The organism is Dictyoglomus sp. LHC4, assembly GCF_055181355.1.
The window spans coordinates 403700-865072 of record NZ_CM143707.1; the positions used below are offsets into that span (position 1 = coordinate 403700).

The 461373-nt window shown below is 31.5% G+C and carries 441 protein-coding genes, 1 tRNA gene, 10 pseudogenes, 1 CRISPR repeat array and 1 other annotated feature (2 of these 454 only partly in view); of the genes and pseudogenes, 268 read left to right on the forward strand and 184 right to left on the reverse strand.

Annotated elements, in window-relative coordinates; all coding sequences use genetic code 11:
- Positions 1–186: the end of an ABC transporter permease gene (locus ACY3JO_RS01935; RefSeq protein WP_463085136.1), read on the forward strand. Its footprint begins 627 nt before the window's first position; the window shows 186 of its 813 coding nt (coding positions 628–813); the start codon falls outside the window, past its left edge; the stop codon is at positions 184–186.
- Positions 187–253: 67 nt separating this feature from the next.
- Here ACY3JO_RS01935 and ACY3JO_RS01940 read toward each other — a convergent pair whose 3' ends face one another.
- From ACY3JO_RS01940 to ACY3JO_RS01950, 3 genes are all read right to left on the reverse strand, one after another.
- The gene (locus ACY3JO_RS01940) at positions 254–448 is read right to left on the reverse strand and encodes a hypothetical protein (RefSeq protein ID WP_463085137.1); all 195 of its coding nucleotides are present in this window, start codon (positions 446–448) and stop codon (positions 254–256) included.
- A gap of 370 nt (positions 449–818) precedes the next feature.
- Positions 819–1376 (reverse strand): carbohydrate ABC transporter permease, encoded by a 558-nt coding sequence (locus ACY3JO_RS01945; protein ID WP_463085138.1) that lies wholly within the window; start codon positions 1374–1376, stop codon positions 819–821.
- Positions 1377–1429: 53 nt separating this feature from the next.
- Positions 1430–1600 carry a hypothetical protein gene (locus tag ACY3JO_RS01950; protein WP_463085139.1) on the reverse strand — a complete coding sequence of 57 codons (171 nt, stop codon included), beginning with the start codon at positions 1598–1600 and terminating at the stop codon, positions 1430–1432.
- Positions 1601–1813: 213 nt separating this feature from the next.
- Between ACY3JO_RS01950 and ACY3JO_RS01955 the strand changes: the two genes are divergently transcribed.
- A complete protein-coding gene (locus ACY3JO_RS01955; protein ID WP_463085140.1) occupies positions 1814–2809 on the forward strand; it encodes a LacI family DNA-binding transcriptional regulator in 996 nt (331 codons plus the stop codon).
- Here ACY3JO_RS01955 and ACY3JO_RS01960 read toward each other — a convergent pair.
- Positions 2793–3554, reverse strand: a complete 762-nt coding sequence (locus ACY3JO_RS01960) for a metallophosphoesterase family protein (RefSeq protein ID WP_463085141.1) — start codon at positions 3552–3554, stop codon at positions 2793–2795. The two genes, ACY3JO_RS01955 and ACY3JO_RS01960, sit on opposite strands and share 17 nt — an antisense overlap.
- A gap of 217 nt (positions 3555–3771) precedes the next feature.
- On the opposite strand from ACY3JO_RS01960, the gene ACY3JO_RS01965 reads away from it, so the two are divergent.
- The 4 genes from ACY3JO_RS01965 (at position 3772) to ACY3JO_RS01980 (ending at position 8313) form a co-directional block, all read left to right on the forward strand.
- A complete protein-coding gene (locus tag ACY3JO_RS01965; protein ID WP_463085142.1) occupies positions 3772–4710 on the forward strand; it encodes an MFS transporter in 939 nt (312 codons plus the stop codon).
- Complete coding sequence (locus tag ACY3JO_RS01970; RefSeq protein WP_463085143.1) at positions 4634–5116, forward strand: MFS transporter; 483 nt, start codon at positions 4634–4636, stop codon at positions 5114–5116. Before ACY3JO_RS01965 ends, ACY3JO_RS01970 begins: the two co-directional genes overlap by 77 nt.
- Before the next feature lie 151 nt (positions 5117–5267).
- On the forward strand, positions 5268–7205 hold the full coding sequence (locus tag ACY3JO_RS01975; RefSeq protein WP_463085144.1) for a fibronectin type III domain-containing protein: 1938 nt from the start codon (positions 5268–5270) through the stop codon (positions 7203–7205).
- Positions 7206–7251: 46 nt separating this feature from the next.
- Positions 7252–8313, forward strand: a complete 1062-nt coding sequence (locus tag ACY3JO_RS01980) for a hypothetical protein (RefSeq protein WP_463085145.1) — start codon at positions 7252–7254, stop codon at positions 8311–8313.
- On the opposite strand, the gene ACY3JO_RS01985 is transcribed toward ACY3JO_RS01980, so the two are convergent.
- The 6 genes from ACY3JO_RS01985 to ACY3JO_RS02010 form a co-directional block, all read right to left on the reverse strand.
- On the reverse strand, positions 8289–10727 hold the full coding sequence (locus tag ACY3JO_RS01985; protein ID WP_463085146.1) for a glycoside hydrolase family 2 TIM barrel-domain containing protein: 2439 nt from the start codon (positions 10725–10727) through the stop codon (positions 8289–8291). The genes ACY3JO_RS01980 and ACY3JO_RS01985 overlap by 25 nt on opposite strands.
- 21 nt (positions 10728–10748) lie before the next feature.
- Entirely contained in the window at positions 10749–11726 is a 978-nt protein-coding gene (locus ACY3JO_RS01990) for an ABC transporter ATP-binding protein (protein WP_463085147.1), read from the reverse strand.
- Positions 11727–11728: 2 nt separating this feature from the next.
- Positions 11729–12691 carry an ABC transporter ATP-binding protein gene (locus ACY3JO_RS01995; protein ID WP_463085148.1) on the reverse strand — a complete coding sequence of 321 codons (963 nt, stop codon included), beginning with the start codon at positions 12689–12691 and terminating at the stop codon, positions 11729–11731.
- A 41-nt stretch (positions 12692–12732) separates the two neighbouring features.
- Positions 12733–13617 (reverse strand): ABC transporter permease, encoded by an 885-nt coding sequence (locus ACY3JO_RS02000; protein WP_463085149.1) that lies wholly within the window; start codon positions 13615–13617, stop codon positions 12733–12735.
- A gap of 22 nt (positions 13618–13639) precedes the next feature.
- Positions 13640–14644 (reverse strand): ABC transporter permease, encoded by a 1005-nt coding sequence (locus tag ACY3JO_RS02005; protein ID WP_463085150.1) that lies wholly within the window; start codon positions 14642–14644, stop codon positions 13640–13642.
- A gap of 69 nt (positions 14645–14713) precedes the next feature.
- The gene (locus ACY3JO_RS02010; RefSeq protein WP_463085151.1) at positions 14714–16624 is read right to left on the reverse strand and encodes an ABC transporter substrate-binding protein; all 1911 of its coding nucleotides are present in this window, start codon (positions 16622–16624) and stop codon (positions 14714–14716) included.
- Positions 16625–16865: 241 nt separating this feature from the next.
- Between ACY3JO_RS02010 and ACY3JO_RS02015 the strand changes: the two genes are divergently transcribed.
- Positions 16866–18062: a prolyl oligopeptidase family serine peptidase gene (locus ACY3JO_RS02015; protein ID WP_463085152.1), complete on the forward strand. Its 1197-nt coding sequence runs from the start codon at positions 16866–16868 to the stop codon at positions 18060–18062.
- A gap of 11 nt (positions 18063–18073) precedes the next feature.
- On the forward strand, positions 18074–19357 hold the full coding sequence (locus ACY3JO_RS02020; protein WP_463085153.1) for an apiosidase-like domain-containing protein: 1284 nt from the start codon (positions 18074–18076) through the stop codon (positions 19355–19357).
- Between the two features lie 51 nt (positions 19358–19408).
- Here the strand turns inward: ACY3JO_RS02020 and ACY3JO_RS02025 are convergent, their stop codons facing one another.
- Entirely contained in the window at positions 19409–20308 is a 900-nt protein-coding gene (locus tag ACY3JO_RS02025) for a nucleoside hydrolase (RefSeq protein ID WP_463085154.1), read from the reverse strand.
- A 33-nt stretch (positions 20309–20341) separates the two neighbouring features.
- Positions 20342–20611, reverse strand: a complete 270-nt coding sequence (locus tag ACY3JO_RS02030; protein ID WP_463085155.1) for a hypothetical protein — start codon at positions 20609–20611, stop codon at positions 20342–20344.
- 468 nt (positions 20612–21079) lie between these two features.
- Between ACY3JO_RS02030 and ACY3JO_RS02035 the strand changes: the two genes are divergently transcribed.
- The 5 genes from ACY3JO_RS02035 (at position 21080) to ACY3JO_RS02055 (ending at position 25992) form a co-directional block, all read left to right on the forward strand.
- Complete coding sequence (locus ACY3JO_RS02035; RefSeq protein ID WP_463085156.1) at positions 21080–22066, forward strand: SIS domain-containing protein; 987 nt, start codon at positions 21080–21082, stop codon at positions 22064–22066.
- A gap of 126 nt (positions 22067–22192) precedes the next feature.
- Positions 22193–23764: an endo alpha-1,4 polygalactosaminidase gene (locus ACY3JO_RS02040; protein WP_463085157.1), complete on the forward strand. Its 1572-nt coding sequence runs from the start codon at positions 22193–22195 to the stop codon at positions 23762–23764.
- 153 nt (positions 23765–23917) lie between these two features.
- Entirely contained in the window at positions 23918–24418 is a 501-nt protein-coding gene (locus tag ACY3JO_RS02045; RefSeq protein ID WP_463085635.1) for a BadF/BadG/BcrA/BcrD ATPase family protein, read from the forward strand.
- Complete coding sequence (locus ACY3JO_RS02050; protein WP_463085158.1) at positions 24360–24746, forward strand: BadF/BadG/BcrA/BcrD ATPase family protein; 387 nt, start codon at positions 24360–24362, stop codon at positions 24744–24746. Before ACY3JO_RS02045 ends, ACY3JO_RS02050 begins: the two co-directional genes overlap by 59 nt.
- Positions 24739–25992 (forward strand): Gfo/Idh/MocA family protein, encoded by a 1254-nt coding sequence (locus ACY3JO_RS02055; protein WP_463085159.1) that lies wholly within the window; start codon positions 24739–24741, stop codon positions 25990–25992. The genes ACY3JO_RS02050 and ACY3JO_RS02055 overlap by 8 nt, the downstream gene beginning before the upstream one ends.
- Here ACY3JO_RS02055 and rfbD read toward each other — a convergent pair.
- The 4 genes from rfbD to ACY3JO_RS02075 form a co-directional block, all read right to left on the reverse strand.
- Positions 25980–26837, reverse strand: a complete 858-nt coding sequence (rfbD, locus tag ACY3JO_RS02060) for a dTDP-4-dehydrorhamnose reductase (RefSeq protein ID WP_463085160.1) — start codon at positions 26835–26837, stop codon at positions 25980–25982. The two genes, ACY3JO_RS02055 and rfbD, sit on opposite strands and share 13 nt — an antisense overlap.
- A complete protein-coding gene (locus ACY3JO_RS02065; RefSeq protein ID WP_463085161.1) occupies positions 26834–27949 on the reverse strand; it encodes a hypothetical protein in 1116 nt (371 codons plus the stop codon). Before ACY3JO_RS02065 ends, rfbD begins: the two co-directional genes overlap by 4 nt.
- A gap of 1 nt (position 27950) precedes the next feature.
- Complete coding sequence (locus ACY3JO_RS02070) at positions 27951–28463, reverse strand: flavodoxin family protein (RefSeq protein ID WP_463085162.1); 513 nt, start codon at positions 28461–28463, stop codon at positions 27951–27953.
- Between the two features lie 77 nt (positions 28464–28540).
- Complete coding sequence (locus ACY3JO_RS02075) at positions 28541–28981, reverse strand: type II secretion system protein (protein WP_463085636.1); 441 nt, start codon at positions 28979–28981, stop codon at positions 28541–28543.
- Positions 28982–29157: 176 nt separating this feature from the next.
- Here ACY3JO_RS02075 and ACY3JO_RS02080 point away from each other — a divergent pair, with 176 nt between their 5' ends.
- Entirely contained in the window at positions 29158–30198 is a 1041-nt protein-coding gene (locus ACY3JO_RS02080) for a glycosyltransferase family 2 protein (protein WP_463085163.1), read from the forward strand.
- Complete coding sequence (locus tag ACY3JO_RS02085) at positions 30188–30787, forward strand: glycerol-3-phosphate acyltransferase (protein ID WP_463085164.1); 600 nt, start codon at positions 30188–30190, stop codon at positions 30785–30787. The genes ACY3JO_RS02080 and ACY3JO_RS02085 overlap by 11 nt, the downstream gene beginning before the upstream one ends.
- A gap of 1 nt (position 30788) precedes the next feature.
- Here ACY3JO_RS02085 and ACY3JO_RS02090 read toward each other — a convergent pair whose 3' ends face one another.
- On the reverse strand, positions 30789–31223 hold the full coding sequence (locus ACY3JO_RS02090; RefSeq protein WP_463085165.1) for an OsmC family protein: 435 nt from the start codon (positions 31221–31223) through the stop codon (positions 30789–30791).
- Positions 31224–31325: 102 nt separating this feature from the next.
- Between ACY3JO_RS02090 and ACY3JO_RS02095 the strand changes: the two genes are divergently transcribed.
- Both ACY3JO_RS02095 and ACY3JO_RS02100 read left to right on the forward strand, forming a co-directional pair.
- Positions 31326–32996, forward strand: a complete 1671-nt coding sequence (locus ACY3JO_RS02095; protein WP_463085166.1) for a lamin tail domain-containing protein — start codon at positions 31326–31328, stop codon at positions 32994–32996.
- A 5-nt stretch (positions 32997–33001) separates the two neighbouring features.
- Complete coding sequence (locus ACY3JO_RS02100) at positions 33002–34180, forward strand: class I SAM-dependent rRNA methyltransferase (RefSeq protein WP_463085637.1); 1179 nt, start codon at positions 33002–33004, stop codon at positions 34178–34180.
- Here the strand turns inward: ACY3JO_RS02100 and ACY3JO_RS02105 are convergent.
- The 3 genes from ACY3JO_RS02105 to ACY3JO_RS02115 all read right to left on the reverse strand — a co-directional run bounded on the left by ACY3JO_RS02105 (position 34175) and on the right by ACY3JO_RS02115 (position 37986).
- Positions 34175–35356 carry an HD domain-containing phosphohydrolase gene (locus ACY3JO_RS02105; protein WP_463085167.1) on the reverse strand — a complete coding sequence of 394 codons (1182 nt, stop codon included), beginning with the start codon at positions 35354–35356 and terminating at the stop codon, positions 34175–34177. The two genes, ACY3JO_RS02100 and ACY3JO_RS02105, sit on opposite strands and share 6 nt — an antisense overlap.
- Before the next feature lie 144 nt (positions 35357–35500).
- Entirely contained in the window at positions 35501–36427 is a 927-nt protein-coding gene (locus tag ACY3JO_RS02110; protein ID WP_463085168.1) for a GGDEF domain-containing protein, read from the reverse strand.
- Positions 36424–37986 (reverse strand): MBL fold metallo-hydrolase RNA specificity domain-containing protein, encoded by a 1563-nt coding sequence (locus ACY3JO_RS02115; protein WP_463085169.1) that lies wholly within the window; start codon positions 37984–37986, stop codon positions 36424–36426. Before ACY3JO_RS02115 ends, ACY3JO_RS02110 begins: the two co-directional genes overlap by 4 nt.
- 58 nt (positions 37987–38044) lie before the next feature.
- On the opposite strand from ACY3JO_RS02115, the gene ACY3JO_RS02120 reads away from it, so the two are divergent.
- Both ACY3JO_RS02120 and ACY3JO_RS02125 read left to right on the forward strand, forming a co-directional pair.
- Positions 38045–38545 (forward strand): nitroreductase family protein, encoded by a 501-nt coding sequence (locus tag ACY3JO_RS02120; protein WP_463085170.1) that lies wholly within the window; start codon positions 38045–38047, stop codon positions 38543–38545.
- On the forward strand, positions 38530–39237 hold the full coding sequence (locus ACY3JO_RS02125) for an RluA family pseudouridine synthase (protein WP_463085171.1): 708 nt from the start codon (positions 38530–38532) through the stop codon (positions 39235–39237). Before ACY3JO_RS02120 ends, ACY3JO_RS02125 begins: the two co-directional genes overlap by 16 nt.
- Here the strand turns inward: ACY3JO_RS02125 and ACY3JO_RS02130 are convergent.
- From ACY3JO_RS02130 to ACY3JO_RS02145, 4 genes are all read right to left on the reverse strand, one after another.
- Complete coding sequence (locus ACY3JO_RS02130) at positions 39209–40480, reverse strand: glycoside hydrolase family 1 protein (protein WP_463085172.1); 1272 nt, start codon at positions 40478–40480, stop codon at positions 39209–39211. The two genes, ACY3JO_RS02125 and ACY3JO_RS02130, sit on opposite strands and share 29 nt — an antisense overlap.
- 49 nt (positions 40481–40529) lie before the next feature.
- On the reverse strand, positions 40530–41357 hold the full coding sequence (locus ACY3JO_RS02135; protein WP_463085173.1) for a carbohydrate ABC transporter permease: 828 nt from the start codon (positions 41355–41357) through the stop codon (positions 40530–40532).
- A 13-nt stretch (positions 41358–41370) separates the two neighbouring features.
- Positions 41371–42249, reverse strand: coding sequence for a carbohydrate ABC transporter permease (locus ACY3JO_RS02140; protein WP_463085174.1), 879 nt, complete (start codon positions 42247–42249; stop codon positions 41371–41373).
- A 91-nt stretch (positions 42250–42340) separates the two neighbouring features.
- Positions 42341–43606: an ABC transporter substrate-binding protein gene (locus ACY3JO_RS02145; RefSeq protein ID WP_463085175.1), complete on the reverse strand. Its 1266-nt coding sequence runs from the start codon at positions 43604–43606 to the stop codon at positions 42341–42343.
- 264 nt (positions 43607–43870) lie between these two features.
- On the opposite strand from ACY3JO_RS02145, the gene ACY3JO_RS02150 reads away from it, so the two are divergent.
- Genes ACY3JO_RS02150 through ACY3JO_RS02200 form a run of 11 tightly spaced genes read left to right on the forward strand, consistent with a single transcriptional unit; the run spans position 43871 to position 53756 of the window.
- Positions 43871–44269, forward strand: coding sequence for a VOC family protein (locus tag ACY3JO_RS02150; RefSeq protein WP_463085176.1), 399 nt, complete (start codon positions 43871–43873; stop codon positions 44267–44269).
- Between the two features lie 2 nt (positions 44270–44271).
- A complete protein-coding gene (locus tag ACY3JO_RS02155) occupies positions 44272–44676 on the forward strand; it encodes a hypothetical protein (RefSeq protein WP_463085177.1) in 405 nt (134 codons plus the stop codon).
- 1 nt (position 44677) lies between these two features.
- Positions 44678–45454, forward strand: a complete 777-nt coding sequence (rfbF, locus tag ACY3JO_RS02160; RefSeq protein WP_463085178.1) for a glucose-1-phosphate cytidylyltransferase — start codon at positions 44678–44680, stop codon at positions 45452–45454.
- A complete protein-coding gene (locus tag ACY3JO_RS02165) occupies positions 45451–46368 on the forward strand; it encodes an NAD-dependent epimerase/dehydratase family protein (protein WP_463085179.1) in 918 nt (305 codons plus the stop codon). The genes rfbF and ACY3JO_RS02165 overlap by 4 nt, the downstream gene beginning before the upstream one ends.
- Positions 46369–46372: 4 nt before the next feature.
- Positions 46373–46873 (forward strand): dTDP-4-dehydrorhamnose 3,5-epimerase family protein, encoded by a 501-nt coding sequence (locus tag ACY3JO_RS02170; RefSeq protein WP_463085180.1) that lies wholly within the window; start codon positions 46373–46375, stop codon positions 46871–46873.
- Complete coding sequence (rfbG, locus tag ACY3JO_RS02175) at positions 46866–47948, forward strand: CDP-glucose 4,6-dehydratase (RefSeq protein ID WP_463085181.1); 1083 nt, start codon at positions 46866–46868, stop codon at positions 47946–47948. Before ACY3JO_RS02170 ends, rfbG begins: the two co-directional genes overlap by 8 nt.
- Positions 47949–47961: 13 nt before the next feature.
- Positions 47962–49554, forward strand: coding sequence for a lipopolysaccharide biosynthesis protein RfbH (rfbH, locus tag ACY3JO_RS02180; protein ID WP_463085638.1), 1593 nt, complete (start codon positions 47962–47964; stop codon positions 49552–49554).
- A complete protein-coding gene (locus ACY3JO_RS02185; protein WP_463085182.1) occupies positions 49539–50675 on the forward strand; it encodes a glycosyltransferase family 2 protein in 1137 nt (378 codons plus the stop codon). Before rfbH ends, ACY3JO_RS02185 begins: the two co-directional genes overlap by 16 nt.
- Complete coding sequence (locus tag ACY3JO_RS02190; RefSeq protein ID WP_463085183.1) at positions 50668–51681, forward strand: glycosyltransferase family 4 protein; 1014 nt, start codon at positions 50668–50670, stop codon at positions 51679–51681. Before ACY3JO_RS02185 ends, ACY3JO_RS02190 begins: the two co-directional genes overlap by 8 nt.
- On the forward strand, positions 51671–52660 hold the full coding sequence (locus ACY3JO_RS02195) for a glycosyltransferase (protein ID WP_463085184.1): 990 nt from the start codon (positions 51671–51673) through the stop codon (positions 52658–52660). Before ACY3JO_RS02190 ends, ACY3JO_RS02195 begins: the two co-directional genes overlap by 11 nt.
- A complete protein-coding gene (locus tag ACY3JO_RS02200) occupies positions 52653–53756 on the forward strand; it encodes a glycosyltransferase family 4 protein (RefSeq protein WP_463085185.1) in 1104 nt (367 codons plus the stop codon). The genes ACY3JO_RS02195 and ACY3JO_RS02200 overlap by 8 nt, the downstream gene beginning before the upstream one ends.
- 12 nt (positions 53757–53768) lie before the next feature.
- Here ACY3JO_RS02200 and ACY3JO_RS02205 read toward each other — a convergent pair whose 3' ends face one another.
- The 9 genes from ACY3JO_RS02205 to ACY3JO_RS02245 all read right to left on the reverse strand — a co-directional run bounded on the left by ACY3JO_RS02205 (position 53769) and on the right by ACY3JO_RS02245 (position 61563).
- Positions 53769–55136, reverse strand: a complete 1368-nt coding sequence (locus ACY3JO_RS02205; RefSeq protein ID WP_463085186.1) for a deoxyribodipyrimidine photo-lyase — start codon at positions 55134–55136, stop codon at positions 53769–53771.
- A gap of 7 nt (positions 55137–55143) precedes the next feature.
- Positions 55144–55596: an HNH endonuclease gene (locus ACY3JO_RS02210; protein ID WP_463085187.1), complete on the reverse strand. Its 453-nt coding sequence runs from the start codon at positions 55594–55596 to the stop codon at positions 55144–55146.
- A gap of 6 nt (positions 55597–55602) precedes the next feature.
- On the reverse strand, positions 55603–56874 hold the full coding sequence (locus ACY3JO_RS02215; protein WP_463085188.1) for an Nramp family divalent metal transporter: 1272 nt from the start codon (positions 56872–56874) through the stop codon (positions 55603–55605).
- 2 nt (positions 56875–56876) lie between these two features.
- Positions 56877–57398 carry a 5-(carboxyamino)imidazole ribonucleotide mutase gene (gene purE / locus ACY3JO_RS02220; RefSeq protein WP_463085189.1) on the reverse strand — a complete coding sequence of 174 codons (522 nt, stop codon included), beginning with the start codon at positions 57396–57398 and terminating at the stop codon, positions 56877–56879.
- A 289-nt stretch (positions 57399–57687) separates the two neighbouring features.
- A CRISPR array of direct repeats spans positions 57688–59910; the repeat unit is 30 nt; unit sequence GTTTCAATCCCTTATAGGTACGCTACAAAC.
- 419 nt (positions 59911–60329) lie between these two features.
- Positions 60330–60479 (reverse strand): YvrJ family protein, encoded by a 150-nt coding sequence (locus ACY3JO_RS02225; protein WP_463085190.1) that lies wholly within the window; start codon positions 60477–60479, stop codon positions 60330–60332.
- Between the two features lie 3 nt (positions 60480–60482).
- Positions 60483–60818 (reverse strand): YcbK family protein, encoded by a 336-nt coding sequence (locus ACY3JO_RS02230; RefSeq protein ID WP_463085191.1) that lies wholly within the window; start codon positions 60816–60818, stop codon positions 60483–60485.
- Positions 60811–61041, reverse strand: coding sequence for a hypothetical protein (locus ACY3JO_RS02235; protein WP_463085192.1), 231 nt, complete (start codon positions 61039–61041; stop codon positions 60811–60813). Before ACY3JO_RS02235 ends, ACY3JO_RS02230 begins: the two co-directional genes overlap by 8 nt.
- Before the next feature lie 50 nt (positions 61042–61091).
- Positions 61092–61322, reverse strand: coding sequence for a DUF2922 domain-containing protein (locus ACY3JO_RS02240; RefSeq protein ID WP_463085193.1), 231 nt, complete (start codon positions 61320–61322; stop codon positions 61092–61094).
- Between the two features lie 19 nt (positions 61323–61341).
- Complete coding sequence (locus ACY3JO_RS02245; protein ID WP_463085194.1) at positions 61342–61563, reverse strand: DUF1659 domain-containing protein; 222 nt, start codon at positions 61561–61563, stop codon at positions 61342–61344.
- Positions 61564–61667: 104 nt separating this feature from the next.
- On the opposite strand from ACY3JO_RS02245, the gene ACY3JO_RS02250 reads away from it, so the two are divergent.
- From ACY3JO_RS02250 to pstB, 7 genes are all read left to right on the forward strand, one after another.
- On the forward strand, positions 61668–62783 hold the full coding sequence (locus ACY3JO_RS02250; RefSeq protein ID WP_463085195.1) for a DUF4139 domain-containing protein: 1116 nt from the start codon (positions 61668–61670) through the stop codon (positions 62781–62783).
- A gap of 26 nt (positions 62784–62809) precedes the next feature.
- The gene (locus ACY3JO_RS02255; protein WP_463085196.1) at positions 62810–63583 is read left to right on the forward strand and encodes a 4Fe-4S binding protein; all 774 of its coding nucleotides are present in this window, start codon (positions 62810–62812) and stop codon (positions 63581–63583) included.
- A gap of 16 nt (positions 63584–63599) precedes the next feature.
- Positions 63600–65147 carry an MBL fold metallo-hydrolase RNA specificity domain-containing protein gene (locus ACY3JO_RS02260; RefSeq protein WP_463085197.1) on the forward strand — a complete coding sequence of 516 codons (1548 nt, stop codon included), beginning with the start codon at positions 63600–63602 and terminating at the stop codon, positions 65145–65147.
- Positions 65144–66391: a M28 family metallopeptidase gene (locus tag ACY3JO_RS02265; RefSeq protein ID WP_463085198.1), complete on the forward strand. Its 1248-nt coding sequence runs from the start codon at positions 65144–65146 to the stop codon at positions 66389–66391. The genes ACY3JO_RS02260 and ACY3JO_RS02265 overlap by 4 nt, the downstream gene beginning before the upstream one ends.
- A gap of 68 nt (positions 66392–66459) precedes the next feature.
- On the forward strand, positions 66460–67368 hold the full coding sequence (pstC, locus tag ACY3JO_RS02270) for a phosphate ABC transporter permease subunit PstC (protein WP_463085199.1): 909 nt from the start codon (positions 66460–66462) through the stop codon (positions 67366–67368).
- Positions 67365–68201 carry a phosphate ABC transporter permease PstA gene (gene pstA, locus ACY3JO_RS02275; RefSeq protein ID WP_463085200.1) on the forward strand — a complete coding sequence of 279 codons (837 nt, stop codon included), beginning with the start codon at positions 67365–67367 and terminating at the stop codon, positions 68199–68201. Before pstC ends, pstA begins: the two co-directional genes overlap by 4 nt.
- Positions 68202–68215: 14 nt before the next feature.
- Positions 68216–68974 (forward strand): phosphate ABC transporter ATP-binding protein PstB, encoded by a 759-nt coding sequence (pstB, locus tag ACY3JO_RS02280; RefSeq protein ID WP_463085201.1) that lies wholly within the window; start codon positions 68216–68218, stop codon positions 68972–68974.
- 1 nt (position 68975) lies between these two features.
- Here the strand turns inward: pstB and phoU are convergent, their stop codons facing one another.
- Positions 68976–69632 carry a phosphate signaling complex protein PhoU gene (phoU, locus tag ACY3JO_RS02285; protein ID WP_463085202.1) on the reverse strand — a complete coding sequence of 219 codons (657 nt, stop codon included), beginning with the start codon at positions 69630–69632 and terminating at the stop codon, positions 68976–68978.
- A gap of 146 nt (positions 69633–69778) precedes the next feature.
- On the opposite strand from phoU, the gene ACY3JO_RS02290 reads away from it, so the two are divergent.
- The 6 genes from ACY3JO_RS02290 (at position 69779) to ACY3JO_RS02315 (ending at position 76017) form a co-directional block, all read left to right on the forward strand.
- Positions 69779–70486 carry an SDR family NAD(P)-dependent oxidoreductase gene (locus tag ACY3JO_RS02290; RefSeq protein WP_463085203.1) on the forward strand — a complete coding sequence of 236 codons (708 nt, stop codon included), beginning with the start codon at positions 69779–69781 and terminating at the stop codon, positions 70484–70486.
- Between the two features lie 42 nt (positions 70487–70528).
- Positions 70529–71521 (forward strand): hypothetical protein, encoded by a 993-nt coding sequence (locus tag ACY3JO_RS02295; RefSeq protein WP_463085204.1) that lies wholly within the window; start codon positions 70529–70531, stop codon positions 71519–71521.
- Positions 71522–71536: 15 nt separating this feature from the next.
- Positions 71537–72298: a hypothetical protein gene (locus tag ACY3JO_RS02300; RefSeq protein ID WP_463085205.1), complete on the forward strand. Its 762-nt coding sequence runs from the start codon at positions 71537–71539 to the stop codon at positions 72296–72298.
- 171 nt (positions 72299–72469) lie between these two features.
- A complete protein-coding gene (locus ACY3JO_RS02305) occupies positions 72470–74359 on the forward strand; it encodes an ABC transporter substrate-binding protein (RefSeq protein WP_463085206.1) in 1890 nt (629 codons plus the stop codon).
- Between the two features lie 158 nt (positions 74360–74517).
- Entirely contained in the window at positions 74518–75267 is a 750-nt protein-coding gene (locus tag ACY3JO_RS02310; RefSeq protein WP_463085207.1) for a class I SAM-dependent methyltransferase, read from the forward strand.
- An 18-nt stretch (positions 75268–75285) separates the two neighbouring features.
- A complete protein-coding gene (locus ACY3JO_RS02315) occupies positions 75286–76017 on the forward strand; it encodes a tetratricopeptide repeat protein (RefSeq protein ID WP_463085208.1) in 732 nt (243 codons plus the stop codon).
- A gap of 44 nt (positions 76018–76061) precedes the next feature.
- Here ACY3JO_RS02315 and ACY3JO_RS02320 read toward each other — a convergent pair whose 3' ends face one another.
- Positions 76062–77468, reverse strand: a complete 1407-nt coding sequence (locus tag ACY3JO_RS02320) for a glycosyl hydrolase (protein WP_463085209.1) — start codon at positions 77466–77468, stop codon at positions 76062–76064.
- Between the two features lie 167 nt (positions 77469–77635).
- Positions 77636–79999: a C-type lectin domain-containing protein gene (locus ACY3JO_RS02325; RefSeq protein ID WP_463085210.1), complete on the reverse strand. Its 2364-nt coding sequence runs from the start codon at positions 79997–79999 to the stop codon at positions 77636–77638.
- 232 nt (positions 80000–80231) lie between these two features.
- Between ACY3JO_RS02325 and ACY3JO_RS02330 the strand changes: the two genes are divergently transcribed.
- Positions 80232–81104, forward strand: a complete 873-nt coding sequence (locus ACY3JO_RS02330; protein WP_463085211.1) for a cation diffusion facilitator family transporter — start codon at positions 80232–80234, stop codon at positions 81102–81104.
- Entirely contained in the window at positions 81104–82876 is a 1773-nt protein-coding gene (locus ACY3JO_RS02335) for a YgiQ family radical SAM protein (RefSeq protein WP_463085212.1), read from the forward strand. The genes ACY3JO_RS02330 and ACY3JO_RS02335 overlap by 1 nt, the downstream gene beginning before the upstream one ends.
- Before the next feature lies 1 nt (position 82877).
- Here ACY3JO_RS02335 and ACY3JO_RS02340 read toward each other — a convergent pair whose 3' ends face one another.
- Complete coding sequence (locus ACY3JO_RS02340) at positions 82878–83630, reverse strand: glucose 1-dehydrogenase (RefSeq protein WP_463085213.1); 753 nt, start codon at positions 83628–83630, stop codon at positions 82878–82880.
- A gap of 170 nt (positions 83631–83800) precedes the next feature.
- Between ACY3JO_RS02340 and ACY3JO_RS02345 the strand changes: the two genes are divergently transcribed.
- The 8 genes from ACY3JO_RS02345 (at position 83801) to lpdA (ending at position 91279) form a co-directional block, all read left to right on the forward strand.
- Positions 83801–86065: a glycoside hydrolase family 3 C-terminal domain-containing protein gene (locus ACY3JO_RS02345; RefSeq protein WP_463085214.1), complete on the forward strand. Its 2265-nt coding sequence runs from the start codon at positions 83801–83803 to the stop codon at positions 86063–86065.
- A gap of 88 nt (positions 86066–86153) precedes the next feature.
- Entirely contained in the window at positions 86154–87326 is a 1173-nt protein-coding gene (locus ACY3JO_RS02350) for a DUF3887 domain-containing protein (RefSeq protein ID WP_463085215.1), read from the forward strand.
- 258 nt (positions 87327–87584) lie between these two features.
- Positions 87585–87821 carry a sulfurtransferase TusA family protein gene (locus ACY3JO_RS02355; RefSeq protein WP_463085216.1) on the forward strand — a complete coding sequence of 79 codons (237 nt, stop codon included), beginning with the start codon at positions 87585–87587 and terminating at the stop codon, positions 87819–87821.
- Positions 87822–87839: 18 nt separating this feature from the next.
- The gene (tsuA, locus tag ACY3JO_RS02360) at positions 87840–88832 is read left to right on the forward strand and encodes a thiosulfate transporter TsuA (RefSeq protein WP_463085217.1); all 993 of its coding nucleotides are present in this window, start codon (positions 87840–87842) and stop codon (positions 88830–88832) included.
- A gap of 22 nt (positions 88833–88854) precedes the next feature.
- On the forward strand, positions 88855–89208 hold the full coding sequence (locus tag ACY3JO_RS02365) for a DsrE/DsrF/TusD sulfur relay family protein (protein ID WP_463083167.1): 354 nt from the start codon (positions 88855–88857) through the stop codon (positions 89206–89208).
- 11 nt (positions 89209–89219) lie between these two features.
- Complete coding sequence (locus ACY3JO_RS02370; protein WP_463085218.1) at positions 89220–89579, forward strand: DsrE family protein; 360 nt, start codon at positions 89220–89222, stop codon at positions 89577–89579.
- Between the two features lie 15 nt (positions 89580–89594).
- The gene (gene tusB / locus ACY3JO_RS02375; RefSeq protein WP_463085219.1) at positions 89595–89873 is read left to right on the forward strand and encodes a sulfurtransferase complex subunit TusB; all 279 of its coding nucleotides are present in this window, start codon (positions 89595–89597) and stop codon (positions 89871–89873) included.
- 14 nt (positions 89874–89887) lie between these two features.
- Complete coding sequence (gene lpdA / locus ACY3JO_RS02380; protein WP_463085220.1) at positions 89888–91279, forward strand: dihydrolipoyl dehydrogenase; 1392 nt, start codon at positions 89888–89890, stop codon at positions 91277–91279.
- Positions 91280–91315: 36 nt separating this feature from the next.
- Here the strand turns inward: lpdA and ACY3JO_RS02385 are convergent, their stop codons facing one another.
- From ACY3JO_RS02385 to ACY3JO_RS02400, 4 genes are all read right to left on the reverse strand, one after another.
- Positions 91316–92182, reverse strand: a complete 867-nt coding sequence (locus ACY3JO_RS02385; protein WP_463085221.1) for a Clp1/GlmU family protein — start codon at positions 92180–92182, stop codon at positions 91316–91318.
- Positions 92183–92195: 13 nt separating this feature from the next.
- Positions 92196–92546, reverse strand: a complete 351-nt coding sequence (gene rsfS / locus ACY3JO_RS02390) for a ribosome silencing factor (RefSeq protein ID WP_463085222.1) — start codon at positions 92544–92546, stop codon at positions 92196–92198.
- Positions 92546–93469, reverse strand: coding sequence for an LCP family protein (locus tag ACY3JO_RS02395; RefSeq protein WP_463085223.1), 924 nt, complete (start codon positions 93467–93469; stop codon positions 92546–92548). The genes rsfS and ACY3JO_RS02395 overlap by 1 nt, the downstream gene beginning before the upstream one ends.
- Positions 93470–93584: 115 nt before the next feature.
- Entirely contained in the window at positions 93585–93866 is a 282-nt protein-coding gene (locus tag ACY3JO_RS02400; protein WP_463085224.1) for an RNA recognition motif domain-containing protein, read from the reverse strand.
- Positions 93867–94192: 326 nt separating this feature from the next.
- Here ACY3JO_RS02400 and ACY3JO_RS02405 point away from each other — a divergent pair, with 326 nt between their 5' ends.
- Positions 94193–95086, forward strand: a complete 894-nt coding sequence (locus ACY3JO_RS02405) for a fumarylacetoacetate hydrolase family protein (protein WP_463085225.1) — start codon at positions 94193–94195, stop codon at positions 95084–95086.
- A gap of 2 nt (positions 95087–95088) precedes the next feature.
- Here ACY3JO_RS02405 and ACY3JO_RS02410 read toward each other — a convergent pair whose 3' ends face one another.
- From ACY3JO_RS02410 to ACY3JO_RS02425, 4 genes are all read right to left on the reverse strand, one after another.
- A complete protein-coding gene (locus tag ACY3JO_RS02410) occupies positions 95089–95547 on the reverse strand; it encodes a peroxiredoxin (RefSeq protein ID WP_463085226.1) in 459 nt (152 codons plus the stop codon).
- A complete protein-coding gene (locus tag ACY3JO_RS02415) occupies positions 95544–96617 on the reverse strand; it encodes an NAD(P)H-dependent flavin oxidoreductase (RefSeq protein WP_463085227.1) in 1074 nt (357 codons plus the stop codon). The genes ACY3JO_RS02410 and ACY3JO_RS02415 overlap by 4 nt, the downstream gene beginning before the upstream one ends.
- 18 nt (positions 96618–96635) lie before the next feature.
- Positions 96636–97400 carry an enoyl-ACP reductase FabI gene (locus ACY3JO_RS02420; RefSeq protein ID WP_463085228.1) on the reverse strand — a complete coding sequence of 255 codons (765 nt, stop codon included), beginning with the start codon at positions 97398–97400 and terminating at the stop codon, positions 96636–96638.
- A 64-nt stretch (positions 97401–97464) separates the two neighbouring features.
- Entirely contained in the window at positions 97465–98241 is a 777-nt protein-coding gene (locus ACY3JO_RS02425) for a DeoR/GlpR family DNA-binding transcription regulator (protein WP_463085229.1), read from the reverse strand.
- 374 nt (positions 98242–98615) lie between these two features.
- Between ACY3JO_RS02425 and ACY3JO_RS02430 the strand changes: the two genes are divergently transcribed.
- The 5 genes from ACY3JO_RS02430 (at position 98616) to ACY3JO_RS02450 (ending at position 105029) form a co-directional block, all read left to right on the forward strand.
- Positions 98616–99638 carry a LacI family DNA-binding transcriptional regulator gene (locus tag ACY3JO_RS02430; protein WP_463085230.1) on the forward strand — a complete coding sequence of 341 codons (1023 nt, stop codon included), beginning with the start codon at positions 98616–98618 and terminating at the stop codon, positions 99636–99638.
- Between the two features lie 23 nt (positions 99639–99661).
- On the forward strand, positions 99662–101482 hold the full coding sequence (locus ACY3JO_RS02435; RefSeq protein WP_463085231.1) for an L-fucose isomerase: 1821 nt from the start codon (positions 99662–99664) through the stop codon (positions 101480–101482).
- A 51-nt stretch (positions 101483–101533) separates the two neighbouring features.
- Positions 101534–103036: a sugar ABC transporter ATP-binding protein gene (locus tag ACY3JO_RS02440; protein WP_463085232.1), complete on the forward strand. Its 1503-nt coding sequence runs from the start codon at positions 101534–101536 to the stop codon at positions 103034–103036.
- Complete coding sequence (locus ACY3JO_RS02445; RefSeq protein WP_463085233.1) at positions 103037–104023, forward strand: ABC transporter permease; 987 nt, start codon at positions 103037–103039, stop codon at positions 104021–104023.
- A 67-nt stretch (positions 104024–104090) separates the two neighbouring features.
- A complete protein-coding gene (locus tag ACY3JO_RS02450; protein WP_463085234.1) occupies positions 104091–105029 on the forward strand; it encodes a substrate-binding domain-containing protein in 939 nt (312 codons plus the stop codon).
- A gap of 70 nt (positions 105030–105099) precedes the next feature.
- Here ACY3JO_RS02450 and ACY3JO_RS02455 read toward each other — a convergent pair whose 3' ends face one another.
- The gene (locus ACY3JO_RS02455; RefSeq protein ID WP_463085235.1) at positions 105100–105594 is read right to left on the reverse strand and encodes an ureidoglycolate lyase; all 495 of its coding nucleotides are present in this window, start codon (positions 105592–105594) and stop codon (positions 105100–105102) included.
- Positions 105595–105933: 339 nt separating this feature from the next.
- Between ACY3JO_RS02455 and rhaS the strand changes: the two genes are divergently transcribed.
- From rhaS to ACY3JO_RS02520, 13 genes are all read left to right on the forward strand, one after another.
- Positions 105934–106938, forward strand: coding sequence for a rhamnose ABC transporter substrate-binding protein (rhaS, locus tag ACY3JO_RS02460; RefSeq protein ID WP_463085236.1), 1005 nt, complete (start codon positions 105934–105936; stop codon positions 106936–106938).
- 73 nt (positions 106939–107011) lie between these two features.
- Positions 107012–108523: a sugar ABC transporter ATP-binding protein gene (locus tag ACY3JO_RS02465; protein WP_463085237.1), complete on the forward strand. Its 1512-nt coding sequence runs from the start codon at positions 107012–107014 to the stop codon at positions 108521–108523.
- A gap of 19 nt (positions 108524–108542) precedes the next feature.
- Positions 108543–108677 (forward strand): hypothetical protein, encoded by a 135-nt coding sequence (locus ACY3JO_RS02470; RefSeq protein WP_463085238.1) that lies wholly within the window; start codon positions 108543–108545, stop codon positions 108675–108677.
- Between the two features lie 15 nt (positions 108678–108692).
- Positions 108693–109469 (forward strand): ABC transporter permease, encoded by a 777-nt coding sequence (locus tag ACY3JO_RS02475; RefSeq protein ID WP_463085639.1) that lies wholly within the window; start codon positions 108693–108695, stop codon positions 109467–109469.
- Between the two features lie 74 nt (positions 109470–109543).
- Positions 109544–110500: an ABC transporter permease gene (locus tag ACY3JO_RS02480; RefSeq protein WP_463085239.1), complete on the forward strand. Its 957-nt coding sequence runs from the start codon at positions 109544–109546 to the stop codon at positions 110498–110500.
- Between the two features lie 16 nt (positions 110501–110516).
- Positions 110517–110891 carry a sensory rhodopsin transducer gene (locus tag ACY3JO_RS02485; protein ID WP_463085240.1) on the forward strand — a complete coding sequence of 125 codons (375 nt, stop codon included), beginning with the start codon at positions 110517–110519 and terminating at the stop codon, positions 110889–110891.
- Positions 110892–111005: 114 nt separating this feature from the next.
- Positions 111006–113390, forward strand: a complete 2385-nt coding sequence (locus ACY3JO_RS02490; protein ID WP_463085241.1) for an alpha-ketoacid dehydrogenase subunit alpha/beta — start codon at positions 111006–111008, stop codon at positions 113388–113390.
- An 18-nt stretch (positions 113391–113408) separates the two neighbouring features.
- Positions 113409–113669, forward strand: a complete 261-nt coding sequence (locus ACY3JO_RS02495; RefSeq protein WP_463085242.1) for a biotin/lipoyl-containing protein — start codon at positions 113409–113411, stop codon at positions 113667–113669.
- 13 nt (positions 113670–113682) lie between these two features.
- Positions 113683–114378, forward strand: coding sequence for a dihydrolipoamide acetyltransferase family protein (locus ACY3JO_RS02500; RefSeq protein WP_463085243.1), 696 nt, complete (start codon positions 113683–113685; stop codon positions 114376–114378).
- Positions 114379–114391: 13 nt separating this feature from the next.
- Positions 114392–115663, forward strand: coding sequence for a zinc-binding dehydrogenase (locus ACY3JO_RS02505; protein WP_463085244.1), 1272 nt, complete (start codon positions 114392–114394; stop codon positions 115661–115663).
- Entirely contained in the window at positions 115656–116453 is a 798-nt protein-coding gene (srlD, locus tag ACY3JO_RS02510) for a sorbitol-6-phosphate dehydrogenase (RefSeq protein WP_463085245.1), read from the forward strand. Before ACY3JO_RS02505 ends, srlD begins: the two co-directional genes overlap by 8 nt.
- Before the next feature lie 4 nt (positions 116454–116457).
- Positions 116458–117447 (forward strand): sugar phosphate isomerase/epimerase family protein, encoded by a 990-nt coding sequence (locus tag ACY3JO_RS02515; RefSeq protein ID WP_463085246.1) that lies wholly within the window; start codon positions 116458–116460, stop codon positions 117445–117447.
- Positions 117437–118105 carry a class II aldolase/adducin family protein gene (locus ACY3JO_RS02520; RefSeq protein WP_463085247.1) on the forward strand — a complete coding sequence of 223 codons (669 nt, stop codon included), beginning with the start codon at positions 117437–117439 and terminating at the stop codon, positions 118103–118105. The genes ACY3JO_RS02515 and ACY3JO_RS02520 overlap by 11 nt, the downstream gene beginning before the upstream one ends.
- Position 118106: 1 nt before the next feature.
- Here ACY3JO_RS02520 and ACY3JO_RS02525 read toward each other — a convergent pair whose 3' ends face one another.
- Genes ACY3JO_RS02525 through ACY3JO_RS02535 form a run of 3 tightly spaced genes read right to left on the reverse strand, consistent with a single transcriptional unit; the run spans position 118107 to position 118833 of the window.
- Positions 118107–118316, reverse strand: coding sequence for a hypothetical protein (locus ACY3JO_RS02525; protein ID WP_463085248.1), 210 nt, complete (start codon positions 118314–118316; stop codon positions 118107–118109).
- A gap of 3 nt (positions 118317–118319) precedes the next feature.
- Positions 118320–118448, reverse strand: coding sequence for an SDR family NAD(P)-dependent oxidoreductase (locus ACY3JO_RS02530; RefSeq protein WP_463085249.1), 129 nt, complete (start codon positions 118446–118448; stop codon positions 118320–118322).
- A 28-nt stretch (positions 118449–118476) separates the two neighbouring features.
- The gene (locus ACY3JO_RS02535) at positions 118477–118833 is read right to left on the reverse strand and encodes an SDR family NAD(P)-dependent oxidoreductase (RefSeq protein WP_463085250.1); all 357 of its coding nucleotides are present in this window, start codon (positions 118831–118833) and stop codon (positions 118477–118479) included.
- A 168-nt stretch (positions 118834–119001) separates the two neighbouring features.
- Between ACY3JO_RS02535 and ACY3JO_RS02540 the strand changes: the two genes are divergently transcribed.
- From ACY3JO_RS02540 to ACY3JO_RS02655, 24 genes are all read left to right on the forward strand, one after another.
- Positions 119002–120270, forward strand: a complete 1269-nt coding sequence (locus ACY3JO_RS02540) for an ABC transporter substrate-binding protein (protein ID WP_463085251.1) — start codon at positions 119002–119004, stop codon at positions 120268–120270.
- A gap of 72 nt (positions 120271–120342) precedes the next feature.
- Entirely contained in the window at positions 120343–121251 is a 909-nt protein-coding gene (locus ACY3JO_RS02545; protein WP_463085252.1) for a carbohydrate ABC transporter permease, read from the forward strand.
- Between the two features lie 3 nt (positions 121252–121254).
- Positions 121255–122100: a carbohydrate ABC transporter permease gene (locus ACY3JO_RS02550; RefSeq protein WP_463085253.1), complete on the forward strand. Its 846-nt coding sequence runs from the start codon at positions 121255–121257 to the stop codon at positions 122098–122100.
- A 33-nt stretch (positions 122101–122133) separates the two neighbouring features.
- Entirely contained in the window at positions 122134–123525 is a 1392-nt protein-coding gene (aglA, locus tag ACY3JO_RS02555; RefSeq protein ID WP_463085254.1) for an alpha-glucosidase AglA, read from the forward strand.
- A gap of 301 nt (positions 123526–123826) precedes the next feature.
- Positions 123827–125020 (forward strand): L-rhamnose isomerase, encoded by a 1194-nt coding sequence (gene rhaI, locus ACY3JO_RS02560; RefSeq protein ID WP_463085255.1) that lies wholly within the window; start codon positions 123827–123829, stop codon positions 125018–125020.
- 10 nt (positions 125021–125030) lie between these two features.
- The gene (rhaB, locus tag ACY3JO_RS02565; RefSeq protein ID WP_463085256.1) at positions 125031–126509 is read left to right on the forward strand and encodes a rhamnulokinase; all 1479 of its coding nucleotides are present in this window, start codon (positions 125031–125033) and stop codon (positions 126507–126509) included.
- Positions 126510–126592: 83 nt separating this feature from the next.
- On the forward strand, positions 126593–126982 hold the full coding sequence (locus tag ACY3JO_RS02570) for a class II SORL domain-containing protein (protein ID WP_463085257.1): 390 nt from the start codon (positions 126593–126595) through the stop codon (positions 126980–126982).
- Positions 126983–127224: 242 nt separating this feature from the next.
- On the forward strand, positions 127225–128811 hold the full coding sequence (locus tag ACY3JO_RS02575; protein ID WP_463085258.1) for a pectate lyase family protein: 1587 nt from the start codon (positions 127225–127227) through the stop codon (positions 128809–128811).
- Between the two features lie 63 nt (positions 128812–128874).
- Positions 128875–129897 carry a fibronectin type III domain-containing protein gene (locus ACY3JO_RS02580; RefSeq protein ID WP_463085259.1) on the forward strand — a complete coding sequence of 341 codons (1023 nt, stop codon included), beginning with the start codon at positions 128875–128877 and terminating at the stop codon, positions 129895–129897.
- 73 nt (positions 129898–129970) lie between these two features.
- The gene (locus ACY3JO_RS02585) at positions 129971–131341 is read left to right on the forward strand and encodes a pectinesterase family protein (protein WP_463085260.1); all 1371 of its coding nucleotides are present in this window, start codon (positions 129971–129973) and stop codon (positions 131339–131341) included.
- Positions 131342–131365: 24 nt separating this feature from the next.
- Positions 131366–132355: a hypothetical protein gene (locus ACY3JO_RS02590; protein WP_463085261.1), complete on the forward strand. Its 990-nt coding sequence runs from the start codon at positions 131366–131368 to the stop codon at positions 132353–132355.
- A 19-nt stretch (positions 132356–132374) separates the two neighbouring features.
- Positions 132375–133511 (forward strand): pectate lyase family protein, encoded by a 1137-nt coding sequence (locus tag ACY3JO_RS02595; RefSeq protein ID WP_463085262.1) that lies wholly within the window; start codon positions 132375–132377, stop codon positions 133509–133511.
- A gap of 72 nt (positions 133512–133583) precedes the next feature.
- On the forward strand, positions 133584–134765 hold the full coding sequence (locus tag ACY3JO_RS02600; RefSeq protein ID WP_463085263.1) for a hypothetical protein: 1182 nt from the start codon (positions 133584–133586) through the stop codon (positions 134763–134765).
- A 161-nt stretch (positions 134766–134926) separates the two neighbouring features.
- Complete coding sequence (locus ACY3JO_RS02605) at positions 134927–136201, forward strand: ABC transporter substrate-binding protein (RefSeq protein ID WP_463085264.1); 1275 nt, start codon at positions 134927–134929, stop codon at positions 136199–136201.
- Positions 136202–136271: 70 nt separating this feature from the next.
- Positions 136272–137177, forward strand: coding sequence for a carbohydrate ABC transporter permease (locus ACY3JO_RS02610; RefSeq protein WP_463085265.1), 906 nt, complete (start codon positions 136272–136274; stop codon positions 137175–137177).
- Entirely contained in the window at positions 137178–138017 is an 840-nt protein-coding gene (locus ACY3JO_RS02615; protein ID WP_463085266.1) for a carbohydrate ABC transporter permease, read from the forward strand.
- A 20-nt stretch (positions 138018–138037) separates the two neighbouring features.
- Complete coding sequence (locus ACY3JO_RS02620; RefSeq protein WP_463085267.1) at positions 138038–139411, forward strand: family 4 glycosyl hydrolase; 1374 nt, start codon at positions 138038–138040, stop codon at positions 139409–139411.
- A gap of 15 nt (positions 139412–139426) precedes the next feature.
- The gene (locus ACY3JO_RS02625) at positions 139427–140431 is read left to right on the forward strand and encodes a pectate lyase family protein (RefSeq protein ID WP_463085268.1); all 1005 of its coding nucleotides are present in this window, start codon (positions 139427–139429) and stop codon (positions 140429–140431) included.
- A gap of 13 nt (positions 140432–140444) precedes the next feature.
- Positions 140445–141593: an NHL repeat-containing protein gene (locus ACY3JO_RS02630; protein WP_463085269.1), complete on the forward strand. Its 1149-nt coding sequence runs from the start codon at positions 140445–140447 to the stop codon at positions 141591–141593.
- 23 nt (positions 141594–141616) lie between these two features.
- The gene (locus tag ACY3JO_RS02635) at positions 141617–142579 is read left to right on the forward strand and encodes a sugar kinase (protein WP_463085270.1); all 963 of its coding nucleotides are present in this window, start codon (positions 141617–141619) and stop codon (positions 142577–142579) included.
- Positions 142576–143337, forward strand: coding sequence for an IclR family transcriptional regulator (locus ACY3JO_RS02640; protein ID WP_463085271.1), 762 nt, complete (start codon positions 142576–142578; stop codon positions 143335–143337). Before ACY3JO_RS02635 ends, ACY3JO_RS02640 begins: the two co-directional genes overlap by 4 nt.
- A 14-nt stretch (positions 143338–143351) precedes the next feature.
- A complete protein-coding gene (locus ACY3JO_RS02645) occupies positions 143352–144521 on the forward strand; it encodes a 4Fe-4S binding protein (protein WP_463085272.1) in 1170 nt (389 codons plus the stop codon).
- Positions 144508–146295 carry an FAD-binding protein gene (locus ACY3JO_RS02650; RefSeq protein WP_463085273.1) on the forward strand — a complete coding sequence of 596 codons (1788 nt, stop codon included), beginning with the start codon at positions 144508–144510 and terminating at the stop codon, positions 146293–146295. The genes ACY3JO_RS02645 and ACY3JO_RS02650 overlap by 14 nt, the downstream gene beginning before the upstream one ends.
- Entirely contained in the window at positions 146285–147376 is a 1092-nt protein-coding gene (locus ACY3JO_RS02655) for a zinc-binding dehydrogenase (RefSeq protein WP_463085274.1), read from the forward strand. The genes ACY3JO_RS02650 and ACY3JO_RS02655 overlap by 11 nt, the downstream gene beginning before the upstream one ends.
- 27 nt (positions 147377–147403) lie before the next feature.
- On the opposite strand, the gene ACY3JO_RS02660 is transcribed toward ACY3JO_RS02655, so the two are convergent.
- Positions 147404–147595 (reverse strand): YgaP family membrane protein, encoded by a 192-nt coding sequence (locus tag ACY3JO_RS02660; RefSeq protein ID WP_463085275.1) that lies wholly within the window; start codon positions 147593–147595, stop codon positions 147404–147406.
- A 174-nt stretch (positions 147596–147769) separates the two neighbouring features.
- Between ACY3JO_RS02660 and ltaE the strand changes: the two genes are divergently transcribed.
- The 4 genes from ltaE (at position 147770) to yicI (ending at position 154642) form a co-directional block, all read left to right on the forward strand.
- Positions 147770–148801 carry a low-specificity L-threonine aldolase gene (ltaE, locus tag ACY3JO_RS02665; RefSeq protein ID WP_463085276.1) on the forward strand — a complete coding sequence of 344 codons (1032 nt, stop codon included), beginning with the start codon at positions 147770–147772 and terminating at the stop codon, positions 148799–148801.
- A 197-nt stretch (positions 148802–148998) separates the two neighbouring features.
- Positions 148999–149415 carry a secondary thiamine-phosphate synthase enzyme YjbQ gene (locus ACY3JO_RS02670; protein WP_463085277.1) on the forward strand — a complete coding sequence of 139 codons (417 nt, stop codon included), beginning with the start codon at positions 148999–149001 and terminating at the stop codon, positions 149413–149415.
- Positions 149416–149481: 66 nt separating this feature from the next.
- Positions 149482–152301 carry a glycoside hydrolase family 3 C-terminal domain-containing protein gene (locus ACY3JO_RS02675; protein WP_463085279.1) on the forward strand — a complete coding sequence of 940 codons (2820 nt, stop codon included), beginning with the start codon at positions 149482–149484 and terminating at the stop codon, positions 152299–152301.
- A gap of 13 nt (positions 152302–152314) precedes the next feature.
- Entirely contained in the window at positions 152315–154642 is a 2328-nt protein-coding gene (yicI, locus tag ACY3JO_RS02680; RefSeq protein ID WP_463085280.1) for an alpha-xylosidase, read from the forward strand.
- 39 nt (positions 154643–154681) lie between these two features.
- Here the strand turns inward: yicI and ACY3JO_RS02685 are convergent, their stop codons facing one another.
- A complete protein-coding gene (locus tag ACY3JO_RS02685; RefSeq protein ID WP_463085281.1) occupies positions 154682–155125 on the reverse strand; it encodes a tetratricopeptide repeat protein in 444 nt (147 codons plus the stop codon).
- Positions 155126–155205: 80 nt separating this feature from the next.
- Entirely contained in the window at positions 155206–156126 is a 921-nt protein-coding gene (locus ACY3JO_RS02690; protein WP_463085282.1) for a calcium/sodium antiporter, read from the reverse strand.
- A gap of 602 nt (positions 156127–156728) precedes the next feature.
- Here ACY3JO_RS02690 and ACY3JO_RS02695 point away from each other — a divergent pair.
- The 11 genes from ACY3JO_RS02695 (at position 156729) to ACY3JO_RS02745 (ending at position 169689) form a co-directional block, all read left to right on the forward strand.
- Positions 156729–157928, forward strand: coding sequence for a MalY/PatB family protein (locus ACY3JO_RS02695; RefSeq protein WP_463085283.1), 1200 nt, complete (start codon positions 156729–156731; stop codon positions 157926–157928).
- A gap of 24 nt (positions 157929–157952) precedes the next feature.
- Positions 157953–159353 (forward strand): alpha-L-fucosidase, encoded by a 1401-nt coding sequence (locus ACY3JO_RS02700; protein ID WP_463085284.1) that lies wholly within the window; start codon positions 157953–157955, stop codon positions 159351–159353.
- Positions 159354–159358: 5 nt separating this feature from the next.
- A complete protein-coding gene (locus ACY3JO_RS02705; RefSeq protein WP_463085285.1) occupies positions 159359–160447 on the forward strand; it encodes a hypothetical protein in 1089 nt (362 codons plus the stop codon).
- On the forward strand, positions 160448–161293 hold the full coding sequence (locus ACY3JO_RS02710) for a GGDEF domain-containing protein (RefSeq protein ID WP_463085286.1): 846 nt from the start codon (positions 160448–160450) through the stop codon (positions 161291–161293). It begins immediately after the preceding gene.
- Positions 161283–162746: a hypothetical protein gene (locus ACY3JO_RS02715; RefSeq protein ID WP_463085287.1), complete on the forward strand. Its 1464-nt coding sequence runs from the start codon at positions 161283–161285 to the stop codon at positions 162744–162746. Before ACY3JO_RS02710 ends, ACY3JO_RS02715 begins: the two co-directional genes overlap by 11 nt.
- Positions 162743–163999: a glycosyltransferase family 2 protein gene (locus ACY3JO_RS02720; RefSeq protein ID WP_463085288.1), complete on the forward strand. Its 1257-nt coding sequence runs from the start codon at positions 162743–162745 to the stop codon at positions 163997–163999. The genes ACY3JO_RS02715 and ACY3JO_RS02720 overlap by 4 nt, the downstream gene beginning before the upstream one ends.
- Complete coding sequence (locus ACY3JO_RS02725) at positions 163999–165996, forward strand: cellulose biosynthesis cyclic di-GMP-binding regulatory protein BcsB (protein ID WP_463085289.1); 1998 nt, start codon at positions 163999–164001, stop codon at positions 165994–165996. The genes ACY3JO_RS02720 and ACY3JO_RS02725 overlap by 1 nt, the downstream gene beginning before the upstream one ends.
- A gap of 260 nt (positions 165997–166256) precedes the next feature.
- Entirely contained in the window at positions 166257–166970 is a 714-nt protein-coding gene (locus ACY3JO_RS02730; RefSeq protein WP_463085290.1) for a sensor histidine kinase, read from the forward strand.
- Positions 166967–167335 (forward strand): response regulator, encoded by a 369-nt coding sequence (locus ACY3JO_RS02735; protein ID WP_463085291.1) that lies wholly within the window; start codon positions 166967–166969, stop codon positions 167333–167335. Before ACY3JO_RS02730 ends, ACY3JO_RS02735 begins: the two co-directional genes overlap by 4 nt.
- 1 nt (position 167336) lies before the next feature.
- Positions 167337–167939 (forward strand): chemotaxis protein CheC, encoded by a 603-nt coding sequence (locus ACY3JO_RS02740; protein ID WP_463085292.1) that lies wholly within the window; start codon positions 167337–167339, stop codon positions 167937–167939.
- Between the two features lie 7 nt (positions 167940–167946).
- A complete protein-coding gene (locus tag ACY3JO_RS02745; protein WP_463085293.1) occupies positions 167947–169689 on the forward strand; it encodes a sensor domain-containing diguanylate cyclase in 1743 nt (580 codons plus the stop codon).
- Between the two features lie 46 nt (positions 169690–169735).
- Here ACY3JO_RS02745 and ACY3JO_RS02750 read toward each other — a convergent pair whose 3' ends face one another.
- Complete coding sequence (locus ACY3JO_RS02750; RefSeq protein ID WP_463085294.1) at positions 169736–171304, reverse strand: FMN-binding glutamate synthase family protein; 1569 nt, start codon at positions 171302–171304, stop codon at positions 169736–169738.
- Positions 171305–171603: 299 nt separating this feature from the next.
- Here ACY3JO_RS02750 and ACY3JO_RS02755 point away from each other — a divergent pair, with 299 nt between their 5' ends.
- A complete protein-coding gene (locus tag ACY3JO_RS02755; RefSeq protein ID WP_463085295.1) occupies positions 171604–171762 on the forward strand; it encodes a hypothetical protein in 159 nt (52 codons plus the stop codon).
- Between the two features lie 248 nt (positions 171763–172010).
- Here ACY3JO_RS02755 and ACY3JO_RS02760 read toward each other — a convergent pair whose 3' ends face one another.
- The 10 genes from ACY3JO_RS02760 to ACY3JO_RS02805 form a co-directional block, all read right to left on the reverse strand.
- Complete coding sequence (locus tag ACY3JO_RS02760) at positions 172011–172328, reverse strand: hypothetical protein (protein ID WP_463085296.1); 318 nt, start codon at positions 172326–172328, stop codon at positions 172011–172013.
- Positions 172282–172494 carry a hypothetical protein gene (locus tag ACY3JO_RS02765; protein ID WP_463085297.1) on the reverse strand — a complete coding sequence of 71 codons (213 nt, stop codon included), beginning with the start codon at positions 172492–172494 and terminating at the stop codon, positions 172282–172284. The genes ACY3JO_RS02760 and ACY3JO_RS02765 overlap by 47 nt, the downstream gene beginning before the upstream one ends.
- A gap of 61 nt (positions 172495–172555) precedes the next feature.
- Positions 172556–172891: a hypothetical protein gene (locus tag ACY3JO_RS02770; protein ID WP_463085298.1), complete on the reverse strand. Its 336-nt coding sequence runs from the start codon at positions 172889–172891 to the stop codon at positions 172556–172558.
- Between the two features lie 53 nt (positions 172892–172944).
- Positions 172945–174102: a glycosyltransferase gene (locus tag ACY3JO_RS02775; RefSeq protein WP_463085299.1), complete on the reverse strand. Its 1158-nt coding sequence runs from the start codon at positions 174100–174102 to the stop codon at positions 172945–172947.
- 20 nt (positions 174103–174122) lie between these two features.
- Positions 174123–174893, reverse strand: a complete 771-nt coding sequence (locus tag ACY3JO_RS02780; protein ID WP_463085300.1) for an ABC transporter permease subunit — start codon at positions 174891–174893, stop codon at positions 174123–174125.
- Positions 174890–175783, reverse strand: coding sequence for an ABC transporter ATP-binding protein (locus ACY3JO_RS02785; RefSeq protein ID WP_463085301.1), 894 nt, complete (start codon positions 175781–175783; stop codon positions 174890–174892). The genes ACY3JO_RS02780 and ACY3JO_RS02785 overlap by 4 nt, the downstream gene beginning before the upstream one ends.
- Complete coding sequence (locus ACY3JO_RS02790) at positions 175780–175983, reverse strand: PLD nuclease N-terminal domain-containing protein (RefSeq protein WP_463085302.1); 204 nt, start codon at positions 175981–175983, stop codon at positions 175780–175782. Before ACY3JO_RS02790 ends, ACY3JO_RS02785 begins: the two co-directional genes overlap by 4 nt.
- Position 175984: 1 nt before the next feature.
- A complete protein-coding gene (locus ACY3JO_RS02795; protein WP_463085303.1) occupies positions 175985–176656 on the reverse strand; it encodes an SdpI family protein in 672 nt (223 codons plus the stop codon).
- Positions 176649–176933 (reverse strand): autorepressor SdpR family transcription factor, encoded by a 285-nt coding sequence (locus ACY3JO_RS02800; RefSeq protein WP_463085304.1) that lies wholly within the window; start codon positions 176931–176933, stop codon positions 176649–176651. Before ACY3JO_RS02800 ends, ACY3JO_RS02795 begins: the two co-directional genes overlap by 8 nt.
- A 135-nt stretch (positions 176934–177068) precedes the next feature.
- Entirely contained in the window at positions 177069–178988 is a 1920-nt protein-coding gene (locus ACY3JO_RS02805) for an ABC transporter substrate-binding protein (protein ID WP_463085305.1), read from the reverse strand.
- Positions 178989–179119: 131 nt separating this feature from the next.
- Here ACY3JO_RS02805 and ACY3JO_RS02810 point away from each other — a divergent pair, with 131 nt between their 5' ends.
- Together ACY3JO_RS02810 and ACY3JO_RS02815 are read left to right on the forward strand one after the other, a co-directional pair.
- A complete protein-coding gene (locus ACY3JO_RS02810; RefSeq protein ID WP_463085306.1) occupies positions 179120–179857 on the forward strand; it encodes an MBL fold metallo-hydrolase in 738 nt (245 codons plus the stop codon).
- 93 nt (positions 179858–179950) lie between these two features.
- Positions 179951–180655: a polysaccharide deacetylase family protein gene (locus ACY3JO_RS02815; protein ID WP_463085307.1), complete on the forward strand. Its 705-nt coding sequence runs from the start codon at positions 179951–179953 to the stop codon at positions 180653–180655.
- 39 nt (positions 180656–180694) lie between these two features.
- Here the strand turns inward: ACY3JO_RS02815 and ACY3JO_RS02820 are convergent, their stop codons facing one another.
- The 5 genes from ACY3JO_RS02820 to ACY3JO_RS02840 all read right to left on the reverse strand — a co-directional run bounded on the left by ACY3JO_RS02820 (position 180695) and on the right by ACY3JO_RS02840 (position 184348).
- Positions 180695–182566 (reverse strand): carbohydrate binding domain-containing protein, encoded by a 1872-nt coding sequence (locus ACY3JO_RS02820; RefSeq protein WP_463085308.1) that lies wholly within the window; start codon positions 182564–182566, stop codon positions 180695–180697.
- A 142-nt stretch (positions 182567–182708) separates the two neighbouring features.
- On the reverse strand, positions 182709–183035 hold the full coding sequence (locus ACY3JO_RS02825; protein WP_463085309.1) for a YbjQ family protein: 327 nt from the start codon (positions 183033–183035) through the stop codon (positions 182709–182711).
- A gap of 12 nt (positions 183036–183047) precedes the next feature.
- Positions 183048–183254: a hypothetical protein gene (locus tag ACY3JO_RS02830; protein ID WP_463085310.1), complete on the reverse strand. Its 207-nt coding sequence runs from the start codon at positions 183252–183254 to the stop codon at positions 183048–183050.
- A gap of 21 nt (positions 183255–183275) precedes the next feature.
- Positions 183276–183362, reverse strand: a tRNA-Leu gene (locus tag ACY3JO_RS02835).
- Between the two features lie 35 nt (positions 183363–183397).
- Complete coding sequence (locus ACY3JO_RS02840; protein WP_463085311.1) at positions 183398–184348, reverse strand: AEC family transporter; 951 nt, start codon at positions 184346–184348, stop codon at positions 183398–183400.
- A gap of 177 nt (positions 184349–184525) precedes the next feature.
- Between ACY3JO_RS02840 and ACY3JO_RS02845 the strand changes: the two genes are divergently transcribed.
- Positions 184526–184957 (forward strand): hypothetical protein, encoded by a 432-nt coding sequence (locus ACY3JO_RS02845; protein ID WP_463085312.1) that lies wholly within the window; start codon positions 184526–184528, stop codon positions 184955–184957.
- 60 nt (positions 184958–185017) lie between these two features.
- On the opposite strand, the gene ACY3JO_RS02850 is transcribed toward ACY3JO_RS02845, so the two are convergent.
- From ACY3JO_RS02850 to ACY3JO_RS02885, 8 genes are all read right to left on the reverse strand, one after another.
- The gene (locus ACY3JO_RS02850; RefSeq protein ID WP_463085313.1) at positions 185018–186040 is read right to left on the reverse strand and encodes an aldo/keto reductase; all 1023 of its coding nucleotides are present in this window, start codon (positions 186038–186040) and stop codon (positions 185018–185020) included.
- Positions 186041–186062: 22 nt separating this feature from the next.
- Positions 186063–186458: a MerR family transcriptional regulator gene (locus ACY3JO_RS02855; protein WP_463085314.1), complete on the reverse strand. Its 396-nt coding sequence runs from the start codon at positions 186456–186458 to the stop codon at positions 186063–186065.
- 18 nt (positions 186459–186476) lie between these two features.
- Positions 186477–186962 carry a flavodoxin gene (locus ACY3JO_RS02860; protein WP_463085315.1) on the reverse strand — a complete coding sequence of 162 codons (486 nt, stop codon included), beginning with the start codon at positions 186960–186962 and terminating at the stop codon, positions 186477–186479.
- A gap of 138 nt (positions 186963–187100) precedes the next feature.
- Positions 187101–187454, reverse strand: a complete 354-nt coding sequence (locus ACY3JO_RS02865; protein ID WP_463085316.1) for a heterodisulfide reductase subunit A-like protein — start codon at positions 187452–187454, stop codon at positions 187101–187103.
- Positions 187451–187687: a 4Fe-4S dicluster domain-containing protein gene (locus ACY3JO_RS02870; RefSeq protein ID WP_463085317.1), complete on the reverse strand. Its 237-nt coding sequence runs from the start codon at positions 187685–187687 to the stop codon at positions 187451–187453. The genes ACY3JO_RS02865 and ACY3JO_RS02870 overlap by 4 nt, the downstream gene beginning before the upstream one ends.
- Positions 187688–187704: 17 nt before the next feature.
- The gene (locus ACY3JO_RS02875) at positions 187705–188121 is read right to left on the reverse strand and encodes a putative zinc-binding protein (RefSeq protein WP_463085318.1); all 417 of its coding nucleotides are present in this window, start codon (positions 188119–188121) and stop codon (positions 187705–187707) included.
- Positions 188122–188216: 95 nt separating this feature from the next.
- Positions 188217–188612, reverse strand: a complete 396-nt coding sequence (locus ACY3JO_RS02880) for an ArsR/SmtB family transcription factor (RefSeq protein ID WP_463085319.1) — start codon at positions 188610–188612, stop codon at positions 188217–188219.
- 373 nt (positions 188613–188985) lie between these two features.
- Positions 188986–189642 (reverse strand): HAD family hydrolase, encoded by a 657-nt coding sequence (locus ACY3JO_RS02885; protein ID WP_463085320.1) that lies wholly within the window; start codon positions 189640–189642, stop codon positions 188986–188988.
- A gap of 89 nt (positions 189643–189731) precedes the next feature.
- Here ACY3JO_RS02885 and ACY3JO_RS02890 point away from each other — a divergent pair, with 89 nt between their 5' ends.
- The 9 genes from ACY3JO_RS02890 to ACY3JO_RS02930 all read left to right on the forward strand — a co-directional run bounded on the left by ACY3JO_RS02890 (position 189732) and on the right by ACY3JO_RS02930 (position 198910).
- A complete protein-coding gene (locus ACY3JO_RS02890; RefSeq protein WP_463085321.1) occupies positions 189732–190097 on the forward strand; it encodes a hypothetical protein in 366 nt (121 codons plus the stop codon).
- A gap of 66 nt (positions 190098–190163) precedes the next feature.
- Entirely contained in the window at positions 190164–190793 is a 630-nt protein-coding gene (locus ACY3JO_RS02895; protein ID WP_463085322.1) for a GntR family transcriptional regulator, read from the forward strand.
- Between the two features lie 112 nt (positions 190794–190905).
- Positions 190906–191880, forward strand: coding sequence for a tripartite tricarboxylate transporter substrate binding protein (locus tag ACY3JO_RS02900; protein WP_463085323.1), 975 nt, complete (start codon positions 190906–190908; stop codon positions 191878–191880).
- 43 nt (positions 191881–191923) lie between these two features.
- Positions 191924–192388, forward strand: coding sequence for a tripartite tricarboxylate transporter TctB family protein (locus ACY3JO_RS02905; protein ID WP_463085324.1), 465 nt, complete (start codon positions 191924–191926; stop codon positions 192386–192388).
- A gap of 17 nt (positions 192389–192405) precedes the next feature.
- Positions 192406–193875: a tripartite tricarboxylate transporter permease gene (locus ACY3JO_RS02910; protein ID WP_463085325.1), complete on the forward strand. Its 1470-nt coding sequence runs from the start codon at positions 192406–192408 to the stop codon at positions 193873–193875.
- A gap of 14 nt (positions 193876–193889) precedes the next feature.
- A complete protein-coding gene (locus tag ACY3JO_RS02915; RefSeq protein ID WP_463085326.1) occupies positions 193890–194996 on the forward strand; it encodes a M24 family metallopeptidase in 1107 nt (368 codons plus the stop codon).
- Positions 194997–195008: 12 nt separating this feature from the next.
- Complete coding sequence (locus ACY3JO_RS02920) at positions 195009–196031, forward strand: Gfo/Idh/MocA family protein (RefSeq protein WP_463085327.1); 1023 nt, start codon at positions 195009–195011, stop codon at positions 196029–196031.
- 36 nt (positions 196032–196067) lie between these two features.
- Entirely contained in the window at positions 196068–197045 is a 978-nt protein-coding gene (locus ACY3JO_RS02925; RefSeq protein WP_463085328.1) for a TRAP transporter substrate-binding protein, read from the forward strand.
- Between the two features lie 533 nt (positions 197046–197578).
- Positions 197579–198910 carry a glycoside hydrolase family 28 protein gene (locus tag ACY3JO_RS02930; protein WP_463085329.1) on the forward strand — a complete coding sequence of 444 codons (1332 nt, stop codon included), beginning with the start codon at positions 197579–197581 and terminating at the stop codon, positions 198908–198910.
- Here ACY3JO_RS02930 and ACY3JO_RS02935 read toward each other — a convergent pair.
- Both ACY3JO_RS02935 and ACY3JO_RS02940 read right to left on the reverse strand, forming a co-directional pair.
- On the reverse strand, positions 198907–200061 hold the full coding sequence (locus ACY3JO_RS02935; RefSeq protein ID WP_463085330.1) for a GNAT family N-acetyltransferase: 1155 nt from the start codon (positions 200059–200061) through the stop codon (positions 198907–198909). The genes ACY3JO_RS02930 and ACY3JO_RS02935 overlap by 4 nt on opposite strands.
- 3 nt (positions 200062–200064) lie before the next feature.
- On the reverse strand, positions 200065–201195 hold the full coding sequence (locus ACY3JO_RS02940) for a glycoside hydrolase family 18 protein (RefSeq protein WP_463085331.1): 1131 nt from the start codon (positions 201193–201195) through the stop codon (positions 200065–200067).
- Positions 201196–201330: 135 nt separating this feature from the next.
- On the opposite strand from ACY3JO_RS02940, the gene ACY3JO_RS02945 reads away from it, so the two are divergent.
- The 18 genes from ACY3JO_RS02945 (at position 201331) to hepT (ending at position 211126) form a co-directional block, all read left to right on the forward strand.
- On the forward strand, positions 201331–202947 hold the full coding sequence (locus tag ACY3JO_RS02945) for an alkaline phosphatase (protein WP_463085332.1): 1617 nt from the start codon (positions 201331–201333) through the stop codon (positions 202945–202947).
- A 56-nt stretch (positions 202948–203003) separates the two neighbouring features.
- On the forward strand, positions 203004–203342 hold the full coding sequence (locus tag ACY3JO_RS02950; RefSeq protein WP_463085333.1) for a DUF4388 domain-containing protein: 339 nt from the start codon (positions 203004–203006) through the stop codon (positions 203340–203342).
- 13 nt (positions 203343–203355) lie between these two features.
- Entirely contained in the window at positions 203356–203760 is a 405-nt protein-coding gene (locus ACY3JO_RS02955) for a HepT-like ribonuclease domain-containing protein (protein WP_463085334.1), read from the forward strand.
- A gap of 68 nt (positions 203761–203828) precedes the next feature.
- Entirely contained in the window at positions 203829–204296 is a 468-nt protein-coding gene (locus ACY3JO_RS02960; protein WP_463085335.1) for a peroxiredoxin, read from the forward strand.
- Positions 204297–204424: 128 nt separating this feature from the next.
- A complete protein-coding gene (locus tag ACY3JO_RS02965) occupies positions 204425–204805 on the forward strand; it encodes a PadR family transcriptional regulator (RefSeq protein WP_463085336.1) in 381 nt (126 codons plus the stop codon).
- A gap of 3 nt (positions 204806–204808) precedes the next feature.
- Complete coding sequence (locus ACY3JO_RS02970) at positions 204809–205030, forward strand: DUF5320 family protein (RefSeq protein ID WP_463085337.1); 222 nt, start codon at positions 204809–204811, stop codon at positions 205028–205030.
- A 48-nt stretch (positions 205031–205078) separates the two neighbouring features.
- Entirely contained in the window at positions 205079–205585 is a 507-nt protein-coding gene (locus ACY3JO_RS02975) for a DUF169 domain-containing protein (RefSeq protein ID WP_463085338.1), read from the forward strand.
- 38 nt (positions 205586–205623) lie between these two features.
- On the forward strand, positions 205624–206106 hold the full coding sequence (locus ACY3JO_RS02980) for a permease (protein WP_463085339.1): 483 nt from the start codon (positions 205624–205626) through the stop codon (positions 206104–206106).
- A 10-nt stretch (positions 206107–206116) separates the two neighbouring features.
- Entirely contained in the window at positions 206117–206722 is a 606-nt protein-coding gene (locus tag ACY3JO_RS02985) for a permease (protein WP_463085340.1), read from the forward strand.
- Position 206723: 1 nt separating this feature from the next.
- The gene (locus tag ACY3JO_RS02990; protein WP_463085341.1) at positions 206724–207212 is read left to right on the forward strand and encodes a hypothetical protein; all 489 of its coding nucleotides are present in this window, start codon (positions 206724–206726) and stop codon (positions 207210–207212) included.
- Positions 207209–207715 carry a hypothetical protein gene (locus tag ACY3JO_RS02995; RefSeq protein WP_463085342.1) on the forward strand — a complete coding sequence of 169 codons (507 nt, stop codon included), beginning with the start codon at positions 207209–207211 and terminating at the stop codon, positions 207713–207715. The genes ACY3JO_RS02990 and ACY3JO_RS02995 overlap by 4 nt, the downstream gene beginning before the upstream one ends.
- 15 nt (positions 207716–207730) lie before the next feature.
- Complete coding sequence (locus tag ACY3JO_RS03000; RefSeq protein ID WP_463085343.1) at positions 207731–207931, forward strand: ferredoxin; 201 nt, start codon at positions 207731–207733, stop codon at positions 207929–207931.
- Positions 207921–208745: an Mrp/NBP35 family ATP-binding protein gene (locus ACY3JO_RS03005; RefSeq protein ID WP_463085344.1), complete on the forward strand. Its 825-nt coding sequence runs from the start codon at positions 207921–207923 to the stop codon at positions 208743–208745. The genes ACY3JO_RS03000 and ACY3JO_RS03005 overlap by 11 nt, the downstream gene beginning before the upstream one ends.
- A 5-nt stretch (positions 208746–208750) precedes the next feature.
- Positions 208751–209122 carry a NifB/NifX family molybdenum-iron cluster-binding protein gene (locus tag ACY3JO_RS03010; protein WP_463085345.1) on the forward strand — a complete coding sequence of 124 codons (372 nt, stop codon included), beginning with the start codon at positions 208751–208753 and terminating at the stop codon, positions 209120–209122.
- Positions 209100–209879, forward strand: a complete 780-nt coding sequence (locus ACY3JO_RS03015; RefSeq protein ID WP_463085346.1) for an MBL fold metallo-hydrolase — start codon at positions 209100–209102, stop codon at positions 209877–209879. The genes ACY3JO_RS03010 and ACY3JO_RS03015 overlap by 23 nt, the downstream gene beginning before the upstream one ends.
- Positions 209872–210318 (forward strand): arsenate reductase ArsC, encoded by a 447-nt coding sequence (locus ACY3JO_RS03020; protein ID WP_463085347.1) that lies wholly within the window; start codon positions 209872–209874, stop codon positions 210316–210318. The genes ACY3JO_RS03015 and ACY3JO_RS03020 overlap by 8 nt, the downstream gene beginning before the upstream one ends.
- Positions 210319–210321: 3 nt before the next feature.
- Positions 210322–210714 (forward strand): type VII toxin-antitoxin system MntA family adenylyltransferase antitoxin, encoded by a 393-nt coding sequence (mntA, locus tag ACY3JO_RS03025; RefSeq protein ID WP_463085348.1) that lies wholly within the window; start codon positions 210322–210324, stop codon positions 210712–210714.
- Positions 210698–211126 carry a type VII toxin-antitoxin system HepT family RNase toxin gene (gene hepT, locus ACY3JO_RS03030; protein ID WP_463085349.1) on the forward strand — a complete coding sequence of 143 codons (429 nt, stop codon included), beginning with the start codon at positions 210698–210700 and terminating at the stop codon, positions 211124–211126. Before mntA ends, hepT begins: the two co-directional genes overlap by 17 nt.
- Here hepT and ACY3JO_RS03035 read toward each other — a convergent pair.
- Complete coding sequence (locus tag ACY3JO_RS03035; protein WP_463085350.1) at positions 211107–212048, reverse strand: AEC family transporter; 942 nt, start codon at positions 212046–212048, stop codon at positions 211107–211109. The two genes, hepT and ACY3JO_RS03035, sit on opposite strands and share 20 nt — an antisense overlap.
- A gap of 166 nt (positions 212049–212214) precedes the next feature.
- On the opposite strand from ACY3JO_RS03035, the gene ACY3JO_RS03040 reads away from it, so the two are divergent.
- The 3 genes and pseudogenes from ACY3JO_RS03040 to ACY3JO_RS03050 all read left to right on the forward strand — a co-directional run bounded on the left by ACY3JO_RS03040 (position 212215) and on the right by ACY3JO_RS03050 (position 216590).
- Positions 212215–213573, forward strand: a complete 1359-nt coding sequence (locus ACY3JO_RS03040; RefSeq protein ID WP_463085351.1) for an FAD-dependent oxidoreductase — start codon at positions 212215–212217, stop codon at positions 213571–213573.
- A gap of 94 nt (positions 213574–213667) precedes the next feature.
- Positions 213668–214210, forward strand: a pseudogene (locus ACY3JO_RS03045) (class I SAM-dependent methyltransferase); the annotation flags it as partial.
- 1924 nt (positions 214211–216134) lie between these two features.
- Positions 216135–216590 carry a methylglyoxal synthase gene (locus tag ACY3JO_RS03050; RefSeq protein ID WP_463085352.1) on the forward strand — a complete coding sequence of 152 codons (456 nt, stop codon included), beginning with the start codon at positions 216135–216137 and terminating at the stop codon, positions 216588–216590.
- 73 nt (positions 216591–216663) lie between these two features.
- Here ACY3JO_RS03050 and ACY3JO_RS03055 read toward each other — a convergent pair whose 3' ends face one another.
- Together ACY3JO_RS03055 and ACY3JO_RS03060 are read right to left on the reverse strand one after the other, a co-directional pair.
- Positions 216664–216780, reverse strand: coding sequence for a HepT-like ribonuclease domain-containing protein (locus ACY3JO_RS03055; RefSeq protein WP_463085353.1), 117 nt, complete (start codon positions 216778–216780; stop codon positions 216664–216666).
- A gap of 368 nt (positions 216781–217148) precedes the next feature.
- Positions 217149–218201: a hypothetical protein gene (locus tag ACY3JO_RS03060; protein WP_463085354.1), complete on the reverse strand. Its 1053-nt coding sequence runs from the start codon at positions 218199–218201 to the stop codon at positions 217149–217151.
- A 473-nt stretch (positions 218202–218674) separates the two neighbouring features.
- On the opposite strand from ACY3JO_RS03060, the gene ACY3JO_RS03065 reads away from it, so the two are divergent.
- The 3 genes from ACY3JO_RS03065 to ACY3JO_RS03075 are packed head-to-tail and all read left to right on the forward strand — an operon-like array spanning position 218675 to position 222360.
- Positions 218675–220033 carry a TldD/PmbA family protein gene (locus ACY3JO_RS03065; RefSeq protein ID WP_463085355.1) on the forward strand — a complete coding sequence of 453 codons (1359 nt, stop codon included), beginning with the start codon at positions 218675–218677 and terminating at the stop codon, positions 220031–220033.
- 1 nt (position 220034) lies between these two features.
- Entirely contained in the window at positions 220035–221348 is a 1314-nt protein-coding gene (locus tag ACY3JO_RS03070) for a TldD/PmbA family protein (RefSeq protein ID WP_463085356.1), read from the forward strand.
- Positions 221349–221367: 19 nt separating this feature from the next.
- Positions 221368–222360, forward strand: coding sequence for an aldo/keto reductase (locus tag ACY3JO_RS03075; RefSeq protein WP_463085357.1), 993 nt, complete (start codon positions 221368–221370; stop codon positions 222358–222360).
- A 37-nt stretch (positions 222361–222397) separates the two neighbouring features.
- Here the strand turns inward: ACY3JO_RS03075 and ACY3JO_RS03080 are convergent, their stop codons facing one another.
- Entirely contained in the window at positions 222398–222985 is a 588-nt protein-coding gene (locus tag ACY3JO_RS03080) for a carbohydrate binding domain-containing protein (protein WP_463085358.1), read from the reverse strand.
- A gap of 297 nt (positions 222986–223282) precedes the next feature.
- On the opposite strand from ACY3JO_RS03080, the gene ACY3JO_RS03085 reads away from it, so the two are divergent.
- The 6 genes from ACY3JO_RS03085 to ACY3JO_RS03110 are packed head-to-tail and all read left to right on the forward strand — an operon-like array spanning position 223283 to position 231035.
- Positions 223283–224917, forward strand: coding sequence for a [Fe-Fe] hydrogenase large subunit C-terminal domain-containing protein (locus ACY3JO_RS03085; RefSeq protein ID WP_463085359.1), 1635 nt, complete (start codon positions 223283–223285; stop codon positions 224915–224917).
- Positions 224904–226043: a SpoIIE family protein phosphatase gene (locus ACY3JO_RS03090; RefSeq protein WP_463085360.1), complete on the forward strand. Its 1140-nt coding sequence runs from the start codon at positions 224904–224906 to the stop codon at positions 226041–226043. Before ACY3JO_RS03085 ends, ACY3JO_RS03090 begins: the two co-directional genes overlap by 14 nt.
- Before the next feature lie 14 nt (positions 226044–226057).
- Complete coding sequence (gene nuoE / locus ACY3JO_RS03095) at positions 226058–226543, forward strand: NADH-quinone oxidoreductase subunit NuoE (RefSeq protein WP_463085361.1); 486 nt, start codon at positions 226058–226060, stop codon at positions 226541–226543.
- The gene (locus ACY3JO_RS03100; protein ID WP_463085362.1) at positions 226536–228410 is read left to right on the forward strand and encodes an NADH-ubiquinone oxidoreductase-F iron-sulfur binding region domain-containing protein; all 1875 of its coding nucleotides are present in this window, start codon (positions 226536–226538) and stop codon (positions 228408–228410) included. The genes nuoE and ACY3JO_RS03100 overlap by 8 nt, the downstream gene beginning before the upstream one ends.
- Before the next feature lie 14 nt (positions 228411–228424).
- Positions 228425–230398 carry a [Fe-Fe] hydrogenase large subunit C-terminal domain-containing protein gene (locus ACY3JO_RS03105; protein WP_463085363.1) on the forward strand — a complete coding sequence of 658 codons (1974 nt, stop codon included), beginning with the start codon at positions 228425–228427 and terminating at the stop codon, positions 230396–230398.
- Positions 230382–231035: a redox-sensing transcriptional repressor Rex gene (locus tag ACY3JO_RS03110; protein ID WP_463085364.1), complete on the forward strand. Its 654-nt coding sequence runs from the start codon at positions 230382–230384 to the stop codon at positions 231033–231035. The genes ACY3JO_RS03105 and ACY3JO_RS03110 overlap by 17 nt, the downstream gene beginning before the upstream one ends.
- On the opposite strand, the gene ACY3JO_RS03115 is transcribed toward ACY3JO_RS03110, so the two are convergent.
- The 3 genes from ACY3JO_RS03115 to ACY3JO_RS03125 are packed head-to-tail and all read right to left on the reverse strand — an operon-like array spanning position 231022 to position 233226.
- Complete coding sequence (locus ACY3JO_RS03115; protein ID WP_463085365.1) at positions 231022–231600, reverse strand: ATP-binding cassette domain-containing protein; 579 nt, start codon at positions 231598–231600, stop codon at positions 231022–231024. The genes ACY3JO_RS03110 and ACY3JO_RS03115 overlap by 14 nt on opposite strands.
- Positions 231597–232271: an ABC transporter permease gene (locus tag ACY3JO_RS03120; RefSeq protein ID WP_463085366.1), complete on the reverse strand. Its 675-nt coding sequence runs from the start codon at positions 232269–232271 to the stop codon at positions 231597–231599. Before ACY3JO_RS03120 ends, ACY3JO_RS03115 begins: the two co-directional genes overlap by 4 nt.
- A gap of 40 nt (positions 232272–232311) precedes the next feature.
- Positions 232312–233226, reverse strand: coding sequence for an ABC transporter substrate-binding protein (locus ACY3JO_RS03125; RefSeq protein WP_463085367.1), 915 nt, complete (start codon positions 233224–233226; stop codon positions 232312–232314).
- Positions 233227–233354: 128 nt separating this feature from the next.
- Here ACY3JO_RS03125 and murJ point away from each other — a divergent pair, with 128 nt between their 5' ends.
- The 3 genes from murJ to ACY3JO_RS03140 all read left to right on the forward strand — a co-directional run bounded on the left by murJ (position 233355) and on the right by ACY3JO_RS03140 (position 239314).
- A complete protein-coding gene (murJ, locus tag ACY3JO_RS03130; RefSeq protein ID WP_463085368.1) occupies positions 233355–234962 on the forward strand; it encodes a murein biosynthesis integral membrane protein MurJ in 1608 nt (535 codons plus the stop codon).
- Positions 234963–235787: 825 nt separating this feature from the next.
- Positions 235788–237512, forward strand: coding sequence for an ABC transporter ATP-binding protein (locus ACY3JO_RS03135; protein WP_463085369.1), 1725 nt, complete (start codon positions 235788–235790; stop codon positions 237510–237512).
- 5 nt (positions 237513–237517) lie between these two features.
- Positions 237518–239314, forward strand: coding sequence for an ABC transporter ATP-binding protein (locus tag ACY3JO_RS03140; protein ID WP_463085370.1), 1797 nt, complete (start codon positions 237518–237520; stop codon positions 239312–239314).
- 223 nt (positions 239315–239537) lie between these two features.
- Here ACY3JO_RS03140 and ACY3JO_RS03145 read toward each other — a convergent pair whose 3' ends face one another.
- Positions 239538–240002 carry a DinB family protein gene (locus tag ACY3JO_RS03145; protein WP_463085371.1) on the reverse strand — a complete coding sequence of 155 codons (465 nt, stop codon included), beginning with the start codon at positions 240000–240002 and terminating at the stop codon, positions 239538–239540.
- A 78-nt stretch (positions 240003–240080) separates the two neighbouring features.
- On the opposite strand from ACY3JO_RS03145, the gene ACY3JO_RS03150 reads away from it, so the two are divergent.
- Positions 240081–241250 carry an MFS transporter gene (locus ACY3JO_RS03150; protein WP_463085372.1) on the forward strand — a complete coding sequence of 390 codons (1170 nt, stop codon included), beginning with the start codon at positions 240081–240083 and terminating at the stop codon, positions 241248–241250.
- A gap of 36 nt (positions 241251–241286) precedes the next feature.
- Here the strand turns inward: ACY3JO_RS03150 and ACY3JO_RS03155 are convergent, their stop codons facing one another.
- Positions 241287–241964 carry a peroxiredoxin gene (locus ACY3JO_RS03155; RefSeq protein ID WP_463085373.1) on the reverse strand — a complete coding sequence of 226 codons (678 nt, stop codon included), beginning with the start codon at positions 241962–241964 and terminating at the stop codon, positions 241287–241289.
- Positions 241965–242165: 201 nt separating this feature from the next.
- Here ACY3JO_RS03155 and ACY3JO_RS03160 point away from each other — a divergent pair, with 201 nt between their 5' ends.
- The 26 genes and pseudogenes from ACY3JO_RS03160 (at position 242166) to ACY3JO_RS03285 (ending at position 268951) form a co-directional block, all read left to right on the forward strand.
- Complete coding sequence (locus ACY3JO_RS03160; RefSeq protein ID WP_463085374.1) at positions 242166–244070, forward strand: polysaccharide biosynthesis protein; 1905 nt, start codon at positions 242166–242168, stop codon at positions 244068–244070.
- A 142-nt stretch (positions 244071–244212) separates the two neighbouring features.
- Positions 244213–244449 carry a DUF433 domain-containing protein gene (locus tag ACY3JO_RS03165; RefSeq protein WP_463085375.1) on the forward strand — a complete coding sequence of 79 codons (237 nt, stop codon included), beginning with the start codon at positions 244213–244215 and terminating at the stop codon, positions 244447–244449.
- Between the two features lie 5 nt (positions 244450–244454).
- A pseudogene (locus ACY3JO_RS03170) lies at positions 244455–244523 on the forward strand (N-acetyltransferase); the annotation flags it as partial.
- Between the two features lie 286 nt (positions 244524–244809).
- Positions 244810–245382 (forward strand): annotated as a pseudogene (locus ACY3JO_RS03175) (polysaccharide deacetylase family protein).
- A gap of 136 nt (positions 245383–245518) precedes the next feature.
- Positions 245519–246715 carry a glycosyltransferase gene (locus tag ACY3JO_RS03180; protein ID WP_463085376.1) on the forward strand — a complete coding sequence of 399 codons (1197 nt, stop codon included), beginning with the start codon at positions 245519–245521 and terminating at the stop codon, positions 246713–246715.
- Positions 246716–246805: 90 nt separating this feature from the next.
- The gene (locus ACY3JO_RS03185) at positions 246806–248065 is read left to right on the forward strand and encodes a hypothetical protein (protein WP_463085377.1); all 1260 of its coding nucleotides are present in this window, start codon (positions 246806–246808) and stop codon (positions 248063–248065) included.
- 11 nt (positions 248066–248076) lie between these two features.
- On the forward strand, positions 248077–249042 hold the full coding sequence (locus tag ACY3JO_RS03190; protein ID WP_463085378.1) for a polysaccharide deacetylase family protein: 966 nt from the start codon (positions 248077–248079) through the stop codon (positions 249040–249042).
- Positions 249032–250153, forward strand: coding sequence for a glycosyltransferase (locus tag ACY3JO_RS03195; protein ID WP_463085379.1), 1122 nt, complete (start codon positions 249032–249034; stop codon positions 250151–250153). Before ACY3JO_RS03190 ends, ACY3JO_RS03195 begins: the two co-directional genes overlap by 11 nt.
- A gap of 22 nt (positions 250154–250175) precedes the next feature.
- The gene (gene wecC / locus ACY3JO_RS03200; protein ID WP_463085380.1) at positions 250176–251378 is read left to right on the forward strand and encodes a UDP-N-acetyl-D-mannosamine dehydrogenase; all 1203 of its coding nucleotides are present in this window, start codon (positions 250176–250178) and stop codon (positions 251376–251378) included.
- A 24-nt stretch (positions 251379–251402) separates the two neighbouring features.
- The gene (locus ACY3JO_RS03205) at positions 251403–253553 is read left to right on the forward strand and encodes a bi-domain-containing oxidoreductase (protein ID WP_463085381.1); all 2151 of its coding nucleotides are present in this window, start codon (positions 251403–251405) and stop codon (positions 253551–253553) included.
- Positions 253550–255577, forward strand: a complete 2028-nt coding sequence (locus ACY3JO_RS03210) for an alginate lyase family protein (RefSeq protein ID WP_463085382.1) — start codon at positions 253550–253552, stop codon at positions 255575–255577. Before ACY3JO_RS03205 ends, ACY3JO_RS03210 begins: the two co-directional genes overlap by 4 nt.
- Before the next feature lie 6 nt (positions 255578–255583).
- Positions 255584–256789, forward strand: coding sequence for a glycosyltransferase family 4 protein (locus tag ACY3JO_RS03215; RefSeq protein WP_463085383.1), 1206 nt, complete (start codon positions 255584–255586; stop codon positions 256787–256789).
- 198 nt (positions 256790–256987) lie between these two features.
- Positions 256988–257623: a sugar transferase gene (locus ACY3JO_RS03220; RefSeq protein WP_463085384.1), complete on the forward strand. Its 636-nt coding sequence runs from the start codon at positions 256988–256990 to the stop codon at positions 257621–257623.
- Positions 257595–258560 (forward strand): methionyl-tRNA formyltransferase, encoded by a 966-nt coding sequence (locus ACY3JO_RS03225; protein ID WP_463085385.1) that lies wholly within the window; start codon positions 257595–257597, stop codon positions 258558–258560. The genes ACY3JO_RS03220 and ACY3JO_RS03225 overlap by 29 nt, the downstream gene beginning before the upstream one ends.
- Positions 258557–259246, forward strand: a complete 690-nt coding sequence (locus ACY3JO_RS03230) for a PIG-L deacetylase family protein (RefSeq protein ID WP_463085386.1) — start codon at positions 258557–258559, stop codon at positions 259244–259246. The genes ACY3JO_RS03225 and ACY3JO_RS03230 overlap by 4 nt, the downstream gene beginning before the upstream one ends.
- Positions 259247–259261: 15 nt before the next feature.
- Positions 259262–259552, forward strand: a pseudogene (locus ACY3JO_RS03235) (sugar transferase); the annotation flags it as partial.
- Positions 259542–260168: an acetyltransferase gene (locus tag ACY3JO_RS03240; protein WP_463085387.1), complete on the forward strand. Its 627-nt coding sequence runs from the start codon at positions 259542–259544 to the stop codon at positions 260166–260168. The pseudogene ACY3JO_RS03235 and the gene ACY3JO_RS03240, both read left to right, overlap by 11 nt.
- Positions 260169–260192: 24 nt before the next feature.
- Complete coding sequence (locus ACY3JO_RS03245; protein WP_463085388.1) at positions 260193–261320, forward strand: DegT/DnrJ/EryC1/StrS family aminotransferase; 1128 nt, start codon at positions 260193–260195, stop codon at positions 261318–261320.
- A gap of 723 nt (positions 261321–262043) precedes the next feature.
- Entirely contained in the window at positions 262044–262346 is a 303-nt protein-coding gene (locus tag ACY3JO_RS03250) for a hypothetical protein (RefSeq protein WP_463085389.1), read from the forward strand.
- Entirely contained in the window at positions 262343–262489 is a 147-nt protein-coding gene (locus ACY3JO_RS03255; RefSeq protein ID WP_463085390.1) for a hypothetical protein, read from the forward strand. The genes ACY3JO_RS03250 and ACY3JO_RS03255 overlap by 4 nt, the downstream gene beginning before the upstream one ends.
- Positions 262462–262713 carry a toxin-antitoxin system TumE family protein gene (locus ACY3JO_RS03260; RefSeq protein WP_463085391.1) on the forward strand — a complete coding sequence of 84 codons (252 nt, stop codon included), beginning with the start codon at positions 262462–262464 and terminating at the stop codon, positions 262711–262713. The genes ACY3JO_RS03255 and ACY3JO_RS03260 overlap by 28 nt, the downstream gene beginning before the upstream one ends.
- A 1138-nt stretch (positions 262714–263851) precedes the next feature.
- Complete coding sequence (locus ACY3JO_RS03265) at positions 263852–264949, forward strand: class II glutamine amidotransferase (RefSeq protein ID WP_463085392.1); 1098 nt, start codon at positions 263852–263854, stop codon at positions 264947–264949.
- Positions 264946–266454 carry a glutamate synthase-related protein gene (locus tag ACY3JO_RS03270; protein WP_463085393.1) on the forward strand — a complete coding sequence of 503 codons (1509 nt, stop codon included), beginning with the start codon at positions 264946–264948 and terminating at the stop codon, positions 266452–266454. The genes ACY3JO_RS03265 and ACY3JO_RS03270 overlap by 4 nt, the downstream gene beginning before the upstream one ends.
- 2 nt (positions 266455–266456) lie before the next feature.
- Positions 266457–266924 carry a 4Fe-4S dicluster domain-containing protein gene (locus tag ACY3JO_RS03275; protein WP_463085394.1) on the forward strand — a complete coding sequence of 156 codons (468 nt, stop codon included), beginning with the start codon at positions 266457–266459 and terminating at the stop codon, positions 266922–266924.
- A gap of 12 nt (positions 266925–266936) precedes the next feature.
- Positions 266937–268190: an NAD(P)/FAD-dependent oxidoreductase gene (locus ACY3JO_RS03280; protein ID WP_463085395.1), complete on the forward strand. Its 1254-nt coding sequence runs from the start codon at positions 266937–266939 to the stop codon at positions 268188–268190.
- A gap of 2 nt (positions 268191–268192) precedes the next feature.
- Positions 268193–268951 (forward strand): GltB/FmdC/FwdC-like GXGXG domain-containing protein, encoded by a 759-nt coding sequence (locus tag ACY3JO_RS03285; RefSeq protein ID WP_463085396.1) that lies wholly within the window; start codon positions 268193–268195, stop codon positions 268949–268951.
- Between the two features lie 26 nt (positions 268952–268977).
- Here ACY3JO_RS03285 and ACY3JO_RS03290 read toward each other — a convergent pair whose 3' ends face one another.
- From ACY3JO_RS03290 to ACY3JO_RS03305, 4 genes are all read right to left on the reverse strand, one after another.
- Entirely contained in the window at positions 268978–270318 is a 1341-nt protein-coding gene (locus ACY3JO_RS03290) for a glutamine synthetase family protein (protein ID WP_463084983.1), read from the reverse strand.
- Positions 270319–270583: 265 nt separating this feature from the next.
- Positions 270584–270922: a P-II family nitrogen regulator gene (locus ACY3JO_RS03295; protein ID WP_463085397.1), complete on the reverse strand. Its 339-nt coding sequence runs from the start codon at positions 270920–270922 to the stop codon at positions 270584–270586.
- An 11-nt stretch (positions 270923–270933) separates the two neighbouring features.
- On the reverse strand, positions 270934–272259 hold the full coding sequence (locus ACY3JO_RS03300) for an ammonium transporter (protein ID WP_463085398.1): 1326 nt from the start codon (positions 272257–272259) through the stop codon (positions 270934–270936).
- A gap of 414 nt (positions 272260–272673) precedes the next feature.
- Positions 272674–272856, reverse strand: coding sequence for a hypothetical protein (locus ACY3JO_RS03305; RefSeq protein WP_463085399.1), 183 nt, complete (start codon positions 272854–272856; stop codon positions 272674–272676).
- 277 nt (positions 272857–273133) lie between these two features.
- Here ACY3JO_RS03305 and ACY3JO_RS03310 point away from each other — a divergent pair, with 277 nt between their 5' ends.
- The 3 genes from ACY3JO_RS03310 to ACY3JO_RS03320 are packed head-to-tail and all read left to right on the forward strand — an operon-like array spanning position 273134 to position 278294.
- Entirely contained in the window at positions 273134–274570 is a 1437-nt protein-coding gene (locus tag ACY3JO_RS03310) for an SLBB domain-containing protein (RefSeq protein ID WP_463085400.1), read from the forward strand.
- Between the two features lie 11 nt (positions 274571–274581).
- Positions 274582–277506, forward strand: coding sequence for an SLBB domain-containing protein (locus tag ACY3JO_RS03315; protein ID WP_463085401.1), 2925 nt, complete (start codon positions 274582–274584; stop codon positions 277504–277506).
- Positions 277507–277532: 26 nt separating this feature from the next.
- Positions 277533–278294 (forward strand): alpha/beta hydrolase, encoded by a 762-nt coding sequence (locus ACY3JO_RS03320; RefSeq protein ID WP_463085402.1) that lies wholly within the window; start codon positions 277533–277535, stop codon positions 278292–278294.
- Here the strand turns inward: ACY3JO_RS03320 and ACY3JO_RS03325 are convergent.
- The 3 genes from ACY3JO_RS03325 to ACY3JO_RS03335 all read right to left on the reverse strand — a co-directional run bounded on the left by ACY3JO_RS03325 (position 278291) and on the right by ACY3JO_RS03335 (position 283080).
- Positions 278291–278989: an SOS response-associated peptidase gene (locus ACY3JO_RS03325; protein ID WP_463085403.1), complete on the reverse strand. Its 699-nt coding sequence runs from the start codon at positions 278987–278989 to the stop codon at positions 278291–278293. The two genes, ACY3JO_RS03320 and ACY3JO_RS03325, sit on opposite strands and share 4 nt — an antisense overlap.
- A 100-nt stretch (positions 278990–279089) precedes the next feature.
- On the reverse strand, positions 279090–279959 hold the full coding sequence (locus tag ACY3JO_RS03330; protein WP_463085404.1) for a PorV/PorQ family protein: 870 nt from the start codon (positions 279957–279959) through the stop codon (positions 279090–279092).
- 40 nt (positions 279960–279999) lie between these two features.
- Positions 280000–283080 carry a M6 family metalloprotease domain-containing protein gene (locus ACY3JO_RS03335; protein ID WP_463085405.1) on the reverse strand — a complete coding sequence of 1027 codons (3081 nt, stop codon included), beginning with the start codon at positions 283078–283080 and terminating at the stop codon, positions 280000–280002.
- A 92-nt stretch (positions 283081–283172) separates the two neighbouring features.
- Between ACY3JO_RS03335 and ACY3JO_RS03340 the strand changes: the two genes are divergently transcribed.
- Positions 283173–283760 carry a hypothetical protein gene (locus tag ACY3JO_RS03340; protein WP_463085406.1) on the forward strand — a complete coding sequence of 196 codons (588 nt, stop codon included), beginning with the start codon at positions 283173–283175 and terminating at the stop codon, positions 283758–283760.
- On the opposite strand, the gene ACY3JO_RS03345 is transcribed toward ACY3JO_RS03340, so the two are convergent.
- From ACY3JO_RS03345 to rmuC, 10 genes are read right to left on the reverse strand one after another with little or no spacing between them, the layout of a single operon-like run.
- Positions 283744–284613: a damage-control phosphatase ARMT1 family protein gene (locus ACY3JO_RS03345; protein ID WP_463085407.1), complete on the reverse strand. Its 870-nt coding sequence runs from the start codon at positions 284611–284613 to the stop codon at positions 283744–283746. The genes ACY3JO_RS03340 and ACY3JO_RS03345 overlap by 17 nt on opposite strands.
- A gap of 59 nt (positions 284614–284672) precedes the next feature.
- Entirely contained in the window at positions 284673–285851 is a 1179-nt protein-coding gene (gene csx2, locus ACY3JO_RS03350; RefSeq protein ID WP_463085408.1) for a TIGR02221 family CRISPR-associated protein, read from the reverse strand.
- 10 nt (positions 285852–285861) lie between these two features.
- On the reverse strand, positions 285862–287127 hold the full coding sequence (locus ACY3JO_RS03355) for a hypothetical protein (protein WP_463085409.1): 1266 nt from the start codon (positions 287125–287127) through the stop codon (positions 285862–285864).
- Positions 287120–288184 carry a type III-A CRISPR-associated RAMP protein Csm5 gene (csm5, locus tag ACY3JO_RS03360; RefSeq protein ID WP_463085410.1) on the reverse strand — a complete coding sequence of 355 codons (1065 nt, stop codon included), beginning with the start codon at positions 288182–288184 and terminating at the stop codon, positions 287120–287122. Before csm5 ends, ACY3JO_RS03355 begins: the two co-directional genes overlap by 8 nt.
- A gap of 15 nt (positions 288185–288199) precedes the next feature.
- Positions 288200–289219 (reverse strand): type III-A CRISPR-associated RAMP protein Csm4, encoded by a 1020-nt coding sequence (gene csm4 / locus ACY3JO_RS03365; protein ID WP_463085411.1) that lies wholly within the window; start codon positions 289217–289219, stop codon positions 288200–288202.
- Positions 289209–289973: a type III-A CRISPR-associated RAMP protein Csm3 gene (gene csm3, locus ACY3JO_RS03370; RefSeq protein WP_463085412.1), complete on the reverse strand. Its 765-nt coding sequence runs from the start codon at positions 289971–289973 to the stop codon at positions 289209–289211. Before csm3 ends, csm4 begins: the two co-directional genes overlap by 11 nt.
- The gene (gene csm2, locus ACY3JO_RS03375; RefSeq protein WP_463085413.1) at positions 289966–290451 is read right to left on the reverse strand and encodes a type III-A CRISPR-associated protein Csm2; all 486 of its coding nucleotides are present in this window, start codon (positions 290449–290451) and stop codon (positions 289966–289968) included. The genes csm3 and csm2 overlap by 8 nt, the downstream gene beginning before the upstream one ends.
- Before the next feature lie 2 nt (positions 290452–290453).
- Positions 290454–292898: a type III-A CRISPR-associated protein Cas10/Csm1 gene (gene cas10 / locus ACY3JO_RS03380; protein ID WP_463085414.1), complete on the reverse strand. Its 2445-nt coding sequence runs from the start codon at positions 292896–292898 to the stop codon at positions 290454–290456.
- Positions 292899–292900: 2 nt separating this feature from the next.
- Positions 292901–293209, reverse strand: coding sequence for a CRISPR-associated ring nuclease Crn3/Csx3 (gene crn3 / locus ACY3JO_RS03385; RefSeq protein ID WP_463085415.1), 309 nt, complete (start codon positions 293207–293209; stop codon positions 292901–292903).
- Positions 293210–293229: 20 nt separating this feature from the next.
- A complete protein-coding gene (rmuC, locus tag ACY3JO_RS03390) occupies positions 293230–293967 on the reverse strand; it encodes a DNA recombination protein RmuC (protein ID WP_463085640.1) in 738 nt (245 codons plus the stop codon).
- Positions 293968–295255: 1288 nt separating this feature from the next.
- On the opposite strand from rmuC, the gene queD reads away from it, so the two are divergent.
- Genes queD through folK form a run of 4 tightly spaced genes read left to right on the forward strand, consistent with a single transcriptional unit; the run spans position 295256 to position 298016 of the window.
- The gene (queD, locus tag ACY3JO_RS03395) at positions 295256–295612 is read left to right on the forward strand and encodes a 6-carboxytetrahydropterin synthase QueD (protein ID WP_463085416.1); all 357 of its coding nucleotides are present in this window, start codon (positions 295256–295258) and stop codon (positions 295610–295612) included.
- Positions 295605–296405: a GTP cyclohydrolase FolE2 gene (gene folE2 / locus ACY3JO_RS03400; protein ID WP_463085417.1), complete on the forward strand. Its 801-nt coding sequence runs from the start codon at positions 295605–295607 to the stop codon at positions 296403–296405. The genes queD and folE2 overlap by 8 nt, the downstream gene beginning before the upstream one ends.
- Positions 296383–297579 carry a dihydropteroate synthase gene (folP, locus tag ACY3JO_RS03405; RefSeq protein WP_463085418.1) on the forward strand — a complete coding sequence of 399 codons (1197 nt, stop codon included), beginning with the start codon at positions 296383–296385 and terminating at the stop codon, positions 297577–297579. The genes folE2 and folP overlap by 23 nt, the downstream gene beginning before the upstream one ends.
- The gene (folK, locus tag ACY3JO_RS03410) at positions 297561–298016 is read left to right on the forward strand and encodes a 2-amino-4-hydroxy-6-hydroxymethyldihydropteridine diphosphokinase (protein WP_463085419.1); all 456 of its coding nucleotides are present in this window, start codon (positions 297561–297563) and stop codon (positions 298014–298016) included. The genes folP and folK overlap by 19 nt, the downstream gene beginning before the upstream one ends.
- Here folK and cas2 read toward each other — a convergent pair.
- The 8 genes from cas2 to cas6 are packed head-to-tail and all read right to left on the reverse strand — an operon-like array spanning position 298011 to position 306276.
- Entirely contained in the window at positions 298011–298274 is a 264-nt protein-coding gene (gene cas2, locus ACY3JO_RS03415; RefSeq protein ID WP_463085420.1) for a CRISPR-associated endonuclease Cas2, read from the reverse strand. The two genes, folK and cas2, sit on opposite strands and share 6 nt — an antisense overlap.
- Positions 298275–299270, reverse strand: a complete 996-nt coding sequence (cas1b, locus tag ACY3JO_RS03420) for a type I-B CRISPR-associated endonuclease Cas1b (protein ID WP_463085421.1) — start codon at positions 299268–299270, stop codon at positions 298275–298277.
- Positions 299267–299743 carry a CRISPR-associated protein Cas4 gene (cas4, locus tag ACY3JO_RS03425; RefSeq protein ID WP_463085422.1) on the reverse strand — a complete coding sequence of 159 codons (477 nt, stop codon included), beginning with the start codon at positions 299741–299743 and terminating at the stop codon, positions 299267–299269. The genes cas1b and cas4 overlap by 4 nt, the downstream gene beginning before the upstream one ends.
- Positions 299744–299761: 18 nt before the next feature.
- Positions 299762–302131, reverse strand: coding sequence for a CRISPR-associated helicase Cas3' (gene cas3 / locus ACY3JO_RS03430; protein ID WP_463085423.1), 2370 nt, complete (start codon positions 302129–302131; stop codon positions 299762–299764).
- Entirely contained in the window at positions 302103–302819 is a 717-nt protein-coding gene (gene cas5b / locus ACY3JO_RS03435; RefSeq protein ID WP_463085424.1) for a type I-B CRISPR-associated protein Cas5b, read from the reverse strand. The genes cas3 and cas5b overlap by 29 nt, the downstream gene beginning before the upstream one ends.
- 13 nt (positions 302820–302832) lie before the next feature.
- Positions 302833–303744 carry a type I-B CRISPR-associated protein Cas7/Csh2 gene (cas7b, locus tag ACY3JO_RS03440; RefSeq protein WP_463085425.1) on the reverse strand — a complete coding sequence of 304 codons (912 nt, stop codon included), beginning with the start codon at positions 303742–303744 and terminating at the stop codon, positions 302833–302835.
- Positions 303745–303761: 17 nt separating this feature from the next.
- Positions 303762–305519 carry a TIGR02556 family CRISPR-associated protein gene (locus ACY3JO_RS03445; RefSeq protein WP_463085641.1) on the reverse strand — a complete coding sequence of 586 codons (1758 nt, stop codon included), beginning with the start codon at positions 305517–305519 and terminating at the stop codon, positions 303762–303764.
- Positions 305506–306276, reverse strand: a complete 771-nt coding sequence (cas6, locus tag ACY3JO_RS03450) for a CRISPR-associated endoribonuclease Cas6 (RefSeq protein ID WP_463085426.1) — start codon at positions 306274–306276, stop codon at positions 305506–305508. The genes ACY3JO_RS03445 and cas6 overlap by 14 nt, the downstream gene beginning before the upstream one ends.
- 146 nt (positions 306277–306422) lie before the next feature.
- Between cas6 and ACY3JO_RS03455 the strand changes: the two genes are divergently transcribed.
- Genes ACY3JO_RS03455 through ACY3JO_RS03465 form a run of 3 tightly spaced genes read left to right on the forward strand, consistent with a single transcriptional unit; the run spans position 306423 to position 310320 of the window.
- Positions 306423–307142, forward strand: a complete 720-nt coding sequence (locus tag ACY3JO_RS03455; protein WP_463085427.1) for a creatininase family protein — start codon at positions 306423–306425, stop codon at positions 307140–307142.
- Positions 307143–307190: 48 nt separating this feature from the next.
- The gene (locus ACY3JO_RS03460; protein WP_463085428.1) at positions 307191–307484 is read left to right on the forward strand and encodes a hypothetical protein; all 294 of its coding nucleotides are present in this window, start codon (positions 307191–307193) and stop codon (positions 307482–307484) included.
- Positions 307435–310320: a diguanylate cyclase gene (locus ACY3JO_RS03465; RefSeq protein WP_463085429.1), complete on the forward strand. Its 2886-nt coding sequence runs from the start codon at positions 307435–307437 to the stop codon at positions 310318–310320. The genes ACY3JO_RS03460 and ACY3JO_RS03465 overlap by 50 nt, the downstream gene beginning before the upstream one ends.
- Positions 310321–310332: 12 nt before the next feature.
- On the opposite strand, the gene ACY3JO_RS03470 is transcribed toward ACY3JO_RS03465, so the two are convergent.
- The 4 genes from ACY3JO_RS03470 to ACY3JO_RS03485 are packed head-to-tail and all read right to left on the reverse strand — an operon-like array spanning position 310333 to position 314785.
- A complete protein-coding gene (locus ACY3JO_RS03470) occupies positions 310333–311196 on the reverse strand; it encodes a GH12 family glycosyl hydrolase domain-containing protein (protein WP_463085430.1) in 864 nt (287 codons plus the stop codon).
- A gap of 25 nt (positions 311197–311221) precedes the next feature.
- Positions 311222–312514: a glycosyl hydrolase gene (locus tag ACY3JO_RS03475; protein WP_463085431.1), complete on the reverse strand. Its 1293-nt coding sequence runs from the start codon at positions 312512–312514 to the stop codon at positions 311222–311224.
- A complete protein-coding gene (locus ACY3JO_RS03480; RefSeq protein WP_463085642.1) occupies positions 312511–313536 on the reverse strand; it encodes a zinc-dependent alcohol dehydrogenase family protein in 1026 nt (341 codons plus the stop codon). Before ACY3JO_RS03480 ends, ACY3JO_RS03475 begins: the two co-directional genes overlap by 4 nt.
- Before the next feature lie 22 nt (positions 313537–313558).
- Positions 313559–314785 (reverse strand): L-lactate MFS transporter, encoded by a 1227-nt coding sequence (locus tag ACY3JO_RS03485; protein ID WP_463085432.1) that lies wholly within the window; start codon positions 314783–314785, stop codon positions 313559–313561.
- Positions 314786–314908: 123 nt separating this feature from the next.
- Here ACY3JO_RS03485 and ACY3JO_RS03490 point away from each other — a divergent pair, with 123 nt between their 5' ends.
- Genes ACY3JO_RS03490 through ACY3JO_RS03510 form a run of 5 tightly spaced genes read left to right on the forward strand, consistent with a single transcriptional unit; the run spans position 314909 to position 319560 of the window.
- Positions 314909–315274: a GntR family transcriptional regulator gene (locus ACY3JO_RS03490; RefSeq protein ID WP_463085433.1), complete on the forward strand. Its 366-nt coding sequence runs from the start codon at positions 314909–314911 to the stop codon at positions 315272–315274.
- Positions 315275–315276: 2 nt separating this feature from the next.
- Complete coding sequence (locus ACY3JO_RS03495) at positions 315277–315612, forward strand: ATP-binding cassette domain-containing protein (protein ID WP_463085434.1); 336 nt, start codon at positions 315277–315279, stop codon at positions 315610–315612.
- Complete coding sequence (locus ACY3JO_RS03500) at positions 315609–315965, forward strand: ATP-binding cassette domain-containing protein (protein ID WP_463085435.1); 357 nt, start codon at positions 315609–315611, stop codon at positions 315963–315965. The genes ACY3JO_RS03495 and ACY3JO_RS03500 overlap by 4 nt, the downstream gene beginning before the upstream one ends.
- 14 nt (positions 315966–315979) lie before the next feature.
- The gene (locus tag ACY3JO_RS03505; RefSeq protein WP_463085436.1) at positions 315980–316744 is read left to right on the forward strand and encodes a hypothetical protein; all 765 of its coding nucleotides are present in this window, start codon (positions 315980–315982) and stop codon (positions 316742–316744) included.
- Positions 316745–316761: 17 nt separating this feature from the next.
- A complete protein-coding gene (locus ACY3JO_RS03510) occupies positions 316762–319560 on the forward strand; it encodes a M1 family aminopeptidase (protein ID WP_463085437.1) in 2799 nt (932 codons plus the stop codon).
- A gap of 46 nt (positions 319561–319606) precedes the next feature.
- Here the strand turns inward: ACY3JO_RS03510 and ACY3JO_RS03515 are convergent, their stop codons facing one another.
- A complete protein-coding gene (locus ACY3JO_RS03515) occupies positions 319607–320767 on the reverse strand; it encodes a beta-sandwich domain-containing protein (protein ID WP_463085438.1) in 1161 nt (386 codons plus the stop codon).
- Positions 320768–320999: 232 nt separating this feature from the next.
- Here ACY3JO_RS03515 and ACY3JO_RS03520 point away from each other — a divergent pair, with 232 nt between their 5' ends.
- Complete coding sequence (locus tag ACY3JO_RS03520) at positions 321000–321986, forward strand: GTPase (RefSeq protein ID WP_463085439.1); 987 nt, start codon at positions 321000–321002, stop codon at positions 321984–321986.
- 12 nt (positions 321987–321998) lie between these two features.
- Complete coding sequence (locus tag ACY3JO_RS03525) at positions 321999–322970, forward strand: Gfo/Idh/MocA family protein (RefSeq protein WP_463085440.1); 972 nt, start codon at positions 321999–322001, stop codon at positions 322968–322970.
- Between the two features lie 2 nt (positions 322971–322972).
- Here ACY3JO_RS03525 and ACY3JO_RS03530 read toward each other — a convergent pair whose 3' ends face one another.
- The 9 genes and pseudogenes from ACY3JO_RS03530 to ACY3JO_RS03570 form a co-directional block, all read right to left on the reverse strand.
- Positions 322973–323473, reverse strand: coding sequence for a DMT family transporter (locus tag ACY3JO_RS03530; RefSeq protein ID WP_463085643.1), 501 nt, complete (start codon positions 323471–323473; stop codon positions 322973–322975).
- The gene (locus tag ACY3JO_RS03535) at positions 323473–323778 is read right to left on the reverse strand and encodes an EamA family transporter (RefSeq protein WP_463085441.1); all 306 of its coding nucleotides are present in this window, start codon (positions 323776–323778) and stop codon (positions 323473–323475) included. Before ACY3JO_RS03535 ends, ACY3JO_RS03530 begins: the two co-directional genes overlap by 1 nt.
- Positions 323779–323817: 39 nt before the next feature.
- A pseudogene (locus tag ACY3JO_RS03540) lies at positions 323818–326882 on the reverse strand (glycoside hydrolase family 2 TIM barrel-domain containing protein).
- A gap of 146 nt (positions 326883–327028) precedes the next feature.
- A pseudogene (locus ACY3JO_RS03545) lies at positions 327029–327604 on the reverse strand (MGH1-like glycoside hydrolase domain-containing protein); the annotation flags it as partial.
- A gap of 36 nt (positions 327605–327640) precedes the next feature.
- On the reverse strand, positions 327641–328543 hold the full coding sequence (locus ACY3JO_RS03550; RefSeq protein ID WP_463085442.1) for a hypothetical protein: 903 nt from the start codon (positions 328541–328543) through the stop codon (positions 327641–327643).
- 4 nt (positions 328544–328547) lie between these two features.
- A pseudogene (locus ACY3JO_RS03555) lies at positions 328548–329333 on the reverse strand (carbohydrate ABC transporter permease).
- 61 nt (positions 329334–329394) lie between these two features.
- Complete coding sequence (locus tag ACY3JO_RS03560; RefSeq protein ID WP_463085443.1) at positions 329395–330273, reverse strand: carbohydrate ABC transporter permease; 879 nt, start codon at positions 330271–330273, stop codon at positions 329395–329397.
- Positions 330274–330351: 78 nt separating this feature from the next.
- Positions 330352–330615: a hypothetical protein gene (locus ACY3JO_RS03565; RefSeq protein WP_463085685.1), complete on the reverse strand. Its 264-nt coding sequence runs from the start codon at positions 330613–330615 to the stop codon at positions 330352–330354.
- A gap of 84 nt (positions 330616–330699) precedes the next feature.
- Positions 330700–331518 (reverse strand): annotated as a pseudogene (locus ACY3JO_RS03570) (ABC transporter substrate-binding protein); the annotation flags it as partial.
- Between the two features lie 263 nt (positions 331519–331781).
- Between ACY3JO_RS03570 and ACY3JO_RS03575 the strand changes: the two are divergent.
- The 7 genes from ACY3JO_RS03575 (at position 331782) to ACY3JO_RS03605 (ending at position 337586) form a co-directional block, all read left to right on the forward strand.
- The gene (locus ACY3JO_RS03575) at positions 331782–332153 is read left to right on the forward strand and encodes a LacI family DNA-binding transcriptional regulator (protein ID WP_463085444.1); all 372 of its coding nucleotides are present in this window, start codon (positions 331782–331784) and stop codon (positions 332151–332153) included.
- Positions 332116–332766, forward strand: a complete 651-nt coding sequence (locus ACY3JO_RS03580; RefSeq protein WP_463085445.1) for a substrate-binding domain-containing protein — start codon at positions 332116–332118, stop codon at positions 332764–332766. The genes ACY3JO_RS03575 and ACY3JO_RS03580 overlap by 38 nt, the downstream gene beginning before the upstream one ends.
- Positions 332767–332860: 94 nt before the next feature.
- The gene (locus tag ACY3JO_RS03585) at positions 332861–333010 is read left to right on the forward strand and encodes a hypothetical protein (protein WP_463085446.1); all 150 of its coding nucleotides are present in this window, start codon (positions 332861–332863) and stop codon (positions 333008–333010) included.
- 29 nt (positions 333011–333039) lie between these two features.
- Positions 333040–333171, forward strand: coding sequence for a MarR family transcriptional regulator (locus ACY3JO_RS03590; RefSeq protein ID WP_463085644.1), 132 nt, complete (start codon positions 333040–333042; stop codon positions 333169–333171).
- 140 nt (positions 333172–333311) lie between these two features.
- Positions 333312–335045, forward strand: a complete 1734-nt coding sequence (locus tag ACY3JO_RS03595) for an ABC transporter ATP-binding protein (RefSeq protein ID WP_463085447.1) — start codon at positions 333312–333314, stop codon at positions 335043–335045.
- Entirely contained in the window at positions 335038–336861 is a 1824-nt protein-coding gene (locus ACY3JO_RS03600) for an ABC transporter ATP-binding protein (RefSeq protein WP_463085448.1), read from the forward strand. Before ACY3JO_RS03595 ends, ACY3JO_RS03600 begins: the two co-directional genes overlap by 8 nt.
- Before the next feature lie 74 nt (positions 336862–336935).
- A complete protein-coding gene (locus tag ACY3JO_RS03605; RefSeq protein ID WP_463085449.1) occupies positions 336936–337586 on the forward strand; it encodes a sugar-binding protein in 651 nt (216 codons plus the stop codon).
- 57 nt (positions 337587–337643) lie between these two features.
- Here the strand turns inward: ACY3JO_RS03605 and ACY3JO_RS03610 are convergent, their stop codons facing one another.
- Both ACY3JO_RS03610 and melA read right to left on the reverse strand, forming a co-directional pair.
- Complete coding sequence (locus ACY3JO_RS03610) at positions 337644–338504, reverse strand: DMT family transporter (RefSeq protein WP_463085450.1); 861 nt, start codon at positions 338502–338504, stop codon at positions 337644–337646.
- A 14-nt stretch (positions 338505–338518) separates the two neighbouring features.
- Positions 338519–339850: an alpha-galactosidase gene (gene melA, locus ACY3JO_RS03615; RefSeq protein ID WP_463085451.1), complete on the reverse strand. Its 1332-nt coding sequence runs from the start codon at positions 339848–339850 to the stop codon at positions 338519–338521.
- A 159-nt stretch (positions 339851–340009) separates the two neighbouring features.
- Here melA and ACY3JO_RS03620 point away from each other — a divergent pair, with 159 nt between their 5' ends.
- The 6 genes from ACY3JO_RS03620 to ACY3JO_RS03645 all read left to right on the forward strand — a co-directional run bounded on the left by ACY3JO_RS03620 (position 340010) and on the right by ACY3JO_RS03645 (position 350073).
- The gene (locus ACY3JO_RS03620) at positions 340010–340894 is read left to right on the forward strand and encodes a lipoprotein (RefSeq protein ID WP_463085452.1); all 885 of its coding nucleotides are present in this window, start codon (positions 340010–340012) and stop codon (positions 340892–340894) included.
- Between the two features lie 189 nt (positions 340895–341083).
- A complete protein-coding gene (gene iolB, locus ACY3JO_RS03625) occupies positions 341084–341890 on the forward strand; it encodes a 5-deoxy-glucuronate isomerase (protein WP_463085453.1) in 807 nt (268 codons plus the stop codon).
- 12 nt (positions 341891–341902) lie between these two features.
- The gene (locus ACY3JO_RS03630; protein ID WP_463085454.1) at positions 341903–342547 is read left to right on the forward strand and encodes a bifunctional 4-hydroxy-2-oxoglutarate aldolase/2-dehydro-3-deoxy-phosphogluconate aldolase; all 645 of its coding nucleotides are present in this window, start codon (positions 341903–341905) and stop codon (positions 342545–342547) included.
- 210 nt (positions 342548–342757) lie between these two features.
- Positions 342758–345187 carry a GH36-type glycosyl hydrolase domain-containing protein gene (locus ACY3JO_RS03635; RefSeq protein ID WP_463085455.1) on the forward strand — a complete coding sequence of 810 codons (2430 nt, stop codon included), beginning with the start codon at positions 342758–342760 and terminating at the stop codon, positions 345185–345187.
- Positions 345188–345203: 16 nt separating this feature from the next.
- The gene (locus tag ACY3JO_RS03640; protein WP_463085456.1) at positions 345204–347639 is read left to right on the forward strand and encodes a GH36-type glycosyl hydrolase domain-containing protein; all 2436 of its coding nucleotides are present in this window, start codon (positions 345204–345206) and stop codon (positions 347637–347639) included.
- A 124-nt stretch (positions 347640–347763) separates the two neighbouring features.
- The gene (locus ACY3JO_RS03645) at positions 347764–350073 is read left to right on the forward strand and encodes a glycoside hydrolase family 31 protein (protein ID WP_463085457.1); all 2310 of its coding nucleotides are present in this window, start codon (positions 347764–347766) and stop codon (positions 350071–350073) included.
- A gap of 162 nt (positions 350074–350235) precedes the next feature.
- Here ACY3JO_RS03645 and ACY3JO_RS03650 read toward each other — a convergent pair whose 3' ends face one another.
- Positions 350236–351414, reverse strand: coding sequence for an AGE family epimerase/isomerase (locus ACY3JO_RS03650; RefSeq protein ID WP_463085458.1), 1179 nt, complete (start codon positions 351412–351414; stop codon positions 350236–350238).
- 128 nt (positions 351415–351542) lie between these two features.
- On the opposite strand from ACY3JO_RS03650, the gene ACY3JO_RS03655 reads away from it, so the two are divergent.
- The 3 genes from ACY3JO_RS03655 to ACY3JO_RS03665 are packed head-to-tail and all read left to right on the forward strand — an operon-like array spanning position 351543 to position 354209.
- Positions 351543–353171, forward strand: coding sequence for a permease (locus tag ACY3JO_RS03655; protein ID WP_463085459.1), 1629 nt, complete (start codon positions 351543–351545; stop codon positions 353169–353171).
- A gap of 2 nt (positions 353172–353173) precedes the next feature.
- Positions 353174–353596 carry a GIY-YIG nuclease family protein gene (locus tag ACY3JO_RS03660; protein WP_463085460.1) on the forward strand — a complete coding sequence of 141 codons (423 nt, stop codon included), beginning with the start codon at positions 353174–353176 and terminating at the stop codon, positions 353594–353596.
- Positions 353583–354209 carry a LysE family transporter gene (locus ACY3JO_RS03665; protein WP_463085461.1) on the forward strand — a complete coding sequence of 209 codons (627 nt, stop codon included), beginning with the start codon at positions 353583–353585 and terminating at the stop codon, positions 354207–354209. Before ACY3JO_RS03660 ends, ACY3JO_RS03665 begins: the two co-directional genes overlap by 14 nt.
- 5 nt (positions 354210–354214) lie before the next feature.
- Here ACY3JO_RS03665 and ACY3JO_RS03670 read toward each other — a convergent pair whose 3' ends face one another.
- Entirely contained in the window at positions 354215–354673 is a 459-nt protein-coding gene (locus ACY3JO_RS03670; protein WP_463085462.1) for a hypothetical protein, read from the reverse strand.
- A 15-nt stretch (positions 354674–354688) separates the two neighbouring features.
- A pseudogene (locus ACY3JO_RS03675) lies at positions 354689–355766 on the reverse strand (CapA family protein).
- A gap of 117 nt (positions 355767–355883) precedes the next feature.
- Between ACY3JO_RS03675 and ACY3JO_RS03680 the strand changes: the two are divergent.
- On the forward strand, positions 355884–358037 hold the full coding sequence (locus ACY3JO_RS03680) for a glycoside hydrolase family 130 protein (protein WP_463085463.1): 2154 nt from the start codon (positions 355884–355886) through the stop codon (positions 358035–358037).
- On the opposite strand, the gene ACY3JO_RS03685 is transcribed toward ACY3JO_RS03680, so the two are convergent.
- Positions 358026–358538 carry a biotin transporter BioY gene (locus ACY3JO_RS03685; RefSeq protein WP_463085464.1) on the reverse strand — a complete coding sequence of 171 codons (513 nt, stop codon included), beginning with the start codon at positions 358536–358538 and terminating at the stop codon, positions 358026–358028. The two genes, ACY3JO_RS03680 and ACY3JO_RS03685, sit on opposite strands and share 12 nt — an antisense overlap.
- A gap of 146 nt (positions 358539–358684) precedes the next feature.
- Here ACY3JO_RS03685 and ACY3JO_RS03690 point away from each other — a divergent pair, with 146 nt between their 5' ends.
- The 3 genes from ACY3JO_RS03690 to ACY3JO_RS03700 are packed head-to-tail and all read left to right on the forward strand — an operon-like array spanning position 358685 to position 360249.
- Complete coding sequence (locus ACY3JO_RS03690) at positions 358685–358933, forward strand: PspC domain-containing protein (protein ID WP_463085465.1); 249 nt, start codon at positions 358685–358687, stop codon at positions 358931–358933.
- 20 nt (positions 358934–358953) lie between these two features.
- A complete protein-coding gene (locus tag ACY3JO_RS03695; protein ID WP_463085466.1) occupies positions 358954–359340 on the forward strand; it encodes a PspC domain-containing protein in 387 nt (128 codons plus the stop codon).
- Between the two features lie 15 nt (positions 359341–359355).
- On the forward strand, positions 359356–360249 hold the full coding sequence (locus ACY3JO_RS03700) for a LiaF transmembrane domain-containing protein (RefSeq protein WP_463085467.1): 894 nt from the start codon (positions 359356–359358) through the stop codon (positions 360247–360249).
- 2 nt (positions 360250–360251) lie between these two features.
- Here ACY3JO_RS03700 and ACY3JO_RS03705 read toward each other — a convergent pair whose 3' ends face one another.
- Positions 360252–361268, reverse strand: coding sequence for a LacI family DNA-binding transcriptional regulator (locus tag ACY3JO_RS03705; RefSeq protein WP_463085468.1), 1017 nt, complete (start codon positions 361266–361268; stop codon positions 360252–360254).
- Between the two features lie 281 nt (positions 361269–361549).
- On the opposite strand from ACY3JO_RS03705, the gene ACY3JO_RS03710 reads away from it, so the two are divergent.
- The 9 genes from ACY3JO_RS03710 to ACY3JO_RS03750 all read left to right on the forward strand — a co-directional run bounded on the left by ACY3JO_RS03710 (position 361550) and on the right by ACY3JO_RS03750 (position 372179).
- On the forward strand, positions 361550–363493 hold the full coding sequence (locus tag ACY3JO_RS03710; protein WP_463085469.1) for a peptide ABC transporter substrate-binding protein: 1944 nt from the start codon (positions 361550–361552) through the stop codon (positions 363491–363493).
- Between the two features lie 81 nt (positions 363494–363574).
- On the forward strand, positions 363575–364537 hold the full coding sequence (locus tag ACY3JO_RS03715; protein ID WP_463085470.1) for an ABC transporter permease: 963 nt from the start codon (positions 363575–363577) through the stop codon (positions 364535–364537).
- Between the two features lie 32 nt (positions 364538–364569).
- Positions 364570–365442 (forward strand): ABC transporter permease, encoded by an 873-nt coding sequence (locus tag ACY3JO_RS03720; protein ID WP_463085471.1) that lies wholly within the window; start codon positions 364570–364572, stop codon positions 365440–365442.
- Between the two features lie 4 nt (positions 365443–365446).
- Positions 365447–366427: an ABC transporter ATP-binding protein gene (locus ACY3JO_RS03725; RefSeq protein WP_463085472.1), complete on the forward strand. Its 981-nt coding sequence runs from the start codon at positions 365447–365449 to the stop codon at positions 366425–366427.
- Positions 366420–367367 (forward strand): ABC transporter ATP-binding protein, encoded by a 948-nt coding sequence (locus ACY3JO_RS03730; RefSeq protein WP_463085473.1) that lies wholly within the window; start codon positions 366420–366422, stop codon positions 367365–367367. The genes ACY3JO_RS03725 and ACY3JO_RS03730 overlap by 8 nt, the downstream gene beginning before the upstream one ends.
- A 122-nt stretch (positions 367368–367489) precedes the next feature.
- Complete coding sequence (locus ACY3JO_RS03735; protein WP_463085474.1) at positions 367490–369202, forward strand: DUF5060 domain-containing protein; 1713 nt, start codon at positions 367490–367492, stop codon at positions 369200–369202.
- Positions 369203–369208: 6 nt separating this feature from the next.
- Positions 369209–370216, forward strand: a complete 1008-nt coding sequence (locus ACY3JO_RS03740; protein ID WP_463085475.1) for a glycoside hydrolase family 5 protein — start codon at positions 369209–369211, stop codon at positions 370214–370216.
- Between the two features lie 25 nt (positions 370217–370241).
- Entirely contained in the window at positions 370242–371177 is a 936-nt protein-coding gene (locus ACY3JO_RS03745; protein ID WP_463085476.1) for a glycoside hydrolase family 5 protein, read from the forward strand.
- Positions 371178–371186: 9 nt separating this feature from the next.
- Positions 371187–372179 (forward strand): glycoside hydrolase family 5 protein, encoded by a 993-nt coding sequence (locus tag ACY3JO_RS03750; protein ID WP_463085477.1) that lies wholly within the window; start codon positions 371187–371189, stop codon positions 372177–372179.
- A gap of 5 nt (positions 372180–372184) precedes the next feature.
- Here ACY3JO_RS03750 and ACY3JO_RS03755 read toward each other — a convergent pair whose 3' ends face one another.
- The 12 genes from ACY3JO_RS03755 to ACY3JO_RS03810 all read right to left on the reverse strand — a co-directional run bounded on the left by ACY3JO_RS03755 (position 372185) and on the right by ACY3JO_RS03810 (position 386735).
- Positions 372185–373369 carry a hypothetical protein gene (locus ACY3JO_RS03755; protein ID WP_463085478.1) on the reverse strand — a complete coding sequence of 395 codons (1185 nt, stop codon included), beginning with the start codon at positions 373367–373369 and terminating at the stop codon, positions 372185–372187.
- A 51-nt stretch (positions 373370–373420) separates the two neighbouring features.
- Positions 373421–375373: an ABC transporter ATP-binding protein gene (locus ACY3JO_RS03760; protein ID WP_463085479.1), complete on the reverse strand. Its 1953-nt coding sequence runs from the start codon at positions 375371–375373 to the stop codon at positions 373421–373423.
- Entirely contained in the window at positions 375357–377129 is a 1773-nt protein-coding gene (locus tag ACY3JO_RS03765; protein WP_463085480.1) for an ABC transporter ATP-binding protein, read from the reverse strand. Before ACY3JO_RS03765 ends, ACY3JO_RS03760 begins: the two co-directional genes overlap by 17 nt.
- Positions 377130–377226: 97 nt before the next feature.
- Positions 377227–380358 carry a glucodextranase DOMON-like domain-containing protein gene (locus ACY3JO_RS03770; RefSeq protein WP_463085481.1) on the reverse strand — a complete coding sequence of 1044 codons (3132 nt, stop codon included), beginning with the start codon at positions 380356–380358 and terminating at the stop codon, positions 377227–377229.
- An 18-nt stretch (positions 380359–380376) separates the two neighbouring features.
- A complete protein-coding gene (locus ACY3JO_RS03775; RefSeq protein ID WP_463085482.1) occupies positions 380377–381180 on the reverse strand; it encodes a glucodextranase DOMON-like domain-containing protein in 804 nt (267 codons plus the stop codon).
- Positions 381181–381236: 56 nt separating this feature from the next.
- Entirely contained in the window at positions 381237–381965 is a 729-nt protein-coding gene (locus ACY3JO_RS03780; protein ID WP_463085483.1) for a hypothetical protein, read from the reverse strand.
- Positions 381966–382004: 39 nt separating this feature from the next.
- Positions 382005–382667, reverse strand: coding sequence for a hypothetical protein (locus ACY3JO_RS03785; protein ID WP_463085484.1), 663 nt, complete (start codon positions 382665–382667; stop codon positions 382005–382007).
- 233 nt (positions 382668–382900) lie between these two features.
- Positions 382901–383329: an ImmA/IrrE family metallo-endopeptidase gene (locus ACY3JO_RS03790; protein ID WP_463085485.1), complete on the reverse strand. Its 429-nt coding sequence runs from the start codon at positions 383327–383329 to the stop codon at positions 382901–382903.
- Positions 383310–383627: a helix-turn-helix domain-containing protein gene (locus ACY3JO_RS03795; protein ID WP_148807800.1), complete on the reverse strand. Its 318-nt coding sequence runs from the start codon at positions 383625–383627 to the stop codon at positions 383310–383312. The genes ACY3JO_RS03790 and ACY3JO_RS03795 overlap by 20 nt, the downstream gene beginning before the upstream one ends.
- A gap of 83 nt (positions 383628–383710) precedes the next feature.
- Positions 383711–384724, reverse strand: a complete 1014-nt coding sequence (locus ACY3JO_RS03800) for a M42 family metallopeptidase (RefSeq protein ID WP_463085486.1) — start codon at positions 384722–384724, stop codon at positions 383711–383713.
- On the reverse strand, positions 384724–385725 hold the full coding sequence (locus ACY3JO_RS03805) for a M42 family metallopeptidase (RefSeq protein ID WP_463085487.1): 1002 nt from the start codon (positions 385723–385725) through the stop codon (positions 384724–384726). The genes ACY3JO_RS03800 and ACY3JO_RS03805 overlap by 1 nt, the downstream gene beginning before the upstream one ends.
- Positions 385726–385727: 2 nt before the next feature.
- Positions 385728–386735: a M28 family peptidase gene (locus ACY3JO_RS03810; protein ID WP_463085488.1), complete on the reverse strand. Its 1008-nt coding sequence runs from the start codon at positions 386733–386735 to the stop codon at positions 385728–385730.
- Positions 386736–386831: 96 nt separating this feature from the next.
- Here ACY3JO_RS03810 and nth point away from each other — a divergent pair, with 96 nt between their 5' ends.
- Positions 386832–387461 (forward strand): endonuclease III, encoded by a 630-nt coding sequence (gene nth / locus ACY3JO_RS03815; protein ID WP_463085489.1) that lies wholly within the window; start codon positions 386832–386834, stop codon positions 387459–387461.
- A 32-nt stretch (positions 387462–387493) separates the two neighbouring features.
- Here nth and ACY3JO_RS03820 read toward each other — a convergent pair whose 3' ends face one another.
- Positions 387494–388627 (reverse strand): aldo/keto reductase, encoded by a 1134-nt coding sequence (locus ACY3JO_RS03820; protein WP_463085490.1) that lies wholly within the window; start codon positions 388625–388627, stop codon positions 387494–387496.
- Positions 388628–388773: 146 nt separating this feature from the next.
- Here ACY3JO_RS03820 and ACY3JO_RS03825 point away from each other — a divergent pair, with 146 nt between their 5' ends.
- From ACY3JO_RS03825 to ACY3JO_RS03835, 3 genes are read left to right on the forward strand one after another with little or no spacing between them, the layout of a single operon-like run.
- Positions 388774–389787, forward strand: a complete 1014-nt coding sequence (locus ACY3JO_RS03825) for a zinc-dependent alcohol dehydrogenase family protein (protein ID WP_463085491.1) — start codon at positions 388774–388776, stop codon at positions 389785–389787.
- 5 nt (positions 389788–389792) lie between these two features.
- Positions 389793–390218 (forward strand): hypothetical protein, encoded by a 426-nt coding sequence (locus ACY3JO_RS03830; protein WP_463085492.1) that lies wholly within the window; start codon positions 389793–389795, stop codon positions 390216–390218.
- Complete coding sequence (locus ACY3JO_RS03835; protein WP_463085493.1) at positions 390215–391054, forward strand: metallophosphoesterase; 840 nt, start codon at positions 390215–390217, stop codon at positions 391052–391054. The genes ACY3JO_RS03830 and ACY3JO_RS03835 overlap by 4 nt, the downstream gene beginning before the upstream one ends.
- Here ACY3JO_RS03835 and ACY3JO_RS03840 read toward each other — a convergent pair whose 3' ends face one another.
- Entirely contained in the window at positions 391055–392218 is a 1164-nt protein-coding gene (locus ACY3JO_RS03840; protein WP_463085494.1) for an ROK family protein, read from the reverse strand.
- A 125-nt stretch (positions 392219–392343) separates the two neighbouring features.
- Between ACY3JO_RS03840 and mnmA the strand changes: the two genes are divergently transcribed.
- The 9 genes from mnmA to ACY3JO_RS03885 all read left to right on the forward strand — a co-directional run bounded on the left by mnmA (position 392344) and on the right by ACY3JO_RS03885 (position 401391).
- On the forward strand, positions 392344–393417 hold the full coding sequence (mnmA, locus tag ACY3JO_RS03845) for a tRNA 2-thiouridine(34) synthase MnmA (protein WP_463085495.1): 1074 nt from the start codon (positions 392344–392346) through the stop codon (positions 393415–393417).
- 81 nt (positions 393418–393498) lie between these two features.
- Positions 393499–393772 (forward strand) — a binding site (T-box leader).
- 60 nt (positions 393773–393832) lie between these two features.
- Complete coding sequence (gene trpE, locus ACY3JO_RS03850) at positions 393833–395248, forward strand: anthranilate synthase component I (RefSeq protein WP_463085496.1); 1416 nt, start codon at positions 393833–393835, stop codon at positions 395246–395248.
- Positions 395229–395801: an anthranilate synthase component II gene (locus ACY3JO_RS03855; protein WP_463085497.1), complete on the forward strand. Its 573-nt coding sequence runs from the start codon at positions 395229–395231 to the stop codon at positions 395799–395801. The genes trpE and ACY3JO_RS03855 overlap by 20 nt, the downstream gene beginning before the upstream one ends.
- Entirely contained in the window at positions 395801–396814 is a 1014-nt protein-coding gene (gene trpD / locus ACY3JO_RS03860) for an anthranilate phosphoribosyltransferase (protein WP_463085498.1), read from the forward strand. The genes ACY3JO_RS03855 and trpD overlap by 1 nt, the downstream gene beginning before the upstream one ends.
- The gene (locus ACY3JO_RS03865; protein WP_463085499.1) at positions 396811–397587 is read left to right on the forward strand and encodes an indole-3-glycerol phosphate synthase TrpC; all 777 of its coding nucleotides are present in this window, start codon (positions 396811–396813) and stop codon (positions 397585–397587) included. The genes trpD and ACY3JO_RS03865 overlap by 4 nt, the downstream gene beginning before the upstream one ends.
- A complete protein-coding gene (locus ACY3JO_RS03870) occupies positions 397563–398192 on the forward strand; it encodes a phosphoribosylanthranilate isomerase (RefSeq protein ID WP_463085500.1) in 630 nt (209 codons plus the stop codon). The genes ACY3JO_RS03865 and ACY3JO_RS03870 overlap by 25 nt, the downstream gene beginning before the upstream one ends.
- Positions 398170–399369 (forward strand): tryptophan synthase subunit beta, encoded by a 1200-nt coding sequence (gene trpB, locus ACY3JO_RS03875; RefSeq protein WP_463085501.1) that lies wholly within the window; start codon positions 398170–398172, stop codon positions 399367–399369. The genes ACY3JO_RS03870 and trpB overlap by 23 nt, the downstream gene beginning before the upstream one ends.
- On the forward strand, positions 399362–400123 hold the full coding sequence (trpA, locus tag ACY3JO_RS03880; protein ID WP_463085502.1) for a tryptophan synthase subunit alpha: 762 nt from the start codon (positions 399362–399364) through the stop codon (positions 400121–400123). The genes trpB and trpA overlap by 8 nt, the downstream gene beginning before the upstream one ends.
- 41 nt (positions 400124–400164) lie before the next feature.
- Positions 400165–401391, forward strand: coding sequence for a zinc-dependent alcohol dehydrogenase (locus ACY3JO_RS03885; RefSeq protein ID WP_463085503.1), 1227 nt, complete (start codon positions 400165–400167; stop codon positions 401389–401391).
- Here ACY3JO_RS03885 and ACY3JO_RS03890 read toward each other — a convergent pair.
- Complete coding sequence (locus ACY3JO_RS03890) at positions 401388–402041, reverse strand: cyclodeaminase/cyclohydrolase family protein (protein ID WP_463085504.1); 654 nt, start codon at positions 402039–402041, stop codon at positions 401388–401390. The two genes, ACY3JO_RS03885 and ACY3JO_RS03890, sit on opposite strands and share 4 nt — an antisense overlap.
- The gene (locus ACY3JO_RS03895) at positions 402028–403227 is read right to left on the reverse strand and encodes an aminotransferase class I/II-fold pyridoxal phosphate-dependent enzyme (RefSeq protein ID WP_463085505.1); all 1200 of its coding nucleotides are present in this window, start codon (positions 403225–403227) and stop codon (positions 402028–402030) included. The genes ACY3JO_RS03890 and ACY3JO_RS03895 overlap by 14 nt, the downstream gene beginning before the upstream one ends.
- Before the next feature lie 118 nt (positions 403228–403345).
- Between ACY3JO_RS03895 and ACY3JO_RS03900 the strand changes: the two genes are divergently transcribed.
- From ACY3JO_RS03900 to ACY3JO_RS03940, 9 genes are all read left to right on the forward strand, one after another.
- The gene (locus ACY3JO_RS03900) at positions 403346–404308 is read left to right on the forward strand and encodes an L-lactate dehydrogenase (RefSeq protein ID WP_463085506.1); all 963 of its coding nucleotides are present in this window, start codon (positions 403346–403348) and stop codon (positions 404306–404308) included.
- Positions 404309–404443: 135 nt separating this feature from the next.
- On the forward strand, positions 404444–405352 hold the full coding sequence (locus ACY3JO_RS03905) for a KaiC domain-containing protein (protein ID WP_463085507.1): 909 nt from the start codon (positions 404444–404446) through the stop codon (positions 405350–405352).
- Entirely contained in the window at positions 405339–405722 is a 384-nt protein-coding gene (locus ACY3JO_RS03910) for a regulatory domain protein (protein WP_463085508.1), read from the forward strand. The genes ACY3JO_RS03905 and ACY3JO_RS03910 overlap by 14 nt, the downstream gene beginning before the upstream one ends.
- A 1-nt stretch (position 405723) precedes the next feature.
- Entirely contained in the window at positions 405724–407070 is a 1347-nt protein-coding gene (rlmD, locus tag ACY3JO_RS03915) for a 23S rRNA (uracil(1939)-C(5))-methyltransferase RlmD (protein ID WP_463085509.1), read from the forward strand.
- An 85-nt stretch (positions 407071–407155) separates the two neighbouring features.
- Positions 407156–408100 carry an AAA family ATPase gene (locus ACY3JO_RS03920; RefSeq protein WP_463085510.1) on the forward strand — a complete coding sequence of 315 codons (945 nt, stop codon included), beginning with the start codon at positions 407156–407158 and terminating at the stop codon, positions 408098–408100.
- A gap of 2 nt (positions 408101–408102) precedes the next feature.
- Positions 408103–409242, forward strand: coding sequence for a DUF58 domain-containing protein (locus tag ACY3JO_RS03925; protein WP_463085511.1), 1140 nt, complete (start codon positions 408103–408105; stop codon positions 409240–409242).
- Positions 409223–410458: a hypothetical protein gene (locus tag ACY3JO_RS03930; protein ID WP_463085512.1), complete on the forward strand. Its 1236-nt coding sequence runs from the start codon at positions 409223–409225 to the stop codon at positions 410456–410458. Before ACY3JO_RS03925 ends, ACY3JO_RS03930 begins: the two co-directional genes overlap by 20 nt.
- 16 nt (positions 410459–410474) lie before the next feature.
- Positions 410475–411020: a D-lyxose/D-mannose family sugar isomerase gene (locus ACY3JO_RS03935; protein WP_463085513.1), complete on the forward strand. Its 546-nt coding sequence runs from the start codon at positions 410475–410477 to the stop codon at positions 411018–411020.
- Between the two features lie 2 nt (positions 411021–411022).
- Positions 411023–412285 (forward strand): ribonuclease HII, encoded by a 1263-nt coding sequence (locus ACY3JO_RS03940; protein WP_463085514.1) that lies wholly within the window; start codon positions 411023–411025, stop codon positions 412283–412285.
- Here the strand turns inward: ACY3JO_RS03940 and ACY3JO_RS03945 are convergent.
- The 4 genes from ACY3JO_RS03945 to malE all read right to left on the reverse strand — a co-directional run bounded on the left by ACY3JO_RS03945 (position 412235) and on the right by malE (position 416414).
- On the reverse strand, positions 412235–412732 hold the full coding sequence (locus tag ACY3JO_RS03945; RefSeq protein ID WP_463085515.1) for a DUF4352 domain-containing protein: 498 nt from the start codon (positions 412730–412732) through the stop codon (positions 412235–412237). The genes ACY3JO_RS03940 and ACY3JO_RS03945 overlap by 51 nt on opposite strands.
- A 71-nt stretch (positions 412733–412803) precedes the next feature.
- Complete coding sequence (locus ACY3JO_RS03950; RefSeq protein ID WP_463085516.1) at positions 412804–413649, reverse strand: sugar ABC transporter permease; 846 nt, start codon at positions 413647–413649, stop codon at positions 412804–412806.
- The gene (malF, locus tag ACY3JO_RS03955) at positions 413646–415160 is read right to left on the reverse strand and encodes a maltose ABC transporter permease MalF (RefSeq protein ID WP_463085517.1); all 1515 of its coding nucleotides are present in this window, start codon (positions 415158–415160) and stop codon (positions 413646–413648) included. The genes ACY3JO_RS03950 and malF overlap by 4 nt, the downstream gene beginning before the upstream one ends.
- A gap of 60 nt (positions 415161–415220) precedes the next feature.
- Complete coding sequence (gene malE / locus ACY3JO_RS03960) at positions 415221–416414, reverse strand: maltose/maltodextrin ABC transporter substrate-binding protein MalE (protein WP_463085518.1); 1194 nt, start codon at positions 416412–416414, stop codon at positions 415221–415223.
- A gap of 180 nt (positions 416415–416594) precedes the next feature.
- Here malE and ACY3JO_RS03965 point away from each other — a divergent pair, with 180 nt between their 5' ends.
- Positions 416595–417089 carry a DUF4330 domain-containing protein gene (locus ACY3JO_RS03965; protein ID WP_463085645.1) on the forward strand — a complete coding sequence of 165 codons (495 nt, stop codon included), beginning with the start codon at positions 416595–416597 and terminating at the stop codon, positions 417087–417089.
- 1 nt (position 417090) lies between these two features.
- Complete coding sequence (locus ACY3JO_RS03970) at positions 417091–419454, forward strand: glycosyltransferase family 9 protein (protein ID WP_463085519.1); 2364 nt, start codon at positions 417091–417093, stop codon at positions 419452–419454.
- On the opposite strand, the gene rfaE2 is transcribed toward ACY3JO_RS03970, so the two are convergent.
- The 10 genes and pseudogenes from rfaE2 to ACY3JO_RS04020 all read right to left on the reverse strand — a co-directional run bounded on the left by rfaE2 (position 419431) and on the right by ACY3JO_RS04020 (position 426832).
- Positions 419431–419925, reverse strand: a complete 495-nt coding sequence (rfaE2, locus tag ACY3JO_RS03975) for a D-glycero-beta-D-manno-heptose 1-phosphate adenylyltransferase (RefSeq protein WP_463085520.1) — start codon at positions 419923–419925, stop codon at positions 419431–419433. The two genes, ACY3JO_RS03970 and rfaE2, sit on opposite strands and share 24 nt — an antisense overlap.
- Positions 419912–420913 (reverse strand): D-glycero-beta-D-manno-heptose-7-phosphate kinase, encoded by a 1002-nt coding sequence (gene rfaE1 / locus ACY3JO_RS03980; RefSeq protein WP_463085521.1) that lies wholly within the window; start codon positions 420911–420913, stop codon positions 419912–419914. The genes rfaE2 and rfaE1 overlap by 14 nt, the downstream gene beginning before the upstream one ends.
- The gene (gene gmhB / locus ACY3JO_RS03985) at positions 420889–421959 is read right to left on the reverse strand and encodes a D-glycero-beta-D-manno-heptose 1,7-bisphosphate 7-phosphatase (RefSeq protein ID WP_463085522.1); all 1071 of its coding nucleotides are present in this window, start codon (positions 421957–421959) and stop codon (positions 420889–420891) included. The genes rfaE1 and gmhB overlap by 25 nt, the downstream gene beginning before the upstream one ends.
- Positions 421960–422014: 55 nt before the next feature.
- On the reverse strand, positions 422015–423190 hold the full coding sequence (gene nifS, locus ACY3JO_RS03990; RefSeq protein WP_463085523.1) for a cysteine desulfurase NifS: 1176 nt from the start codon (positions 423188–423190) through the stop codon (positions 422015–422017).
- A gap of 612 nt (positions 423191–423802) precedes the next feature.
- Positions 423803–424537: a transglutaminase-like domain-containing protein gene (locus tag ACY3JO_RS03995; protein WP_463085646.1), complete on the reverse strand. Its 735-nt coding sequence runs from the start codon at positions 424535–424537 to the stop codon at positions 423803–423805.
- Positions 424437–424763 carry a hypothetical protein gene (locus tag ACY3JO_RS04000; RefSeq protein ID WP_463085686.1) on the reverse strand — a complete coding sequence of 109 codons (327 nt, stop codon included), beginning with the start codon at positions 424761–424763 and terminating at the stop codon, positions 424437–424439. The genes ACY3JO_RS03995 and ACY3JO_RS04000 overlap by 101 nt, the downstream gene beginning before the upstream one ends.
- On the reverse strand, positions 424721–424912 hold the full coding sequence (locus ACY3JO_RS04005) for a DUF3857 domain-containing protein (protein WP_463085524.1): 192 nt from the start codon (positions 424910–424912) through the stop codon (positions 424721–424723). The genes ACY3JO_RS04000 and ACY3JO_RS04005 overlap by 43 nt, the downstream gene beginning before the upstream one ends.
- Positions 424854–425201 (reverse strand): annotated as a pseudogene (locus ACY3JO_RS04010) (DUF3857 domain-containing protein). Before ACY3JO_RS04010 ends, ACY3JO_RS04005 begins: the two are co-directional and overlap by 59 nt.
- Positions 425202–425460: 259 nt before the next feature.
- Positions 425461–426126: a tetratricopeptide repeat protein gene (locus ACY3JO_RS04015; RefSeq protein WP_463085525.1), complete on the reverse strand. Its 666-nt coding sequence runs from the start codon at positions 426124–426126 to the stop codon at positions 425461–425463.
- Positions 426080–426832, reverse strand: a complete 753-nt coding sequence (locus tag ACY3JO_RS04020) for a hypothetical protein (protein WP_463085526.1) — start codon at positions 426830–426832, stop codon at positions 426080–426082. Before ACY3JO_RS04020 ends, ACY3JO_RS04015 begins: the two co-directional genes overlap by 47 nt.
- A gap of 441 nt (positions 426833–427273) precedes the next feature.
- Here ACY3JO_RS04020 and ACY3JO_RS04025 point away from each other — a divergent pair, with 441 nt between their 5' ends.
- The 7 genes from ACY3JO_RS04025 (at position 427274) to ACY3JO_RS04055 (ending at position 434220) form a co-directional block, all read left to right on the forward strand.
- Positions 427274–428287: a LacI family DNA-binding transcriptional regulator gene (locus ACY3JO_RS04025; RefSeq protein WP_463085527.1), complete on the forward strand. Its 1014-nt coding sequence runs from the start codon at positions 427274–427276 to the stop codon at positions 428285–428287.
- Positions 428288–428355: 68 nt separating this feature from the next.
- Positions 428356–428994, forward strand: a complete 639-nt coding sequence (locus ACY3JO_RS04030) for a cobalamin B12-binding domain-containing protein (protein WP_463085528.1) — start codon at positions 428356–428358, stop codon at positions 428992–428994.
- Entirely contained in the window at positions 428995–430704 is a 1710-nt protein-coding gene (locus ACY3JO_RS04035) for an ASKHA domain-containing protein (RefSeq protein WP_463085529.1), read from the forward strand. It begins immediately after the preceding gene.
- Positions 430677–431639: a uroporphyrinogen decarboxylase family protein gene (locus ACY3JO_RS04040; RefSeq protein WP_463085530.1), complete on the forward strand. Its 963-nt coding sequence runs from the start codon at positions 430677–430679 to the stop codon at positions 431637–431639. The genes ACY3JO_RS04035 and ACY3JO_RS04040 overlap by 28 nt, the downstream gene beginning before the upstream one ends.
- A 174-nt stretch (positions 431640–431813) precedes the next feature.
- Entirely contained in the window at positions 431814–433034 is a 1221-nt protein-coding gene (locus tag ACY3JO_RS04045) for a homocysteine biosynthesis protein (RefSeq protein WP_463085531.1), read from the forward strand.
- Complete coding sequence (locus tag ACY3JO_RS04050) at positions 433031–433438, forward strand: NIL domain-containing protein (protein WP_463085532.1); 408 nt, start codon at positions 433031–433033, stop codon at positions 433436–433438. The genes ACY3JO_RS04045 and ACY3JO_RS04050 overlap by 4 nt, the downstream gene beginning before the upstream one ends.
- A gap of 53 nt (positions 433439–433491) precedes the next feature.
- Complete coding sequence (locus ACY3JO_RS04055; RefSeq protein WP_463085533.1) at positions 433492–434220, forward strand: UPF0280 family protein; 729 nt, start codon at positions 433492–433494, stop codon at positions 434218–434220.
- A gap of 3 nt (positions 434221–434223) precedes the next feature.
- Here the strand turns inward: ACY3JO_RS04055 and ACY3JO_RS04060 are convergent, their stop codons facing one another.
- From ACY3JO_RS04060 to ACY3JO_RS04100, 9 genes are all read right to left on the reverse strand, one after another.
- The gene (locus ACY3JO_RS04060; protein ID WP_463085534.1) at positions 434224–434754 is read right to left on the reverse strand and encodes an SHOCT-like domain-containing protein; all 531 of its coding nucleotides are present in this window, start codon (positions 434752–434754) and stop codon (positions 434224–434226) included.
- The gene (locus ACY3JO_RS04065) at positions 434747–435118 is read right to left on the reverse strand and encodes a DUF2089 family protein (protein WP_463082476.1); all 372 of its coding nucleotides are present in this window, start codon (positions 435116–435118) and stop codon (positions 434747–434749) included. Before ACY3JO_RS04065 ends, ACY3JO_RS04060 begins: the two co-directional genes overlap by 8 nt.
- Before the next feature lie 94 nt (positions 435119–435212).
- Positions 435213–436448, reverse strand: coding sequence for an ABC transporter permease (locus ACY3JO_RS04070; RefSeq protein ID WP_463085535.1), 1236 nt, complete (start codon positions 436446–436448; stop codon positions 435213–435215).
- 1 nt (position 436449) lies between these two features.
- Positions 436450–437544, reverse strand: a complete 1095-nt coding sequence (locus tag ACY3JO_RS04075) for an efflux RND transporter periplasmic adaptor subunit (RefSeq protein WP_463085536.1) — start codon at positions 437542–437544, stop codon at positions 436450–436452.
- Positions 437541–438494 (reverse strand): hypothetical protein, encoded by a 954-nt coding sequence (locus tag ACY3JO_RS04080; protein ID WP_463085537.1) that lies wholly within the window; start codon positions 438492–438494, stop codon positions 437541–437543. Before ACY3JO_RS04080 ends, ACY3JO_RS04075 begins: the two co-directional genes overlap by 4 nt.
- A gap of 22 nt (positions 438495–438516) precedes the next feature.
- The gene (locus tag ACY3JO_RS04085) at positions 438517–439605 is read right to left on the reverse strand and encodes an ABC transporter ATP-binding protein (RefSeq protein WP_463085538.1); all 1089 of its coding nucleotides are present in this window, start codon (positions 439603–439605) and stop codon (positions 438517–438519) included.
- A 2-nt stretch (positions 439606–439607) separates the two neighbouring features.
- Entirely contained in the window at positions 439608–440288 is a 681-nt protein-coding gene (locus ACY3JO_RS04090) for a LolA family protein (protein ID WP_463085539.1), read from the reverse strand.
- The gene (locus tag ACY3JO_RS04095; protein ID WP_463085540.1) at positions 440257–440817 is read right to left on the reverse strand and encodes a flavin reductase family protein; all 561 of its coding nucleotides are present in this window, start codon (positions 440815–440817) and stop codon (positions 440257–440259) included. Before ACY3JO_RS04095 ends, ACY3JO_RS04090 begins: the two co-directional genes overlap by 32 nt.
- A 16-nt stretch (positions 440818–440833) precedes the next feature.
- Positions 440834–441409 (reverse strand): hypothetical protein, encoded by a 576-nt coding sequence (locus tag ACY3JO_RS04100; protein ID WP_463085541.1) that lies wholly within the window; start codon positions 441407–441409, stop codon positions 440834–440836.
- Positions 441410–441464: 55 nt separating this feature from the next.
- Here ACY3JO_RS04100 and ACY3JO_RS04105 point away from each other — a divergent pair, with 55 nt between their 5' ends.
- The gene (locus tag ACY3JO_RS04105; protein ID WP_463085542.1) at positions 441465–443426 is read left to right on the forward strand and encodes an ATP-dependent helicase; all 1962 of its coding nucleotides are present in this window, start codon (positions 441465–441467) and stop codon (positions 443424–443426) included.
- A 7-nt stretch (positions 443427–443433) separates the two neighbouring features.
- On the opposite strand, the gene ACY3JO_RS04110 is transcribed toward ACY3JO_RS04105, so the two are convergent.
- Positions 443434–443718, reverse strand: a complete 285-nt coding sequence (locus ACY3JO_RS04110; protein WP_463085543.1) for a metal-sulfur cluster assembly factor — start codon at positions 443716–443718, stop codon at positions 443434–443436.
- Between the two features lie 89 nt (positions 443719–443807).
- Here ACY3JO_RS04110 and ACY3JO_RS04115 point away from each other — a divergent pair, with 89 nt between their 5' ends.
- The gene (locus tag ACY3JO_RS04115) at positions 443808–444173 is read left to right on the forward strand and encodes a response regulator transcription factor (protein WP_463085544.1); all 366 of its coding nucleotides are present in this window, start codon (positions 443808–443810) and stop codon (positions 444171–444173) included.
- 7 nt (positions 444174–444180) lie between these two features.
- A complete protein-coding gene (locus ACY3JO_RS04120) occupies positions 444181–446625 on the forward strand; it encodes an ATP-binding protein (RefSeq protein ID WP_463085545.1) in 2445 nt (814 codons plus the stop codon).
- Here the strand turns inward: ACY3JO_RS04120 and guaB are convergent.
- Positions 446622–448103 (reverse strand): IMP dehydrogenase, encoded by a 1482-nt coding sequence (gene guaB, locus ACY3JO_RS04125; protein ID WP_463085546.1) that lies wholly within the window; start codon positions 448101–448103, stop codon positions 446622–446624. The genes ACY3JO_RS04120 and guaB overlap by 4 nt on opposite strands.
- A 95-nt stretch (positions 448104–448198) precedes the next feature.
- Here guaB and ACY3JO_RS04130 point away from each other — a divergent pair, with 95 nt between their 5' ends.
- Complete coding sequence (locus ACY3JO_RS04130; protein ID WP_463085547.1) at positions 448199–449422, forward strand: TIGR04013 family B12-binding domain/radical SAM domain-containing protein; 1224 nt, start codon at positions 448199–448201, stop codon at positions 449420–449422.
- Here ACY3JO_RS04130 and ACY3JO_RS04135 read toward each other — a convergent pair.
- From ACY3JO_RS04135 to ACY3JO_RS04165, 7 genes are all read right to left on the reverse strand, one after another.
- A complete protein-coding gene (locus ACY3JO_RS04135) occupies positions 449398–450264 on the reverse strand; it encodes a DMT family transporter (protein WP_463085548.1) in 867 nt (288 codons plus the stop codon). The two genes, ACY3JO_RS04130 and ACY3JO_RS04135, sit on opposite strands and share 25 nt — an antisense overlap.
- 7 nt (positions 450265–450271) lie before the next feature.
- Positions 450272–451111 (reverse strand): carboxylating nicotinate-nucleotide diphosphorylase, encoded by an 840-nt coding sequence (gene nadC, locus ACY3JO_RS04140; RefSeq protein WP_463085549.1) that lies wholly within the window; start codon positions 451109–451111, stop codon positions 450272–450274.
- Positions 451071–452699, reverse strand: coding sequence for an L-aspartate oxidase (nadB, locus tag ACY3JO_RS04145; protein WP_463085550.1), 1629 nt, complete (start codon positions 452697–452699; stop codon positions 451071–451073). Before nadB ends, nadC begins: the two co-directional genes overlap by 41 nt.
- Positions 452696–453589 (reverse strand): quinolinate synthase NadA, encoded by an 894-nt coding sequence (gene nadA, locus ACY3JO_RS04150; protein WP_463085551.1) that lies wholly within the window; start codon positions 453587–453589, stop codon positions 452696–452698. Before nadA ends, nadB begins: the two co-directional genes overlap by 4 nt.
- A gap of 12 nt (positions 453590–453601) precedes the next feature.
- The gene (locus tag ACY3JO_RS04155; protein ID WP_463085552.1) at positions 453602–453889 is read right to left on the reverse strand and encodes a LapA family protein; all 288 of its coding nucleotides are present in this window, start codon (positions 453887–453889) and stop codon (positions 453602–453604) included.
- A 124-nt stretch (positions 453890–454013) separates the two neighbouring features.
- Entirely contained in the window at positions 454014–454619 is a 606-nt protein-coding gene (gene pduL / locus ACY3JO_RS04160) for a phosphate propanoyltransferase (RefSeq protein WP_463085553.1), read from the reverse strand.
- Between the two features lie 88 nt (positions 454620–454707).
- Positions 454708–456588 (reverse strand): DUF4914 family protein, encoded by a 1881-nt coding sequence (locus tag ACY3JO_RS04165; protein ID WP_463085554.1) that lies wholly within the window; start codon positions 456586–456588, stop codon positions 454708–454710.
- Positions 456589–456760: 172 nt separating this feature from the next.
- Here ACY3JO_RS04165 and ACY3JO_RS04170 point away from each other — a divergent pair, with 172 nt between their 5' ends.
- Positions 456761–458095, forward strand: coding sequence for a bifunctional folylpolyglutamate synthase/dihydrofolate synthase (locus ACY3JO_RS04170; RefSeq protein WP_463085555.1), 1335 nt, complete (start codon positions 456761–456763; stop codon positions 458093–458095).
- Here ACY3JO_RS04170 and pdo read toward each other — a convergent pair.
- From pdo to ACY3JO_RS04185, 3 genes are all read right to left on the reverse strand, one after another.
- Positions 458092–458775 (reverse strand): protein disulfide oxidoreductase, encoded by a 684-nt coding sequence (gene pdo / locus ACY3JO_RS04175; RefSeq protein ID WP_463085556.1) that lies wholly within the window; start codon positions 458773–458775, stop codon positions 458092–458094. The genes ACY3JO_RS04170 and pdo overlap by 4 nt on opposite strands.
- A 2-nt stretch (positions 458776–458777) precedes the next feature.
- Entirely contained in the window at positions 458778–459752 is a 975-nt protein-coding gene (trxB, locus tag ACY3JO_RS04180) for a thioredoxin-disulfide reductase (RefSeq protein ID WP_463085557.1), read from the reverse strand.
- Positions 459753–459826: 74 nt separating this feature from the next.
- Positions 459827–460678: an aldo/keto reductase gene (locus ACY3JO_RS04185; RefSeq protein ID WP_463085558.1), complete on the reverse strand. Its 852-nt coding sequence runs from the start codon at positions 460676–460678 to the stop codon at positions 459827–459829.
- A 175-nt stretch (positions 460679–460853) separates the two neighbouring features.
- Here ACY3JO_RS04185 and ACY3JO_RS04190 point away from each other — a divergent pair, with 175 nt between their 5' ends.
- On the forward strand, positions 460854–461373 hold the start of the coding sequence (locus tag ACY3JO_RS04190) for an MATE family efflux transporter (RefSeq protein WP_463085559.1). The gene runs 869 nt beyond the window's last position; the window shows 520 of its 1389 coding nt (coding positions 1–520); the start codon lies at positions 460854–460856; the stop codon falls past the right edge of the window.

Below are 461373 nucleotides of genomic sequence, written 5' to 3' on the forward strand. Positions count from 1 at the left end.
TTGGTAGCAGGGCCAAAATCTCAGACAGTTATTGTAGCTCTTTATTATGATGCCTATGCAGCTGGGACACGTCCTCCTCAGGCTATAGATGCTCTTGCAGTAGTTTATTTTCTAATCACTATGACCTTTATTTTAATAGCCTTAAAATTTGCAAGTCCTACCCAATTTGTATATAGGGGTAAATGATTTACAAATGAGAGGGAGGGGTTAAATTGTGGGGATTTCTATTTACTGAGGAAAACTTGGAGGTTTTTTAAGAGATAAACATAGGGAATGTGAGTAAAATAGGAATTCTTAAATTATTTGATAAAGTTAAAAATATCCATTCTTTTTTTTTGGGAATTTTATCTGGGTAATTGTTTGTATATCCCAAGGCTAATGCCCCAAGAGATTTATGTCCTTCTGGTATTCCCAATATTTTTATATACTCTTCTGCTTTATTTACCATATTAATTCCTCCTCCTAATTTCAATATATTTCTATATTTTTAAGGGGAGAAGGAGAAAGTTAGATAAAAAAAACTATATTTTCCTTCATAATTATATACTTTTCTTTAATTTCAAAAAATTTTAAATTTTTCTCTTGATCTTTTTCTTATTCTCCTTATTTAACAATGCATGAAGTATTAAAGGATGTAATAATTCCTTTGAAAGTCCTTTTTTAAATTTTTCTATAGGAATTATTAAGGAAGTAAATCGATAATTTTTTGAAAATTGGTAGGAGTAGGAATAAAGTAACCTTAATAAATTATACCCCTCCCAGATTAAGGGAGGGGTTATTATATATATTTTTGTAAGGGAATTATTATTTATGAAAGGCTAAAATTTTAAACCTGTCATAGCAATTCCTCTTATTACATATCTTTGAGCAATTAAGAAGACAATAAGTATAGGAAAGACAACAATAGTTGATCCTGCAAGAATTGTTCCAATGTTTTCTCCATACTGTCCTGCAATAACTGATACTGCAACAGGTAATGTGTACATGCTTTCATCAGTTGCTACAATGAGAGGCCAAAGAAAAGAGTTCCATGCTTCAATAAATGCAAAAACAAAAGAAGTTATAAGAAATGGTGTAGAAAGAGGTAAAATTATTTTAAAATAGATAAAAATTTCGTTTGCTCCATCTATTTTAGCAGACTCTATTAAATCATCAGGTATTCCTTTTATAAATTGTCTCCAGAAAAATATACTTCCTGCTCCAACAAGACCTGGAATTATAATCCCTTGATATGTATTTAACATGTTAAGAATTCTTACTATTAAATATGCAGGGATAAATGTCATTTGACCCGAAATCATCATTGTAGCTAAAATAAGAAGTATTAAAGTATCTCTTCCTCTAAATCTAAATTTAGAAAAGGCATATCTCGCCATTGAATTAAGAAGAATAGAAAGAGGTGGTGCTATGATAACAATAATTAAAGTGTTTAAGAGAGGTTAAAACTATATCCAGAACCTGTGTTAGATATTACTAAACCATAATCCCCATTACTTATTACATTTATCCAAGGCTTAGGAGTTTGTGGGGTTTTTATGACATACTCCTTCCCATTTTCAGTGAAATAACCATATTTATTCTCGAAAATTTTCTCTTTCATTTTATCCTCTCATATATAACTTTTTTGAAATAAAATATGAAACGTTTCTACTTTAATTTTATTTTAAATTTTTCTCCTGTCAAGGGGAAATTTTGGGGAATTTAACTTTAAAATCTTAGTATTTTTAATTTATTCTTTATAAAAATCCTTGAAGATTTGAAAAAAAATTGTATAAAATTATAAAAAACGTTTCTTTAAAAGGAGGGATTTTATTTGGTCACTATAAAAGATGTGGCAAAGCTTGCAGGTGTTTCTATCTCTACTGCTTCTTATGCATTGAATAATAGTAATAAGGTAAGTGAAAAAACGAGGGAGAAGGTTTTAAAAGCTGCAAAAGAGTTAAATTATATCCCTAATAAGTTTGCACAAAATTTAAAAAAGCTAAGAACTGATTTGATAGCCCTTATAGTTCATGAGATTAATGGTCCCTTTTATGATAAATTGGTCCAGGGAATCCAAGATGTTGCTCATATTTTGGGGTATAATTTGGTCATTTTTTGTGAGTCTAGTCATGGAAGACCATCTTCCTTAGTTTTTTTAAAAGAAAAAATATTTAATGGTGCCATAATAATGACTCCTGTGGTCTCAAATGATGATATTAAAGAACTTGTAGAAGAAAACATACCCTTGGTCCTTTTAGATAGGAAATTAGAAGAGGTTAATGTATGTAGTGTTCTTATAGATAACGAGAAGGGTGCTTTTGAAGCAGTAAAACATCTTATTGAATTAAATCATAAGAAGATTGGTTTTATTAGTGGTCCTCCCGATTCTTATGATAATAAAGAGAGATACAAAGGATTTGTGAAAGCGATGGAAAAATTTGGATTAAAAATAAATGAAGATTTAATTATTCAAGGTAATTTTACCGAGGAATCAGGTTATAAAGCCATGAAAGAGTTTGTTTCAAGGAAAAGAAGAGAAATGCCCACTGCATTTTTTTCATCTAATGATGAAATGGCAATTGGAGCAATGAAAGCTTTGCAAGAAGAGGGTTTTAAAATTCCTGAACATATATCTATTGTGGGATTTGATGATATAAACTTAGCTCAATATGTTCAGCCTAAGCTTACAACCGTAAGAAGACCAATGTATGAACTTGGTTCTTTTTCTGCTCATATGTTAATAAATATAATAAAGGGAAGGTTAAAGTATAGCAATATTACCTTAGATGTTGAGCTTATCTTAAGGGAATCTACCAGGAAAGTCTGATTAATTCTTCTTTTATTCCTTTATCTATAACCTCTAACAAGATAAAATGGGGTTTCCCTTCATCAATTTCTGCTGATACGTAAGGGCGAGCCCCTCCAATTCCAGAAATTACATAGGTTACCCCATTTATTACCTTTCTATAGTACATATGAATATGTCCTGAAAAGACATAATTTACTTTATATTCTTCAAAAATTCTCATAAGTTCCTTAGATTCAAGAGGATCCGCCTTATGAAATAAGAAGAAAAAGCTGGGAGATATAATGGGCTGATGCATGAAAACAAATTTATATTTTTTATCTGTATTTTTTAGTATGTTAACAAGCCAATTCATTTGTTCTTTTCCTATTTTTCCTGAAGAATTATTAAGAATTATAAATCTTGAGTTTTCGTAATCAAAATAATAATAAAGAGGTCTTCCTGTAAAGGCTTGAAACTTTTCACCTTTTGGATCACCCTTTAGATCATGATTTCCAGGGACAAAATAAATGGGATTTTTGACATCTTTTATAAGATTTCTTAAAAAATTATATTCTTCTTCACTACTATTATCTAATATATCCCCTAATTGGATAATAAAATCTGGTTTTCTTTTTATAATTTCAGAAAGATTTTTCTCAAATATTCCCTTTACTGGCCTACCTGCTCTATCACCAATAACTACAAAAGTAAAGGAATAAGAGATAGAAGATATTTCCCAAAATATAAAAAATATGAAGAATATTATCTTAAGTATTTTTTTCATCAGATTTCACCTCTTAGATAAATAGACTAAAAGTCCAAATTGAGATAATCTTGTTACTATTATACAAAAAGGGTGGTTAAAATTTAAGATTTATAAAAAGGAATTGAAATTTATAACTTTTCGAACTCTTGAGGTTGTGTTAAAATTTTAAAAAACTATTTAAAAAATTAGAGAAAAAGGAATGAAAGTATTAATTACTTATTTCTTGAGGTAAGATATGAGAGATAAACTTTTTATAGCTGTACTTCTTGGCTCTTTTATTACTTCCTTTTCTGCCTCATCTATTAATGTGGCTTTACCTGCTATTGGCAAGGAATTTTATCTTTATACTGTTTCCTTAAGTTGGTTGTCTACTTTATATCTTCTTTCAAATGCCTTTTTTCTTCTTCCTTTTGGTAAGATTGCTGATATTTACGGAAGAAAGAAATTATTTTCTATAGGATTATTGGTATTTTCTATTGGAGCCTTAATAAGTATATTATCTTTTAATTATGATATTCTCGCATTTTCAAGGATTATTCAGGGGTTTGGAGGATCTATTCTTTTTGCCACAACCCCAGCCTTAGTGTCATCTATTTCATCATCATCTGAAAGAGGTAAAAATTTAGGATATTATGTTACATCTGTGTATTTAGGTTTGTCTTTGGGACCATCTTTAGGCGGTTTTCTTACTCAGTACTTTTCATGGAGAAGTATTTTTATATTTACTTTAATATTAGGGATGATTTCTTTTATAATGAGTCTTTTTGTAGAGGAAGAATTGGAAGGGCAAAGTAGTGGGAAATTTGATCTTTTAGGATCTTTTCTTTATGCCTTTTTTGTTACTTTTATTTTATTAGGACTTTCAAATCTGAAGAATGAATTGGGAATCATTGGTATCTTATTTGGAACTTATCTATTATTTTTATTTTATTTCGTAGAAAAGAAGATCTCTAATCCTATATTTCCTATAAATCTTTTTAGAAATAGAAGATTTATATTTTCAAATTTATCAGCTTTGATAAACTATGGTGCTACATCTGCCCTTTCTTTTCTTTTGAGTATATATCTCCAAAGTGTAAAATATATTGCTCCTCATATTGCAAGGTTTTTTACTATCCTTTCAGCCGATTTCGCAGGTTATATTTTCTCCATGGGCAGGAAGATTGTCAGATAGGAAAGATCCAGGTATAATAGCTTCTTTGGGTATGTTGATAATCTCTATAGTTATATTTTTCTTATCTTTTCTTTCTCTTAATACTCCAATTTTTCTTATCCCTCTATCCGGATTTTTCTTAGGTTTTGGTTTTGCACTTTTTTCCTCGCCTAATACCAATGCTATTATGGGGAGTGTGGATAGAAGTCTATATGGTGTAGCTTCTTCTACTTTAGCAACCATGAGAGTTTTAGGGCAGACCTTTAGCATGGCACTTGTTAATTCTATTTTTTCTATTTTGTTGAAGGATATGTCAGGTTTGGAATTTTCTCGTGATTTCATGTATGCCTTTAGAATACTTTTATACATTTTTACTTTACTTTGTGCTTTAGGGATATGGGCATCTTTTCAGAGAAACAAAGAATGAGCTTAAGATTAAATAGTGGCTATATTGATGAGATAGGTAGTCAATTTTTCATTTTATAATGGGAAATTTTTAAAAAAGTGATTTAAATCACTTTTTTAATTTTATTAATGTGCTAAAATATTACAAATAAAAATAGAAGGAGGGGGTTTCTGTGAATATTAGGAAAGTTTTAATTCTCCTTCTTTTAGCTTTATTTATGGGAGGTTGTACTCCAAAACCTACTAATAATCCTCCCAATACTCCATCAAATCCATATCCTCCAGATGGTGCAACTTCTGTAGTTCTTGATCCAGTATTGAGTTGGCAATGTACAGATCCAGATGGGGATACTTTAGTATTTGATATTTACTTTGGAACAAATGCTAATAGTCTAACTCGTATTAAAGCAGATCATAACTCTACGAGTTATCAAATAATAGATTTAGGGTTCAATACTACCTATTATTGGAAGGTGGTAGCAAAGGATGGAAAGGGTGGTGTGAAGGAAGGACCAGTATGGAGATTTACTACTCAAGCAGAGGGACAAACAAATAATCCACCAGATGTTCCTGCTAATCCAAATCCACAAGATAATACACAAAATATTCCTACAGAGGTTATTCTAAGTTGGGAGTGCTCAGATCCAGATGGAGATCCTTTATATTTTGATATTTACTTTGGAGTAAATCAGAATAATTTAGGAATATTGGTAAAAAACCACCCTACAAAAAGCTGTCAGGTTAAAAATTTAAATTATAATACCACCTATTATTGGAAAGTAATTGCAAAGGACAGTAAAGGAGCTCAGACAGAAGGACCTATATGGAAATTTACTACAACCCAAAGTGGAGATGTGGCAAAGGCAAAGGCATTAGTTGCTGATTTAAGAAATACCATACTTACAATACATGATTATAAGGGCATAGGTGTTCCTGGAATAGTTGATACACCATTTAATAGATTATCTGAGGAAATATATGAAAAGATTGTTCCAGATCTTAGTGAAACAATAGATAGGTTAGGATTTGTTTTATCTTGCATGTCTCAGGTATCCCCTCAAGGTACATATACTTTTACTTATACCGATTTAGATTATACCCTCTATATTACTGCTGAATTCATTCAATGGGAAAACTCTTCTACGATTCAAGTAACTTTTCAAGGATATAAAGGTAATTATCTAATTGATGATGGTAATCTTACAGTTAATTTTGATGCTAATAATTTCCCAATAAGCGGAAATTTATTAAATGTTACTATGGGAACTAAGGATGGTAATATGAGCATAAATGGAAACTATATAGCTCAACGGCTTCCTAATTCTGGTTATCCTGCCAAAATAGAAATTACAGGTATGATAACTTCTCCTTATGTTACTGTTGATATTAGTCGTGATGGAAGAAAACTTTATGCAGAGTTTGGAGAATGGTATAATCAAAATCGAGGTGTATGGTTATCTTATTTGAAGAAAATAGATATTTCTGGACAAATTACAACCACAACAGCCCAAGCAGAAGGAAATCTTGATGCTGAATTTGTATTTGTAACCTATCAGAATGGTAATACACAAAATCCTCCCAAGAATATCTCCTTTACAGGAACCTTTAGAGAGATTAAAAATGAGCAACCAACTGGTGCTTACTTTACAGGTACTATTACAGGTGAATATCTGAATCCTGAAGAATATAATCCCTATAATGATTATGGACCTAATAATTTCCCAAAGTGGAATGCTAATTTCACAGGTCATATAGAAGCTCCTAAAAGACCAAAGATTGATGCAAATCTGGGAATAAGACATGATACATATCAGGTTTATGTTATAACTGCAGGATATGAAAGGACAAATACTGGTGGTTCAAAGGTATGGCTTAAGACGCCTCAAAATCAAATTTCTGCTTATAATGAAGCTACAAAGATATTAGATGTTACCCTTAACAATCAGGATGACTTAATTGTTAAATTTATAGTAAATGGAAATCAAAGCGGAGATCGTGTATTTACGGGTACTATAAAAAACAATGCTGGTATGAACCTTGCTGATCTTTACCTTTTAAATGGTGTTCCTATGGTTAAGTATATTGACGGATATATAGAATCCATATTTTAAATAAAAAATTTTTAGGGGAGAGGGTATCCTCTCCCCTTTTAGTTCTATGAAATTAAAATTAATCCCTTTAATGTTCCTTTTTGTTATTAAGACTTGTTATGGTTTTTCCTTTTCAAGTGATGCATTCTTTTCTTTTAATAGTATATCTTTAAGTAATTTTCTTAGTCTTTCTTGGGATGATATTTTAAATGGAGATATAAACACAAATCTAAAGAATCATATGTTCATGTTGTATAGGAATCAAATGAAAATTTCTTTTAAGGGATTTGAAATAGGAGCCTTATTCTATAGTGAATATTACGGTTATATTAATAATTCCACGTTGAATTTTATAAAGGGATTGATTAATAATGATCTCTCATTAGGTGATTATGATATTTATGGAGAGATTAAAGGTTATTCTGTAGGTGGTATTTATATGAAAAGAAGGGTAGATCTTGGAAATTTTTTGACTCTGAATTTTAGTCCTAAATTATATATAGGCTTTGATTATCAAAATGGTGTTTTGAAAGGTAATTTTTCTAGAATAGATGAGATATCATATAGCTTTGATCTTTTATTGGATTATATGTATAACAAAAATTTATTTTATCATCGTATAGACAATACAAAGGGTAAAGGTATAGGTTATTCCTTTGATTTTGATATGATTTTTAGTCCCTTTAAAAACCTTTCCTTTTTTATAAATATTGAAGATTTATGGGGAAGAATTTTTTGGTTCCACATTCCCTATACTGATGCTAAGGCATCTACTGATAGGGAGTATGTGGATGAAAATGGATATATAGCTTTTAAACCTTTAATAAGTGGTTATGAGGGTTATAAAGACTATATTCAACTTCTTCCTTTAAGATTAAATATAGGTATAGCTCATAAAGGGGAAATGGATGAATTCGTTATAGAACTATCTTTCAAAGAAGACTATAAATCCCTTTTTATAAGATACTATTTCGGTTTGTTTTCATCAAATATTGAAAAGTTAACCCAAATCACCTCTGAAAGGTTTAAAATAATAGATAACCTTTCTCCTTCAGGTTCCTATTTTATATTTTATATAGATAATTATCAGTTCCTTAATATGGTTTATGGTCTTTCCTTTTTAATGTAAATTGTCTCCTCTGAGCTTTCCAGGGTATCTCCTGATACCTTTATATAGATCTCTCCTTCCTCTTCTATACTTTTAATTACAGCTAGTGCTTTACCTTTATATAGATATCCAAAAGGACTTACAAAGGATCCATTGAAAAATGGATCCGAATTTCCAAGAGCTATTAATTTTCCATTTCCCTTTACCTCTACTGTTATTTTATTACCAGCATCAGGCACCTCTAATCCCTTTTCATCTACCGCTATAATTTTTATATAGCATAGATCTCCATAAGAGATTAGTTCTTTTCTATCAGGAATAAGTATTAACTTTGAAGGATTAGAGGTGGTTTCTAATCGGTCTCTACCAACTTCTCTTCCATCTTTATAAGCTACAACTTCTAATATCCCAGGTTCGTAAGTAATATCATAAATAGTCTTGAATTTTACTTTTTCTCCCGAGATTTTTCTTCCAAGAGAGTTTCCATTTAAAAAGAGTTCTACCTCATCAGCATCCGCATAAATGTATATTCTTATAGGTTTTCCTTCATATCCTTTGAAGTTATAGCTTCTTTCTACAGGTTCCCATGACCATGCTCTCATATATAGTTTCTTCCCATAAAGCTCTGGAGAAAGCGCAAAAATTATAGGATCTTTTCTATTTCCCCATACAATATCTCTGTAATAAGATTGAGGCCTTTTTTCACCACATATGTCAATATCTCCACAATTTGCTAAAAACCAGGGATATTTTCCCAAGAAATTGTTAGCTTCTTCTCTGTCTACAGATACTCTTCCGATTCCTGCCTCTCCCAGATAGTCAATGGCAGTCCACACAAAATCTCCAATAACATTTGGATTTTCCAATGTTTCTATCCAATTTTCATACATGGTATAAGGGAAGGTCTCGGTACCACATATTATACGATCTTTATATTTAATCCTATCGTATGCATACCTATCAATCTTATAGTTATATCCCGCCACATCTAAGTGTTTAAAGAATCTCTTGGTTATTTCTCCCCATCTTTCTTTTGTTTCTTCATTGCCTTTCCATATACCTAAAAGGACAATATTGTCTTCCTCTATATCTTCTACATTTATACTTTCAAAGGCAAGACCGCAAAAGGCAGAAGTAACAAATCTCGTAGAATCAAGCTCTTTTACTTTTTTAGCTAATTTATCACTCCATTCATATATACTTGAGTATCCTTCTTCTCTTTCCCAATCTATACCAGATCCCCAAGTAACTTCATTACCTATAGACCACATTATGATGGAGGGATGATTAAAATCTCTTTTTATAGTACTTTCTACCTCTTCTTCCCAGTATTTTTCAAAATATATGTGATAGTCATAGGATTTTTTACCGCATGTCCAAACATCAAAGAATTCGTCAATTACTAATAATCCTAATCTATCACAGGCGGATAAGAAGTAAGGAGCATAGGGGTTGTGAGCAAGTCTTACAGCATTAAATCCATTATTTTTAAGAATTTCCACCTTTCTTTCTTCAGCTCTATCATAGCTTTTGCTTCCTAATATCCCATGGTCATGATGTATACATCCACCCTTTAATTTTATAGTTCTACCATTAAGCTTAAGCCCTTCCTCAGGAGATATGCTTATACTTCTAATACCAAATTCAGTCTCAGATATTTCAATTTCCTTTTTTTCTTTCATTACTCTCGCCCTAATTTTATAAAGATAAGGATTTTCTATATCCCAAAAGATGAAATTAGAAAATTCTATATCTGTTCTAAATTCTTTTTCTTCTTTTGGATTTATTTGAAAATCTAATTCTTTAGTTTTCAATAGCTTATTCTCTTGGGATATAATTTCAAAGATTAATTTTCCATTTTGGACTTTGTCATCAGTGTTTTTTAATATAACTTTGGGATATATAATAGCTCTTTCACTATTTAATATGTCATATGTTACATGAAATTCCCATGGTTTTATATAGACTTTATCTCCTACATGTAGCCAAACATGTCTATAAATGCCTGTTCCTGCATACCAACGAGAACTCGGTTTATGATTATTTTCTACATGAACAATAAGGGTATTTTTCTCTCCAATTTTTACATATTTAGTTATATCTACAAGGAAGCTAGTATATCCATAAAAGTGTTTCTTTACTAAAAAACCATTTATAAAAACCTCGGAAATTCCCATTATTCCTTCAAATTCCAAGATTAAATTTTTATCTTTGTATTCTTCCCCAAAATCTAACTCTTTTTTATAAAAAAGGCTACATCCAGCGGTAAATCCTTCATCAGGTCCAGATGGATTTTCCTTTCTTCTTTCCTTTTCAATAGCTATGTCATGGGGTAAATCTATCGGAATCCAGTTTTTTTCTCTCATAATGGAACCAATATAGTTAAGAGAACTTTCTAAGTATTCCCATGACCTATCTATATTTATCTTTTGCATATTAATACCTCCTTTGTAAAGCTAATTGGGAAAACAGGCAACTTTATGTTGAGGAGAAACTTCTATAAGTTTTGGTTCTTCTTCAGCACATTCTGGTTTTGCTTCTGGACATCTAGGGTGAAAAGCACAACCTAGGGGTGGGGATATTAGTGATGGAGGACTTCCTGATATCCCTTCTCTTTGTTCTTTTTCTCCTATTTTAGGGAGAGATTGTATAAGATATTTTGTATATGGGTGGATGGGATTCTTAAATATTTCTTGAGTTGGTGACTCCTCAATTATTTTTCCTGCGTACATAATAGACATTCTTGTTGTTAATTGGGCATGTATACCCATATCATGGGTTACTATAATAATTGTATTTTTAAATGTTTCTTGGATATCTTTGAGTAGCTGAATGACAGCTCTTTGGGCCACAACGTCTAAGGCAGTAGTTGGCTCATCTGCTAATATAACTTGAGGATGCAAAAGAGTTGCAAGAGCAATTACAACTCTTTGACGCATTCCTCCTGAAAGTTGATGGGGATAGGCTTCTAATATTTCAGGAGATAGTCCCAAATCTTTTAAATGTTCTCTCATTAGATCAAAGTATTCTTTTATATCTTTTGCTTTTATATGACTTTCTAAAATTTCTAAAAAGGAATCTTTTACCTTTTTTACAGGGTTTAATACATGCATGGACCCTTGAGGTATATAAGAGATGAAAGACCATCTTAAGTTTTTAATCTCTTTTTTGGAGAGAGAAAAAACATCAATAAAATCACAATTTGTTTTATAGAATAATTTTCCATCTATAAGTTGGAGGGGAGGATCTAAGTTGGCAAGTAATGCTTTTAAAAGGGTAGATTTTCCACAACCGCTTTCTCCTGCAATACCATATATTTCATTTTGTTTTATACTTAGGTTAACATTACTAACTGCTTTAATTACTCTTTTTTCTCCCCAATATTCCAGTATATAAAAGGCTTTTAAATTTTCAGTTTTTAATACTTCGCTCATTTTTATGCTCTCCTCCCATTATATAGGTGGCATTTAACCATTACATTTTCCACCATTACTTCTTTTGGTTCCTCTTTTCTACAAATCTCCATCACGTTTGGGCATCTGCCTGCAAATTTACAACCTGTTTTAAGATACTCTGTATATTCTGTATCTGCAATACTAATCTTTCTTTTCCATTTTTTCTCAGGATCGGCCTCAGGTATGGATTCTATAAGAAGTTGAGTGTAAGGATGTCTGGGATATATAAGAACTTTTTCTACAGGTCCCATTTCTACAATATTACCACGAAACATTATTGCAATTCGCTCACTAACATAATAAGCAGTGGCAAGATCATGAGTTATGTATAAAACACTTAGTCCTGTTTCTTTCCTTAATTTTGAGAAAAGATTTACTATTGACATTCTTAAGGATGCATCTACCATTGAAACTGGCTCATCTGCTATTAATATAGATGGATTGGTTAAAAGAGATCTTGCAATAGATGCTCTCTGAAGTTGTCCTCCAGAAAGTTCGGTAGGATATCTACCGTTTATTTCATCAAAAGATAGTCTTACTGCTTTTAATTTCTCATTGATTATTTCTTCTGCTTGAGCTTTGTTTTCAGCCATTTTGTAGTTATATACTGTCTCTAAGAAAATATCGTCTATAGTGAGGAGAGGGTTAAAGCTTTCAAAGGGGTTCTGGAATACTGCTTGGACCTTTTTTCTAAAATCTTGAGATTTATTTTTTTGAATAGATTTCTCTTCTATAATGATATCTCCAGAAGTTGGTTCTTCAAATCCTAAAATTATTTTAGCGGTAGTAGTTTTTCCGCAACCACTTTCTCCTGCAAGGGTAAATATTTCAGCTTTATTTATATAAAAGGATACATTATCAACTGCAGTTATCTTAACTTTTGAAAATATACTTCCTATTGAATATACCTTTGTTAGATTTTTAACCTCTAATACTTTTTCCATTTTTAATCTTCCTCCATAAATGGCGTGAATATAAATATTTTTTATTTTCCAAAGCCAATTCTTTGAAAGCGAGCCCTTGGATCTAAATATTCACTTAAACTTACAGATATCCAGTATAATGCAACAAAAAGCAGAATAGCAGTAACTATAGGAGTAAGAAGCCACCACCAAAGCCCCATAAATAGAGCTTGTCTATATATGGCGGTTTGAAGCATGGTACCTATGGTAGGTACTGTAGGATCTATACCAAGGCCAAGATATGCAAGAGTGATCTCCATACCAATAGCCCAAGACATATTGTTTATGAATGTGGTGAAGACTATTGGTAGTACATGGGGTAAAAGCTGTTTTCTAATAATTCTTATGGTGGGCATACCTGAGAGCACAGCTACTTTTATAAATTCTCTTTCTCTTAAACTTAAAACTTGTGATTTAATTACTCTTGCATCCCAAGCCCATGAGAAGAAAGCTAATAGTATTCCTAAATTAAAGAAATTATTTGTCCAGTCTTTAAGAATCATAGATATTGCAATAAGAATTATTAAGAAGGGAAGTACCATGGTTGTGTCTCCTATAGTAGTTATAACTCTGTCAGTTGTACCACCCTTGTATCCTGCTAAGATTCCTACAATTACTGCAATTATTCTTGAAAAAAAGGCAGTAACTAATGCAATTATAAGAGAATTTTTTATGGCAAAGGTAAGTTGCCAAAATACATCTTGTCCTAGCCAATTAGTACCTAAAGGATACTTAAAAGATGGTGGAAGGCCGGAAGGTACTTGATACATTCTTTGTGGATTATAAGGTGAGAAAAAGGAAAGGATAACTGAAAGAGTGAATATACAAAAAATAATGAAGGCGATAACAAATCTATAGTCTTTAAATAGATCATAAATTAAACTTTTAAAAGTATTCACTTTTTTCATCCTCCAGTGAGAATTAAGTTTATTATCTATAACGTACTCTTGGATCGAAGAAAGGATAAATAAGATCTAAAAATAAAACTGATGTGGTAACTGCTACCACAGATATACACATAATTCCCATAATTAAGTTATAATCAGCTCTCATTATGGCATCATATAAAATCTGCCCAATTCCTGGATAGGTAAAGACCATCTCTGTGATTAATGCTCCACTAAATATTCCTCCAAATTGTAATCCTAATTGGGTTATCATAGGTAACATGGCATTCTTTATGATATGGCTAAAAACTATATTTTTCTCATCTACTCCTGCTGTTTTTGCATATATTACGTGATCTTCTGTCTGTATGCTTTGAACAATTAATTTCATGCTTTGAAATTGCCAAGCTATTCCCACCACAAGAAGAGTTAAGGCTGGTAGAGTGGCATGTTTTATTATGTTTAAAATGGTTTGCAAGTCAAAAGATAAAGTTCTTCCTACACCTATACCTCCCCCTAAGGGAAATATGGGAAATATATAGGAAAATAAAATAAGAAATATAAGAGCAGTTATATAATAAGGTATAGGCCTTATAATCATGATTAATATATCAATAGCTTCCATCCACTTTTTTCTAAAATATCCCACAATGCCTCCTGCAATAACTGCTATTATCCAACTCAAAATGGTTGTTACAGAAAGAAGTCCTAAGGTCCATGGAAGAGCCATAGCAAGGAGTTGATTTACAGGTGTTGGGAAGCGAGAAAGAGAAGGGCCAAAGTTTCCACTAAAAAATCTTTTCCAAAACATTATATATTGGTCCCCAAGGGTTCCTTCCAGACCATACAATTGTTTAAGGATTTTGATTATTTCTTCTTGTTTTTCAGGAGAAACATATACTCCAAAGGTTTGATATTGAGTAAGCTGTTGCTTAACTGGATCTACAGGAAGGAGACGTGGGAAAATGAATATTGCAGTTAAACCAAGAAAAGTTACTATTACATATTGGATTAATCTTGGTATTAAATATCTTTTTATAAAAGACATTTCTCCCTTATTCCTCCTTTTATTGAGGGTCAGGCAAGGCTAACACCTTGCCTGACCCAGAATCAATATTTACTTTCTTCCTGTTGGTTTAATTTGATGGAGAATATACTTTAACTGAGGCCAAGTTGTAAAGTTGTCACTACGTGCATAGTCATTCTTAGGACTTGGCCAGTTAGTCCAATAATATTCATCAAAGACTATAGCAATAGGACAATTGAAACAAGGAATAGCAACCATTTCTTCTATTTGAAGTTTTAATCCTTCAAGGCCAAGCTTTTTGATGGTGGCAAGATCACTCCAACGAGTTTTTTCAAGAGAAGAGATTGTCTTATCCATTCTTGGATCGCTCCATCTGCATGCCCATCCAAGTGTAGGTTCTCCGATTGGTCTTACATACTTACTATTCATGGCATTAAAGCATAGGTAGAGGTCAGGATGTAATCCCCAAGGTTCACCAGCGAATCCACCATGTCCTGTATTTAAAACTTCAAATTGTCCATTTAAGGCAAGAGTTGCAGCTGCTGCAGATACATTGAATACTACATCAATTCCAAATTTCTTCCATTGTTCTGCAACTCCAAGAATTACAATGTTTGCCATATCAGTAGGATCTGGCCCTCTTAATATTGTTATTTTCCATGGTTTTCCATCAGGTAGATACCATTTTCCTCCTATTTTCTTAAATCCATTCTTTACTAATAATTTCTCTGCTACATCAGGAGCATATTTCCACCAACCATATCCTAATGTAAGCTGTACCTCTTCTTTATTTTTAGGATCAATATCTACCTTATAGTTTTTCTTTGCCCAATCAAGAAGTCTCCAAGGTGCATCTGGATCCCACGGTTTGAATTTTTCTCTACCACCAATATCAAGAGTAAGATCCTTTAACCATGGTTCTAATGGCTTAAAGTACCAATCGTAGAAGTTTTTACCTACTACAAGAGGAAGTCCTGGGGTCATAGCCACCATCCCGTTATATGTGGATATAGCTAATTCTACGATATCAATTGATAAAGCAAGAGCCCATCTCACATCTTTATTATTGTATGGGAATACTAAATGGTTAAAGGCAGGACCTCTTGTAGATATATCTCTTGGATCAATGTATGGCCATGTATCACGATAGCTTCGTGTGGTATTACTCATTTTTAACATTGTTAACATTTGTTCTGCTGTTCCTTGAATAGCATCGAGTTCATGTCTTAACATAGCCATATTTTGCTTTTCTGGTGGTCCATAATTGATAAATAATACATATTCTGGTTTAGGTTCTCCAAATAATTGTCCTGTGACAGTTCTTTGCCAATCTGTTCTCTTCTTCCAAAGTACCCAGTAACCTGCAGGGTCATGGCTTACATATACGTAAGGTCCTAAGCTTACTGGTGGGTTAAAATCATAAGTAAGTATATCTTTCACTTTACTAAATATACGCTTAGGCATTGGTCTAAGAGCGCCCCATCTTTCTAAGAAGAAGGTATGAAATCTGGCGTTTGGTTTGTTAAGATCTACAACTACTGTATATCTGTCAGAAGCATAAACCCTTTTCACGTCTTGCATAGCACCATGGTAATCAAGACCTTCAGTATTCTTTACTGTTTGGATTGTGAATACCAAATCATCAGCTGTAAATTCAACACCATCACTCCAGTAGATGCCTTTTCTTAATTTAATTACAAGTCTTGTAAAATCTTTATTGTATATAGGACCTTCAGAAGCTAAAGCATTTATTATTCCACCTTTTACTACATCTGGATTTAATGTCCATAACGGCTCTGTTACAAATTGATGAAGACCGCAGTTTTGTGCCCTCCATCCTGCCCACAGGTTCCAGTTACCTGGTACAGGTAAAGGAGCAAAGAGAAATGGTAGAATTAAGGTTTTGTCTCGAGGTATACCTGCGGGTAGTACTTGGGCTGTTGTACCGGTTAGGGAGAAAAGTACTAAAAGGATCGCTAAAATTAAAAGTACCTTTTTCAAGAGTTGCGCCTCCCCCTTTAAATAAAATTTTTATTAAAATTTTGGTACAATAAGTATTATATATGAGGAAAAAGTAAAGATCAATAACTTTTTTAATTATATGATTATAAATAGCATATTTCTAAAAGTTAAACCACAAAACAAATTGGAATGTCTAAAAATAAATTAGAAAATTTTTTAATAACTGATTTTTTAAATTATGATAAAATAATGAATAAATATTTAGTGGAGGTTGTAAAAGATGCGAAGTAAAATTTTAATTTTTTTACTTTTAAGTCTTATGTTATTGGAGGTGAATTTTTCCATGGATGAGGTTAAAAGTATCATTCTAGTTACTAGAGTTTTCCCCGAAGGAGAGAAGGTCTATGCTGTAGTTTTGGAATATGCTTATGAGGTAGATGGGAATAGGTTGAATCCAGATATATTTGAAGTGGAATCAAAGCTTGGTTATGTTGGCAAAAGAACTGTGAAAAGGGTATATGCAAATTCAGATGGAAGATTAGTAATGAATTTTTTTGCTAATAGAGGAAGATATGTAATTATAGAATTAGATCCTAAGGATATGAATGCTATTACAACATATTTTGATAACAATAGGTTTTTAACAGGGAGGCATAAATTAGAGTATTTAGTAACTCAAAAGACTGATATATATTCTATTGATGGTAAGAAGATTCCAGCCTTTTCTTTGAAAAATACCGATGAGAAACATTTGATTATCGATGATTTTATAGCGGAATTATATCATGATAAGGAGCTAAACTTAGATCTACCTTACCGTTTATTTATTCCTAAGAATACTGATCCTTCTAATAGATATCCCCTTGTAGTCTTTCTCCATGGAGCAGGAGAAAGGGGAAATGATAATTATTTGCCTCTTGCAGGGAACAGAGGTGCCATAGTTTGGGCAGAGCCAGGACATCAAGCAGAGCATCCTTGTTTTGTACTTGCTCCTCAATGTCCTCCTTATAGCAGTTGGACAGGACTTATTACTGGTGGAAATCCTTTTAAGGCGAATAAAGAGCTTTTGGCTGTAGCAAATCTTATTAAGGATTTAATATCTAAATATAATATTGATAAAAATAGAATATATATAACTGGGCTTTCAATGGGAGGATATGGTACTTTTGCTCTTCTTATAGAGCATCCCGAACTCTTTTCAGCAGCTATTCCCATATGCGGTGGTGGAGATTTAAATAGTGTAGATAGAATAAAGGATATTCCAGTGTGGGTATTTCATGCGGAGGATGATCCCTTAGTGCCTGTTTTCTTATCTCGTGAGATAGTAAGAAGGTTGGTTGATATTGGAGGAAAAGTTAAATATACAGAATTTCCTAAGGATTATCTTGAATCTATAGGATATCATCCTCATGCATCTTGGGTGCCTGCCTATGAGAGTGAAGATGTGATAGATTGGCTATTCTCTAATTCTAAATAAGGGGTTTATATATGGGGTATATAAGAATATCGGATACAAAGGATTATTTTATTAAAGATGGAAAAGTATTTTTCTATTTTGCAGATACTTGCTGGAGTGCCTTTACAAATATCACTTTAGAGGAATGGAAAGATTATTTAAATTATAGGAGATTACAGGGATTTAATGCTATCCAAATTGATGTCCTTCCTCAATGGGATAGAAGTGCTACCGATATTTACATGGATCCCTTTGAAGTATTACCCAATGGAAAATGGAACTTTAATAAGATAAACGAAGAGTATTTTGAAAGAGCAAGAAATATGGTAGAGATGATGGTTGAGAGAAATCTAATTCCCGCTTTAGTAATACTTTGGGCAAATTATGTACCGGATAATTGGTTATCTAAGATGTTAGCAGAAAAAGGTATCTCTCACGTTATACCAAAGGAAAATTTAGAGGAGTATTTATATTATGTGATAGATAAATTCAAAGATTATAATCCTATATTTATAATATCTGGTGATACAAATTTTGAAGGGGATGGGGCAACAGAATATTATTTAAAGGCATTAGAGATGGCTAAAAAGTATGCTCCAAATTCTCTGACAACTTTGCATCTTTGTGGTGGTTATGCTGATGTACCTGAGGAAATAATTAATTCTCCTTACTATGATTTTTATATGTATCAATCTTGTCATTTTAAAGATAAAATGCATTGGGCATATGAAACAGCCCTTAAATTTTATAATAAAAAAGTCAAGAGGCCTATTGTTAATGGAGAACCTTGCTATGAAGGGATAGGATCTATAGGAAATTATAATGTATATGGTAGATTTACAAGGAATGATGTAAGAAAGGCTGTATGGCAAAGTCTCCTCTCTGGTGCAAAAGCTGGGATAACATATGGAGCTCATGGTATATGGTCTTGGGAGAAAGGATTAGGGGAATATTCTGTTTCTGATTATGCTGTACCATATTATTGGAGAGATGCCTTAGTATTTCCTGGAGTTTACGATGTGAGTTTTGCAAAGTGGATTTTTGAAAAATATGAATTATATGATATAGAACCAGCCAATGATTTACTCATAAATGATACCCAAGAGATAAGAGTATCAAAGGGAAAAAATAAGTTAGTAATATATAACCCATATAATTCTAATGTATTATTGAGATTGACTGAGGATTATAAGTGGGAAGGAATAGAGCTTATGGAAAGAAAAATTTTTGTGCCAGAAGTTAAAAAATTAGAAGGTGAAACAATAATTAAAATGTCTCCAGTAAATAGTGATTATTTATTGATAGGATTAAGGTAAAATAAAGCCCGTAGTTCATAGACTACGGGCTTTTTAGATTAATTTTCTTACCTATTCTCCTATTACTCTCTCAACTAAATGATCGAGAAAGGCATTTAGATCTCTCCATCTTATAGCCGCTAATATTTCATCTCCTTTTTCATCTGGTACTGTATAACCATCATCGGTGACCATTATTTTTATTGGCTCAATTTCTATGAGATCATGAGAATAGGCTAAATATACAGCAACGGTATCAAAAAGGGTTGAGGAGTAATTTTCTGGATCTACTTTTGTCCATGGGACAAGTTTTGACCATATTTTATAATTTTCTATTAAGACTTTTAGAATGGGTTTTTCTGAATTATATATCGTTTTGTATCTTTTCCCATCCAAGAAAACAAGACCACAAGTATCTAGGGGAGTTATTATTTTGCCTTTAAAATCTGATGAAAACACCTTTCTAATAGAGGGAATATCAGATTTTACGTTAGCTTCTGGCTCTCTACCTTCTTTGCCTCCATAACCCTTATATATACTTCCATGCATTCCAACAAAATAACATTTTTTAGGTAGATCAGGATAGATTTCTATCGCCTTTGCTATATTTGTAGCAGGTCCTATAGATATTATAGTAACTGGTTCTTCCGAATTTTTTATTAGATCAACCATGGCTTGAATACCATCTTCATATATTTCTCCTTCGTAGGAATTTATATCGAAATCTTTTATAAAAAGCTCTTGAAGATTTAAAGAATTTTGGGGATCTCCAAGACCTATACCAATTGGAATTTTTTTGTCTGCTATTTTAAGTATTTTGGCAATAATTTTTGCCCTATAAATAGTATCTCCACTTACAGTTGTTATTAGTTTAACGTCCAGTTCTGGGGAGTTGATAAGCATGATAAGAGCCCATGTATCATCAATATCAGTTCCAATATCAGTATCAAGAATTACAGGAATCTTATTCATATAATAACCTCCTAAGCTAAATATTTAGTTTTATTATAGATTTAAAATCACATTTTTAAAATAATGGGCTTGAGAATACACAGACATCTTACCTACTCCGTATTCTTCTTGTAATTTTTTCATGGCTTTTACAAAGGCATATGGTCCTTCAAAAGGAGGAAGAGAATCTACATCAATACCCATGACTTTTGCAAGCTGTATATATCTTTCTAGTACTTTAGAAGCAAAAAGTGTATGGTATACCTCTGAGATCATAATTAGTCCTTCTAAGGTATTTACAATGAATCCTTCTACTTTTTTCATTTTTCTCCTCATTGGTTATAACTTTCCATGGATTTTTCGCTGTACTAGTACCAGCTGTAGTAGTTATTGTAACTCTTTGTAGGACAGGTTTTTCTATTCTATGTTAAGAAGAATTTTATCAAAAACCACATATTCAATTTTTAAGCTCTTTAATATATTAACTTAATAATTTTTTGTTTCTTAATTTTTCTAAACTACCATGTCCCAAAAGAATTCTTGGAGGAATTATTATCTTTTTGCATCTCCTTTTTATTTAATTATGTGGGAATTGTTTTTAGTAAAAATTATAAACTTAGTGTATTTTTTGTCAATCAACAAAGAACATTTCTGATAAATATCTTCTTAAATTGTTGACAAAAATATCATTTTTAATCTATAATAATCAAAATTCTATCAATATATGAACGTAATATGGTCATAGTTTAGTAAAAAGGTGATGATCCTCAAGAAAAAGAAGGAGGTATAAAGATGTCTTTAGTAGAAAAGGAGATAAAAGAACAAGCCAAAACTTTGCCTCTTACCCTTGAATTTATGGAGAATTATTTTATTAAGGAAAAGATACCATCTTTTATCTTGGAAAGTGATTTAATTTATTTTGTGGGATGTGGTACATCCTTATATTTAAGCCTTTCTGCTAGTAGATTTTTTACATTAAAAACAGGGAAGGAGACAAAATTTCTTCCTGGGGGAGAAATATATTTTGCATCCCATGAGAATATAGGAAATAAATCTTTAAAAAGATCAGCTATTTTAATATCTCGATCAGGGGAATCAACAGAAGTGATTAAAGCAGGAGAAGTTTTTAGAAAAATGAATATTCCATCCTTAGGCATAACTTTGGAACCCAAGAGTTCTTTAACAAAAATATCTAATGTAAGCATAATACTTCCTTTTAGGGAAGAATCTATTGTGATGACAAAATCTTTCTCTGGAATTCTTTTGTCTTTAGAACTTATTGCAAGTTATATAATGGGAGAAGGTTTTAATACTTATAAAAAGCTTGTGCAAAAGACACTTGAGATTATTCAAAAAATGGAAGAAATAGCTGAAGAGCACCTAAATTTTAAACATTATTTCTTTTTGGGACTTGGAGTAGAAGAGGGAATTGCCAGAGAATCTGCCTTAAAACTGGAAGAAATGTCTCTATCAAAGGTAGAGGCTTATTCTACTTTTGAATATAGACATGGTCCTAAATCATTAGTAGAAGAGGGTTTTTTAGTATCTCTCTTTAGAAGAGGATTAAAGGAAGAAGAAGATCTTATACAAGAATTGGAATCTTATGGAGCAAAGGTTGTTACTATTGGGGATGATGGAGATCACATTCCTGTATCTTATTTGCCAGAAAGTATCTTCCTTAAGGTATTATGGGGACAGATTCTTGGCTTAAAGATAGCTTATTATAAGAATGTAAATGTGGAAAGTCCAAGAAATCTTACTAAAATAGTAATGTTTTGAAAAAGAGTTTTGTATTTTTAATTATTTAGAATTTGTATTCTTTTATGGCTAAATGTGGGTAAGTCAAAAAAGTATGATTTTGTTGGTGGAAGAAAATTTTACCATCAGAAAGGGGAGTTTTAGGATATGAAGAGTTTCTTAAGGTTTCTATCCATAACTCTTTTAGTTGTGCTTTTCTCTTTATGTATGGTGATCAATACTTCTCTCGTTGCCTTGGCAAGAGAAAATCCATTAAAGAACATTAAAAATTTTGTGTTCTTTTATGGACAAGGTAAGGTGGATAAGTTAGAAAAGTATGATCTTATTGTTGTACAAGATTACACTCTTACAAAGGAGGAAATAGATTATTTGAAAAGTCGAGGAAGAAAAGTAGTAGTGTATATTAGCATAGGAGAAGCAGATATAGATCCAGCTACTCTTGGAATACCCAGAGATTGTGTACTTGGCAAAAATAAATACTGGAATTCATGGTTTATGGATTCAAGATGTGTAGCTTGGCAAGATTATGTATTAAATCGAATGAGGGATATGATTGCTAAGAAAGGATATGATGGCTTTTTCTTAGATACTTTAGACACAGCAGTTGAATTTACAGATACAATACCTGGAATGGTAAACCTGGTAAAAAGGATAAGAGATACTTTTTCTAATGCTATTTTAATTCAAAATAGAGGGTTTCCACTTCTTGAAGAGACAGGAAAATATATTGATGCACTTTTATGGGAAGTTTTTGCCAGTAGATATAATTTTGAAACAGGAAAATATGAGAAACTTGTTATATCAGACACTTTAGTAAAAGAGCAAAAAGATCTTGCTGAAAAATATGGTTATATCATATTAGTTTTAGATTTCAGTGGTGAGTATGACATAGAGCTTATTAATTATGTTAGGAATCAATGGCAAAAATATGGTCTTTTAGGTTCAATTACCGATCTATTCATCTCAAGGATCTATGATTTAAGTAAGGCTGTAAAACAAAGGGAATATGATAGGGAAAATACTGATCAGCTAATAGTTATGGGGAAAAATGATAAAGGTAATATATATGCTTACATATATGGGCCTGGATGGAAAGAATTAGAGAATTTTTATGGTTCTTTAGCAAGGAAGTGTGAAGGTTGGGATGCAGGCGTAGTTCTTACTTTTAAAGAAAAGAAGGATTCTATCTTTTATGTTACTATTTACGATGATGTAGACTTACCATTGAGAATAACCACTTATGATGGTAGAAGTTGGCCTTTTATTGCTTCAGTACCAGTTGAAGGTAGTAGGGTTTTTAAAACTTTTGAAGTGAAGTTAAAGGGAGAGGAAATTTTTGATAGTGATCCTGACACTCCTTTAATACAACAAAAGTTTGGTTTTCAAGGGGTAAGGGTACTTCTCATAGGATATCCTAATAAGCCAGAGCTTCATTTTGGGAGATTTGAAATTTCAAAGGGAAAGGATAGAATATATTTTAGAATAGGAAATGCTGGACTCTTACCTGCAAGAAATGTGGAAGTTCTCATTCTTGATCACAGTAATAATGTTTTAGAAAGAATTCTCATAAATGAATTGAAATCTAATGAGGTTAAGGAGATAGAGTATATAATTCCTAAAGGTGCAAATATATCTGACCTATATTTAAAGATTGATCCTGATAATAAAATAGATGAAATAATTGAGGAGAATAATTTATTAAAAGTGGATATAAAGTAGTAGATAGGGGTGTGTATGTATTATCTTGGAGTTGATAGAGGAGGCACAAAAACCTTAGCTTGTATTGTAGATGAGAAGGGTAAGCTTGTATTTTAAAATGTTTCGGGGCCTACTAATATATTAGAAAATGGGGAAGAGATTTTTAGGAAAAACATAAGGGAACTTCTATTACCCGTATTGAGTGAGATAAGACCAGAAGAGACTATATCTTGTTTTGGACTTCCTGCAGTTGGTGAATTTAGGGATAATGTAAAGCTATTAAGAAAGATAATAAAAGAAGAGATTCAAATTGATGCTAATTTTATTGTAAATGATGTGGTAGTTGGTTGGGCTGGTGGGAATTTAGCAAGGGATGGAATCCATTTGGTGGCAGGAACAGGGAGTATTGCTTACGGAAGAAAAGGAAATAGAGAAGTAAGGGTAAGTGGGTGGAGAATTATTATTGGGGATGAGGGAAGTGCCTATTATATAGGGGTAGAAACTCTGAGAGAAGTAAGTAAAGAACTTGATGGAAGGTCTAAAAAGTCATTAATTTCCTTAATGCTTTTTGAAGAATTAGGTTTAAAAGATACTTTAGATTTCATCAACTTTATATATGATCCTAATAAGGATAGAAGGTCAGAGGATAGCATCAGTAGCAAAGATTACCTATAAGATAGCTTTAAAAGGGGAAAAGAAGGCTATAAAAATATTGAAGGAATCTGCAAAGGAATTAGTTTTAGCAGTGGTTACAGCAAAGAAGAAGTTAAGACTTATGTATCCAGTTGTGACATATAGTGGAAGTGTAATTGAAAAGAATGAAATTGTGAGGGCAGAATTTATAAAGGCCCTTAATGAAGAAGGATATAAAGTAAGACCTACTCAGGTTTCTCCAGTGCTTGGAGCTATTGTTTATGCCTATGTTAATTATTATGGATATTATCCTGATGAAAGTTTCATTGAGAACCTAAAGAAGTTAGAAAGGAGTGAAGAAAATGGATAAAGTGAGTGTAATAATGATAGGAGCTGGAAATAGAGGCTACGAGGCATATGGAAAGATAATTTTGAAAAGACCTGATATAAAGGTTGTAGCGGTGGCAGAACCAAACGATATAAGAAGGGATAGATTTGCAAGAGAACATAGTATACCGAAGGAATTTCAATTTAAAAGTTGGGAAGAGGTGTTTGAGAGAGAAAAATTTGCTGATGGAGTAATAATAACAACCATGGATAGAATGCATGTAGCACCCGCAAAAAGTGCTATAAAGAAGGGATATAAAGTACTTCTTGAGAAACCAATTGGAGTAAATATGGAGGAGATTAAAGATCTTTATGGAGAGGTAAAAAAATATAATGCAAGTATAACTGTAGCCCATGTTTTAAGATATACACCATTCTTTCAAAAGTTGCGGGAGCTTTTGAGGAAAAAGGTAATCGGAGATTTAGTGGGTATTAATCTTGTGGAAAATATTGGATTTTTCCATTTTGCCCATAGTTTTGTAAGGGGAAATTGGAGAAATAAAGATACATCAGCTCCTTCTATTCTTGCTAAAAGTTGTCATGATTTAGATATTCTTCTCTTTTTAGTGGGAGAAAAGGTTAAATATTTATCATCCTTTGGAGAATTAGTGCATTTTAGGAAGGAGAAAGCTCCTTCTGGAGCAGTAGAAAGATGTTTAGATTGTAAGATTGATTGTCCTTATGATGCTAAGAAAATTTATCTTGTAGATTACACAGGTTGGCCTGTTTCTGTGATATCTGAAGATTTATCGTTAGAAGGAAGGTTTAAAGCTTTAAGAGAAGGTCCCTATGGAAGGTGTGTTTATTTCTCTGATAATAATGTGGTAGACCATCAAGTTGTTTCGTTAAAATTTGAAAATTCCATATATGCCACCTTCACCATGACAGCATTTACAGAGAAAATTACAAGAAAAATTAATATTTATGGAACTCATGGAGAGATTTATGGGGATTTAGATAATAATATTATTGAAGTGAAGTATTTTGGAAAAGGTGAAGAATTGATAAATCTCAATTTGCCCTTTAGAGATATGTTAGGACATGGTGGTGGAGATGAGAAAATTTTAGAAGAATTTGTTAAAGCATTAAAGGGAGAAATAAAAGATACATTATCAAACATAGAAGAATCCATTGAAAGCCATCTTATGGCTTTTTCTGCAGAGGAATCTAGATTAAATAATAAAATAATTGATATGGATCAAGTAAGAAGAGTATTCTATGAAGTATGATAATTAGTTAAGTTATTTATTGCTTTTTTTAATGATTCTTCATAATAGGGCATATCGTCCATATTATATAGTTCTAAGATATAGTTTCTTAATACAGAATAAAGTGGTCTTTTAGCAGGTGCTTTAAAGTTTTCTGGGTTAAGTGGAATGATTTTGTCTTTTGAAAGGCCTGCTATTTCTGCTACTTTACATGCAAAGTCGTATCTTGTAATGATTCCTTTATTGACAATATGATATGTACCGAAAAGTTGGGTACAGGAAAGTTCTTTTACTTTTCTTACTAAGTCTTTTGCATAGGTACAAGATGCAAAATGATAATTACTAAGATGAAGTTCTCTTCTTTCCTTTAAAGTATTATATATCTGGGGTAGAGCATTATTTCCATATTCGCCGAATACATAAGAGGTTCTTATGATGAAATATTTTTTACAAAATTCTTTTGTAAAAATCTCCCCATATAATTTTGTTTTTCCGTAGGTATTTATAGGGTTTGGTGGATCAAATTCTGTGTACAGGTTATCCTTATCCCCTGAGAAAACATAATCGGTACTTATATAAATAAAAGGTATATCTAAAAGAGCACAGGCAATGGCTAAATGTTTAGTGCCTAAAGCATTTACTTTCCATGCTTTTTCTTTGTCTTCCTCACACATATCTGGAGATCTTATGGCTGCAGGATGTATTACTAAATCTGGTCTTATTTTTATGATTTTATCAATTGTATCTTTATCTTCCATGTTCATATCCTGGTGAGTTATAGGAATTACTTCCTCTTCCTCAAACTCTTTTAAAAAGTAGCTTCCTAAAAAACCTTTACTACCTGTTATTAATACCTTTCTTTTCATGCTCTTTCCCACCCAATCTTTTCCAATCTACTTATGAGATCTTCCTCATCCCCCAAGAGGATAATGAAATGATTACCAATGGGGCTTTTTAAGAATCTTTCGTCTTTTATCTTTACTGATATCTGAGTTCTACACATATTATTTTCCCAAGATTTTTCTACCACTTCTCCAGTAAATACAGTAAATATACGGTTTTTCCCAATTCTTAATATGGTAATTTTATCCGCTTTTATGTGTCCTTCTATACCTACACTACTTAAGGTTTCAAAATGGGTGTTAAGATTAAAATACTTAGGAATATTAACAGAAATGGTGCAATGGGCAAAGGTATAGATGTTATTGTCTATCCTTGTCAAATTGGCCATAAATGGAGTTTTACCAGTTAATTTATAGGAAATAAGCATGGTTGCGAGAGCCTCTGTGTCTCCCTCACAACTTGCTATGATTCCTTCCGCATTAAGTAGGGATAAAGCAAGGCATCCTGTAATCTTTAAATTTATAGCAAGGTCAAAACATCTAATTGTAATGGCACTTAAATTGTATTTTTGGATAATTTTCTTTAAGGCTGAATAGATTTTGGTTGCTTTTTTAAGCTCTTCAAAAGAGATCTTTTTTTCCTTTGATAAGTTCCATATCTTATTAGCAATTTCTATATCTTCTTCCATGTTTTCTTCCACTTCGGTAAGGGAAATTTCTACGATATTTAATCCTAGCTCTTTTAATACATCATAATTTCCACTTTTTATTAGCCAATCACTTGGTTTTCCTATAATTCCCACGTTTTTGTTTTTTATCTCATCAATGGTTTTTAAAACTTTCATAGTCTTTTCTTCGGGTTTTGGAATCAATATGGTTTTTATTCCTTTTTCTTTGGCATATGCCTGTATTTCTAAACTTGCAGCTAAGCCGTTAAAAGTACCAAAAGGAATCAGATAAAGACCATCTTTTAAATAAGGTATAGATAGCTCTTCAGTTCCTCCTGTAAGTAATATTAAAGCATCTGGATTTTCACTTTCTTCTAAAGTGATATATTTTCCAAAGTATTCTTTTGCTTCTCTTAATTTATTTTCAACATCATAGGCTATTGGACTTAGTAAAAATTTAACCTTCATTTTATTTCTCCTTTCCACAACTTATCATCTTTACATATTCTGCCATCTGTTTACCAAGAAGCCTGCAGGCTTTCTGTTCTGCCTCTTTTGGATATCCAACAGAGACAGCTCCATAATGGGCTGTAACACCTGGGGCTGAGTAGTCTGGGAGTCCAAATACTAAGTATCCATAATTCATAAGAATAGTTAATATGGAATATAGAGTAGCTTCGTTGCCTCCTCCAAGTCCTCCTGAAGAGGAAAAGGCTGCTCCGATTTTTCCTTTTACTTTTCCCCATGCTATGCTAACACTTTCATCAAAGAATTTTTTAAGTTTCCATGTAAGGGTACCACAATAAGCTGGAGATCCAACTATAATTCCATCATAATTTAAAAGATCTTCAGGTTTTGCTTCATCTACGTGCTTTAGAGTAACCTCAACTCCTTCTACTTCTTTTACTCCTTTTTCCACTTCTTCTGCCATCTTTTTTGTATTACCAGAAACACTATCATATATGATTAATACTTTTGGCACAAAAATCCCTCCTTATATTCAAAAATATCTATCTATTAATTATCTTAAATTATCTTACTATACTTTTGAGTTTTTAATCAACGAGAGTAATAGGTAAGGGCGTAATTTTTAGTAGGGGTATCAGTCCTGTAATATATATGATGATAATTATTAGTACTTTCTATCCAGTCCCAAATAGCATCCCAGTCAGTATAATAATCCTGCCAAAAGATTACATTGTATGGTTTATTGTTATATGGGCATATTAAGGGTTCTGGGAAATATTGAGGATTATTAAAAAAATAGGTTGTAAAGGCCCAGGCATCTCCAGTAGGATCAGATCCTCCATCAGGATAGGCTCCATTTTTTAAATAATATAATTCTAAGGATGTTTTTATAATTCTCATGTTCTCAAGTTGAGTGTTTCTTTTGGCTTGTCTTATGGCATCAAAATATAATGGAGTTGCTATGGTAACCAAAATAGCAATAATCGAAATGGCAATTAGGAGCTCCAATAAATTAAAACCCCTCGCCTTCATATTATCAATTTTATAATAATTATAAAAATATTTCAATCTCACTATAATTCAAGATCTTCATCTCTGGAGTTGGTATCATGGATTTTTATACATACACATCAGTGCCTGCTCATTCTGAGTTTGTTTCATTTAATATATTGTATTCTCCTTATTTTTTGTTTTATAATATTTCTTAAATGAGGGGTATACTTTATCTCTTTTCATGGGTTATAGGATGGTTATACTATAAGACTCTTAAATTTCTTAAGAGGGAAGAGCTAAACTCAAAACACTATAACATCTCTGTCATCATTCCTGCAAGAAACGAAGAGAGAAATCTTCCCAAGCTTCTTTCTCTTCTTGAAAGGCAAACTTACAGACCTTATGAAATCATAGTTGTAAATGATAATTCTGATGATAATACAGAAGAGGTAGCAAGAAGGTTTAATGTAAAGGTAGTATCTTTACATGAGGAGCCACCTGTAGGTTGGGTAGGAAAGAATTGGGCAATATGGAATGGTTATTTGGAGTCAAAAGGGGAATTACTCTTATTTCTTGATGCTGATGTGGAGCCAAGAGAAGATTTTATAGAGGTTCTTTTAACAAGTTATGAAAAATATAAAGGATTGGTGTCTTGTTGGCCTTATCAAAGATTTGAAAAGTTTTATGAGCATTTGAATTTTATATTTAATCTTGGAGCAGTTATTACCATGTCTTCCTTTGGTAAGGAAGGGGCATATGGTCCGGTGATGCTTATATCCAGAGAAGATTATGAGGAAGTTGGAGGACATTTAGAGATAAGAGATAAAGTAGTGGAGGATTTTTATTTTGGGAATCTTTGTATGAAAAAGGGAATAAGCGTTACAAACCTTCTTGGAGGAGAATATGTAAAATTTAGGATGTATCCTGGAGGTTTTTGGGATTTATTAGAGGGATTTACAAAGAATACTTCTCAAGCTATATCTTCTTTGAGTATTAAGAAGGTTTTATATCTTTTAGCTTGGTTTTATGGAATGTTAGGAAGTTCTTTTTATGATGGTATTTTTAATATTTTTTATCTATTTTTTGTTTTTCAGCTCTACATATTAACAAGGAAATTAGGAGATTATAACATTTTAGATTCTTTTCTTTATCCTTTACATTTTCTTTTCTTTGTATTCGTACTTATCTATTCTACAGTGAGGGGATCCTTTTTAAAATCTGTTTCCTGGAAGGGGAGAAGAATTAATGTGGGATAGTTTGATGATAATTTTTCTTCAATTTCTCTCAGGATCTATGATGTATTCCTATTTTATAGCTAAGCTACTCAATATAGATTTAAAAAAGGTAAGAGATGGAAATCCCGGAGCTTACAATCTCTGGATTTCTACAAATTGGAAAATAGGAATATTGGGTGTGCTTCTTGATTATCTTAAGGGAATGTTTCCTCTTCTTTGGTTTATAAAATATAGGGATCTAAAAGATAGGTTTGTAATTACTACCGCCGCTTTGGCAGGAATACTGGGTCATGTTTTCTCTCCCTTTCTTGGAGGTAAAGGAGGAAAGGCTATATCAGTTTCTTTTGGTGCTTGGACAGTAGTAACTGGTCTTCAAGGACCACTCTTTTTAGGTCTTTCCATGTTTATATTTAATCTGGCAAAATGGCATGGAGCATCCCCCGAAGAGGATGCTCTCAAAGTATTTTATGGTTTTTTGTGCTTAATTCCCTTTATAATTTATAAGGTTCTTACTGGAGATATTTATATCTTATATTTCTTTTTAGTCAATTTTATTATTATCATTTATACCCATAGAAGAGAACTTTATAAAGTTCTTGTTAATGCATAAATTATTCTAAGGATATTTTTAGATTTACAGGATTCTTAATAATATCCGAGACAGGACATCTTCTTTCTACTTCTTTCATAAGCTCTTCAATTTTTGCCTTGTCTACGGGAGCTTCAATCTTAACCCTTACTCTTACTTCATCATATCCAGCTCTTACGTTAGGATCTCCCATAAATCCCTTTGGATCAAGATCACCTTCTGTATAAATCTCTACATTTTGAATAGGAATATTTTTCTCTTTTGCAACTACTTGAATTACGATTCCTAAACAACCGATAAGGGCTGATAATACTACTTCTACTGGATTAGGAGCAGTATCCTCTCCTCCAAGGGAAGGTGGCTCGTCCATGTAAATAGTGAATTTGTCCCTAATTTTTGCCTCTACTTTGAGTTTACCGATCCATTTTCCCTCTGCCTTAAAAGTAACTTTTCCCATTACTATATACCTCCTTGTTAATTTTAACTTCTGTTATTCTAACATCTCCTACTAAAAAAGTAAATATTTAATAGTTTAATTATTTTGATATATAATATTAACATGAGAAGTAGGGGGTTGACTTTCATAGAAGTAATGGTAGCAATCTTTATCTTAGGGATTATTGTCCTATTCCTTGCTAATTTATTTACCACAAGCCTGAATTTATTCTTTGGGAAATCAGAAGAAAACGAAATATTTCATAATGCTCAGATAATTCTTGATAGGCTTGCCAGGGATATAAGGCAGGGAAGGGAAATCTTATATATGAGTACAAATACTCTTACTATAAATCTTAGTACAGGTGTGACTCATACATACTCCATAGTGGTGGATGCGGATGGTAAAAAATATTTTGCCCTTGATGGACAGATTCTTGCAGGACCTATTGAGAACATAACTTTTACGGGTACAAGGCTTGATAATACTTATACTTCTAATCTTCGTGAAATAAGGTTCATTATATTTACCTTAACTATGATAAATGGAATGAAGTATTCAAGCAATGTGGGATTGAGGGCAGATATACCAACAAGTTTGGGGGAAGTTTTGATAACGGAGATAATGTATGTTCCCCCTACAAGGGATAAATTAGGGAATAATATTGGAACAGCAGATCTCCAGTTTGTTGTGATTTACAATAATTCTCAAAATCCTGTTGATCTAAGAGGATGGAGTATTAATGGAAATCTATTTACAGTATCAGTAAACAATACATGGACTTTATTTCCAGGAAAGTCTGCTGTTATAGGGACAATAAATTCTAATTTAATCAATTCTTATTATTTTCCTTTACCAGAATATGCTATTTATATAAAGACAAATAGTTCTGGACTTGGAAATGGTGGATCAATTTTAAATAGTAGTGGAGATATGGTTGTAATAAAAGATAGTTTTGGGAGAATTGTTGATCAAATAAGTTTCACCCCTTCCTTTGGAGGACAACCTGGAAATACATCAGGACAGTATAGGGTATGGTATTCCATGGTTAGAAAGTCTCTTTCTTTGCCAACACAGGATGCATCTAATTGGACAAACTCTTCTAATTTAAATTATATAACTTTTCAAGGAAATGTAGTATATGTAGCATATTGCCTAATGCCTAAATTAGTGATATCTGAGATTATGTATTATCCTTCTCCATGCACTATACTAAGATGGAATACGTCTGATCAAAGAATGATGGAATATATTGAGATCCACAATCCTACGTATTCTACCATATCTATGGCTTATCTTGATTGGTATAATAACTATGCTGTATATACTCCTTCAAATCCTATTATGAGCCTTGTAAGTGGAACATGGAATCTTCTGCCTGGCCGGTATATGGTGGTTAGTGGAACTTCTGCAGATATTTTAGGTTGGTATGGGTTATCTGGTATAAATTATGCAAGAGTTTCTAATAATGGATTAGGACCGTCTTTTGGAGAGCTCCCAAATGATTCTTATACTATTACTTTACTTGAGCATCGTTTGGCTCAGAATTATGAAGTGATAATTCCTGTATGTAATGTATATTATAATTCTTCAATGGGAGGTCAGCCTGTTTTTGAGGGAAATACAGAAAGGTATTATTCATTGGAATTAAAAAATGTTGGTCTCTTAGGACTTTTATATGATGCTTCCAATTTTGCATCTTCTAATAAGTTGTGTTATAGTGTTCAAGGATATGATGGGAAATTTTATTATATTTATGCTACGCCTGGCTCAAAAAATTCTATATCTCCATGAAAGAAATTAAGAGGGTTATTCTTAAAAAGGGTGTCCATACAAAGATTGTAAGGGGAAACCCATGGATTTATGACAATGAGATATCTAAGGTTTTAGGGGAGATAAATCCTGGAGATGTAGTAGATATTTATGATAGTAGCAACAGCTTTATAGGTAGGGGATATATAAATCCTAATTCAAAGATAAGGGTAAGAATACTTACGAGGAAAGAGGAAGAAATAAATAGGGATTTTTTTAGAGAAAGAATTATTAGGGCATGGGAATACAGGAAAAAAGTTGTAGATACATCATCTTGTAGAGTGGTTTTTGCAGAGTCTGATTTTCTTCCAGGACTTATTGTAGATAAATTTGAGGATATTCTTGTTATACAGACATTAACCCTTGGTATTGATAGATTTAAGGAGATAATAGTTGAAGTATTAGATGAAATTTTTAATCCTCGGGGAATATATGAAAGAAATGATGTACCTGTAAGAGAAATAGAAGGCCTTCCTCAGATAAAGGGTCCTATAAAGGGAGATTTTGATCCTAAGGTAATAATTAATGAAAATGAAGTAAAGATATTGGTAGATATAGAGGATGGTCAGAAGACAGGATACTTTTTGGATCAGAGAGAAAATAGAAGGGCTTTAAAAGGTTTGGTAGATGGAGCAGAGGTTCTTGATGTATTTTGTTATACAGGTTCCTTTTCTCTTCATGCTTTAAAATATGGGGCTAAAAGAGTTTTAGCGGTAGATTCTTCCAAGATAGCTCTTGAATTAGCCAAGGAAAATGCTAAGTTAAATGGATTTTTAGATAAGATAGAATTTGTTGAGGAGAATGCCTTCCATCTTTTGAAAAATTTTCATAAAGAGGGTAGAAGTTTTGATGTGGTGATTCTTGATCCTCCTGCCTTTGCAAAATCCCAGAGGAATCTTGATAATGCTTTAAGAGGGTATAAAGAGATTAATCTTAGGGCTATGAAAATAATAAAGGATGGGGGTTTTCTTATCACTTGTTCATGTTCTCAGCATGTTACACTGGAAATATTCCAAAAAGTAATTGAATCTGCAAGTTATGATGCAAACAAAATATTGCGACTTGTAGAGTTTAGATATCAGGCAAAAGATCATCCTATTCTTTTTTCCTATCCAGAGTCGTTATATCTTAAATGTGGAATATACCAGGTTTTAAAAAAATTATAGCTTTATAACAGAGGAAACTTCCTCTTTATTTTCTAATATTATGGAAAAGATTTCCTTGTCTATGTATTTTTCAGTAGCTAATTTCTTCATATAACTTAATACTTTATTTTCTGAAAGCCCCAATCTATAGGGTCTATTCTCTAAGAGGGCTGAATAAATATCGGATATAGTGATTATCCTTGAAGGAATTGGGATACTCTCTCCTGATACTTTAAAAGGATAACCTTTTCCATTTAATTTTTCGTGGTGATATGAGGCCCATATAGTAATATCTTCGTATGGAAGCCCCTTTTTAAGGGTAAGATATGTTTTAAAAGGATGTACTTTAATATAATCGGTATCTTTTTTAGATAATTTTTCCTGCTTTAAAAGTATGGAAGGGGGTAATGCTACCTTTCCTATGTCATGTAGATATCCTGCTATTTTTATTTTCTTAATCATTTCTGAATCGTAGCCTAATTTTTCTGATAAATAGGAGGCAACATTGGTTACATTTCTTGAATGTCTAACCTGAATCTTACTTCTATAGTCTACGATTCTTGCTACAGCTTTAGAAAGTAGTAAAAGACCATCTATATCTAATTTTAAATCACAGGAGAAATCTTCAGGAGATGGGGTATCATAATTTACCTCAAACCAAAAAGATTCCTTGTTAGATAGGGATAAGAAGGCCTCTATTACATCTTTGTTAAATAATTTTTCCCCTTCTTCCTTTACCCTTTTGATAATCTTGTTTTTTTCCTTTAATATATATTTTTGCTTATTTAATTTATGATCTATGAATTCAGCAAGAAATAAGATTTGGCTCTCTATAGGTACAGGATCTTCTTTATATATATTTCCTTTCCCAAAATCCCATGCTATATGGTGATATTTTATAATTGGGGAAACATTTTCTAAGAAGGGTATATCAGATATGAAAAGACTTCCTTTCAAAGCATGTTCTTCTATTTCATTGGAGGAGTTTCTAAAGTTATTGTTACCATTTCCAGCATCGTGTAAAAGAGCTGATATTATTAGGTTATACTTCTCCTTCTCGGATAATTCCAATTTATCTGCTATAAATAGAGATAAGTTAGCTACCCGAGAGGAATGTCTCCTTTTTTCAGGTATCTGATTGTCCAAGTTTTCAGAAAAAGCAAGTAAAAATTCAAGTAGTGACACTTTTCTTTCCATAATCCACAAAATTTTAACATGATCCAAAATTTTTTGTCAAAAAAACTTTTGTTAAATTATTTAAAAATTTTTTAAACAACTTAAGCCTTATAATTTCTATCTTTTTATAGATTTTACCCAAAGGGGTTGATTTTTATTTATTTTTTAGCTAATGATAACTTTATCTTTGCCCTCTTTTTTGGCTTGATACATCAAATTATCTGCCCTTTTTATTATTTTCTCCTTATCATCATCTTCTTTCACTAATGTTCCTCCTATGGACACAGTAACCTTTATAACTTTTTCTTCCAGATTTATAAAGGAGTTTTTTACTAAGATTCTTAATTTTTCAGCAAGTTGATATAAAATGTCTTTTTCTTCCACATCAGAATATACCACAATAAACTCTTCTCCCCCATATCTACCTACTGTATCTGTGGCTCTTATATTGCTTTTTAATGTTCCAGCAACGGTTTTTAATACCATATCTCCTACCTTATGACCATAAGTATCATTAATTTTCTTAAAATCATCAATATCTATGAAAAGTACTCCAAATCTATGATTATATTTTTGAAATTCGTTAATTTTTATATCTAAATAAAACTCCAGGAATCTTCTATTGGTAATTTCTGTAAGTTCATCTGTATAGATTTTTTTATAAAGTTCACTTACCATCTTCTTTAAATGTAAAGTTTCGGAAGCCTCTCTGAAGATTTCAACTGCACCTATAATTTCCCTGTTCTTATCTTTTATGGGATTTACACTTACAAGTACTGGTATTCTCATCCCATCCCTACGATGTAAAAAGACTAATTTCTCAACTGTTTTATCCTTTTTCATGGCATGGACTAAGGGACATTCGGTTAGACATAATTCATTTCCTTTTTCATCTATATGTCTAAGGATATTATTGTAGCAGTATTTTCCTATAATTTCTTTCTTTTTATATCCCGTAATTTTTTCTGCTGATCTGTTCCAATATATGATTTTTCTATTGTTATCTACAAAATAAATACCGTCAGTAACATGCTCTAATAATTTTTTGTAAAAATTTTTAGAAATAGCTTTTATTTTATCCTTTTCATTCATGTGATTATTATAGTCTCTCCTTTCTTTGGGTAAATTACTTTGCAAAAATCCTTAAATTGGTCATAGAAGTCTATATTTTTATCCCTTTCTGTATGGACAGGTATTAGGTATTCTGGTTTTGCATAATCAATTAGTTTTATTATTCCATCTCCGTGGATATGTCCACTGGCATGAAAGGTAGATTCTTCTCTATTTTCTACTAAATTTCCCCTTATCTCTATATGGAAGTAATTTAGCCAATTTTCTATCTTTTTTTGATCTATTTTCCTCTCTTCATTAAAGGCTTCAATTGAGGAAAATATATAGGTACCACCGTTGGGTAATATATCAAGTAGAATATGAAAGTCGTAGTAAGACATACAGAGGATAAAATCATCAGGATTGTTTCTTATTTCTTTTGCGGAGATTCCTTTTCCTTGTATATCATATCTATCTAAAAGATTCTCTTCCCACGCTTCATAAGAGCCTTTTGGTTTTTTGTAAAAGGTTATGTACTCATCTTCCTTAGGGTCAGGATATCCAACTAAGGATAGTGCTTCCAACAGATATATATCCTTTAGGGTTAATACAGGTCTTCTTCCTACTGCTTTTGCTATTTCCAAAAAACTCATTAATCGATCAATATTTCTTGCGCCAAAATCAGCAATTATATATCCTTTTAAGTTTTTAACAATATTATAGATATTTTCTTTAACATCTTCTTCCGAGTATAGGTGAGTTACCTTAGGATGGGTGCTCTCACATATTAAGACTTTTACAGGTATTTCCTTTAATTTTTCAATAAATTTTTCTGAATGTTCTTTATTTCTTCCATGTAATCTCAGATCTCCAGTGTATACAATCCAACCTATTTTTGTCTTTATGGAAAAGCTTACTGCTCCTGGTATGGAGTGGTTCACAGGAAAGTAAGTAATCTCAAAAGGACCTATCTTATAGGTTTCATAGTCTATTATGTTAATTGGTTTATTTTCTATATCAATATTTTTTTTATCCTTTTTTTCAAGTTTATTCCAAAATTCCTCTATCTTAGATATTGATCCATTACCAAAGGTGATATATGGTCTCTTTATAAATTTGTTTCTTTCTGCTTTTAAGACTCCATTTTCTTGAGTTTTTCTCCTTACCAGGCATAGATCAGATATTATTTTGCTCGTATTCTCTAAGCTCTTTATTATAAGGGATGATATGAGGGATGTAATAATAGGTATATCCTTATGGATGTAGGAAAGGTATCCTACATGATCTAAGTGGGCATGGGATATAAGAATAGCTATAGGATTTATTTCCCAATACCATGGATGATTTTTCAAGTTTTCCCAAATTTCTGGGATTGTTAAATCTTTTCTATATATTCCTTCCAAAGGAGGTATAAGGTTTAGATGGTAAGGATCATAAATTCCAAAATAACTTCTTGGACTTAAGAATTCATCAAAGTATTTGTTATCTTTGTTAAAATTAATACCAAAATCTAAAATAAGGGCTGATTCGTTCTCTTCTAAGAGTATTTTGTTTCCCCCTATATAACTTACCCCATCAAAGAAAGTAAGTTTCAAGCTCATGTTTTATTTTATCATATGATATAATAAAGGGGAAAGAAAAATTGGGAGGGATTTTATCATGCTTGAGACAATTAAAGTTATTAAATCCAGGGTAAGTGTGAGAAAATATTTAGATAAGGAAGTACCTAAGGAAATTTTAGAAGATCTTGTAGATTGTGGTAGATTGGCACCTTCTGGATATAACAGACAGCCATGGGTTTTTCTAGTAGTAACAGATAAAGCTCTTAAAGAGAAATTAGCAGATGTGACACCATGGGGTAGGTTTTTGAAGGAGGCAGGAGCTGGAATTTTGATCTTTTGTGAAAAGGATGAAGAAACAGCCTTGGAAGATGCATGTGCTGCTGCAGAAAATATTATTATTTCTGCACAAGCATATGGATTAGGTACTTGTTGGATAAACTCATATAAGAAAGCTCATTCTGAGGATGTTAAGAGACTTGTCAATTGTCCTTATAATCTAGAGCTTATGGTTATGCTTGCAGTAGGTTATCCTGCAGAGATCCCTCAAAGGCCAAAGAAAAAGGAACTCCATGAGGTTTTAAGGTGGCAGACTTTTTAAATCTTGATATATTGTTTGAAGATAATCATTTACTTGTTTTAAATAAACCTACAGGTATCCTTGTACAAGGAGATATCACAGGAAAGAAGACTCTTTTACAAGAGGCAAAGAAATATATTAAGATTAAATATCAAAAACCTGGTAATGTCTTTTTAGCTATAGTGCATAGATTAGATAAGCCTGTGTCTGGAGTAATAGTTTTTGCCAGGAATAGCAAATCAGCTGGCAGGCTTTCGGAGGTTTTTAGAGGAAGAAGAGTAGAGAAGGTATATTTAGCGTTAGTGAAGGGTATTTTTAGAGAAAAAAGTGGTATTTTAAAAGATTATATTCATTGGGAGGAACCTGAGAGAAAGGCAAAGATTGTATCAGACGGTTCCATGGGTAAAGAGGCTGTAACATTTTATGAGGTGATAGATGAGGATAAAAATATGTCCTTAGTAAAGCTTATACCTCATACAGGAAGAAAGCATCAACTAAGAGTACAGCTTTCAAAAATAGGTCATCCTATCTTAGGAGATGAAAAATATGGAGGAGGTAAAATCTTTAAAGACAAAATATTTCTTCACTGTTATAAATTAACCCTCCCCCATCCTGTAAAGAAGGAGAATATGGATTTTAAAGCTAAGATTCCAGACTTTTGGAAAGATTTTTGGAGATATGATATTAGTAAAGAGATCCTATCTCTTCTGTAATCCCATTATTTTTAGCTATTTCAGAGTATAATTTTGCACTTTTTCTCCATATTCTTTCCTTTGTATCAAAGTTTGTCTCAAAAAGCCCAAATCTTTGTTTAAATCCTTCTGCCCACTCAAAATTATCCATAAGACTCCAATGAAAATATCCCCTTACATCTACTCCTTCTTTTATTGCTTTATGTAATGCTATTAGATGGGATATTAAGTATTTTGGTCTTCTTTCATCTTTGGCATCTGAAATACCATTTTCGGTAATATAGATGGGTTTTTTTGTTAACTCCCAAAATCTTTTAACTACTTTATAAAAACCTTCTGGATGTATCTCCCATCCAAAATCCGATCTTTCATTATCGGTAGATGTATTTGGTAAAGGGTTAAAAAAGGTCTTAATTCCCATTAGAATTCTTGTGTAATAATTTATTCCTAAATAGTCCAATGTATCTTTTGCATATGGGATATTTTCTTTTAAGAGAGGGGAGGAGAATTTACCAGTAATAAGGGTTTCTATGAAAACACGATTATATATTCTATCTGCAAAACTTGCAATTTTTCTGTCTATAAAAGATTTGGGATTCAAAGGCTCAATTAAAAGTACATTATAGGCTATACTTGCTTCTGCATCTTTTCTTGTATCATGGATTAATTTATAGGCTTTAGCATGGGCTTTTACCATATGATTTAATACTTTTAACATCTTTTTTAAGCTCTTTTCCTGGGGAGGAAATTCTCCATAAAGATATGCCATAAAGGCATAGGCATTGGGTTCATTTATGGTCATGTAATATTTCACAAGATCTTTAAATTCATTTACTACTTTTTCCACATATCTTAAATAATATTCAATAGTTTCTGGATTTAGCCAACCTCCTTTTTTAGCTATCCATAGGGGATTGGTGAAATGATGAAGTGTAACAAAGGGCTCTATATTTCTTTTTCTTAAAGAGATGATCATATCTTTGTATCTGTTTAATGCTTCTTCATTGAATTTTCCTTCTTCAGGCTCTATTCTACTCCATTCAATGGAAAATCTATAGGCATTATTATTTAACTTTTGTATTAGGTCAAAATCTTCTTTATATCTGTTCCAGCTATCACAAGCGGATCCTGATATCTGTCCATCTTTGACTTTTCCTTGATTTTCAAACTCCCACCAATCATTATAAATGTTACCCCCTTCTATTTGGTGAGATGATGTGGCTGTACCCCAATAAAAATTCTTGGGAAACTCATATTTTACCATCCTATACCTCCCCAAAATAAGAAAGATATATCTTAGTATATCAAATCCTTTATCTTATTCCAGCTCCTGACATAAGTCCTCTTACAATATATTCTTGTAGAAAAGTATAAATAACAACTACTGGGATAATAGTAACAAAAAGGGCTGCCATCATAGCCCCATAATTGGTTCCGTAAGCACTGGATACCAGGGAGAGTAACACACAGATAGGTTGTTTCTCTCTTAAGGGAAGGAGAATAAGGGACATAAAAAGGTCATTGTAAGACCAAAGAAATACAAATATTCCGGCTGTGACAAGAGCAGGTATGGAGGTAGGTAATATGATTTTTAGAAAAGTTTGAAGTACAGATGCTCCATCTATATATGCTGCCTCTTCTAATTCTATTGGTATAGATTTCATAAAGCTGGTAATGGTAAGGATAGAGAATGGGAGAAAACAAGCGGTTTGAAGAAGTATTAGGGAAAGATAACTTCCAGAAAGACGAACTGTTTTGAAAACAATAAGGGCGGGAATTACTATAGAGAAGGCTGGAACTAATTGAGCTCCTACGAGGAAGGAATTTATTAAATTTGCTCTTTTAAAGTTAAGTCTGGCTATGGCATAAGATGCAAGGCTTCCTAAAAATAGTACCAGTAAAGTTGTGCTGAAAGAAATAATGGTACTATTTTTAAATCCCTTTAAGAAATTTATATTTCCGTAGTTTGAAAGTTGAAGATAATTTTCTATATGAAAACTTGTTGGAAAAGATAATGGGTTTAGCAATATTTCACTTGTGGGTTTAAAAGAATTTATCATTACCCAATATATGGGGAATAATGTGGTTAATCCCCATAGGATTAATAATGTATATTTCAAAAGAGAATATAATTTTCTCATTTTTAATTCCTCCTTATGCCTGATATATAATTCTTTCTCTTTTAGTTATTATCTGGGCTATAAGAGAGAGAATTATACCAAGGAATATAATAACAGTACCTATAGCACTTGCATATCCTTGATTTTGTCCTGTAAAAGCTACAGTATAAAGGTAGGTACCTAAAACTTGACTTGCATCCATAGGACCTCCTCCTGTTATCACATAGACCACATCAAAAACCTTAAATGTACCTATAATTACTAAAGAAATACATACAGCTAAGACATCCCATATAAGGGGAATAGAAATATAAAAGGCTTTTTTAAACTCACTGAAGCCATCTATTTTTGCAGAGTCATGGATACTTTGAGGAATCTGATATAGAGCAGATAAAATGATGACAAAATAGAAACCCACATATTGCCATATGACAGGTATAAGTACTGCCCATAAGGCAGTTTTTGGTGTAATCCATAAAATCTTTTCTTTACCCAAGAGGGAAAGCAGTGAATTAAGAAGCCCATAATCATAGCTATACATAAGATAGAATAAAAGACCTATTGCACTTCCTGAAATTATTACTGGAAAAAGATAAATGGTCCTAAAAAATTTATATCCTCTTCTTAAAGTATCTACAATAAGGGCTAAGACAAGGGCTATTCCTATTTGAAAGACAACAGCAAAAAGGAGCAGTATGAAAGTATTTTTAATGGCTTTAATAAAGGATATATCTCTGAAAAGATACTTATAATTTTCTATTCCTATAAAAGATTTATATTTTGAAAAATCTCTCCAATTAAATAAGCTGTAATAAAAAGTGGCAAAAAGGGCATAGTAAATGAATATGCCTATGATGATTAAACTTGGCAAAAGAAACCACAATTTATATTTTTTTGTATATCTCTCCTGCATATTATTACCTCCTTCAAAACAAAAATCAAAAGGGGGAGAGGGCTTTTTGTCCCCCTCCCCCAAAAAGATTTATATAAAGGGGGAGTAAGTATTACTTTTGAGCTCTTTCATGAATTTCTTTTGCTTCTTTTAGTAGATCCTTTGCTGATCTTTCTCCTGTAACTACGTAGGAGAGTCCTAATCTTATCTTTGTAAAGGCTTCTGGTACAATTTGAGCGTCAATTGGCATACATATAGCTCTTGCTTTTGCCATCATATCAAATCCACTTTTTGCAGCAGGTGAAAGACCAGTAAGAGTAACTTTTACTGCAGGAACTCCTGCTATGGATACAAATTTGGCTACAATCTCTGGAGATGTCATGAATTTTACAAATTCAACAGGAAGACCTTTCTTTTCAGTATTTGCCTTTTTGCTAACATACCAACCAGATCCAAAACCACCGATTATGTCGGTGGGATGAGCTTTTCCACCTGGAACTACTGGAAGAGGCATAATAACAGTATTTTCTTTATCTTTTAATCCTCCTACGCACCATGATCCATTAACCATCATACCAGCCTTCTTAGTATAGAAAAGTTCACGGGCTTGATCATCTTTTATAGTAAGTGCATCCTTAGGAAATGCTCCCAATTTATATACTTGTCTAATGTAGTTTAATCCTGTCTCCCAAGATGGATGGAATGGAGTATCGTGTCCCTCTGGCCCACCAGCAGAAAGAACAAAAGTCTCAATTAAGTAATAGGATTCAAGGATTGATCCAGCAATTGGGATAATATTCTTGGATTTCAAAATGCTAATAGCCTTTATGAATTTGTTCCAATCTGTAGGAAGAGCAAGATTATATTTCTCAAAAAGATCTTTATTAACAAAGAGTCCTTCATAGAAACCTATGGTAGGTAATGCATAGATTTTTCCGTCGTATTCTTTAATGTCCCCCTTGTAAGTGGTGAATTTTAATGCTGCCTTATTGAAATTATCACTCCATTTTTTATCCTTTTCTATTTCTTCATCCCAGGTATAAATTTTTCCTGTCTTTAATAATGGTATAGCGTCTGCTCCTGTGAAGAAGAACATAACATCTGGTTCATTATCTGTAGCAAAATCAGTTTTTACCTTTGTTCTTATAGCATCGTTTGCAGTAGGTACTGCTTCGTCGATAATTTCTACATTTGGATATTTCTGCTTAAAAAGTGCCATAGCATCTTTCCAAGCAGGGGAGAAGGGGTCCTCTCCTGTGAAGTATGTAACTACTCTTAATTTAACTGTGCCTTGAGCAAAACTCATAAAGGTACCGAGTAAAAGTAAAACAGCTATTAGAAGTAGAATGGACCTTAATTTGGATTTTGAGAAAGACATTTAAAACACCTCCCTATAATTTTGTCAACTAAGTTGACTTTTAGGGAATTATATCATTAACTTTTCATTTAGTCAATATAGTTGACTAAATTTTTAAAATAATATCCCTTATCTCCAAATTAATTGAAAAAATAAGGATTTAACTATAAAATAAAAACCTTGATGATACTTTTGATAAAATGTTAATATTATCTTCAGAATGTGAAAGGACAAAATAAATAATTTTACTAACGCAGAAAAGATAAAATTTGGGGGAGGTGTACTGTGAATATTAAGCTTGACCACATATCCATTATTGTAAAGGATGTAGAAGAAAATATTAGATTTTACCGCGATATATTAAGTTTTAATGTAAAGTTGGGTTTTTATGATGAAGGAGAAAAGGCAAGAATTATCTTTTTAAATATGGGTAATTCAATGTTGGAATTAATAGTACCAGATGATTCCCCAATTTATATGGAAAAGAAAAAATGGGAAGATAGTAAAAAGACAGGAGTAGAACATATTGCTTTTTTTGTGGATGATATGGATAAAACTTGTGAGTATTTAAGATCAAGGGGTATTGAATTTGTTTTAGGACCTTTGGAATTTCCTGATGGAAAATATGCATATTTTTATGGTCCTGAGGGAATTTTGTTAGAATTAATAAGCTGGAAGATGTAAATATGAAAAAGATATATCTTGCTGTACCTATCATAAATTACTACAATCAAGATCTTACAAAAGGATTAGCTAATTTAATACAGGATCTTGGCTTTGAGCTTGCTTCTCCATGGGTGCTTTTAGGAGTTGATACAGATATATCTCCTCAAGAGGTATTTGTCAGAGATACTATGGGAGTTAAGTTCTCGGATATAATTGTGGCAGAAGTCTCCAAGCCAAGTCATGGGGTAGGAATGGAGATAATGCTTGCCTATATGGAAGGGAAAAGAATAATACTTTTAGCCAAAAAGGATGTAAAATTTTCAGCACTTTTGGAAGGAATAAAAGGTGCTACTATAATAAGATATGAGGAGGAGGGGGAACTTTTTGATAAATTAAGGAAAGAATTGGGGGAAGGAGAAGTTTAAGATGAAAGTAGTGATTTTAGCTGGAGGATTTGGAACAAGGTTAAGTGAGGAAACAGATTTAAGGCCAAAACCTATGGTTGAAATAGGTGGTAAACCTATACTTTGGCATATTATGAAAATATATTCCGCTTATGGATTTAATGATTTTATAATCTGTCTTGGATATAAGGGATATATGATTAAGGAATATTTTGCAAATTACTTTATCCCCAATAGTGATATTACTATTTCTCTAAAGGAAAATACAATAGAAGTACATAATAACTATTGTGAACCTTGGAGAGTAACTCTTGTTGATACGGGATTAAATACACAGACAGGGGGGAGGATAAAGAGAGTACAAAAGTATATAGGAAATGAAACGTTTATGGCTACATATGGTGATGGGGTTGGAGATATTAACTTAAGAGAACTTTTAGATTTTCATAGAAAGTATGGTAAATATGCTACTGTTACTGCAGTACAACCTTCGGGTAGGTTTGGGGCTTTAGATATCAGTGATGAAAATCTTGTGATAAGTTTTGAAGAAAAACCAAAAGGAGATAAAGCTTGGATAAATGGTGGATTTTTTGTTTTAGAACCTGAAATTTTTGAGTATATATATGGTGATGATACTATTTGGGAGAGAGAATCTTTGGTAAAATTGGCAAGAGATGGACAACTTGTAGCGTATAAGCATTATGGATTCTGGAAGCCTATGGATACACTAAGGGATAAAAGAGAGTTAGAGGAGCTTTGGAATAGTGGTAATCCTCCATGGAAGGTGTGGTCTGAATGAAGGTTTTAATTACAGGTGCCACAGGTTTTATAGGATCTCATTTGGTAGAAAATTTAATAAAAAACAATATACATGAAGTACTTATATTAAAGAGAAGCACATCAGATATATGGAGAATAAAGGAATATATAAGAAAACTAAGGGCTTTTGATATAGATAAAGAAGATATAATGGAAATATTAAAAAATGTAAAACCTGATGTAGTAATTCACTTAGCAACATACTATAGGAAATATCACAATTATGGTGATTTGCCTTTTATGCTGGAATCAAATATAGAACTTCCCACTAAAATATTAGAAGGTATGGCTTCAGTAGGGGTTAGGCATTTTATAAATACAGGTACGTTTTTTGAAAAAGTTTATAATTATGGTTTTCAGAGTATATCATATCCTTTTAATTTATATGCTTCCACTAAGCTGGCTTTTGAAGAAATTTTAAAATTTTATGCTTTTAATTATGGTATTAAAGCTATTACTTTGAGGATCTTTTCTCCTTATGGTTATAGAGATAATCCTAATAAGTTGATACCTTACTTAATAAAAAAGGTAATTAATGATGAGGAAATAGATATGACAGAAGGTTTTCAATCCTTAGATTTTATTTATGTTAAAGATATTATTGATGCTTATATAAAAGCTATGGACTATATTATTGATATGAAATGTATATATCAGAGTTTTGATATAGGAACAGGAGTTACGCATACTTTACATGAGTTGGTATGTCTTTTGGAAAAAGTTTCTGGAAAAAAGATAAAAGTTAATTGGGGAAGAATACCTTATTCAAATAATGAGGTTTTTTTTAGTAAAGCAGATATAACCAATACTATTAATTTTCTTAAGTGGATACCTAAATACGATTTAGAAAAAGGCTTGGAAGAAACTTTTGAATATTATAGCATGGGAAGGTGAAAAAATGGACTTTGGAGATAAAGACCTTTTAAAAATTAAAGGGGTAAAAGGTAATTATATCCAAGGAGTATATATAAAACAGTTAACTAAGATACCAGATGAGAGAGGAGTAATATATCACATGTTAAGATCTGATGACCCTATTTTTGAAAATTTTGGGGAGATATACTTTTCTTTAATATATCCTGGGGTTATAAAAGGTTGGCATCTTCATAAGAAGATGATATTGAATTATGCAGTGATTCAAGGGATGATAAAACTTGTATTATACGATGATAGAGAAGACTCCCCAACAAGGGGTAATTTGATGGAAATATTTATGGGAGAAGAAAATTATTTATTAGTAAAAATACCTCCCATGATATGGAATGGTTTTAAAGGAATAGGTACTAAAACTGCTATAGTTGCAAATTGCGCCTCTATACCACATGATCCAGAAGAGATAATAAGGTTAGATCCTTTTACAGATAAAATACCTTATGATTGGTCATTGAAACATGGCTAATATTTTTCAAAACTATAGAGGTAAAAAAGTATTAGTAACAGGACATACTGGGTTTAAAGGGTCTTGGCTTACACTATGGCTAAGCGAATTAGGGGCTGAGGTAATAGGTTATTCTTTAGAACCCCCTACCAATCCATCACTATTTGATATTTTAAATTTAAAAGAAAGAATAATTCATGTTGTGGGTGACATAAGAGACGAAGAAAATCTTAAAAAAGTATTTAAAAAATATAAGCCAGATATAGTTTTTCACTTAGCTGCCCAACCTTTAGTAAGGTATTCCTATATTGCTCCTCGCTATACTTATGAAGTTAATATAATGGGAACAATAAATCTATTGGAATCGGTAAGGGAGATTAACGATGTTAAAGCAGTTATAATTGTAACAAGTGACAAATGTTATGAAAATAAAGAATGGTTTTATGGATATAGAGAGATTGATCCTATGGGTGGGTATGATCCTTATAGCTCAAGTAAAGGATGTGTTGAACTAATCGTATCAGCCTATAAGAGAAGTTTTATGGATAATTTAGGAATTGCTTTATCTTCCGTTAGAGCAGGTAATGTTATAGGGGGAGGGGATTGGCAGGAAGATAGACTAATTCCAGACTGCATAAGGGCGTTGTCAAAAGGAGAAGCTATAAAGATAAGGAAACCAAAGGCAATAAGACCATGGCAGTATGTATTAGAGCCTCTTGGAGGGTATCTTCTTTTGGGTGTTAAAATGTTAGAGAATAGAGAAAAATTTAGTGGGGCATGGAATTTTGGACCTTCTGATACAGATATTTTAACAGTAGAGGAGGTTACAAAAAAGGTAATAGAATATTGGGGGGAAGGAAAATATGAGATTTTAGAAAAGGAAGATGATTTTCACGAAGCTAATCTTTTAAAACTTGATTGTAGTAAGGCTCATTTTTTGCTAAATTGGTATCCTGTGTATGACATAAATGAAGCATTAAAAAGAACAGTAAAGTGGTATAAAAGATATTATGGTGGGTATTCTAAAGATATGTGTGCTTATTCTCTTATGGAAATACAGGACTATGTAAGAAAGAGACAGGAAAAAGGAGAGTAAAGGAGGAGATTGTATTTTGGAGGCTGGAGATATTTGTTTTTGTAATCTTCCATTAGAAGAGACAAATAGTCAAGAAAATTATTTATTTGTTATAGATAACAAAGAAAATAATGTTTTAGGGGCTTTAATAACTATTGGCGAGAATATTGGTGGTATATGTATAAGGCAAGAGGAAATAGAAGAGAGTAATTTGTCAGGAGATTTTTGGATAAAGCTATATAGACTTTATAATGTACCTCAAAAATCATGTAGAAAAATAGGAAGGGTAAAGAAAGAATGTCTTGATAGAATTTTGCGCGAATTTGTAAAATATGCGGGAAATATATATTTCTCTAATTTTCACAAAAATAAGATACTCAAAACAATTCCCCCATCGGGTAAAGTAATAGATGAAGATGATTTAGATAATCTTATAGATGCTTCCTTAGATCAGTGGTTAACAGCAGGAAGATTCGCTGATGAATTTGAAAAGGAATTTTCTAAATTTTTAGGGAGAAAATATTGTGCTTTAGTGAATTCAGGATCTTCTGCTAATTTAATAGCCATATCTGCTCTTACTTCTTATAAATTGGGAGATAAAAGATTAAAGCCTGGAGATGAAGTAATTACAGTTGCAGCAGGTTTCCCAACTACTATTGCTCCAATTATACAAAATAATCTTATACCTGTATTTTTAGATGTAGATTTAGGAACCTATAATGTGAATGTTAAACAGTTAGAAAATGCGATTACGGATAGGACAAAAGCTATATTTCTTGCTCATACCTTAGGTAATCCTTTTGACTTAGATAAAGTGAAAGAAATAGCCAATAAATACGATTTGTGGGTTATAGAGGATAATTGTGATTCCTTAGGATCAAAATATAGGGGAAAGTATACTGGAACATTTGGGGATATAGCAACAATAAGTTTTTATCCTGCACATCATATGACAATGGGGGAAGGTGGAGCAGTTTTAACAGATGATCCCAATTTATATAGAATAATATTGTCATATAGAGATTGGGGTAGAGATTGTTGGTGTCCTCCTGGAAAGGATAATACATGTGGAAAAAGATTTAGCTGGAAACTTGGTGATCTTCCTTTTGGGTATGATCATAAATATATATATTCCCATTTGGGTTATAATTTAAAGGCAACTGATTTTCAAGCAGCATTGGGATTATCTCAACTAAAGAAACTTCCTTATTTCATTGAAAAAAGAAAAGAAAACTTTAATATGTTATATGAAGGATTTATAAAGGAGAATTTAGATGAATATTTCGTACTACCTCATTGGCTTGATCATGCAGAACCAAGTTGGTTTGGTTTTATATTAACCATAAAGGATGATGCCCCCTTTGAAAGGAAGGAATTATTGGAATTTTTAGAAGAAAGTGGTATAGGCACAAGATTGCTTTTTGCAGGAAATATTTTGCGACAACCAGCTTTTGTATATAATGAAATTAAATACAGGGTTGTAGGAGAATTAAAGAATACAGATAAAATTATGCATGATACATTTTGGATAGGAGTTTGGCCAGGCATAAATAGAGAGCACATAGAATATATGATAGAAAAGTTTAAGGAATTTATTAATAGGAAAAAATCATGTATAAAAATATAGAAAATAATACTCAAGATCAGCCTAAAATTTCTATTGTTTTACTTAACTGGAATGGTTGGAAAGATGCTATTGAATGCTTAGAATCTCTTTTCCAATTAAATTACCCTAACTATGATGTTATATTAGTGGATAATGGATCTTTTGATGATTCTGTGGAGAGAATAAAAGAATATTGTGAGGGGAAAATAAGGGTTGATTCAAATTATTTTTATTACAATGCTGATGATAAGCCTATTAAAGTCTTAGAGTATTCTGAAAATATAGATATAAAGATTTTAGAGAAGATTGATGCTTTAAATACATATAACAAAAGACTTTTTTTAATAAAAACTAAAGAGAATTATGGTTTTGATAAAGGGAATAACATAGGTATTCAATTTGCAATTAAAAAATTAGATCCAGACTATATACTAATAATTAGTAATGATGTAGTAGCAGATAAAAATCTTTTGACAAATTTGGTAAGTATGGTAGGAAAAGGTGTGGGTTTAATTCAACCCAAAATTTATAATTACTATGATCTTTCAATAGATAATTTAGGCTTTTCTTGTGATGTTATAGGTAATACAAGACCTATAAAAAATTTAAAAGGGCATAAACCTTTTTATTTAAGTGGTGCATGTCTTCTAATAAGCAAAGATTTAATTTTAGAGATTGGTGAGGATGGAAAATTATTTGATGAAAAATTATATGCATATTTTGAAGATGCAGATTTGTCCTGGCAAGCAAGATTATTAGGATATGATATTAAAGTCTGTTTAGATGCAATATGTTATCATAAGGGGTCGCAAACTACTAAAAAGTTTAATTTAAATACATTTTATTTGGATTATAGAAATAAACTTAGGGTTTTAATTAAAAATTATTCATTAATTAATATTATTATGTTTTTGCCTTTAAGTATATTAATAAAATTTCTTACTGTTTCATTTAAGACAGCTTTTTCTTTTAATTCTGGATATTTTAAATCCTATATCAATGCGTTGTTTTGGAATATAAGAGAGTTTAGGGATGCTATAAAGCAAAGAATAGTAATACAGAGTAAAAGAAAAGTTAGGGATAGGGAAATATTAAAGCATATGGAGATTATTCCATTCTTCTATTTAAAAAAGTATGAGTAAGTACATAAACATTTGTTTTTTATTCTATACACCTCACCCTTTCCATAAAGGTTTAGCTGATGCTATAGGAGCTTGGGATTTAGATATATTAAGTAAGAAAAATAGCCCTTTTAAAAGAATCTTTTTATATTTGAAATATGCTCTTAATTCCTCATCAGATGATATTTTATTATGTGAAGGAACTTTTTTAATACCATCATTATTTAAACTTCTTCCTATCAAAAGATTTAAGAAGACTATTATTAATATTTCAGCAGATCCTAAATTATTTTATATAAAAATAAAAAGAATGAATTTTTTAGAAAGGCTTTTACATAGATTAGCAATACCTAATGTAGATTTGTTTATATGTATAGGTAACATGGTAAAAGATCTTTTAAAAGAGGTATATCCTAAGGCTGAATATATAGTTGCTTACCCTTTTATTGATGAAGAGAGATATAAATATCTTTTGAATATTCCTGTAAAAAGTGAATTTAATCATAATATTTTATTCATAGGAAATGGTCCAGATTACTACTACAAAGGCTTAGATCTTTTGGTGGATGCCTTTAAAATTGTAAAAAAAGAGGTAAAAGATTCTGAGCTCTTTATTTTAGGTAATTGGAGTAAAGAGATTAGAGAAAAATTTAATTATGAAGGGATTAATTTTATTGGCTTTTCAGACATCTACGAGTATATAGAAAAATCATCTCTTTATGTACATTTAGGAAGAGGAGATACTTTCCCTGTTAGTAATCTTGAAACTTTGCTTGGTGGAATGCCATGTATAATTTCGGAATATACTGGCACAAAGGAGATAATAAGAGAATTAGGGGAAGATTTTATTTTGCCTTTGGAATCAAGAAAGGTAGCTGAAAAAATAATAGAATATTTCAATTTATCTACGGATGAAAAGATTATCTTATCTCTAAAAGCTAAGGAACTAGGTAAAAGATTTAAAAAGGGAATAGTTATAGAGGATTTTATTAAAAAGTGGAAAGGATGGGTAAGATATGAAATATAATGATAAAGTTTATGTCAATATTATTCATTATTCTGGTACTTATGATACTTTAAAGCTTATTGAGAATTTTTTAAACATTTCATATCCATATTTTCAATTAATTATTTTAAACAATAATCCCCAGTCAGATTTAGAGTCTTCAATAATAGAGTGGATTAAAAGTAAAAACATTAGATTGATTAAGGAATATGTAGTTAATGATGTAATTAAGGAGTTTAAATTAGATTCTTTTCTTTATCCTTTAGTGTATATTAAGGTTGAAAAGAATAAGGGATATGCTAATGGTGTAAACAGAGGTATTAAATATGCTTTGAATAAGAATGATTTTTCTTATATGTGGATATTAAATAACGATATTATTGTAGATAAGGACTCGTTAAGATATCTCGTGGAGTGTGCTGAAAAATATAAGAGTAATGGAAAGAAAGTAGGAATTATTGGATCTAAACTTCTCTATTATTATAATTCTAATATACTTCAAGGAATAGGTGGAAAATATAGTAAATATTTTGCATTAACAAAACATATAGGTGGTTTTGAAGAAGATAAAGGCCAATATGACAGAGATGGAATTAAGATTGATTATGTAATAGGTGCAAGTATGTTTGTTACTAAGGAATTTTTGGAAGATGTAGGCTTAATGGATGAAAGATATTTTTTATATTTTGAAGATCTGGATTGGTCAGAGAGGGCAAAAAGAAAGGGATATGAATTAATTTATTGTTGGAAAAGTAAGGTATATCATAAAGAGGGGGGAAGTATTGGCTCAGATTCTAAGGGGCTTAAAAAGAGTAAATTATCTGATTTTTACGGAGTTAGAAATAGAATTCTCTTTACCAAGAGATTTTATCCGTTATATCTACCCTTAGTTTATTTAAGTTTTATTGGCATTATTTTGAATAGAATTAGAAGACAACAAATAGATAGATTAAAATTGATAATTAGAGCTATTTTAGAGAGAGATTATGAGGATGCTTAAACTTCTTGTTGATGCAAGAATGATTGATTCTTCAGGTATAGGTACGTATCTTCAAAACTTAATTCCTTTTTTGAAGGAACACATGATTTTATGTCTTTTAGGAGACAAAGAGAAAATAAATAAATATATTGATTCTGGTGTAAATATAATTCCCATGAAATCTTCTATATATTTTCCTTTGGAGCAAGTAGAGTATATTTTAAAAGTGAAAGATGTGGATGTTTTTTGGTCTCCCCATTTTAATGTGCCTATATTTCCTGTAAGGGTAAAAAAAAGAATCGTTACTATACATGATGTTTTTCATTTAGTTTTTGAGGATTTATATAGTCTTTTTGAAAGAAGTTATGCTAAGCTTCTTATAAACTCTGCAGTTAGATTTTCAAATTTGATAATTACAGTATCTCAATTTTCAAAATCTGAGATATTGAAATATACAAAGGTAAAAGAAGAAAAGATAAAGGTAATATACAATGGGGTAGATACAAAAAGATTTAAAGTATATCATGATGAGGAAAAGATAAAGGTAAAGAATAAATATAGTCTACCTGATAAATTTCTATTTTTTGTGGGAAATGTAAAACCTCATAAGAACCTAAAAGGGTTATTAAGAGCCTTTGAGAGAATTATAAGAAAGGAAAAGGATATATTTTTGGTGATTACGGGTAAAAAGGAGGGTTTTATAAAGGGAGATAGAGAGATTTATGAGGTGTTAAATAATAAATATTTAAAAGATAAAGTAATTTTTACCGGATATATAGATAATGAAGATCTTCCTATTTTGTATAATCTCGCAGATCTTTTTGTTTTTCCATCTTTTTATGAAGGATTTGGGCTACCACCTCTTGAGGCTATGGCTTGTGGATGTCCTTCTGTGGTTTCTAAAATTCCTCCATTGTTAGAAATTTGTGGTGATGCGGTATATTATGTGAATCCTTATGATGTAGAAGATATAGCAGAGGGAATTATTAAGGTTTTAAAAGATCAGAATTTAAGAGAGAAAATAAAAAGGAAAGGATACGAAAGAGTAAGAAATTTTTCTTGGGAAAAATCTGCTATGGAACATTTAAAGACAATAAAAGAGGAAGTAGGTAACTAAATATAAGGGAGTTTAAACATTATTTACTCTTTCTATGTATTTTTTTATGTCGAATTTCTCCTCCAATCCCCTTTTGCTCATATATCTGACCTTTCCAAAGATTTTTCTTTCTCGAAAAGGTCTATCATGGGATCCAAAACACCAAGATATACCTGAATATCCATTAGGATCTCTGCCATCTAGAGAATATTTATCATTTAAATAACAAATAAAATCAAAGGCTTGCTTGGGATGTAAGGTCCATTCGATAACTTTTTTGGCCCAATACATTCTCATATATCCATGCATTTTTCCTATTTTTAATAATTCTTTTTGAGCTGTATTCCAATATATATCGTGGGTTTGTGCTTTCTCTAAGTCTTCCAAGTTATAGATATAATCTCTTTTATCAGAGAGATGTTGCTCCAAGGTATATTTAGCCCATTCTGGAATACCTTGATATTGGTTATAAAAAGGATTGTAGTAACAGAAATTTCTTGCAAGCTCTCTCCAAATAATTAATTCATTAAAAAAGCTTTGGACATTTTCGTCATTAAAATCGTAATTTTTCAGAACTTCAAGGACAATTTTAATGGGAGATATCTGTCCAAAATGTAAATATGGACTTAGATTTGATTGATAATCATATGCAGGGTTAGATCTTAATTCTTTATATTTATATAGTTTATTTTCTATGAAATCTTTCAACCTTTTTTCTGCTTCATCGCTTCCGCCCGTAAAATATTTCTCAACTGTTGTTACTGAATTGTCAATAGATAATATCCTTAATATTTCATCTACATTTTGAATTGATAAAGGATTGAAGCCGAAATCATATCCATGTGATTTAACTTTTGGTGTTAACTTTTCTAAAGGTTTGAGATATATATTTAATAAATTAAAAATCTTAGGCCTAATAGTCGAAGCATAGGGTTCTTGTTTTGAAGAGGCAATTTCAATAGGTAAAATTACATCACTTTCTATTTCAAATACTGAGACTTCAGACTTGTCTGCTATCTCTTTATTTATTTTTCGATGATGCCTTAAGTATCCTTTATCTAATATGACAGCCACATAATTCTGGGAGTTATCTATTACTTTCTTGTAAGGAGGATTAATCTTTTCAATGATAAATTGAAGGCCTCTTTCTTCTATATTTTTCTTTGTCTTTAATATACCTTCTAACATAAATCTGTAATATCTAATATTGGAAAACTTATACATGTCAGAAACCGGAAAATATACAACTAAAGGCTTGTTCAGTTGATTAGAAAGATGTACTGAAAATTCTAAACTGTGATTTTGATCTTCTCTTTGACTTAATGACATATAATATAAGACAAATTTACCATCTTTATTTATATCTTTATTGTTAATTTTTCTTATTCTCTCTTTATCCATTTTTTTATTAATCTTTTGAATTTAATATGCTTATATCTATAATCCATTCATATCTTGATCTCTCATTAAATTTTTGAATTGCTTCTTTTTTATGTTCTTCAAAGGTTTTTCTATCACAATTGTTTACATTCATAAAATGCTTTATAAGATCTTCCAATTTTATTTTGCCTTTACTTGCCAATATATTTGCTATCCCCCAATGTTTTATAAGATGACATTTTTCACAAAGACTCATAAATCCTTTTAATTTTAAGATATGATTCTGGTCATCATAGTCCCATACTTCATGGCAGTGGAGTTTACCTCTTTTACCACATATGCTACACTTGTAATTTGCCCTTCTAAATACCTCTTTTCTTATTCTATCCCATACTTCCTTAGGTAGATATTTTCTAAGATTTTCCCCCCAAGCACTTTCTGGGATAAGTTCTATTGTTAACTTTAAATCCTTTTTTGTCATTAATTATTAAAATAAGTCAATACCAATCAAGCTAAGAAGTAAGATAAGGTTTAAAATTGTAACTATCGTACCAATTAAAATGAGTATTGTATTATCCCACTTAGAATTTGCAAATTTTCCCATCACATTTCTTGATGAGGTCAATTTTATAAGGGGAAAGATAGTAAAGGGAAGTTGAATACTTAGCATTATTTGGCTCCATATAAGTCCTTGGAAGGGATCAGATATAAAGAATAGTATAAGTAAGGCACCTATCAGGGTTATGGATATTCCTATACGAGTATGATTATCTTTTAGATCAAAAGGCTCATGGGATATTCCAGCCCATATACTTCCACCCGCCATAGCTGCTGTTATGGAGGATGAGAAGCCAGAAAATAATAGAGCTACTGCAAAAATAGTAGAAGCTAAATTTCCAAGGATAGGTTTTAAGGTTATATAGGCTTGTGGAAGTTCTGTAATTATGGTGTTATTCTTATAAAAGGTTTCTGCTGCAATAAGAATCATAGAGCTATTTATAGCCCATCCTACAATCATAGCTAATATGGTATCAAGGTATTCATATTTTAATTGCTTTTTTATTATATTTTCTTCTTCTAAATTCCATTGCCTACTCTGAATTGTTTCCGAATGTAAGAATAGGTTATGAGGCATAACTACAGCCCCCATAACACTCATAATTATGGGAATAGAATTAGGAGGGAATGAAGGTACTGTCCAACCTACAACTGCACTTTTCCAATTAATCTTTACTAATGATAATTCAAATAAGAAAGAAAGACCTATAAGAGATACAAATCCAATAATAAATTTCTCAAGTTTTCTATAGTTATTTGATATCAACATATATATTACAAGGAGCGTTGTAAGAGTTGCACCTATATTGATGGGAAGACTAAAAAGCATATTTAGACCTATGGCTGCTCCTAAGATTTCTGCAAGAGCGGTAGATATGGATGCGAGCATTGCTGTAATAAGTATGAAATAACTTGTTTTCTTAGAAAAATATTTGGCTACTGACTCAGAAAGACATAGTCCAGTAGCAATCCCGAGGTGGGCTGAATTATGTTGTAGAAATATGAGCATGATGGTAGAGAGGGTTACCATCCAAAGCAAAGTATATCCAAATTGGGAACCTGCTGACATGTTAGAAGCCCAGTTTCCAGGATCAATAAAACCTACGGTTACAAGAAATCCTGGTCCAATATATTTTAATATATCTAAAGCACCAAGATTGGGTTTGTGATTTCTAAATAGATCTTTTATTTTATTTAGCATACTTATTTATCTTTCTCCAAATACTTTTTATATCCTAAACTTTCTAATTCCTTTGCTTTATTCTCTACTTCTTCTTTCATTTTCTCTTTGTAGTCTTTTATTTTTTCCCTTAATTCTGGATATTTCACTCCTAATATCTCAATTGCCAAAATCCCTGCGTTCTTTGCTCCATTTATGGTAACAGTAGCTACAGGAATTCCAGAAGGCATCTGTACTATAGATAAAAGAGAATCTAAACCATTCAAAGATGAGGTCTTTATAGGAATACCAATTACGGGTAGAGGAGTAAGGGAAGCAATAACCCCAGGTAGATGAGCTGCACCTCCTGCAGCAGCAATTATTACTTCTAAACCCCTTTTTTCTGCCTCTTTTGCATATTGAAAAGCTCTTTCTGGGGTTCTATGGGCAGAAAGCACAGTTATTTCATAAGGTACTCCAAATTTTTCTAAAATCTCAGCAGTCTCTTTAACTACAGGAAGATCACTATCACTTCCCATGATAATTCCTACTAAAGGTTTATCCATGCAACACACCTCCGCAACTTTTTTTTTATAATAACTTATAACTATTTTTTAATGCAATATAGAAGATGCATTGAGAGTATGTTTTTAGATTTTTATTCTCATTATCACTAAAATTTTCCTTACTCTTTTTCATCTTTTTAAATATCTCAATTTCTTATGCAATATTCTTCTATGCTCTCATGTTTTAATACTGCCTATAAATACAAGCTTAAATCCTTTTTGTACCTCTTCTCAGTACCTTTTTAACGTTCTTCCCTATTATTTATACCTATTATTTATAACCTTAGCTGTTTCAATCCCTTATAGGTACGCTACAAACCCTCTCTCTTTTTTTGAGAATAGTATAGAATACTTTCGTTTCAATCCCTTATAGGTACGCTACAAACTCTTGTGCAGCCTGGAGAGAGGCACATTGGAAAGAAAGTTTCAATCCCTTATAGGTACGCTACAAACACATACTATGCGCCACTCATACGCCATATATACCCTGTTTCAATCCCTTATAGGTACGCTACAAACGAGAGGAGTGTGAAAGGAATGAGGAACAAATACGAATAGTTTCAATCCCTTATAGGTACGCTACAAACTTCCTCGAGAGATTCGAATCTCTCAAGGAAGATATTGTTTCAATCCCTTATAGGTACGCTACAAACCAGATTTTTCCTTGCTTGGAAGCTTTTAAAAAAACTTGTTTCAATCCCTTATAGGTACGCTACAAACAAGGCGAGTACGTTGCGTACTCGCCTGATATACTCCTGTTTCAATCCCTTATAGGTACGCTACAAACTCTTTCGACGAAATCTACGTCCCTTGTCTTATACTGGTTTCAATCCCTTATAGGTACGCTACAAACAGAAGATATATCTCCAAAGGAGATTTGGGAAATCGCGTTTCAATCCCTTATAGGTACGCTACAAACTTGTTCTTCTGAGATTTCTCTAGGAGCATGGCTACAAGTTTCAATCCCTTATAGGTACGCTACAAACGCCTGAAAAAAGGTCAAACCTGTTTCGGTCAGAAATCGTTTCAATCCCTTATAGGTACGCTACAAACAAGATTTTTCCTTGCTTGCAAGTTTTAACAAAACTTGTTTCAATCCCTTATAGGTACGCTACAAACAAGAAAGGAGTGGGTAGAATGAAAGGAGAGAAGAAACGTTTCAATCCCTTATAGGTACGCTACAAACAAAAAACTTCTTGACAAAATTTAAAAATGTATTCTAGTTTCAATCCCTTATAGGTACGCTACAAACCAGGCTGCACAAGAGCTCTTGTGCAGCCTGCAAAGAGTTTCAATCCCTTATAGGTACGCTACAAACAGTATACCTCTCGCCTCCATCCAGGCGGGATTTGGGGTTTCAATCCCTTATAGGTACGCTACAAACGTTACTCCAGGCCTGGCAAATAAAAAAAAGAAAGGAGGTTTCAATCCCTTATAGGTACGCTACAAACTCTCTATCTCGGGCCCGTATGTCCAGTCCCAGAAATGTTTCAATCCCTTATAGGTACGCTACAAACTCTCAAGCCAGGCCTGGCTGCTCCAGGCCTGGCAAAGTTTCAATCCCTTATAGGTACGCTACAAACATGTGTGGAACTCTTCCCAATCTTCTTCAATTTTTGTTTCAATCCCTTATAGGTACGCTACAAACTTTACAGGCAAGATATTTCCTTGCTTCTAAATTTGTTTCAATCCCTTATAGGTACGCTACAAACGGGAAGATGTTCACACGTACGTGTGCTACACGTACGTGTTTCAATCCCTTATAGGTACGCTACAAACTGTATACTGCTTTCGCATATTCGCATATTCGAAAATTGTTTCAATCCCTTATAGGTACGCTACAAACCTCTATAATATACTCAAAAGTTGAGAGAGAGGAGGAGGTTTCAATCCCTTATAGGTACGCTACAAACCTCTATCCCAAGGTGTACGCATTTTCAAAGTTGCTCTGTTTCAATCCCTTATAGGTACGCTACAAACCTCGAGAAAGAATTGTTCTACATTCAGGGCCCGGACGGGTTTCAATCCCTTATAGGTACGCTACAAACACTAGAAATATAGAATATCTACAAAAAGATGAGTTTGTTTCAATCCCTTATAGGTACGCTACAAACCCTTGCGCATCCTGGAAAGATGCACACTGGAAAGAAAGTTTCAATCCCTTATAGGTACGCTACAAACCGTTTCAATTTATTTATCCCAAAACAAGATAGTATTGTTTCAATCCCTTATAGGTACGCTACAAACTTTGCACTGGGACACCCAGCAGGCTAGTCATAAGCTCGTTTCAATCCCTTATAGGTACGCTACAAACCGGAATATGTCAGAGAGCACAATTATCAAGGCATCAGTTTCAATCCCTTATAGGTACGCTACAAACGAAAGCTTCCCTCTCCTTGAAATATACTTCTTTCGTGTTTCAATCCCTTATAGGTACGCTACAAACACACAAGACGCACAAACGCACAAAACGCACAAAACGGTTTCAATCCCTTATAGGTACGCTACAAACCCGTAGAAAGGGCAAAAATAGAACTCTCCAAAAATTACTACCCTTATAGGTACGCTACAATTTTGTGGGTAGTATAGCATAAGAAAAGTCAGATGTAAATAGGGTTTGATATAAAAAAATATATTTCTGTCGATCCCCCAGGGTTTTGGGGTTATCGGGGGTAGACTGTAAAAATAGTTTTTAAGAATAAGCTAAATTGTTTTCTAATAAAGCAAAGAACTATTTTGAAAAATATTTGGGATAAAAAATCATTAAGAAATTAGTAAGATTCAAGTTTAGCGATGAAAGGAGGCTATCTCTAATTGTTACATTTTCTGTCGATCTCAAAAAATTCTTGAGAGATCTTATTTTTCTTTAAATGTATATGTAACAAAAAATCAGCCTGAGATATTTAACTAATCCCAGGCTGATTTTATGGTTTAATTTTTAGGTAAGCTAAGTATTGCTTGGGATAGTTCATTGATAGCTTTTGTTAGGTTTTCAATTCTTGTCTCTATTCTTAATAAAAGTATTAAAGACACAACTATGGGAAATCCAAGATTACTTATTAATTGATATATATCTTTCAAGACTTACACCTCCATATGGATATATTTCTTTTTTTCGTCAAGTTTAACGAAGGAGAATTTTAGATTTTTTGCTGTGTTATATACTTCTTCTAGATCTGTGGCTGTGATATCACAAGCAAGTCCTTTCATATGTTTGGAATTTGGTGCTCCTCCTACTTCTTTGTTATGCTTTTCACAACGATATCCACTTGTAATTTTTATTTTTCCTTTTACCATGGCATATAATTTTTCCATTTCATCAAGAAGAAATGGGAGTATCATTACCCTTTTACAACATGGGCATTGAAAATCTTTAAGGTAGAAGTTTTTAGATATTTTAATATCATTTATTTCAGGCATTTTTGTCCTCCTTATGTTCAAGTCCTATTATTACTTTTGAAATAATCAATGGGATTAGATGTTTTTCAAAAAATATGGGTAAACATTCTGGACATACAGGATTTTCATCTATGAAAAATACAAAATTTTTCTTTTGGCTACATATTTTGCATGTATAGCTTGGAAAGGTTTGATAGAGGAAGCTAAATTTAAATTGTACTCTTTTTACTAAGTTTTCAAACATATTTAAATCTCCTTTCTTTTGGGTGGAGGTATTACCTCCACCCTTTAGTTTTAGTCGTAGTAATCACTAATGTTTGTTTCTGTTATTTTTGTGTCAACTTTTTCTACCAGATCTCCTGTTTTTCCTTGAAATATATTTTGATTTATTATTGTATCCATAGCGCTTAAAATTTGGGCTTCTGTTAAATCATCCTTAGGATCAGAAATTCTTATGGTAAAGTTACTTCCTCCACTGTCTTTAAATATCATTCTCAAATATTTTCTTGTGGAATAAGTGGCCATCTTTATACCTCCTTATTTTTTAGATTTCAGATAACTCTTCATCATTAGTTCTTACAACTTTAACTATTGGAAATTTTTGAAGGGATCCCAAAGCTTGAGCCACTGTATATACTGCCTCATCTGATACATCTGCTTTTATATTGTTGAAGCTTCTGTTTCTTAATACGGGGTTTCCTTGCTGGATTCCTACCTGTATTCTAAGGATAAGTCGGGAGTTATAAGGTAAGCTCTGTACTGCCATTTTTTCACCTCCTTCTTTTGGGCTTTCTATTAAATAAATCCTAAGGATGGGTGACATAAAATATGTTATAATTTAGAAAAATTCTTTGTAGGGGGTAAATAATAATGAAAAAAATATCCATATTTTTAATCATTTTTATGCTTTTTATTCTCTCCTTTTCCTTTTCTCAGAATTTAATTGTTTATCAGAAGAATTTTGCTGTGGTATCTCTTGAAAAAGAGGTAAAACTTACAAAGGGGGTTAATTTTATATCCTTAGATGAGATCCCTCAAAGTATAGATGCGGGAAACTTTTTTATATATTCAAGTAAGGGAAATAGAATTTTGGAGGTATTGTATCCTCCATCTGGTATTTTTATCTATTCTTCTGAAGATATGATTGATACTTTAAAGATTGTTTATATTCTTCCAAATATTAATTGGAATGCTGTTCATTCCTTTTTCATTGATAAAGATAAATTAAGATTTTCTTCTGATATTTATCTACAAAATAGATCTGATATGAGTTTTCAAAAAGTAAAGCTTTCTGTTTTGGCAGGAGAAATAAATATGGAGAGGGGACCTCAGGAAATGCTAGAGGGAAAAGGTTTAAGCGTTCTTGCTATGCGTGACACCTCTGAGACAGAGTTAAAAGAAGTAGAAGGTTATAAATTATTTGATCTTTCAGGTGAATATAGTTTAGCTAAAGGAAGTACGAAGATTATCCCTATTATAGATGCAGAGATAAATAATGCTATTAAGAGATATGTTTTTCAAAATGGAAAAGTTTATATCTTATGGAATATAGAGAATAAAAAAGAGAATGGGCTTGGTATTACTATACCTATGGGAAATCTTAAAATCTTTGAAGTGGTAGAGAGAAGGGCAATCTTTTTAGGAGAAAGTAGCATACATAATATACCGGTTGGAGAAAAAATAGAGTTAATACAAGGGATAGATTTTGATATAAAGGGAGAGAGAAAGATCTTGGAGAGTAAGCAAAGAGTTGAAGGAAAATATGAGATAAAAGAATCAAAGGTTTCAGTAGAGATAAGAAATAGTAAAAAGGAGGATGTGACTGTAGAGGTAAGGGAATATATTTATGAAGATAGTGTGGAGATTGTTTCTTCTAATTTCCCTTATGAGAAGATAGATAAAAATACTTTTGTTTTTTATGTAAAGGTGAAGGGAGGGAGTTCTGCCACATTGATTTATAATTATACTTCAAAAAGGCTTAGATAATAACTTTTTGTAGTATAATTTATCTTATGAAGAAAAAGAGTATATTTAAAAAACGGAGTCTTTGGCAGACAATAACTCTTCTCATTGTGAATTCCTTTTTTTTAGCTCCTTGGGGTAAGCATATACCTGTGCCAGTTTTTAATTGCTATTCTTGTCCATTAGCAAGTTTTGCTTGTCCTATTGGTACTCTTCAGCATTTTATAGTGCTTCATCAATTTCCCTTTTTTACTCTTGGTATTCTTTTTCTTTCGGGTTTACTTCTTGGGAGATATTTTTGTGGCTGGCTTTGTCCCTTTGGTTTTATTCAAGACCTTCTTTATAAAATTCCATTGAGAAAGATAAGGATAGAAAATAGATTTGCTACTTTTATAAGATGGAGTATTCTTATTATTCTTGTAATTTTGATCCCTTATTTTACTCTTGAACCATGGTTTTGTAAGCTTTGTCCCGCAGGCACCTTAGAAGCTGGAATACCTCAAATCCTAATACGTCCACCTCTTAGAAGTCTTATTGGTTTTTTGTTTGCCATTAAGATTCTATTGCTTATCTTATTTATTGTTTCTTCAATATTTATATCTCGTCCTTTTTGTAGATTTGTATGTCCTCTTGGTACTATCCTTTCTGTTTTCAATAAAATTTCCTTTTATCATTTAGAATTAAAGCCTACCTGTCTTTCTTGTAGTTTATGTAAGATAAAATGTCCTGTAAATATAGAGGTTAATAAAGATCCTAGTTCTCCTCATTGTATCAGATGTCATGAATGTTTCACTTGTGGACAGGTAGAATGGAAAATTGAATAGTAAAGAGGGTGATACTTTGAGAATAACTTTTTTAGGGGCTGCAGGCGAGGTTACAGGATCTTGCTTTCTCTTGGAAAATAATAAGAAATATCTTGTAGATTGTGGTATATTTCAAGGAAAATCTGAAAATGAAAATGCGATACCTTTCCCTTTTGATCCTAAGGAGATTTCTGGGGTGATTCTTACTCATGCCCATTTGGATCATTCGGGAAGAATTCCTAAGCTTGTAAAGGAAGGATTCAAGAGTAAAATATACGCTACTTATCCTACTATAGAACTTTGTGAAATTCTATGGCTGGATACTGTAAAACTTATGAAAGAGGAAGTAGAAAGAATAAATAGGAAAAATCTTAGATCAGGTAAGCCTCTTATAGAGCCTCTTTATACGGAAAGAGAAGTAGAAATGGCCATGAAGCTTTTTGAACCAGTGCCTTATGATGAAATGTTAGATCTTAATGATATAAAGGTTAGGTTTAGGGACTCTGCCCATATTCTTGGTGCATCCTCCTTAGAGGTATGGGGAGATAATACTAAAATAGTTTTTTCTGGAGATATAGGACCACAAAACAATGTAATGGAAGGAAATCCCCCTATTATTGAGGGAGCAGATTATGTGGTAATTGAATCTACCTATGGTGATAGACTTCATAAGTCTTTGGAAGATACAAGAAAAGAATTTGAATCAGTTGTCTTGGACGCTTTAAATAGTGGAGGTAAGGTACTTATACCTTCCTTTGTGGTAGATAGGGCTCAAAGGGTGATATATGAAATTATGCTTTTATCCTATAAATACCCAATTTTAACAAAAATTCCTATATTTTTTGATAGTCCTATGGGCAAAAAGGTTACAGAGGTTTATGAAAGGCATAGTAATCTTCTTTCGGGAGAAATTCAGAAATATTTTCTTGAAGGAATAAGCCCTTTTCAATTAAAAAATTTAAAATTTTTGTCTACCACTGAGGAATCAAAAACTATAAATGATCTTGATATAGGATTTGTTATTGCAGGAAGTGGAATGTGTACGGGAGGAAGAATTCTTCACCATTTGAAACATAATTTATGGAAAGAAAATACCCATTTGATTTTTGTAGGTTATCAGGCGGAGGGGACATTGGGAAGAAGGATTGTTGATGGTGAGAAGAGGGTACATGTGATGGGAGAGGAAATAACAGTTAGGGCTAAAATTCATACTATAAATGGATTTTCTGCTCATGCAGATCAAAGGGATCTTTTAACTTGGACAGATAATTTTCAAGGTGACCCTACTTTTATCATAGTTCATGGAGAGCCTAAGGCTTCTCAAACCCTTGGACAGTTATTACAGCTTAGAGGAAGAAAAACTATTATTCCTACCTATGCCCAAACCTTAGATTTGGAAAAGAAAGAAATTATAACTCCAAAGGTTACTCCTAAGATTGATGTATATTCTTTAATCTCTGATTTAGAGAGTTATATTACGAAAATTAAGTCTCAACCAATTTCTCAGGATATTGATACCTATTCTCTTTTAAATTCTGCCTTGATACTTCTTAAAGAGATAGATAAAAGGAGTACAAACGCATGAGAATTACAATCTTAATTTTATCCTTTTTTCTTCTTTTCATTTCTTCTTTATCTTCTTGTGTTAAGGGAGATTATGCACTAAATGTGATTTATGAACTTTCTGATAAAAAGTATATGGGTAGACAAGCAGGTACATTAGAAAATAGGGAGGCTATTAATTTTTTGTCTTCAGAATTAGATAAGATAAATATTAGTAATTATTTTTTGCAGGATTTTCCTGTGGAAGTTTATGAGCTAAGGGATATGCCCGAATTTGCTATAAAGTATAATCAGGATTTAAAGAAATTTAAGTATAGGGAAGATTTTAGGGATAGATTTTCGGGAAGCTGGAAAGTAGAAGCTCCTATTGAAAGGGATGTTAAGAATATTAAAGATAATTTTTGGCTTACAGATTACGGGAATGGAGTTACGAAGTCTCAGATTGTTGCCTCTATTTATGGTGCAAAGGGAGTAATATTGGGTATACCAAAGGATATGACGGAATTGATTTTTGAAAAATCCTTGTTCTTTCAAAATAGTAATCTACCTGTAATCTATATTTCTTCTCAAATATTTCAGAATATAAAGGATCTTTTAGATAAGAAACAAAAAGTAATAGGTTATTATAGAATTGAATATGATAAAAGATTAGAGAAAGCTTATAATCTTATTTTTTATGTGCCATCAAAGATAAAAAGTGATAAAGTTTTATTAATTTCCGCCCATGTAGATCATGTGGGAAAAGATCCTGATAACACCTTTTTTCCAGGTGCCAATGATAATGCCTCAGGCGTTGGGGTTTTAATGGAGATAGCAAAATTAATATTGGAAAGAGGTAATGATTATCCCTTTAATATATTATTCTTAGTTACAAATGCGGAGGAGATGGGGCTTTTAGGAGCAAAATACTTTGTGGAAAATTCTCCTATTCCTCTTGAAAATATATTTTTAAATGTAAATTTAGACTGTGTAGGAAGGGGAAAGTTCTTAATAGTAGGTTATAATACGTATGCTGAGAAATATATTAAAAAATTGAGTGTACCTGCAAATTTTGTAGAGAATTATTATCTGTCCGATTCAGATCAATATATCTTTCATCTTCTTAAGATTCCTGTTTTCTTTTTTATAAGAAGTGATTCAGAGGGATATATTCCTGATCTTCATCAAAAGTCTGACACAAGAGAAGAGATAAAAAGAGAAAATTTGGTAGAGACAATGGATTTGTTTTTTAACATATTAGATGATATGAGTTTAAAATTTTTTTAATTTACTTTACGATTGATTTGTCTAAAATTAAAATAAGGGTAGTTTAGTTTTTATGGGTGAAGAAATATATGAGTAAAAATGTAGGAGATAAAATTTTTAAATGTCTTGCCATTTTTGCAAGTCTCCTTCTTGTTCTTCTTGTTATATCCCTTTTTATATCATTGGTTATTTATTCTATCCCCAGTATAAAGAAATTTGGATTCAAATTTGTAATAGATAAGATATGGGATCCTGTGGCAGATAAGTATGGGGCTTTACCTGCTATATATGGTACATTGGTTACATCTTTTCTTGCTCTTCTTATTGCCTTTCCTATAAGTATTGGGATTGCTATATTTATCTCGGAGCTTGCTCCTATCTTTTTAAAACGTCTCTTTTCTTTTATTATTGAGCTTTTAGGGGCAATACCAAGCTTAATTTATGGTATGTGGGGGCTTTTTGTTTTCGCTCCCTTAATTCAACTTAAGATAGGTCCTTTTATTCAAAGAATCCTTGGATTTTTACCATTCTTCCAAGGTTATCCTCTGGGAGTAGGATATCTTACCGCTGGAGTTGTCCTTTCTATTATGATCATCCCCACTATATCTTCTTTATCTCGTGAGATATTGATGGCGGTTCCTACGGATCAGAGAGAGGCAGGATATGCTCTTGGTATGACTAAGTGGGAAGTTATATCAAAGGTGGTTTTAGGGAATGCAAGATCTGGAATTTTTGCAGCAGGAATTTTAGGGCTTGGTAGGGCTCTTGGTGAGGCTGTAGCTGTAACTATGGTAATTGGAAATTTTCATGATATATCAATATCCCTTTTCTCTCCTGGGGTTACTATAACCAGTGTAATTATAAATCAGTTTGCAGAAGCAACAGGTGAGTTAAAGCTTTCTGTACTTATGGAGCTGGCCTTAATTTTATTCTTGATCACTTTTTTAATAATGGGGTTTGCACGATACTACATATTGAAGAGGATTGTTAAAGAATGAGTTATAAAACAAGAAAAATAATAAATAGAATAATGTTGACCATAAGCGTGATAACTTTCCTCATTGGATCTTTATTTCTTTTTTGGATCTTGGGAGATGTATTTCTAAAAGGTATCAGATATATAAATTTCAGTCTTTTTGTAGAGCTTCCTAAGCCTCCAGGTGTTCCGGGTGGTGGAGTTGCAAATGCTATTGTAGGTACATTAATTCTTACTATAGTAGCATCTTTAATTGGAGTACCTATAGGTATGATGATTGCTATAGCTATTACAGAATATCATTTAGGGAGGCTTGCATGGTGGGCTAAATTTTTAACAGAGGTACTTACCAGTTTTCCAACTTTAATCATAGGTGTCTTTGTTTATACCATAATTGTTATCCCTATGAGGACTTTTTCAGCTCTTGCGGGAAGTATAGCTTTATCTATAATAATGCTTCCTGTTATAGCTAAATCTACAGAAGAATCTTTAAAAATGGTGCCTATCTCTGTAAGAGAAGCAGCTTATGCCTTGGGAGTACCAAAGTGGAAAACAATTTTGAGAGTGGTTATTCCTTCTGCATCCAGTGGTATAGTAACAGGAATAATGATTGCAGTAGCAAGAGTTATGGGAGAAACTGCGCCTTTACTTTTTACTTCATTTAATAATGTATTTTGGAGTCTTAGCTTAACCAAGCCAATTGGAAGTCTTACTGTAACTATCTTTAATTATGCTACATCTCCATATGATGATTGGAGAAATAAAGCTTTTGCATCAGCTCTTGTTCTTGTCACTATTATTTTGATTTTAAATATAGTTGCTCGAATATATGCGAGTAAAAAAGGAAAACGCTAAGGGAGGAATGTAAATTGGATAAGATAAGAGTTGAAAATTTAAATGCATGGTTTGGGTCTATGCATGTCCTTAAAGATATTAATCTTACTCTTAAGGAGAAATATATTTCGGCTATTATTGGACCATCAGGATGTGGAAAAACTACTCTTCTTAGATGTTTTAATAGATTGCATGAATTGTCTCCTGGTGCAAGAGTTGAAGGTAACATCTTTTTAGATAATCTAAATATATATGGTAAAGATGTGGATCCTGTTATTGTAAGAAGAAGGATTGGGATGGTATTTCAAAGACCAAATCTTTTTTCCAATATGAACATTTATGATAATGTAATTGCAGGATATATCTTAAACAATAAAAGACTTTCAAAATCAGAAAAAGATGAAATTGTAGAAAGAAGTTTAAGGATTGCTGGAATTTGGGAAGAGGTTAAGAATAGATTAAGGGAGTATCCTTCTAGCCTATCAGGTGGGCAACAACAAAGAGTTTGTATAGCAAGAGCCTTAGCTGTACAACCTGAGGTGCTACTTATGGATGAGCCTACATCAGCTTTAGACCCTATATCTACATATAGGATAGAAGAGACCATAAGAGAGTTAAAAAAGGAAGTCACAATAATTATTGTTACTCACAATATGCAGCAAGCAGCAAGAGTATCAGATGAGACAGTATTCATGTATCTTGGAGAAGTTATTGAGACAGGACCTACTGCTGAGATTTTTACAAATCCGAGGAAAAAGCTTACTGAGGAGTATATTACAGGAAAGTTTGGATAATTTATTCGTGAAGCTCTTTTAATTCTCCTGTCTCCATGTAATATATTCTTTCTGCTATATTGGTTATATGATCTGCTATTCTTTCTAAGAATCTTGCAATCATAAGATATTTTACTTGCTGGGGAGCAGTCTCAGGTGCATGTTCGATCTCTTCTATAACCTCATCATATATTCGGTAATATGTTCTATCAATAGCGTCATCTTGGTCTACCACACTTAGTATGAAGTTAATATCTCTATTAACAAAGGCATCCAATGAATCACAGAGCATTTTTTCTACCAATTCAAACATGTTTGTTAAATTTTTGTTTAGTGGTAATGGGGGTAGTTTGATTAGTTCAATAGTGAATTTGGCTATGTCTACACAATAATCTCCCATTCTTTCTATATCACTTATGATTTTCATTGCAGCAGCAATTACTCTAAGATCGTGAGCCATAGGTTGCTGAAGGGCAAGAAGCTTGAGACAGTTGTCCTCTATACTCCAATTGTATTTATCCACAATATCGTCCATATCTATAACTTGTTTTGCTAAAGCCTCATCTCTATCTATTAGAGCTTTTTTACTTTTTTCAAGCATATACTTTACAGTGGAGCCCATTTCTACAAGTGAGTTCTCTAATTTTTTAAGTTCTTCTAAGAAATTCTGTCTAAGCAAATTTTCTTATCCTCCTTAAAACCCATTTAGGATTTTAGTAATTATACCAATAAGATTTTATTTTTTCAATTGTAAAAGAAATTATAGGATAGTGTGTTATAATGTTGTTAAAATATAAGTTAGGGAAAATTGGAGGTAAAGAAATCATGGGTAGAGTTCTTGAGGGGAAAAGGGTTTTGATAACAGGAGCTTCTCGAGGAGTTGGTTATGAGATTGTAAAGTTATTTTTAGAAGAAGGGGCAAGTATAATTGGTATTTCGAGGGATGAGAAGAGATTAAGAGAAGCAGAGTCAGAATTTAAGAAATTGGGGGATTTTGAAGGTCTTGTATTAGATATATCTCAAAAGGGTTTTGAAGAAAAGGTGGCTGAATCTGTCAAAAATAGATGGGATGCGTTGGATATTCTTATTAATAATGCTGGAGTAATGTTAGCTTATAGGGGATTTTTAGAAGAAGATAGGGATGTATTGGAAAAAACTTTTCAAGTGAATCTCTATGCCCCATATTATCTTATAATGGCTATGGTACCTTTTCTCCTTAGAGGTAATGAACCAAGAATAGTGAATGTTAGTTCTGGAGCAGGTACTTTTTCAGCTATAAGAGAGATGTATGACATTGCAAGCTATAGATTAAGTAAATATGCATTAAATGGTCTTACCATGCTTCTTGCCAATGAAATGAGGGGAAGGATTGCCGTTAATGCTTTAGATCCTGGATGGGTAAAGACAGATATGGGTGGGCATAATGCTCCTGGAAGTCCAAAGGATTCTGCAAAGGGAGCTTTGGCTCTTGTTACTATGCCTTTTGAGGTAACAGGAAAATTTTTCAAGGATGGCAAGGAAATTCCCTTTTAGGATATAGATGATTGTTAAAGAAAGGGAAGGGGATATATTAAAATGAAATTTCCTATCGGTAAAGAGATTTATATTAATACTCCTGCGTCTTTGATAAATCTTAAAGAACTTATTTCATGGTTTAGATTGGAAAAATTTAATGGTGTGCTTTTGGGTGAAAGCTCTAATTTCTTAACGGAGATATTAGTTTATAATGGTATCATACCTAAGGCATACACTCTTAGAGAAACAGAAATTTTGGCGGAAGATAATGCTTCTATTGAGATCTTTGTAAATGATTTTATTGCTAGATCCAATTTAATATCCCTTTATTCTCTTGAAAAAGATATAGTTTTATCTATTTTGATAAGTTATTTTTCTACCCCTAAAATCTTTCAAGAAGAGACCTATCTCTTTGTGGCTGATAAATTAGTAGAGGAGGCCAAAAAAGAAAACACCATATCTCATATATTGATTGAAAGTCTTTCTAATAATGTTCATTTTTTATTTAGTAAAGGTAAATTTTTGGGATATTATCAAGAAAGGGATGGGATTTTGAAAGATGAACTTTCTATTTCTGAGTTTTTTGAGAATAAAGAAAATCTTCTTAGTTTCTATCAAATAAGGGAAGAGGAATTTGAAAAGTTAAATATTCCCTCCTTGAGATTTAGCTTTATAGAAGAAGATATAACTTCTTGGATAAAAAAGTTATTGGAATATGTTAATTACGTGATTAATTACTACACTAAATTTGGAATGTATATTAAAAATATGGAAAGTTTATTAAGAGATTTGAGGATATTAGGGAAATCATTGGTATGTTTAGATAACAATTTTACAGTTAAAAATGAAATTATGGAAAGTTATGACGAGGTAGAGAAGGAAGTAATTGAACTTATAACAAGAATAAATAAGGAGCTTGCTGGTGTATGGGGTGAGAAATTCGTTAAGCAAAAATATATTCAATCTTATAAGAAGTTTTTGGAAGAAAATCAGAATGATAGGGTAATAATTGAGCTTCTTGATAGGTTGAATCCAGAGAATATTGAGTTTTGAAAGGGGGAAGGGATTTTGAATACAACGTATAAAAGGCTTAGTATTTTATTTATTATTCTCTTTTTACTTCCATTTTTAGTATTTTTAGGTGTGAGTTTTTTGTTGGTGGAACAAAGATTCTATCCAATTCTCTATCAGTTTTCCATTACTCTCTCTTTGGGAATTGCCCTTTATTACTTTCTTAAAATGGACCGTAGATGGAAAGGTTGGATTGGTTGGTTTTTCTTGTTTTTGAGCTTAATCCTTCTCTTCGTGGGTGATACAATATGGAATTTTTATGCCATATTTTTGAATCAAGAGGCTCCTTTTCCTGGTATATCTGATATTTTTTATGTTCTTTTTTATCTTCTTGCTTTTACGTTTCTTTCCTATTTTATAAGGCTTTTGAGGATTGAGTTAAATCCTTCTGAAAAGTTTATGATTGCAATAATATTATTGGTATTTTTAGGCCTTCTTATTCAGCAAGTTATACTTCCGATTTTAGTTTCTAACACTCATTGGCTTGAAAAAACCTTAAATGTTTTTTATCTTCTTAGTGATTTTATTATACTGGTTTTAGCTTTTGTGCTTATGATTCAATTATGGGGTGGTAAAGTAGCAAAGAGTTATGCTTACTTTATTCTTGGTATATCTGCTTGTACAATTGCTGATATTGTTTTTTCATATATATTTGGGAATTATGGTGTATCTAATTGGGTAGATATTTTTTATCTTTTGTCCTTTCTTTTACTTTCCTTTTCTGTAATTAGTGAGAGTATGTTGTATATAAATAAGTGAAGTATTTTTTGATTAAAATTTTTATTGTAATTTTTTAATTTTAGGTATATAATATTCTACAAACGATTGCGTATAAGTTTTTAAAGGGAGGTGGGATAGCTAAGGGAATAAGATTTTATCAATGTATTGAAACGTTTTTCAAAAAAATATAGTTAGGGGGTTAGTGATTTTATGAAGAAGTTAGTTTTCTTGAGTTTAGTATTATTAATGGTATTCACATTATCTCAAACAGCCTTTTCACAGTTGGGACCAAATGTACCAAGAAATGAAACTATCATAGCAAACATATTAAGTGGAAGAATTGGATCACCGGATAACTTTAATGTATGGCCAGCTACATGGCGATCACCCGATAGAGGAATACAACAATTAATGCTTGAACCAATATGGATAGTAGATCCAGCAACTGGAAAGGTCATAAATGCTCTTGCAAAAGAAAAGCCAATATATAACAGTGATTTTACAAAGATGTTAGTAAAATTAAGAGAGGGATGCTACTGGAGTGATGGAGTAGAATTTACTGCTGATGATCTGGTATATACAGTGGAACTTATAATGAAATATCAAGAATTAGGATACAATGCCACCTTTACTGAATATGTAAAAAAAGTATACAAAACAGACAAATATACAGTAGTATTTGAATTGAAAAAGCCCAATGCCAGATTCCATGCCTATTTCTTAGATAGATGGGGAGCTTGTAGGCCATTACCAAAACATGTATTTGAGAAAGTAAAAGATCCAATAACCTTTGATTTCAAACCACCAATAAGCTCAGGACCATATGTATTACATAGCTATGATCCAGGTGGATACTGGGTACTCTGGCAGAGGAGAGAAGACTGGCAAAGAACACCAACAGGAAAACTCTTTGGAATGCCCCAACCTAAATATGTACTCTTCTACTATTATGGACCAACCGAAAAACAAGTCCTTGCCCAAAACAACCATCAATTAGACATGGCAGATCTAACTATGGAAGGCTTAAGATCAGTATTATCAACCAACCAATATGCAAGAGCATACAGAAAAGAATTCCCATATATAGTAAACGTAGATCCATGTGTAAGTGGAGTCATATTCAACAATGCAAAAGCTCCATGGAATAACAAGGAAGTAAGATGGGCATTAACATTAGCTATAGATATAGTAGACTATGTAGGACTTGCTTATGATGGAGCAGTAACTGTATCAGCCTTACATATTCCAGCGACACCAGCCTATATGGAATGGTACTTCAAGCCTCTTGAGCCATGGTTAAAGAACTTAACAATAACCGTAGATGGAAAACCATTTAAAGTATATGATCCAGATGTACCAATGAGAATAGCAGAATATGCCAAAAAGAGAGGATACAAGGTACCAAGCGATCCTAACGAAATTAGAAAGATATTTGGATTAGGTTGGTATAAGTATGCACCAGATGTGGCGGAGAAATTACTTATAAAGAATGGGTTCAAGAGAGATAAAGACGGAAAATGGCTTACACCAGAAGGTAAACCATGGAAGATCACCATATTAACACCACCCAACCCAGCATCAGTAAACTTCAGGAATGCCTTTGCGTTATCTCAAGTATGGAAGAAATTTGGAATAGATACGGAAGTATATGCTACGGAGAATGACGGAACATTAATGAACGTAGGTGATTTTGAAGTATCCACATCAGGACAATGGCCAGCAAGAGAACCATGGGGTGGACATCCAGACTTATACAGAACACTTGAGCAATTTAGTTCAGCCTATTACAGACCTCTTGGAGAATACTATCCAGGACATCAATGTAGATGGACCAATCCAAAAATGGATGAGATCATAAAAGAAATGCAAAAAGTAAGTTGGGATTCTCCAAAGAACAAGGCATTAGGAATGGAAGGATTAAAGATAGTAGCTCAAGATATGCCAACAATTCCAACATTCACATATCCAGGAGTAGTAGGATATGATGAATACTACTGGACCAATTATCCAACAGCAGAAAATCCATATTGTATACCATATCATCATTGGCCTAACTTTAAGTACATGTTACCATTCTTGAAGCCAACAGGAAGGAAGTAAAAAAGTAAGCCCCCCGAAAGGGGGGCTTTTTATTTTTACCTCTCTATAAAGAACCTTTTATCTCTTATAATCCTATTGATAGTTAATACTCCTTATAGATATTTTTATTGTATAATTTTTTTAAATCACAGCCTTCAAAAGGAGGTTATCTATCTTTTATGGAGAAAGATTTTAAGCCCAACTGGGAGGAAATTTTTGACCCAGAAGACTACATATATTTTTATGAAGATATGCTTAATGATGAAATGACACAAATAGAGGTAGATTTTATAAGAAGGGAACTTGATTTAAAAGAGCCAAAAAAGATTCTTGATATGGCTTGTGGATATGGAAGGCATGCCAATAGACTTGCATTATTAGGACATGATGTTACTGGATTGGATATAAATGACAGGTTATTAGATATGGCAAGGAAGGATGCGGAAAGGTTGGGTGTAAAGGTTAATTATATTTCGAAGGATGTTAGAGATATGGATTATAATGAAGAATTTGATGTGATAATATCTATGTTTACTTCTTTTGGATATTATGAAGATGAAGAAAATTTTAAAATTCTTAAAAATACTGCAAGATCCCTTAAAAAAGGTGGAAAATTTTTGCTTGATATAAGTAATAGGGATTTTATTCTTAAGAATTTTTTACCTTATACTGTTATGGAAAAAGAAGGGAATTATATGATTGATTTTAATTTTATAGATATTACGGAGAGTAGAATTTATGCAAAGAGAATAATAATAAGAGATGGTAGGAAAAAGGAAAAGCCATTTTTTATAAGAGTATATACACCTACAGAGATTAAACTACTTTTGGAGATGGTAGGATTAAAAGTGATAAAATTCTTGGGGGGATATGATAGTAGTCCTCTTTCTATTTCTTCCCGTAGAATGATTGTTATCTCTGAAAAATAGTTTAGAGGGAGGTAGTATATGAGAAAAATCTTTTTTGTAATTCTCTCTTTAATATTACTTTTTAATATCTCACTTTCTATGGATTTTCAGACTGCTAATAATCTTTTTTATGAGGCAAGAAGAGATAGAGATGTAAATAAAATCATATCTCTTATCTCTGAACTTGAAAAGGACTCTAATCTTCAGAAAGGTACTTATCTTCTTACGGTACTTGCAGATGCATATTTAGAGTATGGATATTGGGGAGTTACAGGAAAGGATAAAGAAAAGATATATGAAAAAGCAAGAAGTTACGCAGAAAAAGCAATAAAACTTGATGACAAAAATGGAAGAGCTTGGTATATTGCAGGTGCAGCTATTGGTAGGCTTGCCCAATATAAAGGTATTATACAAAGCCTTTTTATGTTGGGAGACTTTGATAGGTATATAAGCAAAGCTATAGAGATTCTTGAAGATCCTTTATATAAAACTTTTGCCCTTCTTGCTATGGGGATGAGATATAGGGATGTACCATTTCCCCTATATAATTATGGAAAGGCAGAATATTATATGAAAGAAGCCTTAAAATATACTCCTGTTTATCCTAATGTTTACTTAGAGCTTGGTTATTTATATCTTAAAATGAATAAAAAGGATCTGGCAAAAGAAATGTTTCAAAAGGTTATAGATAGTTCTCCTCATCCATGGCTCTTAAAAACTCATGAGGAGTCAGTATCTTTAGCAAAACAAGAACTTTCTAAATTAAAATAGATTAAGAAAAAGCACCCCAAGGCTTTTTAGCCTTGGGGATTTTTTTATTCTTCTATAAATTTAGGAAGCTCGTCTTTTGTTATAATGAAAGGATGATTGAAGACTTTTTTGATATGAGATGGTTCATTTTTATTTGGATCACTTTCGAATCCACTCCATGTCATAAACCATGCCCAGTAAGCTTTCTCCTTAATCATAGCATCAGGATCTGGTATAGTTCCTGTTTCCGTCATGGCCACTAATTTTTTACCACCAAAAAGTTTTACAATATTGTAGAACATGCCTGTAGAGGGTGAATAATCTTTATCTTTTAGATATATGTCAGCTCCAACTATGTCTACATATTGATCTCCAGGATACCAGTCAAGAGCAGATGGAGAATCAGTAGTAGTCCAAACCCATATTAGATTGTTTATTTTATGATAATTAACAAGTCTATCAAAAAGAAGTCTCCATAATTTTTTGCATGGTTCTGGACCTTTTGCTCCCCACCAAAACCATCTTCCTTCAGCTTCATGGAGAGGTCTCCAAAGGACTGGTACTTTTGCTTCTTGTAGTCTCTTTAGTTGTACTGCTATAGCATCTATATCTCTTATTAAAAGCTTGTAATCTTCAGATTCTGGATGATTCATCGCATATTCGAGATCAAAACTTGTGGCTTGCGTATAAAAGCCTCTCCACCATTCCTTTCCTGGTACATCATATAGCCCCTTTGGAGCATTCCAATGCCATTGAAATTGTACAATTCCTCCCATTTTCCACCAATCTATAGCATCTTCAACATCCCTGGAAGATGCTCCCCTTTCTACTCTTGAGGGAGAGTAATCTATCATATCAAAACCACATATAGCTGGGAATTTATCAGTTAAGGTCCAGATATAAAAGGAGTCTTTATAGCCTTGTTGTCCTGATAAGGTATATTTTCCATAAATACTTACAAGGTAATCCATCAATTTCTGAGCTTCAGGAGATGGATTTGGAGTTACCAGTTTATTAGTGGGATTTAATGATGGAATTTCCGCCTTTTTTATCTTAAAATAATCCAGCAAAATCCATCCCCAACTTTTTACAATACTTATTGTATTTTTCCCTTTCTTCAATGGTATTAATCCTCCTGACACAATGGTAAAGCTTTGAGATGGTATAAATTTTATATTGGTTTGAAAGGCTCCATTTACATAAAGTGAATTTTCCTTATATCCATATGGAGCTGCATATCCAATTATAATCTCATACATACCATCTTCTGGTACCTCTACAGTAACGGTGCAAGAATCACCATCTTGATCAAATCCATCTACATATCCACTGCCTTGATATCCTGGAAATGTTTTTGCTATAAAAGTACCTTTCAATATTCCGTTTTCTGCTTGGATAGTTATTTCTGATTGAGAGATAGATATGGAAACTATTAAAAGAAGAAGGAGTGTGAAAATAATATACTTTTCCAATAAGATGCCCCCTTTCTTTTTTTGTAATTATTTTACATTTAATAGTGTGTTTATGCAATAATAAATATTTACTTTATAAAATTGTAACCGTTTATTAATTATTAATAAAAATAAAGCCTTGGACTTAAATCCAAGGCTTTATAATGATTACAAATTTTGCTTATTACCTATTCCCATTCACAGATAAAGCCCTTTTGAGTAGTAGGTACATTTCCCCATTTTCCAAATTTTTCTAAGGTTTTATATATTATAAGGTATTTTTCTACCTCTAAATTATTTGGTTCTCCTATGTCCCAATTATAGAATATAAATGGCTCTCCGGTTATCCACTTAAATTTTCCTTCCTTTTCTTCATATTTGGCTCCTAAAAAGTAATCATTTTGTTTACCATAAATAGATAGGAGAAATTCAATAAATCTTTGCTCTTCTAAGGATGTAATGGTGGTAAGATGTCCTCCCATGTTTTCGCAAAAATCTTTTGCTTCTTCCCAACTTAGATTTTTATCTATAACTGCATAAATGTGATTATTGATAGGATTTGTTATTTTTACTATATTTACTGTTTCTTCTTCTGCTTTTTTAGGAGTTTCTATAAAAAGGGATGGAACTTGTCTGTTTAATCCTATGTAATATCCACCATAAAGGTGGCTTCCTACGCTATTTACTTGTATATAATATGTGCCAGGTTTTAATTTTAAAGAGATTTGGTAATCAGAAACTCCTATGTCATTTCTTGCTATCTCTTGTTTGTTTTCATTATATATATAGATTGAGGAAATTAAAGTGGGTTCTTCTGTAAAATATATATCTAAGTTCATTTCTTGAGGAATATAGAATTTGAAGAAGTCATCTCTATCTTGTTTTTCATTTCCATAATATCCTAATGTTCCTGAAATTACAGATGGGATACTTAAATCTACAGCATTATTAATGTTATCGTTTGGTTCCTTGTCTCCCTTAATGTTTTGAGGTATAAATGTATTTTCTATAGTATAGCCACCGTAATGGATGTCCCAAATACTTGATATTAATAAATAATATGTTCCAGCTTTTAGATTGGGATAGATAAGTTTATATCTGCTATTTCTCGTTTCATTTCTCAAAATTTCTCTTTTTCCATTTACATCATAGAAATAAGCATAGGTGATTAAAGTATCATCGTTTGTAATAGTTATTTCTAAATAACCATCTGAAGGTAAAGTTATCTTAAATCTATCATTTCTATCCTGGCTACCATTTCCATAATATCCTAAATGTCCTGAAACTTTTGAGTTAATTGGGATTTCTTGAGATTGATCACTATTTTTTTCCAGATCTAATATTTCGTTTGGTTCAATATCATTATCTAATGGATTAGGTATAAACTTATTCTCAATTTTGTAACCACCATAATGAATATCCCAAACACTTTGAATTAATAAGTAATATTTGCCTGCTTTTATGTTTGGAAATACCATGGTGTATTTACCTCTTGAGGTTTCATTTCTCATTATTTCTCTCTTCCCATCTACATCATAAAAATAAATATAGGTTCGAAGGGTGCTATCATTAGTTACAGTAAATTCTAAATATCCATCAGAAGGAACAGTAATTTTATACCAATCTTTTCTATCCTGGCTACCACTTCCATAATATCCTAAATGACCAGTAACTTCAGAATTTATTGTCATAACTTGAGACTGATCTATATTATTTGCTAAATCTAAGTTATCATTTGGTTCCTTATCTGGTTTAAGAGGATTTGGGTTAAATTTATTTACTATTTTATAGTTTCCATAATGTACATCCCAAAAGCTTTGTACTAATATATAGTAGGTGCCGGGTTTAAAGTTTAGTGATATGTTAAATTTAACTCTTCTGCTTTCATCTCTTGCCAATTCTCGTGCCATATTAACGTCGTAAATATAGGCTGATATCATTAAAAAAGGTGATCTTGTGAATTCTATGTTTAAGGTTCCGTTGGAAGGAACAGTAATTTTATACCAATCTTTTCTATCCTGGCTACCACTTCCATAATATCCTAAATGACCAGTAACTTCAGAATTTATTTCTATATCTTTAGCTTCGTCTATTCCTTGTTTTAGATCTACATTATCATTAGGTTCTGTATCATTTTTTAAAGGATCTTTTTCAAAAATATTTGTTAAGGTGTAATTTCCTTGCTGTTCCTCGTACCATCGGGTTACTTTTACATAATATTTACCTTGTTTTAAAGCTTTTCTTATTACCAGTTTTTCATTTCTTATACTATCTTCTGCTCGAGCAATTTCTTTCTTCCCATCCGTATCATATAATAATATTGTTACATTTAGAGTTTTATCCGATGTTAGTGTTAATACAAGAAGGCCATCAGAATTTAGGGAAACTTCCCATATGTCAGATTTTATTGGAGATTTCAAGTTACTTGTAACAGTTCCATTTAAAGGTAAATTCCCTTTATTTATTTCCTGGGTCTGAGCTAAAGAGAGTTTCAATGATAGGGAGGATAGGATTAGAATAATTAAGACAAAAAGAAGAAATTTTTTAAACATTTTAAATTTCCTCCTTATAATGATATTTCATTCAATAGTGTAGTAGGAGAAGATAAATTAATTTGAAGATAAATTAATTTTTTACCTCCCCCTAAAATTCTTAATAACATTATAACATAATTTTTTTAATGATGAAAAATTAAATTGGTATATAATAAAAGAATCTCTTGATTACAAAGAGAATATTTGTAGATAATACTAAGGAATATGTGTAATATTGGAGGTAAATTTTATGGCAAGGAAGATTTTAATTGCTATGTTTTTAAATCTGTCCATGGCACTTTTAGAGATTATAGGGGGTGTTATCTCTGGAAGTCTTGCTTTAGTAAGTGATGCTTTACATAACGTAAATGATTTTTTTTCTTTAGTGATAAGTTATCTTGCAGAACTCATTTCAAAAAATAAAAAGAGTAACAAATACCATACTTATGGATACAGAAGGGTTGAAATTCTTGCCGCTCTTTTAAATGGGATTTTACTACTTGTTATATTTTTATTTTTGATTGTAGAAGCTTTTCATAGATGGAGATCTCCTAAAGAAGTACAGGGTTTACAAACATTTATCATAGGTATTATTGGACTTGTAGGTAATATTTTGGGGGCTTATGTTCTTCATGAGGATTCCCATCATAATTTAAATGTTAAAGGGGCTTTTTTACATCTTTTATCTGATGCTTTGTCTTCTGTTGGAGTTATAGTTGGAGCTATTTTCATAATTTTTTATAAACTATATTATATAGATACTATAATCTCTCTTCTTATAGCAGGTTTCATTTTTTATAATTCAATAGATCTTTTAAAGGATACTATTCATATTTTGATGGAAGGTACTCCAAAAGGCATAAATATAGAAAGTATTGTTTCAGAGATATCAAAGATACCAGGAGTTAAGAACGTACATCATATTCATTTATGGCAGATATCAAGTGAAGATTTGCTTTTTTCTGCTCATGTGGTATTAGAGGATCAAATGCTTTCTAACGCTGAGAGGATTGCAGAAGAGGTAAGAGAACTTTTAAAATGCAAATTTGAGATAGATCACTCAACTATTGAACTTGAAACTGAAGGGGGAAACATAGATAAGAATTGTAGGTGTGAGTACTGATGTTTAATTTTTTGCCTATAAATCTTGATGAGGTAAAGAGAAAAGGTTGGGATGAATTGGATGTAATAATTGTTACAGGAGATGCTTATGTGGATCATCCTTCTTTTGGATCTTCTGTTATTGGTAGAGTCTTAGAGTATCATGGATTTAAGGTTTGTATAATTCCTCAACCTAACTGGAGAGATAAAAACTCTTTTAAAATACTTGGGAGGCCAAGACTCTTTTTTGGTATTACTTCAGGTTCTGTAGATTCTATGGTGGCTAATTATACTCCAAATAAATTAAGACGTAAGGAAGATGCCTATACCCCATCAGGAACTTATGGTAAAAGGCCTGATAGAGCAGTTATTGTATATGCTAATGTGGTGCATGAATTGTATCCTGATGTACCTATTGTATTAGGGGGACTTGAAGCAAGCTTAAGAAGATTTTCTCATTATGATTATTGGGATGATGAGATTAGACATTCTATTCTATTAGATTCAAGGGCAAAGATTATTGTCTATGGAATGGGGGAAAAACAAGTAGTAGAGATTGCAAAACTTACTGCAAAGGGTAAATCTTGGTATGAAATATATAATGTACCAGGAATTCTTTATTCTCTTAGTGAGAAAGAGTTTAAAGATTTTGTAGAGAAAGGAATATTAAAAGATTATATAATGCTTCCTTCCTTTGAAGAGGTATCTCAAGATAAGGATAGATATCATGATTTTAGTAGAATGTTACTAAATGGGATGAAAAAGAGAAAGACTTTGATACAAAGAGATGGAAAAAGATATCTTGTACAGAATCCTCCTATGGAATATTCTGAGAAAGATTTAGATTTAATATATTCTTTACCTTTTCAAAGACTTCCTCATCCTTCATATAAAGAAAAGATTCCAGCTTTTGAAACAGTAAAAACTTCTATAATTTCCCATAGAGGTTGTTTTGGAAGTTGTACTTTTTGTTCTCTTAATCTTCACCAGGGATGGCAAGTAATATCCCGTAGTGAAGATTCTATATTAAAGGAAGTCTATAATCTTTCTCAACATAAGATATTCAATGGAACAATTTCTGATGTAGGTGGACCTACTGCCAATATGTATAGGTTAAGATGTAAGGTTTATGGTATACCTGGATCTTGCACTAACAGAGATTGTTTATTTCCTGAGATATGTCCAAGTTTAGTTATAGATTTTTCTCCCCAGCTTAAACTTTTGAAAAAAATAAAGGAAATTCCTCGAGTAAAGCATGTGTTTATTGCTTCAGGGATAAGGTATGATCTTGCCTTAAAAGATGTTGATTATATAAAGGAGATCATAAAAGAAGGATATATTGGAGGACATATTTCTGTAGCTCCAGAACATGTAAAGAATAATGTACTTGAGATTATGAAGAAGCCTAAGTTTGAGGTTTATGAAAGTTTTATAGCAGTATTTGAAGGGATAAAAAGAAAATTGAAGAAAGAGATATATGCTATTCCATATTTTATATCTTCTCATCCTGGAGCTACATTAAAAGATGCATGGGATCTTGCTATTTATGTGAAAGGATTAGGCCATTATTTAGAGCAAATTCAGGATTATACTCCATTGCCACTAACTCCAGCATCTTGTGCGTTTTATACGGAGTATCATCCTGATAGAAAGGAAAAAATATATGTGGCAAAAACCTATGAAGAAAGAAGACTTCAAAGAGCTTTGGTACAATATAGAGATAGGAAAAATAGGGAATTTATTTTGAAAAATAAAAACAAGATACCTTTTCCTATTGATAAATTGTTAAAGTAGTTCATAAATAAATCATTTTTCTTGTCATTCCGCCATCAACTATAAAGTTTGCTCCTGTAATAAATCCTGCGTCATCTGATATTAGGTATAGGACAAGACTTGCTATATCTTCAGGCTTTCCTACTCTTCCTACAGGATGCTGTTTGTGATCAAGCTCTGTAAGCTCTGCGGGTTTTCTTAGGCTCTTTTTCTTCCACTCTGAGACTTCAATCCAGCCAGGACTTATACAGTTTACCCTTATATCAGGACCAAGACTTATAGCAAGGGCATGAGTTAGTGCATAAATTCCACCTTTTGAGGCTGAATAAGCTTCCGTATTTGGCTCTGACATAAAAGCTCTTGTAGATGCAATGTTTATAATTACCCCTTTTTCCTTTTTGAGATAAGGATAGGCATATTTACTACACAAAAAGGCTCCTGTTAGGTTTACCCCTAAAACTCTATTCCATTCTTCTAAAGTGAGTTCTGATATATGTTTGTTTATTCCAATTCCAGCATTATTGATAAGATAGTTAATTTTCCCAAAGAGATCTACAGTTTTTTCTATCATATTTATGACATCTTCTTCCTTAGATACATCAGTTCTGATAAATTTTATCTCTCCTAAGGATGAATATTCTTCTTCAGTTTCCTTTCCAGCCTCCTCATCGATTTCCGCAATTACTACTGAGATGCTATTTTCCAGGAATTTTTTGACTATGGCTTTTCCAATTCCTTGCCCTCCTCCAGTTACAATGGCAACTTTTTTATGCATACTTTCCAAACCTCCTTATTGTGGATAATAACTTTCAATATTATATTATTATTTATATCCTTTGTTTAAGTGTTCCCTACAAAGTATTTAATTTAACAAACACTCTTAGAGGGTTGGAAGTGTAAAAGTTTAATATCCCAAGGAAGATTATTAATAAGGAGGTATATTAAATGGAGAGGGATATAAAAAAACTTATCTCACAGATGACTCTTGAAGAAAAAGCTTCTTTATGCTCCGGTCTTGATTTCTGGCACACAAAACCCATCGAAAGACTTGGCATACCATCAATAAGAATGTCTGATGGTCCCCATGGACTTAGAAAAGAAGAGACCATGTTCAGCAAGACTGTACCTGCCACCTGTTTTCCACCAGCATCATGCCTTTCTGCCTCTTGGGATAGGGATCTAATTGAGAGAGTAGGAAAAGCTATTGGAGAAGAATGCCAGGCAGAAAACGTACAAATTCTACTTGGACCTGGAGTAAACATAAAAAGATCTCCCCTTTGTGGAAGAAACTTTGAATACTATTCTGAAGACCCTCTTCTCTCATCTGAGATGGCCAAACACTTTATAAAAGGAGTACAAAGTGAAGGAGTAGGAACATCTATAAAACATTTTACAGCTAACAACCAAGAACATAGAAGACTTACAGTAAGTGCAGAGATAGATGAAAGAACATTAAGAGAGATATACTTAGCCAGTTTTGAGAAAGCAGTAAAAGAGGCAAAACCATGGACAGTAATGTGCTCTTACAACCGAGTAAATGGAGTATATGCCTCTGAAAATGAATTTCTTTTAACAAAGGTATTAAGAGAAGAATGGGGATTTGAAGGATTTGTAGTATCAGACTGGGGAGCTGTAAATGACAGAGTAAAAGGACTATCAGCAGGACTTGATTTACAGATGCCTTGTGATGGGGGTTGGGGAGACAAAAAGATCATAGAAGCAGTAAAGAAAGGAGAAATAAAAGAAGAGCTTTTAGACAAAGCAGTAGAAAGAATACTAAACATTGTCTTCAAGGCTATAGATAATAAAAAAGAGAATGCCACATATGACAAAGAAGCCCATCACAGAATAGCAAGAGAAATAGCAAGAGAATGTTTTGTCCTTCTTAAGAACGAAGAAAAGATCTTACCATTAAAGAAAGAAGGAAGGATAGGTTTAATAGGAGCCTTTGCAAGGAAACCTCAAATACAAGGAGGAGGAAGTGCTCATGTAAATCCAACCATGGTAGATGACGCAGTAGAAGAGATCAAAAAGCTTGTAGAAGAAAAAGCAGAGATACTTTATGCAGATGGATACAAGATAGAGACTGATGAAGTAGATGAGAACCTCATGGAAGAAGCAAAAGAGGTAGCAAAGAAATCAGATGTAGTAATAATCTTTGCAGGACTTCCTGAAAGATATGAATCGGAAGGATTTGACAGGCCTCACATGAAGATGCCCGAGAATCACAACAGATTAATAGAGGAAATAGCAAAGATAAACGAAAATGTAGTAGTAGTACTCAGCAATGGAGCACCAGTAGAGATGCCATGGGTAGATAAGGTAAAGGCAATACTTGAGACATACAGAGGAGGACAAGCCTGGGGAGGAGCAGTGGCAGATGTAATTTTTGGGGTTGTAAGTCCATCAGGAAAGCTACCTGAAACCTTCCCAAAGAAACTAAGTGACAATCCATCCTATCTCTTTTTCCCAGGGGAAGGAGACAGATCAGAATATAGAGAAGGAATCTTTGTAGGATACAGATACTATGACAAGAAGGAGATGGAAGTACTCTTTCCCTTTGGACATGGCCTTTCTTATACCACCTTTGAATATTCAGATCTGATTTTAGACAAGAAAGAGATGACTGATAAAGAGATATTGAAGGTAAGGGTAAAGGTAAAGAATACAGGAGAGATGAAAGGTAAAGAGATAGTACAGCTTTATGTAAGGGATGTAAAAAGTAGTGTAATAAGGCCAGATAAAGAACTAAAAGGATTTGTAAAGGTAGAGCTTGAGCCAAAGGAAGAAAAAGAGGTTACTTTTGAGCTTGATAAGAGGGCCTTTGCCTACTATAACGTAGAGATAAAGGATTGGTATGTAGAGACAGGAGAGTTTGAGATACTAATAGGAAGATCATCCAGGGATATAGTACTCAAGGATAAAGTATTTGTGAAATCTACAAAACAAATTAAGAGAAATTATCATATTAATTCTACCATTGGTGATATCTTAGATGATCCTGTGGCATGGGAAAAACTTCAAAAATTTTTATTGGAACTTGAAAACAGATTTTCTATACCGTCATATATAACTGCGATAAATAGGCCAGAAAATTATTTAAGAAATGATTGTTTGAGAAGGATGATATTCTATTATGTAAGAAGAGGGGCAGATCCAGAAGATGTAGAAAAACTTTTTTATAAATTAGTAGAGGAACTTAATAGCTGATTAGAGGAGTATTTGGGGGGAGAGGGGAAAAATTATAAGGAGTATGATAGATTATTGAACGTATAATTTTATAGGGGGAAAGTATTTTATGAGAAGATATATTATCCTTATTCTTTCTTTCATTACTCTTATAACTATTACCTTGGCCCAAGAAGAGATATCCATAGCCAAGGATTTTGTATATCTTATGTCTCAAGGTGATTATGAAAAGGCGGTAGGATATTTTTATTCTTCAGTATCTGCTGTTATTTCTTCTTCCAAGTTGAAAGAGATATGGGAGAGTCTAATAAAGGGAGTGGGAAGTTATGAGGGGATAATTGAGGAAAGAACTGAAGAATCTGGAAATTATAAAATTGTATACTTAACAACAAAATTTTCTAATGCTTATATAGATATTAAGATGGTTTTTCTAAATAAAAATATTGTTGGTTTATTCTTTTTACCTGCCCAAATAAAAAGCTTTAACACTCCACCATATGTAAATCTTGAGGCTTTTGAAGAAAAGGATTTAAAAATTGGTAAAGATTTTGTTCTCGCTGTAAAGCTTACTATACCAAAGGGAAAAGGGCCATTCCCAGTAGTCATATTTGTCCATGGAAGTGGTCCAAATGATATGGATGAGACAGTAGGACCTAATAAGATATTTAGGGATTTAGCATGGGGGCTTTCAAGTTTTGGGATTGCCACTTTAAGATATGATAAAAGAGCAAAGATATATCCTCAAGAATTTTCTAAGTATGAAGATGGTTTCACAGTAATGGAAGAAGTGATAGTAGATGTTCTTTATGCCATAGAGTTTGTTAAGACTCAAGAAGAAATTGATAAGTCAAAGATATTTATTTTAGGACATAGTTTAGGAGGAATGCTTGCACCAAGGATAGCAAGTCTAAGTAAGGATGTAAAGGGAATTATTATCATGGCAGGACCTACAAGACTATTAGAAGATTTAATATGGGAGCAAATTAATTATATTGCTAATTTAGATGGCAAAATAGATGAGAAGGAGAAGGAACAACTTGAATTAATAAAAAAGGAAGTTGAAAAATTAGAGGATCCAGAATTAGCAACAAAATACTCTTTATCCATGAATATACTAGGTGCTCCTGTTAAATACTTTTTGGATTTAAAAAATTATGATCCAGTTAAAACTCTTTCTGAATTAAATATTTCTGCCTTAATTATACAAGGAGAAAGGGATTATCAAGTAACTATAAAAGACTTTGAAGGTTGGAGCATATTATCTAACAATAGAGAATATTAAATTAAAGTTATATCCTAAATTAAATCACTTATTCATGGAAGGTACGGGAAAGAGTACGCCAGATGAATATAACAAGGTAGGTAACATACCAGAATATGTAATTAAAGATATAGCTTTGTGGATAAAAGATCAAAAATAAATGTATATTTCTATAGAATTTGTGAGGTTTAAAAATTATTATATTATTGAAATGCTACAATTTTTGTTGTAATATATGTATTGTTAAATTTTTAACAATATTAAAGGAGGAATTTTAGAATGGATGTAAAACCTAATTATACCTTGGATGTCAGAGGAGAAGTTTGTCCTGTACCAGATGTGGAAACAAAGAAAAAGTTAAAGACGATGCAATCTGGAGAGGTTCTTGAAGTACTTATCGATTACGCTCTTTCAAAGGAAAGAATTCCTCAAGGGGTAAAAGAGGTTGGAGGGGAAGTTCTTGCAATTGAAGAGATAGGTCCCAGTGAATGGAGAATTCTTATTAAAAAACTATAGAAGGGGGTTGTAAGATTTATGATTTGGCAAGGGCTTTTAGTAGGAATACTTTTTGGCGTTGTTTTACAGAGATCAAGAATGTGTTTTAATTCTGCTTTTAGAGATGTTAAATTTAGTAAGGATAATTATCTACTTAAAATGGCAGCATTAGCTATATTAGTAGAAACTATAGGATTTCATTTGGTAGCTTCCTTAGGATTTATTAAACTTAATCCTTTACCCTTTATCCCACTTGCTCAGATTGTAGGTGGATTCTTATTTGGAATGGGAATGGTACTGGCTGGTGGTTGTGCAAGTGGTGTTACATATAGAATTGGAGAGGGTTATATAACCTCTATATTAGCAGGTCTTTCCTTTGGAATAACAGCTTCTGCTGTAAGAGGAGGAAAATTAAATTTTGTGAATTCATGGGTTGGTAAGCCCATAACTGTTAACTTACAAAATCCAGGTATATATAATGCGGTAGATGGAAAGGTAAATCCTACTCTTGCAACTCTTTTGGGGATTAATCCGTGGATTATAGCTATAATTTGGGCAATTATTTTAGCTATCTATATATGGGGTACCAAGACTACTGAGAGACAAACTACAGGGCTTAATTATATTACAGGAGGTATAGCTCTTGGAATAGTAGGAATCATTGGTTACCTTTCTCAAAAGACATATGCCTTAGGTATTACTGGGGGATGGATCAATTTGTTAAGGGCAACAACAACGGAAACAAGCTATAACTGGATAGGAATGGAAGTTCTCGGTATAATTATTGGAGCATTTATATCTGCTTTAGCTTATAAGGAGTTCAAATTAAGGGTTCCAAAAGATCCCAAGACTTATGTTCAGGTTATAGTGGGTGGTATTTTAATGGGATTTGGAGCAGGAGTTGCTGCAGGGTGTAATATAGGTCATGTCCTTTCTGGTCTTCCTCATCTTGCTTTAGGTTCTATTTTGGCTACTATTTTCTTTGTTTTAGGAAATTGGTTTATGTATTGGTATCTATTTCAAAGGAAATAATAAGTGAGGTGAATAAAATACTATGCATATTGCCATACAAGTAAATGTTCCTCCCTATACATATGAAGATTTAGATACAGCAATCCATTTAGCAGAGGCAGCTTTGAATAGAGGGCATAAAGTATCCATATTTCTTTTTGCTGATTCAGTTCTTTCTGTAAATTCAAAAGTGAAACCTCTAAGAGTAGATAGAAATATTCCTTTAAAGATGAAAGAATTGTCAGAAAAAGGGGTAGAGATTCATATTTGTGGATTGTGTGCTGATTATAGAGGTTTATCTTCTGAGAATACTGTTGAAGGGCCTAAATTTTCTGGAGTTCCTGAAATGGCATCTTTAATTTTTAATGCAGATAGATATATAAATTTGATGCCGTAGGAGGAATAGAAATGAAAAAAGTTTTATTTGTCGTATATCAAAGTCCGGGAGGATCTATTTGGGTAAACGAAGCTCTTCGTAGTGCTTTTGGTATGTATGGTGAAGATTTAGAGCCTTCTATTTTATTGATGGAAGATGCGGTGGTTGCAATCAACAAAAATACTCACCCTGAGAATCTTGGATGTCTTTCTCTTTCTCTCTCTTTTAAATATTTGGAGAGATATGGAACTCCTGTATATGTAGTGAAGGAAGATTTGGAGAGTAGAAAGATAAAGGAAGAAGATCTGGAACCTAAATGGAAGGCAAATATCATTTCAAAGGATAATCTTTCTGATTTTATACATTCCTTTGATAGAGTAATTTTCTTCTAAATGAGGTGGTAAAAAATGGCACTTATAGTAATTAAGAAAAGTCCTGTTGAAAATATAAGCAAAAGGATGTGGGAAATTACAAAGCCAGGAGATATTGTTATTTTAGTGCAAGATGGGATATTTTGGGCTATAAATGAAAAGAGTAAAGAATATTTAAAAGATGGTGTTTCTGTGTATACATTAAAGGAAGACTTAGAAGCCAGGGGATATAGGGAAGAAGATAGCATATATGGTTGTATAGATTATAATGGTTGGGTAGAATTAATTGAAAAGAACGAATTGATTATATCTTAAGGAGGCCCAAGTAAATGGAAAAGTATGATGTAATTTTTTTAGGTGGAGGATCTGGAGGTTATGTAGGAGCAATTAGAGCAGCAGATTTAGGAAAGAAAGTGTGTGTGATAGAAGAAAGAGATTTAGGAGGAACTTGCTTAAATAGAGGTTGTATACCTACAAAAGCTCTTTTAAAGAGTGCAGAGATTTATAGCAGTATTAAGGAAGGACATATATTTGGAATAAAGGTTGATTCTTTTGGATATGATGTGAATGGAATATATGGTTGGAAAGAAAATGTAGTTAAGAAATTAGTAACAGGTATAGAATACCTATTCAAGGCAAGAAAGATTACTTTAAAAAAAGGAAAGGGGAAAATTCTTGATAATACTACAGTAGAAGTAGAAACAAAGGAAGGGAAAGAATTAATTAAAGGAGATAATATTGTTATTGCTACAGGATCGGAGCCTGCTATAATTCCATCTTTTAAGATTGATGGGGTAAATGTGCTCACATCCGATGATGCTTTAAGATTAAGAGAAATCCCTAAGGATATACTCATTGTAGGGGCAGGGGCTATTGGTATAGAGTTTGCAAACTTTTATAATGCTTTTGATACCAAAGTAACTATTGTGGAAATGATGCCTCAAGTGGTACCTACTTTGAAGGATAGGAAGATTGCTACTCTTCTACAAAGAATTTTAAATAAAAAAGGAATTGAGATCAAGACAGGAGCAAAAATAGAGAATATAGAGGTTAAGGATGGTAAAGTATATTCTACTTTATCCACAGGAGAAACTATAGAAAGTGAGAAAGTGCTTGTCTCTATTGGAAGAAAATTAAATTCCGATAATATAGGTCTTGAAAATGTGGGAATAAATACTGAAAAAGGTAGAATAGTAGTAGATGAATTTCTGAGAACAAATGTGGATAATATATATGCTATTGGAGATGTAATAGGTGGTCTTTTACTTGCTCATAAGGCCATGAAGGAAGGAGAAGTAGTAGCTGAGATTATTGCAGGGGAAGAAAAGAAAATGGATTATAGAGTACTACCATGGGCTATATTCTCTACTCCAGAAATTGCAGTTTGTGGTTTAACTGAGGAAGAGGCAAAGAAACAAGGTATGGAAGTACTAGTAGGAGAATTTCCATTTACTGCTAATGGTAAGGCAGTTACCATGAATGCTACTGATGGACTTGTAAAGGTAGTTGCAAGAAAAGAGGATAAGGTACTTATAGGAGCTCAAATAGTGGGTCCAGAAGCCTCTGTAATGATAGCAGAACTTGCTCTTGCTATCAAGAACAATCTTACCCTTGATGATGTGGCAGATACTATACATACCCACCCTACTCTTCCAGAAGCTATTATGGAGGCAGTAAAGGTACCTTTAGGAAGTGTACTACATATTGCTTTAAGAAGATAAGAAAATATAATGAGGAAGGCAAAAAGCCTTCCTCATTTATTGTGTTTTTTTAATAATTTTAAGTTTTATTCCTCCAATTTCAATTCTTTTTACTTCTTGAGGATTTTTTAAGGGTGTAAATATATATATGATTCTTTTTTCCAGATCTATGTTCTCCACAATTCCTAAGGAAAGTAATTTCTCCCTTTTATCTAAAAGACCTACCAACCTTTCTCTATAATCTTCTTTTGTGAAATCCACATATTTATCTATGGAGTAAACTAAGAAAAGAGGAAAAACTAAGATTTTGCTATCTTGAAAATATTTCTCATATCTTTTTTCTCTGAATTCTTTTCTTTCTTCTGGCCCTCTTTCTCTTGCATATGGACTTCTTGGTACTTTATAAACCTTTTTGGCAAATCTTCCTATAATTTTTAATAATGTATCTAATTCATTTAAAAAGTATATTCCTACAATAAAATCTGGATTAATAAGAGAGGTTTTGTAGTATTTTAAAATTTTTCCTAATCTTCCTTGTACAAGGCCACAGGTATTTATAATTATCAAATCTGCTTTTTCTTTTGCTTCATCAAGAAGCTTTCTTACTCCTGTTATTACTTGTAAAAATTTTCCTACAGGAGTAATTTCTCCTACAAAGCACCAACTATTTACAAATATATTTTCTGAGCTTGATATTTCCCCTTCTGGATAGATAAGAGAAATAGTACCTGGTAAACCAATATCTGCTTGTCCTAAATCGGAATTAATTACTGCTACTTTTAATCCATTCTGAATTCCCAAATCTGCAAGATATTTTACAAATGTACTTTTACCAGCATTTGTGAGTCCTAAGACAAGAATAGTACCTTTCTCATTTAGGATCTCTCTTGTGGTCTCTTCCCATTCTATAGGGATATGAAGCATTTAGTCTCTTATTCTAAAATTCTGTTATTTTCGGTAGATTCTGGTAAAGTTCCTCAAGACCATAAAACTCTCTTGCTCTGGGAGAGAAAATATGAACTATGAAATCGTAGTAATCAAGAAGGGTCCATCCAGTACCTTCTCTTCCTTCTACTCCTCTTGGTGTAAATCCAAGTTTTTCCATTTCTTCTTCTATAGTTCTCTGAATTGCTTTTCTTTGAAGTGGAGTAGTACCTGTGCATATTATTATAAAATCGGTTATACCTAATGCTTTTGAGACATCAATAATTACTATATTCTCTCCCTTTTTCTCCAATACAATCTGAGCAACTCTTAAGGCTTTTTCTCTGCTTTCCAAGAAATTCATCACCCCTCCTTTTTGTTATTAACTCTAAAATATTGATTTAATATTTCATCTAACTTTTTCCTATCTGGAATTACATAACTTATTCCATTAATATTTTCTGGAGTTCCAGGCATTAGAAAAGTATGAATATCTTCTTCAGTTATATCCAAGAACTTACTTGCTATCACTAAACTCTCCATAAGGGAGATATTGGTGGAAAGAATAGAGCCAGCAAGTGATATGTAATAGGGAAGATTGATAAGGTTTACCTTCTCTTTTGCTTGTTTAAATAAGGCTTTTAAAAATTTTTGTTGTCTTTCTATTCTTCCTAAGTCTCCCATTAAATCATGTCTAAATCTCACATATCCTAAAGCCTCTTTACCATTTAAATGATGAAGACCAGGATAAAGATCTACAAGGAATTTATCTGTTTTATCCCTATAATACATCCTTTTTTCTACTTCTATATCTACACCGCCTATGGCATCTATAAACTTTTCAAATTGATGAAAGTTTACCTTTACATAGTAATGTATAGGAATACCGGTAAATTCTTCAATGGTTTTTAGAGATAGATCAATTCCTCCATAGGCATAGGCATGATTAATCTTTGTATATCCATAATTAGGTATATTTACTCTTGTATCTCTTGGAATAGATAGTATATATACCTTTTTATTTTTAAGATCTAAGGAAGAAATCATTATGGTGTCTGATCTTCCAGGATCATCTTTTCTTTCATCTACACCGAGCAGAACCACATTTATTTTATCCACATGATTTAAAGCTACATCTAAGAGGTCTACTTTATCCAAAGAAGGATAATTTTTGGTAGGAGTATAGTTATAACTTCCTTGGATGTAATAATATCCACCAACTCCTACTGCTATAAGTACTAATAGGAGTATTAGAATTCCTATTGCAAATATTTTCCACTTCTTCATATATATATCTCTTACCTCCAATCCTTACTTCTTTTATTAATGTTATTATATACCTAATAAAAGACCCCTCCAAAAGGAGGGGTCTTTTTATTTTAATATTTTAGATTAGTCTAAACTATTGACCACGATTTCTTCTTTCGCGTGGTCTTTCTTCCCTTGGTTTTGCTTCATTAACAACAATTTTTCTTCCCTTTACTTCTGTGTTGTTAAGTTCAGCTATCATTTTTGCAGCAGAATTCTCATCTACTTCAACAAACCCAAATCCCTTAGATCTTCCTGTATTTCTGTCAGATATAATTCTTGCAGAATACACAGTACCGTGATTTGAGAATATAGATTTTAGCTCTTCTTCTGTTGTAGACCAAGGTAAATTACCAACATACAAAGTCTTACTCATTTTTTCACCTCATGGAAAGTTTTTAGATTTTTTAAATTGGGAAAGCTTTTTACGGGAGCATTTCCAGAACCCCTGAGAACTTGGAACAAATAGGATACTGCTCGGTACACTTCACCTCTCTTTCTGGAAAATAAAAATGCTTGAGAATTCATTTGGTGGGTCCAAAGGATTCTCAAGCATTTTCTTTCACTTTTGTCTTTGTTTCTCAAAAACCTAAACATATAGATAACCTTAATTGTAGGATTAACTATACCATATAAATTTATAAATGTAAAGTATATGATATAATTATCTTCAAGTTTTAGATAAAAAAAGGAGGAAGGCTTATGAAGATAGCCAATTGTAAGGCTGGAGAGAGAAATTTTGTTGGCCTTTTTTATGAGGATAAAATGTTAAATCTTTCTAAAGCTATCCATATATATTCCTCCATATACGAAAAGACTCCCAAGAATGTGGATAAAATTGATGATCTTCTTTATATAGATGATCTTCGTGAATATTTGAGTAAAGTGTTTGATTTTATTCTTGAGCATAATTTTATTTATACCCTTACAGAAGAGAAATTTAAGTACCTTCCTCCCATATTAAAGCCTCAAAAAATTCTTGCCTTAGGCAGAAATTATTCTGAGCATGCGAAAGAGCTAGGGCATAAAATACCTAAGGAGCCTGTCTTTTTTAGTAAAGCACCATCTTCCCTTATTGGACATGAGGATAAAATAGTTTATCCCTCGTTCCTTACAAGGGTAGATCCTGAAGTAGAGTTAGGAGTGATAATAAAGAAGAGAGGTAAATATATAAAAGAAGAGGATGCTTTTGATTATGTTCTTGGCTATACTATAGTAAATGACGTTACTGCCAGAGACATGCAGGCAGAGGATTTTCAAAATACTAATCCTTGGTTTAGATCCAAAAGTTTTGATACTTTTTGTCCTGTAGGCCCCTATTTAGTATTTAAAGAGGATTTAAAAGAACCTCATAACCTAAATATGGAACTTAGGGTAAATGGGGAGATAAGACAAAAGAATAATACTAAAAATATGCTCTTTAAAATTCCTCAAATTATTTCTTATATTTCCAAACATCTAACCTTAGAGGCTGGAGATATCATAGCTACTGGTACACCTTCAGGTATTGCTCCTATAAATCCTGGAGATGTGGTGGAGTGTTTAGTAGAAAAAGTAGGTGTATTAAGGAATAAAGTAGTAGAAGAAAAATTATAGCGTTATTTCTTTTCTATAAGTTCGTCTAATTTACTGAGTACCTCTTCTACGTGTCCATCTACTTTTATATTTTTCCATGAATATACAATCTCTCCCTCGGGAGAGATGATAAAAGTGCTTCTTATTGTGCCTTCTGTCTCTTTACCATACATTTTCTTCTTTCCCCATGCCCCATATTGTTTAATAACCTCTACATTTGGATCAGAAAGTAGAGTAATTTTTAAATTATATTTTTCTACAAACTTTTTGTGACTTTCTATAGAGTCTTTGCTTATTCCCACAACTTCCACATTCCTTTTATTGAATTCTTCGATCTTTTCTGAGAAATTCACAGCTTCTTTTGTACAACCTGATGTCATATCTTTGGGATAAAAATATAGTACTACCCATTTACCCTTAAAGTCTGAGAGACACCAATCTTTTCCATTTTGATCTTTTAATGTAAAATCTATAGCTTTCATAAATTCTCTTCTGTCTCCTCTACCAATTCTTTCATAAGATCCTTTACACTTACAATTTTGTCGACCCTATAAGCATTAGCTCCTGCAAAAGCAAATCCTGCTTTTAAGTTTCCCTTTTTGGCATTTAGTAATGCTAAGGCTATGCAATATGGAGTATTTTTGTAGTCACATGTCCTTATGCATTGAAATACACATTTGTATGGTTTCTTTTCGCCCCTTTCAACTGCATCTAAAAAATCATTTTTTATGGCTCTTCCAGGAAGTCCTACAGGACTTTTTATAATAACTATGTCTTCTTTTTTAGCCCTTATGTATTCTTGTTTAAATTTTTCGTCTGCATCACATTCATAAGTTGCTACAAATCTTGTAGCTATCTGTACGCCACTCGCCCCTAATTTAATGAATTTTGCTATATCTTTTCCATCATATATACCACCACCTGCAATTACTGGAATTTCTTTATCATATTTTTCTTCTAAGATTTTTACCTCATCTAATACTTCTTTTAATCTGTTCTCTAAGGTTACATTAGGGTCTTCTAATTCTTCCTTCTTAAATCCTAAATGACCTCCTGCTAATGGTCCCTCTACTACAAAAGCGTCAGGTACATAATTGTATTTTTCAATCCAACTTTTGGCAATGATTTTAGCCGCTCTTGCTGAGGAAATGATTGGTACTAATTTTGTTTTTGCTCCTTTTATAAGATATTTAGGAAGGTCTAAAGGAAGACCTGCCCCTGAAAAAATAATATCTACTTTTTCTTCAATTGAAGTTCTTACCATATCTGCAAAATTAGAAAGGGCTACCATTATGTTTACTCCAATTATGCCCTTTGTTTTTTCTTTTGATTTTCTAATTTCATTTCTTAACGCTCTAATATTAGCCTCAATAAAATTTTCAAAAAAATCTGGCTCATCCATACCAATGCCTGCTGTACCTATTACACCTATACCTCCAGCTTCTGCTACAGCTGATGCAAGTCCTGAAAGAGATATTCCAACAGCCATACCTCCTTGTACTATTGGTATTTTGGCTACTAAATTCCCAATTCTAAGTTCTGGTAATTTCATTTATTTCCTCCTAAAAATTTATATACCCATAATATTGTATCCTGCATCTACATAGAGCACTTCTCCTGTTATTCCAGATGCAAGATCACTTAAAAGAAAAACTGCGGAATCTCCTACTTCTCTATGTTCAATATTTCTTTTTAAAGGTGCTTTTTCTCTGTGATATTCAAGCATATCACTAAATTTAGCTATACCTCTTGCAGCCAAAGTACTTAATGGTCCTGCAGAGATAGCATTTACCCTTATATTTTCCTCTCCTAAATCATAGGCTAAGTATCTTACTGAAGCTTCTAATGCTGCTTTGGCAACTCCCATCACATTATAATTAGGAACTACTTTTTCAGCTCCATAATAGGTCAGAGTAAGTATTCTGGCTGGTTTATTTAATATTCTTTTGAATATTCTGGTCATAGCCACAAAGGAATATACACTTATTTCCATGGCAGTTAAAAAAGCTTCTTTAGAGGTTTCAATAAAGGGATTTTTTAGAGCGTCGGATGGGGCATAAGCTATGGAATGTACAAATCCATCTATTTTACCTACTTTTTTCTCAATCTCCTCAGCTACTTTCTCAATATTTTCATCTTTGGATACATCACATTCCACAAGCAATGGTTTTGGGTTTAGGTCAGCTATTAATTCTTCTACATTTTCTCTTAATCTTTCATTTTGATAGCCAATAATAACCTCTCCTCCAAATTTCATTATAGATTGAGAAATAGCCCAAGCAATACTTTTCTTATTTGCTACATTAAAAACAGCAATCTTCTTCCCCTCCAACATAAGATATACTCCTTTCTTTTTAGGATTTATTTTAAAAAATTATACCATAATAGGTGTTATAGGTTTATTCTTCTTCAGGATGTACAGTTATAACTTCTACTCCTTCTTTTTTAAGCTCTTCCATATAATGAGATGGAACATTGTCATCAATGATAATCTTATGCATAACATTTGTGGGTGCTACAAAAGAAAAACATTCCTTTCCAAATTTACTATGATCTGCAACTCCTATTATCTCTCTTCCCATCTCTATAATTAATTTTTTAATTTGAGATTCAGCGATACTTGCAGTATACATGCCTTTTGAAGGTATAATTCCAGATATACCTAAAAATACCTTATCAACCCTAAATTCTCTCAAAACCCTTTCTGCTAAAGGACCAATGAGAGCAATGGTTTCTTTTCTTAGAACACCACCTGTTAATATTACTTCTACACCTCTTGCGTTCAAAAGTTCTCTTGCAACTTCTATTGAATTTGTAAGCACTGTAAGATCATGTTTATTTTTTATATTTTTTGCTATTTGTAATGTGGTGCTCCCTGCTTCAATAAATATAGATTCACCATCGTTTATGATCTCTGCAGCCTTTTTCCCAATTGCCATTTTTTCTTTAAGGTTTTGTCTTTTTTTGGTTGTAAAAAGAGGTTCAAAGGAAAAACTATGAGGTAGTATTGCTCCACCATGGGTTCTTTTAAGGAAACCCTCTTTTTCCAAGGCTTCCAAATCTCTTCTTATTGTAGCTCCTGTAACATTGAATAATTTAACAAGATCGTTAACCTTGATACTTCTCTCTTTTTCTAATAGTTCAAGTATTTTAGATCTTCTTTCGTCAGGAAGCATGGTTTGTATCACCTATCTATTTTATTTTTGGATAATAACATAAAAATTCGGTGATTGTCAAAAAAGGGGGAAATTCCTTCACTTATCAGGTTCTTCTTAACCTTTAGCCACATTTTTCTGGAATAAATTATAAAAAATTATAAAGAGTTTTTGTTCAAGAGTTATATAATTTTATCTTTGTGTATTTGAATGCATAGATCCCATCTAAGTAATGCTTTATGGAGAATAATATTTATCTTTATTATAGCTTTGAATAAGCTATATTCAGGGATTTGCTAACTTTCAATTTTTTAAAAAAATCTTATTGACCTTTTTCAATTTTTATAGTATTATGTTATCGTTAACATAAAAGTAATAAATAGGGGGATCTAAGATTGGTAACTATTAAAGATGTGGCTAAAAAGGCTGGAGTATCAGTAATGACCGTTTCAAGGGTTATTAATGGGGGTAAAAATGTAAGTGAAAGTACCCGAAAGAAGGTCTTAAAAGCTATTGAAGAATTAGGCTATGTTCCTAATTCTATTGCAAGAAGCTTAGTATTAAATAAAACTTCTACTTTAGGACTTGTGATCTCTGATATAACAAACCCATTTTTTACAACAATTGCTCGTGGCGTAGAGGATACTGCAATTTCTAAACATTACACAGTAATAATATGTAGTACTGATGAAAATCCTGAAAAGGAATTAATGTATGTAGAAGTTTTGGCTAAAAGTAAAGTAGATGGTGTTATCTATGCCTCTGCATCTGGGAAAAAAACTCCCTTAAAATCTTTATTCCTTAAAAATATACCTATAGTCTTAATTGATAGAACGATTGAAGCTGTTAATGACTTAGATATTGTAAGAGGAGATAGTGTATATGGGGCGTATTTGTTAACAAAACATTTAATTGAATTAGGGCACAAGAGAATAGGAATTGTGGTAGGAAGTACATTTATTTCTACAGCAAGAGATAGAGTAGAAGGATATAAAAAGGCTTTGAACGAGGCAAAAATTCCTATTGATGATAGTTTAATAAAAATTAGTGAGAGGTCTAAATTCTCTAAGGAAGATGGATATAGATTAACAAAAGAGTTATTAGAGATAAAAGATCCTCCAACAGCTGTTTTTGGGGGTAACAATTTAATGGCTATTGGTGCTATGTTAGCAATTAAAGAAAAAGGATTGGAAATTCCAGATGATATTTCTCTTGTTTCTTTCGATGACATTGAGAGTTTGTCTGAGGTATATCCTTTTCTTACTGTAGTAAAACAGCCAGCCTATACAATGGGAGTTTTGGCTGCGGAACTTTTAATAAGGAGAATAGAGAATAAAGATAAGATACAAGAAAAAAGAGAGATTATATTGACTCCTGAATTAATTATAAGAAAGTCTACAGCTCCACCTAAGAATTAATTAAAGAGGGGAGGATATTTTCTATGAATAGATTATTTCCTATTAGAGTTGGTGAAAAAAGGTTTATAGAGGATTACCCTAAGGTAGGAATTCGTCCAACTATAGATGGAAGATATGGGGGGGTAAGAGAGACTTTAGAAGATCAAACTATGAATCTTGCAAAGTCAGTTGCAGAGTTTATTGAAAATAATGTTTATCTTCCTAATGGAGAAAAGGTTAAATGTGTAATCCCAGAAAGGTGTATTGGAGGAGTTGCAGAAGCAAGAATGGCAGATGAGCTATTTAGAAAAGAAGGAGTAGGATTATCTATAACTGTTACTCCTTGTTGGTGTTATGGAGCAGAAACAATGGATATGAACCTTGATATCCCAAAGGCTGTTTGGGGATTTAATGGTACAGAAAGACCAGGAGCGGTTTATCTTGCAGCAGTTTCAGCTGCTCACAATCAAAAAGGACTTCCAGTATTTAAGATTTATGGAAAAGATGTTCAAGATAGAGATGATTACACTATCCCCTCTGATGTAAAAGAAAAGATAATTAAGTTTGTAAAGAGTGCTTTAGCAGTAGCTATTATGAAAAACAAGTCTTATCTTTCTATAGGTAGTGTATCTATGGGAATTGCAGGATCTATTGTTGATCCTGACTTCTTTGAGGATTATTTAGGGATGAGGGTTGAGTATTTAGATATGACAGAAATAATTCGTAGGATTGAAAGGAAGATTTATGATGAAGAAGAATTTAACAGAGCAATGGAGTGGGTTAAAAAATATTTGAAAGAGGGGGAGGATCCTAATCCACCTGAAAAAAGGGTTAATGAGAAAAAAAAGCAGGAAGTATGGGAATTTGTAGTGAAGATGACGTTAATAATCAGAGATTTAATGGTTGGAAATAAAAAGTTAGAAGAACTTGGTTATCCTGAGGAAAGTTTAGGACATAATGCTATTGTAGCTGGATTTCAAGGGCAAAGACAATGGACAGATCATTTCCCAAATGGTGATTTTCCAGAGGCTATTTTAAATTCATCTTTTGATTGGAATGGATTAAGACAACCTTATATATTGGCAACAGAGAATGATAGTCTCAATGGAGTGTGTATGTTATTTGGTCATCTTCTAACTAACACTGCTCAAATTTTTGCTGATGTTAGAACTTATTGGAGTCCTGAAGCAATATATAGGGTTACAGGATGGAAGCCTGAAGGTTTAGCCCAAAACGGAGTAATTCACTTAATAAATTCTGGACCTGCTGCTCTTGATGGTACAGGAGAACAAGAAATAGACGGAAAACCAGCTATAAAGCCATTCTGGGAAATAACTGATGAGGAAGTTTTGAAATGTATTAATGCCACTAAATTCTGTTATGCTAACCTTGGATATTTTAGAGGTGGTGGTTTTTCTACGGACTTTACTACAAGAGGGGGTATGCCAGTAACTATAAGTAGATTAAATATAGTTAAGGGGCTTGGCCCTGTTTTGCAGATTGCAGAGGGTTACACAGTGGAACTTCCTCCCCATGTTCATGATATTCTTGATAAAAGAACAGATCCAACTTGGCCAACTACATGGTTTGTCCCTAAGCTTACTGGAAAGGGTGCCTTTAAAAGTGTTTACTCAGTAATGGAAAATTGGGGTGCAAATCACTGTGCTATTACTTATGGGCATGTGGGTGATCTTTTAATAACCCTTGCATCCATTTTAAGGATTCCTGTTTGTATGCATAATGTGGAGGAAGATAGAATATTTAGACCAAGTGCTTGGTCTATGTTTGGTACTCAAGATTTAGAAGGAGCTGATTATAGAGCTTGTTTAAACTTTGGACCACTCTATAAAAAAGTAAGAGGATAATAAATTTTAAATAAGGGGGATGAAACTATAAATACTGAAACCTTAGTCTTAATGGAAAATATAAATAAGAGTTTCCCAGGAGTCCAAGCTTTAAAGGATGCTTATTTTGAGCTGAAACGTGGCGAGGTACATGCATTGGTTGGAGAAAATGGAGCGGGAAAGTCTACATTAATGAAGATATTAGTTGGCGCTTATAGAAAAGATTCGGGAAGAATTATTTATAAAGGGAAAGAGGTAGATATCCTTAACCCTCGGTTTGCACAAGATATGGGTATAAGTATGGTTTTCCAAGAATTAAATTTAATGCCTCATCTCACAGTAGCTCAAAATATTTTTATAGGTAGAGAACCAAAAAAGAAAAATATACCAATATTCTTAGATGATGACGAGATCAATAAAAGAACAAAAGAACTTTTAGATATGCTTCATTTAAAAGTGGATCCAAAAGTAAAAGTTTCAGAATTAACTGTTGGTAAACAGCAAATGGTTGAAATTGCTAAAGCCTTATCATTTAATTCAGAGGTAATAATTTTTGATGAGCCAACAGCTGCTTTAAGTGAAGCGGAAACAGAAGAATTATTTAGTATCATAAGAAAATTAAAATCTCAAGGAATAGGGATAATTTATATTTCCCATAGATTGGAAGAATTAAAACAAATAGCTGATAGAGTAACTGTCATGAGAGATGGACAATATATAGGAACAGAGAACATAGAAAATGTGACCATTGATAAGATTATAAGCATGATGGTGGGTAGAGAGATTTATGAGACTCTTAGAGAAAAAGAGGTAGAGGAAGGGTCTGAAGTTGTCTTAGCTGTTAGAAACTTAAAAAGAGGAAAGATATTAAAAAATATTAATTTTGAGTTAAGAAAAGGGGAAATCTTAGGATTTGCAGGATTAATAGGGGCTGGAAGGACAGAGTTAGCAAGAGCAATATTTGGTGCTGATCCCATCGATTTCGGAGAAATATATGTAAAATCTAAAAAGGTTAATATTAAAAATCCATGGGATGCTATAAAGCACGGTATTGGATATCTATCTGAGGATAGGAAAAGATATGGTTTAATGCCCAATTTGGACGTGAAGACAAATATAATTTTGCCTTCCATGAGTGAATTTTTGAAAGCATTAGGTTTTGTTGATGATAAAAAGGCAGAGAAAGTTTCAAATGAATATGTTCAGAGGTTAAAGATAAGGACGCCATCTATTAGACAAAAGGTTATGAATTTATCTGGAGGAAATCAACAAAAGGTTGTAGTTGCAAAATGGCTTTTAAGAAATTGTGACATACTCATCTTTGATGAACCTACGAGAGGTATAGATGTGGGGGCGAAAAATGAAATATATAAGCTTATGAATGAATTAATAAAAGAAGGAAAATCAATTATAATGATCTCCTCAGAGCTTCCTGAAATATTAAGAATGAGTCATAGAATTGCGGTTATGTGTGAAGGCAGAATAACAGGGATTCTGAATGTTGAAGAAGCCACTGAGGAGAAAATATTGAAATATGCTACCATGTATGAAGACCAAAAGGAGGTTTTAATTTAAATGGTTAATAAATTATCAGCTCTTTTCTCTAAGAGTGGACTAAGACAAATTTTAATGTTTGCAAGTCTCTTTTTGCTTTTTACGTTTTTCTCAATTGCTTCACCTAATTTTTTGACTTATGAAAATGTGGTTGCAATTTTGCTTGCTACTTGTGTAAATGGTCTTCTTGCTCTTGGTGTAACCTTTGTTATTATAACAGGTGGTATTGACCTTTCTATAGGTACTGTTATGACTATATCCTCTGTGATGAGTGGCGTTTTTATAGCTTTTTGGAAACTACCAGTATTTATTGGTGTTTTAGGAGGAATATTAACAGGTACCTTAGCTGGTTTTATTAATGGATTTGTTATATCAAAAATGAAATTACCTCCTTTTATTGCAACCCTGGGTATGATGATGATAGCAAAAGGTCTGGCCTTAGTTATATCAGGTTGTAAGCCAATTTACTTTATGGATGCTCCTATATTTAATAAGATTGCTATGGGATCTATTTTAGGAAAAATAATACCAGATATTGGTGAATTTCCTAATGCAATTTTGTGGTTTATCCTTTTCATAGTTATTGCGAATATTCTTCTCAACAGAACCGCTCTTGGAAGATATACCTTTGCTATAGGAAGCAATGAAGATGCAGCAAGATTATCGGGATTAAATGTTGATAAATGGAAGATAATAATATATTCCTTGTGTGGAACTTTTGTGGGCATAGCTGGCGTTATAATGGCCTCAAGATTAAACTCTGCTCAGCCAGCTTTAGGTCAAGGATATGAGTTGGACGCTATAGCAGCTGTAGTAATAGGAGGCACATCATTAAGAGGTGGTGAGGGTTCTATAATAGGAACAGTCATAGGTGCATTAATTATGAGTACTCTAACTAATGGTCTAAGAATCCTTTCTGTACCTCAAGAATGGCAGATTGTAGTAAGTGGAATTATAGTTATTGGTGCTGTTTATCTTGATATGATGAGAAGGATCAGAGAGATATGATAATCTGGGTAATATTTGCCAAAAAGGCAAATATTATAAAAAATACTTTAAGGGGGAGGTTTAGAAAATGAAGCGCTTCCTAATCGTATCCTTAATGTTCATTTTCCTTATTGGGCTTTCCATTACATCAGCTCAAAGACCCTACATTGCTATGGTCTCTAAAGGATTCCAGCATCAATTCTGGCAAGCAGTAAAGAGTGGCGCCGAAAAAGCAGCAAAAGATTTGGGCGTAACAATAACCTTTGAAGGTCCAGAATCTGAAGCAATGGTAGATAAACAGATTGAAATGCTTCAAGCAGCTCTTGCTAAGAAACCTGCAGCTCTTTGTATTGCAGCTCTTGATAGTAAAGCAGTTATACCATATCTTGAGAAAGCACGTCAAATGGGTATTCCTGTAATTGGATTTGACTCTGGAGTAGATAGTGATATTCCTGTAACAACGGTTGCAACAGATAATATAAAGGCTGCTGGTTATGCTGCAGATAAAATGGCAGAATTTATAGGAAGAACTGGAGAAGTGGCTTTAGTAGTACATGATCAAACAAGTAGGACAGGAATTGATAGAAGAGATGGATTTGTGAACAGAATAAAACAAAAATATCCATTGATAAAAATAGTTGATATTCAATATGGTGGTGGTGATCATCTTAAATCTACAGATTTAACAAAAGCTATCATTCAAGCTCACCCAAGGTTAAAGGGTATATTTGGAGCAAACGAAGGATCAGCTATCGGAGTTATTAATGCAGTTAGGGAGATGAATAAAGTTGGAAAGATAGTTGTTATAGGATATGATTCTGGAAAACTGCAGATAGAAGCAATTAAGTCTGGATTGATGAAGGGTGCTATAACTCAAAATCCAGTTGGAATGGGCTATATGGCTGTTGAGGCTGCTGTAAAAGCAATTAAGGGTGAAAAGTTACCAAAATTCATAGACAGTGGATTCTACTGGTATGATAAGACAAATATTGATGATCCTAAGATAAGAGAGTGTCTCTACGAGTAGGAGATAGAAAAAGGTAAATAATAAAAGGGGAAGGCTTTTGGCCTTCCCCTTTTATTATTACTATCTTTTTTTAGATATTTATTTTTATTTTATTAGGCAAATCTAAAATTTCAATATCTTTTTCAATAGTTGGTTTTTTCAATACTAAAATGAATCTTAACTCAGGTGTAATAGGATAAGGTAACCAGTGCCATACTCCCTCATTAAGGACAAAAGATACTGTGCCATCTATCCAGAAAGCCTCTATGTAATTTAAATCAGGCATGTTTTTCCCAGGAGTTGCAGGAGCAAGACAAATTATTCCAACCCCCAATATAGGAATAAAAGCTTCTGAGGATTGGTTATGTCTTTCTATTTTTTCCAGGATAAAAGCTCTATTAAAATCTCTTTTTATCTCCAAATATCCTAAACATCCCTCGCTTCCAAGAGATGAAATATCAGCGATATTATGATAGTAGTTAAAGACTTCTGATTTTACTGCAGGAGGATTATTAAAAGGAGGAACTATTAAGGTCCCAAATTTTATAAAATTTTCCTGATTAGGATATTTAACTTTAATCTCCATTTTTTCCTCCCCAAAATGAGTTTTATATACTTTAATTTATTTTTATTTTCTATCATTTTTATTTTATTGTGTCAATGAGTATAAAACTTTATAGATAAACCATCTTAATGTTTTTGTCTTTCTCTTTTTAATGAAAATATATCCTTTATGTTGAAAGTTTTATGATTTTATTGAATTATTTTCATTTTTTGACAAAAATACATATTTTGTATAAAATAAAAATAAATGAAATCAAAAGATAAAAGAAAATGAAAATTTTTGATAATGGGGGAGGTGAGTGGTTAAGTACCTAAGATTTCGGATGGATATATAAAAATTTTTAATTAGGAGGAGTTGTTTATGAAAAAGTTTTTGACCTTTTTGTTAATTGTTCTTCTTATTACCTTAGGTACACAAGGATTTGCTCAGAAAAAGTATGTTATTGGGTTAGTATGTAAAACTGCTGGTAACCCATTTTTTGAAGCAGTAAATAAAGGAGCTCAAGAGGCAGCAAAAGAATTAGGAATTACTGTTTTATACCAATCTCCAGCTGCATCAAGTGTTCAGGGACAAATTGATATTATTAACTCAATGATTGCTCAAAAAGTTAGTGCAATTTGTGTTTCTGCCAACGATCCCGATGCTTTAGTTCCAGTATGTAGAAAGGCTCAACTCAGAGGTATTCCAGTTGTAACTTTTGATTCTGCTGTAAAACCTGAAGGAAGAAAACTTTTTGTAAATCAAGCAGATATGGAACAAATAGGAAGAATTCAGGTTCAACTTTTAGCTAAGTTGATAAATTATGAGGGTGAAATTGCTGTACTAAGCGCTGCCTCTACCATGGCTAATCAAAATACATGGATAGCATGGATGAAAGAAGAACTCAAAAAACCAGAATATAGTAAGATGAAACTTGTGGCCATAGTGTATGGAGATGATATTAGAGAGAAAAGTTATAATGAAGCAATGGGATTATTTAAATCTTATCCAAATTTAAAGGGAATAATTGCACCAACAACAGTAGGTATTGCAGCTGCTGCTCGTGCTATTGAGGATGCAGGACTATCAGGAAAAGTACAGCTTACAGGTCTTGGTTTACCAAGTGAAATGGCAGAATATGTGAAGAGAGGAACATGTAAAGCTTTTGCTTTATGGAATCCTATAGATTTAGGTTATGCAACAATATATGCCACATATCGTTTATTAACAAAAGAGATAAAGGGTAATGTAGGAGAGATCGTTAATTTGGGTAAGCTTGGAGAAAGAAAAATAGTTGATGAAGGAAATGGTGGAAGAATGATAATTCTTGGTCCTCCGTTTGTATTTGATGCATCTAATATAGATTATTGGTCAAAAGTATACTAATTAAAAAGAAGGGGAGGGAGAATCTCTCCTCCTCTTATATTGTATTTATTAGAAGAAGGGGTTAATAAAGCATATGAGCGATTATATATTAGAGGTTTTGGGGATATATAAAACTTATACAGGAACGAAACCAGTTTTACAAAATGTTGATTTTAATTTAAAAAGAGGAGAGATTCATGCTTTATTGGGAGAAAATGGGGCTGGAAAGTCTACTTTGATTAAAATTATAAGTGGTGTATTGCAACCTAATAGCGGAGAGATTATTTTAGAGAGAAAGAAGATTCATCTGAAAAATTCTATGGATGCTCAAAAATATGGTATTGCTGCTGTTTTCCAGGAGCTTGCCTTATTTTCGGAATTGAGTGTAGCTGAGAATATATTCATCGGCCATTATAAATATAGTCCATTTTTAAAAAATATTGATTGGAAGAACCTATATAAAGAAGCTGAGAATTTATTAAACTCCTTAGGGATAGAATTGAATCCTAAGATTACTGTAAAAAATCTCAGTATAGCTGAAAGACAATTAGTAGAAATTGCAAGAGTTTTATCCATAAATCCTAAGATTTTAATTATGGATGAACCTACTTCTTCCTTGACATTAGAAGAAACCCAAAGACTTTTTAATATTATAAGAAATCTTAAGAATAAGGGCACTTCTATTATATTTATTTCTCATAGGTTGGAAGAGGTTTTTGAAATAGCTGATAGAGTGACAGTACTAAGAGATGGACAATATATAGGAACAAGAGATGTAAAAGATACAAATGTGGATGAGTTGATTCAAATGATGGTAGGAAGAAAGTTAGAGGATATGTATCCTAAGGTAGAGGCTAAAAAGGGTGATATTCTGCTTAAGGTAGAAGGATTAACAAAACATGGAGAATTTTATGATATTTCCTTTGAACTTTATGAAGGAGAGGTTTTAGGAATAGCAGGACTTGTAGGTTCTGGAAGAACAGATGTTGCTCAAACTTTATTTGGAATAAGAAAAAAAGACAAAGGTAGGATATATATAAGAGAAAAAGAGGTAGAAATAAGTAGTCCTAAAGATGCTATAACTCATGGAATAGTCTATGTTCCTGAAGACAGGCATCAGCATGGACTACTTTTACCTATGGATATTGTATGTAACGTTACTCTTCCTATTTTACAAAGTTTAGCCAATAAAGGAATTATTAATAAACAAGAAGAAGAAAATCTTACAAAAAGATACTATGAATTATTAGATATTAGAGCTACGGGATTCAGACAAAAGGTTATGAATTTATCTGGAGGAAATCAACAAAAGGTTGTCCTTGCTAAGTGGCTTTCTACAAATCCAAGGATTCTTATTTTGGATGAACCTACAAGAGGTATAGATGTGGGGGTTAAAGTGGCTATTTATAACCTAATCAATAAATTGGTTCAAGAAGGTTATGGAATAATACTTATCTCTTCAGAAATGCCTGAGGTGATAGGTATGAGTGATAGGGTTTTGGTGATGCATGAGGGAAGATTAGTGGGAAGCCTTTCAAGAAAGGAAGCAACTCAAGAAAAGATTTTGTCATTAGCTTGGGGAAGAGGACATCTGGTAAAGAGTTAACGATTAAAGGAGGCTGTTTATGACAGAGTTAGATACTTTGAGTGGAATAAAGAAAGATAGTAATATATCAAGGTTGAGAGAGATAGGCATGATATTTCCTCTTTTCTTTTTTGGTCTAATTATAGCTATAAGAAATCCCTATTTTGTGACCTAGGAGAATATTCGTTATATTCTTCTTGATGCATCTATATTGAACATTGTGGCTATAGGAGAAATGATGGTAATTTTAACTGGGGGAATAGATCTTTCTGTTGGCTCTAATCTTGCCTTGACAGGTATGATTGTCTCTATGCTATATAGAGATCTGCATAATCTTCCGGTTATTTTAGCACCAATTTTAGGTATTATTATTGGGGGTATATGTGGAGCTTTAAATGGTTTATTTGTAGCAAAAGGTAGGGTAATCCCGATTATAGCTACACTCTCTACCATGTATATTTTTAGAGGGCTTGTTTATATTATAAGTCAGGGAAAGTGGGTTAATGCTCATGAAATGCCTGAAGGTTATAAGCTCTTAACAAGGGTAGAAGTTTTTGGTATTCCTATCTTGATTATTTATGCTTTTATAGTTTTTCTTCTTTTTTACTATATACTCAACTACAAATCTATAGGAAGAAGTATATATGCAGTAGGTAATAATCCCCAATCTTCGGTCTATATTGGTATAGATAAAACAAAAGTACTTTTTTTAGTCTATCTAATATCAGGAATTTTATCAGGTCTAAGTGGTGTTTTATATACTTCAAGATTTGCCTCTGCGGAAAGTAGTGCTGCTGTAGGGTTTGAATTATCTGCTATTTCTGCTGTAGTTATAGGTGGAGTAAAAACTACTGGAGGATCAGGAAAAATAGGAGGGGTTGTTTTAGGGGTATTATTGTTGACCATGATAGTAAATGGGTTAAATATTATGAGAATTTCTCCCTTCTATAAGCTTGCTCTACAATGACTTATGTTTTTGACTGCAGTAGTAATAGATTCCTTGATAGCAGAAAGAACTCAAAGAAGGTATAGGAGGAAATCATGAAGTTAAAAATTAAAATTACTTGGGAAATAATCTTACTTATATTGATTATATTAGTATTTGTAATAAGCAGTATTTTGTCTCCTTATTTTTTAGATATAGTAAACCTACTTGATAACACCACTAATTTTATGGAGAAAGGATTAATCTCCCTTGCTATGGCGTATATTATTATTAGTGGAAATATAGATATCTCAGTAGCATCAAATATGGGAATGACATCTGCTTTTATGGGTGTCCTTCATAGAGCAGGTACTAATATTTGGATTTGTGTTTTAATAGGGCTACTAATAGCTACTTTAGGAGGATTTTTAAATGGTTATCTAATTGTTAGATTTAGGTTACCTGCTATAGCAATAACTCTTGGTACTTACGCTCTCTATAGAGGAATAGCTTATATTTTATTACAAGACACAGCAGTAGGAATTGAATCTGAAAGCTTTATGTACTTAGGACAAGGGTATATAGGAAACACTCCCATTCCTTTTTCATTAGTAGTATATATTATTTTTGCTTTTATTTTTGGCTTTATATTACATAAAACCACTTTTGGAAGATACATATATGCTATAGGGAATAATGAGCAAGCGTGTAAATTTTCAGGTATACCAGTAGAAAAAATAAAAATAATATTATTCACTCTTATTGGTTTTATGTCTGGTTTAGGAACTATATTTTTAACATCAAGATTAAGCAGTATAAGGCCTGACATAGGTAGTGGTTTAGAACTTGAAGTTATAGCAACAGTGGTTTTAGGAGGAGTAAGCATATTGGGTGGATCTGGAAATATGATTGGGGTTGTACTTTCTCTATTTTTACTTGGATATCTCACTTATAGTCTTAATCTTTTAAATATACCAAGCCAAGTGATAACTATTATACTTGGATTATTATTAGTATCAACGATTCTAATTTCTAACTTTATAGAGCAAAGAAGAAAACTTGTAAAATCTTGAAAGGGGTGTTTAATAAATGGAGAGAGAACTTGGTGCTAAGATTTGGCTTATACCAGATGCATATTTGCCGGATGTGGGTGATGTTAATTTACCAAGTCATGAGTCTACATGTATTTTAAATGTAAATGATAAACCTGCTACTGTTAAATTTACCTTCTATTTTGAAGATAGAGATCCGATAGAGTCAAAAGAGATAGTTGTTCTTGCAAAGAGAACATGGCATGTAAGATTGGATAGATCAGAAGAAATTCTTGGGGTGAAGCTTGAGAGAGATGTACCTTTTGCGATTAAAGTGGAGAGTAACGTAAAGATTGTGGTGCAACATTCAAGATTAGATACAAGACAACCCAATCTTGCCTATATGACTGCTATTCCTTGGAATATCGATTAATTAATATTTCTTTAATGTTTTTATGCTTGACATTTAAGGGTGTAATGTTAATATAAAAGAAAAAGAAATGAAAATAAAAAATAAAAATAAATAAAAGAAAAAAATAAAAAGGAGGTGCTAAAGTTGCCAAAAGAGATAAAAGTATTCCCAGAGTTTGAACCAGGATATATTGATGTTGGCGGGAAAGTCCCAAAGTTTCAATATAATAAATCCCTTAAAGATGAATTAAAAGAGGGAACAATAACAAGGGAAGAAAGTATTGATCTTTTTAAATGTATGCTTATGATTAGAAATTTTGAAGAGATGATATATGAATTGAGGGCAAATAAGGGGAAGTATGGGAATATACGCTATTTATATATAGGAGCTACTCATCTATCGATAGGACAGGAAGCAGTACCTACGGGTGGAATATCGGTTATTAAGAAGGATGATTATATAACAAGTACTCATAGAGGACATGGAGATGCAATAGCTAAAAGTTACTTTGGATTAAAAGATATGTCAGAAGAGGAGCTTTTTTCTTTTATAGAAAGTAACAAAGAGATTGCCAATTTTTTAGGTTATGACTGGAAGAACAAAAATAAAAATATTTTATATCAATGCGCTCTTGATATAGAACTCTTTATGGCTATAGGAGAACTATTTGGAAAGGAATGGGGGGCATGTAAGGGAAGAGGAGGCTCCATGCATATTGCGGATTTTAGTGTAGGTCATTTAGGGGCGAATGCCATAGTTGGAGGTAGTATGGGAATTGCAGTGGGATCTGCTATGGCATCAAGATATATGGAGGATGGAAAAGTAATCCTATGTTTTATTGGAGATGGGGCTATGAATACGGGTATAGCTCATGAGGCGTTGAATATGGCTTGTATGGCTCAATTCACTAATGGGTTGATGAAGAAAAAGTTTGGTGTACCAGTCATATTTATGGTTATTAATAACCAATATGGAGAATCAGGTCAGCAAAAAGGAGAGGTCACAGGAATAGATTATATTGCAGAGAGAGGATTTGCTTATAACAAAAAGGGAATGCATGCTGAAGTAATAAATGCTATGAATGTTCTTGCTGTAAGAGATGCAGTAAGGAGAGCAGTGGAAAAAGCAAGAAGTGGAGATGGCCCTATTTTGCTTGAGTTTTGGGGATATAGATTTATGGGACATTCTTTAAGTGATACATTGGAAAAACCAGAGGAAGGTACTTATCGTACATATGATGAGCTTCAAGAATGGAAAAAATATGATCCTGTAGAAAATTTTGCTAAGGAATTGATAATGGCTGAGGTACTTACAGAAGAGGAAGTAGAAAATCTTAAGAGAGAGGCTCGCAAAAAGAATGAAGAAATAGCTGCAAAAGTTATAGAATCTCCCAATCCTGATCCTAAACAAATGACTCTATATGTATTTAATGATACTCCTATTGACGATTATGTACCTGAAAAGTTTAGAAACATTACTGTGTTAAAAGAGCCAGCCTTTAAAGATAGGGATCCAGAGATAGAGATAAATTATAAAGAAGCTATAATTGAAGCCTTGTATCAAGAAATGAAGAGAGATGCAAGGATACTCATGTGGGGAGAGGATATTGCTGATTATGGTGGTTCTTTTGGAGAAACAAAAGGTTTATTGGAAATATTTGGTAGAGATAGAATATTTAACACTGCTATATCGGAAGCTGCAATAGTAGGAACAGGAATTGGTGCTGCTATGAGAGGATTGAGACCTATTGTTGAGATTATGTATATTGATTTTATTTTAATTGCTTTAGATCAAGTGGCAAACCAAGCTGCTAAGATGCGTTATATGACTGGTGGACAAGCAGAAATACCTCTTACCATAATAACCACTATTGGTGGTGGTAAAGGATATGCTGGACAACACTCTCAAAGTATTGAATCCATATTAACCCATTTTCCAGGATTGAAAATTGTTGCTCCATCAGATGCTTATGATGCAAAGGGGCTTTTAATATCAGCTATAAGGGATAAAAATCCTGTGATTTATATAGAGCATCAAAATCTTCTTCAAGATCCATTACTTTTGTCTCTTTCAAAAAGAAAAGTACCAAAAGAGGATTACATAATTCCAATAGGGAAGGCAGATATTAAAAGAAAAGCTAAGAATTACGATAAAAGTGTAACGGTAGTTTCATGGTCAGCCATGTTATATGCGGTTTTAAAGGCATCAGAAGAGTTAGAAAAGATAGGAATTGAATTAGAGGTTATAGATTTAAGAAGTCTCTATCCTTTGGATATGGATACCATAATAGATTCAGTAAAAAGGACAAGAAGATTTGTGATTGTAACTCAAGCAGTAGAGTTTATGTCATTATCAGCTGAACTAATTACTCAACTCTTTGAAAAAGCAAATTCATATTTGGAGAGACCACCATTGAGGATAGGGGCTCCTTATTGTCCACCCCCAGCCTCTCCAGTTCTTGAAAAGGCTTACCTTCCCAATGATAAGAGAATAATAGATGAGATTAAACAGTTATTTTAAAAAGGAGGAAGAGTGAGAATGGTAAAGAAAATTGTTATGCCAAAGGTTAGTGATGTAATGGAAAATGGGACTGTCACTACTTGGCTTAAGAAAGAAGGAGAAAAATTGCAGAAAGGAGAACCATTATTAGAGATAGAGGTGGAAAAGGCAATAATGGAGATAGAGAGTGAATATGATGGTTATTTAAGAAAAATATTAGTAAAAGAAGGAGAAACAGTTCCTGTTGGTACTGTTCTTGCTTATGTTACAAATACCTTGGATGAGGAAATTCCTGAATAAGGAGGCATAAAATTTGAGTGGAGATAATGAGGTAAAAAAGATACTTTTGAGTACTACCAGAAGGACTATAGCTGAGAGACTTTTGAAGAGTAAGCAGAGTATACCTCATTTTTATGCTGAGTTAGAGATGGATGCTACAAACTTAGTGAATGTGAGAGAAGAGTTTATAAATAAAAATAAAGTAAAAATATCTTATGATGATCTTATTATCAAGGCTGTAGCATCCTCTATAAAGGACTTCCCTTTAATAAATTCTCGTTTTAAGGAAACAGAAATAGAACTTTTAGCGGAGATAAATGTTGGTTTTGCGGTTGCTTTAGGGGATGAAGGTGTAGTGGTGCCTGTAATTAAAAATGCTGATAAGAAAGATATTCTTCAGATATATGAAGAGAGGATTTTATTGATAGAGAAGGCAAGAAATAGAAAACTGAGAGTTGAAGATATATCTAATAGAAGTATAACAGTAAATAATGTAGGGGTTTTTGGAATAAAGTCCATATTAGCCATAATTAATCCGCCTGAAGTTGCTATAGTTACTTTTGGGGCTATTCAAGATAGAGTGGGTGCTGTAAATGGTGAGATAATGGTTAGGAAAATGATGGATATTACACTTTCAGCAGACCATAGAGTAATAGATGGGGCTTATGGTGCTAAATTTCTTGTAAAGATAAAAGAATTTCTTGAGAATCCTAACTTGTTATTAACTTAGGAGGATAATAAAAATGGAAACCATAGCTTTAAGAATGTATGGAAAGATGGATCTTAGACTTGAAAAATTTGGGCTTCCCGATATTAAGGAAGATGAAATACTTGCAAATATAATTTCAGATACCAGTTGTCCATCGACTTATAAAGAGATAGTACAGGGGGCAGAGCATCCAAGAGTACCAAAGGATATTGATAAAAACCCTGTTATTGTGGGACATGAAATGGCAGGTATTATTTTAAAGGTTGGAGAAAAATGGAAAGATAAGTATAAAGAAGGACAAAAGTTTACTATTCAACCTGCCCTTTTATATGAAAAAGGTCCTGTAGGTGTATTAAGTGCTCCTGGTTATTCATACAAATATTTAGGGGGGCTTGCTACAAGGGTCATTATTCCTAATGAAGTGATGGAACAAGATTGTCTTTTAATATATGAAGGAGATACTTTCTATAAGGCCTCATTAGTGGAACCTTTGTCTTGTGTGGTTGGTGCTGTTAATGCTCAATATCATACAAAGGAAAATTCATATGAGCACATAATGGGTATAAAGCCTGGAGGTAAAGCTGCGATTTTAGGTGGAGCAGGTCCTATGGGTCTTGCTTTTCTTTCTTATCTTATTTATGGGCCTCAAAATCCTGGATTGTTGGTGATTACTGATATTGATGATTCTAAGCTTCAAAGAGCCATGAGAGCTTTTCCTTTAGATAAGGTTAAAGAAAAGGGAATAGATATTAGATTTATTAATCCTACAAAAGATCGATCATATAAAGAAATAAAATATGATGATATCTTTGTATTATATCCCAATCCTAAATTAGTTGAGGAAGCAGACTCTCTCCTTAATAGAGATGGATGTCTAAACTTTTTTGCAGGACCAACAGACCATAATTTTACTGCATGTGTTAATTTCTATAAGGTTCATTATGATAAGCATCATTTTGTGGCTACATCTGGTGGAAATGCTAATGATATGAAAATAGCTTTAGAGCTTATTCAGAAAGGTATTATAGATCCTTCTCCTATGATTACACATATTGGAGGTTTGGATGTGGCAAGAGATGTGCTTTTAAATTTTCCTAATATTCCTGGAGGAAAGAAATTAATCTACACCCACATAAAATTTCCCTTGTCAGATATTGACGATTTTGAAAGATTAAGCATAGAAGGTCCTACAGAGCTAAAAGATATTTACAGAGATCTATATCAGATTGTTAAAGAGAATAATGGGTGGTGGTGTAAAGAAGCAGAAGATTATATATTAAATAGGGGGGAGAAAATAGATGTGTGATTACCAAAGATTAAAAGATAGGGTAGCAATTGTTACTGGATCAGCTCAAGGGCTTGGTGAGGCTCTTGCTTATAGGCTTGCTAAGGAAGGTTGTGATGTAACTGTTGCTGACATAAAAATAGATAAGGCTCGAGAGGTAGTAAGAAGAATTGAAGAAGAATATAAAAGAAGAGCATTAGCCGTGAAATGTGATGTAACGAATGAGGAAGATGTGAAAAATATGGTAGAAAAGACGGTTGAGGTTTTTGGAAAACTTGATATAATGGTGGCTAATGCTGGGATATTGATAGCTCATGATATTACTGAGTTTCCTCTTGAGGATTGGAAAAAGGTTATTGATGTAAATTTGACAGGCTATTTTCTCTGTGCGAGAGAGGCGGCCAAGGTTATGTTGAAGCAAAGATCAGGTGTAATAATACAGATTAATTCAAAATCTGGTAAAAAAGGGAGTTTTAGAAATTCTGCTTATTCTGCATCTAAATTTGGAGGAATAGGTTTTACTCAGAGCATTGCATTAGATTTGGCTCCATATAATGTAAGAGTGGTAGCTGTCTGTCCTGGAGATCTTTTGGATTCACCTTTGTGGAAAGAAAGTCTATATGATCAATATGCAAAGAGGCTAGGAATTAGTAGAGAAGAGGTAAGAGAAAGATATTTAAAACAGGTTCCCCTTGGAAGAGCATGTACTTATGATGATGTGGCAAATGTGGTGGTATTTCTTGCCAGTGATGAGGCATCCTATATTACTGGAGATGCTGTTAATGTTAGTGGTGGAGTAGAGATGAGGTGAACAAATGAGAGTACATATAGATATTGGTGTTAATGGGGCCTTTTTAACAAGAAGATGGGAAGAGCCTGAAAATTTTATAAGGCTTACAAAAGAGCTTGGGTATGATTACCATTCTTTCTGTAGTGATGTTTTGGATCCCTTCTTTAGTGGCGATAAGGAATATCAAATAGAGACAGCAAAGAGAATAAAGGAGTATTCAGAAAAATATGGTGTAGATATATGGGACTACTATACAGGAATGGCAACCCATAGGTTTCATGGTTTATCTCATAGTAATGAAAGAGTGAGAAGGAGAATGAAAGAATGGATTATATCTGCTATAAATATTGTAAGGGAGATGGGAGCAAAATATCTTGGGGGACATTGGGATGCTATTTCTGTAGAAGTATTGCAAGATCCTTACAAAACAAGAGAGAGGATGAATTACGTTTATAATACTTTTAAGGAACTTGCTAAGATTGCTAAAGATAATGGGCTTTTAGGCATTTCTAATGAACAGATGTATATACCAAGTGAAAAACCATGGACATTAAAAGAGGCTGAAGAATTTCTTATTGAAGTAAATAAAGATAATGAAGGGGTTCCTGTTTACTTAACTATTGATGTGGGCCATCAGGCTGGAATGCATTACGGACTTGCAGAAGATGATCTTTCCTATGAAGAATGGTTAAGAAGATTTGCTTGTTTTTCTCCCATTATTCATTTACAACAGACAAAACCTGATTCAAGTAGTCATTGGCCATTTACAGAAGAATATAACTCTATAGGGCATGTCAAGATTGAAAAAGTACTTTCTGCAATAAAGTCTTCTTTTAAAAATTATAAAGAAAATCCTGTATCTAAATATTTGAATCCAGTAGATAAAATAGTACTTATAATTGAAGTTATTCCACCTTCCACAAAAACTGAGGAGAAAGTATTAGAAGAGCTTAAAAAGACCTCTGATTACCTACGAAATTATATTCCTAAGGGGGGAATTTATTATGAATTCTAATATAGCAAAGCTTAAAAAGGAGCTTATAGAGATAGGGAAAAGACTTGCTATGGAAAACTTAGTTGTTGGGCCTGGAGGAAATATAAGTGCAAGGCTTGGAGATAGAATATATATAAAAGCAAGTGGTTCATCCTTTGAAGATGCTACAGAAGAGGACTATATAGGAGTAGATATAAATTCTGGAAATGTTATAGACGGTGATAAAAGGCCTTCCTCAGAAATTTGGATGCATCTTGAGTGCTATAAGCAAAGGGAAGATGTAATGGCAGTGATTCATACCCATCCTGCATATGCTATTGCATATGCTTTTCAAGATGAATCTTTAAAACCCTTTACCCCTGATATGGTTGCTCTCCTTGGAGGAGAGATTCCAGTAATTGAGTATGTAGTACCAGGAGGTAAAGAGTTTGCTGAGGCAGTAGGAGAGATTGTAAAAAATCATAATGGAGTTTTAGTAAAGAATCATGGTCTTGTTACAGTTGGGAGAAATTTAAAAGAGGCATTATATAGAACTTTACTTATTGAATCTTCAATTAAAGTAATTTTTGTGGCAAGACTCTTTGGAAAGATGCGCTTCTTTACAAAAGAACAAATAGATGAAATTGATAATTTAGAGGTTGAAAAATATAGAAAAAAATTATTAAAAGAGAGATTTTAAACTATTTCCAGGGAATATTATCTTTTCGCCTTACTTGGATTTCGTCAATGACTGCATTATTTCTAAATCTTAATAGAAATACAATAATTTCTGCAATTTCATAGGGTTGTATGAGGGATGATTTTTCAAGATCAGGCCTAACTTTGTTAACAAGATCAGTGGCAACTCCTCCTGGAGATATTAAGTGTACTCTTATACCATATTCATACACTTCTTAAGCAAGGACTTTTGTGAATCCGTGGAGTGCATGTTTAGATGCAGTATAAGCACTTTGATTTACATATCCTTTATATCCTACTACTGAAGATATATTTATAATAGTTGGAATTTCCGAGTTTTTCAAATAAGGTATGGCATATTTACATAAAAAATTAAGGAACCTTTGCATTAGTTGTCATTAAATTATCCCATTCTTCCTCTGATGTTTCTAATAAAGGTTTGGAAAGAGCTGTTCCAGCATTATTTATTAATATATCTAATCCCCCAAAATATTCAATTACTTTCTCAATAACAAACTGTGGAACATTATTTTCTGTTAAATCTATTGGCAAAATAAATACATCAATGTTTTCTTTTGATAATTCATCTTTTAGTTTTTTTAATTTATTTTCATCTTTTGCTATAAGAGCAAGGTTAAACTTTTCCTTTGCAAGCCTTCTTGCAATTTTCTTTCCAATCCCTTTGCTTGCTCCTGTAATTAAGGCTATCTTTTTAGCAAGGTTAACCATGGCTTTATTATATCATGACCTTGAATATGAAAGAATCTTGACATAAATGAAAAATAAAAATAAAATATAAACGTAAAAATATACAAAATCTTTGCATAATATTAAAGGGGGGTGATCTGTAAATATAAAAATCTCTCCCAAAATAAAATAAAAAGGGGGTTTAAAGTTATGAAGTTCAAAGGTATTTTAGTGTTTTTGTTACTTCTTATTGTTGTTTTGACAGTTAATTATTCTCAACAGCCTATAAATTTAAGGGTTGCATGGTGGGGAAGCCAAACCAGACATAATCAGACTCTTGAAGTAATCAAACTGTTTGAAAAAAGATATCCTAATATTAAAATAACGCCCGAATATACATCATGGAGTGAGTACTGGACGAAACTTAATACACAGGCTGCAGCTGGGAACTTACCTGATGTAATACAACATGATTATCAATATATTACTGAATGGGTAAATAGAGGATTACTTTTACCACTTGATGATTTTGTTAAGGATAATGTAATAAATCTAAAAGATGTGGCTACTAATTATATAAGGCCAGGAATAGTAAATGGTAAACTCTATGGTTTAAATCTTGGTGTTAATGCCCTTGGTCTTGTTTATGATCCTGAATTATTTAAACAAGCTGGTGTTCCTCTTCCCAAAAATGATTGGACTTGGGAGGAATTCAAAGGTACAGTTATACAAATAAAGAAAAAACTTGGTATTTATGGTGTTGAAGGATTTACAGGACAAATAGAATGCTTCAAAATTTGGTTAATTGAGAATGGAGAATGGTTATATTCTCAGGATGGTATGTCCTTAGGCTTTAGTAAAGATACGTTTGTAAAATGGTGGAAAATGATGCTTGATATAGAGAATGCTGGTGCTGCTCCAGATGTAACAGTGGATGTTTCAAGGACAGGTCTTGGAGTTGAAGATCAATTTATTGTTAAAAAGAAATCTGCCGTATCTCTTGCTTGGAGTAACCAGCTTATTGCTATATCAAAGGCTGCTGGCAGACCTTTAAAGATGGTTCTATTCCCAAGGCTTGATAAGAAATTAAAATCTGGTACCTATCTTAAAGCATCCATGTTTTTCACTATTTATTCCAAGACCAAATATTCTAAAGAAGCAGCTATGTTTATTGATTTCTTCACTAACAGTTTAGAAGCTCATAAGATTATGAAAGCAGAAAGAGGAGTTCCTATTTCAAGTAGAGTACAAACTTTCTTAAAACCATATCTTGATGCTCCTCAGAAAGAGGCTTTTGCTTTTGTAAGACTTGCAGAAAAAGAAGGATCACCTACACCTCCGCCTGATATTCCTAAACATGCAGAGATATCAAATAATGTGATAGCTCCTATATGGGAACAAATTAGATACAAGAAGGTTGGATTAGAAGAGGCCTATGATACTCTTAAGAAAGAAGCAGAGAAAATATTAAAAAGGTAATTAAAATTTTTAGGGGGAGAGTGTTATTATTCTCCCCCATTTTTTATACTTTATAAGGGGAGTAGATGTATTATGAGATTATCTAAGAAAAAAAGATCCAATATTTTAGCAGGATATTTTTTTATTTCTCCATGGATTATAGGTTTTTTAGCCTTTATTTTGTTTCCACTTGTAGCTTCTTTTCTTTTATCTTTTACTAAGTATGATGTCTTAAGTACTCCTAAATTTATAGGTTTAGGAAATTGGTATAGAATGTTTTTTGAGGATAGGCGTTTTTATAATGCATTAGGAGCAACTCTTAAATATGTAGTTTTTGCTGTTCCTTTTAGGTTACTGTTTGCTTTTATTATTGCTTTGGTGTTAAATCTTTCAGAACATAAGATAATTAGGTTATATAGGGCTATATACTATGTACCTTCTCTTGTTGGGGGAAGTGTAGCGGTAGCAGTAATGTGGAAACAAATTTTTGGTATGGATGGACTTGTAAATTATATATTACGGAATATTTTGGGGTTTTCTGAAAATATTATGTGGCTTGGTGATCCTCGTTTTGCAATATGGACTTTAATTTTACTTGCAATGTGGCAATTTGGATCCCCTATGCTTATATTTTTAGCAGGATTAAAACAGATACCTGTAGAACTATATGAGGCTGCAAGTATAGATGGAGCAGGATTTTGGAGACAGATTTTTAAAATAACATTGCCTCTTTTAAGTCCTGTCATATTTTTTAATCTTGTTATGCAAACAATTGGAGGATTTATGGTTTTTACACAAGCTTATATTATAACAGGGGGAGCACCCTTAGATACTACCCTATTTTATGCTCTTTATGTATATCAGAAGGCTTTTAGAGATTATGATATGGGTTATGCATCTGCTATGGCTTGGTTCTTATTAGTTGTGGTAGCAGTCGTGACTTTTATTTTGTTTAAAACTTCTAAAAAATGGGTATATTATGAGGCTGGGGAGGTTAAGTAATTTATGATAAAGAAAACTTTAACTTTTTATGTAATATATTATATTCTAATTAGTATTTTTGCCTTTGTGATGATTTATCCACTACTTTGGTTGATAGGTTCATCATTTAAAACGCATCAGGAGATATTTTCAGATATGACATTACTTATTCCTAAGAAATTTACGATTGAGAATTATATAGAGGGATGGAAAGGGTTTGGAGGTATAACCTTTGCTACTTTTTTTAAAAATTCTTTTATTTTATCCACTGGAGTAACTATTGGTATAGTTATATCATCAACCATGATTGCCTATGGACTTTCAAGAATTGCTTTTCTGGGAAGAAATTTTTGGTTTATGACTATAATGTTGACCTTACTTCTTCCCGGACAAGTTCTTATTGTTCCACGATATATACTTTTTTATAAACTTGGTTGGGTTAATTCCTTTAAACCCTTAATTGTTCCTGCCTTTTTTGGGGGGCCTTTTTTTATTTTTTTAATAATGCAGTTTATAAGAGGAATTCCTTACGAATATGATGAGGCTGCATCTATTGATGGGGCCAGTAAATATCAAATATTTTGGTATATTATTTTGCCAAGCTTAAAACCTGCTTTAATTACCAGTATAATCTTTGCTTTTTATTGGACATGGGATGATTTTATGGGACCATTATTGTATTTAAATAAACCAGAATTGTATCCTGTAGCTCTTGCTTTAAAGGCTTTTGCTGACCCTACAACTATCACAAATTGGGGGGCTGTTTTTGCTATGTCAGTTCTATCGCTTGTTCCTATTTTTATTATTTTTATATTTTTCCAAAAGTATATGGAGACAGGTATTGCTACTACCTCTGTATCAAAGTTATAGAATTCTTAATAATTAAAATTAGGAGGTCTAAAAATGGCAAATGTTAAGATTGCTTTTGTAGGGGCAGGAAGTGTCAGGTATACCTTAACTCTTATCTCGGATCTTTGTAAAGTAAAGGGATTAAATGATTCTTCCGTATCATTAATAGATATTGATGAAGAAAGATTGAATGCTGTATACAACTTTGCAAAAAAAATTAACGATGTACTTGAAGCGAATCTTAAGATAGAAAAAACTAAAGACTTAAGATTTGCTGTAGAAGGAGCAAGCTTTATTATTAATACTGCTCTTACAAGGGCTGAAGGGCATGAAGATGGATATGTACAATATGAAATTATTAGAGAAGTTGGGGAGAAACATGGTTATTATAGGGGTATAGATAGCCAAGAGTTTAATATGGTTTCTGACTATTATACTTTTACTAACTATAATCAATTAAAAATTTCTCTCGATATAGCAAAGGTGATAGAAAAATACGCTCCTTCTGCTTATATGATGCAGACTGCAAATCCTGTTTTTGAGATTACTCAGCTTGTCTTACGCCAGACTAATACAAAGATAATAGGTTTTTGTCATGGTTATGGTGGAGTTTTTGATTTGATAGAAACATTAAATTTGGATCCTAAAAAAGTGGATTGGCAAGTTGCTGGAGTAAATCATGGTATTTGGTTAAATAGATTTTTATACAATGGGGAGAATGCATATCCTCTTATTGATAAATGGATAGAAGAAAATTCATCAAAATGGGAACCTAAAAATCCATGGGATGCCCAATTAAGTCCTGCATCTATAGATATGTATAGATTTTATGGGATGATGCCCATTGGAGATACATGTAGAAATGGAAGTTGGAAATATCATTATAATTTAGAGACGAAAAAGAAATGGTATGGTAAATTTGGATGCATAGATAATGAGATAGAAAGGCCTAAATTCTATGAAGCTTTAAGAGCTTATAAGAGGAGGCTTATTGAATTATCAAAAGATGATAAAGTAAATCTTTTGGATGTTTTTCCTGAACTTAAAAAGGAAAGTTTGAGTGGTGAACAACAAATTCCTTTTATTAATGCAATTGTAAATGGGGAAAAACAGAGGTTAGTTTTAAATATCCTTAATAATGGAATTATCTCTGATATTCCTAAGGATGTGGTGGTGGAAGTTCCAGTAATAGTAGATAATAGTGGAATACATCCTGAAGAGATTAAGCCTGATTTGACAGATAGAATTAAGAAATTTTATTTAATACCTCGAATTATGAGAATGGAATTTGCTATAGAAGCATTTGCTACTGGTGATAGAAGAGTATTAGAAGAAGTTTTGATAAGAGATCTAAGAACAAGATCATATGAACAAGTAAAGGAAGTTATAGATGAAATTTTAAATTTACCTTTTAATAAAGAGATGAAAGAGCACTATTCCCACTAAGAGTTATTAAATATTTATTTCTTTACCATAAAAAGGCTATTTAATTACCTTGGTAATCCTTCTTAGCAATTTGAAAGAGAGGAGGGTTACCAAGGTTTTTTTGAATTCATAGTTTTTATTCTCTCAACAATACAGAATTGATGGCAATATTACCCATATCTACATAAAAGATTGATTTTATTTATTATTGACCATAACTTTTTTTTATGATAAAAAATAAAACATAAAAATAATAAAAAAAATGAAAATTAAATTTGAAAAAATAAATATAAAAATAAAAATATATATAGGGGGTATTAATATGATAGATTATGAAAAAAGGTATGAGATTTTAAGGAATATGTTAGAAGATGAAGGTATAGATGTAGAGGGGGTTGAGAGGAAGTTAAAGAATTTTAGGGTCGAAACTCCTTCGTGGGGTTATGCTGATTCTGGAACCCGATTTGCTGTATTTAAGCAAAAAGGATCTGCAAGAAATGTGAAGGAAAAGTTGCAAGATGCTGCTATGGTGCATAAATTAACTGGAATATGTCCTACAGTTGCTCTTCATATACCATGGGACATGTACGATGATTGGGATGAACTATTAAAATATGCTGAATCTCTTGGGGTTAAACCAGGTGCAATTAATCCAAATCTATTTCAAGATGATGATTATAAGTTAGGAAGTTTAACTCATGTTGATAAAAAAGTAAGGGAGAAGGCTATAAATCATATTAAAGAATGCATAGAAATAGCTAAAAGACTTGGATCTAAAGATATTTCCCTTTGGCTTGCTGATGGTACTAATCATCCTGGGCAAGATGACTTTAGAAAGAGGAAACATAGATTAGAAGAAAGCTTAGGAGAAGTATGTTCTTATTTGAATTCCGATATGAGGCTTCTTATAGAGTATAAGTTTTTTGAACCTACTTTTTATCATACAGATATTCCTGACTGGGGAACAGCAATGATTCTTTCAAGAAAGCTTGGAGATAGGGCTTATGTACTTGTAGACTTAGGACATCATCCTCTTGGAACAAATATAGAGCAGATTGTTGCTATTCTTGTGGATGAAGGAAAACTTGGGGGATTCCATTTTAACAATAAAAAGTATGCAGATGATGATCTCACTACTGGCTCTATAAATCCCTATGAATTATTTTTGATATTTAATGAGCTGGTTTCTGCGGAAGAAGATGGTTTAAAGATGAATATTGCATATATGATAGATGAGTCTCACAACCTTAAGAACAAAATAGAAGAGATGATACAAAGTGTTGAAAATATATTTAAAACTTATGCAAAAGCCTTGATTGTAAACAGAAAATTGTTAAGAAATTATCAAGAGGAATGTGATATTGTCATGGCAGAAAATACATTGGTAAAAGCCTTTGATACTGATGTTATGCCATTAATTTACAAAGTAAGAGAAGAAATGGGGGTTCCTCTTGATCCATTGAAGGCTTTCCGAGAAAGTGGTTATGTGGAAAAGGTTGTTAAAGAGAGAGTATGAGGTGATAAATATGAAAGAGAGAAGGTTTATTGCTATTGATCTTGGGGCAGAAAGCGGAAGAATTATGTTGGGAACCTTGAAAGATAATAGAATAACTCTTGAAGAGATTCATAGGTTTGTAAATAGGCCTGTTGATATTCTTGGGAGACTTTACTGGAATGTTACTCAGATGTTTCAAGATATTAAAGAGGGTTTAAGTAAGGCTTTTTCTAAATATAGAGATATAGAGAGTATGGGTATTGATACATGGGGTGTAGATTTTGGATTAGTAACTAAGGAAGGTTATTTGGCAGGTATTCCTGTGTGCTATAGGGATCATAGGACAGATGGGATTCTTGAAAAGGCTTTTAGATTAATGTCTAAAGGAGAAATCTATAAATTGACGGGAATACAAATAATGCAAATTAATACTTTATTTCAACTCTATAGTATGGTGCATGAAAAATCTTCTCTCTTTAATTCTGCTCATAAGCTGTTATTTATGCCTGATCTATTTAATTTTATGTTGACGGGAGAGATGTTAACTGAATTTTCTATTGCAACTACTTCTCAAATGTATAGTCCTTTTAAAGATAGTTGGGAGGAAGAGATCTTAGAGAAATTTAGTGTACCTAAGGATATAATGCCTCCTATATTTCCATCTGGAACAGAAGTAGGTAATTTATATAAAGGAATTCAAGAAGAATTAAATGTTAAGGATGTTTCTGTAATTGCTCCTTGTGAACATGATACAGGATGTGCTGTAGTGGGAGTTCCTGGAAAAGGTGAGAATTGGGCATATATTAGTTCAGGAACATGGTCATTGATGGGGGTTGAACTTAAAGAACCTATTATAAATGAAGAATCTTTTAAGGCAAATTTTACTAATGAAGGTGGTTATAATAAGACTTATAGATTTTTGAAAAATATAATGGGGCTTTGGCTTTTACAGAGGGTAAAAAGAGAATGGGCTAAAGAAGGGTTTGACCTATCATATTCAGAGATTACTAAATTGGCTGAAGAGGAAGTACCCTTTAAATATTTTATAAATCCTGACGACGTATTGTTTTTAAATCCACCGAGCATGGTGAAAGCAATTCAAGATTATTGCTATAAAACCCATCAAGGTATACCTGAGAAAAAAGGAGAAATAGCAAGATGTATATTAGAATCTCTTGCTTTTAGGTATAAAGAAGTCTTTGATGATCTTGAGAGAATTTTAAAGAAGAAGATCAAAGTTTTACATATTGTGGGAGGAGGCTCACAAAACCAATTACTTTCACAGTTTACTGCTGATGTTCTTGGTATACAAGTTATTACTGGACCTGTTGAAGCAACTTCCTTAGGGAATATAGTAGTACAAGCTATAACAAAGGGAGCAATAAAAGATATAAAAGAGGCAAGAGAAATTATTGAATCCTCTTCTGATATGAAAACTTATTATCCAAAGGATACTGAGAAATGGCAAAAAATGTATGAGAGATATAAGGAGGTTACAAATATAATTTAAGTAATCTTTTTCTTTTAGATTGAAATCCCTCTCAAAAAGATATAAAATAAAATATAATAATTTTAGATTGGGAGGGGTAAATCATGGAAAAATTAAAGGAGCTTTTACAAGAAGCTGACTGGACAAAAGAAAAACATGTTCCAGTGATAGATATACTTGAAAAAGATAGAGAAAAGGGAGTTAAAGTAAGGGTTTCTGTAGGAAAAGAGATTCCACATCCCAATACATCTTCTCATTTTATTGCTTGGATTGAAGTATATTTTCTACCAGAGGGAGAGAAGTATCCATATCAGCTTGGAAGATTTGAATTTACATCTCATGGGGCATCCACACAGGGTCCAGATACAAGTACTGTTTACACAGATCCAATAGTAGAATTTGCTTTTAAGACTCAAAAAGATGGCAAAATTTTTGCTTTATCCTATTGTAATATTCATGGACTTTGGGAAGGTTCTGCAGAATTAAAGTTCTAACTTTTTCGTCTAAAAATATAAATTTATTAAAGGAGAGCCTTTTAGGCTCTCCTTTTTTTATAGTAATAAAATTTATTTAATATATTTTTTTATATTCATACATTTTATTTACTCATTTAGTGAATTCTTTGTATTTTGTCTCAAATTTACTTAATTTTTTCTTGACTTGAAAAAACTTATAAATATATAATTTTATTACTAATAATGCAATATTATTGTATTATATGCAAAAGGGGAATAAAATGAAACTAAAAAAAGTATATTTAAGTGTAAAGATTGGAATAATTTTACTTTTTATTATTGCTCTACTAAGTGGATGTTCTCCTAGGAGTGAAAGTGTTAATTCATCAGTTCCTAATTCACCATCAAATCTAATTGGTGTAGTACTTTCTGAGGTAAGGGTTAAATTAACTTGGGAAGATAAATCTGATAATGAATTGGGTTTTATTATTGAAAGAAAGAAAGATGGAGAAGATTGGCAGAAGATTAAGGATATACCAGCAAATATTACAAGTTATATTGATACGGGACTAAATCCAGGAAAGAAATACTATTATAGAGTAAAAGCATATAATGCTTATGGTAGCAGTACATATTCAAATGAGATTGTTTGTATTACTCCCATTATTATTTCTCCTACTAATCTATCGGCTGGGATAACACCGGATGGAAAGGTTAAGTTAATTTGGGAAGATAGATCTGAGATAGAGGAAGGATATAAGATAGAGAAAAAAAATAATGGTAATTGGATAGAAATAGGATCTGTACCCTCAGATATTAATGTTTATGTTGACAATGATGTTACCTATGGAAATACTTACTCTTATAGGGTAAAGGCATATTATTCAAATGTAGAGAGTGAATATTCTAATGAGGCCTTTGTTTTTGTTGCCCCAAATTGTAATGGTGTTGATTTCTCTTTAATGGGTTTTGCAACCTTAGGTGATGGAACTTCAGGTGGTGAGGGTGGAGAAGTAGTTTATGTAAGTACTGGGACTGAACTTCAAAAGGAAATAAATAAAGGAGGACCAAGGATAATATATGTAAATGGAACAATAACTCCTGAAAATAATTCTGGAAAATACGTGATAAATGTTAGAAATGTTTCAAGTATATCTATTATAGGTGTAGGTACGAATGGTGAATTAAATGGAGTTGGAATAAAAATTAATAATGCTAACAATATAATAATTCGTAATCTTAAGATTCATCACGTAAAAGACCCTAATATAGCAAGTCAAGGACCTGATTGTATTACAATTGAGGGCCCTGCAAGAAATATTTGGGTTGATCATTGTGAGTTTTATAATCAATTCCAAGGAATTGATAAAGATTACTACGATGGCCTTTTAGATATAAATGGAGCTGTAGATTATGTTACTATTTCTTGGTGCTATTTTCATGATAGTTGGAAGACAAGTCTAATAGGAAGTTCTGATTCTGATAATTACAATAGGACTATTACTTACCACCATAACTTTTTTAGAAATTGTAATTCGAGACTTCCAAGTTTTAGATTTGGGGAAGGGCATATCTTTAGTAATTATTATCAAGACATTCCAGGTTCAGCTATTAATTCACGAATGGGTGCAAGATTAAAGATAGAGCATAACTATTTTGAAAACGTAAGAAATCCTATAGGATCTTGGGACAGTCAAGAAATTGGCTTTTGGGATGTGGTAGGTAATATATTTGTTAACTGTTCAGGAAGTATGCCCACAACTTCCACGTGTTCTTATACTCCACCCTATAGCTATATGCTAACACCAGCTGAGAGAGTAAAGGAAATAGTTACTGAGTATGCGGGAGTTGGAAAGATTAATTTTTAAAAGAAAGGAGGTGCGACTTAGTAATCTTTTTAATTAAAAAATAAATCCTAAGGGGGGATAAAAATGAAAAGCTTTAAAATTTTAAGACTTATTTTAGGTATTCTTCTAATACTAATGTTAGTAGGTGGCTGTGCCCCTAAACAAGAACAACCTCCTCAACCTACTAAACCAAATGCTCCATCAAATTTAGTTGCGGAGGTTATCTCAGGTACAGAAGTAAAACTTACATGGAAAGACAATTCTAATAATGAAGATGGATTTAAGATTGAAAGAAAGACATTAGATGGAGAATGGACTGAAATAGCAACAGTAGGTGCAAATGTAACCACATATAATGATACTGGATTAACTCCTGGTACAACTTATTATTATAGAGTAAAGGCATATAACTCTGTAGGAGAAAGCGATTATTCAAATGAGGTTTCTGTGGTTCCTTTATACTTACCTACTTGGGGTACTCAAGATTGGACTAACACATTTGAATTTCCAAGTGGCTGGGTAGAAGGAAATCAAAATTATCCGATGCAAAACTTCTGTACAGTACAGGATGGAATCTTAGTATTTGATACTACATATACTGGTGGAGCAACTCCAAGTTTCCGTTATAACTTTGAAAATTGTGCTCCAAATTCCTTCAGTATGACAATAGTACTCAAAGCTAAAGGAGATGTGGGAACAAATGTGACAAGAGCATGGACTCTTGACATTCAGACTACTTTATATAGAGGAGGTTTTGAGATTCAAACTAATCCAACACAAGTTAGGATATTAAATGGAACATCAACTCTTGCTCCCTATACTATGACTACTACTGATTGGCATATATATTGGTTTACTGTAAATTACAATTTAGACGGTTTGTATGCTAAGTTATATGTTGATGGTAATCCAACTCCAGTTATTGAAGGCAATATAACTGCTGCTCCTTCTACCACACCTGATACTCCATTTATGAGGCTTGGTGATACTTCAACATCATCTTCTAGCTTGTATAAAGGTCAGATTGACTGGATATTCTGGACCTTTGATGGTGCTTTTGCTCCAAATGAGGTAAAACTTCCGGAAGGTTTTAGTTTGAATCCTTAAAAAATAATATTTAGAGGGGACTTTATCTAGAGAAGTCCCCTCTTAAGAAACTTTGGTAGGAGGATAAAGGATTATGTCACGAATCATATTAGCACTATTTATCCTTATTACTCTTTTGTTGACAGGATGTTCTGCTAAACAAGTTGGAGAACAATTTTATGTTGTTATAAATAATCCTCCTAAATCTGTAGTGATAGATAATCCTTATATTATAGGAATAAAGCCTAATCAGGATGCTTATTTAACGTTTTATTTAAATGATGAAATAGTATACCAAGAGAAAGAGATAAAAGGAGGAACTGAAAATCTTATTCATATTTCATTTAAAAAGTCAAGGGATAATTGTTTGAAAATTGAGATAAAAAGCAAGAAAGATGAAAAATTGGAATATAAGTATGAAAACATACTGTTTCTTCCAAAGATTCATATAGTGGTCGATAAAAATTATCAAGGTGAAGAAGGAATAGAAGTAAATGGGAGAAGATATTTTAAGAGTTTGAAAAATGCTATTTATCATGTAATGTTAAATCAGAGTATTTATGCTAACCAAAGAGTCTATATATTTATCAAAAGTGGATATTATTATGAAAAAGTTAATATTGGATTTCCTAATATAAGCTTAATAGGGGAAGATGTTAATACAACAAAAATTTATTATGACCTTGCTGCAGGAACTCCTTTACCTGGAGGAGGCACTGTAGGTACTTCAAATAGTGCAAGTGTTACTATAAATAGTAGTGCAACAGGTTTTACTGCAGAAAATATAACATTTGAAAATTCTTTTGATGAGCTTAATACTAATATTACCAGTAAACAAGCAGTGGCTGTTCTTACTCAGTCAGATAAGGTTGTATTTAAAAATTGTAAATTTATTGGAAATCAAGATACATTGTATGTTAGAGGAGGAATCCACTATTTTGTTGATTGTTATATAGAAGGTGATGTTGATTTTATTTTTGGGGACGGAACGGCAGTTTTTGAAAATTGTACTATTTTCTCTGTAGATCGTCCTGGGATAACACCAAAAGGTTATGTTACAGCTGCAAGTACAAAGATTGGAAATCTGGGATTTTTATTTATTAACTGTAAATTGTTAACAAGTGTTACAGAACCTAATTTAGTATATTTGGGAAGGCCATGGCACCCTAGTTCAGATCCTTATAGTGTTAATTCAAATGTGGTGTTTAGAAACTGTTATTTAGATAGTCATATTCATCCTGATGGCTGGACTGCTATGAGTTCTAAAGATCCTAATACAGGTGAGACTATTTGGTTCTATCCAGATACCGAAAGATTTTTTGAATATCAAAATTATGGTCCTGGAGCTGTTATTAATGACAAAAGGCGTCAATTGGAGGGAGATAATATAAGTTTTTATTCAAAGGAGAACTTTTTAAAAGATTGGGATGTTGAGAATTTTATTTTGAAGCTTTATGAAAATTAAGAAATTTTAAAAGGGGGATAATTTATGAGAAGAATAGTATTTTTAATGCTAACATTGTTAATGCTTATAGTACCAGTATTTGCTCAGGTAAATATATCTTACAAAGTAGACTTTTCAACAAAATATTATCCTGACTCAAAAAAGGTTAATTTTAACCCCAACTATTATTTACAGTTTACTTATAAAGAGTCCAATATCAATGCATATCTTGATATTAGAGATGGGAGTTGGAGAAGTTATTTAAGTTTTTCAAATGTATTAGGTTTACTGAATATATACTTTGCTAAATACTATTTAAACGTGGAAGGAACAAAAGCTCTTTTTGACCCAATTTTGTATAGTAGATTGGGAGGTCTTAATGGATTTCAAGTTTCTTTGAGTAAGCCTATAAAGTTAACTGCTACATATATTCCAAGGCAAATTGAATCTGATGTAGATTTTAATCTTGGAAGGTTAACTCTTAAGGCTGAAACTTTACCAATGTCTGGAAAATTTATGGGATTGAATATTTATGGTCTGTATGACAAAGACATGCTTAATATGATTGACACATACGTTGTAGGAGCAGAGGCAAATCCCTTTTCTTTTTTAAGCCTATTCTTTGAATATGGAAATAATGCAAGACAATGGGCTGTTGGTGGATATTTAAAGCCTATTTTGAATTTAACATTATCAGGATATTACAGGGGTGATGGGGGTTATAAATTAGAATTTAATTTAAAAGATATTATCCCTAAATTAACTTTAAATGGTGCTTATTTTGTAGCTCCCGACTCTGCAAACTATATGTATCTTTTACTTGTTTTGCCTCCTCAGAAACTTGGCAATATAGATGCTTTGTATGGAAGATATACATCTTTCAAAGATTACGATGTATTTTATTTTAGATTAAGTTCTACTATAGGTAAAATTTCTAACACTTTGAGAATATATAAAAATTGGAGCTTTGGGGCTGGATGGTTTGATACTACTCTACCTTTGTCTTTTGAAGATGTAATTACATTAAGTTTCTAAAATAGAGGGGGTGTATTTAATGAATTTAATGATAAGATTAAAAAGATATTTCCTTTTAGGTTTAGTGTTTCTTTTCATTTTACTAATAGCAGGTTGTGGAGCACCATCAACTGGTGGACAGCCTACTACTAAGAAGTTAACTATTGAAGGCTATGATGAGCCTATGATTGGTTTTGCAACCATGGGACAGGGAACAACTGGTGGACAAGGAGGAGAAGTTGTAGTAGTGCATGATTACTTTGAATTTTTTGATGCAGTTCACCATGCTGATGATACTCCAAGAATTGTTCTTGTGGATGGAACTATTACCTATACTTCCAGTTATCTTTTAATAGACTCCAAATACACAAATGCAATTAATATTGCATCGAATAAAACTATTTTGGGACTTGGAGATGGCGCTACTATTGATGGAATAAGTATAAGGATAGGAAGACAAGGTGATCCAGAAAAGAATATCATTATAAGAAATATAACTTTTAATAATGCTCCAGACGATAACATATCCATATGGTGGGGTTCTTCAAATATCTGGATTGATCATTGTACTTTCAAATCAGCTGTTGATAGTAATGTGGACGTAACAAGGCAGGCAAATTATGTAACGTTATCTTGGAATAGATTTGAAAATGTAGGGGCAAAAGGAGTAAGTATTGTAGGAGGTAGTGATACTTTACCGGATGATGCAGATTATCTTAGAGTTACTTATCATCACAACTTTTTCAATGGTACTGCAGGTAGAAATCCAAGAATGAGATATGGAATAGTACATATCTTTAACAATTATTATACTGATGTTCAGCTTGGTCCTAATGCTTCCTGTGCTGTGAGAGCTCTTGTTGAGTACAACTATTTTGAAAGGGTTCAAACTCCAACTAATATATCTACACCTCCAGGATTTATAGTACTTTTTAAGGATGATCCAGAAAACGGAGATACAAATGTATATATAGAGAGTGGTACTCCTCAGAAAAACTTACCTACTTTAGATCAACTAACAGATGGTACAAATTATGATTTTAGAAATAGAAAAGATGAGTGGCTAAATATATCCAATTGGATCCTTTATAACTACTCACCTGAAGATCCTAATAATCTGCCAAGCGTAATCTTAGAGAAGGCAGGAGCTGGAAAGATTATAGTTAAATATGAGTAAGATAAGGGGAGTCCTTTTAGGGACTCCCCTATTGAGATCTTTCCTTTTTATTGGTTAAAAGGAGGTAACAAAATGAGAAAATATATATATTTGAAGATGTTATTTATAGTACTTCTGATTATTTTTATTTCAGGATGTACTTCTTTTACTCCTAAAACTACATGGAGGAAGATTCATGGATATTCAGGCAATGAATATGTTAACGATATTATCAGAACAAAAGATAGGAATTATGTTCTTGCTGGAATGAGTAATTCTAAGAATATTAATGGTGAGGATGATTTTTATTTCTTAAAAATTGATAAATGGGGAAATGTTCTTTGGGAAGTTTTCTTTTTTGGAGAAAAAGATGACAATGCCCAAAGTGTCATAGAAACAAGGGATGGAGGGCTATTACTTTTGGGTGAGAGTTACTCTTATGCCACGGGAATTTCAAAAGATCTTTTTGTAATGAAGTATGATGCTAAGGGAAATCTTTCATGGGCTAAAAATTTTGGGGGAATGGATATGGATGGTGGAAGACAAGCTATTGAGGATATAGATGGGAATTATATCTTAGTAGGATGGACAAGATCTTTTGGGGAAGGAAACTCTGATTTCTATGTGCTAAAGTTAGATCCTAATGGAAATCTTATCTGGAGTAAAACATGGGGAGGAAGAAATTTTGATGAGGCAAATTCCGTAGTAGAGACTGAAGATGGATATTTAGTATTAGGATTTACTATGTCTTACGGTAATGGTGGTAAAGATATCGCTCTTGTAGAGTTTGATAGAAATGGAAATGTACTTTGGTATAAGACCTATGGGGGAACAAAAGATGATACAGGAAATAGGATAGAGAAAACAAAAGATGGAAACTTCATAATAGTTGGAACTACTCTTTCTTATAGTGCCTATAGTGATGTTTATGTTATTAAGATTGATTCTAATGGTGATGTAATTTGGGAAAGGGTTTATGGGGGAAGTTTGGCAGATGAAGGTGAATGCATAAGAGAAACATCAGATGGTGGTTTTATAATATCAGGAAATACAAGATCTTTCGGGGTTTCTGGGACAGCTGTATATTTACTTAAGTTAGATTATGATGGAAACTTATTATGGCAAAAAGTATATGATGGAGATGGAGATGATGATGGTAGAACAGTAATTGAAACAGAGGATAATGGATTTATTGTGGCTGGACTAACCAGATCTTGGGGAACATCCTTAGGAGATGTATTAATTATGAAACTCAACTCTCAAGGAGATTTTTAATCTTAATTTAAAATTTGCTTGAAAAATTTTAATAGCTTGATTATAATATAATACAAATGAATTTCATAATATACAAAGGAGGTGTTAAGGAGATTAGAATTTTTTATATTTTGCTTTGATTTTCTTTTATTAAAAAAAACTTAATTTGGGGGGATTAAAAAATGAGAAGAAATTTTAAATTATTTGTGATCTTGTTGGTTTTAGTCTGTTTCTTATTGGTTATTTCTCCAGCTCAACAGCAAGTTACTTTAAGAATTATCTGGTGGGGCTCTCAGGATAGACATAATAGAACTTTAAAAGTTATTGATTTATTTCAAAAGAAGTATCCTAACATAAAGGTAGTAGCTGAGTATACTGGATGGTCAGAGTATTATACAAAGCTTACTACTATGGCTGCTGGTGGTAATTTACCAGATATAATGCAACAGGATCATGCCTATCTAAGAGGATGGGTAGAGAAAGGATTTTTGCTTCCTCTGGATGATTTAGTAGCCCAAGGAGTAATAAATCTCAAGGATGTAGCAAAAAGTATAGTAGATTCTGGAAAATTATATGGAAAACTTTATGCTATAAACTTAGGTAATAACTCTCAAGCCTTTGCTGTTGATCCTGAAGTCTTTAAAAAAGCAGGTGTACCTCTACCTCCAACTTTATGGACATGGGAAGATTTCAAGAGAATTGCAAGGATAATTCATAGAAAACTTGGAATATATGGAGCAGCAGAAAACTTAGGAGACCATAATGTATTTAGAGTATGGACTATAGAGAATGGTGGCTATCTATTTAGTGAGGATGGAAAATCTCTTGGATATGAAGATGATAATGTTTATGCAAGCTTCTATAGAATGCTTCTTGAATTACAAGATGAGGGTGTAATTCCATCAAGAGATGTGGAAGTAGCAAGAGGAAGTGTAAGCCCTGAGCAAAGATTCATTTGTCTTGGAAAATCTGCTATGCAATTTACATGGAGTAACCAGCTTACCGCTATGAGTAACGCTCTAAAAGGAAAACAATTAAGACTTTATATGCTTCCTACACTAAATGGAAAAGTAGGTAACTTCTTAAAGCCTTCTATGTTTTTTGCAATAAATGCAAAAACTAAGTATCCAAAAGAAGCTGCAACCTTTATAAACTTCTTTATCAATGATATTGAAGCAGCAAAGATATTAATGGCAGAAAGAGGAGTACCTATTTCCAAGAAAGTACAACTTGCACTAAAACCACTTCTCACTCCAGTGGAGAAAGAGATGTTTAATTTCATATCTATAGTTGAAAAATATGGTGCTCCAACTCCAGCACCTGATCCAGAAAGATGGCAAGAGATTTATAACAACGTATATACTCCTCTCTATGATCAAATTATGTATAAGAAGATTACACCAGAAGAAGCAGCAAAGAAGTTCAGAGAACAAGTAATGCAGATATTAAAGAGGTAAGTAAATTTTATTTGGGGAAGGGAGGCAAACTCCCTTCCCTATTATATTTTGAGGAGGTATTAGAGGATCTATGAAAAAGCTTACTAAGAAGAAAAAACATGATTTACTTACGGGATATCTTTTTGTAAGCCCTTGGTTAATAGGTTTTATTGCCTTTATAATTTTTCCACTTGTAACTTCTTTATACCTTTCATTTACCAGATATGACATCTTGACTCCACCAAGATGGATTGGTTTTCAGAATTGGATAAGAATGTTTACTCAAGATTTCAGATTTTGGAATGCTACAAAGGCAACTTTTAAATATGTTTTATTTGAAGTACCATTAAGACTTATTTTTGCGTTTATTGTTGCTCTTATATTTAGTATGAAAGAAAGTAAAATTCTTAATTTATATCGTGCTATCTATTATATACCTTCTCTTATTGGAGGAAGTGTAGCTATAGCGGTAGTTTGGAGACAGATATGGGGATATGATGGAATCATTAATGCATTTCTTTCTATTTTTGGAATTCATGGTATAAACTGGCTTGGAGATACTCGTACTGCTATATGGACTCTTATTTTACTTGCAACTTGGCAGTTTGGATCTCCCATGTTAATATTTTTAGCAGCATTAAAACAGGTTCCTACTGAGCTTTATGAAGCTGCGACTATTGATGGTGCAAGTTTTTGGAAAAGACTCACATCTATTACTCTTCCTATGATTACACCAGTTATTCTTTTTAATCTTATTAACCAGATGATACATGGTTTTATGGCTTTTACACAGTCCTATATTATTACTCAGGGAGGTCCATTAGATTCAACTTTGTTCTATGCGGTTTATATGTATAGGAAGGCTTTTAATGATTTTGAAATGGGTTATGCTTCAGCCCTTGCCTGGTTTATGTTAGCTTTAGTTGGCTTATTTACTATTATCATTTTCAAGACCTCTAATCGTTGGGTTTATTATGAAGCAGAGGAGGGAGTATAAGTGAAAAGGAAAACTTTGAATAATATAATTTATTATGCCTTTGTTACTTTTCTTGCCTTTATTATGGTATATCCAGCCTTGTGGATGTTAAGTAGTTCTTTTAAACAGCCATGGGAGATTTTTAGTAATGTTTTAAATCTTATACCCAAGGAGCCTACAATAAACAACTATATAGAAGGATGGAAGGGATTTGGTGGTATAACTTTTGCTACATTCTTTAAAAATTCCTTTGTATTAGCAGGTCTTAATACCATTGGAACAGTTATATCTTCAACTCTTGTAGCATATGGACTTGCCAGAATTCCTTTTGTAGGAAGAAAAATTATATTTACTACTGTAATTCTTACCTTGATGCTTCCTATGCAAGTTCAGATTGTACCCAGGTATATTTTATTTTCTAAGCTTGGATGGATAAATACATTTAAACCTCTTATAGTACCGGCATTTCTTGGAGGACCTTTCTTTATATTTATGATTATGCAATTTATTAGAGGAATACCTAAGGAACTTGATGAGTCTGCGTTTATTGATGGAGCAGGAAGATTTGGTATTTTTTATCATATTATTCTTCCCAATTTAAAACCAGTAATTACAACCGCTACCATATTCTCTTTCTATTGGGCATGGAATGATTTTATGGGACCTTTAGTATACTTAAATAGTCCTGAAAAATATCCAGTATCAGTGGCATTAAGAGCCTTTTCAGATCCTTCTGCAGTAACTAATTGGGGAGCAGTTTTTGCTATGTCTACGTTATCTTTACTTCCTGTGCTTATATTATTTGTATTCTTCCAGAAATATATTGTACAAGGTGTAACCACAACAGGACTTAGAGGATAGAAGGGGGAGGAATTAAGAAAATGAATAATGTAAAGATAGCATACATTGGTGGAGGATCTAAGGGTTGGGCTTGGAAGTTTATGGCAGATCTTGCTCTTGAAGAGAGTTTTTCTGGAGAAGTGAGACTTTATGATATAAATTTTGAGTCTGCAAAAACTAATGAGATTATTGGAAATAGAATAAGCGAACAGAAATCTGCTAAAAGTAAATGGAGATATAAAGCTGTAAAGGAAATAGGGGAAGCATTAGAAGGTGTAGATTTTGTTGTTATTTCTATTCTTCCAGGCACATTGGATGAGATGGAAATAGATGTACATCTTCCAGAGGAGTATGGTATTTATCAATCAGTAGGAGATACACCTGGACCTGGAGGGGTTATAAGAGCTTTAAGAACTATTCCTATGTATATGGAATTTGCTGAGGCTATTAAAAAATATTCTCCCACTTCCTGGGTTATTAATTACACAAACCCTATGGCTCTTTGTGTGAGAACTCTATATGCAGTATTTCCTAAGGTAAAAGCAATAGGTTGTTGTCATGAAGTGTTTAAAATCCCTAAGATTTTGTCTCTCATGTTAAAGGAAAAGGAGAATATTGATGTCTCTATCTCTGAGATAAAGCAAAATGTTTTAGGAATTAATCATTTTACATGGGTAGATAAGATTTCCTACAAAAATATGGATCTATTACCCATTTATGGTGAATTTGCAGAGAAATATTATTATGAAGGTTATGAAGAAGAGAAAGGTAGATGGACTTGGGATTATTTTGCATCTGCTAATAGAGTAAAATTTGATCTATATAAAAGATATGGAATAATTGCAGCTGCTGGTGATAGGCATTTAGCTGAATTTTTCCCTGCTTACTGGTATTTGGAAAATCCTGAAAAGGTAAAAGAATGGAAGTTCTCTCTAACTCCTGTATCCTTTAGAAGACAGCAAGCAAAAGAACTTTATGAGATGAGTCAAAAGCTTGCTAAAGGAGAGATGGAATTTCATATTAAGCCTTCTGGAGAGGTTGGAGTCCAAATAATGAAAGCTCTTCTCGGTCTATCTGATTTCATAACTAATGTTAATTATCCTAATGTGGGGCAGATGGATGGAGTACCAAGGGATGTGGTAGTTGAAACTAATATATATATAACAAGAGATAATATACTACCTATATATGCAGGAAAATTACCTAATGATGTAAATTCATGGGTTTTGAGGCATATTATGAATCAAGAAATGATCCTTCAAGCAGTTTTGGAAAAAGATTTAAAGCTTGCTTTCAGAGCTTTTTATAATGATCCATTAGTGGAGTCAAGATTAAATCATTCTAAAGCCAAAGAACTTTTTGATAGAATGATTGATGGTACAAAAAGATTTCTAAAATATTTTGAAGAAAAATAAAGGAGGTATAGAGTCATGAAGAAACTTTTTATTCTATTACTAATTATTGCTTTATTAATGGGTTTTGGTTTCTCTCAAGAAAATATAGATGAAACTATACTTACTCTTAATGATAAGCCATTAGGTTTTGGCGCAGGGACAACAGGTGGGCAGGGTGGAAAAGTTGTAACTGTTGATAATATTAATGATTTTAAAAAGTATGCACAAGATAAAGATCCATATATTATTCTTGTAAAGGGAATTATAGATACTAGTAAAGAACAGGGTCAGATTACTATTGAATCCAATAAGACTATTATTGGCATAACAGAAGATGCAGGTATTGTTGGCTGGGGTTTATATCTAAAAGGAGTAAGTAATGTAATTATCAGAAACTTAACCATTAAAAATACTTTTGAAAATCCTAAAAATGATGCCATAACTGTGGAAAGCTCTAAAAACGTTTGGATAGATCATTGCACATTAACCAGTGTTATGGTTGTGGTACCAGAAAGAGAGAAGGAAAAGGATAAAGTTGATGCACTGTTAGATATTGTGAAAGGGTCTCAAGAAGTCACTGTTTCATGGAATATTTTTGAAAATAGTTGGAAATGTACTCAAGTAGGCAGTAGTGATAGCTCTACTGTAGATGTAGATGCAAGGGTAACTTATCACCATAATATCTTTAGAAATACTAATTCAAGAAATCCTTCTGTAAGATTTGGGGTTGTCCATATCTTTAATAACTATTATCAAAATATACTTCTTTATGGTATTGCATCCAGGATGGGGGCAAAAGTTATTGTAGAAAATAACTATTTTGAGAATGTGAAAATTCCAATGACTACTCAGTTTGAAAGTCCACAGGATGGATATATAAAAGAGTCTAATAATTTTTACTGGGAATGTGGAGAAAATAATATAACTCAAGAATTGGAGGACTTTAATATTCCTTATGAATATGAATTAGATGAAGCTGATGTGGTTCCATATTTATTGGAAAATGGTGCAGGAGCAGGAAAGAGGGTGCTTTTACCTTAAGGGAGTGATTTTTATGAAAAGATTATTTCTCATTATTTCTTTATTCTTCTTAATACTTTTTATCATTTCTTTTTCTCAGGAAAATGAAAAGTTAGATTTTTGGCAGGGTGTATATGGTGGAGAGAAAAGTGAAAAAGGTTATGGAATAGTTAAAGGTAAAGATGGATATATTCTTGTAGGGGAGACCTCATCTTTTGGAAATGGTAGCAAAGACGTTTATATTCTTAAGATAGACAGAAAAGGGGAAAAGGTTTGGGAGAAATTTTATGGCGGGTCTAAAGATGATTATGCCTATTCTATTACTGAGACAGAGGATGGATATCTTGTTGTTGGTGGTACTAGATCTTTTGGAGCAGGAAATAGTGATGTATATCTGTTAAAGATAGACGAAAATGGAGATCTTTTATGGCAAAAAACTTTTGGAGGTAAAGGTTTTGAAGAGGGTTGGAGAGTGACAAAGGATTCTGATGGTAATTTTGTCATAGTTGGAAGGACTAATTCAATGGGAAAAGGGCAATATGATCTTTATCTATTAAAAATCGATGGTGAGGGTAATAAGCTTTGGGAAAAAGCATTTGGAGATAAAATGAGCGAATATGGATATGGTGTAGTGTCAGATAGGGATGGTTATGTGGCTGTAGGAACATCAAATTCTTTTTCAGAATCTCAGGATATCTATGTGGTTAAGGTAGATAGAGATGGAAATTTGAGTTGGGAGAAGATTTTTGGGGGTAGGGGATTTGATTATGCCTATGATGTTACTTCTTGTAAAGAGGGTTATGTAATTGTTGGGAATTCTAACTCTTTTTCAGATAATACCGATCTATATGTAATAAAGATAGATAAATATGGAAACAAAATATGGGAGAAAACTTATGGTGGAAAAGGTTATGAGACGGGTTTCTTTATTATGCCTTTAAAAGATGAAAAGGGATATTTGATAGTAGGTGGATCTAATTCTAAAGGGATAGGAAATAGTGATGTATATGTAGGGAAGATTAATGAAAATGGGGATCTTATTTGGGAGAAATTTTTTGGTGGAGCGGATTTGGATGAGGGGTGGGGAGCCATATATGATCTTGATTATGTGGTAATCATAGGTAGATCTGAGTCTTTTAGTACTGCTAATAGTGAGCTTTATGTAGTAAGATTTAGGGAATAAATCTATAGAAAGAGGGAGGAAATATGGTGGATATTATTTCTTATGGTGAGGTGATGGTAAGAATCACCCCCGAGAGATATCGTACTTTTCTAAGTAGTAATACTTGGAACGTGGAGATAGGCGGTACAGAGGCTAACGTTCTTATCTCTCTTTCTTTGTTAGGATTAAAAACTGAGTTTATATCTTTTTTTCCTAACAATTTTTTAGGATATAGGGCTCTAAGTGAGCTTAGAAAATATGGTGTTGGAACAAATAGGGTGAGGTTTATATCAGAAGGAAGAATGGGAATGTATTTTGTGGAACTTCATCATAGAACAAAAGGTATTAAAGTGCTTTATGATAGAAAAAATTCTTCTTTTTCCTTGTCTCCTCTTTCTGATAGTGATCTTGATTATCTAAAAAAAGCCAAACTTATTCATCTTACTGGAATAACTCCCAGCTTAAGTGAGATATGTAAAAATAATGTGATAAAGATATGTACATCCAAAAAAGAGAGTCAAAAATTATCCTTTGATGTAAATTATAGACAAAAGTTATGGAGTGTAGAAGAATGTCGTAGATTCTTAGATATAGTGATTCCTTTTCTAGATATACTTTTTATTAAGAAAGAAGATTACAAATTACTCTTTGGAAATGATGTAGAAGATGATAAAATTTTATATAATCTTCAGAAGAGGTTTGGAAAGGAAAAAATTTATATTCTTACAAGAGGGGAAGAGGGATGTTCTGTACTTTATGGGGATAAATATTTTCTTCAAAAGGCTTTATCTACAGATATAGTAGATAGAATTGGGGCGGGAGATGCCTTTGTTGCTGGTTTTCTCTATGGATATTTAAAGGGTAAAACTCTTGAAGAATGTGCCAAATATGGAAATATATTAGCATCACTAAAGATGAGTATATTTGGTGACTTTTTAGCCTTGGATGAAGAGACTTTAGAAGGGTTTTTAGAATCTTTTAATAATGAATGGAGTGTAGAAAGATGAAATCTAAAATAGGTATTGGAGCTGCAGGGCAAACTTTAGATATTCTTGAATATGTGGTTTTAGCTGGAAGAGAGGTTTCTTTAAAAGAGATATCGGAGGAGATTGGGCTTCACATATCTACTGTACATCGTTATCTGTCAACTTTAATTGAAAAGGGATATGTTAGAAAGACACCTGCAGGATTATATAAGCCAGGATTTAGAATTCTTGAACTTTCTTCCTATATTCTTCAAAGTCTTGATTTAAGAGATATTGCTCGTCCTTACCTTATTGAGTTAATGGAGAACACAAAGCAGACAGTACATTTAACTATAAAAGATGGATATGAAGGAGTATATATTGACAAAGTAGAAGGTCCAGGAACTCTTCCTATGATGTCAAGGATAGGTATGAGAATGCCTCTTTATTCAACGAGTTTTGGAAAAGTTCTTCTTGCCTTTAGTTCCGACGATTATATAGAGGATTATCTTAAGAAGGTGCCTTTGATTCCAAGAACAGATAAAACTATTACAGACCCTAATAAATTAAGAGAAGAATTGCAGAAGGTTAGGAACCAAGGATATGCTTTTGATAATGAGGAGAATGAAAGAGGAATAAAGTGTATTGGTGCTCCTATTTTTGATTTTTCTCAAAGGGTTGTAGCTGCAGTCTCTATATCTGGATACTACTTATCAGTAGAGGAAAATAAAGATATATATCTCTCTGAACTTTTGAAAACTTGCGAGAAAATATCTAATGCTTTAAGGGGTAAGAAATAAAGGAGGAAATTTGTATGGACTTATCTTGCAATTATGTGGGATTAAAGCTTAAAAATCCTATTATTCTTGCATCTTCAGGACTTACAGAAAATGTTAAAAATATGAAAAAATGTGAAGAAAATGGAGCAGGAGCAGTGGTAGTAAAATCTCTTTTTGAGGAAGAAATATGTAGGATATCACCTACTCCTCGATTTGAGATAATAAATAGGACTATGGGACCTCTTAGATCTCAAACATTTTATTCCTTTGAGCAGGCAAGTCCTTTTGGTCCTGAAGAATATTTTAAGGAGATTAGTAAGGCCTTAGATACCTTGTCTATACCAGTAATCCCCAGTATAAATTGTATAACCGATGAGGGTTGGCTTAAATATTCAAAGATGGCGGAAGAAGTAGGTGCTCCTGCTCTTGAACTTAATGTCTCTTGTCCTCATGCATCCATATCCTTTAGAGGACAAGATGTGGATGATACTATCTTGAGAGTAGCGAAAATGGTAAGAGAAAATGTAAAGATTCCCATAATTATAAAACTGCCTATGCAACTTTCATCTCCTCTAGCAGTAGCTAAAAATTTGGAAGATATTGGGGTTGAAGGGGTTGTTATGTTTAATAGATTAACGGGTCTTGATATAGATCTTGATACAGAAAAGCCTATTTTACATGGTGGTTATGCTGGACATGGTGGTCCTTGGGTATTTAATTATGTTCTGAGATGGATTGCTACCTCTCGTCCTCATTTGAAATTATCAATTGCAGGCTCTGGAGGAGTGAGTAGTGGAGATGATGTGGCTAAGTATATACTAACTGGTGCTGATGTGGTTCAAATATGCAGTGTGGTCTATCTTATGGGTTATGAAATCATTTCAAAAATATTAGAAGGATTAAAGAGATTCATGGAGAAAAAGAATTATACAAGTCCTTCAGAGTTTAGGGGAAAAGTTTCAGGGAAGGTTATTCTTGGAAATAATGATATTGATAGAAGACATCTTTATGAAGCATATATAGATGAAAATCTTTGCACATCTTGTGGGATATGTAAGAAGGTATGTATTTATGATGCTCCAATCCAGAAAAATGGGAAATATATCATTAGTGATTTATGTGATGGTTGTGGTTTATGTGTAAAGCTTTGCCCTGTAAAAGCAATACGCATGATACCAGGGAGGAAAGGCAATGAAAGTAATTAAGGGTGATGTGATAGTTATAGGTGCTGGAGGGGCAGGTCTTAAGTCTGCTTTAACTGCATATGAGAAATGTCCCAGTTTAAAAACTGTTTTATTATCTAAAAAGCCAATTGGAAAAGGCGGAGTAACTGCTAATGCTTTTTCAGATAGAATGGCTTTTCATGCTACATTATCCTATACATTACCTATACAAAATAATTATATTTATCATGCTATGGATATATACAAGACTGGAGGAGAAGTGTCGGATTACGATCTGGCTGAAATAATGGCTAAAAATAGTGAAGAAGCTATTAACTACCTTATATCTATAGGAGTGCCTTTTGTGAGAACCCAAGATGGAAAGATTGATCAATTTCTTACCGATGGTTCTGAATATCCCAGGGCATGTTATGTAGGACCAAACACTTCTATTGAGATAGCTAAAGCGTTAGCTAAGAAGGTAAGAGAAACAAATATTGAGACTTATGAAAATGTAATGGTTTATGATCTTATAGTCAAAGATAATAGAGTTGTTGGAGCAAAAGCTTTAGATATGAGTACGCAGGAAAAAATAATTATTAAGGGAAAGGCTTTTGTGATTGCTACAGGTGGAGCAGGATCTTTATATCGTCAAAATGTATTTACTTCAGAAATGACAGGTGATGGATATGCAATATCTTTAAGAGCTGGGGCTCAAATGGTTAATATGGAGTTTATGCAGATTGGTATATGCCATCCTCAGATTCTCTTTGCTGAATCAGGAAGTATGTTTAGGGCATTGCCTAAAATAGTAGATGAAAATGGTAGAGAATTTTTATTAGATTATCTTTCAGATGAAGATAAAGCTAATCTTTGTGTTCTTGAGTTTAAAAAGGGAGCTCATTGGCCAGTATCTTACGAATCACCTACAAAGGTAATTGATTTGGCTGTCTATCATCATATAAAACAAGGTCACAAAGCATATATGAATTTTATGGAAAATCCATCTTACTTATCTTATGAAAGTATCCCAGAAGAAATATTGAAATGGAGTGAAAAGATTGGAAAAAAGATTTTTAAAGATACTACTCCCTATGAAAGGCTTAAATTAATAAATCCTTCAATTATTGAATGGCTGAAAAATTATAACATAGATCTTTCCAAGGAATTGCTTCCAATACAAAATGCTCTTCAACATTTTCAAGGAGGGGTAAAAATAAGGGAAGATGCAAGAACAAGCTTAGAAGGACTTTATGCTGCTGGGGAAGTAGCAGGTGGACAACATGGTGCCAATCGTCCTGGGGGAAATTCACTGCTTGATACTCAAGTATTTGGTAAAATAGCGGGAGAAAGTGCAGTTCAATATGCTTCTAAAGTAGATTTTGTAGATTTTAATTTGGATGAGATAGAAGATAGAATTTCTCAAAGGGGTTTACCCTCAAAGTTAGTTAGGGAAAAGATCAGAGATATTGTATCTGAATATGTATTTTTAGTTAGAATGGAAGAAGATATCAAAAAAGGTATATCTTTGATAAAGGAAATTAAAAAAGATGGTGTTTCCTTGGATGAGAATGGGCTCTTCTATTACTATGAAACTTTAAATATGTTAGATGTTGTGGAATTAATATTAAACGCTATTTTAATAAGGGATGAAAGTAGAGGTCCTCATTTAAGATTTAAAAAGTTCAATCCCCCTGTTATGGATTTTCTTCCTAAAAGACCTGAATGGAATAAGTACATAATATTTTATAAAAAAGATGGAGAGTTAAAATATGAAATAAAAGAACCTATAAGACCTAAAAACTATGAATGCTAAGGTTGCAATTCTGGAAGAATTTGATAAACCCTTAGTTTTAAAAAGTGTAGAGATACCTGAAATTCCTTCTGGTGGACTTTTAGTAAAATTAGTTACATCAGGTATTTGTGGATCAGATCTGCACATCATAGAGGGAAAAGATCCCAGAGTGCCTTTGCCTATAATTTTAGGTCATGAAGGGGTAGGAGAAGTAGTAGAGATTAAGGGAGAAAAGAAGGATCTTAATGGGGTACCATTAAGGAAAGGAGATTTAATTATTTGGAATAGAGGGATTGTGTGTGGAGAATGTTTCTACTGTAAAGTATTAAATGAGCCATTTTTATGTGAAAACCGAAAAGTTTATGGAATTAATAGATCTTTTTCAGAATACCCCTATCTTCTTGGAGCATTTAGTGAGTACATAATATTAGAAGAAAAAACTGAAATCATAAAACTTTCTTTAAAAGTAGATATAGAAACAATGGTGATAGCTGGTTGTTCAGGAGCTACAGCAGTTCATGCCTTTGACTATTTGAAGGATAACCTATTAGATAGTACTGTGGTGGTTCAAGGTGGAGGACCTTTGGGGCTTTTTTCTGCTGCTTTAGCTAAGTATCAGGGAGCTAAAAATGTAGTGCTTATAACGGGAAGCCTAAAAAGAGTAGAGGTAGCTCAAAAGATAGGTATTGATCTCGTAATAAAAAGAGACGAGTTTACTGAGGAAGAAAGAATAAAAAAAGTATATGATATAACATACGGAAAGGGTGCAGATGTGGTAATTGAGGCTACTGGTTTTAATAGTGCTATAACTGAAGGAATAAAATTACTTAGAAAAGGTGGTACATATTTAATAGTTGGAATTGCTACACCTCAAGATAAAATACCCGTAGATTTTTATGATATCTCTTCAAAGAATTTGAGAGTTCAAGGAGTATGGGTAAGTGATGCAAGACACTTTAGAAAGGCTGTAGCATTCATAGAAAAACATGAGAATATTTTCAGAGAAATGATAACTCATAGAATATCCTTAGAAGAAATAAATGAAGGATTAAAACTTTTAAGAGAGAAAAAGGCAGGAAAGATAGTGATAGATAGATTTTAAAATAGGGGGAAAAATCCCCCTATTTTTTTAAGCTGTAGATTTGTTTATGAGTTTATATAAAGGACAATATCTTACGGCCGCAGTAAATACTAAAATAAACCCTATTATGTGTAAGATTATACCCCAAGCAGTCCCTGAAACAATTCCCCATTTTGTTAGATGAGGTAAAATCATACCAACGATTACCCTAATGATGGCATCAGTCTTTCCAACGTTCATCCTTTCACCCCCTATTTAGATTTGGTTTTTATTATATTTATAAATTTATAGCTCGTCAATATTATCATCTATTTGTTAAACCCTTTCAAATTTTCATTTACATTTTAAAAATCAAGATAGTAAAATAGATATATGTTTTTAAAAGAGGAGTATTTGAGGAAGAGGTGAAGAAAATTGAAAATTATTGATTTAAGAAGTGATACTGTTACAAAGCCTACAGAAGAGATGAGAAAAGCTATGTATTTGGCTGAAGTAGGTGATGATGGGTATGGTGAGGATCCTACAGTAAATTTATTAGAAAAAAAGGTAGCAGAGCTTTTAGGTAAAGAATCCGCTCTTTTTGTAGTCTCAGGAACTATGGGAAATCAGGTGGCTCTTCTTTCTTGGACATCGAGGGGAGACGAAGTTATACTTGAGGCAGAATCCCATATGTACTATTATGAAGCAGGTGGGATGGCAGGAAATGCTGGGGTGCAACCATTCCTTATTCAAGGTGAAGATGGAATGATGCCCATAGAAAGGATTAAAAAAGCAATTAGACCTGAGGGAAGAGTATTTCCAAAAACTTCTTTAATTGTTTTAGAAAATACTCACAATAGGGCTGGGGGAAAGGTACTTCCTTTAGATTATATGAAAGAGGTATATGAATTGAGTAGAGAATATAACATACCTATTCATCTGGATGGGGCAAGAATTTTTAATGCTTCCATTTATTTAAAGGTTCCTGCAAAGGAGATAGCTAAATATGCCGATTCAGTGATGTTTTGTCTTTCCAAGGGTCTTTCTTGCCCTATGGGTTCTCTTCTTGTAGGATCTTCAGATTTTATTGAAAGGGCAAGAAAAAATAGGCAAAGATTGGGTGGAGGCTTGAGGCAGGCTGGAGTAGTTGCGGTTTGCGGTCTTTGGGCTTTAGATAATATGATAGATCGCTTAGAGGAGGACCATAAAAAGGCTTACAATTTATATGAATTTATCAAAAATATACCAATTTTTGATATTAAAAAGCCTGACACTAATATTTTAAAAGTGAAAATAAAGAATGGTTATAAAGCTTCTGATTTAATTAAGAAATTCAAAGATTACGGATTACTTGCTACAAGTTTTGATGAAGAGACTTTAAGATTTGTGACTCACAAAGATGTATCCTTTGATGATATTGAGGAGGCAAAAGAGATTATAGAAAGAGTTGTAAACTTCTTTAATTAATTCTTGTGCTTTTTGGCTCTTTTTATTGTTTCTTCATAATAATATATCTTTCTCTCAAGAATATTTCTAATAGCTTTTTCCTCTTCTTCAATTTTTTGTCTTCTATATATTTTCTTTTCTCTTCAAGGGATAAATCTCTAAATAAAAATTTGTAATATAATTATATCATTTTTATAATTTAAGGAGGGATCAAAGATATGAAGACCTATAGAAAAGAATTGTGGTTTAATCTTCCAACAAGAAGGGGGTTTGTGAATATCACAGATACACTACAAAAATGTGTAGATGAGAGTGGGATTAAAGAGGGGCTTCTTCTTTGTAATGCTATGCATATTACTGCAAGTGTTTTTATTAATGATGATGAACCAGGACTTTTAAGGGATTTTGAAATATGGTTAGAAAAGCTTGCTCCTGAAAAACCATATGATCAATATTACCATAATGTGGGTGAAAATAATGCTGATGCTCATTTAAAGCGTACCATAATGGGAAGAGAAGTGGTAATAGCAATTACTGATGGTAAGCTTGATTTAGGTCCATGGGAGCAGGTTTTTTATGGTGAGTTTGATGGAATGAGGAGAAAAAGAGTGCTTGTAAAAATAATTGGTGAATAGTTGTTTTACTATAAATTTAACTCAAATTAATTAAAATTATTTTGTGAAGGAGGCTTTAAATATTTTATGGCAGATGAATATATTTTTAAAAACCCTTTATTCCCTATTGATGAAAGAGTAAAAAATCTTCTATCTTTACTTACCCTTGAAGAAAAGATTAAGTTGCTTCCTACCAGGCAGGCACCAATACCCAGATTAGATATAAGGGAGTTTCATATAGGTGGGGAATCCGCTCATGGTGTAGCTTGGTTGGGAAAAGCTACGGTGTTTCCTCAACCTATTGGTCTTGTATCTTCCTTTGATAGAGATCTTATGAAAAAAATAGGAGAAGTGGTCTCATTAGAGGCTCGAGCTTACTATTATATGAGGGGAAAGATTGGGGGGCTTATGCTCTGGGCTCCTACTGTAGATATGGAGAGGGATCCAAGATGGGGTAGAACGGAAGAAAGTTATGGCGAAGATCCTTTTCTTGCTGGAGAGATGGCAAGTGCATATATACAAGGTATGCAAGGAGATGATGAAGTATATCTTAAAACCGCAATGACTCCTAAGCACTTCTTTGCTAATAATAATGAGAAGGATAGAGATAAATTTTCTGCCAATATTGATCCCAGAAATATGTATGAGTATTACTTAGATGTTTTTAGGAGGGTTATAGAAAAGGGAAAGGCTATGGGAATAATGACCGCTTATAATGCTGTAAATAGTATACCTTGTATAATAAATCCCATAGTAAAGAAGGTTATAAAAGAAAAATTTGGATTAAGTGGATATGTAGTAACTGATGCTGCAGATTTTAGCCAAACAGTTACCTCACATAAAACTTTTGATAATCATTATGAAACAATGGCTTATGCTCTGAAAGCTGGAATTGATGCCTTTACAGATGATCCTAATCTTGTTATTGAATCCGCATGGAAAGCTCTTGAAAGAGGATTAATAACTGAGGGGGATATTGATAGGGCTGTTTTTAATACTCTTCGTGTAAGATTTAGACTCGGTGAATTTGATGAAGAAATAAGTAAAAAATTTTATGTTTCTCCTAACAAAATATGTGATAAGGAGCATTCTCAGCTTGCATATCAATCTGCTCTTAAATCTATTGTACTTTTAAAGAATCAGAATAAATTCCTTCCTATAAATAAAGAAAAAATAAATAATATTGCGGTCATAGGTCCTTTAGCCAATAAAAACTATAATGATTGGTATAGTGGTACTTACCCATATAAAGTTTCTATTCTCCAAGGAATAGTAAACAGATTCTATAATAAGGAAATAAAATATTATGATTCCTATGATATTATTGCAATAAAATCGGTAAAAAATAATAAATATTTGAGAGCTATAGAATCAGAAATCAGTCCTGTATGGGCTATAAGCGAAGAAATTGGTCCAAGGGAAAAATTTAAATTTATAGATTGGGGATGGGGCAATAAAAGCCTGCAATCTTTAGCAAATAACAAATACTTAACTTGTGATGACTCTAATCTTTCTATCCTATCTGCATCAGAAGAAGTATTTGGGTGGTTTGTAAAGGAACTTTTCCAAATAGATTCCTTAGGAGATGGTACCTTCTATATTAAGACTTGGCATGGAAAATATCTTTATATAGATGAAGAGAATGGAAATTTGATTAAATTCAAAGATAGTTTTGAAAACCTTCCAGAGGAAAAATTTATAATTGAGAAATTAGAAGATGGTATAGAAAAATCTTGTAGTTTAGCAAAAGAATCCGATTTAGTAGTATTATGTGTGGGGAATAATCCTTTAGTAAATGGAAGAGAAGGAGAAGATAGAGTAGACATTGTTTTACCAGATCACCAAGAGAAACTTATCAGAGAGATTTATAAAGTAAATCCTAACACAGTGCTTTTAATAATTAGCAGTTATCCTTACGCCATTAATTGGGCAAAGGAGCATATACCAGCCATTTTATGGTCTTCTCATGGGGGGCAAGAGATGGGAAATGCTGTAGCAGATGTATTGATTGGGAATTATTCCCCAGCAGGAAGATTAAGCATAACATGGTATAAGTCAGTAAATGATATACCTCCCATAACAGATTATGATGTAATAAGGGGAAAAAGAACCTATATGTATTTTGATAAAGAACCCCTCTTTCCTTTTGGACATGGACTTTCTTATACCAATTTTGAGTATAAAAATTTGGTTTTAGATTCTAAAAATTATGGAATAAAAGATGAAATAAAACTTAGTTTTGAGATTGAAAATGTAGGAGATATGGATTCTGATGAGGTGCCACAAGTTTATGTAAGGATTGTAAATTCAAAGGTAAAAAGGCCCAAGCTTCAGTTAAAAGGTTTTCAAAGAGTATTTATTCCAAAGGGAGAAAAAGTTAAGGTTGAATTTACAATACCAGTTTCGGAGCTTTTTATATGGGATGTGAGAAAAGAGAGGTATTTAGTTGAGAAAGGAGAATACGAGATTTTAGCTGGTGCTTCATCAGAGGATATAAGATTGAGAGGAAGAATTTATGTGGAGGGAGAGGAAATTGAAGATAGAGATCCTTTTGAGAGAATGAAAGCTTTTAATTTTGATGATGGTCACAATTTAGTTTACAATACAAAAAGAAATTGGGAAGAAACTTATGTAATCTTTCACCAAGAAGACTCATGGATACTATTTCAGGATTTAAATTTTTATAGACCCTCTCAAAGGATGAGGATGGAAATATCCACTACCAAAAATTCCAAAATATTTTTATATTTTAGCAAAATTGATAAAGAATTTTCTTTTGATGTAATAGATACTTTTAATGAATGGAAAGAAATCGTTTTTGTTTTAGAGGAGAATATTTTAGGTAAACAAGATATGTATATAAGAGGAGAAAAGGAAGTAAAAATAAATTGGTTGAAATTTGAGTGAGGAGGATGATTTTATGAGATTTACTGATGGGCATTGGCGTATCAGAGAAGGTATAAGAATACACTATCCTTCCATGGTTTGGGATTATGAAGTTAATGAAAAAGAAGTTATAGTATATGTACCATGTACCTTTGTTAGAAATAGGGGAGAAACTCTATTTGGTCCTCTTTTAGAAATTCATTTTTCAGCTCCATTTCCTAATGTTATAGAGGTGATATCATATCATTTTAAAGGGGTAGTAGAGAGAGGACCATCTTTCGAATTAAATAAAGATAAAAATTTTAAACCTGAGGTGTTAGATAAAGAGGATGTGATCATATTAAAATCTGGAAATCTTAGGGTTGAAATTAATAAAAAAGGAGTTTTCAAATATACCTTCCTCTGGAAAGATAAAAGATTAACATCTTCTGGATTCAGGCATATGGCTTATGCTATTGATGAAAACAAGACTCCTTATATGGTTGAGCAGTTGGATCTTGCTGTAGGGGAATTGGTATATGGCCTTGGAGAAAGATTTAGTCCTTTTATAAAAAATGGGCAACAGGTAGATATGTGGAATGCTGATGCAGGAACTATTTCAGATCAAACATATAAGAATATACCTTTTTATATAACAAATAGAGATTATGGGGTTTTTGTGAATCATCCAGAAAGGGTTTCTTTTGAGATAGCCACAGAGAATGTTGAAAGAGTGCAATTTAGTGTGAAAGGTGAAAAGATAAATTATTTTATAATCGGTGGTGAAAACTTAAAAGAAGTTCTTGAGAATTATACCCTTCTTACAGGAAGGCCTGCTCTTCCTCCTTCTTGGTCTTTTGGACTTTGGCTTACCACATCTTTCATAACCAATTACGATGAAAAAACTGTAACAAGTTTTATTGATGGGATGAAGGAGAGAAATATACCTTTACATGTTTTCCATTTTGATTGTTTTTGGATGAAGGAATATCATTGGGTTGATTTTGAATGGGATCAAAGAGTGTTTCCAAATCCCGAAGATATGTTGAAGAGATTAAAAGATAGAGACTTGAAAATATGTGTATGGATTAATCCCTATGTAGCTCAAAGATCAAGACTTTTTGAGGAAGGAAAAGAGAAGGGTTATCTTCTAAAAAAACCTAATGGTGATGTATGGCAAACTGATGATTGGCAACCGGGTATGGGAATTGTGGACTTTACAAATCCTTCTGCGAGAAAATGGTATGCTGATAAGTTGAAAAAACTTATTAGAATGGGAGTTGATGTATTTAAGACAGATTTTGGAGAAAGAATACCTACAGATGTGGTTTATTATGATGGATCAGATCCTGAAAAAATGCATAATTTTTATACCTATCTATATAACAAGACTGTTTTTGAAACATTAAAGGAGGAGCTTGGAAAAGAAAATGCCATAGTATTTGCTAGATCTGCTACCGCAGGAAGTCAGAAATTTCCAGTACATTGGGGTGGAGATTGTTTATCTACTTATGAGTCCATGGCAGAGACATTGAGGGGAGGACTTTCTTTGGGTCTTTGCGGTTTTGGCTTTTGGAGTCATGATATTGCAGGATTTGATAGTTCTGCTACACCTGATCTTTATAAGAGATGGGTAGCTTTCGGTCTTCTTTCTTCCCATTCCAGACTTCATGGGAATCATGATTACAAAGTTCCATGGTTATATGATGAAGAAGCTGTAGATGTATTGAGATTTTTTGTAAATTTAAAATGCCAATTAATGCCTTATCTTTTTGCAAAGGCATTAGAAGCAGTAAAAAAAGGTATTCCAATGATGAGAGCTATGCTTCTTGAATTTGAAGAAGATCCTACTTGTCATTTCTTAGATAGACAATATATGCTTGGAGATTCTTTACTTGTGGCTCCCATATTCTCGGAAACTGGAGAGGTAGAATATTATCTTCCTAATGTAGGTATATGGACAAATCTTATAACAGGAGAAAAAAAAGAAGGAGGAAGGTGGTACAAAGAAAAGTATGATTATTTCTCTTTACCTCTTATGGCGAGACCTGGAAGCATAATTGCTATAGGTAATAATAAGGAGAAAACTGATTATGACTATTCAGATAATGTAACTTTGTATGTTTTTGAGCCTCAAGATGGGAAAGTATCAGTCTGTGAAATATATAATCAGCAAAGAGAAGTAGAATTAAAGGTGAATTTATTAAAAGATAAAGATGAGATAGTAATAAATGTAGAAAAGGATTCTGGAAAGATATTTTCTGTACTTTTGTTTAATGTGCATGAAATTAAAAATATAGAAGGTGGGAGTTCGGAAAAAACAGATAAAGGCATCTTAATAAAACCTGAAAAGGGTGTTAAAAAGATAAACATTAAGTTTTAGAAAAAAGCCCCCTAAATAGAATAGGGGGCTTTATTTTTTTTATTTTTTCAAATAATCCTTTAAATAATCTATTGATGATTTAGCAGATTCCACATATTCACTATTTGGATAATTTTTAATTAATTTTTCATACTCTTCTATAGCCTTTTTGTAATCTTCAAGGAATTCATAGCTTAAGGCAATTTCATATTGAGCATCGTCAGCATATTCACTGTCAGGAAAGTCTTTTATAAACTTTCTATATGCTTCAATAGCTTCTTTATATTTAGCATCATAATATAATTCTCTTGCCTTTTCATATGCCTCTTCATCTGGTGTTTTTTCCTTTACAGTCTCCACAGGAGAAGTAACAGCAGGAGTCTCAGGGGTGGATACTTGCTCGGGAGCCTTTTTCCCTGTGGTTGAGATAATTACTCCTATAATTATTACCACAATAATTGCCACAATTACGTAAGGAAACCATTTTGGAAGATTCTTATTCATATCTTTTCTACCTCCTTTTTTATGGATTAGATTCTTCCCATAATATGTTAGACGTAAAAATTTTGTAATTATTCCTAATTTTAAAAAATAAAATTTAGTATTACTGAAATAAAATATAAAGAAAGTACGATAAGTCCTGTTTTCCTTCCTATAATGTTGTCCCTTTTAAGAGATATACTCAATGCAAGTAAGATGATTAGTATTACTGGCACTATATAAGTAATAAATTTGTGATCAACTTTTATGGGATTTATTATAGATGCTATTCCTATTACCACTAATACATTTAGTATACTTGCACCTATTATATTTCCTACTCCTATGTCTGGTACCTTTTTTATTGTTGAAATAACAGAATTAGCAAGTTCTGGAAGAGAAGTACCTAATGCTACTAATGTAAGTCCTATTATAAGTTCTGAAATATTAAAAAAGCGAGCAATATTTATACTACTCTCTACTAAAAATCTTGAACTGACAATAACTGCTCCTATACTAAGTATCATAAGTATGAAAATTTTTATGGCTGAGTTTTGGTCTTGGTAATTTTCAGACTTGTTGTCTCCTTTAACCCTATAAATTATATAGATAAATATGGCATACATGGTTAATAAAATAAAACCTTCAAATCTTGATATTTTCATATCAAACATTAATAAAAATAAAAGAAAATTAATAAATAATAAAAAAAATGAATTTTTCCATGCTAAATCATCCACTTTCATGGGAGAAATGAGAGAACATAGACCAAGAATTAGGGCGGTATTAACAAGAACACTTCCTAAGGCATTACCAAGGGCTAAATTACTGTTTCCCTTTAATGAGGAGATTATGGATACTGTGATTTCAGGAAGTGTTGTGGCGATACTTGCTAATATAAGGCTAATAACGAAATCTTTTACTCTTAGTTTTATCCCTATTATTTTTAAATATTCCGTAAATTTATCAGATCCTTTTATTAGAAAAAATAAGCTTATTATGAATATTATTACATCTTTTAACATTAAAAGTTTCTCCTTTCTTTCAGAAAGTATTATCTATGATAGATTTATATTATCATATAGAAGAAAGTTTGAAAAAATTGTGGATTCTGAATTGAAATATTAATGAATGGTTTCGTAGCATCTCTTTTATTGTGCAAAAATTTTATTTAAAGGGCATAGTAGCCCCCCTCTTAGACTCCATTAAATCCCCTTAAACTCTTTGAGCTTAATCTCTCATCTTAAAAAATCAAGTATAATAACCTCTCAAAGTTGATCTGTTGTGTATATAAATTGTCTTATCTCCTTCGGATAATTCAAAAAGTTAATATTGCTCCTCAAGCATAAGGTTTTCCAAAAGGTGTTTAAGTAGCTTTTTGACCTCCTTGTGAAATAAATTTAAAATACCCTTATAAGGAATAAAAAATTAGGTTTAGCTTTTGTCGTATTATGTTAAATCCCCTAATTTTGTTAATTTTTGTGTATTAATCCTCAGGGAACCTACCATGCTCTTTTTTTACCTCTTAAAAATTTGCACAACTAATGAGACACTACCAATGGTTAAGTATGTTTTTTAGTACATTATGCTTTATAATGTTGTAAAATAAAATTTGTCGGAGGTGGTTATGAAGTATAACTTTGATGAGGTTATAAACAGACGTAATACAGCCTCCTTAAAATGGGATGCTGTTTATGATATATTTGGGGATAAAGATGTTCTTCCCATGTGGATTGCAGATATGGATTTTGAAGTTGCAAGGCCTATAACTGACGCAATTCTTAAAAGAGCTGAACATGCAATATATGGATATACTACTATTCCTGAATCTCTTATAGATGCAGTGATTGAAAGAATTAAGTCAAAGTTTAACTGGGATGTTAAACCTGAGTGGCTTATTTTTACACCTGGTACAGTCTCTGCTTTATATACAGCAATAAAGGCGCTTGTCTCTATTGGGGATAGTGTACTCATACAAGAACCAGTATATTATCCATTTATTAGTGCAATAAGGGATAATGGGGCTCATATTGTGAGTAATGATTTAAAACTTGTAAACCATCATTATGAAATTGATTTTGATGATCTTAAGGGTAAATTTTTAGGCAAGGATGAGATATTTACAGGCTCAAATCATATTAAGGCAATGATTTTATGTAATCCACACAATCCTGTGGGGCGAGTTTACACAAAAGAGGAATTAGCAAAGATGGGTGAGATTTTAATTGAAAATGAAGTTGTTGTCATCTCTGATGAAATTCATTGTGAAATTGTTTATACTGGTCATAGACATATTCCCTTTGCATCTATATCAGAAGAGTTTGCAGATAACTCTATTACTCTTATTTCAGGAAGTAAGACTTTTAATATTGCAGGATTAGAAACCTCTATTATAATAATTCCAAACAAAAAACTCCGTAAGAGATTTATTGAGGCAAAAGGTAAACTTTTATCAAATCCAAATCCTTTTGGACTTGTAGCAACAGAAGCTGTATTTCGTTATGGTGATGATTGGCTTTCTCAGCTTCTTGAATATCTTGAAGAAAACCTAAAGTTTCTCATTGATTACGTGGAGAAGAGAATTCCAAGGGTTAAAGTTATTAAACCTGAAGGTACATACCTTGCATGGCTTGATTTTAGAGAACTTGGTATGGATAAGTATACTTTAAGCGAATTCCTCCGAAAGAAGGCGAAGATTGGTCTTGATGATGGCTATATCTTTGGTAAATCAGGAGAAGGATTTGCCCGTCTTAACTTTGCTTGTCCCCATAGTATTCTTGAAGAAGGCCTTAGAAGAATTGAAAAAGCGGTGAAAGAGATTATTTAAATAAATTATTAAGGAGGTCAACCTATGAGATATAAAATGCCAGAAGGACCTTTTGAGCCTACTTGGGAATCCTTGAAAGATTATAAGATTCCGGATTGGTATAAGGATGCTAAATTTGGGATATTTATACATTTTGGAGTCTATTCGGTACCTGCTTTTGGTAATGAGTGGTATCCAAGAAACATGTATATAAAAGGTTCAAGGGAATATGAGCATCATTTAAAAACATATGGGGATCATAAAAAGTTTGGATATAAAGATTTTATTCCTCTTTTTAAGGCAGAGAAGTTTGACCCTTATGAATGGGCTGATCTTTTTAAAAAAGCAGGTGCTAAGTATGTAGTACCTGTTGCAGAACATCACGATGGTTTTGCTATGTATGATTGTAGCTATACCCGATGGTGTGCCAGTAAAATGGGACCTCAAAGGGATATTATTGGAGAACTTGCTAAAGCAGTGAGAGAAAATTATCTTACCTTTGGAGTTTCTTATCATAGGGCAGAACACTGGTGGTTTTTACATGAGGGAATGAAATTTGACTCTGATGTAAGAGATAGGAATTATTTTGACCTATACGGACCTGCCCAGCCTGAAATTATGCAACCCACAGAAGAATTTTTGGAGGATTGGCTTTTACGGCTTTTTGAGATTGTAGACAAATATCAGCCTCAGCTTATTTACTTTGATTGGTGGATAGAACAACCAGCTTTTGAACCTTATTTAAAGAAATTTTTTGCCTATTATTACAATAGAGCCTATCAGTGGGGAAGAGAGGTAGTAATAAATTATAAAAATTATGCAGTACCGAGAGAATGTGCAGTATGGGATATAGAAAGAGGAAAACTTGGAGATATTGATCCCATATATTGGCAAACAGATACCTCTATCTCTCGTCTTTCTTGGGGATATATAGAAAATGATATCTATAAATCAGTTAAAGAACTTATTTGGGAACTCATAGATATTGTGAGTAAAAATGGAAATTTTCTTTTAAATGTAGGTCCTAAAGCTGATGGAACTATACCTGATCCTGCTCGTGAAATTCTTTTAGAGATAGGTAATTGGCTTCTTAAAAATGGTACTGCTATTTATGGTACAAGACCATGGAAAATTTATGGTGAAGGTCCTACAAAAGTAGCTCATGGGCCTTTTAGTGAAAAGGAAATAAGTTATACAGGAGAAGATTTTAGATTTACTACAAAGGGAGATGACCTTTATGCTATTTTAATGGAAAAGCCTACAAAAGGAGAAGTTTTAATAAAGTCTCTTAGTACAAATTTAACTTTATATAATAAAGAAGTTAAGAAGGTAGAGATTTTGGGAATAGGGGAAATTGGATTTGAAAGAGATGATAAAGGTCTTAGAATACAAATTCCAGATTGTGATAAATTAGATTATCCTTTAGTATTTAAAATTATGGGGTAAATAAAATGAGAAATTTATTCTTAATTCTCCTGTTTACTATTGTATTGATTATTATTATCTTTCAAATAAAAGATTATTATTATGGATTTAAATTAAAAAATGAACTTAAAGCTTTGGAAAGGAGTGTATCATATAAAGAGAGAGAACTATTAAGTTTTATTAGGAGAGACCTTATTGATAACAGAGGGTTTATCATATCAAAAATAGAAAATGGAAAGCCTTTGGAATATTCCCTTCTGGAATCTTATGGAGAATTAATGGAATATGCTTTATTAAGGGGAGACAAAAATCTTTTTGATATTCTTCTTTCAATAGTGAATAAATATTTTTATAATAAAGAAGGATATCTCTATTGGAGGATAAATAGGTTAAACTTGAAACCTGATAATAGTACTGCTTTAATAGACTCTTTAAGGATCTTGTATGCTCTTTTATATGCTTATGATACTTTTAAGGATAAAAAATATATGGAAATGGGAGAAAAAGTGGCGGATGGAATATTGAAATTTAATTCATCAGGAGAATTTTTTGTAGATTATTATGATGGAAATATGAAAGAAAAAGCTAATAAAATTTCTCTATTCTATTTAGATCTTAGGAAATTAAAAAAGATAGCTGAAATATTGCCTTCCTTTAATAAATACCACATTACATCAAAAAAGATCCTTGAAAACTCTGTATCCATAAATAATCCCTTTTTCCCTAAGGAATTTGAATTCTTTACTTTCTCGTATAAGACCTATTATCCTCTAAATATGTTGGAACAGGTAATTACTGCTATAAATTTTGATGATACGAATAAAATAAAGGATTTTTTAGAGTTTGTAAAAAATGAAATAAATAACTATAATAAATTGAATATATTCTATATGGGTTATAAAGGGATGAATGATCAAGAAAATGTAGGGTTATATGCTATACTGGCAAGGTTGTTTATTTTTGATGATAATAAATTATGGGCTAAAAAAATCTTGCCTTTTGTTGAAAAATTTAAGGGGGATAAACACTCTGGTTATGGGGATTTTTTGGGAAAAAACTTTTATGCCTTTGATCAAATAGAGGTATTATTAACATTAACATATATGGAGGATTAGATGAATAGGAACCTTTTAAAGGATAATCTTATCTTTAGTCTTCTTTTAATTTTCTGGCTTTTAACCTTGATAGTAATATTTAGTACTAGTTACAATGTAAATTTTATCAATTATCTTTTGTTTTCTGCTCTTATTTTGAATATGTTGATATCCTATAATCTTGGGATAACTTCAGGTTTAATTGCATCCTTATTTATAATTTTTATTTATGGCTCTTACTTGCTATATTCCATCATTGTATTAAACACTATTACAGAATTTAAGTGGGAATATGTTTTTTGGCTTATTTCATTTCCTATAGGTGCCTTTCTTGCAGGAAGTTTGGAGAGGGAATATGGATTTTTAAAGGAAAAAATTAAAGAGTTTGAGGAAAGAGAAAAATTGGTTTTATTAGATGATGTTACTGGATTTTATAATCCTTTTGGGTTTTTCCAGAGATTAGAAGAAGAGATTAAGAGGGCACAAAGGTATAAGGAGACTTTTTCTATACTTTACATTAATATTGTGGATTGGAAAGAATTGAAGAATATATATGGAGAGGATGGATATAAGAGTATCTTAAAGGTGATTGCAAATGAAATCTTAAAGAATACAAGGACTACAGACATAAAAGGAAGAATAGAAGATGGAGTTTTAGGCATTATATTGCCAGATACCGATATCAATTCCGCAAAAATAGTAAAGGAGAAACTTCATAGAGCTTTGGATAAGATTATTGTTGAAATGGGAGGAAAAAGAAGAGTTATATCATTAAAGATTAAAATTGGAGAGGCAGAATTCCAGGAAGGTGAAGATACACTGATTATTTGGGAGAGAGCCAAAGATAGTAGTAAATATGATGTGTAAATTTAAGATAATTCTTATCTTTCTTATCTTAATTATTTTAACCCTTTCCTTTGCAGAAGAAACTAAGAGAGTGTTAGTAATTTATGACAGTTTTTCAAGGATAGGAGAAGATTATCCAATTGAGAATCATTTAGAAGAATATTTGTCCCATTATGGTGTATATGTAGGATCTGTTAATAGTGAAGAGATTTTACCTGACGTAACCCAATACGATCTTGTTATATATTTGGGATTTCAAGAGAAGCTCTTAAAAATGGATTTTTTAGAAGAGATTTCAAAGAGTAAAAAGATTGTTTGGATTGAGGAAAATATAGATCAGTTTGCAAAATATATAGGATGTAATGAATTCAAGGATGTAGGAAAAAGATACGGCTTTATAGAAGTAAATTATAAGGATTACAAACTTTCTTTTGATCCTCAAACTTTTATTCACATAATTCTTCCTAAAAAAGCTAATGTATTATCTTATGTATCCGATGATTTAAATAAGTTTCCCTATGTATTTCAAATGGATAATCTTTATTATTTTGGAAGATTAGATTTTAGAGATAGTACTGGAACAGTTTTTTTAGATCTTTTACATGATATTTTAGGAGTTAAGCATCCTTCCTTTAAAAAAGGCCTTATAATTATTGATGAAATAAATCCTTTTACTGATGCATCTCTCCTTCAAGAAAAACTTTCAGCGGTCTGTTGTCAGCAGATTCCTTATTCTATAGTGGTGTATCCTACAGTAAAAAAAGATGGAAAATTATATTATCTTAGTGATAATGAAAAGCTTATTAAGGTTTTGTTAGAGATAGAAAATAGTAATATTGGTATAATACAGGGAAGTTATTATGAGAAAAACTATGATTCAAAGATAAATAGTGATTTAAATCTTTTGGCAAGTTATGGAATATATCCCATTGCTTTTAAATTTTACGGTGTACCTTATAAAGAGAGGTATATTGATGCTGCAAAATTATTTAGGATCCTTCTCGATGACGATCTGGTCTTTACAAAAAGATTGTATACACTTATCTATCCAATAAATGCAGGCTTTTATAATCCAAAGGATCCAAAGAATGTGAATTTAATTTTAAGAAAAGCAAAAGATTTTTTGGCTTTGAGAGATGCCATATTAGGAATTTCTATACCTATATATTTAGATAGGGAAGACATAGAAAGACTTATACTGGGTTTGAAAGATTTGGGTTATGATTTTCTTGATCTTTTAAAAGAGCCATATCATGTGGAGAATGATAAATTAATAATAATGAATAAAAATGGGAAAAAAGTTGTTGTAAGCAATGTATTGCCGTATTCAAAAAGTAGATTAGAAAGGTTTTTTGAGAAATTTGTTGAATATTTAAGAATTATATTGATATTTGTGATAACAAGTTTTATTGTTATTATTCTTTATCTTGTGTTTTCCAGAATCAGATTATATGAAAGGGGAAAAAGGCAGTGAAAGTTCTGACTTTCTGGGATTATGCTTTCGTAATATCCATGGTAATGACTTGGTCTGTTCTTTTATATCATATCTTGCTAACCTATTTTGGATATCGCTATTTTCTTATAAGTTTAGGCTTTGAAGAAGATGAAGAGATAAAAGAGTATCCTTTTATCTCTGTTTTGGTACCTGCTCATAATGAAGAAAAGGTTATAGGCAATACAGTAGATGCTATAGCCAGGTCTTATTATCCACGTGATAAATTCGAGATCATAGTGATTAATGATAGTTCTACTGATGGGACAGGAGAAGTATTAAAAGAGAAACAAAAGTTATATCCCAATCTTAAAGTACTTGAGATTAAGCCCCCCTTAGGGGCGAAGGGTAAATCAAATGCTCTAAATCAAGGATTAAAGATAGCAAAGGGAGATTATATAGTGGTTTATGATGCTGATAATACTCCAGAAAGAAAAGCAATTTATAATTTAGTGAGATTTATAATTAAGGATGATAATCTTGGAGCAGTGGTAGGAAAATTTAGAACGAGAAATAAAGATAAAAATCTCCTTACAAGATTTATAAATATAGAAACCCTTAGTTTCCAATGGCTTATTCAAGCTTCAAGAAACTATTTTTTAGGGCTTACTACTATTCCTGGTACCAACTTTATAATTAGAAAAGACCTTTTAGAAAACATTGGGGGATGGAATATTCATTCTCTTACTGAGGACACGGAACTTACTATAAGAATATATAAGGAGGGATATAGAATAAAATGGATACCACAAGCAGTAACTTGGGAGCAAGAGCCAGAAAGATTAAAGATTTGGATAAAACAAAGAACAAGATGGGCAAGAGGTAATATTTCTGTGATTGCTCAGTATTTGAGGAATATATTTAGTTTAAGAAGCAAAATTGCTTTTGATATTGTTTATTTCTCTTACATCTATCTAGTGGCTTTTTCTGTCATTTTAATTTCAGATATTATTTTTGGGTTAGGGCTTTTAAAAGTTATAAAACTTAATGTGGGAGGGCCTCTATTTACTATATGGATATTAGCATATTTACTTTTTATAACTGAGACTTTTATATCTTTGAGCTTGGAAAGGGGAGAAGGTAATTTAAAAAATCTTCTACTTATATGTCTTATGTATTTTACATACTGTCAATTATGGCTTTTTGTTGTTATCAGGGCAATCTATTTTACCCTTAAAGATAGAATAACAGGTAAAACTGTGAAATGGTATAAAACAGAAAGGAGTTTAGAATAATGAGGAGATTTTTGTTCCTTTTTCTCATAATATTAATGATGGTTCCTGTCTTTGGCTATGATAATATAAAAGTGTACAATTTACCTATAACCTCTCAAGATGTTCTTCTTAATTTACCTTTAAATAGGTACTCCTTTTGGTTTTATATTCCGGAAGGTGTAAATATATTGGACAAATGTTATTTAAATCTAAATTACTTTTATTCGGAGACCATGAATTCTCACGAGTCTCTTTATACAATTCTTGTAAATTCATATCCTATCTATAGTAGCTCTATTGTTAAAAAGGAAGGAAATTATGCAAAAATTACTGTAAAGATCCCTGTAAAAAGATTAAAGTATGGATTTAATGAGCTTTCTATTTCTACAAGACAAAGAAGTATAGAAGGAGCTTGTAAAGATTTAGATAATGATGCAAATTGGTTTATTATTCATAATACCTCTATTTTACATCTTGAAACCACAGATAAACCTTATAAAATTTCTTATTTTCCTTATCCTTTTATGGATTTATTATCTCTAAAAGTGATTAATTCCAATATCTATTTAAATGAGATATCAAATCAAAATTTAGATATTCTCTTTAAGCTTGTCAATAATCTTTCGATACAGGATAGATATAAAAGGCTTTCTTTTAGAATCTTTTTGGATGATCCTTATGTTAAAAAAGGAGAAAATCAAATATTAATTGGAAGTTTGGATAGATGGAGAATTTTTAATGATAAAAGTTTTACTAACATAGATGAGGATTCAGGTTTATTATATTTAGCTAAATACAATGATAATTTGCAAATATATATTTCTGGTAAAAGGAAGGGTATTGAAAAGTCCATAAAATATCTATTGAATCCTGAGCAGATAAAATTAACAGAGACAAATCCTGTTATTATAACCTCGGAGTCTTCTTTATCTGAAAGAGGAATTGAAAGTAAGAAGGTTTTAAATTTAAAGGATCTGGGTTATAGTAAGGTGGTAATTTCAGGAGTCCATCATCAAAGTTTTTCTTTTCCCTTAAAATTACCTATAGGTTATCAATCAATACAGACAGGTTCTTATATAGAGCTAAAATTTTCCCATTCTCCTGTATTAGATCCTGAGAAATCAAGTATAACTCTGTATATTAACGGGATTCCTGTAAAGGCAGAAAGATTATATGGTGGGAATATAGAAAATGGAAGGTTAAAAGCATATTTTCCTAAGGAGCTTTTGAAAGAAAAAGAATGGAATATTGAAATAAAATTTTATCATGCATTGAAAGATTTGGATTGTGATAAAAGATATGATGAGATTGCATGGACAAAGATAGATGGAGACTCAATTATTTATCTTAATAAGGGGTATATAGAAGAATATCCAAACCTTAGGAATATATGGAGTGGAAATTATCAAGATATATACCTATGGTTCCCTCAAAATCCGTCCCCTAATGAAATATCTTTAATGGCAACACTTATAGGAAAGATTTCTCAAAACACAGGTAATATTTATAACTTTAAAGTAATTTTAGGGGACGAATTAAAAGAGGAAATGAAGGATAAGGATATCATATTTATAGGTAGTTTCTATGATGATAGATTAAGGAAAATTGAGAAAAATCTATGGGTAAAACCAGAAGGTAATAAATTTATTTTTAAAAAAGATTTAGGTATATTCTTTGATGGTTTTACAACAGATATAGTTATGCAATCTGATTATTCTCCTCTTGGAGGAAATGGAAAACTATATGTTATCTTATACAATGACGAAAGTTCTCTTATTAAGTTTAACAATTTTTTAGATGATATAAGGAATATAGGAAAGATATATGGGCAGGTTTTCATAATGACAAAACTTGGAAATACATCATCTTTTAATCTTGTGGAGAGAAAGGAAAGATTTATATCTATTTTTGAATTCCGACCTTTGATTATCTATCTTGCAGTATTTATAATAGTTTTAGCAGTAAATATTATTATATTAATCATTATGAGAAAAAAGAATATAAGAGTTTCAAAATAGAAGGTAAAGTATATTTCCTTGGGGTAAGTAAGGCATCTTTTTCAATGGCAGATGGAAGTTATGGAGATTTTGGGGAATTTAATAGATTAAGGTATATGGAGCAGTACCTTATGGATATGATGGGCTTTGGATGGGAATATTTAAGTTTTATCTTTTAATGTAAGTTGACCTATCCATACTAAGGTGAATAACATAGTTATAGTGAATTGAAATTAGTTATAATTTATTATATAAGTTTTTAAGAAATAAATAATAAAGGGGTGAAGATTATATCTTCGGAAAAAGAAAAATCTTTTGAAAACTCAAAGGACAGTAGTGATTTAGTAAATCTTAGCAGATATTTAATCAAAGCTCAAGAAGAAGAGAGAAAAAAGATTGCAAGAGAGTTACACGATGAAATAGGGCAAATACTTACTGCTATAAAGATTAACCTGGAATTATTAAAGAGAAAAATAGGCAAAGACTTTGAAGGGCAAATAGAAGAAAATATAAATTTAATAAATAGAGCTATAGAAGAGGTAAGAGATATTTCTTTAAACTTAAGACCTTCCCTTATTGATGATTTAGGACTACTTTCGGCTATAAAATGGCTCGTAGATAAAGTTAAGGAAAAAAATAATCTAAATATAGAACTCTCCTTGAAACTTGAACAAAAGGGTATTCCTAAAGATTTTTCTATAACTATCTTCAGAATAATTCAAGAAGGTCTAACTAATGTTGTGAGACATGCCGAAGCTACAGAGGTTTCATTAAAAGTAATACAAGAAGATGATGAAATTGAAATATTTATTAAAGATAATGGAAAAGGATTTGATATAAAACAGGTTTTTAAGGATATTAGTAAAGGGAGGTTTTTGGGGCTTCTTGGTATAAAGGAAAGGGTTGAACTTCTTAACGGAAGAATTGAGATTAAAAGTGAAATCCAAAAGGGTACAGAAATAAAAATTAATATTCCTTTAGAGAGAAATATATGAGTATAAAAGTTATAATTGCAGATGACCATACTTTGGTAAGAGAAGGTATTAAATCTCTTTTAAAGGATGTTGGGGACATAGAGGTAATTGCAGAGGCAGGGGATGGAGAAGAAACTTTATTAAAAGCATCCGATCTTAAACCAGATGTTTTGATACTTGATATTTCAATGCCAAAGGTTTCTGGAATAAGATTTTGTGAAAAGATTAAAGAAATCAATGAGAATACAAAAGTGGTTGTAGTATCAGCTGATATACAAAAACAGACAAAAGAACTTGCTATGCAGAAAGGTGCTTTTGCTTTTTTAAATAAACCGGTTATTGAAGAAGAGGTTATAAATATACTTAAGAATATTTCAGGGGGCTAAAATGATCTTGAATGAAAACCAAAAGGATGCTCTTTCTGAGCTTATCAATATTGCCTTTTCAAGGACTGCAGCTTCTCTTTCAGAGCTTACAGGGGACAGAATTATATTAGAACCACCCAAGGTTGATGTTATTCCTATTGAAGAATTGCAAGAGAGGCTTTTAAAAGAAATAAATGGTGATGTAGCTACAGTACATCAAATATTCTCAGGACCTGTATCAGGTGATGCCCTTCTTCTTTTAGATCATCAAGGGGCTATAAGACTTGCAAGTCTTGTATCAGGAGAGGATGTGGAAGTTGATTATATGACACCATCTTTAAAGGAAGTATTGATGGAGATAGGAAATATTCTACTTAATGCCTGTCTTGGTATGTTTGGAAATCTATTGCAACTTCATATTACCTTTTCTGTTCCTAAGATCCATTTAGAAGCGCTCAATGTAATGCTTGATACTCTTGTAATCTCTCAACAAGAGTTAAAATATGCTTTAATAGCTATAACCCAATTCAAGGTAAAAGATAGCAGTATAAAGGGATATTTGGTAATAGTTTTGGGAGTATCTTCCTTAGAAAAACTTTTGGAAAGTCTTGAAAAGATTGGATAAATAGATTATGAAAGAGCTTTTTCTAAACGGTCTTACTACGTGGCTTGAAGAGTACAGTATATGGGGTATCTTCATTACAGATACTGAATTTAAAGTTTTGTTCTGGAATAAATGGCTTGAGGTAAATACAAGGATAAGAAGAGAAAAAATAATTAACAAAAATATTTTTGATGAAATTCCCGAGATTAAAAAATTTGAAAACTATTTTCGTCAAGTATTACAAGGAACTTCTGTTATTCTTTCTCAAAGATTACATAAATATCTTATTCCTATAGAAATAAAGGATAAAGAATACATGTATATGCAACAGACTGTCCAAATCTTTCCGCTTTTGGAAGGAAACGAAGTAAAAGGCGTTATAACAGTAATTGAGGATGTAACAGATAGGGTGAAAAGGGAGGAAAATAACAAAAAGCAAATAAGAAATTTGAAGATCTTAAATGATATTCAAAAATCCATTTTTACGCTAAATAGAGAAGAATTGTTAGATAAACTTTTTGAGGGAGTTGTAAAAATAAGTAATGCTCCCTATGTTTATCTTTTTTTGATAAAAGAGGATAATTTTCTTCTTAAAAGATCCACAAGAAATGTATTAGATTATTCTAATAATTTGGAGAATCCTTCTTGTATTTTAAAAAGAGTTGTTAGTGAAAGAAGAACTATTTATATACCTTATACTAAAGAAACAGATATAAAATGTGTTAATCCATCATCGAATTCTGTCTTAGCTATTCCTATATTAGGTAAAGAGAAGGTATTTGGTATATTAGTTATAGAAGCTCTCGAAAGGAATGCTTTTAAAGAAGAAGATATTCTTAATTTAGAAACAATTGCTATGCAGTCTGCTATAATCTTCGAAAATATTGAGCTATTAGAATCATTAAGGGAATCTGAGACCAGATATAGAGTATTAGCAGAGCAATCCCTTACTGGTGTTTCTTTGTTGCAAGATGAAAAATTTATATATACTAATTCAAGGTTTATTGAGATCCTGAGTTACCCATCAAGACTTGAAACTCTAAGTGATTTTACAAAATATATCTATGAAGAAGACAAAAATAGATTTATGGAAAGATATAATCAGATATTAGAAAACACTTTCGAATATATAATAGATGAAATTAGAATAAGAAAAATAAATAATGAAATAGCATATTTAGAGATCTCTATGGTTAATGTCTTTTATAAAGGTAAAAAATCAATACTTCTATCAATTCTTGATATAACTTATAGGAAGAAGTTAGAAGAGGAATTAAAGTTACTCTCCATAACTGACGCTCTAACAGATCTTTACAATCGACGTGGCTTTATGACTTTGGCAGAGCATACCTTTTCTATAGCCAACAGATTAAATAAAAACATATTTATTATGTTTATTGATCTTGATTTCATGAAAGAGATAAATGATAAATATGGTCATCAGATGGGTGATCAAGCGCTTATTGATTTAGCTAATATTTTGAGAGAGACCTTTAGGCAGAATGACCTTTTAGCAAGGGTTGGTGGAGATGAATTTGTGGTTATGGGTATTATTGGAGAAGAAAATCATAAAGAAGTAATAATTAAAAGACTTCTTGGAAAAGTAGATGAATTTAATAGTAAAAGATTAAGACCTTATAAAATATCTCTAAGTGTTGGAATTGCTATCTATGATCCTAAGGATCCTGTTTCTTTAGAAGATCTTCTTCAAAAAGCTGATGAACTTATGTATGAACAAAAAAGAATTAAAAAAGAGAAACTAAAAGGATAAGAGGGGATAAGGATTAAAAAATTATCCCTATCCCCTCTTTAATTTCTTAATCAAATAGAATCTTCATACTTTCCTCATGATCAAGATCCATTACATAAGTTATACCTGTAACTTCTGCAGCTTCTTTTGTGAGAGCTACTATATCATCTCTTGAAATAAGTTCAAGCTTAAATTTTCTTGCACCTGCCATAAATTGCTTCAAACCAACAGCTAATCTATCAAAGTATCCATAAACTGCAAGTGCAGAAGGTGGTACTTTCTTCCAATCTTCTCCAAGTATCTTTTTCATCTCTGCAACAGCAGTGAAAATCTCTTCCACATCATTACCATACTCTGCATAATCTTTTGGTATATTTCCGCTCTTTATTAAGTTTCCAAGAGTTTTTCCTACCATTGCTGCGGTAAGGGTAGCTCTTCCCATAGCCACAAGTTTTACATATGGAGCCCCTAATGCAAGGCCTTTAAAGATATGATCTTCTAATGTAAATCCACCAGCTATGGCTATTGTAGGTACATGTTTTCCTTTTTCTGCTAACATCTTTGCATATTTGTAAGTTAAAGCTTCTAAGTAAACAGTAGGAATACCCCATTCATTCATCATTCTCCATGGACTCATTCCAGTTCCACCGCCAGCACCATCTACAATTAGTAAATCTGCCTTTCCTTCAGATGCTGCTCTTAAAGCAAGGGCAAGATCTTTTGGCCTGTAAGCTCCTGTTTTTAATGATATATATTTGGCTCCTCTTTTTCTAAGTTCTTCTGCTCTTTTTACAAATCCTTCTACTGAAGCCATACCAAGTCTTGAATGTCTCTCAAACTCCTTAATTCCGCCTTTTGCAAATAACTCTTGAATTATAGGATCATCTGGATCTGGGAAAACAATATATCCTCTATCTTTTAATTGTTTTGCTCTTTTAATATCAGAAAGTTTTATTTCTCCTCCGATGTCCTTTGCCCCTTGTCCCCATTTTATCTCTACAAAATCAATTCCTAAACTTTCAATCACATATTCTAATGTACCGAGTCTTGAATCTTCTACATTTTCTTGAACTATAACTCCACCATAGCCATCTTTTTGCCATTCTTTAAATAATTTAATTCTTCTTTCCATTTCCGGAGATCTTATAACTTTTCCATTCTTGAATTCAGCATCTGGATCTACACCACATACATTTTCGCCGACTCCTACCATTGTGCCGAAAAGTGCAGATCCAATAGCAACGCCTTCCCAGTTGTCCCTTGCGATGAAGGTAGAGCCAAGACCTGTAGTAAACCATGGTCCTCTCAATTTAATGTCACCTATTTTTGTCTCTATATCTACGGCAGGAAAAGTTGCTTTATCAGGATCTGGCTCTACTCCTTGAGCTCCAACACAGGTACCATTGATATTGAAGTGGGAAAAATCTATTGGGTAGTCTTTTTCAGAGGCTGATGTTACTTTTCCGTAGGGCTTTGGATAAATATATTCTCTTCCTCTTACCGCTGATTTTGCAATTTCACAATATCCAGGACATCCATCCAAACAGGTGACACACATTCCACTAAATGGGGAATAATCTTTTAAACGTAGGCGGGTCAAGGTAGCTTCTGAGAAATTAGGTTTTGAAAAAGACATAAAATTACGCACCTCCCCAAAAGAGTTTTCAGGAATTAATTTTGAGTTATTCTAACATTTGTATAATTATGTTGTCAACATTAATTTTTAAAGCATACAAAGGAAAGCTATTGCCTTAAATATTAATGCAGATTTTTGTAAATGGATGATTAATTTTTATAATAAAAGTCTTAATGTAACTATTTTACTTTAATTTATGCTTAAATTTGCTTAAAGTAAATTTAATTAAGTTTTAAATATATATTAACACGAGTAAATTATAATGATCCTTGAAAATAATGAAAAAGGAGGGATGCATAATGAAAGCAATCCTTAAACAGGTTAATATAATTCCAACATTAAGTGAGAAAGAATTAAAAGTTATGAAGAAGGAAGAAAGAAATGTAAAAAATTTAGAAGTTGAGTATTCAATAATTGAATCTCCTATAGTAAACTATTTAACATCAAGGATTGTATAGAGGTCACCTACCCCCATTACCATATCAAAATAAGGGAAGCCTAAAGGCTTCCCTTATTTATTTCGTAAACATTTACTTTTACTAAATTTCCCTCTTAAGAAATAACTAAAATATCAGGTTTAACAAATTTTATTCCCTCTATTTCCAGAGTTATAGTGGTAAATATAAACTGGTTTTGTAATCCTAAGGGGACCTTTTTCTGTAACAATAAAGCTATCTTCTGATTTGTTTCCTGAAATGGAAGGGTTCTAACAAAAGGCTTGATTCTTCAAAACTCCCACTGTAGTTGATGGAGTTACTCTTATTTCTCTGGGATAATATCCCAGAGATCCTTCTTGGTGATGCAATTTCCATTCATCTTTATATCCTCTTTTTTCATACTCTTCTATAGCTGATAATACTCGAACTCTCATTTCTTCTCCAATCTTAGTTTTAAAAATCATAATGCATTCGATTTCTACATTATCTCTATATTGCTTCTTTAGACTTTCAGGTAAGTCTCCAAAATATACCATACATTTAATAATGGCAATTAAGCCTTTGTATCGAGCATTTACTGAAGCCATTACATAATTTTCTATTTTTTTTATTTTTGGATATGGGATGTCTATAATTTTTAATTCTTTCATCAGATGAAACCATAAAAGCTGTAGGTTCTATTCCTTCTTGCCATAATTTAGCGGATATTTTTCCTGCTACCTCTATTTCTTTATCCCCCAGGTTTTGTTTCATACATTAGTACTTCTTCTACAATTCTTGATAATTTTTCTCCTAAGAACATATATCTTTCTATTTATCCTTCTGTAAGTTCAAAACGAAGTTTTCTAAAAGAATTTTCTACAAGTTGGGTGCCAGGAAGAAATATATCACATCCTATTTCTCCATTTTTGACCATGTTTTTTACTATTTCCATCTCTTTATCCTCATACCATTCATATTCAAGGATTTCAAAGCCAATATCTCCTACTTCTTCATCTTTCATTCTTCGTGCCTCAATTTTATTAGCTATCACAAATTGATATTTTTCAGTAATTAATACTGATGTAACTCCTGTCTCTGTAGCAATTCCTACAAAATTTAATCCCCCTGCTTTTATCCATGAAAAATTGGGTTGTTTCTTAATGAGCATGGCTGATAATTTATTTTCTTACATGAATTTACTGACTCTCTCCAATTTTATTTTTACCTCTTTTTAGAGTTTAATATCTCTTTATATCTTTCTACTACTTTATTAACAATCTTTTCCCATGGCTTATAAAGGGTTTTTTGAGCATTTTCACCAACAGATTTTAATCTTTTTCTGTCAGAGATTATTTGTGAAATTTTCTCAGCATAAATATATGGATCATTCTGGGATAAGAAGCCATTATACCCATCTATAATTTCTTCTGATATATTTGAATTCTCAATAACCAAGGAGGGGCATTTGATAGCTGAAGCCTCTTGAAGGACAATCGCAGAGGTATCATAGAGAGACGGGAATGTAAATAAATCAGCCCTTGCATAGTAAGCTTTTAAAAGTTCTCTGTCTAAGATTTTTCCGGTAAATATTATATTTTCTTGAAGATTAAGTTTATATGTTAGATCTTTAAAATATTTCTCATCCTTACCTGTCCCTATAAGAATGGCTTTAAAAGAATACCCCCTTTCTTTTAGTATTTTAAAGGATATTAATAATAGCTCTATATTTTTTTGCTTGATTATTTGTCCTACAAAAAGAAATAAAAATTCACCTTCTTTTAAATTATGAATTTTATTTATTTTTTCTCTATATTCTTGAGGATTTTCAGGAGGAATAAAATCAGTTCCATTAGGCATTATTTTTATATCTTTCTTGAAGCCATATGACCTTAAAGTTTCTGCAGTAGAACGATTTACTGTCCAAACCTCATCTACTTGGTTATAAAATTCTACTATTAATTTTACTGCTATTTCGCTTATAAGATCAGATTTTGTTGCGGATTTGAAATCATCATAATATTTTGTATGAAAGGTAGCTACTATAGGTATTTTTTTCTTTTTTGCTATATATAACCCTAAGACTCCTGTGGAAAAAGGAGAATGAGCATGTATTATATCAAAAGGAATTTTCTCAATTTTTTTCATTGCATTAATGTCTAAAAAAGGAATTCCAAGTCTATACGGGGGTCTAAATATGAGAGGTAATGAAAAGTACCTAATAACTTCAAATTCTTCATTATCTTTATATTTAGGGTATGCGGGGGTAATGACATAGGATATACCATATTTCTTGTTCATCCAATATGCATAGTTTTTTACTGTAATAGCCACTCCATCTATTACTGGAGGAAAGGAATCATTAAATAATCCTACTATCATAGTAAGATAGATTATAGCATTTAAAGTTCCTTTCTTTCAAAAGATATTATTCCTGATATTAATAAGATGAAAGAATATATGAGAGTGAAAATTATATTTTTTAATGCATCCTTCCATATTACACTTTTTAAAATCCATTCATTTTGTAAATAAGAGAGGAACATAGGATTGTACGGATCAATATTGGGGAATATGGAAAGAAGATTAAAAATAATAAATATTCCTAAGAAAATGCCTGCTGATTGGATAAAGTTGTTGCCTAAGGAGCTTGAGAAGATAATAATTGATAAAATAAAAAAGATGTAGATAAAATATAGCAACATAGCTGAGAGAGAATTTTGTATAGGAAATTTTGAAAAAAGAAAATAGGTGTAATAGGCACAAGCTATGAAGGAAATTGATAGAAAGGAGTAGGTTATTATTATTTGAAAAAGGAATTTAGAAAGTACCCATTTTTTTCTATCAATGCCTAAAGCAATAAAGATACTTGCTGTATTTTTATTTTTCTCTTCAGATATACATCCTATGAAAAGTAAAACTACAATAAGAAATACTATCTGATTTAAATTTTTGAAAAACTGCATAAAAGCATCTTTCCAAGTAGGAGGAGGTAGTTGTATTATAAAGCCTTGTATTTCTTGATTTTTGAAAAGATTTTCTATTATTTCTGGTGTAAATTTAGCAATTATGGGACTTGAAATTCCAAAGAATAGGAGGGAGAAGAGGAGAACATAAATTTTTCCTGTTTTTAAGAACTCTTTTAGTTCCTTTTTCATCAATTTCCAGATCATGATATCACCTCAAAGAATATGTCTTCAATAGTAGGTTCAAGAAATTCAAAATGTATTAATGAGAGGTTATTCTCAGAAACAATTTTGGGAATTTCTTTCTGTGCCATAGATATATTATTGATATTTAATAATAAGCTTTTATTGTGAGTTGTAATATTTATAACCCAAGGTTTATCTATAAGTTTTTCCAATAGTATATCTTTATTATCTACTTCAATAGTGATCAATCTTTTAGCATATCTCTTTTTTAGTTCCTCTACCTTCTCATTAAGAAGAAGTTTTCCATCCTTTATTATGGCTACACTATCACATATTTTTTCTACATCAGAGAGAATGTGGGTTGAAAAAAATATAGTTTTTCCGCCTTTTAGAGATTTAATTAGATCTAATATTTCCTTTCTGCCTTGAGGATCAAGGGCTGATGTAGGTTCATCTAATATTAAAAGTTTAGGATCATGGAGCAATGTTTGAGCAATACCAAGGCGTTGTTTCATACCTCTTGAAAATGTACCAATTCTTTTCTTCTCATTTTTCAAATCGACCAATTCTAATACTTCATCTACTCTTTTTTTATCTACTCCTAATATCTCGGCTAATATTTCCAAGTGTTCTTTAGCTGTAAAGTAATTGTAAAAGTTAGGAACATCTGGTAAAAATCCAATTTTTCTTAAATAATTATTACTTTTTAATATATTTTCTCCCATAATTATTGCGTAACCATAAGTCGGTTTTGCCAGATTTAATAACAGTCTTATAGTGGTTGTTTTTCCTGCACCATTTGGTCCTAAGTATCCAAAGATAATTCCATACGGCACTTCTAAATTAAGATTATCTAAGGCCTTTTTGTTTTTGTAATATTTACAAAGGTTAAAAGTTTCAATTATATTCATGATTTTCTCCCAAAGATAAAATATAAAATGGGTCCTAATGTACCAAAGGTCAAGATTATGATTATCCAAAGAATTTTATTTTCCCATCTTATTTCTTCTTTGTTTCTCTTTATTAAATCATTTAATGCTGTAAGCTGAAAGATTATCTGTGTAATAATGAGGGGTAATAATAGGGGTAAATTTTTAGTTAAAGATTCCATTTTAGCTTTTCTCCTTTCTTTCTAATTTCTGGTAAAGGATAAAGGAATAAAGAGTGGTACTTAAAACTATAAGAAGTATTGATAATATGAGAATTATTAAATTCATAAGTGGGGATAGAAAGCCTGCAAATATAATAAGTACTCCACCAATAATAAATATATATCCTCCAAATCTATGGGTTCTTCTCCATACCTCTTCATTGGATAAGGTCAAAGGGGTTCTTATTCCTACAAACCAATTTGGCTTTATTCTTGGCATATAGTTTCCTATGATTATGAAAAGAAGCCCAGCTAAGGTTGGTGTTATTTTAGGTATTAAATCCTTAGAACCTCCTAAGGTAACTATAATGATCGCCATCTGTAGTGTAAATAACAAAAAGATGTAGGCATATTTTATTATCTGATATACTTTTTCAAATTTTTGATAATTTTCCTTTTTGGGATCCAAATAAGGAAGTACTAAAAGTAATAAATAAAAACCAAGACTCATTAAAGGTATGCCAAAAAGCCCTTCGAATTTTGAGCCATATCTATCTATTTCTCCTTTAAAGTTCCAATGCATTGGGATTTTTTCAGGAAAATAAGGATAGAAAAAGATTCCAATAATAAACATAAGGATAATTAATATAATAATTGTTATATCCTTTTTTATAGAGCCTTTTAAACTATACATTTGTTTTTTTATCCTCCTTTTTGAAATTGTCCATAAACCACATAATAATCTCTTGAAATACAGTGGTATTTAGGGAATAGAAAATATATTTTCCTCTCTTTTCATCAGTAATGAGCTCTGCCTGTTTTAATATCTCTAAATGGTGGGAAATAGTAGACCATGATTTTTGAAATCTATCAGCAATCTCTCCTGCAGTCATGTCTCTTTCGGAGAGTATTTTTAATATCTCTCTTCTTGTCTCATCACTTAATGCCTTGAATAAAAGATCAAACCTCATACTTTAACATTTTTATTATTTAGATAAATATCTAAATGTATTTTAACATAAATCTTTTGAGTTGAAAAGGAAAGATAAAAAAAGAGGAGGACCTTAGTCCTCCCCACACGATGAAAGTTTTATATATTTAGATACTTATTGTTTTATGAAAAATTGTTCTGGGAATGCATTTAGAGGAGTGAAAAGAGGAGCATCGCTGATTAGATCTTCTGGTACATTTCTAAAATTATTTTTAACTATTACTAATTGTGGAAGAGCCCCAACAGTACCAATAATCCATATATTCTTCTTATGTAGACTTACAATCTGTCTAATAAGTTGATCTCTCTTTTTGGCGTCCATGGTTTGATTGACTTCATCCCATAAATCATATAGTTTCTTTATATCTCCTGTTGGTTCTTCTCCTTCTTTTCCTTTTGTCCAATACCATCTAGCATAAAGAGGTGCCCAAGGACCATCTGTTATAGTACCTAAAATTCTTCCAGGACTGAGAATGAAGTTAGAACATCTATCCATAACCCAGACTCCAATTTCTATATCTCCAGAGTTACAATTAGTGGTATATAAGCTTCTGTCTATTTGTTTAATTATAGTTTTTACTCCGATTGCTTCCCAGTAACTCTTTATTAATTCCATCACGTTAATATTGGCATTTCCAGGATATGTTGTAAAGCTTACTATTAATTCTATAGGTTTTCCATCTGGTCCTATTCTAAAGCCATCTTTTCCAACTTTAAGTCCCATAAGATAAAGTAATTTTCCTGCTCTTTGAGGATCGTATTGAGCATAGGCTTTTTCCCATCCTGGATCGTAATAGGATGCTCCTTTAGGTATTGCAGCCTGCATTGGAGTTCCAAGTCCTAAATAAAGGATTTTGTTTATTTCATCCCTGTTTATAGCAAGGGATAAGGCTTGTCTGAATCTTACATCTTGGAATAGTTTTCTCTTTACAGGATCTTTTACATTTTGATTTAGGTATATAGCTGGATCAGCACCCACAGCTGATCTCCAACGAATTATTCTGTAATTTCCCTTATCCTTATTCTGCATGAATAGAGTATAATTAGAAAGTCTTATATGTCTATCCATCATGTCAAGTTCGCCTGCTACTGCTTTCATGTTTACCATTTCAGCATCACTGACTAAATAATGTGCTATACGATCTATATATGGTAATTGATTTCCTTGAGGATCTACAGCAAAGTAGTATGGATTTCTTTCCATGATAAATACTGGGTCATTAGTGGATTTGCTCACTACTTTCCATGGGGATGTCATTGGAAGATCAGGGTTTTGTAACCAGTCAGCCTTGAATTTGAAAAGATCATACCATTTATTGAAACCACTAGCTTTTACAAGCTTATCCAATTCATCTTGAGATGTATATTTAGGATGGAATTGTTTTAAATAATGCTTAGGAGCATAGTATGAAAGAGAGCCATAAGTATTGTCAATATACCATCCTTGAGCAGGAATATCATAAATGAATAAGGGTTTAGACTCTGGAAATATAATTCTAAAAGTATATGTATCTATTTTTTCAAACTTTGCAATCTCTCCCTTGGAGGATGTAAATTGGGCTGGCATAGTTGGTGTTAATTCTTTATTGCAAATAATATCCTCATACCAGAATATTACATCATCGGTTGTAAATGGGGTACCATCGGACCATTTAATTCCTTCTCTTATATGGAAAGTATATATTCTCCCATCAGGAGATATGGTATATTTGTCTACAAGCCATGGCAACACTTTTTTACCATCAGAGCTAAATCTTAATAGGTTTGCAGCTGATATTGATAATCTTGCTATTCCCCATCTATCTCCAGGTCCAAGCCATGCTCTTCTCCATGTTCCTCCATATTGCCCAATTTCCTCGTAAGGCTTTATTACTACAGGATTTTTGGGGAGTCTTTGTTCTACAGGTGGAATTTTTCCTTGTTTTACAAGAGATTCAAGCATGGGTGATTCCTTGTATTTTTTCTGGGCAAGAAGCCCATTACTTAGTAAGGTTAACAGGATTAAAAGAAGTGCAATCCATTGAATTTTCCTCATAAATAAACCCCCCTTATTGAAATGCTTATACAAACGTTTTAATAATATTTTATACAAAAAATTTTTTTTGTCAAATTAATAAATAATCGTTAATCTATAATAAATAAAAAGTCTTAAGAGGAGGTTTAAAGATGGAAAAAAACGAATATGTTTCTACCCTTGTTGAACCAAAAGTTTGGCATATTTCGGATTATAGGAATGATAGCATGTACTTAATAGAGGGAGAAAAGGAAAGTGTACTTTTTGACACAGGTATGGGAGAAGGTGATCTTAGATTTTTTGTGGAAAATATTACTAAAAATCCATTAAAGGTTGTTGTATCTCATGCTCATTGGGACCATATTATGCAAATAGATCAATTTGATGAAGTTTACATGAATCATAAAGACTTCAAAATATTAGAGATTTTTGGCATGAATATAAAGACAGATAGGATTAAAAATATGAAAGATGGAGAACTCTTGGAATTAGGTGATAGAAAATTAGAGGTTATTGAAGTACCAGGACATACCCCGGGTTCAATTGTTTTATTAGATAAAGAAAATAAACTTCTTTTTAGTGGTGATGCTTTGGGAGCAGGGCATACCTGGTTACAGCTTTCGGGATGTTTGCCATTAACTTCATATCTTCAGAGTTTATATAAGTTACGTGAAAGAATTGATGAATTTGAGAAAATATATAATGGGCACCTTTCTCAATGTAATATGACGCCTTATTCCAGTGATTACCTTCTTGATTTGATAAAGGCAGTAGAAAAAGTTATATCAGGAGAGCTTAAGGGTGAACCATACCCCTATGGTAATTTTGGAGGCCTTTATGTTACTTATGGTAAAGCAACTCTTGTGTATAATCCAGATAACATAAGGTAAAATTAAAGAAGGATTGACTGTGGAAGAGTTTTGTTATAGAATTTCAGAAAAATGTTTATGCAAATGTTTTATTATTAAATAAGGGGGTAGTTTATGAAAAAGTTATTTATTTCATTAATCTTAATCACTTTAGGTCTCTTTTCTATGAATTCTGCGGTACAAAATACTAGTAAGATTTGTGCTCTTACCTTTGATGATGGACCTGATACAAAACTTACACCACGTGTACTTGATAGGCTAGAAAAATATGGGGTATCGGCAACCCTTTTTGTGGTAGGATTTAGGATAAATGATACTACAAAATCAGTAATTGATAAAGCCCTTTCCCTTGGTTGTGAATATGGGAATCATTCTTGGGACTATAATCCCCTTGATAAAGCTGATCCAAAAGAAATATTAGATAAAATTGCTCGTACAAATGAAGTAATAGAAAAATATACAGGTAAGAAACCGTTATTTTTTAGACCACCCAATTTGGCTATTAGTAAGACCATGTTTGATGTGATAGATATGCCTTTTGTAAGTGGAGTGATTGGATTTGATTGGTTTGGATGTGATAGAACTCCAGAGAATATAGCAAACAACGTCTTAAAAGGGGTAAGAGATGGGGCAATTATTCTTCTTCACGATGTACAGCCAGAACCCCATCCAACTCCAGAAGCCCTTGATATCATAATACCAGAACTTAAGAAGCAAGGGTATGAGTTTGTTACTTTAAGTGAATTATTTAAGAGGAAGGGTATAGATCCTAAAGATCCTAAGTATAAAAATAAACTTTGGGTTTATGTAGAACCATAAATGAAGGTGGGAGGATAAAATCCTCCCACCTGAGAAATTTTATTGAGATGCTAATTTGATATCTTTAAAATATACATTTCCAGTTGCTGGATTTTGTGTTTTTCCAAGCTCAAAGGATAGATTTGCTACAGGATAATCAGCATTGTAGGTAAATTGTAATTCAAAGGTTTGCCAATCATTGGTTAAATTGAAGCTTTGATTTGCATAAAGAGCATATGTTGTTGGATGGAGGAATTTTACATTTATGTCTCTTGCATTATCTGCCTTTGCTTGGAAGGTAAGTTTATAGGTTTTTCCTTTTGTAAGTCCTACCCATTGATTGAATTGTACATGCCAAGAATCCCAGCCGTAATTTTCCACATTTATAGTGACAATCTTATTAGTAGTATCAATATCTGCTGTTGCTGTACCTCCCATTCCATAAGGTGATCCATACCATAAGAACCAATCGTCAGGCCAATTTGTTTGATCATTGGTGAATGGGAAGCTAAAGTCACCGTTATTTATTTCTTCCATTGTTACACCTTTATATACCTTTATATAATCTACATACATTCTTTGTGGAAATACGGTAGTTTCATCTGGATATCCGGGCCAATATCCACCAACTGCCACGTTCATTATGATAAAGAAGGGATGGTCAAATACCCAGTTTCCATAAAGTTCTATCTCCGGTCTTGTTATGGTGAAGAATTTAGTTTCATCAACATACCAAGATATTCCAATTGGATCCCATTCTATAGCAAAGATATGAAAATCTTCAGAGAAGTCTCCTGAGGATAGTGTATAATTACTTCCTTTTCCACTTGCTCCAGAATATCCAGGACCATGTACTGTACCGTAAACTTTATTGGGTTCATGCCCTAAAAGTTCCATCACATCTATTTCTCCACAAGTAGGCCATCCGACTTGTGTAATGTCTTCTCCAAGCATCCAAAGGGCAGGCCATATTCCCTTTCCTTTTGGAAGCTTTGCTCTAAATTCAACTCTACCGAATTTGACATTGAATTTACCTTGAGTCTTCATTCTTGCAGATGTATAGTTATATGTACCATATTGATCAGAAGCAGTTTCTTTTCTCGCTTCTATTACTAAAACTCCATTTTCTACCCATGCATTTTCTTTCTTGTAGTATTCAAGCTCACCATTACCCCATCCAGGAATCCCATTGGCGTGTCCATTTCCAATTTCAAAGCTCCATAGATTTTCATCAAGGGAATCAAAGTTTTCTTCCCATTCTAATTTGTACCAATATTTTTGTCCTAATGCTGGTGGAGGAGCAGGAGGTTCAGCAGTGTCAATTTTGACAAGTCTTACATTATCAATATAAATTGTCCCATTATCTTGACCTAATTGAAATTCAAATCTTGCTCTCTCATCTGTATCATAAACCATCTTGAATTGAAAAGTGTAGGTTTGTTTTGTGGTAGTTATATTTATAGCATATCCCCCTGATTGGTCTACCTGTCCAGATGGACCTGGGTTATATGGTGTCCATCCTCTGTTTGCGTTTCCTCCCACTTTTACACCTATTCTTCTATTTTTGCTTGCCCATGCCTCAAAGCTTACCTCATATATTCCTAAGTATTCTATCTTTATTGGTGATTGTAGCACTTGTACTGACCAGGAATTTGGTCCTCCATTTGTTATTTCTACTTTTAATACTCCATTTTCTACTTTGCCATTTGCGGAAGCACCATCTCCTGTTCTAAATAACCATGTTCCTTGTGTATCAAAATTTCCATCTGGCAGTTCAGGGTAGGATTCAGATATATAGATTAGAGGTTTTGAGAAATCTCCATTTGATAAAAGATTTTCACCTTGAGGTTGGGCTTGTGCTTTTGGAGCACAGCCAGCTATTAATACCATTAAGAGAATACTTAAGGTGATTTTTAATAGATTCTTTTTCATACTTACTTCCCCCTAAATATTTCTTTTTGAAAGAAACTAAAAAGTAAACAGTTTATTTTATATTATTTAAATCATCTTAAAGGTCACCTCCCCATTTTTAGTTTCTCTTTGAAATTATATAATATTAAAAGAATTTTGTCAACTATACTTCCTTTTTCTTTATTTTCACAGCTGTACCATAAGCAAGTATTTCTGCAATACCTTGCATGATTTGAGTTGTACCAAATCTAACTCCAATTATTGCATCTGCATTAAGTCTTTTTGCTTCTTTTATCATTCTATCTATAGCTTGTTCTCTTGCTTCTCCAATTAATTTTGTATATTCTACCACTTCTCCACCTACAATATTTCGTAAACTTGCTAAAATATCTTTTCCTAAATGTCTTGCCCTTGCGGAACTTCCTTTAACAATTCCAAGTATTTCTGTGATCTCATATCCGGGAATAAAATCTATAGTGGTTATAATCATAATATACACCTCCTACCATTTAATATCTTTATATTTTTCTTCTTCGCCTTTACTTGTAAATTTATCTTTTAATACTTTTATAAATAGAAGTCCCATAGCTAAAATTACTAAAAGACCTATTATGCCAACAGGAAAAGCCATGATGAAACCTAAAATTATAGCTATTATCCATGCGAGAATTATGATTAAAAGAATGAGGTAGGAAATTTTTTCTAACATCTTTATACCCCCTATTTTATTTGGTGCGGATGGGGGGACTTGAACCCCCACGGGGCATTTCCCCACAAGATCCTGAATCTTGCGCGTCTGCCATTCCGCCACATCCGCAAAAAGTTTTATGATATTATATTTTATCATAAACCCTAAATGATTTTAATTAAGACCATGTAGAACGGCATGATTATAATACTTAGAAGGGTGGTATAGGTTATCATGACTACAGGAAATTCATAGTCTCCCCCATATATTCTTGAGACTATGGCAGAATTTACCATTACAGGCATGGCAGACATTATGACAAAAACATCTCTCATAAGTTTTGGAAGAGGAATAAAATAATTCAAAATTATTACTAATAAGGGTGTTACTATAAATCTTCCTGTGAATGTGATGATTGTATCTTTATCAAGATTAAATTTTTTAAAATCCATTTGATAAATAATAATACTTATGTAAAAGAGAGATAACGGAGTAGTAAGGTTTCCTATCATTTTAAAGCTATCAAAGATAAAAGGAGGTATTTTTAAATTGGAAAAGATAAGAATTACACCTATAAGAAATCCAAGAAAAGGGGGATTAAATACTCTTTTTAATGTTTCCATATAAAAAGTTCCTTTACCTATTTTTTCTTGAGTATCTAATATAATGCCATAAACACCTATAGTCCACCATATAGTTGTATTTGCCATATAGTAGAGAAGGGTATAAGGAGTAGCTATTTCTCCAAAAAGAGCCTGAGACATAGGAAGACCTATAAATATGGAATTAGAAAGAGAAAACATTCCTGCCAATAGTCCTCTTCTATATTTATTGGTTTTAAATATAAGGGCTAAGTTATATCCTATAATGTAAGAGATAATGATAGATAAAAATGGAATAATGAGTCCCTTAGCAGAATGGATTAAATCTTCTCTTTTAAAAAAAGTAGTAAGATTAACAATCATATTTAGTGGAAGTGATAAGTTCAAAACCAGTTTAGCGAAAAGGTCTGCAGTATTTATATCAAACCAGCCCTTTTTAGATAAGAAATATCCAACTATTAAGATTATGACTATTTCTAAAACTCCTTGTATTGCTGATAAAAATGTACTCATAGTCCTTCCTTTTTTCTTTTATTTTAAATAACTTATCACAGAAAAATTTTTAAATAAAGTGAAAATTTTCTAAGCAATTTTTAAGTTTTTTCTAATTTTTATCTAAGTTTGTACTTCTAAAATTATTTTCAATCTCAAGGGTAACCTTGAAAAAAATAAAAATGGAGGTGCAGTGTTATGAAGTTCAAAAGTTTAGTAATTTTAAGTTTGGTGATACTTAGTGTTTTCTCATTAGCTTATGCTTATGGGCCAAAGTTTGGTAGCTATTTGACTAATGTAAATGTTCAACTTATAAAGATATCTGGTACAGTAAGCAAAATTACAAATGCTCCAGCACTTACAGTAACGATAAAAACAGCATCTGGAGACAAAGAAGTAATTTTAGGTCCTGCTTGGCTGCAAATTGAGGATTTGAAAGTAGGAAGTAAAATAGAAGTTGAAAGTTTTGTATCTCTAGTTACTAATGTGTTTAAAGCAGTAAAAGTGACTGTTGATGGAAAAGAAGTACTAAATTTACAAAATTCTTCTTGGAATAATATTGTTAGAGGTGGTAGAAGAGGATTCCAAAATTATCAAAATTGTCCTTGTTTAAATCTTAAGACTAACTAATTAATTTTAGTATTAATAAGATATGGATGAGGAGGAAGTCAAAAATGGCTTCCTCCTTTTTTATTCTCCTAAATATTCTTTTACTAATGCTACATTCTTTTCTATAAGATCTGGTATGCTCAGCTTATAAGGACATCTTGTAGTACATATTCCGCATTTTGTACAATTTTGAGCTTTCAAATAAGCATCATAAAACCATCCCTGTCTTATAGTTGAATCTGGAAGTCTTCTTAAAAATGAATCCGCTCTTATAATTGTAGAAATGGGTATTCCTTGAGGACAAGGCTGACAATAATCGCATTTTCTACAGAATGTAGATCCTATTTCTCTTCTTGTTTTCTCAATTTCTTCCCATTCCTCATCAGTTAAAGGTGTAAGATCCATTGCTATCTTTACATCTTCTTCAAGTTCTTCTATAGATTCTATTCCGGGATCTGGCACCAAAAACTCCTTCTGGAGCACAAATTTTAATGATAAACTTGGATTAGGAAGGACTCCTCCCGCCATAGGTTTCATAGCGATTATTCCTATATCTCTTTCCAGAGCAAGAGGAAAAACCTTTTCTTCCGGTTCTGTTTCTATAAAGTTATAGCTAACCTGTATAATATCAAATTTATCTGTAATAATTAATTCTGCCAATATATCATTACTGTGGCTGGATACTGCTATAAAATCTATAAGACCTTCCTCCTTGGCTTTTAAAAGTCCAAAATATGCACCATCAGGTTTAAAAATTTTTTCAAAGGTATCTCTATCATTGACACCATGAATATGATAGATATCAATTTTATCAACACCTAAATTTTTAAGACTTATTTTTACATCCTCATATACTCCATCTTTAGTTCTATTTGCAGATTTTGATGATAAGTATACTTTTTTATCAACATCTTTTAAGGCTTTTCCAATTTTAATCTCACTATCTGTATATCCTCTTGCAGTATCAATTAAATTAATTCCAAGTTCTATGGCTCTTTTTACAATTTTCACTGCATTTTCTTCATTTACTCTCTGGATAGGTATTCCTCCAAAGGCTATAGGAAAAACCTCAATATTTGTCCTTCCAAGTCTTCTGCGCTTCATTTTACCAAGTCCTCCTTCTTTTTTACTTTGATGTTATTTTTTCTTTCTTAAACTCTCTTTCTAAGGATAAAAGAAGACTCTCGTAAGATTCAATCTTAAAATTAAGTTTATCTATTGCCTTTTGAATTGCCTCAAGATTTGCTATAAGCTTTTCTCTTTGCTCTATCAAGATTTTCTTTCTTGCTTCTATAGTAGAATCACCTTCTTGAAGAAGCTTCACATATTTTACCAATGCTTCTATTTCTACACCTGCACTTCTCATACATTTAATAAGTTCAATTAATTTGCAGTCTGCTTCTGTATATTCTCTAACTCCATTTTTATTACGTTTTACACGAGGAATTAATCCTATCTTCTCGTAGTATCTTAATGTATCTTTAGAAATTCCATATTTTTCACTTACTTCTTTTATCTTCATAAAAAATCCCTCCCAACTTTATTTTAATAATCCAATCTTTTTAAGCCATTCTACAACTTTATTTTCTAAATCCCTTGATTCACCACCATATATAGAAAAACAATTTAAAATTTTTGCATTATTGCAAAGCTTTGTTATATCTTCTACAATTCTTCCCCTTCCACCCCCACCATGAGTACAAAAAGGTATAATAGTTTTTTCTGAGAAATTATATTGAGATAAAAAAGTCGCAATAGGAGGTGCTATACTACTCCACCAATTAGGTGTACCTACAAATATAATATCATAATCATCTATATTATCAATTTTGTTTTTTATAGGAGGTTTATATCCTTCTCTGATTTCTTTTTTAGCCTGTTGAACTGTATCATTGTAAGACTTTGGATAAGGTTTTTCAGGGAGTATCTCAATTATGGTTCCATCCACATATTTATGTATGATTTCAGCTATCTTACGAGTATTTCCAGACCAGCTATAATATACAATAAGAACTTTTTGATTCATATTTTCACTTCTCCTTTTTAAATTTGATTTAATTATAAACCTTAGAGCAAACTCTAAGTAAAGAAGAATGATATAAAAAATAAAACCCTCCCCTTTTTTTAGGGGAGGGTTTTAAAAGATTTTCAGTAAAATAGTATTTTATGATTCCTTTATTAGTTTTCTTATAGCCTCGAGGGCTTGTTCTGTGTTCATATTTCTTATATCTACTCCTACATGTTTTGTTCTATCAAACCCTGCTCTTTCAAAAGCATCTCTAAACATTTTTGTTTGCATCTTTGGATCGCAACCTGCTACATAAAGTTTTTCAATATTCCCATTACTTTTAGCAAGAGTAGATAGAAAATTGTCTCCATCATCTGCACAAAGTTGAGGATGTATGGCTACAAAGTCAACAAGTCCCTCTCTTCTTATAGTATTAAGAATTTCAAAAATGTTCATATTTTGGAAGGATGGACAAGTACCTTGACATACACAAAGAAGTAATCCTTTCATATTATTTCACCTCCATCAAGCATGATTTTTACTTTATCACCTACAAAGCTAATAGCTCCAACTGGACAGGCTCCTTTTAAACAGCCTTTGCAAAAGTCTACGCACTCTTCGGGATGTACTACATATGGTTTTCCATCTTTTTCTTCATACACCCCATGAGGACAGAAATTTACACAAGCAAGACATCCAATACATTTTTCATAATTAATTACAGGATACCAAGTTTTGGACATACCTCTTTACCTCCCTTTTATCTTATTACTGATTTCTTTAAAACCTCTTGAGTAATTTTATTTGCTATTCTTTCTACATCCTCATCGTCGAAATCTAATGTGGGTACTTTCTCTATACCTTCTTTGGCAATAGTTATTTCATAGGTAGGCTCTATACCATTGTTTCTTATAATTTTCGACGCACATTCTAATTGACATCCATTTATTACTATTAGTTTTCTTGCTTTCTTGGCTATATCCACATGTATTTTTGAACCAGCAGCAATAGCTGATAAACAACACATCCTTGCATTTTCATGCTCCTTAGTTAGTTTAATTGCTACCTCGTTTCCTATTTGACCTACGGAGGATGCACCATCGCAAGTTACAATAATATCAAGATTATCAGCTTCTGAAACACAATGTGGTAAAATTTGCCATCTATTTTTAGGCATAATACTGTCCCTCCTTTTAATTATTTTTTCTGGTACATTTTGTAGCTTATTTTTCCTAAGATCCGTGCCACCAACAAGTACAGATTTTCTTCATTTTATTTCACTTCCTTAGCTATTTCTAACCAACGGGGATCATTAACTCCTATTACACATTTATTTTCTTGTCTTAAAGAAACTCTCAATTTTAGAAGTTCCGTATTTCTTAATAAAAAAGAATCAGGAATACTTAATATAGCCTTATATATATTTTTCATGAATTCATCTTCTGCCTCTTTTACAGAATATAAAACTCCTCTTCCAATTCTCTTTTCCTTAACTAAACCTTCTCTTTTAAGTTCATTCAAATATTTAGAAATGTTGTAATGGGATTCTTCAAGGGCATCTGCTATTTCACAAACATAATATTCTTTACCCATCTTTAAAAGAAGGGTAAACACCTTTAGCCTTTTATTATCAGAAAGGACCTTAAAAATTCTTTCGTATCTTTCCATAAGAGAAATTCACCTTATTTAGTTTCAATAAAGAAGTCATCATTATAGTCAATAATTGCTTCAGATAGATCTTCATATAAAGCTGGATCTATGAAAATCTTTAAGCCATCTATTTCTATCTCTTTATATTCCATCTCTCCTTTCTCTATAATTTCAAGTCTATAAAATCCTCCACAGCAAGAAGACCTAGAAAAATATTCTTATCCCAGCACTTTCTTTGTTATTTTCAGCAAGGATTCTTTTAAACTCTTCAATAGCCCTATCAGTTATATTTATCATTGTTTCACCTCCTTAATTTTCCCATTTGCCCATATTAGCATATGAAAAATTAAAATGCAAGTTAAGATTATTTAAAAATAAATGGGAGTTACTTTTATAAAATTTCTTTTAGGTATTCTTTAGCTTCTACTAAGGAATTGAAAACCTTGTAGGCAATATTCATAATCTCTTCTTTAGGACGCTTAAAATCCAATACTAAAAAAGAAATCATATTGGCTCTGTATGCCCCCAAAATGCCATTTTCTGAATCTTCTAAAACTATACATTCAGAAGGATTTACATTAAGTTTTTTAGCAACCTCTAGAAAGATATCAGGCTCTGGTTTACTTTTTGTTATCTCATCACCACAAACTATGGTGTCAAATTTTTCTATAATCCCTGCTTTTTTCAGTAGATAAAAAGCTTTATCCTTTTCGGTAGATGTGGCAATACCTTTTGGAATTTTTCTTTCTTCTAATAAAGATATTAATTCAAATAGTCCCTCTTTAATTGGTACACCATTATTTTCTATGTGGTCTTGAGTTAATGCTAAAACTTTTTGATAGATATCTGCGAAAGGTAGATCATTGCCATAATATTTTTTAAGGATTTTTTCTGTTTCTCTAATATTTACTCCTATAGTCTCTTTATAAATTTCTTCTGTTAGATCATATCCGTAGTTATTTAAAACAATTTTCCAAAATTGATAGTACAATCTTTCTGTGTCAAAAATTATTCCATCCATATCAAAAATAACTGCTGAAATCTTCATCTTTTCATCTCCTTTTTTACAGTAAAATAAAACATATATATATTTTATTTCCAATTTTTTAAAATTATGTTTAAAGAAGGATGATTTTAATGGTGAAGGATTATATATCTCAGAGTACAAAGAGTCTAATAATGGAAGAAAGAGAAGATCGTTATAAATATCTTGGTAAGGTGGTTATTGATATAGGAGATCTCGGACTCGATTCTATAGCAGAATTTTATGGGATTGTCCATGCAGTATGGGATGATTGGAAGGATGGAGGAATAGATACAAAGACAGCTCTAAGAAGACTTTCCTTATTAAAACTTTTGAGTTTTAAGGGTAAGAATAAAAAGATTCAAGATATAGATGATGAAGTTTTAGAAGAAGTTAGAAATTTTATAGATTATGTAAGGCAAGTAATTAAAAATGAGGGAAAAATAAGAGTTTTTAAGAATCCTTTCTTATTTAGTTGACAGGATAAATATTTGATATATAATATATCAAATAAAAGATAACAGTGGTTTAATGGTTAATTGAGAATGAAAAGGATTGTTAAGGAAAGCATAGGGGAGCAAATTTATAGTATATTAAAAGAAGAAATTTTGCTTGCAAAGAGAAAGCCAGGGGAGCAAATTAATCTTCGTAAATTAGCAGAAGAACTTGGGGCAAGTATAATGCCAGTTAGAGATGCTCTAAAACAACTTGTGGACGAGGGTCTTGTAATAAGAAAGCCGAGGGTTGGTTTTTTTATTCGTAATTTTACTAAACAGGAAGTTGAAGAGATTATGGAGATGCGGAAGTTATATGAGTTATATTGTTTAAATAAATACTTTGACAAAATTGATAGAGGGAAATTAAAAATACTTTTAGAAAAATCCTTGGATGAGAAGGACATTAATCAAAAAACAAAAGAATTTGATGAGCTTGACGAAAACATACATGATCTTCTTATTAAGGTTTCTGATAATTTTTATCTTATAAATAGCTATAACAATATTAAGAACCTAATTATCATATTAAGACACTTAATAGAGGATGAAGTTAGTTTAGCAAGAGAAGAACATACACTTCTTATTAGGGCCATATTAGAAGGAAATAAAGAAAGGGCAATAGAAATATTAGAAAATCATATAGATAGGGTAACTAATGCAATAATAAAGTTATTCTAAAATTTTTAAATTATCTGTTATATCAGATATCAAAAATTTAATAAATTTTTAAAGGAGGTGAGATGAAAATAACAAAGCTTTCTAAAAGTTTTATTAAAAGGGGGAGTTAAAAGTGAAGAGATTTGTTTTGATAATTTTATTCCTACTTTTGCTTTTAAGCTTATCAGTTTATAGTGCTGAAGAGGTATATCCAACAAAGGAGGTTACTGTTATAGTTCCTTGGTCGGCAGGAGGGGCAACAGATCTTCTTTTTAGAGCAATTGCCAAATACTTCCCCAAATATGCCAATGGTCAACAATTGTTAGTCAAAAATGTACCTGGTGGTGGTGCGGCTATAGGTTATGGTGAAGGAGCAAAAGCAAAACCTGATGGCTACACATTGGTTGCAGCTGCAAATCCAATGGTTACAAGAGCTCTTATGGGACCTGCTCCTTATGATCCTTTAAAGAGTTTTGAGCCTGTATGTCTTCTTGTATATAATCCTTGTTATCTTCTTGTAAATACTAGGACAAAGAGATGGAAAAACTTAAATGAATTTATGCAAGAGGCAAAGAGAAATCCAGGCGTAATAACCGTTGGAAATGGAGGTGCAGGTGGGGGAACACATTTGGTAGCTTTAAAGTTTGAGAACAAATTCAGAGTTAAATTTAATCATGTTCCTTTTTCTGGAGGAGCTCCTGCAGTTACTGCCCTTTTGGGAGGTCATATAGATTCATATATAGGATCTGCCCCCGAAGGGCTTCCAAATGTAGATTCTGGAGAATTGGAAATTTTGACAATTTTTTCAGAGAAAAGACTTAAGAATTATCCACAGTTCCCAACTGCAAAAGAACAAGGATATGATTTTACAGATGCAATGTGGAGAGGGGTTGTGGTTCCAAAGGGAACATCACCAAGAATAGTTAATAGGATAGCTGAGATAATGAAGGCAATTTTAAATGATCCAGAATTCCAAAAGGATGCTGATAAGATGAGTCAAGAATTGACCTATTTAGATCCATTAGGGTTTAGAAAGCTTATTATTACTGAATATGCGAACTACAAGACTGTTATAGAAAAATATAATTTAGGGGATTTCTATAAATAATCAAAATGCCCCCGAAAGGGGGCATTTTGGGAGGAGGTAATTTATGTTAAAGAAAATTGATTCAATTATTGGAGTTTTTTTAATCTTGTTATCTATGTTTTTATTAAGAGAAGCTATGAGCTTTCCAAAAAGTCATATAGGTTTAAGCCCAGGTAGTTTTCCTACTTTTGCTCTTGTTGGAATTATCATTTTAAGTTTAGCTTTAATAGTGAGGGACTTTGTAAACGGTGGCTCTAAAATATTTGTAAGATTTACGAAAAAGGAATTAAAAATATTATTATTTTCTCTTGGTTCCTTTTTAATTTTTATTCTAACATTAAATTATTTGGGCTTCTTATATTCATTGATTAATCTGATTTTTCTAATATCTCTACTTGCTGGTTACAAGCCCTGGTATAAAGCTTTATTATTTTCAGTTATTATTTGCTTAGTTTCTTATTATATTTTTTCACGTATATTCTTAGTGTCTTTTTTAAGACCTTCTCTTCCTATTCCTTTTCCTTTTTGAAAGGAGGAATTTGTTAAATGGGAATAAATTTGATAGAAGGTTTTAGATTAATTTTTCAGCCTATTACATTATTTTATCTTATTATAGGAACTATTGCAGGAATTATAGTAGGGGCATTACCAGGACTTTCTGCTTCAACTGGAATAATTCTATTTCTTCCATTGGCTTACAAGATGTCTCCTGCTGAAGCTCTTATTATAATGCTTGGTATTTATGGTGGATCTATGTTTGGTGGATCTATTCCTGCTATCCTTATAAGAACACCAGGTACTCCATCTGCAGGTGCTACTACTCTTGATGGATATCCGTTAGCCCAAAAGGGAAAAGCAGGCCTTGCTCTTGGAACATCTGCAATTGCATCTTCTATAGGAAGTTTTTTATCTACTATTGCTTTAGTAATTATTGCTCCTCAACTTGCAAAAATAGCGTTAAAATTTGGTCCTCCTGAATTTTTTGCCTTAGTAGTTTTTGGGTTATCGGCAATTGCAACAGTTACAGGAAAAGATATACTTAAAGGATTTATTTCTGCATTAATTGGAGTTATATTAGGAACAGTAGGGCTTGATCCTATTATGGGATATTCAAGATTTTCATTTGGCTCTCTTTATTTGGAAAGTGGAATTCCTTTACTTCCAGTAATGATTGGTGTTTTTGCAATTGCACAAGTATTAAGGGATTTGGAAAGAGAAGAAGGAAATATAATAGTCCAAAAGGTTACAATAGTTCTTCCACCTAAGGAGGAATTGAAAGGAATTTTTCTTGCTGCTCTTTTCGGAGGTATTATTGGAATAATTATAGGTATAATTCCGGGAATAGGTGGAAGTGTAGCTACATATGTTGCTTATGGACAATACAAAAGACTGTCTAAGAAAGGGAAATATTTTGGGGAAGGAGTTCTTGAAGGAGTTGCAGTACCAGAGTCTGCAAATAATGCTACTACAGGTGGAGCTTTAATACCTCTACTGACTTTAGGTGTACCAGGAGATATTGTGACTGCTGTTCTATTAGGTATCTTAATTCTTTTTGGGATAAAACCTGGTCCTCTTCTTTTTAGGGAAAATCCTGTATTAATAAATAAGATCTTTGCTTCATTGTTTATAATTGCCTTTTTAATACTTGTATTTGGTCTTCTATCTGCAAAATATAGCCAAAAAATAGTTTATGTGCCTAAGAAGATTTTAACACCTGTCGTCCTTGTTCTTTGTATTATTGGTGCTTATTCTCTCAATTCAAGTCTATATGATGTAATTGTGGCTATTGTCTTTGGAGTGGTTGGATACTTTATGGAAAAATTTGGTTTTTCAGTTACACCTTTATTAATTGCATTAATATTAAGTCCTATCGCAGAGGGAGAGTTAGGAAGAACTCTTCTTATTTCAAGAGAAAACTGGTCTATTCTCTTTACAAGACCTATATCTTTAACTTTTCTTGTATTAACAGTAATCTTTGTTATTTATGCTTTTATAGGTAGAAAAGAAGAAAAATGAAGGGGGAGTTATAGATGGGTTTGAAAGAAGAGATAAGAGTGAAATTAGATAGACTTTTCTCCATAATGGAAGAAGATAATTTGAAAGCTATAGTGTTGAAAAGACATGCAAATTTTAGTTGGCTTACGGGAGGAGCGGTTAATGTCTTATGTACAGCACAAGATACTGGAGTTACTACATTATTAATTACCAGGGACAAAAGTTATGTAATTACTAATAATATTGAAGCTCCGAGAATGGAGATTGATGAGAAAATTAAAGAAAGGGGCTTTGAAATTGTTGAATATCCGTGGTACGAAGGAAACGAATTAAAGGTAATTGAAGATATAGTAGGAGATTTAACTAATGTGGGTTGTGATATCTCTCTTTATCCTTTTAAAGATGTATCTGGAAAAATAAATAAATGTAGATATCAATTATTGGAGCCAGAAATAGATAGATATATTTCCTTAGGAGAAAAAGTATCAGATATTATTGAGAAAGTAGCAGTTTCAACCCATCCAGGACTTTATGAGGCAGAAATTGCTGGAGAAATCTCTCTAAATTTATGGAAAGAAAGAATTGAACCTATTGGTTTTCAAGTGGCAGGAGATGAAAGAGTTTTTCTATTTCGACATCCAGTTCCATTGATGAATCCTGTTAGAAGGCTTCTTCTTGTAAGTGTCATGGTAAGAAAGTGGGGTCTTGTAACAACTATAACAAGAATGGTCTATTATGGTAATCCTCCGGATAGTTTTCTCAAACAATATAGAGATACTGTTAGAGTTGAATGTGAAATGATTGCAAAAACAAAACCTGGTGAAAAGGCAGTTAACATTTTGAAGCGAGCTATAGAAGTTTATGAAGAATTGGGATATAAGGATGAATGGAGAAAGCATCATCAAGGAGGAGCAATGGGATATTATCCCAGGGATTATAGAATAGATTTTAGTACCCAGGATACAGTTCTTGAAAATCAGGCCTTTTGTTATAATCCTTCTATTTCTGGAACAAAATCAGAAGATGGTTTTGTAGCAACATCAAAAGGACCTATTTTTATAACATATCCTAAAAGATATCCTGTTATAGAGCTCGAGATAGGTGGGATTAAATTTAGAAAGCCTGACCTTCTAATTTTATAGGAGGTGAAAAAAATGAGGGATATAGGAATTGCTATAGTTGGACATGGTGTAGCTTCAAGTCTTCATGCTAAAGCTCTAAAGGATGTAAAAGGTGCAAAACTTATTGCAATTGTGGGGAGAGATCTTGAAAGAGCAAAGGAATTGGCAAAAGAATATGATGCAATAGCTCTTTCTCTTGAAGAGGCTTTAAAAAGAGATGATATAGATGCTTTCATAATAGCAACACCTACTGGAACTCACTTGGAATATGTAGAGAAGATAGCGCCATATAAGAAACATTTATTAGTAGAGAAACCTTTAGAGAGCAATTTGGAAAGAACAGATAAGCTAATTGATATATGTGAAAGAGAAGGAATTATTTTAGGTGCTGTTTTCCAACATAGATTTGATGATGCGTCACTTCAGATAAAGGAATATATAGATAGAAATCTATTAGGAAAGCCCATACTTGGAAGTGTTTATGTAAAATGGTATAGGGGGCAAGAATATTATGATGGAAGACCTTGGAGAAAAAATATAGATCAGGCAGGAGGAGGTGCTCTTGCTTTACAGGCATCTCATTCAATAGATTTATTATTATGGTTTTTTGGAAAACCTAAAAGTGTACTTGCATTTTTAAAGACATCTCTTCATAAACATATAGAAGTAGAGGATACTGCAGTTGTTTCTATAGAATTTGAAAATGATGCATTAGGGAGTATTGAGGCAAGTACAGCAGTATATCCAGGTTTCCCAGAAAGATTAGAGCTTCATTTTGAAAAAGGGAGTGCTGTAATTGAGGGTGGAAATCTTGTTTATCTAAAGACCACAGATCCTAACTTACCGATTATAGAGACAGGGAGAGCTGGAGCAACGGGTGCTATTGATCCCAAAGCAGTTGATATTAAACCAATAACGATTATGTTGCAAGATTTTATTGACTCAATAAGGGATAAAAGAAGGCCTATGATTGATGGAAAAGAAGGAAGAAAAGTGGTAGAGATCTTAGACGCAATAAGAAGATCCTTTTTAGAAAGAAAAATTATAACGTTCTGATGTTTAATTAAAATTTCTTTTAAAGGGGGGTAAAATATGAAGAGGTACTTTAAAGGGTTGATTATGGTTTTTCTTCTTGTGGTTTTCACCTTTTCTTTTGCACAATCAAAAGTAATTATTAAAGCAGCGTCTCCTTTTCCAAAAGGTCATATAATTACCGAATCAATGGAGAACTTTAAAAATATAGTAGAGGATCTAACCAAAGGAAGGATAGTAGTTGAACTTCAAATTGCTCAAGATACTGAAGAAGGTGTAAATGATAAATGTTCAAAGGGTATTGTGGACATGCAGTTTACTGGTGGAAGAGCCTTAGAGGTGTTTGCACCGCAGTATTTCTTTATGAATGCACCATTTGTTCTTAAAGACTATGAACATTTCTTTAGACTGATGAAGGGACCTATTGGTGAAAAGGCAAAGCAAGAAATATTAGAAAAAGGTAATATGTATACTCTTGGTTATCTTTATAGAGGATATAGGCAGATGACTTCTAATAAACCAATTTTAGGGTTAAAGGATCTTGAGGGCTTAAAACTTAGACTTCCTGTAGTACCTACATGGGTAAAGGTTTGGGAGGCTCTTGGAACAAAACCTGTTACAGTACCTCTCACAGGTCTTTATCAGGCCTTAAAAGACGGAACCGCAGAAGCATCTGAAGGTGATTTAACCCAAATTTCTGGATATAAACTTTATGAGGTACAATCTTATCTTATAATTACTAATCACTTAGTATCTTTTGGATGGGTTCATATGTATAAACCAACCTTTGATAAGCTTTCTTTAGCTGATCAAAAATTAATAAAAGATACTGTTGAGAAAGTATGTGATTTAGCAACTAAAGAGCTTATTGCAAGTGAAAACGATATTCTGAAATTACTTCTTGAAAACGGAATGAAGGTTATATATCTTGATGCAAAGACCATGAAAGAGATTCGTGAAAAGGCAAAACCTGCTGTGGAAGAATTATTTAGGACTACATGGCCTGTGACAACCTGGGAGGAAGTGTTAGCTCAATAAGTAATTTTGCGTTAATTTTTTACTTCTTACACCCTGGGGAGACCTCCCAGGGTTTTTTATTTAGTACTTGGTAGGGACATGGGTACCAATTTTAAGAAAAATCATATAAGATCTATTTCTTTATTTGATATTTCATCTTTGCTTGCTTCTCTATATTGGCCCTTATCTTCATATTAATTTACGAAATTTTCCCCAAGACATATTGACAAAATTTAAAATTGTGTTAAAATTATAATTGCCACAGGCATCAAGGGGTCCGTAGGAAATCCCAAGATGCGCTTGGCTGAGACAAAGTAAGTCTCAGGGGCTGAGGAAAGGTTAGGAGTAAGCCTCCTTGCTGAGTACTCAGGTGGTGCCAGAGAGTAATGAGGGTATTGGTAAAGCCTGGTACTCTCATGAAACCTGGAGCTAAAACCTGAGACTGAAAGTTCTCAGTAAAGTGCAAATGGGAAGTACTGAGGGGTCCGTTGAGCCTGTGGCACCTTTTTATATAGATATATATTTCTATTTTTCTTTGTTTGGGAGTTTTATTGATGGAAGTAAATATTTCAGGTATAGGGGCTAAAGGAGATGGAAAAACAGATAATACAAGGATAATTCAAGAGGCAATAGATTATTGTTATAATCATGGAGGGGGAAAAGTTATAATTCCTAAAGGTATATACTTATGTAAACCCTTGAGATTAAGATCCAATGTAACTCTTTATTTGGAAGAAGGTTCAATTTTAAAGGCCTCATCAAATATTAATGATTATTACAATATAGGTTATTATCATAATGAATGGGGTGAAGTTACATCATTTTTATATGCTTTATCAGAGAAAAATATATCTATAGAAGGAAAGGGAATTATAGATCTTTCTGGCGAAAATTTCATGGATTTTTCAAAAACTCATAATAATTTCCCTGAATTATCTTCATTGAATGAGGAACAGATTGAAGAAACGGAATGTAAAACCAAAGATCGTCCAAAACAACCTATTTTCTTTTATAATTGTAAGAATATTATTATAAGAGATGTTGTTATAAAAGATTCTCCTTGTTGGACAGTATCAATTAATTCATCAGAAGATATAAGAGTGGATGGTATACAGATAATAAATAATTTGAGAGTACCTAATAGTGATGGTTTACATTTTTGTTCATCAAGAAACATAAAGGTCTCAAATAGCAATTTTGTATGCGGTGATGACTGTATAGCTATAACTGGAATTACTAATTGGGATATACTTTGTGAGAATATAATAGTGAGTAATTGTACTATGGAAACGAGATCAGCAGGAATAAGAATTGGCCATCTTGATAGTAAAGTGAGAAATGTTATTTTGTCTAATTTGATCATAAGAAATTCAAATAGGGGTATAGGAATTTTTGCTAATGGTAGATCTGGTTATGTAAGTTCTATCATGATAAGTAATATAATTATAGAAACCAAGATCTTTGCAGGAACTTGGTGGGGTAAAGGAGAACCCATTGCAATATTGGCTCCTGAATATGGTAATACTATAGAGGATGTGAGTATAAGTAATATAAAATCTCATTCAGAAAATAGTATATTGATATATGGCAAGAATAAGAATATAAAAAATGTGGTTTTAAAAGATATAGATATAAATATTAATTTAGGCAAAAACAGAGAAATTTTTGGTAAATACTTAGATCTATCTCCTAGTGCTAATATACCATTTCCAGATTATATGAGAAAAATTCCCTGGATAATTGGAAAAGATATCTTTTCTTTAAAACTTGAAAATATTACATATGGAATTTCAAAAGGTTTAGAAAATAAGGTTAATATTAAAGGAATCTTAGAAGATATAAAAGAGTTGTCTATTCTTAATGTGATTAGTAAAAGTGTTCTTTAAAAGTAATCCCAGCAAAAGGTAGGATGTTCGGGAAATAGGTTTTCCATCTTTTTAAGGATAGGAATATCTTTTATTTCTATAAGACCTAACTCATAGGCAGTTTTTGGGGATAAAATGCCTGAGATTATTTGGGAAAGAGTATTAATACTTAAAGATAAATCATAATCTGAATCTTCTTTTTTCAAAACTTTTACTTCATCATCAATTTCTATTTCCCATATGCCGTTATTCCATTCTGCATATTCATCTTTAACCTTTATAGAAATCTTATCTTTCACATTATATTTTATTTTAGACAAGGCTTTTTCTACATCAACAATTCTTATCATAAAGGTAGGTTCAATATTACATTCTACACTTGGATTAGGAAGAATAAAGGGAAGTATATCGTTTAATGGGGTTGTGATCTCTACTTCCTCTATATTCATAGCTTGTCTTGAGAATAGAGATAGAAATCCCTTATATGCGGAATTATTTAAGCAGATCATTTCTCTAACTATAATTTTATTTATATTGGTTTTTTCAACATTATAGAGTAGATATCCTTCTATTTTTTGGTCTTCATATATATAAAGGTAGGTAAGGTTCTTTGTCCTAAAGATAATACTTTCCCATCGTTCGTCAGATCTTTTTATTGCTCCAGAAAAGCTCTTAGCATACTTTTCATAAATAGGTTTTATTATCTTCCATTCACTTACTGGTATTCTTTTGACTTTCTCCATTTCTTGGTATCTTGGTATGAGAGAAGTTTTTATTTTATATCTTTTTTTAAATCCGCCAAGTTCCCATCCAAAATTTCTATAAAATTCGAAAGAAAAGGGGTATAAAGAAGAGAAAATCTTTCTCTCATCTTTTGATATTCTTATTGCTTCTTTTAATAAATAATGAACATGTTTTTTCCCTCTTTTTTCTGGAAATGTAGCAACACCACCTATACCTGAAAAAGAAAAAAGTTCATTTCTAATATAACCTTCTAATGCATTTATGCTTAATGCAGATACTAACTTCCCGTTTTCAATAGCTCCTATACAATTTCTGATGTTCTTTTCATTCACCCAAGTGCTTACTTGTTCATAAGGAAGTATAAAAGATTGACTCCAAAGCTCAATGAGTTCATCTATATATGAAGAATTTAATCTTATTATTTCCATAATTTATTCCTCCTTGAAGTTTTCATGTATGATCTTTAATAAAGTATCACCTTTATAAGGATAATCTTCAGTTATCTCCCATATCATAATTCCCCCCAGACCATTTTTTAAAACATATTTGCATTTTTCTTTTATAGATATTTCATCATCATAAGTATAAAAGATTTTTTCCTTTGGATTCCAAAGCCAAGGTACCCTTGCATATTCATCTCTAAACTTGAGATAATTAGGATTGTTTTCTAAGACTCCCCTTATGAAGAAGAAAGGATTGCTACCTGAAGGATGATCTTCAGAGTCATAAATACCTATAGGTATCCCTATAACTTTTGCAAATAATCCATTATCTCCGTAATCTTCACATATCCATCCCTTCCCATAGAATGGAACCCCAAGAATTATTTTTTCTGATGGTACACCATATTTAAAATATTCTTTAACTGCAAAATCGCAATTAGCTCTTTCTCTGCTTAAAGGATCAGGATCTTTAGGATTGGAAAACAAAGGTGAGTGATGATTGGTATATTTATCCCAAATACCATGGAAATCGTAAGTCATTAAATTTATAAAGTCTAAATAGATATGATATTTATCTGGTTCTGTGTTATGAATTATCTGAAAACTTGCAGGAGCTGCTATGGTTAATAAATAATGTTTATTATCTTTTTCTTCTGCTTTTAAAAGTTCCTCTCTTATATCTTTAAGAAGGTATGTAAAATTTTGTTTATCCTCAGGTCTTGTCTTATTGGTAGGTAAGCCTCCTTCTACTGGAAATTCCCAATCTATGTCAATACCATCCAAGCTGAATTCTCTTATAATTTCTAATGCGCTTTTAGCAAAATTTAATCTGCTCTCACGAGTAAGGGCTATATCTGAAAATTCTCCTGAGTCAGTCCATCCTCCTATGGATATTAAAACTTTTACATTTTTATGCTTTTCTTTCAACTCTTTAAATGTTTTCATGTTTTTTGTAAATAGATTTTCATCAAGGGGAGAGACTCTTCCGTCTTTTATTTTCATGAAGGCGTAATTTATGTGAGTAAGTAGATCCCAGGGAAGCTCTTCTATAGAGTAATTTAAATATTCCTCTTTTACTTTCCATTCAGGAAAGTATCCTACTGTTATTTTCTTATGCATTAGTAAACTCCCTTAATAAAATATTAATTTTATTTTAACACATAATTATCAATATTTTATAACTCCTTAACTGATATTTAAAGTCAGTAATTTAAATTATAAACTGAAAAACTTTTAAATAAGGGGGTGCTCCATATGAGTAAAATGGACAGGATTCTCTCAAAGATTCTTCTATTTTCCTTTCTCCTTTTCACTTTTCTATTCTTTTCTTCTAATGTGGTAGATGCTTTATCCAACAGTGTTACCCTTTATTCTAGTAGGCCAGTTAAGTATGTTTTTTGGTTTATTGGAGATGGTATGGGAATGAATCATGTTTATGCTACAGAAATGTTTTTAGCAAGAGAAAGTAAGGAGCCATCTAATATAAGTCTTGATTTTACCAGATTTCCTAATATAGGATGGATGACTACTTATGCTGCAGACAGTTATATCACTGATTCTGCTTCTGCTATTACTGCAATGGCTACTGGAAAGAAAACTTACGATGGTGTATTAAATATGGATCCATCCCTCAAGACAAAATATAAGTCTATTGCTGAAATAGCAAGAGATATGGGATATAAAGTAGGAGTTTTGACTAGTGTATCTATAGATCATGCAACTCCTGCTGGTATGTATGCTCATCAACCCAGCAGAAACAATTATTATGAGATAGCTTTGGAACTTTTGAACAGTAATTTTAATTATTTTGGGGGTGGAGGATTCTTACAACCAAAAGGAAAGGATGGAAAACAAAAAGATATATATGAAATTGCTAAGGAAAAAGGATATAAAATTATTGATAATGTTGAAGATATTAAGAGAATCAGAAAAGGGGATGATAAGGTTATAGCAATAAATCCTATATTAGATAGTAGTAAAGCTTTGCATTATGCAATAAATAGACTTAGAGGAGTAGATATAGGGCTTTCCCTTGCTGACTTTACAAGAAAGGCTATTGAGATATTAGATAATCCAAAAGGTTTCTTTATAGTGGTTGAAGGAGGAAAAATAGATTGGGCAGCTCATGCAAATGATGCTGGAAGTGTTATATATGATGTTTTAGATTTCAATGATGCTGTAAAAGTAGCCTTAGAGTTCTATAAAAAGCATCCCTTTGAGACAATTATTATAGTAACTGCAGATCATGAAACTGGGGGTATGAGTATTGGATTTGCAGGTACAAAATATGATGTATACCCTGAACTTCTTTCTTATCAAAAAATCTCTTATGACGAATTCTCAAAAATAGTACAAGACTATAGGATAAAGGCAGGAGAACAAGCTAAATTGGAAGACTTGTTGCCTCTTATTGAAAAATATTATGGACTTTCCATTCTTGATGAGAACACTAAAAAAGCTTTAGAAGAAAAGGCAAAATCAGGAGATAAAGAGGCAAAAACAAAGCTTCAGCTTTCCCTTAATGATTTTGAAATAGAAGAGATTAAAAAAGCCTTTAGTATATCTGTGATGGATCCTCAAAAGAGACCTAAAGACTATAAATCATATTTAATGTATGGAGGATACGACCCATTAACAGTTGTAATTACTCGTATTTTGAATCAAAAAGCTGGTATTGGTTTTACAACTTATTCCCATACTGGGGCTCCTGTACCAGTATTTGCAATAGGAGCTGGCTCTCACATCTTTAGAGGATATTATGATAACACAGATTTGTATAAGAAGCTTTGTAGTTTGATTGGTATAGATCCATTTAAGGAGTATATTTTATCATCTGAAAATAAAGAGATTTCAGTATCTATATCAAAGTAAAAATTTTACGGGGGATAGAAACTCTATCCCCCAAAATTAAAAGGGGTGAGTAAGCTATGTTTTTAGAAGGAAAGTTGGAGACTCTTGATTTTATAACCTTAATCTCATTCCTTACTTACTCTAATAAAACAGGAATATTAGAGATTTCTATAAACCATAATGAGGGATTAATTTTCATATATAATGGAGAAATTTATAATGTGTATTATAATAAAAGATGGGGGAAAGATGCTCTTTTTGAGATAATGCTTTATGAATATATGGAATTCTGCTTTATCGAAGGAAATTATAAAGGGGAAAGAAAAATATGGGATAGTTCTGAAAAGATTATTTTAGAACTGCTTAAAGATTATGATGAAAAGAAAGCATTTGAATTATCTCCTATAAATATTTAGGAGGATGTTCTTTATGATAAAAGAAAGAATTAGAAAGTTAAATGAAAATTTAGAAATTTTAGAATACATGAAGAATAACTTTGATATAGATGAATTAAAAAAGGATAAAATTAAACAATATGCTCTAAAGTATGGAATATATTTATGTATTACTGGAATAGGTGAGATTGCTTGTGGGTATTTGAATGAAAGAGGTATTGAAAGCATCTCAAGTTTTAAAGAATGTATTGCCATATTGGGAGAAATGAAAATATTGGATAGAATTTTAGTGGAAAGACTTATGGAATTTATGAAATATAGGGATCTTTTGAAACGACCATATATAGAAATAGATATTGATAAACTTTATTCTTTTTTAGAAAGATTAGATCTTGTTAAAGAATTTATAGATAAGATTACAATCGGTATAAGGGTTTAATAGCTATTATAATAAATATGGAATCCGTGCTAAAATATTATCAATCATTATTCAAAGGAGGAATTATTATGATAAAAGAAAAAGGCCTCAAAATAGGTGAGTTAGCTCCAGATTTTTCATTAAAAGATCAAGAAGAAAAGGAATTTAAATTGTCTGATTTTAGGGGGCAAAAGGTACTTCTTTCTTTCCATCCTTTGGCATGGACCTCTGTTTGTGCAAAACAAATGCAATCTCTTGAAGAAAATTATGCAAGATTTCTTGAACTTAATGTAATACCAGTAGGTATAAGCGTGGATCCTGTACCATCTAAAAAAGCTTGGGCTAACAGTTTGGGAATAAAAAAGTTGAGAATATTATCAGATTTTTGGCCGCATGGGGAAGTAGCCCAAAAATATAACATATTCATAGAAGAATATGGATTTTCGGGAAGAGCGAATGTAGTTGTAGATGAAGATGGAGAGATAATATTTTTCAAAGTCTATCCTATTAGAGAGCTTCCTGATATAGAAGAAATATTTCTTTTCTTAAGAGGTTAATTTTTTTAACCTCATCAGAAGATAATTCATCTACTAATACTTTTACTCTTAACTTTTATTTTTCCTATTGACATTTATATTTTTTAGGTGTATATATGTTTATAGCATATATATGGAGGTGAATATAATTGAAGGGATTTTGGCATGGAATGGGAAAAAGAGATGTGGGTTTTGCTCCAGGATTTTGGCTTAGAGCTTTTGTCCTTTCTGCTCTATCTAAGAAGGATCTTCATGGTTATGAACTTTTTAATATGCTTGATGAGTATTTTCCTGAATTCTGCTTTTGCAGAGGACCTTCTGGAATGGGTACAGGTTATAGAATTCTTAGAATCCTGGAGATGGAAAACCTTATAAGATCCCGTTGGGAAACTGGAGAGGGTCCTGCCAAGAGAGTTTATTCAATTACGCCTGAAGGGTTGATGGTAAAAAAAGAATTAATAAATTACATAAAGGAAATGAGAGATAGGATTGATAAATTTTTAGAATTTGATGAAGGAAAGGAGGTGTAAATTATGTGGAGATGGTGGAGAGGTCATGGATGGGGTTTTGGTGGTTATGGAGCTCCTTGGTGCCCATGGTCCTTTTGGGGACGTAGATGGTGGTGGAGAGGTGCAGGATACTATCCTTATTCTGGGCTCACCAAAGAGGAGGAAAAGGAACTATTGGAAACTTGGAAAAAGGATCTTGAGGCTGATCTTGAGGATATAAATAGGCGCTTGGATGAACTTAAGTAAAAATGGGGCGGGTTTATCCCGCCCTAAAATTTTAGAGGTGATTTAAAAATGATGAATTACAAAGAGATTGCAAAGATAATTTATGAGATGGTTGGTTTAAAAAGACATCTTGTTTCTGTGAAATTTATAGATGATCCTAAAAATATTCCTGAAAATATAAAAAGACCAGAAGAACCTATATTTTATTGTACTGGGGTAAGTAGGGCTATGTCAGGGGAAACACTAATAATGCTTCCAGAAGATCATAGTTGTAATAGGGGAGCTTATGCCTTGGGAATTAAAGAGCCACCAATAACAGTTTTGAATGGAGAAATGTATGCTAAATCTCATATGGTTGAGACTCCTCGGGCTGGTAAAAGGTTAATTTCTCAAATTCCTAAACTTCCTATTGGTACTACATATGCAATTTTTTTGTCGCCTCATTCAGCAATAACCTCCTCTCAACATGATTTAGAATCAACAATTATGCACCTTGTTGGAGCTATCAGAGCATGGGCAAAGGAAGATGAAATACTTCTTTTGGAACTTTTCTTAATGCGTGGAATAAAGTTTTAGAAAAAGTAAAAAAATAATCATTAAGGAGGAGTTTAGAAATGGATGTTGGAGATATTTATCTTATAATTGCTTTATTTCTCTTTTTAGTTTCATTTTTCAAAGATAAAGGAAAAACAAGAGAAATTATAAAGGTTGTATATAAGACAACTTTAGTAGTTTTTCCAGTCCTATTTATGATTTTTATCCTTATGGGAACTATTTCTGTTTTTGTCTCTAAGGAAACTATTGCTTCTTGGCTTGGAACAGGAAGTGGTATCTTGGGTATTTTAATTGGAGAACTTGTAGGAACATTTGCTCTTGTCCAGCCAGCTGCTGTTTTTCCTTTTTCAGGAATGCTTTTAAATAAGGGAGCAAGTTATGCAACTATATTTGCTTTTGTATCAACAGCTATTCTTATAGGTGTGTCTACTTTGCCAGCAGAAATAAAATTCTTTGGAAAAAGATTTACTATTGCAAGAAATTTACTTACTTTTGTTGTAGTATTTGTCTTTAGTATCTTTGTTCAATTAATCCTTAAATAGGAGGTTTAAAATGAAAAAGATTTATAAAGAGGCTTTAACATATATTTTAATAGGTTTTTTTATATGGTTAATAATTTCAATTTTCTCTCCCTCCAAGGGGTTAGAAGTGGGTAAGGTAGCTTATAATGCTTTTGTGCAATCAGTGAAAATAATAATTGCAGTATTTTTCTTTATTGGTCTTTTGCAAGTATGGTTGAGTTCTGAAACCATGGCAAAGATAATGGGAAAAGAGGCAGGATGGGTAAAATATGTCATTGCCTCTACAATTCCAATATTTATAGGTGGTTCTCTTTTTAGTATCTTTCCTCTTCTTTCTGTTTTGTTAGAAAAAGGTGCAAGTTATGGTGCTGTTTTAGCCTTTATAACAGCATGGAGTGGAAAAGCCCCTTTAATTCCATTGGAGATTCATTTCTTAGGCTTACATTTCACTATTCTAAGAACAGTTCTTATTATTCCTATGGCTTTAATAGTTGGTATCTTGGGAGAGTTGATTCTTGAAGCATGGGAAAGAAGAACTATAAGAGTAGAAAGGGCTATTGAAGAGGTTTTTGAAGATGAGATTAAAGTGGAAGAAGAAGTTGAGAGGGAGATAGAAGAGGAGGAAGAGAGGGAATAATATGCAAAATTTGATAATGGGTTTAGTACTATTTGTTTTTACTTTAAGTTTATATCTTGTCTATTTTAGAAAGGATAGAAGTAGACTTAAAAAAACTTATAAAAAGTCTATAAAGATGTTTGTCCAAAATTCAATTAGAATTTTTGCTATATTTGTAATAATAGGTCTTTTAGAAAAGTTCCTTTCTAAAGAGGCGGTAGGAAATTTTCTTTTAAAATTTTCAGGTTTAAAAGGGATTATTTTAGGAGATTTGACAGGTGCCATAATGATGGGACCTATTGCATCAGGTTATCCTATTGCTAAGTATCTTTTTGATCATGGAGCAGAAGTTGGTATTGTTTCTGCATTTTTACTTTCCTGGGTACTTATTGGAACAATTTCTATCCCATTAGAATATAAGGATTTGGGGAAGAGATTCACTATAACAAGAAATCTTCTTGCTTTCTTTTCAATAATAGTTCTTGCCTTGATAATGGAGGTATTATTATGAGACAGAAAAGCTTATCCTTCTTAAAAGAATATGCCTTGGAAACAATTATCTCTCTTATAGCCATAATATTGATATTTTTAAATCCACATAAGGCATATTTAGGAGTAAGAAACGCATTTTTCACTTATCTAAACCTTTTGCTTGTAATGATTTCTGTTGCTTTTCTCGCAGGTTTTATATCAGAAGTAGTTCCAAAAGATATCATTAAAAAGATTTTAGGAAAAGAAAGTGGAATAAAAGGGGTATTGTTAGGATCTATTTTAGGAACCTTAATGGTAGGACCTGCCTATGCTTTTTATCCATTTTTTAAAGAGATGATGAGTAAAGGAGCAAGAGTAAGTGTAATAGCAACCACGATTGGAGCATGGGCTATAAAACTTCCATGGATTCCTTTTGCTATTGTACTTCTTGGAGTAAAATACGTTCTTCTTTTAAATTTTCTTGTTTTTGTGTATGCTATACTTTCAGGCTTTATAGTTGAATATTTCGTAAATCTCAAATAAAGGGAGTTTATTTTTATGAATAATATACATAATCATCACAGTAGATTAGGTCTTGAAGGCTTTTGCATATGCCCTAAATGTGGTTACAAAAAGGTACATACTCCAGGGGTACCTTGTAGGGATGAGAGATGCCCAAATTGTGGATCTGCCCTTATAAGGGAAGGATCTTACCATCATAGATTAATAGAGGAAAGGAGAAAGGCAAGTGAGAAGTGAAGATTTTATTAAAGAAAAAGAAAAGATGAGAGAAAGAATGAGTAAAATTCAATATAAAATTGTAGTAATGAGTGGGAAAGGTGGGGTAGGAAAAAGTACATTTTCTGTAAATCTCTCTATAGCTTTTGCTATGAAGGGATCTGAAGGAAAAGTGGGGGTATTAGATGCTGATATACACGGATATAGTATTCCCAAATTATTTAATATTACAGCAGAGAGATTATATCAAGCTGATGAAGGAATTCTTCCTGTGGAAGGCCCCTTGGGGATTAAAGTAGCTTCTGCTGGATTTTTAGTGCTAGATGAGGATTCTCCAATTATATGGAGAGGACCTTTAAAAGCTCAGTTAATTAGACAGTTTTTATCAGATATCCTCTGGGGTGAACTTGAATATTTAATAATTGACCTTCCACCAGGTACAGGAGATGAACCACTAAGTATAGCTCAAGAACTTCCAGATCCAGATGGTGCTATTATTGTAACCATACCTTCTGAGGTTTCAGAAAGGGTAGTTAGAAGATCAGTAAACTTTGCAAAGGCTCTTAATTTGCCAGTAATAGGAATAGTAGAGAATATGAGTGGTTTTGTCTGTCCCCATTGTGGAACAAGGGTGGATATTCTTGGAAGTGGGGCTGGAGAGAAAATTGCAAAGGATTTAAAGGTTCCTTTTTTAGGTAAGATACCTTTAGATCCAAGGATTAGTGAGAGTGGTGATAAAGGAGTTCCTTTTATTTTAGAAGATAGAAATTCTGAAATTACAAGGATATTTTTGGATATTACTGATAAAGTTGGAAATTTTTTAAAAGGGAGGTAGATATTATGAAGATTGCAGTAGCTTCTGACGATGGAAAGACTATTTCCTCTCATTTTGGAAGAACAAGGGGTTTTGTGATTTTTGAGATAGAAAATGGTGAGATAAAAAGCAGAGAATATATTCCAAATACTTTCACTGGACATGCAAGAGGTTTACATGAAAGTAGATTACATCATCACTATAATAGTCATGCAGATATAATTGAAAATTTGAGAGATTGTAAGGCTGTAATATCTCATGGGATGGGTAGAAGGCTATATGATGATTTGACTTCTGCAGGAATAGAGGTTTATGTGACAGATGAGACAGATGTAGATAAAGCTATTGAACTCTACTTAAAGGGTCAACTTAGAAATGTTTCAGAGCTCCTTGACTAAAATAACAGTCTTATGTGATGATAGGCTTTCTTCTCCCCTCTTTTCAGAGCATGGATTCTCCGTATTAATTGAGAGGGAGGGGAAAGCCCTCCTTTTTGATACAGGTGCAAGTGATGTATTTATTAGGAATGCAAATATATTAGGGAAAGACTTATCAAAAGTTGAAAGTATAGTTATTAGTCATGGACATTATGACCATTCAGGAGGCCTAAAATATCTTTTGCCTTTTAATAAGAAATATAAAGTTATTCTTAGAGAAGGGGCTTTTTTACCCAAATATAGTTATAATAGATTTACGGGAATAGATTGGGAAAATCTAAAAGAATTTTTAGATTTTGTTATCGTTAAAGATGAAGTAATAGAGATTTATGATAATATTTTTGTATTTGGTCCTGTACCTTTTAGAAATAATTTTGAAGAACCAGACCTTTATTTTTATGTGTTGAAAGGAGACAAAAAAGAGAGGGATTTTTTTGAAGAAGAATTGAATTTAGTAATTGATGAAGAGGATGGTTTAATACTGATTACTGGATGTGCTCATAGGGGAATTGTTAATATAGTAGAATATGCCATAGAGAAATTTAATAAGAAAATAAAGACTCTTATGGGTGGTTTTCATCTTTATAAATCAACCCTTCCTAAAATAGAAGAAGTAATAAATAATCTTAAAAGGTTTGACATTGAAAATGTAATACCATATAATTGTACAGGAGACAATGCAATAAAAATTATGAAGGAGAAAAAGAGCCATGGATAAAAAGCGTGTTCTTTTCATCTGTACTCATAACTCTGCAAGGTCTCAAATAGCAGAAGGTATTATGAATGCTTTATATGGTGATAAATTTCAGGCTTTCTCGGCAGGAACAAAGCCATCAGTAGTAAATCCACTGGCAATAGAAGTTCTTAAAGAAATAGGCATTGATATCTCTCATCATAGAAGTAAAAGTATTGATGAATTTAAAGGAGAGACCTTTGATTATGTAGTTACAGTTTGTGATAATGCTAAGGAAAATTGTCCCTATTTCCCTGGTGGGAAAAAATATGTCCACAGGGGATTTATGGATCCTGCAAGTGTGAAAGGGACATATGAAGAAAAGCTTTCAACCTTTAGAAAGGTTAGAGATGAAATATTAGAATGGATAAAGGAATTTTTTATAGAAAATAAAGAAGGAAAAGAAGAGTTTTTCTTACCTTAAATTATGAAAGAAGAAATTTTACAAAAACTAAAAGATTATTTTAATAAAAAAGAGAATGTAATTATGGCTTTTCTTTTTGGGTCTTTATCCAAGGAAAAGCTTCATAGACATTCTGATATAGATATTGCTATTTATCTAAAGGAATATGACATAAAAGAAGTAGAAAAAATATGGGATGAACTTGAGGATTTATTAAAAAAAGATATAGACCTTATTGTATTAAATATTGCAAAACCTCTTGTTGCCTTTGAGGCTATAAGAGGAGAAAAGATAATAATAAAGGATTATGATTTTTATGTTGATTATATGTTAGAGTTATCATCTGAAGCTATAGACTTAAAGGAATTTATTTTAGATCTATACAAAATGAGAAGAGAAAATGAGAGATATAAATAAGATTAAAATAATTAAGAGAATAGATTTTATTAAAATGGAATTGCGAGATCTCAAAAGATATGAGAATATAACTTATGAAGAATATAAAAATGATAGAAATATACAAAGGATAATAGAGAGAATTATAGAAAATATTGCCAATGCATTAATAGATATAACTAAAATAATTCTTTCTGAATTTAACATTACCCTTCCAGATACCTACAGAGAGATAATTCTTTCTCTAAAAGAAATAGAGTTTTTTAAAAATATAAATTTTGTTCCTCTTTCAGAGATCACAAGGCTGAGAAATATATTAGCACATCAATATCTTGATCTTAGATGGGAGTTAATTGAAAAATTTATAAACGATGAGAAAGGAGAAATTGAAAAGTTTATTAAAGATCTTGAAATCATGTTAGAAGGTAGTTAACAAATACAAACAAGATTATTGTGGTAATTGTATTAAGAGCTAAAACACCTGCTATAAATTCTGCATCTTCTTTGTCCTCATCTCTCATATATAATGGAATTATAAAAGGAGCTGGTAATATAAACATGGTAAATAAGGCAGATTGGAAAATTTTATCTAAGTGAAGGATTCTTATTATAAGCATTTCATTAAGGATAAATGCTAAGATCAAAAGTATGGTATGCCTTAATATGACTGTAGAGATAGCAAGAGGAAGATTTTTCTTTTTGAATCCTAATTCGTATCCTATTACTAAAGCAATCATAGGTACTGTAATATTGGATAAAAGTCTTAAAGTTTCTAAAAATGAAGATAAAAATATATTTTCTTGAAAAGTATTTATCAATCCTGTTTTTTGAAAGATAATTCCTAAAAAGATAGCAATTATTACAGGTGTTTTTATAAAAGAAGAGAACATGTTCTTAAAACTTTGTTTTTGTATATCTTTAAAGCTTGTAAGTATACCAACCATAACAAAAAATACAAAGGTAACCTGTCCCAAGTCTATAAGGGCAAATTTAAATACATTTTCTGGGCCATAAAATAATGTAAATATTGAATAACCAAGCATTCCTGCTTCAAATCCTGTGAATAATAGAGGATAATACTTTGAATCTACTTTTAGAGCCTTTTTAAGTACGTATCCTATAAAAAGGAGAACTCCACATGTAACGAATATGGTAAAAGCAATTAAAAGATGCTTATATTCTACATTTGTTTGGGAAAAAGAGAGAAAAATTAGAGAGGGTAAAAATAGGTTAACAACCAGTTTTTTGATTTCTCTTAAAGTAGCAGGACTTAAGTATCCACTTCTTTTAAAATATTGTCCAATGGTAAATAAAATTAATACAGGAAATATTTTGCCAACTATTGATAAAAGCATGATCAAGCTCCTTTTTATATATTTTTAAAGATTTTCATCTTGAATTTTATTTTAACATAATGTTTGATATATTAGATATAGTTTTTATTACAAAATTAATTTATTTATAAATTATATTTATGGTAAAATTTTTTCAATAATATCATATATGATGGAGGTTAGAGTTATGGAAAAAAGAACAGATATATTAATAGTTGGGGGTGGTCCTGCAGGTATGGTATGTGCCTCAACTGCTAAAAAATATTATCCTGACAAGCAGATTAAAGTTATAAAAAATGTTAAGAACAGTGTAGTTCCATGTGGTATTCCTTACATGTTTTATAGTTTAAAGAACCCAGAAGATAATAAAATGGGATTTGCATCTCTTGAAAATGCTGGAATAGAAGTAATTGTAGATGAGGTAGTAAAGGCTGATAGAGAAGGGAAATATATGGAGACAAAAAATGGTGATAAATATTATTATGAAAAATTAGTTCTTGCTACGGGTTCACTTCCTATCACTCCTAAAATTCCTGGTATTGAGAAGAAAAATATATTTCCTATTTATAAAGATTTAGACCATCTAAAAGTAGTAGTAGAAGAGGTAAGAAAGGCAAAAAATGTAGTTATAGTTGGTGGTGGATTTATAGGCGTAGAAATAGCTGATGAGATATCTAAGTTAGAAGGGATTAATGTATATTTAGTTGAATTACTCCACCATCTTTTAGCCCAATCCTTTGATGAGGAGTTTTCAATATTAGCTGAGGAGAAATTAAAGTCCAAGGGGGTAAATGTTCTTACTAATGCTAAGGTAGTGGAATTTCTTGGTGATGACAAAGTAAGAAAGGTAAAACTTGAAGATGGAAGAGAGATTGATGCAGATGTTGTAATTCTTGGAATAGGTGCAGTACCAAATTCTTCATTAGCAAGGGCTATGGGCTTAGAGACAATAAATAATGGAGCTATCTGGGTAGATGAATATATGAGAACTTCAGATCCTGATATATTTGCCATAGGTGATTGTGCTTTAAAAAGAGACTTCTATACCCGTAGAAATACACCTGTAATGCTTGCTTCAACTGCTACTGCAGAAGCAAGAATAGCAGGAGCAAATTTATACCAGATTAAACTGATAAGGGAAAATAAGGGTACTATTGCTGTTTACTCAACTTATATAGATGGCTTAGTATTAGCTTCTGCTGGACTTACTGAGAGTAGTGCCAAAAGAGAAGGATTTGAGGTAGTAGTAGGTTCCGTAGATGGTATCGATAAGCATCCAGGAACACTTCCCGGTGTTAATAAAACAAGAGTTAAGCTTATCTTCTCAAAACACTCTGGTGTCCTTTTAGGTGGGCAAGTGGCAGGTGGAACATCTTTTGCTGAGCTAATTAATCTGATAGGTGTTGCTATTCAGCAAAGAATGACAGCATCAGAACTTGAAACATTACAGATGGCTACTCATCCATATTTAACTTGTGCTCCTACTGTATATCATGTGGTTATGGCAGCTCAAGAAGCGATAAATAAAATATTTTTATCTAAATAGAAATTATATGGATATATTTAATGAGTTTTTCAAAGAGTATGATCAATGTTAGGAAGATAATAAGTAGGTCTATCTCTCAGAGGTAGAAGCTTTAAAAAAAGTTATTCCAAAAGGTAAGAAAGGGCTTGAAATAGGAGTTGGAACAGGAAGATTTGCAGAAATCTTGGGTATAGAATATGGGATAGACCCATCTGAAAATATGCTAAGTATTGCAAAAGAGAGGGGAATAAAGGCTTTTGTGGGGAGGGGGGAGGATTTACCCTTTTCTGATGAGGAATTTGATTATGTGGCTATTATTATTACTATCTGTTTTGTAGAGAATTCTCATGAGGTGATAAAGGAAGCAAGAAGAGTTCTCAAAGATGGTGGAAAGATAATTATAGGAATTATTGATAAGAATAGCTATCTTGGAAAAATCTACCAAAAAGAAAAGGAAGAGGGACATAGATTTTATAAACATGCTAATTTCTACTCCGTAGAGGAAATTGTAGATTTGTTAAAGAAATATAAATTCAAGAATTTTACTTTTTATCAAACTCTATTCAGGCCTTTGGAGGATATTAAAGAAGTGGAAAAACCAAAGGAGGGTTTTGGGGAGGGAAGCTTTGTAGTTATTTCTGCAGAAAAATTTATTTAATCAAAAGCCAGTATTTTGTATATTCATATGTTATTACGAATTTGTTTCTCTTAAAAAGTATCAGAGATATTAGAATCGAAAAAAAGAGAAAGAATAGTAAATAGAATTAAAAAATGTGTCTTTTTCTTATGGTAGGTAAAAGAAAGTTTTAAAGGTGGATTTAATACAATATCCTATCCCATAGGGTGATACTTTGGAAAATAATTGATAAGGTGGTTTATATTGAGAAGGGGAAATAGTTAAAGTGAAATAAATTAACGACGAAATATATTAATTTTAATTTATCCTGCGATTATTTTTTGAAATTTCTTTCTTTCCTTTTATCAAATGAAAAGAAAGAGAGATAAGAAGGAATTTTTTGGAGTTTATAAGTATTTTTAAGAAATGTTCTTATAGTTGAGCTTTTTATTCTTTCTGATTTATTTTTAAGCAAGTCTTGTAAAAGAGCTATATTAAAAAGTTTAGATTTATTGTAAGATGGATTATTATAAAAGAATTTAAAATTTTTAGTCCTCTCAATATTATCTTTATATAGATGTAGTTTATTTAAAGACCTTTCTAAAGATATAAGAATCTCAGAGGTTTACTTTAAAGATTGTATCAATGGCATATAAAAACCTGTGGAGATCTTCTCGGTAAAATCCAAGAAAATAGGCAAGTTTATTGGAAAGATGTAGAGAAATTTTAGGATGTAGATCTTTAAGACACCATGAAGAATCATTTAGGGAATTGATTATACCTCTTCATATATTTTTCCAAAGATACGGAATTTAGAGAACTTAGAGTAAGGAATATATGAAGCACAGTAGTTAAGAAGAGTTGTAGCAGTGATTTTTCTTGCGTATTTAGGGATTTGGGGAAAATCTCTTTTAAGATTTAAAAACAAGTTATCTGACTCTTTATCCTTTTTTATTCTTTTTAAAAGGAGAAGTTTTTGAGATAGAAGGAGGAAATAAATAGTTTTATTATTCTAGCAAGGGATTAATCCTTTTTCTACTGTGGAAAGAGCTTTTTGATAGTTTCCATTCCATATATGTTTAAGGGTAAGCAGATAATATTTACAAGGTGATGTTAATTTTTCACATTCAAGGGAAAGATTAAGAAAGGGTTTAGAGAAAGAGACATATTTAGAGGTTATATCTACTACAATTAGGACTTTTTTCTTCGTTATCCTATTTCTTTCACTACCCTTATAGATAAAAAACAAGATTTGGAGATATTATAACATAACTTAATTTGAGCTTTTTTGAGAAATTGAAAAAAATTTTTGAAAAATAGCGAAAAGGTATTTTTTATAGCAAAGATAATGTATATATTTTTGAAAGATGACAAATTTGAAGGTCATATGAGTAGAGGTAATATATACATAATCAATATTGAAAAAGAGAAGTAATAATTTCTTTAAATGGAAAAGAATATAAACCAATTAAATTAAGAAATATCGTTTATATAGGTATTTCTGGAGTAGGTATTATAGCATCATCTTTCCCGTTAAGTGTTGATGATTCTTTTAGTTTATAATTAATAAGGGAGGATGTTAATATGGGAAAAGTAATTGACATTTTTAAAACTATCTTTGGTCCAATGAGTTTAAGAAAGCGTCCAATATTATTTCTTATTCAATTAATTGTTTTTTTATTATGGCAGTTATTATTTTAACTATTTTACCTCCTATTTTAGCAAGGCTCATAATTTTTATTGTAAAACTTCTTAGTCCAATTACAGAAAAGCTCTTAGAAGGCTTATATTAATTGTTTTTTTCTAAGTTTATTCTCTCCCTTATCAATAAGACAATATTTATTGTATAGGGGGAATAATACAGTAAAAGCCCAAAAAGTGATTAGTTCGTATTTTTTTTATTTTATGAAAATGCATTTTGAGTTATAATTAATTTCAAAACTTATAATATGTGGGGTGATCTAATGTGAATTATAAAGAGATTCCTATAGGTATTCAAAAAAGGATTGCACTTATTGCCCATGATAATAAGAAACAAGAGCTATTAGAGTGGGCAAGATTTAATCAAGTTACATTATCCAAACACATACTATATGCAACGGGAACAACAGGTGAAATTTTAGAAAAGGAATTGGGGTTAAAAATAACTAGATTTTTTAGTGGACCGTTAGGAGGAGATCAGCAAATAGGATCAAAGATTGCAGAAGGAGAGATAGATTTTCTCATATTTTTTTGGGATCCTTTAGAACCTCTACCACATGATCCTGATGTTAAAGCTCTTTTACGAATAGCTGTGGTATGGAATATTCCTATAGCATCAAATAGATCTACAGCTGATTTTTTGATTTCATCCCCTCTTATGGATAGAGAATACAAAAGATTAGTACCTGATTATTCAGGTTATCTTAGACGTAAAATCTAAAAAAGCCAAATTAAAAGGATTTTTTATAATAAGGTGAATAGCTTATTTTATTTAAATCAATCTAAGAATCTCTTTAGAAATTTTTGGAATTATTTCTAAGGAATTTTTTATAATTTTGAAAGACTTTCTTTGGGTCAATTTTTATATATTCATGGGCAAGAATGTTTCTAAAGCTTCCTATAGAAAACATCTCTTTTAAACATCTTCATAGGTATCATGGTATATTCTGTATTGGGAAGCTAAAATGTGATTACCAATGTCTAACATTATGTTTATCCCTGCTAAAAATCCTCTTTCAACAATTCATCCAAAGGATAAATTATTTATTACTTTCTCTCCTTTAATATCTTTATATTAAGAAGTCTGTATAGATATTATTAAGTTTAATTTCTATTAAAAGAACTACTTTGGGTGTTAAGGAGTTTCTTTATATCTTCTAAACTTTAAATTACATATCTTTTCTTCTATATCTTTTTACAAAGGAGGATAACTTTTTACACTACTCCTTAACACCAATTTTTCTTAGTTATTTTCCTTTATTCTCTTTTCTAATATATTTTATTTACTTACTAAAAACGCACTCATATAAAGTCCCTCTCCAAGAGGTCTGGTAGCACTTAGCAAAAGTCCCGTGTTAGGATCATATTCGCCTTGGGCAATGGGATATCCTCCAAAATTAAATTGAGTTAAGACTCCACCATATTGTCCCCTTCCTACTATATCCCAAGAAAATCCGATTTGAGGTATGCTAATAATTGAATTTTGTCTGAGAAGTTGAGGGTTTATATAATATGGTCCTAAGTAGTAATTTCCTATTGCTTGAGTTCTTATCTGTTGTTGAGCTTGGATTAAGATATCAATTAAGAATAAAGTGCCTGAAGAGGATGACACTGCATATCTACCCATCCCAAAAGGAGCACTCATACCTTGATAACCTTGGAATAAACTTACTGATGAATATAATTGATAAGTAGGGGATAATTTAACAGCTTGTGGAGGACTTGTAATTTGAGGAATGTTAATATTATATGCTCCTACTAATTGAAGTTCTACTGCTGTAGATGAGCTTAATCCTTGCTTTTCTAATATAGATATTTTTTGTACTGCTCCTTTGTTATCAAGAATTGACATAATTCTTTCCATAGATTGATAATCAGAAGCCTCTATAAGAAAATAGTATAGATTATTTCCATAGGGTCCAAATTCGTAGTTCAGACCAGGAGGAAGTCCTGCTATTTTGGCTTTTTGGACAGAATCTTGTGCCTCTTGGGGATCAATAAAAATCTTTCCATTAAGACGTTCTATTGATAAATCGAAAGATGGATGTCCAGAAGATATGCTTTGAGTAATGATAAAGCTTATACCATATACATCTGACTTATCAATATTTGTGACTACATAGATATAGTATCCTTGAGATGCAGCACCAGAAAAATCATCACCCATTCTGGTACCAGAACCCATATTTACTTGATAAACAAGGGTAACTCCAGGTTTTACCCATGAAGGTATTTTAGTAAAATTAGGTTGAGGGCCTTTATTTTGTCCCCATGATTGAGAGAATATTACAAGATAGAGTAAAAGAAGAATAAACAGTAATTTAGCTTTCATATTTTAGCCTCCTCTCTCTTTATTTCTAACTTATAATAATTATAAGTTACTTTAAATATAATTTTCTGTGACCTATATCACATTTTGTAGTAAAGATGCTGTTAAAATTGGAGAGATGAGTTAAATATATTTTTATCCTTTTGTTATCCCACAAAGGGTTCCTCTTTTCATAAAATTGAAAAGTAGATAATATGGATATAGCATAGATTTCTCTTCATTCTAATTTAAACTCAAAAAATAGCCTACTATATCTTAGTTTAGAAAATAGGATAGGTAAAATTCTACATCCTATTTTTAATTTAATATACAAGGTTAATGCCCGATTTAGTCCATGAAGAGATTTTAGTAAAATTCAAAGGAATGTGGTTTGATTGAGCTAAATATGATTAAAAATGAATTTGATTTAGGATACTTTTTTGAAATATGGTATATACTTATAAGGTATAAAAAGTGAAAAAGGAGGGAAAAAGGGAATGTTTAATGTACTAAGGGGTATTATTTCAAAGGTTCCAGCGGATTATGTGGATATAAGATATGAGAAGATGTGGGAAACAAAGATTGTTATGAATAAGAGGGAGATATATCAACTTGGAGAAAATTCTGGTGATGGGTATGTAATAAGAGTATTAAAAGATGGAGGATTTTCTTCTATTGCTTTTACAAAGTTAGAAGATGCTGAAAAAGCTTTAAAGATTGCCTTGGAGAATGCTATCTTAATTTCAAAGAATTCAAAGAAGGTTAAATTGGCAGAGGTCGAAGTAGTTAAAGATATTTTTATTCCACCTCTTAACGAAGATCCAAGAAAGATATCTATAGATGAAAAATTGGAACTTTTAAAGCACTATAACGAAATTCCTTTGAGGTTTGATAATATAACTACGAATCTTCATTATTGGGAAGTAATAAGGGAGAAATATTTTGTTAGTTCTGAAGGAACAGAAATAAGGGAAGATCTTATAACATGTGAAATAAGAGGTTCCTTGATAAGTTTTGAGGGATCTCTTGTACAGAATGTAAGGGTAGGAATAGGTGGAAGTACAGGTTTTCATAAGCTAAGAAATAGGGAAGATATTTTTGAGAAGAAGACAAAGATTGTACTTGATCTTTTAAAGGCAGAGCCAGTAAAAGCAGGTGTATACAATGTGATTCTTAATCCTGATATGGCAGGCGTTTTTACTCACGAAGCTTTTGGGCATTTTTCAGAAGCAGATCTTATAGAGGATAACCCATCTATGAGAGAAAAAATGAGAATTGGGGCTAAGCTTGGAAATGATATCTTAACCATAATTGATGATCCTACCATGCCAGGACAATTAGGTTTTTATAAATATGATGATGAGGGAGTAAGAACAAGGAGGACTTATCTCTTGAAAGATGGTGTTCTTTCAGGAAGACTTCATTCAAGAAGGACTTCTGCTGAATTTGGGGAGCCTGTAACAGGACATTGTGTGGCAGAAGATTATAGATATGCTCCTATAGTAAGGATGGGAAATATATTTATAGAGCCTAAGGATATGACCTTTGAAGAACTACTGGAAAAGTTAGGAGATGGCCTTTATATTCTGGATGCAAAAGGTGGGCAAACTTCTGGAGAAAACTTTACTTTTGGAGCTCAATATGGCTTTGAAGTAAAAAATGGAAAGATAGGGAAGATGATAAGAGATATTAATATTTCAGGTAATCTATATCAAACCTTAAAAGACATTGTGGGAGTTGGTAATGATTTTGAGCTTGGAGAAGTTGGAGGATGTGGAAAAGGCCAGCTAAATATAAGGTCTTGTCATGGTGGTCCCCATATTCTTGTTAATAATGTTGTCATAGGAGGTGTATAGAATGTTAGATAGATTGATGGATATGACTAAAAAATATACAGATGAGGTGGAGATATATTATATAGATTATTCTGTTTCAAATATATCTTTTGAAAATGGTAGTTTAAAGGATATAGAAAGTAGTATACAATCAGGAATATCTCTTAGAATTATAAAAGATGGAAAATTGGGTTTTTCTTATACAAAAAATCTTGTAGATCCAGAATTCCTTATACAAAATGCAATCCACTCTTTAAAGGGAGATGTAAAAGTAGAGTTTCATTTTCCAGAAAGAAAAGGTATTAAAAGTTTGAATACTTATGATCCAGAGATAGAAAACCTTACAAATACTCAGATGGTGGAAGAAGGAAAAAGAATTTCTGAGATATTAGCTCATAAAACTGGTACTCAGATAAATATAGGTCTTCATAAAGCAGTTACAAATTTAAGGATATTAAATAGTAAAGGAGTAGATTATTCTGTTAAGGCTTCTGTATATTATTGTCATGCAGGAGCTGTGTATCCAGGCTCCTACTCTGCTATAGTTAGGTTAGTTGTAGATAAAAAATTTAGAGAATTTTCTCAAGAAGACATTGATTATATTGCCTTTTTATACAATAGTTCTAAAAAAGAGGTAAAACCCAAGGGTGGAAAAATGAAAGTATTATTTTTGCCAAGCACCATGTATGTACTAATATGGAGACTAATTTTTGCTACTAATGGTAAAAATGTATATGAAAAAACTACGCCTTTATTAGGAAAAATTGGAGAGCAAATCTTTGATAATTCAATAACAATATATGATGATCCTTTAAATGACCGTTTACCAAATGCAAGAAGCTTTGATGATGAGGGAGTTGAATGTAGAGTATTGCCTATTGTTGAAAATGGGATTCTAAGAAACTTCTATTATGATCTTTATTATGCTAGAAAGATGAATACAAATTCTACAGGACATGGTTATAGAGCAGGAGACTGGGGACAAGAAAGTATAAGAGTAAGACCTTTTCCTTCTTTAGAGCATCTCTATGTGCAAACAGGAGATAAAAACTTCTACGATCTTATAAAATTAATAGATAAAGGTATTATAGTGGCAGGAGCTTTAGGTGCCCATAGTGGTAATATCCCTAATGGAGATTTCTCTATCGGACTTTCTCCTGGATTATATGTAGAAAATGGAGAGGTTGTAGGACATGTGAAAGATTCTATGGTAGCTGGAAATGTTTATGAGGTTATGAAAAATGTGGTAGGTATAGAAAACAGGGCGTATGTATACAGCATGGGAGTTTTTCCATCAGTTCTCTTTGATAATGTAAGTGTGGCGATAAAAGAATAATTTTAATGGAGGTATTTTTATGATTTACTTAGCAAATCCAAGTAGATATGTGAACATGATTTATAGAAGGTGCGGAAAGAGTGGTTTAAAATTACCTGTGATATCTCTAGGTTTCTGGCATAATTTTGGTTATAATGATTCTTTTGAAAATATGAGAGAGATGGTAAAGAAGGCTTTTGATCTTGGCGTTACACATTTTGATCTTGCTAATAACTATGGGCCACCTCCTGGATCTGCAGAAGAAAATTTTGGAAGAATTTTAAAAATTGATCTAAAAGGTTATAGAGATGAAGTTGTAATTTCCACAAAGGCTGGATATAAGATGTGGGATGGACCATATGGAGACTGGGGAAGTAAAAAATATCTTATAGCAAGCCTTGATCAAAGTTTAAAAAGAATGAATTTAGATTATGTAGACATTTTTTATCATCACAGACCAGATCCAGAGACACCTATAGAAGAGACTATGGAAGCTCTTTATCAAATTGTGAGACAGGGCAAAGCTCTTTATGTAGGCATATCAAATTATGGACCTGAAGAAACAAAATTAGCTTATGAAATCCTTTCCAAAATGGGAGTAAAGATAATTGTGAATCAGATTTTGTATAACATGTTCTTTAGATATCCAGAGGAAAAATTGTTTCCTGTAATGGAAGACCTGGGAATAGGGGCTACTATCTTTTCTCCATTGGCACAAGGACTTCTTACTGAAAAATACTTATGGGGTATTCCTGATGACTCGAGGGTTAAAAAATCAGGTGTGTTTTTAAAAGAAAGTGATATTACTCCTGAAAGGATTGAAAAGGTTAAAAAACTTTCAGAGATAGCCAAAGAAAGAGGACAAAGTGTTGCTCAACTTGCCTTAGCGTGGGTGTTAAGAAAAAAGGTGGTGGCTTCTGTTATCATAGGTGCAAGTAAACCGTCTCAGATAGAAGAAAATGTTAATAGTATAAAGAATTTAGATTTTTCTGAAGATGAATTAAAAAAGATAGATGAAATATTAAAGAGATAAAAGGGTGAGGGAATTTATTTCCCTCACCCTTTTACTTTTAATTTTCTTCTAATTCTACGTTATCAAGATAAATTGTAGTTGCAATACTTTTTTCACTTATTTTGCCCATATCAAAAACTATTATGTGGGCATCTTTTTTGGGGGTAAATTCCCATTCAAACTTTTGCATCTCAGTGGTAAGGTCAAAAACTTTTTGTTCTACTATTTCCCATGTTTGATCTTGAATGGCTCTTATCTGTAAATCTCTTGGATTATCAGCCTTTGCTTCAAAAGTAATTTTATACTTCTTGTTAGCAGAGAGTGGTACATGAGTTCCAAATTGTATATGCCAGAAAGCATCGCCGGGATTCTTGATCTTTACATAAAATACTCCATTTTTGGCACCATATTCTTCTACTTCTGCTGTTCCTTGTACCACAATATACCAATTAGATGGTGCAGAAAACATGATAGGTTCATCAAAGATGCCTAATTTAGTTACATTTACGACTTTTGCTGTACCTTCTGGAGTCTTTACTTCAGTAACTGCTTGCTCAGTCTCTTTTGATGTTGTTGGGGCACCTGCACATCCAGTAACAAACAAAGTAAAAGCTAAGATTAATAGTAGTGCATAAAACTTTTTCATAGTATAAACCCCCTTTTTAAAAAATGTAAAAGGTTACAAAAGAATTTAAAAAAATAAAAATTTTCTCTTTTCTTTAACACCTCCCTTTTCCCTTAACCTTTTAATTTGTACATAGTATAATACTTTTCTCCTCTCTTATCAAGTTATTGATTAGTTGTGTTATTTAGAAAATTTAAAGTGTAACTAATAACAATTAAAAACTCTTAATATTTTTTTAATTTGACATAGATTTTTGAGGTTAATAAAATATATTGTGAAAAAAATAACGTTAAAAAATGAACAATAAAGGAGTAGAATATGGATAAGCTTATCTTAACACAAGAGATCAATTGTCAATATTGTTATAAATGCCTCAGGAATTGTCCCGTAAAAGCCATAAGGTTTAATAAAGGTAAATCATCAGTTATAGATGATGATTGTGTATACTGTGGTACATGTATTGAAATATGTCCACAACATGCCAGAATCTATAGAACTGATATAGAAGATTTAGAAAAATATATTGATAAATCTTTTCTTATATCCATAGCTCCATCATTCTTTGCCCATTTTGATCAACCTTTTAAAGTTATTACCTTTTTAAGAAAATTAGGAGCAACATATATACAAGAGACTTCCTTAGGTGCGGATATAGTTTCCTTTCACTATAAAAAATATGTCAATTTAAGGAAAGGTAAAACTTCTATAAGTACAGCCTGTCCTGTGGTATATGAATTAGCAGAGAAATATTATCCTGAGGTTATACCTTATCTTTTACCCTTTTTATCTCCCATGAATGCACATGCTCTATATATGAAAAAGTATTTTGGTGATTTTCCTGTAATATATTTAGGGCCTTGTATAGCAAAAAAGAAAGATGGGGAAAATTATGTGGATCTTATGCTAACCTTTGAAGAATTAGATATTTTTATTAAGAAAAATAATATTGATATAGATTCTTTTGAAGAATCTTTTCCTAATGCTCCATTCCCTGAAAGAGCCCGAATATATCCGATAAGTGGAGGTATTAATTCAACTCTTGAAAGTAATTGGGAAAATCATTTAGTGGTTGAGGGAGTAGATAACATTATTAGGCTTTTTGAGAACATTAATAATTATGGAGAAGGATTTTTTGTGGAGGCATCAGCTTGTTTTGGTGGGTGTATTAATGGACCTGCTATTAGGAAAGATCTAACTCTTTTGGAAAAGAGAAGAAGGATCATATCTTATACTGAAAGGATGAAAAGTTTAGAAGGAGAAGTAATTAATTGGGAAAATATAGACCTAAATATAAGAAAGAGATTTGAACCCCAAAAGAAAGTTATAGATATTCCTGAGGAAAAGATAAAGGCAGTTTTAAGGGAGATGGGGAAGGATAATCCTAAGAAGGAACTCAATTGTGGGGCTTGTGGATATGCTAGATGTAGAGATAAGGCTATAGCGGTTATTTTGGGGAAAGCAGAAAAGGAGATGTGTATTACCTATCTTTTAGATAAAGTAAGCTCTGTAAGTAATGCTATTATAGAAAATTTTCCGAGTATTGTAATTATATATAAAGATAACAATTTACTTTATCTAAATCCCTTCGGGGAGAAATTCTTTGAGGATAAATCACCCCTTTTAGATTACATCCTTGAGGAGATCGAATCGGGTAAAAATCCATTAGAAATATTAATTGACGATAAGAGATATGTTTTCTTTATAAAAACTTTTATTCTTCCTGATCAATCAGGAAAGGTATCTTTACTTATTGATATTACAGGAGAAAAAGAAAAGGAAGAAGAATTAAACCTTCTTAAAAAGGAAAGTATGGAGAAGATCGAAGAAGTAATTAATAGACAAATGCTTCTTGCTCAAGAAATTGCTAGTCTTCTTGGTGAATCTATAGCAGAGACTAAAAGTTATTTTGCTAAATTTAAGGAGTTTTTGAAAAAAGAAAATGCTGACCTGTGATATTTCTTATGTCTTTAAAAATAAAGAGGGAGAAGAGGTTTGTGGAGACACTATAAAGATAAAAAAAGGTGAAGATAGGGTTGCTGTTACTGTTTCTGATGGTCTCGGTAGTGGAATAAAAGCAAGTATTCTTTCCACATTAACTGCATCGATGGCAACAACTATGCTTTTTAATGATATGGGATTGGATGATGTTGTGAGAAGTATTTTAGCAACACTTCCAAAATGTAAAGTGAGAGGAATAAGCTATGCCAATTTTTGCAGTGTATTATATAGAGCTGATACTAATCAACTCTATATAGCTGAATATGAATTCCCTGTAGTACTTTTTGTTAGAAATGGTATTTTTTTTGAGCTTTCTAAAAAGAATGTTTTGATAGAAGGAAGAGAAATATTTGAAAGTACTCTTAATCCGCAAGAGGGAGATGTCCTATTTATTATGACAGATGGCATTTCTCAGGCTGGATTAGGTACTAAATTATATCCTTTGGGTTTTGGAATTGATAATATAAAGCGAGAAATCTTAAATCTGATGCATTATAGGTTGTCTTCTAGAGAGATAGTTTATCACCTTATAGATAAAGCAAAGAGATTAGATAGGGGAATCAAGGGAGATGATGCTTTAGCGGCAGCCTTACATTTTAGAGTATTCAATAAAGTAAATATCATGGTAGGTCCTCCATCTAATCCTAATCGTGATAAAGAAGTAGTAGAAAGATTTTTAAGCTTACAAGGAAAGAAGATTATATGTGGGGGTACTACTGCTCAAGTGGTTAGCAAAATTAATGGTAAGGAGGTGAGACTGGATTTAAAAACTATATCTGAGAATTCTCCTCCTATAGGTTATATGGAAGGAGTTGATCTTGTTACAGAGGGCATTATTACTTTAACGCAAGTTTTTAGATATCTATCGGGACAAATTAGAGATTTGGGCTATGGTGCCAGTTTAATTATAGATTTATTGGAAAAGGCTGATAGCATATATTTTTTAGTGGGAGGAGCTATAAATCCTGCTTATCAAAATCCTTTATTTAGTTATGACTTATCATTAAAAGTTAGAGTTGTTCAAGATATAGCAGAAATTTTGCAAAGTAAAGGAAAGATTGTAAGTATTGAATACTACTAATTAGGAGGGTTTTTATGAAACTAAAAAGAAATTTTGCAAAAGTAGAGGAGATCCTTAAAAAGCATGAGTATCGCAAAGACAATCTTATAAAAATTCTTTTGGATGTACAAAAAGAATATAGATATATACCAGAAGATGTAGTCAATTATATTGGTGTAGCCCTTGATATACCAACTGCAAAAATATATGGTGTTGCTACTTTTTATTCCCAGTTCTCATTAAAACCAAAAGGTAAATATACCATCTTGGTGTGTGATGGTACAGCATGTCATATGGCAGGTTCCACATCCTTGATAGAAGCAATAAAGCAAGAGATAGGTATTGGGCCTGGAGATGTTACAGAAGATCTTTTGTTTAGTCTTGATCAGGTAGGATGCTTAGGAGCGTGTGCTCTTGCTCCTGCTATGGTTATTAATGAAGAAGTTTTCGGAAATCTTACTCATGAAAAGGTTAAAGAGATAATAAGAAATTTGAAAGAAAGGGAGAGGGAAAATGCTTAGGACAATTGATGAGGCTCTAAATTATATTGAACAGCAAAAAATAGAAAGAAAGGAAAGATTAGAAAGTCTCAATGTATTTGTATGTGTAGGTACAGGTTGTGCAGCAAAAGGAGCTTTAAAAATTTTTTCTGCATTAAAAGAGCTTTTTGAAAAGAACAATATTAATGCCAAACTCCAAAAATTGGAGGAAGATGAATCTTATGTTAAAAGAACAGGATGTTGTGGGAGATGTTCTGATGGACCTTGGGTAATTGTAATGCCTTATGGATATTTCTATTCAAAGGTAAAAATAGAAGATGTAAAAGAAATATTTGAGGAAACTACATTAAAGGGCAGGCCAGTTGAAAGACTTCTTTTTACTGATCCTGCTACTTCTGAAAAGGTATTTAGTCTTGAGGATGCAAAATTTTTCAAGGCTCAATCCTTCTATATTATGGAAGAAATAGGAAAGTGTGAATGTGATAACATAAATGACTATATGGGTAGAGGAGGATATCTATCTTTCTTAAAAGTATTAAAAGAAGAAAGTCCAGATAAAGTAGTGCAGATGATTAAGGATTCTGGTCTTCGTGGAAGAGGAGGAGCAGGTTTTCCTACTGGAGTTAAATGGGAAATAACAAAAAATAGTAAGGGAGATAAAAAATTTGTGGTGTGTAATGGAGATGAGGGAGATCCGGGTGCATTCATGAATAGAACTCTACTTGAAAGAGATCCTCATGCGGTATTAGAAGGAATGCTTATTGCAGCATACACTATAGGGTCTCAAAAAGGTTATGCTTATATTAGGGCTGAATATCCAGTAGCAGTTTCTATGTTTAGAAAGGCAATAGAGGATGCTAAAAAATTGGGATTAATTGGACAGAATATTCTTGGTACAGGTTTTTCTTTTGATATAGAGATAAAAGAAGGGGCTGGAGCTTTTGTATGTGGAGAAGAAACGGCTCTATTAGCTTCTATTGAAGGAAAAAGAGGAGTGCCAAGACCAAGGCCTCCATATCCTGCTCAAGCTGGGCTTTGGGGATATCCTACTCTTATTAACAATGTAGAAACTTACGCCAATGTTCCAAAGATTATAAGAGACGGAGTAGAAAATTATAGAAAAAGAGGAGTACCTGATTCTCCTGGAACTAAAATGTTCTCTGTAACTGGACCTGTGAAACTTACTGGTATTATTGAGGTGGAATTTGGCACTACATTAAGACAGATTCTTTTTGATATATGTGGAGGATTATCTGAGGGTGAAGAGTTTAAGGCAGTACAAATAGGAGGGCCATCTGGAGCTTGCCTATCAGATGCTTATTTAGACCTTCCTTTAGATTATGACTCTTTAAAATCTGCTGGTGCTATGGTAGGTTCTGGTGGTATTGTAGTACTTTCTAAAAAGACATGTATGGTAGAAGTAGCAAGATTTTTCCTTGATTTTACAAAGAGAGAATCTTGTGGAAAATGTATTCCATGTAGAGAGGGATTGATGCAATCATATAGAATACTTGAAAGGTTTACCCAAGGAAAGGGAACATGGCAAGATTTGGAAAATTTAGAATTTCTTGCCAATCTTATAAAGACAGCCTCTGCATGTGGGCTTGGACAAACTGCTCCAAACCCAATCCTAAGTACTTTAAGATTATTTAGAAATGAATATGTTTCTCATATTGAAGGAATATGTCCTAGTGGAATGTGTACTGCCCTTAAGAAATATGTTATTAATCTGGAACTATGTAAGGGTTGCGGGCTTTGTGCTAGATCTTGTCCTCAGGGGGCTATTTCTGGAGAGAGAGGAAGGCCTTATACAATTGATCAAGATAAATGTGTAAAGTGTGGACTTTGTTTTGAAAAATGTAAATTTAAAGCTATAGAGATCAGATAAGGAGGCAGATAATTATGAAGATATATGTGGATGGAAGGGAAGTAATAATAGGAGATAACGAGAGAAACCTTCTTGAAGCTCTAAGGAAGGTGGGAATTGAGATACCTAATCTATGTTATTTATCAGAAGTATCTATTTATGGAGCCTGCAGACTTTGCTTAGTGGAGGTAAATGGGAAGAATATTGTTACATCTTGTAACTTAAAGCCAGAAGAAGGAATGATAATAAGAACTAATACTCCCGAAATATATGAGATAAGAAAAGGTATATTAGAACTTCTTTTGGCATCCCACAATAGAGATTGTACCACATGTGAAAGAAATGGAAGTTGTAAACTTCAAGAATATGCAGAAGCCTTTGGTATAAGAGAAATAAGGTTTGATAATATAAGAAAAGATGGCGGTGTAGATAAGCTCTCTCCTGTGGTAAGGGATAATACAAAATGTATACTTTGTGGAGACTGTGTTAGAGTTTGTGAAGAACTTCAAGGGGTTGCAGCCATAGATATTGCGGGAAGGGGTTTTGCATCAAAAGTTACACCAGCCTTTGAACATAGTTTGGCAGATGTTGAATGTGTTTATTGTGGTCAATGTGTTGCATATTGTCCTACAGGGGCTCTTTATGTTAGGAACGATATAGATAAGGTTTATAATGCATTAAAGAAGAATAAAGTTGTAATTGGTATGATAGCACCTGCTGTTAGGACAGCTATTCAGGAAGAATTTGGAATGGAAAAAGATCTCTTTGTAGCAGGAAGGGTAAGTTCATTTTTAAAGATGTTAGGTTTCGTAAAGGTTTTTGAAGTACCTTTTGGAGCTGATCTCGTAGCCTATGAAGAGGCACACGAATTCTTAGATAGATTAGAGAAGGGAGAAAGACTTCCTCAGCTTACATCTTGCTGTCCTGCATGGGTAAAATATGTGGAAGAGTTTTTTCCAGCCTATATAGATAACTTATCAACAGTTAAATCCCCACAACAAGCCCTGGGTACTGTTATAAAAGAGATATACTCCAAGGATATCGGGGTACCCAAAGAGGATATATTTTTTGTATCCATCATGCCATGTACGGCTAAGAAGTATGAAGCAGAAAGACCGGAACATAATGGAATAGTTGATGTAGTTTTAACAACTAAGGAACTTGTACAGATGATAAAAGCAAGTGGTATAAAATTATTGGATCTTAATCCTGAAGCCTTTGATAAGCCCTTTAATTTATATTCTCAAGGAGGACTTGATTTTGGCAAAACAGGAGGAGTATTAGGTACTGTACTCTCTGTAATAAATGATAAGGTTAAGATTAAGAAATTCAAAGAGGAAGAAATAGAAAAGGGGATAAGACTTTTCAATATAACTCTTGGAGATGGTAAGAAAGTAAAGGCTATGACAGTGTTTAATTTAGGTAATGCTAAAAAGGTTATGAAAGATATAAGGGATGGAATTTTACAAGTAGATATTATAGAGGTTATGGCTTGTGGTTATGGATGTATAGGTGGAGGTGGACAACCTTATCCTAATGATACTACATTAAGAAAAAATAGAGCTAAGATTCTAAAGGATATGGTAAGTATAAATCCAATAAAAACTCCTCAGGAAAATCCATACCTTATGGATCTGTATAATAAATACTTAAAGCACCCTTTAAGCCATGAAACTCATCATTTATTGCATACCACTTATTCGCCTAAACGAAGGGTACCTGAAGAAGATATCGAAATTTTACCTCTTCCTTTACCTGACGAAGAAAAGATAAAGGTTAGGGTTTGTCTTGGAACTTCTTGTTATATGAAAGGATCTTATAAAATTCTTTCTGATCTTATAGAAATGGTAAGAAAAGAAGATTGGACTAAAAATATTGAAGTTGTGGGTACTTTCTGTACAGAAAATTGTGACAAATCCCCCAATGTTATGATAAATGATATACTTATTAGTGAGGCTAATACTGATAAGGTAAAGGAGATGTTAAAAAAGCATGTTAAAGGAGAATAAAGAATTCATAATGTTTCCAAAAGCTACTTTAGAGAGGCTTAAATTATATCATAGACTTCTTTCTGAGGAGAAAAAAGAATATATTTCTTCTGAAGAGATAGGAGAAAGACTTGGTATTCTTCCAGAGCAAGTAAGAAAAGATTTGTCATATCTTGAGTACAAAGGGAAGCCTAAGGTAGGTTATAATGTAAAGGATCTACTGGAGGAATTAAATCGGTTATTTGGTATTGGAAAATCAACTAAGGTTATAATCGTTGGAGCGGGAAATTTGGGCACTGCTATTACAAATTATCCCGGATTTGCTAACTATAATATTGAGATTGTTGGTATCTTTGATAATGATCCCAATAAAATTGGAAAGAGAATTGGAGATTTAGTAGTTCTTCCTATAGATTATTTAGAAAGAGTCATAAAAAAGTTTGATGTAGAGATAGGTGTAATATGTGTACCTAAGGAATCTGCTCAAGAGGTAGCCAATATTTTGGTAGAGAATGGAATAAAGGCTATCTGGAATTTTGCACCTACTTTTATAAAGGTACCTGAGGATGTAATTGTGAGAAATGAGGATATAACCTCTGGACTTTTATCTTTAAAGCACATGTTAGAAGTTAAAGAGCAAAAAATCAAAAAAGATTAAATATTTTATCTGTGATCTCTTTATCTTCTCTATCCTCCTGGTGGCTAACCATCAGGAGGGTCGTTTTTTTATTATCTAAATGATATTTAAGAAAGGCTTTAGCTTTTTCTTTCAGATTTATATCCAGAGATTTGAAAGGTTCATCAAGGAGTAATAAATTATGGGGAATAGTAAAAGTCCTTACAAAAGAAAATATCTGCAGATAACCCCCACTAAGCTGGTGAGGAAACAGATTCAGGTAATTTTTCAAGTTAAAATAATCTATAAGTTCTTTTAATTTTACTGAATCTTTACAAGTTAAATTAAGATTCTCTTCCATATTTAACCAGGGCAGAAAGATAGGATTTTGAAACATAAAGGATATTTTAATGCCTAGCCCTATTTCTACAATACCTTCATCAGGCTTTATTAGGCCTGCAATAATTTTAAGAAGAGTAGTTTTACCACAGCCATTTGGACCTTTTATTACAATTTTTTCTCCTTCTTCTACTTTCAAAAATATTCCATTTAATACTTTTTTGTCATCAAAACTTTTTTTCAGGTTTATAATATTAATTGCAGTCACAATTTGAGATCCTCCTTTAAGATATTCATTTTCCTAAATATGTATTCTAAGAGTTTACTTATAATAAAGAGATATATGGATATGGCATAGATATATTCAGTATTGAGAAAAGTTCTTGCATAGCTTAAGAGAAAGCCTATTCCATTATTAGTAGCAAAAAATTCAGACATGGCTGATATTTTGAAGGATGAAATGGTTGAATTTGCTAATACTGGAAGTATAAGTGGTTTAATATAAGGAATTAGGAATTTGTTAATATAATCCTTTTTAGAGATGGGATATATTTTGAAAAGCTCTATATATTCAGTAGGGACATTTTTAATAGCATAATAGACGGAAAGATAAAGATTAGGAAATAGCATAATAAAGGTAGTAAAAATGACAGTTCTGCTACCAAAACCAAACCATAGTAAGGCTAAGGTAATCCATATAATTAAAGGATTACTCTGAAAAATATCTATTATATTTCTTATTCCCACATAGAATTTTTCATTTTTTATGTTTCCTAATATAAATCCTATAAAGAAGGCTAAAAAAAGGCCTACTAATGATCTAATAATAGTTAAACTGAGGTGATATAAAAATTCTGTGTCCCTAAGTAAAGAAAAAGTCTTTAAGATTACCTTATGGGGATAAGGGAATATGGCAGGGGAATTTACCCTTAATCCCATAAGGTACCAAAATATAAAAAATATAATCCAAAATGTTATCTTAAATCTTAAGGAATTCTTCATTAGGCAATTTATTATCTATTACTTGAGGTGATTTTTCCAAAATAAAGTTTAAAAATGTTAATAAGTCTTTTTTAGCTGAGTTTCCTTGATATCTGAAGGAAAGTCTCTTAAAGGATAAGTTTATTATATTTTTATCTATCTTTAATATACTGGATGCTTTTTCTATAAAAGGATCTGGATTATCATGAAGTTTCTTGAAATTATCCCTAAAAATTCTATCTATTTTAATTACTAAATCTTTCCTTATTTTTTCATTAATACCTATAGATGTTATAGGAAGATAGGCTTTATTAAAATCCCTATATACTCTTTGGATATCAAGGATTATAGATCCTCCTTCAGAAAGGCACATGGAAACATAGGGTTCTGGAAGTAGGGTATAATTTATCTTTTTAGCTATAAAAAGTGTAGTTATTTCTTGAGGTGTAGAATAGTAGATATGGACTTTGTCTTTTAAATTCTTTTCCTGTAGATAAATAGAAAATATAATATCTTGGGTTGATCCTTTTTGAGCGATGTATATATTTTCTCCTACAAAATCTTTCTTATTTTTATTAGTGACAAGATAAAAAGAAGCCCAGTTAAATGTGGCTAAAAGTCTTGCTTTAATAATTCCTTTATTTTGAAGATTTACAAGGGTTACAAAAGGAGAAATCAATACATCAAAATTCCCATTTTTAACTTTTATTGCCAGTTCATCAATTGTTCTCCAAATAACAAAGTTAAACTTTATGTCTACTTGATCATTGCTTGACATTAAAGAAGCAAAGGGAATTATAGATGGTCCAAAAGGTATTAAAACATTTATCTCTTGAATTTGAGAAAAGGTATTTGTCGAAAAAATAAAGAGAAGAGTGGTTAATGTGAAGATTAGTTTAGATATATTTTTCAAGCTATCGCCTCCCTAATTGTTAATTTTTTCACGAATAATTATATCAAAGAAATATTTAAGAAATATTAAAAATTATTAATCGTGATCTTTTTATAATCTCTATTTTTGATGTATAATTACATCTGTTTATGGATGGTGGTTTAAAGAAAAAGTTTAAAAATTTAATATTTAGACAAAACGTCACTCAGGCAGCAATCCTGATTACAATTCTTGCAACTATTAGTAGGGTAATAGGCTTTTTAAGGGAAATGATGATTGCTGCCTTCTTTGGAGCAAAGAAGTTTACTGATAGTTTTATAGTGGCACAAGCTATACCAGGAGTTCTTGCGGGACTTATTTCAGGAGCATTATCATCAGTATTTATTCCTCTTTATGCTGAATGGAGAGAAAAGAAAGGAAAGGAAGAAGCGGAAAGGTTTACTTCTATTCTCCTTACTGATATATTGATAATACTTGTTGGAGCAACAATTTTTTCTTATCTTTTAGCGCCTTTAATAGTAGAGATATTGGCTCCTGGATTTAATCAAGAAACAAGAAGTCTTACTTTAAGTTTTACCTATATTATGCTTCCTTCTATCATATTTTGGGGTACGTATGGTTTAATTACTGGGCTTTATAATTCGCAAAAAAGTTTTTTCATCCCAAATCTTGCAGGAGTTCTTGGAAGTGGTGTTTTCATCGTATCTATATTTTTATTCCATGGTACATTTGGGGCTTACATACTTCCGTGGGGTTACCTTGTTAATGTATTTATTCAATATATTCTTCTTATTCCAGCTCTTAAAGGGATTGGTGTAAGTTTAAGATGGGAGTTTAATCTGAAATATGAAGGACTCAAAAAAGCACTTATTCTTATAGGACCTATATTCTTAGGACAAAGTGTAGGAATCTTAAATATGGCAGTGGATAGAATTTTTGGATCTTATCTGCCTGAGGGAAGCATATCCGCTTTAAATTACGCAAGTAGGATTTATCAGCTTCCTTTGAATTTGTTCGCGAATGCCCTTGCTACAGCCATTTATACTGATCTTGCATTTAGTGCTCAAGATGATAATTTGGAAAAGTTTAAACTATCTATAGAAAAAAGCATAAGAGCATTATTATTCTTTATTATTCCAGCTACTTTTGGACTCATATTTCTTTCAACCCCTATAGTTAAGCTTGCTTTTCAGAGAGGAGCTTTTGATGCTCTTGCTACCCAAAGGACTTCAGAATCATTAACTTTTTATTCCATAGGATTGGTATTTATGAGTGTCAATTTAATTATGGTGAGAGGATTTTATGCCCTTCACGATACAAGAACACCTACTATGAATTCTATTTTAGCTCTCCTCTCAAATATAGTATTAAACACTATATTTATTAAACTCCTTGCCCATAAAGGCCTTGCTCTTGCTACATCTTTAGCAGCTTTTATTTCTTCTATACTGCTTTACAGATCCTTTAGGTTAAAAGTAGGAGAGGTTATTTCAAGAGAGACCAAAAGAGATATTATGCGATTTATGATTTCTGGATTTCTTATAGGTATGCTTGCCTTCTTTATTTATAGATTTTTAAATGGTGTTTTGCCATCAAAACAAATATATTTTGCTTTTAGTTTATTTTCTGCTATTGGTATCGTTGTGATATTATATCTTTATTTAGGAAATAAGTGGAAGATAGAGGAAGCAAAAAAAATTTGGGCCTTAATAAATAAAGGGCTAAAGTTTACAGCAGGAATTTTGGGAATTAGATAATCTCCCCTTTAATAAATCTGTGAACTATTCCACTCCAATAATTTTTTAAGAGTATTTACCCTGTTTAATGTATTCCCCCTTATATTTAAAAGTGAAAAAATTTAAAAAGGGATAAGTTTATGTTAGATAAACAAAGGATAATAGAAGAATTAGCAATATGGTTTTTACTTTTACTTTATTACAAGTCGGATATAAATGAGCATTAGCTTTGGATAAAAAATCTCTAAGTTATGTAGTTGATCCTATAGAAAATGTGAGAATAATCGCCATATAGTATGTATTATAAAACTTAAAGATAATTTTCTTATACATATAGAAACAAGATCCACTGTTACATATCCTTGTTCCTATTATTAATGACATTGACTAAAGACAATAAAGTATGAGAGATATTTCAAAAGTATCTAATGGGGTATCTAATAAAAAAGAACATAAATAGTATAGGCCATGTTAAAGAGAATCAGTATTTTGTCCATGGGACTACCATTGGATATAGTACTAAAATTCAAAAATAAAAGATATACTATCTAATGCTAAAATATTCTATTACAATTGGGATGAAAAATTGGTGATCAGCTTATGAGCTTCTTTAATAACTTGCCAAATCAAAGAATGCTTTTGAATCTTTGATTGATAAAAATTCTGATTTCTTTTTTTACTGAGCTTGATCCAGATGATGATAATACAGACATAGATTTTATATAAAAATCTCTCTCACTGTTTATACGATAAAGAGGGTTTTATTTTTGTATGAGGGAATATATAATATAAACTTGTCTTACTAAGTAATAGAAAAAAATAAAATTTTATAAAGGTGCAATTAATATGAGGAGATTAAAGAAATATATAAAGAATAACTTACACTTTTTTTTATCAGCTATTTTTTGTGCTATTTTGGCCTTATCCCTTGATATGTTTAATCCTAAAATTGTCGGAGTACTTGTTGATAAAGTAATTATAGGAAAAGATATAACTCCTTTATCTCGATTACTTCTATTCCTAACTTTGATAACAATTTCCAGAGTATTTCTTGGATACTTTAAAGAATATTTTATGGATTTAGGGGGATCAAGACTTGCTTATGAGTTGAGGAAGGATCTTTTCGAACATCTTCAAACTTTGCCTTTTTCTTTTTTTGATGGTATAAATACTGGTGAGCTTATGTCCCGAATTAGAGAAGATATTGAAAATATTTGGTTTACTTTTGGTTTTGGGTTGGTCTTTTTTATAGAACAGCTTTTTTATTTTATTATTGCCAGCATAATTCTTTTCTCTATTGAACCCAGATTAACTCTAATAGTACTTCTTGTAATTCCATTTATTGGCTATACAGCTTATAGACTTGAAAAAGAAAATGATGAGGTATATGGAGAGATATCAGATCAAGGGGTTAGAATGAATACTACTGCTCAAGAAGATATAGCTGGAATAAGAGTTGTAAAATCCTTTGGTAGAGAGAAATATGAGATAGAGAAGTTTTTTAAAGAGAATATGAAAAATTATGAGTTAAATGTAAAACAGGCAAAAATTTTTGCAAAGTATTTTCCTTGGATGGAATTTTTAACTAATTTTTCAATAGCTTTATCTATCACTATTGGCGGACTTTTAGTAATTGCAGAAAAGATGTCTATTGGTACGTTAGTTTCTTTTTCATGGTATGTTTCTATGATTGTATGGCCTGTGAGATTAGGTGGATGGATTGTTAATATGTTAGCTCAGTGTTTGGCTTCCTTAAAGAAGATAGATAAGTTATTTAAAGAGAGATCGGAAAGACCTTATATAACTGAGAAAGTGGATATTAGGGATATAAAGGGAGAAATAGAGTTTAAGAATGTATCTTTTAAATATAAAGATGAGTATGTGTTAAAAAGGATTAGTTTCCATCTAAAACCTGGGGAAACTCTTGGCATTATTGGGGTTACAGGTTCTGGAAAGACCACTTTAGTAAACTTATTAGGAAGATTTTATGAGCCTTGGGAAGGTGAGATATTAATAGATGGTGTTGATATAAGAAAAATTGATTTAAAATTTTTGAGAGAACATCTTTTATATGTTCCTCAAGATATATTTCTTTTCTCTGATACCGTAAGGGAGAATATAGAACTTGGGAAGGATATAGATGATGAAAGAATAATACAAGCTTTAAAGGATACAAGATCCTATTACTTTGTAATGAGGCTACCAGAAAAGCTTGATACTATTATAGGAGAAAGAGGGCTTGGTCTTTCTGGAGGACAAAAGCAGAGACTTACCATAGCTCGAGCTTTAGTGAGATCTGCTAAGATTTTGATTCTTGATGATCCTACTTCTGCTCTTGACTTGGAGACAGAGCTTTATATTCAAAAATCTTTGGAGAAATATAAGGGAGTAACAAAAATTATTATTGCTCATAGGATTTCTGCAGTAAAAATTGCTGATGAAATAATAGTACTTGATAAGGGAGAGATTATAGAAAGAGGAAAACATGAGGAACTTTTAAGAAAAAAGGGTAGGTATTATGAGATTTATCAAGAGCAGTACGGAAAATTTGCCTTTATTAAGGGGGATTAGTTTAAATGCCTTATGCATTAAAAGAAGATGAAAAGTTAGAAGAAAAGGTGAATATAGATATACTTAAAAGGCTTTTTAAATATTTAAAGCCATATAAGAGAGAGGTCTTTATAGTGTTATTTTTTATTTTTGTAGTTATGGCAGTGGACCTTCTAAACCCATATTTTATGAAATTTGCTATTGATAGATTCATAAAGAATAAGGATAGAAATAGATTGATTTTTGCTGGGATTTTAATGATTATCTTAAATCTCTTGTCTATGATATCTGCTAAGAAAAGAACTCAAAGAATGTCAAAGATTACCCATGGAATATTATTAAATATTAGGCAAGATTTATATAATCATATTCAACAACTTTCTTTTACCTTTTTTGATGAAAGACCAGTGGGAAAAATTTTAGCAAGAATAATAAGTGACGTAAACTCTTTAGCAAATCTTTTTAATATGAGCATTACAAATCTTATACCTGATTCTGTTACTATAATTGCTACTTTGTTAATAATGTTTTATCTTAATTCAAAACTTGCTTTATACGCTATGTCTATGCTGCCTCTTTTGTTTATAGTTCTTTTTTCAATACAAACCATAAGTAGAAAAAGATGGCAAATAGTAAGGAAAAAGGGATCTACCCTTAATGCTTTTACTTATGAAAACTTTTCTGGAATAAGAGTTGTTAAATATTTTACAGCAGAAAAATATAGAGAAAATATATTCTCAGAGCTTGCGTGGGATGTGAGGCAGGCTTTTGTTAGAGCTGTGAGAATAAATGATTTATTCTGGCCTATGGTGGAGTTTTCTTGGGGAATAGGTACTGTTATAACCTTCTATTTTGGAGTAAAAATGATTAATGCAGGTGATATTTCTGTAGGCCTTCTTATTGCATTTACAAGCTATGTAGGCATGTTTTGGAGACCTATAATGAACCTTTCTAATTTATATAACAATTTTGTTATAGGCATGGCAAGTGCGGAGAGAATATTTGAAATAATGGATATAGAGCCAAATATAAAAGAGGAAGAAGATGCAATAGATATTGATATAAAGGGAGAAATAGAATTTAGAAATGTTTCCTTTTCTTATGATGGAAAGAGAAAAGTGTTAGATAATGTAAGTTTTAAAATAAAACCTGGAGAGAAAGTGGCCCTTGTAGGACATACAGGGGCAGGTAAAAGCACTATTGTTAATCTGTTATGTAGATTTTATGATCCACAAGAAGGAGAGATTCTTGTTGATGGAATAAATATTAAAAAGATTAAATTAGAAAGCTTAAGAAAACAGATTGCAGTAATGTTTCAGGATACATTTTTATTCTCAGGTACTATTCTTGATAATATAAAATATGGAAGTCTTGATGCTACTTATGATGAAGTAGTTGAGACAGCAAAGAAGGTTTATGCCCATGATTTTATCTCTAATATGGAGAAGGGTTATGATACAAACATTAATGAGCGAGGCATGAGGCTTTCTTCAGGACAAAGACAAATAATTTCTTTAGCAAGAACTCTTATTGCAAATCCCAAAATTATAATACTTGATGAGGCAACAGCAAGTATAGATACCTATACTGAGAGATTACTTCAAATGGGAATTGAGATTCTTCTTAAGGGAAGAACTTCTATTATTATTGCTCATAGACTATCTACTGTGCAGAGTGTTGACAAAATTATAGTTATCGAAAACGGAAGGATTTTAGAGATGGGTAATCATGAGGAACTTATGAAAAATAAAGGAATTTATTATCATATGTTTATGTCCCAATTTAATTATTGGGAGGAAAAAAATAGTGAAATTGTCTCATAAAAAAGAATAAACCCCCTGAGAGGGGGGACTCAGGGGGAGGGGGTGAGAGGGGGAGGTGTCTTTCCTAACTTAATCTTACTTTTTTAGACTTACTAACCTTACTTTTTATTCCCAAACTTTTTTAAAAACATCAACTTTCGTTAAATAAGGTATCAAATATTTAATATGGTGTCAACAAAAAAGAGTTAAAGTTATATTAATTATTTTAAAAATTTGTTAACATCTATAACTCAATTCCCATAAGTTGTAGAATAAAAACTATCTGCCCAGCATGGTAACAATCATGACTTATTATACCATATAGATTGTCTTCTAATGTACCGTATTCTCCGATATTTTTATCAAGGTCATCATCATTCTTGGTTTTTAATATTTCTATAAGCTTATTATGGGTGTCTTCAAGTCTTTTGACGGTATTTTTCCAAGCTTCTTTGGAGGTATCGGTGGGAGTTTTGAAATCATCTTCGGAAGGAAGATCTTTTTCTTCAAGGATACTTAAAAGATATTCTTTCCCAAAAATTAAATGATTTGTTATCTCCCAAATACTATGGGTATTTTCCTTTTTAAAAACTGCCTCTTTTGAAGTAACGTTTTCAAGAACATCCATTACAGAGTGAGACCATAATCCTTTGTCTTTTTGAAAAGCATCATTTATATATTTTATTATCCTTTCTAAGCGATCTCTCATGATAAACACCTCCTAAAAGGTATATTTGTAAATTTAATGATCTTGTTTATAGTTTATCATAGATGTAAAATAAAACTTATGAAAAAAGAGATTTTTTTATTAAAAGTATTCTTTTTTATATACTTTTCTGCTTGGGTATTTATCTTCTCCTTTGTACCTGTTTTTTTAAGAGAAATAAAAGGTTTTTCTATTGGAATGATAGGGCTTTCATCTGCTATCTCATCGCTTTCTGGAACTATTTTTCAGGTATATATAGGTTATTTATCAGATAAGATAGGGAGAAGAAAGCCATTTATTATTTTAAGCTTTATTATGCTTATTATTCTTTACTCTCTTGTTTTTCCTAAATTGAATAGTTTCTGGACTTTTATATTTGTTTATTTTCTTTTAGGGGTTTTTATAAGTACTATAAGTACTATGGCTAATGTACTTGTTATGGACTATGCTGTATCCGAAAATACTGGTACCCATTATGCCTCTATAAGAATATGGGGAAGTATAGGTTTTCTATTACTTATGCTTATTACAGGTTTTTATCCTAAACTGGTAGAGCCTAAGATTATGTTTGTTATGATTAGTTTAATATACATGTTAGGCTTAATGATAAGTCTTATTGTGAAAGAGCCTTCTTCTAAGATTAGCGTGTCTAAGGTTGACTTTAGGAATATAAAGAGATTAGTTTTAAGATCTGATATTAGAAATTTTCTTTTATTTTACATTATTTACTACATAGCTCTTCTTGGAGCATCTTCTAATGTGAATCTTTTGATTCGATCCTTAGGGGGTGAAAGTAAACATATAAGTTTTGCTTATTCAGCAAGCTCCTTTTCTGAAATTCCTTTTATGCTTATCTGGGGACGTTTATCTGATAAGGTAGGAAGAAAACCTTTATTAGTATTTACCTCTATTTTTCTTCCTATAAGGATCTTTGTTTATACATTAACTAAGAATCCGTGGCATATAATCTTAATTCAATTATTACACTCTTTAACCTTTGCTGTTATAGGTACTATACCTGTTGTTTATATGAATGATTTAGTTAATCCAGAAGAAAGGGCTACTGCTCAAGGTTTATTAAGTATGGGAATGTCCTTATCTTCAACAATTGGACCTGTTATCTCAGGATTTGTAGCTGATATTTCTGGCTTGAAAGGTATGTATCGTTTTCTAACCTTTGTTTCTTTGCTTTCCACTTTAATTGCAATAAAATATATAAAAGAATCAAAAAATAAGGTATCCCCTGTTTAGGGGATACCTTATTTAATTTCTAATATTAGTTTTTTATTATCTTGTTAATTTCTTGTGGCAGAGCCACCAATCAAAGCATTCAATTTCTCCTTTTTTAGCAGATTCAAGTCTTTCCTTGGCTGCTTTTACATCCTTTGCAGGAGGAATTATTACATGGTCTTTACCAACAACTTCACTATCTGGCCAGTGAGCGGGCATGGCTACCCCATATTTGTCAGACACCTGTAATGCTTCTACCACTCTTAAAATCTCTTCCATGTTTCTTCCTACTTCTTGTGGATAGTAAAGTATTAACCTAATTATTCCCTTATCATCAACGACAAATACAGCTCTTACAGTGTTTGTTCCTTTTCCTGGATGGATTAAACCAAGTTTTTCTGCTATCTTTCCTGTATCATCTGCTATAATTGGGAATTCAATATCAACACCTAACTTTTCTTTTATCCATTCAACCCATTTTATGTGACTGAAAACTTGGTCAATACTTAAACCTATTAATTCTGTATTGAGAGCTCTAAATTTTTCATATCGCTTTTGAAAAGCCACAAATTCAGTAGTACATACTGGAGTAAAATCGGCAGGATGACTAAAAAGCACAAACCATTTACCTTTATAGTCGTTAGGAAGTACTTTCTCTCCATGGGTAGTTAGAACTTTCATTTCTGGAAAAGGTTCACCAAGAAGTGGAAGCCCTTTTCTTTCAAGATTCTCCATAATTGAACCTCCTTTTTAAAATAATTATTATTTTTAATTTTATATTATCACAAATGAAAATTTTTTGCAATATGGGTAGGTTAAAAATAGATATACAGAGATTGTCAGAAGTGACGAGCGTCACTTTATAATTACACTTTCCATGATATAATAAACAAAGAAATATAGATTATAGAAAAATAAGATATGTTGGGGGTTGAATTGGTTAGAATAATAAGAAAAACGTGGGTGCGAATATTATCAGATTGGATCTTTTTTATATTCTCTATATTTCTTGCTTTTTTTCTAAGATTTGAATTTTCAATCCCTCAAAATTATATTCCAATCATAGTTTACTCTCTTCTAAGAGAAATTGTAATATTTTTTATATTTTATTTCTTAGCATTTAAAATATATAGAACCCTATGGGAATATTTTAGTTTAGATGCATTAAAGGATTTAACTCTTGCACTTACTTTTGAAAAGCTTCTTTTTTATCTTTCAGGTATAATATTTCCATTGGAGGGTTATCCTCGTTCTATATTTGTAATCTCCTATTTTTTGTCTCTTATAATGCTTTTTTCATTAAGGGCTTTTATAAGATGGTTTTATGAAACTACAAAACACCGAAGAAGTGTAGATAATCACTTCAAAAGAGTAGTTATAATTGGAGCTGGAGATGCTGGAGAAAAAATATTAAGAGAGATTAAAACCCATAAGGAGTTAAATTATAATGTTGTTGGCTTTCTTGATGATGATAAGAATAAAATTGGAAAAATAATTCATGGAGTAAAGGTTTTAGGACCTATATCATCTCTGTATCAGATTGCAAAGAATAATTCTGTGGACGAAATACTTATTGCTATACCCTCTGCTCCCACATCTTTAATAAGGGATGTGGTTGGTGTGGCTTCTAAATTGAAAATTACTGTAAAGACACTTCCTGGTATTTGGGAGCTTATTGATGGAAGAGTAAGTATTAACAAGATAAGAAATGTGAAAATTGAGGATCTACTTGAAAGGGATGTAATAAACTTAAATTCGGAAAAAATAATGGAATATATAAAAAATAAGAAGGTTCTTGTAACTGGTGCAGGTGGCTCTATAGGCTCTGAGATATGTAGACAAGTAGCAAGGTATAAACCAGAAAGACTTATTATTCTTGGGAGAGGAGAAAATAGCATATTTAATATTGAATTAGAATTAAGACAACTTTATCCTGATATCCCTATAAAGTCATATATAGCGGACATAAAAGATGGAGATAGAATTTTTTATATATTTGAAAAGGAGAGGCCTCAGATAATATTTCATTCAGCTGCTCATAAACATGTGCCTCTTATGGAGGAAAATCCTGATGAAGCGGTATTCAATAATGTATTTGGTACCATAAATGTCATGGATGCAAGTATATATGTGGGAGCAGAGAAATTCATCTTTATATCTACTGATAAGGCGGTATATCCTGCTAACATTATGGGAGCTACAAAAAGAATAGGAGAGATGTTAGTTAAATTTTACAATAGTCATTCAAAGACCAGTTTTATTGCGGTAAGATTTGGAAATGTTTTAGGAAGTAGAGGGAGTGTACTGGAGGTTTTTAAGAAACAACTTGAAAGTGGTGGTCCTATTACTATTACAGATCCTGAGATGGAAAGATATTTTATGACTATTCCAGAGGCTGTGGGACTTGTGCTTCAGGCGGGAAGTATAGGAAATTCTGGAGATATTTTTGTACTGGATATGGGTAAACCGGTAAAGATTTTAGATCTTGCAAAAAACTTCATTGAACTATCAGGACACTCAATAGAAGATATAGGTATAAAAATAGTAGGGCTTAGGCCTGGTGAAAAATTAAAAGAAGAGCTTTGGGAAAAGGAGGAGAAAGTTGAAAAAACTTCTCATCCTAAAATATACAGGATAGTTTCAAATATGGGTATTGATAGGAATACTTTTAATAGGAAACTACAAGAACTACTGGAATCTGCAAAGAAGAGAGAAAAGGAAGAAATTGAGAGAGCAATTATGGGATTGATTCCCACATATAAAAAAGATATTAATTTAACAAAAAAAGCCCTGAAAGAAAGTAGAGTATCAGAGATTATGTATTACGAAACAAAGGATTAAAGGCTGTTAGAAAGGGATTTTATTATTAAGGGTAATGCCTAATTTTTATATTTTTTGTAAAAGTATTTATTTTTGAAAATTTTGACTATATCTGATGATAATTTAAATTTAAATTTATGTATTTGAAAGGAAAGAAATAATAATGGTAGAGAAGCTTTTGGAGTGGATTGAAATGAATTCTCAAATAATGCTGGGAAAACCTGTGATAAAAGGTACAAGGCTTACTGTTGGAATTATATTAGAAAAATTAGCCTATGGTTATACTGAAGAGGATATACTCAAAGAATATCCTTTTATTACAAAAGATGATATAAAGGCTTCTCTCCTTTATGCTGCTAAATTGTTAGCTCTTGAGGAAGAATATATAGTAGGTAAATAATGATGGAAGTATTTTGTGGCCCATCCTGTGTATTTACCAATGTAATAAATCCGAGGGCATTTATAGAGAGGAAGGTATTTGGTATATATTTAGGAACATCCTTATATATAAGGCGCTCACTGTTCAAAAAGCTCAAAAGGCTTTTAATGAGATAAAGACAAAGGTAGAGCCTTACTATGATGGTGTGAGATTTGTAAGTGAAAATTATTCTACTGAAATTGTAAAAAAGAAAATTAAGAAGTTTTTCTTTGAGATTTTTAAAAGGAGAATAAGATGAAGAAAATAGTTAAAAATTTGTTAAAAACTTATTATAAATTTTATTATATTGAAAATAAGGTTTCTCATTATAAAGAAAATATAATGTATCATAATGTTGCTCCTTACTTAAGAAATAATACTATAACTCCTAAAGATTTTGAAGAAGGGTTACTGTATTTAGTTAAAAAGAGTGTTGGTAATTATTCTTTAAATAATCTAATTGAGAACAATTTTAGAATCTCAGGTAAAGGATTTGTTATAACTATTGACGATGGAGAGAAAGATATAATCAATTATTGTCTTCCTGTTTTAAAAGAATATAGTTTGAACGCTACTCTTTTCCTTTCTCACAAATTAATAGAAAAGAGTTATGGATTTTCATGGCAAAAGGTACCTAAGTAAATAATATTTTTTGAAGAAATAAGAAAATATAAAGGACACAAAATAAAACTTATGAATGAAAGGGATGTTAAAATGTGGTTAGAAGAAGGTTTGGAACTTGGATCACATGGATTGAGACATGTAGGTCTATCATCAATCTCTTTAGATTCGGCCCTTTTAGAGAAAGAGATATTAATATCTAAAGAGATTTTAGAAAGTACATTTAATGTAAAAGTAAATGCTTTCTGTTATCCTTTTGGTTCATTCAATAATATGGTTAAAAGAATATGGTAAAAAAATACTATAAATGTGCATTGACTGTAAATAAATGGATAATTTTGAATAAATTCAATATATGAGATACCAAGGATATCAAGAGGAAACAGTTTTCGGATATTTATTAATTTAAATTTAACGGGGAGGTTAAATAATGAATGAAAGATATGAAAGTTATACTACAGATAAGAAAGATGATAAAAAGAAAGTAGTTTTTCTTTTGATTGGAAATTATGTTTATGATGCAAGAGTAAAGAAAGAAATCGATACTCTCTTAAAAGATAAATATGAAGTTTACCTTATTACAAACTGGCAAAAAGAGATTGTTATGTCTAATTATGATTCAAAAATTAAAATATTTCTCATAAAACCACCTTTTAAAGGGAAGTATATAAGTAATTACTTAATTTCATTTGCAAAATATATCATCTATTTAATAAAAAGTCTTTACTATGTTTATAAAATTAGTCCTGATATAGTTCATTGTCATGACTTTCCAACCCTTATTATTAGTATGTTTTTAGGAAGAAAAATAAAAATAATATATGATTCTCATGAATTATTCTCTGAACTTGACTATATTCCAAAACTTTTACGAAAAGTAGTTAGTTATCTTGAAAAAAGAATACTATGTAATAAAGTTGATTTATTGATTACAACTGATGAATTCCGTTTAAAGTATTTATTGGATAAATACAAATGTTATAACAAAAAATCAATATATCTATATAATGCTCCATATTATAGAGAAATAGAATTGAAAGAAAATTTAGTTAAAAATAAATTTTTGATAGTTTATTTTGGGGCTTTGCAACCAAATAGATATTTAGAAGAGATTATTCTTTCAGGAAAATATTTGGATCCCTTAAAATATAAAATTACTCTTCTTGGCCCTTCTAGCAAAGAATATAGAGATAAATTGGAAATGTTAATATATAATAATGGTTTAGAAAATATTGTTAATATAGAAAAACCTTTGCCTTATGAAAGTTTATTAGATCGAATTAAAACAGAGGATATAAGTTTAATTTTTTACGGAAAAAAGACTTTAAATAATTTTTTATGTTCTCCTAATAAACTTTTTGAATCGATAATGATGGGATTACCAGTCATTGTTTCTGATAATCCTATCTTAAAAAAATTTGTTAGTAGCTATTCTATAGGAGTTGTAGTAGAGGATGTAAATCCTTATAATATAGCAATGGCAATTATAAAAATGAGTAAAATGGATATTATGAAACTTAAGTCAAATTGTATACAACTTGGTAAAATTTTCTGTTGGGATAATGAGAGTAAAAAACTTTTAGATGCTTATAGTGGTTTGTTCAATAATTTATTTAAGAACATATAAATTTAAGTTTCTTATAATGAATTATTTGAAGAAAATAGAAAAATATATTTTTTCTTTGCTTTTATGGTTATTATTAAGAGAGGATAAAATATGATTATTCTATTTTTTTTGCTTTCTTATATGTTGTATAAGTTATCTAAATTAAGTATTTTTGTGAGAAATATTATTTTGTTTTTCTTTTTTATTTATATAATAATTCTTATGATTTTTCAAATTAATATTGCTAAAGCTGGAATCAAGGATGGATTATATGGAAGTGATGCTAAACTGTATTATGAAACAGCAAAAAATTTTATTAGGGGAGCTTTATCAATAGAAGAAATTTTTAAACTTAATGGTCCTTTATATGTTTTTTGGAACTATTTATTTATAATAACATCTCCATTTTTTTCTGACTTTATAATTGTATTAATGATAAAGATTTCGAATATTATTTTTATGTTTCTTTTTTCTATTCATATATATACTTTTGCATTAAGAAATAGATTTAATGAGAAAAAGGCTATTTTTTTATTAATCTTGATTTTAATATCTGGTGGTTTCATTTATACATCAATAAGAAATCTTAAAGAAAGTTTATTACTCTATCTTTTTTCAGAAGCGTTGTTATTAGATAAAAGAAAGCTTTCTACTGGAAATATATTTTCATTTTTATTTCTTGCTTATTGTATGCATTATATCAAGCCCTTATCTTTTATGCCATTTGTTTTTAGTTTTTTTGTTAGTTTAGAAAAACCTAAAAAGTTAGTCATTCTTGTTTTATCAATATTTCTTATATTTACTTTTGGAAAATTTACAAAATATTGGGAATATTTAGGATATCAATATTTTTCTGAGGAATTTAAGTCATATAGTCAAACTAACATTGGTATAGAAATTATTCGGAATGAAAGAGATTTTTTGCAAAATATGATAAGAGCAATAATATTGGGTGTTCCACGGATGCTTTTATTCCCAAGTCCTGTAAGATATATGATAGAGATAATTAGAATAGGAGATAACGAAAAAAATTATTATGAGGGAATTGAAACATATATTCTTAAACTAAGTCAATATATATTATGGTGGTACATAATTTTACCTTTATTTTTTCTTAACTTACTTAAAGAAATGAATATACAAGATTTTTCTATAAAGGCTATATTTTTATTCTTCTTATTAACTTATAGTATAAAATTATTAGGTTCAACTGATATAAGAGAGAAATTATTTCTTTATTTTACAGTTTATTATTTAGTTATTAAAAATTTAAAACATAAGTTTACAAAATCAGATTTTTGGGGTTTAATATTTATATATTTTGGTATGGGGTTATTTGACTTGATATGGACAGTAATAAACTTGTGTTGAGGTAATATAATATGAAAATTATTATAACTGTTGATGTTGAGGATCCATATAATCCCAAGAAAATGAGTCGTATTTGGGGTAAAATTTCAAATAATTATTATGGTATACCCAAAATTGTGGAAATATTGAAAAGTTTTAATATGAAGGCAACATTTTTTGTTGATGTATATGAAAAAGAGGTACATGGTGATAAAAAGATGAGAGAGGTTTTATATTTTTTAAGTGATATGGGACAAGATATACAACTTCATACTCATCCTGGTACAGCTTTAGTATGGGGGAAAGGAGGTTTAGCTGGTAGAACATTAAAAGAACAGATAGAAATTATAAAATTTGGAAAAGAGTATATTGAGGATTCTATTTCTAAAAAAGTTATTGCTCATAGGGCTGGTAGTTATAAAGCTGATAATAATACATTAGCTGCTTTGAGTTTTAATAATATAGATTTTGATGCTTCATTATTTTATAAGTCAAAAAATTGTATGATTAATACTAAAGGGGTTTTGTATAATGATATATGTAAAATAGATGGCATTATTGAGATTCCTGTAACAACTATAAAGGTTAATTCAATGTTTTTTAAAAATGTATTATTAAAACTGGATATAGAGCAAGAAGAGAAATTTATTAAGAAAAGTTTAGAATTATTAAAAGAGTTAAAATATAAATATGTAACTTTTTTTATGCATAGTTTTTCTCTCATGATTAATTATTCAAAAGAGATTATACCAAATAAGAAAAATATTGAAAAATTACATAAAATATTATCTTTTATTAAAGAGTTAAATTTAGAAGTAGTTACATTTGATATGCTTAATCCTACTTTAGAGGAATTGGTAGAAATAAAGGATATACCATCTATAGATGTTGATATTATTGGAGTAATAGGCATGATATTAAACAAGTTAAGATCTGAAATTAGATATCAATTTAATAAAAGTTGGATAAATAAAATAAAGGATAGTTATGGATTTTAGGGATAAAAAGATAGTTTTTTTGCTTAGCCATACACCTAATCCACGGATTGTTAAGAGAGTAAACGCTTTACAGGATATTTTTAAAGATATTGAAATCATATATTGGGGTAGATTTAGAGATTTTTTATTTTTCCAAAGTTCTTTAAAGAGTTATCCTTTGAAGTTACCTCATACTACGAATCTATACATCAGAATTTTATATAATATAGTATTCTTCTTTAAGATTATTTATAAACTTTTAAAGTGTCACCCAAATATTATTTATATCAGCGGGTTTGATATGCTTTTTTCTGCTTTTTTGTATAAGATTTTATCTATTAATAAAATTAAAATAATCCTTGAGATTGCCGATCTTCCTCATATGTTATTTAAGAATAAAAATATTATAATGAGTATTTTGGAAAATTTTATTAACTTTTTTATATCTAAAATAGATTTGATGGTGATTACTTCTCCATATTTTTGGGAATGTTATTATTCTAAAGTATATCCTTATTCTGACAAAGTACTTGTCATTGAAAATGTTCCTGAAAAGTCTTTATTTGGTAGTTTTAATTCTGAACCTCATAATTATTTTACTGTTGGGTTTATTGGTTATATTAGATATGTTAAGCAACTTGAAATGCTTTTTGAGGTGTGTAAAGATTTAGATGATGTTAGGGTAATTGTAGCGGGTGGTTGCACAGAAACTGACAAGTTAAAGGAAATTATAAAAAATTATAAAAATGTATATTTTGTGGGACCATACAACTATAAAGAGGATATATTGAGACTATACTCTCAGATTGATATAATATATGCTGTATATGATACAAGCTCAGAAAATGTAAAAATAGCACTTCCTAATAAGCTTTATGAGGCTATTGTGTGCGAGATTCCAATAATTGTAGCAAAAGGCACAAAACTCGCAGAATACGTAGAAAAATTAGGAGTAGGTTTTTCAGTTTCTGATACAGATTCTCGTGAATTAAGAGAATTAATTATTAATCTAAAAAGTAATCCTGAGATTGTCAAGAATATTAAAGAAATAGATAAAAAAATCAAGGATAAATATTATTGGGAAAATGTCAAAGAGATTTTTAAACAAAAAATTATTGAATTGATAGAATAACTTATAGTGGAGGTACATATATATGTTTAATCCTAAAGTTGTTATTATGGGTCTTGGCTATATTGGTCTTCCCACTGCTGCATTTATTGCAAGTAAAAAAATCTATGTGCATGGTGTGGATATAAATCCTCTAATAGTAGAAACTGTGAATAAAGGCAAAATACATATAATTGAACCTGATTTAGAGGGTCTTGTAAAGTATGTGATAGAGAAGGGATATTTAGTTGCTGATACGAAACCAAAAGAAGCTGATGTTTATATTATAGCTGTTCCGACACCCTTTAAAGAAAATCATGAACCAGATATATCATATGTAGAATCAGCAATTAAAATGATAATACCATATTTAAGAGAAAATAATCTCGTTATTATAGAATCTACAAGTCCTGTTGGAACTACGGAAAAAATGGCAAGGATGATATTTAATGAGAGACCTGAATTAAAAGATAAGCTATATATAGCTTACTGTCCAGAAAGAGTACTTCCTGGAAAGATTTTATATGAATTAGAACACAATGATAGAATCATAGGGGGTATTGATGATAATTCCTCAAAGAAAGCTACGGAATTTTATTCTCTTTTTGTAAAAGGAAACTTACATAAAACTAATTCAAAGACAGCAGAGATGTGTAAATTGGTTGAAAATGCATATAGAGACTTAAATATAGCATTTGCTAATGAATTATCAATAATTTGCGATAAACTTGGAATAGATGTTTGGGAATTAATTGAACTTGCTAACAAGCATCCAAGAGTAAATATATTAAAACCTGGTGTAGGGGTTGGTGGACATTGTATAGCAGTAGATCCATGGTTTATTGTTTCTCAGTTTCCTGAAGAAGCTAAACTAATAAGAACAGCAAGAGAAGTAAATAATTTTAAGCCTTTGTGGGTTGTAAAAAAAATAGAGGAAAAGATAGAAGAATTTAAGAGGATAAATAATAGAGAGCCAATAATAGGATGTTTAGGGTTATCATACAAACCGGATATAGATGATTTAAGAGAAAGCCCTGCCTTAGAGATAGTAGAAATGTTAATAAATAAGGGTTATAAAGTTATAGCAAATGAGCCAAATGTTCAAAAAGAATTAATAAATGATAATATTAAAAATTATTCTATTACTGAAGTTTTAAGATTGTCAGATTTAATATTTCTTTTAGTACCTCATAAAGTTTATAAAAGTATCATAAATAATATGGATAATATATATTATTTTTCAATATAATGAGAGGTTGAGAGGTTAATATTTATGAGGCAATTAGTACAAAATTTAAAATCAGGAAAAATAGAACTGGTAGAAGTTCCAATTCCGAAGGTTTCAGCTAATACAATCCTTATAAAGACTACCCATAGTCTTATATCTGTAGGTACAGAAAGAATGCTTGTTGAGTTTGGAAAAGCATCCTTGTTAGAGAAAGCAAAAAGTCAGCCGGAAAAGGTAAAGGAAGTATTAGACAAAATTAAAACGGATGGACTTTTTAGTACTTTTGAGGCTGTAATGGCAAGACTTGATGAACCTTTACCATTAGGGTATTCAAATGTGGGAATTGTAATTGATATAGGAAAAAATGTGGAAGGATTTTCTATAGGTGATAGGGTAGTATCTAACGGGAGCCATTCAGAAATAGTTAATGTATCTAAAAATCTTGTTGCAAAAGTTCCAGATAATGTTGATGGTGAAACTGCTGTTTTTACAGTGTTAGGGTCTATAGCATTAGAAGGGATAAGACTTCTTAATCCTACATTAGGAGAGTATATAGTAGTTGTAGGTTTAGGCTTGATTGGACAGTTAACAGTTCAACTCTTAATTGCGGCAGGGTGTAAGGTTTTAGGGGTAGATATTGACGAAAGTAGAGTTAATTTGGCAAGATTTTTTGGTGCTGAAGGCCTTTTAATAAATCCTGGAGAGTCTCCTATAGAAGGAGCTTTAGCTTTTTCTAAAGGAAGAGGTGTGGATGGTGTAATTATTACGGCTTCTACAAAGAGTAATGAACCTATAGAATATTCTGCGGATATGTGTAGAAAAAGAGGAAGAATTGTTCTTATAGGTTTAACGAAAATTGATATTCCAAGGGATAAATTTTATAAAAAAGAGTTAAGCTTTCAAGTATCATGTTCGTATGGGCCAGGAAGATATGATAGACTATATGAAGAAAAAGGTATTGATTATCCATTTGAATATGTAAGGTGGACTGCTAAAAGAAATTTTGAGGCTGTACTTGATATGATGTCTATGGGAAAAATAAATGTAAGACCTTTAATTACACATAGATTCTCTTTCGATGATGCATTGAAAGCTTATGATATTCTTTTAAGAGAAAAACCATTAGGTATCATACTCCAATATAAAGATAAAAAATCTGAAAATATAGAGGTAGTTAAATTACAAAAGGATAAATTAAGTTTTTTGCCAAAGAAACCGTGTATTGGAGTATTGGGTGTTGGTAACTTTGCTAAAATGGTTTTGTTACCTGCTTTAAAGAAAACAAATGCCTATCTTAAATTCATTGCAAGTTCGGGGGGAATTAATGGTGTATTTGCAGGTAGAAAATTTGATTTTGAATATGCTACATCTGATTATAATAAGGTTTTAGAAGATGAAGAAATTGATACAATTTTTATAACCACAAGACATGCATCTCATGCATATTTAGTTATTGAGGGATTGAAAAGAGGTAAAAATGTTTATACTGAAAAACCCCTTGCATTAAATATTGATGAATTAAAGGATATAATATCTGTTTATAAAAATACTAATAAGATATTGATGGTAGGTTTTAATAGAAGATTTTCTCCCTTTATTAAAAAATTAAAAGAAATAATATCTCAAAGAAAAAACCCTCTTTGTTTAAATATAATGGTAAATGCTGGAGCAATTCCTAATGATAGTTGGATCTATGATTCTGAAGTAGGTGGTGGAAGAATTATAGGTGAAGCTTGCCATTTTATAGATCTTTCTAGATTTATTGTTGGTAATAAAATTACTGAAGTATATGCTATGACTACAAAAGGACATAGTGGATACGATGAAGATAAAATGATAATAAACCTTAAATTTGAAGATGGATCTATAAGTGTTATTAGTTATTTTGCAAATGGTAGTAAGGCTTTTCCTAAGGAGAGAATTGAAGTTTTTAGTGAAGGAAAGATATTAGTTATTGATAATTTTAGATCTTTAAAGGGATATGGGATAAATATTAAGATGAGATCTTTAAAACAAAATAAAGGTCATGAGGATGAAATAAAAGAATTTATAAGAGCCATATCTAATGGCACTGAATCTCCTATTCCTTTTGATGAGTTAATAGAAGTTACCTTGGCTTCTTTTTGTGCTGTAGAATCTGCTAAAAGAGGAAAACCTATAAAATTATTTGAACATTTTAAAGAATTTATAGAATGAAATTAGAGACGATAAAAAATTTATTAGAGGAAATAAGATTGTTAGGTTTTAAGGGTACATTATTTAGAATTTATTATGAATTTTCCTTAAGATCAGGTATCAAAGAATTATTTTCATTTATAAAGCCTAATATTAACATTAGTATTTCTTTGGGGGAATGGAGAAAAAATAAGGTTAAATGTTTTTTTCCATCATTAGAGAATGGCAATGAGGTTCTTAATGAGATTTTGAGAGATGAGGATAAGGAAAAAATTATAAAAATAGCTGATGAGGCATTGAGTGGTAAAATTATTTGTTTTTCAAAGTGGTTTGGTAAATATAAAAATCCTATAGATTGGCATTATAATCCTAAGAAAGAAGTCTCTTGGCCTAAAAATATACATTGGTCTAAGATAACTAAATATGAAAAATTTTGTGGAGATATCAAATTGTCATGGGAAGTTAATAGGTTTCCACACCTTTTTTATCTTGTCAGAGCGTATGTTATAACCAGAGATAGTAAATATGTTAAAGCATTTACTGATCAACTAAAGCTTTGGGAAGAGAATAATCCTTATGATTTCGGTATTAATTGGAATAGTAGTCAAGAATTGGCTATAAGAGTAATTTCTTGGATTTATGCACTTTATATGATGAGCAATGATGATTATTTCAAGGATGATGATTTTCAAAGACTTGTGAGGTTAATATATTATCATGCCAAGCATATTGAAAAAAATATTAATTATGCTTATTATGCTGTTCATAATAATCATTTGATTGGAGAAGCATTAGGGTTATATATAGTTGGGATGCTTTTTCCCTTTTTTAAAGAAGCCAAAAGATGGAAGATAAAGGGTAAAAGAATTCTTGAAGGGGGTAAGTGTATAAATCAATTCTATAAAGACGGTGGTTATTGTCAGTTGTCTTTTAATTATCAAAGATTAGCTCTTCACTACTATATTTGGGCTTTGAGAATAGGAGAATTAAACGGAGATTATTTTAAAAAAGAGATATATGATCTGTTAGATAAATCAGCAAGATTTTTATTTTCTTTTATAAACATAGAAGATGGTAGACTTCCTAATTGGGGGGCTAACGATGGAGCATTATTAAATCCTTGGACTTCCTGTGATTTTAGTGATTTTAGGCCTATTATTAATTCTTTAAGCTATATGACTAGAAAAAAAAGAGTTTTTAGTTCTGGTTTATGGGATGAAGAATTGTTTTGGTTTTTTGGTAAAGAGGCTCTTAAAGCAGAAATACACCCTTATGATTTAAAATCTTATGGTTTTTCTCATACAGGTATTCATATTTTAAGAAAAGATGGAAAAAACTTTATGGTATTTAGATGTGGAAGTGTGATAGATAGATTTGGTCAAGCAGATCAATTGCATGTAGATATATGGTGGAATGGCTTAAATATTGCAATAGATGGTGGTTCTTATCTTTATAATGATGAACTTCAATATCATAGATATTTTATGGGGACAAGATCTCATAATACGGTAATAGTAGACGATAAAGATCAAATGTTATTGCATAGGAGATTTAAATGGTTGTATTGGACAAAAGCCAAGCTTTTGCATCTTACTGATGATTTTGTAGAAGGTGAGCATTATGGTTATTTGAGATTAAGAGGAAGAATAACTCATAGAAGAAAGGTAAGGATTTTAGAAAATGGTACTTTTTTAATAGAAGATAGATTAATACAAGCACAAAATTATAGTCATTCTTATGATTTACATTGGTTAGTTAATGATTTCCCTTATGAGGTTAAAGATTTGGGTAGTAATATATTCAAAATAAAGTTATATACGCTTAAGGGTGAATATTATATTTTTTTGAAATGCGATAAAGAGGTGGAACTTATAATAAATAGAGCTAAGAAAGATGACAAAAATCCTGATGGATGGCAGTCAAGATATTATGGGGAAAAGACTCCTGCTTTAAGTATACATTTGAAATGTAATTCTGATGATGGATGTTATTTTGTTACTATGTTTACAGATAAAGAATATTATGTGGATAAATTGATGGGGTAGCGGTTTATGCATATACTTCTAATTCATGAGATATTCGTTACTCCTGATGAGGGAGGAGGAACTCGACATTATGAGTTAGCAAAATATCTTGTACAGATGGGACATAAAGTAACTGTTATAGCAAGTGATATAGATTATCTTTCTGGAATGAAAAAAAATAAAAGAATAGAAGTAAAAGAAGGAATTGAAATAATATATTCCCCGACATTATCTTCAGTACACAAAAGTTTTATTTATAGAGGATTAGCTTTCTTGTCTTTTTCAATAACCTCATTTTTTGATGCTATAAGGGTTAAAAAAGTTGATATTGTATGGGGGACATCTCCTCCCTTATTTCAAGCCTTAACTGCTATGATTATTGCAATTTTAGAAAGAAAGCCATTTATATACGAAGTTAGGGATTTATGGATTGATTTTGCAAAAGAATTAGGAATTGTAAATAATTCTTTTATATTGTTTCTTTTAAAAATAGTTGAAAAATTACTTTATAAAAAGGCGAAAAGAATAGTTATTAATTCTCCTGGTTTTATCCCATTTATTGAGAATAAAACCCCAAAGGATAAAATAATATTAGTACCTAATGGGGTTATAACTAAAGAATTTGATGTAGAAGCTGATAAAGTGGAAAATTTTAGAAAGAGTTTAGGACTGAATGATAAATTCATAGTAATGTATACAGGAAATATTGGAGTAGCAAATGATATAGAATGTATAATAAAATCTGCTAACCTTTTAAGAAATTATAAAGATATAAGATTCTTGTTAATTGGGGGTGGTATTAAAAAAAATGAATATAAACAATATATAAAAGAAAATAATTTAGATAATATAATTTTTTTGGATCCTTTTCCCAAAAAGGAAATTCCTATTGTAATTTCATCTGCGGATATATGTATAGCAACTTTGAAAGATACTCCGTTATTAAAAACAGTATATCCTAATAAAGTTTTTGATTATATGGCTGCAGGTAAACCCACAGTATTAGCTATGGAAGGTGTTATAAGAGATGTTATAGAAAAGGCAGAAGGGGGAATTTCTGTTCCTCCAAGTGATAGTAATAAATTAGCAAAAGCAATATTATTTTATTATAATAATAAAGATAAAATAGCTATTCATGGAAAAAATGCAAGAGATTATGTCAAAAAGTACTTTGAGAGGGAGAAAATAGCAAAAGAATTTGAAAAAATCTTAAGAGAGATTGTAGATAAATGAAAAGTCAAAACATTAAGCGTCTCATAGATATTATAGGTTTTCTTATAGGACTTACAATAAGTAGTCCTTTAATAATTATTATTTCAATTATAATATATTTAACCATGGGAAAACCTATATTTTTTAAATAAGTGAAATCAGGATTGGAAGGAAAGTTTTTTGTAATATATAAATTTAGGGCCATTCTGGATTTAAGGGATGAAAAGGGAAGTATTATTAAAGATTAAGAGATTAATAGATATTATTGTTGCTATTTCTGTTCTTTTCTTGAGCCTTCCTATCACTTTTGCTACTGCGGTAGCTATATATTCAGAAGATAGAGGACCAATATTCTTTAAACAAAAAAGAGTGGGACTGAAAGGAAAAGAATTTATCCTAATAAAATTTAGAAGTATGAAAGTTAATAACCTTCCTCCTGAGGAAGTAGGACAGGTTAGAGAAGAACATCCTTTGGTAACAAGAGTGGGACGTATAATACGAAGATATCATATAGATGAGATTCCCCAGATGATAAGTGTACTAAGAGGTGATATGAGTCTTGTTGGCCCAAGAGCAACTCTCCCTAGTCAAGTTAAAAGTTATGATAGTTTTCAAAAGCGCAGATTAAATATGAAGCCAGGAATTACGGGATGGGCACAAGTAAATGGAAATACTTTATTGGACTGGAGCGATAGAATAAGATTGGATGTGTGGTATATCGAAAATTGGTCATTGAAGTTAGATTTGTATATCATAATAAAGACTTTAAATACGATATTCTTTGGAGAGCATATTAATGAAAAAGCTTTAAGGGAGGCTATAGAATATGAAAATTATACTCGTGGGAGCAGTTAAAAGTACTCTAGTAGCATTGGAGACAATGGTAGAAAAATCTATAAAACCAATTACAATAATAACACTTCCTCTATCAAAAGCTTATAGACATTCTGATTTTGTTGATCTGCGCCCATTAGCTTTAAAGTATAATATTCCTATAATAGAGGCCTCTGATATTAATAATCCTGCAACAATAGAAAAGATAAAAAGTTTTGAGCCAGATTATATGTTTGTTATAGGTTGGTCTCAGATTTTAAGCAAAGAGGTTTTATCTATTCCCTCAAAGGGAGCTATAGGATATCATCCTGCATTATTGCCTAAAAATCGTGGACGTGCGGTTATTCCTTGGACTATTCTTCAAGGAGAAAAGGAGACAGGTTCAACATTATTCTGGTTAGATGAGGGTGTTGATTCAGGAGATATTTTTCTCCAAAAAATCTTTTCTATAGATTTTAATGAGACTGCTACAACTTTGTATGAGAAGCATCTTAAAGCTTTAAGAGAGTTGTTATTAGAAGCCCTATCATTTCTTGTAAATGGTAAGGTCCCCCGTATTCCTCAAGACCACACAAAGGCAACCTACTGTGCCAAGAGAACCCCTGGGGATGGATATATTGATTGGAATCTACCTGCTAAATATATATGGACGCTGATTAGAGCTGTAACAGAACCATATCCTGGAGCATTTACCTTTTATAAAGAGAAGAAATTAATAATATGGGAAGCAGATTACATTGGAGACGCTCCTTACTGCGGAATCCCTGGACAAATTCAAGCTTTTGAAGGATCAGGAGCCTTAGTTAAATGTGGTGATGGGAAACATATACTGCTTAAGGTCGTTCAGTTGGAGGGAGAAAATAAGATTTTACCAAGGAATCTTTTTAGACTTCATGAAAAGCTTGGTATTGATTTTATTAGTTTATATCAAAAGCTTCATAAGGAGAAAGATTTATGAGTAAAAAGGTTATAATCATTGCTCCTCATCCTGATGATGAAATCTTAGGAGTAGGGGGAACAATAGCGCGTCTTTCTGATGAAGGGGCAGAAGTTTATGTTATAATTGCTACTAAGGGTTATCCGCCTCTCTTCGATGAGGAATCTATAAATATAGGTAGGAGAGAAGCCTTAGAAGCTCATAAATTTTTAAAAGTTAAAGAAACTTTCTTTCTTTCCTTTCCAGCTGCCAATTTGGATTCAATTCCAAGTAGAGAGATCAATGATGAATTTGCTGAGATATTTAAATCTATAAAACCTGAGATAATATTTATTCCATTCAATGGAGATATTCATATAGATCATCAAAGGATATTTTTATCTGCGCTGGTTGCTGCAAGACCCAATAATTTAGAATTTCCTTTGTTTATATATGCATACGAAACACTTTCCGAAACAAATTGGAATGCACCCTATCTTACTCCCAATTTTGTTCCCAATTTATTCATAGATATCTCTCAATATTTAGATAAAAAGATTGAAGCTTTTAAGAAATATAAGTCTCAGATCAAAGAATTTCCGAATGAAAGATCTGTAGAAAGTTTAAAGATGCTAGCTATGTTAAGAGGAAGTACTGTTGGATGTTACGCTGCTGAGGCTTTTGTCTTAGTGAGAGGATTTTATAAAAGTGAGAAAAAAATATTATAAGGAGATATGAGTTAGGTTGGACCAAGGTCTCTTCTTATGGAATACTTAAACAGATATACTCCAGAGCAAGCAAGAATGCATGAGGTTAAGCCAGGGATGACAGGCTGGGCTCAAGTTAATGGTAGAAATGCTATCTCTTGGGAGGAAAAGTTTAAATTGGATGTATGGTATGTGGATAATTGGAGTATTTTTCTTGATTTAAAGATTATCTTTCTTACCATTTTGAAGGTGTTAAAACGAGAAGGAATAAGTGCAGAAGGTCATGTTACAATGCCTGAGTTTAAGGGAGTAAAAGATGAAGGATAACAGAATAGTAGTTATAGGGGCTGGCGGGCACGCTAAAGTAATCATTTCTACTCTTTTGGAATTAAACTATAAAATTGTAGGTATCCTTGATGATGATCCTATTAAAAGAAATCTGCATATTTTTGATGTACCTGTACTTGGATCGGTAGAACTTTTAAGATCAGGAAAATTTGAACAAGGAATTATTGCTATAGGAGATAATAGGATTCGTAAAGAGATAGCAGATAAATACAGAGAATTTTGTAAATGGATAAGCATAATTCATCCTTTTTCTTATATACACTCAAGTGTTGAAATTGGAGATGGAAGTGTTGTTCTTGCTGGCTCAGTAGTACAACCAGGTGTGGTTATTGGAAAACATGTGATCATAAACACTTCTGCTAGTGTAGATCATGATTGTAAATTAGAGGATTTTGTTCATATAGCTCCTGGAGTGCATTTAGCGGGTGGTGTTTTAGTAGGAGAGGGGAGTCTTCTTGGGGTTGGAAGTTCTGTTATTCCTTATAGAAGAATAGGAAAATGGAGTATAGTGGGTGCTGGAAGTGTTGTTGTTAATGATGTTTCAGATTTTATTACGGTTATTGGAGTTCCAGCAAAACCTATAAAACAGGGATAATAAGTTTTTACGTGAGGTGAAAATATGGAAAAAATTCCTATGTCTGCTCCTGATTTAGATGAGAGTGATATACAGGCGGTTTTAGAAGTTTTAAAATCTGGACGTCTTGCTTTGGGACCTAAGGCTAAGGAGTTTGAAGAATTAATGGCAGATTATATTGGTGTTAAGTATGCAGTAGCAGTAAGCTCTGGTACTGCAGGACTCCATATTTTAGTGAGAGCCTTAGGAATAGGTCCCGGAGATGAGGTTTTAGTACCATCTTTTACCTTTGCTGCAACAGTAAATGCTATTTTGTTTGAGAAGGGGATACCTGTTTTTGTTGATATAGAGCCCGAGACTTATAATTTAGATCCGGATGATTTAGAAAGAAAGATTACAAAAAAAACAAAAGCTATTATGGCGGTGGACATTTTTGGTCATCCTGCAGAGTGGGATAGGATTTTAGAAATTGCTGATAAGTATAATTTGAAAATTATAGATGATTCTTGTGAGGCCTTAGGAGCAGAATACAAAGGTAAAAAGATAGGACAATTTGGAGATGCTGCCTGTTTTGCCTTTTATCCCAATAAGCAAATGACAACAGGTGAGGGAGGAATTATAGTAACCAATAATTATGAAATTGCAAAACTGGCAAGAAGTTTAAGAAATCAAGGAAGAGGAGAAATGTCCGCATGGCTTGAACATGAAAGGTTGGGTTACAATTACAGAATGGATGAAATGTCGGCAGCACTTGGAGTTTCACAACTAAGAAGGATTGAAACATTTTTGGAAAAAAGAGAAAAAGTTGCAAGAATGTATACAGAGAGATTGAAGAAATTTTCTTGGGTAAGGCCCCCAGTAGTAAAGCCTTATGTCCGCATGAGTTGGTTTGTATATGTTATAACTTTGCAAGATGGATTAGATAGGGATGAGATAATAAAAGAATTGGAAAAGGAAGGAATTCCTGCAAGAGGCTATTTTTCCCCTATTCATCTACAACCATATATAAAAGAGATGTTTGGAACAAAAGAGGGTATGCTTCCAATTACTGAAAATATTTCAAAAAGGACATTGGCATTGCCCTTTCATAACAATATGAGAGAGGAAGAAGTAGAAGAAGTTGTGTCAACTTTAGCAAAAGTTGTAGAAAGAAAAATTAATATGTTATTATAACCAACAAATAAAGATAGTTATCTTTGAAGGGAGAAAGTTTATTTAATCTCCATTGTAGATAAGCACTCCTTTTGTAGAATTTGGGCTTTCTTTAATAAAGTCTAAAAGCTTTTTAATATCTCTCATAGTAGGGTTTTCTTTAAGTTTAACCTCAAAAGTAAGGATTCTTCTTTCCCTTTCTCTTGCTATCTCCTTTTGATTAATTATATTTCCACTTCTTAGAGATAAAGCTGATATAAGTTTTCTTAAATCAATAAGTTTATTTGGGAGAGAGCTCTAAAATCTTTTTATATAATGGTGGCATGGAAACTTTTTAAGATAAAGGGTATAGGATTAATTCTTCCTAAAGTCTCTTCGTTGGTAAAGTTTTCTTAACATAAACTAATAAAATTTATTATATAAGGAACATCTCAAAGTTGATAGCTCTTTCTGTAAGACTTTCAGAGATTTCTTTAATAGTAAGGGATTATATTTTAATTCATCTTCGGAATGATTTTTATTCATTACTTGAAGGTTAACACAAATCTTATGGGAAAGCAAACTATTGTTTGTAGTAATTAGTAATGTGCTATAATTTAAGTTAGAATGATATAAATGAGTAAAAATGAAGAACTCATAAAGAAGATAGCTAACGATTTAGGCATTGATTTTGAGGATATTACTAAGGAAAGTCTAAAAGCTTTCTTACAAGAAAAAAGAAGGAAGATATAGGAGGAGGAATTAATGAGTTCTACACTCCCTTTAAATGATGAAAAGATTAAAATTATAGCAAAAGAACTTGGTTTATCTGAAGAAGAATTGATGAAACAAAGTTTGGTAACTTTTTTAGAGAGAAAATTAAAAGAGATAAAGGCAGAGATTTATAAGATAAAGAATAAGTATATGATTTCATCAATTGAGGATTTTGAAAGGCTTTATGAAGAAGGGAAAATAGAGGAAAAAGACTCTTTTGATGATTTTAAAAGGCTGGATCATTTAGAATTTAAAAAAGAAGAGATAGAGAAGATCTTGGAAGAATTAAAGTGATTATAGACACTGAAAAACTCAGGGATATTATAGAAACAGAATATAGCGACATTGTGGAGTATGCATCGTTACCTGATATAAATGAGATAAGAGTTTTCTTAATAGATGGTAGTTTTTGGATATATGGTTTTCTCTTAAGTTAGTGGGAAGATATTCATATCATTGGGAGAGAAGATTTATTGATAATTCTATATACAGGCATGATAATGCACCTCATAGAAATTGGGAGAGAGTAAAGACTTTTCCAAAACATTTTCATAATGGTTCAGAGGAAGATGTAATTGAGAGCTATATTCCAGATAACCCTGAGGAGGCAATTAGAGATTTTTTAAATTTTATAAGAGGTAAAATACTGAAAAGAGAATGATTTAGGTATTGATTATAGGAATATTTCAGAAAAGAAAGATTAGAAGATTTCATTTTAAAGATAATAAAGAAGACGTCAAAGATTGTTTTTAGAAGGAAAGATAAAAAATAAATATTCATACAGGTTAGAGACAAACTATATTGAATGGGAAGCCTTAGAAATGGAAAAGAAAAATTGTACATAGTTAATAAGAAAACTTAACTTTAAAATTTAAGTAAATATTTCTTAACAGGGAGAACAAAATTTTCTATATCATTTCTATTTCTATATTCCACTATTTGAATTAGTTTTTCCTCCTAACTTTTTGTCTACCACTTCTACTCTACTAATCCTTTAGCAATTGATTTATATTCTGAGTATAAATCTATATATCAGTTTTTTGACAAGATAGTCTGTAAATATCAAAAATTGCTTATAATGTTCTTCTTGGGAGACTATCACAAGCAGGAATATAAATATTTTGAGATAAAAAAAGCCTCTTCATCTAATTCAGATAATTCTATATAGTTCTTTTAGAGATGAGCCTATCATTAATAATCTTTCATTATAAAATTTTTATGTATCTATACTATATTTTTCTAAGACTTATCTATTATCTTTACTTCTTCTTTTTTTAATTTTCCATGCATTATCTTTTTGAGAGCCAGAAGGATAAAAAGGGCACATATTTTTTACAGATCTTTATATGCTCTTGAGGTTTATCCATAATTAATATTATTCTTAATTAGATTTTATCATAAATGGACCTTGTTAATTTTGAGAAGATTAAAAGAAAGATTTAGTTTCTCCCTGTTGCCTCACATAATATTCTATATGAATATAAACTTAATCAAATCTTTTTTCCTCTCTCTTTTTGTCACTGCTAGCTTTAAATTTTTATAATCTTCAATTAACCTATTCTTAAATTCCTCCTTTTCCCAATAAGCTTTACTATTAGAAGAAAACTTCTTTATTAATAATTAGAAATTTTCATTTGATAGTCTTTAAAAGTGCTTTTTTATTAACTTTATAATTATATCGGCAAAATATAGCCGTAGTTCTTTTTAAAAATATGATATTGACAAAATTTTAATTTTAAATTAGAATTATACTCCACAATTTACCTAACAATAGCGTTGGGAAAAAAGGAGGGTAAATTATGCTTATGGAAGGTCAGATCAGGATTCCATCAGCCTGTGGCCTTATAGGTTATATTAATAGACGAGGAAAAATTACCTCTGGGGATCATATAGTTAGCGCCATGTCTGTAATGCGTGAAAGGGGTAACGGACTCGGAGCAGGTTTTGCTGGCTACGGAATATATCCTGATAGAAAGGAATATTATGCTTTTCACCTTTTTTATGAGAATACAAAGGCAAAGGAAGAAACATCCCAGTTTTTATATAGATATTTTAATATAGTATATGAGGAAAGTATTCCAACAAGAAAAGTTAAGAATATAAGGCATGCTCCTCTAATATGGAGATACTTTGCAAAACCCAAAGAAGAATATTTATTTGAGGATGAAATTTCAGAAGAAGACTACGTAGTGGAAAAAGTTATGGAAATAAATACGAAGATAGATGGGGCTTATGTATTTTCAAGCGGGAAGAACATGGGTATCTTTAAAGGAGTTGGCTATCCTGAAGACATAGGAGATTTTTATAGATTAGAGGAATATAAAGGTTATATGTGGACAGCCCATACTCGTTTCCCTACAAATACACCAGGTTGGTGGGGTGGTGCTCATCCCTTTGGACTTTTAGATTGGAGTGTGGTTCATAATGGAGAAATTTCTTCCTATGGTGCTAATGTTAGATATATAGAAATGTTTGGATATAAGTGTACGTTGAGAACTGATACAGAGGTAATAACCTATATAATTGATCTTTTGCTTAGAAAACATAAACTGCCTTTAGATATCGCTGTCAAGGCTTTGGCTGCTCCTTTTTATAGTGCTATTGAAAGAATAAATGAGGAAGAAAAAGCAAAAATTAAAATTATAAGGGCTGTTTACCAGAGTTGTCTACTTAATGGACCTTTTGCAATTATTTTAGGCTTTTCTAATGGTATGATAGCTCTTAATGATCGTATAAAGTTGAGACCATTAGTTGCAGCTGAGAAAGGAGAGACCTTATATGTTGCCTCCGAAGAGGCAGCTATTAGAGAGCTCTGTAGTAACCCTGATAGGATTTATCTACCCAAAGGAGGAGAACCAGTAGTAGGCTTTTTAGAAGAAGCGGAGGTGTTAGTATGAAGACTCTGTATGAATCTGATTTCTTAGTTATAAGAGATGAAACAAAATGTATAAGATGTAAGGTTTGTGTAAGACAATGTGCTAATGGTGTGCATGATTATGACGAGGAAGAAGATAGAATAATTTCTGATAATTCAAAATGTGTAGGTTGTCATAGATGTGTAGCTTTGTGTCCTACAAAGGCTTTAACTATAATGAGAAATCCATTAGAATTTAGGGAAAACTATCAATGGACAGCAAGAGCTATAAAAGACATATATAAACAAGCTGAAACCGGTGGAATTCTCTTAACAGGTATGGGAAATGATAAGCCCTATCCCATTTATTGGGATAAGATCTTGATAAATGCAAGTCAAGTTACAAATCCTTCGATTGATCCCCTAAGAGAACCCATGGAAATAAAAACCTTCATAGGTAGAAAACCAGAAAAATTAGAGTTTGATGAAGATGGTAGATTAGTAACAGAGATGCCTCCTCAACTGGAACTGGAAGTTCCTATAATGTTTTCCGCTATGTCCTTTGGTTCTATAAGCTTAAATGCCCAAGAATCTTTGGCAAGTGCTGCAGTAGAGATGGGTACTTATTGGAATACAGGAGAAGGTGGATTACATAAGAAATTATATGCTTATAAAGATAGAGCTATTGTTCAATGTGCTTCTGGAAGATTTGGAGTAGATATAGATTATTTATATGCAGGATCAGCCATAGAGATAAAAATTGGCCAAGGGGCAAAACCAGGAATAGGTGGGCACCTCCCAGGGGAAAAGGTAGGAGAAGAGGTATCTGCCACTCGTATGATTCCTGTTGGTACAGATGCTCTTTCTCCTGCCCCCCAACATGACATATATTCTATCGAGGATTTAAGGCAACTCATTTTTGCCTTGAAAGAAGCTGTAAATTATAAAAAACCTGTTGGAGTAAAAATTGCAGCTGTTCACAATGTGGCAGCTATAGCCTCTGGAATTACACGGGCAGGAGCAGATTTTATAGTGATTGATGGATTCAGGGGAGGAACAGGGGCTGCTCCAACGAGAATTAGGGACAATGTGGGAATACCTATAGAGCTGGCTTTGGCTGCTGTAGACTCTCGTTTAAGAGAAGAAGGAATAAGAAATCAAATATCCATAATAGTAGCTGGATCTATAAGGAATAGTGCTGATGTAATTAAAGCTATAGCTTTAGGTGCTGATGCTGTATATATAGCTACAGCTGCTTTAATTTCCATAGGATGTCATCTTTGTCAAAATTGTCATACTGGTAAATGTAATTGGGGAATAGCAACTCAAGATCCTAATTTAGTGAAAAGATTGAATCCTGAAATTGGAGCGAGGAGAGCTGCAAATCTCTTAAAAGCTTGGTCCCATGAGATAAAGGAGATGTTAGGGGGTATGGGAATTAATGCCTTGGAGAGTTTGAGGGGGAATAGACTTATGTTGAGAGGTGTGGGACTTACAGAAAAGGAATTGGAGATTTTAGGAGTAAAACATGCAGGGGAGGGAATGTAAAGATGATAATAGAGACCAAAAATAAAACAAAAAGGAGGATTTATCCTAAGGAGGAGGTATGTATTGGTTGCCATCTATGTGAGGTATATTGTGTTCTTGCCCATTCTGGTACAAAGGATTTAATAAAGGCCTTCAAAAAGAAAGATAAGCCAACACCGAGGGTTATAGTAGAAGAGAAAGAAGGTTATTATATAACTTTTGCTTTACAATGTAGGCATTGTGATGATCCGTTATGTACTAAAGCTTGTATTACGGGAGCAATGCATAAAGATGATAAAACAGGAATTGTAGTATGTGATGAGGATAAGTGTGTGGGATGTTGGTCTTGTATTTTAGTATGTCCTTACGGAGCTATAAGAAGGGGAGAGAATAAAAAAGTAGCATCTAAATGTGATCTATGCTTAGATGCTGGAGAACCTGCCTGTGTTCAGAATTGTCCTAATTCAGCTTTAGAGATAGTAGAAGCTTAGGGAGGGATTAAATTGAGATATGTAATTATTGGAAATTCTATTGCTGCTTGTGGATGTATTGAGGGGATACGAAAGGTAGATTATGAAAATGAAATAATAGTAATATCTAATGAGCCATATCACGTATATTCCAGGCCTTTGATATCTTATTGGCTTTCCAAGAAAATAAGTGATGATAAAATTTACTATCGTCCTCAGAATTATTATGAAAAATATAAAGTTAAGCCTGTTTTAGGGATAAAAGTAGAAAGAGTAGATTTTGAGAGAAAAAATATATATTTGGAAAATGGGGAAGAGCTTTCATATGATAAACTACTAATTGCTACGGGTGGAAAACCTTTTATACCTAATATCCAGGGTCTTGATAAAAAGAATGTTTTTACATTTATTAAATTTGATGATGTTAAAGGGATAGATAAAGTATTGTATGATGGAATGAGGGCTATAGTTATAGGAGGAGGATTAAGTGGATTAAAAGCTGCGGAAGCTTTAACTAAGAGAGGTTGTAAAGTTACTGTAGTCGAGCTTGCTGACAGAATTTTGGGATCAATCTTAGATAATGAGGGTGCTAAATTAGTTCAAGAGGAATTGGAGAATCATGGTATAGAATTTATTCTTAAAAATTCAGTAATTGAAATTATTGGTGATGATAAAGTGGAAAAAGTAAAACTACAATCCTTAGAGGAGATTCCAGCAGACTTGGTAGTTTTCTCTATTGGGGTTGTACCTAATTTGGATATTTTTAAAGATACTCAATTAAAGATTAACAGAGGGATCTTAGTAAATGAAAGAATGGAGACAAACATTCAAGGTGTTTATGCTGCAGGAGATGTGGTTTCTGCCTTTGATATTATTTTAGGAGAAAACAGAGTGATACCTATACTTCCTAATGCATATATGCAGGGTGAAATAGCTGGTCTGAATATGGCAGGAGAGAAGGCAAAATATGATGGTACATTTCCAATTAACTCTATAGGATTTTTTGATATTCATATGATGACAGGGGGATTAGTAAATCCGATAGATGGTTGTGAAATACTTAAGAGATTAGAGGAAAAGAAAAAGATATATAGAAAAATATATATAAAAGAAGGAAAAATTTTAGGATTCATGTTTATTAACTCTTTTGATAGAACAGGTATGATTGTAGATCTAATGAGAAATAAAGTAGATGTTTCTAATTTTAAAGATAGACTTTTATCAGATAATTTTGGCTTTTTAGACCTTTCAAAAGAGACAAGAAAAGAAAAGATATGGAGGTCTTAAAAATGAGGATAATAGAGGACACTTTTACCATAGATGCTAAAGGAATGCATTATAAAGATCTAAATGAAGAAATAGAAAAAAAACTTAACGAGGGATATAAGAAGATAAAGCTGATAAATGTTAATGGCCAAAGGTATATTGGTGCTGGACTTACCTTCCCAGATAGAGATATTGAGATTTATGGGGTACCAGGAAATGATTTAGGTGTTTTTATGAATGGTCTTAACATAAAGGTATATGGCAATGCTCAAGATGGTGTTGGAAATACAATGAATGATGGAGAAATTGTAATATACGGATCATGTGGGGATATTATGGGTTATGGTATGAGAGGCGGAAAAATATTTGTAAAAGGTAATGTAGGATATAGAGTAGGGATACATATGAAAGAGTATAAAGATAAGATTCCTGTAATCGTTGTTGGTGGAACAGCTGGAGATTTTTTGGGAGAATATATGGCTGGTGGAAGAATTATCGTATTAGGATTGGAAGAAGAGGATGATGAGAATTTATGTGGATATTTTTGTAGTACAGGAATTCATGGAGGGATAATTTATTTTAGAGGAAAAATCCCTGAGTATAAGTTAGGAAAAGAAGGAAAAATTTTGGGAATTGATGAGGAAGATGAAAAGTTTCTCGAAGAGAATGTTAAAAAATTTTCTGACTATTTTGGTATAGACTACAACTATATTATGGAAAAACCTTTTTTAAAAGTTATACCCTTTAACAAAAGACCTTATGGGAAATTGTACGCATATTAAAAAGGAGGGAGAAATCTCCCTCCTTTTTATAGTATTGGTAGATATGTTTCTAACTCATAAGTAGTTACTTGTCTTCTGTAATTATCCCATTCCATCTTCTTATTCTCTATAAAGTTTGTAAATACATGATCTCCTAAAGCATTTCTTACAAGTTCACTCTTTTCAGTAATCTCTATGGCTTCAATTAAACTTCCTGGAAGATTCTCTATTCCTCTTTTTCTTCTTTCCTCTTCTGTCATATGATACACATTCTCTTCTACAGGATCTGGAAGAGGATATTTCTTCTCTATACCTTCAAGCCCTGCAGCTAACATTACAGCAAAGGCAAGATAAGGATTGCAAGCTGGATCAGGAGCTCTATATTCAATTCTTGTAGCTTCTTCCTTTCCAGGTTTATACATAGGAACTCTAATAAGATCAGACCTATTTCTCATAGCCCAGGAAATATAAACTGGTGCTTCATAGCCAGGCACTAACCTTTTATAGGAATTCACCCATTGGTTAGTAATTAGTGTGATTTCTTTTGCATGTTTTAAAAGGCCAGCAATAAAATGTTTTGCGATTGATGATAAATGATATTTATCATTTGGATCAAAGAAGGCATTTCTTTCATCTTTGAATAAGCTCATATGGACATGCATACCTGAGCCATTCTGTCCAAAAAGAGGTTTTGGCATAAAGGTAGCATATACACCATTTAAATAAGCCACTTCCTTTATTGCTAATCTTGCGGTCATAACTATATCTGCCATGGTTAAAGCTTCTGCATACCTAAAGTCTATTTCATGTTGGGAAGGGGCAACTTCATGGTGATTAAATTCAACTGTAATTCCCATTTCTTCCAGCATCTTAACGGTTTGATTTCTCAGATCTACAGCTTCATCCCTTGGTATTAGATCGAAATATCCACCCCAATCTAACACCTCAAGGGGTGGGTTTGGAGATTTGAAATAGAAGAATTCTAATTCAGGTCCAACATAGAATTTATATCCCATATTTTTGGCTTTATTTAACATCTTTTTGAGAACATTTCTTGGATCTCCATCAAAGGGTTTTCCGTTTGGTTCAACTATTGTAGCAAACATTCTTGCCACTTTTATTTCTTTTTGTCTCCAAGGAAGAATGGTGAAAGTTTCTGGTTCTGGAAAAGCAATCATATCACTTTCATCAATTCTTGTATATCCTCTAACAGATGAGCCATCAAATCCCAATCCTTCTTCAAAGGCTTTCTCAAGTTCGTGGGCTGTTATAGTGAAACTTTTAAGATATCCCAATACATCTGCAAACCAAATCTCCACAAAATAAATGTCGTTGTCTTTGATATACTTTAAAACTTCTTCTTTAGTTTTAGGAAAGCTGTTTGTCATTTTTTCCCTCCTTTTTATGGACTTTATATTTTTAAAAAGCAAAACGTAACATTAAATAAAAGATGTTAATTTTTTTAATTTTTTATCTATATCACCCCCTTTTGGGAATAAAATATGGTATAAAAACTTAAATAAGCATTATTGCTTTTTAATCTCTTCTTTGAGATTTTAGATTATAATCTTAGTTTAAAATTAATTTTATGTCAATATCTAACTTTTAAAAAGGTAAAAAGCAATATATTTCCTATGAGTTATATAAAAATTTTTATATGGCTTTATTACCTCTTTCACCAGTCCTTATTCTTATTGCATCCTTTATTTCAGAGACAAATATTTTACCGTCTCCTATCTCTCCAGTTCTTGCACTTTGAATAATTGTTTCAATAATATCTTCTAAATTTGATTCCATTGTTACTATTTCAATCTTTATTTTAGGTAACAAATCTATTCTGTATTTCTCCCCTCTCCATTGCTGTTCAATACCTTTTTGATTACCATATCCTTCTACTTCACTAATTGTTAATCCAGAACATTCTATTTCTTCTAAAGCTTTTTTTAAGTCATCTAACTTTTCAGGTCTAATAATAGCTTCTATTTTTATCATTCTTTCACCTCCTAAGATTTAGTAATACTTTTAAAAGATATATTAGGTTTACGTATTAAAAATTCTGGATATGCTGAATTACCGTGTTCTCCGACATCTAATCCTTCAATTTCTTCTTTTAAACTTACTCTTATCCCTACTGTTGATTTTAAAATATACCATGTAATCAAAGATGTTAGTGTTACAAATATTCCTACAGATAACACACCTATAAACTGAATAAAAAGAAGTTTTAAGCCTCCGCCAAAAAGTAGACCATCTACAGAAGAAAAAGATGTTACCCCTTTTCGTGCAAATAAGCCTACACTTAAAGTTCCAAAAATACCGTTAACAAGATGTACCGATAAAGCTCCGACTGGATCGTCTATTTTTAGCTTATCAAAAAATATAACTGATATCACGACTAAAAATCCTGCAATTAATCCTATGAAGATAGAGCTTATAATATCCACGAAAGCACAAGGTGCAGTTATAGCTACAAGACCCGCTAAGGCACCATTTAGGGTCATACCTAAATCGGGTTTTCCTAATAAAATCCATGAGGTAATAGTTGAACTCAAAACTGCTGATGCTGCAGCCATATTTGTTGTAATGACTATGTGAGATATGGCTTCAGGATCAGCGCTCATTGTAGATCCCGGATTAAATCCGAACCATCCAAGCCACAATACAAAAGTCCCAAGTGTTGCAAGAGATAAATTATGACCAGGAATAGGTTTAACTCTACCATCTTCATCATACTTACCAAATCTTGGTCCCAATAATATCGCCCCTACTAATGCTGACCATCCACCTACAGAGTGAACGACTGTAGAACCTGCAAAATCAAGCATTCCCATATTGGCAAGAAAACCACCTCCCCATATCCAGTGACCTACTATGGGATATATAATCATAGACATAATGAAGGAAAAAAGAATAAATGATTTGTATTTTATTCTTTCTGCAACTGCCCCAGAAACTATTGTTGCAGCAGTACCACAAAAAACCAATTGGAAAAAGAATTTAGCAAGTAATGGAACACTTGCCCAAGATATGGCAGAGTAAACTCCTTTGTAGGCTAATCCTGTAGCAGGCGAGTTATCAGGTCCCTGTAAAAAGAATAAACCTTTTATTCCTATAAATGGTGTTCCATCACCAAACATCAATCCCCACCCTAAAAGGAAATATCCGATAGAAGAAACAGCAAATACAATGAAATTTTTTGAAAGGATATTGACAGTATTTTTTACACGAGCAAAACCAGATTCGACCATAGCAAATCCTAAATTCATAAAAAATACTAACATACCAGCAATTAAAACCCAAAAAGTATCAAGAATAATTTTATTATCCATTTTCTCACCTCCAAATTTTACATTTTTTAAAAATTATTTAAAAAATATAAAAATTTTTCTATCACCTCCTTTAGAGAATTTCAAGCTTCTTGGAATTGTTTTGACATCTTTGTCTAAGGATTTGTTTTAAGTATTATATATTAATATAAATTTATAGTCAATATCAAATTTTTTAAAAGGCATACGGTAAATTATTTCCTACAAGATAAAAATATATATTTAAAAAACTCTTGTTGCCTTACATAATTTTCTATAACGAATATAAATTTAATCCAATCTTTTTTCACCTCTGTTTTTATCACTGCTGGCTCTAAATTTTTATGATCCTTAATTAACCTAATCTTTAAGTTATTCTCTTTAATTAATCTCTTTACCAATAAGCTTTTGCTATAGAATTTCTAATTTCTTTTTCCCTCATAATATCAAGAGAAGGAAAAGGAATTTTTCTCTAATCTCTTTTAAGGTAATAAATACCAAAGCTTGTGCTTCCCAAATGGCATCGTTCATGTCTGTTGTATTTAGTGTATAGCTAAGATATTTTCTTACTTCTACTCTAAATGCTGTAATTTTCCCTTTAGCTTTAGAGGCAAAAGTCATGGAATAATTTCTTAAGACAAAAGTAGTAGATTTATAAAGAATAAGAGCACTTTCTTTTTAAGCTATCTTTTATAACTTTCTCTAATTACAGGCTTTCTTTCTTTGAAATTAATAGTCATGATGTTAGATTCTAATTTTATTGATTTCTTTCATTTAAAAATCCTTCCTTTTATTTTAAAATTTTTAAGTATATTTTTTTGGATGCAATTTGTTCTCTAAATTTATTTGATTTTTTATGTTAAAATAAAGAGAAAAATATAATAGTTGGGGGATAGAGATGAGGAAAATATTTATTTTGATTATACTGGGAATGTTTTATTTACTTTCTATTACCTTAGCCCAAACCTATACAATCTCAAGGTTATCTTCATCAGATGTATTCTTTGGAAGCCCCCTAGACCCTGATAAATATGTTCTTGGGGTTGGAGATAAATTAAGAGTTTATATTCTGAAAGAGACAGGAGAGCCAGATATATATGAGCTTTTTGTTTCTCCAACTGGATCTATAAATCTCCTTGTTGCTGGGAGCATCAAAGTTGCTGGTTTAACTCTTACAGAGGCAAGTAAAGAGGTTTCAAGAAAGATTTTAGCTTACTATCCAAGAAGTAAAGTAGAACTTGAACTTATATTCCCAAGATATATTAAAATTTCCATAACTGGCGAGGTTTTGAATCCTGGTTCATACTTAGTTTCAGCTTTAAGTACACTTGATGATGTAATAAAGGTTGCTGGGGGTTTAAAATCTTCTGCTTCTACGAGAAATATACAGATAAAAAGAGGATATAGTATTATTTCAATAGATTATTTGAAATATGTAAAATTTGGGGATGAAAAAGGAAATCCTGATATTAAAGAGGGAGATATAATATATGTACCTATTGTTAAAAAGATAGTAAAGGTTTTTGGAGAAGTACAAAATCCAGGAATGTTAGAAATAAAAGAGGGGGAGACCTTAAGAGATGTAATAAATATGGTTGGTGGATTTACACCCAAGGCGGATCTATTTTCAGCTTATGTGGAGAGACAGGGAAAGGATAAAAAGGAGATCATTCCAGTTAATTTATATAAATTGATTTATGAAAAAGATGATAAAGAAAACGTTGTTTTAAATGAAGGAGACACATTGGTAATTCCAGAAAGAGCAAACAGGGTTTATGTACTTGGTTATGTTCAAAATCCTAAATCCTTTATAATTAGAGAAAGTACATCCGGAAAAGCAACTTATACCTCTCAAATTCCTGAAGAAATTAGTGAAAATACAAAGGTGAGCGAACTTATAAGAATAGCGGGAGGAATAGTTTCTGTAGGAAGTCAAAGAAGGATTCAAGTGATAAGGGATAATAAGTTGATAAAAGAGATAGATCTTTTTAAAGTTTTGATAAAAGGAGATACAGAAGAAGAAAATATAAAGATAGTGCCTGGAGATATTATCTATGTACCATTAAAAGAAAAAACTGTGAGAGTACTTGGAGAAGTTAAGGTACCTGGTATGTATGAAGTAAAAACGGGAGAGAAGATTGTGGATATAATAGAAATGGCGGGAGGATTTACGGTGAGGGCTGATATGAAAAATATTGTGATTGAGAGATACATTACAGAGAGGAAGCAAGTTATCAATTTGGATCTTTCAAAATACTATAAAGATAAAGATGAAAAAGTGAACATTCCTCTTGAAGATGGAGATGTTATAAATATTCCTGTTAAAAGTGATTAAGGGGGATGAAGATGGAAAGGAAAGTATATTTTTTTGTACTCATATTTTTAATTATATCTTTAGTAGCATATGCTCAAGAGGGGGCAGTTGGAATAGAGGGTATATACTCTGGGAAGGTTATTGATCCAGAGAAATATTTATTAGGACCTGGTGATATTCTTAGAGTATACATAATAAGGGAGACAAATGAGACTTTGAATTTTAACTTAACAGTTTCACCTACAGGATATATATTAGTGCCTCTTGTGGGAAATATAAAAGTATTGAATGTGACTTTGGCGGATGCAGCTCAAGAAGTAACAAAACAATTGATGAGATTTTATCCAAGATCTAACATTATAGTGGATATTATTAATATAAAAAAGGTAAATATTGTTATAACAGGAGAAGTAGTAAATCCAGGTGCATACAGAGTTCTTGCTATAAGTACACTTGATGATGTAATAAAGGTTGCTGGGGGTTTAAAATCTTCTGCTTCTACGAGAAATATACAGATAAGGCGAGGAGATAAGATAATTAATGTTGATTATATGAGATTTCTTAAATATGGAGATTTGGAGCAAAATCCTAATATAGAAGAGGGAGATTTTATTTATGTCCCATTAATGATGAAGAGTGTAAAGATAGTAGGGCAAGTAAGGAATCCTGGTGTATATGAGATAAAAGGAGGAGAGAGATTAAAAGATTTAATAAATATGGCGGGAGGATTAACAGCGAGTGCATCATTATATGATGCGGTATTAGATAGGGTAAATGGAGAGAGAATAGAATTAAACTTATATGGGCTGATATATGGAAGTAGTAAAGAGAGGGAAGAGGCAAACATAGAGTTAAGGGATGGAGATGCGATAACAATATTAAGGGAACAAAAGAGGGTCTATGTTTTGGGATTTGTGAGGAATCCAGGTCCGGTACAACTTGTAGAAGAGGCAAAGACATTGGCACAAGGAGTGGAGACAGCGGAAGTGATAGGAGAAGCGGTAATGGGAGCGAAGGTAAGTGAGATAATAAGGAAGGCGGGAGGGGTATTACCAAATGGAAGTACAAGGAATATAGAGATAAGGAGAGGAGGAAGGGAGGACAACAAATTTGTAGTAGACTTATACAAAGTATTGGTATTAGGGGAGAAGAGTGAAGAAGACATAAAGGTGAATCCAGGGGATGTGATATATGTACCACCTATAACGAAGAGTGTAAAGATAGTAGGGCAAGTAAGGAATCCTGGTGTATATGAGATAAAAGGAGGAGAGAGATTAAAAGATTTAATAAATATGGCGGGAGGATTAACAGCGAGTGCATCATTATATGATGCGGTATTAGATAGGGTAAATGGAGAGAGAATAGAATTAAACTTATATGGGCTGATATATGGAAGTAGTAAAGAGAGGGAAGAGGCAAACATAGAGTTAAGGGATGGAGATGCGATAACAATATTAAGGGAACAAAAGAGGGTCTATGTTTTGGGATTTGTGAGGAATCCAGGTCCGATACAACTTGTAGAAGAGGCAAAGACATTGGCACAAGGAGTGGAGACAGCGGAAGTGATAGGAGAAGCGGTAATGGGAGCGAAGGTAAGTGAGATAATAAGGAAGGCGGGAGGGGTATTACCAAATGGAAGTACAAGGAATATAGAGATAAGGAGAGGAGGAAGGGAGGACAACAAATTTGTAGTAGACTTATACAAAGTATTGGTATTAGGGGAGAAGAGTGAAGAAGACATAAAGGTGAATCCAGGGGATGTGATATATGTACCACCTATAACGAAGAGTGTAAAGATAGTAGGGCAAGTAAGGAATCCTGGTGTATATGAGATAAAAGGAGGAGAGAGATTAAAAGATTTAATAAATATGGCGGGAGGATTAACAGCGAGTGCATCATTATATGATGCGGTATTAGATAGGGTAAATGGAGAGAGAATAGAATTAAACTTATATGGGCTGATATATGGAAGTAGTAAAGAGAGGGAAGAGGCAAACATAGAGTTAAGGGATGGAGATGCGATAACAATATTAAGGGAACAAAAGAGGGTCTATGTTTTGGGATTTGTGAGGAATCCAGGTCCGATACAACTTGTAGAAGAGGCAAAGACATTGGCACAAGGAGTGGAGACAGCGGAAGTGATAGGAGAAGCGGTAATGGGAGCGAAGGTAAGTGAGATAATAAGGAAGGCGGGAGGGGTATTACCAAATGGAAGTACAAGGAATATAGAGATAAGGAGAGGAGGAAGGGAGGACAACAAATTTGTAGTAGACTTATACAAAGTATTGGTATTAGGGGAGAAGAGTGAAGAAGACATAAAGGTGAATCCAGGGGATGTGATATATGTACCACCTATAACGAAGAGTGTAAAGATAGTAGGGCAAGTAAGGAATCCTGGTGTATATGAGATAGTTGCTGGAGATAGAATAAGGGATATTTTATTAAAGGCGGGAGGAATTACGGAGAAGGCATCAAGAGAGAAGGGTCAGTTAGAGAGAGTAGAAAACGGTAAAAAAGTGGTTTATGAGTTTAGAGTAGATAATGCTGTAAAGGGAATAGAAAAAGATAATTTAGAACTTGAAGATGGTGATACTATCTATATACCAGAGCAAAGAAGATTAGTTTATGTATTAGGACAGGTTAGTAATCCTGCTGCTTATGAATATAGAGAAGGACGTAAGCTTACCGAATATATAGGTATGGCAGGAGGTTTAAAAGATAGAGCAGATCTTGGAAGAATAGCGGTAGTAAGGGAGATTGATGGTAAAACTCATATTATTCCTGTTAACATGAATGAAATTGTTAATAAAGGAAGAAGTGATCTGGATATTGAAATAAAGGAAAATGATATCATATTTGTACCTGAAGTATTTATAAAAGGTTGGCAGGATATTGTTTCTATAATTTCTGGTATTTTCTATGTTTATACCATAGTAAAGCCTTTTGTGGGATGGTAAACTGCTAAGACAAGGGGGTCTTAAAAATGATTTATTCCTTAAAAGAGGGAAATCCCAAAAGGGGATGGGTGGTTATTATACATGGTCTTGGAGAGCATAGTGGAAGATATAGAAAAATGGTAGAAGATTTTGTGAATATGGAATATGGGGTTATTACCTTTGATCATCCAGGGCATGGTAGAAGTGATGGTAAAAGGGGAGATACTACAATAGAAGAGATTTTAAATGTAATTGATGATGTTACTTTTGGTATTTCTAGATTTCATGTTTTTGGGCATAGTCTTGGGGGGCTTATTGCTGTAAGATATACTCAAGAAAGGCAAGACAAAATTGAGAGCCTAGTAATATCTGCTCCTTCTTTGGGAGTTAAGGTTGATCTATTGACAAATTTTGTAGCAAGAAGTATTGGTAAGCTTTTTCCACATATCACTATAAATAATAAGTTAGATCCCGAGTATTTATCCAGGAATAAAGAAGTAATTAAAAAAGTTGCTAATGATCCTCTTATGCATAGTAAAATATCTTTTAGGCTTGGATTAAGTATGATTGAGAATATTAGATTAGCTCATGAAAAGGCTAAGGATATGAAAGTACCAACCTTATTTCTTGTTCCTACTGAGGATAGATATGTGGATCCAAATAGGGCGAGAGAATTTTTCAAAAAACTTACCATAGATGATAAGAATTTAATAGAATTTCCAGGTGGATATCATGAACTTTTTGAGGATGAAGAATATAAAGATAGATTTTATAATGCTATCTATGATTGGATAGAGAAACATAATTAAAGATCAAGCTTGTTTTGCCTTCCTAAATAAAAGATTTTTACAGGTCTGATAAGATCCTCAGAGTCATTTTGAGGATTGTTAACTTTTTTAGATACAGGATAGGCTTCCATTTCCTCTGCAGGATAAGGCTTTAGAAGTGAAAGAAGCTTATTAATATCTTTTTCTTCTTTATTTACCCATATTTTCTCATTCTCTTTACTAAGTATTACGGGCATTCTTTCATGAATCTCTTTAACTAACTCATTTGGTTCTGTAGTTATTATAGTGAATGTTTTAATTGCTTTTCCCTCTGGGCTAATCCAGATATCATAGATTCCTGCAAAGGCAAAAAGAGAATTATCTTTCATTTTTATATAATAAGGTATTTTTTCTTTACCCAACTTTTTCCATTCATAAAATCCATCAGAAGGTACTAAGCAACGTCTCTTTAAAAAAGAATCTTTAAACATGTCTTTTTCAAGAAGGGATTCTGCTCTTGCATTTATAGGTCTTTTTTTAGACCTTTCTTTTGACCAATGGGGTATAAATCCCCATATCATTTCTTCTAATTTGTTTGGGCTTCCTTGAAAAACTATTGGTACAAGTTGATCAGGGGAGATATTATACCTTTTTTTTAAATTAACTTCTACTATAATTTTTACATCAAATCTCTCAGGTATTTTTTCTACTTGAATAAGTGTAAATCTACCACACATAAATTATCTCCTTCTATTCCTTTTATAAAATTGTATCGTATCTATATAAAAAAGGCCTCCCATGTAAGGGGAGGCCTTTTTTTGTGTATTATTAAAGGGTTTAATATTTTAATGAGAGACCAAAGACATGTTGGTTAGATAGATCTTTTGAATACAAGAAGGCATAATCAAACTGGATATTATTAAGATTGAATCCTACTCCTATACTGAAGGTGTTTTTCTCGCCATTATATCCTGTTCTGAAAAGTACAGGTATTCCAGGTATTTTTATTTCTGATCCTATGTGCAATCTTTGATAAAAGTACATTTTATCATATAGAGATATATCTAATGCAAGGGTTAATGATACTGATTTAAGATCTAAATTTAAAGCAGAACCTAAAACTAAGTCCTCCTTTCCTACCGACTCTGTGGTCCCAGTACTCCACTTAAGATAGCTTATAGGATTGTACCAACAAGCACCTATTTTTAACATATTATTTACTTCACATATAGCTCCAAGATCAAATCCAAAACCCGTAGCTTTGGCGGTATCAAGGGTAGCAGAATATATATGTCCCCTAAATCCTAAGCTTAGATTTGGAAGAATTTTTCTTGCTATATTTAAACCTACTGCATTTTCTTGAAATGGAAAAAGAAGCTCCTCTTCATTTGTAATCCCTTTGCTTTCTAAACTGGCTCCTGCTATTGTTCCATTTATATTCCATGCCCCTCCAATGAATTCTACTCTTGTAAATCCTTGTGGTATTTGTAAGTGATTAAATCCAATTGTCCATAAATCTATATTGGTAAGTCCCGCGGGGTTATAAACTAAACCGCCTAAGTCATCTGAAATTGCTACATAGCTTTCACCCATACCAGCTGATCTTGCATTAAGGATAATGGGGGAGAAAGCTCCCCCCGTACTACTTGCAAAGGTATATGATAAAAGGAATATGCCAATTATACTAATCAAAATTATTTTTTTCATAATTTTAATCCTCCCTCATACTCTACCAAATTATTAGATATTACTTAATTATACCTATGAATCTATTTATTCTCACCTCTCCTTGATCAGATGTTGCTACAATCTGGAATAAATATAGACCATTCTTTAATGTTTGACCTTTCCAATTTATTCCATCCCACAAGATGCTATAATTGCCCGCTGGCAAGTATCCTAAATATCTTTCATAAAGTTTAACACCGGAAAGATCGTAAACTATAAATTTTACATTTGCATTTTGGGTTATATTGAAGAAAATTTCAGCAGGACCTTCTTTAGGATTAAAGGATTTAGTGAATTTTGTTACATTCAAAAGTGATAATGGCATTGTAGAAGTTATGGTAGTGTATAGATTCTTAGTATTAATATTGTTTGTCTCATCTTTAGCAATTATTTCAATTATGTATTTTCCATTTTGCTGGACAGCTCCACTTTCATCTTTTCCGTCCCATGTATATTGATATGTACCATTTGTGACCCTTGTATTATTTATTAAGGTCTTAGTTAACAAATTCTTTTGACCATTAATTGTGTTGTAAACTTTTATTGTTAAGTAGGAATAGCCAGTTTCCTCTGAGACTGTTACATTTATATTACAAATTTCACCTTTCGAAGGATCAAATACAGAGGTTACTGTAGAAGTTATACTGGGAGGATTTGTAAGTAAATCTCTAACTTTTTTCATTATTGTTCCAGATACTGATGGATCTACCCCTTCTAAACCAAAGGCAAGATACACTACGCCAAAGTGTTTTTCTGGATCTATACAATATAAACCTGCTGTACCTGATGAGGCTATAACCTTATTTACAATAGATGGAGATTTCTTTACCTTTATTTTATCTGGAATTTTTATTTCGGGTATTATAGGAGATGGAGAAGTAGTTTTATAATACACAAAGATGGGTACTGCACCTTCTAATGGATCGATTTCATCTAAGTAAAGCTGGTTTCTAATGGAGTCACTTGTATTAATATCAAAAGATATATTTGCAAATGGGGTATTACTTAAACCTTTTACAGAATATATTCCTACATCATCTTGTACAAATTCTGCTTTTAAGTATTGATTATAGAAGGTCGGACTAATATAACCTGCGGAGTATCCCCATCCAAGATCTTGGCTTGATATAAATAATTTTCCTCCATTATCTAAATATCTCATTATTTCATCTTGTACTGATTGATCATATATGGCTCCCCAATCTCCTGCCCATACTACAAAATTGAACATGGCCATAACATCTGCTGATGGTACAGCTTCATCAGAGAATACATCTATTATAAAGTAGTTGATATTAGCATCTATTAGGGCTTTTTCTATGTATGGAGCTATACCAAAGTTTCCTCCATCATCGGATACTAGTAAAGTTTCAATGGTTGCTGGAGTTGTGAATGATTTTGTTGCCCATTGAGAGTAACCTATAGAGTTTTTAGATCTTACTCTTACATAATAAGTGGTTCCTGGAGATAAGGTTTCCACAAGGGTTGGTCTATATTCATTTTTGTCTGTAGTTATATCAATAATTTTCTTTGTAAAGTTTGGATCTTCTGCTACTTGAAGCTGGCTTTCAGTGCTATTTGGAGCTACCCACTTAAAGAGAGGTCTTAATGTATTTGGATTCTCGTTTAACCATGCAAAATGTCGTATAAATGTGGGTGAGGATGGAACTTCCAACGGTTGTACATATATATCACAGGTAATATCTTCACCAGAAACGGCAATATTTCTTACAGCAACTCCTGTAGGAACTTCTCCGTAAGCATTACTATTTGGTGTGCTATTGGCATCAAATGTTTTATTTCCAGTTGATCCAGGATATGGATGTCCAGAATTTCCAGAAGATACTCTTTTTTCAAGTTGCCATGAGCCATTTGCCTGTTCAAGGGCTACAAGATAATGTAATGTGGGATCAAGCCCTGGATACCACTCTATATCATTTTGGTAACTTCTCATATTTTCATCCACATGGTATATGAGAAGTCCAAATCCTCTTAGGAAACGATCAAATCCAATAGCTTGTCTATTTTCCAATAAGAAATATTGAGGACCTTCGTCTCCGTCAGTCCAAAGTTTGTATACTACTGGTTTTCTTTCTACAGGTGGAATTGTAACATTAGTTGAATTTTCTTTTGGAACAATTGGTGTAACCCATCCAAGCTGGATTTTACTCCATGCATCAAAATGGGAAGGCCCACCACCAAGAGTATATCCTCCAGGACCGATAGGTCCATTCCATGATCCTGCTGCCATAAGACTCCATATTCCAAGCCCCACTGAAGAGTAGTCTCTATCATATAGATCTGGAAGCCTACCGAAAGCATGCCCCATTTCATGTACAAAAACCCCTACAGTTTGAGGAACTATTACAGAATTTCCTTTATTATCTTCGTCTAACATATATTCTGGCTGAATAGTATATCTTATTGGAACTTTTTGGCCATTTATGGTTACATATACTGCAGATGCATGAGACCATATATCGTTGGAATCTCCTGTCCATTCAGCTCCTTGTCCAGAATGGATAATAAAGATTACATCATAATTTCTCAAATCATAACTATTTTCTAATGCATTTTGTAAGACTTCTCTTACTAATTCAAAGACTCCTCCATTAAAACCATGATTTCCATCGTTTATATATGTGGTATAGGTATATTTTGCTGTGTACCATGGGAGTACGGTGGCTGTGATATTAAATTGATCATAAGAATTTTCTAAATAAAACTCTTTTACACTTCCCACATTATATGGATTGATATTACTCCAGTCTGCCCCAATACTGTTAAAAAGTGTATCGAAGTAGTTTGAAGGAATAATATTCTCTGGTTGTCTTGGCTTATCTGTGAATTCTACTGGAATTACAATTGCTCTACCTATTCCTTGAGCTCTTTCAATAGTTCCATAGATTCTAATTCCTTGAGGTATGTTTTCGGGGGTTACTTCTGGAAGTTTTGGAATTTCGATTTTCTTATTTAAGAGTTTTTCATGCGGAGGCATTATGTGTACCTTGGTGATTGGAACAGCTTGTGCAAAGGTAAAGGTAAATAATAAGGTTAGAAAGATAAAGACTGTGAGAAGAATTGATATACCCCTTCGCATCTTCAACCTCCCTCAAATAAATTTTAGTTCTCAATTAGTAATTATTATATAATAAAAATAGTGGTTTTATGACAAAGAAAGGAGGGGAAGAAATGAATATTTTAAAATTTTTAATTATGATTTTAAGTCTTTTATTTCTTTATCAATATACCTCAGCCCAAACTATGCCAATTGTTGAAAATAAGAGTTTGGTTTTGGCGAGGGTAAAAAGTGTATCTTTAGGTAAATTTCCATATGTAGAGTTAGTGTTAGAAGTATTAGAGAGTAGATCAGTAGAAGGGTATAAAAATTTTATTAAGAAAGGAGATTTGATTTTAGCTGTGCCTTACTCTCTGAAAAATATAGATTCTAAAGTTTTGATCCTTCCTGAAAATAGAAATTTACTTTTATGTTATTATTTGAGACCTTTTGATCTTATCTATGCTACTATAGAGCTTGTAGGAGACGAAAGAGGAGCAGGCTATGTTATAAGAGAGATAGAAAGGGTGGGGGATATTTCAAAGGATAATGTTAAGGATATAATCAAAGATTTTATGAAGGTTAGAGGATTAATAAAGGAAGAAGATATTCAAGTAGAGGTGGTAGAAAAAGATAATTATTTTTTTATAAAAGTTTTTGTAGGGGATAAAATATATAATTTAGTGTTAGATAAAGCTCTTGCTATTATCTCTTTTGATTAGCCCTTTCATATAAAAATACTGAGTCTCCTTCATTTACACCTAAATTCTTTGCCACAATTTCACATTTTGCCTTAAGTAGGAAGAAAATATTGTAGCCTCTTCCTTCTAAACCCTCATAATTGGCTTGTCCTTTGGATATGATCAATTTTGCATTATAGAAAATATCTTGATATTCATTAGATCCAAGCTCAGGTGGTTTTCCTACAGATCCTGATCCTGTAGTAATTACCTTAGAGTACTTGTTAAGTCCAACCTCTATTGCATCTTCAAGTATGGCATCATTTATTATAGGATATTCATTTATAACACTTATAATATTTTTCTTTTTAGATAACTCTTCTATCAGAATCCTATCAAAAACTATCTCACCTGCATTGTCTAAAAGATAAAGGATATCATCTGTCTTTTCCAACTCTTGTTTGAAATAATGATAGTGATCTATTGCAAGAGGTGTATTTATGATATCTTTAATATATTCTCTTAAATTTAATTTGGATATATCAAGGATACCAAGATCAATAATATTTCCTGCTATAGCAACTTTTATAGCTGTATAAAGGGGATCTTCGGAAGTTTCTACAATATTTTTAAGAGTATCATATAGCTTAAGGGTTAGGTTATTATAATGTTTCTTTTCCTCATAATAAGGGTCTTTAAGATCTGCTATCTCATAGATTTTTTTAAAGGTTAGATAAGTATTATAGGCTGGGGATTCTGTTGGTGATAAAGTAGATATATACTCGGCAGCTTTTCTTATTATCTCAATTTTTTTTTCTTCAGATAGATTAGATCTCTTTAGTGCAGAAAGGGCTTGTTTTAAAAAACATGGATAACAATCTAATTTTGTCCACATAGCATTTATTTTTTACTTAATTATAAGACAAAAGTCAATTAAAGTAATTTTAAAGAAGATTATTTTTTAAGTTTTTCATAAAAAATTAATGATGATTTAAAAAGTTCAGAGAATTTTTCTTTATCCTTTATATGTTGATATAAAGAGTAATTGATTATATTTCCGTGTACAGCACTATTTCTTACCATTTCTAAAGTTTTAAAAGTATTCTGCATCCATTCTTCTTTTAATATTTTGGGAATTTTACCTCTTAAAAATTCCTTTCTATTTGGTATATCAGGAATTTTATTAACTCCTAATTTTTTTAGCATACATATGGTTATAGCCTCATATATTAATATGAGGCTTTTCAGATATTGATTTTTCTCAAAAAAGTATTTTGCTCTTTCTACCATTCGGTCTTCTAAGAACTCCTTTTCAAGGAGAGGTTGTAACTCTCTCTTTATATTTTCGGCACATACTCTTTTGTATATTTCTTCAATTTTATTCAATTTTGTAATAATTTCTTTTAATTCTTTTTGAGGTCTCCCGTTCATCTCAATTTGAAAATATGTATTTTCTGTATTTTGAATGCCAAGATTTTTGAGAATCTCTGGAAAGTAGCCTGAATGTTTATAAAGTTCATAGGATGTGGACAATCTGAATAGCTCATTTATAAAATCTATTTTTATAACAGGTGCTTCATCTCCTTTCATTTCTAGAGCTCCATAATATATATCTAAGTCTACGATCTTTTTAAAATTTTTTATATACATTAAGGAAAAACTAAGGATAAAGGGCATAAATCTATAACCATGAGTAATATCCAATATTATATAAAGTTCATCGTCAGGAAGGTTTCTTATTAAAAATTCCACATAAAATTTGTAATCTAAAGGGTCTATATTTATTAGCTCTATACCTGGTATATAGTTAGAAAGTTTTTCTTGCCACTCATTTAAAATATCTTTGGATATTCCAGATTTTTCTTCATCGCATACTTTATAATATAGTTCTTCTAAATTATTTTTATAATCATCATCTATTGTGTCGATAATTTCAGACCATGATGATTTTTCTGTACCAAAGATATACCACCTATCTATATTCTTCTCTGTAGATAAATATCGATAAAGGGCTGATCCAAAAAAGGCAGTTTCATAGATTTGTCCATTTTCAAATTTATATTTTGTCTTTATATAACCTTTTCCACTTTGATTTCTGCCAATTCCTATGATAGAAAGCAGTATATTTTTCATTTTGCTATTCCTAAGGTTTTAAAAAGTCTTTTATGTAATCTTCAATTTTTTTCTTGTGATCTTTATCAAGAATTTCTCCTAATTTATAAGATAATCTTAAATTTTCATTATCTTGATCTATAAATTCATACAATAATCCTGCGTGGGCATTAAAATTTCTTTCTAAGTTTGAAGAGGGATATTTTCTTTCTCTATTACCCTTTTCAAATATCTTTTTGAAATTTTCCAGCTCATTATCAAGTAATGTATATGCACTCGTCTCTTTAAAATAATTTTTGATTATTTTCTCATTAAAGTCTCGTAGGATTTCTATTTTTACCCATTTTTTATGTCCTTCTACCTCTATTTTGTTTTCATATTCCTCATATATTTTATAAAAGGTTTTAAGAAGGTAAATGTAAATCCATAAGTTACCTAAAGGATAGTTCATGGATAAATTTACTATTTTTGTATTATCTTCTTCTATTGATAGTTGGTCAATTAATTTTTTTATTCTATTTAGAGTGAGTTTTTCACAGGATAAGTCTAATAGATTTTTAATATCTTTCCAATCTATTATGGTGAGAAAAGCTAATGCAAAGCCCCGCTTTATGGCAGATATACATTCATTAACATGATAAATTATGTGTTTGATAAAATTGAATTCTTGATAAAGATGAGAATATTCATCGCCAAAATTAAAGGGTATTTTATTTATATTCTTAAAATAGTCTACAAAGAAAGGTACATTTGCCTTCTCAAAAGTAATTTCGTGAGTAGTTTTATCTTTATTCAATGGAGTTAGATATACGTAGTAAAATTTAGGAACTTTGTTTTCACAAATATAGTTTTTGGTTTTTTGAGCCACAATAAATCTTCTAAAAGCTTCAACAAGGATCAGAATTTGAAAGTTTAATCCTCTTGATATATCTAATATTATTTCGTCTATATTTTCATCGATATTATCTTGCATAGCTAAAAAGGCAAAGTCTGCTGTAATTGTGTTATCTATAATAAAATTTCTTTCTTCATAATTTCCTTTTACTGGAAGTGTTTCACATCTTATCTGTTCATGGGTTACACCATGCTTTAAAAGATCTTCAACTATTTTTTTCTCTTCAGCCTTATTTAGGGATTCTGGTCTTAAGAGAAGTATTTTAAAGTTTTCATTTTCAGAGATAAGATATTTAGCTATAGCTTCAATAGTAGACTTTCCATTAAAAGATTTTTTATTCTCTATTATATAAGTAAAATCTTTTCCTTCTTGTGGTACAAGAGCACATATTAGCTTACTCATATCTTACTAATGCACACCATCCTAAGGGATAATATTTTTCTCCTATTTTTAAAGCCCATCTTGTGGAAGGGAAGAACTTTGGGTCTATTTTTCTTTTATTTATTACTTTTTCCTTTAATTTGTCCTCTGGTAAGAAGTATCCTAAAGAATTAAAATAATAAGTTTTCCCAAATCCTATAGGAATATATACAAGTTTATTGTTTCCCAATCTTTTTTCTATTTCTTCATAATGTTCTATAAGGTCATTAAATAGATTTTTATTTTTTTGATCTTTATTTTTTAATCTTTCTAAGATTTCTATTTCTTTTTTAACTAATTTGGTAGAATATTTTCTTAGACTTTCCCAAAGTTTATCATCAGGTTTATCATCTGGATTTTTAAAAAACTTGTTCCAGAAATTAGGAAGATTTTTGTTATATATTATCTCTGTATAAAACTCTTTTGATAGTGGTATTGCTAAGATGTATTGAGAAAGTTTTCTATGAGGTAACCTTTCTATTTTATAAAGTTCTAATTCTGTAAATGGAATACCATTAGTATCTCTTACTATTATGTGCTTCATAATATCTGTAGAGATGTCTTTTGGGTTTTCCATTAAAGCTCTATCAACTTCTTCTATTATATCAAGTTGATTTTGACCTTTACTGGATTTTTCATTAAAATAATAAAAGAGTAAGGCACTTCTTATGATTCCTTTTAAAGTACTTCCTGGAATGTAAGCTTTATTTCCTGTGGTTATTGGCATATATATGTTTCTTCTTTTCGAAGAGTTTATTTCAGTTACATCCCCTTTAATCTTAAAGGTGTATTTTGTTACCTTGTCTATGTTAATTTTTTTATCATTTAGGAAGTCAAAAATAGTTTTATTTCGGTTTACTATTAGGTCTGAAAGCTCAGAAATAAATAGCTTTATATCTTTTTCTTTAAAGAGATCTAAAATTTTTTCTTTATCTATTATTTTTAATTCATTTCCTTGAATAATACAGTCTGTAACATTTGAGATTTCTTCACTACTTCTTATTAAAGTAGGGGTTATTGTTTTTATTTTAATCTTCATTTTACAATCCCCTCCTCAAGAGAATTTCCATCCAATGGATTTTCCATAGGAGATAACTCTCATATCTTTTATTGGTGAAACATCCATATTTTGACCTATATATGGGGTCTTTACTAAAGCTCCTTCACCTATTTTGTAATGAGTCTTTTTTCTATAACCTGTTGGTTTCTGATAGTATATGAATCCATCTCTTTTTACTAAATTAAAATATATGATATTATCTACTTCTTCCCTTCTTGGTAAGCTTAGAGATAATGTAATTTCAAGATCTCCATTGTCTGGAATTTCTGATTCATCTTTTTCATAGTAGTCAAATTGTCCTCTTCCAGTACTTCTTTCCCCACCAATACCTTCTTCTATAAGCAAGTTTAAGGCTGGAATAAACTGGTTTAAGGTATCATCTTTAGCTTTTATGAAATATAAAAAGGGCATAAGTTTTTTACCTGTAGATGATTCAATAGAGAAAAGCTCTAAGTTTTCTTGAAAATAAAGCCCTTGTTTTTTTTCTTCTGATGTTGGTACTCTTGGTATGGCTACTTTAGGTTCTAAATTTGTTTCCATGAAAATAATATTTTCATTTTTTTCTCTAAATTCCTTTAATTCTTCATATTCTTCTATAGAGATTAAGAATTTTGAATTTATGGGTTTTAAGTTTCCTGTTGACTTTAAATAGATAATTTCACTGTCTTTGTCATAATACTTAAGTAATTCTTTTAGTCCATTCCACGAAATCCATTGAAATCTTTTATATTTTTTGTGATCTCTTTCGTCATCTATATTTATGGGAATATTGGGCATTGGTAAGAAGAGTATATCTTTTGATGGTCCTCTTAGTCCTGGAAATACTGATGAAATTATTAATTTCTCTTCAAATTCATTAAACTTATTCTCATCAAATATTTTAAATAATGAATTACTGAGGGCAGAAAAAAGTGTATCCGAGTGAATTAAATGAGAGGTTCTATCCATTCTTCGAAGTCCTATATGTAATAAAATATGACCTTCTCTAAATAGCTTAAATATTTCAACTCTCATTATTATTCACCTTCAATTTGCGATTTAATTCGTTTATCAATTCGTTAATATCTATGTCAATTAAAGATTTTATGTTTGTAGAAATAGGAGTTTTTTTATTATCTTCCATATAAGCTCTAATATTCTTTACATAAAAATTAAGGTTTTCAAATTTGATTTGTCCATAGCCTCTGGTACCGCTTCCTCCTAAATAATCGTCCTCTAATAATCTTAAACCTTCAATAAATCCAGTTATTAACTCTTTTATGTTATCATTTTTGTAAAAACTTATAACACTTGAGAATTTAAATTTTGCTCCTGCTGGGACCCTTTCCATAGTTCTTAAAGATAAGGCTGTACCTTTTATTCTATCTATAATATTTTCATTTTTTTCTTCTGTATATTCTCCTTCTTCTAATATTTCTCCAAATTCTCTTTTGAAGTGGTCTTCATCTAAGAAGGAGTCTCTAACAATTAAACGGTTTAAAGTTTTATTTTCTACTGAGTGGGAACCAAAAAGATTACATATTACACAATTTTTTTGACCACAACCGCATGGTTCACTGCTATCTAAATTTGATAGAGCTCTTTCAAGTAGAAATCTAATCTTTCCTTTTAAGGAAGAGCCTGGTATATACGGTACACCTTTGACTGTTTTAATAACAGGGTTATCAAGTCCTCCGATTTCCCCTGTTTCTTTAGATCCACCTATATGTAAACCAGTGAGTAGGGTTATTTCACCTTCTATAAATAATTTACCTATGAATTTATTCATTATTCTCCCCTCCCGTACCCTCAAAAAATTTCTGATATGCAACTAAGGCTTCAGCAAATTTTTTAATATTTTCAATATCCTTTATATTTTTAGCACTTTCTATAAGATCTTTAAAAATTATATAAACTCTTCCTAAAGCTTTTTTATTTTCACCTTTTTCTTTTCCAACCATATATGCTAAGAAAGGAATTTGTAAAAGTAATTCATTTAAATTCTGAGCCTTTTTAATTTTTTCGTAAATCTTTCTCATTTTTGTAGATGTGATTTTATCTTTTCCAGTATTTTCTTTTATAAAATTTTTAATTTTATTATCTAAAATAATAAAATCCTCAGGATCTAGTTGGGTGTAATTTAAAATATTTGATATATAGTTTTCTCCCAGCATATTTTTAACATCGTTCCTTAAATCATCTTCTGTTATATTTTTCTTCTCTCTTTGAGAATCATCTTTTGATTTATTAAATGGTACATTCTTCATTATTATTCACGCCCCCTTCTTGTTTTCATTTTAGTAATTTTAGTAGCAACTATTATTAATCTTGGATTTCTTATTTTTTCTTCCCCCCTTTCAAAAAGATTAGTAAGAAGTATATCAGATAATTTTTCTGCTAATTCTTTGTAATCTCTCAAATAATACATAAATCTCCATATTGCAGGTGGGCTTATTTTCCCTTTTAAACTCAATTTAAGAAGAGGATTAAAGCCTTTTATAGATCTCTGAATTTTAGAAATAACTGCTCTTGAGTATGTTTCTTTACCCTTTTTTAAAATTCCTTCTGTCAGGTTTTCAGAAATTTTCAAAGATTCTTCAAATTCCCTATAGGTTAATACTTCTCCTTCTATACTTATCTTTCCTTTTTGTGGATTTTCCTCTTCGGGATATTTGAAGCTTTTAGCCATTTCTAATCCTTCCTCTACTAATGAGGCTCCTCTTATTAAGGGGTAATTATCTGGTAAGTAGTATATACTTCCTGATATTGTGAATACATCTTTAGAACCTGTATATTCCCTATATTTTAAGTGTACTTTTAATGCAAGTTCGTTTATTTCGTCATATGTACCGATAATAAATAGATCATCTCCTCCTATAAATACTGGATATATATATCCCTTTTGGCTCTTTTCTGATACCTGATTTTCTCTTGGCTTTTGGTATTCTTTTATTAAATTAAGTACTTCTTTTTCAAAAAATAATTCTATTCTTCTGCTTAATATTCCATATCTTGTCAATGCTAATGATTTTTTCTCTGAACTTTTTCCTTTGTGTTCCTCTTTCTCTGAAAGCTTTTTAAATATAGAACCCATGTTATCAGCATCCATCTTTAGATAGGCAAGTTTCATATCTCCGTATTTTTCATTATTTATTTCCTTTATATTCCTTTTAGCTATCTCCTCAAAATCGGTAATATCTATTTTGAAGCTTCCTAATAAAAATCCATGAGGTATAAAATCTTCATTGAGATTTACGTTTTCAAGTTTATAAATTCTTATATTAGGTTTTTTCTCAACATGGGACTCAAATTTTATTGAGTAACCAAGAGCTTTGAAGAATTCTAATAATGTTTCAGGGGTATTTGGTTTAGAATTTACCCTTTCTTCAATAAGGTAATTTGCTTTAATTGCATCGTTTGCAAGCTCCACAAAAGAATTGCATGTATTACACCATCTTTCTTGGGGACTTGCATCTTTAGCTTTCTTTTTACCACATATAGTACAATATTCTCCTTCTCCTATGTTTTCATTCTTCGGATTAATTATGACATCGTAAAAATTATCTAATTCTTTATATCTACTCTTTTTTCTTTTTTCCAATATATTTTTTAGTTCTTTTTTCTTTTCTATAAAATTGAACAAGTCATTTATAGAAAGGTACATCCATTCGATACCAAGATATAAGTCTTCTCCAAGAAGTTTCCACAAGTTTTCTATAATAAAAGATCTAAGTTGTTTTAAAGTATTTTCAGGAATATATGATAATAAAAGATCAAAATTTCCGCCTCCAATGTATATAGCATTTACCTGAGTAAATCCTGTATTTTCAAGAATATATTTTGCTGAATATCTTGTTAATAAATCTAAAAATATAGATTTTCCTTTCAACATTCTGCCAGCCTTTTCAGAAGAGACATTAAAAAGAAAACTTTGAATTCCAGAAAGGTCTCCATTTATAAAAGTAAATAATTTTTTATCAAATATGTCGTCTTGAGTATCATCCTTTTTTTGCTTTAGTAATCCATCTTTTATTTTTTCTAAATCTTCTCTTGTTAGTACTCCCTTTATGTAATTTTTGTATAAGATGTGAGAAAGAGCAGTTGTAATTCTGGAGTGATCATATATGGATATATCAGTTTCAAAACCTACTGTTTGGGCAGGTACATTGGAGAAGTAATATTCATAAAGAAGTAAAAGCTGTTCAAAACTTTCCACATATTTGAGTTTATTTAGAAATTCATTAAAGAGTTTGTAATACTCGTATGGACCTACTTTTACTTCTTTTTTAGGAAATGTATTTTCTAAAGTTGTTAACGGGTAAAAAAGCTCCTCAGCGTTTTCGTCTATTTTTTTAAAAGGGGCTGATAGTGGTATATTTATATACTGTCCTTTTTGTTCTTCCTTTTCCTCTCTTTCCGAAGAGGAAAGCCAATCAGCGATTTGAACTATGAGTCCATATTCGTTAGTAGGATTATGATGATTTAAAACTATATCTTCTACTTCTTCTGTTAAATTCTCAGCTAAGAACTTGGGAAAATTTTTATCTGAATTTTCTCTTAGAACTCTTACTAAGAAAGCAGAATATCTTGGATGTCCATAAGAAATTTTTTGAAACTCTTGAGGTAATTCTTTTTTTTCAAATTTTTTTGTCCTTTCTAAGACTTTTCCTATATCGTGAAATAGAGAAGAAAGCAAAATTTTTGTATCATCCAAGTTTATCCCTCCCCATCAATATAGATATCTAAAACATCCCCCACTTTTATTGAAGGTATGTGAGTTTCTATAACGACAGCTCCTAATCTTGGATCATATACTGCAATAAAGGGAGTTGAGTGGTAATAATGAATTAAAAAGCCATAAAGCCATATAGGTCCTCTTCCACTTATTATTAACCCCTTTCTTGAATTAATTTTTGGAGGGGTAATTTCTCTAAGTATAGATGGTTCTATATTTTCACTAAGAATAAAGGAGAGAATTGTATATTCATTATTCTCATCTGTTTTTATAATTACTCTTTCCCCCATATTTTTATTTTAACATATTTTTATTCATTATCATCATGGAAGTTAACAATTCTATCCGACTCATTTTTTATAATTGAATATTTTTGATTTAAGTCTTGAGCTGCATTATAAACATTCTTCAAATGGGAATTAAAATATTTATTCCAAACATCACTTAAATCATTAAAGTGTTTTTTAAGAGTTTCAAGGTCTTTTATTACTTTATTAACTCCTTCTGAAAGCCTTTTGGCATGTATACCTGCTTTGATTAATTCGATTTTTGTACATAGAGTAGTGGAGGAAGTGACTAAAATTTTTTTAGCATATTGTTTAATATCTTCAAACGCCTCATTTATAATAAAATGATAGATGCTTTCGGAGGGAATATAAGCAAAAGCGAAATTTGTAGTTTCTTTCTCAGGAGCAATATATTTTTTAGATATATCGTCTAATTTATCTCTTAAATTCTTAATGAGTTCCTTTTTATATTTTTGTTTCTCTGATTCTTCTTTTGCTTCTAAGTATTTACAATAATTGACTAAAGGGAATTTAGAGTCTATGAATATCCAACCCTCAGTATATTTTATACAGGTATCTGTTTTTATGCCAGGTGCTATTTCACTTCTTATTTTGAGCATATCCTTAGGAATCTGATCTTTCAATATATATTCTAAGAGGAATTCTCCTAAATATCCTCTTTCTTGGGGATTTCTTAATAGATCATTTAAATTTTTATAGTTTTCACTTTTTTCTTTGGCATATATTTGTATTGTATTTATTTTTCGATTACTCCTGAATCATTCCAAGATTTTAGTACAGAATTTGAAATAATATTTTCTAAGTTTTCTTTTTGAAAATCTATTTTGTTATCTATGATTTTTTAATCTAAAAAAAAGCCACATAATAAATAATAAAGTTGATATAGTAATAAGAAAGGTGACTAAATTTAGCATGTTTACCCCCCTTATTTAAAAAATAAGTTTAAATTGATAATTTATAAATAAGTAATCATTAAAAAAGACGATAGGTATTCTATAGTACCACTTCTTTTGCGAAAAGTTTACCTATAGGTTTCTACTTTTTTTGCAGTCTTCCATGATATTTTTGGGGGTAAAACGTAATTTCTACGCTACAAACCCTTACCTCTTTTCAATCAGCAGTTTCTTTTCTCTATTTTAAAAGTTTTTATTTCCTATTTGGTTTCTTTAAGGGTTTGCTTAAACATTCTTCTTGGCCTCTTCTAATTCCTTAATAATTGATTTGATTATGTCTATGTTATTGAGGATATTCTCTGCTTCCCACCTTGATTGCCTATCCACTACCTCATGATTGTAGAACTTTTCTCAATACATCTCAAGTTTAGCCTTATATTCCTTTATCTTGGCCTCTAATTCTTCTATCTTATTCCTATCCAATTAAATCATCTCCTTATGGTTGTTTTATATTGATAAACATTATACTAACTACCCGTACTTTTGTTTTCATCACATTTTTAATTCTTAACTAAATTTTTCCCATGATATGTTCCGCTTATTGAGGATAGTAGGTTTCAATCCCTTATAGGTACGCTATAAACAAATATCTCAACCTGGAAGTGAGGACAATTGAGGGGTGTTTCAATCTCTTATAAGTACGCTACAATTTTATAGGTGGTATAGCATAAAAAAAGTTAGATGTAAATAGGGTTTGTGATATAAAAAATATATTTCTGTCGATTCCCCAGGGTTTTGGGTTTATTGGGGGTAGACTGTAAAAATAGTTTTTAAGAATAAGCTAAATTGTTTTCTAATAAAGCAAAGAACTATTTTGAAAAATATTTGGGATAAAAAATCATTAAGAAATTAGTGAGAATAAAGTTTAGCAATGAAAGGAGGCTATCTCTAATTGTTACATTTTCTGTCGATCTCAAAAAATATGAATAAAAATAATTTGATTGAGGTTTTTATGTAACAAAAAGTTAGACTTACGATTATATAGATAAAGTTATAAATTTTGTACTTAAATGGTATAATCTATAGAGATTTATTAAGAGATTTATATAGGTTAAGTAAGGAGTATAGATAGAAAATGTTGCTAATTAAAAAATTTAAGTTTGATGCAGCCCATAATTTAGTAAGCTATAAAGGAAAGTGTGAGAGATTACACGGACATACTTATGAATTAGTGATAGTTTTGGAAGGTGAGCCTGATGAGGAAGGTATAATTATGGATTTTGTAGAATTAAAGGATATCGTGAAGAAGGAAATTATTGATGTACTGGATCATAGTTATATAAATGATATAATCTCACAACCTACAGCTGAGAATATAGCTATATGGGTTTGGAATAAATTAGAAGGCAAATTAAGAAGTAAAAATTTTTCTCTTTATGAAGTACAAATATGGGAAACTTCAGATAGTGGAGTGATATATAGAGGTGGATAATTTAAAAGATGTACAAAGTGAAAAAGATGAAAGAGGTATATCCCTAAAAAAAGTAGGGATTAAGAATTTTTATTATCCTATAAAGGTTTTTGATCAAAGAAAAGGTCACCAATATACTATAGCTCAAATAGATCTTTCTGTGGATCTTAGACATGATTTAAGAGGTACACATATGAGTAGGTTTGTTGAGGTTTTGGATGAGATTGATGTGATTAGGCCTGAAAATTTAGAAAGAATTTTGCAGAAGGTTAAGACAAAGTTAAGAGCAGAAAGTAGCCATATAAGACTTATCTTTCCTTACTTTATCTGGAAAAAGGCTCCAATTTCGCAGATGGAGTCGCCTAATAAAATAGAATGTATAATTGAGGCAGAGCTTTTTAAGGATTTGGAGATGATTGTAGGTGTAAAAGTTCCTATTCATACTCTTTGTCCCTGTTCTAAGGAAATAAGCGAGTTTGGAGCTCATAATCAAAGAGCTATAGCAAATATAGAAGTTAAGTCGAAGAAACTTATATGGTTTGAGGATTTAGTTGAAATAGCAGAGAGTTCTGCAAGTGCTCCAGTTTATTCTCTTTTAAAACGTCCAGATGAAAAATATATTACAGAGATGGCATATAATAATCCAAAATTTGTAGAAGATGTAGTAAGAGATATAGCCTTTGTTTTAGATAAGGATAAAAGGATAGAGTGGTATAGGGTGGAAGTAATAAGTTTTGAGAGTATTCATAATCATGAAGCTTTTGCATGTGTAGAGAAAGGGTGGATAAAGAATGATAATGGAATTAACACCTGAATTTTTAATTAAAGAGATAGATAAAGTAGGAGCTCATTTTGATTCTTTTTCAATTTTTCTTAGAAAAAGTAGAATTATTCCCTTGAAGATTTTTGAACTTACGTCTCCTACTGCCAATATTTTGAAGCAGGAGATGCTTTCTATTGGAGGAGATGTTGTAGTTCATAAAAATGTTATTAATTGTGGAATAGATAAAAGTGATGTAATTCTTCTTGGGACAAGAAAACACTATGATATTCTTATGAAGAAATTGGAAAATATCAATTATTTTGATATTCCTAAGGTTTATAATCTTTTAAAGAATTTTTTTGAGAAGGATAAAGTTTCTTATATTGAATCTCCTTGGAATAGAAAAATAACTTTTGATAGAACTTTAATAATGGGAATAATAAATGTGACCCCAGATTCTTTTTATGCCAATTCTCGTAAGATAAATTTAGAAGAGATTTTAAATACTGCTAAATATATGATAGAAAGCAAGGTGGATATTATTGATATAGGGGGGCAATCAACAAGACCTGGCTCTGATCTTATAGATGAAGAGGAAGAAATTAATAGGGTTATTCCTGCTGTAAAGATAATTAGGGAGAATTTTTCAAATATTTTCATTTCAGTGGATACTTATAGAGCAAGAGTAGCTAAAAAGGCAATAGAATTGGGAGCAGATATGATAAATGATATCAGTGGGTTTAGATTTGACGATAATCTTGTCAAGGTTATTTCTGAATATAAAATTCCTTATGTTTTAATGCACATGAAAGGTACACCTAAGGATATGCAAATAAATCCATATTATGATGATGTAATTAAAGAAATATATGATTTTTTCTTAGAAAGATTAAATTATGCAGAGAGATATAAGGTTGATCTGGATAAGGTGATTATTGATCCAGGTATAGGTTTTGGTAAGAGATATGAAGATAATTTAGAGATATTAGCCAGGATAACTGAATTTAAAAGTTTGAAAAAACCTATTTTAATAGGAGCTTCAAGAAAAAGTTTTATAGGAAAGGCTTTAGGAGATATTCCTCCTGAGGAAAGATTAGAAGGCACTCTTGGAGTTACAGCTCTTTGTGCACTTAAGGATGTTGATATTGTTAGAGTTCACGATGTAAAGGAAAATAAGAGAGTAATTGATGTTATAGAGGCTATAAAATGCATAAGGTCTTCATAGCATTAGGGAGTAATTTAGGTGATAAAAGAAAAAATATTGAGATAGCTATAGAAAAGATTAAAGAAAAAGGAATTAATATTTTGAAAGTGTCTTCTATAATAGAAACAGAACCTTATGGATATAAAGAGCAGGACAGTTTTTTAAATGCTGTTTGTTTGGTAGAGACAGATCTTGAGCCATTTTCTTTATTAAAAGTTCTGTTAAAAATTGAAGAAGAGATGGGAAGAAGAAGGATTTTTAAATGGGGTCCGAGGAATATTGATTTAGATATTATATTTTATGATGATTTAATAATTGAAACGGAAGAATTAATAATACCGCATCCTGATGCCCATAATAGGAACTTTGTTATGGGGCCTATTTCTGAGATTGAACCAGAATTTATACATCCAGTTTTAAAAAGAAAAGTGATAGATATATATAATGATCTTTTATAATATCTGTTCTCTTTTATTTTTCTCTATTCCTAATATCTGTCTTTCTGAATATTTTGTGGTTCTCATAATGTAGAAAATAACAGAATCTTCTTCCTCATTTATTATTAATTCTATTTCTCTTTTTAATCTTTCGAATTTTGCTTCTGTTATTTCTCCTTCGAGGACAGAATTTTGTATCCATTCTAAATATTTTCTTGCAGTGTTTAGTACCTTGTTAACTCTCTTTTGATTTACATCATAAACCATTATTATGTACATTTACCATGGAGATATATAAGGAGAATATTTTTCTTCCCCTAATAAATGTTTCTCAAGTTTATAGAGTTCTAATCTTATTAACCTTCTATAAGAAATTTTTCCTAAATCTTTATATTGAATAGTAGTTTTCATTTTTTCTTCAAAGTTTTGCACAAAGAGTTTCATACCTTTTTCCTTAAGGTATACACCATCTAATTTTTCATCAAAATCCTTAGGTGTTATCTCTTTTTTATTTACCATAGAAAAGATGATTCTATCTACAATAATTGGTTTAAATATTTCTGCTACATCTAAGTTTAAAGAAAATCTTCTGAAGTTTGTAGCATGTAAATATCCTATTCTTGGATCTAAATGTGTTTTGTATATTTCTGAGAGAATTGCTGTATAGAGTAGGGAATTTCCAAAACTTATAAGGGTGTTCATATAATTAGAAGGTGGTCTTTTGGTTCTTTCTTCAATGAAGAAATCCTCATTTTCTGTAATTTCATTAAAACATGAATAATAAATATCCCTTATATTGCCTTCTATTCCCATTATCTCATCTACTTTTTTGCAAATTTCAATTCCCTCAGCCAAATCTTCTATGTATTGTATTTTAGGTTTTAATAAATCTTTACCTCTATTTGTATAATAGTTTAAAACCTTTCTTATATTATCAATAGCTCCTTTTACAAAACATTTTGCTAATTCTAATCTTTTTTCAGAATCCAAATAATATTCTGCCTGTTTTAGGATCATATAACCTGAGTTATAATGCTCTCTTGGATAAAAGCTTCCCACATAATATTCATAGTAATTGTAAAAATGAAGGATTATTTCTTTTTGAGATAAATATTCTAAAATTTCTTTATTTAAAGTTACTTCACCAAATATATGCAAATCTCTCACATTTTCTATTGGTAAATATTTTTTCTGACCATCAGAAGTTTCAAAGTATATAGTATTGTGCTTTCTTTTTAATTCTCCACTAGTAAAGATATATATACTTTCACTCATGACCAGCAAAAATCCCTATATGCACAGAGTTTACAATAAGGAATTTTTTGGGGTAACGGAGGTTTTCCCTTATATATGACAACCTCGATCCTTTTAATAGTATCATCAATTTTCTCTTCTAGTTCTTTGTCTAATACTACTCTAACTCTTCTTTTTTCTTTGGGAAATATAAGTAATCCATAAGCATTTATGCCATAGTTATTTTTAAGGGAATATAGGTAAAAAGCAAGTTGAATTTTGGCAATTTCTTGTACCTTTGAACTCTTTTTTATCTCTCCCACAATTAATGTTTTATTTTCAGTTTTAATAAGGTCTATAATCATGTTTTCTAAGCTTATTTTTTTCTTTTCGTCTTTAAAACTTTCTTCATCTATTAATCTACCAAGCTCTAAGTATGGATGGTCTTGATCTGGAGTTATTTGGTGGGCCATTAGCCATGCTTGTCTTTCACATATTAAGAAGCTTTCAATCAAACTCCCTGTAATCATATTTCACCAAAGTAAAATATCGCTTTTAATTTTATATCCTGTTTCTTTGTTATAGAAATCTTCCAAATTATCCTTGGATATATATCCAAAACCATATTCAAAGGCTGGTAGATTTTCTGCTTTTTTGGGAATTGATATCACATATTTATAAAAATCATCTCTTATTTTTAGAAATTCTAATCTTCTTTCAAATATATCTTTTATTTCTTTAAGCTTTATATATTGGTTCCATAGATTTTCTGCTTCTTCATTTAATTCTACAAATACATCAATTTTTGGTTGATCTTCTTCAATAAGTTTGAAATCTTCGATACCTATATATTTATCATTTTCGTTTTCTGTATATCCTGAATATCTTAATGAATATATTGCATCTAAGAAGTTTTTAGATATGTCTTTGGCCTTTCTTTCATTAATCTCATAAAAATAATTTTGTATATAGTTGATAAATTTTATTTCTTCTATTTTTTCATCTTTTTTAAGAATATTGTTAGTAACATCCAAAAGAATTTTGTCATATATATATGAGGCGTATCTTCTTTTTTCATCTTGTAAAGAATAGATGTATACTTCACCAACATTCTTTAGCCAGTTTCTATTACATCTTCCAGCTGATTGGTTTATAGAATCCAGAGGTGCAATATCTCTATAAACAATATCTAAATCAATATCTACCCCTGCTTCTACCAATTGGGTCGTAACTACTATTCTTTTTTCTCCTTTTTTTATACTCTCAATTTTTTCTAAACGTTCCTTTGGTACTATGTGGCTTGAGAGAAAAACTATATCTTCCTTGGTTTTTTCTTTTAAAAGATTATAAAATTTTTGAGCTGAGTTTATTGTATTAAAGATAAACATATATGATTTGTCAGGTTTGATGTTAATGTTTTCAATAAACTGCTCTAATAGAAGGGACTCATCAAGACGAGGAATCAATACTGTACGATTTAGTTTTGTAAAGTAGGCCTCAGCATTTATCAAGTTGAAAGTTTCCTCTTTTTTAAATATAAGGGGTTGGGTAGCTGTAGAGAAAATAATATATGTATTAAATTTTTCTACAAGTTCTTTAAATATCTCTCTTAACAGGTGCCAATATTTTATGGGAATTGATTGTACTTCATCTAATATAATAATACTTCCAGATATTCTATGTAATTTTCTTAGATTTGAATTTTTATTTGAAATTAATGTATGAAAGAGTTGTACAAATGTGGTTATTATTATTTCTGAATTCCAGCCTTCTATTAATATTTTTGCGTGGTCAGGCTCTATCTCATTATCATTATATTTATAATAGGTTTCTGAAAGATGATGATGTTTTAATATTATGGTAGAATCTATGTTTCCAAAATATTTTAGTAGGACTTTTTCGAGCACATTTGCATTTTGCTCTATAATACTTAGAAAAGGTAATGAATATATAATTCTTGGAGTATATCTTTTCTTTTTTCTTATTTCCTCTCTTAGCTTAAGGGCGAAGGCAAAAGAAACAAAGGTTTTTCCAAGACCTGTTGGAAGAGTTAGAGAAAAAATTTTCTGATCAAGGTCAATATCTTTTTTTAACACTTCTTGATATGCCTTTTCTCTAAGTTCATTTATAGGTTTTCTTTCAGCCTTCATGTCTTTTTTATAATTGTCTACTACGGTATATGGTATCTCTAATAGATTTCTTTCTATTTTACCTACCGTGACTTCGCTTTTATCCGCATCTATTAAGATGGAGAAAAGTAGGTTATTTAATAAATAATATTCTGGAGAATTTTCATGTTTTAAATTTTTAATTTTTATTCTCTTAATCTTTATATCTTTTGAAACTTGTTCTATAATTTCTTTTAATTTATTTTTTGAAATTTCACTAAAAAGTGGTTCCTCTATGTTTTTTATTAAGATATTAAATTTTTCCTCTTCTATGCTATCAATTTGTCTATGTAATAGCTCTTTATCTTCTTCAGATATATCCAATTCTATTAGTATATCTAAGAAGTCACCATGATGTCTTTTAACATTTATGTAGGAGATTATAGGAAGTATTATTTTGATGTTTTCAGGAATATTTTCATTTTCAAAAGTTTTCTGAGTTATATAGTAAGCAATAAAGGAGGAGAGGAGAGAGTGTCTTGTTTCTTTTTTACTCTCTTCATCTCTACCAGAGAGTAAATATTCTTGGAAAAATTTTGTGGCTTTTCCTATATCATGGGACAAAGTATTTATTTTTATTATTTTTTGCAATTTCTCCTTTGATAGGAGTAAGTTTTCCATAGGAATGTCGCTTAAGAAACTGATGGCAAGATTCATAGTGTTTTTTAAGTGTATTTCTAAATATTTATCTGGATGGGAAAATAAATTAGAAAAATATAACATTTGTTCCACCATCTTCCTGATAGTATTTATTTACTCTGACTTTGATAGGTTTTCCTTGGCTTTCAAAGACCACATCTTCATACCTCTCTACTATTCTGTCTTTATTCATTATCAATGGGATTCTTTCCTTAAAATAACTTTTTCCTTCTTCAAAAATTATCTTGTTTTCTAATATTTGGGATATAGGGATTAAAGTTGATATAAATATTTCTCCATTTTCTTTCTCTGTAAAATCTTTTATTCCTATAAATTGAAAATCTCCTAAAAGTTCTGAAAGGCCTAAAGAGAAGGTGTAATAACTTTTATGATTTTTAATATTTTCTACAAGTTTGCCAAATATTTCTTCATTCTCATGATAGAAATATATTCTATATCTTGGATCTTTGATAAATTCTGTTTTTACTTGAGTTCTTGCATCATGATTTTTCTTTTTAATTGGTATCCAGATGTTTCCTTTTGTGTTTGTTAAATTTAAGCCTAATCTTATCTTTTTAATAGGATTTACAATTTGTAATGCTATTTTGCAGTTATTAAAGGAAAAAGTTTCTAAGTATTCTTTTCTATCTATTCCTAAAATAGCTCCAAGCATGCCTAATATGGTAGGAGGTGGAGGAAAAGGAAAGGAAAGGGGAGATGATGTGGTATAGAATTTTCTGAAATGGGCTAATTCTCCAAAAATATCAAAAACTAAGACTTTCATTAAAAATCATCTCCTAAAATGGTAGTTCTTCTGTTTGGAAATCTTTTAGAGATTCCTTTAATGTGACTTCTTTCCCGTCTGATACTAAGTTTACTCTTTCATTTACTTTATATCTGATTTTTTCGATTTTGTCCTTATTTTCTGTGAATACCCTTATTAGTTCTGTAATATCTATTTTTACTTGTGATATATCCCTTATTTTTTCATCCTCTATATCTGATATAATTTTTACTCTTCTATCTAATTCACCTATGTAAAAGTATGAATCAGGTTTGTGAATAACTTGTATTAAAAGTCTTGGAACTTGGCCAAATTTTGAAGTAGATATTAAATTCTTTGTACCATGCCATATTCCCTCCATCATATTGTCTATATCTTCTTCAGTAAGAGGAATATTTTGGACTTTTGCTAAATTTTCATTTACTATTCCGTAAAAGGCTATTAAAGAATAAGGAAGAATGTATTTTTCGGTAAAAGTACCTTGAGTTTTGCCTGATTTTGAGGGCATTACTGTTGTTCCTTTTATATAGGTTAGATCAACTTTATGAAGAGATCTTCCAAATTTGAACTGTACTGGTCCAGTTAAAGTCATGGTTTTCCCCTCTACTGCATTGGTTGCTCCAAAAAGTCTTATATCAATACATTTCTCAATAATTTCATTATTATCTTTGAACTCCTTTAATCTATCTTCTTTAGTTTTTAATTCCCCCTTATCGTCTCTTATTTCTCTAACAAAAACTTCTAATCCTTTATACTCGTGTAGATAATCTCTTATTGTCCTTTTAAGTCTTACATCTGTAACAATATTTACTCCTGTTTCTTCATCTATCCTTGGTTTATTTTCGTCCATTGGATCTCCATTTGGATTTGCATCTGTTACGTCATAGAGAAAAAGTATTTCAGATCTATTTTTTAACTCACCCATTTAAAACACCTCCTATCTTAATTTTTTTCTGGATAAATATATGGTATTAGTTCATCTAATAGGTTCATACCACATGCAAAGTAGAAATTAAGCTCATCGTTTGAAAGTTTCCAATTATCTCCAGCCAGAAGTAGATAGTAAGAGGCTTCTTCTGCTAATTTTTGTTTTCCTTTATCAAAGGAATCGTACTCTTGTAATTTATTTATTACTTTTGGAAGAAGCCCTTTAAAGTCTTTTTCTTCCATTTTTAAACTTTTTAGTTGTTTTCTAAAAGGATCACTGCCTCTTTGGGAATATTGTACATTTAATAACATTTGGGTTAAGGCGCCGATCAAGAAAAGGCCCTTTTTAAGGGGATGATTAAAGGCTGGAGAAAATTTTTTAAATATAGGCTCAAATAATCTTTCTTCTTCCATATTTATCACCTCCATACGGATTAAGTCTAAATAAAGTAGAAACAAAAGGGACATTATAGCCTCTTTTACTACAAAGGAGAAATATTCATCTCTAACATACTGAGTTCTTGTTTTTCTCATAAAAAATTGGAATATGAAATCTTTATCTATGGGTCTATTTTTGAATATGTGATCTACAATTTCTAAAAAGTAATTTACAAGGTCTGTTTCTCTTTTATCAGGATCTGATTTTGAAAAGAAAGTCCATAGATTTCTCATAGTGAAATCTGCATTAAATAATTTATCTACCTCTTCTTTTGCTTTGAATATACTTCTTAGTCGAGAGGGTAAAACATCCTCTATGAGTGCAAGGATTTTTTCTGCACTTTGTTTTCTTTCTATAAATAAAAAGTTTAAAGTAATATAATCGTCGGTGGCAGATAAATACTGTAAAATATCTTCCTCATCTCCAAGATATCTCTTAACAGTATTCTTCTTTAGGGATAGCAGTTTTGGAGTATCGAAAAATATGTTATAAACATCTTCCTTTATAAATTCCCTTCCTAAGAGAAATTTGGGGATAAGCTGATAAGAAATTCCTGCCATTTTGAAAGTAAGCTCTTTTTCAATATATTCTTTCCCCTTTTCTAAGCTACGTCTACAGTCTTCACATAATGGAAAGTTTTTCCATGCTTCTTTTTCTTTGAAACCACCAGAGATAAATCCTGGTTTATCTATTGTATAGAAGGCATATATTCCGTCCCCTATGGAAACTTCTTTTTCCTCTAAGCATATAGAACATTGGCCTATATTGGAACCTTTTTTACCCTCTTTTATCTTCACCAATTTTTCTAAAGTTTTTGTAAAAACTTCTTTATCTCCTAAATATTCTATTTTTCCTTCTTTTTTAAACTTTAAGGTTAGAAATACGCCTTCCTTTTTTGGTATATCTTTTAGTTTTTGCTTGAATTCCTCTATTATTTCATTCTCATGATTTTTTAATTCTGTATAAATCTTTTCTAAATATTCTTTTTCCTCTTTGGATATCTCTAAATTTTTTTGTGAAAAAACATCTTTGAACCAATTTAAAACTTTAATAGATAGAGTTTTTTCTATCTCTGTAACTTTGGTAGAAGGTGTAAAATTAGGTCCATTAGCAGGACCACTTCTGTACAGGTATTTTATTTTCTTTTCCGAATCATAGTCTTCAGGTTCAATTCCTATATACTTTATTTTACCGTTTTCTTCAAAAGTTAAGCAAAAAACATTATTATATTTTTGGTTAGGGTTTGGATCTTCAATAAGGATTTCGATCTGGTTTTTGATATTCTTTTTTAATAATATGTCTCCTATCTCTTTAACCGCATCAAGCATCTTCATCACTCTCCTTTCCCCTCCATATTTCCCACATTCCAAATCCTGCTGAATTTTTATTTCCTAAGCCTGTCTCGTAGGTGAGATAAATTAATTCTGGATCCCCTACGAGCTCGTAGATGCCAGTGTATCCTTCTATAATGGTGTCCTTAAATTTTATAATTTTTAAGTTTTCTTGTACTGAGAATTTTAAGGGTTTTATTTCAAGAGACATTTGTTCTGCATCTTTTCCGTAAAGAAGGTGATATTTTTTCTTTGCGTTTTTCTCCATAAGTTTTGAGAATTCTTTATCAATTGGTTTGTAATAATGTACAATTTTTTCACCATCCTTTTTATATAAAGTGCTATATATGGTAATGGGGGATAAAGCTTTAATTATTACTTTATTTTCTATCTTTGGAGTAGTTACTATTTCAAGCTGAGAGATATATATCTTTTTATTGCATAATTCAAATTCTCTTTCTTTAAAACTTCTTTCAGCTAAATTTCCTACTATATCTTCTATGGGAGAAGAGAAGTATATTGTTATTTTTCTCTTAAATATTAATTTTTCATTATCTTTGGAGAGAATGCCCTTTTCCAATATACGGGAAAAAGTGAATAATTTGAATTTTCTTTTTCCTAAAGGGAAACCTATATTATGAAGTTTTGTAGCAAGATCTGGGGTAAAGGTTTTGTATATGAGAGCTTGAATATGGTGATTATAATGTTTTGGAAGTACTATGTCTCCATCTAAGCTTTCATATGTTAATTTTATTCTCATGTCTTCTCCCTCATATATAAGTATACTTCAATTTCTATTCTATTTACAAACTATTCTTTTTACACTTATAGAATACCATAATAAAGTGACAAAATCAGTCCCTGATAAAATATTTATAGAGAAGAAAAATTTAAGGGGTGAAGAATATGATGAAATATAGATATGAAACTATGTTTCCTCATCAGTTACAGGAAATTTTGAGTAGTAAACCCATAGTTTATTTACCTGTAAGTCCTATAGAATGGCATGGAGAACATTTGATATTTGGTACTGATGCTTTTAGGACGAGAAAAGTATTGGAGTTGGTATGGGATGAGATAGGGGGAGTTTTATTTCCTACTTTATTTATAGGTACTGATGGTATAAAGATAAAAAATGGAGAGAATTTATGGGGAATGGAGATGTTTGCAGAAGAAAAAATTCCAGGAAGTGTATTTGTGAAAAAAGATGTTCTTTATTATCTTCTTAGTGATGTACTTTTCTTTTTAGAGAGAACAGGATTTAAAATGACAGTAGTTTGTAGTGGACATATGGCTAAAGAACAGATTGAAGTTATTGAGAGATTGGAAAGTGAATATATGGACAGGGTTATGAAGGTTTTGGGATGGCATTGGGGTAAGGTGAAATATCCAGAGGGACTTGTATCAGCAAATCCTATGCATGCAGGAATAGAAGAGAGTAGTGAAATGATGAGTATAGATTTAGGCTATGTTGATCTTGATAGAATAGGAAGCAATAATGTGGATGTAAAGGTTGGGCTTACAAAAGAAGCTCTTAAAGGTGTAGATGAAAAACTTGGGGATAAAAGATTAAATTGTGAGGCTCAATGTTTGATAAAAGAAATTAAATCTTTAATGAATTTGTGATAAAATTCAATTAATAAATGATATAAAAATAAATAAATGGGGTTAATCTTGCAGAATATTAATTATTTAGAATCTCTCCTTGAAAGGGAAAAAATAGTGTATTTAGATTTTCCACAGGGAAGTGGAAGAACCTATATACTAAAGTCTTTATACAATAAATTAAAATCCCAATCTATCTTTACTCATTATGCATCCCATAGGACTCCTATTGGTGAATTGTTCTTATCATTGCTTGTTTTGATTGATAAAAAAAAGGTTTTTAGAAGAGAAGGATCATATAGTTGGACCTATTTTGAGGCGTTACATACATCCAAGGTTTTTATCTCTTTTGAAAGATTATGAGGCTGAAGAGGTAATCACAAAAGATGCTGAGATCTCTCAAATTTTGGATATTATTAAGGTGATTCTTGAACGTAAAACTATAAAATACTGGTTCTTTGATAATTGGCAAGAATACTTACATTTTAATGAAATTTTTTCAGAACTAATCCCTTATTTAAGGAAAAAGTATGATATAAGATTTTTAATTGCAGGTAAGGATTTTGCTTTGAATTGTTTTAGGTTTAATCCTGATCAGTATGTTGTACCTATAACTAAGGAAGGTATTGTAGTTTATGAAATGTCTAAGGCTTTTAATATTACCCCTAAAGAAGCTGAAAAATTATATAGCTTAAGTAAAGGTAATTGGAATAATGCAGAAGTTATTTTTGTGAATCAATTTAAACCTTTAGATGAGATTATACATGAAAAAGTCTCTAACCTTTATGAGAGTGATAAAAATGCCCTTTTTACTTTCACCATAGTGGGTAAAACATTTTCTTCTACTACTATAAAGGCTGTTAAGGATATTTATGGCCCTCTTAAATTTATGAAGGAATTTGCTGAAAGCAGAATTCTAAAATGGGAATATCCTTTATGGAGATTTGCCTCAGAAGATGTACTTAATAATATTAGAAGCTATATAAAGGATGAAAAAGTTTTAAGAGAGAAATTTACTAAAAAGCTTTCTTCATACAATTACTCTGATTTATGGGGAAGACTGGCTTTACTTTCAGAAGATGATATAAGAAGTTGGACTTTATTTAAACTTAAGGAATATAGAAGTACATATAATCTACAGAGAAAAAGTAATATTCTAAAGGAGATTCTTCAAAAAGAGATACCCAATAGGGATCTTTACAGAAGGGAATTAATTGATTTACTTATTAATTTCCAAGAATTTTCTCAGTCTTTAGAACTTATAAATGATTTAGAAGAAAATAATTTATTTGATTTAGCAACTAAGGTTAGATGTCTATCTTATCTTGGTAAATATGAAGAGGCAGAAGAAATTATTAAGAATAATTTTATGGATATTTCTGTATCTTATGAAACTCCAGAGATTCTTTCAAGAATAGGAAGTTATTATTTCTTGTCTAAGAAGATTGAGGATGGATTATATCTTTTTAATAAATATCTTGATCGAATTATAAATCTTGGATCTTCTCCTAAATATATGGCTAATTTTTATAATATGCTTGCTCTTTTGACTATTGGAGAGAATAAATATGAGAAGGCGCTTTCATTTTTGGAAACTGGTCTTTCTTTTGCAAATAGGACAAAGGACAAAGTAATTTTGCATAAATTATTGAATAATATAGGTGATTTGAAGGCTTACTTGAATGGGCCAAGATCCTCTATTTATGCTTCTTTGAAAGCATATGAGCTTTCAAAATACCTATCACTAAATCTAGTAGTTATAAGTTTGGGTAATTTAATAAAGAAAAAGATTCAATATTCTAATTATCAAGAAGTGATAGGTTTAATCAATATCCTTGAAAATCTTTTAGAGGATATTAAATTTGATTACTTTTTATATTCAGGTTATAGGAGATTAGCAATATCATATCTTTATTATGGGAAATTATATGATTTGGAAAGAGTAATTCAGAAACTGGAAGGAATTAAAAATATAAAAGAGAGTGAGATATTAGTGAAAATATTAAAGACTTTTCTAAATAAGGAATATGATATTTCTGAAGAAGAAGTCCTTAATACTAAGGAGGAACAAATAATTACCTTATATATGAAACTTGCTGCTGAAAAAGGAATTGATCTTTCAAAGTCATTAAGAGGATATCCTACAGACTTTCCTTTGCATGTTTTTTTGAAGGGATTTATTCTAAAAGAAAGCTTTTTTAATCTTATAGGTTACATTGATGAAATGTTAGAAAGATGGGAGTTTTTAGATGCTTTATATTCATACATGCTTCTTGATGAATATATGGTTAGGAGAGAATTTTTTATGGGATTTCTTCCATATGTAAGATTGGAAGCTTTTGAACTTGCTATTCTTCTTGGGATTGAAGATGTGATAAATAAAATAAAAGAAAAGATGGGTGATACTTATAAGGAGATAATGCATGAACACTCCAAACTAAGGGCTCTTGATCTTTATATGGGAAGAGCATTGATGGAGGCAAGAGGAGAGGAAGAGGCTATGGAGATTATATATAGGATTTTGACAGATTTTTTGGAAGATTTTATGGTAAGGATAGATATAGGTGATAGAGTCTTAGAGAAAGGAAATAGACTTTTATATGATTCTCATTTAAGTCTTACTTATAGAAGAATGCCGTATACAATTAAGCTTTATTCCTTAGAAAAACCTTCTCCAAAAGTTTTCTTTGTTATGAGAAATATACTTAAGAATTTTATTATCTTTTGGGAGAAAAAATATGGAATTTATGATCCTTTAACAGGTATTTTTAATAGATCTTATGGAGAAAGAAAAATAGAAGAAGCCTTTTCTGACTTTGTAAGAGAAAAGGAGAAATTTAGTGTTGTATTTATAGATATAGATTCTTTTAAAAAGATTAACGATACTTTGGGACATTTATATGGTGATTACTTATTGAAAGAAGTTGCTAATATTATTAAAAATTCAATTAGACAAAGCGATTCTGCTATTAGATGGGGTGGAGACGAATTTCTTGTAATATTGAGAAAGGCTGATTATGATGATGCTTTAAAAGTGGTGGAAAGGATAAAAATGCATATTGATGATTCTACTAACGGAAAAATAAAAATAAGTTATGGAATAGAGACTTCTTCAGAAGATATTACTTCACCTAATGAATTAATAAGTAGGGCTGATTTAAAGATGTATAAATATAAGTATGAAAGAGGGGAGAGATAAGTCTCCCCTTTTTTATTTGTTTTCTATATCAAAATTTGAAAATGTCCATCCAAATTTTGCAGATATAGTATAAGGATCTCCAAATTCAGTTCCTATTTCCCAGTCTGTAACGTACATTTGGTCAAACTGTTCTGGAGTAATTCTTTTAGAGTATTGCTTAATAATATCTCTCAAATTTTTTAGAAAATCATTTATAGGTATCTTTACTTCTCCTTCCTTTAAATTCTCCTTTGATTTGTAAGCTATATAATCCCATGACATAGGAGATACATAGACCTCCCAGATTATATCTTTAACCCTTCCATTATATATAATTGGAATCTTTATTTCTGCAACCTTTCTACCAGCTGGTCCTAATTTTTGGGAGTAAAGCCACACCATCATTTCAATATCTCCAGAAGATGCTGATTTTTGCTTCTCTTCACGGGTGATCCATGTTTCCATGGCAAAATTTATTGGTAAATAACTTTCATGCCATAAAGAATATTTAAAGTTAAAATAGATATCAGGGAATTTAGATACTTTTTGAGGTAGAACAAGTTTTTCACTAGAGGTTCCATGGACAGACCATGGTTTATAACCATAATAGACTTCAGGATATCCATGTACCCATGAATTTTTATCTTTTAATATAATGTTTTTAATGTCTGCATAATATTCTACTGTATCATCTTTTTCATAAAATGCCATCCAAGTTTCACCTTCATAGCTTAAAATATTCCAAAAATTAAGCTCCATAGTTAGAGGAAGATTTTTAGTTTTGATATCTGCAGAAGAAGGTTCTCTAAGGATAAGAGCATCTTTATAACGTGGTTCTGCCCCTAATATAGGTATCATTAAAAGAAGGAGAAAAGTAAAGATAAGTAAGTGTCTCATTTTATACCTCCTATTTATATTTTTATTATTTATTATAACATTGAATTTTATCTAAGGTTATAACACGTTCATGGTTATAAACTTTAGTTAAATGTTCTTTTGAATTGATGTTGTGATTAAATATAAAAGGGCCAAACCATGGCATAAACCATAAAAAATAAGCCTCGTATTCAAAAACTAAATCAGGATCGGGTATAGGTCCATTTTCAGTTAAAGCAAGAGGTTTTTTATAATCTGTTAAATGGAGAAGGTAATTATAGGAAAATTTCATAGGACCATAATTTCCAGCAGGAACATAGTTATCTATACCAGCTATATCATAATACTCGTTATCAATTTTCCATTCTGGATGAGGAGCATTCCAAATCCAAATGAGATTATTTAATCCGTATTTATTTGTTAAAATGTCAAAAAGAAGATAATATAGTTCTTTGTAAGCTTTGGCTCCTTTTGCTCCCCACCAAAACCATTTTCCATCTGCTTCATGAAGAGGTCTCCATAACACTGGAATATCAGCTGATTTTAATTTTAAAAGTTCATTAGCGATAAGATTTATATCTAATAATAAAGCTTTATTTTCTTCTGTACCAGATTTTAAAGCCTCTTCTAAATCAAAATTCGTGTTAGCTGTATAAAAGGTCTTATCTTTTCCCCCAGAAGGAGCATACCAATGCCAGCATAGAGTTACTATTCCTCTATAATCTTTTCCCCATTCAATAGCTTTTTCTATGGAACCTTTATTTCCTTCAATCTCTATTATTGCATCTTGTGTCATGTCTTCAGTCCTTGTTTTAGATGAATAACTTAAAAGATCAAAACCTCTTAAAGCAGGAAGTTTACCTGTAATATATTCAAGGTAGGCTATCTCAGGTCCAGATGATGTATTTGTATGTTGACCTGCAATTATATATTTGGAGTATATTTTTTCAAAAAATTCTAAAAGTTTCTTGGCAGAACCGGCTAAATTATTTCTAATCTTAAATTCAGGAAATTTAAAATTACTTTTTTCTTTCTTAAAAAGCTCCATATGATGAATTTGAAAATCTTCTGGAATATGACCTATAGAAAGGGTATAATTTCCCTTTTTTAGTTTTAGCTCACCCATGAGGCAGTAATTTTCATTAGGAAAAAGATTAACTTCTCCCAAGGCAAGATCGTTTAGGAAGCAATGACATTTTAAATGATGTTCCTTTGGAGTATAGTAAATATAAAAGTCGTAATAGGATTCTTCTAATATGGAGAAGTTAAATTCTAAAATTCTTACTTCTCTTGAGTTGAAGTTTTCCTTTCTTTCGGTAAAATTTTCTATTTTAATCATATTTTTAAGACCTTTCCCCCTCTTATCTTACCTTGTTTTAATTCTAAAAGAGCTAAATTGGCAGATTCTAATGGATATATTTGAACCTCTGGCTTAAAATTAAACTTTTGAGCAATGGTTAAAAATTCTTCTATATCTTTTCTTGTTACATTTGCTGTTGATTTTATCTCCTTTTCCATCCATAAATCTCTTTCATAATTTATATTTAAAAGAAATTCTTTATCTTTTTCTTCTTTTCTTATTGCATTTATTACAAGACGACCGCCTTTTTCTAAATTTTTTAAAACCGATACAATAGGTCTCCAAGCAGGAGTAGTATCTATTATGGCTTTCAATTTTTCAGGTGTTTCTTCTCCAAAATCTCCTGTCCAGAAGGCTGAAAGTTCTTTAGCAAAGATTCTTTCCTTTTCATTTCTTGAGAATACAAAAATTTTGGAATTAGGATATAGAACTTTTATCATTTTTAGTACTAAATGACCTGAAGCTCCAAAGCCAGAAAGTCCAATATTATCTCCATCTTTTATATTAGCGAGCTTTAAAGATCTATAACCTACAGCTCCTGCACAAAGAAGAGGAGCAGATTCTTCATCTGAGTAATTTTCAGGAATTTTATATGCAAAATCTTCTGAGACTAAGGTATATTCAGCATAACCCCCATCAACATCTCTTCCAGTAGCTTTGAATTCGTTACATAAATTTTCTTGTCCAGAAAGGCAAAATTTGCATTTACCACAAGAATAGTTAATCCATGCAATTCCTATTCTATCTCCTATATTAAAATTTTTAACCTTTTCACCTTTTTCTACTACTCTCCCAACTATCTGATGCCCTAAGATAATGGGAAGTTTGGAAGGAGGAGTTCTCCCCTCAATAATATCAAGATCAGTCCTGCATACTCCACAGGCTGAAACTTTTATTAATATTTCCCTTTCCTTGGGAAAGGGAATAAGTATCTCTTCAAGCACTAAGGGCTCTTTGCATTCTGATAAATCACATATTTTTTTTAAAAGCATAGCTTTCATTTTCATTTTTTTAATTATCTTCTTAAAATGCTATTTCCCCTCTTAAAAATATTAAAGCTATAATAATTCCTAAAATACCTAAAATCCCTAAAAGATAAAAAACATATAAATAACTCCCCAAAATATCCCTTAAAATACCAGAAATTGTAACTCCAATGATTGCTCCAAAGCCGTAAGCGGTAAATACAATGCCATAATTTTTACTATAGTTTTTCTCTCCAAATAATATTACAGTTGAAGCAGGAGCTATAGCAAGCCATGCACCAAGAATTAGCCAAAATATAGAAAAAGAAATTATATAGAAAATTGGATTTTCAGCTTTTGATATTATCATAAGGAGAGTAGCTATTATTAGCAAGATATATGAAGTAATTGCAGATTTCATGGGTAGTATTTTGTCAGTAATCCATCCAAAAAGAGGTCTCCCTAAGGCATTAAAAATAGCAAAAAGAGACATAAGTTTTGCTGTAATTTTAGGATCTAATTTTATCAATTCTTCTCCGACAGGACTTGATATTCCTATAATCATTAATCCCGCTACTGTTCCTAAAAGATAGCAAAACCAGAGTCCATAAAATTTTGAAGTTTTTAACATTTCTTTTAGAGTCAGCTCAGAGAAAATCCTTTTTTGGGTTTTACTCGGATTTTTAAAAGTAAAATTTTCTGGTGGAAACTTAAAGAAAAACCCTATGATAGTTATTAATAATATAAAAACAAATCCTAAAATTTTAAAAGTATTGAAAGGTTCATATAGGTCTATTAACCATCTTGCTAAAGGTGCAGTAATAAGAGGGGATAAACCAAAACCAGAAATTACAAGTCCCATAGAAAGACCTCTTTTATCAGGAAACCACTTTGATATTACAGCAATGGGAACTCCATATACTATGCCAACACCACTTCCTGCTATTATTCCGTATGTTATGGAAATCATATTTATATCTGGCAAAAAACCAGAAAGTATCCAACCTAAACCAACAAGTATTCCTCCTAATGTAATAATATACTTTGGCTTATATTTATTTATAAATCCACCTGAAAGCGCCATAAATAGTGAAAAGAAAAAAAGAAAGAGCATATAGGGAATACCACTTTGTGTAGCAGTGATATTAAGAAGATTTTCTAAGGGTTTTCTAAATACACTCCAAGAATATACTGTTCCTAAGCATATGTAAATAATTATTCCTAAAGGAATATAAAACCATCTTGATTTATGGTAGGTAAGGGAGGGAATGTTAGATTCTTGCATAATAAATAAGCCTCCTTTCTTTTTGTTTAATCTTCAAAATATTTTATCATATCCTTGACAAATTTTATTGTCATACTGTATTATATAACTAATACAGTAATACATAATGAAAGGAGGTGTAGAATGACTGATTTTGATGAGCGTATTCCTATATATCTTCAGATTATGAATTTGATTAAGAAAAAAATAATAAAAGGTGAATTAAAAGGAGGTGATAAATTGCCATCAGTAAGAGAATTGGCAGTGGAGTTAAAGGTAAATCCTAATACCGTTCAAAGAGTTTATCAAGAATTAGAAAGGGAAGGAATAATAGAAACTGTTAAAGGTGTAGGTTCCTTTGTGATAAGCAATGAAAAGAAACTTATGGAGCTTAAAGAAAATTTAGCTAGTGAGAGGATTAAGGCTTTTATAAAGGAGATGAAGGAAATTAATTTATCTAAGGAAGACTTGAATCTTCTATTAGGCAAATATTGGGAGGAGGTTAATTAAAAATGGGAGTTTTAGAGGTTAAAGGTTTGTATAAATATTATGGGAAAAAATGTGCATTAAAGAATGTAAGTTTGTCTGGAGATTTAGGAGAAATTGTAGGGCTTTTTGGCCCTAATGGAAGTGGAAAAACCACTTTATTAAAATTAATTATAGGATTTTTAAGGCCTTCTTCTGGAAGCATAAAAATTGACGGTAAAGATATAGACTATAATACCAGAGCTATAGTCTCTTTTTTACCTGATAATAATTTAATTCCTTCATGGATGAAGATTAAAGATGCCTTTAATTTTTATAAAGATTTTTTCCTTATTTTGAAGAGAAAAAGTTTAAGGATTTGATGGAATATTTTGATTTAAAATTTGAGAGTAAAATAAAAGAACTTTCCAAAGATGAACAAGAAAAAGTATGTTTGAGTCTTGTTGTTTCAAGAAAAGCAAAGGTCTATCTTTTGGATGAACCCTTGGGAGGAATAGATTCAGCTTCACGTGAAAGAATATTAACTAGTATTTTGAAGAACTATAGAGAGGATAGTTTAATGATAATTTCCACTCATCTTATTGATGATGTGGAGTCAATTATTGATAGTGCTGTATTTATCTCCAACGGAGAGATTCTAATTGATGGGAAAGCTGAGACTCTTAGAGAAGAAAAGAAGATGTCCATAGATAGATTATTTAGGAATACATTTTAAGGAGAGTTATGTGTATGTTAAATTTATTTAAATATGGGATATTAGGAAAAAAGAGATATTATTTGATTATTACTGTTGTAACTATTGGAATTTATATTAGTCTTTTTATGGGTTATTTTAGAAATTTAACTCCTGAATTGGCTTTTGTATTGTCCTTTTTAACGTTACTTATGTCCATGATTTTAAATGGGATTTTTAATATTAAGAGTTTAGTATCAGAGGATATGAAGTATCTTTATTACTCTATTCCAATTAATCCTCGTTATACTTATATTCGTAGAATGATTATGGGAGTATTAGAAAGCTTATACATTTTAATCTTAAATTTATTTTTTATGACAATAATAATTAGTAATATGAATCCAGCATTTAAAAACCTAATTATTAATTATTTGCAAAGAGGAGGAATTTACACCATAATACTCTTGGTGTTTGCTTTATGGGAAATTTTTATAATATCTTCAACTTTTTTCATTGCAAATGTTCTTCCTTCTGTGAAAGATCTTTTTAAAAAGATGCTTTATGTAATATCAATTCTTATTTTAGTTTTTGGTGATAAATTAAGATATAAAATTAGTAGCTGGTCTCCTAACAGTCTTAGTTTTAATTTACCTCAATTTAATTATGAAAGTATTACTGGCTCACTAGAAATATCCATAAGTATACCTAGTGGTAGTTTGAGTATTAATGTATTCGTAATAATATTTGATATTATGGTTACTATCTTTTTCCTAATGTTAAACTCTTGGCTTTTTGAGAAAAAGATAGAGATAAAATAATATAAGGGGGTTAAAGTATGATGAAAAAATATTTAATGCTTTTCCTAATTGTTATCTCTTACCTTTTGGGCGTGTCTCTTGCTGATGTGTCCAGCTATAAAGTGTATGCTCAACTTTCTCCTAAGGAAAAAATCATAAGTGGGAAGGTTGAAGTAAATTATGTAAATAATACTGGGAAAGAGATTTCAGAGATTTACTTTTATCTTCCTGCAAATCTTCTTAAGGAAAGAAATCCGTATCTTCACCCACTATTACAGGATTCAAATTATGTAAAAGGATTTGATCCAGGTTATACAAATATATCAAGGGTCACAGATCTTTTTGGAAAGGATATGGATTATATTTTAGAAGATGGGAAGGTTTTTTATCAAAATTATTCTTTAAGGGATAACTATTTGAAGGTAATACTTCCTAAGAAACTTACTCCTGGAGAATCATTGGGTTTAGTTATATATTTTTCTACCAAGTTTCCAGAATCCTACACAGGGGATATGGCATTTTGTAAAAATGCTTTTGTATGGAGATTTGGATGGTTTCCATATGAGCTTCCTTATGTAAATAATGAGTGGAATAAGGGAGGTAGGCTTGTTTCAAGCAATTTTTATCTTGAGCTTTTAGTACCTAAAGAATATAAAGTAGCGGTAGGTATGGATGAAGTAAGAGAAGAGATAGAAGGAGACTGGAAAAGGGTAATTGGGGTAAATGATATTCCAAGAAGATCTTTACCAATTGCAATAAGTTTAGATTATCAGGTATATAGGTTGGCAGATGAAAAATTCCCTGAAATATACGTATATTTTTATCCTGGAAGAGAATATAGAGCAAGAATTTTAGCGTCTTTTGCGAGAGAAGTTTATGATTATTATTCTAAGGTTTATGGAAGTTCTAAACATAGGAGGATTAATATAGTTGAAGGACAAATAAAGGGTTTTTGGGGAATGGCTGCTGATGGTTTTGTGGTTTTAGGCAATACAGCTTTTTATTCAGCAGATCTTATTACTCCTTACCTTTGGGATAGACTTTTAGAATATTTAATTGCTCATGAGTTTGCCCATCTTTGGTGGGGAATAGGTGTAGGTATGGATTTAAATCAAGAAAATTGGATATCAGAAGGGTTTGCTGAATATCTTTCTATCACATATTTTGAAAGGAAGTATGGGGCAAAGGGTGGAAATCTATTTCCTGATTTAGGAGATGATTACTTTTTACAGCTCCTAAAAGATTACGTTTTTGGAGATCTTAATTTAAGAGAGTGGAATTCAGAACTTCCATATTTAATGTATTTGAAAGATGGATGGGATGAAGAGATAGTTAAAGATTATTGGAATAGTTATTTAAATGGTTATAGTACTAAGGTATATAATAAGAGTTATCTTGCTTTAAGGGCTTTAGCTTTTGAAGTAGGAGAGGAAAAATTTGATGGAATAATAAGGGAATTATACAGTGATTATAAGTACAAAATTTTGGAGACGACAGAAATAGAGAATTACTTAAAAAACAAGTTTGGGTTAGATTGTGATAAGTTTTTTAAGGATTGGTTTTACTCTAAAGGAAAGGTAGACTATGAGATATATAGAGTAGAGAATATTAATAAAGATGGTAAGAATTTTGTAAGAATATATATCAAAAATAATGGTAATATAAATATGCCTTTGCAATTGGAAGTAGTGGGAGAAAAAAGTGTAAATTCAAGGGATATATATTCCGGAGTTGTAAGAGTTGAGTATAATGGTGAAGCAGGCTTTGTAGAGGTACCGTTAGAAGGTTCATTTAAGTATGCAGTTTTAGATCCAGATTCAAAGATTCCAGATTCAAATAGAATTAATAATTGGTACCCTCGAAAAATAATCTACACTTCAACAAGAAAAAACCCTTTAGATTCTTATGTGCTTTATTACGATTCCATACCTTCTGTCAGAATAGATCTTTCTACAGGAAAACTAAGTTATGCTTCATATCGAATAGAGTTTTATGATCCTATAAATTTTAATCTATCTCTTGAAGGTTTTTATGAAGAAGATTACAAGGGATTTAGTTTATCTTATATCTATAATCTTCCCAAAGATGATTCCTTTTTATTCCAGTTATGGTATATGGATCCTAATGTGATAGCTGGTGGTGTATCATATACAAAAAATATATGGAGGAGATTTGATATTGGTATAAGCGGAAATTATTGGGATAAAGCCTATGTTTTAAACTTTTCCTTGTTATACAATCAAATGCTTAATAATAAATTATATGTTGATTTTGGGATTCAAAGATTTGCTGATTATTATTCAAGAGCCCTTTTAAGTAATGTTGATTTAAGATTGGCGTTTTCTTCTACTGGATTTAGTTTTTGTAGGGTTCAAGCTGGTTTTAATAAGAATTTTTTAGTTTTTCCTCAGAGTTATTTGAATTTGGATGGAATAGTGGGTTATATCAATGGGAACCCAGAGTATGAGGAGATGTTATCTCTTTCTGATTTTAAATCTTTAACAGATGAATATTTAGGAAAATTTAAATTAAGAATTTTGGCCAATTGGGATTTACCTATACTTAGGGATCTAGAGAAAAAATACTTTAACCTGTTTATATTGAGGAATTTAGATTTCAATACTTTCTTGGAATTTGGTGGGATATGGGATAATATAAATGTTATTTCATTGAATAATTTAAAGTTAGGTCTTGGTTTTGAAATTAAATATGGATTTACCACTGTTTCTGAAATTCCTTTTTCTTTGAACATAGGATATGCTTTTCCAGTGTGGCAAGGAAAACCTAATCCTAATGAATCTGGAAATTTCTACTATTATGTAACTATTGGTTTTTAGAATTTAAGGGGGAGACGTACCCTCCCCCTTTTAATTGTTTTATACTTTACTTATGGGAAACTCCCTTTACTTTAAGAAATTGAATGTTTATAGTTTCAGAGATATGGATATCAGGGCTTACATTTAAATTCATAATATATCTTAAAGATCTTGCTAACATTAGTTTAAATAAGTCTTTATAAGTTGTATTAAATCCTTCAGGGGTTTCTGTTGGTCCATTCATTACATACCACTCTAAGGGTGCTGTGGTAGCTAAAACTCTACCTTTATTATATCTATATTCTATAAAGGTAGGTAAAGTATTAATACCATCTCCTGTGTTTTCTTTTACATAGACCATTAAGTTAGCGATATTAGCAGTGTCTAAATTATCAAATCCACCATGACTTGCATAATTTCCGTATAGTTGTTCTGGGAAATTTTTGGTAATAGGATGTTCAAAATATACTATGTTATTGTATGAATCGTATGCATCCCTCCAAGTAACACCTCCAGGAAGATGAGAAGTATAGTTTCCATAAGCCCAACCATTATCACATGCTATCCAAAAAATTGTACCACCATTTGCTATGAAATTATTAAAGGTTTCTATATTGTTTGTATAGAAGTCATAGAAGTCTTGAGGCTGGTCGCCTTCAATAATTATTAGATCTCCTATATTTAAGTTTAAATTTGGATTTTGATCTCTTATACTTCTATATTCAAACTGATTTTGATTTGTACCTTCGGTTATTCCAATTTCCGTTGATAATATATTACCTATTACTGAGGAGGGAATTCCTGCGTTTGACCATCCTGTTTCTGTCTCTCTAAATATTACTATATGTTTTATAACCTTGGTTAAGATCATTGTTTCAGCAGTGATAGTTTGATTGTCAACAACTTCCACTATTACGTTGGCTGGTTGATAATTTCTATCTATATCTTGAGCTAAAATAAGGTAAGTACCTGCTGGTATATTTTGAAATTTATATGATCCATTATTTCCTGTAACTACGTAGGTATTATTTATATTCAGGGGTGAATCCTCTGTTTGTGGTATTAGATTTACTTTTATATTATTTGATTGATTCTCAGGTTTATCAAAATAATAGACATTTCCTTGAATAGTTGAACTTCCTAATGAAGAATTCTCGGATGGAGGAGTACATCCTGAGAGAAAGATACTGAGAATAAGGATTATTGGCCATATTATAATTTTCTTCACTAATTGGTTACCTCCGTTTAAATTTTATTAAAAAATAGGAGAATTTAGGGAAGAAGAAAAATATTAAAGATAAAATCACCTTCTTATAGAAAGATTTTCTAATTAATTCGGTTGTTTTTTTTATCAAAGGAATTAATTAGAATTTTTTCTATTATAACATTATTATAAATAAAAAAGAAGGTTTTTAATGTATAATCTTTTTAAGAATATAAACAAAAGGGGTGTGATTTTTGTGCCTGCTAATCTTCCTCCGCAGTATTTTGAGGCTGAAAAGAGATTTAGGGAAGCTAAAACTATAGAAGATAAGATTCAGGCTCTTAAAGAGATGCTTGCTATTTTACCAAAGCATAAAGGTACAGATAAAATGAAGGCAGATTTAAGAAGAAAACTCTCTCAACTTATGGAGGAAGCTGAAAAAAGGTCAAAAAAAGGTGGTGGTAGATCATGGGATTATATAGAAAAAGAAGGAGCAGGACAGGTTGTTATAATAGGTCCACCTAATACTGGAAAATCTTTGTTTTTTAGTCTTCTTACAGGAGTGCAAAGCTTTGTGGCAGATTATCCCTTTTCTACTATTTATCCTGTAGTAGGTATGATACCTTTTGAAAACATACAAATTCAGCTTATAGATCTTCCACCCTTTTGGGAAAATTCAGATTCATGGATGTATAATCTTGTAAGAAATTCAGATTTAACCTTAGTTTTTCTCTCACCAGATCAAGGGTCTATTTTAGAGGAATATGTTAAGATTAAAGAAATGCTGGAGAATAGAAAGATAAAATTGGTCTCTGAGAATCCTAGTAAAGATCCTTATTCAACTATAAAAGAGGTTAGAGGAATGATTTTGATAAATAAAATTGATCTATTAGATCCTTCTGAATTAAAAGAAGATGTTGATATATTAAAGGACGATTTAAAGTTGTGCTTAATCTCTGCTGAGAAAGGAATTAATATGGAAGAAGCAAGGATAGAGATATTTAATGCTCTAGAGGTAGTAAGAGTCTATACTAAAAAGCCCGGATATCCCCCAGATTTGGAACATCCATATATTTTAAAGAAGGGATCAAAAGTACTTGATGTGGCGGAATTAATTCATGAAGATATAGCAAGAAATTTAAAGTATGCAAAACTTTATACAAAAGATGGTAGTGTAAAGGGAATTCCTGTGGAGAAAAATTATCAAGTAAAAGATGAAGATATTTTAGAATTCCATATATAGGAGGTGAAGGTTATGAGATGGGCAGTAATTGGTATTGGACAGATTGTAAGGGATAGATTTCTCCCGGCTCTTGAAAAGGTAATAGGTGCTAAGCTTTCTGCGATAGTTACAACAAATCCTGAAAAGGCAAGTGATTTAGCAGAAAAATATGGGGCTAAAATTTATGAAAGAATTGAGGATTTAGAAGATGTGGACGTGGTATATGTAGCCACTCCTAACAAATTTCATAAAGAACAAACAATAAAATGTGCGGAGAAGGGTATTCATGTTCTTTGTGAGAAACCTATGGCTATGAATATGGAAGAAGCAGAGGAAATGATAAGAGCTTGTGAAAAAAATAAAGTAATTCTCGGAATAGCTAACATGGGTAGATTTAATCCTTATAATATAGGTGCAAAAAAACTTTTAGAAGGTAATATTGTAGGAAAACTTGGGATAGTAAAAGCAAGCTTTTCCTTTGTTAACTTAAATAGAGATAAGTGGAGATATGATATTAAACTTGCGGGTGGAGGAGCTATTATGGATATTGGGGTTCATGTAATTAACACTTTACATTTTTTTAGACCTAATAATAAAATCGTTGAGATATGTGCGATTAATGAGAATTATGGGTATGAAGTGGAGCAAAATGCTGGAGCAGTAGCAAAGTTTGATGATGGAGTTTTAGTACTTATGGATGTAAGTTATGATACTTCTATTTCTGTATCTTTTGAGATTAGGGGTAGAGATGGAATTTTATATGTGTTAGATACTCTTTATCAGGAATATGATGGTAAAGTTATTTTAAGAAAAGAAAACAACTTTACATTTTATACTTTTTATGGAGAGAATCAATATATGGCAGAAATAAAGGATATGGAGGATGCTATTTTGAATAAAAGAGATCCCAAAACATCGGGATTTGAAGGGTTAAAGGATATGAAGGTGATTTCTGCTTGGTATGATTCTGCTTTAAAAAAGAAACTGGTTGAGATATACTATTAGCTCTAAGGCTCTTTTGATGAGGCAATTATTACACTTATAAAAATTAACAATCTACCTAATATGGTATTTACATTAATTTCTTCTCCTAAAATAATATAGGAGAAGAAATAACCAAATACTGATTTTGTGCTAAGTATTATTGAAACAACGCTAGGGTGTAAGTATTTTTGAGATAGGGTTTGAAAAATATAAGCTATAAAGGTACTTAATAGTGAAATGTAAGTTAGAGATATTATAAAAGTTTTATCTATCATTATGTTTAATGATTCTTTGTACAATAAGATTGTGAATAAAGATAATAATGATATAGATAAGAATTGGTAGAAAGTTAAAGAAATTGGATCTATGGTACTCACAAATTTTTTAGTGTATATAATGTGTAAAGCGAAAAATAAGGCACAAAATAGACTGAGAATATCACCTGTATTTATATTCCATCTTTCACCGTTATAAAAGAGCAGAAGAATTCCTAATAGGGAAATAAAGGTACTTATAATATGGATTAGGGATGGTTTTTATTACTTAGGAGCCAATATAAAAAAGGGACTATTATAATATTTGTACTTGTGAAGAAAGCATTTCTTCCAGGAGTTGTGAATTTTACACCTTCTGTTTGTAGCCAAAAAGCTAATAATAAAAAGGTTCCTAATATAAACCCTTTAATAATTGAGAAAAGATCTGTTTTTATTAATCTTTTGTAATAAATGAAAAATAGTAGTGAAGATGCAATAGAGAATCTAAGAAAGATAATATAAGAAGAAGATAAATAGAGAGTACAATTTTTTACTGCAACAAATCCCCTCCCCATATTATTGAAGATAGGAATAATAATATAATTGCTAACACCTTAGCATTCATTTTCTATTAATGCATCATTAAGATATTTAGATTTTTCAAATATTTCATACTTGTTAAATAAGGATATCAATATACTGAATTCAAAATTTTCAAATAGACATCTATACTTTTTGAGTTGATTTTGACCACAAGAATTACTGCCTAAAGCATTTTGTTTATAATCGGTATTGAAAATAATGTAATTACGTTTTTGGAGTTTATGAAAGTATTTAGTTTTTTGTAAATCTTCATCCTCATAACAATATGCACTAAAGCTAAAAGTTTTTTTTGAACCAGCAAATAATCCAAATCCTAATTCATTTGTTAGGCTTACATATCTGCATTCTTCTCTATTCCCAGCGTCTTGAGGTTTAATATATTTTATTATTAAGTCATTTATATTTTTTCGTATATGCCTATTATGGTGCTTTCTTTCATATCTGGATAATTTATTTCAGGACCTCTACCATACCATAAAACTTTTTCAAGTTTTTTGTCTAAGTACCATTTAAAACCTATTTTAGGAAGCATTGTAGGTGCTAAATATTTGTCACCTTCTGTATTTCCTCTTACTTTTATATATATGTTTCCATCCGGAATTATAAGATATTTATATTCTAAAATGTATAACCATGATGAATTTAAAGTTCCATAAGTGGCAGTTACGTAAATTTCAACAAAACTTTTATGGGGTACAATATTTATTTTATCGATTCTCTCTTGTAAAAATGATAGTCTGTATTTCTCGATATAATCTTTTACTATATTTCTATCATTATCTATTGGAGCTCTCCATAAATTAAAAAAAGGTCCCTTATAGAGTAATTTGAAACTATTTTTGTAACCATCAGTTAATTTAGCATTTACTTTATCGAATTTTATGTTGAAATCGTCTCCTTTTATTGTAATATATTGTTCATTTTCTTCCATAAAATAACCTTTAGATGTCATAATTTTGCGTTTTGTGTTGTTATTTTCTTTTAGTTTAAATTGATAATAGGAGATAACATGGCCTTTACTTGCCCAAAATGTATTTTCTTTTAGTTGAAAGACAAAATTTATAAAAATCTCTTCATTGTAATTTTTAAGTATTTGGGGAATATTATCTATCACTATGTTTTTTTCTTCTTGAGGACTAATATTAAGTCTATCTATGGTTTTGCTAAACAGGATCTTGTTTAGACTAAAAATCTCTATAGATAGAGTAATATTTGATAGGTCTGAAAAATAGTATAAGTTTTTTATTATAAATTCTCCTTTATTTATATCTTTAGGTTTAATTTTGATTGGAGAAAAGACATTCTTAGCTTCTAAGAGTCCTGGTTTAATACTTCTGTCAGGGAATAGAAGCCCATCAATACAGAAATTTGAATCCTCGGGAAAATCTCCACCGAAAATAAAATTTTCGTTGTTCTTTGTTAATAGGCCATGATCGCAGTATTCCCAAATAAATGCACCCTGAAAATTATCATAATTTTCCATGAATTCTTCATATTCTTTTAGGTTTCCAGGACCAGTACCCATAGCATGTGCATATTCGCAAAGAATATAGGGTTTCTTAGTGTTTTCAATTATTTCTTTAAGAGATCTATTGTAGTTTTCTGATTCTATCCATGTGTACATTGTGGAATATATATCTACAATTTTGGCATCCTTATCTCCCTCATAATGGATTAAGCGAGATTTATCAATACTTTTTATCTTTTGGGCTGCATAAATAAAATTGTCTCCAAAAGAAGATTCATTACCTAAGGACCATATTATTATGGATGTGTGATTCTTATCTCTTTGTAATGTTCTTTCAATTCTATTTTCAAAAGATAATCTCCATTCTGGATTGTTGCTGATAAAATCATATTTGTTTATTATCTCAAATCCATGAGTTTCTAAATCACATTCAGCAATAACATAAATTCCATACTTATCACATAGGTCATAAAAGTATGGAGAATTTGGATAATGGGATGTTCTTATAGCATTGAAATTGTGTTGCTTAAGGATTTTTATGTCTTTTCCAACTACTTCTTTAGGAGTGTAGTATCCTAATTTAGGATGAAATTCGTGTCTATTTATTCCTTTTAATTTAACTTTTTTGCCATTCATAGTAAAGGTATTTCCTTTTATTTCTATTTTTCTAAATCCTACTTTTTGGGGAATTACTTCTATAACTTTTCCATCTTTTTCTAAAATTATAAATAAATCATATAGGTATGGTTCTTCATCTGCCCTTTTTTTAATCTTAAGGTTATCCATGGTTAATTCTAAAGAGTTGTTTTTTGAGAAGTCGTATATATTTTCTGATATTATTTTTTCCTCCTCATCCATTAATATTGTTTTTAATTTGTAGTTCTCTAAGGTTTTATTAAACTCGATTTTCAATTTCAAAGATCCTTTGGAATAATCTTCATCAAGATCTGGAATTAAAAAGTAATCATAAATTCCATCCTTAGTCTCAACTACTAACTCTACATCTCTTATAATTCCCCCGAGCTTCCACATATCTTGATCTTCAAAGTAACTTGAATCTGACCATTTATAAACTCTAACTACAATTAGATTGTTGTTTTCTCTTACAACATGACTTATATCAAATTCGGAAGTTAATCTTGACCCTTTGCTATATCCTATTTCTTTTCCATTTAGCCAAATACTAAAAGCTGAAGAAACTCCATGAAATCTTAAAATTATTCTTTTCTCCAACCAACTTTTGTTGATATTAAATCTTCGTCTATATATACCACAAGGATTTTTTGTAGGTACATAAGGTGGATTTATAGGGAAAAGGTAAAGAAAAACTGTATGGTATGGTTTATCATAACCTTGAGTTTCCCAAGGTGATGGTACAATTATTTCATCCCAGTTTGTGTCATCAAATTCTTCTGTCCAGAAATTATTAGGTGAGTATTCTGGAGCTTCAATAAACATGAATTTCCAAACTCCATTTAAGAGTTTATATCCTATACTTAAACCTTTTTCATAAGTTTTCGCTTTTTCTAATTCTGTAAAAGGTATAAAGTATGCTCTTGGTTTTAGAACATTTATTCCAGTAATTTTATAGTTCTCCCAAAGTTTCATAGATTCCCTCCTTTTCTATTTCTTCTAAGAATTTTAGGAAAATACTACTAATCCAACTAAATGCAGTATCACATAGACCTTCTCCTGTTATTGGATCAAAATTTTCATTAAAATAGCTATTTAAAACTAATTTTATGAATTTAGTTTTAATATCTGTAGAAAAACTCTTTAAAGCTTAAATCATCTAATGAAGAAGTAAGTAGAAATGTGGTGGGCCCCCAAATAGGACCTCTCCAGTATCCTTTTGGGGCAAAATCTGGACTATCTATTGCTTCTGTGGTAAGACCATGTTGGGTAATGAATCTTTTCTGGATATTAATGGTTATTTTTTCAATAATGTTAAGTGGAAGTTTATTAGTGAGTATTAGAGGAATATATTTTTGTAAGCTATTACAATTTATAATATTGTGTTTCTGGTCTAAAACAATAAATTCATTTTGATTCCATAATTTTATTAATTTGTCAAATAACTTTTCTGAAATTTCTTTAAAATTTACGTAATCATTATATCTTTTTAATTTTTGAGCCATATCAGATAGAAGATCAAATAGAACAATAAGATATGAGTTTAAATCAGGAGATTCAATAGGTATAGTTTCTTTGAAAACTGTCGAATTGTCCCAACCGCTTTCATTCCCATGATTGTATTGAATAAGAAAATCTTTATCATCATCTCTGTGATTTAACCACCAAAATCCCCGACTTTTAAGAGGTTCATAGAATTCTTTTAAATCTTCATATAAGCTATGAGATTGTTTTTAGGAAGTATTTAAAAATATATCCAATAATGGGGGTTTACAGAAGTTTTCATGAAAGTATATGTCATTTATAAAATCTGGTATTAATCCATCTTCTCGCTGAATAGAGAAAAAGATTCTTAGGTTATCAAAACTTAAATCTGGAAATTTTTCTATAATTGGAATTATTGTAAACAATACATCCCAACTCCATATATTTGACATCTTATTTTTTGAAGAGAAATATCCTTCATATTTTATTAATCCTCTAAGTGATACTGTATTTGCCCAAAGAATATATTTTGCTAAGGTTATTTGAGGATTGTTATTACCTATCTTAAAATTCGAAGAAAAAGCTTCAAATTCTTTTCTTGTTTTATTTACAGACTCAGCGAAAGAAGGTATAGAATATTGGGGATTTTCACATTTTAAATCTAAAACAGCTAATTCACAACATTCTCTGATAGGTGTAATAGAGAGGATGGAATATTCTGTTCTTAATCCGTCCCATTTATTTATTAGTTTATATTCTCCTTCTTCAATTTTTATAAACAGAAATAAATTATTCCTATGAGAACAATTAAACTCTACTAAATAATTGCTTCTTTCAATAACATAGTCGTAGCTTTTTGTTAAAAATTCCGATTTAATAGGCAGTTTATAAGTTTTTATCTTTAAAATGTTGGAGTTGCTGAAAGTAAAATGTATTTCTCCAACTTTGTATTCTATCTTTAGTAAATATGGTAACATAACAATATCTTTTATCTTTTCACTAACATTTATTCTTATAATCTCTTTTTCGATATCATCTCCACCTGTTAGATGACCGATTAAAATATTGTTGTCTTTGTCAATTAAAATTCTTAAATAAGATCCTCTTCTTGTAAATGGTATGTTACTTAATTCATATTTACTTATTATCATTAAATCACCTCTTTATTCCTACACTTGCAATTCCCTCAGTAAAGTATTTTTGTGCTAAAATATAACACAACAATGGTGGTAAGGATACAATTGTTGTTATTGCCATTATTTTGTTTATTTCAATGTGATGTAAACCTCTAAACTGTGCTACACCTAACATAAGAGTGTATTTTTGAGGATTATTTATAAATATTAAAGGGCCTAAAAATCATTCCAACAAGTTACAAAATTAAAAATGGCTAATATAGCTATAGCAGACTTCATGAGTGGTAAGAAAATTTTAGTAAATGTCTGTAATGGATTTGCACCATCTATAGCGGTAGCCTCTTCTAGTTCTTTTGGTATAGTTAATAGAAATTATCTCAAAAGAAAAAATGTAGAATGGGCCTCCAAACCATGCTGGTATGATAAAGGGTTTAAGAGTGTCTATCCATTTTAGGGCTTTGAAAAGTACATATTGAGGAATTATTGTGACATCCCATGGTATCATCATAGATGCTAATAGGATTGTAAGAAGAAATTCTCTCCCTTTGAATTTGTATCTAGCAAAACCGTAAGCAACAAGTGTGCATGAAAATATTTGACCTAAGGTATTTAAAATAACAATGAGTAAAGAGTTTTTGAGATATAAATTAAATGGTTGTGCATTCCAGGCTTCTTTAAAATTTTTTAAATGCCAAGAGGATAGTATAAATTTAGGAGGATAGGTGAAAAGTTCGGTTGAGGGTTTTACTGAGCTTATGATCATCCAAATGATAGGAAATACAAAATATATTGATAGTGGTATCATCAATGTATAATAACCTGAACTAAATAAAAACCTTTTCAAAATATTACCTCCTTTATTTTATTCATGATTCTGCCTCATAATAAACCCATAAATTTGATGTTTTAAATAAAATCATAGTTAGAATAAAGATAAAGATTATAATAAACATAAACCAAGCATTAGCAGCAGCGTATCCTAATTGGGAATATCTAAAAGCATTATGGTATACATACATAGCAAATACATAGGAGCTTCTTGCTGGACCGCCACCTGTCAACAATAGGGCTAATGTTAGAACTTGAAATGCGCTTATTAGGGTCGTTATTAAATTAAAAAGGATAGAAGGAGATATCATTGGTAAAGTGATTTTCAAAAATCTTTGCCAGTTATTTGCCCCATCTATATAAGCTGCTTCATATAATTCTATTGGAACATTTTTAAGAGCAGCCAGAAATATAAGCATTGTATTACCCATAGTCCATAAACTGGCTATAACCAAAGAAACAATACTCCATTTTCTATCTCCAAGCCAATTTATTCCTCTTATTCCGAATAAAGATAGAAAATAATTTAAAATTCCATATTCTTTGTCATAAATCCATGACCATACTATAGCTATAGCTACTCCTGAAACTATGGTTGGAAGAAAAAGCAATACTTTAAACATAGATGTAAGTCTAAATTTTGGGTTAATTAGTATTGCACAAAATAATGCAAAGATGGTATTCAAAGGAACATAAAGAAAGACATATCTAAATGTTGCTTTAAGAGCATTGTAAAATAGTGGATCTTGAAACATATCTATATAGTTTTTAAGGCCTATGAAATTGGTTTTCCCTACTATAGGCCAATCATAGAAACTCATTATACATGAGAAAATTAGCGGCCCTAAAGTGAATAATATTAGTCCTATTAGCCAGGGAAGGATAAAAAGATATGGAATATACTTCTTGTGTTTCATGGTTTTATTTTTCCTCCATTTTATCTGAGATATGGGAGGAGACTTTCAAAATCTCCTCCCATTTTTCTTAATATTTAGTTACTTAAGAAATCTTTTACATGTAGTAACAAGTTCATTTAAATATTCTTTAATTTTATTTTCATCGGCTTGTTCACTGAATATTTTTTCGATTGTTACTGCTAATTCATCATATACTTTTCTCATATTTCTATTGAGATTGAATGAAGGTACAGTGTCTTTAGAGGTTTCAACCATTTTATAGAATGGCTGATAGTATGGATCTTTTAAGAATCCCATTTCAGATGCGACACTTTTTCTTGTGGGTAAATCTCCTTTTCTCATTTTTATTGCATCTTTGTTATAACTGTAATATTTGACAAATTCCCATGCTTCTTTTATATTTTTAGAATCTTTTGCTATTGATATCGCAGAAACATTTAATATACTTTTTACTTTTTTCCCTTTAAAGGCTGGTAGAATATGAACTCCAAAGTTTAATTTTGCTTCTTGAAATTCGGGTAGACGTCAAATACCACTTTCTAACATACCAACTTTTCCTGCCTTGAATAAATCTCCACCAGATTGTATTTGTTGAGTGCCAGTTAGAACAGCAATACCTTCTCTTAACATTGTGGTAAATAGGGCTAAGATTTCTATCATTTCTTGGCTATTTAAATATCCTTCTATGTCTTTTCCATCTAAACTACAATATCTTCCTCCATTACTCCATAAGAATTGTTCAAAATCATAAGGGTCTGGACTTATAGGAAAGGCAAAACCGTAGATTTTTTGCGAAGGATTGGTTATTTTTTTAGCTTTCTCTATTAATTCATCCCATGTCCAATTGGGAGAAGGGGGTTGGACATTATTTCTTTTGAATAAATCTTTATTCCAGTAAACTACGTGGCTTGTGAACCCTACAGGTAAACCATAATATTTATTTTCGTATTTACAATAGTTAAGGACTGCAGGATAGTAATCGTTCAGATTTATGTTTTTTTCGTTTTTAATTAAATCATCCAAGGGTAATAGAGATTCAGCATAAGTCGGAAAGTCCTACATATACATAACATCTGGTGGGTTTTTAGCACCAAAGGATGCTGCAAGTTTTTGATCAAAATTATCGCCATAACTTTCTACTTGTACTTTAATATTAGGATATAATTTTTCAAAATTTTTGGCTATAGCTTGTTCAATTTGAAAAAGTTCTCCGGTATCCCATGTTGCAAATCTTATTGTGATTATTTTTTTGGTGTGATGAAGTAGTTATGAATAAAAGAAAAATAAGAAGGGAAAATAAGGTTTTAGGTAATAATCTTTTTTATTTAGAGGCCATTTTATATACCTCCTTTATAGTTAATGTTAAGAATAGTTTAAAATAATTTTAGTAAAATGTTAATAAATTTAGTAAAATTATATTAAAATTAGTTGGATCATAAGTTGTATTGAGAAAAAGATAAGGATTTAGTAATATCATTAATAGGAATTTAGTAGGGGAATGAACTAATATGAAAAGACATAAAAATAATGTAACAATTAAAGACATTGCTAATAGGTTAGGAGTTTCAATTACTATTGTCTCTCGTGTATTAAATTATGATGAAACTTTTAATGTCTCAAGTGAATTGAAAAGAAAAATATTTGAAGTAGCTGAAGAGTTAAATTATGTGGTAAAACCTAAAAAAAGAAAAAGGACAAATAGATTACTGATAGTGAAGACTATTTCCGAAGATTTAGAAATGCAAGATTTATATTACTTATCTTTAAGAGTTATATTAGAAAAATTAGCTAAATATATGAATATAGATACTATAACCATTCATAAAGACGATATATTTAATTTTGATTATAAATGGAATAGCTATTATTGGTGGACTTAACAATGAAGAGTTAAGTAATCTTTTAACCAAATCTTCTAATATTGTAGTTTTAGGTGCTTATGTTGAGAATCCAGTAATAGACTGTGTGATTATAAATATGAAACAAGCTGTGAAAGATGCTATTGATTATTTGTTTTCTTTAGGCCATAGGGAGATAGGTTTTATAGGTGGCGATATAATAGATAAAAGAGAATATTATTTTAGAAAATATATGAAAGAAAAGGGATTACCAATAAATGAGAATTATATAAAACGTGGAGATTATACACCTAACGGTGGGTATAAAGCTGCTAAGGAACTTTTAGCATATAATGTAAATCTAACAGCAATTTTTGTGGTAAACGATTCGATGGCTATAGGTGTTTATAGAGCTTTATTTGAAGCTTCATTAAAGATACCCGAAGATATAAGTATTGTTGGTTTTAACAATATATCTATATCTAAATTCTTGAATCCTCCTCTTACTACAATAAGCATTCCTATTGAAGATTTAGTTGAGACAGCCATCGATTTATTGTTAGAAAGGACAGAAAAAAATAGAAAAATTTCAAAAAAGGTCATTATAGCTACGGAACTTATTGTAAGGAATGGTTGTAAGGAAATTAGTTTATGATAAAAAGATCTTATGTTTTTTAGTTTTCAAAATAAATTTACACTGGATATACTTATTGATATACTATTAGTTAGCTAATCATTGGAGTGGATATATGTTTTATGGAAAAGAAGAGTCTTTATATGGGTTATTTAAAGATGTGATAAAAGAGCATTTTAGGAGAAGGGAAGAGCTACTCTCTGATCTAAAACTTTATAGGGGGCAAGCTCCTGTTCTTCTTCTTTTGGCTGAAAAAATAGCCTAACTCAGAAGGAGATAGCAGAAGAACTAAAGATAAAGCCATCTACTGTCACTCTAATTCTTAGAAGGATGAAAAAAAGAGGTCTTGTCTCAAGTAAAAGGGATGAAAAGGATAAGAGATATACGAAAGTGTATTTAACTGAGGATGGAAAAATTTATTTGTAGATTAAAAAAGATATTTAGACAATTGGAAGAGGGGTGTTTTAATGGTTTTTCTGATTAGGAAAAGAATCAATTAATGAATTTTTTAAGGAGAGTGAGAGATAATCTAAGAAGGTTGAACGAATAATAGGAGGATATGGTAAATGAAGAAGCTTATAAAATATTTGAAGCCTTATACTCTTTTAACTATATTAGCCCCTATTTTTATGCTCATAGAGGTGGTATGTGATCTTTATCAACCAACTCTTCTTGCCCACATTGTAGATAACGGTATTTTAAAAAATAATTTTTCATTAATCCTAAATACAGGACTCATAATGCTTGGTATTGCTTTTATTGGAATGATAGGTGGAGTGGGTTGTACAGTTTTTTCCTCTTTAGCCAGCCAATACTTTGGTAGAGATCTTAGGAATGAATTATTCAAAAGAGTACAACAATTTTCCTTTAAAAATATAGATAAATTTCGTACTTCTTCTTTGATAACCAGATTAACAAATGATGTAAATCAACTTCAGACTCTTGTTATGATGTCTTTAAGAATTATGGTGAGAGCTCCTCTTCTTTTTATAGGTGGTATTATAATGGCTCTTTCCCTTAATAAAAGTTTATCAGTTATTTTTTTATTTTCTATTCCTATATTAATCCTTATCTTTTTAGTTATTATGAAGAGAAGTTTCCCTCTTTTTGGTGAGATACAGAGAAGAATAGATTATATGAATAACGTGGTAAGAGAAAATTTGGTTGGTATAAGGGTGGTACGATCTTTTAGAAGAGAAGATTATGAGAGGGAGAGATTTAGATATGCAAATTCTTTGTTAATGAATGCAGTTATTAAAGCTGTTATGTTGTTAATAATTGCCATGCCTTTTTTCATGTTAGTTATGAATTTCAGTATATTAGGAGTACTTTGGTTTGGTGGTTTTTTGGTTAATCGTGGAAGTATGAAGGTGGGAGAAGTAATGGCATATATTAACTATATGGGGCAGATTATGTTCTCATTAATGATGATAGGTAATATTTTAATATTTGTATCAAGGGCTTCAGCTTCTGCTTCAAGGGTTATAGAAGTCTTGGAAGAAAAAATTGATATCCAAAGCAAGGAAAATGCAGATAAGAACCCTATAGGTGAAGGCAAGGTCAAATTTGAACATGTCTATTTTAGCTATTCTGATAAAGAGGAATATGTACTAAAAGATATTAATTTTGAAGTAAATCCGGGTGAAGTTATAGGGATAATTGGAACAACTGGTTCTGGTAAATCTACTTTAGTAAATCTTATCCCAAGACTTTATGATATATCTTCGGGAAGGATCTTAATTGATGGAAAAGATATTAGAGATATGAATATTAAGATACTTAGAGATGCTATATCCATGGTTCCACAAGAAACCATACTTTTTTCAGGTACTATAAGGGAAAATATATGTTGGGGAAAAGAGGATGCTAATGAAGAAGAAATAATTAATTCTGCAAAAATTGCCCAGGCTCATGATTTTATTATAAGACTTCCTCAAGGTTATGATACTGTTATAGGAGAGAGAGGAGTTACATTATCTGGAGGTCAGAAACAGAGAATTGCAATTGCAAGGGCTCTAATAAAAAAGCCTAAAATACTGATTTTGGATGATGCCACTAGTGCTGTTGATTTTATTACAGAGCAAAAGATTATCCATGGAGTGAGGGAGATAATAAGAAATTGTACTACTTTTATTGTGGCTCAGAGAATAAGTACTATGATGAATGTGGATAAGATAATAGTACTTGATAAAGGGGTAGTAGTAGGATTTGGTTCTCATTCTGAATTACTTAAAGAAAATGATTTTTATAGGGAAATTTATAAATCACAGATAGATGAAGAGGTAATGAGATATGCGTAGAGAAGAGGCTAGACCATTTGGTGGTCCTGGAAGAGGAGGACCACATTTTCATTTTGAAAAAGTAGAAATTAAAGATCCATGGGGTACTTTAAGAAAGCTCTTTGAATATCTGAAAAAATTTAAGTGGGGATTTATTTTTGTTTTTATTTTGACATTTATTTCTTCCATATTGGGAATTGTAGGTCCTTATCTCATAGGTAAAGGTATTGATACTTATATAATTCCTAAAAGATTTGATGGTTTTCTTAGCTTTCTATTAGTTCTCGGTGGAATCTATCTTTTATCATCCTCTCTTGGATGGATGCAAGGTTATGTAATGTTGAAAACTACTCAAAATTTGGTTTATGAAATGAGAAGGGATTTTTTTGACAAAATTCATAGATTACCAATTAAGTTTTTTGATTTAAGATCTTATGGGGACATTATAAGTAGAATTACTAACGATATAGATAATATAAGCATGGTTCTTTCTAATAGTGTGATACAGTTTTTTTCCAGTATTACGACTTTAATTGGCATTATAATTATGATGCTGAGAATAAGTATTCCTATGACAATTGTTAGTTTAATTACCATTCCTTTAACTATTTGGTTAACAAACTTCATATCCCATAGAACTCGTAATTATTTTTATGCTAACCAAACTCTTTTAGGAAAACTTAATGATTTGATAGAGGAGGATATTTCTGGTTTAAAAGTAATAAAAATATTTAATAGAGAAGAAAAGGAAATTAAAAAGTTTGAGGCTTTAAATGAAGAACTAACTCAAGTGGGAATAAGAGCTCAAGTTTTTTCTGGTTCAATTGGACCGCTTATGAATCTTCTTAATAATTTAAGTTTTGCAATAATTGCAGGATTTGGGGGGTATTTTGCTTATAAAAGGATGATATCCATAGGAGATATTACTATATTTATCAATTATTCAAGACAATTTACAAGACCTATTAATGAACTTGCAACTCAATATAATATGATTCAATCAGCCATAGCCAGTGCAGAAAGAATTTTTGAGGTCCTTGAAGAAGAGGAAGAAAAAGAAGATCCCAATATAGTGGAGGTAAAAGATATTAAAGGAGAAGTTGAATTTAAGAACATTTGGTTTTCTTATGTAAAAGGTAATCCTGTTATTAAAAATGTAAGCTTTTATGTTAAAGAAGGGGAAGTGGTAGCTCTTGTGGGGCCTACAGGTGCTGGAAAAACTACAATTGCAAGTTTAGTAGCGAGATTTTATGATGTAGATGAAGGACAGATTCTGATAGATGGTATTGATATAAGAAGAATTAAAAGAAAGGATATAAGATCATATCTTGGAATTGTTTTACAAGATACGCTTCTTTTTTCTATATCTATAAAAGAGAATATCAGATATGGAAGATTGGATGCTACCGATAAAGAAGTTATAGAAGCAGCAAAACTTGCCCATGCTCATGATTTTATTATTAAGTTACCTCAAGGTTATGATACAATTCTATCGGAAGATGGGGGAGGCCTAAGCCAAGGACAAAGACAGCTTATAGCTATTGCAAGAGCCATTCTTGCTAATCCTAAGATATTGATCTTGGATGAAGCAACTAGTAATGTAGATACAATGACAGAGAAGTATATTCAGAACGCAATGTTGAACTTAATGAAAGGAAGGACAAGTTTTGTTATAGCCCATAGATTGTCCACTATTAGAAATGCTGATATGATCTTGGTTGTGTATAATGGGGAGATAATTGAAAGAGGTACTCATGAGCAACTTATAAGAAAGAAAGGATTTTACTACAATCTATATATGAGCCAATTTTCAGAAGAAGTAGAGTTAAGGGAATAGAAAAAACGGTTGACAGAATTATTTAATTAACTTTATAATTCTTATTAAAAATTTTATTAAAGGGGGGAGTTGATATGAAGAGGGTAAGTATTATTCTAATTTTATCCTTAATTATTATTTTTATTTTAGCATCTTTGGCTCTTGGACAACAAACACAAACTGCAGTAGCCAAATATGGCAAACCTAAAATTGATGCCCAAATGGATGAGGTTTGGAAATCTGCCAATGAGTATGTAACAGATAGATATGTATCCGGTACAAAAGGTAAAGTAGCTTATGCTAAATTTAGAGTATTGTGGGATGAAGATGGTATATATGTTTGGGCAGAAGTTTATGATTCTCTTTTGAATAAAGATAATACTAATCCTTGGGAACAGGACTCAATAGAGGTATTTGTAGATGAAGGAAATGAGAAGGCTTCTTCGTATGATAACAATGATGCTCAGTATAGAGTAAACTTTGATAATTATCAAAGTTTTGGAACTAATGCCTCTAAAGACTATTTTGTAACAGCTACAAAAAAGACCGATTTTGGATATATTGTGGAAGCTCAGGTAAAGATGAGAACAAGGAAATTAAAAGAAGGAATGGTTATTGGTTTTGATTTACAAGTAAATGATGCAAATATGTTTGGAAATAGAGTTGGAATAGTTGCATGGAATGAATGGGATAATGAAGCTTGGAGAAATCCTTCTTATTTTGGTAATTTGAAGCTTGAAAAATAAATTTCGGAAATTAATTATAGGTGTAATTGTAGGCCTGCCCTTTGAGGGCAGGCCATATTATTTTTTAGATGATAGACTAACACCTGAGATAATGGATATTCCGCCTATAATTTTTAAAAAACTTAAGGTCTCTTTTAAATAAATTACACCCCAAATAGCTCCGAAAAGTGGAATTAGATTTAAGAGATTTACAACTTGACTTACGGAAAGATGTTTCAAACCATAATTATAAAGTAGGTATCCTAATACAGAACAAAAAAATGATAAATAAAAAAGTGATGAGAAAATAGGTAAATTAATTTTTATATGGATTCCTGTAAAGATTAAAAAAGGAATAAATAATAGGGTTCCCCATAGCATTTGGAAGGTAGTTATTACTTCGTGGGAGTAGAGGTGGTTAACCTTTTTTATTTCACAATTGTATATTACCCACATCAATCCTGATAGAAGTACAAGAATGTCGCCAAATAAATTGTTAAATTTTAAGTTAATTCCAGAATCTCCTATGATCAGTAATACTCCAATTATGGAAAATATTACACCCCATAATCTGTTCATTGGTATTTTTTCTTTTGAGGTGAGAAATTCTACAATTAATCCTAAGGCAGGAAAGGAGCCCACAATAAGGGCTCCTTCTGAAGCATCAGTATACTTTAAACCAGAGTTTTCAAAGACAAAATATAAAGTGACTCCTAACATTCCCGCTATAAATAGAGGTTTTTGATATTTCCAATGCAAAGGAGTTTTTCTAATTTTTGGATAAAAAAGAATAGCAGAAAATATAAAGGCAAGAAAAAATCTTATAAAGGATAGTTCAAAAGGAGAATATTCATTTAGAAGTATTTTGGAAACAGAAAAAGAGATGCTCCAGAAGAGACAAGATATTATTACAGATACTAAAGCTAATAATTTGTTCATATCTTTTTACCTTTTTATATCTCAAAATTTTTAAATTGAGGAAGATAATCTTTATTAATTTCAAACATCTCTTTTACCATCTGTTTTATTTCAGCTAAGGATAAAACTGCTGATGTAAGAGGATCATAAGCTACTGCATAGAATATCTTTTTAGGATCCCCCTCGAGAGAGCCTTCTACTGCTAATTCTTCGCAGGATGAGTTTATATAGTTTAAGAGAGCAACCTGAGGTGGAAGATTACCTACCTTTATAGGATCGAAACCTCTTTTTGAGGCAATAATAGGTACTTCTACGCAAGCCCCATAAGGTAAATTATCAATAAGACCAAAATTTCTAACATTACCATTAAATTCGAATATGGTGCCGTCACCTAAAATAGCATTTAATATATATGCAGCATATTCGTGGCCTCTTTCAAGGTTAATTGGTTCTTTCTCAATCCACTCTTTAACTTCTTTTCTCCAAGTGTCCTCTCGCTTAAGATATTCCTTTAGTATATAACCCCATTCGCCTGGATTCCATCCTGTACCTGGAAAACAGTATTTTTCAATAAGATCTTGTCTTTTTCTAAACCAAGGGTTGTATTCTGAATTGTGACCTGAGGATTCTGTGACATAATAACCTAAGTGTATAAACATTTCATTTCTTACAATCTCTTCTTTATAAATTTCAGGTCTTGTTAAAATTGCCTCTCTAATAAGAGGATAGGCATCTTTTCCCTTCCATTCATATTTCAAAAACCAAGCCTGATGATTTATTCCAGCGCAAAAATAAGTAATTTCGTTCATAGGTGCTCCTATCCAGCGAGCAAGCATTTCAGCTGTTCCTTGTACACTATGGCATAGTCCTACGATTTTAATTTTTGAAACTGTTTGTACTGCTCTTATGAGCATTGCCATGGGGTTTGTATAGTTTAATACTATCGCTTCTGGGCAATATTTCTCAATGTCTTTAGCAATATCTATCATTACAGGAATAGTTCTTAAAGCCCTGAAAATTCCTGCAGGACCTCTTGTATCTCCTACATTTATATCTACACCATATTTTTTAGGTATTTCTATATCATGTCTCCAAATTTGTACTCCACCAACAAGAATAGTTATTATGACTGCATCAGCACCATCTAATGCTTCTTGTCTATTTAATGTGGCAAATACTTTTGCAGGATAATTTCCAGCTTTTACTATTTTTTCTACCATCAATTTTGAATAATTTAATCTTTCCTCGTCTATATCCATTAAAAAAATATGAGCATCTTGAAAAGAAGGAAAGGTAAGGAGATCACGTACTAAATTTCTGGTGAACCCAAGACTTCCAGCCCCAATAAAAGTTATTTTTTTAACCATCTTTTTATATACCTCCTAAAGAAATTAAAATTAATTTTGTAAGTGTATTTTATTATATCAATAATTAGTTTTTAGGAATTGAAAATTTTTAATACACCTTTTAAAATATATTGCTATAGTAAAATGTATAAAGTTTAGGGGAAGGAGGATTAGGTATTCATGAAAAAATATTTAATATTAATCTTAATAGCCATCCTTGTTGTTTTTCTTTCAGGTTGTGTAAAACAAGAACCTCAACCAGATAAAGATTTAACTCAAGATCAACTAAACAATATTTATGCTACTGTAATTAATACTGATTCGGATTATGCTAAGAACATAGATATTTATATGGACATACCAAATGTCATTTTTAATCAGGGAAGTTCACTGGTATCACCAATTAATAGAAGCTTTAATAATCTACAGATTAGTAAATCCATGTCATTAAAAGAAGCTATAAAGACTCCACTCGAGAAAATAACTATTGAGCCTGAAAATGAATGGCAAGGACCAGATGCTAATGGTTGGTATATTTTACAAATTGATAGTGGAAGTTACCTAAAAGTAAGATATTATTCTTCAATAAAGAAACTTGAGTATGTATTAGATGGGCATTCTCAATTAAATAATCAAGTATTTGGAGCACGTGCAGAAGGATATTTTATTTTTAATAAGGACATAAAAAATACTATTGTGGATGCTTATCCTGTTAACTTGAGATCTTCTTATTATTTCTATAGTTATACAGATCCCAATAAGGTAAATAAAGTTGGCCTAACAATATCCTTAGAAAATGTAAGTGCGGTTAAATTAAGTAGTTTTAATAATTTCCCTGTTTTAACTGGAAAGTTTTCTATTTACGCTATATGGATTGACTTTGAAAATAACATAAACGTGGATAATAAACTTATGATTTCTGCTTCCTCTTCTGTTTATGGTGCCGATACTAATGATCCTATCTTGAAGATTTCAGGGAGTAAAGATAGGGATGGGGATCCTATAACTGATGATGGATATGATAATATATATCTAGAGCTTCATTTATCACTGTATCTTCAATAAATATTTTTAAACAGATAAAAATAAATAGTTTTTTTATGAAGGGACTCTTAAAAGGAAGGAGTCCCTTCATTTTTAATGTTAATTTTACAAGTTTTTACCGCATTTTTATTCTTGACAAAAAAAATTATTCTTTATATTCTTTAACAAAGCCTTTATTATTTTTTAGTGGTAAAAAAAGGAGGAGTAAACATGTTTAGGAAGGTTATTCTTGAGAAGGGCTTAAACACCCTTGTGAAACCAGGTGAAATGGAATATATAGAATTAGATATATTTAAAGGAGAGAAAGGGGATTCCTATTCTTTTAATTCAAAAGATTATGAAATTGGCCTTATTATATTAACGGGTAAGCTTAATTTAGTGGTAGATGATATAAAATATGATAATTTAGGATCAAGAAGAAATGTTTTTGATGGAAATGCTTATGCCCTTTATATACCTAATAATAAAGAGGTAAATCTTGAGGCATTGGAAAATGTAGAGGTTGCCATCTGCAAAACAAGGGTAAAAACAGATGAAGAGGTAAAATTAATCAAACCTGAAGATGTGATAATTAGAGATGTGGGAGTACATAATTGGAGAAGAGATGTAAAAGATATTATTGATAGAAGAATAAAGGCAAAAAGATTATTAATTGGAGAGACTATAAATCCACCTGGCAATTGGTCCAGTTATCCCCCTCATAAGCATGATACCAATGATTATCCAGAAGAGGTGAAGATGGAGGAGGTATATTTTTATAAAGTAAATCCTCCTAATGGTTTTGGTTTGCAAAGGGTTTATACCCATGAAAGGGATATAGATAATGTTTATCTGATAGAAGATAATTCCTTACTCTTAATAAATAGAGGATATCATCCTGTGGTTTCAGCTCCTGGATACCAACTCTACTATCTCTGGATACTTGCAGGAGACATAAGAGAATCAATTATTAATGATGATCCTAATCATAAGTGGATTAAAGTGGTAGAGAAAATTATAAAGGAATCTAAAAGGTAAGGAGGAATTATTATGGGGCGATATGATATTTTAGAAAGAATGATAGAATGTGGAATAGTGGCAGTAATAAGAACAGATTCTCCCGAAGATTTATTGGATGTGACTAAAGCTTTATATGACGGAGGAGTTATTTCTTTAGAGATTACAATGACGGTCCCTTTAGCTTTAGAATATTTACCAAAAGTGAAGAAAGCTCTTGGCAAAGAAGCCATAGTTGGAATGGGTACAGTATTAGATCCTGAAACTGCAAGAATGGCTATTCTTGCTGGTGCAGATTTCATTGTTTCTCCAGTTTTAAAGAAAGAAATTATAAATTTATGTCATAGGTATGATAAAATAGCTGTTCCTGGAGCTTATACACCTACAGAGATATTAACTGCTTGGGAAGAAGGAGCGGATGTGGTAAAGCTTTTTCCCGCAGATACATTAGGACCTAAATATATAAGAGCTATACATGGACCTATGCCATATATTAGAATATCTCCTACAGGAGGAGTAAGCTTGGAAAATGTGGGAGAATTCATTAAGGCTGGTGCCTGTTTTGTAGGAGTTGGAGGAAATTTGGTAGATAAAAAAGTTATTGCAGAGAAAAAATTTGAAATATTAACAGCGAGAGCAAAAAATTATATAGAGGAAATTAAAAGGGCAAGATTTTAATAAGATTTTAATTTTACAAAAAGTATTTTTTTAGGGCTGGAATGATGTTAATTTATCTTTCCAGCCCTTTTTTGTAATTAGTTTAATACCCTTATTGACATATGCTATCTAAATCTGTACTATACATATTAAATAAAAGTTTCTTGATGAAATTATAACTGGTTTCTTAATAAAGTTTATGAAAAATTAAATAGATAAGGGGGTTTATTCATGAAATTTGGCTATTTTGATAATGAGAGAAAAGAATATGTTATTACCAGACCTGATACTCCGAGGGAATGGACCAATTATCTTGGATCTTTAGAATATGGAGCTATTATTACTAATAACGCTCAAGGTTATAGTTTCGTCAAATCAGGAGCAAGCGGAAGAATATTAAGAGGAAGATTCAATGTTCCACCTACCACGGCTCCTGGAAGATATATATATCTTAGGGATATGGAGAATGGAGATTATTGGTCCGCATCTTGGCTTCCTGTAAAAAAAGATTTATCAAAGTATGAATCTATATGTAGACATGGTATTCTTTATACGATTATAACTTCGAAATACGATGGTATAGAAACTGAGACATTATATTATGTCCCCTTAAATGAACTATATGAAGTATGGGCAATAAAAGTTAGAAATAATAGTGGAAGAAAAAGAAAGATTTCCCTTTTTAGTTATGCGGAATTTACAAATGAACCCAATGAAACTCAAGATTTAGTAAATATGCAATATACCCTTTATATATCTAAAACCTATTATAAAGATAATCTTATAATACAGACAATAAATGAAAATTATTCAGATATTGGTAAAGTTATACCTCAAGAAGAAGGAATAAGTGGTAGAAGATTTAACAGATTTTTTGGAGTGATTGGAGAGAAAGTTGTTTCTTATGATGGTGACAGAGACATATTTATAGGAAGTTATAGAGATTACTCAAATCCTATTGCAGTGGAAAGAGGAATGTGTAGTAATAGTCTAAATTATGGTAAAAATAGTTGTGCTGGTACTCAAGTTGTTTTAGATTTAGAACCAGGAGAAGAAAGAGAAGTAATATATGTACTTGGTCAAGGAGCAGAAGCTACAGGTAGACAGGTTATGGCAAAATATAAAGAAAAAGGTATAGTTGAGAAGGAGTGGGATGAACTTAAGAATTATTGGCAATCAAAACTTGAGGGCTTTAAAGTTAAGACTCCAGACGAGAACTTCAATACTATGGTTAATATATGGAATGCTTATCAATGTTTTATTACTTTCTTCTGGTCAAGAGCTGCCTCTATGATTTATGTGGGGCAAAGAGATGGATATGGATATAGAGATACTGTACAAGATATACAAGGAATAATTCATCTTGAACCACAAGAGGCAAAGAAAAGGTTGAGACTTATGTTAGCGGGACAAACATCTAAAGGGGTAGCTTTGCCTTTAGTATTTTTTGATTATGAGATTAAACCTAATCAAGGCTTATCATTGGATAATCCGTATTATGTAAAGAGAACTGGATACACTGAATATAGATGTGATGACCATTTGTGGCTGTATATTACCATAAGGCAATACATTAAAGAAACTGGAGATTTGGCATTTTTGGATGAAGTAATACCTTATTCTGATTATGGGGAAGATACGGTATATGAACATTTAAGAAAAGGTATATTATTCTCTCTTAGTAAATTAGGTAAGCATGGATTGACTTTTGGATTAGATGCTGATTGGAATGATACTTTAAGACTTGGTGAAGAAGGAGAGACAGTTTTTGCATCCATGCAATTATATCTTGCACTAAAGATATTTGCTGAATTTGCTGAAAGAAAAGGTAAAAAAGAGGATGTAGAATGGGCTGAAAAGGAAGCCCTTAAATTATATGAAAATATACAGAAATATGCTTGGGAAGGAGACAGGTTTGTAAGAGGATTTATAGGAGATGAAGTTATAGGGTCTAAGAATAACAGTGAGGCGGGCTTCTGGCTTAATCCACAGGTTTGGGCTGTATTAAGTGGGGTGGCTACAGAAGAACAAGCAAAGATTTCAATGGATAATGTGGAAAAAATACTTAATACTGACTATGGGGCTATGATTATGTATCCACCTGTGAGAACTTGGGGATTTCCTGTATTTAGAATGATTCTCTTCAATCCAGGTATGAAGGAAAATGCAGGGATTTTCTGCCATCCCCAAGGATGGCTTATAAAAGCAGAGACCATTCTTGGTAATGGAGATAGAGCCTTCAAATATTATCAAGAAGTAAATCCAGCCAATATGAATGATAAAGCAGAGATAAGGGAAGCAGAGCCTTATGTCCATTGTCAGTTTGTGGAAGGAAAGGATAGTCCTTATCATGGGAGAGCACATGTTCATTGGTTAACTGGTACTGCCTCCAGCATGATGGTAGCTGCTTTAGAAGGAATACTTGGAATTAAGCCTGATTATGACGGTATAGTGATTGACCCTTGTATACCATCTCATTGGAAAGAATTTTATATAGAGAAAGTTTTTAGGGGTAAAAAATTGAGAATTAAAGTGGAAAATCCAAATGGAGTACAGAAGGGTGTAAAAGCTATTAATCTCAATGGAAGAGATATTGAGGTTAATTTTATTTTAGAAAAAGATTTGAAAGATGATAATGAGATAATAGTAATTATGGGATAAAGGAGGAGAATTAAAAATGAGATTTGGATATTTCGATGATAAAAATAGGGAGTATGTTATAACAACCCCTCAAACTCCGTTTCCTTGGATTAACTATTTGGGGGTTGAGGATTTCTTTTCCATAATTTCAAATACAGCAGGAGGTTATTGTTTCTACAAGGATGCAAGGCTTAGAAGAATATTAAGGTTTAGATATAATAATGTACCCTTAGATAGTGGTGGAAGATATTTCTATATTTGGGAAAATGGAGATTTTTGGAATCCATCATGGAAGCCCACAAAAAAGGATTTAGATAAATATGAGTGTAGGCATGGCCTATCATATACAAAGATATTGGGGGAGAAGAACGGAATTTCTGCTGAGATACTTTTTTTTGTACCTTTGAAGTTTAATGGTGAGATACATAAATTGAAATTAAAAAATAATTCTAATACTAAGAGATATTTAAAGCTCTTTTCCTTTGTAGAATGGTGTCTATGGAATGCTTGGGACGATCAGACTAATTTTCAGAGAAATCTTTCTACCGGTGAAGTAGAAGTAGAAGGATCAGTCATATATCACAAGACGGAATATAGGGAGAGAAGAAATCATTTTGCTTTTTATTCTGTAAATGTTCCAATTCAGGGTTTTGATACAGACAGAGATACATTTATAGGCATGTATAATGGTTTTGATGAACCAAGAGCTGTTATAGAAGGAAGGGCATTTAACTCAGTGGCAGAAGGATGGGCACCTATTGCATCTCATTATATTGAGGTTAATTTAGAACCTGGTGAATCTAAGGATTTTGTATTTGTATTAGGTTATGTTGAAAATCCTGATGAGGAAAAATGGGAAAGACCAGGGGTAATTAATAAGAAAAGGGCTTATGAAATGATAGAAAGATTTAAGGATATAAAATCTGTTGATAATGCTTTTTTAGAATTAAAAGAGTATTGGGACGAGATATTATCAAAATATCAAATTAATCATGATGATGAAATTCTTTCAAGGATGGTTAATATATGGAATCAGTATCAATGTATGATTACCTTTAATGTGGCAAGGAGTGCATCATATTTTGAATCAGGAATAAGCAGAGGAATAGGTTTTAGAGATTCAAATCAAGATATCTTAGGTTCTGTTCATATGATTCCAAATAGAGTAAGGGAGAGAATTTTGGATCTTGCTTCAACTATGTTTGAAGATGGTAGTTGTTATCATCAATATCAACCATTGACAAAGAGAGGGAATAATGATATAGGAAGTGGTTTTAATGATGATCCTTTGTGGATTATTCTTTCCACAGGAGCTTATATAAAAGAAACTGGCGATTTTGATATATTAAAAGAAGTAATTCCTTATAATAATGATGAGAATAGGAAAGGTACACTATTTGAGCATATTAAGAAAGCTTATCATCATGTAACAAATAATTTAGGACCACATGGTTTGCCTCTTATAGGAAGAGCAGACTGGAATGATTGTCTTAATCTTAATTGTTTCTCAAAAACCCCTGATGAATCTTTCCAGACTACTTCTAATGTAGAAGGGGGTACTGCAGAGTCAGTATTTATAGCAGGGCTTTTCGTATATGCTACACCAGATTATATAAGAATGTGTAAAGCAATGGGAGAGGAAGAAGAGGCTAAGTGGGCTGAAGAAGCAAGTAAGCAAATGATTGAAGCGATTAACAAGTATGGATGGGATGGAGAATGGTTTCTAAGGGCTTATGATTATTTTGGTGAAAAAGTAGGAAGCAAAGAATGTGAGGAAGGGAAGATATTTATAGAACCTCAAGGTATATGTACTATGGCAGGAATTGGAGTGGAAGATGGAAAAGCTAAATTTGCTTTAGATTCTTGTATTAAGTATTTAGATACCAAATATGGTATGGTTTTACAACAGCCAGCTTATTCCAGATATTATATAGAATTGGGTGAGATCTCTTCTTATCCACCAGGATACAAGGAAAATGCAGGAATATTTTGCCATAATAATCCTTGGGTAGGTATAGGGGAGACGGTAATGGGTAGAGGAAAAAGAGCCTTTGAGGTATATAGGAAGATTACACCCGCATATTTTGAGGATGAAAGTGAGATCCATAAAATGGAGCCTTATGTATATTGTCAAATGGTAGCTGGAAAAGATGCTAAAAGACATGGAGAAGGTAAAAATTCATGGCTTACTGGTACTGCATCTTGGGCTTTTGTGTTAATATCCCAATTTGTATTGGGTATAAGACCAGATTATGATGGTCTCAGAATAGATCCCTGTATCCCTCCTGATTGGAAAGAATTTAAAGTGGTTAGAAAATTCAGAGGTGCTGTGTATGATATAAAGATAGAAAATAGTAAAGGAGTCTCAAAGGGTATTAAAAGAATATTATTAGATGGAAAAGAGATAGAAGGGAATTTATTACCTGTTTTGAATGATGGAAAAATTCATCAGGTAACAGTAGAAATGGGTTAATTGATCAATAAATAAGATTATTGAATGAAAGGGGAGAAAGTAAAATTTTTCTCCGCTGTTTATTTTTTTATAAAATATATTAAACTAAACTACAAAAAATATCCTCAGGGGGTATTTAACGAATATGGAAATTGTTGAATATAATAATGAACTTCTCAAGATTGAATTTATAACCTCCAAAATAGTGAGATTTCATTTCTCAAAAGATAGAATTTGGAAGAAGAATTATTCTTTTTGTGTTAACCTGGAAAAATTTAAGGAAGTTGACTGTGAACATAGGGAGGATAATAGGGCTCATTATTTTTTAACTTCAGATTTGGATATTAGGATATATAAAAATCCAAGTAAAATACAAATATATGATAGGAAAGGTAATTTAATAATCTCTGATTATAGGGATTTGGGTTATGTGAAGAAAGGAAATGGTATATATTCATATAAAGAGATGGGAAGAGAGAAAGCTTTTCTTGGATTTGGAGAAAGGTTGGGGGCACTTAATAAAAAGGGTAAAAGGATCATAAACTGGAATACAGATGAGCCAAATCATGAATTTGAAAGAGATCCATTATATCAATCCCATCCCTTTTTTCTTGCATACTCAGATTTGAGTTATGGACTTTTTTATGATAGTACAGCTTTTAGTTATTTTGATATGGGATTTGAAAGTAAAAATTACTATTATTTTTTTAACCAGGATGATGAATTAGATTATTATTTTATATTTGGCCCTTCACCTAAGGAAGTTATAGAGAATTATACTTATCTTACAGGTAGGTGCTATATGCCCCCTTTATGGTCTTTGGGTTTACACCAATCTAGATGGAGTTATGATTCAGAGGATAAGGTTTATAAAATTGCTGAATTGTTTAGAAAAAAGAATATTCCATGTGATGCTTTATATTTAGATATTGATTATATGGAAGGTTATAGGGTATTTACGGTTAATAGGAAAAGGTTTCCTAATTTTGAGAAAATGATTGGGGATTTAAAAAAATTAGGCTTTAAGGTTGTTATTATTGTAGATCCTGGGATCAAGATAGATAAAAAGTATAAGATTTATATTGAAGGATTAAAGGAGGGACTTTTTTGCAAGAAGAAAACTGGAGAAATTTTTGTAGGGTATGTATGGCCTGGGAAAACAGTATTCCCAGATTTTTTCAAGGAGAAGGTTAGAAAATGGTGGGGCGAAAAACATAAATGGTTTATAGACAACGGTATATATGGTTTTTGGAATGACATGAATGAACCCTCTAATTTTTCTAAATTTGACTATTACATGATGAAATTATTGTTTCATGTTTTACATTTTAAAGAACCTCCAGATCCGTTTAAGGCTAAAAATTTTGAAGAAAGAATTAAGCAAATAAAAGAAAAGACATTACATCAAGATGTAATACATGGTGATGATGAAATTTTTATACATAATAAAGCACATAATGTTTATGGGCTTATGATGACAAAGTCAACTTTTGAGGGATTTAGAGAGATTAAAAAAGAGGTAAGACCTTTTATATTGAGTAGAGCTGGCTTTTCAGGTATACAGAAATATTCAGCAGTGTGGTGTGGTGACAACAAAAGTACATGGGAGAATCTTTATTCCAGTATAGTAACCCTTCAAAATTTATCGATCTCTGGGGTTCCTTTTGTTGGTGAAGATGTGGGAGGTTTTTGGAGAGATTGTGAGAAAGAGCTTTTTATAAGGTGGATTCAGTTGGGTGTTTTCTATCCTTTTTTTAGAATACATACTGCTAAGAATACGAGAGATCAAGAACCATGGAGTTTTGGAGAAGAAATAGAAAAAATTGCTAAAGAATATATTAATCTTAGGTACCAATTGATTCCATATATTTATTCTTTGTTTTATGAGGCAAAGGAAAAAGGTATTCCATTAATTAGGAGTTTTATTTTAGAATTCCAAGATGAAGAAGTTTTATCTCATGAAGATGAATTTATGTTTGGTCCATTTATCCTTGTAGCTCCAGTATACCTAAGGGACAAAAGAGAAAGAGATATGTATCTTCCTAAGGGTTTTTGGTTTGATTTTTATACTGGAAAAAGGTATAGAGGGGGAAGTATTATAAAAGTTCTTGCTCCTTTAAATAGGATTCCTTTATTCTTAAGAGAGGGAAGTATTATTCCTATGTGGGATGTGCAAAATTATGTGGGAGAAAAGAAACAAGAAAATCTTTATTTAAAAATTGCCCCAGGAGAAGGGAGATTTTTATATTATGAGGATGATGGGATTTCTTGGAATTATGAAAATGGAGAGTTTAATTTGATTGAATTTTATACATTTATGAAAGATGGTAATCAATATTTAGGTATAAAATTTTTAAAGAAGGGATATGAGAGTCCTATAAAAAAGATTATTGTTAAAACTTTTAAAAATGATTTTAATTTCGAATTAAAAGAAGGTGAGTTTTTGATAACTTAATTAATGAAAGACGATTAGGTATATATTAATAAACTACTTACGAGAATTTTTTGGTTGGCCCTATATGCTAGACAAAATATTGTGTTGATAAGATAATAAAATAAAAATAGCTTGACTAGTATGTATAATTTGTAGTTTCTGCTCTTTAATGCTCTAAAAAGATTAGTCTTCACTTATTCTTTTTATTACTTCTATACACATTCTTCCATTATGATAAGGACATTTCCAAGGTTCTACTATAGGCATAGGGGCTGGAATATAATTTTCATCAAGTTTCCAGAACCATTCACTATCTGGCCTTTGATCTGCCATATAATTTTTAATAAATTCCCAAAGTACTATTACTGCATTTAAAAATTTTTCTTCTCTTGATTTTTGATATGCATTTAAAAAACCAACTAAGGCTTCTGCTTCAACCCACCAAATTCTACTTTTATCTAATATATTTCTTACTTTCTCATTAATTAAACTATCTTTTTCAAAGGCTTCTTCTAATACTTTTTCAGCAATCTCTAAGGTTATTCTACTAATCTCTTCTTTAAGATTAGTATCATCAATATATTTTGAAGCTTCATCTAATAACCAGGTTGCTTCAATATCATGTCCGTATGAGATGGCGTCAATTATAGAATTCAATTTTCTATCAAAAAAAACACCTAAATGTTTTGTTTCTGGGTTAAAAATCTTATCTTTATAAATTATTAAGAGGTTTTTTATATTTTTCTTAAGGTTCTCATTAGGCCATGTTATATAAAGATTAGTATAAGCTTCCAATATGTGAAGTAGAGAATTCATGCTTTTTTCAGCTATTACTCCATATTCACTGATAGCTTTATTTTCCTTTGGATTCCAGTATTCATCAAACTCTTCCATATAAGCATATTCATCTTTACACTTTTCCTCTATAAGGTTATAAGTTTCCAATGCAATATTAAGAGCTTCATCTTTTTTTGTGGATTTATAAAATTCTGATAATGCGTAAATGCTAAAAGCATGCCCATATATATGTTTTCTTTTATCAACAGGATCTCCTTTGTAGTCTAACATCCAATAAAAACCTTTGTTTTTATGGTCCCAAAATTTTTGTATTAAGAAATTGTAGGCGTGATTCATATGAGGAATAATATCTTCTTCTTTTGTAAGATTGTATACAGCAGAAAAAAACCATAATATTCTTGTAGTTAAGACTAAGCTTTTGTGAGCGTAAGGATCTTTCTTTAAATCAAAAGATACATATCCTGTGTACCCTCCATTTTCTTTATCTATGAGTTTTGTCCAAAAAGGTATAATTTTCTCTGTAAGATGTTTCTTTACCTCATTTTTTACTGTTTTTAAATCCATTTTTCCCTCCTTAATAAAAGTAATTAGCTATATAAATTTTATTCACTATTATATATTGTGGGTAATTATTTTCAATAATATAATAACGAAATAATAAATTTTATTTATAAAGTTGTGGGAGGTTAAGTATGTATAAGAATTTTTCTCTGGCCTTATATTGTGCTGCTCCTTTTCTAAATAAAGTTTCTTTAAGAGAATTGGAGGAAGATTTTGCTTTTTTTGAGAGATACTTAAAAGTAAATAAAGTATATCTGGAAACTCATAGAGGAAAGGATGATGTTCCTATGGAGAAAATTCTTGAAATAAAAGAATTTTTTAATAAAAAGGGAATTAAAACATCTGGAGGAATCACAACTACCATAGATCTTCATGGAGATCTGGTTCATGATTTGAGAATTTTTCATACATTTTGTTATTCCAATGAAATATTGAAAAATAGATTAAAAGAAATTGTAGAGTATACTGCTTCACTTTTTGATGAGGTTATTCTTGATGATTTTTATTTTACAAGTTGTTCTTGTCCTGAATGTATAGAAAGAAAAGGAAAATTATCATGGAAAGAATATAGACTTAAGTTGATGACGGAGATATCTCAAAATTATGTGGTAGGACCAGCTAAGAAAGTAAATCCAAATGTTAATATGATTATAAAATATCCTAATTGGATAGATTCATATCATCAAAATGGTTATAATCCTGAATCTCAAAAAGATATTTTTGATGAGTTATATACCGGGACAGAGACAAGAGTTCCTAAATATACACAACAACATCTTCCTCGTTACTTAAGTTATTATTTAATGAGATGGTTCGAAAATGTAAAGCCTGGGAAAAATAAAGGAGGATGGTTTGATTCTTTTGAATGTAACTTAAATCATTATATAGAACAAGCACATCTTACTCTTTTCTCTAAAGCTAAAGAAATTACTCTTTTTGATTTTAGTTCTTTAAGGAGATCAACTTTTATTCCTCCCCTTTCCTTAGAGCTTGAGAAGTTGGATGAATATCTTTCAGAGTTAGGAAATCCAATTGGTGTCAAGGTTTATCATCCATTTCATTCTGATGGTGAAAATCATCTCTCTTCTTATTTAGGAATGATTGGGATACCCTTTGATCCTACACCTTATTTTCCTAATGATGCAAATGTTTTATTTTTACCTGAAAATTCTGCTGAAGATAAGGAAATTTTAAATAAAATAAAAAGTTTTCTTATCAATGGTGGAGATATTATTATTACATCTGGTTTTTTAAGAAGAATGAATAAAAATATGGAAGAGTTTACATCAATAAGATATACAGATAAAAAAGTGTTATTAAATTTATTTGCTATAGACCCTGCTATGACCAGTTTCAGTAAATATGTATATTCTCGTAAAGAGATTATTTTTCCAATTATTGAATATCATACTAATTCTTCTTGGCCAATAGTTGTGGGAATTAATGGAGAAAATAATTTTCCTATTCTTCTCAGAGATTTTTATGGAAGAGGAAGGATCTATGTTTTAAATATTCCCGATAATTATTCAGATATTTATCTGTTACCCATAGAGGTACTTAATGAAATAAGAAAAATGTTTTTGAATAAATTAGGTGTTTATTTCAAAGGAGATGAAAAAATAGGAATGTTTTTGTATGATAATGGTTATTGTATTTTAGAGTCCTTTTTATCCTATAGAACTGAGGTAATATTAGTAAATAAGGATAAAGAAATGAAAATCAGATTGGAACCAAATTCTTATAAGATTATTAGAATTTAATTATGAAAGGAATATATCTATTGGTTGTTGAAGTAGAAAAAGATATAGAGTGTAGAGTAGGGCGACTCGAAGTTATAAAATTTAATAAGGGCCTTTATATCTATGTAGGATCATCACAAAGTAATATAGAAAAAAGAGTAAAAAGGCATCTTAGTAAAAATAAAAAATTGTATTGGCATATTGACTATCTATTGGAATCTCCTTTTGTTAGAGTGAAAGAAGCCTTATATAACGATCACCTTAGTAAAGAATGGGAATGTAGGATTGCATCTTTGATATATGGCGAGAAAGTTCCTCGTTTTGGATCATCAGACTGTAAATGTGATTCCCATCTTATAAAAGTGGAAGAGAATTTTTTAGATAACATGAAGAGGTATTTTAGAAGATTAAATATAGAATGGAGTGGGAATAATGGTTGTATTTAATTTATTTATCACTAGTTTTGTAATAGGGTTTTCAGGGGCATCAGCTCCTGGTCCTATGATGACGATGGTAATTACACAATGTAGTTTTAAAGGTTGGAAAGATTCTATCAAAATAGTTTTTGGACATGCTATGTTGGAAGCTGTTCTTATTATACTTCTGCTCTTAGGTTTACAACCTTTTCTTCAAGATCCGATTTTTTTAAAAAGTTTTACTTTTTTAGGAAGTATATTTTTGATTTATATGGGTATATCCCTATTTGTATCACTTGTTAAAAAAAGTAGTTTAGAGTTAAAGAATTCTGATCCTATAAAAATTCCCCTTCCTTTAGCTGGAGCTCTTGTTTCTTTATCAAATCCTTATTGGCTGATATGGTGGGTTACAGTAGGGGTAACTTTTCTCGGACAAGCAAGGAGTCTTTTAATGTTGGGAATTTTAAGTTTTTATGTGGGCCATATCCTTTCCGATTTTGTATGGTATATTTTTATTGGCTTTGTAGGGCAAGGTTTATCTCTTCCTTTTTGGAATAAATTATACAAGATTATATTGTATTTAGCATCTTTTTCTCTTATTTTCTTTGGTGTTTACTTTTCGAAATATGTAATATTAGGATAACCTTATTATCTTAAAGAGCGAAAAAGTAGTAAAACTCCAGTAACTATAAGAAGTATGGGAAATAAATATCTCATGTATTCTGGAGATTTTGATATTAATCCTAGTATGATACCAAAAGAGATAAGGATGATTCCTGGATATATAGACCAGTACTTTTCTGCATAGGAGGACTCTTTTTTATGTGAATTAATAAAGAAAATCATTAGAAATCCGAATCCTATAAACGAAATGATATATACAGGGTTAATATTGTATAGGGATTGTAAAATATTAAATAAAGCTATACTTAATAAGATACATCCTGGAATAAGAAATCCTATATTTCTGTTAAATCTATAATATGAAAACAAAAATATGGCACTAATAATTAAAAGGAAGAGATTTCCTGAAAGAATCCCAAAATTACTTAGGAGTAAAAGTAGACCTATAAATATTAAAAGGATAGCCATAGTTTTTTCTCTCATAAATTTATTCCCCTTTCAATATATAATTAAGAACTTTTTTAGGTATATTTTAGAATCAGAGTCTACATATGTCAAATTAGTTATTTTCTCTGCTTTTATAACCTTATATCTATGAGCATTATTTTTATCCCTTGTGGTCTTTGAAATGAATATAGGTATTATCTCTTTTCTAATGATAAAGGTTTTATTTTTGTACTTGTTCAATGTTACATTCAATATTAATCCAAATTTTACTTGGGGCATATTTAGTCCATATTGATCTGTGAAAAAATTCCCAAATGAATAAAAACACCATTTTCCATTTATCTTTCCGTAAGGTCTTACTGAATGGGGGTGACTTCCTACTATCAAGTCGCTACCCCATGATATTATTTTTTTAGCGAGTGATTTTTGATAAGATTCAATTTTTTCAGAGTATTCTATGTATCCCCAATGTAGATAAACAATTGTAAAGTCAACTAAATTCTTTATTTTTCTTATATCTTCTTTAATTTTACCTTCATTTATGAGATTAATCATGTATTCTTTGTTTTTAGGTAAACTAAGACCATTGATACTAAATGTGTATGAAAGAATTCCTACTTTTATGCCTTTTTTTAGATAAAACAAGGAAATTTTTACTGTCCTCTTCTGATGTATATGCACCCACATAATATAATCCTCTCTTTTTTATGTTTTCTATTGTAGCTGTTAGTCCTATTTCACCCTTATCAAATATGTGATTTGTTGACAGAATCATAATATTAAATCCACTTTTTTTAATAGGATCTAAAATTTCTACTGGAGCGTTAAATAGGGGGTAACCTGATACTTGAAATATATTTGATGCAATAGGAGTATCAATCACTGTGGAAGAAAAATCTTTTCTAATATATTCCTCTATTTCTTCAAATATATCAGGAGGAAAATAATATTTCTTGCTTAATGGATCATAGTAAGGATTTGATAAATGTTTTTGGAGAAAAAGATCTTCTGCAAAAGCTAAGGATAGATTTTTAAATTCCTCTTCGTAGGTATTGGAAAGGGTAAAGTAAACAATGACAAATAAAAAAAGGATTTTTATTAATCTTTTGTAAATAATTTCTAACCACATGCTTAATATTATACATGATATTTTTGTAACTTTTTGGCTTGATTTTTTTATAGATTCTATTAATATAATCTTTTGGAATAAATTAGAGAAAGATTTGATGGAGGAGTTGAAGGTATTATGATGGCAGGATTAAGAAAGGGAGATAAAATAACATTATTAGGGTTTCATGATTTTTTAACTCCCGTAGTTGATTATTGGAAAGAAGAAGGATTTAATGTAGAAATTGAATATAACTATAAAATTAGGGATATAAATTCTAAGATATATCTAATTGTTGATAGTCCTAAGGATCATATTCCTTGGCGAATATTATTGGAAGAGATTAAAAATGTTAAAGGAAAAACTCTCTTTTTAAATTATCCTAAAACAATTAAAAATTCTGATCATCCTATATGGAGACACAAATGGGATGGTATTATTTCCTTTTTTTGGGAAGAATATTTGCCTAAAAATATATATTTGGTAAAATTTCCTTCTTATCCTGTTTTTAAAAAGAATTTGGAGATCTCAAGAGAAAAATTGGGATTTCCTCAGGATAAAAAGATAATTCTTGTAATGGGCGATTATTCTTTTGAGAATGTCCTATTTTATCTTTCAGATGTAAAAAGTTTATTAGATCTTTATATTGTTGTTTTGGTTTCTACTTATGAAAGAAAGTTGAAGGTTGAAAAATTTGTTGCTAAGAATAAGATAAATGTGGATTCTGTTATATTAGGTGGAATATGGGATGATGGTTTTCAAATTGTGGGAGCTTCTGAAGTGGTTATTATGGATGGAGGAGATGAAGTAGAACCTTTTGAGGTTTATAAACTCATAGGTTGGGGGACACCTCTCGTTATAAAATACAAGATATTTAATAATTTTTTATACAATGAAGCTATAAAATTTGATGGCAAAGAAAGGACAGAGATAAAGGGAATATCAAAAACTGAGCTTTATACAGGTGTTTTAAGGTTTAAAAATAAAGATGCTCTTTTTTACAAAATAAAACTATTATTTGAGAATAAAAACCTAAGAGATATAATTCTTGGTACATCAAGAGCCTTTGCCTATGCTCATTCTCCTGAACTTGTTGGTAGTCAATTTTTATTTATCTTTAGAGAACTATTAGAACCACCCCAATATATAGCATCTAAAAAGGCTATTAGATTTCAGAATAATCCATTATTTAAAGCAAGACCAAATGTTTACTTAAACATAAACAGAAAGAAAATAAAATGGGAAAGGTTAGTTTATAATGCTGGAGCTATTAGAATTAATGGAACTATTTATTTGCTTTATAGAGCTTTGGGAGAAGATGGGGTTTCTCGCATAGGATTGTGGTGGTCAAAGGATGGTTATAAAGAAGAAGGAAGACTTGACTATCCTATATTTGGTCCTAAGGAAGAATATGAAATGCCAAAGAGGCCAGAACAGCGTAGAAAATGGCAGAAGAGAACATTCGGAATGATTAGAGAGGTAGGAGGTACTGAAGATCCAAGAATTACTCTCATTGATGATTGGTTATATATGACCTATACAGCTTATGGAGATGTGGTACAGCTTGCTATGGCAAAAATACCTTTAAATACTTTTTTGGATGGAGTAAAGAATTTTATAAGTTATGAAGAATGGAATAATGCTTGGGTAAGAAATGGCCCAGTATTTAAGTACTTGGAAGATAAAGATGCAGTACTTTATGTAGTAGATGAAAGAAATAAGGAATTTTCAAATGGTGAAAGAGAAGAGGATGATTTTGTAACAATTTTCCCGGAACTTTTGGATAAGAAAGTAGCTCTTATTCATAGAATACCTCCTGATATGCAAATACTTTATACATATGAGCTTAAAGCTAAAAGTATAAAAGTTGGTAGAACCTTTTTGATGCCTTCCCCTAATACTTGGGATAGTATAAAGATTGGGGCAGGAGCCCTACCTCTAAAGACACGTTTTGGATGGATTCATATTTATCATGGAGTTGGTAATTGGATGGGAAGAAGAGCCTATGGTTTAGGAGTTGTACTAACATCTTTTGAAGATCCAGAAAAAATTTTATATAGATCATCAGAGCCTATTCTTCAACCTGAAGAACTATATGAAACTACTGGTTGGGTTCCTAATGTGGTATTTACCTGTGGTGTTGTACCAAAGAGCAAAGATTCCAATGAAGTTTTAGAATTAGACGATGAACTTTTGATATATTATGGTGGTGCAGATGAAGTTATGGCTCTTGCTGAGACAAAAGTATCTGATCTTATACCCGAAGAAATATTGGCGAAATTAACTATTTGATTTTATGTGAGTTTTTAATTTGTTCCATATTATTAGTGCTATAATACCTTTTAATAAGTCATAGGGTATAAAAGGTAATACTCCTGTTAAGATTGCTTTTGTGTATGGTATTTTTATAGCAATAGAAAGCCACATGCTTCCTAATAAATAAATTACAAAAATACCAGAGATAAGGGCTAAAATCTCAGAATATCTTTTTAATAAAGAAATAGTTATACCTCCCAATAAAAACCCAATAAGGTATCCTCCTGTAGCTCCAAAAAGGATATTTAGGCCTCCTTTTCCTCCAGCAAACACAGGAATCCCTAAACCTCCTAATATTAGGTAAGAAAAAACAATATAGAAAGTTTCCATAGGTGAAAAGAAAAGACTTATTAAAAGTAGGAATAATACTTGGAGAGTAAATGGGACTGTGGTAAAGGGTAGATAAAAGCTTAAATAACTTCCCAAGATAAGTAATGCTAAACCTAAGCCCAAAACTGGTATCTTTTTGTAATTCAAAACCCATCACCTCACCTTTATTATTTTTGCTACATATTTTAAAAAGAGAAATTTTAAATTATTGTTAAAATTTTCTTAAAACTTAATTAAAATGCAACTTTTTGTAATATATCTTCGTAATAATATGTAGAGGAGGTGATAAATTTATGGAAAAAAGATTATATAGAAGTAAGAAAAACAGAGTTATACTTGGTGTATGTGGTGGTTTAGGAGAATATTTTAATATTGATCCAACAGTAATAAGGCTTATTTTTATTTTCCTTTTGATAGCCTTTAATTTTTCCCTTGTTGTAGTATATTTTCTTTCTGCTCTTATAATACCGGAAGGACCTGATATTTCTGAGAAGAATGAACATGATGATGTGACACCTTCTGGGCCAATTCAACATCTATAAGAAAGGGGGATTTTTAAAAAATGAAGAGACTTTATAGAAGCAAAAAAAATAGGGTTTTTCTTGGAGTATGTGGTGGTATAGGTGAGTATTTGGGTATAGATCCAGTTATTATTAGACTTATTTTTATATTTTCCATCTTAATAATGGGTCCTTTTAGCTTTCTTTTATATCTCCTTTGTGCAATAGTTGTACCAGAAGCTCCATGGTATGAAGAAAGATCACAGGAAGATAAAGAATTAGAAATAAAGGATATGTATTCCCATAAAAATGAATTTTTAGGATGGATTCTTCTTGCTATAGGAGTTTATTTTTTAGGAAAAACTTTTAATTTTTTTATCATATCTTTTAATATTGTTTTGGCTTTGATTTTTATAATCTTAGGATTTTCGTTGATGTTTAAAAAATAAGAGGGGGTATAAATCATGAAAAGAGTATCTGTATTAGGAATTTTTTTGATATTAATGGGAGTGTTATTGTTATTATCAGAGATAGGAATAATCAGGTTCTCTTTAAAAGATCTTCTTAGGTTTTGGCCATTAATATTTATTTTTTGGGGGCTTGATTTAATATTAGGAGAAAGAAGATGGTTTGGTTGGATTTTAGTTTTGATAATTATCGTTTTAACTATACTTATGATCTTTTTCTCTCCTTATAGTGGCCCATATTTTAGAGGTAGAGGTCATGATTTTTATAGAGAATGGAGATATCCTTTTAGAGAGAATTTAAAATCTATCAATTTAAGTATTACTGTTGGTATTAGAAATGCATGGTTAAGAAGTTTAGGGAAAGATAATAAGGAAGATCTGATTTATGTAAACTCTAACTCTGAGTTTAAGATTAATAAAGTAAAAGATGAAGAAGTAGATGGTAATTTGAATTTATGTCTTAATTTTGAGGATTTTGATAAAGATATTCCTTTTTTTGGAAGGATAGGTAGATTTGATGAAATAAACATAGGGGTTAATTCTGATGCTGATATAGATCTTATATTTAATTCAGGCGTTGGAAATAGCACCTTAGATATGAGAAATTTTAAGTTAAATAATTTGGAAGTAAAAGGGGGAGTAGGAAATTTAAAGATTTACTTACCTAAGAGGTCCTGTTATGTGGAGGTAGAAGGGGGAGTAGGAAATATAAATGTATATATTCCAAAGGGTAGTGCTTTAGATCTTACAACAGAAACTGGAATTGGAAAAATAACAGTGGATAAGAATATAGAACAAGGAAAAGAAAGCAGTAAAGAAATAATACATTTAAGGGTTAAAGCTGGTGTAGGAAATGTAAAGATTATTTCAGAGGAAAAAGATATAATCTGACATTATCCAGCGGATCTTCTCCATATAAAAGTAGCTGGTATAATTTTGGGTTCGTAATCGTTAGGATTATCAAGAATATGTAAGAAGAGTCTTGCTGATTCTCGACCCATCTCTTCAATTTCTTGTCTTACAGAAGCAAGAGGTGGGTCTATTCTTGCATCTATATATAGATCGTCAAAACCAATTATGGATATATCATCTGGTACTTCCCAATTTTCTTCTATAGCAGCATTTATAGCTCCTATTGCCATGTAGTCGCTACAAGCTAATACAGCACTGGGTGGATTTTCAAGTTTTAAAAGTTTCTTCATGGCTTTGTAGCCACCGTCAATGGTTAAGCTTTCTTCAACTATTAATTTTGAATCAGGTTTAACTCCATATCTTTTTAATGCTAAAATATAGCCTTCATATCTTTCCTGTATAAAGCTATAGGTGTTATTTCCTTTAAGAAGGGCTATACGTTTATGACCTTTTTCTAAGAAATAAATGGTGGCGTCATATGCTCCTTTTACATTATCGGTATCTACATATGGATATTTTTTAAGTTTTGATGAAACTTTTCCAACACTTACAAAGGGTATATTGTCATTATATAACATTTCAGGAAATGGATCATCTTTTTTCACGTTTGCTAATATATAACCGTCTACTATACCCTGTTTATATAAGGATATATATTTTTCTGGAATATGGGGTGTTTCAAGCATTGATAACATAATATTATATTCATTTCTATCTAATATTTCTGTTATTCCTTTAATCAAAGGAGGAAAGAAGGCGTCTGAAAGAATAAATCCTCTTTCGTATGGGATAATGAGAGAAACAATTTGAGTTCTCGCTTTTGATAATTTTTGAGCAAAAGCACTGGGATGGTAATCATATTCTTGAATAATTTTTAATACTTTTCTTCTTGTTTTTTCGCTAACATTAGGACTTCCATTAATAACTCTTGAAACAGTTGCTACTGATACGTTTGCAAGTTTTGCTATGTCTCTTATGTTTATCTTTACTTTTTTCAATTATTTTCACCCCTTTTTATATTTTTTGTATGATATTATACAAACTTTACAATGATTATAGCAAATCGAAAGTAATAAATTTTTTTCAGATAGAAATCTTTAAAATAATGTGATTTTCTTAATTTTTTCTTAAAATTCTATTGACAAAAAAAATTAGTTTAAGATAAAATAATTTTGAAAATATTCACAGTGGGCGAAGGAGGTGATGTTTAAGCAAACACAAATTCTCAAAACGTTTTTCTTTAACGAACCTTTAATCTTTTTGGGGGAGGAGTGATTAGATGCGTAACAAAAAAGGTTTAATTATCTTATTAGTTTTGATTTCTATTCTTCTTCTTTCAGGCCTCGTAAATGGACAAAAAGAAAAAGTTGTTAGCTTGCCTTATTGGGATACACCAGGATTAATTCCTTACTATTGGCAAGCCCAACATATATTAGCTCAAGGTACAATATTTGAGGGTCTATTCGGATATGCACCAGATCCAAAGGGACTTGGCGGAGTAAAGGTAGTACCTGTTATTGCTCAAAGTTATAAAGTATCTAAAGATTATAAAGTATGGACATTTAAATTAAGAAAAGATAAAAGATGGTCCAATGGAGATCCAGTAACTGCAAAAGATTTTGAATGGTCATTCAAGTATTATGCAAGTCCAAAGATTCAAGACCTACCTGCATGGGCAGGACCACTTCAATTTTTTGAGAATTTCTGGGCGGTAAAAAGTGGTGCTGTTGATCCAGATAAACTAGGAGTAAAAGCTCTTGATGATTATACTTTAGAGATTAGACTTGACGTACCAAGATACGATATGAAAGAATGGCTCTGCGTAGCACAGGGAGTGCCAATTCATAGAAAATCTGTAGAGGCAGATCCACAGAACTGGTGGAGACCTGGAAAAATAGTTGTAAATGGACCATATATCCCAGTATCATGGACACCTGGAAAAGATATGGTGTTGGTGAGAAACCCCAAATATGTGGGAGAGACTGGTAATGTAGATAAGATTGTGCTTAAGTTTGGAGGACTTGGACTTCAACAATACATGGCAGGAGAGCTTGATGCAGCAATGATAGGAAACGTTGCAGAATATAGGTTTGTTATGGCGGATCCAAAACTTTCTAAGGAATTTCATGAGGATGTAATGGATTGTTTCTGGAATGGTTATCAATGGTCTCGTGGATTTGATCCTGTAATGGACAATCTTAAATTAAGACAAGCTCTCGCGATGGCAATAGATAGGGAAAAACTTTGTAAAGATGTACTTGGTGGTAGGGCATTGCCTCTTGCCAAGTATTGGCCAGATGGTAACCCAATAGGAGACAAAATGAAGGCAATTCCATTTGATGTAAAGAAGGCACAACAACTACTTGCCGAAGCAGGATATCCAGGAGGAAAGGGACTTAAGACTCTTGTATTCTACATAACTGGTGGTGGAGATCCTGTTGTAGAATTTATAGTAGATCAATGGAAGAAGAATCTTGGTATTAACGTGATAATAGAAAACGTAGAGTCTGGACTTTATTGGAACTCTTATGTATGGCCATCATTCTCACCAGATTCTAAGGCGGGATTTACTGTAATAGGTGCCCCAATGAACAACTTAGAAATTGGAGCTCTCTTTAAGAACTCTGATCATACAATATGGTTCTATGACTTCCCAACTTCTGCAAGAAAAAGATATCATGAACTTAACCAAGAAAATGATGCTTGGTTAAGAAAAGATGGTGGATTAACTGATGCAGATTGGGCACCACTTCTTGAGAAGAGAAAGTCCTTATATGAAACTTGGAAGAAGATCGTAGATAATGAACCTGAAAAACTTTGGAAAGAAGATATTGCAAGAAAACCAACTTGGTTTGAGCGTTTTGATGAATTATATGAAAAATGGAAAGCAGCAAAAACAAAGGAAGAGAAAACAAATTATTGGAGACTTGCTGGAAGAGAAATTACAGGGCAAGAAATATTCCAAAACTGGTATCTTAACCTTTCCAATGAAAGTAAGCAAGCATATAGATGGAGATTTAGAGCTATAAATAGACCATTCAGTGAAGCAGTTAAGATTGCTCATTATGCATTACAGGGTATGCAAGACAGATATTACATGGTGCCAGTTTATCTTGCAAAGGCTCAATGGGTAAAGAATCCAAAACTTGAAGGTTTGATGCTCTATAAGTTCTCTTGGGGTCCTGGATTCTTCAACTTCAAATATCTAAATCTCAAGGATTAAAAATAGATTAAATTTTTGATAGAATAGGGGGAGGGATAATACCCTCCCCTTTTTTAAATTGTTATTAAAAGGAGGTAAAGTATGGGGCTTATAAAGTATATAATACGTAGGCTTTTTACTATTTTTGTCTCAATTGTTGTGGTAATTATTATCACATATATTCTTATGTGGCTTGCACCTGGTGATTTTTTCAATATTGCTCAGTTCCAGGCAAGTGCAGGTAAAGTTGCAACATTAACTCCCGAGCAATTGCAAGTTTTAATAAAAGGATTTGAAGAAAAGTATGGTTTAAATGTGCCTTTATGGAAACAGATATGGAATTATTTGAAAGATGCATTTAGATTTAAGTTTGGTCCTTCCTTTTCAAATCCTAATGAGCCTATTGAGGTTCAGATTGCAAGGAGATTCCCAGTTACTTTTACGCTTGCAATTTTATCTATGGCTCTTGCTGTACTTGTTGGAATTCCTCTCGGAATTATTGCTGCTCTTAAAAGAAATACATGGATAGATTATATTTCTATGTTCTTCTCTATGCTTGGAAGTATAATTCCAGCTTATTTGATTGGAGTAATAATGGTACTTATTTTTAGTGTATGGCTAAGATGGCTTCCTTCATCTGGATGGGAATCTCCCAAACAAATGATTATGCCTGTAATAGCTGTTGGTTTAGGTCCAATGGCGGTAATTGCAAGATTTATGAGATCAAGTCTTTTAGATGTCCTTAATCAGGATTATATAAGGACAGCTTATGCAAAAGGCGGAACTGATAGAGCAGTTATTATGAGACATGCTTTAAGAAACTCTTTGATTCCAATTGTTACTATTATTGGACCTCAACTTGCTTTTTTGTTTACAGGTACTGTATGGATTGAAAACCTATTTAGAGTGCCTGGACTTGGTCAGCTCTTTGTTAATGCTGCATCTATGAGAGATTATCCATTACTTGTAACATCTACTTTTATCCTTTCTCTTTCTGTAATGTCAATGAACTTGTTGGTTGATATTATATATGCATTTCTTGATCCAAGAATTAAATATGAATAAAAGGCTCAAAGGAAAAAGGAGGTTTTTGCTAAATGGAAGTTGCAATAAATAGAAAGGTTAAAAGATCAAGCTATTGGAGTTCTGCTTGGAGAAGATTTAAAAGAAATAAAATGGCGGTTGCTGGATTAATTTATATTATCATAATAATAATTGTCTCCATATTTACACCATGGATTGCTCCCTATCCTTATGATGAACCCCATTATGCTCATACTTTTGAAAAACCAAGTGCTAAATTTTGGTGGGGTACTGATGATCTTGGAAGAGATATGTTAAGTAGGAATTTATATGCTATGAGAAATGCTCTCTTAGTGGGTTTTGGTTCCCAGATAGTGGTACTTATTATTGGAGTAATTATCGGCTCTATTGCAGGATACAGAGGTGGCTTAGTAGATACATTACTTATGAGAATAACTGATATAATGTATGCATTTCCTACTTTCCTTTTTAACGTTATTTTAGTTACAGTTATGGGTAGAGGTCTTTTTACAATTCTTGTAGCTGTGGGACTTACAGGATGGGCAGGAATGGCTCGTTTAATAAGAGGTATGGTTATGTATTTAAAGCATGCAGAATTTGTTGAAGCGGCAAGGGCTTTAGGAGCTAAAGAATCATACATAATTAGAAAATATATACTTCCTAATATGTTGGGACCAATCATTGTAAGTTTAGCTTTTGGTATACCAAATGGTATATGGATTGAAGCAGGTCTTGCTTTAATTGGCATGGGAGTAAGACCCCCAATGCCTTCTTGGGGTAATATGATTGGGGCTGGAATTGGTTATATAATGGCATTTCCTCATATGGTGATTTTCCCAGTACTTTCTTTTGCTCTTACACTTCTTGCCTTTACATATGTAGGTGATGGTTTAAGAGATGCATTAAATCCAAGGAGTGAGGTATAAAGCTATGGCAGAACTATTAAGAGTTAATAATTTAAAGACCTATTTTGATAGATACGATGGAGTTGTAAAAGCGGTTGATGGTATAAGTTATAAGGTAAATTATGGTGAGACTCTTGCGATTGTGGGTGAAAGTGGATCTGGTAAGACAGTTTCAGTTCTTTCTCTTTTGAGGCTTATTAAGAGAAATGGAAGGATAGTAGATGGAGAAGCTATTTTTGATGGTAAGGATTTATTGAAACTAAATAAAGAAGAACTGAGACAAGTAAGGGGTAAAGATATTTCTATTGTTTTTCAAGATCCAATGACCAGTTTAAATCCAATAATGAGAGTGGGTATCCAGATAATGGAGCCTATTTTATGGCATAGAGTGATGTCTGATAAAGAGGCGAGAGAGAGAGCTATTGAACTTTTAAGGCTTGTAGGAATTCCTGAATATAAGACGAGAGTTTGGGATTATCCATTCCAATTTTCAGGTGGAATGAGACAAAGGGTTATGATTGCAATAGCTCTTGCATGTAATCCTAAGCTTGTTATAGCTGATGAGCCTACTACAGCTTTGGATGTTACAGTAAGAGCCCAAATATTGAATCTTCTTTCTGAAATGAAGGAAGAATTTAAAACTAGTGTAATATTTATTACTCACGATATTACATTGGCTATGAATTTTGCTGATACAATAATGGTTATGTATGCAGGAAAGATATCAGAGTATGCATCTACTGAGAAGTTTATTAGAAATCCATTACATCCATATTCTCAAGGTTTGATTTCATCTACTCTTGATATAAATGCGAAAGAGGGTTCATTAAGACCTATTCCTGGAAACCCACCAAGCCTTGTGAATCTACCATCTGGCTGTAGGTTCCATCCAAGGTGTCCATATGCTCAAGATATATGTAGAGAAGTAGAGCCAGAATATAAGGAAGTAGAAGATGGACATTATGTGGCATGTCATTTAGTGAAGGGAGGAAAATTCAATGCCTGAACTTTTAGTTGTTAAAAATTTAAAAAAGTATTTCCCTGTTAAGAAGAAGTTTTTGAGGGCAGTAGATAATGTATCTTTTTCTTTAGAACAAGGAGAAACATTAGGTCTCGTGGGAGAAAGTGGTTCTGGGAAATCTACCTTAGGTAGATCTATACTTAGATTGATTGAACCAGATGCTGGAGAGATAATTTTTGATGGGGCTGATTTGAGAAAGCTTAAGGGGGAAGAGTTAAGGCAAAAGAGAAGATTTTTGCAGATAATTTTCCAGGACCCCTTAGCCTCATTAAATCCTATGATGACTGTTGGACAAAACATAGAAGATCCATTAATAATTCACAATATAGGAACAAGAGAAGAAAGAAGAAGAGCAGTAGAGGAGCTTCTTGATATAGTAGGTTTAGGTAGAGAGGTAATAGATGCTTTTCCTTATGAATTTTCTGGAGGTCAACAGCAAAGAGTAGGTATAGCAAGAGCTCTTGCTTTAAATCCTAAATTCATTGTTGCAGACGAGCCTGTTTCTTCATTGGATGTATCTATACAAGCTCAAATTGTTTCACTCCTTTATGAACTAAAAAGAAGATTTAAGATATCTTACCTTTTCATATCCCACGACTTGGCAGTGGTAAGATACCTATCTGATAAAGTTGCTGTTATGTACCTTGGTACTATAGTAGAAATGGCTCCTAAGGAAGAATTATATACAAATCCATTGCATCCATATACAAGAGCTCTTCTTGCTTCTGTACCTAAGATGCCGAGAGATGGGGAAAGACAAAGAAGATTTTCAGCATTAAAAGGAGAAGTACCTTCTCCTATAGATTTACCTCAAGGTTGTAGATTCCAAAGTAGATGTGAGTATGTGATGGAAACATGTAGAAAACAAGAACCTGCTTTAAGGGAGGTTTCTCCAGGACATTTTGTGGCATGTCATTTAGTATAGGGGTTTAAGGGGTGAGAGGGGTTCAATTATGAAAAATTTCATATTGTTTTTGATTTTGTCAATAATATTAATTATTTGTGGATGTATGAAGGAAAGTAATGTAAGGAATATTATAGGATCTTATGAGTCAAAATAAATATAAAGACAATAGACCCTTGAATATATTAGGGATAGATATCCCTAAAGTGGGATTAGAAAGGTATAAGTTATTTGAAGTGTCTATTTTTCTACAGGGTTCATACTTGAATCCTTTTGACCCGCAAGAAATAAATGTAGAAGGAATTTTTGAAGATCAGTATGGTAATCAATACAGAGTTCCAGGATTTTTCTATCAAGAATATAAAAGAGAACTAAAAGATGATTATGAATATTTGACTCTTGTGGGTGATCCATATTTCAAAATAAGATTTTCTCCAGTGACTATAGGCTCATACAAATTTTTTATAAAAGTTAAAGATAAAATAGGAAAAGAGGTCTCATCAAATAAATATACTATATATGTAAAAGAATCTGAAAAACCCGGTTATATAAGGGTTAGCGAAAAGGATTGGCGATATTTTAAGTTTGATAATAGGAGACAATTTTTACCTATCGGGGCAAACATTTGTTGGTCAACATCTAAGGGTACTTATGATTATGATGAATGGTTTCCTAAATATGCTGAAAATGGTGGAAATTATTTTAGAGTGTGGCTTGGACCTTCATGGACTACTTTTGCTTTGGAAAGGGAATCTGTTAAAGAATATGATCTTAAAAATGCTTGGAAACTTGATTATGTATTAAATTTAGCGGAAAAATTAAATTTGTACATAATGTTTTGTTTTGACAGTTACAATGAACTTAAATATCAGAGGGAAGGAGCATATCCATATTGGGAACATACACCCCATTATGAAAAAAATGGAGGACCCTTGAAAGAACCCAAAGATTTTTGGACTAATAATGAGATGATTAAATGTTACAAAAATAAGCTAAGATATATTGTGGCAAGATATGGTTATAGCACTAATGTTTTTGCTTGGGAATTTTGGAATGAGGTAGATATTATTTCTCCAACTGCTTTTGTTATAGGTGAAGTTAAAAAGTGGAATAAAGATATGGCTAAATATCTTAATAGTATTGATCCCTGGAAACATCTAATAACTACAAGTTTTGCTTACTCTCTGGGAGAACCTGAAATTGACAGTATCTCTGAACTAAACTTTTTACAAACTCATATTTATCAAAGCAATAGATATATTGATGCCCTATTATCTCTTATAGCTTATAAAGAACAATATAGGAAACCTCATCTTGTGGGAGAATTTGGGTTGGATGCTGGTGGAAATGATCCTTGGGTAGATCCTAACGGGTATGCTATACATAATGCTATTTGGACTACTGTTTTGTCTGGTGCTTCTGGTACTGCAATGTCTTGGTGGTGGGATAATCACATTCATCCTAATAATCTTTATTTTCATTATAGGGCTTTAGCAGATTTTGTTAAGGATATAAATTTTTTAGAGGAAAAATTTGAAAGATTAACAAATTATAAATTTAATGTTTATAATAGAGAGATTAAGGTTATGGGACTTCAAGGTAAGAAATATATACTTTTATGGCTTTATAATATGAGAGAGGCCTATCAATATAAAAAAGATATTCCTAATATGGATAGTTTGAAATTCTTAGGCAGTATTGAATTATTAATAAAACCCCCAATTAAAGTAATCTACTATGATACATATAGAGGTGAAAAGATTAGGGACTTAGATTTAGGTGAAAATGTAATTCCTATTATTGAGTTTGAAAGAGATTTGGCAATAAAGATAGAATTATTAGGGGAAGGAGAGTGATTATTGATGAAGAAGATATTACTTTTTTCCTTAATCTTCCTATTTGTTCTCTCTTTTTCTTTTAAGGAAGTGTATTCTCAAGCCAAATTATCCATTAGAAGAGGAGTTAATCTTACTGGTCTTGAGGCTCCTTTTGAAGGTTCATGGGGGGTATATGTAAAGGATGAGTATTTTGATTTAGTAAAAAAAGCGGGTTTTGACCATGTGAGAATTCCAGTTAGATGGAATGGTCATGCATTATATGAACCCCCATACACTATAAGGGATTACATATTTAATAGAGTGGATCAAGTGATTGATCTTGCTTTTAAGAATAGATTGTATGTAGTAATAAATATCCATAATTATGACGAAATAATGCAAAATCCTGAAAAACACAAAGATAGGTTTCTTGCATTATGGGATCAGATAGCAGAGCATTATAAAAATTATCCAGATACTTTATGGTTTGAGCTTTTAAACGAGCCAAATACAAATCTTACACCTCAGGTTTGGAACGAATATTTGGCTGAAGCCATAAAGGTAATTAGGAAGACAAATCCTACAAGAAAGATTGTGGTAGATACAGCAAATTGGGCAAATTATAGTACCATTTCCTTTTTAAAACTTCCTGAGGATCAAAATCTTGTAGTAAGTTTTCATTACTATAATCCTTTCAATTTTACACATCAAGGAGCAGATTGGGTACAGCCTCAGCTTCCAGTAGGTGTTAAATGGACTGGTTCAGATCAAGAAAAGAAACTGATAGAAAGGGAACTTGATTTTACTGTTGACTGGGCAAAAAGAAATGGGAATGTACCATTATGGATGGGAGAATTTGGAGCATATTATAGAGCGGATATGGAATCAAGGGTGAGATGGACAGATTTTGTAGCAAGATCTGCAGAAAAGAGAGGAATAGCTTGGGCATATTGGGATTTTGCATCAGCAGGTTTTGGGGTATATGATGGGTTAAACAAAATGTGGAGAACACAGCTTCTAAAAGCGTTAATTTCAGAAACAAAAATAAAATAAATAATTTTTAGGAGGAAGAATTATTATGAATATTCCGATAAGACGAGGTATAAATTTTGGAGATGCATTGGAAGCACCTTTTGAAGGTGCATGGGGTGGGCATATTATTAAAGATGAATATTTTAAGTTAGTAAAAGAAGTAGGTTTTGACCATGTGAGACTTCCAATAAAATGGAGTATATATTCAAAAAGGGAATCTCCCTATGATGTAGAGAAAAAGATTTTTGATAGGGTGGATCATCTTATAGAGCAGGCTTTTAATAATGGACTTTATATAATTATTAATATCCATCATTATGATGAAATAATGCAAGACCCACTGAAAGAAAAGGGTAGATTTTTAGCTATATGGAAGCAAATATCAGAACATTATAAAGATTATCCCCAGAATTTATATTTTGAATTATTGAATGAACCTACTTATAATTTGTTTAGTGATTTATGGAATCAATTTTTAAAAGAAGCGATAGAAATCATTAGGAAGACTAATCCTGATAGAAAAATTGTGGTAGGACCTGATAATTGGAATAGCCTTTATAATCTTGATAAGTTGATTATTCCTGAAAATGATAAGAATATTATAGTAGCTTTTCATTATTATAATCCTTTTAATTTTACACATCAGGGGGCAGAATGGGTAAAAATAAATTTACCTGTTGGGGTTAAATGGTTAGGTACAGATGAGGAGAAGCAAATGATAGAAAAGGAACTTGATATGGCTGTTAAATGGTCTAAGGAACATGGAAGTGTACCTCTTTATATGGGAGAATTTGGAGCATACTCAAAAGCAGATATGGAATCAAGGGTGAGATGGACAGATTTTGTAGCAAGATCTGCAGAAAAGAGAGGAATAGCTTGGGCATATTGGGAATTTTTCTCTGGATTTGGAGTTTATGATCCTGAAAAAGATGAGTGGAGAGCTCCTTTATTAAGAGCTTTAATACCAGAATTAAATTTTTAGGAGGTAAATGTGGCTAGAAATGTAATTCCAAGATGGAGAGGTTTTAATTTACCTAATTTGTTTTCATATTATCATTATAAAGATTTTGAAGAAGAAGATTTTAAATGGATATCTGACTGGGGATTTGATTTTGTAAGAATTCCTCTAAATTATAGATTCTGGATAAAGGATGATGATATTTATTATATAAGAGAAGAGTTCTTCGAAAAAATAGATGAAGTAATTTCATGGGGCCAAAAATATCATGTGCATATATGTTTAAATTTTCATCGTGGTCCAGGTTACAGTGTTAATCAGGAATTAAAAGAGAAATTTAATTTATGGAAAGATGAGGAAGCTTTAAGTGCTTTTTGTTACCATTGGGGATATTTTGCAAGAAGATACAAAGGTATATCCTCAAAAAATTTGAGTTTTAACTTGATTAATGAACCACCCCACGTATCAGATGATATTATGACAAGGACTGATCATGAGAGGGTAATAAGGAAAACGGTAGATTTTATAAGAAAGATTGATAATGGGAGGCTGATTATTATAGATGGCATCTCTTATGGAAATGAGTCTTTACCTGAGTTAGTTGATCTTAATGTTGTACAAAGCTGTAGAGGGTACTTGCCTATGGGACTTACCCATTATAAAGCAAGTTGGGTGGGAGGGGAAAGCTGGCCTGAGCCTAAGTGGCCTGGAGCTTGGCATTACGGAGAATATTGGGATAGGGGTAAGCTTGGAAAACATTATGATAGATGGGCAAGTCTGATGGATAAAGGTATAGGTGTTCATTGTGGAGAAATGGGAGCCTTTAAGTATACACCTCATAAGGTGGTACTTTCTTGGATGAGAGATCTTTTGGAAATATTTAAAGAAAGAGATATGGGTTATGCTCTTTGGAATTTTAAAGGACCTTTTGGAATTCTTGACTCTGAAAGAGAAGATGTGGAATATGAGGATTGGTATGGACATAAGTTAGATAGGGAGATGTTAAGATTATTACAAGAATTTTAAAGTAGTTATTGTTGTATTTTATAAATATTAATGTTATAGCCATCCTTTCCAGATAACAAAAGGATGAGGAATTTTTCATCTTTAGAAAATTTCATATGCTCTATAAAGTATTCATTGTTAAGTCTTATTTTTTTCTGAGTACCTAATTTTCTATGAACTAATTGAATTTCTTTTATTAAAGAGAAGGGATTATTGGTAGTAGTATACGCTAAAAACTCTTCATTTGGTGATATACATAGATTATTCCCTAAATATGTGTTTATTAATTCCTTTGTTTTTATATCTATGAGGGTGGAAATCTTTGTTCCTTCAATAATAAGAAATTCATTTTTTTCAGTAAACTTAACACTTCCACCCATAGGATAAGAAAATATTTCTGATGGATTTTTAAAGTCTATAACTTTAGTTATTTTTTCAAATGAAACTGCTAATAAATCATCACTTTTTGAAACATCGTAACTTATTATTTTCTCATCTTTAAACAAAGGTATCGCTTTTATATTTTTAAGATCAATTAGGATTAGTCCATAAATATCATCATTTTTATCGTCCATTGGGTTGTAGGAGTTTGTTAACATTAAGAAAGTATCCTTAGGAGAGAAATTCAGAGATTCTTCTAAATCATCTTGAGTTGAAAAGAAGATTAATTCTTTTAGTGGGGGATAGCTTAATATACGATATTCATAATGATTCTCAGTAGGTATAAATCCAAGAAAATAAGTTTCAACAAGTTTTTTCTCTAGTATATATTTTCCAGTATTTGAAAAGGAAATATTTTGTATATTTTGCGAAATAGAAAACCAAAAATTGTTATTTATTTTTATGTTACTTTCCAGATTATACGGAAGCTCTGTATATGTATTTTTTTCAAAATTATAAATTAGAGCGTAAGGTTCATTGTTAACAACAGCTATTGTTTTAGGAGCTATTATTTTAAATTCTTTGATAATTGTGTTAAAATCTCTTGCATTTTTTGATCTCACTCTTATTTTGTTCTCATTAAGGTTTTTAAGATCTAAAATTGCTAATTGATCCTTTATGTTATAGATTAAAAAATTCTCATAAATTAGAAAATAATTTACACTATTTTCTCCAAGAGATATTTCTTTTAGTAAATAAGGATCAATAAATTGAGAAAAACCAGTATATATACTAAGAAAAATTATACCTAAACTGATTACCTTTTTCATTATGATAAAGACTCCTTTAAAACGGTTTAAAAATTTTTCTATTTATTAAAACTATATGTTAGCATAGTTTAAACTTTGGAGTTTGTAAAGATGGTAATAAAGTCCCTTTTTCTTTATGAGTTCATTATGACTTCCTTTTTCTACAATCTTCCCTTTATGCATTACATAAATAGTATCCACATTTTTTATGGTAGATAATCTATGGGCAATAATTATACTGGTTTTCCCTTTTATAAGATTTTCTATTGCATCTTGAATTAATTTTTCTGTTTCTGTATCTATGTTAGCTGTAGCTTCATCTAAAATTAATATTTTAGGATCAAATACTAGTGCTCTTGCAAAGGCTATTAGTTGCCTTTGTCCAGAAGATAATGTAGCTCCTCTTTCTTGAACAGGAGTACAGTATCCTTGCGGAAGTTCCCTTATAAACTTATCTGCATTAACCAGTTTTGCTGCTTCTATGACTTTTTCTTCCGAAATATCCTCTTTATTTAATCTTATATTCTGTAAAATATTAGTAGAGAAGAGGTGTACATCCTGAAGGACTATACCAATGTGTTTTCTTAATTCTTTTGGATCTATATCTTTTATATTAATATCATCTATAAGAATTTCTCCTTTTTGAATATCATAAAACCTTGTAAGTAGGTTTATGATTGAAGTTTTTCCTGCTCCTGTATGTCCTACAAAAGCTACCTTTTCGCCCGGTTCTATAGTAAAGGATAAATCTTTTAAAACCCATTCACTATCATAAGCAAACCAAACACTTTTAAATTCTATTTTTCCTTTTATATCTTTTAGAACTGTAATCTTAGGTGTTTCTGTTATATGTTCAGGTTCGTCAAGAAGCAAAAAAATTCTTTCTGCAGAAGCCATAGCATCTTGCATTATATCATATTTTTCTGCTAAGTCTTGAATTGGTTGGAAAAAGCTTCCCAGATAAGATATGAATAAAAATAAAGTTCCAAAACTCATTTGATTTCCCATTATTTGTAGACCACCAAAGAATATAAGAAAGGCAGAGACAAAGCTTCCCAAGGCACTAACTATAGGTCTAAATATGGCATTAACGAAAACATTCCTTAGGGTTGCTTGTAAAAGTAAATTATTAATTTCTCTGAATTCTTTTTCATTCTCTTTCTCTCTTGCAAAAAGTTGGGTTACTCTCATACCGCTAATATGTTCAGCTAAATAAGCATTTAATCTTGCAAGTCTTATTCGAAAAGCTCTATATGCTTCTCTTGCATATTTTTTAAATAGAAAACTTATATAACCCACAACGGGAAGGGATAATAAACATATGATTGCTAATTTCCAATTTAAACCTAACATTACAACAGAAAGCCCAGTAAGCAAGAATATATCTACTATGAGACTTGTTATTACAGAGTTGTACATCTGTTGAAGGGTTTCAGTATCATTAGTTACTCTTGTTACTAATCTTCCTACTGGATTTCTGTCAAAAATTCTCATGGGAAGTTTTAATATGTGCTGGAATAGTTCTTTTCTTAGGTCATATATTATTTTTTGAGATGTTAGATTCAAGATATAGACTTGTATATATGTTAGAAAGAAAATCATAAAAATAATAAAAAGATATAGAAGAGCTGCTTTTTGTAAATTTGAGATATTTTTCCATCTCAATGAGAATCTGTCCTTAACATCAATCTTTTGCAGGTCTTCAAAGGAAATATAATATTTCCCATTTAAAGGTTTGATAAAAGAGGGATATTTTTTGAGTAATTTTTTAGCTAAATTATCTTCAATATAATATACTCTTATTTCTTTATTTTCTACCTTTATAACCTCAAAGGGATTTATGTTTTTGTCTATTGCGATTTTTATAATATATGGATTTATCAGCTTTAAAATGGTTATGATTATAATAAGAAATAGGGCAAAGAGTAGATAATGAAAGTAAGGTTTAGTATATTTTAATAATCTTTTCATTATTCTTGAATCATATGCTTTTCCTAATATTTCTTCTTCATAAAACTGATTCATCTATTTCCCTCTCCAACTTAGATTCTAATTGTTGTTGTTCATAAAGCTTAGCATAATATCCACCAAGTCTCATTAATTTATTGTGATCTCCTCTTTCCGTAATCCTTCCATCTTTTAACACTATTATTTCATCTGCCTCTTGAATAACTGATAGCCTTTGGGCTATTACTATAAAACTTTTATCTTTCCTTATTTCCGATAGGTTACTTAAAATCTGTTTTTCTGTGTTAGCATCCACAGCAGATAAAGCATCATCTAAGATTAAAATAGGGGGATTAATGGCTAAAGCTCTTGCAATTGCGACTCTTTGTTTTTGTCCTCCAGATAACGTAACACCTCTTTCGCCTACTACTGTATATATACCGTCTGGAAAATCTTTTAGATCTTCTTCTAATGCAACGATTCTTATTAGTTCTTTAACCTCGTTATCTGATAGATTAGGATTGCCAAATCTTATATTATTAACAATAGTATCTGAGAATAAGAAGCTATCTTGGGGTACAAATCCAATGTTTTTTCTGAGAAAATATAAAGAAAGATTTCTAATAGGAATATTATCTATTAGAATCTCTCCTTTTTGTATATCAAAAAGTCTTGATATGAGACTTACTAAGGTGGTTTTCCCTGAACCTACAGCACCTGTGATGCCAAGGAATTTTCCAGGTTTTATTTCTAGATTTATATCCTCAAGTTGCCAGTTTTTACTTGACGGATATTTAAAGAATACATTCTTAAATATAATTTCTCCATTTAACCTTTCTTTTTTTATTGCATTTTTAGGTTCTCTTATTTCAGGTATTTCATCAAGTACTTCATTTATTCTTTCTAAGGATGCTTTTCCTCTTTGGAAATTGTTTATGACCCATCCTAAGGCATTCATAGGCCATATCAAAAGGCCTAAATAGGAATTAAAGGCTATAAAGTCACCAAGAGTGATATTTCCTTTTATAACTTCCAAGCCTCCAAAGAAGAATACAAGAAGAATAGATAGATTAGCTAATAGTTCTATAGTAGGAAACATAAATCCCCATGCTTTAACAAGATTTATATTTTTATTTAATAAATCTCTTGCTTTTACTAAAAAATTCTCTAATTCTTTTTCTTCTTGTACATAAGCTCTTACAATCCTTATACCTGATATAGTTTCTTCAATTTTGTCTGTTAGACTAGCAAAACTTTCTTGCGCTAATTTAAATCTTTTGTGGGTTATTTTTCCGAATATAGATACAGATAGGGTAATTATTGGAAGAGGAATAGCTGTGTATAATGTAAGTTTAGGGCTTATCTTTATAAGGAAAAAGATAGAAAGAATACCTAAAAAGATTGTATCAAGAAGCATGACGATACCAAAAGCAAACATTTCTCTTACAGCTCCAAGATCATTAGTTGCAAGAGCCATGAGCTCTCCAGTTTTATGATAGTTAAAGTAGTTTAATGATAAAGTTTGAAGATGGGTAAAGTATTTTTCTCTTATGTGAGCTTCTATATGGCGAGAAGTGGCAATAATTTGCATCCTCCAAAGATATCTAAAAAAGGCTGTAAGTATTGCAAAAATAATTAAAGCTAAAAATATTAAAAATAGGTTTCTCAAAGATAATGATCCCTTATTAAGATAATCTACACCCCACCCTAAAAGTTTAGGAGAGATTAGCTGGAAAATATCTGTAAGAAGCAGAAAGAATGCTCCTAAGATATACTTCCATTTATGTTTTAATAATATTTTTTTAATATGCCTAAAAAGAGGCTTACCTACCATAACGAAAATAATTTTATATCTAGTTGATTTTTTTGTGAAGATGTAAAAAGAGGACAGATTAACAAGAAAGAGGGGCCTTATATCCCCTCCTTCTTGATTATTTAGGCATTAAAATCCTAAGAGGGATCAAGGGTAAATCTACATATACATTTTCTTCTTCCTCATCACTACTTTTCCATTTAGACAATATATCTTCTTGTTTTATTCCAGAAGGAACGATCATATCAATAATATTGGGATCCCCGTAGAAATCATCGCCACCACCGAATCTCCATTGTTTTGCTGTTTCTTCAACCTCTCTTACTCTCCAATTTCCTGGTCTTGGATATCCCTCCTGTCCGCACATTATTATAAGTATTTTCCAATTTGGATCTACAGTACCTAAGTATTTTTCTGGTACTGAAATTATTATAGTTCTTTCAGTTGGATCTGCTGTGACTTGTACTACTCCTTTAATTTCCTTTAATTCAACCTTTCCTTTTTCGTTTAAGACAGGAATTATCAATACCTGTATCCAGCCTTCAGCCCATATTGCCTTATTCCATCCTTCAGGTATATTAGCTTGTCTTCCAGGTAATGCTTTATAATAGTATGGACTATCTTTTCCATCGTTAATATAAATATCAATTGTTTGTACAGAAATCCCTGTAGGTGAACCCCATGGATTTTCAAGATCTCCTCTAATTTTTATCCTGAATACTATATCTTCTTTACTTTTTCCCATTTCAACATGAATTATGTCAAAGACTCCAGGTTTAAATACTGGAGCAGTAGGATAAACTATGCTTCCCCAACCGTAGTCATCTCCATGTGGATCATCAATGGAGAAATAAACTATGTCTAATTTTGCTTCTGGTACTGTTACATAAATGGGAATATAGTAAGGGACTATATCTTCAGGTTTGTCTGAGCCAAAGATTACATTGATTGCAATTTGATCTCTGCCTTGTAATTTCATAGATTTGAATTCTACTCCTATTTCCACATATTTCTCAGATATTCCTCCTTTTATTTTTGATATTTCTTTCCATTGATTATTGCCTAAGGCTTGATTTAGAGGTACTTCTATTTCTCCAAGATCTTTTATTTGTGATAAATCTATTAATATTTCATAACCTATACCATATCCTAAGCTTTTATCTGAATTTCTTGGATAAACATTTATTTCTTTTAGGTATGGGTTAGAAAAGTAAATAGCTAAATAATAAGGTTTTCCAAGTAGGTTTTTTAGATTTTCTTTACTTTCAATCAAGAAATAGAGCCTATCGTTATCTAAGCCTAAGTATAACCTTTCTAAGAATTTACCTGGTTTTGTGAATGTGCCTATTCCAATTTCTACATTGTATATAGCGGAATCTTTCCATTCATCTTGAGGATCTATTTTTCCATCAATTTTGGGGGTAAATTTTCTTTGTAGACTTTGAATAGGTTTTCCTTCTCCTATCTTTACTATAGGTAAGTGTAAGTCTGGTGGGATTTCTTTTTTAATTAGTTTGTATATGTTTATCAAATGTTTTCTAAATAACTCATCGAAAGCAATATCATTAGTGGAATCCTGATCATCTCCATACCACCAGAACCAATCACTTCCTTCTGCTGCATATAATTCAAACCATGCTTTTTCTATATCTGATTTTAAATTATCTGGATTTAGTACTGGTGATATTTTCTTTTTTTGTTTGACTGTCTCATATATTAAGTTTGTTCTTGTTTTGTCTAATAGTTCCCATGCTTTGTTTTCTTCATTTTCTCCAATCCAAGTTAGAAAGGTACCATCAATCCAAGATCCGGCATGTAATCTGTTGATTTTAGCTTTAGGTGGGAATTTGTCTAAAAAATCTGATATTCTTACAGTCTCAATATAAGGGTTATCGGATAATAATTTATATAGTGAATTTAAAAAATCTTTTCCGTCATTTTCGTAATATTCCCAACAATTTTCTCCATCCAAGATTACCGTTACCAAGTATGGATCTTTTGTATCTTTTGTCTTTTCGTAAATATTCTCTAAATAATTTACAAAGTCTTTTGCTGCGTTAGCTCCTTTCATTCCGCTATAGACAAATCCAATTTTATCTGATAAATTTTTATCTCTGAATACTATATATAGTTTTTTACCTTGTTCTTCTACGGTATATGGTTTATAAAGAACATCTGGATTTGTAACATTACCTTTAGAATCTCTTGTAATAGGTACACCTAAGGACTTTGCTAAAACATCCTCGTCACTTGCTATCCATTGAAAGCCATTATTGACTACAGAAGAAATGATCTCTTGACTTACAGAGCCTTCAGAGGGCCATAAACCTTTTGGGCTATCTTTAAAATATTTCTTATAGTAATTTACTGCCATTTTTAATTGAGCATCTACATCCTCTGGATAGCTGATATTTAAGTCTGGTATCTTTATATCTTGTACTGCTTCTTTGGCAGATTTAATGTTATATAGTAGAGGTATTATAGGATGAAAGAAAGGTGTAGTAGCGACTTCTATCTGTTTGTTTTTTTGCAATTCTGAATATAATCTCATGATCTCTGACATTATTTGGTATTGCTTATTAATTACTATTTTTTTGTCTTCTTCTGAAAAGTCTTTCCTTTTTTGTATTAATCGGAATAAATCTTTATCATAGGTTTGAAAGTCAGGATCGAACCATGCCAAATTAAACCAAACTTGAAGATCTCTAAAATCTTGAACTGTAAAGTTCTGGATTGCTTTTGAAATGACATTATCATCTATCGACTGTCCTCTTTTATTTAGGAGTTCCCAGTATCTTGGGAATCTTTTTATTATTCTATCCCAGTTTACATCAAAAAATCTTCTTAAAATAAACTCTTTATCTTCTGGGGTTAGTTCATCAGCGGGTTTCTCTGTTAGAATTAAGTATTTGTCTTTTAATCCTTTATTGGCATAGAGATCTAATTGATATATGAGGGAGGGGACCATATTGAAATTAGCTTTAATCTGAGGATAATTTTTTAGTATATATGCCATATCATAGTAATCTTTTATTGCATGCATTCTGACCCATGGCATTATATTTATATTCTCAATTGGATCATAATATAAAGGTTGATGATTGTGCCATACTATAGCTAAATATAAAGGTTTTTCTGCTTTTTTTACATTAGAGATATATGGGTTTACTGGTATTTGTGTTATATTTTCAGAGAATCCTATACTGATAAAAAGTATCAAACATAAAAAGATTAAGTAAAGTTTTCTCATGTACAATCTCCCTCCTAATTATTTCACATATATGAAGGGAATTTGTGCATATACATTCTTCTCGTATTTAGCATCACTTTTGTATTTGCTTAATACTTCATATTGATTTATTCCTTCATAATCTAATAAATCAATAATATTGGGATCCCCATAGAAATCATCGCCACCACCGAATCTCCATTGTTGTGGAGAAGATATTACTTCTCTAATTCTGCATGATACAGGATCTTGTGTTGGAAAACCTTCTTGTCCAAGGATAAAAACTTGAAAGCCCCAGCCTTTCTCAAAATCTCCACCCAAACTCTTTTTAGGTACAGGAATTATGATGTTATTTCCTTCAACACTTACACCCTTTGCAGGGAATATGCAATATTTATACATTTCAGAGACAGCAGACTTTACAGAAGCCTTTAATTCGGTAGGCCAACCTTCTACCAATATAGCTATATCCCAAGCACTATTTGGAGTGGTTTGAGCCTTTACTCCTGGTATAAAATCTCTAAAACCAGAATTTTCTTTTCCATCTTTATCAATATAAATATGTATAGTTTGAATGGAAAGGCCAAGAGGGCTTCCCCATGGATTTTCTATGGGAACTCTAAGAGAAATTTTAAAGTATACATTTTCATTGTCAGCATCAATTACTACTTTTGTTAAATCAAAACTTCCAGGTTTAAAGACGGCATCTGTTGGGTATATGTATGTTCCAGGTCCTTTATCATCATTTACGGGGTCATTAAAAACTAATGGATATTTTACAGATTCAGCAAAAAGAGTAGAGGAAAGAAGAATTAAGAATACTAAAATAAGATATCTTTTCATTTTTATACCTCCTTTATAGGTGGGGAGTTTAACTCCCTACCTTTTTATTTTTTCTTTTAGAAATCAAAGGAAATTTTAGCTCCAATTTGTTTTACAAAATCACTGGTTGATCCTTCTTCTGATGGAGCGTTTCCAAAATATAATGTGGCATTGTTAAAACTTAAGCTTACATAATATGTAGTATGGGTTTCTGTATCTCCTATCTTTTTATATTGATAAATACCTGTTAAGGTTACATCTTTAGATAATTTATAACTTGGTTTAATATATATCCAGGTAGTATTGGAATTAAGATCGGATGATAGTGCACCATAGAAAGTAAGGTCTGTAAGAGGAGTAATAGTTGTGTTTCCATATATTGATAATTTACTATTTAAAGGATAGTAAACTTTTCCATAAACAGTAAGTATAGAAGAAGGAGTGACTCTTACTTCACCAGTTATGTTGGTGGAATTTGTACTGTTAACAGTACTATTTACAAGGGTGCCTTTTAAGGAAATTTGTTTTGTAGGATTATAAGTGATAATACCCGTTAATTTTGTTGTTTTTTCTGTTATATCCTCTCTACTTGTTAGCTCAACTATAGGTTCAATGGAAAGATTTGAAAGGGGTGTAATAACTGTTCCAAGTTTTAGATCGGTACCTGCTGATCTGCTTGCTCCTGGAATTAATTGAGTTTGGTCTGTTTTAAACCAATTAAATTGATTAATATATCCAAGATCTACCTTTTTAGCTGTTCCATATACCTTTATCATAGAATTAATTTGAGAAGAAAAGTCAGCCAAGATGACAAATCCACCTTCTGAATCAGTAGGGTTAGGTCCTCATACACATTTTCCATATATTCCTTTAGCTCTAAGATCTACAGGTCCAATTTTTACAGTAACATCAACACCAAACAGACTCTTTCCTTTGTTAGCTTCTCCCCAATTTGTTCCCATTGCTGTGAAACCAATAAGAAGGGTAGCAAAGCTTCTTTTTAATCTTAAATAAGAAATTTGATCAGAAGAATTGATACCAGCTAAGATATTTGTATTAAAAAGTTTTCCTGTTAATTCAAATCCATTTCCCCATATACAGGAAGATCTAGGAAGATCTCCAGGTTTATTTAAAAGTAGAGGATCATCAAGGGGAGTTGCGTCTTCCTTATAATAAACTCTAAGATTTAGCAAAGAACTTTTTGCAGTTAAATGAGCTTTTTGTACTTCAATTATTCCAGGACCCAATAAATTACTGAAATTTGGATACATTTTGAGCTCAAAATAGCTTTCCAGAAAACTTGATGGTTCTGCTTTTACTTTAAAGTATGTATTCCAATAATCAAGGTTTACAGGACCTAAAGTATTAGAATAATTTCCATTTGAATCTTTAAGAAATTCGCTATGGACTCCTATTTTACTATATCCATAGAAGGTGACTTCTTGAGCATAGGAAAATGAATATATTAATAACACAACAAGTAATCCAAACAAGAAAAACTTTTTCATAGTTCTATTCTCCCTTCTTATTTTAGTATTTAAAATCATTGATGGAAAAGTTTAGAATATTATTTATAGTAATTTTTATATTGTAATTTTTAATCACCTCCTTATAACACGTGTTAATTGTCTTAAAAATATATTTTACACGTGTTAATAACGAAAATAGTATATTAAAATAATGTTAAATTTGTCAAGATATCTTTAAAGAAGTTTTAAATCATAGGAAAATTAGGATTATATTAAATTGTTATAACTTTTAATCTTAATTCTACCGCTTTTTTGGATACAAAAAATATCTTGGCTATCTCTTCTAACGGAAGATAAAAATAATTCTCTAACATAAATATGGGCATTAAAAGAGATGCAGCAAATAAATCTGCTTCTTGTTCTTTTCTTATATACTCTTTATCAAAATTATAAATGGAGGACGATTGATCATGTAGGAAATAATGTCCTAACTCGTGAGCTAAGGAAAATCTTTGTCTTACTATTGGATCTGATGAATTTATTACTATTTCTTTATTATAAATTATTCCAGATATTTTAGGGGTTGGAACTTTGGTGAATGTTATATTAAAACCTAAACCATAAGCAATTATGTCAGGTTTTACAGGTGGTTTCTTTATAAAGAAATAACTTAAAATCTCTTTAGTCAGATCCTCGTACATTTTTCCTACTCTCTAATGACTTTATTAACTGAATTATCATTTTTCTTTCTTCTTCATCCAATGAGGTGTTAGCTCTGAGAAAAGTTTCTAAGGTTTCTTCAGTTTCACCTGAAAATAGATAAGAAGTAGGCACATTAAAAGCTTTTGCTATTTTTTCTAGAGCTTTTAATGATGGATTTTTTAAGCCTCTTTCTACCAAGGATATATAAGATAGAGAGAGACCTGTTTTTTGAGCTAAGTCCTCTAATTTAAGATTTTTCTTTTTTCTTAATTCTCTAATCCTCTTCCCCACATTCATGATAATATTTTAAGCATAATTTTTAATTTTGTTAATAGTAATAAAAAGGGGAGGAAATATTTCTCTAATTCCTCCCCATTATTTTATAATTTTATAGAATCCTCTAATTCTACAAAGATTTTAAATAATCTTACAGCATTTTCCACATCTCTTATATCTATCATTTCATGAGGAGAGTGTACATATCTTGTTGGAATAGATAGTGTTCCTGCTATAATTCCTGCTCTTGTTCTTTGAAGGACAGCAGCATTTGTACCCCCTCTTAGGAGTATTTCAATTTGGTAAGGTATTTGATTTTTTTCTGCTAAGCACCTTAATTTTTCTACAAGTCTTCTATCACTTATTGATGCGCTATCTTTTATCTTTATAGTAGGGCCTTTGCCAAGTTCTAAGGATATTCTTTTTAATCCTTTTGGGGTATCAGAATGAGCTGTTACATCTACAGCTATGGCTACATCTGGTTGTATATCAAAAGCTACGACACTTGCACCTACAAGGCCGACTTCTTCTTGTACTGAAAAACTTCCATACAAATCATAAATGGGATTTGATCTCCTAAATACTTCAATAATAATAGCACAACCAACACGATCATCCATAGATTTTGAAACTACACGATCTCCAAGGTCTCTAAAAGATGAAGAATAAACCCCAAAAGTGCCAGGAGGGACCAATCTTTCAGCTTCCTCTTTACTACTTGCTCCAATATCTACAAATATTTTATCAAAATCAAGGTTTTTAATATTTTTAGCCATCTCCTCTGAAGTTTCTCCTTCTATTCCTACAAATCCTTCAATCTCAGGAAATAGAATACTGCTTCCCAATAGGTTATAAGGAGATACACCCCCTATAGGCTCAATTCTTATAAATCCCTTCTCGTCTATATAAGTAGCTAAGACCCCTATTTCATCCATATGAGCATCTAAAAGAATTTTTCCTTCTTTTTTACCTTTTTTCCATACAATAAGATTTCCTAATTTGTCTATTTTATATCCATCTATATATCCTTGTAATTCTTCTAATATGGTATGTTTTATCTTTTCTTCTCTTCCACTGGGAGAAGGGGTGGTAGTGAGTTTTTTAATTAGCTCCTTCATTACTTTACCTCCTTTGTGATGATAATGGATAAGAGTTTAAAAGTATTTTGATAATCTTGAAGGTTTACCACACACATTGGGGAATGAATATAACGGGATGGAATGGAAATAACTAAAGAGGGAGTACCAGTAGTTATGGCAATTCTTGTAGCGTCAGTACCTCCTACAGTTCTTCTTTTTATCTGGTAAGGAATACTATTTTCTTGAGCTACTTTAATGGCAAAATTAAAAAGTTTTTCATCATTTACATATCCTCTATGTGCTGGTGTAATCACAGGTCCTTTACAAAGTTCACTTGATCTTCTTGCTTCAGGAAATTCTGGATTATCACCTGATGTGGTAGTTTCGATAACTATGGCATAATCTGGGTCTATCTGATTTGCAGCTACTCCTGATCCTCTTAATCCCGTCTCTTCTTGGATAACAAAGGTAAAATATGTATTATAAAAGGGTTCTATATTGGCCTCTATGAGATCTATAAGTATGGAACATCCTCCTCTATCATCTAATGCTTTTCCAGATATCCAGTCTTTATGTAGCATAGCATTGGGGGCAAAACTAACGAAATCACCAATTTTTACTTTGCTTTCTACCTCTTGTTTTTTGGAAACTCCAATATCAACTTTTATACTTTCAAAAGAGGAGATGCCGTCATAACCTGTCATTAGATGGACCGGCTTTGAACCAATAATTCCAGGTACTTTTTTCTCTCCGATTACCACTTTTTTACCAAGAACCACTCTCGGATCTATGGATCCAAGAGGAATAATACTAATTTTTCCGTCTTCCTCTATATTACTTACGATAAATCCTACCTCATCCATATGGGCTGTTAACATTAGCTTTTTATTATTTTTCCCCTCTTTGAATGCTAATAAATTTCCTAATTTATCCTCTTTTATATCATCTACTTTATCTTTTATTTTTTCCTTTATAAAATTTCTTACCTCTTGTTCAAAACCAGAAACTCCGCAAAGATCAGAGAGTTCTTTTAAAAGCATAGTTATTCACCTCCAGTAGCTATGAAATAGCTTAGAAGTCTTGCCGTTTCTTCTATATCTCTTATATTTACTACTTCATATGGTGTATGCATGTATCTTAATGGTATAGAGATTAGTAGAGTTGGAATACCTTCCCTTGTTATTTGGATTCTGTCTGTATCAGTATGACTGTGTTCTCCATTTGGTTCTATTTGATAGTTTACTGATATTTTTTCAGCAATATTTTTGATTTTTTCAAAATATTTATAATCAACCATGGGCCCAATATCTAATACTGGACCTTTACCTGTTTCAATTTTGGGATAACCTGGTCTATATATATCCCCATGAGTTACATCTAATACTATAGCAAGATCAGGATTTATGTGATATGCAGAAGTAGAAGCTCCCGAAGTTCCATCTTCCTCTCTTACAGAAAAGACAAAATATAACTCATTTTCTATTACATATTGATTTAAAAGATACAAAGTATAAAGTAAAGTAGTACAACTTGCTCTATTGTCTAAGGCTTTTCCTGTTACATACTTTTCATTTAATTCAAAAGCCTCTGATGAAAAAGTAGCTAAATCTCCTATAGATACATATTCTGAATTTTCTACCACATCCATGAATAAGTCATCAAAAGTTAAAATTCTTTGTCTCATCTCTTCCGTTTGTAAATGAGGTTCTAACATTCCTACCACACCATAAGCTATACCTTTTTTTGTATGTATTCTCAGCCTTTGAGAAGTTACAATCTTAGGATCTACTCCACCAAAGGTATGAAATCTGAAATAATTACCTAATTCTTTCTTAGTTATTACAAAACCTATTTCATCTGTGTGAGCAAAAAGGGCTATTTTTTTGCCTTTTCCTTCCCTTTTTACGATAAGATTTCCCTGATTATCTATATAGTTGGTAGTATTTTGGATTTTTTCTGCCTCGGTTTTTATATACTCTATTACTTTATATTCATAACCTGAAGGACCATCTAGATTTGATAGGTTCTTGAGTATAGTTTTTATATTCACTCTTAAGCCTCCTTTCACTTTTTATAGTTCACTAATTGATTATACAAGTTTATGATAAACTTTAATAGCTATTTATTTTGGAGGTGGTTTTATACTATGGACAGGAAAGAAAGAGTAAAGATATTGCTTAATAGACTTAAAGGAGTTTATGAGCCTAAAATAGCTCTAAAATTTTCTAATCCATGGGAACTTTTAGTTGCAACAATTCTTTCGGCTCAAACAACTGATGAGAGAGTTAATATGGTTACTGAAAATTTATTTAGAAAATATAAGTCTCCTGAAGATTATTTAAAAGTACCTCTGGGGGAGTTGGAACAAGATATAAAATCCATAAATTATTATAGAAACAAGGCTAAATTTATAAAAAGTTGTGCCCAAATTATAGTAGAGGAATATGATGGAAAAGTTCCCGATACTATTGAGGAATTATTAAAACTTCCTGGTGTGGCAAGAAAAACTGCTAATGTGGTTCTTTCAGCAGGTTATGGTAAAAATGAAGGAATTGTGATAGATACACATGTGGCAAGACTTTCTAAAAGATTAGATCTTAGTAAAGAGAAAAATAGAGATAAAATGGAACAAGACTTGATGAAGATTGTGCCAAGAGATGAATGGGCTAATTTTTCTTATCTTTTAATACATCATGGAAGGAACATATGTAAAGCTAAAACCCCAAAATGTGAAGAATGTATCTTAAAAGATATATGTCCTTCAGCATTTAAATAAATATAAGAGGAAGGGTTAATCCCTTCCTCTTATTATTTTTGGGCTAACGCCTCATGTACTTTCTTAAGGAGTTCTCTTATGGGTAATTGTTGAGGACATTTTGTTTCACATACACCGCATTCTTGACAATTGCCTGCTCTTTCTTCTTCTCTCATGGAATAGTTATATTCCCAACGGGGAGCACCCCAATCATCATATCTGATACCTTCATTATATAGGAAAAAGTTTCTTGGAATATTTACCCCATATGGACATGGCATACAGTAACCACATTGAGTGCAATCAATAGCTTTTCTGCCAAGAAATGCAAGTCTTAGTTTTTCTACAAATTCTAACTCTTCTTGGGATAGAATACCAACTTCAGCCTTATCTGCAATCTCAATATTCTCTTTAACTTGCTCTAAGGTGCTCATACCAGAAAGTATAGTGGATATTTCTTTATGATTCCATAGCCATAGGAGAGCCCATTCTACAGGGCTTCTTTTAATTTTGTAGCTATTGATCAAATCCATTACGTCCTTAGGAGGTCTTGCTAATCTGCCTCCTCTTAGAGGTTCCATTATGACCACATTTATCCCTTTATTATAGGCATATAAAAGCCCCTCTCTTCCTGCTTGATAATCTACATCCATATAGTTATATTGAATTTGGCAAAAATCCCAATCATAAGCATCAATAATCTTTTTAAAGGTGTCTAAGTCATCGTGGAAAGAAAAGCCAAAAAATCTTATTAGGTTTTTTTCTTTCATCCTCTCTCCCCATTCAAGAACACCAAGGTTGTACACTTTTTGCCAGCTTTCTTTATTTAGCGCATGTAGCAAATAAAAATCTATATGATCTGTATCTAATTTTTTCAGTTGTTCATTAAGAAGTTGATCCATATCTTCTTTTTTGTTAACAAACCAAACAGGTAGTTTTGTGGCAAGATATGTTTTATCTCTATAGCCGTCTTTTAAGGCTTTTCCAACTAATATCTCGCTCTGTCCACCATGATAACCATATGCGGTATCCACATAATTTACCCCATGGTCTATGGCATATCTAATCATTTCTATAGCTTTTGGTTCATCTATTTGAGAATCACTACCTAAAGTGGGAAGTCTCATAGCGCCAAAGCCTAATGAGGAAATAGTTGCATCAATTTTGTTCATCTTTCTGTACTTCATCTTTCATCCTCCTTTAATTATGAATTTTTTTATTAGTTTTAAGAGGAAAGGAAAAAATAAAATTAATTTACTTCTTGGAAATTTTACCACATAGATTTTATATTGTAAAATAAAAATTAAAATGTCTATTTTCGGGAGGTTTTAATATGCTTGCTGCTGTTTGGGAAAAGGGGAAAATCAATTTAATAGATAAACCAGAACCTTTAGTTAATAATGATGAGATATTAATTAAGGTGCTTGCATCAGGAATATGTGGTACTGATTTACATATTTTTGCTGGTGAAGGCTATGCGAAGGACAATATTGTAAGAGGGCATGAATTTGCTGGAAGAGTAGTTAAAGTAGGGAGAAATGTGTTAGGCATAAAAGAGGGTGATTTGGTGGCTGTTGATCCTAACATTGCTTGTGGGCATTGTTATTTCTGCAGAAGAGGAGAAATACATTTATGTGAAAATTTGAGGGCTATAGGAGTTGATATGGATGGGGGATTTGCTGAGTATTGTAAGGTTCCATTTAAACAGGCATATTCTTTCTCAGAAAAGGTTTCTCCTATAGAAGGAGCTATGATGGAACCAGTTGCATGTGCTTTACATGGGATTGAAAGAATAGGTATTCATTTGGGTGATACAGTTCTTATAGTTGGAGCAGGAGCTTTGGGTTTGATACTTCTTCAGTTATCATATTTTTATGGTGCAAGTTCTGTTATTGTAGTTGAGATAGACGAAGGGAAAAGAAAAATAGCTAAGGAACTTGGAGCGTCTTATGTTTTAACTCCATCTGATGAAGTTTCTTCTTTTATTAAGGAGTTAACGAATGGTAGAGGAGTTGATGTGGGTATTGAAGCTGTGGGAAAGAAAGAAACTGTATCGTTGACAATTGATAATGTAAGAAGAGGTGGAAAAATACTCATTTTTGGTGTTTCTCCAAAGGAAGATTTGATAAGTATTTCTCCTTTTGACATTTATTATCGAGAGTTGACTATTATGGGATCTTTCGTTAATCCTTTTACAAATAGTAAAGCATTACGCTTAATAGAAGATGGAAGAATAAATGTTTCAAAAGTAGTTTCTCATAAGTTTCCTTTATCTGAAATTCATAAAGCAATAGAGGTAGGATTGAGTGGTAAAAGTTTAAGAGTAATGATAACTTATGAGGATTAGGGATCATGATCTTTGATTTAATATGTGCTATTACAATTTTGGGCTTGGCTATTAAAGGTTTAAAAGATATATTTTCTAATAAAATAGTGCTTCTAATTTCTTTGGTTATAGCATTTTATTTTTCTTCTTTTCTTACTCCTCTTTATATGAAATACATTAGAATTGCTGTTCATCTTCTAGCTAACATTGTAAGTTTTATTTTAACCTTTGTATTTAGTTATTTTCTCTTAGTGTTACCAAATTTCCTTTTGAGGGTTGTATTAGGTGGTGGAGTTATAATTACAGTTTATGCATTATTAGTAAATTTTTTGCCCAGTGATTATAAAATTCTTATTCTGAAGGATTCTCTTGTTTATTCTTTTCTTGATCCTGTAGTTAAATTTATCTTAAATTTATTTCATTTCTTTAAATTTCTAAAGATTATTAAATGAGAATTCTTGCTATCTCAGATCTTCATTTAGATTATATTAGACTTAGAAATGGCTTAAATCTACAAGAAGAGAGAGAAATTTTAAGAAAAATTAGGGATTATCTATTAATTGATAATCCAGATATTTTGATTATTGGAGGAGATATATCTTCTAAGATATGGGAAGTGAAGCTATTTTTTGAGGAATTTTCTTATGCTAACATTAATATTATTTTTGTTCCTGGAAATCATGATGTATGGAAAGAAGAGGAAATAAGCAGTACTGATAAATATTATTACATACTGCCTAATATTTGTGAGGATTTTGGTATTCATTTTCTTCCCAGAAATCCTTTTATTATTGGTAAATGGGCATTTTTGGGTACCTTAGGTTGGTATGATTACACTTTGGGTAATAGTGACTATCCAAAGGAAGATTATGATAAAGGAGTATTTGGGGGTTTAAAATGGAGGGAAACCTTTTGGAAATTAATAAATTTTACTGATATCAATGGAAATTATCTGAGTAATATAGAGATTTGTAAGCTATTTATTGAGGAGTTGGAAAAAGATTTTTATAAGGTTGAAAATTTTAATAAGATAGTTATAACTCATATGCTTCCTTTTAAGGAATTAGTAATGGTAAAAAATTTCTTTTCTGCTTATTTAGGAAGTGAAAAGTTGGGGGAGATTATTTTAAAAAATAAGGCTGATTTTGTAATATGTGGACATGAGCATAACCCGCAATCTTTAACTATATATAATATTAAGATTGAAAAGCCTACTTTTGGATATTTAGACTCTTTAAGAAATTTAAAAGATCGACTTGATAAAGCTAAAAAGCTAATTGAGATTTGACTATATAATAACGGGTTTTGTGTGGTAATGATTTATAGCCTTATATATAGCTCCATAGATTACTGTTTTTGGATATAGAGCAGAAGGTATAATTTTCACTGGAATTGGTAAGTAATATTCTATTACAGGTTGCATTTTGGAAATTAATATGTTTAAAAATTTTCCTACAATTCCTCCTACAATTATAACTTCTGGATCTAATATACTTACAATGTTTACTACTGCTTTTGCTAAGTATTCGCTTACATTGTTAATAAGTTCAGTAATTTCATATACTTTATTATAATCTTCAAAGATTTTTTCTATTAGATTATATTTAGGATCTATAGATTTTGCCTTTTCTATTATTCTTATTCCTGAAACTACCCATTCTAAGGCTCCTAAAGGTGTATATTCTACTCCTGGATATTCATCATGACGTTTACCTAAAACCATGTATGCAATTTCTCCTGCAAATTTATTTGCTCCTTCATATAATTTTTCATCTATCATGATGCCTGCACCAATTCCTGTACTTAAATTCATATATACAATATTTTTGTGGCCTTTTCCTGCTCCCTTCCAAAATTCTCCCATGACAGCCATATTTACATCGTTTTCCAGTATTATAAAAGTATTGGGAAATCCTGTTTCAATGAGAGATTTTAGAGGTGTATGGTTCCATTCTGGAAGGTTTGGGGCAAAAATGAGTTTTCCTTCCTCAATTATACCTGCTATTCCTATGGAAATGACTTTTATGTGTTCAGGGTTTATTTTATTTTCATAAACAAAGGTCTTCATTATCTCTACAAGTTTTTCGGGTTGCATCATATTTTTTTCTCTAAGTTCATTTAAGGATAATACTTTTTCATGAGTAATTTCTCCACAAAGATCTGATATTGCAAATCTCATTATAGATCCTTCAATGTCTCCTGCTAAGAAATATCCATATTTGGCATTATATTTTAATAAAATACCTTTTCTACCTTTACTACTTTTTCCTTTACCTATTTCATATACTAATCCCTCTTTTATAAGCTCTCTTATGTGAGTAGAAACAGTAGGTCGACTAAGACCAAGTCTACGAGCTATTTCTGCACGAGAAACCGGACCCTCTTCTCTTAAGAGTTTTAAAATTTGTCCTTTATTAACCTCATCTATTAATTGTGGTCTTCCAATTTTCATTTTTTGTCTCTTCAAAAATCAAAAATTTTTTATAAAATATAATGGATTGTAAAATTTGTCAAGAAAAAAGTAAATATTTTTAAAAATGATGAGAATATTTAATATTTATTTGTTAAGGGTTGTTTATGAGTGAAAAAATCAGGGTTGCAGTAGGTATGAGTGGAGGAGTTGATAGTTCTGTTACTGCTCTCTTACTGAAGAAAGAGGGTTATGAAGTTATTGGTTTAACTATGAATATAGCGTTGATACCTCATGAAAGATATGAGGCTTGCTGTTCATGGAGTTCTATTAGTGATGCTATGAGGGTTGCACATAGCCTTGGTATACCTCATTTTGTGGTAAATCTTAAAAAGGAGTTTGAAGAGAGGATAATTAAATATTTTATTGATTCTTATATAAATGGGTGTACTCCAAATCCATGTGTGTTTTGTAATAGGTTGATAAAGTTCGATCTTTTACTAAAAAAGGCTCAAGAGTTAGGTGCTGAATATTTAGCGACAGGTCATTATGTAAGGAAAGTATGGGATCCATTAAGAAATGTTTTTTTATTAAAAAGGGCAAAAGATCAGAGAAAAGATCAGTCTTACTTTTTAAGTTTTTTAACCCAAGATCAGATATCCAAATCTCTTTTTCCTTTGGGAGATTTAACAAAGGAGGAAGTACGTAGAATTGCTCGTGATAATGGATTAATTGTAGCAGAAAAAGGAGAGAGTCAAGAAATTTGTTTTTTACCTGACAAAGATTATAGAAAATTTTTAAAGCAATATGTGAATGAGAAATCAGGGAAAATTGTTACAGAAGATGGGAAAATAGTGGGATATCATGATGGTATTTTTTCCTTTACTATAGGTCAAAGAAGAGGTTTAAGGGTAGCATTAGGTAGGCCTGTATATGTAAAAGATATAGATACAAAAAGTGGTAACGTGTTTGTGGCAGAAAAAGAGAAAATTTTTAGAAGAGAGGTTTATGCTGTAAATGTAAATTATCTATCATATATTCCTGAGGAGGAAGAGCTAAGAGTAAATGCTATGATAAGATATAATATGAAACCGTCGCCAGCTACTCTTCATATCATATCTGAAAAGGAAGTTTTTGTGGTTTTTGATGAACCTCAATGGGCTGTTACTCCCGGGCAGATATTGGTTTGTTATAAAGATGATTTTGTATTATGTGGAGGAGTAATAGAGAGAAAATATTAGGAAAAGTTAAATTTTCCAGTTAATTTGAAAAATTTTTCTTTTTGTTGTATAATTTCATCCAAAGTTAAATAGAGTTACCCTATAAAAGCTGTGAACAGGAGGAGTAGCTCCCAAGCGGGATCCAGAGAGGCCGGGTAAGGTGGAAGCCGGCTATCGGCGCGGGGAGTGAATGGGCCTGGGAGCTGCATACTGAAAGGGAAGAAATTAGTCTTCCCGAGTAAGCTATGCCGGAGTTGCCACCGTTATCAGGGCAAAGGGTATCGGAGTCGATGGTGTTCTCCTGTACCCGAAAAAGAGATGGGCAATGATGCTCAAGAAAGGTGGCACCGCGAGAGTAAACCCTCTCGCCCTTTAAAGGGCGAGAGGGTTTTTTATTTATAGGCTTTTGAGCTTCGTAAAAAGGAGGTGAAAGTTTATGGAGAAAATTGTGACAGAGACCTATGTTCCTTTGGTTTTTGATTTTCCTGGAGATTATGAGACTCCTACCAGTCTTCTCTCTAAGATAAGAGAAGAAGAATATCTTTTTCTTCTTGAAAGTGCGGAAGGAGGAGAAAGAATTGGTAGGTATTCGTTTATAAGCTGGGGACCTAAGGAGATTTTGAGTTTTGATAAGAATGTAAATTATGACATTATTAATTATCTTGCCCAAAAGTACCCTGTTTTAAATGTAAGAAATAAGAAGGAACTACCAAGATTTATTGGGGGTATTGTGGGGTATTTTAGTTACGATATTGTAAGACAGTGGGAAAAAATTCCTGAATTAACCTTAGATAATTTAAACTTTCCTATGGCTGAGTTCCAGTTAGTAGATTTTCTTGTTGTTTTTGATCATTTAAAAAGAAAAATAAGTGTAATTTTTGTTGTTCCAGAAGAAGAAATTGAAAACCCGGTATTAAAAGAGAGAATTAATGAGAGGTTAGCTCAAATAAAGGAACTATTTAAAAAAGAGTCCCAAAGAGTACCAGCTTACAAAAAGGAGTTTTCTATTGAAGCTCTAACTTCTCAAGAAGAGTATGAAATTAACGTGGAGAAGGCAATTGAATATATTAAGGCTGGAGAAATTTTTCAAGTTGTTTATTCTCAGAGATTCTATACCGAATATGAAGGAGATCCCTACCTCTTATATAGAGCCTTAAGGTTGATAAATCCTTCTCCTTATATGTTTTATCTGAAATTTAAAAATAGGTATCTTATTGGTTCTTCTCCAGAGGCTTTGGTAAAAGTAGAAGGTGACAGGGCTGAGATAAGACCTATTGCTGGAACTCGTAGAAGGGGAGAGACGGAAGAAGAGGATAGAAACTTGGAAGAAGAGCTATTAAGGGATGAAAAAGAAAGAGCAGAACATACTATGCTTCTTGATTTAGCAAGAAATGATCTTGGGAGAGTGGCTGAAATAGGAACAGTGAGGGCAGAAAATGTAATGAAAATAGAGAAATACTCTCATGTAATGCATCTTGTTAGTACGGTATCATGTAGAATAAAAGAAGGAATTCATCCTCTTGAAGTATTAAGAGCTTCCTTCCCTGCAGGGACAGTGTCTGGAGCACCCAAGGTTAGAGCAATGGAAATTATAGAAGAACTTGAAAAATATAGAAGAGGACCCTACGCAGGAGGTGTTGGTTATTTATCGTTAAATGGAAATTTGGATACATGTATTACCATAAGAACATTCTTTTTAGATGGGAAAAGCCTTTATTTACAAACTGGTGCTGGTATTGTTTATGACTCTATAAAGAAACGAGAATATGAGGAATGTATAAACAAGGCGAAAGCATTATTTGAAGCTATAAAGACGGCGGGGGAGATGGATTATGATTTTGTTAATAGATAATTATGATTCCTTTACTTATAATCTTTATCAATATTTGGCAGAGTATACAGATGTTTTAGTTTATAGAAATGATCATATATCTTTGGATGATATATATAGATTAAAACCTAAGGCAATAGTTATATCACCAGGTCCATCTATACCTGAAAATGCAGGTATAAGTATTCCTGTGGTTAAAGAATTTAAGGACAAATTACCCATTCTTGGTATATGTTTGGGACATCAGGCTATAGCATCAGCTTTTGGCACAAAAGTTATAAGAGCACCTATTCCTATGCATGGCAAAGTTTCTCTTATTTATCATGATAGAAATCCTATCTTTAATGGCATAGAGAATCCCTTCCAAGCTACCAGGTATCACTCATTAGTAGTGGATATGGAAACCTTACATCCTGATTTAAAAATAATTTCTTGGACTTTAGATAAATTAATTATGGGAATTCAATATAAAGATAATCCAGTTTATGGTCTTCAATTTCATCCAGAGTCCATATTTACTCCATCTGGAGAGGATATAATTAAAAATTTCCTTAAAATAGGGGGTGTTTTGTAATGATTATGAAAGAATATATTAAAAAGATATCTGAGGGTAAAAATTTGAAATTTGAGGAGGCAAAGAATGTGGTTGAGATTTTGGATATAGGAGAGATTACAGAAGCACAATTGGGGGCATTTTTATTGGGATTAAGGGTTAAAGGAGAAGATCCAGAAGAGCTTGCAGGTTTTGTCTCTGGGCTGTTTGAGAAAGCTAAAAAAATCCCAAATGTTTCTCCTGCAATTGATGTTTGTGGTACAGGAGGGGATAAGTCTAATACTTTTAATATCTCTACTGCAGTAGCATTTGTTTTAGCAAGTATGGGAATAAAAGTAGCAAAGCATGGTAATAGGGCCATGTCCAGTAAGTCAGGAAGTATTGATGTTATTGAGGTTTTAGGCTTTAAGTGTAGTGATAATCCTGAGGAGATTGCTAAAAATATTGAGACTAATAATCTTGGTATAATTTTTGCTCCTTATTTCCATCCTGTTGTAGGAAAGGCAGTAAAAGTAAGGAGAGAGTTAGGAGTTGGAACAATTTTTAATATGGCAGGTCCTATGCTTAATCCAGCAAAATTGCAAGGCCAGATAATAGGAGTATATTCTGAAATTTTAATGAAGAAAATGGCAGAGGCAGCTTCTATTTTGGGAAGAGAGAATATTTTATTCTATCATGGAAAGGATGATGGGATAGATGAGATTTCTCTTTGTGGTACTACAGTTATGGCTTATGTAAAAGGTAATAAAATAGATTATTTTGACTTTGCCCCTGAGGATATTGGTTTAAAAAGGTATAAATTTGAGGATTTCTTAGGTGGTACTGCAGAAGAAAATGCTGAGATTTTGGAAAGTATTTTTAAGGGGGAAGGAACTGATGCTCAAACTGATATTGTTGCTTTAAATGCTTCTTTTGCTCTTTGGGTTTTAGGGAAGGTCAATAGTGTTAAAGAAGGGTTTGATAATGTAAAGAACCATATTCTTTCTGGTAAAACCTATGAATATTTAGAGAGACTGAGGAGGGGTAATGAATGAACATATTAGATAAACTTGTAGAGGAGAAAAGAAAAATAGTATATAACAGAATATATAAAATACCAACATCTTTTCCATATAAAGAAAAGAACTATTTTTTCAATACTCTCGCAAAAAATAGACTTAATATAATAGCTGAAGTAAAACCATCTTCTCCTGTAAAAGGTAGTCTCATGTCTCTAAGTATTTCTGAAATCTTAAGAATCTATGATATGGCAGACGAAATTTCTGCAATATCTATTCTTACTGCAGAAAGTTTCTCTGCTACCCTTGCTAATCTTCAACTGGCAAGGAATATTACTAAAAAACCCCTTCTTCAGAAAGATTTTATTATTATTCCAGAGCAGATATATGAAGGTAGATTATTAGGAGCTGATGCTATCTTGCTTATTGCAAGAATATTACCAGAGGAAGATCTGGAGTCTTTATATAGGCTTATTATGAAACTTGATATGGAACCAATCATAGAAATCTATGATGAAAGAGATTTGAAGAAGGTTTTAAAATTAAATCCTCGAATAGTAATGATAAATAATAGAGATCTTAGTAGTTTTAGAGTTGACATTAAAAATACTATAAGACTTTTATCATACATTCCTAAGGATATTTTTGTAATTAGTGCGAGTGGTATCAAAGATAAAGAGGATGTTAAAATTTTATACGAGTATGGAGTTAGAGCTGTGCTTGTAGGGGAAAGTATTGTAACTTCAGAAAATCCCAAAGAAAAGATAAAGGAGCTATTTGAAGGATGTGGATTAAAATCTGTGGAATAACTGATATTATTACTGCATTACATTGTGAAATAGAAGGAGTTTCAGCCATTGGTTTAGTTTTTGTACCATGGTCACCAAGATTTATATCTTTTGAAAAGCTTGAAAGGCTTGGTCCCCATCTTAATAGATTAAAAATTATGAAGATTGGAGTTTTTATGAATCAGAGCGAAGAAGAAATTAAAAAAATTCTCCATATTGCTTCTTTAGATGGTATTCAGTTTCACGGAGATGAGAATTTAGAGTTTATGAAAAAGTTTAAAGAGTATTTTCTTATAAAGGCAATAAACATAGATCAGTATGAAGACTGGGCTGAAAGAGTTAATTATTTTTCTAAGTTCTCCTATGTTCTTTTAGATAGGAGTAAAAATTCTGCTTTATCTTTTGAGGAGTTTCTAAGCAGAGCTAAAAGGATTATAAACTCAAAAACGATTATAGCAGGTGGAATTAGAGAAGAGAATGTTTATGATGTTCTTAAGTTAAAACCATTTGGTATAGATTTTTCAAGTAGTGTGGAATTTGAAGTGGGTAAGAAAGATCTTTTAAAGATATCAAAATTTATGAGAAAGGTGAGGGATTACAATTATGAGGACGGAAAAGCTTCCTGATGAAAGGGGCTATTTTGGTGAGTTTGGGGGAAGATTTGTTCCTGAAACTTTGATGGAACCTTTATTACAGATGGAATTAGCATACTATAAGCTAAAACAAGATGAAAATTTTAAAAAGGAATATGAATATTATTTAAGAAATTTTGTGGGTAGACCCACTCCTCTATATTATGCCTCAAAACTTTCTGAGAAGCTAAAAGCAAGGATATATTTGAAAAGAGAAGATCTTTGTCATACAGGAGCTCATAAAATCAATAATGCAGTAGGACAAGCATTACTTGCTAAATACATGAATAAAAAAAGATTAATAGCAGAAACAGGAGCTGGTCAGCATGGTGTTGCTACTGCTACTGTAGCTGCACTATTTGGTTTTAAGTGTACTGTATATATGGGAGAAGAAGATTGTAAAAGACAAGAGATGAATGTGTTGAGAATGAAGTTATTAGGAGCTGAAGTTGTTCCTGTAAAGGTGGGATCGAGGACATTAAAAGAGGCAATAAATGAGGCTTTAAGAGATTGGGTAGCCCATCCAGAGGATAGTTATTATCTTTTAGGATCTGTGGTTGGTCCCCATCCTTATCCTATGATTGTAAGAGATTTCCAAAGAGTAATAGGAGATGAGGCAAGAAAGCAGATTTTAGAAATTGAAGGTAGATTACCTGATTATCTTATTGCATCAGTAGGTGGAGGTAGTAACTCTATAGGGCTTTTCTATCCCTTTTTAGAGGATAATGTAAAGATTATAGGTGTAGAGGGAGGAGGAAAGGGTATAGAAACAGGTCTACATTCAGCAAGTATAAACTTTGGCAAAGTTGGAATACTTCATGGTGCTAAAATGTATCTTATCCAAGATGAAAATGGCAATGTTTCTCCTACTCACTCTGTTTCTGCTGGTCTAGATTATCCAGGGGTTGGTCCCGAACATAGTTACTTAGCTAAAATAGGAAGGGTGAAGTATGATATTGCTACTGATGATATAGCATTAAAAGGATTTTATGCCCTTTCAGAATTAGAAGGTATAATTCCAGCTTTAGAGAGTGCTCATGCTATAGGATATCTGATAGAGCATAGAGATGATTTTCCTGAAAAAGAACCTCTTATAATTGTTAATTTATCAGGGAGAGGAGATAAAGATCTTGGAATAATTTATGCTCTATGGGAGGAGAAAAATGAGTAACCTTCAATATAAAATAATAAACAGAAAAAAGAAATTAGTTTTTGTCCCTTTTTTTGTAGCTGGATTTCCTGATTTTAAGTTTTTAGAGAATTTTATTATTAAAAATAAAGATAAGATTGATATATTGGAACTTGGTATTCCCTTCTCTGATCCTGTAGCAGATGGCCCTGTACTTCAAGAAATTAATTATAGAGCTATTCTAAATGGAGTGAGTTTGGAAAACACATTAAGTTGGTTGAAAGATACAGAGATTCCCAAAATGGTAGATGTAGTTTTTCTTTTATACTTTAATCTTCTGTATGATAGATTAGAAGAAAAACTTCAAAAAATTAAGGATATTGGAATAAAAGGTCTTGTCATACCAGATCTTCCTCTTGAGGAGAGTGAAGATCTTTTACCCATTTTCAATAAATATGGTTTAGATTTAGTACTTTTTATATCACCTACTACAAGGAAAGAAAGAAGAGAAAAGATTATAAAAATAGCTCCAAGTTTTCTTTATTTTATATCGATTAAGGGTGTTACAGGTGAACGAGACGAACTTCCTCAAGAGGGAATTAATTTTGCAAGAGAAGTAAGAATGGAAACAGATAAACCTTTGATTTGGGGGTTTGGTATAAGGAAGAGAAATCAAATTGAAAATTTACATGATTTAGTAGATGGTGTGATAGTGGGAAGTGCTTTTGGAAGGAAGTTATTAGAGGGACAAGATCTTCAAAATTATTTTGATGAATTATATGAGGCCACATTATAAGTAGTATAATAGGCAATAAAAAATACTTAGGAGGGATTGTTATGAAAGCAATATGGTTTGAAGAGAGTATCCCTCGATATTTGCTAAGTAAAACCTTAGGAAATATTCACCATTCTTTTTATTATAATGTATTTTCATGTATAAGATATGGAGATTTTCTAGAGCCAAAACTTCCAGGACCTAAGTGGGTAAAGATAAAAACTCTTATGGGAGGAATTTGTGGGAGTGATATTGGTCTTATAAAACTTCATGATAGTCCTGCGACTTCTTCTTTTGCGTCCTTTCCTTTTGTTATAGGGCATGAAAATTTAGGAGTAATTGTAGAGAAAGGTGAAGAAGTGAAGAGTTTTGAGGTAGGAGATAGAGTGATCGCTGATCCAACTCTCTCTTGTAGGGCAAGGGATATAGATCCACCTTGTGAGAAGTGTCAAAATTGGGAGTTTTCTCAATGTTTTAATTTTAATAAGGGAAGTATATCACCTGCACTAATGATTGGAGCATGTAGGGATACAGGAGGAAGTTGGGGAGAATATTATGTGGCCCATGAGTTTCAATTATTCAAGGTGCCAGATAAAATTACAAATGAGAATGCTATTTTAGTAGATGCATTTTGTTCTGCATTACATCCTGTTATGAGAAATTTTCCCAAGGATACAGATACAGTTTTAGTAGTCGGGGCAGGAAGTATAGGAATAAATGTTGTAAGTTCATTGAGAGCTTTAGGAAGTAAGGCGAGAATCATAGTTCTTGCAAGATATAAATTTCAAGGAGATTTTGCAAAACATTATGGAGCAGATGAAGTTATATATACTAGAGGATTAGAAAAGTCTAAATTATATAAAAAGATTGTAGAGATGACTGGAGGTGAAGTATTAAAACCCGTTTTAGGAAAGCCTGTTGTGGTTGGAGGTGCAGATATAGTATTCGAATGTGTGGGAAGTGATGATTCTATTGATGATGCATTGAGACTTACTAAACAAGGAGGAAAAACAGTACTTGTAGGTTTGGTGGGAATTACCAAAAAAGTAGATTGGACCTTTGTCTGGTTTAAAGAATTAAAGGTTGCAGGGACAAATAGTAGTAGTGGTGAGATATTTAGAGGAGAGAGAAAAAGAGGTTATGAGATAGCTCTTACTTTAATGGAGGAAGGTTTAGATCTTTCACCTCTGCTTACCTATACCTTTAAGTTGGATGAGTATAAAAAAGCAATACAGATGAACTTCTTTAGGGGTAAGTATGGATTAATAAAGTCAGCTTTTGTATTTTAAGATATTTGAAGAACACTTTCTACCTCTTCGTATATTCTGTCGGCAAGCTGAATCCCCTCTTCTAATAAAGATTCAGCTTGCCTTTGAATTTCATTAACAAAATTTTTATCCCTTATACTAACAAGATTTATCTTAACATTAAGCCAAGCAGACTGAATAGCAGATTTAAGACATAAGGCGCTTACTCCAATATCACTTACCGCATTAGGGTTGGAGTTTCCTAAGGTATTTTCAAGAATTTTTAGGGCTTCTAAACTCTTTTTCATGACTTCGAGGGGTACTAATGAGGCTTCTTTTAATGTATTTTCTAATATTTCTTTCCTTTTTTCCTTTTCTTCAGGATTATTTTTAGGAAGTTTTAAGGCATCTGCTACTTTATTAAAGGCTTCTGTGTCTTTTTCTATAAGATCTAATAATTCTTTTTGTAGTTTTTCATTCTTTTCTACAATTTCTTTCATTAATTCCTCTTTATATTTAAATTTTTCTTTTCCTATGGTTAAATTTGCAACCATAGATGATAATGCAACCCCAATACTTCCAACTAAGGCTGCTGCAGCTCCTCCTCCAGGTGCAGGTTCCTTTGAGGCAAGTAGATCTATAAATTCTTTTATTGCATAATTTGTAAATTTTATGTTTTTAGATGATTCCAAGTTTTTTCCCTGCCTTTTCAAAAATTTCTAAGGCCCTATCAATTTGATCTTCAGTATGAGTTGCCATATAACTTGTTCTTATAAGAGATTGATTAGGTGGAACACCAGGTGGAAGTACAGGGTTACAATAAACTCCTAGGTCAAAAAGCTCTTTCCACATATATATGGTCTTCCAGCGATCTCTTATATATATGGGTATAATAGGAGTACAGCTATTTCCAATATCGAAACCTAAAGATTTTAATCCCTCCCTCATTCTATTGCTGATTTTCCATAGATGCTCTATTCTTTCAGGTTCTTCTTGCATAACTTCTAATGCAGCTAAAGCAGCTGCAGTATTAGCAGGAGACATACTAGCAGAGAATATAAAGGACCGTGCTGTATGTTGTACATAAAAAATGGTGTCTTCATCTCCTGCTATAAAACCGCCAAGACTGGCAAAAGATTTACTAAAAGTACCCATTATAATATCTACTTTATCTTCTACTCCAAAATAATTAGCAGTACCTCTACCATGATCACCCAGTACTCCTATAGAATGGGCATCATCTACCATCAACCTGGCATTATATTTTTCACAGAGTTTGATAATTTCGGGGAGTGGTGCAATATCTCCTGCCATTGAAAATATACCATCTACTATTATCAATTTTCCTGCATTTTCAGGGCAAGAAGTAAGCACTTTTTCTAAATCCTCCATATCATTGTGTTTAAACCTTTTCATTTCTCCCTGAGACAGTCTACATCCATCAATAATAGAAGCATGATCTTCCTTATCTGTTATTGCAATATCTCCTTTACCTATTAAAGCAGATATTGTTCCTAAATTGGTTTGATAACCAGTAGAAAATACTAAAGCTGCTTCTTTATGGAGAAATTCTGCAAGTTTCTCTTCTAATTCTTTATGAAGTTTTAAAGTTCCATTCATAAAACGTGATCCAGTACAACTTGTACCATATTCTTTAATGGCTTTTATGGCTGCTTCTTTTACTTTGGGATGGGTAGTTAGACCAAGATAGTTGTTAGAACCAAGCATTATTAATCTTCTACCATTAATAACTACTTCTGTACCTTCTGTCTCTTCTAATGGAAGAAAGAATGGATAAATGCCTTGATCTATAGCTACTCTTGCCTCATTTAAGAAATGATCAGGTCCTATATTTCTAAATTTATCAAATAAGTCCATTTTGTACTCCCATCCTTTCTAATGGTTTTTTAGATAATTTTAACACAAAAATTGTTGACTTTGCATTGATATTAAGTTATTATTATATGGAATTTAGACTAAAAAGGTAGGTGATAATATGAGAAACAAGGTATTTATAGTAGGGGCGGGTTTTGTAGGATCTTCTTTTGCTTATAGCTTAATGCAGAGAGGTATAGCTAAGGAAATTGTTTTGTTTGATATAGATAAGAATAAGGCTTTAGGAGAAGCCATGGATCTTTCTCATGGGGTATCTTTTACTAAACCTACAATAATAAAGGCTGGAGGATTAAGAGAAGCAAAGGACTCAGATTTAGTAGTTATTACTGCAGGAGCAAAGCAAAGACCTGGTGAAACAAGATTACAACTTATTGATAGAAATCTACAAATATTTAAAGATTTAATTCCAAAAATATTAGAATCTGGATTTAATGGGATTTTCTTAGTGGTGACAAATCCAGTAGATGTACTTACTTATGTTACTTATAAGCTTTCTGGTTTTCCAAGACAAAGAGTAATAGGTTCCGGAACTGTACTTGATAGTTCAAGATTTGCATATCTTCTTTCTCAACATTGTAATGTAGACCCAAGATCAGTTAATGCTTATATAATAGGTGAGCATGGCGATTCTGCTGTTGCAGCCTGGAGTTTAACCCATATTGGTGGAATTCACATATTTGATTTTTGTCCTGTATGTGGTAAAAATTGCTTTACTCAAGAAGTTATGGAGAATATTTTGAAAGAAGTAAGAGAATTTGCTTATAAGTTGATTGAACTTAAAGGAGCAACATATTATGCTATAGGCTTAGCTTTGGTAAATATTGTTGAAGCTATTTTGAGGGATGAAAATAGAATTTTGCCTGTATCTTCAGTACATAAAGATATATTAGGTATAAAAGATATTCCATTAAGTTTGCCTTCTATAGTAAATAGAAATGGGGTTGAAAAGGTATTAAATATAAAACTTTCTGAAAAGGAAGTGGAGGAATTATTGAATTCTGCAAAAATAATTAAACAAGTGATAGATTCCTTAGATTTTGATAAAGAACCAGTTTTAAGTTGATCTATTAATTCAACTTTAAACCCTTTTAACCTCTTTAACACCCTATCCCCTGGGTCTCCCCTCCCAGGGGATTTTTCTATGATATACTATTTTTGAGACTTGTATTAAAAATAATTTTTTTAAGGGGGAACTATTATGGAGAAAGAAGAGAAAGTGTATCAGTCTCAATATGAAGTTGTAGAAGATGCAATATTATCTTTAAGAGATATAGGTGATAGAGCAGTAGAAGTAAGAGGAGTACCTACGGGAATTGAGGGATTAGATAATTTATTTTTTACCACAAAAATAGAAAAGGGAAAAACAAAAGTGGTATCTTTAGGGGGTATTCCTCAATATAGTGTTTTTAATTTGACTGGTATATCAGATACTGGAAAGAGTTTAATGGGGGAACAATTTGCAATAAAGCAAGCTTCTCTTGGCTATTCAGTTGCCTTTATTACAGTAGAGTCTCCAGCACATTTTGTGGCTACGTCTATGAAATCAAGAGCTATAGCTATGGGAGTAGAGGAAAATGTTATAGACGACAATATAGTTTTTATTGATGCAGCTTCTTATTCTAAATTAAGAGAGGATGTTCCTACACTTCTTGCAACTCTTGCATATGCTATTAAAAAATATAAAATAAAATTTACTGTTATTGATTCAATAACTGGTTTATATGAAGCAAAAGAGATGATGGCAAGAGTAATAGTGAGACAACTTTTCAACTTTATGAAAAAGTGGTACCAAACAGCCATATTTATATCTCAAAAGAGATCAAGCCAAGAAGAGTTCTCAGCTGAAGCAGCTGGAGGCTTTGCTATTTCCCATATAGTAGATGGTGCTATGGTACTCTCAAAGGTGCTTATAAGTAGCCAATATATGGAAAGAATATATAAGCGTCCTTTAGGAGAACTGGTTAGACTTTTTAGGATAGATGGTTGTAGAATGTGTGGACATAGTACAGATACTTTTCTTCTTGAAATTGATAGGAATGGTTTAGTAAGAATAGGACCATCTTTAAAAGAGCTTTCTAAGGGGGTAAAATTAGATGCCAATTCTTAGTGGTGAAGAGATTCCTTTACAAGAGGATGAGCTGGATAATATTGCTATGAAAACTTTTTTGAAAACATTGGAGATTTTGGGGGGTTCAAGGAAATTGATTCTTTATAGAAATCTTACTTGGGTACCAAGTTTAATTGAGGCATGTTATGCAGTAGTACTAAGGGACAGATATATGAAAACGGAGACTGAGATTGCAGAATTTTTGGGGCTGACTAAGCAAACTGTTAGAAACATATTAAAGGCAGATCCAGATATAGTATTGGATATTCTTGAGGATGAGTTTAAGAAAAAGGAGCTTAAGACTCACGTTGCGGGAGGACTTGCCAAATTAGCTTATAGAAAGATAAAAGAGGATTTAGAGAGTAAGTAAAGTGGTAAAAGTAGGGGAAGAGTATATAGTAAAAATTGATGGGATTAATTCTCAAGGACAAGGAATAGCACATATTGAGGGATTTGTAGTATTTGTTGATTATGGCCTTCCTGGTGAAATAGTAAAGATCAGAATTTATACAGCTAAAAAAGATTATGCTGTAGGTAAAATTGTAGATTTTGTTGAAAAAGATACCCATAGGGTTGATCCTACATGCAATGTTTTTTATAGATGTGGTGGTTGCCATTTAATGCATGTTAGTTATGAATATCAATTGGATTTAAAAAGAAGGATAGTTGAGGATGCATTTAAGAGAATTGGTAAAGTTGATGTATATATTAAACCTGTTATTGGTATGGATTACCCTTATAGATATAGAAATAAAGCGAAAATTCCTGTTGGGCGAAGAAATGGCAAAATAGTAGTTGGTTTTTATAAACCTAATACTCATCATATTGTGGATATTAAAAAGTGCATAGTTCAACATGAGGATACTGATGGACTTATTGAAACAGTTAAAGAGGCGATAAAGAAATTTAGGATAGAAATATACAATGAATTAGAACACAAAGGAGAAATTAGATTTATGGTAGCTCACAGATCCTTTGCCTTTGATGAATTAATGGTTATTTTAGTTTCAAAGAAGATATTTGATAATGCTAAGAAAATTGCGAGATATTTTAAATTCAAACATCCGAATTTAAAATCTTTTTATATTAATATTAACCCAAAGCATACTAATGAGATATTTGGAGAGGAATCAAGACTCATATGGGGAGAAGAAGTCATAAAGGACAAAATAGGGGATTTTATCTTTGAAATTTCTCCCGTTTCTTTCTTCCAGGTAAATTCGATACAAACAGAAAAACTATATAGTAAAGCTGTAGAATATTTATCAGAGGATAGTAATTTAGTTTTTGATGCTTATTGCGGAATTGGCACTATATCTTTATGTTTATCTAAAAAGGCCAAAAAAGTGTATGGAATTGAGATAGAAAGATCAGCTATAGAAGATGCTTGGAAAAACACCAGAATAAACAAGGTTAAAAATGTAGAATTTATTTGGGGTAGATCAGAAGAGGTTATTCCAAGGTTAATCTCTGAAGGTAAAATTCCTGATGCAGTGGTTTTAGATCCACCAAGAAAAGGATGTGATAAGATTCTTTTGGATGCGATTATAAATAGTAATGTTAAGCAAATCATTTACATATCCTGTTATCCCCCCACCTTAGCTCGCGATATAAATATTCTTGTAAGTTCTGGATATAGGGTTAAAGAAGTTCAACCTGTAGATATGTTTCCCCATACATTTCATGTAGAAAACATTGTGTTATTAGAAAAAGATTAATTCTTCAAAAAAATTTATTCTCCTAATATTAAAAGAGTGATAAAATAAAAAGTAAAAGAACCTAAATAATGGGAGGATAATTTCAATGGATATAGAAAAATACATAGATTTTAAAGAAAAAGTGGTGAAAAACGTTTCAAAGGTTATTGTTGGCAAAGAGAAAATAATAGAGCTAATAGCGGTTGCATTTATTTGTGGGGGACATGTGTTGATAGAAGATGTTCCTGGCCTTGGTAAAACTCTAATGGTTAAAGCTTTTGCGAAGACAATAGGAGGAAGCTTTAAAAGAATACAATTTACTCCTGATCTTTTACCATCAGATCTTACAGGTATAAATTTTTATAATCAAAAAAAGGGAGAATTTGAATTTAGACCGGGCCCATTATTTGCTAATATAATCTTAGCTGATGAGATTAATAGGGCAACTCCAAGGACTCAATCAAGCTTATTAGAAGCTATGGAAGAAAAACAAGTAACGGTTGATGGTGTCACAAGAAGACTTCCTGATCCTTTTATGGTTCTTGCAACCCAAAATCCAGTTGAAACTTATGGTACTTTTCCTCTACCAGAAGCTGAATTAGATAGATTTTTTATGAGAATAAAGATAGGATATCCCAATAGAGAAGAAGAGATAGAGATAATAAATAGAAACAAGAAAAAGGATATGCTTGAGGATATAGATACTGTGGTAGATACTGATGAGATAAATTATTTAAGAGAGAATTTTATTAATGTTAGGGTTTCAAAAGAGGTTATAGATTATCTCTTAGATATTATAGATTCAACAAGAAAATCAGAATCTATACTTCTTGGAGTAAGTCCAAGAGGAAGTGTAGCTTTGTTTAAAGCAAGTCAGGTTTTTGCATTATTTTATGGAAGGGATTATATTATTCCTGAGGATATAAAATATTTGGCTCCTTTCATTCTCAATCACCGTATAATCACTATTGGGGCTTCTAAGAGTAAAGACATATATGAGGTAATAAATAACTTATTAGAAACTATAAAAGTACCTGTAGAGGAGATTTAACCTTGATTTATATTTTATTTTTTGTCATTCTTATAGGATTAATAATAAATGAGCTTTCTAAATATTATGTTTTAGAAGATCTCAGCTTTCATAGATATTTTTCAAAAAAATTAATAGAACCAGGAGAAGAGTTTTTTATTGAAATTGTGATAGAAAACAAGAAAATTATACCGGTTACTTTTTTGCAAGTAGTAGAGGAACTTCCAGGAGCATTAGATTATAAGTTTAAAGTTGATAAGATAAGAACGAAGAATTTTCTGTATCATACTATGACTTTTTTTATATTACCTTTTCAAAGGATAAGAAGAAAGTATTTGGCTACATGTTATAAAAGAGGAAGATATATTTTTGGTAATGTGGAGCTTTTAGGGGGAGATTTTTTTGGGCTTAAGGTTAAGACTAAATCTTTAAATTATATGCAAGATATTATTGTGTTACCTAAGAAGATGGATATAGAAGAGGGTTTAATACCTTATGGAGATTATCATGGAGATATATCGGTTAAGAGATGGATTATTGAAGATCCAACCATGATAATAGGAGTAAAGGAATATACTGGTAGAGAACCTGCTAAAACAATTCATTGGCCTTTGTCTTTAAAACATGGAGAATTATTGGTTAAAAACTTTGATTTTACCTTCGAAAACAATGTTATGATTCTTCTTAATGTAGAATGCTCAAAGCCCTATTGGCTTAATATGGATGAAGAAGGTATTGAGAAATGTATATCTATAGCAAGAGGAGTAGCTGAAGCTTTTAACGAGAAGAAGATTCCTTTTGGCTTTTCTACTAATTCCTTGATTTATGGATTTTCAAGGGATGAAAACACTATATATCCTGGGATAGGAGAGGCTCATCTATATTTGCTGTTAGAGTATTTAGGAAGGGTTTCTTATAATGTTAATTTACCTTTTGAAGAGACCATAAAGAGATTTTTTAGAACGGGAAATTTACTTATTTCTACATTTGTTATAATTACTCCTTATGTATTGAAAGAGTATATTCCTATTATAAATACCTTAGATACAGAATTCACAAAAGTGATTGTCATATCCATAAATAGTGATAATTTTCCTTATCTTTCAGAAAGAATATTGAAATATGAGGTTAAAAAGGATAAAAATGTGGCTTATATTTCTTGATTTATTAGCAAGAGTTTCTTTTCTTTTTTCTTTGATAGGTACAGCTATTATTCTGCTTTACAACCTTAAGATATATTATATTTCATATCTTTCCTTAATCTTTGTTTTACTTTGTGGAGTTTTTACTAAGAGGAAATATAAAAAACTTGTCTTTCTCTCTTTCCTACTGCTTTTGTTTGTCCCAATTTCCATATATGAGAAACTATTTTTATTAATTTTAGGAGGATTAACTTTATTTCTTCTTTATACCCAAAGGGATGTTACGTATGGCTTAGTTTTAGAGCATTTTAATAAAACCTATCCCTTAGCTTTATTATTATTTCTTACAAGTTTTGTTATGAGATATATAAGTACTAGTAAGTTTATTATTTTAGAAAGTGTAGTATCATCATCCTTGTTGATGTATTTTATATCAAGCATAATTCTGCTAAGAACTTTAAGATATTTAGAGCACAAACCGGAAGATAAAAATCTCATTTCCTTAAATATTAGATATGCCTTGGCTATTCTTGTTTTCTCTATGCTTTTGAGTATACCTTTTGTGAGAGATAAATTGTTTTGGGTAGCAAGTTATGTTTTCTCTTTTATTTATTTCATTTTTATAACTTTAATTTCAGTTATCTTTATTATTATCGGATATGTGATAGGTAAAATAATTTACTTTATTATCTCCTTTATGGCTAACAGAGGATTAATTGGAAGATATTCAAGAGAAATTATGAATATGAATCCTGAGATAAATAAATTCCTTAAATTCCTTTGGGAGAGGAGACATATAACTTCCGATTTATTAGATAAGATTATAATTGTGTCATTTTATATCTTTGTAACGGTAACAGTAATTTTAATTATATATTGGGTGATGAAGAGGTTTTATAGAACGTATAAAAAAGAAGAAAACTATATAGAAGAAAAAGAATTTATATTCCCCTCTTTAAATCCAATAAAGATGCTTCAAAATCTTTTTGGTAGAAATAATCTTAATCCAATTAGAGAGTACTATAGAAAATACCTTTTAGATAGTAGAGAAATGGGAGCTGATATTAGATATTCTGATACTACTTACGATATCTATAAGAAGACCTCTGATCTTTTTAATGATAATTCATTGAGAAGAATGAGAAATATCTATATTGAAGTGAGATATGGGTTTGGCAGAATAACATCTGAGCTTATTAGGGAGTTTAAGAAACTTTATAAGAGTTTAAATAAATAGATTCAGGAGGTTGATTATGAAAAGAAATGAATATGATAAGGCAAGAGAGAAAGCCATTTCTTTTTTGGAAAAGGCCCATATAGTAATTACGGAGGAAGAAAAGAAAAAGATTGAAGTGGCTGATTTTGGTTTAGGAATGTTATCTGTTTTTGGACTTCAAATACTTACATATGTGAGTACCGAGAGAGTTTGTGCAAAAGAACTTATTTTGTTTCCTCGCCAAACATGTCCCGAACATAGACATCCTCCATTTAATGGAGATTTAGGTAAAGAAGAGACTTTCAGATGTAGATGGGGAAAAGTTTATCTTTATGTTCCTGGAGAACCAACAAGAAATCCAAAGGCTATTATTCCAGAAGATAAGAAAAGATATTTTACAGTTTGGCATGAGATTGAGTTAAATCCTGGTGAACAATATACTTTATATCCTAATACCCCTCATTGGTTTCAGGCAGGAAATGAAGGAGCTATTGTTTCAGAATTTTCTACAAGAAATTCCGATGAATATGATATATTTACAGATCCTAATATAAAGAGAATTCCTGTAATAGAGGAAGATTAAAGGTGTACGGAAGTACATGGGTTGTAACCAGGGAAAAGGCAGAAAAAATAAGGGAAGAGCTCATAAAAAGAGGGGGAATAGAGGAAAATCCTAAAAATATTTATGAGATTTGGAGGATAAGATTAGGAAATAGTACATTTATATACTATTCATCTAATAAGCTTTACAGCACTCCTTCTAATGAGATATGGAGAATTTGGGAATTAATAGATTCCATAATAAAGACTGAAAGTAATAATTTTAAGAATTATTTGTTGGGATTTGATGAGACGGGAAAAGGGGAGCCTTTTGGACCACTTGTTCTTGCAGGAGTAATGGTACCTAAGGAGATTTTGAAAGATATTTCTTTAGAATTTAGTACTTCTGATACCAAGAAAAAACATAATTATGAATATTGGGAAAAATTGCTTTTTTCTCTGAATTCTATAGAAAATCTAAAATATAAAATTGATCTTATAATGCCGAGGGAAATAGATAGATTTAATATAAATATGTTGATGGATCTGGGATATGAGAAACTGTTGAAAAATCTTATTTATAATGTTTCTTTTGAAGACTTAAGGATTGTAATTGATGATTATGGTATAGGTAATATTCTTAATAAATACTTACAGAGTGTTAAAGAAAAGGGGGCTGAAGTTATTACTATTTCTGATTCAGAAAATAAGTTTATAGAAGTGAGATTAGCTTCCTTAATTGCCAAATCATATAGAGAAAAATTTTTGAAGAAGATCTCAAAAGTATATAAGCTTGAAGAAGAATTTATAAAAGGAAATTTGTCTGATATTTATGTAAGAGATAGGTTTTTGCAGTATAAAAAACAAGATTTCTGGTTTTTGAGAAGGTCATTTGGTGAAAAGAAAATTAAAGAAAAACCATCTTTTATAGGTATGGTAGACAAAGAGAGTAGAGTTATATGTTTTTTCTGTGGAAAGTCTTCATATCAAGTAATTTTAGATAACTATAAGTTTAAATGCATATACTGTGGAAAAGAGATGAAAGATTTGCAGTTTGCCTTAAAGTATAAATATGGAGTTATAAAGGTAGAGGATGAAAGGATTATAAATATGATTTTAGATATTCTTAAGCATAAAGATATATTGGATGGCTTTGATTTTGTATTGCCTGAAGATAGCCTGCAAGATCTTCTTCCTTTTAGAGATATGGGAAAGATTTTAATAGATACTAAAAGTTCGTACCCGACTTATATAGAGCTAAATCTTCAAGGAGATAGTATAGTTTTTTCCCTTATCAGGAATGTCTAAGATTTTTAACTTATAGGGTGTATTGTTTTTATTTAATTCAAATATGAGAAGACCAGATTTCATCTCGTTAGGTTTTATATACCTCATGAAAAATACTTCTTGCCCCCTTAAACCATAATAAATAGCTCCTAATGTACTTATAGGAATTTCAATTCCATCATCATTTATAAGACGAAAATTATCTTGTTTTATTAATAATTCTTTATTTGTTTTGTTTAGAACATATATTTCAAAGATATAAAAGACATGGTTTGTCTCTGGATTTATATTAGAAGAATCAAAAGGTAAAGCTTCTAATTTGTCAATTTTGGATATATAAAAGATTAAGCCATCAATATTTTCTCCTTTTATTTCTTTTCCTTGTATGGTTAAGGATATATCTTCAGCTATTATTATTGAGAAAAGAGGGATAATAAATAATACTAAAATTATTATAGCTTTTTTCATATACAACCCCCAAGAATTTGTTTTTTGTTTATTATATCATTATTTAGGAGAGTAAGGTAGGTAAACCTACCTTACTCCTTAACAGCCCCACGAGTTAAACCAGATACAATCAAGTTTTGAAGAGCTAAAAATATAATGACAATGGGTAATGCTCCAACTATTGATGCTGCTGCAAAATCCCCCCATCTTACATCATACATACCTGATATAAAATTTCTTAAGCCAACAGCAAAAGTATATTTGGATGGATCCTTTAATACAATACTTGCTAAAAGGAAATCAGAATATGTTCCAATAAAAGAGGTTATAGCTACAACTGACAAAATGGGTGTAGAAAGAGGTAATATTATCTTGTAATAGGCTTGAAATCTTGTGGCACCATCTATTAATGCAGATTCTTCAAGAGAATCTGGAATACTATCAAAAAATCCTTTCATAAGCCATATATTATATGGTATTCCTCCACCTAAATATACCATTATCAATCCAGAGAGAGTATTAAGACCTAAAAACGGTAGATATTTCCCTAAATGATAAAGTAGCAAGTAAACAGCAACCATTCCCATAATAGCAGGAAACATTTGAAGTATTAATAAGGTAAGAAGAGAACATTTTTTACCCCAAAACTTAAATCTTGAAAAAGCATAGGCAGCAAGAGAAACAAAAAATACTGTAAGTATAGCTGTAGTTATGGATACTATAAGGGAATTTTTTATCCAATTAAAAAAGCCAATATCTTTTAGGTTAGAATAATGTTCTATGGTAATATTATCGGGGATAAGTTTTTGCCCTACCAAGCCACCTCCAGCTCTAATGGATGCAGAGATAGTCCAAGCTACTGGAAAGAAAGTGAATACTAAAAATATCCAAATGATTATATGCTTGAGAATTTGGAGTATGATTTTGTTTTTTCTCATTCGTATCTCACCTCACGTTTAAACATACCAGAAACCCAAAAGTTAAATATACTTATTAAAGCTATTATGATAAATACGATGATTGATATGGTGGCTGCTAAACCATAGTCTTGACCTCTACCACCTTCAAAGGCAAGTTTATATGTATAAGAAATTAGGATGTCAGTGGTACCAGCTACTGTGGAGATATCAGACATAGGGGGTTTACCCGCTGTAAGTAAATATATTACGTTGAAATTGTTAAAATTAAATGCAAAAGTTCCAACTAAAAGAGGACCAATAGCTGTTAGGAGAAGAGGTAATGTTATACTTCTTAATTGTTGAAAATAGCTTGCTCCATCAACCTTTGCTGCCTCATAGAGCTCCTCTGGGATGCTTTGTAAAGCACCTAAGCAAACTGTCATAGCATATGGATATCCAAGCCATAAATTTACTACAAACAATGCTACTCTTGCCCATGTAGTTTCTAAAAACCATGGTATTTTAACTCCAAAAATGGTAAATAAGATTCTATTCACTACTCCTACTTCTGTATTAAGCAATCCTACCCATATGAGTAAAGATATAAAGGCAGGAATAGCCCAAGGGACTATAAGTAGTGTTCTATATATACCTTTAAATTTTAAATTTTTATCATTCATAAGTAATGCTAAAAATAGTCCTACTGTAAAGTTTAAGAGAGTTGTTCCTGCTGCCCAAAAAATGGTCCATAGGAATACCCTAAGGAAAGGCTTAGATACTCTATCGTCCCTTATTAATCTTAAGAAATTTTCTATTCCCACAAATTCAACAAACCCGGGGATTATCTTTCCACCGTTTGGTCTTGTAAAGAATCCTTCCTTTGGGATTAATTTTTCATTAGTGAGTTTATCTACTATTACATCTTCCTCTGGAATATAAACATATCTTTGTTTGTATAACGAGAAATGATTAAGGTCTGAAAGCTGTAGAAAAGAGTTGTCTTCCAATTCAAATTTTAGATTTTGTAGTAAGGAGATTTTTGAAAATTTTCTCTCTTGAGGGACCATCTTATATCCGTCAAATTCTGGGGGGTAATTTTCTTTTGCTATTAATATCAGCTTTTTATTCTCTATCTTGTATATATTCCCTAAGAAATCTTTTAATAGAATTTTAGTCTTATTTTCACTTTCATATATTGCATATTCATAATTTTGAGTGTTTTGAGGTAAAAACGTCTCTTTTTCTAATTGTTCAATCACTTGAGATTTAGTGAGAATATGTCCAGTACCATAATTTGTAAAAGCTATTTGGATAGTATAAATAATTGGATAAATCATGAATATGAACATTAAAAGAAAGGCAGGTACTATATATCTCCATGGATAGGTTTTAGAATGTAAAATAAGTAAAGAAAAGAAGAAAGTAACCATGAAAAAAAATAAACCCCATATAAGTCCTGCCGCATTTCCTATAATATAACTAAAAAATATCCCTATTACAGCTATTACTACGGAGTATAAAATAGGAAAGATTGTCTTATATAGATTCATTTCAAGTTACCTCCTGTAAAGAAGGAGGGAGAAATATTTTCTCCCTCCTTTAGGATATTATTACTTTCTTGCTTTTTGTATGGCATCTTTTATCTGTGCAACTGCCTCTTTTAAGGCAACATCAGGAGCTTTTTTGCCTGAGGTTATCAAAGTAAGGGCGTCACCCATGTAGCTCCATACAGGCCCCATTTCTGGTATATTAGGCATAGGAATTCCATCAGCAGCACTTGCTCCAAACGCTTTTATATCTGGATTTGATGATACTACTCTATAAGCGTCTTTTCTTGCCAATATTCTGGGATCTGTCTCAAAGAGTTTTAATTCTAATTCTTTAGAGGCTAATACTTCAATTGCAAAGGTTTTTAATATGGCTAAATTAGGTGATCTAGAATTTAACATAAAGCCTTGAACTCCTACAAAAGGTCTCATTGGCTTTCCATCAATCTTAGGTAGTTTGGCTACCCTATAGTTTATTTTTGCTTTTTTGATATTATCTATTTCCCATGGACCATTTATCATCATTCCTAATTTACCTTCTGAGAATAAACTAGTAGTTGTTTGGTAATCTACTCCTTGTTTTAAGATGCCCTCTTTAAAGAGATTGACTAATTTTTCTATCCCTTTAATTGCTCCTTCATTTGCAAGTCCTATGTCCAATGGATCTAATCCATTTGGGGTTTCTTTAAAGACATATCCTCCAAGAGCTGAGAAGAAAGGAAAACTAAAATAGAAGTTATTATAGTCATATAGGAATCCATAAATTCCACCTTTTGTTAAACTTTTAGCCACCCTAACTAAGGATTCATAGGTAGTTGGAGGATTTGGAACTAAATCTTTATTATAAATTAAGGCTACTGCTTCCATGGAGTAGGGGATTCCATATAATTTTCCTCTATAGGATATGGCTTTTAAAGTGACAGGTGTAAATTCATCGAGTACTTTTTGTGGAAGGAAATCTATAGGAAGAAGAAGGCCATTTACTACTAATTCTCCAACCCAATCATGAGCCCCAACAATGATGTCTGGACCCTCTCCTGTAGGCGCAGCAGTTATGAATTTGGGTTTAATATCTCCAAAACTTACCTCATTTACTTCTACCTGAATACCATATTTTTGTACAAAAGGTTTAACAGCTTCTCTTAATCCTTTAACTTGTGCTTCTGACGTCCAGATAGTTATTTTGCCAGGAACTGCTCCTTTAGATAAGGTGAAAACCACTAAAAGAATCAAACTTAAAATTATAAGCTTTTTCATTTTTTAATACCCCCTTAAAATATGTTTTTAAATCCATAAATTATAGAAGGTTTGTCTTTTAAAGTCTTTCACCTCCCTACTTAACCCGTGTTAATAAAATTATACTATATGTTAAGAATTTTTTAAAGATCTTTTTCTTTTTTTTATTTGTGATGTATAATCTCTTAGTTATAAACTTATATAGATGGAGAGGTAGAAATTATGAAGAGAATAAATCTTTTTGATCTTTTTGTGGTTTTGGTCATATTTTTAGCTATATTAGGATTTTTTTTAGTAAAAGAAGGTAGGACTCCTCTTGCAAAAGTGAAGGGAGAGGAAAAGGATATAGAAATTGACATGATTGTTAGAAATTTACCTCTTAATGATAAATCTGTAATTAAACCAGGTGAGAAAGCCTTTATAAGAATAAAGAATCAACCATTTGCATGGGTAACGGTTAAAGGTGTAAAAATATATGATAAAAAAATGTTAGTACCTAATTTTGATGGCACTTATACTTTTATAGATGATGTGAATAATCCATTTAATGTGGATATGCTTATTACTTTTACTACTAAAGGTTATGTAACAGAAGATAGTGTTATTCTTGGGGTTAAAGTAAAGGTTGGTATGAATATAAATGTGGAAAGTTTTAAGGCTGATATTTCAGGAGTTGTATCGGCAATAAGGTATTAATATGGAGAGGCTTTTAGATATTTGGAGAAAAAGTTTTCTTTTTTATATATTAAATAAGGCAGAATTATTTATAAAGGATTTAACTGATAAAGTTATTTCTGAATCTTTTTCTTTTCCTCTTATCTCTTTTGTCCTTGAATATTATCTATATCTTTTTCTTTTTCTTATTCCTTTTTTATCTTCTGGAAAAATTGCTATAGGAATATTTATTGCTTTCTTTTTATGGTTTCTTGATACTTTTCTTTCAAAGGATAAAAAATTTTTTGAAAGTTTAAATCCCTTTGTTATTTTATATGTGATTTTTCTTCTTATAAATCTTGTTGCAACCTTCTTTTCTCCTTATCCTATACCAGCCATTAAGGGATATTTAAAGTTTTTAGTTTATTTTGCCGTATTCTTAGTCTTTAAAGATGTTTTTAAAGATGATGAGAAAATAAAGAGAGCTTTCTTTTCCATTCTTCTTTCTACGTTCTTTCTTTCTTTATATTGTCTTTATCAGTGGATAATTAAAGTCCCACCATTAGCTGGATGGGAAGATGTGGAGTTTGTGGGAGAGAAAGTGACAAGAGTTTATGGTACTCTCCTAAACCCTAATCTCTTAGGTGGTTATTTGATAGGAGTTATGCCTTTTATATTGTTTACAATTTATATATTTAGGTTAAAGAGTATTTCTGTAATTACTGCTATTTTAACTTTTCTTTCCATTATTTGGACATATTCAAGAGGAGCATACTTGGGTTTTTTTGTATCTATGGCTTTATATTTTATAATGATATTAAAGATAATTTATATGATAGTAAATAGAAATATAAGGAAAATTTTATTTATGTTTTTGTTTATTGTAATACTGGCTAGTATGGGAATTTTCTCCCAGTCCTCTTATTTTTCCTCTTATTTTCAAAAAAGGATTCTCTCTGCTTTTACCCTTTGGGGACACTCGTCTAATGCAACGAGAATTGTAATTTGGGAACGTTCTTTTAAGATTTTTAAGGATTTCTTTTGGACTGGTATAGGTTTAGGTAATGATGTTTTTAGAAGAGTGTATGCTTTCTATATGGAGCCTAAATTCACTGCACTTGCTTCTTATAACTTATTTTTGGAAATTGGAATAGAAGGTGGTATATTTGCCCTTATTGTTTTTCTTCTTATGATCTATTATCTTTATAGGAGATTTTTCGTAAAATACTCTACATGGGATCTGAAACATAAAATATTGGGTATATCAGCTATTTCATCTATTACTGCTCCTCTTTTTCATGGAATTGTAGATACCATATGGTATAGGCCTTATCCTCAAATAATATTTTGGTTTTCTGTAGCTATCCTCTTAAATCTTTTTGAATATGATGGAAAAATAAAAAAGGTGCTTTTATTTAATTTAGGAGGTTTAGGAGATCAAATTTTATTCCTTCCAGTGGTTAAAGGGGTTATTCAGAGATATAATCCCCAAAGGTTGAAGATTATAACTGAAAGAAGAGGAAGAAAAATATTTGATATTCTTGGAATAGATGTAGAGGAATTCAATCCAAAGGAAAAACTTTCTTTTTCTAAAACATTATATCTTATGGCAAAGTTAAGAAGAGAATCTTATGATTTGAGTATATCTACAGGAAAATCTCCTTTTATCCCTATCTTTATGTATTTTATAGGAGCTCCCATTAGGGTAGGTTATATGGAAAATTCTTTAAGCTTTTTGTATACCCGTAAGGCTTCTTCTGCAAGAAATGAGTATATGGGGAAGGTTCATTTTAGGCTTTTAAAAGTGTTGGATGAGAATTTAGAATTCTCGTTACCTGCGATAGATATACCAGAGAGTATAAAAGATAGGGTAAAAAATAAAATCATAGAGTATTCTTTAGAACCTTTCTCTTATATATTAATACATCCTGGAATTAGTAAGATGAGTATTAGAAGAGGTATAGATAGAAGGTGGGCTCCTGAAAAATGGAAAGAATTGGTTGAAAGATTAAAACAAAAAGGACTTCCGTATGTAATTGTTTATGGTCCAGATGAAGAAGAGACGATAGAAGAGTTAAAAAAATTAATAAAGGATGGATTGTTTGTATTACCTGATTGTTTGGATGAATTTATAGGGTGGATATATTTTAGTAAGGCTATGATATGTTTGGATTCGGCTCCTCTACACTTAGGCATAGCATTGAAGAAACCTTTAGTTGCCCTATTTGGACCTACTAATCCTAAAGAGATTGTTCCAGATGATTCTAAATTTAAAATAGCTAAAATAGACCTTCCTTGTGAGCCATGTCTATGGGATAAAAGAAATAAAGTTTGTGATAATTTATCTTGTATGGATATTACAGTTGATTTAGTATGGGAAAAATTAATGATTCTTATAGAGAGTTAGAATTTTTTGGATTATTTTGGTAGTAGAGAAACTTTCTAATAAAGGTAGAATTATTATTTTTCCTCCGTATTCTTTAACGATTTTTGCTTCAGGTAAGTCTTCTTCTTTATAGTCTCCTCCTTTTACATGTATATGAGGCTTTATAATTTCTATTAAATTTTCTGGAGTATTTTCATTGAAAAGAGTAACATAATCAACACATTCTAATGCTGAGATGATTTTTAATCTACTTTTTTCATCAAATATTAATTTCTTTTCTCCTTTTATTCTTTTAACAGACTCATCACTATTTATACCCACTACGAGAATATTACCATAATTTTTGGCCTCTTCTAAAAGTTTTATGTGACCAGGATGTAAAATTTCAAAACAACCATTAGTAAAGACTATTATTTTCCCTTGTTTTTTGTGAATGTCGATGATATCTTTTAGTTCTTCAATTTTTTTGATTTTTCTATCAGAAGATAACATGGTTATTCTTTATTTCAATTTTTTCAGGTATTATTGCGATTAGTTCATCAGTTGATAAGGTGCTTGTACCAAATTTTCTCACTACACAACCTGCGGCAAAGTTAGCAATTATACATGCAGAAAGGATATCTGTACCTGTGGATAAACTTAATGATAGGGCGGATATAACAGTATCTCCAGCACCTGTTACATCTCTTACCTCAGATTTTAAGGCAGGAATTTCAAAAAATTTATCATTCTCTAAAAGAAAGATACCTCTTTCTCCTCTTGTTATAACTATTCCTTTTCCTCTAACTATCTCCATAAGTTTTTGAGCACCTTTAATTAAATCCCATTCTTCCTCCATATTTGTAGCGATTTTTGCTTCTTTCTCATTTGGAGTGATAAGGGTGGCATTTTCATATTTGGAAAAATCTTTTCCTTTAGGGTCTACAATTACCTCTTTATTATTAGATTTAGCTATATTTATTATTTTTTGGGTTGTCTCTGGGGTTAAGACCCCCTTTGCATAATCGGATAGGATTATAAGATCTATTTCATTTATATATTTTTTAAACTTTGATATGAGTTTTTCCTGTATATAATTATTTATTGGGTATTTTTTCTCTCGGTCCATTCTTACTATTTGTTGATTTAAAGCTATAAGTCTTGTTTTTAATGTAGTAGGTCTTTCTTTATCTGTAATTAATATGTGTTTTATATTTTTATTAGAGAGAAGATTTATAATTTTCTCTCCTCCGTGATCTTCTCCAATAACCCCAAAAAGAACAGGTTCTCCACTTAAAGCTTTAATATTGTTTGCTACATTTGCTGCTCCTCCTAATACATGTCTTTCTTCTTCAACTTCTAATATGGGAACGGGAGCTTCTGGTGAAATTCTCTCAATTTTTCCTATTATGTATTCATCTAACATTACATCCCCAATGACTGCTATTTTTTTCCCTTTCCATGATTTAATTATTTCTATGAGTCTTGATTTAAGATCCATTTTGCAGCCTCCATCAAGTTTTTAGCAGAGTAGTCAGCGGTTATATCCTCTTTTCCTATAATTATGGTTTTACAGCCTGCATTTTTACCGGCTTCAATATCACTTGTTTTATCCCCAATCATATAAGAATTTTTAAGATCTATATTCCAATCTTTAGCTGCTTCTAACAGCATACCTGGATTTGGTTTTCTACATTCTCCTTCCAGATAGGGACAATAATAAAAATCATCTATATATACACCTTCCTTAGAGAGGATGTAATATAGATAACTATGAAACCTTTCAACATCTTCTTTTGTATAGTAGCCTCTTTCAACTCCTGACTGATTGGTAACAATTATTAGAAGGAACTTTTTTTGTAAAAGTTTTAAAGCTTCTAAAACTCCAGGAATAAGTTCCAAATCCTCTATCTTATGAACATAACCCTTGTCTATATTAATTGTCCCATCTCTATCTAAGAAACAAGCAACTCTTTTTGATGGAAATAATGCTTCTTCTATTAGGTCACATAGAATATGACCAATAGTTATATGGGCTTCTTGAATATGAGGAGTCATATGAAAGGGTACAATTATGGAAAGGTGGACAAAATTTATAACTTTTCCTCCGTTCCTTCCTGTTAAAGCAACTGTATATCCTCCAAGTTCTCTTGCCTTTTCTAATCCTTTTATAATATTAGGTGAGTCTCCAGATGTTGTTATTCCTATAACAATATCTCCTTTATTCATTATAGCTTCTATTTGTCTTGCATATACCTCTTCAAAACCATAATCATTAGATATAGATGTGAGATTAGACGTATTTGTAGTTAATGAAATAGCTGGAATACCACGTCTTTCTTTTAGAAATCTTCCTACAAGCTCTGCAGTAATATGTTGGGCATCAGCGGCACTGCCACCATTTCCAAATAATATAACTTTTTTCCCTTTTCTATATCCATCAATTATTATTTCAGCAAGTTTTTTAATATCTTCTATAAGAAATTCTTCTATCATTTTAATGACAAAGTCATGTTTTCTTAATCGAGTTTTTATTCTATTTTCCATCGTTTCTCCTTATAAGCTTGAAAATACTTTATTATTTTATCATAAAAATAAATTACTATTTAAATTTCCATCCTTGTTTATATGGTGATATGTCCCTCAATCTTTTTACAGTTTTTTCTAATACTTCTAAAGTATAGTCTAAATCTTCCTTTGTAGTATAGTATCCTAAGGTAAACCTTACTGCACTATGAGCAAGTTCTATTGGAAGACCTATAGCTGAAAGGACATGAGATGGTTCAAGGGAAGCAGAACTGCAAGCTGAACCTGCAGATACAGCTATCCCTTCTAAATCTAAATTAAGAATTATGGATTCACCTTCTATATAGGCAAAACTAAAATTTATATTATTAGGTAGCCTTTTTTCTCTTGGTCCATTGAGATAGACATCTTCCATTCGTTTTTCTACCTCTTTTATAAAATAGTCTCTAAGATTAATTAATCTTTCCTTCTCTTTATCAAGCTCTAAAATTGAGATTTCAATAGCTTTACCCATTCCTACAATACCTGCTACATTTTCAGTACCTGCTCTTTTTCTTTGTTCTTGCTCTCCACCATGGATAAGAGGATATATTTTTGTACCTTTTCTTATATATAGTGCTCCAATCCCTTTTGGGCCGTAAAATTTATGGGCAGAGATGGATAATAGATCAACTCCAAATTTATTTACATTTACAGGCATATGTCCCACTGTTTGTACCGCATCAGTATGAAAATATATTTCATATTCTTTGGCAATTTTTGTAAGTTCCTCTATTGGTTCAATAGTACCGATCTCATTATTAGCATGCATTATGGAAATTAATATAGTATCTTTTCTTATTGCCTTTCTTAATGAATCTGGATCAATAAATCCTTCCTTATCAACTGGTAGATAGGTTATCTCAAATCCAAGTTTCTCTAAGAAATGACATGGTTCTAATATGGAGTGATGTTCTATCGAGGATGTAATTATATGTTTTCCTTTATGGGAGAGGGCATATGCTACTCCTTTTAGAGCCATATTATTGGATTCTGTTCCCCCACTGGTAAATATAATCTCCTCGTTTTTTGCTCCTAAAGCCTTAGCAATTTTTTCTCTTGCTTCTTCTATAGCAATTCTTACCTGTCTTCCGAAATGATGGATACTGGAAGGGTTTCCAAATTCTTTTGTTAGATATGGTTCCATAGCCTGAAAGACTTCGGGTCTTATAGGAGTAGTAGCTGCATAATCTAAATATACCTCTCTATTCATATTAATTTACCTCCTAAAAATATACTAAAATATATAAATTATATGATAATTGTTGTCAAATCTATTTTTTTTATGGCTCTTGCAGTGTAAAAAATATTTCATAGTAAAATCTACTTAAAAAGTATACTAAAATGGTGGTAGATGGAGAAAGTATATAAAATCCAGTTAGATGAAAATAATAATTTATTTTAAATGAAAAGAAAAGTATAAATATCCTTTCAGGATTCATATAAAAAAGAGATGATGGAAAAACCTAAGAAAGATGTTAGGAATAAGAACCATAGAGGTTAGATTTGTAAAATGAAATTTTTATCTTAATATTAATATTTCGTTATCTCTGTTTATAATTTCCTCAATTGTTTTCTTATATTCTTTATAATTCTCAGTGGGGATAAATATCTCTTTTAGTTTGAAGTTTCTTTCAATTGTAAAATTCTTTCCTTCCCAATAACATTTTCTCTATAGGTTATCCAAGAATTTTCTATGTTTACATTTTCCAATATATCTTCAGAGATGTTATTAATAGAGGACAAATTAATGGTTATTAATTCATTTTCCTCATATGGGAGGTAGTATTCAATGGGGTATACTCTTTCTTCTTTTGATATTTCTTCAGCCTTCTCTATTTTTGTAATGAATGGGGAATATATATATGTATATTTTTTTATTTTTTAGAAGCTGGCTATTATAATATTGGACATTTATCCTTAGAGGGGCTTCTAAATTATATAGATTTTCAATATTCCAAGAAGTAAGATAAGAGCCGGGGTAAGTATTGTTTATTAAATAGGATATGAGATTTTCCTTTTCTTCATAAGATAGACCATCTAATAACCAACGAAAATAAGTTGCAAAATAGCCTTTAAAAGATAATGTAGTTTTCATTAAAGCCTTGCCATTTTCAAAAATAATTTCTGTCTTAAAATCTTTTGTGTTTTCTTCAGATTTGCTCATGGGAATTTTTGTAAATACTGGTTTTTCGTCTTTTATAATCATAACATCTGCTCCTTGATCCATATATGGTACTTCTCCAAAAGGTGTATTTTCAACTGTTCCATCAAGGAAAATAAAATTATTATTTAGGGGTACAGCTACTATAGCATGATCAAACTGAAAAGCAGGTATTTCTTTCTTAAAAGATATGGAATATCTGGTATTTACGAGAGTATAATATGCCTCTATTCCTGCTTCTTGAAGCATAGTAATGAGCAGTATTGCCTTATCCTTACAATCACCATATTTTTCTCTAAATATGCTGGGAGCGCTGTGAGGCATAATTCCTCCAATACCAAATTCTAATCCAACATATCTTATTTCTGACGTTACATAATAGTATATAGCTTTTATTTTGTCTTCTTTTTTTCAAACCTGATGTTAATTCTTTAACCTTTTCTTTAATTGCCTTATCAGCTCTAATTTGAGGGTAAGCTAAGGAATAATAAAGATCTGCTAATTGTTCCCAATCTTTGAATGTGGTTACCCATACTTGAGGTATTAGATCTATTGCTTTAGGCATAAGGGGTTCTTCTATCATAGCAGAAAGTTTTCCATTTCCCATTTGTATGTTTTCCAACTTTTATCTTCTTCTATGTTAGGTTTTTTGTTGCCATTATAAAATGTATATTTCATCTCTAAATCCTTTGGAATCTTTAATATGAATCTACTATATAATGTTAGGTATCTCGTTTTGAAAGAAAAAGGTATCTTGAAAGTTTTTACCATATATCCCACCAGTGTATTCTTCTACCATGTATAAACACTCTAAGATAGCACCTTTTTCGATTCCTGGATATGAAAGAACAATTTTTCTTTCATCAGTATAAAGAGGATACTCACTAAGTATTGGAAAATCCTGTATTGTTTAGACCTCAATTTCATCACCATTTGGTTTTATTGTTCTTGCCCTTAATATTCTTACTCTCTCAAAGCTTGAATCGTAGTCTATCTGAATTTCGCTATATTTGTCTTTTGCTGAGCTTTTAAGAATTTTAATTAATTTATGATAAATCACCCTTGAGATTCCATCATTAAAGAATGTTCTTTCTTTTTGATCTAATAAGATTACGGCTGGATATTCTAAATATTCTTCTGGAACTTTTGATTCTAAATAAGGAGAAATATCAGGGAGATTATATTCTTCTCTTTTCAGATGGTTTATATAAGCTCTTAAATTTGTAAAATATGGATTTAATTGAAGGGTTCTTTCGAAAAGTTCTATGGCTTTTTCGTCATTATTTCCTAAATAAAGTTTTCCTTTATATAAATAGGTTTCAGGATATTGATAGGAGATTTTTTTCAACTCTTTCTAATATGGAATATACTTTCTCCTTGTCCTCCTCAATCATGTATAATCCTATCTTTTCTAAGTACGCCCATGTGTTTGTTGGATCTTTTTCTAAGGCTATATCTAATAACCTTTCTAAAATATCAATTTGATTTAATTCATCCGCTAAATTGTACAATGTTAAAAATATCTTCCAATTTTCAGTATCCATAGATAGTGCTTTCTGATAATAATCTATAGCTTTATTTTTAATTTCTTTTATCTCATAATATTTACCAATTAAGAATAATGTTTCTGGGGAAGTGGGATATTTAGATATTAGTATATTGATGTTTGAATTTACTTCTTTTTCCCATGATAATACTATGAAGAGTCTTGAGAGTAGAGATCTTAAAAGAAATGAATTATTGTGTATATTTTCTTTGATTATCTTTATAGCATCCTCATATCTTCCATAGTTTAAGTTATAGAGAGATAAGTAATATGCAGAGAATTTTATATCTCTATTACCCTTATAGGCAGCAATGTCCATATATTTTTTAGCTGTTTCTAAGTTTCCAAGTTCATATCCAAGCTTGCCTTTTAAAAACTTTATTAATGAGGATTTAGGTTTTATTTTTTTTTGCCCTTTCCAAAAATTTTTCTCCATCATCTCTATATCCATAATAGGTGCCTAAAATATACCCGTAAAAAGTATAAAATATCTCAGATAGTGGTGATTCTCTGATAAAGTCTTTTTGTGGAATTATTTTTATCCAGGGCAATTTTCTTTTTATATAATTCTGAATATTCTCAGAGATTTTTATTCCAGATATAGGTTCATCCTTTTGATTGGTAATTCCTAAATAAAATCCAAAAGGACCCATGGTATTAGAAATTTTAATTAAGAATTTATGCAAACCTAAAGGTAAGTGAATTTTTATAATCTCTTGGTCAAACAAGTTTCGTCTTTCTGTTTCTATGCTATAGATAAAAGAGTCATCTATAAATAATTTATAGGAATTTGGAGAACCTATTTTAATTAATACTTCTTGGCTTTTGGGAATAAAAATATAGCAAAGGGCATAAGCAGTACTCCATTTATTAGGATAGATCAAATTATAAAGGTTGATATAACCATTTATACTTTTTTCCATGGGCTTAAACCAATTAATTTCTATGCCGTTTTTCCCTTTATACTTTTGATTTAGCAAAATCTCTTTTTCAGGTGGAAATTCTTTATATAATCCAGAATTTCCTATATTTTCGAAGGGACCAATGAAAAGAAAATCAGTAATAAAGCCTTTACTTCTTGCGTAATTATAGATTTCTTTTATCTTTTGTTGAGAAAGCAAAGATTTCCAATATAAATTTTCCATGAAAAGAGGAAGGTTTTTTTATCTTTTAAGATAATGGGAATTTCTTTAAGTATCCCCAAATTCTCCCAAGCATCTTCTCCAAGAAGTCCTATGATGTCATGCCAATAAGAGGAAGAATTTATTTGAAGTGCTTTTTTCCAGTAATTCCAAGATTCTGTAAAGTTATCTTCTAATAAAAAAATTAAAGCTTTTGCTATATTTGTATTAAAATCATCAGTCTCTAAGTTTTTTACATAGTTAAAATTTTCATCTAAGATAGCACTCTATAATATTTTAGGATCTGCTTTTTGTTGAGCAGAAACTTGAAATATAAGTATAATAAGGAAAAATAAAAGAAATATATTTTTTCTTTTCATAATATTTTGAGAATTATTATATCAAAGTATATAAATTTTGTGCTAATATACTAAGAAAAAACGTGTTAATAAAAGGGGGAGAAAAATGACAAAGAAAAAGAAAGCTCCTACAAGTTGGGATGTGGCAAGACTTGCTGGAGTTTCTCGTTCAACTGTTTCTTTTGTTCTTAATAATACTCCTGGAATGAAAATAAGTGAAGAAACTAGGAGAAGAGTACTTGAGGCTGTGAAAATATTGGATTATAAACCAAATGCAATTGCAAGAAGTTTAGCAAAGCAAAAGACTGAAGCTATTGCATTTTTTGTATTAGATATAGCTAATCCTGTCTTTCCTAATATGGCAAGGGGAATAGAGGATGTGGCAAGACATAATGGATATACTGTTCTTCTTTGTAATACAGATGGAAAATCCTTGAGAGAACTAAGATATATGAATCTTATGTTGGAAAGAAGGGTTGATGGTGTGATCGTTGGAGCACTGTCAAATGAAGAAGTGAGTAGGCTTGCTCGTAAGAAAAATATGCCTTTGGTTATATTGGAGCATCCAAGACTTCCCGAACATGATGTGGTATATGCTGATAATATTCAGGGAAGTTATGAGGCAGTTAAGTATTTAATTGAGTTAGGTCATACAAGAATAGCTCATATTACTATAAATCCAGAAAGTATTATTGTAAGGGAAAGAATTGAAGGTTATAAAAAAGCGTTGGAGGATGCTAAAATTCCTTTCGATGAGAATCTTCTGAAGATATTTTATGATCAGGTTAATGAGGAAATAGCAATTAATGAGTTACTTTCCCTTCCTAATCCGCCTACTGCCATTTTCGCTTTTAGCGATTTTATGGCTATCCAGATTATGAAGATACTTGTCAAAAGAAGAATTCGTATACCTCAGGATATATCTATAGTGGGATTTGATGACACTCTTGCCAATCTTACTATACCCGAACTTACCACTGTTTCTCAGCCTTTCTATGAGATGGGAGTTAAAGCAGCAGAAGTTTTAATAGAAAGATTAAAAAATCCAGATCTTCCTATTCAACATATTAAACTTACTACAAAATTGGTGATAAGGGAGAGTACTGCTCCAAGAAAATAGAAAGCTTTGGGAAAAAGAGAGATGTGATATAATTCATAAAAGAAAAACGTTTATGGGAGGTTTAAAAGATGGAAATATTAAAAGAAATTACAAATGCTGTAATTTCTGGTGATAGAAAAAAGGTTCAAGAATTGGTGGAGAAGGCATTAAATGAAGGGATTTCCCCAGAAGATATAATAGATAAAGGACTTCTTTCAGGTATGAGTGTTATAGGAGAAAAATTTAAGAAAAATGAAATTTTTGTTCCCGAGGTTCTTGTTTCTGCAAGGGCAATGCAAAAAGGTATGGAAATTTTAAAACCTCTTATTACAAAATCCTCAGGTATTATTAAAGGAAAAATTGTAATAGGTACTGTTAAGGGAGATTTGCATGATATTGGGAAAAATCTAGTCGCTATGATGTTGGAGGGAGCTGGTTATCAAATAATTGATCTTGGTATAGATGTGCCGCCTGAGAAGTTTGTGCAAGCAATAAAAGAAAATAAACCTGATGTGGTGGGGATGTCAGCTCTTCTTACCACTACAATGCCTCAAATGAAGGTTACTATAGATGTTATTGAAAAGGAAGGATTAAGAGATAAGGTTAAGATTATTGTTGGCGGTGCTCCTGTTACAGAAGAATTTGCAGAGGAGATTGGCGCAGATGGTTATGCGGAAGATGCTTATTCTGCTGTGGGATTGGTCAATAGATTACTCAAGGTATCATAAATGCCATATATAAGAGTTTTACCTGAAAATAAAATAATTAAAGTAGCTCAAGGGGATAGATTATTAGATATATTGATAGAAAATAATATAAAAATTCCTTCTTATTGTGGTGGAGCTGGATGGTGTAAAAAGTGTAAGGTAAAAATATTAGATAAGGGTATAATAAGTCTTGCTTGTCACACATATGTGGAAGAAGATTTAACGGTTGAATTGTTAAAAGAGGAAAGTACTGATATCAACATACAAAAAGAATTTTTAGAAGATAATAATTTTATCCTTTCTCCCGTTATTACACTACAAGCTTTTTCTCTGCAAATTCCTTCTCTTTGCGATTTGAGATCTGATTTAGAAAGAATTTTATCTGTAAAAGAAAATATATATTTACAAGATATTTCCGTTTTAAGAAAATTACCAACTTTTTTAAGAAGGAATAATTATAAAGGGAATCTTGTACTTTTTAAAGAAGAAATAATTGATATAAGGGAAGAAGAACTAAAGAGTGTATATGGTATTGCTTTGGATATAGGGACCACAACTTTGGTAGGACATATATTGGATCTTACAAATGGAAGTGATATAGATAGTTATTCTACTGAAAATCCTCAGTTAACTTATGGAGCTGATATAATTTCAAGAATTAATTTTATTATTCATAATCCTGATGGTTTGCAGATTATAAGAGATAGGTTAATAAAAGCTATTACAGAGATTATTCAAGTTTTGTGTATAAAGAATAATATAAATTTAAATGATGTTTATGTCATCTCCATAGCTGGTAATTCCGTTATGACTCACATTTTTCTTGGCGTAACTCCGGAAAATATAGCTTTTTCTCCTTTTGTTCCTGCCTTTAGAAATGGAATGCTTTTTAATTCAAAAGATATTTTTGGAAATTTATTTAACGCAAAACTTTATGTCTTTCCTTTAATCTCAGGTTATGTGGGGGGAGATGTAGTAGCAGGAATTATAGCTACTAATTTATTAAATGAAAAAGGAAATGTTATTCTTATTGATATAGGAACCAATGGTGAGATAGTGTTAAAGTCAGAGGATATTCTTTTTGCGTGTGCTACGGCTGCAGGACCTGCCTTTGAAGGAAGTAATATTTCACATGGAATGATTGCAAAGAAAGGTGCTATTTCTCATGTATGGTTAGAAGAAACAGTTAAGTTTGAGGTTATTGGAGATATGGAAGAGAAAGGAATATGTGGTTCTGGTCTTTTAGATGCTATATCAGTAATGTTGGATCTAAAGATAATAGATAATACTGGGAAGTTTATAAAAGGTGAGGAATTTTACATAGGTAAAATTAAGATAACTCAGAAAGATGTTAGGGAGTTTCAACTGGTAAAATCTGCCATAAGAGCTGGTATAGAGGTTTTACTTAATAAAGCAGGCATAACCTATAAAGATATAGATAAAATTTATGTTGCTGGTTCTTTTGGTAGTTATTTGAATAGAAAAAATGCTATTAAAACAGGACTTTTACCTCATATACCTTTGGAAAAAATTATATTGGTTGGGAATTCGGCTATTGGAGGAGCTAAGATTGTACTTCTAAATAGGTTTCTTATGGAAGATGCAGAAAAGATAAAAGAAGAGGTCAATTATATAGAGCTTTCTTCTGATAAAAAATTTCAAGAATATTTTATAAAGTTTATGTATTTTGAGGAGGAAGATCAATGCTTGATAAAAGAGGAGAAAGACTAATAATTCCTTTACTTGGTGCTCCAGGAATAAAATTGACTAATACTACTTTAAAAGAAAATTTAATAAATCCAGAAATACAGTTTAAAACTTTGGATATAATTCTTTCAGAGTTTCAACCTGATGGTATATTTACTTTTATGGATTTGACTGTAGAAGCAGAAGCTTTAGGTCTAAAGATTAATTTCCCTGAGAATGAAAATCCTTCTGTTTTAGATCATCCGGTTAAAGATAAAGAAGTTCTTCAAGATATAAAAAGAAGATGGAAGGGTATTTCTGGACGTATGATAACATTTATTAAAGTGGCTGAAAAAATGGCCCAGAATTTCAAGGTAATAAAAGGAGGTTATGTTATAGGTCCTTTTACTTTAACAGGTGAACTTATGGGTGTAAATGATTTAGGTATTAATGTAATAGATGATCCTGATTTTGTAAAGGAATTGCTGGAGTTTTCTGTGAATGTTATCAAAGATTATGCAAAAGCTTTTTTCGATACAGGAGTTGATGTAGTAGCGGTATTGGAGCCAACTGCAGTTATACTTTCTCCAGCTTATTTTAGGGAATTTTCTTTACCCTATTTCAAATATCTTGTATCTGAACTAAAAAAACCTCTCATATATCATATTTGTGGTAATACATCTCATCTTATAGAAGATATGGGGAAAAGCGATGCTTATGGATTAAGTCTTGATAGTTTGGTAGATTTAAAATGGGTTGCTGAAAAAATCCCATCTCAAATGTATATTATAGGTAATCTGGATCCTGTCAGAGTTTTTTTACAAGGGAAAAAAGAAGATATAGAGAAGGAAACTATTGAGCTTCTAAATAAAATGAGAGATGTTAAAAATTTTATTTTAAGTTCTGGTTGTGATATACCTGTAGGTACACCTTTGGAAAATATAAAGGTTTTTATGGAAACTGCTAAGAAATTTAGATAATTAGGTAGGTTTTGTTATAATCTTGAAAAATTCCGACGTTTTTGGTACTATATATGGAAAATTTTACCCTCTTATTTAGGAGGTGGTGAAATTGTTATGGATCATGCCTTGCCCGAAAAGGGCGGTTAACATAGAAGAAGTTATGATAGATATTGAGAAAAAGGGGGTAAAAGGATGAAAACAATTGAAGAAATTAATGAGAAAATCCGCCAGGGTAAGGCAGTGGTTGTTACTGCCGAGGAAATGATTGATATTGTGAAAGAAAAAGGTGTAGAGAGGGCTGCTAAAGAGGTAGATGTGGTAACTACTGGAACCTTTGGGATTATGTGTTCTTCTGGGATATATTTTAACATTGGCCATACAAAACCAAGAATTAAGCTTGGGGGGGGGAAAGTATATCTTAATGGGGTTCCTGCTTATGCTGCTTATGCAGCAGTAGATTTATTCTTAGGTTCAAATGCTTTACCTGATGATGATCTAAGAAATAAGTATTATCCTGGAGATTTCCTATATGGTGGAGGACACGTAATAGAGGATTTAGTTTCAGGTAAAGAAATTAGGATAACTGCTCAAGCATACGGTACAGATTGTTACCCAAGGAGATTTTTGGATGCTTATATTACAATAAATGATCTTAATGAAGCTGTACTTTTTAACATAAGAAATGCATATCAAAATTATAATGTGGCTGTAAACTCTTCAAACAGAGTGTTGTATACATACTTAGGTATGTTAAAACCTAAGTTTGGTAATGCAAATTATTCCAGTGCAGGACAATTATCACCTCTTTTAAATGATCCTTATTATAAGACTATTGGAATCGGAACTCGTATATTTTTGGGTGGTGGTATAGGATATGTGGTTTGGCATGGAACTCAACATAATCCTTCTGTAGAGAGGACAGAAAGGGGTATACCAAAAGGTGGAGCAGGTACATTAGCAGTTATTGGTGATCTTAAACAGATGAGTGCAAAATGGCTTCGTGGTGTAAGCATGAAAGGATATGGGGTCTCACTGGCAGTAGGTATAGGTATACCAATTCCTATTTTGGATGAAGAGATGGCTTTTTATACGTCTGTTAGTGATGAGGATATACTGGCTCCAGTAGTAGATTATGCTACAGCTTACCCCAATAGGGAATCTGATGTTATTACATATATAAGTTATAAGGAACTTAAAAGTGGTTATATAGAGCTTTTTGGGAAGAAGGTACCTACAAGCCCGTTATCAAGTTATCCTAAAGCTAAAGAGATAGCTGAAATACTTAAATCATGGATAAAAGAAGGAAAATTCTTTTTAACTTCTCCTTCTGCCCCACTTCCTGGGGTAGAGTCAGGTATAAAATTTAAACCATTTAGTGGAAAAGAGATTTTAGGGGAGGTGGAGCAGAAGTGAGAACAGAGAGGATAGTATTACATTTTCCAAAGGAACTTGCTGATAAGCCTGTAGTGGTAAATTTAGTGAAAAAATTTAATTTGGATTTTAATATACTTAAGGCTACGATCACTCCAGACGAAGAGGGATTAATGGTTTTAGAGCTTTCGGGAGAAGATGATAATTTTATAAAAGGAATTGAGTATTTGAAAGATTTAGGTGTTGAGATTCAGCCTCTTTCTCAAGATGTAGTATGGTTAGAGGATAAATGTGTTCATTGTGGATATTGTGTAAGTTATTGTCCAACAAAAGCCCTTTATAGAGAAGGTTATTTAGTCAAGTTTGATTCTCAAAAATGTACAGCTTGTGGAATTTGTATAGAACTATGTCCATATAATGCTATGGAAATGAAAATCTTTTTTTAATATATTTAAATGGGGAGAGGATATGTTTCTCTCCCCATATTTTATGGATTTTTATGACAAAAGAATATATAGGAAGAAAATATAGAAGGTTAATGAAAACAGAGGATCTTGTAAGTTTTTCCGTAAAAATTCGGGAAAGTGATCTATTTGTTTTAGCTGAGAAAAACCTTGAAGAAGAAACATTAAAAATTTTATCTTTCTATAGACAACAATTAGAAGATTATATATCAAGAGATCCTTTATTTAGGCTATCCTTAACTCCTTACACTGTAGAAGAGGATGCACCTTTAATAGTTAAACAGATGGCATACTGGACAGGAAAGGTAGGGGTTGGACCAATGGCTTCTGTGGCAGGAGCTATATCAGAGTTTGTTGGAAAAGATCTTTTAAATTATTCCTCTCAAATAATTATTGAAAATGGTGGAGATATTTTCATTTCTACAAAAAAAGAAAGAAAAGTATTAATCTTTGCAGGAGAATCTCCCTGGAGTAATAAAATAGGGATACTTATTCCTAAAAATTCGGTATTGGGTATTTGTACATCTTCTGGAACAGTAGGACCTTCTCTTAGTTTTGGCAAAGCTGATGCTGTTGTTATAATATCACATTCTGCTATTTTTGCAGATGCTATGGCTACAGCAGTGGGAAATCTTATTCAAAAGCCTGAAGATATAAATATAGGATTAGAATTTGCTAAAAGATTTCTAGAAGTTCATCAAGTAATAATTATTATAGGAGAACATTTAGGAGCTTGGGGCAAATATGAATTGATAGATGTTTAATATCTAAACTATTTCCACAGTTACTTGTGTGTTTTTTTCTGGTACATTTATATCCACAATTTTCCCTTTTAAATCTGGATTGCTTATTAGTTCTTCCCATTCTTCTGGAGAGAAATCTATTTTTCCTCCGTATTTTTCTGCATATGAATTAGCAAATTTTAGGCCCCATTTTGCTAAGGATAGTGGGATACTTATGTTTACTATATTATTTCCATTTTCTATTACCTTTAATAGAAGTAACCTTTTGCCTCTATTTTGAGTCTCTTCTAATTTTTTTAAGAGTTCTTCTGCTTCTTCTACTGTAATTCTGCCTTCTTGAACTAATCTCAAAATTTTATATCTTTCTTCTCTCATTTTTATCCTCCTTTTATGATCATATCTTTTAGAATTGTAGATAATCTTTATTCCAAAGTATATGAAAATAAGAGGCCAAAATTTCCATAGATCCTTAAGCAAAGGTATTTGAAAATTTTGGGCAATAAGAGATATACCAATAATTAGAAAAACTATCCCCCAAAAATATTTATTAAACATCTTTATCCTCCTCTAAAGCCTTTAAAGCCTCTTGAACTGTAATTTCTCCTTTTTCTAATTTATCAATGATCCATCTTATTTTGTCTTTTGGCTCCTCCTCAGATAAAAGTCCTAAATTTTTTAAGATATTATCCAATTTACTTCTCACTGTAGGGTAAGAAATTTTAAGAATTCTTTCCATTTCTCTTACGTTTCCTCTTGTTTTTAGAAAGAGCTCTAAGAACTCCATTTCTTCTTTGCTTAGACTTGCTAATCTGCTAACCCAAAATTCTCCTTCAATAGTTATCTTACAATCAGGACATTCGAGTTTCCTGATAATCATTTCTTTACCACATATAGGACATTTTGGTAAATTGTGAGGCATCTTTTCCTCCTTTAAAAATTTACAAATAAATTTTATAATTTTGAATTATAAAAATCAATATTTTGAATAAAAAATTTTTACTATGGTAAAAAGTTTACTCTGAGCGTAATGCTTGTATTGGATCCAAATTGGCGGCACGCATAGCAGGTAATACTCCAAATATAAGTCCTATAAAAAGAGAGAAAAAGAAACCAAGTAGTACTGTGGTTATATTAAAAGAATAAGGTATTTCAAAATTTTTCAATATTTCTCCAGTGATTATGGATAAAATGATTCCTAAAAATCCACCTATTACTCCTAAAAAGGATGATTCAGTAAGAAATTGAATTAAAATATCTTTTCTTCTGGCTCCTATGGCTTTTCTTATACCAATTTCCTTATACCTTTCTGTAACAGAGACCAACATTATGTTCATTATTCCAATACCTCCTACAATAAGGGATATACTTGCTATTCCTGCTAATGTTAAAGTTAATATATTCAATATTTCATTCATAGCAGATAAAAGATCTTCTTGTTTTGCAACAATGAAATTTAATTTTCCTCTGATTTGCTTTAGTATAAATATGAGCTTTTGTTTATAAATATCAATTTTTTTTGAATCTTTTACTTGAGCAATAATAATATTAAGATTTTGATCTCCTTTTAAGATAAAGGCGGTAGTAATAGGTATTATGATTCTGGAATCTAAATCACCTAAATTTTGGCTATATCCCCTTTCTTTGAGAACCCCTATAACTCTAAAATTGTAGCTACCTATTTTAATTATCTTGTTCAGTGATTCTTGAGGTTGAGACGCAATATTTTGTGCAATCTTAGGTCCTATGATGCATACTTTTTCCTTTGAAGATATTTCATACTCTGAAAAGAATCTTCCATGGGTAATTCCATCTTTATTGATGATTAATCCATTGTTATCAGTACCATAAATAGTAGCATTAATAGAAAAAATTTTGTATTTCACTTCTAAGTAAGAGGTCATCATAGATGAGAATATAATTTCATCTTTAAATACTCTTCTTAGAGATAGTAAGTCATTATACTTAAAAAGCTGAGGAATAACTCCTCTTTGATTTCTAAAATTCTGATTTCTGATAGAATTAAATGTTCCTTCTGTTTCTACCGATGTAGGAAAGATTAATAGGGTATTTCCACCTAAATTTTCAATTATTTGAAGAGTCTGGTTTTTAGCACCTTCTCCTATAGAAATAAGGAGAACTACGGAAAATACACCAATAATAATCCCTAAGATGGTTAAAAAGGATCTTAACTTATTACTTTTAAGAGTAAAAATAGCCATCTTTAGGTTTTCATAAAATTTTGTGTTCATTTTAGTTTTCTTTATATATTTTTATTTTGGAGTTATCAGAGATTTTATCAAGAGGAGATAAGATCACTAAATCTCCTTCTTTTAGTCCTTCTTTTATTTCCACATAATCAGTATTCATATCTCCTATTACAACTTCTTTACTTTTTGCTCTTCCATTTTCTACAGTGTAGACATAGGTTTTGCCTTCTTTGAAGGAGATAGTACTTAAAGGTATAACAATAATATTTTCCTTTACTCCTATATTTATGGTAGCAGAAATACTCATACCTTCTACTACTTTATTTCCAAGTTGGGGAAGATTGGCAGAAACCTCATAAGAGTAAGAACCATCTTTATTTAACGAAGGAATCATGTTTATGGATGTTATTTTTCCCCTCCATGGGTTTTCTTCCAAAGCATCTACATATATTTCTACATCCTGACCTTCTTTTATTTTTAAAACATTGTTTTCATCTACTTTTAGTAAACCAACTAAAGAAGTAGGATCAATTATAGTAATTATGGAGTTACTATTTGAAATATTAAGGTTGAATAAGGATAATAGACTGGAGAGATTTCCTAAGAAATTTGTAGCTGGGGCTTGTTCTTGAGATTTTATGGTTTCTCCGGGAGTAATATTTACTTTGGCGATAATACCAGATATTGGGGCTTTTAATATTCGTTCTTCATAAAGGTTTTTTAAAGAATCATAATAATTTTCTAAGGTTTTTAATTGATCTTGGGAGAAATAAGGAGTGTTACTTTGTTGAAAACCTATACCTCTTAATGCGGTGTTTATTTTCAAAAGGTCGATCATATTTTTTATTTGGTCCATCTGTTTTTTTAATTCTTGAGCATCTATTGTAGCCAGTATATCTCCTTTTTTAACTTTGTCTCCTGGTTTTACTCTAACTTCTTTTACTACTCCGGATATTTTAGGATATATGTCTATTTTTCTTGAAAAAGATAAAATACCACTTACGCTTATAGATAAGGGTAAATCTCTTCTTGAGACCCTTAATACTTCTACCTCTACAGGTCTATTAATCATTTGAAAATATGCAAAAAGAGCTATAGCAATTCCTAATATTAATATAGTTATATATACTTTTCTCATTTGCCTGATACCTCGTTTAATTTGTCAAGAGAAATTTTTAAGAACTCCAAATAACCTTTTGTCCATCCTGCAAAATTTTCTAAATTACGAAGGATAATTTTATCATACTCTTTTCTTAATTGAGAAGGTTTACTAAATAATTCTTTTGGGGCTTTATAATTTTTATTGTCATTTATTCCAAGAAAATATTTAGATTGAATCTCCCATAATTTTCCTGCATCTTTTCTTGCTTCCCATGCTGCTTTAATTCCTGCTTCTTCTGGATTATCTACTTTTTGAGGTTGGGCCTTTTTAATGGTTTGAATATATATAGGATTTTTATTTATTATTTGCCATTCTTGATAATCTTCTAAAGTATAATGATGATTTTCTCCCTGGGCAATGAGTTTTTCAAGATTAAAAATATTACCAATAACGTTTCCCAGAGGCATAGGATAGGCGTGAAAAGGCTGTGTAAGGTCCTGAAGGTAGTGGAGGCTATAAGCAAAGAAACGGAAACCCCAATAATAATCATTCTTTTGGAAGGCCTCTTTGGCTAAGTTCCAAAAATGGATTATTCTTTTGGGTGCTTCGCCTAATTTAAGGGTTCCACCAAAAAGTATATAATATTGATGTCTCCAACCTGAGCTTCCTCCTGTAAGTTTTTGCATAGAGTTAAGATTTATGTTTTCATCCATTCTCATATCTGGTTCAGTTACATATCTTGTGATTATTGTTATGGCATCTATTTTATCACCTATTTTTTCTCCGCGATAGGGAATAATGTATGATGGATTGTATGGGGATGTATCATGATAGGTATAAGCTGTTACAGTTATGTTCTTGTATTTTTTTATCCAATCTAAATCTTTCAATATGATTTCTGTCATTTCTCTATGGGCAGACCAAGAAAAAGCTGGGTAGAGAAAAAGTATTATTAAGAAAATACTTAAAGTTACTTTTTTCCACATGTTGGATTATCCTCCTTTTATTTTAGATAACTCTTTTTCCTGAAATCTTATCAAACACATAAATTCTATTTGGAAGGGAAAATAATAGAGTTTCTCCTACATGAAATCTTATATTTTCCTTTATTTCTATTTTTATGATTTCCTTTTCTTCGGTTTCCACATTTAGGATTCTTAAAGTATCTGAGGGGGTTCCATCGATAAAAAAGATTTCTCCTCTAAAAACTCCTTCAGAAGTAATTTTTATATCCTTTGCATGAAAACCTATAAGGTATTCTCCGTCTCTTATAGTATATTTAATAGAAATATCTTTTGAACCTATGATAATGTGAGAATTTATAATCTTTGCTTCTATAAGATTCATTGGAGGTTTTCCTACAAAAGAAGCCACAAAAGAATTTTTAGGATCTTCTATTAATTCATCATAAGTACCAACCTGTAATATTTTCCCTTCATTCATTACTGCTATTATATCCCCCATACTTGTTGCTTCTATTTGATCGTGGGTAACATATACTGATGTAACTTGAAATCTTAAAAGGAGTTTTTTTATTTGTACTCTTGTTATAGTCCTTAATCTTGCATCTAAATTAGATAAGGGTTCGTCAAATAACATAACTGAAGGATTTCTAATTATACATCTTCCTATTGCTACTCTTTGTTGTTCTCCTCCTGAAAGTTGTTTTGGTTTTTTATTTAGTAAGTATTGAAAATCAACTCCTAATATCTCTGCTGTTTCTTTAATTTTCTCATCAATTACTTTTTCTGGGGTTTTTTTAATCCAAAATGGAAATGCTAAATTACCTCTTGCTTCGTAGTGAGGATAAAGGGCATAGTTTTGAAAAACCATTCCAATTTTTCTTTCAACTGGTGAGAGATCATTGACTTTTTGTTGATTAAAATAAATATTTCCACTATCTGGGTTTTCTAAACCTGCTATTACTTTTAATAAAGTAGTTTTACCACATCCAGATGGGCCTATTACAGCTAATGTTTTCCCTTCGGGAATTTCTAAATTAATATTCTCTAAAGCATTTATAAATTTTTTCTCTTTTAATAAGCCTTCCTCTTTATAAGTTTTATATATATTTTCAAGAGTTATTTTTATTCCCATATTTATATTTCAAAGATTTGTGGATCAATTTTTATGTTTATCTGAAGGTTTTTATATATTCTCCTATGTACTAATGTTCTTTTTCCCTTAATGTCTTCATATTGTTCTAAGGAAACAGGTAAAAATGAATTTTTTTCTATATATATCCTTTGGAAAGAATAATTATATAATTTATCTCTACTATTTCCTATTTCTACTATGTAACAATTATAGTTTAAGAAAGCAATTTCCTTTAATCCAGTTGGGTTATTGTTAATTAATAAATCTATGATATAATCAAAAGTGAGGTCAGGTATCTGTCCCTTTCTAATAGAAATTGCTAAGGGATCATCTACGTTTAAAGATAAGGGAATAAAGCTCAATAATCCACCTTTTTTATATCTTACTTTACCTGTTTGATATACCATTATTGTCCCCTTATCTTTTCCCTCTAATACTTCCAACCTTATTTTATCTGGTTTCTGATAATAAAATTTATATGTAATATATTCTTCGTTATTCCCTATTCTATTATAAACCTCAAGAATACTATAAAGAGTGGATACTTTATTATTAGCTTCTTGGGCTTTTCTTATTACTTCATCAATAGATATACCTAAGGATAGGGATGTGCTTAATAAAATAAATGATAAAAATAATATAAAATGATGTTTAATTTTCTTCTGATAATTTAATGGTTTCATATTCACCTGTTGTAGTATAAACATCTTTTCCAAAATAGAGAAGGGCTTTGTACTTTGAAGGATCATAAATGGTTTCAAAATATTCTTCTAAGGCTTCAGAGTAAATTACTTTACCTATTACTAAGTTATGATCAGCCTTAAATTCTACAATATCTTCTAAAAAACATTCTATATGTGCGGTACATTCCTTGATTAGGGGAGCAGCTATTTTATGGGCAGGTATGGGAGTAAGGTTAGCCTTTTTAAATTTATCTGTATTTCTACCACTAAATCTTCCACATATAAAAACTGATTTTCTTAAAGAATAATCAGGAATGTTTATTGCAAAGTTTTCTGTTTCTTTAATAAGGGTATAAGTATATCTCTCTGGTCTAAGACTTACAGCAATAAGAGGTGGGTTTATACTTACTGGTATAACCCAAGATATAGTCATAACATTAGGCCTTTGATTTTTGCTAATACTTGTGATAAGAAGAGCAGGCAGGGGATGTAATAGATAGGTAAAGGTATTTTTTATTTCTTTATACACAATATCACTCCTCATCTTATATTTTTAATATCCATTCAAAATCGTAATTTTTAGATGAAAATACTCCATTTTTATATTCAAGTTTCTCGGTTTCTAAAAAGACTAACATTTGGCTACCAAACTTATTTATATCTTTGGCTTTTGCAAACTCTTTTAGAGAATATAGAGTAAATGTGATAAAAAGGGTTTTAGAATCATATATATTTTTCTCATCTTCTGTATATAGAATTATGTTGATATTTGTTTTATCAGGAAGCTCTGAACTATTTAATGCAGAGACCAAATTTTTAAGAATTCTATTTATCATGGAAGGATAAGGATTACCTTTTTGGGAGAGTTTTGTATAAAAAGATAGGTTTAAACCAATTGCGGGATGATATATGGGAATACTCATTTTAAAAGAATCATCAAGCCCTTTTAAGTCTTTTTCTAAATTGGATTTTACAAGATTGTTAAATGTTAATACATGAAGGGTAAATATAGTAACTGGTTTTTTCTCAATATTTTTTTGAGTGGGGGTTTGAGTATTTTGGGCAAAGCTTAAATTTATGATTAAAATTACAATAAGAATCAAAGTTATAATTTTTTTCATTTTATTATTTCCTCCTTAAAGGATTTTATTTTTCTCTTATTATATAATAATTCATATGGATAACCAATTTAGTGATAAGAAAATTTATATTCTCCCTTCTAAAAAGAAGCAAGAATTTCTTAAACGTGTAGAGAAAGACCTAAATGAGGAACAGAAAAAGGTAGTTTTAGAAGCAGATGGTCCTTCCTTGGTTATTGCTGGACCTGGATCAGGAAAGACTCGTACAGTTATCTATAGAGTAGGATATCTTATTGCTTTAGGTTATTCTCCTAAGAATATTATGCTTTTAACCTTCACCAACCATGCCGCTAAAAACATGATAAACAGGGCTTCTGCTTTAATAGGAGAAAAGGCTGAGGATATATGGGGAGGTACTTTTCATCATGTGGGAAATAGAATTTTAAGAATATTTGGAAAGGAAATTGGAATGAGGGTAGATTATAACATATTGGATAGAGAGGATTCAGCAGATCTTATTGATGAATGTTTAGATGAGATGGGGGAGGAAGAATTAGGTAAAAATTTAGTTTTGGAAATATTTAGTTATAAGGTGAATACTGGGAAAAACTGGGATGAAGTTTTAAAAATAAAGGCTTCTCATATTATAGAGAAGGCAGATTTAATTGAAAAAGTTTTTAAAAAATATGAAGAAAGAAAAAGAGATTTGAATCTTGTGGATTATGATGATCTACTTATGTTTTGGTATAAACTTCTTATGGATAAAGACAAGGTAAGAAAGAGCCTAAATTATAGATTTATCTGGCTTTTAGTAGACGAATATCAGGATACAAATTGGCTTCAAGGAGAGATTGTAAGACTTATGAGAGAGGAAAATAAAAATATATTGGTAGTTGGAGATGACGCTCAAAGTATATATTCCTTTAGAGGAGCTACTATTGATAATATATTGAATTTTCCTAATATGTTTTTAGGTACGAAGATTTTTTATTTAGAATATAACTATAGAAGTACACCCGAGATAATAGCTTTGGCTAATGAGATTATTAAGAGAAATGTAAATCAGTATCCTAAGACTATAAGACCTGTATTAAAAAGTGGATCTAAACCAAAATTAGTATGGGTAAGAGATGAGGAAGAGGGAGCTCAATTTGTGGTAGAGATCATAAAAAATATGCATCAGGAAGGTATTAAATATAAGAATATGGGAGTACTTTTTAGGTCTAACTATCATTCTATGAGTTTACAAATAGAACTTACTACTCAAGGTATTCCATATGAGGTAAGAGGAGGTTTAAGATTCTTTGAACAAGCTCATATAAAAGATATGCTTTCCATATTAAAAATTCTATATAATCCCCAAGATGAACTTTCTGCCCAGAGATTTTTTAAACTGTTTCCAGGAATTGGTAGAGCTTATGCAAAAAAGTTTGCTTCTGTTTTGAGAGAAACAAGAGATTTTGAAAGGATATTTCAGATCTCAGTAAGTGGTAGAACTTTAGAGGGTTTAAGAAGGATAAGAGATTTATGGGATAAGATTAAGAATATTCCTTTAGATAGATTTTCAGATATTCTATTTGTTTTTTATAACGAAGAGTACAGAAATTATTTGGAAACTAAAAATCCTGATTTTAAAGATAGAGAAAAGGATATTGTTCAACTTATTAATTTTTCTCAAAAGTATAAGAATTTAGGCGATTTTTTAAGCGAACTTACCTTATATACCTATGCAGGAGAAAAATTAATGGAAGAAGAAGGGGAAGAAAAGGATTATGTAGTTTTGTCTACTATTCATCAGGCAAAGGGTTTAGAGTGGGATGTGGTTTTTATTCTCCGTTTAGTACAAGGAGAATTTCCTTCTTATAAAAGTATGGATAATTTAGAAGAAGAAAGGAGACTTTTTTATGTGGCAGTAACAAGAGCCAAAAGAGAACTTTTTGTTATTACTCACATGATGAAAAGATTTAAGGATATGAATGTATTTAATAAGCCTTCCATGTTTATCGAAGAGCTCCCTAAGGAGGAGCTCTTCGAAGAGTGGATTGTTAAGAGAGAATGATTAACTTTTATTGATTCTTTAAAAGTTCATTTGCTTGTTCTGCAAATATAAAGTCTACCACTTCTACATCTACATTTTTTACACCTTCTATTTCTTTAATGGCTTTTTTGATGGATAGAGCAAGTTGAATACCCAAAGGACAAAAAGGAGTTGTGGGTCTAAATACAACTTTTACATTTCCATCATTGTCTACTTCCAGTTTATCGATGGTATTAAGTGTTACTAAATCCAAACCTACCTCAGGGTCTGTTATTTCTCTAAGTCTGTTTTCTATTTGCTCTTTTAAATTCATACCTTTCACCTCGTAAATTTTTTTTATTATAATATACCTGGTATAATAAGGTAAAATTAAAATTTAATTAAAGATTTATAGGAGGTATTATGAAGAAGATTCTAATAGTGGAAGACGAAGAAAATGTTAGAAGCCTTATCAGAGAAACCTTGGATTTTTTAAAAAAATATGAGATACACGAAGCTGGGACAGGTAGGGAAGCATTAGAGAAAATAAGAGAAGTACAACCCGATTTAGTAATTCTTGATATAATGCTTCCTGATATTGATGGTTATAGTATATGTGAACAAATAAAAGGTGATCCTTCTATGAATACGATGGTACTTATACTTACAGCAAGATCCAGCGAATTAGATAAAAAAGTTGGTTATAGTATGGGGGCAGATGAGTATATGACTAAACCTTTTGGTCTTGCGGATTTGATTGCTAAGGTAGAACTACTTTTAGGAGCATAGAAATTTTATGAAAGTTTACTATAATCAAAAGAGAGAAAACTTTTTATCTTTATTTAGGGGCTTAATTCTTTTTGTAGCTCTTCTTCTTGTAAAGTTTGATATTGTGCCTCCTACAGATGTAAGAGTATTTAATATTTTTCTCGTTATTTCGTCCATCTATGTATTATTTACTACTATTTTCCCTGTACATAAATATCCCTTTCTTTATAAGCATGAAATATTTGCCTCTATAGATGTTATACTGGTATCAATTCTGGTATATTTAACTGGGGGTATAAGCAGTGATTTATACTTATTCTTGGTTTTTCCAGTGGTAGCAGCAGCCTTTAGATATGATTTTAGGACTGCAATTCTTTCTGCTTTTTTAGTTACTCTTGTTTTTATTCTTTTTGGAATAATTCAGGGAATAAATGTAGTCTTAAGTTCTGCCTATATCAGAATTTTAGAACTTGGGATTATGGCTATCGTTTTAGCTCTGTTTTTAAATTATATTGGTAGAGAAAGCTTAAAACTCGAACAGAAAATAAATGAAATGAAGATATTCTCTGATATAACTAAGGCAGTAAATTCATCCTTGGATACTAAAGAGGTTTTAGGACTTATTTTAGATTCTGCTGTTAGATTACTTGATGCTGATGGTGGAACCATATTTCTTAAAGATAAAGAGACAGGGGATTTAATCTTTGAAAAGGCTATAGGAGAAAAGGGAGATTTATTAGAAGGTAAAAAGCTTGCGAAGGGAGAAGGAATAGTTAGTTGGGTTGTGGAGACAGGAAATCCTGCTATTGTGAATAATCCATCTAAGGATAAAAGGTTTAGTCAATATTATGACTATATATCAGGTTTCAAAACAGGTTCTATTTTATGTGTACCTCTTAAGGTCGGAGATGAAGTATTAGGAGCAATAGAAGTAGTTAATAGTACAAAGAATAAGAAATTTTCTAATTATGAATTAGAGATGCTTATTAATTTATCTTATGAAACTTCTATAGCTTTGCATAAGGCAATCCTTTACAGTAATGTAAATTTGGAAAGAGAAAAGATGAAAAAGATTCTTGAAAATATAGGTGATGGGTTAATAATTCTTGATGGACGAAAGAGATTAAGTATGTGGAACAACGTAGCAAATAATTTCTTTAATATTTCACAAGAAAATATTCAAAAGAGATGTACAGAAGTATTAAAATGTAGAAATACAAATGGAGAATTAATGTGTTCTGAATGTCCGCTTGATAAGATGGTTTTTCAAGGATTATCCATACTTCAATATGAGATTAAAACTTGGAATGGCCAAAAAGAATATATTCTTGGATGTAATCTTTCTTCTATATGGGAAGGAAGAAAAGTAACTAATTTTATTTTAGCTCTTAGAGATATTAGTTTGATAAAAGAATTGGATAGAATGAAGTCAGAATTTGTAGCTAATGTTTCTCATGAGTTGAAGACTCCATTAACTGCAATAAAGGGTTATAGTGAGCTTTTAATGAAAATGAATCTCCCTCCAGAGAAAATAAAAAATTATCATCAGATCATATACAAGGAGGCAGAAAGGCTTACTCAACTTATAAATGATCTTCTGGATGTATCAAGAATTGAGTCAGGAAGAATAGAACTTAGAAAAGATATGGTAGAGTTGAGAAGAATAATTAGAGAAAGAGCTTCTTTTTTCCAAACTCAAACTTCAAAACACAAAATAATTTTGCAATTTCCAGAATATCCTACCCTTCTTTTAGGTGATTCAGCAAGACTTACACAGGTATTTCATAATCTTTTAGATAATGCTATAAAGTATTCCCCAAATGGAGGAAATGTATGGATGAGAGTTACCGATAAAATGGAGGATATAATTATAGAGGTGCAAGATCAAGGATTAGGAATACCTCCAGAGCATCTTCCCCATATATTTGATAGATTTTATCGGGTTGACAGTTCATTGAGAAAATCAACAAGTGGTACTGGTTTGGGGCTTTCAATAGTTAAGAGTATAGTAGAAGCCCATAATGGTAAAATATCTGTTAATAGTAAGGTAGGTGAAGGTACTACCTTTATAATAAAATTGCCTCGAAGATATTCTTTAGTGGATCCTTTAACGGGAACGCTTTCTCTTCCTTACTTTTTCCCTATCCTTTGGAGAGAGCTTTATAGAGAAAAAGCATCTTTTGCCTTTGGTAAAATTGCTTATGAATTTGAAGGTCTTGTTTCGGAGAATTTAAAAAGATCTTCTATTTTTAATCTAGCATCATTAATAAAGGATAAATTAAGACCCAATGATCTTATAGGTCATGGTTTTGATAGATTTTATGTTTTTACCCGTTCTGTAATGGATATTGAAGAAAAAGTCTCCCATATCTCTTTGGGAGATATGGGAGCTATGAGATTGAAATTTAGTTTTATTTCATCCACAAGTAAAACTATTGAAGATGTAGTTAAATTAATAAATGAAGATTTTTAACGAGACTCCCATGTTGATATACTGTAATTAGGTGCTTCTTTTGTTATTATTACATCATGAGGATGGCTTTCTCTAAGTCCAGCATTAGTTATTTTTATAAATTTGGTCTTTGTTCTTAACTCTTCTAAATTTCTAACACCACAATAACCCATACCTGATTTAAGCCCCCCTACAAGTTGGAAGATAACTTCTGAAACTGGTCCTCTATATGGTACTCGTCCCTCAATACCTTCTGGTACAAGTTTTTCTGAATTTTCTTGGAAATATCTATCTTTACTTCCTTCTTTCATTGCTGAGAGAGAGCCCATACCTCTATATACTTTAAAGCTTCTACCTTGATATATTTCAATTTCTCCAGGACTTTCTTCAGTACCAGCAAGTAGGCTTCCTAACATAACTGCATGAGCTCCAGCTGCTATTGCTTTTGTAATATCTCCAGAAAATTTTATCCCTCCGTCTGCAATTATTGGCACGTTATATTTTTTTGCCTCCTCAGAACATTCCCATATAGCTGTGAATTGTGGTACTCCTATACCTGCCACAACTCGAGTAGTACAAATGGACCCAGGTCCTATACCCACTTTAACTGCATCTGCTCCTGCTTCTATTAATGCTTTTGTGCCTTCTGCTGTTGCCACGTTACCCGCAATTATTACTATATTGTCTTTAAATAATTTTTTTAATTCTTTAACAGTTTCTAATACCTTTTTATGATGTCCATGAGCCGTATCAACTACAATAACATCTACTTCAGCTTCCACTAATGCTTTTGCTCTTTCAATAGCCTCTGAACCTACCCCTATAGCAGCACCAGCCAAAAGCCTACCTTTACTATCTTTTGCTGCATTAGGATATTGTTTCATTTTTTGAATGTCCTTTATTGTAATAAGACCCTTTAATTTATAATCTTTATCTACAATAGGAAGTTTTTCAATTTTATATCTTTGTAGAATTTCTTGGGCATCCTTAATAGTTACACCAACCTGAGCAACTATAAGATTTTCTTTAGTCATTACTTCGTATATTTTTTTGTTCATATCAGTTTCAAATCTTAGATCTCTATTAGTAACAATCCCTACAAGCTTACCATTTTTTTCTACAACAGGTAATCCAGAAATGTGGTATTTTGACAAGATATTTAAGGCATCACCGACTGTTTGATCTGGATATAAGAATATGGGATCTGTAATCATACCATGTTCTGATCTTTTTACCTTGTCAACTTCCTCTGCTTGTTTTTCAATGGAAAGATTTCTATGAATAATTCCTAAGCCTCCCTCTCTTGCCATGGCAATAGCCATTCTTGCTTCTGTTACTGTATCCATTGCGGCACTTAATATGGGAATATTTAGATGAATCTTATCAGTAATATATGTATCGACACTTACTTCTTTTGGGGTTACTTCACTATATGCTGGTACTAATAGTATGTCATCAAAAGTTAGAGCTTCTCCTAAGAATCTTTCATTAAAATTCATAACCTTTTTAGCCTCCTTCTTGGTTGGAAAGTTTTCAATTATTTTATTTAAGGGAGATTTAAAAGTCAAATTTAAATTTGTAAAATAAGAAATATATGGAATATAAATTATTTTTCTATGACTCTAAGGAAAACAAATATAGTATAAATGCTCTTCTTGGAGCAGTAGAAGGGGATAAAGATCTAAAAGAACTTCCGATACTATTTTTTGAAAAAATAGATGATTTATTTTTCGAAAAAGATTTAAGAAATAGCATTTTATGTTTTTCCTTTTTTACCACTCAGTTTTTTGAAATAAAAGATATGTTAGGAAAGCTCAGGGAACTTAAAAAGAGTAATGAAAATCTTTATTTTGTGGCAGGTGGACCTCATCCATCAGGGGATCCCCAGGGAGTGTTAGATATGGGATTTGATATTGTGGTAAAGGGAGAGGGAGAAAGAATATTTCCAAACTTAATAAAAGAGATAGTTAGTGGTAAAAAAATTTTAGGAATATTTCATGATAAAAAGAAAATTGATTTAAATGATTACTTCCCTTTCTCAGAAAAATTTGGTAGGTTTGGACCTATCGAAATAAGCAGAGGTTGTCCTTTTGGGTGCTACTTTTGTCAGACACCAAGGATTTTTGGTGGAATTATGAGGCATAGAAGTATAGAAAAAATAGTGGAAATTGTGGAAATTATGGTAAAAAGAAATTTAAAAGATATAAGATTTATTACACCTAATGCTTTTGCTTATGGATCTTCTGATGGTATGACAATAAATCTTAAAAAATTAGAAGAATTACTTATTGAAATTAGAAAAATTATTGGAAAAGAAGGAAGAATATTTTTTGGATCCTTCCCTTCAGAAGTAAGACCAGAACATGTTTTACCTGAAACTGTTGAGCTGATAAAGTTATATGCTAATAATGACAATATCGTAATAGGAGCTCAATCTGGTAGTCAGAGGATTTTAGATTTAGCTCATAGAAGGCATAAAGTGGAAGATGTTTATAGAGCTGTAGAAACTGCTACTTACTATGGTCTCAAGGTGAATGTGGATTTTATATTTGGATTACCTTATGAAAATGAGGATGATATAAACCAGACAGTTAAAATGATAGAAGATTTAGTAAAAATGGGAGCAAAAATTCATGCTCATGCCTTTATGCCTCTTCCTGGTACTCCTTTTGAGAATTTTCCTCCAGGTAGAGTTGATAAGTATATGAGGAAAGTTATAAATAAACTTCTTCCAAAAGGTGTAGTTTTTGGAAATTTTAGAGAACAAGAGGAAATAGCTTGGAAATTATACAATTATTTTTCTTCTAAAGAAGCATAAAATACTGCTATTATTATTAAACCTATTCCTATAAGTTTATATAGATTTATAGTTTCTTTTAAAAAGATGACTGAGAAAACAGTTGCTATTACTGTTTCACCTATTAATACTATAGAAGTAAAGGTAGGAGATAAAATTCTAATAGCATAATTGGTAGAAGAATGACCTATTAACTGGGGTATTAGGGCAAGAAGCAAAAAATTTAGATATGTATAGGCAGAGTATCCTACCAAAGGTATTTTTAAGAGAATAGTAATTAAAAGTAAGCATATCCCTGCAATAGAATATACATAGGTAATATATGAGATGAAGGATATTTCTTTTGAGAGATATCTACCTGTATATATATAAATGGCAAAGGTTATAGCACCTATAATGGATAATATTTCACCTTTTCCTATTTGGATTTTTAAATCATTGTTATAGGTTATAAGAAACACACCTATAAGGGCTACTAAAACTGAAAGGTAGAATTTTTTTGATGGTATTTTTTTCTCTATAATTGATACTAATATAGATATAAATATAGGACTTGTATTTACAAGTACTACAGCATTAGCCACAGAAGTTAGAAAAAGAGCTGAGATCCATGTGTAAAAATGAATACCTAAGGATAATCCTGCAAAAGTTAAAAATATATTGTTAAATATCTTAGAGCATGTTTTTGCCTTCTTGTAATTTATTAAAGAAAGAATAAGAGATGATATTAATAAACGGTATGATGCTATGACAAGGGGAGGAGCTTTTGTCAGCTTAATAATAATGGAAGCAGAAGCCATAGCCGTGATGCCAACTAAAAGGAAGATATATGCTTTTTCCTTTTGGGTATTGGTTTTTAACATTGGAATATTATTCTATTTCTAAGCTTAGATCTAAACTTTTCACTGAATGAGTTAGTTTTCCCATAGATATAAAGTCCACACCTAATTTAGCAATAGATTCTAAATTTTCTATGGATATTCCTCCTGAAACCTCTATTAATGCTTTTCCTTTTGCTATTTTTACACATTCCTCTATGATTTTTAAATCCATATTATCCAACAATACCATATCTACATTATTTTCTAATGCTTCTTTTAGTTCTTCAATATTTTTTACTTCTACTTCTATTTTATATATGTGAGATAGGTTTTTCCTAATTCTTTTGATTGCTTCGGTAATACTTCCTGCAAATTTTATATGATTATCTTTTATTAATACCATATCGTATAGTGCAAATCTGTGATTTTCTCCTCCACCAACCTTTACTGCATATTTTTCAAGAATTCTTAGGAGGGGCGTAGTTTTTCTTGTATCTAAAATTTTAACATTGTATGGACTTACTATATCAACACATCTTCTTGTATAGGTTGCAATGCCAGATAGTCTTTGTAAAAAGTTTAGAGCTGTTCTTTCTCCTGAAAGTATAGCCCTTGTGTTTCCATATATTTCAAGTATTATGTCTCCTCTTCTAATGGAATCACCATCTTTACACTTTTCATTGAATTTTACATCTGCATCAAGATATTTAAAAACTTCTTTTGCTACAATTAGACCAGCAATAATACCATCATCTTTTGACAAAATAATAGCCTTTGATCTCATATCTTCTGGAACAATACTGTCGGTTGTAATATCTCCTGTACCAATATCTTCAATTAAAGCTTCTTCAATGATCTTTTTTAAAAGATGGTGGGGAATTGACCTCACGATATATTACCTCCTTATCTTTTTCCCAAATTATATGTTTTCTCCATTCTTTTTTTGAGGTAGGGAAATCTATTCTAAAATGGGCACCACGACTTTCTTTTCTTAGAATAGCTGATCTTACCATCAATAAAGAAAGGGTTAACATATTTTTGTATTCAAAAAAGTTTCTATTTTTCATATATACTCCGTTTATCTCTTCCATTAAATCAATTATTTCTCTTTCACTTTCTTTTAGTTTACTTTCTTCTCTTATAATTCCTACTTTATCCCACATAAGAGTTTTTAGTTTTTGTATTTTCTCCTTTAAAGATTTTTCATTTTCAATTTCTTTTAAATTTAGGTTTTCATCATGTTCTGAGATCAAAGATGGATTATCATTTAATATAGCATCAATACATCTTTTACCAAAAACAAGCCCTTCCAGTAGAGAATTACTGGCAAGTCTATTAGCTCCGTGTAGTCCTGTACAAGCTACTTCTCCACAAGCATATAAATTTCTTATGGATGTTCTTCCATATTCATCAGTTTCTATTCCCCCCATAAAATAGTGGGCAGCAGGTGATATAGGGACAAGGTCTTTTGTTATATCTATTCCATATTCCAAGCATTTTTTGTATATATTAGGAAATCTTCTCTTTATTTTATTTTCTCCAATTGGTCTTAAATCAATATATACATCTTTTTGCGTTTCTAATATTTCAAAGCATATAGCCCTTGTGACTATGTCTCTTGGGGCTAATTCTCCCAAAGGATGATAATTAAGCATAAACCTCTCTCCATAGAAGTTTATAAGTCTTCCTCCTTCACCTCTAACAGCTTCGGAGATAAGGAATCTTTGGGGAGCATCTATTTTTAAGGCTGTTGGGTGAAACTGGAAAAATTCAAGATCCATAATTCTTGCTCCTGCCCTAAAAGCAGATACTATACCATCTCCTGTGGCAATGAGAGGATTAGTGGTATGAAGGTATAACTGTCCTGCTCCACCAGTAGCTAATATAATATAACTGCTAAGGTGTATTGAAATTTTGTTTGTTTCTGAATCAAGAAAGATACATCCATAAGCTTGATTGTCAAGGGTTAGTATATCAATAAGCATATGATTATCAAATAATCTAATATTCTCCTTATCTTTAATTTTTTTAATTAAAGTACAAGCTACTTCGTATCCTGTAGCATCTCCTTGGGCATGTATTATTCTCTTCCTACTATGGGCAGCCTCTTTGGTAAAAGAAAGCCCATTTTTTTTATCAAAATTCACGCCTAATTTTATTAAATCTCTGACCCTGTCTATTCCTTCTTCAACAACAATTCTTACTATTTTTTCCTCATTAAAATCTGCCCCAGCTAAAATAGTATCTTTGAAGTGTAATTCAGGGGAATCATCAGGGGCTAATGCTACTGCAATTCCTCCTTGGGCATAATAAGTATTACTTTCCTCTATTTTGTCTTTTGTAAAAAGGCCGACTTTAAATTGAGGGGGAGTATAGTAGGCTGAAATTAAGCCTGCTATTCCACTTCCAACAATTATTATGTCAAATTTTTCTACTGTACTTTTTGATTTGAAATTAGCAATATATCTATCTATCATAAGGATAGCATTCTCATGATTGGTATTAATGCTTTTTCTCTTATATGATCTGGTACCTTTACTTGTGGAGCTAAATCTTCAAGAGACCATAGTATTTTTTCTAATGTGATTTTTTTCATATTAGCACATACTGCAAGTGGGGATGCAAGGAAGAATTCTTTATTTGGAACTTCCTTTCTTAGTCTGTGTAGTAATCCTGCTTCGGTCCCTATTATGTATCTATGATGATCATCTTCTTTTACGTGTTTGATAATTCCACTTGTACTTGCTACTTTATCAGCTAAGTCTAGTACTTCTTTTCTGCATTCTGGGTGTACCAATATTTTAGCATCTTTATGTTTTTCTTTAAGTTTCAATATATTTTGAGGAAGAATTCTTTGATGGGTAGGGCAAAATCCGTCCCAAATTATCATTTCTTTCTTAGTATGCTTACTTACATAATAGCCTAAATTTCGGTCTGGTACGAAGATGATTTTATCCTCTGAAATTTTCTCTACCACAGAGACCGCATTGGCAGAGGTACAAATGTAGTCACTTACTGCTTTTACTTCTGCTGTTGTATTTATATAACTAACAACAGCATAATCTTTATATTTTTCCTTTAAGTTTAAAATATCTTCTGGGGTTATAGAATTAGCTAAAGGACATCCTGCATGTAGGTCAGGCAGAATTACTATCTTATCTGGAGCAAGAATAGAAGCAGTTTCTGCCATAAAATGTACTCCACAAAAAATTATTACTTTTTCTTTCACTTCCTTTGCTATCCTTGCAAGTTCTAATGAATCTCCTACAAAATCAGCTATATCTTGTACTTCAGGAAGTTGATAATTGTGAGCTAATATAATGGCATCCCTTTCCTTTTTTAATTTTTTTATCTTTTCCTCTATCATTTTTTCACCCTCTTAGTTTTCTGTAGATTTCTGTTGCTCTTGATTTACCTTTAATTGTTTTTCATAATCTTTTATCTTTCTATTTAATCTTGATATTTCTCGTTTATATTTAAACAAAACTGGTATTACACTAATAAAAGCCAAAAGAACCCCAATTGCAAAAGTAATAAAAAGTACTGTAGAAATTTTAGTTGTAAAAGCTAAATTTATGAAATAGATTACAACCTCAGTCTGATTTTGAAATGAAAAAATTAAAGCTATAATTATTCCCAAAAGAAGTACGATAATTAAATTGGACAAAAAATCACCTCCTTGAAATTCGTTTTACCTATTAATTATATCCAAAATTGTATAAATAAAAAGAGAGGAAGAAATTAATTTTCTTCCTCTCTTTTCTAAAAATTTTTATTTTAATTTTTTTGGGCTATGTTTTTTGCAAAAGCTTAACTGGTTCAAAGACGACTGTAGCGATATCTCCATTTTTAACAAATGCTGCGTTTGCTTCGTCCGTATCAATATGAAATTCCCAAGCAAATTTGTCGCTTACTCTTATTAGGACATTTTCAAATACTACAGCTCTCACTCCTTCTGCTTTTACCTCTACAATCTGCTTATCAACAAGCCCCAATTCTTCTGCCATATCTTTTGGAGTATGTATATGTCTCCATGCGATAATTACTCCTTTAGGAATCTCGATTTCTCCTAATGGACCTCTAATCTTTATTCCAGGTGTTTCTTCAACATCACCAGAGTCTCTTATAGGAGGAATTGGTTGAATCCCCAAATAAATAGCATCAGTAATTGCCAATTCTACTTGAGTATTTTTTCTTGTTGGTCCTAATACTCGTAACTTTAGAGATCTTTTAGGCCCAATTACTTCTACTTCTTCTTCTGCTGCATATTGTCCTGGCTGAGATAAAGGTTTATGAGGATGCAACTCATAACCTTTCCCAAATAACCTCTCCAGATCATCCTGAGAGAGGTGGACATGGCGTGCAGACACACCTATTGGTACTTTTATTTCTTTCATTTTTATATTCCTCCTCGAATATAAAATCTTTTTTCTATTTATAGTTATACCACTTATATATAATTTTTAAAAGAGAAAAAATATTTTATTATCTACGAGGAGGAATTAGTTTTATATAATCCTCTAAGCTCCCATCATCTAAGCAACATTCAATAATTCTTTTCCCTAAAGGATCAAGATCTAAGGTCATAAATTTTTTAAGCTCTTTTTTAAAGAAATTTTTAAGTATTTCTGCTCCAGCATCATAGGCTTCTGGTCCTACTTCTGGTTGTTGATCTACTTGAAGAAATGCCTTTGGTATATAGTGACCTTCAACTTTTACCATTTCTAAGGCATATCCCAACAAAGGACATCTTGCAGGTTTTAATTGCTCTGGTCTAAATCTAGCACTTCCTCTTTTAGCTAAGTACTCTCTTACTATCCACTCTGGCATAAATCCTACCCTATAAACACCAATATACTGATTAGGCACAAGTATATATTGAGTATTGGGATAATCTAATATTTGCTGTAAAAGGAGATTGGCTTGTTTTACCATCTTTCCTGTAGCAAAAGGCCAATAAGATCCTACTCCTTCACTACTCATTAAATCCCCATCGGTTACACTTGGATTATCATATCCTCTTGGGCTTACAAGTCTCCAAAGCCAAGCAATAGCAGGGGGAAGCACATGAAAAAGACCTACTATGCCATATGTTGGTTTTTCTTTTGTACATGGTGGAGTTCTAAAACCAAAACTCCTTACATCTATTTCTACAGGTTCATTTACAATATTAGGTATGAATCTTCTTGGGATTATAACCCTTGGATTTGGACATGGTTTACCAGGTTCGTCCATAGTATGTTCCCATATTAAAGCAGTAGCATCAGGGTGTCCCTCAATATTTAAGAATATTAATGGCTCAGGGGGATGTATAGTAAGTCTTTCAAGCTGAGGCTCAGTGCCATAGCTTTTAATATTGTCCAATCTTACAAACCATCCTTGTTCCGCATCTTTTACTACCATTTTGCCCCGTCTGGTTTGTAACTTAGGATGGCACATTGCCATATCATCAGTTACAGGATAAATTTCACAAGATTCTTGGATTTCTATATAAAATTTTTCTCCTGTAATGATATTTGTACCTAATAGTACTCGGTTGTCTTTTTCTCTGTGCATCTGTTGTAGTAGTTCGCTTTTTCCACCACCGCTTGCTCCTTCATGCATTATAGTTAATACATTATCATAAGGTGTTATTATTTTTACTGTTGAGGCATGTGCAGTAACCCAGCCTTCCATTTCTCCTATATTTAATAGTACTCCATATATTCCCTTTTTTGCACTGGGCCCGGGGTATAAATTATATGAAAAAACTTCATGATGGTTATTTATTCTATTATGTACTACGACTTGTTTTCCTCCAAAATGAGTATGTCTAAAAGGAGGAGCCACATATACTATGGCTATAGGCTCGAAATTTGTTCTGATTTGGCTTTTAGGTATGAAACCTTGAATATCAGCAAGTGCTCCAGCAAAAAAAGCAGCGTTAGAAGGGCAAATTAATAGGGAAGGGTATCCTAATTCTTTTCCACCAGACATAAATGGCATGACTATAAGTTCTTGTGATTTTAGCCATTCAAAGGTTTTTTCTCTTAATGTATCAAAATCTTCTCCAAACCTTTCCTTAAATGTAGGTTTATCTGTATCTCCTTCGTCACCAACCACTAAGCTATCTGGATCTCTTCTTCTCATATATACATCAGGATAATTTATTACAATTCCATTTTTGCATTTTGTTACTATAGCTTCCACTACTTCTCCTTTTCCAGGTACATCGTATTTTACTTCAAATTCTTTATTATCTTTTCCTCCTATAGCGAGCTCAAAAAATTCTTCTCTTTTTTCTGGTATTATGACTTTTTTACATGAAATAAGGATATCTTCTACTTCTTTTGGAACTATAAAATAGGATACTTCTTCCCTAAGCATAATTTAATCGCTCTCCTTTCTAACATTTTATAAATAAACAAAGACCAATATTTCTATCCTCATTGATGAGGGAAATATTGGTCATCTTTGAGCCTTTATTAGTTCAAGGATAAATTTATCACAAAAAGATGTTAAAATCAATTAAAGATTATCAAAATGGGAGGAATAGGAAGTGAAATATAAGGATGCTTTAGATTACATATATGGTTTTATAAATTATGAGAAAAATTTAGATAAATTAACTTATGAGGAGAAAAAGTTTTATTTAGAGAGAATGAAATATCTTTTAAGTCTTATGGGAAATCCCCAAAATAATTTTAAATCTATTCATATAGCTGGTACAAAAGGTAAGGGATCTACATCTGCCTTTATTTTTTCAGTACTAAAAGAAGCAGGATATAGGGTGGGATTATATACTTCACCTCATTTGCAAACCTTAAGAGAAAGAATTAGGATTGATCATGGATTAATTTCTGAAGAGGAATTGGTTAATCTTGTAAATATTGCTAAACCTTATATTGAAGAAGCCAAGAAGCATCCTATTTATGGTTCTCCTACTTTCTTTGAGATATTAACAGCTTTGTCTTTTCTATACTTTTCTATCAAAAAGGTGGATTTTGCAGTTATTGAAGTAGGATTAGGAGGAAGGTTAGATGCTACCAATGTTATATTCCCTTTAGTATCTGTAATTACTCCTATAGGTTATGATCATATGCATATTTTAGGAAACACTTTATCCCAAATAGCTTTTGAAAAGGCTGGCATTATCAAGGAAAATATACCAGTAATCTCATCTTTACAAGAGGAAGAGGCGTGGAATGTGGTTAAAAAAGTGGCTACTGAAAGAAAGGCTCCTATAATTAAAATAGATGAAAAATATAGTTGGAAAAGATTGTCATTTAGTAATTTGGGGCAGGAATTTTCAATAAATGATGGTTCATATGAAAAAATATATTTTATCCCTTTATTGGGTAATCATCAGATAATTAATGCTGTTACTGCTTATGGAGTTTTGGAAGTTTTAAAATCAAAATATTTTATTGATATTGATAATGAGAGTATAAAAAATGGTTTTTCAAAGATTGAATGGAAAGGTAGATTTCAAATTTTAAAGGAAAATCCAATGGTAGTTTTAGATGGTGCTCATAATATCTCTTCTGCTAAAGCTCTTAAGGATACTATAACAGAATATATAAAATATGATAAATTATTTCTAATCTGCGGTATGATGAAAGATAAGGATGCTTTAGGTTTTGTCTCTACTTTAGATCCATTGGTTTATAGCTATCATTTTGTTCCATTACCCACTAATAGAACAAGAACTCCTGATGAACTTTCGCAAATAGTAAACAGCTTCTCTGTAAAAGATGCTTTTTCTTATGTAGATTTCAAAGAAGCATATGAAGATGTGATAAAGAATGCCTCACCTACTGACTTAATATTAATTACTGGATCTTTGTATTTAGTAGGTGAGGCTTTAGACTATTTCTTTGGTAAATTAGACTAATCTTTTAGAGCAGATTTAAAATATTCGAGAAAAACATTTTCAGGGACAGCACCTTCTATCTCAACCTTTTCATTGATTATGGTTTTTGGTACCCCTGTTACTTCATATTTTTCTGCTAAATGTGGGAATTCAATTGCTTCAATCATATCTGCTGTGATTAATGGATTCTCCATAGCAAATTGGTGGACTAATCTTACAGCCCTTGGACAATATGGACACGTAGGTGTGACAAAAACTTGTATGTGTACAGGTTTATCTACTGTCTTAAGAAATGACTTTGTTGTAGGAGAAAGTTGAGTTTCTCCTCTCGAAATATCAATAATGTCCTCTATTAAACTTGAAAACTCATAACCTGATGGTATTCCAAAATACCTTACTCCTAACACATTATTATTTTTATCAAAAAGTATGGCAGGTATTTTATCCACATTATATTTTTTAGCAATAATCTCATCTGTGAGGAAATCATGCACCTCAAGTTCTAATAGATTAGAAAGTCCAGTTAATTCTTCCAAAATTTCTCTTGTTTGTTGACAATAGGGGCATTCTATTCTTCCTGGAACTACAAGTTTGCTTCCTGCAGCCTTTTCACTGAATAATATTATTTTTACTTTATCTTTTAGATTTTCCCTAAAAAGATTTTCTAAATACTGACGATCCTCTTCTTTTAAAAGAGCCATTATTATACCTCCTTATTATATTTAATATCTTCTAAGAATTTACTTGCTTCTATGCCTGCTATAGCACCATCTGCAACTGCAGTTACTATTTGTCTTAATACTTTTCCGCGTACATCTCCAGCAGCATATATACCTGGTACTGAAGTATGCATCTTTTCATTTGTTATTATAAAACCATCTTTATCTAAATTCAAAATATCTTTAAAAATTTCTGTATTTGGTATTAGTCCAACATAGATAAAGACTCCATCTATCGGTAATTGTTTAATCTCATTGGTTTTTAAATCTTGTAATATTAATCTTTCCACTTTTTTATCACCCTCAATAGCCTTTACTATATGACTCCATAAAAACTTAATTTTAGGATTGGAAAAGGCTTTTTGTTGTGTAATCTTTTCAGCTCTTAAAGTATCTCTTCTGTGAATTAATATTACTTCTTCTGAAAATCTCGTTAGGTAGACGGCTTCTTCAACAGCGGAGTCTCCTCCTCCTATCACTGCTACTCTTTTACCTGTAAAGAATGCTCCATCGCATACAGCACAATAAGAGACACCTTTTCCTGTGAATTCTTCTTCTCCTGGTACTTCTAATTTTCTTGGTCTTGTTCCTGTTGCTATAATAAGGGTTGGAGCTCTATATATACCATTTGATGTTTCAATAATTTTCCATATGCCATCGATACGAAAATTGAGAACATCTGCCTCTAATATTTTAGAACCAAATTTTTTTGCTTGGATTTCCATTCTTTTAACTAACTCTTCTCCTGTTATTCCCTCAGGGAATCCAGGGTAATTGTCAATTTTTTCAGTTAAGGCTGTATTTCCTCCTACTATTGCTTTTTCAATAATCAAGGTCTTCCATAAGTTTCTTCCAGCATAAATACCTGCAGTAAGTCCTGCCGGTCCTCCTCCTAATATTATTACCTCTTGCTCTTCTTCAATTTTATCCATAGGCTTTATAAGAGAAATAAAATCCATATTTTACTATCACCTCCTTTATATATACCATATGGAGTATATCAGAAATATCTAAAAATTCAAGATATAGTATATTAAGAAACTTTAAAAATTGGTTCTATATTTAATGCAAGTTTTTTTAAATACTCTAACTCCTCTTGAGTAATAGGATTAAAATTCATTCCAACCTCTATTGCCCATTGAAAAAACTTATATTCCCCTGGAGGTATAGCTGCTGCTATATTTTGGGAGAGGGTGAATCTTAATGCTAATTGTGCAAGTTCCTTATTATCAACAGGTTCATACCAACATTTAGGATATTTTTTTTCTTGTCCTTCAGGAATAAAAGTTTTTGCCATGGCTTTTAAAGCTAAAATAGTGATACCTTTTTCTTTAGCTTTTTCAATTACTTGTGGACCAAAATTACCATTGAAATAGCATACCCAATTTATGGGAAATAAAATAGAATCAAAATTAAATACATCTAATAATTTTAATGCTATATCTGCAGAATGAGCGGAAAAACCTATATAACGAATTAAACCTTCATCCTTTGCTTTTAAAAAAGCTTCTAAGGCTCCATTAGGGCCTATGACTTTTTGGAAATCATCCTCAGTAGTCATAGCATGAAGCTGATATATATCAAAGTAATTGGAATTTAATTTCTTTAGAGATCTTTTTAGTTCTTCTAAAGCTCCTTCTTTATCTCTTTGCATGGTTTTGCAAGCTAGAAATATTCTGTCTCGTTTTCCTTTGATAGCTGGACCAAGTTTATCTTCTGCATCTCCATATGAAGGTGCGACATCAAAATAATTTATACCAAACTCTATAGCTTCTGAAACTCTCCTATTTGCTGTTTCTTGATCTTCATTCATTACTAATATTCCACCAAAGCCTATTATGGAAAGAGTTTCTTTATTTTTTCCGTAATATCTTTTCTGGATCATCTTTTTAACCCCCTTTGTTTTTTTTATTTTACTTTATTTTTTCTTTACAAAAAATAGAGATTTTTATTATAATATTACTCACACCCCCCTCCTTATGAGAGGCTGGAAAGAAAAAGTTCTTCCAGCCTCTCTCTTAGTTAGAGGGATAAATAGTAAAAGGAGACTTTAAAAAGCGATGGGGCTTGACTATGAAGAAAGAAAAGAAATAGGTAAAAAAGTAATTACTCTTGCTATACCCGTCCTTTTTGAGAACCTTTTTCAACTACTATTTAGTTTTGTTGATATGATCTTTGTTGGATTTTTAGGCGCAACTGCTTTAGCCGCTGTGGGTTTTGGCATGCAGATAATTAATGTAATCCTTGCTATAATTTCAGCTCTTACTACGGGTACAATGGTGATGGTGGCTTATAGTGTAGGAGCAAAGAGATATAAAGATTTATCTGATTATTTACAAATTTCTTTAAATATTGGTTTATATTTATCAATTTTAATTTTGTTTTATGCCATATTTGGTATAGATGAGACCTTAAGGATTTTAGGAGCTAAGGGGGAGCTTTTGAAACAAACATCTCTATATTTGAGATATATTCTTGTTCCCGGTATTCTTATGGTCTATATGAATATAATTTCATCTGCTTTAAGGGGAGCTGGTGATACAAGAACACCTCTTTATATAACAATTTTTTCAAATAGTA

What these genes read in the sequence shown, in the direction of transcription:
- ACY3JO_RS02090 (WP_463085165.1), bottom strand. Translation starts at nt 31,223, where the DNA reads ATGGGAAAAGTTACTTTTAAGGCAGAGGGAAAATGGATCGGTAAACTC.
- ACY3JO_RS03785 (WP_463085484.1), bottom strand. Translation starts at nt 382,667, where the DNA reads ATGAAAAAGTTTTTCTTGTTTGGATTACTTGTTGTGTTATTAATATAT.
- ACY3JO_RS03060 (WP_463085354.1), bottom strand. Translation starts at nt 218,201, where the DNA reads ATGAAAGCTAAATTACTGTTTATTCTTCTTTTACTCTATCTTGTAATA.
- ACY3JO_RS03885 (WP_463085503.1), top strand. Translation starts at nt 400,165, where the DNA reads ATGAAAGCAATATGGTTTGAAGAGAGTATCCCTCGATATTTGCTAAGT.
- ACY3JO_RS04105 (WP_463085542.1), top strand. Translation starts at nt 441,465, where the DNA reads ATGGATAACCAATTTAGTGATAAGAAAATTTATATTCTCCCTTCTAAA.
- ACY3JO_RS03825 (WP_463085491.1), top strand. Translation starts at nt 388,774, where the DNA reads ATGCTTGCTGCTGTTTGGGAAAAGGGGAAAATCAATTTAATAGATAAA.
- ACY3JO_RS03285 (WP_463085396.1), top strand. Translation starts at nt 268,193, where the DNA reads ATGAGGATAATAGAGGACACTTTTACCATAGATGCTAAAGGAATGCAT.
- ACY3JO_RS03195 (WP_463085379.1), top strand. Translation starts at nt 249,032, where the DNA reads ATGGATTTTAGGGATAAAAAGATAGTTTTTTTGCTTAGCCATACACCT.
- lpdA (WP_463085220.1), top strand. Translation starts at nt 89,888, where the DNA reads ATGGAAAAGTATGATGTAATTTTTTTAGGTGGAGGATCTGGAGGTTAT.
- ACY3JO_RS02455 (WP_463085235.1), bottom strand. Translation starts at nt 105,594, where the DNA reads ATGGAGATTAAAGTTAAATATCCTAATCAGGAAAATTTTATAAAATTT.
- ACY3JO_RS02545 (WP_463085252.1), top strand. Translation starts at nt 120,343, where the DNA reads ATGAGATTATCTAAGAAAAAAAGATCCAATATTTTAGCAGGATATTTT.
- ACY3JO_RS04035 (WP_463085529.1), top strand. Translation starts at nt 428,995, where the DNA reads ATGCCATATATAAGAGTTTTACCTGAAAATAAAATAATTAAAGTAGCT.
- nadB (WP_463085550.1), bottom strand. Translation starts at nt 452,699, where the DNA reads ATGATAGATAGATATATTGCTAATTTCAAATCAAAAAGTACAGTAGAA.
- ACY3JO_RS02395 (WP_463085223.1), bottom strand. Translation starts at nt 93,469, where the DNA reads ATGAAGAAGTGGAAAATATTTGCAATAGGAATTCTAATACTCCTATTA.
- ACY3JO_RS03355 (WP_463085409.1), bottom strand. Translation starts at nt 287,127, where the DNA reads ATGAGTAAGCTAATATGTGCTCTTGTACCACAAGAAGGAAAAGATTTT.
- ACY3JO_RS02955 (WP_463085334.1), top strand. Translation starts at nt 203,356, where the DNA reads ATGATAAAAGAAAGAATTAGAAAGTTAAATGAAAATTTAGAAATTTTA.
- ACY3JO_RS03920 (WP_463085510.1), top strand. Translation starts at nt 407,156, where the DNA reads ATGGATATAGAAAAATACATAGATTTTAAAGAAAAAGTGGTGAAAAAC.
- cas6 (WP_463085426.1), bottom strand. Translation starts at nt 306,276, where the DNA reads ATGAGAATAAAATTAACATATGAAAGCTTAGATGGAGACATAGTACTT.
- ACY3JO_RS03755 (WP_463085478.1), bottom strand. Translation starts at nt 373,369, where the DNA reads ATGAAAAAGGTAATCAGTTTAGGTATAATTTTTCTTAGTATATATACT.
- ACY3JO_RS02415 (WP_463085227.1), bottom strand. Translation starts at nt 96,617, where the DNA reads ATGAAATTACCAGAACTTAGAATTGGGAATTTAGTAGCCAAAATACCA.
- nth (WP_463085489.1), top strand. Translation starts at nt 386,832, where the DNA reads ATGGACAGGAAAGAAAGAGTAAAGATATTGCTTAATAGACTTAAAGGA.
- ACY3JO_RS03135 (WP_463085369.1), top strand. Translation starts at nt 235,788, where the DNA reads ATGAGGAGATTAAAGAAATATATAAAGAATAACTTACACTTTTTTTTA.
- ACY3JO_RS02765 (WP_463085297.1), bottom strand. Translation starts at nt 172,494, where the DNA reads ATGAAACAAAACCTGGGGGATAAAGAAATAGAGGTAGCAGGAAAAATA.
- csm2 (WP_463085413.1), bottom strand. Translation starts at nt 290,451, where the DNA reads ATGAAGAATGTACCATTTAATAAATCAAAAGATGATTCTCAAAGAGAG.
- ACY3JO_RS03345 (WP_463085407.1), bottom strand. Translation starts at nt 284,613, where the DNA reads ATGTGGACAAAATTAGATTGTTATCCATGTTTTTTAAAACAAGCCCTT.
- ACY3JO_RS01940 (WP_463085137.1), bottom strand. Translation starts at nt 448, where the DNA reads ATGGTAAATAAAGCAGAAGAGTATATAAAAATATTGGGAATACCAGAA.
- ACY3JO_RS03040 (WP_463085351.1), top strand. Translation starts at nt 212,215, where the DNA reads ATGGAAAAAAGAACAGATATATTAATAGTTGGGGGTGGTCCTGCAGGT.
- ACY3JO_RS03800 (WP_463085486.1), bottom strand. Translation starts at nt 384,724, where the DNA reads ATGAAGGAGCTAATTAAAAAACTCACTACCACCCCTTCTCCCAGTGGA.
- ACY3JO_RS01985 (WP_463085146.1), bottom strand. Translation starts at nt 10,727, where the DNA reads ATGCAAAAGATAAATATAGATAGGTCATGGGAATACTTAGAAAGTTCT.
- ACY3JO_RS02825 (WP_463085309.1), bottom strand. Translation starts at nt 183,035, where the DNA reads ATGATTATAACCACTATAGATTTTATTCCCGGATATGAGATCACAGAA.
- ACY3JO_RS03735 (WP_463085474.1), top strand. Translation starts at nt 367,490, where the DNA reads ATGAGTCAAAATAAATATAAAGACAATAGACCCTTGAATATATTAGGG.
- ACY3JO_RS02335 (WP_463085212.1), top strand. Translation starts at nt 81,104, where the DNA reads ATGTTTAATTTTTTGCCTATAAATCTTGATGAGGTAAAGAGAAAAGGT.
- ACY3JO_RS02210 (WP_463085187.1), bottom strand. Translation starts at nt 55,596, where the DNA reads ATGACAAAAAAGGATTTAAAGTTAACAATAGAACTTATCCCAGAAAGT.
- ACY3JO_RS02305 (WP_463085206.1), top strand. Translation starts at nt 72,470, where the DNA reads ATGAAGAAGTTAGTTTTCTTGAGTTTAGTATTATTAATGGTATTCACA.
- ACY3JO_RS03225 (WP_463085385.1), top strand. Translation starts at nt 257,595, where the DNA reads ATGAAAATTATACTCGTGGGAGCAGTTAAAAGTACTCTAGTAGCATTG.
- ACY3JO_RS02420 (WP_463085228.1), bottom strand. Translation starts at nt 97,400, where the DNA reads ATGTTGGAGGGGAAGAAGATTGCTGTTTTTAATGTAGCAAATAAGAAA.
- ACY3JO_RS02990 (WP_463085341.1), top strand. Translation starts at nt 206,724, where the DNA reads ATGCAAAATTTGATAATGGGTTTAGTACTATTTGTTTTTACTTTAAGT.
- ACY3JO_RS02605 (WP_463085264.1), top strand. Translation starts at nt 134,927, where the DNA reads ATGAGAAGAAATTTTAAATTATTTGTGATCTTGTTGGTTTTAGTCTGT.
- malE (WP_463085518.1), bottom strand. Translation starts at nt 416,414, where the DNA reads ATGAAAAAGCTTATAATTTTAAGTTTGATTCTTTTAGTGGTTTTCACC.
- ACY3JO_RS02295 (WP_463085204.1), top strand. Translation starts at nt 70,529, where the DNA reads ATGAAATTTCCTATCGGTAAAGAGATTTATATTAATACTCCTGCGTCT.
- iolB (WP_463085453.1), top strand. Translation starts at nt 341,084, where the DNA reads ATGTTTAGGAAGGTTATTCTTGAGAAGGGCTTAAACACCCTTGTGAAA.
- crn3 (WP_463085415.1), bottom strand. Translation starts at nt 293,209, where the DNA reads ATGGGGGAAAGAGTAATTATAAAAACAGATGAGAATAATGAATATACA.
- ACY3JO_RS03745 (WP_463085476.1), top strand. Translation starts at nt 370,242, where the DNA reads ATGAATATTCCGATAAGACGAGGTATAAATTTTGGAGATGCATTGGAA.
- ACY3JO_RS03070 (WP_463085356.1), top strand. Translation starts at nt 220,035, where the DNA reads ATGTTAGATAGATTGATGGATATGACTAAAAAATATACAGATGAGGTG.
- ACY3JO_RS03305 (WP_463085399.1), bottom strand. Translation starts at nt 272,856, where the DNA reads ATGACTTTTGCCTCTAAAGCTAAAGGGAAAATTACAGCATTTAGAGTA.
- ACY3JO_RS02930 (WP_463085329.1), top strand. Translation starts at nt 197,579, where the DNA reads ATGGAAGTAAATATTTCAGGTATAGGGGCTAAAGGAGATGGAAAAACA.
- ACY3JO_RS04060 (WP_463085534.1), bottom strand. Translation starts at nt 434,754, where the DNA reads ATGTTTAATAAATATTTTTGGGGGATAGTTTTTCTAATTATTGGTATA.
- ACY3JO_RS03765 (WP_463085480.1), bottom strand. Translation starts at nt 377,129, where the DNA reads ATGGTAGGTAAGCCTCTTTTTAGGCATATTAAAAAAATATTATTAAAA.
- ACY3JO_RS03600 (WP_463085448.1), top strand. Translation starts at nt 335,038, where the DNA reads ATGCGTAGAGAAGAGGCTAGACCATTTGGTGGTCCTGGAAGAGGAGGA.
- ACY3JO_RS03655 (WP_463085459.1), top strand. Translation starts at nt 351,543, where the DNA reads ATGTATAAGAATTTTTCTCTGGCCTTATATTGTGCTGCTCCTTTTCTA.
- ACY3JO_RS02655 (WP_463085274.1), top strand. Translation starts at nt 146,285, where the DNA reads ATGAATGCTAAGGTTGCAATTCTGGAAGAATTTGATAAACCCTTAGTT.
- ACY3JO_RS02945 (WP_463085332.1), top strand. Translation starts at nt 201,331, where the DNA reads ATGAGTAAAATGGACAGGATTCTCTCAAAGATTCTTCTATTTTCCTTT.
- ACY3JO_RS02700 (WP_463085284.1), top strand. Translation starts at nt 157,953, where the DNA reads ATGAGATATAAAATGCCAGAAGGACCTTTTGAGCCTACTTGGGAATCC.
- ACY3JO_RS03895 (WP_463085505.1), bottom strand. Translation starts at nt 403,227, where the DNA reads ATGGACTTATTTGATAAATTTAGAAATATAGGACCTGATCATTTCTTA.
- ACY3JO_RS02715 (WP_463085287.1), top strand. Translation starts at nt 161,283, where the DNA reads ATGATGTGTAAATTTAAGATAATTCTTATCTTTCTTATCTTAATTATT.
- ACY3JO_RS02670 (WP_463085277.1), top strand. Translation starts at nt 148,999, where the DNA reads ATGAAGACCTATAGAAAAGAATTGTGGTTTAATCTTCCAACAAGAAGG.
- ACY3JO_RS03585 (WP_463085446.1), top strand. Translation starts at nt 332,861, where the DNA reads ATGTTTTATGGAAAAGAAGAGTCTTTATATGGGTTATTTAAAGATGTG.
- ACY3JO_RS03080 (WP_463085358.1), bottom strand. Translation starts at nt 222,985, where the DNA reads ATGAAAAAGTTTTATGCACTACTATTAATCTTAGCTTTTACTTTGTTT.
- wecC (WP_463085380.1), top strand. Translation starts at nt 250,176, where the DNA reads ATGTTTAATCCTAAAGTTGTTATTATGGGTCTTGGCTATATTGGTCTT.
- ACY3JO_RS02710 (WP_463085286.1), top strand. Translation starts at nt 160,448, where the DNA reads ATGAATAGGAACCTTTTAAAGGATAATCTTATCTTTAGTCTTCTTTTA.
- ACY3JO_RS03120 (WP_463085366.1), bottom strand. Translation starts at nt 232,271, where the DNA reads ATGGGATTAAGGGTAAATTCCCCTGCCATATTCCCTTATCCCCATAAG.
- ACY3JO_RS03970 (WP_463085519.1), top strand. Translation starts at nt 417,091, where the DNA reads ATGGAGAGGCTTTTAGATATTTGGAGAAAAAGTTTTCTTTTTTATATA.
- ACY3JO_RS02190 (WP_463085183.1), top strand. Translation starts at nt 50,668, where the DNA reads ATGAGTAAGTACATAAACATTTGTTTTTTATTCTATACACCTCACCCT.
- ACY3JO_RS02685 (WP_463085281.1), bottom strand. Translation starts at nt 155,125, where the DNA reads ATGAATAAGAATCTTCCAAAATGGTTTCCTTACGTAATTGTGGCAATT.
- ACY3JO_RS04020 (WP_463085526.1), bottom strand. Translation starts at nt 426,832, where the DNA reads ATGGAAAATTTATATTGGAAATCTTTGCTTTCTCAACAAAAGATAAAA.
- ACY3JO_RS02570 (WP_463085257.1), top strand. Translation starts at nt 126,593, where the DNA reads ATGGAAAAATTAAAGGAGCTTTTACAAGAAGCTGACTGGACAAAAGAA.
- ACY3JO_RS02630 (WP_463085269.1), top strand. Translation starts at nt 140,445, where the DNA reads ATGAAAAGATTATTTCTCATTATTTCTTTATTCTTCTTAATACTTTTT.
- ACY3JO_RS03835 (WP_463085493.1), top strand. Translation starts at nt 390,215, where the DNA reads ATGAGAATTCTTGCTATCTCAGATCTTCATTTAGATTATATTAGACTT.
- tusB (WP_463085219.1), top strand. Translation starts at nt 89,595, where the DNA reads ATGGCACTTATAGTAATTAAGAAAAGTCCTGTTGAAAATATAAGCAAA.
- ACY3JO_RS02440 (WP_463085232.1), top strand. Translation starts at nt 101,534, where the DNA reads ATGGAAAATATAAATAAGAGTTTCCCAGGAGTCCAAGCTTTAAAGGAT.
- ACY3JO_RS02445 (WP_463085233.1), top strand. Translation starts at nt 103,037, where the DNA reads ATGGTTAATAAATTATCAGCTCTTTTCTCTAAGAGTGGACTAAGACAA.
- ACY3JO_RS02250 (WP_463085195.1), top strand. Translation starts at nt 61,668, where the DNA reads ATGAAAAAAATATCCATATTTTTAATCATTTTTATGCTTTTTATTCTC.
- ACY3JO_RS04130 (WP_463085547.1), top strand. Translation starts at nt 448,199, where the DNA reads ATGGAATATAAATTATTTTTCTATGACTCTAAGGAAAACAAATATAGT.
- ACY3JO_RS03945 (WP_463085515.1), bottom strand. Translation starts at nt 412,732, where the DNA reads ATGAAAAAAGCTATAATAATTTTAGTATTATTTATTATCCCTCTTTTC.
- murJ (WP_463085368.1), top strand. Translation starts at nt 233,355, where the DNA reads ATGGATGGTGGTTTAAAGAAAAAGTTTAAAAATTTAATATTTAGACAA.
- ACY3JO_RS02410 (WP_463085226.1), bottom strand. Translation starts at nt 95,547, where the DNA reads ATGAAAGCTATAGATTTTACATTAAAAGATCAAAATGGAAAAGATTGG.
- ACY3JO_RS03635 (WP_463085455.1), top strand. Translation starts at nt 342,758, where the DNA reads ATGAAATTTGGCTATTTTGATAATGAGAGAAAAGAATATGTTATTACC.
- ACY3JO_RS03715 (WP_463085470.1), top strand. Translation starts at nt 363,575, where the DNA reads ATGGGGCTTATAAAGTATATAATACGTAGGCTTTTTACTATTTTTGTC.
- ACY3JO_RS02980 (WP_463085339.1), top strand. Translation starts at nt 205,624, where the DNA reads ATGGATGTTGGAGATATTTATCTTATAATTGCTTTATTTCTCTTTTTA.
- ACY3JO_RS03650 (WP_463085458.1), bottom strand. Translation starts at nt 351,414, where the DNA reads ATGGATTTAAAAACAGTAAAAAATGAGGTAAAGAAACATCTTACAGAG.
- ACY3JO_RS02000 (WP_463085149.1), bottom strand. Translation starts at nt 13,617, where the DNA reads ATGAAAAAAGTGAATACTTTTAAAAGTTTAATTTATGATCTATTTAAA.
- ACY3JO_RS03020 (WP_463085347.1), top strand. Translation starts at nt 209,872, where the DNA reads ATGGATAAAAAGCGTGTTCTTTTCATCTGTACTCATAACTCTGCAAGG.
- ACY3JO_RS02935 (WP_463085330.1), bottom strand. Translation starts at nt 200,061, where the DNA reads ATGGAAATAATAAGATTAAATTCTTCATATATAGATGAACTCATTGAG.
- ACY3JO_RS02030 (WP_463085155.1), bottom strand. Translation starts at nt 20,611, where the DNA reads ATGAAAAAAGTAGAAGGATTCATTGTAAATACCTTAGAAGGACTAATT.
- queD (WP_463085416.1), top strand. Translation starts at nt 295,256, where the DNA reads ATGTTGCTAATTAAAAAATTTAAGTTTGATGCAGCCCATAATTTAGTA.
- ACY3JO_RS02025 (WP_463085154.1), bottom strand. Translation starts at nt 20,308, where the DNA reads ATGAATAAGATTCCTGTAATTCTTGATACTGATATTGGAACTGATATT.
- ACY3JO_RS02600 (WP_463085263.1), top strand. Translation starts at nt 133,584, where the DNA reads ATGAGAAAATATATATATTTGAAGATGTTATTTATAGTACTTCTGATT.
- ACY3JO_RS02165 (WP_463085179.1), top strand. Translation starts at nt 45,451, where the DNA reads ATGAAGGTTTTAATTACAGGTGCCACAGGTTTTATAGGATCTCATTTG.
- ACY3JO_RS03760 (WP_463085479.1), bottom strand. Translation starts at nt 375,373, where the DNA reads ATGAATCAGTTTTATGAAGAAGAAATATTAGGAAAAGCATATGATTCA.
- ACY3JO_RS02790 (WP_463085302.1), bottom strand. Translation starts at nt 175,983, where the DNA reads ATGGAATCTTTAACTAAAAATTTACCCCTATTATTACCCCTCATTATT.
- rhaI (WP_463085255.1), top strand. Translation starts at nt 123,827, where the DNA reads ATGATAGATTATGAAAAAAGGTATGAGATTTTAAGGAATATGTTAGAA.
- ACY3JO_RS03165 (WP_463085375.1), top strand. Translation starts at nt 244,213, where the DNA reads ATGGTAGAGAAGCTTTTGGAGTGGATTGAAATGAATTCTCAAATAATG.
- ACY3JO_RS02480 (WP_463085239.1), top strand. Translation starts at nt 109,544, where the DNA reads ATGAAGTTAAAAATTAAAATTACTTGGGAAATAATCTTACTTATATTG.
- ACY3JO_RS02755 (WP_463085295.1), top strand. Translation starts at nt 171,604, where the DNA reads ATGAAAGCAATCCTTAAACAGGTTAATATAATTCCAACATTAAGTGAG.
- ACY3JO_RS02675 (WP_463085279.1), top strand. Translation starts at nt 149,482, where the DNA reads ATGGCAGATGAATATATTTTTAAAAACCCTTTATTCCCTATTGATGAA.
- ACY3JO_RS04085 (WP_463085538.1), bottom strand. Translation starts at nt 439,605, where the DNA reads ATGGGAATAAAAATAACTCTTGAAAATATATATAAAACTTATAAAGAG.
- ACY3JO_RS02740 (WP_463085292.1), top strand. Translation starts at nt 167,337, where the DNA reads ATGATCTTGAATGAAAACCAAAAGGATGCTCTTTCTGAGCTTATCAAT.
- ACY3JO_RS02005 (WP_463085150.1), bottom strand. Translation starts at nt 14,644, where the DNA reads ATGTCTTTTATAAAAAGATATTTAATACCAAGATTAATCCAATATGTA.
- ACY3JO_RS02695 (WP_463085283.1), top strand. Translation starts at nt 156,729, where the DNA reads ATGAAGTATAACTTTGATGAGGTTATAAACAGACGTAATACAGCCTCC.
- ACY3JO_RS02910 (WP_463085325.1), top strand. Translation starts at nt 192,406, where the DNA reads ATGGGAATAAATTTGATAGAAGGTTTTAGATTAATTTTTCAGCCTATT.
- ACY3JO_RS03330 (WP_463085404.1), bottom strand. Translation starts at nt 279,959, where the DNA reads ATGAAAAAAATAATTTTGATTAGTATAATTGGCATATTCCTTTTATCA.
- ACY3JO_RS03100 (WP_463085362.1), top strand. Translation starts at nt 226,536, where the DNA reads ATGCTTAGGACAATTGATGAGGCTCTAAATTATATTGAACAGCAAAAA.
- ACY3JO_RS03180 (WP_463085376.1), top strand. Translation starts at nt 245,519, where the DNA reads ATGAATGAAAGATATGAAAGTTATACTACAGATAAGAAAGATGATAAA.
- ACY3JO_RS02290 (WP_463085203.1), top strand. Translation starts at nt 69,779, where the DNA reads ATGGGTAGAGTTCTTGAGGGGAAAAGGGTTTTGATAACAGGAGCTTCT.
- ACY3JO_RS02020 (WP_463085153.1), top strand. Translation starts at nt 18,074, where the DNA reads ATGGGGTATATAAGAATATCGGATACAAAGGATTATTTTATTAAAGAT.
- ACY3JO_RS02895 (WP_463085322.1), top strand. Translation starts at nt 190,164, where the DNA reads ATGAAAAGGATTGTTAAGGAAAGCATAGGGGAGCAAATTTATAGTATA.
- ACY3JO_RS03680 (WP_463085463.1), top strand. Translation starts at nt 355,884, where the DNA reads ATGATGGCAGGATTAAGAAAGGGAGATAAAATAACATTATTAGGGTTT.
- ACY3JO_RS04065 (WP_463082476.1), bottom strand. Translation starts at nt 435,118, where the DNA reads ATGCCTCACAATTTACCAAAATGTCCTATATGTGGTAAAGAAATGATT.
- ACY3JO_RS04115 (WP_463085544.1), top strand. Translation starts at nt 443,808, where the DNA reads ATGAAGAAGATTCTAATAGTGGAAGACGAAGAAAATGTTAGAAGCCTT.
- ACY3JO_RS02435 (WP_463085231.1), top strand. Translation starts at nt 99,662, where the DNA reads ATGAATAGATTATTTCCTATTAGAGTTGGTGAAAAAAGGTTTATAGAG.
- ACY3JO_RS01950 (WP_463085139.1), bottom strand. Translation starts at nt 1,600, where the DNA reads ATGAAAGAGAAAATTTTCGAGAATAAATATGGTTATTTCACTGAAAAT.
- ACY3JO_RS02690 (WP_463085282.1), bottom strand. Translation starts at nt 156,126, where the DNA reads ATGTTAAAAGATGTAATAATATTCATAATAAGCTTATTTTTTCTAATA.
- ACY3JO_RS03775 (WP_463085482.1), bottom strand. Translation starts at nt 381,180, where the DNA reads ATGAAAAGATATCTTATTTTAGTATTCTTAATTCTTCTTTCCTCTACT.
- ACY3JO_RS03480 (WP_463085642.1), bottom strand. Translation starts at nt 313,536, where the DNA reads ATGAAAGCTATGCTTTTAAAAAAAATATGTGATTTATCAGAATGCAAA.
- ACY3JO_RS04025 (WP_463085527.1), top strand. Translation starts at nt 427,274, where the DNA reads ATGACAAAGAAAAAGAAAGCTCCTACAAGTTGGGATGTGGCAAGACTT.
- ACY3JO_RS03150 (WP_463085372.1), top strand. Translation starts at nt 240,081, where the DNA reads ATGAAAAAAGAGATTTTTTTATTAAAAGTATTCTTTTTTATATACTTT.
- cas5b (WP_463085424.1), bottom strand. Translation starts at nt 302,819, where the DNA reads ATGAAAGTCTTAGTTTTTGATATTTTTGGAGAATTAGCCCATTTCAGA.
- ACY3JO_RS04120 (WP_463085545.1), top strand. Translation starts at nt 444,181, where the DNA reads ATGAAAGTTTACTATAATCAAAAGAGAGAAAACTTTTTATCTTTATTT.
- ACY3JO_RS02635 (WP_463085270.1), top strand. Translation starts at nt 141,617, where the DNA reads ATGGTGGATATTATTTCTTATGGTGAGGTGATGGTAAGAATCACCCCC.
- ACY3JO_RS02880 (WP_463085319.1), bottom strand. Translation starts at nt 188,612, where the DNA reads ATGGAAAGATACGAAAGAATTTTTAAGGTCCTTTCTGATAATAAAAGG.
- ACY3JO_RS03805 (WP_463085487.1), bottom strand. Translation starts at nt 385,725, where the DNA reads ATGCTTTTAAAAGAACTCTCTGATCTTTGCGGAGTTTCTGGTTTTGAA.
- ACY3JO_RS03935 (WP_463085513.1), top strand. Translation starts at nt 410,475, where the DNA reads ATGAAAAGAAATGAATATGATAAGGCAAGAGAGAAAGCCATTTCTTTT.
- ACY3JO_RS03950 (WP_463085516.1), bottom strand. Translation starts at nt 413,649, where the DNA reads ATGAGAAAAAACAAAATCATACTCCAAATTCTCAAGCATATAATCATT.
- ACY3JO_RS03325 (WP_463085403.1), bottom strand. Translation starts at nt 278,989, where the DNA reads ATGTGTGGTAGATTTACACTTATTCAAGTAGAAAAAATACCTGAGAGA.
- ACY3JO_RS03740 (WP_463085475.1), top strand. Translation starts at nt 369,209, where the DNA reads ATGAAGAAGATATTACTTTTTTCCTTAATCTTCCTATTTGTTCTCTCT.
- ACY3JO_RS02520 (WP_463085247.1), top strand. Translation starts at nt 117,437, where the DNA reads ATGAATTCTAATATAGCAAAGCTTAAAAAGGAGCTTATAGAGATAGGG.
- ACY3JO_RS02355 (WP_463085216.1), top strand. Translation starts at nt 87,585, where the DNA reads ATGGATGTAAAACCTAATTATACCTTGGATGTCAGAGGAGAAGTTTGT.
- ACY3JO_RS02265 (WP_463085198.1), top strand. Translation starts at nt 65,144, where the DNA reads ATGAGAATTACAATCTTAATTTTATCCTTTTTTCTTCTTTTCATTTCT.
- ACY3JO_RS03270 (WP_463085393.1), top strand. Translation starts at nt 264,946, where the DNA reads ATGAAGACTCTGTATGAATCTGATTTCTTAGTTATAAGAGATGAAACA.
- ACY3JO_RS02155 (WP_463085177.1), top strand. Translation starts at nt 44,272, where the DNA reads ATGAAAAAGATATATCTTGCTGTACCTATCATAAATTACTACAATCAA.
- folK (WP_463085419.1), top strand. Translation starts at nt 297,561, where the DNA reads ATGCATAAGGTCTTCATAGCATTAGGGAGTAATTTAGGTGATAAAAGA.
- ACY3JO_RS02735 (WP_463085291.1), top strand. Translation starts at nt 166,967, where the DNA reads ATGAGTATAAAAGTTATAATTGCAGATGACCATACTTTGGTAAGAGAA.
- ACY3JO_RS03620 (WP_463085452.1), top strand. Translation starts at nt 340,010, where the DNA reads ATGAAAAAATATTTAATATTAATCTTAATAGCCATCCTTGTTGTTTTT.
- ACY3JO_RS02115 (WP_463085169.1), bottom strand. Translation starts at nt 37,986, where the DNA reads ATGAGCTTGAAACTTACTTTCTTTGATGGGGTAAGTTATATAGGGGGA.
- rhaB (WP_463085256.1), top strand. Translation starts at nt 125,031, where the DNA reads ATGAAAGAGAGAAGGTTTATTGCTATTGATCTTGGGGCAGAAAGCGGA.
- ACY3JO_RS02185 (WP_463085182.1), top strand. Translation starts at nt 49,539, where the DNA reads ATGTATAAAAATATAGAAAATAATACTCAAGATCAGCCTAAAATTTCT.
- ACY3JO_RS03900 (WP_463085506.1), top strand. Translation starts at nt 403,346, where the DNA reads ATGAGAAACAAGGTATTTATAGTAGGGGCGGGTTTTGTAGGATCTTCT.
- ACY3JO_RS03690 (WP_463085465.1), top strand. Translation starts at nt 358,685, where the DNA reads ATGGAAAAAAGATTATATAGAAGTAAGAAAAACAGAGTTATACTTGGT.
- ACY3JO_RS02660 (WP_463085275.1), bottom strand. Translation starts at nt 147,595, where the DNA reads ATGAACGTTGGAAAGACTGATGCCATCATTAGGGTAATCGTTGGTATG.
- ACY3JO_RS02310 (WP_463085207.1), top strand. Translation starts at nt 74,518, where the DNA reads ATGGAGAAAGATTTTAAGCCCAACTGGGAGGAAATTTTTGACCCAGAA.
- trpD (WP_463085498.1), top strand. Translation starts at nt 395,801, where the DNA reads ATGATTATGAAAGAATATATTAAAAAGATATCTGAGGGTAAAAATTTG.
- ACY3JO_RS03310 (WP_463085400.1), top strand. Translation starts at nt 273,134, where the DNA reads ATGAGGAAAATATTTATTTTGATTATACTGGGAATGTTTTATTTACTT.
- ACY3JO_RS03090 (WP_463085360.1), top strand. Translation starts at nt 224,904, where the DNA reads ATGCTGACCTGTGATATTTCTTATGTCTTTAAAAATAAAGAGGGAGAA.
- ACY3JO_RS03525 (WP_463085440.1), top strand. Translation starts at nt 321,999, where the DNA reads ATGAGATGGGCAGTAATTGGTATTGGACAGATTGTAAGGGATAGATTT.
- ACY3JO_RS03295 (WP_463085397.1), bottom strand. Translation starts at nt 270,922, where the DNA reads ATGATAAAAATAGAAGCTATTATTAGACCTGAAAAGTTAGATGACTTA.
- ACY3JO_RS03015 (WP_463085346.1), top strand. Translation starts at nt 209,100, where the DNA reads ATGTTTCAGAGCTCCTTGACTAAAATAACAGTCTTATGTGATGATAGG.
- ACY3JO_RS02170 (WP_463085180.1), top strand. Translation starts at nt 46,373, where the DNA reads ATGGACTTTGGAGATAAAGACCTTTTAAAAATTAAAGGGGTAAAAGGT.
- ACY3JO_RS03300 (WP_463085398.1), bottom strand. Translation starts at nt 272,259, where the DNA reads ATGGATAATAAAATTATTCTTGATACTTTTTGGGTTTTAATTGCTGGT.
- ACY3JO_RS02120 (WP_463085170.1), top strand. Translation starts at nt 38,045, where the DNA reads ATGCTTGAGACAATTAAAGTTATTAAATCCAGGGTAAGTGTGAGAAAA.
- ACY3JO_RS04045 (WP_463085531.1), top strand. Translation starts at nt 431,814, where the DNA reads ATGAAAACAATTGAAGAAATTAATGAGAAAATCCGCCAGGGTAAGGCA.
- ACY3JO_RS01965 (WP_463085142.1), top strand. Translation starts at nt 3,772, where the DNA reads ATGAGAGATAAACTTTTTATAGCTGTACTTCTTGGCTCTTTTATTACT.
- purE (WP_463085189.1), bottom strand. Translation starts at nt 57,398, where the DNA reads ATGGATAAACCTTTAGTAGGAATTATCATGGGAAGTGATAGTGATCTT.
- nuoE (WP_463085361.1), top strand. Translation starts at nt 226,058, where the DNA reads ATGAAACTAAAAAGAAATTTTGCAAAAGTAGAGGAGATCCTTAAAAAG.
- ACY3JO_RS02905 (WP_463085324.1), top strand. Translation starts at nt 191,924, where the DNA reads ATGTTAAAGAAAATTGATTCAATTATTGGAGTTTTTTTAATCTTGTTA.
- trpB (WP_463085501.1), top strand. Translation starts at nt 398,170, where the DNA reads ATGAGGACGGAAAAGCTTCCTGATGAAAGGGGCTATTTTGGTGAGTTT.
- ACY3JO_RS03565 (WP_463085685.1), bottom strand. Translation starts at nt 330,615, where the DNA reads ATGAGAAAAGGAGATTTACCCACAAGAAAAAGTGTCGCATCTGAAATG.
- ACY3JO_RS02920 (WP_463085327.1), top strand. Translation starts at nt 195,009, where the DNA reads ATGAGGGATATAGGAATTGCTATAGTTGGACATGGTGTAGCTTCAAGT.
- ACY3JO_RS03535 (WP_463085441.1), bottom strand. Translation starts at nt 323,778, where the DNA reads ATGGGGAGGGGATTTGTTGCAGTAAAAAATTGTACTCTCTATTTATCT.
- ACY3JO_RS03575 (WP_463085444.1), top strand. Translation starts at nt 331,782, where the DNA reads ATGAAAAGACATAAAAATAATGTAACAATTAAAGACATTGCTAATAGG.
- ACY3JO_RS02850 (WP_463085313.1), bottom strand. Translation starts at nt 186,040, where the DNA reads ATGAAGCGCAGAAGACTTGGAAGGACAAATATTGAGGTTTTTCCTATA.
- nadA (WP_463085551.1), bottom strand. Translation starts at nt 453,589, where the DNA reads ATGATAGAGGAAAAGATAAAAAAATTAAAAAAGGAAAGGGATGCCATT.
- ACY3JO_RS02075 (WP_463085636.1), bottom strand. Translation starts at nt 28,981, where the DNA reads ATGAAGGCGAGGGGTTTTAATTTATTGGAGCTCCTAATTGCCATTTCG.
- ACY3JO_RS02240 (WP_463085193.1), bottom strand. Translation starts at nt 61,322, where the DNA reads ATGGCCACTTATTCCACAAGAAAATATTTGAGAATGATATTTAAAGAC.
- ACY3JO_RS03770 (WP_463085481.1), bottom strand. Translation starts at nt 380,358, where the DNA reads ATGAGAAAACTTTACTTAATCTTTTTATGTTTGATACTTTTTATCAGT.
- gmhB (WP_463085522.1), bottom strand. Translation starts at nt 421,959, where the DNA reads ATGGAAAATAGAATAAAAACTCGATTAAGAAAACATGACTTTGTCATT.
- ACY3JO_RS03695 (WP_463085466.1), top strand. Translation starts at nt 358,954, where the DNA reads ATGAAGAGACTTTATAGAAGCAAAAAAAATAGGGTTTTTCTTGGAGTA.
- ACY3JO_RS02485 (WP_463085240.1), top strand. Translation starts at nt 110,517, where the DNA reads ATGGAGAGAGAACTTGGTGCTAAGATTTGGCTTATACCAGATGCATAT.
- ACY3JO_RS03250 (WP_463085389.1), top strand. Translation starts at nt 262,044, where the DNA reads ATGAGTTCTACACTCCCTTTAAATGATGAAAAGATTAAAATTATAGCA.
- ACY3JO_RS02865 (WP_463085316.1), bottom strand. Translation starts at nt 187,454, where the DNA reads ATGAAAGGATTACTTCTTTGTGTATGTCAAGGTACTTGTCCATCCTTC.
- melA (WP_463085451.1), bottom strand. Translation starts at nt 339,850, where the DNA reads ATGGTTAAAAAAATAACTTTTATTGGGGCTGGAAGTCTTGGGTTCACC.
- ACY3JO_RS02890 (WP_463085321.1), top strand. Translation starts at nt 189,732, where the DNA reads ATGGTGAAGGATTATATATCTCAGAGTACAAAGAGTCTAATAATGGAA.
- ACY3JO_RS04005 (WP_463085524.1), bottom strand. Translation starts at nt 424,912, where the DNA reads ATGGTAAAAACTTTCAAGATACCTTTTTCTTTCAAAACGAGATACCTA.
- ACY3JO_RS02860 (WP_463085315.1), bottom strand. Translation starts at nt 186,962, where the DNA reads ATGAATCAAAAAGTTCTTATTGTATATTATAGCTGGTCTGGAAATACT.
- folP (WP_463085418.1), top strand. Translation starts at nt 296,383, where the DNA reads ATGATAATGGAATTAACACCTGAATTTTTAATTAAAGAGATAGATAAA.
- ACY3JO_RS02035 (WP_463085156.1), top strand. Translation starts at nt 21,080, where the DNA reads ATGTCTTTAGTAGAAAAGGAGATAAAAGAACAAGCCAAAACTTTGCCT.
- ACY3JO_RS01990 (WP_463085147.1), bottom strand. Translation starts at nt 11,726, where the DNA reads ATGAGCGAAGTATTAAAAACTGAAAATTTAAAAGCCTTTTATATACTG.
- ACY3JO_RS03730 (WP_463085473.1), top strand. Translation starts at nt 366,420, where the DNA reads ATGCCTGAACTTTTAGTTGTTAAAAATTTAAAAAAGTATTTCCCTGTT.
- ACY3JO_RS03055 (WP_463085353.1), bottom strand. Translation starts at nt 216,780, where the DNA reads ATGTTTTCTATAGGAAGCTTTAGAAACATTCTTGCCCATGAATATATA.
- ACY3JO_RS03865 (WP_463085499.1), top strand. Translation starts at nt 396,811, where the DNA reads ATGAACATATTAGATAAACTTGTAGAGGAGAAAAGAAAAATAGTATAT.
- ACY3JO_RS03930 (WP_463085512.1), top strand. Translation starts at nt 409,223, where the DNA reads ATGTGGCTTATATTTCTTGATTTATTAGCAAGAGTTTCTTTTCTTTTT.
- ACY3JO_RS02015 (WP_463085152.1), top strand. Translation starts at nt 16,866, where the DNA reads ATGCGAAGTAAAATTTTAATTTTTTTACTTTTAAGTCTTATGTTATTG.
- ACY3JO_RS03710 (WP_463085469.1), top strand. Translation starts at nt 361,550, where the DNA reads ATGCGTAACAAAAAAGGTTTAATTATCTTATTAGTTTTGATTTCTATT.
- pstA (WP_463085200.1), top strand. Translation starts at nt 67,365, where the DNA reads ATGAGTTATAAAACAAGAAAAATAATAAATAGAATAATGTTGACCATA.
- ACY3JO_RS02985 (WP_463085340.1), top strand. Translation starts at nt 206,117, where the DNA reads ATGAAAAAGATTTATAAAGAGGCTTTAACATATATTTTAATAGGTTTT.
- ACY3JO_RS04135 (WP_463085548.1), bottom strand. Translation starts at nt 450,264, where the DNA reads ATGTTAAAAACCAATACCCAAAAGGAAAAAGCATATATCTTCCTTTTA.
- ACY3JO_RS02575 (WP_463085258.1), top strand. Translation starts at nt 127,225, where the DNA reads ATGAAACTAAAAAAAGTATATTTAAGTGTAAAGATTGGAATAATTTTA.
- ACY3JO_RS02340 (WP_463085213.1), bottom strand. Translation starts at nt 83,630, where the DNA reads ATGCATAAAAAAGTTGCCATTGTAACTGGAGGAGGGCAAGGAATTGGA.
- ACY3JO_RS02750 (WP_463085294.1), bottom strand. Translation starts at nt 171,304, where the DNA reads ATGTCTTTTTCAAAACCTAATTTCTCAGAAGCTACCTTGACCCGCCTA.
- trpA (WP_463085502.1), top strand. Translation starts at nt 399,362, where the DNA reads ATGAGTAACCTTCAATATAAAATAATAAACAGAAAAAAGAAATTAGTT.
- mnmA (WP_463085495.1), top strand. Translation starts at nt 392,344, where the DNA reads ATGAGTGAAAAAATCAGGGTTGCAGTAGGTATGAGTGGAGGAGTTGAT.
- ACY3JO_RS02450 (WP_463085234.1), top strand. Translation starts at nt 104,091, where the DNA reads ATGAAGCGCTTCCTAATCGTATCCTTAATGTTCATTTTCCTTATTGGG.
- ACY3JO_RS02195 (WP_463085184.1), top strand. Translation starts at nt 51,671, where the DNA reads ATGAAATATAATGATAAAGTTTATGTCAATATTATTCATTATTCTGGT.
- ACY3JO_RS02515 (WP_463085246.1), top strand. Translation starts at nt 116,458, where the DNA reads ATGAGAGTACATATAGATATTGGTGTTAATGGGGCCTTTTTAACAAGA.
- ACY3JO_RS03560 (WP_463085443.1), bottom strand. Translation starts at nt 330,273, where the DNA reads ATGAAACACAAGAAGTATATTCCATATCTTTTTATCCTTCCCTGGCTA.
- ACY3JO_RS02495 (WP_463085242.1), top strand. Translation starts at nt 113,409, where the DNA reads ATGGTAAAGAAAATTGTTATGCCAAAGGTTAGTGATGTAATGGAAAAT.
- guaB (WP_463085546.1), bottom strand. Translation starts at nt 448,103, where the DNA reads ATGAATTTTAATGAAAGATTCTTAGGAGAAGCTCTAACTTTTGATGAC.
- ACY3JO_RS02830 (WP_463085310.1), bottom strand. Translation starts at nt 183,254, where the DNA reads ATGTTAGAAAAAATTTCCTACCTCATTCTTTTAATCATAATTCTCGCA.
- hepT (WP_463085349.1), top strand. Translation starts at nt 210,698, where the DNA reads ATGAGAGATATAAATAAGATTAAAATAATTAAGAGAATAGATTTTATT.
- ACY3JO_RS02400 (WP_463085224.1), bottom strand. Translation starts at nt 93,866, where the DNA reads ATGAGTAAGACTTTGTATGTTGGTAATTTACCTTGGTCTACAACAGAA.
- ACY3JO_RS03315 (WP_463085401.1), top strand. Translation starts at nt 274,582, where the DNA reads ATGGAAAGGAAAGTATATTTTTTTGTACTCATATTTTTAATTATATCT.
- ACY3JO_RS03145 (WP_463085371.1), bottom strand. Translation starts at nt 240,002, where the DNA reads ATGAGAGATCGCTTAGAAAGGATAATAAAATATATAAATGATGCTTTT.
- ACY3JO_RS02595 (WP_463085262.1), top strand. Translation starts at nt 132,375, where the DNA reads ATGAATTTAATGATAAGATTAAAAAGATATTTCCTTTTAGGTTTAGTG.
- ACY3JO_RS03790 (WP_463085485.1), bottom strand. Translation starts at nt 383,329, where the DNA reads ATGTACGAGGATCTGACTAAAGAGATTTTAAGTTATTTCTTTATAAAG.
- mntA (WP_463085348.1), top strand. Translation starts at nt 210,322, where the DNA reads ATGAAAGAAGAAATTTTACAAAAACTAAAAGATTATTTTAATAAAAAA.
- ACY3JO_RS03630 (WP_463085454.1), top strand. Translation starts at nt 341,903, where the DNA reads ATGGGGCGATATGATATTTTAGAAAGAATGATAGAATGTGGAATAGTG.
- ACY3JO_RS02205 (WP_463085186.1), bottom strand. Translation starts at nt 55,136, where the DNA reads ATGGATAAAGAGAGAATAAGAAAAATTAACAATAAAGATATAAATAAA.
- trxB (WP_463085557.1), bottom strand. Translation starts at nt 459,752, where the DNA reads ATGGATTTTATTTCTCTTATAAAGCCTATGGATAAAATTGAAGAAGAG.
- ACY3JO_RS03550 (WP_463085442.1), bottom strand. Translation starts at nt 328,543, where the DNA reads ATGATAATAAGTAAATATGAATTAAGTAACATACCATTTACAAGAAGA.
- ACY3JO_RS02855 (WP_463085314.1), bottom strand. Translation starts at nt 186,458, where the DNA reads ATGAAGATAAAAGAAGTAAGTGAAAAATATGGAATTTCTAAAGATACA.
- cas7b (WP_463085425.1), bottom strand. Translation starts at nt 303,744, where the DNA reads ATGGGTGAGTTAAAAAATAGATCTGAAATACTTTTTCTCTATGACGTA.
- ACY3JO_RS02235 (WP_463085192.1), bottom strand. Translation starts at nt 61,041, where the DNA reads ATGTTTGAAAACTTAGTAAAAAGAGTACAATTTAAATTTAGCTTCCTC.
- ACY3JO_RS03220 (WP_463085384.1), top strand. Translation starts at nt 256,988, where the DNA reads ATGAAAAGGGAAGTATTATTAAAGATTAAGAGATTAATAGATATTATT.
- ACY3JO_RS03085 (WP_463085359.1), top strand. Translation starts at nt 223,283, where the DNA reads ATGGATAAGCTTATCTTAACACAAGAGATCAATTGTCAATATTGTTAT.
- ACY3JO_RS03610 (WP_463085450.1), bottom strand. Translation starts at nt 338,504, where the DNA reads ATGAACAAATTATTAGCTTTAGTATCTGTAATAATATCTTGTCTCTTC.
- ACY3JO_RS02540 (WP_463085251.1), top strand. Translation starts at nt 119,002, where the DNA reads ATGAAGTTCAAAGGTATTTTAGTGTTTTTGTTACTTCTTATTGTTGTT.
- ACY3JO_RS02105 (WP_463085167.1), bottom strand. Translation starts at nt 35,356, where the DNA reads ATGGAAAGAAAAGTGTCACTACTTGAATTTTTACTTGCTTTTTCTGAA.
- ACY3JO_RS03475 (WP_463085431.1), bottom strand. Translation starts at nt 312,514, where the DNA reads ATGATTAAAATAGAAAATTTTACCGAAAGAAAGGAAAACTTCAACTCA.
- ACY3JO_RS03065 (WP_463085355.1), top strand. Translation starts at nt 218,675, where the DNA reads ATGTTTAATGTACTAAGGGGTATTATTTCAAAGGTTCCAGCGGATTAT.
- ACY3JO_RS04080 (WP_463085537.1), bottom strand. Translation starts at nt 438,494, where the DNA reads ATGTGGAAAAAAGTAACTTTAAGTATTTTCTTAATAATACTTTTTCTC.
- ACY3JO_RS02870 (WP_463085317.1), bottom strand. Translation starts at nt 187,687, where the DNA reads ATGTCCAAAACTTGGTATCCTGTAATTAATTATGAAAAATGTATTGGA.
- ACY3JO_RS03855 (WP_463085497.1), top strand. Translation starts at nt 395,229, where the DNA reads ATGATTTTGTTAATAGATAATTATGATTCCTTTACTTATAATCTTTAT.
- ACY3JO_RS02365 (WP_463083167.1), top strand. Translation starts at nt 88,855, where the DNA reads ATGCATATTGCCATACAAGTAAATGTTCCTCCCTATACATATGAAGAT.
- ACY3JO_RS04040 (WP_463085530.1), top strand. Translation starts at nt 430,677, where the DNA reads ATGCTTGATAAAAGAGGAGAAAGACTAATAATTCCTTTACTTGGTGCT.
- ACY3JO_RS03035 (WP_463085350.1), bottom strand. Translation starts at nt 212,048, where the DNA reads ATGCTTTTATCAATAGTTGGCAAAATATTTCCTGTATTAATTTTATTT.
- ACY3JO_RS02080 (WP_463085163.1), top strand. Translation starts at nt 29,158, where the DNA reads ATGAGGGGTATACTTTATCTCTTTTCATGGGTTATAGGATGGTTATAC.
- ACY3JO_RS02705 (WP_463085285.1), top strand. Translation starts at nt 159,359, where the DNA reads ATGAGAAATTTATTCTTAATTCTCCTGTTTACTATTGTATTGATTATT.
- ACY3JO_RS02845 (WP_463085312.1), top strand. Translation starts at nt 184,526, where the DNA reads ATGAAGTTCAAAAGTTTAGTAATTTTAAGTTTGGTGATACTTAGTGTT.
- ACY3JO_RS04165 (WP_463085554.1), bottom strand. Translation starts at nt 456,588, where the DNA reads ATGCTTAGGGAAGAAGTATCCTATTTTATAGTTCCAAAAGAAGTAGAA.
- ACY3JO_RS03230 (WP_463085386.1), top strand. Translation starts at nt 258,557, where the DNA reads ATGAGTAAAAAGGTTATAATCATTGCTCCTCATCCTGATGATGAAATC.
- ACY3JO_RS02840 (WP_463085311.1), bottom strand. Translation starts at nt 184,348, where the DNA reads ATGAGTACATTTTTATCAGCAATACAAGGAGTTTTAGAAATAGTCATA.
- ACY3JO_RS02405 (WP_463085225.1), top strand. Translation starts at nt 94,193, where the DNA reads ATGAAGATAGCCAATTGTAAGGCTGGAGAGAGAAATTTTGTTGGCCTT.
- cas1b (WP_463085421.1), bottom strand. Translation starts at nt 299,270, where the DNA reads ATGAGTGAAAGTATATATATCTTTACTAGTGGAGAATTAAAAAGAAAG.
- ACY3JO_RS02110 (WP_463085168.1), bottom strand. Translation starts at nt 36,427, where the DNA reads ATGAATGAAAAGGATAAAATAAAAGCTATTTCTAAAAATTTTTACAAA.
- ACY3JO_RS03795 (WP_148807800.1), bottom strand. Translation starts at nt 383,627, where the DNA reads ATGAATGTGGGGAAGAGGATTAGAGAATTAAGAAAAAAGAAAAATCTT.
- aglA (WP_463085254.1), top strand. Translation starts at nt 122,134, where the DNA reads ATGGCAAATGTTAAGATTGCTTTTGTAGGGGCAGGAAGTGTCAGGTAT.
- ACY3JO_RS03595 (WP_463085447.1), top strand. Translation starts at nt 333,312, where the DNA reads ATGAAGAAGCTTATAAAATATTTGAAGCCTTATACTCTTTTAACTATA.
- ACY3JO_RS03645 (WP_463085457.1), top strand. Translation starts at nt 347,764, where the DNA reads ATGGAAATTGTTGAATATAATAATGAACTTCTCAAGATTGAATTTATA.
- ACY3JO_RS03075 (WP_463085357.1), top strand. Translation starts at nt 221,368, where the DNA reads ATGATTTACTTAGCAAATCCAAGTAGATATGTGAACATGATTTATAGA.
- ACY3JO_RS02805 (WP_463085305.1), bottom strand. Translation starts at nt 178,988, where the DNA reads ATGAGGAAAATTCAATGGATTGCACTTCTTTTAATCCTGTTAACCTTA.
- ACY3JO_RS01945 (WP_463085138.1), bottom strand. Translation starts at nt 1,376, where the DNA reads ATGGCGAGATATGCCTTTTCTAAATTTAGATTTAGAGGAAGAGATACT.
- ACY3JO_RS02820 (WP_463085308.1), bottom strand. Translation starts at nt 182,566, where the DNA reads ATGAAAAAGAATCTATTAAAAATCACCTTAAGTATTCTCTTAATGGTA.
- ACY3JO_RS03470 (WP_463085430.1), bottom strand. Translation starts at nt 311,196, where the DNA reads ATGAGACACTTACTTATCTTTACTTTTCTCCTTCTTTTAATGATACCT.
- ACY3JO_RS02245 (WP_463085194.1), bottom strand. Translation starts at nt 61,563, where the DNA reads ATGGCAGTACAGAGCTTACCTTATAACTCCCGACTTATCCTTAGAATA.
- cas2 (WP_463085420.1), bottom strand. Translation starts at nt 298,274, where the DNA reads ATGTACATAATAATGGTTTATGATGTAAATCAAAAGAGAGTTAACAAG.
- ACY3JO_RS03290 (WP_463084983.1), bottom strand. Translation starts at nt 270,318, where the DNA reads ATGACAAACAGCTTTCCTAAAACTAAAGAAGAAGTTTTAAAGTATATC.
- ACY3JO_RS03700 (WP_463085467.1), top strand. Translation starts at nt 359,356, where the DNA reads ATGAAAAGAGTATCTGTATTAGGAATTTTTTTGATATTAATGGGAGTG.
- ACY3JO_RS02580 (WP_463085259.1), top strand. Translation starts at nt 128,875, where the DNA reads ATGAAAAGCTTTAAAATTTTAAGACTTATTTTAGGTATTCTTCTAATA.
- ACY3JO_RS03510 (WP_463085437.1), top strand. Translation starts at nt 316,762, where the DNA reads ATGATGAAAAAATATTTAATGCTTTTCCTAATTGTTATCTCTTACCTT.
- pdo (WP_463085556.1), bottom strand. Translation starts at nt 458,775, where the DNA reads ATGGCTCTTTTAAAAGAAGAGGATCGTCAGTATTTAGAAAATCTTTTT.
- ACY3JO_RS01995 (WP_463085148.1), bottom strand. Translation starts at nt 12,691, where the DNA reads ATGGAAAAAGTATTAGAGGTTAAAAATCTAACAAAGGTATATTCAATA.
- ACY3JO_RS02385 (WP_463085221.1), bottom strand. Translation starts at nt 92,182, where the DNA reads ATGCTTCATATCCCTATAGAATGGGAAGAGACCACAAGAGAGATCCTA.
- ACY3JO_RS02815 (WP_463085307.1), top strand. Translation starts at nt 179,951, where the DNA reads ATGAAAAAGTTATTTATTTCATTAATCTTAATCACTTTAGGTCTCTTT.
- tsuA (WP_463085217.1), top strand. Translation starts at nt 87,840, where the DNA reads ATGATTTGGCAAGGGCTTTTAGTAGGAATACTTTTTGGCGTTGTTTTA.
- ACY3JO_RS02550 (WP_463085253.1), top strand. Translation starts at nt 121,255, where the DNA reads ATGATAAAGAAAACTTTAACTTTTTATGTAATATATTATATTCTAATT.
- ACY3JO_RS02470 (WP_463085238.1), top strand. Translation starts at nt 108,543, where the DNA reads ATGACAGAGTTAGATACTTTGAGTGGAATAAAGAAAGATAGTAATATA.
- ACY3JO_RS03185 (WP_463085377.1), top strand. Translation starts at nt 246,806, where the DNA reads ATGATTATTCTATTTTTTTTGCTTTCTTATATGTTGTATAAGTTATCT.
- ACY3JO_RS02885 (WP_463085320.1), bottom strand. Translation starts at nt 189,642, where the DNA reads ATGAAGATTTCAGCAGTTATTTTTGATATGGATGGAATAATTTTTGAC.
- ACY3JO_RS03605 (WP_463085449.1), top strand. Translation starts at nt 336,936, where the DNA reads ATGAAGAGGGTAAGTATTATTCTAATTTTATCCTTAATTATTATTTTT.
- ACY3JO_RS02610 (WP_463085265.1), top strand. Translation starts at nt 136,272, where the DNA reads ATGAAAAAGCTTACTAAGAAGAAAAAACATGATTTACTTACGGGATAT.
- ACY3JO_RS02590 (WP_463085261.1), top strand. Translation starts at nt 131,366, where the DNA reads ATGAGAAGAATAGTATTTTTAATGCTAACATTGTTAATGCTTATAGTA.
- ACY3JO_RS02775 (WP_463085299.1), bottom strand. Translation starts at nt 174,102, where the DNA reads ATGATAGTAGGATTATTTAATGATTCCTTTCCTCCAGTAATAGATGGA.
- ACY3JO_RS04075 (WP_463085536.1), bottom strand. Translation starts at nt 437,544, where the DNA reads ATGAGAAAAGTATATATAACTATATTAATATTAGGAATTGCTATAGCT.
- ACY3JO_RS02230 (WP_463085191.1), bottom strand. Translation starts at nt 60,818, where the DNA reads ATGCCTGAAATAAATGATATTAAAATATCTAAAAACTTCTACCTTAAA.
- ACY3JO_RS01960 (WP_463085141.1), bottom strand. Translation starts at nt 3,554, where the DNA reads ATGAAAAAAATACTTAAGATAATATTCTTCATATTTTTTATATTTTGG.
- ACY3JO_RS01980 (WP_463085145.1), top strand. Translation starts at nt 7,252, where the DNA reads ATGAAATTAAAATTAATCCCTTTAATGTTCCTTTTTGTTATTAAGACT.
- csm4 (WP_463085411.1), bottom strand. Translation starts at nt 289,219, where the DNA reads ATGAGAGTTGAAATATTTAAGCTATTTAGAGAAGGTCATATTTTATTA.
- ACY3JO_RS02640 (WP_463085271.1), top strand. Translation starts at nt 142,576, where the DNA reads ATGAAATCTAAAATAGGTATTGGAGCTGCAGGGCAAACTTTAGATATT.
- ACY3JO_RS02925 (WP_463085328.1), top strand. Translation starts at nt 196,068, where the DNA reads ATGAAGAGGTACTTTAAAGGGTTGATTATGGTTTTTCTTCTTGTGGTT.
- ACY3JO_RS03725 (WP_463085472.1), top strand. Translation starts at nt 365,447, where the DNA reads ATGGCAGAACTATTAAGAGTTAATAATTTAAAGACCTATTTTGATAGA.
- ACY3JO_RS02745 (WP_463085293.1), top strand. Translation starts at nt 167,947, where the DNA reads ATGAAAGAGCTTTTTCTAAACGGTCTTACTACGTGGCTTGAAGAGTAC.
- ACY3JO_RS03820 (WP_463085490.1), bottom strand. Translation starts at nt 388,627, where the DNA reads ATGAAGTACAGAAAGATGAACAAAATTGATGCAACTATTTCCTCATTA.
- ACY3JO_RS02995 (WP_463085342.1), top strand. Translation starts at nt 207,209, where the DNA reads ATGAGACAGAAAAGCTTATCCTTCTTAAAAGAATATGCCTTGGAAACA.
- ACY3JO_RS02785 (WP_463085301.1), bottom strand. Translation starts at nt 175,783, where the DNA reads ATGAATATAATTGAAACTTTTAACCTTTGTAAATATTACAAAAACAAA.
- ACY3JO_RS02330 (WP_463085211.1), top strand. Translation starts at nt 80,232, where the DNA reads ATGGCAAGGAAGATTTTAATTGCTATGTTTTTAAATCTGTCCATGGCA.
- ACY3JO_RS03455 (WP_463085427.1), top strand. Translation starts at nt 306,423, where the DNA reads ATGATGAAATATAGATATGAAACTATGTTTCCTCATCAGTTACAGGAA.
- ACY3JO_RS02800 (WP_463085304.1), bottom strand. Translation starts at nt 176,933, where the DNA reads ATGAGGTTTGATCTTTTATTCAAGGCATTAAGTGATGAGACAAGAAGA.
- ACY3JO_RS02345 (WP_463085214.1), top strand. Translation starts at nt 83,801, where the DNA reads ATGGAGAGGGATATAAAAAAACTTATCTCACAGATGACTCTTGAAGAA.
- ACY3JO_RS02085 (WP_463085164.1), top strand. Translation starts at nt 30,188, where the DNA reads ATGTGGGATAGTTTGATGATAATTTTTCTTCAATTTCTCTCAGGATCT.
- ACY3JO_RS03505 (WP_463085436.1), top strand. Translation starts at nt 315,980, where the DNA reads ATGTTAAATTTATTTAAATATGGGATATTAGGAAAAAAGAGATATTAT.
- ACY3JO_RS04090 (WP_463085539.1), bottom strand. Translation starts at nt 440,288, where the DNA reads ATGAAACCATTAAATTATCAGAAGAAAATTAAACATCATTTTATATTA.
- pduL (WP_463085553.1), bottom strand. Translation starts at nt 454,619, where the DNA reads ATGAAAGAAATAAAAGTACCAATAGGTGTGTCTGCACGCCATGTCCAC.
- ACY3JO_RS02795 (WP_463085303.1), bottom strand. Translation starts at nt 176,656, where the DNA reads ATGTATAGTTTAAAAGGCTCTATAAAAAAGGATATAACAATTATTATA.
- rfbD (WP_463085160.1), bottom strand. Translation starts at nt 26,837, where the DNA reads ATGAAAAGAAAGGTATTAATAACAGGTAGTAAAGGTTTTTTAGGAAGC.
- ACY3JO_RS02370 (WP_463085218.1), top strand. Translation starts at nt 89,220, where the DNA reads ATGAAAAAAGTTTTATTTGTCGTATATCAAAGTCCGGGAGGATCTATT.
- rfbG (WP_463085181.1), top strand. Translation starts at nt 46,866, where the DNA reads ATGGCTAATATTTTTCAAAACTATAGAGGTAAAAAAGTATTAGTAACA.
- ACY3JO_RS03000 (WP_463085343.1), top strand. Translation starts at nt 207,731, where the DNA reads ATGAATAATATACATAATCATCACAGTAGATTAGGTCTTGAAGGCTTT.
- ACY3JO_RS02350 (WP_463085215.1), top strand. Translation starts at nt 86,154, where the DNA reads ATGAGAAGATATATTATCCTTATTCTTTCTTTCATTACTCTTATAACT.
- ACY3JO_RS02465 (WP_463085237.1), top strand. Translation starts at nt 107,012, where the DNA reads ATGAGCGATTATATATTAGAGGTTTTGGGGATATATAAAACTTATACA.
- ACY3JO_RS02915 (WP_463085326.1), top strand. Translation starts at nt 193,890, where the DNA reads ATGGGTTTGAAAGAAGAGATAAGAGTGAAATTAGATAGACTTTTCTCC.
- csm5 (WP_463085410.1), bottom strand. Translation starts at nt 288,184, where the DNA reads ATGAAGATTAAAATAAAAACAATAACCCCTACTTTAATAAGAAGTAGT.
- ACY3JO_RS02770 (WP_463085298.1), bottom strand. Translation starts at nt 172,891, where the DNA reads ATGCTCATTAAGAAACAACCCAATTTTTCATGGATAAAAGCAGGGGGA.
- ACY3JO_RS03010 (WP_463085345.1), top strand. Translation starts at nt 208,751, where the DNA reads ATGAAGATTGCAGTAGCTTCTGACGATGGAAAGACTATTTCCTCTCAT.
- ACY3JO_RS02255 (WP_463085196.1), top strand. Translation starts at nt 62,810, where the DNA reads ATGAAGAAAAAGAGTATATTTAAAAAACGGAGTCTTTGGCAGACAATA.
- ACY3JO_RS03155 (WP_463085373.1), bottom strand. Translation starts at nt 241,964, where the DNA reads ATGGAGAATCTTGAAAGAAAAGGGCTTCCACTTCTTGGTGAACCTTTT.
- ACY3JO_RS02780 (WP_463085300.1), bottom strand. Translation starts at nt 174,893, where the DNA reads ATGATCTGGAAATTGATGAAAAAGGAACTAAAAGAGTTCTTAAAAACA.
- ACY3JO_RS03840 (WP_463085494.1), bottom strand. Translation starts at nt 392,218, where the DNA reads ATGAAAATTGGAAGACCACAATTAATAGATGAGGTTAATAAAGGACAA.
- rfaE2 (WP_463085520.1), bottom strand. Translation starts at nt 419,925, where the DNA reads ATGTTATCTTCTGATAGAAAAATCAAAAAAATTGAAGAACTAAAAGAT.
- ACY3JO_RS03335 (WP_463085405.1), bottom strand. Translation starts at nt 283,080, where the DNA reads ATGCGAAGGGGTATATCAATTCTTCTCACAGTCTTTATCTTTCTAACC.
- pstC (WP_463085199.1), top strand. Translation starts at nt 66,460, where the DNA reads ATGAGTAAAAATGTAGGAGATAAAATTTTTAAATGTCTTGCCATTTTT.
- ACY3JO_RS02055 (WP_463085159.1), top strand. Translation starts at nt 24,739, where the DNA reads ATGGATAAAGTGAGTGTAATAATGATAGGAGCTGGAAATAGAGGCTAC.
- ACY3JO_RS03670 (WP_463085462.1), bottom strand. Translation starts at nt 354,673, where the DNA reads ATGAGAGAAAAAACTATGGCTATCCTTTTAATATTTATAGGTCTACTT.
- ACY3JO_RS02960 (WP_463085335.1), top strand. Translation starts at nt 203,829, where the DNA reads ATGATAAAAGAAAAAGGCCTCAAAATAGGTGAGTTAGCTCCAGATTTT.
- csx2 (WP_463085408.1), bottom strand. Translation starts at nt 285,851, where the DNA reads ATGAAAAATATACTGCTTTCTATCATAGGAATTGGCAGAAATCAAAGT.
- ACY3JO_RS03495 (WP_463085434.1), top strand. Translation starts at nt 315,277, where the DNA reads ATGGGAGTTTTAGAGGTTAAAGGTTTGTATAAATATTATGGGAAAAAA.
- ACY3JO_RS03190 (WP_463085378.1), top strand. Translation starts at nt 248,077, where the DNA reads ATGAAAATTATTATAACTGTTGATGTTGAGGATCCATATAATCCCAAG.
- ACY3JO_RS04015 (WP_463085525.1), bottom strand. Translation starts at nt 426,126, where the DNA reads ATGATGGAGAAAAATTTTTGGAAAGGGCAAAAAAAAATAAAACCTAAA.
- ACY3JO_RS03905 (WP_463085507.1), top strand. Translation starts at nt 404,444, where the DNA reads ATGGAGAAAGAAGAGAAAGTGTATCAGTCTCAATATGAAGTTGTAGAA.
- ACY3JO_RS02585 (WP_463085260.1), top strand. Translation starts at nt 129,971, where the DNA reads ATGTCACGAATCATATTAGCACTATTTATCCTTATTACTCTTTTGTTG.
- yicI (WP_463085280.1), top strand. Translation starts at nt 152,315, where the DNA reads ATGAGATTTACTGATGGGCATTGGCGTATCAGAGAAGGTATAAGAATA.
- ACY3JO_RS04100 (WP_463085541.1), bottom strand. Translation starts at nt 441,409, where the DNA reads ATGAAAAAAATTATAACTTTGATTCTTATTGTAATTTTAATCATAAAT.
- rfaE1 (WP_463085521.1), bottom strand. Translation starts at nt 420,913, where the DNA reads ATGGATCTTAAATCAAGACTCATAGAAATAATTAAATCATGGAAAGGG.
- ACY3JO_RS02325 (WP_463085210.1), bottom strand. Translation starts at nt 79,999, where the DNA reads ATGTTTAAAAAATTTCTTCTTTTTGTCTTAATTATTCTAATCCTATCC.
- ACY3JO_RS03110 (WP_463085364.1), top strand. Translation starts at nt 230,382, where the DNA reads ATGTTAAAGGAGAATAAAGAATTCATAATGTTTCCAAAAGCTACTTTA.
- ACY3JO_RS02620 (WP_463085267.1), top strand. Translation starts at nt 138,038, where the DNA reads ATGAATAATGTAAAGATAGCATACATTGGTGGAGGATCTAAGGGTTGG.
- ACY3JO_RS02145 (WP_463085175.1), bottom strand. Translation starts at nt 43,606, where the DNA reads ATGTCTTTCTCAAAATCCAAATTAAGGTCCATTCTACTTCTAATAGCT.
- ACY3JO_RS03660 (WP_463085460.1), top strand. Translation starts at nt 353,174, where the DNA reads ATGAAAGGAATATATCTATTGGTTGTTGAAGTAGAAAAAGATATAGAG.
- ACY3JO_RS02215 (WP_463085188.1), bottom strand. Translation starts at nt 56,874, where the DNA reads ATGCTAAATAAAATAAAAGATCTATTTAGAAATCACAAACCCAATCTT.
- ACY3JO_RS02315 (WP_463085208.1), top strand. Translation starts at nt 75,286, where the DNA reads ATGAGAAAAATCTTTTTTGTAATTCTCTCTTTAATATTACTTTTTAAT.
- ACY3JO_RS03240 (WP_463085387.1), top strand. Translation starts at nt 259,542, where the DNA reads ATGAAGGATAACAGAATAGTAGTTATAGGGGCTGGCGGGCACGCTAAA.
- ACY3JO_RS02625 (WP_463085268.1), top strand. Translation starts at nt 139,427, where the DNA reads ATGAAGAAACTTTTTATTCTATTACTAATTATTGCTTTATTAATGGGT.
- ACY3JO_RS03105 (WP_463085363.1), top strand. Translation starts at nt 228,425, where the DNA reads ATGAAGATATATGTGGATGGAAGGGAAGTAATAATAGGAGATAACGAG.
- rhaS (WP_463085236.1), top strand. Translation starts at nt 105,934, where the DNA reads ATGAAAAAGTTTTTGACCTTTTTGTTAATTGTTCTTCTTATTACCTTA.
- rfbF (WP_463085178.1), top strand. Translation starts at nt 44,678, where the DNA reads ATGAAAGTAGTGATTTTAGCTGGAGGATTTGGAACAAGGTTAAGTGAG.
- ACY3JO_RS03830 (WP_463085492.1), top strand. Translation starts at nt 389,793, where the DNA reads ATGATCTTTGATTTAATATGTGCTATTACAATTTTGGGCTTGGCTATT.
- ACY3JO_RS04030 (WP_463085528.1), top strand. Translation starts at nt 428,356, where the DNA reads ATGGAAATATTAAAAGAAATTACAAATGCTGTAATTTCTGGTGATAGA.
- ACY3JO_RS02875 (WP_463085318.1), bottom strand. Translation starts at nt 188,121, where the DNA reads ATGCCTAAAAATAGATGGCAAATTTTACCACATTGTGTTTCAGAAGCT.
- ACY3JO_RS03140 (WP_463085370.1), top strand. Translation starts at nt 237,518, where the DNA reads ATGCCTTATGCATTAAAAGAAGATGAAAAGTTAGAAGAAAAGGTGAAT.
- ACY3JO_RS03245 (WP_463085388.1), top strand. Translation starts at nt 260,193, where the DNA reads ATGGAAAAAATTCCTATGTCTGCTCCTGATTTAGATGAGAGTGATATA.
- ACY3JO_RS03275 (WP_463085394.1), top strand. Translation starts at nt 266,457, where the DNA reads ATGATAATAGAGACCAAAAATAAAACAAAAAGGAGGATTTATCCTAAG.
- ACY3JO_RS02505 (WP_463085244.1), top strand. Translation starts at nt 114,392, where the DNA reads ATGGAAACCATAGCTTTAAGAATGTATGGAAAGATGGATCTTAGACTT.
- ACY3JO_RS03490 (WP_463085433.1), top strand. Translation starts at nt 314,909, where the DNA reads ATGACTGATTTTGATGAGCGTATTCCTATATATCTTCAGATTATGAAT.
- ACY3JO_RS03665 (WP_463085461.1), top strand. Translation starts at nt 353,583, where the DNA reads ATGGTTGTATTTAATTTATTTATCACTAGTTTTGTAATAGGGTTTTCA.
- cas3 (WP_463085423.1), bottom strand. Translation starts at nt 302,131, where the DNA reads ATGGTGGAACAAATGTTATATTTTTCTAATTTATTTTCCCATCCAGAT.
- ACY3JO_RS04070 (WP_463085535.1), bottom strand. Translation starts at nt 436,448, where the DNA reads ATGAACACAAAATTTTATGAAAACCTAAAGATGGCTATTTTTACTCTT.
- ACY3JO_RS02940 (WP_463085331.1), bottom strand. Translation starts at nt 201,195, where the DNA reads ATGCATAAGAAAATAACAGTAGGATACTTTCCTGAATGGAAAGTAAAA.
- ACY3JO_RS03215 (WP_463085383.1), top strand. Translation starts at nt 255,584, where the DNA reads ATGCATATACTTCTAATTCATGAGATATTCGTTACTCCTGATGAGGGA.
- ACY3JO_RS02950 (WP_463085333.1), top strand. Translation starts at nt 203,004, where the DNA reads ATGTTTTTAGAAGGAAAGTTGGAGACTCTTGATTTTATAACCTTAATC.
- ACY3JO_RS03265 (WP_463085392.1), top strand. Translation starts at nt 263,852, where the DNA reads ATGCTTATGGAAGGTCAGATCAGGATTCCATCAGCCTGTGGCCTTATA.
- ACY3JO_RS03485 (WP_463085432.1), bottom strand. Translation starts at nt 314,785, where the DNA reads ATGCAAGAATCTAACATTCCCTCCCTTACCTACCATAAATCAAGATGG.
- csm3 (WP_463085412.1), bottom strand. Translation starts at nt 289,973, where the DNA reads ATGAATAAATTCATAGGTAAATTATTTATAGAAGGTGAAATAACCCTA.
- ACY3JO_RS02095 (WP_463085166.1), top strand. Translation starts at nt 31,326, where the DNA reads ATGAGAAGTAGGGGGTTGACTTTCATAGAAGTAATGGTAGCAATCTTT.
- ACY3JO_RS02065 (WP_463085161.1), bottom strand. Translation starts at nt 27,949, where the DNA reads ATGAAGGTTAAATTTTTACTAAGTCCAATAGCCTATGATGTTGAAAAT.
- srlD (WP_463085245.1), top strand. Translation starts at nt 115,656, where the DNA reads ATGTGTGATTACCAAAGATTAAAAGATAGGGTAGCAATTGTTACTGGA.
- rsfS (WP_463085222.1), bottom strand. Translation starts at nt 92,546, where the DNA reads ATGAATTTCTTGGAAAGCAGAGAAAAAGCCTTAAGAGTTGCTCAGATT.
- ACY3JO_RS02040 (WP_463085157.1), top strand. Translation starts at nt 22,193, where the DNA reads ATGAAGAGTTTCTTAAGGTTTCTATCCATAACTCTTTTAGTTGTGCTT.
- malF (WP_463085517.1), bottom strand. Translation starts at nt 415,160, where the DNA reads ATGAATCTATATAAGACAATCTTTCCTATTTTATACTCCGTAGTAATA.
- ACY3JO_RS02135 (WP_463085173.1), bottom strand. Translation starts at nt 41,357, where the DNA reads ATGAGAAAATTATATTCTCTTTTGAAATATACATTATTAATCCTATGG.
- ACY3JO_RS02970 (WP_463085337.1), top strand. Translation starts at nt 204,809, where the DNA reads ATGTGGAGATGGTGGAGAGGTCATGGATGGGGTTTTGGTGGTTATGGA.
- ACY3JO_RS03445 (WP_463085641.1), bottom strand. Translation starts at nt 305,519, where the DNA reads ATGAAGATGCTTGATGCGGTTAAAGAGATAGGAGACATATTATTAAAA.
- ACY3JO_RS02535 (WP_463085250.1), bottom strand. Translation starts at nt 118,833, where the DNA reads ATGGTTAACCTTGCTAAAAAGATAGCCTTAATTACAGGAGCAAGCAAA.
- ACY3JO_RS04055 (WP_463085533.1), top strand. Translation starts at nt 433,492, where the DNA reads ATGACAAAAGAATATATAGGAAGAAAATATAGAAGGTTAATGAAAACA.
- ACY3JO_RS03205 (WP_463085381.1), top strand. Translation starts at nt 251,403, where the DNA reads ATGAGGCAATTAGTACAAAATTTAAAATCAGGAAAAATAGAACTGGTA.
- ACY3JO_RS03340 (WP_463085406.1), top strand. Translation starts at nt 283,173, where the DNA reads ATGAATATTTTAAAATTTTTAATTATGATTTTAAGTCTTTTATTTCTT.
- ACY3JO_RS02760 (WP_463085296.1), bottom strand. Translation starts at nt 172,328, where the DNA reads ATGGCTTCAGTAAATGCTCGATACAAAGGCTTAATTGCCATTATTAAA.
- ACY3JO_RS02140 (WP_463085174.1), bottom strand. Translation starts at nt 42,249, where the DNA reads ATGCAGGAGAGATATACAAAAAAATATAAATTGTGGTTTCTTTTGCCA.
- ACY3JO_RS02810 (WP_463085306.1), top strand. Translation starts at nt 179,120, where the DNA reads ATGGAAAAAAACGAATATGTTTCTACCCTTGTTGAACCAAAAGTTTGG.
- ACY3JO_RS03870 (WP_463085500.1), top strand. Translation starts at nt 397,563, where the DNA reads ATGTGGATTAAAATCTGTGGAATAACTGATATTATTACTGCATTACAT.
- ACY3JO_RS04185 (WP_463085558.1), bottom strand. Translation starts at nt 460,678, where the DNA reads ATGATCCAGAAAAGATATTACGGAAAAAATAAAGAAACTCTTTCCATA.
- ACY3JO_RS02725 (WP_463085289.1), top strand. Translation starts at nt 163,999, where the DNA reads ATGAGGAGATTTTTGTTCCTTTTTCTCATAATATTAATGATGGTTCCT.
- ACY3JO_RS04110 (WP_463085543.1), bottom strand. Translation starts at nt 443,718, where the DNA reads ATGAATTTAAAAGAGCAAATAGAAAACAGACTTAGAGAAATAACAGAC.
- ACY3JO_RS03720 (WP_463085471.1), top strand. Translation starts at nt 364,570, where the DNA reads ATGGAAGTTGCAATAAATAGAAAGGTTAAAAGATCAAGCTATTGGAGT.
- nifS (WP_463085523.1), bottom strand. Translation starts at nt 423,190, where the DNA reads ATGAATAGAGAGGTATATTTAGATTATGCAGCTACTACTCCTATAAGA.
- ACY3JO_RS02130 (WP_463085172.1), bottom strand. Translation starts at nt 40,480, where the DNA reads ATGGTAAAATATGAGTTTCCCAAGAATTTTTATTGGGGTACAGCCACA.
- ACY3JO_RS02645 (WP_463085272.1), top strand. Translation starts at nt 143,352, where the DNA reads ATGGACTTATCTTGCAATTATGTGGGATTAAAGCTTAAAAATCCTATT.
- ACY3JO_RS03210 (WP_463085382.1), top strand. Translation starts at nt 253,550, where the DNA reads ATGAAATTAGAGACGATAAAAAATTTATTAGAGGAAATAAGATTGTTA.
- trpE (WP_463085496.1), top strand. Translation starts at nt 393,833, where the DNA reads ATGGAGAAAATTGTGACAGAGACCTATGTTCCTTTGGTTTTTGATTTT.
- ACY3JO_RS02425 (WP_463085229.1), bottom strand. Translation starts at nt 98,241, where the DNA reads ATGCTTCCTGACGAAAGAAGATCTAAAATACTTGAACTATTAGAAAAA.
- ACY3JO_RS02975 (WP_463085338.1), top strand. Translation starts at nt 205,079, where the DNA reads ATGATGAATTACAAAGAGATTGCAAAGATAATTTATGAGATGGTTGGT.
- ACY3JO_RS03910 (WP_463085508.1), top strand. Translation starts at nt 405,339, where the DNA reads ATGCCAATTCTTAGTGGTGAAGAGATTCCTTTACAAGAGGATGAGCTG.
- ACY3JO_RS02050 (WP_463085158.1), top strand. Translation starts at nt 24,360, where the DNA reads ATGATCCTAATAAGGATAGAAGGTCAGAGGATAGCATCAGTAGCAAAG.
- ACY3JO_RS03320 (WP_463085402.1), top strand. Translation starts at nt 277,533, where the DNA reads ATGATTTATTCCTTAAAAGAGGGAAATCCCAAAAGGGGATGGGTGGTT.
- ACY3JO_RS02200 (WP_463085185.1), top strand. Translation starts at nt 52,653, where the DNA reads ATGCTTAAACTTCTTGTTGATGCAAGAATGATTGATTCTTCAGGTATA.
- ACY3JO_RS02650 (WP_463085273.1), top strand. Translation starts at nt 144,508, where the DNA reads ATGAAAGTAATTAAGGGTGATGTGATAGTTATAGGTGCTGGAGGGGCA.
- ACY3JO_RS03640 (WP_463085456.1), top strand. Translation starts at nt 345,204, where the DNA reads ATGAGATTTGGATATTTCGATGATAAAAATAGGGAGTATGTTATAACA.